This window comes from Alcaligenes sp. SORT26 (assembly GCF_017377875.1).
In the GTDB taxonomy this organism is placed as follows: domain Bacteria; phylum Pseudomonadota; class Gammaproteobacteria; order Burkholderiales; family Burkholderiaceae_B; genus Alcaligenes; species Alcaligenes parafaecalis.
On sequence record NZ_CP070975.1, the window covers coordinates 57,672 to 519,044 of the forward strand.

General features: G+C 56.1%; 416 protein-coding genes, 10 tRNA genes, 3 rRNA genes, 1 pseudogene and 1 riboswitch (1 of these 431 cut by a window edge). Of the genes and pseudogenes, 257 read left to right on the forward strand and 173 right to left on the reverse strand.

The annotated features are described in order from the left end of the window. Positions 1-419 carry the 3' portion of a TetR family transcriptional regulator gene (locus JYG33_RS00245; protein WP_207873636.1) on the forward strand. It extends 262 nt beyond the left edge of the window, so only the last 419 of its 681 coding nucleotides appear in the window; its start codon lies off the left edge, out of view; the stop codon is at positions 417-419. Between the two features lie 142 nt (positions 420-561). Here JYG33_RS00245 and JYG33_RS00250 read toward each other — a convergent pair whose 3' ends face one another. Further along, a complete protein-coding gene (locus JYG33_RS00250; RefSeq protein WP_207875676.1) occupies positions 562-1,359 on the reverse strand; it encodes an outer membrane protein assembly factor BamD in 798 nt (265 codons plus the stop codon). Between the two features lie 95 nt (positions 1,360-1,454). Here JYG33_RS00250 and JYG33_RS00255 point away from each other — a divergent pair, with 95 nt between their 5' ends. The 5 genes from JYG33_RS00255 to phaR all read left to right on the forward strand — a co-directional run bounded on the left by JYG33_RS00255 (position 1,455) and on the right by phaR (position 6,408). Next, positions 1,455-2,420 carry an RluA family pseudouridine synthase gene (locus tag JYG33_RS00255; protein ID WP_207873637.1) on the forward strand — a complete coding sequence of 322 codons (966 nt, stop codon included), beginning with the start codon at positions 1,455-1,457 and terminating at the stop codon, positions 2,418-2,420. After that, entirely contained in the window at positions 2,402-3,169 is a 768-nt protein-coding gene (pgeF, locus tag JYG33_RS00260; protein ID WP_207873638.1) for a peptidoglycan editing factor PgeF, read from the forward strand. The genes JYG33_RS00255 and pgeF overlap by 19 nt, the downstream gene beginning before the upstream one ends. 142 nt (positions 3,170-3,311) lie before the next feature. Further along, complete coding sequence (gene phaC, locus JYG33_RS00265; protein WP_207873639.1) at positions 3,312-4,943, forward strand: class I poly(R)-hydroxyalkanoic acid synthase; 1,632 nt, start codon at positions 3,312-3,314, stop codon at positions 4,941-4,943. 125 nt (positions 4,944-5,068) lie between these two features. After that, positions 5,069-5,806, forward strand: a complete 738-nt coding sequence (phbB, locus tag JYG33_RS00270) for an acetoacetyl-CoA reductase (protein ID WP_207873640.1) — start codon at positions 5,069-5,071, stop codon at positions 5,804-5,806. A gap of 59 nt (positions 5,807-5,865) precedes the next feature. After that, a complete protein-coding gene (gene phaR, locus JYG33_RS00275) occupies positions 5,866-6,408 on the forward strand; it encodes a polyhydroxyalkanoate synthesis repressor PhaR (protein WP_207873641.1) in 543 nt (180 codons plus the stop codon). Positions 6,409-6,413: 5 nt separating this feature from the next. On the opposite strand, the gene JYG33_RS00280 is transcribed toward phaR, so the two are convergent. Beyond that, the gene (locus tag JYG33_RS00280) at positions 6,414-7,556 is read right to left on the reverse strand and encodes a GNAT family N-acetyltransferase (protein ID WP_207873642.1); all 1,143 of its coding nucleotides are present in this window, start codon (positions 7,554-7,556) and stop codon (positions 6,414-6,416) included. A 140-nt stretch (positions 7,557-7,696) separates the two neighbouring features. Here JYG33_RS00280 and JYG33_RS00285 point away from each other — a divergent pair, with 140 nt between their 5' ends. After that, on the forward strand, positions 7,697-8,662 hold the full coding sequence (locus JYG33_RS00285; RefSeq protein WP_207873643.1) for a hypothetical protein: 966 nt from the start codon (positions 7,697-7,699) through the stop codon (positions 8,660-8,662). Positions 8,663-8,879: 217 nt separating this feature from the next. Here the strand turns inward: JYG33_RS00285 and JYG33_RS00290 are convergent. Both JYG33_RS00290 and JYG33_RS00295 read right to left on the reverse strand, forming a co-directional pair. Then, positions 8,880-8,956 (reverse strand) — tRNA-Met (locus JYG33_RS00290). Positions 8,957-9,690: 734 nt separating this feature from the next. Beyond that, a tRNA-Met gene (locus JYG33_RS00295) sits at positions 9,691-9,767 on the reverse strand. A gap of 132 nt (positions 9,768-9,899) precedes the next feature. Here JYG33_RS00295 and scpB point away from each other — a divergent pair. The 10 genes from scpB (at position 9,900) to JYG33_RS00345 (ending at position 23,146) form a co-directional block, all read left to right on the forward strand. Next, positions 9,900-10,826, forward strand: coding sequence for an SMC-Scp complex subunit ScpB (gene scpB, locus JYG33_RS00300; protein ID WP_243430230.1), 927 nt, complete (start codon positions 9,900-9,902; stop codon positions 10,824-10,826). A gap of 2 nt (positions 10,827-10,828) precedes the next feature. Then, positions 10,829-12,661, forward strand: coding sequence for a 23S rRNA pseudouridine(2605) synthase RluB (rluB, locus tag JYG33_RS00305; RefSeq protein ID WP_207873645.1), 1,833 nt, complete (start codon positions 10,829-10,831; stop codon positions 12,659-12,661). A 322-nt stretch (positions 12,662-12,983) separates the two neighbouring features. Continuing rightward, positions 12,984-13,475 (forward strand): ribosome maturation factor RimP, encoded by a 492-nt coding sequence (rimP, locus tag JYG33_RS00310; protein WP_207873646.1) that lies wholly within the window; start codon positions 12,984-12,986, stop codon positions 13,473-13,475. Beyond that, positions 13,472-14,956 carry a transcription termination factor NusA gene (gene nusA, locus JYG33_RS00315; RefSeq protein ID WP_207873647.1) on the forward strand — a complete coding sequence of 495 codons (1,485 nt, stop codon included), beginning with the start codon at positions 13,472-13,474 and terminating at the stop codon, positions 14,954-14,956. Before rimP ends, nusA begins: the two co-directional genes overlap by 4 nt. 67 nt (positions 14,957-15,023) lie before the next feature. Beyond that, positions 15,024-18,077, forward strand: a complete 3,054-nt coding sequence (gene infB, locus JYG33_RS00320) for a translation initiation factor IF-2 (RefSeq protein WP_207873648.1) — start codon at positions 15,024-15,026, stop codon at positions 18,075-18,077. A 3-nt stretch (positions 18,078-18,080) separates the two neighbouring features. Further along, positions 18,081-18,494, forward strand: coding sequence for a 30S ribosome-binding factor RbfA (gene rbfA / locus JYG33_RS00325; protein WP_207873649.1), 414 nt, complete (start codon positions 18,081-18,083; stop codon positions 18,492-18,494). Positions 18,495-18,527: 33 nt separating this feature from the next. Next, complete coding sequence (gene truB, locus JYG33_RS00330) at positions 18,528-19,280, forward strand: tRNA pseudouridine(55) synthase TruB (RefSeq protein ID WP_207873650.1); 753 nt, start codon at positions 18,528-18,530, stop codon at positions 19,278-19,280. A 3-nt stretch (positions 19,281-19,283) separates the two neighbouring features. Next, a complete protein-coding gene (gene typA, locus JYG33_RS00335; RefSeq protein WP_207873651.1) occupies positions 19,284-21,101 on the forward strand; it encodes a translational GTPase TypA in 1,818 nt (605 codons plus the stop codon). Between the two features lie 381 nt (positions 21,102-21,482). After that, on the forward strand, positions 21,483-22,673 hold the full coding sequence (locus JYG33_RS00340) for an FAD/NAD(P)-binding oxidoreductase (RefSeq protein ID WP_207873652.1): 1,191 nt from the start codon (positions 21,483-21,485) through the stop codon (positions 22,671-22,673). 14 nt (positions 22,674-22,687) lie between these two features. Then, positions 22,688-23,146 (forward strand): DUF1641 domain-containing protein, encoded by a 459-nt coding sequence (locus JYG33_RS00345; RefSeq protein WP_207873653.1) that lies wholly within the window; start codon positions 22,688-22,690, stop codon positions 23,144-23,146. A 74-nt stretch (positions 23,147-23,220) separates the two neighbouring features. Here JYG33_RS00345 and hisM read toward each other — a convergent pair whose 3' ends face one another. The 4 genes from hisM to JYG33_RS00365 all read right to left on the reverse strand — a co-directional run bounded on the left by hisM (position 23,221) and on the right by JYG33_RS00365 (position 26,188). Beyond that, positions 23,221-23,922 carry a histidine ABC transporter permease HisM gene (gene hisM, locus JYG33_RS00350; RefSeq protein ID WP_207873654.1) on the reverse strand — a complete coding sequence of 234 codons (702 nt, stop codon included), beginning with the start codon at positions 23,920-23,922 and terminating at the stop codon, positions 23,221-23,223. After that, a complete protein-coding gene (locus JYG33_RS00355; RefSeq protein WP_207873655.1) occupies positions 23,922-24,611 on the reverse strand; it encodes an ABC transporter permease in 690 nt (229 codons plus the stop codon). Before JYG33_RS00355 ends, hisM begins: the two co-directional genes overlap by 1 nt. A gap of 16 nt (positions 24,612-24,627) precedes the next feature. After that, the gene (locus JYG33_RS00360; RefSeq protein ID WP_207873656.1) at positions 24,628-25,419 is read right to left on the reverse strand and encodes an ABC transporter substrate-binding protein; all 792 of its coding nucleotides are present in this window, start codon (positions 25,417-25,419) and stop codon (positions 24,628-24,630) included. A 100-nt stretch (positions 25,420-25,519) separates the two neighbouring features. After that, a complete protein-coding gene (locus tag JYG33_RS00365) occupies positions 25,520-26,188 on the reverse strand; it encodes a TIGR00730 family Rossman fold protein (RefSeq protein WP_207873657.1) in 669 nt (222 codons plus the stop codon). On the opposite strand from JYG33_RS00365, the gene polA reads away from it, so the two are divergent. Then, on the forward strand, positions 26,187-28,907 hold the full coding sequence (polA, locus tag JYG33_RS00370; protein WP_207873658.1) for a DNA polymerase I: 2,721 nt from the start codon (positions 26,187-26,189) through the stop codon (positions 28,905-28,907). The genes JYG33_RS00365 and polA overlap by 2 nt on opposite strands. 94 nt (positions 28,908-29,001) lie before the next feature. Here polA and JYG33_RS00375 read toward each other — a convergent pair whose 3' ends face one another. Next, the gene (locus JYG33_RS00375) at positions 29,002-30,666 is read right to left on the reverse strand and encodes a Na/Pi cotransporter family protein (RefSeq protein WP_207873659.1); all 1,665 of its coding nucleotides are present in this window, start codon (positions 30,664-30,666) and stop codon (positions 29,002-29,004) included. 60 nt (positions 30,667-30,726) lie between these two features. Further along, entirely contained in the window at positions 30,727-31,080 is a 354-nt protein-coding gene (locus JYG33_RS00380) for a MarR family transcriptional regulator (protein ID WP_207875677.1), read from the reverse strand. Positions 31,081-31,252: 172 nt separating this feature from the next. On the opposite strand from JYG33_RS00380, the pseudogene JYG33_RS18640 reads away from it, so the two are divergent. The 4 genes and pseudogenes from JYG33_RS18640 to JYG33_RS00395 form a co-directional block, all read left to right on the forward strand. Beyond that, positions 31,253-31,488, forward strand: a pseudogene (locus JYG33_RS18640) (hypothetical protein); the annotation flags it as partial. A 113-nt stretch (positions 31,489-31,601) separates the two neighbouring features. Further along, the gene (locus tag JYG33_RS00385) at positions 31,602-32,546 is read left to right on the forward strand and encodes an alpha/beta hydrolase (RefSeq protein ID WP_207873660.1); all 945 of its coding nucleotides are present in this window, start codon (positions 31,602-31,604) and stop codon (positions 32,544-32,546) included. Between the two features lie 68 nt (positions 32,547-32,614). Beyond that, a complete protein-coding gene (locus tag JYG33_RS00390; protein ID WP_207873661.1) occupies positions 32,615-33,073 on the forward strand; it encodes a GNAT family N-acetyltransferase in 459 nt (152 codons plus the stop codon). Positions 33,074-33,098: 25 nt separating this feature from the next. Next, the gene (locus tag JYG33_RS00395; protein ID WP_243430231.1) at positions 33,099-33,719 is read left to right on the forward strand and encodes a GyrI-like domain-containing protein; all 621 of its coding nucleotides are present in this window, start codon (positions 33,099-33,101) and stop codon (positions 33,717-33,719) included. Positions 33,720-33,845: 126 nt separating this feature from the next. On the opposite strand, the gene htpX is transcribed toward JYG33_RS00395, so the two are convergent. Further along, on the reverse strand, positions 33,846-34,727 hold the full coding sequence (gene htpX / locus JYG33_RS00400; RefSeq protein ID WP_207873662.1) for a protease HtpX: 882 nt from the start codon (positions 34,725-34,727) through the stop codon (positions 33,846-33,848). A gap of 245 nt (positions 34,728-34,972) precedes the next feature. On the opposite strand from htpX, the gene JYG33_RS00405 reads away from it, so the two are divergent. The 11 genes from JYG33_RS00405 (at position 34,973) to JYG33_RS00455 (ending at position 44,552) form a co-directional block, all read left to right on the forward strand. Further along, complete coding sequence (locus JYG33_RS00405) at positions 34,973-35,881, forward strand: DMT family transporter (protein WP_222667438.1); 909 nt, start codon at positions 34,973-34,975, stop codon at positions 35,879-35,881. A 1-nt stretch (position 35,882) separates the two neighbouring features. Beyond that, positions 35,883-36,725 carry a sulfurtransferase gene (locus JYG33_RS00410; protein ID WP_243430360.1) on the forward strand — a complete coding sequence of 281 codons (843 nt, stop codon included), beginning with the start codon at positions 35,883-35,885 and terminating at the stop codon, positions 36,723-36,725. 192 nt (positions 36,726-36,917) lie between these two features. Next, complete coding sequence (locus tag JYG33_RS00415; RefSeq protein WP_207873664.1) at positions 36,918-37,184, forward strand: exodeoxyribonuclease VII small subunit; 267 nt, start codon at positions 36,918-36,920, stop codon at positions 37,182-37,184. A 1-nt stretch (position 37,185) separates the two neighbouring features. Then, positions 37,186-38,094 carry a polyprenyl synthetase family protein gene (locus tag JYG33_RS00420; RefSeq protein WP_207873665.1) on the forward strand — a complete coding sequence of 303 codons (909 nt, stop codon included), beginning with the start codon at positions 37,186-37,188 and terminating at the stop codon, positions 38,092-38,094. Between the two features lie 276 nt (positions 38,095-38,370). Continuing rightward, entirely contained in the window at positions 38,371-40,236 is a 1,866-nt protein-coding gene (dxs, locus tag JYG33_RS00425; protein ID WP_207873666.1) for a 1-deoxy-D-xylulose-5-phosphate synthase, read from the forward strand. Positions 40,237-40,385: 149 nt separating this feature from the next. After that, positions 40,386-41,189: a GTP cyclohydrolase FolE2 gene (folE2, locus tag JYG33_RS00430; RefSeq protein WP_207875680.1), complete on the forward strand. Its 804-nt coding sequence runs from the start codon at positions 40,386-40,388 to the stop codon at positions 41,187-41,189. Between the two features lie 143 nt (positions 41,190-41,332). Next, positions 41,333-41,737, forward strand: a complete 405-nt coding sequence (gene rpsF, locus JYG33_RS00435) for a 30S ribosomal protein S6 (RefSeq protein ID WP_207873667.1) — start codon at positions 41,333-41,335, stop codon at positions 41,735-41,737. A 13-nt stretch (positions 41,738-41,750) separates the two neighbouring features. Further along, positions 41,751-42,068 (forward strand): primosomal replication protein N, encoded by a 318-nt coding sequence (priB, locus tag JYG33_RS00440; RefSeq protein WP_207873668.1) that lies wholly within the window; start codon positions 41,751-41,753, stop codon positions 42,066-42,068. 89 nt (positions 42,069-42,157) lie between these two features. Further along, on the forward strand, positions 42,158-42,430 hold the full coding sequence (gene rpsR / locus JYG33_RS00445) for a 30S ribosomal protein S18 (protein WP_003802444.1): 273 nt from the start codon (positions 42,158-42,160) through the stop codon (positions 42,428-42,430). 18 nt (positions 42,431-42,448) lie between these two features. After that, a complete protein-coding gene (gene rplI, locus JYG33_RS00450; RefSeq protein WP_207873669.1) occupies positions 42,449-42,904 on the forward strand; it encodes a 50S ribosomal protein L9 in 456 nt (151 codons plus the stop codon). Positions 42,905-43,181: 277 nt separating this feature from the next. Beyond that, positions 43,182-44,552 (forward strand): replicative DNA helicase, encoded by a 1,371-nt coding sequence (locus tag JYG33_RS00455; protein ID WP_207873670.1) that lies wholly within the window; start codon positions 43,182-43,184, stop codon positions 44,550-44,552. Between the two features lie 96 nt (positions 44,553-44,648). On the opposite strand, the gene JYG33_RS00460 is transcribed toward JYG33_RS00455, so the two are convergent. The 5 genes from JYG33_RS00460 to JYG33_RS00480 form a co-directional block, all read right to left on the reverse strand. Continuing rightward, the gene (locus tag JYG33_RS00460) at positions 44,649-45,620 is read right to left on the reverse strand and encodes a bile acid:sodium symporter family protein (protein ID WP_207873671.1); all 972 of its coding nucleotides are present in this window, start codon (positions 45,618-45,620) and stop codon (positions 44,649-44,651) included. Next, positions 45,617-46,609, reverse strand: coding sequence for a 4-hydroxythreonine-4-phosphate dehydrogenase PdxA (gene pdxA / locus JYG33_RS00465; protein ID WP_207873672.1), 993 nt, complete (start codon positions 46,607-46,609; stop codon positions 45,617-45,619). Before pdxA ends, JYG33_RS00460 begins: the two co-directional genes overlap by 4 nt. A 132-nt stretch (positions 46,610-46,741) precedes the next feature. Further along, a complete protein-coding gene (locus JYG33_RS00470; RefSeq protein ID WP_207873673.1) occupies positions 46,742-48,469 on the reverse strand; it encodes a PhoH family protein in 1,728 nt (575 codons plus the stop codon). A gap of 52 nt (positions 48,470-48,521) precedes the next feature. Then, entirely contained in the window at positions 48,522-48,989 is a 468-nt protein-coding gene (locus JYG33_RS00475; protein WP_207873674.1) for a peroxiredoxin, read from the reverse strand. After that, positions 48,986-49,429, reverse strand: coding sequence for an Mth938-like domain-containing protein (locus tag JYG33_RS00480; protein ID WP_207873675.1), 444 nt, complete (start codon positions 49,427-49,429; stop codon positions 48,986-48,988). The genes JYG33_RS00475 and JYG33_RS00480 overlap by 4 nt, the downstream gene beginning before the upstream one ends. Before the next feature lie 168 nt (positions 49,430-49,597). On the opposite strand from JYG33_RS00480, the gene alaC reads away from it, so the two are divergent. From alaC to speG, 4 genes are all read left to right on the forward strand, one after another. Further along, positions 49,598-50,785, forward strand: a complete 1,188-nt coding sequence (alaC, locus tag JYG33_RS00485; protein ID WP_207873676.1) for an alanine transaminase — start codon at positions 49,598-49,600, stop codon at positions 50,783-50,785. Beyond that, positions 50,782-52,080 (forward strand): homoserine dehydrogenase, encoded by a 1,299-nt coding sequence (locus tag JYG33_RS00490; RefSeq protein ID WP_026484344.1) that lies wholly within the window; start codon positions 50,782-50,784, stop codon positions 52,078-52,080. The genes alaC and JYG33_RS00490 overlap by 4 nt, the downstream gene beginning before the upstream one ends. Beyond that, a complete protein-coding gene (gene thrC / locus JYG33_RS00495) occupies positions 52,080-53,489 on the forward strand; it encodes a threonine synthase (RefSeq protein ID WP_207873677.1) in 1,410 nt (469 codons plus the stop codon). The genes JYG33_RS00490 and thrC overlap by 1 nt, the downstream gene beginning before the upstream one ends. Positions 53,490-53,799: 310 nt before the next feature. Beyond that, entirely contained in the window at positions 53,800-54,357 is a 558-nt protein-coding gene (gene speG, locus JYG33_RS00500; protein ID WP_207873678.1) for a spermidine N1-acetyltransferase, read from the forward strand. 134 nt (positions 54,358-54,491) lie between these two features. On the opposite strand, the gene hpnE is transcribed toward speG, so the two are convergent. Genes hpnE through hpnC form a run of 3 tightly spaced genes read right to left on the reverse strand, consistent with a single transcriptional unit; the run spans position 54,492 to position 57,505 of the window. After that, positions 54,492-55,778, reverse strand: coding sequence for a hydroxysqualene dehydroxylase HpnE (gene hpnE / locus JYG33_RS00505; RefSeq protein ID WP_207873679.1), 1,287 nt, complete (start codon positions 55,776-55,778; stop codon positions 54,492-54,494). Continuing rightward, positions 55,775-56,638, reverse strand: coding sequence for a presqualene diphosphate synthase HpnD (gene hpnD, locus JYG33_RS00510; RefSeq protein WP_207873680.1), 864 nt, complete (start codon positions 56,636-56,638; stop codon positions 55,775-55,777). The genes hpnE and hpnD overlap by 4 nt, the downstream gene beginning before the upstream one ends. 6 nt (positions 56,639-56,644) lie before the next feature. Continuing rightward, entirely contained in the window at positions 56,645-57,505 is an 861-nt protein-coding gene (gene hpnC, locus JYG33_RS00515; RefSeq protein WP_207873681.1) for a squalene synthase HpnC, read from the reverse strand. 70 nt (positions 57,506-57,575) lie between these two features. On the opposite strand from hpnC, the gene alr reads away from it, so the two are divergent. The 12 genes from alr (at position 57,576) to phoU (ending at position 68,307) form a co-directional block, all read left to right on the forward strand. After that, on the forward strand, positions 57,576-58,706 hold the full coding sequence (gene alr, locus JYG33_RS00520; RefSeq protein ID WP_207873682.1) for an alanine racemase: 1,131 nt from the start codon (positions 57,576-57,578) through the stop codon (positions 58,704-58,706). A gap of 18 nt (positions 58,707-58,724) precedes the next feature. Next, complete coding sequence (locus tag JYG33_RS00525) at positions 58,725-59,441, forward strand: SDR family oxidoreductase (protein WP_207873683.1); 717 nt, start codon at positions 58,725-58,727, stop codon at positions 59,439-59,441. Positions 59,442-59,450: 9 nt separating this feature from the next. Next, positions 59,451-60,836 (forward strand): DNA repair protein RadA, encoded by a 1,386-nt coding sequence (gene radA, locus JYG33_RS00530; RefSeq protein WP_207873684.1) that lies wholly within the window; start codon positions 59,451-59,453, stop codon positions 60,834-60,836. A 5-nt stretch (positions 60,837-60,841) separates the two neighbouring features. Beyond that, entirely contained in the window at positions 60,842-61,621 is a 780-nt protein-coding gene (locus tag JYG33_RS00535; protein ID WP_207873685.1) for a sulfite exporter TauE/SafE family protein, read from the forward strand. 9 nt (positions 61,622-61,630) lie between these two features. Next, positions 61,631-62,350, forward strand: a complete 720-nt coding sequence (locus tag JYG33_RS00540) for a 3-deoxy-D-manno-octulosonic acid kinase (protein WP_207873686.1) — start codon at positions 61,631-61,633, stop codon at positions 62,348-62,350. A 77-nt stretch (positions 62,351-62,427) separates the two neighbouring features. Next, positions 62,428-63,534 carry a polyamine ABC transporter substrate-binding protein gene (locus JYG33_RS00545; RefSeq protein ID WP_060185758.1) on the forward strand — a complete coding sequence of 369 codons (1,107 nt, stop codon included), beginning with the start codon at positions 62,428-62,430 and terminating at the stop codon, positions 63,532-63,534. 6 nt (positions 63,535-63,540) lie between these two features. After that, a complete protein-coding gene (gene potA / locus JYG33_RS00550) occupies positions 63,541-64,671 on the forward strand; it encodes a polyamine ABC transporter ATP-binding protein (protein ID WP_207873687.1) in 1,131 nt (376 codons plus the stop codon). After that, positions 64,668-65,588 (forward strand): ABC transporter permease subunit, encoded by a 921-nt coding sequence (locus tag JYG33_RS00555; protein WP_207873688.1) that lies wholly within the window; start codon positions 64,668-64,670, stop codon positions 65,586-65,588. The genes potA and JYG33_RS00555 overlap by 4 nt, the downstream gene beginning before the upstream one ends. Next, positions 65,585-66,391: an ABC transporter permease subunit gene (locus JYG33_RS00560; protein WP_207873689.1), complete on the forward strand. Its 807-nt coding sequence runs from the start codon at positions 65,585-65,587 to the stop codon at positions 66,389-66,391. Before JYG33_RS00555 ends, JYG33_RS00560 begins: the two co-directional genes overlap by 4 nt. Before the next feature lie 12 nt (positions 66,392-66,403). Next, a complete protein-coding gene (locus JYG33_RS00565) occupies positions 66,404-66,763 on the forward strand; it encodes a Spx/MgsR family RNA polymerase-binding regulatory protein (protein ID WP_207875681.1) in 360 nt (119 codons plus the stop codon). A 38-nt stretch (positions 66,764-66,801) separates the two neighbouring features. Next, positions 66,802-67,485, forward strand: coding sequence for a ribose-5-phosphate isomerase RpiA (rpiA, locus tag JYG33_RS00570; RefSeq protein WP_207873690.1), 684 nt, complete (start codon positions 66,802-66,804; stop codon positions 67,483-67,485). 87 nt (positions 67,486-67,572) lie between these two features. Further along, complete coding sequence (phoU, locus tag JYG33_RS00575) at positions 67,573-68,307, forward strand: phosphate signaling complex protein PhoU (protein ID WP_207873691.1); 735 nt, start codon at positions 67,573-67,575, stop codon at positions 68,305-68,307. A 111-nt stretch (positions 68,308-68,418) separates the two neighbouring features. On the opposite strand, the gene JYG33_RS00580 is transcribed toward phoU, so the two are convergent. The 3 genes from JYG33_RS00580 to argA form a co-directional block, all read right to left on the reverse strand. Then, entirely contained in the window at positions 68,419-69,705 is a 1,287-nt protein-coding gene (locus tag JYG33_RS00580; protein ID WP_207873692.1) for an EAL domain-containing protein, read from the reverse strand. Positions 69,706-70,202: 497 nt separating this feature from the next. Beyond that, a complete protein-coding gene (locus tag JYG33_RS00585) occupies positions 70,203-70,475 on the reverse strand; it encodes an oxidative damage protection protein (protein WP_207873693.1) in 273 nt (90 codons plus the stop codon). Between the two features lie 70 nt (positions 70,476-70,545). Continuing rightward, positions 70,546-71,901, reverse strand: coding sequence for an amino-acid N-acetyltransferase (gene argA / locus JYG33_RS00590; RefSeq protein ID WP_207873694.1), 1,356 nt, complete (start codon positions 71,899-71,901; stop codon positions 70,546-70,548). Positions 71,902-71,973: 72 nt separating this feature from the next. On the opposite strand from argA, the gene hrpA reads away from it, so the two are divergent. The 8 genes from hrpA to JYG33_RS00630 all read left to right on the forward strand — a co-directional run bounded on the left by hrpA (position 71,974) and on the right by JYG33_RS00630 (position 85,319). Continuing rightward, the gene (hrpA, locus tag JYG33_RS00595) at positions 71,974-75,765 is read left to right on the forward strand and encodes an ATP-dependent RNA helicase HrpA (protein ID WP_207873695.1); all 3,792 of its coding nucleotides are present in this window, start codon (positions 71,974-71,976) and stop codon (positions 75,763-75,765) included. Between the two features lie 157 nt (positions 75,766-75,922). After that, on the forward strand, positions 75,923-79,399 hold the full coding sequence (gene dnaE, locus JYG33_RS00600) for a DNA polymerase III subunit alpha (protein WP_207873696.1): 3,477 nt from the start codon (positions 75,923-75,925) through the stop codon (positions 79,397-79,399). Continuing rightward, entirely contained in the window at positions 79,396-80,502 is a 1,107-nt protein-coding gene (locus tag JYG33_RS00605) for a glycosyltransferase family 4 protein (RefSeq protein ID WP_207873697.1), read from the forward strand. Before dnaE ends, JYG33_RS00605 begins: the two co-directional genes overlap by 4 nt. Continuing rightward, positions 80,499-81,341, forward strand: a complete 843-nt coding sequence (locus JYG33_RS00610; RefSeq protein ID WP_207873698.1) for a polysaccharide deacetylase family protein — start codon at positions 80,499-80,501, stop codon at positions 81,339-81,341. Before JYG33_RS00605 ends, JYG33_RS00610 begins: the two co-directional genes overlap by 4 nt. Then, on the forward strand, positions 81,314-82,120 hold the full coding sequence (locus JYG33_RS00615) for a glycosyltransferase family 2 protein (RefSeq protein WP_207873699.1): 807 nt from the start codon (positions 81,314-81,316) through the stop codon (positions 82,118-82,120). Before JYG33_RS00610 ends, JYG33_RS00615 begins: the two co-directional genes overlap by 28 nt. 9 nt (positions 82,121-82,129) lie before the next feature. Beyond that, on the forward strand, positions 82,130-82,870 hold the full coding sequence (locus JYG33_RS00620; protein WP_207873700.1) for a polysaccharide deacetylase family protein: 741 nt from the start codon (positions 82,130-82,132) through the stop codon (positions 82,868-82,870). Further along, positions 82,867-84,045, forward strand: a complete 1,179-nt coding sequence (locus tag JYG33_RS00625; protein ID WP_207873701.1) for a glycosyltransferase family 4 protein — start codon at positions 82,867-82,869, stop codon at positions 84,043-84,045. The genes JYG33_RS00620 and JYG33_RS00625 overlap by 4 nt, the downstream gene beginning before the upstream one ends. A 158-nt stretch (positions 84,046-84,203) precedes the next feature. Continuing rightward, a complete protein-coding gene (locus JYG33_RS00630; RefSeq protein ID WP_207873702.1) occupies positions 84,204-85,319 on the forward strand; it encodes a glycosyltransferase family 4 protein in 1,116 nt (371 codons plus the stop codon). A gap of 63 nt (positions 85,320-85,382) precedes the next feature. Here the strand turns inward: JYG33_RS00630 and JYG33_RS00635 are convergent, their stop codons facing one another. Genes JYG33_RS00635 through JYG33_RS00645 form a run of 3 tightly spaced genes read right to left on the reverse strand, consistent with a single transcriptional unit; the run spans position 85,383 to position 87,312 of the window. Then, positions 85,383-85,649 (reverse strand): YkgJ family cysteine cluster protein, encoded by a 267-nt coding sequence (locus JYG33_RS00635; RefSeq protein ID WP_207873703.1) that lies wholly within the window; start codon positions 85,647-85,649, stop codon positions 85,383-85,385. Further along, positions 85,646-86,410, reverse strand: a complete 765-nt coding sequence (locus JYG33_RS00640) for a YdcF family protein (RefSeq protein ID WP_207873704.1) — start codon at positions 86,408-86,410, stop codon at positions 85,646-85,648. The genes JYG33_RS00635 and JYG33_RS00640 overlap by 4 nt, the downstream gene beginning before the upstream one ends. After that, the gene (locus tag JYG33_RS00645) at positions 86,407-87,312 is read right to left on the reverse strand and encodes a glycosyltransferase family 9 protein (RefSeq protein ID WP_207873705.1); all 906 of its coding nucleotides are present in this window, start codon (positions 87,310-87,312) and stop codon (positions 86,407-86,409) included. The genes JYG33_RS00640 and JYG33_RS00645 overlap by 4 nt, the downstream gene beginning before the upstream one ends. A 156-nt stretch (positions 87,313-87,468) precedes the next feature. Here JYG33_RS00645 and msbA point away from each other — a divergent pair, with 156 nt between their 5' ends. The 3 genes from msbA to JYG33_RS00660 all read left to right on the forward strand — a co-directional run bounded on the left by msbA (position 87,469) and on the right by JYG33_RS00660 (position 90,417). Continuing rightward, the gene (gene msbA, locus JYG33_RS00650) at positions 87,469-89,253 is read left to right on the forward strand and encodes a lipid A export permease/ATP-binding protein MsbA (protein ID WP_207873706.1); all 1,785 of its coding nucleotides are present in this window, start codon (positions 87,469-87,471) and stop codon (positions 89,251-89,253) included. A gap of 30 nt (positions 89,254-89,283) precedes the next feature. Next, positions 89,284-89,742: a hypothetical protein gene (locus JYG33_RS00655; RefSeq protein WP_207873707.1), complete on the forward strand. Its 459-nt coding sequence runs from the start codon at positions 89,284-89,286 to the stop codon at positions 89,740-89,742. A gap of 144 nt (positions 89,743-89,886) precedes the next feature. After that, positions 89,887-90,417 (forward strand): ATP-binding protein, encoded by a 531-nt coding sequence (locus tag JYG33_RS00660; protein WP_347708903.1) that lies wholly within the window; start codon positions 89,887-89,889, stop codon positions 90,415-90,417. A 92-nt stretch (positions 90,418-90,509) separates the two neighbouring features. Here the strand turns inward: JYG33_RS00660 and rng are convergent, their stop codons facing one another. Beyond that, positions 90,510-91,973 (reverse strand): ribonuclease G, encoded by a 1,464-nt coding sequence (gene rng, locus JYG33_RS00665; RefSeq protein ID WP_207873708.1) that lies wholly within the window; start codon positions 91,971-91,973, stop codon positions 90,510-90,512. Positions 91,974-93,708: 1,735 nt separating this feature from the next. Between rng and JYG33_RS00675 the strand changes: the two genes are divergently transcribed. The 6 genes from JYG33_RS00675 (at position 93,709) to JYG33_RS00700 (ending at position 101,203) form a co-directional block, all read left to right on the forward strand. Further along, positions 93,709-95,247, forward strand: a 16S ribosomal RNA gene (locus JYG33_RS00675). A 93-nt stretch (positions 95,248-95,340) separates the two neighbouring features. Next, positions 95,341-95,417 (forward strand) — tRNA-Ile (locus JYG33_RS00680). An 11-nt stretch (positions 95,418-95,428) separates the two neighbouring features. Next, positions 95,429-95,504 (forward strand) — tRNA-Ala (locus JYG33_RS00685). A 375-nt stretch (positions 95,505-95,879) separates the two neighbouring features. Then, positions 95,880-98,764, forward strand: a 23S ribosomal RNA gene (locus JYG33_RS00690). A 181-nt stretch (positions 98,765-98,945) separates the two neighbouring features. After that, positions 98,946-99,058, forward strand: a 5S ribosomal RNA gene (gene rrf, locus JYG33_RS00695). Together the 16S, 23S and 5S rRNA genes with 2 tRNA genes alongside form the textbook arrangement of a ribosomal RNA operon. Positions 99,059-99,622: 564 nt before the next feature. After that, positions 99,623-101,203, forward strand: a complete 1,581-nt coding sequence (locus tag JYG33_RS00700) for an NAD(P)/FAD-dependent oxidoreductase (protein ID WP_207873710.1) — start codon at positions 99,623-99,625, stop codon at positions 101,201-101,203. Between the two features lie 6 nt (positions 101,204-101,209). Here JYG33_RS00700 and glcC read toward each other — a convergent pair whose 3' ends face one another. Continuing rightward, the gene (glcC, locus tag JYG33_RS00705; RefSeq protein WP_207873711.1) at positions 101,210-101,974 is read right to left on the reverse strand and encodes a transcriptional regulator GlcC; all 765 of its coding nucleotides are present in this window, start codon (positions 101,972-101,974) and stop codon (positions 101,210-101,212) included. 276 nt (positions 101,975-102,250) lie between these two features. Here glcC and glcD point away from each other — a divergent pair, with 276 nt between their 5' ends. The 3 genes from glcD to glcF are packed head-to-tail and all read left to right on the forward strand — an operon-like array spanning position 102,251 to position 106,040. Then, a complete protein-coding gene (gene glcD, locus JYG33_RS00710) occupies positions 102,251-103,750 on the forward strand; it encodes a glycolate oxidase subunit GlcD (RefSeq protein ID WP_207873714.1) in 1,500 nt (499 codons plus the stop codon). Then, a complete protein-coding gene (glcE, locus tag JYG33_RS00715) occupies positions 103,750-104,835 on the forward strand; it encodes a glycolate oxidase subunit GlcE (protein WP_207873716.1) in 1,086 nt (361 codons plus the stop codon). Before glcD ends, glcE begins: the two co-directional genes overlap by 1 nt. Continuing rightward, positions 104,820-106,040, forward strand: coding sequence for a glycolate oxidase subunit GlcF (gene glcF, locus JYG33_RS00720; protein WP_207873718.1), 1,221 nt, complete (start codon positions 104,820-104,822; stop codon positions 106,038-106,040). Before glcE ends, glcF begins: the two co-directional genes overlap by 16 nt. Positions 106,041-106,392: 352 nt before the next feature. Here glcF and JYG33_RS00725 read toward each other — a convergent pair whose 3' ends face one another. Together JYG33_RS00725 and JYG33_RS00730 are read right to left on the reverse strand one after the other, a co-directional pair. Further along, positions 106,393-106,617 carry a hypothetical protein gene (locus JYG33_RS00725; protein ID WP_207873720.1) on the reverse strand — a complete coding sequence of 75 codons (225 nt, stop codon included), beginning with the start codon at positions 106,615-106,617 and terminating at the stop codon, positions 106,393-106,395. A gap of 295 nt (positions 106,618-106,912) precedes the next feature. Next, positions 106,913-107,533 (reverse strand): hemolysin III family protein, encoded by a 621-nt coding sequence (locus tag JYG33_RS00730; RefSeq protein WP_207873722.1) that lies wholly within the window; start codon positions 107,531-107,533, stop codon positions 106,913-106,915. 258 nt (positions 107,534-107,791) lie between these two features. Here JYG33_RS00730 and JYG33_RS00735 point away from each other — a divergent pair, with 258 nt between their 5' ends. Beyond that, positions 107,792-108,850: a DUF1176 domain-containing protein gene (locus JYG33_RS00735; RefSeq protein WP_207873724.1), complete on the forward strand. Its 1,059-nt coding sequence runs from the start codon at positions 107,792-107,794 to the stop codon at positions 108,848-108,850. 100 nt (positions 108,851-108,950) lie between these two features. Here JYG33_RS00735 and JYG33_RS00740 read toward each other — a convergent pair. Continuing rightward, a tRNA-Thr gene (locus JYG33_RS00740) sits at positions 108,951-109,026 on the reverse strand. Positions 109,027-109,137: 111 nt separating this feature from the next. On the opposite strand from JYG33_RS00740, the gene JYG33_RS00745 reads away from it, so the two are divergent. Then, positions 109,138-109,521, forward strand: coding sequence for an MAPEG family protein (locus JYG33_RS00745; protein ID WP_207875683.1), 384 nt, complete (start codon positions 109,138-109,140; stop codon positions 109,519-109,521). A gap of 110 nt (positions 109,522-109,631) precedes the next feature. On the opposite strand, the gene JYG33_RS00750 is transcribed toward JYG33_RS00745, so the two are convergent. Together JYG33_RS00750 and JYG33_RS00755 are read right to left on the reverse strand one after the other, a co-directional pair. Then, on the reverse strand, positions 109,632-110,720 hold the full coding sequence (locus JYG33_RS00750) for an AI-2E family transporter (protein ID WP_207873726.1): 1,089 nt from the start codon (positions 110,718-110,720) through the stop codon (positions 109,632-109,634). A 170-nt stretch (positions 110,721-110,890) separates the two neighbouring features. Then, positions 110,891-112,468 (reverse strand): Na/Pi symporter, encoded by a 1,578-nt coding sequence (locus tag JYG33_RS00755; protein WP_207873728.1) that lies wholly within the window; start codon positions 112,466-112,468, stop codon positions 110,891-110,893. 217 nt (positions 112,469-112,685) lie between these two features. Here JYG33_RS00755 and JYG33_RS00760 point away from each other — a divergent pair, with 217 nt between their 5' ends. Further along, positions 112,686-113,369, forward strand: coding sequence for an IrmA family protein (locus tag JYG33_RS00760; RefSeq protein ID WP_207873730.1), 684 nt, complete (start codon positions 112,686-112,688; stop codon positions 113,367-113,369). A gap of 55 nt (positions 113,370-113,424) precedes the next feature. Here the strand turns inward: JYG33_RS00760 and JYG33_RS00765 are convergent. Further along, positions 113,425-113,500, reverse strand: a tRNA-Asn gene (locus JYG33_RS00765). A gap of 547 nt (positions 113,501-114,047) precedes the next feature. Here JYG33_RS00765 and JYG33_RS00770 point away from each other — a divergent pair. After that, positions 114,048-115,190, forward strand: a complete 1,143-nt coding sequence (locus tag JYG33_RS00770; protein ID WP_207873732.1) for a porin — start codon at positions 114,048-114,050, stop codon at positions 115,188-115,190. 254 nt (positions 115,191-115,444) lie between these two features. Here the strand turns inward: JYG33_RS00770 and JYG33_RS00775 are convergent. Further along, a tRNA-Asn gene (locus tag JYG33_RS00775) sits at positions 115,445-115,520 on the reverse strand. Between the two features lie 413 nt (positions 115,521-115,933). Between JYG33_RS00775 and JYG33_RS00780 the strand changes: the two genes are divergently transcribed. Continuing rightward, a complete protein-coding gene (locus JYG33_RS00780) occupies positions 115,934-116,854 on the forward strand; it encodes a DMT family transporter (protein ID WP_207873734.1) in 921 nt (306 codons plus the stop codon). An 18-nt stretch (positions 116,855-116,872) separates the two neighbouring features. On the opposite strand, the gene JYG33_RS00785 is transcribed toward JYG33_RS00780, so the two are convergent. Then, positions 116,873-118,102, reverse strand: coding sequence for a patatin-like phospholipase family protein (locus tag JYG33_RS00785; RefSeq protein ID WP_207873736.1), 1,230 nt, complete (start codon positions 118,100-118,102; stop codon positions 116,873-116,875). Between the two features lie 122 nt (positions 118,103-118,224). Next, on the reverse strand, positions 118,225-119,130 hold the full coding sequence (locus tag JYG33_RS00790; RefSeq protein WP_207873738.1) for a LysR family transcriptional regulator: 906 nt from the start codon (positions 119,128-119,130) through the stop codon (positions 118,225-118,227). Positions 119,131-119,230: 100 nt separating this feature from the next. On the opposite strand from JYG33_RS00790, the gene JYG33_RS00795 reads away from it, so the two are divergent. Beyond that, positions 119,231-120,286: a YeiH family protein gene (locus JYG33_RS00795; protein WP_207873740.1), complete on the forward strand. Its 1,056-nt coding sequence runs from the start codon at positions 119,231-119,233 to the stop codon at positions 120,284-120,286. 77 nt (positions 120,287-120,363) lie between these two features. On the opposite strand, the gene JYG33_RS00800 is transcribed toward JYG33_RS00795, so the two are convergent. Both JYG33_RS00800 and JYG33_RS00805 read right to left on the reverse strand, forming a co-directional pair. Then, positions 120,364-120,744, reverse strand: a complete 381-nt coding sequence (locus JYG33_RS00800) for a SirB2 family protein (protein WP_207873741.1) — start codon at positions 120,742-120,744, stop codon at positions 120,364-120,366. Positions 120,745-120,864: 120 nt separating this feature from the next. Beyond that, on the reverse strand, positions 120,865-121,731 hold the full coding sequence (locus tag JYG33_RS00805; RefSeq protein WP_207873742.1) for an MBL fold metallo-hydrolase: 867 nt from the start codon (positions 121,729-121,731) through the stop codon (positions 120,865-120,867). A gap of 74 nt (positions 121,732-121,805) precedes the next feature. Between JYG33_RS00805 and JYG33_RS00810 the strand changes: the two genes are divergently transcribed. From JYG33_RS00810 to JYG33_RS00820, 3 genes are read left to right on the forward strand one after another with little or no spacing between them, the layout of a single operon-like run. Next, on the forward strand, positions 121,806-122,132 hold the full coding sequence (locus JYG33_RS00810) for a metalloregulator ArsR/SmtB family transcription factor (protein WP_207873743.1): 327 nt from the start codon (positions 121,806-121,808) through the stop codon (positions 122,130-122,132). Then, positions 122,122-122,550 carry a YeeE/YedE family protein gene (locus JYG33_RS00815; RefSeq protein WP_207875684.1) on the forward strand — a complete coding sequence of 143 codons (429 nt, stop codon included), beginning with the start codon at positions 122,122-122,124 and terminating at the stop codon, positions 122,548-122,550. The genes JYG33_RS00810 and JYG33_RS00815 overlap by 11 nt, the downstream gene beginning before the upstream one ends. 10 nt (positions 122,551-122,560) lie before the next feature. Next, complete coding sequence (locus JYG33_RS00820; protein ID WP_207873744.1) at positions 122,561-122,971, forward strand: DUF6691 family protein; 411 nt, start codon at positions 122,561-122,563, stop codon at positions 122,969-122,971. A gap of 18 nt (positions 122,972-122,989) precedes the next feature. Here the strand turns inward: JYG33_RS00820 and cadR are convergent, their stop codons facing one another. Continuing rightward, positions 122,990-123,421: a Cd(II)/Pb(II)-responsive transcriptional regulator gene (gene cadR, locus JYG33_RS00825; protein ID WP_207873745.1), complete on the reverse strand. Its 432-nt coding sequence runs from the start codon at positions 123,419-123,421 to the stop codon at positions 122,990-122,992. A gap of 78 nt (positions 123,422-123,499) precedes the next feature. Here cadR and JYG33_RS00830 point away from each other — a divergent pair, with 78 nt between their 5' ends. Both JYG33_RS00830 and JYG33_RS00835 read left to right on the forward strand, forming a co-directional pair. Beyond that, complete coding sequence (locus JYG33_RS00830; RefSeq protein ID WP_243430232.1) at positions 123,500-125,821, forward strand: cation-translocating P-type ATPase; 2,322 nt, start codon at positions 123,500-123,502, stop codon at positions 125,819-125,821. A gap of 241 nt (positions 125,822-126,062) precedes the next feature. After that, entirely contained in the window at positions 126,063-127,781 is a 1,719-nt protein-coding gene (locus JYG33_RS00835) for a SulP family inorganic anion transporter (protein ID WP_207873746.1), read from the forward strand. Positions 127,782-127,974: 193 nt separating this feature from the next. Here JYG33_RS00835 and JYG33_RS00840 read toward each other — a convergent pair whose 3' ends face one another. The 4 genes from JYG33_RS00840 to glpK all read right to left on the reverse strand — a co-directional run bounded on the left by JYG33_RS00840 (position 127,975) and on the right by glpK (position 133,269). After that, complete coding sequence (locus JYG33_RS00840) at positions 127,975-129,090, reverse strand: formylglycine-generating enzyme family protein (RefSeq protein ID WP_207873747.1); 1,116 nt, start codon at positions 129,088-129,090, stop codon at positions 127,975-127,977. Further along, the gene (locus JYG33_RS00845) at positions 129,077-130,789 is read right to left on the reverse strand and encodes an arylsulfatase (RefSeq protein WP_207873748.1); all 1,713 of its coding nucleotides are present in this window, start codon (positions 130,787-130,789) and stop codon (positions 129,077-129,079) included. Before JYG33_RS00845 ends, JYG33_RS00840 begins: the two co-directional genes overlap by 14 nt. Before the next feature lie 506 nt (positions 130,790-131,295). After that, the gene (locus JYG33_RS00850; protein WP_207873749.1) at positions 131,296-131,748 is read right to left on the reverse strand and encodes a TM2 domain-containing protein; all 453 of its coding nucleotides are present in this window, start codon (positions 131,746-131,748) and stop codon (positions 131,296-131,298) included. Positions 131,749-131,775: 27 nt separating this feature from the next. Further along, positions 131,776-133,269: a glycerol kinase GlpK gene (gene glpK / locus JYG33_RS00855; protein WP_207873750.1), complete on the reverse strand. Its 1,494-nt coding sequence runs from the start codon at positions 133,267-133,269 to the stop codon at positions 131,776-131,778. A gap of 194 nt (positions 133,270-133,463) precedes the next feature. On the opposite strand from glpK, the gene JYG33_RS00860 reads away from it, so the two are divergent. Next, positions 133,464-135,062 (forward strand): glycerol-3-phosphate dehydrogenase/oxidase, encoded by a 1,599-nt coding sequence (locus JYG33_RS00860; RefSeq protein WP_207873751.1) that lies wholly within the window; start codon positions 133,464-133,466, stop codon positions 135,060-135,062. Between the two features lie 122 nt (positions 135,063-135,184). Here JYG33_RS00860 and JYG33_RS00865 read toward each other — a convergent pair whose 3' ends face one another. Next, positions 135,185-135,682, reverse strand: a complete 498-nt coding sequence (locus tag JYG33_RS00865) for a C40 family peptidase (protein ID WP_207873752.1) — start codon at positions 135,680-135,682, stop codon at positions 135,185-135,187. A gap of 437 nt (positions 135,683-136,119) precedes the next feature. On the opposite strand from JYG33_RS00865, the gene flhD reads away from it, so the two are divergent. The 14 genes from flhD to flhF all read left to right on the forward strand — a co-directional run bounded on the left by flhD (position 136,120) and on the right by flhF (position 152,589). After that, on the forward strand, positions 136,120-136,446 hold the full coding sequence (gene flhD / locus JYG33_RS00870) for a flagellar transcriptional regulator FlhD (protein WP_003804716.1): 327 nt from the start codon (positions 136,120-136,122) through the stop codon (positions 136,444-136,446). Between the two features lie 30 nt (positions 136,447-136,476). After that, positions 136,477-137,127: a flagellar transcriptional regulator FlhC gene (gene flhC / locus JYG33_RS00875; protein ID WP_207873753.1), complete on the forward strand. Its 651-nt coding sequence runs from the start codon at positions 136,477-136,479 to the stop codon at positions 137,125-137,127. 191 nt (positions 137,128-137,318) lie between these two features. Then, on the forward strand, positions 137,319-138,194 hold the full coding sequence (motA, locus tag JYG33_RS00880) for a flagellar motor stator protein MotA (protein WP_009455183.1): 876 nt from the start codon (positions 137,319-137,321) through the stop codon (positions 138,192-138,194). Positions 138,195-138,206: 12 nt separating this feature from the next. Beyond that, positions 138,207-139,145 (forward strand): flagellar motor protein MotB, encoded by a 939-nt coding sequence (gene motB, locus JYG33_RS00885; RefSeq protein WP_207873754.1) that lies wholly within the window; start codon positions 138,207-138,209, stop codon positions 139,143-139,145. A gap of 87 nt (positions 139,146-139,232) precedes the next feature. Further along, a complete protein-coding gene (gene cheA / locus JYG33_RS00890; protein ID WP_207873755.1) occupies positions 139,233-141,320 on the forward strand; it encodes a chemotaxis protein CheA in 2,088 nt (695 codons plus the stop codon). A gap of 16 nt (positions 141,321-141,336) precedes the next feature. Beyond that, positions 141,337-141,837 carry a chemotaxis protein CheW gene (locus tag JYG33_RS00895; RefSeq protein WP_207873756.1) on the forward strand — a complete coding sequence of 167 codons (501 nt, stop codon included), beginning with the start codon at positions 141,337-141,339 and terminating at the stop codon, positions 141,835-141,837. A gap of 128 nt (positions 141,838-141,965) precedes the next feature. Further along, on the forward strand, positions 141,966-143,702 hold the full coding sequence (locus JYG33_RS00900; RefSeq protein ID WP_207873757.1) for a methyl-accepting chemotaxis protein: 1,737 nt from the start codon (positions 141,966-141,968) through the stop codon (positions 143,700-143,702). 4 nt (positions 143,703-143,706) lie between these two features. After that, positions 143,707-144,549 carry a CheR family methyltransferase gene (locus JYG33_RS00905; RefSeq protein ID WP_222668598.1) on the forward strand — a complete coding sequence of 281 codons (843 nt, stop codon included), beginning with the start codon at positions 143,707-143,709 and terminating at the stop codon, positions 144,547-144,549. 63 nt (positions 144,550-144,612) lie between these two features. Next, complete coding sequence (locus JYG33_RS00910) at positions 144,613-145,671, forward strand: chemotaxis response regulator protein-glutamate methylesterase (protein ID WP_207873758.1); 1,059 nt, start codon at positions 144,613-144,615, stop codon at positions 145,669-145,671. 44 nt (positions 145,672-145,715) lie between these two features. After that, complete coding sequence (gene cheY, locus JYG33_RS00915; RefSeq protein WP_207873759.1) at positions 145,716-146,105, forward strand: chemotaxis response regulator CheY; 390 nt, start codon at positions 145,716-145,718, stop codon at positions 146,103-146,105. Between the two features lie 13 nt (positions 146,106-146,118). Then, a complete protein-coding gene (gene cheZ / locus JYG33_RS00920) occupies positions 146,119-146,760 on the forward strand; it encodes a protein phosphatase CheZ (RefSeq protein ID WP_021446830.1) in 642 nt (213 codons plus the stop codon). 215 nt (positions 146,761-146,975) lie between these two features. Then, positions 146,976-148,127, forward strand: a complete 1,152-nt coding sequence (gene flhB, locus JYG33_RS00925) for a flagellar biosynthesis protein FlhB (RefSeq protein WP_207873760.1) — start codon at positions 146,976-146,978, stop codon at positions 148,125-148,127. Between the two features lie 5 nt (positions 148,128-148,132). Then, positions 148,133-150,244, forward strand: a complete 2,112-nt coding sequence (flhA, locus tag JYG33_RS00930; protein WP_207873761.1) for a flagellar biosynthesis protein FlhA — start codon at positions 148,133-148,135, stop codon at positions 150,242-150,244. Further along, on the forward strand, positions 150,241-152,589 hold the full coding sequence (flhF, locus tag JYG33_RS00935; protein WP_207873762.1) for a flagellar biosynthesis protein FlhF: 2,349 nt from the start codon (positions 150,241-150,243) through the stop codon (positions 152,587-152,589). The genes flhA and flhF overlap by 4 nt, the downstream gene beginning before the upstream one ends. A 123-nt stretch (positions 152,590-152,712) precedes the next feature. Here the strand turns inward: flhF and flgN are convergent, their stop codons facing one another. From flgN to flgA, 3 genes are all read right to left on the reverse strand, one after another. Continuing rightward, on the reverse strand, positions 152,713-153,162 hold the full coding sequence (flgN, locus tag JYG33_RS00940) for a flagellar export chaperone FlgN (protein ID WP_207873763.1): 450 nt from the start codon (positions 153,160-153,162) through the stop codon (positions 152,713-152,715). A gap of 15 nt (positions 153,163-153,177) precedes the next feature. Then, on the reverse strand, positions 153,178-153,468 hold the full coding sequence (flgM, locus tag JYG33_RS00945; protein WP_207873764.1) for a flagellar biosynthesis anti-sigma factor FlgM: 291 nt from the start codon (positions 153,466-153,468) through the stop codon (positions 153,178-153,180). 84 nt (positions 153,469-153,552) lie between these two features. Further along, complete coding sequence (gene flgA, locus JYG33_RS00950; protein WP_207873765.1) at positions 153,553-154,257, reverse strand: flagellar basal body P-ring formation chaperone FlgA; 705 nt, start codon at positions 154,255-154,257, stop codon at positions 153,553-153,555. Positions 154,258-154,431: 174 nt separating this feature from the next. Here flgA and flgB point away from each other — a divergent pair, with 174 nt between their 5' ends. The 16 genes from flgB to JYG33_RS01030 all read left to right on the forward strand — a co-directional run bounded on the left by flgB (position 154,432) and on the right by JYG33_RS01030 (position 171,293). Then, on the forward strand, positions 154,432-154,848 hold the full coding sequence (gene flgB, locus JYG33_RS00955) for a flagellar basal body rod protein FlgB (RefSeq protein WP_207873766.1): 417 nt from the start codon (positions 154,432-154,434) through the stop codon (positions 154,846-154,848). 12 nt (positions 154,849-154,860) lie between these two features. Beyond that, positions 154,861-155,265, forward strand: coding sequence for a flagellar basal body rod protein FlgC (flgC, locus tag JYG33_RS00960; protein WP_207873767.1), 405 nt, complete (start codon positions 154,861-154,863; stop codon positions 155,263-155,265). A gap of 22 nt (positions 155,266-155,287) precedes the next feature. Then, positions 155,288-155,980 carry a flagellar hook capping FlgD N-terminal domain-containing protein gene (locus JYG33_RS00965; protein ID WP_207873768.1) on the forward strand — a complete coding sequence of 231 codons (693 nt, stop codon included), beginning with the start codon at positions 155,288-155,290 and terminating at the stop codon, positions 155,978-155,980. Between the two features lie 54 nt (positions 155,981-156,034). Continuing rightward, the gene (locus JYG33_RS00970; RefSeq protein ID WP_207873769.1) at positions 156,035-157,423 is read left to right on the forward strand and encodes a flagellar hook protein FlgE; all 1,389 of its coding nucleotides are present in this window, start codon (positions 156,035-156,037) and stop codon (positions 157,421-157,423) included. An 8-nt stretch (positions 157,424-157,431) separates the two neighbouring features. Then, the gene (gene flgF, locus JYG33_RS00975) at positions 157,432-158,181 is read left to right on the forward strand and encodes a flagellar basal-body rod protein FlgF (protein WP_207873770.1); all 750 of its coding nucleotides are present in this window, start codon (positions 157,432-157,434) and stop codon (positions 158,179-158,181) included. A 43-nt stretch (positions 158,182-158,224) separates the two neighbouring features. Then, positions 158,225-159,010 (forward strand): flagellar basal-body rod protein FlgG, encoded by a 786-nt coding sequence (gene flgG / locus JYG33_RS00980; protein WP_207873771.1) that lies wholly within the window; start codon positions 158,225-158,227, stop codon positions 159,008-159,010. 19 nt (positions 159,011-159,029) lie between these two features. Next, positions 159,030-159,716: a flagellar basal body L-ring protein FlgH gene (locus tag JYG33_RS00985; protein ID WP_207873772.1), complete on the forward strand. Its 687-nt coding sequence runs from the start codon at positions 159,030-159,032 to the stop codon at positions 159,714-159,716. 26 nt (positions 159,717-159,742) lie between these two features. Then, positions 159,743-160,873, forward strand: coding sequence for a flagellar basal body P-ring protein FlgI (locus tag JYG33_RS00990; protein WP_243430233.1), 1,131 nt, complete (start codon positions 159,743-159,745; stop codon positions 160,871-160,873). Next, the gene (gene flgJ / locus JYG33_RS00995; protein ID WP_207873773.1) at positions 160,873-161,838 is read left to right on the forward strand and encodes a flagellar assembly peptidoglycan hydrolase FlgJ; all 966 of its coding nucleotides are present in this window, start codon (positions 160,873-160,875) and stop codon (positions 161,836-161,838) included. The genes JYG33_RS00990 and flgJ overlap by 1 nt, the downstream gene beginning before the upstream one ends. 105 nt (positions 161,839-161,943) lie before the next feature. Beyond that, the gene (gene flgK, locus JYG33_RS01000; protein ID WP_207873774.1) at positions 161,944-163,659 is read left to right on the forward strand and encodes a flagellar hook-associated protein FlgK; all 1,716 of its coding nucleotides are present in this window, start codon (positions 161,944-161,946) and stop codon (positions 163,657-163,659) included. 35 nt (positions 163,660-163,694) lie between these two features. Continuing rightward, entirely contained in the window at positions 163,695-164,912 is a 1,218-nt protein-coding gene (flgL, locus tag JYG33_RS01005; RefSeq protein ID WP_207873775.1) for a flagellar hook-associated protein FlgL, read from the forward strand. Positions 164,913-164,982: 70 nt separating this feature from the next. Then, the gene (locus tag JYG33_RS01010) at positions 164,983-166,410 is read left to right on the forward strand and encodes a methyl-accepting chemotaxis protein (protein ID WP_243430234.1); all 1,428 of its coding nucleotides are present in this window, start codon (positions 164,983-164,985) and stop codon (positions 166,408-166,410) included. Continuing rightward, positions 166,410-166,847 (forward strand): hypothetical protein, encoded by a 438-nt coding sequence (locus tag JYG33_RS01015; protein ID WP_207873776.1) that lies wholly within the window; start codon positions 166,410-166,412, stop codon positions 166,845-166,847. The genes JYG33_RS01010 and JYG33_RS01015 overlap by 1 nt, the downstream gene beginning before the upstream one ends. A gap of 21 nt (positions 166,848-166,868) precedes the next feature. Further along, positions 166,869-168,575, forward strand: coding sequence for a methyl-accepting chemotaxis protein (locus JYG33_RS01020; protein ID WP_207873777.1), 1,707 nt, complete (start codon positions 166,869-166,871; stop codon positions 168,573-168,575). A gap of 121 nt (positions 168,576-168,696) precedes the next feature. Next, positions 168,697-170,607 carry a DUF294 nucleotidyltransferase-like domain-containing protein gene (locus JYG33_RS01025; protein ID WP_207873778.1) on the forward strand — a complete coding sequence of 637 codons (1,911 nt, stop codon included), beginning with the start codon at positions 168,697-168,699 and terminating at the stop codon, positions 170,605-170,607. Next, the gene (locus tag JYG33_RS01030; RefSeq protein WP_207873779.1) at positions 170,604-171,293 is read left to right on the forward strand and encodes a 3'-5' exonuclease; all 690 of its coding nucleotides are present in this window, start codon (positions 170,604-170,606) and stop codon (positions 171,291-171,293) included. The genes JYG33_RS01025 and JYG33_RS01030 overlap by 4 nt, the downstream gene beginning before the upstream one ends. Here JYG33_RS01030 and fliR read toward each other — a convergent pair. From fliR to JYG33_RS01130, 20 genes are all read right to left on the reverse strand, one after another. Beyond that, complete coding sequence (gene fliR / locus JYG33_RS01035; protein WP_207873780.1) at positions 171,290-172,075, reverse strand: flagellar biosynthetic protein FliR; 786 nt, start codon at positions 172,073-172,075, stop codon at positions 171,290-171,292. The genes JYG33_RS01030 and fliR overlap by 4 nt on opposite strands. 95 nt (positions 172,076-172,170) lie before the next feature. After that, positions 172,171-172,440: a flagellar biosynthesis protein FliQ gene (gene fliQ / locus JYG33_RS01040; protein ID WP_003804652.1), complete on the reverse strand. Its 270-nt coding sequence runs from the start codon at positions 172,438-172,440 to the stop codon at positions 172,171-172,173. A 9-nt stretch (positions 172,441-172,449) separates the two neighbouring features. After that, positions 172,450-173,217 (reverse strand): flagellar type III secretion system pore protein FliP, encoded by a 768-nt coding sequence (gene fliP, locus JYG33_RS01045; RefSeq protein WP_207873781.1) that lies wholly within the window; start codon positions 173,215-173,217, stop codon positions 172,450-172,452. A gap of 7 nt (positions 173,218-173,224) precedes the next feature. Next, a complete protein-coding gene (fliO, locus tag JYG33_RS01050) occupies positions 173,225-173,500 on the reverse strand; it encodes a flagellar biosynthetic protein FliO (protein ID WP_207873782.1) in 276 nt (91 codons plus the stop codon). A 30-nt stretch (positions 173,501-173,530) separates the two neighbouring features. Then, positions 173,531-174,034 carry a flagellar motor switch protein FliN gene (fliN, locus tag JYG33_RS01055; protein WP_153229565.1) on the reverse strand — a complete coding sequence of 168 codons (504 nt, stop codon included), beginning with the start codon at positions 174,032-174,034 and terminating at the stop codon, positions 173,531-173,533. Then, positions 174,031-175,038, reverse strand: coding sequence for a flagellar motor switch protein FliM (gene fliM / locus JYG33_RS01060; RefSeq protein ID WP_207873783.1), 1,008 nt, complete (start codon positions 175,036-175,038; stop codon positions 174,031-174,033). The genes fliN and fliM overlap by 4 nt, the downstream gene beginning before the upstream one ends. Next, positions 175,039-175,524 (reverse strand): flagellar basal body-associated FliL family protein, encoded by a 486-nt coding sequence (locus JYG33_RS01065; protein ID WP_243430235.1) that lies wholly within the window; start codon positions 175,522-175,524, stop codon positions 175,039-175,041. Between the two features lie 212 nt (positions 175,525-175,736). Next, complete coding sequence (locus JYG33_RS01070) at positions 175,737-177,092, reverse strand: flagellar hook-length control protein FliK (RefSeq protein ID WP_207873785.1); 1,356 nt, start codon at positions 177,090-177,092, stop codon at positions 175,737-175,739. 12 nt (positions 177,093-177,104) lie between these two features. After that, a complete protein-coding gene (gene fliJ, locus JYG33_RS01075) occupies positions 177,105-177,554 on the reverse strand; it encodes a flagellar export protein FliJ (protein WP_207873786.1) in 450 nt (149 codons plus the stop codon). Positions 177,555-177,556: 2 nt separating this feature from the next. After that, the gene (fliI, locus tag JYG33_RS01080) at positions 177,557-178,951 is read right to left on the reverse strand and encodes a flagellar protein export ATPase FliI (RefSeq protein ID WP_207875688.1); all 1,395 of its coding nucleotides are present in this window, start codon (positions 178,949-178,951) and stop codon (positions 177,557-177,559) included. Positions 178,952-178,999: 48 nt separating this feature from the next. Continuing rightward, the gene (fliH, locus tag JYG33_RS01085) at positions 179,000-179,740 is read right to left on the reverse strand and encodes a flagellar assembly protein FliH (RefSeq protein WP_207873787.1); all 741 of its coding nucleotides are present in this window, start codon (positions 179,738-179,740) and stop codon (positions 179,000-179,002) included. Between the two features lie 91 nt (positions 179,741-179,831). After that, positions 179,832-180,842, reverse strand: coding sequence for a flagellar motor switch protein FliG (gene fliG / locus JYG33_RS01090; protein ID WP_207875689.1), 1,011 nt, complete (start codon positions 180,840-180,842; stop codon positions 179,832-179,834). Continuing rightward, positions 180,829-182,562 carry a flagellar basal-body MS-ring/collar protein FliF gene (gene fliF / locus JYG33_RS01095; protein WP_207875690.1) on the reverse strand — a complete coding sequence of 578 codons (1,734 nt, stop codon included), beginning with the start codon at positions 182,560-182,562 and terminating at the stop codon, positions 180,829-180,831. Before fliF ends, fliG begins: the two co-directional genes overlap by 14 nt. 104 nt (positions 182,563-182,666) lie before the next feature. Beyond that, positions 182,667-183,002 carry a flagellar hook-basal body complex protein FliE gene (gene fliE, locus JYG33_RS01100; RefSeq protein WP_207873788.1) on the reverse strand — a complete coding sequence of 112 codons (336 nt, stop codon included), beginning with the start codon at positions 183,000-183,002 and terminating at the stop codon, positions 182,667-182,669. Between the two features lie 142 nt (positions 183,003-183,144). Continuing rightward, positions 183,145-183,465: an EscU/YscU/HrcU family type III secretion system export apparatus switch protein gene (locus tag JYG33_RS01105; RefSeq protein WP_207873789.1), complete on the reverse strand. Its 321-nt coding sequence runs from the start codon at positions 183,463-183,465 to the stop codon at positions 183,145-183,147. After that, positions 183,455-184,741, reverse strand: coding sequence for a flagellar hook-length control protein FliK (locus JYG33_RS01110; protein ID WP_207873790.1), 1,287 nt, complete (start codon positions 184,739-184,741; stop codon positions 183,455-183,457). The genes JYG33_RS01105 and JYG33_RS01110 overlap by 11 nt, the downstream gene beginning before the upstream one ends. Further along, positions 184,738-185,073: a flagellar protein FliT gene (locus JYG33_RS01115; RefSeq protein WP_021446816.1), complete on the reverse strand. Its 336-nt coding sequence runs from the start codon at positions 185,071-185,073 to the stop codon at positions 184,738-184,740. The genes JYG33_RS01110 and JYG33_RS01115 overlap by 4 nt, the downstream gene beginning before the upstream one ends. A gap of 78 nt (positions 185,074-185,151) precedes the next feature. After that, complete coding sequence (gene fliS, locus JYG33_RS01120; RefSeq protein ID WP_207873791.1) at positions 185,152-185,583, reverse strand: flagellar export chaperone FliS; 432 nt, start codon at positions 185,581-185,583, stop codon at positions 185,152-185,154. Positions 185,584-185,589: 6 nt separating this feature from the next. Further along, entirely contained in the window at positions 185,590-186,978 is a 1,389-nt protein-coding gene (fliD, locus tag JYG33_RS01125) for a flagellar filament capping protein FliD (protein WP_207873792.1), read from the reverse strand. Positions 186,979-187,067: 89 nt separating this feature from the next. Continuing rightward, a complete protein-coding gene (locus JYG33_RS01130) occupies positions 187,068-187,469 on the reverse strand; it encodes a flagellar protein FlaG (protein WP_207873793.1) in 402 nt (133 codons plus the stop codon). Positions 187,470-187,707: 238 nt separating this feature from the next. Here JYG33_RS01130 and JYG33_RS01135 point away from each other — a divergent pair, with 238 nt between their 5' ends. From JYG33_RS01135 to JYG33_RS01145, 3 genes are all read left to right on the forward strand, one after another. After that, positions 187,708-188,469, forward strand: coding sequence for an RNA polymerase sigma factor FliA (locus JYG33_RS01135; RefSeq protein ID WP_207873794.1), 762 nt, complete (start codon positions 187,708-187,710; stop codon positions 188,467-188,469). A 134-nt stretch (positions 188,470-188,603) separates the two neighbouring features. Next, positions 188,604-188,855 carry a type II toxin-antitoxin system prevent-host-death family antitoxin gene (locus JYG33_RS01140; protein WP_207873795.1) on the forward strand — a complete coding sequence of 84 codons (252 nt, stop codon included), beginning with the start codon at positions 188,604-188,606 and terminating at the stop codon, positions 188,853-188,855. Continuing rightward, positions 188,842-189,171 carry a type II toxin-antitoxin system RelE/ParE family toxin gene (locus JYG33_RS01145; RefSeq protein WP_207873796.1) on the forward strand — a complete coding sequence of 110 codons (330 nt, stop codon included), beginning with the start codon at positions 188,842-188,844 and terminating at the stop codon, positions 189,169-189,171. The genes JYG33_RS01140 and JYG33_RS01145 overlap by 14 nt, the downstream gene beginning before the upstream one ends. Positions 189,172-189,258: 87 nt before the next feature. Here JYG33_RS01145 and JYG33_RS01150 read toward each other — a convergent pair whose 3' ends face one another. The 3 genes from JYG33_RS01150 to JYG33_RS01160 all read right to left on the reverse strand — a co-directional run bounded on the left by JYG33_RS01150 (position 189,259) and on the right by JYG33_RS01160 (position 196,054). Then, on the reverse strand, positions 189,259-192,411 hold the full coding sequence (locus tag JYG33_RS01150; RefSeq protein ID WP_207873797.1) for a tetratricopeptide repeat protein: 3,153 nt from the start codon (positions 192,409-192,411) through the stop codon (positions 189,259-189,261). A 159-nt stretch (positions 192,412-192,570) separates the two neighbouring features. Next, positions 192,571-193,647 carry a FliC/FljB family flagellin gene (locus tag JYG33_RS01155; RefSeq protein WP_207873798.1) on the reverse strand — a complete coding sequence of 359 codons (1,077 nt, stop codon included), beginning with the start codon at positions 193,645-193,647 and terminating at the stop codon, positions 192,571-192,573. Positions 193,648-193,957: 310 nt separating this feature from the next. Beyond that, positions 193,958-196,054 (reverse strand): PhoX family phosphatase, encoded by a 2,097-nt coding sequence (locus tag JYG33_RS01160; RefSeq protein WP_207873799.1) that lies wholly within the window; start codon positions 196,052-196,054, stop codon positions 193,958-193,960. A gap of 511 nt (positions 196,055-196,565) precedes the next feature. On the opposite strand from JYG33_RS01160, the gene JYG33_RS01165 reads away from it, so the two are divergent. The 12 genes from JYG33_RS01165 (at position 196,566) to JYG33_RS01220 (ending at position 214,776) form a co-directional block, all read left to right on the forward strand. Beyond that, positions 196,566-198,044 (forward strand): SrfA family protein, encoded by a 1,479-nt coding sequence (locus JYG33_RS01165; RefSeq protein WP_207873800.1) that lies wholly within the window; start codon positions 196,566-196,568, stop codon positions 198,042-198,044. Positions 198,045-198,060: 16 nt separating this feature from the next. Continuing rightward, complete coding sequence (locus JYG33_RS01170; protein ID WP_207873801.1) at positions 198,061-201,279, forward strand: virulence factor SrfB; 3,219 nt, start codon at positions 198,061-198,063, stop codon at positions 201,277-201,279. Positions 201,280-201,284: 5 nt separating this feature from the next. Continuing rightward, the gene (locus JYG33_RS01175; RefSeq protein WP_207873802.1) at positions 201,285-203,855 is read left to right on the forward strand and encodes a virulence factor SrfC family protein; all 2,571 of its coding nucleotides are present in this window, start codon (positions 201,285-201,287) and stop codon (positions 203,853-203,855) included. Beyond that, positions 203,852-204,904, forward strand: coding sequence for a hypothetical protein (locus tag JYG33_RS01180; RefSeq protein ID WP_207873803.1), 1,053 nt, complete (start codon positions 203,852-203,854; stop codon positions 204,902-204,904). The genes JYG33_RS01175 and JYG33_RS01180 overlap by 4 nt, the downstream gene beginning before the upstream one ends. After that, positions 204,901-206,895, forward strand: coding sequence for a vWA domain-containing protein (locus tag JYG33_RS01185; protein WP_207873804.1), 1,995 nt, complete (start codon positions 204,901-204,903; stop codon positions 206,893-206,895). The genes JYG33_RS01180 and JYG33_RS01185 overlap by 4 nt, the downstream gene beginning before the upstream one ends. 1 nt (position 206,896) lies before the next feature. Beyond that, a complete protein-coding gene (locus JYG33_RS01190) occupies positions 206,897-207,610 on the forward strand; it encodes an ATP-binding cassette domain-containing protein (RefSeq protein ID WP_207873805.1) in 714 nt (237 codons plus the stop codon). After that, positions 207,601-208,809 carry an FtsX-like permease family protein gene (locus JYG33_RS01195; RefSeq protein WP_207873806.1) on the forward strand — a complete coding sequence of 403 codons (1,209 nt, stop codon included), beginning with the start codon at positions 207,601-207,603 and terminating at the stop codon, positions 208,807-208,809. Before JYG33_RS01190 ends, JYG33_RS01195 begins: the two co-directional genes overlap by 10 nt. Next, positions 208,799-210,355, forward strand: a complete 1,557-nt coding sequence (locus JYG33_RS01200) for an SUMF1/EgtB/PvdO family nonheme iron enzyme (RefSeq protein ID WP_207873807.1) — start codon at positions 208,799-208,801, stop codon at positions 210,353-210,355. The genes JYG33_RS01195 and JYG33_RS01200 overlap by 11 nt, the downstream gene beginning before the upstream one ends. A gap of 47 nt (positions 210,356-210,402) precedes the next feature. Then, on the forward strand, positions 210,403-211,134 hold the full coding sequence (locus tag JYG33_RS01205; RefSeq protein ID WP_207873808.1) for a hypothetical protein: 732 nt from the start codon (positions 210,403-210,405) through the stop codon (positions 211,132-211,134). A 10-nt stretch (positions 211,135-211,144) separates the two neighbouring features. Beyond that, a complete protein-coding gene (locus JYG33_RS01210) occupies positions 211,145-211,651 on the forward strand; it encodes a hypothetical protein (protein WP_207873809.1) in 507 nt (168 codons plus the stop codon). Between the two features lie 4 nt (positions 211,652-211,655). Beyond that, entirely contained in the window at positions 211,656-213,251 is a 1,596-nt protein-coding gene (locus tag JYG33_RS01215; protein WP_207873810.1) for a VWA domain-containing protein, read from the forward strand. 208 nt (positions 213,252-213,459) lie between these two features. After that, complete coding sequence (locus tag JYG33_RS01220) at positions 213,460-214,776, forward strand: DUF445 family protein (RefSeq protein ID WP_207873811.1); 1,317 nt, start codon at positions 213,460-213,462, stop codon at positions 214,774-214,776. 162 nt (positions 214,777-214,938) lie between these two features. Here JYG33_RS01220 and JYG33_RS01225 read toward each other — a convergent pair whose 3' ends face one another. After that, entirely contained in the window at positions 214,939-216,594 is a 1,656-nt protein-coding gene (locus tag JYG33_RS01225; RefSeq protein ID WP_207873812.1) for a methyl-accepting chemotaxis protein, read from the reverse strand. Between the two features lie 286 nt (positions 216,595-216,880). Continuing rightward, positions 216,881-218,611 carry a PAS domain-containing methyl-accepting chemotaxis protein gene (locus tag JYG33_RS01230; protein WP_207873813.1) on the reverse strand — a complete coding sequence of 577 codons (1,731 nt, stop codon included), beginning with the start codon at positions 218,609-218,611 and terminating at the stop codon, positions 216,881-216,883. Between the two features lie 403 nt (positions 218,612-219,014). Between JYG33_RS01230 and JYG33_RS01235 the strand changes: the two genes are divergently transcribed. The 3 genes from JYG33_RS01235 (at position 219,015) to JYG33_RS01245 (ending at position 221,995) form a co-directional block, all read left to right on the forward strand. Continuing rightward, entirely contained in the window at positions 219,015-219,959 is a 945-nt protein-coding gene (locus JYG33_RS01235; protein ID WP_207873814.1) for a hypothetical protein, read from the forward strand. Positions 219,960-220,053: 94 nt separating this feature from the next. After that, positions 220,054-220,953 carry a carboxylating nicotinate-nucleotide diphosphorylase gene (gene nadC, locus JYG33_RS01240; RefSeq protein WP_207873815.1) on the forward strand — a complete coding sequence of 300 codons (900 nt, stop codon included), beginning with the start codon at positions 220,054-220,056 and terminating at the stop codon, positions 220,951-220,953. Positions 220,954-220,975: 22 nt separating this feature from the next. Then, positions 220,976-221,995: a tripartite tricarboxylate transporter substrate binding protein gene (locus tag JYG33_RS01245; protein ID WP_207875691.1), complete on the forward strand. Its 1,020-nt coding sequence runs from the start codon at positions 220,976-220,978 to the stop codon at positions 221,993-221,995. 351 nt (positions 221,996-222,346) lie between these two features. Here the strand turns inward: JYG33_RS01245 and JYG33_RS01250 are convergent, their stop codons facing one another. After that, a complete protein-coding gene (locus tag JYG33_RS01250) occupies positions 222,347-222,619 on the reverse strand; it encodes a hypothetical protein (protein WP_060186879.1) in 273 nt (90 codons plus the stop codon). Positions 222,620-222,825: 206 nt separating this feature from the next. After that, complete coding sequence (locus JYG33_RS01255; protein WP_207873816.1) at positions 222,826-224,229, reverse strand: GntP family permease; 1,404 nt, start codon at positions 224,227-224,229, stop codon at positions 222,826-222,828. A gap of 326 nt (positions 224,230-224,555) precedes the next feature. Here JYG33_RS01255 and JYG33_RS01260 point away from each other — a divergent pair. From JYG33_RS01260 to JYG33_RS01270, 3 genes are all read left to right on the forward strand, one after another. Then, positions 224,556-224,632: transfer RNA gene (locus tag JYG33_RS01260), tRNA-Met, on the forward strand. A 261-nt stretch (positions 224,633-224,893) separates the two neighbouring features. Continuing rightward, a complete protein-coding gene (locus tag JYG33_RS01265; protein WP_207873817.1) occupies positions 224,894-225,778 on the forward strand; it encodes a ParA family protein in 885 nt (294 codons plus the stop codon). Then, the gene (locus JYG33_RS01270) at positions 225,778-226,185 is read left to right on the forward strand and encodes a hypothetical protein (protein ID WP_243430236.1); all 408 of its coding nucleotides are present in this window, start codon (positions 225,778-225,780) and stop codon (positions 226,183-226,185) included. Before JYG33_RS01265 ends, JYG33_RS01270 begins: the two co-directional genes overlap by 1 nt. A 452-nt stretch (positions 226,186-226,637) precedes the next feature. Here the strand turns inward: JYG33_RS01270 and JYG33_RS01275 are convergent, their stop codons facing one another. Together JYG33_RS01275 and JYG33_RS01280 are read right to left on the reverse strand one after the other, a co-directional pair. Next, the gene (locus JYG33_RS01275; protein ID WP_207873819.1) at positions 226,638-226,934 is read right to left on the reverse strand and encodes an addiction module antidote protein; all 297 of its coding nucleotides are present in this window, start codon (positions 226,932-226,934) and stop codon (positions 226,638-226,640) included. After that, positions 226,931-227,089, reverse strand: a complete 159-nt coding sequence (locus JYG33_RS01280; protein WP_207873820.1) for a hypothetical protein — start codon at positions 227,087-227,089, stop codon at positions 226,931-226,933. The genes JYG33_RS01275 and JYG33_RS01280 overlap by 4 nt, the downstream gene beginning before the upstream one ends. Before the next feature lie 129 nt (positions 227,090-227,218). On the opposite strand from JYG33_RS01280, the gene tauA reads away from it, so the two are divergent. Genes tauA through tauC form a run of 3 tightly spaced genes read left to right on the forward strand, consistent with a single transcriptional unit; the run spans position 227,219 to position 229,915 of the window. Next, complete coding sequence (gene tauA, locus JYG33_RS01285) at positions 227,219-228,217, forward strand: taurine ABC transporter substrate-binding protein (RefSeq protein WP_207873821.1); 999 nt, start codon at positions 227,219-227,221, stop codon at positions 228,215-228,217. A gap of 5 nt (positions 228,218-228,222) precedes the next feature. Beyond that, complete coding sequence (gene tauB / locus JYG33_RS01290) at positions 228,223-229,008, forward strand: taurine ABC transporter ATP-binding subunit (protein ID WP_207873822.1); 786 nt, start codon at positions 228,223-228,225, stop codon at positions 229,006-229,008. A gap of 16 nt (positions 229,009-229,024) precedes the next feature. After that, entirely contained in the window at positions 229,025-229,915 is an 891-nt protein-coding gene (gene tauC / locus JYG33_RS01295; protein WP_207873823.1) for a taurine ABC transporter permease TauC, read from the forward strand. Between the two features lie 47 nt (positions 229,916-229,962). On the opposite strand, the gene JYG33_RS01300 is transcribed toward tauC, so the two are convergent. Beyond that, complete coding sequence (locus JYG33_RS01300; RefSeq protein ID WP_207873824.1) at positions 229,963-230,667, reverse strand: SDR family oxidoreductase; 705 nt, start codon at positions 230,665-230,667, stop codon at positions 229,963-229,965. A 104-nt stretch (positions 230,668-230,771) separates the two neighbouring features. Between JYG33_RS01300 and JYG33_RS01305 the strand changes: the two genes are divergently transcribed. The 8 genes from JYG33_RS01305 to JYG33_RS01340 all read left to right on the forward strand — a co-directional run bounded on the left by JYG33_RS01305 (position 230,772) and on the right by JYG33_RS01340 (position 239,754). Beyond that, positions 230,772-231,668, forward strand: a complete 897-nt coding sequence (locus JYG33_RS01305) for a LysR substrate-binding domain-containing protein (RefSeq protein ID WP_207873825.1) — start codon at positions 230,772-230,774, stop codon at positions 231,666-231,668. 175 nt (positions 231,669-231,843) lie between these two features. Beyond that, the gene (locus tag JYG33_RS01310) at positions 231,844-233,001 is read left to right on the forward strand and encodes a GGDEF domain-containing protein (RefSeq protein WP_207873826.1); all 1,158 of its coding nucleotides are present in this window, start codon (positions 231,844-231,846) and stop codon (positions 232,999-233,001) included. Positions 233,002-233,110: 109 nt separating this feature from the next. Then, positions 233,111-233,455, forward strand: a complete 345-nt coding sequence (locus tag JYG33_RS01315; RefSeq protein ID WP_207873827.1) for a zinc ribbon domain-containing protein YjdM — start codon at positions 233,111-233,113, stop codon at positions 233,453-233,455. Between the two features lie 125 nt (positions 233,456-233,580). Next, positions 233,581-234,207 (forward strand): hypothetical protein, encoded by a 627-nt coding sequence (locus JYG33_RS01320; protein WP_207873828.1) that lies wholly within the window; start codon positions 233,581-233,583, stop codon positions 234,205-234,207. Between the two features lie 126 nt (positions 234,208-234,333). Then, positions 234,334-234,828: an RNA polymerase sigma factor gene (locus tag JYG33_RS01325; RefSeq protein ID WP_207873829.1), complete on the forward strand. Its 495-nt coding sequence runs from the start codon at positions 234,334-234,336 to the stop codon at positions 234,826-234,828. Continuing rightward, the gene (locus tag JYG33_RS01330) at positions 234,825-235,763 is read left to right on the forward strand and encodes a FecR domain-containing protein (RefSeq protein WP_207873830.1); all 939 of its coding nucleotides are present in this window, start codon (positions 234,825-234,827) and stop codon (positions 235,761-235,763) included. Before JYG33_RS01325 ends, JYG33_RS01330 begins: the two co-directional genes overlap by 4 nt. A 101-nt stretch (positions 235,764-235,864) precedes the next feature. Then, entirely contained in the window at positions 235,865-238,582 is a 2,718-nt protein-coding gene (locus tag JYG33_RS01335) for a TonB-dependent receptor (protein WP_207873831.1), read from the forward strand. 122 nt (positions 238,583-238,704) lie between these two features. Next, positions 238,705-239,754: a cytochrome c peroxidase gene (locus tag JYG33_RS01340; protein ID WP_243430237.1), complete on the forward strand. Its 1,050-nt coding sequence runs from the start codon at positions 238,705-238,707 to the stop codon at positions 239,752-239,754. A 94-nt stretch (positions 239,755-239,848) separates the two neighbouring features. Here JYG33_RS01340 and dctP read toward each other — a convergent pair whose 3' ends face one another. From dctP to JYG33_RS01355, 3 genes are read right to left on the reverse strand one after another with little or no spacing between them, the layout of a single operon-like run. Further along, positions 239,849-240,946 (reverse strand): TRAP transporter substrate-binding protein DctP, encoded by a 1,098-nt coding sequence (dctP, locus tag JYG33_RS01345; protein WP_207873833.1) that lies wholly within the window; start codon positions 240,944-240,946, stop codon positions 239,849-239,851. Between the two features lie 18 nt (positions 240,947-240,964). Further along, positions 240,965-242,287 (reverse strand): TRAP transporter large permease subunit, encoded by a 1,323-nt coding sequence (locus JYG33_RS01350; protein ID WP_207873834.1) that lies wholly within the window; start codon positions 242,285-242,287, stop codon positions 240,965-240,967. Next, on the reverse strand, positions 242,277-242,777 hold the full coding sequence (locus tag JYG33_RS01355) for a TRAP transporter small permease subunit (protein ID WP_207873835.1): 501 nt from the start codon (positions 242,775-242,777) through the stop codon (positions 242,277-242,279). Before JYG33_RS01355 ends, JYG33_RS01350 begins: the two co-directional genes overlap by 11 nt. 338 nt (positions 242,778-243,115) lie before the next feature. Between JYG33_RS01355 and JYG33_RS01360 the strand changes: the two genes are divergently transcribed. The 5 genes from JYG33_RS01360 (at position 243,116) to JYG33_RS01380 (ending at position 249,289) form a co-directional block, all read left to right on the forward strand. After that, a complete protein-coding gene (locus JYG33_RS01360; RefSeq protein ID WP_207873836.1) occupies positions 243,116-243,628 on the forward strand; it encodes a sigma-70 family RNA polymerase sigma factor in 513 nt (170 codons plus the stop codon). A 77-nt stretch (positions 243,629-243,705) separates the two neighbouring features. Beyond that, complete coding sequence (locus JYG33_RS01365; protein ID WP_207873837.1) at positions 243,706-244,923, forward strand: FecR domain-containing protein; 1,218 nt, start codon at positions 243,706-243,708, stop codon at positions 244,921-244,923. Between the two features lie 187 nt (positions 244,924-245,110). Beyond that, positions 245,111-245,563, forward strand: a complete 453-nt coding sequence (locus JYG33_RS01370) for a hypothetical protein (protein WP_207873838.1) — start codon at positions 245,111-245,113, stop codon at positions 245,561-245,563. A gap of 259 nt (positions 245,564-245,822) precedes the next feature. Beyond that, positions 245,823-246,539, forward strand: a complete 717-nt coding sequence (locus JYG33_RS01375) for a hypothetical protein (RefSeq protein WP_207873839.1) — start codon at positions 245,823-245,825, stop codon at positions 246,537-246,539. A 347-nt stretch (positions 246,540-246,886) separates the two neighbouring features. Beyond that, positions 246,887-249,289: a TonB-dependent receptor gene (locus JYG33_RS01380; protein ID WP_243430238.1), complete on the forward strand. Its 2,403-nt coding sequence runs from the start codon at positions 246,887-246,889 to the stop codon at positions 249,287-249,289. Between the two features lie 247 nt (positions 249,290-249,536). Here JYG33_RS01380 and JYG33_RS01385 read toward each other — a convergent pair whose 3' ends face one another. Then, positions 249,537-250,847 (reverse strand): amino acid permease, encoded by a 1,311-nt coding sequence (locus JYG33_RS01385; protein ID WP_243430239.1) that lies wholly within the window; start codon positions 250,845-250,847, stop codon positions 249,537-249,539. A 475-nt stretch (positions 250,848-251,322) separates the two neighbouring features. Next, a riboswitch (glycine riboswitch) is annotated at positions 251,323-251,412 on the reverse strand. Positions 251,413-251,700: 288 nt separating this feature from the next. Between JYG33_RS01385 and JYG33_RS01390 the strand changes: the two genes are divergently transcribed. Beyond that, positions 251,701-252,645 (forward strand): DedA family protein/thiosulfate sulfurtransferase GlpE, encoded by a 945-nt coding sequence (locus tag JYG33_RS01390; protein ID WP_207875692.1) that lies wholly within the window; start codon positions 251,701-251,703, stop codon positions 252,643-252,645. Between the two features lie 61 nt (positions 252,646-252,706). Here the strand turns inward: JYG33_RS01390 and JYG33_RS01395 are convergent, their stop codons facing one another. From JYG33_RS01395 to aqpZ, 5 genes are all read right to left on the reverse strand, one after another. Next, positions 252,707-253,123, reverse strand: a complete 417-nt coding sequence (locus JYG33_RS01395) for a DoxX family protein (RefSeq protein WP_207873842.1) — start codon at positions 253,121-253,123, stop codon at positions 252,707-252,709. A gap of 25 nt (positions 253,124-253,148) precedes the next feature. Continuing rightward, a complete protein-coding gene (locus JYG33_RS01400) occupies positions 253,149-254,024 on the reverse strand; it encodes a DMT family transporter (protein WP_207873843.1) in 876 nt (291 codons plus the stop codon). A 144-nt stretch (positions 254,025-254,168) separates the two neighbouring features. Continuing rightward, positions 254,169-255,107: a LysR substrate-binding domain-containing protein gene (locus tag JYG33_RS01405; RefSeq protein WP_207873844.1), complete on the reverse strand. Its 939-nt coding sequence runs from the start codon at positions 255,105-255,107 to the stop codon at positions 254,169-254,171. A 113-nt stretch (positions 255,108-255,220) separates the two neighbouring features. Beyond that, positions 255,221-255,640, reverse strand: a complete 420-nt coding sequence (locus JYG33_RS01410) for a lysozyme inhibitor LprI family protein (RefSeq protein ID WP_207873845.1) — start codon at positions 255,638-255,640, stop codon at positions 255,221-255,223. 247 nt (positions 255,641-255,887) lie between these two features. Then, on the reverse strand, positions 255,888-256,586 hold the full coding sequence (gene aqpZ / locus JYG33_RS01415) for an aquaporin Z (protein ID WP_207873846.1): 699 nt from the start codon (positions 256,584-256,586) through the stop codon (positions 255,888-255,890). 445 nt (positions 256,587-257,031) lie between these two features. On the opposite strand from aqpZ, the gene JYG33_RS01420 reads away from it, so the two are divergent. After that, positions 257,032-257,397: a DUF4440 domain-containing protein gene (locus tag JYG33_RS01420; protein ID WP_207873847.1), complete on the forward strand. Its 366-nt coding sequence runs from the start codon at positions 257,032-257,034 to the stop codon at positions 257,395-257,397. Between the two features lie 82 nt (positions 257,398-257,479). On the opposite strand, the gene JYG33_RS01425 is transcribed toward JYG33_RS01420, so the two are convergent. The 11 genes from JYG33_RS01425 to JYG33_RS01475 form a co-directional block, all read right to left on the reverse strand. Further along, a complete protein-coding gene (locus tag JYG33_RS01425) occupies positions 257,480-258,352 on the reverse strand; it encodes a DUF3325 domain-containing protein (RefSeq protein WP_207873848.1) in 873 nt (290 codons plus the stop codon). After that, entirely contained in the window at positions 258,349-258,645 is a 297-nt protein-coding gene (locus JYG33_RS01430) for a DUF3649 domain-containing protein (RefSeq protein ID WP_207873849.1), read from the reverse strand. Before JYG33_RS01430 ends, JYG33_RS01425 begins: the two co-directional genes overlap by 4 nt. Next, the gene (locus JYG33_RS01435; RefSeq protein WP_243430240.1) at positions 258,642-260,300 is read right to left on the reverse strand and encodes a PepSY-associated TM helix domain-containing protein; all 1,659 of its coding nucleotides are present in this window, start codon (positions 260,298-260,300) and stop codon (positions 258,642-258,644) included. Before JYG33_RS01435 ends, JYG33_RS01430 begins: the two co-directional genes overlap by 4 nt. Before the next feature lie 392 nt (positions 260,301-260,692). Further along, positions 260,693-262,054 carry an SLC13 family permease gene (locus JYG33_RS01440; protein ID WP_207873850.1) on the reverse strand — a complete coding sequence of 454 codons (1,362 nt, stop codon included), beginning with the start codon at positions 262,052-262,054 and terminating at the stop codon, positions 260,693-260,695. A 158-nt stretch (positions 262,055-262,212) separates the two neighbouring features. Further along, positions 262,213-262,695, reverse strand: coding sequence for a cysteine hydrolase family protein (locus tag JYG33_RS01445; protein ID WP_207873851.1), 483 nt, complete (start codon positions 262,693-262,695; stop codon positions 262,213-262,215). Between the two features lie 96 nt (positions 262,696-262,791). Beyond that, the gene (locus tag JYG33_RS01450) at positions 262,792-263,799 is read right to left on the reverse strand and encodes a YeeE/YedE family protein (protein ID WP_243430241.1); all 1,008 of its coding nucleotides are present in this window, start codon (positions 263,797-263,799) and stop codon (positions 262,792-262,794) included. 33 nt (positions 263,800-263,832) lie between these two features. Next, a complete protein-coding gene (locus JYG33_RS01455) occupies positions 263,833-265,128 on the reverse strand; it encodes an NAD(P)/FAD-dependent oxidoreductase (RefSeq protein ID WP_207873852.1) in 1,296 nt (431 codons plus the stop codon). 2 nt (positions 265,129-265,130) lie between these two features. Continuing rightward, positions 265,131-265,487 carry a c-type cytochrome gene (locus JYG33_RS01460; RefSeq protein ID WP_207873853.1) on the reverse strand — a complete coding sequence of 119 codons (357 nt, stop codon included), beginning with the start codon at positions 265,485-265,487 and terminating at the stop codon, positions 265,131-265,133. Positions 265,488-265,650: 163 nt separating this feature from the next. After that, on the reverse strand, positions 265,651-265,977 hold the full coding sequence (gene soxZ, locus JYG33_RS01465) for a thiosulfate oxidation carrier complex protein SoxZ (protein ID WP_207873854.1): 327 nt from the start codon (positions 265,975-265,977) through the stop codon (positions 265,651-265,653). A 13-nt stretch (positions 265,978-265,990) separates the two neighbouring features. Continuing rightward, positions 265,991-266,494: a thiosulfate oxidation carrier protein SoxY gene (locus JYG33_RS01470; protein ID WP_207873855.1), complete on the reverse strand. Its 504-nt coding sequence runs from the start codon at positions 266,492-266,494 to the stop codon at positions 265,991-265,993. Beyond that, positions 266,481-267,809: an FAD-dependent oxidoreductase gene (locus JYG33_RS01475; protein WP_207873856.1), complete on the reverse strand. Its 1,329-nt coding sequence runs from the start codon at positions 267,807-267,809 to the stop codon at positions 266,481-266,483. The genes JYG33_RS01470 and JYG33_RS01475 overlap by 14 nt, the downstream gene beginning before the upstream one ends. 396 nt (positions 267,810-268,205) lie before the next feature. On the opposite strand from JYG33_RS01475, the gene JYG33_RS01480 reads away from it, so the two are divergent. Next, positions 268,206-268,415, forward strand: a complete 210-nt coding sequence (locus tag JYG33_RS01480) for a cold-shock protein (protein ID WP_109089477.1) — start codon at positions 268,206-268,208, stop codon at positions 268,413-268,415. A gap of 248 nt (positions 268,416-268,663) precedes the next feature. On the opposite strand, the gene JYG33_RS01485 is transcribed toward JYG33_RS01480, so the two are convergent. Next, a complete protein-coding gene (locus JYG33_RS01485; protein ID WP_207873857.1) occupies positions 268,664-270,025 on the reverse strand; it encodes an ATP-binding protein in 1,362 nt (453 codons plus the stop codon). A gap of 12 nt (positions 270,026-270,037) precedes the next feature. Continuing rightward, positions 270,038-270,700, reverse strand: coding sequence for a response regulator (locus JYG33_RS01490; RefSeq protein ID WP_207873858.1), 663 nt, complete (start codon positions 270,698-270,700; stop codon positions 270,038-270,040). Between the two features lie 252 nt (positions 270,701-270,952). Here JYG33_RS01490 and JYG33_RS01495 point away from each other — a divergent pair, with 252 nt between their 5' ends. The 4 genes from JYG33_RS01495 to JYG33_RS01510 are packed head-to-tail and all read left to right on the forward strand — an operon-like array spanning position 270,953 to position 275,129. After that, the gene (locus JYG33_RS01495) at positions 270,953-272,548 is read left to right on the forward strand and encodes a cbb3-type cytochrome c oxidase subunit I (protein ID WP_207873859.1); all 1,596 of its coding nucleotides are present in this window, start codon (positions 270,953-270,955) and stop codon (positions 272,546-272,548) included. Then, the gene (locus JYG33_RS01500; RefSeq protein WP_207873861.1) at positions 272,545-273,195 is read left to right on the forward strand and encodes a cbb3-type cytochrome c oxidase subunit II; all 651 of its coding nucleotides are present in this window, start codon (positions 272,545-272,547) and stop codon (positions 273,193-273,195) included. Before JYG33_RS01495 ends, JYG33_RS01500 begins: the two co-directional genes overlap by 4 nt. Before the next feature lie 14 nt (positions 273,196-273,209). Next, on the forward strand, positions 273,210-274,019 hold the full coding sequence (locus tag JYG33_RS01505; RefSeq protein ID WP_243430242.1) for a c-type cytochrome: 810 nt from the start codon (positions 273,210-273,212) through the stop codon (positions 274,017-274,019). A 21-nt stretch (positions 274,020-274,040) separates the two neighbouring features. Further along, positions 274,041-275,129, forward strand: a complete 1,089-nt coding sequence (locus tag JYG33_RS01510) for a c-type cytochrome (RefSeq protein WP_207873863.1) — start codon at positions 274,041-274,043, stop codon at positions 275,127-275,129. A 1,218-nt stretch (positions 275,130-276,347) separates the two neighbouring features. On the opposite strand, the gene JYG33_RS01515 is transcribed toward JYG33_RS01510, so the two are convergent. From JYG33_RS01515 to JYG33_RS01530, 4 genes are all read right to left on the reverse strand, one after another. Continuing rightward, on the reverse strand, positions 276,348-277,016 hold the full coding sequence (locus JYG33_RS01515) for a metallophosphoesterase (protein ID WP_207873864.1): 669 nt from the start codon (positions 277,014-277,016) through the stop codon (positions 276,348-276,350). Positions 277,017-277,161: 145 nt separating this feature from the next. Next, positions 277,162-279,501, reverse strand: a complete 2,340-nt coding sequence (locus tag JYG33_RS01520) for a TonB-dependent siderophore receptor (protein ID WP_243430243.1) — start codon at positions 279,499-279,501, stop codon at positions 277,162-277,164. 179 nt (positions 279,502-279,680) lie between these two features. Next, the gene (locus JYG33_RS01525; RefSeq protein ID WP_207873865.1) at positions 279,681-280,667 is read right to left on the reverse strand and encodes a FecR family protein; all 987 of its coding nucleotides are present in this window, start codon (positions 280,665-280,667) and stop codon (positions 279,681-279,683) included. Between the two features lie 27 nt (positions 280,668-280,694). Then, positions 280,695-281,201 (reverse strand): sigma-70 family RNA polymerase sigma factor, encoded by a 507-nt coding sequence (locus JYG33_RS01530; RefSeq protein WP_207873866.1) that lies wholly within the window; start codon positions 281,199-281,201, stop codon positions 280,695-280,697. Positions 281,202-281,396: 195 nt separating this feature from the next. Here JYG33_RS01530 and JYG33_RS01535 point away from each other — a divergent pair, with 195 nt between their 5' ends. Together JYG33_RS01535 and JYG33_RS01540 are read left to right on the forward strand one after the other, a co-directional pair. After that, a complete protein-coding gene (locus JYG33_RS01535; RefSeq protein WP_207873867.1) occupies positions 281,397-282,530 on the forward strand; it encodes an aminotransferase class V-fold PLP-dependent enzyme in 1,134 nt (377 codons plus the stop codon). Between the two features lie 151 nt (positions 282,531-282,681). After that, a complete protein-coding gene (locus JYG33_RS01540; RefSeq protein ID WP_207873868.1) occupies positions 282,682-283,083 on the forward strand; it encodes a hypothetical protein in 402 nt (133 codons plus the stop codon). Positions 283,084-283,158: 75 nt separating this feature from the next. On the opposite strand, the gene JYG33_RS01545 is transcribed toward JYG33_RS01540, so the two are convergent. Genes JYG33_RS01545 through JYG33_RS01555 form a run of 3 tightly spaced genes read right to left on the reverse strand, consistent with a single transcriptional unit; the run spans position 283,159 to position 286,827 of the window. Next, entirely contained in the window at positions 283,159-284,640 is a 1,482-nt protein-coding gene (locus tag JYG33_RS01545; protein ID WP_207873869.1) for a TolC family protein, read from the reverse strand. A gap of 4 nt (positions 284,641-284,644) precedes the next feature. Beyond that, positions 284,645-285,331, reverse strand: a complete 687-nt coding sequence (locus JYG33_RS01550; RefSeq protein ID WP_207873870.1) for a MarC family NAAT transporter — start codon at positions 285,329-285,331, stop codon at positions 284,645-284,647. A 23-nt stretch (positions 285,332-285,354) separates the two neighbouring features. Next, a complete protein-coding gene (locus tag JYG33_RS01555; protein WP_207873871.1) occupies positions 285,355-286,827 on the reverse strand; it encodes an amidohydrolase family protein in 1,473 nt (490 codons plus the stop codon). A gap of 278 nt (positions 286,828-287,105) precedes the next feature. Between JYG33_RS01555 and JYG33_RS01560 the strand changes: the two genes are divergently transcribed. The 5 genes from JYG33_RS01560 to JYG33_RS01580 all read left to right on the forward strand — a co-directional run bounded on the left by JYG33_RS01560 (position 287,106) and on the right by JYG33_RS01580 (position 292,533). Then, the gene (locus tag JYG33_RS01560) at positions 287,106-287,360 is read left to right on the forward strand and encodes a YtcA family lipoprotein (RefSeq protein ID WP_222668492.1); all 255 of its coding nucleotides are present in this window, start codon (positions 287,106-287,108) and stop codon (positions 287,358-287,360) included. A gap of 7 nt (positions 287,361-287,367) precedes the next feature. Next, complete coding sequence (gene mdtN / locus JYG33_RS01565) at positions 287,368-288,417, forward strand: multidrug transporter subunit MdtN (protein ID WP_207873872.1); 1,050 nt, start codon at positions 287,368-287,370, stop codon at positions 288,415-288,417. Next, positions 288,404-290,155: an FUSC family protein gene (locus JYG33_RS01570; RefSeq protein WP_207873873.1), complete on the forward strand. Its 1,752-nt coding sequence runs from the start codon at positions 288,404-288,406 to the stop codon at positions 290,153-290,155. The genes mdtN and JYG33_RS01570 overlap by 14 nt, the downstream gene beginning before the upstream one ends. Before the next feature lie 317 nt (positions 290,156-290,472). Continuing rightward, positions 290,473-291,852, forward strand: coding sequence for an NCS2 family permease (locus JYG33_RS01575; RefSeq protein ID WP_243430244.1), 1,380 nt, complete (start codon positions 290,473-290,475; stop codon positions 291,850-291,852). Positions 291,853-291,921: 69 nt separating this feature from the next. Further along, positions 291,922-292,533, forward strand: a complete 612-nt coding sequence (locus JYG33_RS01580) for an HAD-IB family hydrolase (RefSeq protein WP_243430245.1) — start codon at positions 291,922-291,924, stop codon at positions 292,531-292,533. A gap of 202 nt (positions 292,534-292,735) precedes the next feature. On the opposite strand, the gene JYG33_RS01585 is transcribed toward JYG33_RS01580, so the two are convergent. The 5 genes from JYG33_RS01585 to JYG33_RS01605 all read right to left on the reverse strand — a co-directional run bounded on the left by JYG33_RS01585 (position 292,736) and on the right by JYG33_RS01605 (position 297,220). After that, complete coding sequence (locus JYG33_RS01585) at positions 292,736-293,305, reverse strand: HdeD family acid-resistance protein (protein ID WP_207873875.1); 570 nt, start codon at positions 293,303-293,305, stop codon at positions 292,736-292,738. 351 nt (positions 293,306-293,656) lie between these two features. Continuing rightward, positions 293,657-294,136 (reverse strand): copper chaperone PCu(A)C, encoded by a 480-nt coding sequence (locus JYG33_RS01590; RefSeq protein WP_207873876.1) that lies wholly within the window; start codon positions 294,134-294,136, stop codon positions 293,657-293,659. A gap of 20 nt (positions 294,137-294,156) precedes the next feature. Then, positions 294,157-294,774 carry an SCO family protein gene (locus JYG33_RS01595; RefSeq protein WP_207873877.1) on the reverse strand — a complete coding sequence of 206 codons (618 nt, stop codon included), beginning with the start codon at positions 294,772-294,774 and terminating at the stop codon, positions 294,157-294,159. Positions 294,775-294,830: 56 nt separating this feature from the next. After that, the gene (locus tag JYG33_RS01600; RefSeq protein WP_207873878.1) at positions 294,831-295,244 is read right to left on the reverse strand and encodes a hypothetical protein; all 414 of its coding nucleotides are present in this window, start codon (positions 295,242-295,244) and stop codon (positions 294,831-294,833) included. 269 nt (positions 295,245-295,513) lie between these two features. Next, positions 295,514-297,220: an FMN-binding glutamate synthase family protein gene (locus JYG33_RS01605; RefSeq protein WP_207873879.1), complete on the reverse strand. Its 1,707-nt coding sequence runs from the start codon at positions 297,218-297,220 to the stop codon at positions 295,514-295,516. 373 nt (positions 297,221-297,593) lie between these two features. Between JYG33_RS01605 and JYG33_RS01610 the strand changes: the two genes are divergently transcribed. Next, positions 297,594-299,507 (forward strand): FUSC family protein, encoded by a 1,914-nt coding sequence (locus tag JYG33_RS01610; protein ID WP_207873880.1) that lies wholly within the window; start codon positions 297,594-297,596, stop codon positions 299,505-299,507. Continuing rightward, positions 299,507-299,971, forward strand: a complete 465-nt coding sequence (locus JYG33_RS01615) for a MarR family transcriptional regulator (protein ID WP_207873881.1) — start codon at positions 299,507-299,509, stop codon at positions 299,969-299,971. The genes JYG33_RS01610 and JYG33_RS01615 overlap by 1 nt, the downstream gene beginning before the upstream one ends. A gap of 170 nt (positions 299,972-300,141) precedes the next feature. Here the strand turns inward: JYG33_RS01615 and acnA are convergent, their stop codons facing one another. Further along, positions 300,142-302,796 (reverse strand): aconitate hydratase AcnA, encoded by a 2,655-nt coding sequence (gene acnA / locus JYG33_RS01620; protein WP_207873882.1) that lies wholly within the window; start codon positions 302,794-302,796, stop codon positions 300,142-300,144. 234 nt (positions 302,797-303,030) lie between these two features. Here acnA and JYG33_RS01625 point away from each other — a divergent pair, with 234 nt between their 5' ends. Then, positions 303,031-304,038, forward strand: coding sequence for a GntR family transcriptional regulator (locus tag JYG33_RS01625; protein WP_207873883.1), 1,008 nt, complete (start codon positions 303,031-303,033; stop codon positions 304,036-304,038). Positions 304,039-304,042: 4 nt separating this feature from the next. Beyond that, the gene (locus JYG33_RS01630; protein WP_207873884.1) at positions 304,043-305,203 is read left to right on the forward strand and encodes a PrpF domain-containing protein; all 1,161 of its coding nucleotides are present in this window, start codon (positions 304,043-304,045) and stop codon (positions 305,201-305,203) included. Here JYG33_RS01630 and JYG33_RS01635 read toward each other — a convergent pair. Then, positions 305,200-306,186, reverse strand: a complete 987-nt coding sequence (locus JYG33_RS01635) for an AraC family transcriptional regulator (protein WP_207873885.1) — start codon at positions 306,184-306,186, stop codon at positions 305,200-305,202. The genes JYG33_RS01630 and JYG33_RS01635 overlap by 4 nt on opposite strands. A gap of 306 nt (positions 306,187-306,492) precedes the next feature. Here JYG33_RS01635 and JYG33_RS01640 point away from each other — a divergent pair, with 306 nt between their 5' ends. The 11 genes from JYG33_RS01640 (at position 306,493) to JYG33_RS01690 (ending at position 320,979) form a co-directional block, all read left to right on the forward strand. Continuing rightward, the gene (locus tag JYG33_RS01640) at positions 306,493-307,674 is read left to right on the forward strand and encodes an ABC transporter substrate-binding protein (RefSeq protein WP_207873886.1); all 1,182 of its coding nucleotides are present in this window, start codon (positions 306,493-306,495) and stop codon (positions 307,672-307,674) included. 38 nt (positions 307,675-307,712) lie between these two features. Continuing rightward, a complete protein-coding gene (locus JYG33_RS01645; protein ID WP_207875697.1) occupies positions 307,713-309,104 on the forward strand; it encodes an aromatic ring-hydroxylating dioxygenase subunit alpha in 1,392 nt (463 codons plus the stop codon). Between the two features lie 32 nt (positions 309,105-309,136). Next, a complete protein-coding gene (locus JYG33_RS01650; protein WP_207873887.1) occupies positions 309,137-309,673 on the forward strand; it encodes an aromatic-ring-hydroxylating dioxygenase subunit beta in 537 nt (178 codons plus the stop codon). Beyond that, positions 309,673-310,281, forward strand: a complete 609-nt coding sequence (locus JYG33_RS01655; protein WP_207873888.1) for a cysteine hydrolase — start codon at positions 309,673-309,675, stop codon at positions 310,279-310,281. Before JYG33_RS01650 ends, JYG33_RS01655 begins: the two co-directional genes overlap by 1 nt. 9 nt (positions 310,282-310,290) lie before the next feature. Then, positions 310,291-311,118: an SDR family oxidoreductase gene (locus JYG33_RS01660; protein WP_207873889.1), complete on the forward strand. Its 828-nt coding sequence runs from the start codon at positions 310,291-310,293 to the stop codon at positions 311,116-311,118. A 104-nt stretch (positions 311,119-311,222) separates the two neighbouring features. Further along, positions 311,223-312,815, forward strand: coding sequence for an NAD(P)/FAD-dependent oxidoreductase (locus JYG33_RS01665; RefSeq protein ID WP_207873890.1), 1,593 nt, complete (start codon positions 311,223-311,225; stop codon positions 312,813-312,815). Between the two features lie 319 nt (positions 312,816-313,134). Continuing rightward, a complete protein-coding gene (locus tag JYG33_RS01670; protein WP_207873891.1) occupies positions 313,135-315,576 on the forward strand; it encodes a DUF3772 domain-containing protein in 2,442 nt (813 codons plus the stop codon). A gap of 43 nt (positions 315,577-315,619) precedes the next feature. Next, positions 315,620-318,022, forward strand: coding sequence for a mechanosensitive ion channel domain-containing protein (locus JYG33_RS01675; protein ID WP_207873892.1), 2,403 nt, complete (start codon positions 315,620-315,622; stop codon positions 318,020-318,022). Positions 318,023-318,120: 98 nt separating this feature from the next. Beyond that, positions 318,121-319,419 (forward strand): MFS transporter, encoded by a 1,299-nt coding sequence (locus JYG33_RS01680; protein WP_207873893.1) that lies wholly within the window; start codon positions 318,121-318,123, stop codon positions 319,417-319,419. A 15-nt stretch (positions 319,420-319,434) separates the two neighbouring features. Further along, positions 319,435-320,550, forward strand: a complete 1,116-nt coding sequence (locus tag JYG33_RS01685) for an aminotransferase class V-fold PLP-dependent enzyme (protein ID WP_222668472.1) — start codon at positions 319,435-319,437, stop codon at positions 320,548-320,550. A gap of 12 nt (positions 320,551-320,562) precedes the next feature. Further along, positions 320,563-320,979: a hypothetical protein gene (locus JYG33_RS01690; RefSeq protein WP_207873894.1), complete on the forward strand. Its 417-nt coding sequence runs from the start codon at positions 320,563-320,565 to the stop codon at positions 320,977-320,979. Positions 320,980-320,992: 13 nt separating this feature from the next. Here JYG33_RS01690 and JYG33_RS01695 read toward each other — a convergent pair whose 3' ends face one another. From JYG33_RS01695 to mgtE, 4 genes are all read right to left on the reverse strand, one after another. Next, positions 320,993-321,565: an XRE family transcriptional regulator gene (locus JYG33_RS01695; RefSeq protein WP_243430246.1), complete on the reverse strand. Its 573-nt coding sequence runs from the start codon at positions 321,563-321,565 to the stop codon at positions 320,993-320,995. Positions 321,566-321,791: 226 nt separating this feature from the next. Then, on the reverse strand, positions 321,792-322,805 hold the full coding sequence (locus JYG33_RS01700) for a two-component system response regulator (RefSeq protein ID WP_207873895.1): 1,014 nt from the start codon (positions 322,803-322,805) through the stop codon (positions 321,792-321,794). Further along, a complete protein-coding gene (locus JYG33_RS01705) occupies positions 322,798-325,764 on the reverse strand; it encodes an MHYT domain-containing protein (RefSeq protein ID WP_207873896.1) in 2,967 nt (988 codons plus the stop codon). The genes JYG33_RS01700 and JYG33_RS01705 overlap by 8 nt, the downstream gene beginning before the upstream one ends. 160 nt (positions 325,765-325,924) lie before the next feature. Beyond that, positions 325,925-327,265 carry a magnesium transporter gene (mgtE, locus tag JYG33_RS01710; RefSeq protein WP_207873897.1) on the reverse strand — a complete coding sequence of 447 codons (1,341 nt, stop codon included), beginning with the start codon at positions 327,263-327,265 and terminating at the stop codon, positions 325,925-325,927. A gap of 484 nt (positions 327,266-327,749) precedes the next feature. Between mgtE and JYG33_RS01715 the strand changes: the two genes are divergently transcribed. After that, a complete protein-coding gene (locus JYG33_RS01715; protein WP_207873898.1) occupies positions 327,750-328,511 on the forward strand; it encodes a hypothetical protein in 762 nt (253 codons plus the stop codon). Between the two features lie 94 nt (positions 328,512-328,605). Here JYG33_RS01715 and nhaA read toward each other — a convergent pair whose 3' ends face one another. The 7 genes from nhaA to JYG33_RS01750 form a co-directional block, all read right to left on the reverse strand. Beyond that, positions 328,606-329,970, reverse strand: a complete 1,365-nt coding sequence (gene nhaA / locus JYG33_RS01720) for a Na+/H+ antiporter NhaA (protein ID WP_207873899.1) — start codon at positions 329,968-329,970, stop codon at positions 328,606-328,608. Between the two features lie 118 nt (positions 329,971-330,088). Beyond that, positions 330,089-330,547: a D-aminoacyl-tRNA deacylase gene (gene dtd / locus JYG33_RS01725; RefSeq protein ID WP_207873900.1), complete on the reverse strand. Its 459-nt coding sequence runs from the start codon at positions 330,545-330,547 to the stop codon at positions 330,089-330,091. Between the two features lie 14 nt (positions 330,548-330,561). Continuing rightward, entirely contained in the window at positions 330,562-330,906 is a 345-nt protein-coding gene (locus tag JYG33_RS01730; RefSeq protein WP_207873901.1) for an SMR family transporter, read from the reverse strand. Positions 330,907-330,912: 6 nt separating this feature from the next. Continuing rightward, positions 330,913-331,431: a DedA family protein gene (locus JYG33_RS01735; RefSeq protein ID WP_207873902.1), complete on the reverse strand. Its 519-nt coding sequence runs from the start codon at positions 331,429-331,431 to the stop codon at positions 330,913-330,915. Positions 331,432-331,467: 36 nt separating this feature from the next. Then, positions 331,468-331,938 (reverse strand): GNAT family N-acetyltransferase, encoded by a 471-nt coding sequence (locus JYG33_RS01740; protein WP_207873903.1) that lies wholly within the window; start codon positions 331,936-331,938, stop codon positions 331,468-331,470. Continuing rightward, a complete protein-coding gene (locus JYG33_RS01745) occupies positions 331,935-332,336 on the reverse strand; it encodes a YchJ family metal-binding protein (protein ID WP_207873904.1) in 402 nt (133 codons plus the stop codon). The genes JYG33_RS01740 and JYG33_RS01745 overlap by 4 nt, the downstream gene beginning before the upstream one ends. A gap of 161 nt (positions 332,337-332,497) precedes the next feature. Further along, complete coding sequence (locus tag JYG33_RS01750; protein WP_207873905.1) at positions 332,498-333,256, reverse strand: M48 family metallopeptidase; 759 nt, start codon at positions 333,254-333,256, stop codon at positions 332,498-332,500. Positions 333,257-333,546: 290 nt separating this feature from the next. Between JYG33_RS01750 and JYG33_RS01755 the strand changes: the two genes are divergently transcribed. Further along, on the forward strand, positions 333,547-334,032 hold the full coding sequence (locus JYG33_RS01755) for a DUF4440 domain-containing protein (RefSeq protein WP_207873906.1): 486 nt from the start codon (positions 333,547-333,549) through the stop codon (positions 334,030-334,032). Between the two features lie 147 nt (positions 334,033-334,179). Here JYG33_RS01755 and JYG33_RS01760 read toward each other — a convergent pair. Then, positions 334,180-334,258, reverse strand: a tRNA-Ile gene (locus JYG33_RS01760). 509 nt (positions 334,259-334,767) lie between these two features. Here JYG33_RS01760 and JYG33_RS01765 point away from each other — a divergent pair. Further along, positions 334,768-335,034, forward strand: coding sequence for a hypothetical protein (locus JYG33_RS01765; RefSeq protein WP_207873907.1), 267 nt, complete (start codon positions 334,768-334,770; stop codon positions 335,032-335,034). Between the two features lie 35 nt (positions 335,035-335,069). Here the strand turns inward: JYG33_RS01765 and JYG33_RS01770 are convergent, their stop codons facing one another. Beyond that, positions 335,070-335,759, reverse strand: a complete 690-nt coding sequence (locus tag JYG33_RS01770) for a S24 family peptidase (RefSeq protein WP_207873908.1) — start codon at positions 335,757-335,759, stop codon at positions 335,070-335,072. Positions 335,760-335,840: 81 nt separating this feature from the next. Between JYG33_RS01770 and JYG33_RS01775 the strand changes: the two genes are divergently transcribed. The 25 genes from JYG33_RS01775 to JYG33_RS01895 all read left to right on the forward strand — a co-directional run bounded on the left by JYG33_RS01775 (position 335,841) and on the right by JYG33_RS01895 (position 357,972). Beyond that, on the forward strand, positions 335,841-336,032 hold the full coding sequence (locus JYG33_RS01775; protein WP_207873909.1) for a hypothetical protein: 192 nt from the start codon (positions 335,841-335,843) through the stop codon (positions 336,030-336,032). Between the two features lie 312 nt (positions 336,033-336,344). After that, the gene (locus JYG33_RS01780; protein ID WP_207873910.1) at positions 336,345-337,136 is read left to right on the forward strand and encodes a hypothetical protein; all 792 of its coding nucleotides are present in this window, start codon (positions 336,345-336,347) and stop codon (positions 337,134-337,136) included. Further along, positions 337,120-337,827: a replication protein P gene (locus tag JYG33_RS01785; protein ID WP_207873911.1), complete on the forward strand. Its 708-nt coding sequence runs from the start codon at positions 337,120-337,122 to the stop codon at positions 337,825-337,827. Before JYG33_RS01780 ends, JYG33_RS01785 begins: the two co-directional genes overlap by 17 nt. Before the next feature lie 7 nt (positions 337,828-337,834). Further along, positions 337,835-338,158 (forward strand): hypothetical protein, encoded by a 324-nt coding sequence (locus tag JYG33_RS01790; protein ID WP_207873912.1) that lies wholly within the window; start codon positions 337,835-337,837, stop codon positions 338,156-338,158. Between the two features lie 13 nt (positions 338,159-338,171). Next, a complete protein-coding gene (locus JYG33_RS01795) occupies positions 338,172-338,552 on the forward strand; it encodes a hypothetical protein (RefSeq protein ID WP_207873913.1) in 381 nt (126 codons plus the stop codon). Further along, a complete protein-coding gene (locus tag JYG33_RS01800) occupies positions 338,549-338,797 on the forward strand; it encodes a hypothetical protein (RefSeq protein WP_009459904.1) in 249 nt (82 codons plus the stop codon). Before JYG33_RS01795 ends, JYG33_RS01800 begins: the two co-directional genes overlap by 4 nt. A 173-nt stretch (positions 338,798-338,970) precedes the next feature. Then, positions 338,971-339,390, forward strand: a complete 420-nt coding sequence (locus JYG33_RS01805; protein ID WP_207873914.1) for a phage tail terminator-like protein — start codon at positions 338,971-338,973, stop codon at positions 339,388-339,390. Positions 339,391-339,458: 68 nt separating this feature from the next. Further along, entirely contained in the window at positions 339,459-340,382 is a 924-nt protein-coding gene (locus JYG33_RS01810) for a phage tail tube protein (RefSeq protein ID WP_207873915.1), read from the forward strand. Positions 340,383-340,393: 11 nt separating this feature from the next. Further along, on the forward strand, positions 340,394-340,867 hold the full coding sequence (locus JYG33_RS01815) for a hypothetical protein (RefSeq protein ID WP_026484684.1): 474 nt from the start codon (positions 340,394-340,396) through the stop codon (positions 340,865-340,867). Positions 340,868-340,890: 23 nt separating this feature from the next. Further along, entirely contained in the window at positions 340,891-341,118 is a 228-nt protein-coding gene (locus tag JYG33_RS01820) for a hypothetical protein (protein WP_207873916.1), read from the forward strand. Positions 341,119-341,324: 206 nt separating this feature from the next. Then, positions 341,325-343,145 (forward strand): phage tail tape measure C-terminal domain-containing protein, encoded by a 1,821-nt coding sequence (locus JYG33_RS01825; protein ID WP_207873917.1) that lies wholly within the window; start codon positions 341,325-341,327, stop codon positions 343,143-343,145. Then, positions 343,142-343,483, forward strand: a complete 342-nt coding sequence (locus JYG33_RS01830; protein WP_207873918.1) for a phage tail protein — start codon at positions 343,142-343,144, stop codon at positions 343,481-343,483. Before JYG33_RS01825 ends, JYG33_RS01830 begins: the two co-directional genes overlap by 4 nt. Then, positions 343,480-344,223: a phage minor tail protein L gene (locus tag JYG33_RS01835; RefSeq protein ID WP_207873919.1), complete on the forward strand. Its 744-nt coding sequence runs from the start codon at positions 343,480-343,482 to the stop codon at positions 344,221-344,223. The genes JYG33_RS01830 and JYG33_RS01835 overlap by 4 nt, the downstream gene beginning before the upstream one ends. Positions 344,224-344,398: 175 nt before the next feature. Further along, positions 344,399-345,181: a C40 family peptidase gene (locus tag JYG33_RS01840; RefSeq protein ID WP_207873920.1), complete on the forward strand. Its 783-nt coding sequence runs from the start codon at positions 344,399-344,401 to the stop codon at positions 345,179-345,181. Between the two features lie 14 nt (positions 345,182-345,195). After that, entirely contained in the window at positions 345,196-345,783 is a 588-nt protein-coding gene (locus JYG33_RS01845) for a tail assembly protein (protein WP_207875700.1), read from the forward strand. After that, positions 345,783-351,077: a phage tail protein gene (locus tag JYG33_RS01850; protein WP_207873921.1), complete on the forward strand. Its 5,295-nt coding sequence runs from the start codon at positions 345,783-345,785 to the stop codon at positions 351,075-351,077. Before JYG33_RS01845 ends, JYG33_RS01850 begins: the two co-directional genes overlap by 1 nt. Then, the gene (locus JYG33_RS01855) at positions 351,056-351,439 is read left to right on the forward strand and encodes a hypothetical protein (RefSeq protein WP_207873922.1); all 384 of its coding nucleotides are present in this window, start codon (positions 351,056-351,058) and stop codon (positions 351,437-351,439) included. The genes JYG33_RS01850 and JYG33_RS01855 overlap by 22 nt, the downstream gene beginning before the upstream one ends. Positions 351,440-351,915: 476 nt before the next feature. Next, a complete protein-coding gene (locus JYG33_RS18645) occupies positions 351,916-352,941 on the forward strand; it encodes a hypothetical protein (RefSeq protein WP_243430247.1) in 1,026 nt (341 codons plus the stop codon). Between the two features lie 114 nt (positions 352,942-353,055). After that, the gene (locus JYG33_RS01865; protein ID WP_207873923.1) at positions 353,056-354,552 is read left to right on the forward strand and encodes a hypothetical protein; all 1,497 of its coding nucleotides are present in this window, start codon (positions 353,056-353,058) and stop codon (positions 354,550-354,552) included. A gap of 117 nt (positions 354,553-354,669) precedes the next feature. Next, on the forward strand, positions 354,670-355,905 hold the full coding sequence (locus JYG33_RS01870) for a phage tail protein (RefSeq protein WP_207873924.1): 1,236 nt from the start codon (positions 354,670-354,672) through the stop codon (positions 355,903-355,905). Next, the gene (locus JYG33_RS01875; RefSeq protein WP_207873925.1) at positions 355,905-356,321 is read left to right on the forward strand and encodes a hypothetical protein; all 417 of its coding nucleotides are present in this window, start codon (positions 355,905-355,907) and stop codon (positions 356,319-356,321) included. The genes JYG33_RS01870 and JYG33_RS01875 overlap by 1 nt, the downstream gene beginning before the upstream one ends. After that, a complete protein-coding gene (locus JYG33_RS01880; protein ID WP_207873926.1) occupies positions 356,305-356,730 on the forward strand; it encodes a hypothetical protein in 426 nt (141 codons plus the stop codon). Before JYG33_RS01875 ends, JYG33_RS01880 begins: the two co-directional genes overlap by 17 nt. A 120-nt stretch (positions 356,731-356,850) precedes the next feature. Then, the gene (locus JYG33_RS01885) at positions 356,851-357,075 is read left to right on the forward strand and encodes a twin-arginine translocase TatA/TatE family subunit (RefSeq protein WP_207873927.1); all 225 of its coding nucleotides are present in this window, start codon (positions 356,851-356,853) and stop codon (positions 357,073-357,075) included. Further along, on the forward strand, positions 357,059-357,517 hold the full coding sequence (locus JYG33_RS01890; protein ID WP_207873928.1) for a lysozyme: 459 nt from the start codon (positions 357,059-357,061) through the stop codon (positions 357,515-357,517). Before JYG33_RS01885 ends, JYG33_RS01890 begins: the two co-directional genes overlap by 17 nt. Further along, on the forward strand, positions 357,496-357,972 hold the full coding sequence (locus tag JYG33_RS01895; RefSeq protein WP_207873929.1) for a DUF2514 family protein: 477 nt from the start codon (positions 357,496-357,498) through the stop codon (positions 357,970-357,972). The genes JYG33_RS01890 and JYG33_RS01895 overlap by 22 nt, the downstream gene beginning before the upstream one ends. A 45-nt stretch (positions 357,973-358,017) precedes the next feature. Here JYG33_RS01895 and JYG33_RS01900 read toward each other — a convergent pair whose 3' ends face one another. Further along, complete coding sequence (locus JYG33_RS01900; protein ID WP_207873930.1) at positions 358,018-358,548, reverse strand: AAA family ATPase; 531 nt, start codon at positions 358,546-358,548, stop codon at positions 358,018-358,020. 277 nt (positions 358,549-358,825) lie between these two features. On the opposite strand from JYG33_RS01900, the gene JYG33_RS01905 reads away from it, so the two are divergent. Together JYG33_RS01905 and JYG33_RS01910 are read left to right on the forward strand one after the other, a co-directional pair. Beyond that, positions 358,826-359,191 (forward strand): NirD/YgiW/YdeI family stress tolerance protein, encoded by a 366-nt coding sequence (locus JYG33_RS01905; protein ID WP_207873931.1) that lies wholly within the window; start codon positions 358,826-358,828, stop codon positions 359,189-359,191. A gap of 118 nt (positions 359,192-359,309) precedes the next feature. Beyond that, positions 359,310-359,654: a DMT family protein gene (locus JYG33_RS01910; protein WP_021446759.1), complete on the forward strand. Its 345-nt coding sequence runs from the start codon at positions 359,310-359,312 to the stop codon at positions 359,652-359,654. 450 nt (positions 359,655-360,104) lie between these two features. On the opposite strand, the gene JYG33_RS01915 is transcribed toward JYG33_RS01910, so the two are convergent. Continuing rightward, complete coding sequence (locus JYG33_RS01915; protein WP_207873932.1) at positions 360,105-360,920, reverse strand: META and DUF4377 domain-containing protein; 816 nt, start codon at positions 360,918-360,920, stop codon at positions 360,105-360,107. Between the two features lie 104 nt (positions 360,921-361,024). Next, on the reverse strand, positions 361,025-361,732 hold the full coding sequence (locus JYG33_RS01920; protein ID WP_207873933.1) for a tellurite resistance TerB family protein: 708 nt from the start codon (positions 361,730-361,732) through the stop codon (positions 361,025-361,027). A gap of 210 nt (positions 361,733-361,942) precedes the next feature. On the opposite strand from JYG33_RS01920, the gene JYG33_RS01925 reads away from it, so the two are divergent. Then, on the forward strand, positions 361,943-363,094 hold the full coding sequence (locus tag JYG33_RS01925; RefSeq protein ID WP_207873934.1) for an ABC transporter substrate-binding protein: 1,152 nt from the start codon (positions 361,943-361,945) through the stop codon (positions 363,092-363,094). Positions 363,095-363,184: 90 nt separating this feature from the next. Here JYG33_RS01925 and JYG33_RS01930 read toward each other — a convergent pair whose 3' ends face one another. The 5 genes from JYG33_RS01930 to JYG33_RS01950 all read right to left on the reverse strand — a co-directional run bounded on the left by JYG33_RS01930 (position 363,185) and on the right by JYG33_RS01950 (position 366,431). Beyond that, the gene (locus JYG33_RS01930) at positions 363,185-363,448 is read right to left on the reverse strand and encodes a DUF3892 domain-containing protein (protein ID WP_222668434.1); all 264 of its coding nucleotides are present in this window, start codon (positions 363,446-363,448) and stop codon (positions 363,185-363,187) included. An 87-nt stretch (positions 363,449-363,535) separates the two neighbouring features. Continuing rightward, positions 363,536-364,222, reverse strand: a complete 687-nt coding sequence (locus JYG33_RS01935) for an exonuclease domain-containing protein (RefSeq protein WP_243430248.1) — start codon at positions 364,220-364,222, stop codon at positions 363,536-363,538. Positions 364,223-364,246: 24 nt separating this feature from the next. Beyond that, positions 364,247-364,471, reverse strand: coding sequence for a hypothetical protein (locus JYG33_RS01940; protein ID WP_207873936.1), 225 nt, complete (start codon positions 364,469-364,471; stop codon positions 364,247-364,249). 64 nt (positions 364,472-364,535) lie between these two features. Then, entirely contained in the window at positions 364,536-365,984 is a 1,449-nt protein-coding gene (locus tag JYG33_RS01945; RefSeq protein ID WP_243430249.1) for a GGDEF domain-containing protein, read from the reverse strand. A gap of 180 nt (positions 365,985-366,164) precedes the next feature. Continuing rightward, the gene (locus JYG33_RS01950) at positions 366,165-366,431 is read right to left on the reverse strand and encodes a hypothetical protein (protein WP_207873938.1); all 267 of its coding nucleotides are present in this window, start codon (positions 366,429-366,431) and stop codon (positions 366,165-366,167) included. Between the two features lie 549 nt (positions 366,432-366,980). Here JYG33_RS01950 and JYG33_RS01955 point away from each other — a divergent pair. Further along, positions 366,981-367,850 carry an MOSC N-terminal beta barrel domain-containing protein gene (locus tag JYG33_RS01955; RefSeq protein ID WP_207873939.1) on the forward strand — a complete coding sequence of 290 codons (870 nt, stop codon included), beginning with the start codon at positions 366,981-366,983 and terminating at the stop codon, positions 367,848-367,850. Between the two features lie 41 nt (positions 367,851-367,891). Here the strand turns inward: JYG33_RS01955 and JYG33_RS01960 are convergent, their stop codons facing one another. Continuing rightward, positions 367,892-368,353 carry an Lrp/AsnC family transcriptional regulator gene (locus JYG33_RS01960; protein WP_207873940.1) on the reverse strand — a complete coding sequence of 154 codons (462 nt, stop codon included), beginning with the start codon at positions 368,351-368,353 and terminating at the stop codon, positions 367,892-367,894. Between the two features lie 95 nt (positions 368,354-368,448). Between JYG33_RS01960 and metC the strand changes: the two genes are divergently transcribed. After that, on the forward strand, positions 368,449-369,723 hold the full coding sequence (gene metC, locus JYG33_RS01965; protein ID WP_243430250.1) for a cystathionine beta-lyase: 1,275 nt from the start codon (positions 368,449-368,451) through the stop codon (positions 369,721-369,723). On the opposite strand, the gene JYG33_RS01970 is transcribed toward metC, so the two are convergent. From JYG33_RS01970 to JYG33_RS01985, 4 genes are all read right to left on the reverse strand, one after another. Further along, positions 369,703-370,176, reverse strand: a complete 474-nt coding sequence (locus JYG33_RS01970; RefSeq protein WP_207873941.1) for a hypothetical protein — start codon at positions 370,174-370,176, stop codon at positions 369,703-369,705. The two genes, metC and JYG33_RS01970, sit on opposite strands and share 21 nt — an antisense overlap. A gap of 157 nt (positions 370,177-370,333) precedes the next feature. Further along, positions 370,334-370,747, reverse strand: a complete 414-nt coding sequence (locus JYG33_RS01975; protein ID WP_207873942.1) for an NUDIX domain-containing protein — start codon at positions 370,745-370,747, stop codon at positions 370,334-370,336. 47 nt (positions 370,748-370,794) lie between these two features. Next, the gene (locus tag JYG33_RS01980; protein ID WP_207873943.1) at positions 370,795-371,184 is read right to left on the reverse strand and encodes a YbaN family protein; all 390 of its coding nucleotides are present in this window, start codon (positions 371,182-371,184) and stop codon (positions 370,795-370,797) included. A gap of 2 nt (positions 371,185-371,186) precedes the next feature. Further along, the gene (locus JYG33_RS01985) at positions 371,187-371,777 is read right to left on the reverse strand and encodes a peroxidase-related enzyme (protein WP_207873944.1); all 591 of its coding nucleotides are present in this window, start codon (positions 371,775-371,777) and stop codon (positions 371,187-371,189) included. A gap of 177 nt (positions 371,778-371,954) precedes the next feature. On the opposite strand from JYG33_RS01985, the gene argG reads away from it, so the two are divergent. From argG to JYG33_RS02025, 8 genes are all read left to right on the forward strand, one after another. After that, the gene (gene argG / locus JYG33_RS01990; protein WP_207873945.1) at positions 371,955-373,289 is read left to right on the forward strand and encodes an argininosuccinate synthase; all 1,335 of its coding nucleotides are present in this window, start codon (positions 371,955-371,957) and stop codon (positions 373,287-373,289) included. A gap of 250 nt (positions 373,290-373,539) precedes the next feature. Beyond that, a complete protein-coding gene (locus JYG33_RS01995) occupies positions 373,540-374,292 on the forward strand; it encodes a type 1 glutamine amidotransferase (RefSeq protein ID WP_207873946.1) in 753 nt (250 codons plus the stop codon). A 76-nt stretch (positions 374,293-374,368) separates the two neighbouring features. Beyond that, positions 374,369-374,464 carry a K(+)-transporting ATPase subunit F gene (gene kdpF, locus JYG33_RS02000; protein ID WP_207873947.1) on the forward strand — a complete coding sequence of 32 codons (96 nt, stop codon included), beginning with the start codon at positions 374,369-374,371 and terminating at the stop codon, positions 374,462-374,464. A 138-nt stretch (positions 374,465-374,602) separates the two neighbouring features. Beyond that, positions 374,603-376,306 (forward strand): potassium-transporting ATPase subunit KdpA, encoded by a 1,704-nt coding sequence (gene kdpA / locus JYG33_RS02005; RefSeq protein ID WP_207873948.1) that lies wholly within the window; start codon positions 374,603-374,605, stop codon positions 376,304-376,306. A 12-nt stretch (positions 376,307-376,318) separates the two neighbouring features. Beyond that, complete coding sequence (gene kdpC, locus JYG33_RS02010) at positions 376,319-376,993, forward strand: K(+)-transporting ATPase subunit C (RefSeq protein ID WP_207873949.1); 675 nt, start codon at positions 376,319-376,321, stop codon at positions 376,991-376,993. 14 nt (positions 376,994-377,007) lie between these two features. Next, complete coding sequence (kdpB, locus tag JYG33_RS02015; protein WP_207873950.1) at positions 377,008-379,092, forward strand: potassium-transporting ATPase subunit KdpB; 2,085 nt, start codon at positions 377,008-377,010, stop codon at positions 379,090-379,092. Between the two features lie 45 nt (positions 379,093-379,137). Then, on the forward strand, positions 379,138-381,798 hold the full coding sequence (locus tag JYG33_RS02020; RefSeq protein ID WP_207873951.1) for a sensor histidine kinase KdpD: 2,661 nt from the start codon (positions 379,138-379,140) through the stop codon (positions 381,796-381,798). 5 nt (positions 381,799-381,803) lie between these two features. Beyond that, positions 381,804-382,511 carry a response regulator gene (locus JYG33_RS02025; RefSeq protein WP_207873952.1) on the forward strand — a complete coding sequence of 236 codons (708 nt, stop codon included), beginning with the start codon at positions 381,804-381,806 and terminating at the stop codon, positions 382,509-382,511. Positions 382,512-382,661: 150 nt separating this feature from the next. Here JYG33_RS02025 and argF read toward each other — a convergent pair whose 3' ends face one another. After that, positions 382,662-383,603 carry an ornithine carbamoyltransferase gene (gene argF, locus JYG33_RS02030; protein ID WP_207873953.1) on the reverse strand — a complete coding sequence of 314 codons (942 nt, stop codon included), beginning with the start codon at positions 383,601-383,603 and terminating at the stop codon, positions 382,662-382,664. Between the two features lie 252 nt (positions 383,604-383,855). Here argF and JYG33_RS02035 point away from each other — a divergent pair, with 252 nt between their 5' ends. Next, on the forward strand, positions 383,856-384,170 hold the full coding sequence (locus tag JYG33_RS02035; RefSeq protein WP_207873954.1) for a DUF3579 domain-containing protein: 315 nt from the start codon (positions 383,856-383,858) through the stop codon (positions 384,168-384,170). A 57-nt stretch (positions 384,171-384,227) separates the two neighbouring features. Here the strand turns inward: JYG33_RS02035 and JYG33_RS02040 are convergent, their stop codons facing one another. The 10 genes from JYG33_RS02040 to JYG33_RS02085 form a co-directional block, all read right to left on the reverse strand. Next, a complete protein-coding gene (locus tag JYG33_RS02040) occupies positions 384,228-385,169 on the reverse strand; it encodes a 2-hydroxyacid dehydrogenase (RefSeq protein WP_207873955.1) in 942 nt (313 codons plus the stop codon). Positions 385,170-385,326: 157 nt separating this feature from the next. Beyond that, positions 385,327-385,590: a 30S ribosomal protein S20 gene (gene rpsT, locus JYG33_RS02045; protein ID WP_207873956.1), complete on the reverse strand. Its 264-nt coding sequence runs from the start codon at positions 385,588-385,590 to the stop codon at positions 385,327-385,329. Positions 385,591-385,648: 58 nt separating this feature from the next. Then, the gene (murJ, locus tag JYG33_RS02050) at positions 385,649-387,202 is read right to left on the reverse strand and encodes a murein biosynthesis integral membrane protein MurJ (protein ID WP_207873957.1); all 1,554 of its coding nucleotides are present in this window, start codon (positions 387,200-387,202) and stop codon (positions 385,649-385,651) included. 18 nt (positions 387,203-387,220) lie between these two features. Beyond that, positions 387,221-387,985, reverse strand: coding sequence for a 3-hydroxyacyl-CoA dehydrogenase (locus JYG33_RS02055; RefSeq protein ID WP_207873958.1), 765 nt, complete (start codon positions 387,983-387,985; stop codon positions 387,221-387,223). 64 nt (positions 387,986-388,049) lie between these two features. Next, positions 388,050-388,706, reverse strand: coding sequence for an adenylate kinase (gene adk / locus JYG33_RS02060; protein WP_207873959.1), 657 nt, complete (start codon positions 388,704-388,706; stop codon positions 388,050-388,052). 102 nt (positions 388,707-388,808) lie between these two features. Then, complete coding sequence (kdsB, locus tag JYG33_RS02065) at positions 388,809-389,573, reverse strand: 3-deoxy-manno-octulosonate cytidylyltransferase (protein ID WP_207873960.1); 765 nt, start codon at positions 389,571-389,573, stop codon at positions 388,809-388,811. A gap of 1 nt (position 389,574) precedes the next feature. Further along, positions 389,575-389,760 carry a Trm112 family protein gene (locus JYG33_RS02070; RefSeq protein WP_207873961.1) on the reverse strand — a complete coding sequence of 62 codons (186 nt, stop codon included), beginning with the start codon at positions 389,758-389,760 and terminating at the stop codon, positions 389,575-389,577. After that, positions 389,760-390,839, reverse strand: a complete 1,080-nt coding sequence (lpxK, locus tag JYG33_RS02075; RefSeq protein ID WP_207873962.1) for a tetraacyldisaccharide 4'-kinase — start codon at positions 390,837-390,839, stop codon at positions 389,760-389,762. The genes JYG33_RS02070 and lpxK overlap by 1 nt, the downstream gene beginning before the upstream one ends. Beyond that, positions 390,836-391,240, reverse strand: a complete 405-nt coding sequence (locus JYG33_RS02080) for a biopolymer transporter ExbD (protein WP_207873963.1) — start codon at positions 391,238-391,240, stop codon at positions 390,836-390,838. The genes lpxK and JYG33_RS02080 overlap by 4 nt, the downstream gene beginning before the upstream one ends. Then, a complete protein-coding gene (locus JYG33_RS02085; RefSeq protein ID WP_207873964.1) occupies positions 391,240-391,845 on the reverse strand; it encodes a MotA/TolQ/ExbB proton channel family protein in 606 nt (201 codons plus the stop codon). Before JYG33_RS02085 ends, JYG33_RS02080 begins: the two co-directional genes overlap by 1 nt. 425 nt (positions 391,846-392,270) lie before the next feature. Between JYG33_RS02085 and xseA the strand changes: the two genes are divergently transcribed. After that, on the forward strand, positions 392,271-393,617 hold the full coding sequence (gene xseA / locus JYG33_RS02090) for an exodeoxyribonuclease VII large subunit (RefSeq protein ID WP_207873965.1): 1,347 nt from the start codon (positions 392,271-392,273) through the stop codon (positions 393,615-393,617). Between the two features lie 54 nt (positions 393,618-393,671). Further along, positions 393,672-394,250: a Fe-Mn family superoxide dismutase gene (sodB, locus tag JYG33_RS02095; RefSeq protein ID WP_207873966.1), complete on the forward strand. Its 579-nt coding sequence runs from the start codon at positions 393,672-393,674 to the stop codon at positions 394,248-394,250. Positions 394,251-394,391: 141 nt separating this feature from the next. On the opposite strand, the gene bfr is transcribed toward sodB, so the two are convergent. Next, complete coding sequence (bfr, locus tag JYG33_RS02100) at positions 394,392-394,856, reverse strand: bacterioferritin (protein WP_207873967.1); 465 nt, start codon at positions 394,854-394,856, stop codon at positions 394,392-394,394. A gap of 214 nt (positions 394,857-395,070) precedes the next feature. Here bfr and JYG33_RS02105 point away from each other — a divergent pair, with 214 nt between their 5' ends. The 4 genes from JYG33_RS02105 (at position 395,071) to JYG33_RS02120 (ending at position 398,702) form a co-directional block, all read left to right on the forward strand. Further along, positions 395,071-396,105, forward strand: a complete 1,035-nt coding sequence (locus JYG33_RS02105; RefSeq protein ID WP_207873968.1) for a DUF1254 domain-containing protein — start codon at positions 395,071-395,073, stop codon at positions 396,103-396,105. A 14-nt stretch (positions 396,106-396,119) separates the two neighbouring features. Further along, the gene (locus JYG33_RS02110) at positions 396,120-396,947 is read left to right on the forward strand and encodes a phosphatase PAP2 family protein (protein ID WP_243430251.1); all 828 of its coding nucleotides are present in this window, start codon (positions 396,120-396,122) and stop codon (positions 396,945-396,947) included. A gap of 107 nt (positions 396,948-397,054) precedes the next feature. Then, complete coding sequence (locus tag JYG33_RS02115; protein WP_207873969.1) at positions 397,055-397,849, forward strand: hypothetical protein; 795 nt, start codon at positions 397,055-397,057, stop codon at positions 397,847-397,849. 61 nt (positions 397,850-397,910) lie between these two features. Beyond that, positions 397,911-398,702 carry a transporter gene (locus JYG33_RS02120; protein WP_243430252.1) on the forward strand — a complete coding sequence of 264 codons (792 nt, stop codon included), beginning with the start codon at positions 397,911-397,913 and terminating at the stop codon, positions 398,700-398,702. A gap of 52 nt (positions 398,703-398,754) precedes the next feature. Here the strand turns inward: JYG33_RS02120 and JYG33_RS02125 are convergent, their stop codons facing one another. Then, positions 398,755-399,744 (reverse strand): AraC family transcriptional regulator, encoded by a 990-nt coding sequence (locus tag JYG33_RS02125; protein ID WP_243430253.1) that lies wholly within the window; start codon positions 399,742-399,744, stop codon positions 398,755-398,757. A 469-nt stretch (positions 399,745-400,213) separates the two neighbouring features. On the opposite strand from JYG33_RS02125, the gene pcaF reads away from it, so the two are divergent. Then, the gene (gene pcaF, locus JYG33_RS02130; RefSeq protein WP_207873971.1) at positions 400,214-401,419 is read left to right on the forward strand and encodes a 3-oxoadipyl-CoA thiolase; all 1,206 of its coding nucleotides are present in this window, start codon (positions 400,214-400,216) and stop codon (positions 401,417-401,419) included. On the opposite strand, the gene JYG33_RS02135 is transcribed toward pcaF, so the two are convergent. Both JYG33_RS02135 and JYG33_RS02140 read right to left on the reverse strand, forming a co-directional pair. Continuing rightward, positions 401,420-401,890, reverse strand: coding sequence for a DUF192 domain-containing protein (locus JYG33_RS02135; RefSeq protein ID WP_207873972.1), 471 nt, complete (start codon positions 401,888-401,890; stop codon positions 401,420-401,422). It abuts the gene before it with no gap. A gap of 44 nt (positions 401,891-401,934) precedes the next feature. Continuing rightward, complete coding sequence (locus JYG33_RS02140) at positions 401,935-402,180, reverse strand: cold-shock protein (protein ID WP_207873973.1); 246 nt, start codon at positions 402,178-402,180, stop codon at positions 401,935-401,937. Between the two features lie 165 nt (positions 402,181-402,345). Between JYG33_RS02140 and clpS the strand changes: the two genes are divergently transcribed. The 11 genes from clpS (at position 402,346) to JYG33_RS02195 (ending at position 417,554) form a co-directional block, all read left to right on the forward strand. Further along, positions 402,346-402,669, forward strand: coding sequence for an ATP-dependent Clp protease adapter ClpS (clpS, locus tag JYG33_RS02145; RefSeq protein WP_189393176.1), 324 nt, complete (start codon positions 402,346-402,348; stop codon positions 402,667-402,669). Positions 402,670-402,762: 93 nt separating this feature from the next. Beyond that, positions 402,763-405,084 carry an ATP-dependent Clp protease ATP-binding subunit ClpA gene (gene clpA / locus JYG33_RS02150; protein ID WP_207873974.1) on the forward strand — a complete coding sequence of 774 codons (2,322 nt, stop codon included), beginning with the start codon at positions 402,763-402,765 and terminating at the stop codon, positions 405,082-405,084. A 165-nt stretch (positions 405,085-405,249) separates the two neighbouring features. Beyond that, positions 405,250-406,377 (forward strand): paraquat-inducible protein A, encoded by a 1,128-nt coding sequence (locus tag JYG33_RS02155; protein WP_243430254.1) that lies wholly within the window; start codon positions 405,250-405,252, stop codon positions 406,375-406,377. 10 nt (positions 406,378-406,387) lie between these two features. Continuing rightward, entirely contained in the window at positions 406,388-408,040 is a 1,653-nt protein-coding gene (locus JYG33_RS02160; RefSeq protein ID WP_207873975.1) for an MlaD family protein, read from the forward strand. Next, entirely contained in the window at positions 408,037-408,651 is a 615-nt protein-coding gene (locus JYG33_RS02165; protein ID WP_207873976.1) for a PqiC family protein, read from the forward strand. Before JYG33_RS02160 ends, JYG33_RS02165 begins: the two co-directional genes overlap by 4 nt. A gap of 111 nt (positions 408,652-408,762) precedes the next feature. After that, positions 408,763-412,536, forward strand: coding sequence for a trifunctional transcriptional regulator/proline dehydrogenase/L-glutamate gamma-semialdehyde dehydrogenase (gene putA / locus JYG33_RS02170; protein ID WP_207873977.1), 3,774 nt, complete (start codon positions 408,763-408,765; stop codon positions 412,534-412,536). A gap of 129 nt (positions 412,537-412,665) precedes the next feature. Further along, positions 412,666-413,823 (forward strand): branched-chain amino acid ABC transporter substrate-binding protein, encoded by a 1,158-nt coding sequence (locus JYG33_RS02175; protein WP_207873978.1) that lies wholly within the window; start codon positions 412,666-412,668, stop codon positions 413,821-413,823. Positions 413,824-413,951: 128 nt separating this feature from the next. Continuing rightward, positions 413,952-414,884, forward strand: a complete 933-nt coding sequence (locus tag JYG33_RS02180) for a branched-chain amino acid ABC transporter permease (RefSeq protein ID WP_207873979.1) — start codon at positions 413,952-413,954, stop codon at positions 414,882-414,884. Between the two features lie 119 nt (positions 414,885-415,003). Next, positions 415,004-415,987: an ABC transporter ATP-binding protein gene (locus JYG33_RS02185; RefSeq protein WP_243430324.1), complete on the forward strand. Its 984-nt coding sequence runs from the start codon at positions 415,004-415,006 to the stop codon at positions 415,985-415,987. Next, positions 415,984-416,820 (forward strand): ABC transporter ATP-binding protein, encoded by an 837-nt coding sequence (locus tag JYG33_RS02190; RefSeq protein WP_207873980.1) that lies wholly within the window; start codon positions 415,984-415,986, stop codon positions 416,818-416,820. The genes JYG33_RS02185 and JYG33_RS02190 overlap by 4 nt, the downstream gene beginning before the upstream one ends. After that, entirely contained in the window at positions 416,817-417,554 is a 738-nt protein-coding gene (locus JYG33_RS02195) for an ABC transporter ATP-binding protein (protein WP_021446747.1), read from the forward strand. Before JYG33_RS02190 ends, JYG33_RS02195 begins: the two co-directional genes overlap by 4 nt. 121 nt (positions 417,555-417,675) lie before the next feature. On the opposite strand, the gene JYG33_RS02200 is transcribed toward JYG33_RS02195, so the two are convergent. Then, a complete protein-coding gene (locus JYG33_RS02200; RefSeq protein ID WP_207873981.1) occupies positions 417,676-418,770 on the reverse strand; it encodes a DUF4238 domain-containing protein in 1,095 nt (364 codons plus the stop codon). Between the two features lie 681 nt (positions 418,771-419,451). Here JYG33_RS02200 and JYG33_RS02205 point away from each other — a divergent pair. Together JYG33_RS02205 and JYG33_RS02210 are read left to right on the forward strand one after the other, a co-directional pair. Further along, positions 419,452-420,195: an SDR family oxidoreductase gene (locus tag JYG33_RS02205; protein WP_207873982.1), complete on the forward strand. Its 744-nt coding sequence runs from the start codon at positions 419,452-419,454 to the stop codon at positions 420,193-420,195. Between the two features lie 32 nt (positions 420,196-420,227). Then, positions 420,228-420,872 (forward strand): DJ-1/PfpI family protein, encoded by a 645-nt coding sequence (locus JYG33_RS02210; protein ID WP_207873983.1) that lies wholly within the window; start codon positions 420,228-420,230, stop codon positions 420,870-420,872. A 119-nt stretch (positions 420,873-420,991) separates the two neighbouring features. On the opposite strand, the gene rlmF is transcribed toward JYG33_RS02210, so the two are convergent. The 6 genes from rlmF to JYG33_RS02240 form a co-directional block, all read right to left on the reverse strand. Beyond that, positions 420,992-421,987, reverse strand: a complete 996-nt coding sequence (rlmF, locus tag JYG33_RS02215; RefSeq protein ID WP_207873984.1) for a 23S rRNA (adenine(1618)-N(6))-methyltransferase RlmF — start codon at positions 421,985-421,987, stop codon at positions 420,992-420,994. A 135-nt stretch (positions 421,988-422,122) separates the two neighbouring features. Beyond that, positions 422,123-422,584 (reverse strand): dUTP diphosphatase, encoded by a 462-nt coding sequence (gene dut, locus JYG33_RS02220; protein ID WP_207873985.1) that lies wholly within the window; start codon positions 422,582-422,584, stop codon positions 422,123-422,125. A gap of 73 nt (positions 422,585-422,657) precedes the next feature. Next, a complete protein-coding gene (gene coaBC, locus JYG33_RS02225) occupies positions 422,658-423,842 on the reverse strand; it encodes a bifunctional phosphopantothenoylcysteine decarboxylase/phosphopantothenate--cysteine ligase CoaBC (protein WP_207873986.1) in 1,185 nt (394 codons plus the stop codon). Between the two features lie 20 nt (positions 423,843-423,862). Then, the gene (gene lspA / locus JYG33_RS02230) at positions 423,863-424,381 is read right to left on the reverse strand and encodes a signal peptidase II (protein WP_170978625.1); all 519 of its coding nucleotides are present in this window, start codon (positions 424,379-424,381) and stop codon (positions 423,863-423,865) included. 7 nt (positions 424,382-424,388) lie between these two features. Next, positions 424,389-427,229 (reverse strand): isoleucine--tRNA ligase, encoded by a 2,841-nt coding sequence (gene ileS / locus JYG33_RS02235; protein WP_207873987.1) that lies wholly within the window; start codon positions 427,227-427,229, stop codon positions 424,389-424,391. Beyond that, positions 427,219-428,184, reverse strand: a complete 966-nt coding sequence (locus JYG33_RS02240; protein ID WP_042487846.1) for a bifunctional riboflavin kinase/FAD synthetase — start codon at positions 428,182-428,184, stop codon at positions 427,219-427,221. Before JYG33_RS02240 ends, ileS begins: the two co-directional genes overlap by 11 nt. A 49-nt stretch (positions 428,185-428,233) precedes the next feature. Here JYG33_RS02240 and purN point away from each other — a divergent pair, with 49 nt between their 5' ends. The 6 genes from purN to JYG33_RS02270 all read left to right on the forward strand — a co-directional run bounded on the left by purN (position 428,234) and on the right by JYG33_RS02270 (position 435,989). Then, positions 428,234-428,890, forward strand: a complete 657-nt coding sequence (gene purN, locus JYG33_RS02245) for a phosphoribosylglycinamide formyltransferase (RefSeq protein ID WP_207873988.1) — start codon at positions 428,234-428,236, stop codon at positions 428,888-428,890. A gap of 173 nt (positions 428,891-429,063) precedes the next feature. Continuing rightward, positions 429,064-430,329: an RsmB/NOP family class I SAM-dependent RNA methyltransferase gene (locus JYG33_RS02250; protein ID WP_243430325.1), complete on the forward strand. Its 1,266-nt coding sequence runs from the start codon at positions 429,064-429,066 to the stop codon at positions 430,327-430,329. Between the two features lie 99 nt (positions 430,330-430,428). Continuing rightward, positions 430,429-431,655: a fatty acid desaturase gene (locus tag JYG33_RS02255; RefSeq protein ID WP_207873990.1), complete on the forward strand. Its 1,227-nt coding sequence runs from the start codon at positions 430,429-430,431 to the stop codon at positions 431,653-431,655. Further along, positions 431,652-433,946: a UvrD-helicase domain-containing protein gene (locus JYG33_RS02260; RefSeq protein ID WP_207873991.1), complete on the forward strand. Its 2,295-nt coding sequence runs from the start codon at positions 431,652-431,654 to the stop codon at positions 433,944-433,946. Before JYG33_RS02255 ends, JYG33_RS02260 begins: the two co-directional genes overlap by 4 nt. A gap of 457 nt (positions 433,947-434,403) precedes the next feature. After that, positions 434,404-435,624, forward strand: coding sequence for a sulfite oxidase (locus JYG33_RS02265; protein WP_207873992.1), 1,221 nt, complete (start codon positions 434,404-434,406; stop codon positions 435,622-435,624). A gap of 53 nt (positions 435,625-435,677) precedes the next feature. Then, positions 435,678-435,989, forward strand: coding sequence for a cytochrome c (locus JYG33_RS02270; protein WP_207873993.1), 312 nt, complete (start codon positions 435,678-435,680; stop codon positions 435,987-435,989). Between the two features lie 37 nt (positions 435,990-436,026). Here JYG33_RS02270 and JYG33_RS02275 read toward each other — a convergent pair whose 3' ends face one another. The 3 genes from JYG33_RS02275 to JYG33_RS02285 all read right to left on the reverse strand — a co-directional run bounded on the left by JYG33_RS02275 (position 436,027) and on the right by JYG33_RS02285 (position 439,917). After that, a complete protein-coding gene (locus JYG33_RS02275) occupies positions 436,027-437,919 on the reverse strand; it encodes an alkaline phosphatase D family protein (protein ID WP_207873994.1) in 1,893 nt (630 codons plus the stop codon). Between the two features lie 331 nt (positions 437,920-438,250). Then, on the reverse strand, positions 438,251-438,628 hold the full coding sequence (locus tag JYG33_RS02280) for a hypothetical protein (RefSeq protein ID WP_207873995.1): 378 nt from the start codon (positions 438,626-438,628) through the stop codon (positions 438,251-438,253). 77 nt (positions 438,629-438,705) lie between these two features. Further along, on the reverse strand, positions 438,706-439,917 hold the full coding sequence (locus JYG33_RS02285; protein ID WP_207873996.1) for an arabinose transporter: 1,212 nt from the start codon (positions 439,915-439,917) through the stop codon (positions 438,706-438,708). A gap of 86 nt (positions 439,918-440,003) precedes the next feature. On the opposite strand from JYG33_RS02285, the gene JYG33_RS02290 reads away from it, so the two are divergent. Beyond that, on the forward strand, positions 440,004-440,627 hold the full coding sequence (locus JYG33_RS02290; RefSeq protein ID WP_207873997.1) for a TetR/AcrR family transcriptional regulator: 624 nt from the start codon (positions 440,004-440,006) through the stop codon (positions 440,625-440,627). Between the two features lie 106 nt (positions 440,628-440,733). Here JYG33_RS02290 and JYG33_RS02295 read toward each other — a convergent pair whose 3' ends face one another. The 4 genes from JYG33_RS02295 to dapD are packed head-to-tail and all read right to left on the reverse strand — an operon-like array spanning position 440,734 to position 445,530. Beyond that, entirely contained in the window at positions 440,734-442,659 is a 1,926-nt protein-coding gene (locus tag JYG33_RS02295; RefSeq protein WP_207873998.1) for an ATP-binding cassette domain-containing protein, read from the reverse strand. After that, positions 442,656-443,579, reverse strand: coding sequence for a 50S ribosomal protein L3 N(5)-glutamine methyltransferase (gene prmB, locus JYG33_RS02300; RefSeq protein WP_207873999.1), 924 nt, complete (start codon positions 443,577-443,579; stop codon positions 442,656-442,658). The genes JYG33_RS02295 and prmB overlap by 4 nt, the downstream gene beginning before the upstream one ends. Next, complete coding sequence (dapE, locus tag JYG33_RS02305; RefSeq protein ID WP_207874000.1) at positions 443,573-444,709, reverse strand: succinyl-diaminopimelate desuccinylase; 1,137 nt, start codon at positions 444,707-444,709, stop codon at positions 443,573-443,575. Before dapE ends, prmB begins: the two co-directional genes overlap by 7 nt. Positions 444,710-444,711: 2 nt before the next feature. Further along, on the reverse strand, positions 444,712-445,530 hold the full coding sequence (gene dapD / locus JYG33_RS02310) for a 2,3,4,5-tetrahydropyridine-2,6-dicarboxylate N-succinyltransferase (RefSeq protein WP_207874001.1): 819 nt from the start codon (positions 445,528-445,530) through the stop codon (positions 444,712-444,714). 873 nt (positions 445,531-446,403) lie between these two features. Here dapD and JYG33_RS02315 point away from each other — a divergent pair. Then, positions 446,404-447,309 (forward strand): hypothetical protein, encoded by a 906-nt coding sequence (locus JYG33_RS02315; protein WP_207874002.1) that lies wholly within the window; start codon positions 446,404-446,406, stop codon positions 447,307-447,309. A gap of 121 nt (positions 447,310-447,430) precedes the next feature. Here JYG33_RS02315 and JYG33_RS02320 read toward each other — a convergent pair whose 3' ends face one another. Further along, positions 447,431-448,198: a helix-turn-helix transcriptional regulator gene (locus tag JYG33_RS02320; RefSeq protein ID WP_207874003.1), complete on the reverse strand. Its 768-nt coding sequence runs from the start codon at positions 448,196-448,198 to the stop codon at positions 447,431-447,433. Between the two features lie 106 nt (positions 448,199-448,304). Here JYG33_RS02320 and JYG33_RS02325 point away from each other — a divergent pair, with 106 nt between their 5' ends. The 3 genes from JYG33_RS02325 (at position 448,305) to JYG33_RS02335 (ending at position 451,568) form a co-directional block, all read left to right on the forward strand. Next, positions 448,305-449,111 (forward strand): sulfite exporter TauE/SafE family protein, encoded by an 807-nt coding sequence (locus tag JYG33_RS02325; protein WP_207874004.1) that lies wholly within the window; start codon positions 448,305-448,307, stop codon positions 449,109-449,111. Positions 449,112-449,283: 172 nt separating this feature from the next. Then, positions 449,284-451,050 (forward strand): SLC13 family permease, encoded by a 1,767-nt coding sequence (locus JYG33_RS02330; protein ID WP_207874005.1) that lies wholly within the window; start codon positions 449,284-449,286, stop codon positions 451,048-451,050. 50 nt (positions 451,051-451,100) lie between these two features. Then, entirely contained in the window at positions 451,101-451,568 is a 468-nt protein-coding gene (locus JYG33_RS02335) for a PaaI family thioesterase (RefSeq protein ID WP_243430255.1), read from the forward strand. Here the strand turns inward: JYG33_RS02335 and JYG33_RS02340 are convergent, their stop codons facing one another. After that, the gene (locus JYG33_RS02340; protein ID WP_207874006.1) at positions 451,569-452,000 is read right to left on the reverse strand and encodes a DUF202 domain-containing protein; all 432 of its coding nucleotides are present in this window, start codon (positions 451,998-452,000) and stop codon (positions 451,569-451,571) included. It abuts the gene before it with no gap. Positions 452,001-452,258: 258 nt separating this feature from the next. Between JYG33_RS02340 and JYG33_RS02345 the strand changes: the two genes are divergently transcribed. From JYG33_RS02345 to JYG33_RS02365, 5 genes are all read left to right on the forward strand, one after another. Next, entirely contained in the window at positions 452,259-452,657 is a 399-nt protein-coding gene (locus tag JYG33_RS02345) for a DUF1090 domain-containing protein (protein ID WP_207874007.1), read from the forward strand. 184 nt (positions 452,658-452,841) lie between these two features. Next, complete coding sequence (locus JYG33_RS02350) at positions 452,842-453,765, forward strand: DNA/RNA non-specific endonuclease (protein WP_207874008.1); 924 nt, start codon at positions 452,842-452,844, stop codon at positions 453,763-453,765. A gap of 182 nt (positions 453,766-453,947) precedes the next feature. Next, positions 453,948-454,190 carry a hypothetical protein gene (locus JYG33_RS02355; RefSeq protein ID WP_207874009.1) on the forward strand — a complete coding sequence of 81 codons (243 nt, stop codon included), beginning with the start codon at positions 453,948-453,950 and terminating at the stop codon, positions 454,188-454,190. Positions 454,191-454,233: 43 nt separating this feature from the next. Further along, positions 454,234-455,199: an arsenic resistance protein gene (locus tag JYG33_RS02360; RefSeq protein WP_207875708.1), complete on the forward strand. Its 966-nt coding sequence runs from the start codon at positions 454,234-454,236 to the stop codon at positions 455,197-455,199. Positions 455,200-455,393: 194 nt separating this feature from the next. Then, positions 455,394-455,930 (forward strand): AmiS/UreI family transporter, encoded by a 537-nt coding sequence (locus JYG33_RS02365; RefSeq protein WP_207874010.1) that lies wholly within the window; start codon positions 455,394-455,396, stop codon positions 455,928-455,930. Positions 455,931-456,033: 103 nt separating this feature from the next. Here the strand turns inward: JYG33_RS02365 and soxR are convergent, their stop codons facing one another. Then, the gene (gene soxR, locus JYG33_RS02370; protein ID WP_207874011.1) at positions 456,034-456,492 is read right to left on the reverse strand and encodes a redox-sensitive transcriptional activator SoxR; all 459 of its coding nucleotides are present in this window, start codon (positions 456,490-456,492) and stop codon (positions 456,034-456,036) included. 239 nt (positions 456,493-456,731) lie between these two features. Here soxR and JYG33_RS02375 point away from each other — a divergent pair, with 239 nt between their 5' ends. Next, a complete protein-coding gene (locus tag JYG33_RS02375; protein ID WP_243430326.1) occupies positions 456,732-458,084 on the forward strand; it encodes an MFS transporter in 1,353 nt (450 codons plus the stop codon). Positions 458,085-458,975: 891 nt separating this feature from the next. Beyond that, positions 458,976-459,185 (forward strand): cold-shock protein, encoded by a 210-nt coding sequence (locus tag JYG33_RS02380; protein ID WP_207874012.1) that lies wholly within the window; start codon positions 458,976-458,978, stop codon positions 459,183-459,185. A 604-nt stretch (positions 459,186-459,789) separates the two neighbouring features. Here the strand turns inward: JYG33_RS02380 and JYG33_RS02385 are convergent. Next, positions 459,790-459,874: transfer RNA gene (locus JYG33_RS02385), tRNA-Leu, on the reverse strand. Positions 459,875-459,997: 123 nt separating this feature from the next. Then, positions 459,998-461,209, reverse strand: coding sequence for a CoA transferase (locus JYG33_RS02390; RefSeq protein ID WP_207874013.1), 1,212 nt, complete (start codon positions 461,207-461,209; stop codon positions 459,998-460,000). Positions 461,210-461,373 lie beyond the last annotated feature (164 nt).

Below are 461,373 nucleotides of genomic sequence, written 5' to 3' on the forward strand. Positions count from 1 at the left end.
TGGCGCTGGAGAACGTGGACAATCTGCAAGATGGCATGTTGTCCCTGTTCTCCACCTGGCTGGACGTATCCCGTTTTGAGCCCGGCCTGGATATGGCCATGCGTGATTGGGCAAGGCGCTCCGAGCGGGTGCGTCAGGCCGTAGCGCGGGCGGACAAGGCCTGCATGAATGCCTTGGCCAATTTCTTTCAGCGTATGGGTTTGGAAGAGGTAGAAGCGCAGACCCGAGCCCGGACAACCTACTTTTGTCAGATTGGTTATTACCTGATTGGTCTTCAGGAGGACCTGAAGGATCGGATGGTCTACCTGGATGACACCATGAAGATTCTGGGCGGCCAGCCTCTGGACCCCGCCAAGGCCAAGGCGTTTGCAGAGCGTATGTATAGCGTGCAAAAGGACAATGCCAAGAACGCAGGGTGATGTTTTGGATACCCTGAAGCCGGAAAACTGAAAGGGCCGAATCCCGTATGGGATTCGGCCCTTTTTTGGGCTGTGTTCTGTGAGACGTTTTATTGTCGCGTCACAAAGGCAGTCCGTGTTTTGCGCTGCTTTGCTTCAAGGCTTAGAACCAGTTAATCGGGTTCCAGTAGTTCACCTTGGTATCCAGGCCTTCCTTGAAGTAAACCGAATCAGGGAAGTTGTCGTCCATCACGCGTTTGGTGGTGTCACGCAGCTCGGTTTGACCCATCTTGTCGTAGGACAGGTACATCAAGTACAGAGCACGCTCAGCAATAGGTACACCCTTGAAGTCCGTAATCACGGTCTGCGCACGGTTCACCGCTGCCACGTAAGCACCGCGCTTGTAGTAGTACTCGGCCACGTGAACTTCGTTCTGGGCGATGGTGCTGACCAGCCAGGTCAAGCGCTTGGCGGCATCCGGTGCGTAACGGCTATTCGGATAGCGTTGCAGCAGATCGTTAAAAGCTTCGTAGGATTCGCGCAGGCCTTTGGGGTCACGCTCGCTGGGATCCTGTTGGGTAATGTTGGACAGGGCAGCGCTAGGAGGCGTAAAGGAGATCAGCCCTTTCAGGTACAACATGTAGTCGGTGCCGGGGTGGCTGGGGTATTGCTTCTGGAAGCGGTCGATAGCGGCCAGTGCTTTGGCAGGCTCTTCGTCTTTCCAGTTGATATAGGCTTGGTCGATCAGCGACTGTTGTGCGAAGGTACCAAAGGGGTAGCGGGACTCGACGGCTTCCAGGCGGGCACGCGCATCTTTCCAGTTGCCAGCGGACATTTCTTCGCGGGCGTCTTTATACAGGCGTTCGGCGGTCCAACCCGAGGTGGGGTCAACTTCTTTTTTGGTAGTGCCGCAGCCAGCAAGCAAAGTGGCGGCCAGCATTAATGCGGCTACTTGGGCCAGCTTGGTACCACGAATACGTGGCAAGTTCAGGTTCAGGCGAGTCACAAAAGCGTCCTTGGTGTTAGCATTGCTGCTCAATTATATGATTTGTCGCCATGCCTGACACAGATACTGAAAAAGATAGTGTTGTTTCTTCCGACGCACTGCGTTTTATCCTTCCCATCACTGCGTCCCCAGACCGTCTGGACAAGACTTTAGCGCGTTTACTGCCACAGCATTCGCGCAGCCGTCTACAGTCCTGGGTCGAGAGCGGGCATGTTCTTGTTAACGGCCAGGCCGTCAAGGTCAAGCATACGGTTTACCCCGGTGATACCGTGCTGGTCTGGGAGCAGCAAGCCCCCGAAGACATGGCCTTCGAGCCCGATGACGTAGACTTTGAGATTGTGGCCCAAAGCGATTCCTGGCTGGTCGTCAACAAGCCCGTGGGTCTGGTCACGCACCCCGGTGCGGGTAACTGGCGCGGCACCTTGCTCAATGGTTTGCTGTTTCGCTTTCCCAATTTGCGTCAGGTGCCCCGTGCCGGTGTTGTACACCGGCTGGACAAAGATACGTCTGGCTTGCTGGTCGTGGCCCGCACGGAAGTGGCTCAAACTCACTTTGTCCGACAACTGCAAGAGCGTAGCATGGGACGCCAGTATCTGGCGTTGGTCCATGGTGTCTTGCCGGGTCAGGGTTCGGTGGATGAGCCTATTGGACGCGATTTGCGTGTGCCGGTACGCATGAGTACCGGGCCCTCTGTTGCCCCCAAGGCCGCCGTCACGCATTATCAGATGCTGCGTCAGGGGTATGCAGGCGAAGAGTCCGTGACTGAGGTGGCGTGCCGTCTTGAGACCGGGCGTACCCACCAGATTCGTGTGCATCTAAGTTCGATCAAGCATCCCTTGCTGGCCGACACCTTATATGGTGGTCGAGTGGTCGCCGGGGCCCAGCGCCAAATGTTGCATGCCCATGTGCTGGAGTTTGATGATCCCGATACGGGCGAGCGTCGCCGTTTCTCGGCGGCACCACCGTCTGATTATCAGTCTGTCGTAGAGGCGATTGAATGGCACACTCAAAGCTGATTCCTACTGTTAGCGGCCCCGAACAAGCGGGGCTGCTTTATTTTTGTACGACCCGTGCCGGGGGCGTCAGCCAGGACGAGCGTAGCAGCTTGAACCTGGGACTCAACACGGGCGACGACCCGGAGCGGGTGCAGGCCAATCGCCAACGGGTCGCGGAGTTTCTGGATTCCGATCCCATCTGGCTGGCACAGGTGCATGGCACAGACGTGCTGGACGCAGACCTGGATATCTTGCCTGCTGTACCCCGCGAGTTTGATGCAGCGATCACTACCCGCCGGGATCGCACGCTAGCGATTTTGACCGCTGACTGCTTGCCAGTAGTCATCTGGGATGAGCAGAGCCAAGTGCTGGGCGTGGCTCATGCTGGTTGGCGCGGTTTGCAAGCCGGAGTATTGGAACGAACCTGGCAGGCGATGGCGGCCCGCTGCCCGCAAGCACAGTCCTGGCAAGCCTGGATTGGGCCTGCCATTAGTCAGGAGCACTTCGAGGTGGGGCAGGAGGTTTTCGATGCCTATGTTTCCAATGAGCCTGAATTAGCGCGCTTTTTTATTCCCGGTCAGCGTCCAGGGAAATGGCAGGCGGACTTGCCCGGTATTGCACGCCATCGTTTGGAAAAACTGTGCCCTGGAAAAATAACCGTGCATTTAAGTGGCCTGTGCACGTTTCAACAAAACGAATTGTTTTATTCCTACCGCCGCTCGCCCTTGACGGGCCGACAGGCCACCATTGCTCGCTTGAACCCGCTTTAACGGTTTTTTGATCGTTTGAAATACGATAAGGAATCTTTAATTCTGTCTATTGGCGTGCCAGCCTAATTAATTACCCCAATTGACTGCTTTTGTTACGAACGTCATGCTCTAAGCGTATTTGCAATTCGTTTACAGGTGGCAGATGTCGAGTAACAACAGTGCTTTTCAAGGTTTTGGCAAACCGATGGATGCCACCCGCTGTGCTGAACTTCAGGCTCGTTACACACAGCAGTGGCAGGATCTGTGGGACCAGGCTCAACGTGGCGCCTTGCCACCCCCGCAGGATAGACGTTTTGCCGATGCCGCCTGGCAGAGCAATCCTACCGCCTTGTTCAATGCCCATATCTGGCAGCTTAGCGTTCAGGCCATGAACGATATGCTGGGCCTGATGGATCTGGAGGCTGCGCAGCGCGAACGCCTGAGCTTTTCCATGATGCAGTGGGCCGAAGCCATGTCGCCCAGCAATTATCTGATGCTCAACCCCCAGGCTCTGCAGACCATGATGGATACGGGCGGCCAGTCTGTGCTGGAAGGCATGTCCAATTTCATGGACGACTGGCAAAAAGGACGTCTGACGCAAACGGATGAAAGCAAGTTTCAGTTGGGGCAAAACGTGGGCACCACTTCGGGTGCCGTGGTGTTCCAGAACGATATTTTTCAGCTTATCCAGTACGCGCCCACCACGACGATGGTGCATGCGGTGCCTTTGCTGATTGTGCCTCCCTGCATTAACAAGTTCTATATTCTGGACTTGCAGCCGGAGAACTCCTTTGTGCGTCACGCCCTGGATCAGGGGCTGACGGTGTATCTGATGTCCTGGCGCAATCCTCAGCCTGACGATGCCGCACATATCCATGCCCTGGGTTGGCAGGATTACCTGGAGCAGGGCGTGCTGGAGGCCATTCGCGTCAGCCAGGAGCTGTCTGGCCAGAAAAAAATCAATACGCTGGGCTTTTGTATTGGTGGCACCTTGCTGGCCAGTGCCTTGGCGCTGGCGCGTGACAAGGGCCAGGACCCGGCTGCGTCCATGACCTTGCTGACCACCATGCTGGACTTCACGGATGTGGGCATGCTCAATGTGTTCATTGACGAAGCGCAGGTGGCGTATCGGGAATGGCAGTTAGGGCAGGGCGGTTTGCTGAATGCTCGCGAGCTGGCCAGCACGTTTTCTTTCTTGAGACCGGCCGAGCTGGTCTGGAACTACGTCAACAGCAATTATTTGCAGGGCAAAAAGCCTCCGGCCTTTGACCTGCTGTATTGGAACTCTGACGGCACCCATTTGCCCGGTCCTTTCTTTACCTGGTATTTGCGTAATACCTATCTGGAAAACCGCCTGGTTCAAGAGGGCGGCGTGCCAGTAGGGGCTCACCGTGCTGATTTGAGCCAATTGGACTTGCCTGTGTACCTGTATGGCTCCAAAGAAGACCATATCGTGCCCTGGCAGTCGGCCTATGCCTCCTTGCAGGCTTTGCCTGCGGCCCAGCATCGTTTTGTGTTGGGGGCGTCGGGCCATATTGCCGGTGTGATCAATCCGCCTGCCAAGCAGCGCCGTAATTATTGGGTGTTGCAAGATGGGGAGCCGGTCGCCTCGCTGGATGCCCAGCAGTATATGGAACGGGCGCAGTCTGTTCCCGGTAGCTGGTGGTCGGACTGGATTGCCTGGCTGGCCCCTTTGTCCGGTTCGCGTCGCCGCGCCAAACGTAGTCTGGGCCATGCCCGCTACCCGGTGCTGGAAGAGGCACCAGGCAGCTACGTCAAAGTACGCGCCAGTTAAGACTTCAATTTTCAGGTTTCGGGAGCAGGGCGATTCGTCCGCTTCCTTTATCCCGATGTCGTTTGATGACATTGCCCAGGCCGGCATCGGGATTTGAGCTATGTCACCCCTTTCAGGAGATGTATATGAGCAGCAAAGTAGCTTACGTAACTGGTGGTATGGGAGGGATAGGGACAGTCATTTGTCAGCGCCTGGCCAAGGACGGTTTTACCGTTATTGCCGGTTGCGGCCCTAACCGTGACTATCAAAAGTGGTTGGGCGAGCAGGCCGAGCTAGGCTATACATTCCATGCGTCGGTGGGCAACGTCGCAGATTGGGATTCGACGGTTGAAACCTTTAAAAAGGTTTTTGCCGATTTTGGTCGTGTCGATGTGCTGGTCAATAATGCCGGGATTACACGCGACGGTACGTTTCGTAAAATGAGCCAGGAAGATTGGCGCATGGTGATCGATACCAACCTGAACAGCCTGTTTAACGTGACCAAGCAGGTCATTGATGGCATGGTGGAGCGTCAGTGGGGCCGTATCGTCAACATCAGTTCGGTGAACGGGCAAAAAGGGCAGTTCGGCCAGACCAACTACTCCACCGCCAAAGCCGGTATTCATGGCTTTACCATGGCGCTGGCGCAAGAGGTTGCCAATAAGGGGGTGACGGTCAATACTATTTCCCCCGGTTATATTGGTACTGACATGGTGCGTGCGATTCGTCCCGATGTTCTGGAGAAAATCGTCGCGACCATCCCGGTAGGCCGTTTGGGTACGCCTGATGAAATCGGTTCCATGGTGGCCTGGTTGGCCTCGGTGGACTCGGGTTTTGCAACAGGCGCGGATTTCTCCCTGAACGGCGGCCTGCACATGAGCTAAGGCTTGCCACTGTGCAATTCGTTTGTCTTTGTTTTATTGATTAGGAAGTAAGCACCAGCATGGGATCCCCTCGGCTCATCAAGAAATACCCCAATCGTCGCTTGTACGACACGCAGGCCAGCGCTTACATCACCATGGTCGATGTCAAGCAGTTGGTCCTGTCAGGAGAGGAGTTCGCGGTCGTCGATGCCAAAAGCGGCGAGGACTTGACGCGCAGTATTCTGTTGCAGATCATTCTTGAGGAAGAAAGCGGGGGAATTCCCATGTTCTCGACCCCGGTGCTGATGCAAATCATCCGTTTCTATGGCAATGCCATGCAGGGGGTGATGGGCTCGTATCTGGAAAAGAACATCCAGGCTTTCATGGAAATCCAGGAACGCATGACCGAGCAGTCCAAAGGCGTGTACGGCGGGCAGTTCGGTCCTGAAGCCTGGGCGCAGTTCATGAGTGTGCAGGCGCCTGTCATGCAGACCGTCATGAACAGCTATATTGATCAGAGCAAAAATCTGTTCGTGCAAATGCAGGATCAGATGCAGGATCAAACCCGGCAAATGTTCTCGGTCTTTCCCTTTGTGCCACCGGGCAAAGACAAGAAGGACTGATTTTTTTAGTCTGCCAGCGTTTTAAACGGGATATGGCTGCTTAAATTGTCCTGATAGCGGGCCACATGGCCCGCTTCTTCATGCAGGAACTCTTCAATGGCGTGGGCAAAGCGAGGGTCTGCAATCCAGTGCGCCGAGCAGGTGGGAGTCGGGAGCAAGCCACGTGATAGCTTGTGTTCCCCTTGAGCGCCGCCTTCAAAAAAACGCAGTTGCTGCGCAATGCAGAACTGAATCGCCTGGTTGTAGCAGGTCTCGAAATGCAGGCCAGGCACGTAACGAGTACAGCCCCAATAACGTCCATAAAGCGTGTGCCCGTCCCGTAGTGACAGGGCGCAGGCCACGTCTTGTCCATCTTGCTGGGCCAGAATCAGCACCAGAGAGTCGGGTAGTTGATCATGCAGGCGCGCAAAGAAATCCCGATTCAGATAAGGGCGTTGCCCGCGCTCCTGATAGGTGTTGGCGTAACACTGGTAAAAATAGTCCAGGTTCTGCTCGCTAATGTCCTGGCCCTGCTTGTGCTCAAAGGACAGGCCCTGCTCGTAGACCTTGCGGCTATCCTGTCGCATCTTTTTGCGTTTTTGCTGGGTCAGTGATGCCAGAAAGTCCTCGTAGCTGGCGTAGTCCTGGTTTTGCCAGTGAAACTGCACATCATGGCGAATCATGAAGCCTGCTTGCTCCAGGGCCTGCCTGTCGTCTGCGTTCGGGAACAGGACATGTACAGAGGACAGTTGATTGTTCCGTGCCAGCTCAATCAGTTGCTGAGCTAGCAGAACGCGATCTTTCTGCGTGCGGGCCAGCAGGCGGGGGCCACTGACAGGCGTAAAAGGGATGGCAGACAAGAGCTTGGGGTAATAGTCCAGACCGTGACGTTGATAGGCCTGGGCCCAGCCTTGGTCAAACACATACTCCCCCCGGGAGTGATGCTTCAGGTACAGGGGTACGGCACCACACAGCGTCTGTCCACGATGCATTAACAGGTAATGGGGTGACCAGCCTGTCTGTGGAGTGGCGCATCCAGCGGCGTCCAGCGCTGTCAAAAAAGCATGGCTGAGCAGCAGGTGATCGCCAGAGAGCGCGTCCCAGCCTGCCGCATCGAGCTGATTCAGTTGTGTGCAAAGTGAAAACTGGATGGGTTCAGTGCTGACCATGGCAAGGGGTACGTCGGTAAGTCTATTTTGAAACAGGGGTAGGGCATAGCCCCTGACGGCTTTGTATACTAGCCAGCGTTTCATGCAAAGGGAAGGCCTGCCTGGCATCGTTGCCTGTGCTGGCCCAATACGAGGAATCCATGAAGAAAATTGCTTTGACGCTGGGTGCCGCGATGGTGCTGGCGAGTTCGGCTCAAGCAGGACCTGCTTGTGAGTATTTGCGTAATCATGTCGCTTTGCAGTCGCAATCCGGCGACGAGCTGCAGATGCAGGATCAGGATGGAGCTTGTCTGGTTCAGAACGGACAATGGTCGGCCGGTTTTTCGTCGATGTTGCTGGCCTTTGATGAGCTGGTCTTGCGTGATGAGGGCTTGGAAAAACTGTCCGAGCGGCAAGCCATTCCTGACGCCATGGATCTACGAGTCGGCGGAATCTATGTTCTGACGGGACGTTTGCCAGGGCAGGACTATGTGATGCGCCTGCAGGCCAAGCCTATGGATTTCTCCCTGAAATACAAGTGGGACTCGGCCTCGGCGCAATTGGATCTGGAGCAGCTCCGGCTGCGCAGCAAGTACCTGCGTGAGGTTCGTGTTCAGGCTCAATTCGGAATCAAATCAGCAGCAGGGCGTGCCTTGGGCCCGGACGAGCTGGAGCAGGCAGAACTTAAAAGTCTGAATCTGTACCTGGATAATCAGAATCTGATCCAGACCATGATCATGCCTGCATTGGTGTTGAACATGAGCATGTACGAAGACCCGCGCCCCGCTGTCGAGAAGGCCTTGTTGGCAGCCCGCACGTCTGTGCAGTTGATGCCTGACTCGGTGGCGGATCGGGACAGTCGCAATGCCTTGCTGGCATTCATCGCTCAACTTCCCGCACCCGAGGGGCGTTTATCGCTGGAGATGAATATGGACCCGCCTTGGCCTGCGACTCGCCTGGAGTCCGGGCTGTCTGTAGATCAAATGCGTAAATTGATGTCTGGCCTGAAAGTGAAAGCCAGGTTCGATACAGGGCAAGAAGTCCCTTCAGCCTATATCTGGCTGCGTGATCGCCTGCGTTATGGTTTGAAGTTGTTTGACCTTGGCAAGGCCGACGCATCGAATTAATGGGCGTCAGTCGCTGCAGGTTTTTATAGCCGTAGGGTGCTTGTCTGGCTTTCGCCATCAGCAAGGCGGGGTACTCAAGGCTTACAGGTATGGCTCGGGATACGTCGAGTGTCCGAGCTATGCCAGGTGTTCAGGCCGTCGCTAGTAGCCTTCTATAAAGCAGGTGCCTGAAGCAGGACGAAAAAAAACCGCCGCATAAGCGACGGTTTTTTAAATTTGGTTGCGGGGGCAGGATTTGAACCTACGACCTTCGGGTTATGAGCCCGACGAGCTACCATGCTGCTCCACCCCGCGTCAGAAAAGTAACTATAACATAGTTTTTGATTATGTACATAGTGTGGCGAGTTTATTTCATTAATATTTGCCGATCAGTTCTTGGAAGGGCTCGGTGGCAGGATAAATCGGCCCTTCAATTTTCTTGCGTCTTGTTGGTCGCAATGGTGTAATAGGGCCTGTGCTTACAGGTTCAGCCAGACTGGCATTTCTAAAAGCTCAAACGCGCAAGCGGCTCCCTGTATAGCGACCAGTTCTTATTGGCTGGCATCTGGCTTTGATAGCAGTCGGCTCCCCTACTAGGCGGGATGTCCCGGCAAAACGAATTTCTCTGTTTCTGGCTTTGCTTCAGGTTTAGGCAATCGATGGCCCATGCTGCGGTCTTTGTTTGCCTTGATGATGGTGTGTCACCGTCCGGACCTGTATTGCCCCGATCAGTTATTGCCCCAAACGTTGTTGTGCTGTTTTCGCGTTCTTGAATCTGAAACGCCAATTCCAATCCGGCCCGATAGGGCTTGCGGACATACTCATCATCAGCATGTGTGCTTACACAACATTTTTAATTGTTTTTAAAGCTGCCGTTTCTGGTTTGGGCCAGGGCGATGGGGCTGCGCGCGCGTTCAGTCGTGCCGACAGCCTGAGTGCTCTGGTTGTAGGCTGCGCTGCGCGCAAGATTGAAGATCAAAGCAGCGGGCAACAAAAAAGCCAGCACATATTGGCTGGCTTGTTTGATTCTGCTAAGCAGTTCCGGGTGATGGTTGCGGGGGCAGGATTTGAACCTACGACCTTCGGGTTATGAGCCCGACGAGCTACCATGCTGCTCCACCCCGCGCCGGAAGAATTAAATATTAACATGGAATTTTTGCTTTATGCAAGTATCGCTACACAGTGAGGCTTCCCAGCAGTGACTGAAAGTGAAATAATCCGAGTCCTGGAGACGGCTTTGCTGTGTGCGCAGCAGCCCATGAACAGCGCCGAGTTGCGCAAAATGTTTGTCTCCCCGCCGCTGAGTGCGGATGATCTGCGCCGTTATCTGGCTATCTTGCAATTGGATTGGAAAGAACGTGGCTTGGAATTAGTCCAGGTCGCTTCGGGTTGGCGTTTTCAAAGTCGCCCGGCCATGCAGGTGTTTTTGTCTCGCCTCAGTCTGGAGCGTGCGCCCAAGTACTCGCGGGCCGTGCTGGAAACCTTGGCGATTATTGCCTGGCGGCAACCCGTTACCCGTGGCGATATTGAGGACATACGTGGGGTTAGCGTATCGACCCAGATTGTGCGTACCCTGGAGGATCGGGGCTGGATTGAAGTGCTGGGTTATCGTGATGCGCCCGGACGCCCGGCATTGCTGGGAACGACCCGTCAGTTTCTGAATGATCTGGGTCTGCGTTCTTTGGATGAGTTGCCTTCAGTTGAAACTCTGGACTCCCTGGATGTGCTGGCGTCCTTGCCAAACGGGCAAGCGGCTGCATCGCCTGATCAGGGGCCGGACCAGCAACAGGATCAACAGCAGGATCAAGGGCAGGGTCTGGATCATCAGGATCAGAGCCAGGAGCTGGCGGCAGAGCAGGGCGTAGAGCAAGAGTCTGCCTCTGTAGCCATGCCGCAGACGGGTTCCGAAGCAGGGCAAGAAATAGAACAAGAAGCAGAGCAAGACGCTGCTTTGGAAGTGAGCATGGAGCCGGTACTGGCTTCTGTTGCTCAGCTTGAGCTGGAGTCTGAACCGGATTCCGAGCCAGGCAGTCAGGAAGGTTTTCGCGAGGGGGCTCCTAGTGGGGAGCCGCCACAAGCTGAAGTGAATACGACACCGGACCCATTGGATGAGGCCCAGGCTGCGGCTGGCCTATCAGAAGCACAGGTACCGGACGAAATAAAAAACTCTGGAGTAAATGATTAAAAATGACTGATTCGCACGAGACGAACACAGCCTCTATGTCGGACGCCTCTGGCGCGGCCGATCCTAAAAACCCACGCGCAAAAGGCCAGGGACGTAAATTACGTACCCCGTTTCGCCGCCGTCGTGGTGATGCGACCCAAGAGTCCGCCCCTCGCCAGAATGAAGAAGCCCAGGCTGCCGCTCCTAGCGAAGCCAAGGCTCGGCCTGCTCGTCCAGCACAAAATCGCCGCAAGCCTGCTCCTGCCGGTCGTCGCCAGGATACGCGCGGTGGTGCCAGCAAGCGCCCAGCGACGCAGCAGGCTCGTTACACGAATCCGGCAGATGATGCTCCCGTTGTGGTGCTGGATGGTGACGATGACATCGCCTTTAGCCACTTGGACAAGCAAGGTCGCCTGTCGCAGCGTTTGGGTAAATACATGGGCAGCGAGCTGGTGCAGCCCAAGTTGCACAAAGTGCTGGCTGAGGCGGGTATCGGTTCGCGCCGCGATATGGAAGAGTTGATCGTCGCCGGTCGCGTATCGGTGAATGGCGAGCCTGCTCATATCGGTCAACGCGTCAGCGCCGAAGACAAGGTGCGTATCAATGGTCAGTTGGTCAATCGTGCCAATGCCAAGCGTCCGCCCCGTGTGATCCTGTATCACAAACCGGCTGGCGAGATCGTGACGCACGATGACCCTGAAGGTCGCGCCACCGTGTTTGGTCGTCTGCCTTCCCTGAAAGTGGGCAAGTGGCTGTCCGTAGGTCGTCTGGATTTGAATACCGAAGGTCTGTTGATTTTCACAACCTCCGGCGATATTGCAAATCGCATGATGCATCCTCGCTACGGTGCCGAGCGTGAATACGCCGTGCGCGTGCTGGGCGAGTTGAGCGAAGAGCAAATGCAGTCTTTGCGCGATGGCGTGCAGTTGGAAGACGGTGTGGCCAAGTTTGGTGCGATCGAGTTCCTGGGTGGTGAAGGCAGTAATCGCTGGTATCGCGTCACTATTCACGAAGGTCGTAATCGTGAAGTGCGTCGTATGTTTGAAGCCATGGGTGTCACGGTTAGCCGTTTGATTCGTACACGTTTTGGCGATGTGGGTCTGCCCAAGAGCCTGCGCCGTGGTCGTTGGGAAGAGCTGGATGCCGACCTGGTAATGGCCTTCATGCTGCGTTTGGGTCTGGTTAAAGAATCGGACGATGAGGGCTCGTATCAGCGCCGTGAGCGCCAGCCCTTGTCGCATGACAGCGCCTTGCCTCCCGGTTTCGGTACTTTGGAGCACAATGGTCTGAGCGGTGCCCGTATGGGACGTGGTGGCCGAGTCGCCAGTGGCCGTGGTCGTTCGTCCAATAATGTGCGGGTGAATGAGTCAGTCAGCGGCGCCCTGTTTATCAGTGGCGGTCTGGCGAATGGCCATCCTGATGGTGGTCGTCGCGAACACGGCAGTCGTGAGCACGGCGGTCACGGACGTGGTGCGCCACGTGCCGGTCAAGGTGCTCGTGGTCAGCAGCGCGGTCGCTCGGCAGAAGGTCGTTCTTCGGAAGGCCGTAGCCACGAAGGTCGTGGTCACGAGGGTCGCTCGCAAGAAGGTGCGCGTGTTCACAATGGCCGTCGTCCGGCGCGCGGTGAACAGGGCGGTCGCAGCGAGCAGGCTCGTGGCGGTCACGCACGTGGTGCTCAGGAAGGGCGTGCTCCATCGGCTCGTCGCGGTGCAACAGACCGTGCGGGTGCAGGGCAGGGGCCTAAGGCTCACGTGAAGAAAACAACAGTAGTGCGTCGTGTTAATCGACGTGATGATGACTGGCAGCCAGCCAGCTCGGCCGCTCACGAGTCCCATCTGGGGCGTGGGCGTCGATAAAGCCAAGTCGCACGGACTTTGAGTTTGTGGCCCGAACCCTGCGGTTTGGGCCTGTAAGGCCGTGTGAATGCACGTATTTTCCGGTTTTCTGGTAGAATATAGAACTTGGCTCAGAGACGATAGTGTCGGCTGGGTCTTTTTTGATGCTGCGCGCCAGCGAATAGGGCGGTCTTTCAAGGCAAAGACCGCGTGGATCATCCGGTTCGGTTGCGCCTGCAACTACCCGATTTGACGTTGGCAATGCGCAAGACCAGGGCCCGCTTGACTCTCAAGTGTGCATGGTGACCATGGGCTGGCGTACAGCCCATTTTTTTTGGATTTTATGGCAGACATTCTAGCTTTGGCACAAGAGACCCTGGCGGGTACCGAGTACGAACTGGTGGACGTGGAGCGTGCGCCGCTAGGCTTGTTACGCATCGTCATCGATCACCCGGAAGGGGTGCGTATCGAACACTGTGAATGGGTGTCTAAACAATTATCGCGCGTTTTCGAAGTGGAAAACGTGGAATACAACCGCATGGAAGTCGCCTCGCCGGGGATAGATCGCCCTTTGTTGCGCGTTGGCGATTACGTGCGTTTCGCGGGCAGTCGGGTGCAAGTGCGCCTGCACGAGGCAGTCGACAATCGGAAAGTGTTTGTGGGTACGCTCCACGCTCCTGAGGGGGCGCTACCGGCTAGTGTTCCGCTGGATACCGTTTTTAGGCTGGAACTGGACGAAGCATCGGGCAAGCTGACGCAGGTCGAATTCACCTATGACCAGGTGGATCGTGCCAAATTGGATCCCGTTCTTGATTTCAAGGGTAAGAAGCGATGAGTCGCGAAATTCTATTGCTGGTCGATGCGCTGGCGCGTGAAAAATCCGTAGCGCGTGATGTCGTGTTCACCGCGCTCGAAAGCGCCTTGGCCTCGGCCATGAAAAAGCGCTTCAAGGAAGATGTCGATATCCGTGTGGAAATCGACCGGGAAACTGGTGCCCATGAAGGGTTCCGGCGCTGGCTGGTCGTGCCCGACGAGGCCGGCCTGCAAGAGCCCGATAAACAGGAAATGTTGTCGGACGCCCAGGAAATCGATCCCGAGCTGCAAGTGGACGATTACATCGAAGAACCGCTCGAGCCTATCGAGTTCGGTCGTATCGGTGCCCAGGCGGCCAAGCAGGCCATCCTGCAAAAAATCCGTGACGCCGAGCGCGAACAGGTTCTGAACGACTTCCTGGAACGTGGTGAAACCATCGTTTCCGGTACGGTCAAGCGCATGGATAAGGGCGATGCCATTATCGAAATGGGCAAGATCGAAGCGCGTCTGCCACGCTCGGAAATGATCCCCAAGGAAAACATCCGCGTGGGTGACCGCGTGCGTGCCTGGGTACAAAAGGTGGATTACGCGGCTCGTGGCCAACAGGTCATCTTGTCGCGTACGGCCCCTGACTTTATTAAAGAACTGTTCGAGAACGAAGTACCTGAAATCGAACAGGGTCTGCTGGAAATCAAGGCAGCCGCCCGTGATGCGGGTGTGCGCGCCAAGATCGCCGTTATTGCTTACGACAAGCGTATCGATCCTATCGGTACTTGCGTCGGTATGCGTGGTTCGCGCGTCACTGCGGTGCGTAACGAACTGGGCGGCGAGCAGGTCGATATCGTGTTGTGGGCGGATGATCCGGCCGAATTTGTGATCGGCGCTCTGGCTCCGGCACACGTCGAATCCATTTTGGTGGATGAAGACAAGCACGCCATGGACGTGGTGGTGGACGAAGAAAACCTGCCCAAGGCGATTGGTTCGCGTGGTCAGAACGTGCGTCTGGCCTCCGAGTTGACTGGCTGGCAGATCAACATCATGACACCGGAAGAAAGCCGCAACCGTCAGGACGAAGAGCGCGAAGAATTGCGCGCCACCTTCATGTCCCGTCTGGATGTGGACGAAGCCGTGGCCGATATTCTGATCGACGAAGGGTTTACCGGTCTGGAAGAAATCGCTTATGTGCCTATGCAGGAACTGCAGGATATCGAAGCCTTTGACGAAGAAACCGTCAACGAGCTGCGCGCCCGCGCCCGCAATGCACTGCTGAGCGAGGCTATTGCCAAAGAAGAATTGGTACAGACTGCGGTCAAGGAACTGGCTGGAATCGAAGGCATGACGCCTGAGCTGATCGCCGTGTTGGCCGAAAACGAGATTACAACGCTGGATGAACTGGCGGAACTGGCAACGGACGAACTGTCCGAAATGAGCGGCCTGGCACAAGATGAAGCCAGCGAACTGATCATGCGTGCCCGTGCCCACTGGTTTGACGACGAGGCCTGATATGTCTAGCTAGGTCCCGCGCGTTGTATTCATTAAGAATAGTTGTAGTAAAGCAAGAGAGAGTCGAATGTCGAGTAACACTGTCGCCCAGTTCGCTCAAGAACTGAAAATGCCTGCGAATGTTCTGATGGAACAGTTGCGTAGCGCAGGTATTGAGCTCAAATCAGTTGATGACGCCATCACTGATTCGGATAAGGCGAAGCTGCTTGAATCGTTGCGCCGCTCGCACGGCAGTCAGGAGGGTAATAAAATCACCCTGACTCGCCGTCAAACATCGGAGATTCGTCAGGATGACGGGTCGGGTCGCTCCCGCACGATTCAGGTGGAAACACGCAAAAAACGTGTGTTTGTAAAGCGTGATCCGTCCGAGCTGGTGGCAGAGGCCAATGCGGCATTGGCTCAGGAAAATGCCAAGGAGCAAGCTGCTCAGGCCCAGGCGGCCAGTCAGGAAAGCCCCGCTGTTGAACAGGCGCCTGCCGCGCCTGTCAGCGAGCCGGTGGCCCCTGTTGCAGCGACCCCTGAAGCTCCTGTGAAGGTGGAAACCCCCGTCGAGTCCAAGCCTGCGCCTGCGCCAGAGCCTGAACCCGAAGTGGTCGCCGCCCCAGAACCGACTCCTGTTGCTGAGCCCGCGCCTGAACCTGCTGCTCCTGCAAAGCCCGTTGTGGCTGCCCAGGAAGATACAAAGAAACCCGAGCCTCAGCCTCAGGAACAAGCACCTGCTGCATCGGCACCGTCCGACGCTGCAGCGCCTGTTCAGGAAAAGGCCGATTCGGCTCCCTCTCCTACGGCCCAAGAAAAGCCGGTGGAACCTACTAAATCTGTAAACGACGCCCGTCAAGCTAACTCTGTGAATAAAAATCAGCACCCTCAAGGGACTAAAACGCCCACCTCGACTGGAAAACCTCGGGATATGGCCGCTACTAGCCAGCGTCGTGCCGTGCGCGGCCCGGTGATTCCGCCTGTTGCCGCCGATGTGGAGCAAGACCAGGATCGTGATCGCGCCCGTAAAGCAGCCGAGGCTGAAGCCGCTGCCTTGCGCGATATGTTGAACCGTCCTCGTAAAGTCTTGCGTGCTCCCGAGCCCGAGGCTGACAGCAAGGCAGGCGCCAAGGGCGCTCAGAAGAAAGACGCCAAAGGTTCCAAAACCGATAAAGTTCCAGGCAAACCGGTCAAGACCGATAGCACCCCAGGCTGGACCAGCGATGCAAGCCGCAAGAAGCAGCCCTCCAAGGCTGATGTGGCTTCCGCCGGTGCCGGTGGTGGTCGTGAAGGCTGGAAATCCAATTCCAAGGCCGGTCGTGGCAAGGGTGGCCGTGGTGGCCGTAACGCTCAGGCTGATCGTCGCGAACCGCAAGTGGCAGAATTCATCGCCCGTGAAGTTCACGTGCCTGAAACCATTTCGGTCAGCGATCTGGCTCACCGGATGGCCGTCAAGGCTGCCGAGGTGATCAAGCACCTGATGAAACTGGGCCAGATGGTCACCATCAACCAGGTGCTGGATCAGGAAACGGCCATGATTCTGGTCGAAGAGCTGGGTCACAAAGCGATTGCGGCCAAGCTGGACGATCCGGAAGCCTTCCTGGTTGATACCGATGCTCAGAACGATGCCGAACTGAAGCCACGCGCTCCAGTGGTAACCGTGATGGGTCACGTTGACCACGGTAAAACCTCGCTGCTGGACTACATCCGTCGCGCCAAGATCGCGTCGGGCGAAGCCGGTGGTATTACGCAGCACATTGGTGCTTACAACGTAAAAACAGATCGCGGCACCGCTACCTTCCTGGATACCCCCGGTCACGAAGCCTTTACGGCCATGCGTGCTCGCGGTACCAAGGCAACGGACATCGTGATTCTGGTGGTGGCCTCGGATGACGGCGTGATGCCTCAGACCCGTGAAGCTATTCACCACGCTCGCGCCGCTGGCGTGCCGCTGGTAGTGGCGATCAACAAGATCGACAAGCCCGAAGCCAACCCGGAGCGCGTCAAGCAGGAACTGGTTGCCGAGCAAGTCGTTCCTGAAGAATACGGTGGCGATGTGCCCTTTATTCCTGTGTCGGCCAAAACCGGCCAGGGCATCGACGAACTGCTGGAAAACGTGCTGCTGCAAGCCGAAATGCTGGAGCTGAAGGCCCCGGTAGACGCGCCTGCCAAGGGCACCGTCATTGAAGCCCGTCTGGACAAGGGCCGTGGTCCTGTAGCGACCATCCTGGTTCAGAGCGGTACCCTGAACCGTGGCGACAGCGTGCTGGTTGGCGCATCCTTCGGTCGCGTTCGTGCCATGTTGAATGAAACGGGCAAGTCGCTCAATTCCGCTGGTCCATCGATTCCGGTCGAAATCCAGGGTCTGACCGATGTGCCTGCCGCCGGTGACGAACTGGTCGTGATGGCTGACGAGCGTAAAGCCCGTGAAATCGCCCTGTTCCGCCAAGGCAAGTTCCGCGATGTGAAATTGTCGCGTCAACAGGCCGCCAAGCTGGAATCCATGTTCGACAACCTGGGCGAAGGTACACAGACTCTGTCGCTGATCATCAAGACCGACGTACAGGGTTCGCAAGAAGCGCTGGTGCAGTCGCTGGTCAAGCTCTCTACCGACGAAGTGCGCGTGGTGGTTGTACACGCCGCCGTGGGTGGTATCTCCGAGAGCGACGTCAACCTGGCTATCGCCTCCAACGCCGTTGTTATTGGCTTTAACGTACGTGCCGAGCAAAGCGCCAAGAAACTGGCCGAAGCCAACGGTATCGACATGCGTTACTACAACATCATTTACGATGCGGTCGACGAGGTCAAAGCAGCTCTGTCCGGCATGTTGGCTCCAGAGCAACGCGAAGAAGTCATCGGTATGGTTGAAATTCGCGAAGTCTACAACGTGTCACGTATTGGTAACATCGCCGGGTGTATGGTTACCGAGGGCGTGGTTCGCCGCGACTCGCAAGTTCGCTTGCTGCGCAACAACGTCGTGCATTGGAGTGGCTACCTGGAATCGCTGCGCCGCTTCAAGGACGATGCCAAAGAAGTGCGTTCCGGCTTCGATTGCGGTATCACGCTGCGCGGCAACAACGACATCCAAGTGGGCGACCAGCTTGAGATCTTCGAGATCAAAGAGATCGCCCGGACACTGTAATTTATGGCACGACACAAGTCCAAACCTAACCCAGGGCGCAATCTGCGCCTGGCCGACCAGATCCAGAAGGATCTGGCGGTCCTGATCCAGCGCGAGATCGATATGACCCGCGCTGGTCTGATCACCTTGACCGGTGTAGAGCTGTCTCCTGACTACGCTCACGCCAAAGTGTATTACTCGGTGCTGGGCGCCGAGCCCGAAGCCGCCCAGGCGGCTTTGACCGAGAAGGCCGGTTGGTTGCACTCGCTGCTGTTCAAGCTGCTGCACATCCATACCGTTCCGACTCTGCATTTTCATCACGACCGACAGTTGGAACGCGGCATGGAGCTCTCCAAGCTCATCGACAGCGCCAACCAGGCCGATAGCGAATTGAACGGCTCTGCCTCCAAATCGGACGAGCCGGACGAACAGCCCTGACGCGGCTGTTGTTTCTTCACGGATTGACACACAATGGCTACGCGAAAACGCGGGCAGTTGATTGATGGTGTGCTGCTACTGGACAAGTCCGACGGAATGTCCAGCAACCACGCTTTGCAGCGTGCGCGCCGCACTCTGGATGCCCGCAAAGCTGGCCATACTGGAACCCTGGACCCGTTTGCAACGGGTCTGCTGGTTTGCTGTTTTGGTCGAGCTACCAAGATTTCCGCCACCATGCTGGAAGCGGACAAAGCCTACGAAGCTACCTTGCTGTTTGGTCAGGAAACCGATTCAGGTGACTTGACCGGCAATGTGGTGTCTCAGGCCCCGGCAGAGTTTGCCGGTGTGACCCTTGAGGCCCTGGAGGCCGTATTACCTGCCTTTCGAGGCCCCATTACCCAGGTGCCGCCCATGTATTCCGCGCTCAAGCGCGATGGCAAGCCCCTGTATGAATATGCCCGTCAGGGTATAGAGCTGGAACGTGAGGCACGACATCTCGTGATTCACGATTTGCAGGTGCAAGACTTTACGCCGCAATCGGCGCGTTTGTTTGTACGTTGCAGCAAGGGAACCTATATCCGGACCCTGGCGCAAGACATTGGACGTGCTCTGGGGTGTTTTGCCCATCTGACGGCCTTGCGCCGGACAGAGTTAGGACCTTTTCATATCGACGACGCCTACACCCTGGACGGGTTGCAGGCGATGGAAGACCCGATGTCGGCCTTGCTGGCCATCGAGAGCTTGCCTACCGAGATTTTGCCCAAAAAACTTCAATCAGAAGGATGAGTTATGAGACGCGCATTGCGCAATGTGGCCATTATTGCCCACGTTGACCACGGGAAGACCACCCTGGTCGATCAATTGTTGAGACAGGCAGGTACGTTCCGTGACAACGAACATATCTCCGAACGTGTCATGGACTCGGGCGATATCGAGAAAGAACGCGGTATTACCATTCTGGCGAAGAACTGTGCCGTCGAATACGAAGGCACCCACATCAACATTATCGACACCCCCGGTCACGCTGACTTCGGTGGCGAGGTCGAGCGCGTGCTGTCCATGGTTGACGGCGTGCTGTTGCTGGTGGATGCGGTTGAAGGCCCCATGCCCCAGACCCGTTTTGTGACTCGTAAAGCCCTGGAACTGGGTCTGCGCCCGATTGTGGTGGTCAACAAGGTTGACCGTCCTGGTGCCCGTCCTGACTTCGCCATCAACGCCACGTTCGACTTGTTCGACAAGCTGGGCGCCACTGATGAGCAGTTGGACTTCCCTATCATTTACGCATCGGGCCTGTCGGGCTACGCCGGTTTGACCGAAGACGTGCGTGAAGGCGATATGCGTCCTTTGTTTGACGCTATTTTGCAGCACGTTCCTCAGCGTGAAGATGACGTCAATGCACCTTTGCAGTTGCAGATTTGTTCCCTGGACTACAGCTCCTACGTGGGCAAGATCGGTGTAGGCCGTGTGAACCGTGGTCGCGTGCGCGCTGCCCAGGACGTGATAGTCAAATTCGGTCCTGATGGCGAAGTTATCAAAGGCCGTATCAACCAGGTTCTGAAGTTCAAGGGTCTGGAGCGTGTGTCGGTTGATGAAGCCGAAGCCGGCGACATCGTGCTGATCAACGGTATTGAAGAGCTGGGCATTGGTTGCACCGTGACCGATCCTGCTACGCCTGAAGCACTGCCTTTGCTGCGCATTGACGAACCTACACTGACCATGAACTTCATGGTGAACACCTCGCCTTTGGCCGGTCGTGAAGGCAAGTTTGTGACCAGCCGTCAGTTGCGTGACCGTCTGGACCGCGAACTGAAATCCAACGTGGCGCTGCGCGTTAACGAAACCGACGACGACACCGTGTTTGAAGTGTGCGGTCGTGGTGAGTTGCACTTGACCATTCTGATCGAAAACATGCGTCGTGAAGGCTACGAAATGGCCGTATCGCGTCCACGCGTGCTGATTCGTGAAGAAAACGGCGTCAAGATGGAGCCCTACGAGCAACTGACCGTGGACGTCGAAGACGGCCACCAAGGTGGCGTGATGGAAGAATTGGGTCGCCGTCGTGGTGACTTGCAGGATATGGTTGCCGATGGCCGTGGTCGTACACGTCTGGAGTACCGTATTCCCGCTCGTGGCCTGATCGGCTTCCAGGGCGAATTCATGACCCTGACACGCGGTACCGGCCTGATGAGCCACACCTTTGACGAGTTCCGCCCCATGCGTGAAGGCACGGTTGGCGAGCGTCGTAACGGCGTGCTGATCAGCCAGGACGACGGTGATGCCGTGGCCTACGCGCTGTGGAAACTGCAAGATCGTGGTCGCATGTTTGTGTCCCCCGGTGATGCCCTGTACGAAGGCATGATCATCGGTATTCACAGCCGTGACAACGACCTGGTGGTTAACCCAATCAAGGAAAAGAAACTGACCAACGTGCGTGCTTCCGGTAAGGATGAGCACATTGATCTGGTTCCACCTATCCGCATGAGCCTGGAATACGCTGTGGACTTCCTGGATGATGACGAGCTGGTTGAAGTGACTCCCAAGTCCATTCGCCTGCGCAAGCGTTACTTGAAAGAACACGAGCGTCGTCGCAGCCAACGCGAAGGTTAATCTTTCGGGTTTAGCGATACGAGAAAACGCCTGCTTGATGCAGGCGTTTTTTTTATTCTATATTGTCAGAGTCAGGCCAGATTTGAAAAAGGTATTAGAGAGCTGGGGCGCTTTGATAAGCGCTCCAGCTTGATTTTTAAAATCATAAGCGGGTGGGAGATAAATAAAATTGATTAAGCAGCTTATCAATAAATAAACGGCTGTTTTAATTTCTGCTTAATACTTGTTCGTTCCAGACTGGCTGGACGCATTACCAAGCTCGCTTTGCGAAGTCTCAGTTATAACTGCGTATCTTCTTGTTTTTTATGGATTTTTATAAGTTTTATAAATTTTTATTTATACAAGTTGCTATGCGCAGTTTTCCATTTAAGGAGAATACTGATGGTGCAGCATATTGTGATTGTAGGTGGTGGGATTGGCGGTACGATGACCGCCAATCATCTGGTGACCAAGTTATATCCAGAGATTCGCTCTGGCAAAGTCCGTATTACCATGCTGTCCAATTCCCCCTGGCATTATTACAAGCCCGCTTTTATGTATGTGGCCTTTGATGCTTTTTTTCGGGATGAATTGCGCCGGCCTCAAATTTCCCTGCTACGCCCCGAAATCGATTTTCAGCTAGAGGAAGTCAGCGGGTTTGACTTCAAGGCCAGCCGCCTGCACTGTGCCAGTGGCAAGAAGATTGATTATGACTACCTGGTGCTGTCCACAGGCTGCGTACCTTCACCGGAAAAAATCGAGGGCCTGAAAGAAGGGGGAGACCACTTCTATCAGCACGCCCCCGCCCGACAACTGGCTGACCGCCTGAGCAAGCTGGAAAAAGGCCGTGTGCTGGTCACGGTGACGTTCCCCAAAACCCATAACGTGCCGCACCAGTGCGGGATCGCTCCGGTGGAAACGACCCTGATGCTGGACGAGTATCTGCGTCGTCGTGGGGTGCGTGACAAGGTGGAGATTGCCTATACCTATCCCACCACCTCCCAGCTTTTGCGTAATTGCCTGTTCATGCAGAACGAGGTTTGCCAGGTCTTGCCCCCCATTTTTGAAGACCGGGATATCAAACACCAACGTGGTTTTACCTTGAGCCGGGTGGACCCGGAACGCAAGATTGCCTATTCCGCCGAAGGGGCCGAGGAGCCCTACGACTTGCTGATGGCAACACCTCCGATTACGGCTGTGGCCGCAGTCCGGGATTCCGGCATTTCGCAGGCGGCAGATAACGAAGGCTGGGTGCCTACCGATCACCAGACCCTGAAAGTGCTGGGTCTGGACAATGTGTATGTGCTGGGTGACACCGTTGATCTGCCTATCAGCAAGGCGGGTGGCTCTTGCCATAACCAGTCGCCCGTGGTGGTCAATAACCTGGCCTCAGAGCTGCGATTCGGGCGCACCAGCGACGAATACGATGGCCGTGTGGTAGCGGTAGCCCAAATGGGTCTGGAGGGCGGTATGCCGCTCTGGTACGACTACAAGGAGGATGTGCATCCCACGCCGCCCACCAAGCTGGGTGGCTTGCTGCGCAAGGGCTTTAATCGGGGTATTTACTGGGCTGTGGCCCGTGGCTTGGTCTAAGTCAGGAGAGACAGATGAATTCGGTATCGGATAAATCCTTGAACCCCGAAGACGCGGGTGCGGCTCAGAAAAAACCAACAGCCCTGGAAGCTTTACTGGGAGAAGACCCTGGCATCAAGGGCCTGGACGAACTGATTGGCAAGATCGAGCCCTTGCTGGCCGGTGGTCGCCTGAATCGGGTGGTGGACGCGGTGTCCTTGTTGGCCGATCTGGTGGACATGACGGACGACTACATGCTGGAAAAGCTCATGAAGGGCTTTGAGGAGGGCATAGGAGCCGCCTGGTCGGTTGGAAATGCGGCACGCATGGCTTCGGATCAAGTGCGGGCCACGGAGACTACCCCGACTCTGATGGGCCTGATACGGCTGGCCAAGGAGCCGGAGGTGCGTCGCGGCCTGACCTTCTTCTTGATGATGGCCGGTGTCATGGGGCGCCAAATGCGCTATCAGAACCTGGATCACACGGGGGACTGATAGGGTTGCTGTATTGCTAAAGAAAAATGGGCCGCTTTTGCAAGCGGCCCATTTTTTGTTCAGCACTTCAGCGTTCAGTGATTCAAAAATGCCATCTGGCGCTTTTCCACAATACGGAAAGCACCGACCAGAATGAAAGATACGCACAGATAAATCAGTGCAGCAATCCCGTAGGAGGTAAAGGTCTGGTAAGTGGCCGCATTGGCATCACGCGCGATCTTGAGCAGGTCAGGAACGGTGGCGGTAAAGGCCAGCGAGGTGGCATGCAGCATCAGGACCACTTCATTGCTGTACGCAGGCAGCACACGGCGCAAGGCTTGCGGCAGAATCACGCGACGGTACAGGGTCCAGCCGGACATGCCATAGGCACGGGCCGACTCGACTTCACCGGGAGGCATGGAGCGGATGGCCCCGGCAAAAATCTCGGTGGTGTAGCCCACGGTATTCAAGGTCAGTGCCAGAATCATGCAGTTAAAGCCGCTCATGAAGAAGGCTTCCAGTGCAGGCACGGATTTGATGATGGCCAGCTTGTACATGGCGGTATAGATCAGCAAGATCTGCACATACAAGGGCGTACCACGGAAAAAGTAGGTAAAGGCACCGATAGGGCGCGACAGCCAGGCTTTGCCCGAAACACGGCCTATCGCCATGAAAATGGATAGGAAAAAGCCGATCACAACCGAGATCACCAGAAGCCACAGCGTCATGGCCAGGCCCGAGAGCTGACCATTGCTTTGGTACAGATAGGCGCGCCAGAATTCGTTCAGAACATCCATTAGAACTGCGCTCCTTTCACGCCGATGTTATAGCGTCGCTCCAGATAGCTCAGCCCGATATTGCTGACAGCAGTCAGGCCCAGATAGATCAGGGCGGTGATGCCGACAAACAAAAAGGAATTGAAAGTCGCGTTACCGGCGTTTTGCGCAATCTTGACCACATCGCTCAAACCGATCAGGGATACCAGCGCGGTGGATTTGAGTAGAATCTGCCAGTTATTGCCCAGACCGGGCAGGGCGTAGCGCATCATTTGTGGAATCTGAATGCGGTGCAGAACTTGCCAGGCGCTCCAGCCACAGGCTTTGCCTGCTTCCATCTGCCCTTTGGGGATGGCCATCAAGGCACCGCGGAAGGTCTCGGCAAAGTAGGCGCCATAAATAAAGCCCAGGGTGACGACACCGGCACCAAAGGGATCGATCTCGATCATGTCCCATTCCAGCCAGTCCGTCAGTTCGTTCAGCCAGATTTGCAGGCTGAAAAAGAACAACATCAATAAGACCAGATCCGGGACGCCCCGGATCAAGGTGGTGTACAAACCGCCCACCCAACGCAGCAGCGAGGTGCGGGACAGTTTCATCAGGGCAGCGACCAGACCCAGCACCAGGGAAACCAGCAGTGAAAGCACCGCCAGTTTGATGGTTTCCCAGGTGCCCGCCAGCAACTGCGGCCCATAACCGTAAAGCAACATGGTTCAGATATCCAGGTCAGGGCGCGATGCGAATGTTTTCTTTTTGGAAGTACTTGTCGGCAAAGGTCTGCATGGTGCCATCGGCTTTCATTTCGCGCAGAACTTCATCAACGGTTTTCTTGAGTTTTTTGTTGCCCTTGCGCAGGCCCATGGCAATAGGCTCGTTCAGGATGGGGCTGTCGTCCACCGTGCTGCCGGTCAATTCAAAGTCGGCACCGGCAGGTTTGCTCAGAAAGCCTTCGATGGCGTTCTGGGCTTCCTGGAAGGTCGCGTCAACACGGCCACCGGCCAGGTCGTTGAAGGCATCGGTGTAGCTGGGGTAAGCCACAATCGTGACGCCGTTATTGGCCCAGTTCTGGCGAGCATAGGTTTCCATGGTGGTGCCTTGCTGCACGCCCACACGTTTGCCTTTCAGGGACTCGACGGTGGGTTCCAGGCCACTGCCTTTGCGGGCGGCCAGACGAACCGGCACGATGTACAGGGGTTCGGTAAAGTCGATGACCTTGGCGCGCGCCTCTGTGGCGGTCATGGTGGAGTTGGCCAGATCAAATTTGCGGGCTTGCAAGCCGGGGATCAAGCTGTCAAACGATTGGTCGATCCATACGCACTTGGCTTCCAGGCGTTTACAGATCTCGTTGCCGATGTCGATGTCAAAGCCTTGTAGCTCGCCGCTAGGGTCCAGGTACTCAAACGGGGGGTAGCCCGCTTCAGTGGCAAAACGGATTTCGGACGGTCCGGCTGCATGGGCAGCGGGCACCAGGGCACTGCAAAAAGCCACCATCAGGAGGCGGGCAAGCATTTTGTTCATGGGTCACTCCGGCAAATATCGACTAGCTTGTGGCATTCAATACAAATTCGGCCCTGCTGATGGAGGGCCGAAGAAAGACTGCAAATTTAACCCGTACGCCTTACTGGGGCAATGCGGGTTCCGCCCTAGGCAGTACGCAGCACTGGTTGATGTAGCTCATGACCTCGTCCAGATCGTCGGTCAGAACCAGCAAATTCAGGTCTTTGGGGCCAATCAGACCCAGCTCCATCAATTGCTCACCAATCCAGTCGATCAGGCCGGACCAAAAGGAAGTGCCGATCAGTACAATGGGTGCGGGTGGGACTTTGCCAGTTTGTACCAAAGTCATGACTTCAAACAGCTCGTCCAGGGTACCGAAGCCGCCGGGCAGGGCAATATAGGCCCAGCTATGCATGAAAAAGGTGGCCTTGCGCGAGTAGAAGTATTCAAACTGCAGACTTTGAGTCTGGTAAGGGTTGTTGGTGGTTTCATGAGGCAAGCGTATATTCAGGCCGATACTTTGCCCGCCTGCTTCATACGCGCCTTTGTTGGCGGCTTCCATCAAGCCGGGGCCACCGCCTGCAATCAGGGTGACGCCCGCCTCGGCCAGACGACGGCCCAGTTCCTGGGCGACTTCGTAGTAAGGATGACCGGGTTTGATGCGAGCGCTGCCAAAAACGCTAACGCCAGCACCCATTTCTTTTAATGTATCGACCGCAGTTTGCAGCTCCTTCATGATGGTAGGAATCTGCTCAGAGGCCGGTAAACGGACGATTTTATTGTTAGACATGAAAAAAACCTTGTTGCTCGTTGATGGTTCCAGCTATCTGTACCGAGCGTACCATGCGATGCCCGATCTGCGAAACGCGCAAGGCCAGCCTACAGGCGCCTTGTACGGGGTCATCAATATGCTGCGCCGCCTGCTACAGGATTATCAGGCGGACTATATGGTATGCGTTTTCGATGCCAAAGGCCGCACCTTCCGGGACGATCTGTACGATCAATACAAGGCTAACCGCCCCTCCATGCCCGAAGATATGGCGGTGCAAATAGAGCCTATTCATAAAGCCGTGCGCGCGATGGGCTGGCACCTGATTTGTCAGCCCGGCGTCGAGGCCGATGACATCATCGGAACGCTGGCTCGTCTGGCGGCAGAAAATGGTATCGAGACCGTGGTGTCCACTGGGGACAAAGACTTGGCCCAGCTCGTCAATGAGCATGTGCAGTTGGTCAACACCATGAATAACGAGAAGCTGGATGTAGAAGGCGTCACCACCAAGTACGGTGTGCGCCCAGACCAGATTATCGATTATTTGATGCTGATTGGCGACACCTCGGACAATATTCCCGGCGTGCCCAAGGTCGGTCCCAAGACGGCGGCCAAGTGGCTGGGCGAGTACGACAGCCTGGATGGACTGTTGCAGCATGCCGACAGTATCAAGGGTGTGGCTGGCCAGAACCTGCGTGATTTCAGCTCCAATTTCGAGATGACCCGAAAGCTGGTCACGGTGAAGCTGGATTGTGAAGTGCCCGGGTTTACGGGTGATTTTGCCGCCCTGACGCCCGAGCCACGCGACAAGGCTGTGCTGCAGGACATTTACGAGATCTATGGGTTCCGCACCTGGTTGCGGGAACTGACGGACGATCCCGATCGTGTACCGGCCCAGGATGCCCGTGTGCAGCCTGAAACACCTGCCGCCCCCGCCGAGCTGGATTACCAGACAGTCACTACGCAAGAGCAGCTCAAGGAATTGCTCGCCGTGCTGGAGAGGGCGGAGCTGGTGGCGCTGGACACTGAAACCACCTCTCTGGATCCCCTGACAGCGCGTCTGGTGGGTTTGTCCGTGTCGGTCAAGCCTGGCCAGGCCTTTTACGTACCCGTTGCACACCGTGGTTCGCTGGATGTGGAGCAACTGGATAAAGGCTATGTGCTGGATACCTTGCGCCCCTGGCTGGAAAGCGCGGATGCGGCCAAGGTCTTGCACAACGCCAAATACGATACCCACGTTTTGCTGAATGAGAAGATCCATTTGCGCGGCATACGCGAGGACACCATGTTGCAAGCCTATGTCCTGCAGTCGCACAAGCGCGTCAGCATGGAAGAGCTGGCCTTGCAATGGCTGGGTCTGAAAGGGGCGTCTTACGAAGATATTTGCGGCAAGGGTGCCAAACAGATTTGTTTTGACGAGGTGGATATTCCGGTCGCGTCCCAGTATGCCTGCGAAGATGCAGACTACACCTTGCGTCTGCATCAGTGCCTGCGCCCCCAGGTGGCTCAGGAAGAGGGGCTGGAACGTATTTATCTGCTGGAAATCCAGGCATCTGATGTGCTGACCATTGTGGAGCGTAATGGCGTCAAGATTGATGTGCCCACGCTGGCACGCCAAAGCCATGAGCTGGGCCAGAAGATGCTGGAACTGGAAAACAAGGCTTATGAGTTGGCCGACCAGCCCTTCAATATGAATTCCCCCAAACAAGTGGGCGAGATTCTGTTCGGCAAGCTGGGTATCCCCGTGGTGCGCAAGACCGCCAGCGGCGCACCGTCTACTGACGAAGATGTGTTGACCCGTCTGGCACAGGATTACCCCTTGCCGCAGGTCTTGCTGGAATACCGTGGTTTGGCCAAGCTCAAGTCCACCTATACCGACAAGCTGCCCAAGATGGTGAACCCGGACAGTGGCCGCGTGCATACCCGCTATGCGCAGGCGGCGGTTATCACGGGTCGTTTGGCTTCGTCCGATCCCAACTTGCAGAATATTCCAGTGCGTACCGCAGAAGGCCGCCGTGTCCGCGCTGCTTTTGTGTCGGAATTGGGCAAGATCGTGTCGGCTGACTATTCGCAGATCGAATTGCGTGTGATGGCCCATGTCTCGGGCGATACCAATTTGCAGCAAGTTTTTGAACAGGGCGGTGACGTGCACACAGCCACGGCCGCCGAGATCTTTGGTGTTGAGGATGCCAAAGACGTCAGCTCTGATCAGCGTCGCGCTGCCAAGGCGATTAACTTTGGTCTGATCTACGGCATGGGCGAGTTTGGCCTGGCCAGCAATCTGGGCATTACTCGCGATGCGGCTCGTGCCTATATTGATCGTTATTTTGCTCGCTACCCCGGCGTGACCAGCTACATGACGCGCATCAAGGCCCAGGCGCACGAGCAGGGCTATGTGGAAACCGTGTTTGGTCGTCGCCTATGGCTGCCTGAACTGAAAGGCGCGAAGGGGCCTCGCATGGCTGGTGCTGAACGTGCTGCGATTAATGCACCCATGCAGGGCACCTCGGCAGACTTGATCAAGATGGCGATGGTTGCGGTGCAGCGATGGCTGGAAGAAAAAGGTTTGCGCGCGCAAATGGTCATGCAGGTACATGACGAATTGGTATTCGATGTGCCTGAAGATGAACTGGAGATTCTGCGTGAGAACCTGCCGGGCCTGATGTGCAATGTGGCCAAGCTGGATGTGCCGCTGGTGGCTGAAGTCGGCGTGGGCGATAACTGGGAACAGGCTCACTAAGGTTTCCTGGCAAGCTCAAGGAAAAGGCGACCTGATGGTCGCCTTTTTTTTAAGTAGCAGAGCGTTTTGTTTTCTCGGCCTGGCTGCAGTCTGCTTACTCCTCGTTAGTACGTACCCGATTTGGCAGCAGTTCGTCGTGCTTGGCCAGAATCGGATACGCCGCCGCGCTGACCAGATACGAGTTGATTGTGCGTACATCGCGCAAAATCTCCAGGTACAAGGAGCCTTGCTCGGCCGAATCCAATTGACCCGCCTTGATCTTGCGAATATGGCGGTCTGCCGCAGCCACTTCCAGCTCGCGGAAGAAGTCTTTTTCAAAGGCCAGGAAGCGGGCGGTTTTAACGTCCTCGGCTACAAACAGAGCGGCAGCCTGACGTTGGTTGCGAATCAGTCTGTCCATGACTTTACCGATTTCCGCCTGCTCTTCCGATTGCAGCGTCCAACCCTGTTTACGCAGCTTGGCCGTGTGACTAAGCAAGCCATTCACGCTGATCGTTGCCGCGTGCGAGATATTGGTGGAGAAAGTCAGAATATCGTTCAGGCGACGAGTATCTTTCTTGCTCAGGTTCTCCTGATCCATGCTGGCCAGATAAGTGGTGATCAGCGGCTCCAACCGGTTGACGGCATTGCTGATATAGCGCGCATGGTTAATGCTTTGGGCGCTATTGTTCAGCATGTTCTGGCGGGCCGTGTCCAGAATCTCCTGCAACATATCGGACAGGCGCAGAGCTTCCCGTGCTGCATTACCCAAGGCCACGGCAGGAACTTCCTGAGCGGACTGGTCCAGATACAAGGGCAGGCCAGGATCGTCCGGGTCGGTGCGACGGGGCAGATAACGGCTGAGCAAACGCGAATAGGGCTTGAGCAAAGGTAGGAACAGTGCTGCGACCGCCAGATTGAAGAAGGTATGGAAGTTGGCGACGGCACGGGCTGGGTCATCGGTAAACCAACTCATCAAGTCGGGAATCCAGGGCAGTACGATCATGCCGATCAGACAGCCAAACACACGTGTGCCCAAGTTGCCTATGGGCAGACGTTTATTGGCTGGGTCCTTGGTGCCACCGGCACCCTCCAGAATCGGGTTGATGGCCGTACCCACGTTCGCGCCCAGCACCAGCGCATAGGTCAGTTGCGGGTCCATATGCTGGTGGCTGGCCAAGGAAATGATCAGCACCACAATGGCCACGCTGGAGTGCGCCGCCCAGGTCAGCAAGGCGGCCAGCAACATGCCAGTCATGGGGCTGCCTGCCAAGGCTTCCAGAATGGTTTGCAGCAAGGGGGCGTCCTGAATGGGCGAGAACAAGCCCACCAGTTCATGCAAGGACAGCAGCAAGAGGCCCAGACCAATAAAGACACGGCCCAGGTCACGGCGGCGTCCCGGTTCCTGCGAGCGGAACAGCCAGACACCCAACAGAATCAGGGCAGGGGCCAATGCCGTCATTTTGAAGGACAGCAATTGCACGATCAGGGTCGTGCCCACATTGGCGCCCAGCATGGCGGCCAGAGCCGGAACCAGAGCCACCATGCCGGTGGCGGCAAAGCTGGTAATCATCAGTCCGGTGGCGGTACTGCTTTGAATGGCGGCGGTAATGGCGGCGCCAGCAAAAAAGGCGCGCCGGGGTCGGCCCAGAGCATGGCCCATCCAGACGCCTAGCTCGGCACCAAAGGCGCGTTGCACACCGCTTTGCACCATGTGGATACCCCACAGGAGCAAAGCGATATAACCCCCGAAATCGAGAAGTGCGAAGATTTCTTTCATTACTAAATAATAGCCCAGCGCATCTTACAAGCGTGAGTCTCAGGTATCAGTTAGACACATCTAGGTGTTGGAAGATTGCCGCGTCTGTCGGGCAGCCTGATCCAGCCTTTTTGCAAATTGCGTTTGTTCCTGATCGGAAAAGGCCGACAGGGACAGTTCCTGCACCGTGCTCTGGTAGATCTGCCACATCTGTTTGCGCAAGGCCCGGCCTTCATCCGTGATGCTGGCAAAAGCAGCTCGGCCATCCTCAGAAGAGCGACTGCGCTGAACCAGACCCTGGGCTTCCAGCCGGTTGGCCAGTTCATGCATGCGGCGTGTGCCTTCCGGTCCGCTTTCCAGCCCCCATAAAACGTCGTACCAGGCATAGGGCGGCAATTTTTCTGCGGCCAGTCGGCATTCTATTTCTTTGAGAATGCTGCGGTGCGCTCATAGAGTAATTGCAATTGCAATCGTTTGGGTGAGGTGCTTGTCCTGCCCTGCGTCTTGCCCAGGCCTTGAGGACACAGCGTGGCAGTTCCGGGCTATCCACCTGGAGATTATTATGAATCACGCTTTGCCTGCGGCGGACCTGGGTCCGCAAGAGACGGAGTCCCTGTCTGCCATTGCCGTCGGTGGCCGGTAAAAGCTGAATAACCTGATCTTTGTGGTCAATTGCAATATGCAGCGTCTGGATGGCACGGTATGTGGGAATAGCAAAGTTATTCAGGAGCTGGAATCCAACTTCCGTGCCGCGGGCTGGAATGTCATCAAAGTGATTTGGGGGCAGGCTGGGATGATATGCTGGCCAAAGATAAAATCGGCCTGTTGCGTCAACGCATGATGGCCTGAGTGTCTCCCCCTGTCAGGGCAGCCCTTTGTTGACTGGTCCCCTTTTGTAGCGACAGGTCCGCTATTTTCTCCATCAAATCTTCATCATTCTGTGCCACAGTGCGGGCATGGGTTTTTTACATTCACTGGCCCGCTTGGCGGGCTTTGGCATTTTTTTAGGCGTGGGTCCTTTGGCCCAGGCCCAGCCTCAGGCCCATGATTTGGCCCGTGCCAATGGCACTGCCATTCGCTATTACATCCAGCCCGCTGCGCAGCCCCAAGCCGGGGAGCGTGAGCTGCTGCTGATTGTGCAGGGCTCGGACTGCAATAGCGTGGCGCACAAATCCTTGCTGTGGGACACACTGGCCCAAGCCCGCCCTCAGGCTGATGTGCTGGCGGTGGAGAAGTATGCCCTGAATGCCGACTTGCCTGTGAGTGACAAGGCAGAACGCGCAGACTGTCCCGCAGACTATCTTCGTCATGACAACCCCAAGCAGCGTGTGGCTGATCTGGATGCGGTATTGACGCAGGTTCAGGCTCGACAGGCTTATGGCAAAGTGTTTGCCCTGGGCGGCAGCGAGGGGGCGGTGATTGTTCATTTGCTGGCGGCGCAGACCTCCCATCTGGATGTGGCTGTCAGCTTTAACGGAGGCGGACGCTGGTTCGAGGACGATGTGCTTTACAGCGCCGCCAGTGAAGAGATGCCTGCTGCAGACAAGGAGGTCATGCTGGATGGCTTGCGCAGCTTTCTGAAGCAGGCGCGTGCAGGCATGGAGATCACGATGAGTGATCATGGCGGCGATTGGTGGCAGCAAATGCTGAACCTGGATCAGGCGGCGGTGTTGCGGGGTATCCGTATTCCTGCCTTGCTGATTCAGTCCGGGCGCGATACCTCGGTTTCCCCGCAAGCGGCGGCGGAGATGTTCGCGCAAGTGAATAACCCTCATCTTGTATGGAACAGCTACCCGGAGTTGGACCATGCCATGAATCAGCCCGATGGCCACTCGGCGATGCCGCAGGTGGTGGCTGATATTGCGCGGTGGTTGAGTCAGGCCGAAAAGACCAAACCTTAGGAATTTTGTTGGGTGACAGGGCTGGCATGCCTGGCCATCACTAAAGAATGTGTGTTTTGGAGTAATGAATGAGCAAGACAGTTTTGCGTGCGGCTGTGCCCGATGATGCCCGCGAATGCCTACGTATCCGTGGCCTGACCCGTGAGAATGCCTTTTCGGAGCAGGATTTGGAGGCATTGGGTATTACGGCGGAAAGCTGGGGGGCGGGCATTGAAGACGGCAGTTGCCCCGGCTATGTTGCCTTGGTGGACAGGCAGATGGCGGGCTACTGCTTTGCGGATATAGAAAGTGGCGAAATCATGGTGCTGGCGTTGTTGCCGGACTATGAGAGCCTGGGTTTGGGGCGTCGCTTGCTGGAGCGGGTGGTGCAGGATATGCACGAACGTGGTTTTGCGCGCTTGTTTCTGGCCTGCAATAGCGATCCCCAGGTGCGTTCTTACGGTTTTTATCGTCACCTGGGTTGGACCGAAAGCGGCCAGCGTGACGAATTTGGTGACGATATTCTGGAATATCACTTTACGACCTGAGTGTGGAGTCAGTTAGAGCCTCTTTATGCCTTATCAGAACATGATTGATTTAAGCCAGGACATGGCGACGTTAAAGACGCTATATGCCCCTTTGCAGCATCATTTTCGGGTGGTGGATGTGCCGACCTTGCCCTTTGCCATTCTGGATGGCAAAGGGGCTCCTGATCCTGCCAGTGTAGGAGTGGCGATTCAGGCCCTGTCTACCGCGCTTGAGCCCATACGACGTGAAGCACGGCAGCGTATGGGTCGTACCTTTATGGAAGCCCCGGTCGAGATTCTGTATTGGTCCGATAATCCGCACGATCTGGCGATGGGAACCCGGGATCGTTGGCAATGGCGTGTGCAAATCACCTTGCCCGTCTGGGCAGATGCGGCCTGTTTTGAGCAGGCAGTTGCACAAATGCGTGCTGCCTTGGGCGATGGGCCCGCTCCCCGTTGGGAGGCGGTGACGGAAGGCAAGTGCGTGCAGGTCATGCATGTTGGCTCTCAGGCTGAGCTGTCTGCTTTATTGCATCAGTTCTATACCGAGTACCTGCCTAAAGAAGGCTTGGAGCCTTTGGGCGTATATCACGAGATCTATCTGGATGACTGGAGCAAGATGGCTTCGAGTCGACGCAAGATGATCGTGCGCCAGCCCGTGCGCTAACTCTGCCTGTGTCAGCCCTTGGTCGTCGTGATGAAGGGCAGGCAGTAATAAAAAAACACCCCAAGAGCGCAATGGCTGTTGGGGTGTTTTGTTTAAGCGGCGCTGCCTTGGGCAGCGACTCCGGTCTTAAACCGACTGAGCGCTTTGCAGGGCCTGGATACGGGCTGCAATCGGTGGGTGAGAAGCAAAGATGGCACTGATCGAACGGCCACCCGAAATGCCGGAGGCTTCAAAGTTTTTGGGCAATTCGCCGGGAGCCATGCCACCCAGGCGGGCCAGGGCGTGGATCATGGGCTGGCGTGAACCCAGCAACTGGGCGGAACCGGCATCGGCACGGTATTCACGCTGACGCGAGAACCAGGCCACGATGATGGACGCCAGCACACCAAAGATCAGCTCAAACACAAAGACCGAGGCGTAGTAACCCATGCCCACGTCGCGCTCGTTACGCAGCAGCACACGGTCTACAAAGTAACCGGCCAGACGGGCCAGGAAGATCACAAAGGTGTTCACCACACCCTGGATCAAGGTCAGGGTGACCATGTCGCCGTTAGCAATGTGAGCGACCTCGTGGCCCAGAACGGCCATGACTTCTTCTTCGGTCATGCCACGCAGCAAGCCTGTGGATACGGCAACCAGGGCGTCGTTCTTGAAGGCGCCGGTAGCAAAGGCATTGGGCTCGCCATCGTAAATGGCCACTTCAGGACGGCCAATACCGGCGCGGTCAGCCAATTGGTGAACGGTGTCCACCAGCCAGGCTTCTTCTGCATTGGCGGGGGCGTTCGGGTCAATGACGCGAGCGTTCACGCTTTGCTTGGCCATCCACTTGCTCATCAGCAAGGAGATGATGGCACCGGTAAAGCCGACCAGTGCCGAGAAAATCAGCAATTGGGTCAGATCCAGACCTTGTGCGTTCAGGTAACGTCCTACACCCAAAATATTCATGGAGGCGCTCAGCACCAGCATGACGGCCAAGTTGGTTATTAAGAAAAGGACAATTCGTTTCATGAATGCGGATTCCGGTATGACAGAAAAAATCGTGATCGTGTGAGCATGATCTGCGCGGATTTTAGCCTTGATTCCAGGCGTGAAAACAAAAGATTCAGCTTTTAGTCAGCTTTTGAGCCGGATAGTTTCTGGCTCTCTGTTTCAAGCTGTTGTGTAAGTGGTCTGGATATGGGGTTACAAGGCCACTTTTACAAGGCGGGGAGTATAGTAATGGCTTTCCCTTATTACTGATTTGGTCTGATCACATGCAGTCATTATGGATGCTGGTAGCCTGCGCCATGTTTGCCATTATGGGGGCCTGTGTCAAAGTGTCCGCCGATGCTGGGGCATCAATGGCGCAAATCGTTCTGTTCCGGGGTGTGCCCTCGGTACTGCTCTTGGCGTTCTGGGCGAAAAGCCGTGGCCTGCGGCTGGCTCCCCAAAGCTGGAAGCTGCATATTCGACGTAATGTCTCCGGTGTCAGCTCCATGTGGCTGGGTTTTCTGGCCCTGGCAAATCTGCCCTTATCAACGGCTGTCAGCCTCAATTACACCGCTCCCTTATTTATTGCTTTCTGGATGCTTGCCTGGGGCGGCACCCAGCGTGACCCTGTGCGCCTGATCGCGGTCCTCCTGGGGTTCCTGGGGGTCGTCGGCGTGTTGCGGCCCAGTATTACGCCTGACCAGTGGTGGGCAGCCATGTTGGGCCTGTGTGCGGGAGCCCTCAGTGCCGTTGCCATGATGCAAGTGCGCGCTCTGGGACGTTCAGGTGAACCTGAATGGCGCACCGTGTTACTGTTTTCCTGTTTTGTCGTGTGCTCCAGCCTGGTCGGCTTGCTGTGGGAAGGTTGGCGCGAGCTGAGCTGGCGCGCCTGGCTGGCTCTGTTGGGCGTGGGTCTGTCCGGTTTGTTCGGGCAATTGACCATGACGCGCGCCTTTGGATTGGGCTCGGCCCTGTTGACCGCCGCGCTGCAGTACACCACGATTATTTTCGCCGCCCTGATTGGGATTGCTTTCTGGGGCGATGTACCTGACTGGCTAGCCTGGGCTGGCATGGCATTGATTATTGGGTCCGGTTTGTTGTCGGCCTGGCGCACCTACAGCGAGGATCGTATCTTGCGAGGTCAGGCCACGGCGGCAGAGCAGGCGCCCGTCAAGGAGGCAGAACGTGTTTGAATTGTTGATTAGCGCAGAACAAGTCCAGGCCAATCTGGGTAATGAAGATTGGCTTATTCTGGATGTGCGCCATGATTTGGCTAACCATCAGGCAGGCCGCCAGGCTTACGAGCAAGGCCATATTCCGGGTGCCGTGTTTCTGGATCATGAAGTGGATCTGGCTGCGCCCAAGACGGGCCTGAATGGTCGTCATCCCTTGCCTGGCCGCCACGAATTGGCACAGCTTTTGCAGCAAAAAGGCCTGCGCGATGGCATGCAGGTGGTGGTTTATGACGCCCAAAGCTCTTTGTTCGCCAGTCATATGTGGTGGATGCTGCGCTGGCTGGGTCATCCCCAGGTCGCCATTCTGGACGGCGGCTGGCAAGCCTGGCAGCAACTGGGCGGAGCCGAAGAAAGCGGACCGGCCAAACCCGTCCCCGCGTCTGCCCAGTTGAGTGTGCCTGAACAGGCCGCCATGCCTACCGTACAAACCGAACAGGTCCTGAAGAACCTGTCCAAACCTATCTTTACTGTTCTGGATGCCCGCGCCGCTGAACGCTATCGCGGTGATGTGGAACCGATGGACCCGGTCGCCGGTCATATTCCCGATGCACTGAACCGTTCGCACCTGAATAATCTGGGCGAGCAAGGGCGCTTCAAACCCGCCGATCAGTTACGTCAGGAGTTTCAGGACGTGCTCGGAACGATTTCGGCAGAGATGGTGGTGCATCAGTGCGGCTCGGGTATTACAGCCTGTCACAATCTTTTTGCGATGGAACTGGCAGGGCTGTCGGGCTCCAGTATTTATCCCGGCTCCTGGAGCGAATGGGTTAGCGACGCCAGCAGACCAGTTGCGCGCAGCTAGTCGCACAGTATGAGTTTCTGGTGCTGAGAAAGCCGCTCCAGAGCGGCTTTTTTACTGTTGGGCTGTCCCAAGGCTCGGGGCCCCCGATAAAAGCTCCCCTTGGGGAGGGCAGCAAGCCGCAGGCTCCCGTACAATGCCACTTCCAATTGGGCCGCAGCGCGTTCTGACTGCCCTCATTGATCAGGAATAGTTATGGTTAAATCTCGCGAAGATAATCCAAGCGCCCAGGCGCCAGCCCAGCAGGATTTCGAGTCCGCTCTGGCACAACTGGAAGCGCTGGTCGCTCGCATGGAAAGCGGAGCATTGCCGCTGGAGCAGGCTTTGCAGGCGTATGAGCAGGGCGTGGAATTAGCCCAATTGTGTCAGCGCAAACTGGACCTTGCGCAAGAGCAGGTCAGTGTGTTGCAAGGCAATTTGCTGCGTCCCTTGTCCGGGGATGAAGCCGTTGGAGATAGTTAAGATGAGTTCTACCAGTTTTTCTGATTGGCTTCAGGCTCGGGTTGAGCAGACTGAGTCCGTACTGGATCAGTTATTGCCCCCCGTCAGCCAGGAACCCGGTCGTTTGCACGAAGCCATGCGCTATTCCGTGTTGGGCGGTGGCAAGCGCGTTCGTGCCGCTTTGGTGTATGCCGCGGGCGAGGCCGCTCTGCAAGGCAAGCCTATGGCTGCTGCGCAATTGAAAGCGCTGGAGCTGGCTGCGGCGGCTGTGGAGCTGATTCACGCCTACTCGCTGGTGCATGACGATTTGCCCTGCATGGATGATGACAAGCTGCGTCGTGGCCGTCCCACCACCCATGTTCAGTTTGATGAAGCCTGCGCCATGTTGGCAGGCGACGCCTTGCAGCCTTTGGCTTTCGAGCTGCTGGCGCAAATGCCGATTGCACCTGCCCTGGTTGTGCAGGCGATTACTCAGTTGGCTCAGGCTGCGGGTAGTGCCGGTATGGCTGGTGGTCAGGCAATTGATTGCGAAAGCGTGGGCATTGCCCTGGATCGTGATCAATTGCAGGAAATGCACAGCATGAAAACCGGTGCCATGTTGCAGGCCAGTGTCTTGCTGGGCGGTATCGTGGCAGGGGCCTCCTCAACCGTGCGCAATGGTCTGGAAGAGTACGCACAGGCTGTGGGCCTGGCTTTTCAGGTTGTGGACGATATTCTGGATGTCACTGCGGATACGGCCACCTTGGGCAAGACGGCGGGTAAGGATGCTGCCGACAACAAGCCCACCTATGTGTCTATCCTGGGAATGGACGGTTCACGCGAGTTGCTGGGTGCGCTGAACGAGCAGGCTCAGTTGGCCTTGCGTCCCCTGGGGCCTGCCGCCGCGCGTTTGACGCAGTTGGCTGACTATATTGTGGGTCGAAATCATTAAGGTGTGCAGGACGGGCTTGCCAGGCGCTGCTTGTCTGCAGACGTCTTGATGGCTAGGGAGGCTGCCATATTGATTGGCGGCCTGTCCCTTGCTCTATAGCTTCAAGCCTTATAGGCCTTACTATTTTCCAGGCTGGTCCTGGTCGTTTTGTAGCAATGCTGGTGCTGGCTGCTCGTGTCACTTTGGCACAGGCCGCGAAGCGTTTTACAATAGCCGATTGGCGATTGTCTTTGAGACGGTCGTTTCACTTATTTGCCCGGATAGACGTCTTTTAGTATGACAACTGTTTCCCTAGAGCAGATCCAGTCTCCCGCCGACTTGCGCCAGCTTGATCAACGTGATCTTCCCGAGCTGGCACGACAATTGCGCGAGTTTGTTCTGCAATCCGTATCCAAAACCGGCGGGCATTTGTCGTCCAATCTGGGCACGGTTGAATTGACCACCGCACTGCACTATGTGTTTGAGACTCCCCACGACCGTATCGTGTGGGATGTGGGTCATCAATCCTATCCGCACAAAATCCTGACCGGACGCCGCGACCAGATGGGCGGCTTGCGTCAGCAAGACGGTATCTCCGGTTTCCCCAAGCGCTCCGAGTCCGAATACGACGATTTCGGCACCGCGCATTCCTCGACTTCCATTTCCGCCGTATTGGGCATGGCTGTGGCCTCGCGCAATGCGGGTATCGAGCGTCAGCACATTGCCGTCATCGGTGATGGCGCCATGACAGCCGGTATGGCCTTTGAAGCGCTGAACAATGCAGGTGTCACACCTGATGTGAATGTGCTGGTGGTGCTGAACGACAACGATATGTCGATCTCCCCACCCGTGGGCGCCTTGAATCATTATCTGGCCCGTCTGATGTCGGGTCGCTTCTACGCCGCTGCCAAGAATGTGGGCCGCGCTGTGTTGCAGCATGTTCCTCCCGTTCTGGATCTGGCACGTAAATTTGAAGGGCACGCCAAGGGGATTCTGTCTCCCGCGACCTTGTTTGAAGAGCTGGGCTTTAACTACGTCGGCCCTATCGACGGCCACGACCTGGACGCGCTGGTCTCTACCTTGAGCAATCTGCGCGAACTGGGTGGTTTGCAGTTCCTGCATGTGGTGACTCGCAAAGGGCAGGGCTACAAGCTGGCTGAGGCAGACCCTGTGCTGTATCACGGCCCCGGCAAGTTCGATCCCTCCGTGGGCCTGGTGACGCCGACGACCAAACCCCGTCCTAGCTTTACGCAGATTTTTGGTCAGTGGTTATGCGATATGGCCAAGCAGGACTCGCGTCTGTACGGTATTACGCCTGCCATGCGTGAAGGTAGTGGCATGGTGGAGTTCGAGCAGCAGTTTCCCCGTCGTTATTTCGATGTGGGTATTGCTGAACAGCACGCTGTCACCTTTGCTGGTGGCCTGGCCTGTGAGGGACAAAAGCCGGTCGTGGCGATTTACTCCACCTTTTTGCAGCGTGGCTACGATCAGCTCATTCACGATGTGGCCCTACAAAACCTGGATGTCACCTTTGCGCTGGACCGCGCCGGTATCGTGGGGGCAGACGGAGCAACCCATGCGGGCAATTACGATATTGCCTTCCTGCGCTGCATTCCCAATATGGTGGTGGCGACGCCTTCGGACGAAAACGAAACCCGCTTGTTGCTGACCTGTTGTTATCAGCATCCCGGGCCTAGCTCTGTACGTTATCCGCGTGGCGCTGGCATTGGCGCCCCAGTCGATCAGGAATTGAATACTGTTCCGCTGGGCAAAGCCAATCTGCGTCGTCAAGGCAAGAGCTTGGCCATTCTGGCATTCGGCCCTGTCCTGCATGAAGCCTTGAAGGCTGCTGAAGTGCTGGACGCAACGGTGGTGGACATGCGCTTTGTCAAACCCATGGACGAAGCTCTATTGCAGGAGCTGGCCCAAAGTCATCAGGCGTTTGTGACGGTGGAAGAGGGCTGTGTGATGGGCGGAGCAGGCAGTGCGGTGCTGGAGTTCGTCAGCCGCGACGCCTTGGTCATGCCCGTTTTGCAATTGGGCTACCCTGACGAGTTCATCGATCACGGCGATCAGAAGAAAATTGCCCAGGATCTGGGGCTGGATGCCGCCGGTATTGAGCGCTCCATTCGTGAGCGTTTCTCAAGTTTGCTTGAGGCATGATGCAATTGCGGCGTATTTGAGGCATTAAATACCTCAATATGCGTGTTGTTGTTAAGGTTATCGAACCTCGCTTGCGATAAGCGTAAGATAATAATTCATTATTGTTTTTATTTACGGTTGCGGCTCTGTCGTGGCTGAACCTGATGGATATGAATACAGTGTCGGAATCGCCTTTGGCCATGCCAGATGTGCAAAGCAGCATGGACACACGTCATGTTGCGATTCAGCGCGTGGGTGTGCGCGGGGTGCGGCATCCGATGATGCTGGACCTGCAAGGGCAGGCCGTGCCTACCGTGGCGCAATGGGAGTTGACGGTGGCTTTGCCACCTGAAGAAAAAGGCACCCATATGTCGCGCTTTGTGGCCTTGCTTGAGGAATACCGCCGTCAGCCCATGACGCCTGCCGGTTTCGTTCAGATGGCCCAGGCCATGTTGCCTTTGCTCAATGCCGGACGGGGCGATATGACCGCGTCCTTCCCCATTTTTCTGGAAAAAGTGGCTCCCGTGTCGGGTGTGGCCAGCCTGATGGATTACACCGTCAGTTGGACCGCGCGCGTGGCGGTGGACGCCCAGCCGGAGTTTGAGCTGTCTGTGCTGGTCCCGGTGACCAGTCTGTGCCCTTGCTCCAAAGCCATTTCGGAATACGGTGCGCATAATCAGCGCTCGCATGTCACGGTTCAGGCCGTGTTTGCCGATCCGGCTGCGCTGGACCTGCCTACGCTGATCAAATCGGTCGAAGAGCAGGCGTCCTGCCAGCTATGGGGTTTGCTCAAGCGCACGGACGAAAAATACGTCACCGAATACGCTTACGACAATCCCAAATTTGTTGAAGATCTGGTGCGGGACGTGGCCGTCAGCGTTCGCAGCTTGCCCGGAGTGTTGCGTTATAGCATCGAAGCCGAGAATTTTGAGTCGATTCATAATCACTCTGCCTACGCAAGCGTGCAGGGCTAAGGCTTTTGGCTTGTCAGCCAGCCTTTCTTGGTGCTAGTATCTATGGTTTCTTGCTCGACCCGGATTGAATGGGCGGGCTGTCGCGCTTGGTGCCTGGCTGTTTTTACGGCGGGTAGTAGGCGATATCCACAAGGAGTTGTTCCATGCGTCACTACGAAGTAGTGTTCATTGTGCATCCCGATCAAAGCGAGCAAGTGCCCGCCATGATCGAGCGCTATTCGGCGATTGTCACTTCCGAGGGCGGTACTATTCACCGTCTGGAAGACTGGGGCCGCCGTCAACTGGCTTACCCAATCCAGAAACTGGTTAAGGCTCACTACGTGTGCCTGAACATCGAATGCGGTCAGTCCATCCTGGACGAGCTGGAGCATTCCTTCCGCTACAACGACGCTATCTTGCGTTACCTCGTCGCTGGCACGAAGAAAGCCCCTGAAGGCGCTTCGGTCATGATGAAGTCCGTCGAACGCGAAGAAGCACGTAAAGCAAGCACCGAAGCCAGCGCCCCTGCGGCCGCTGAAGCCGAGGCTGAAGCTCAAGCTGAAGAGTAATAGTTCCGACTGCGTGAACCAGTTCACCCTTGACGGGCAACTTATCGACATCAAGCCCTTGCGTTATACGCCGGCGGGTGTCCCTGCTCTGGAATTGGTACTGGAACACGAATCTTCCGTCATGGAAGCCGGTCACTCCCGGCAAATCGCTCTGGCGATGCAGGTAGTGGCTCTGGGCAATAATGCTCTGGGTCTGGCAGACACTCCTTTGGGAGCCCGTTTGCAGCTACAAGGTTTTATTGCTCCAGCCCGTAAAGGCTCGACGCGTCTGGTGTTGCATGTACAGCAGTATCAGCGTCACTTTCCGGGACAAGGCTCTGTTACGGTCTGACTGGTCTGGATCGATCGTCGCGAAGTGTTCAACACCTCGCTTCACACTGAATTCTTCCGGGTATAGCCCGGTTACTAACGAGGCACAAAATGGCTTTCCGTAGAGGCAAAGACAAAAAACGCAAATTTGCACAACAGAACCCACTGTTCAAGCGCCGCAAATTCTGCCGCTTCACCGTCGCTGGCGTTGAAGAAATTGATTACAAAGATCTGGACACCCTGCGTGATTTCATCCAGGAAAATGGCAAGATCATCCCTGCACGTTTGACGGGCACTAAAGCTCACTACCAGCGTCAGCTGGATACCGCTGTCAAGCGCGCTCGTTTCCTGGCTCTGTTGCCGTACACCGACAACCACAAATAATCCAGAGGAACCTTAGTCATGCAAGTTATTTTGCTCGAAAAAGTCGCCAACCTGGGTAATCTGGGTGATGTGGTGCGCGTACGTGATGGTTACGCTCGTAATTTCCTGCTGCCACGCAAAGTTGCCCGCCGTGCTACGGCTGCTGCTCTGCAAGAGTTCGAAGCACGTCGTGCCGAACTGGAAAAGCTGCAAGCTGAAAAGCTGGCCGCTGCTCAGGCTCAGAACGAAAAACTGAACGGTCAAACTTTCACTCTGGTTCAAAAAGCCGGTGTGGACGGCCGTTTGTTCGGTTCCGTGACCACCATGGACATCGCCAATGCATTGCAAAATGCTGGTTTTGCCGACCTGGTCAAGACTCAGGTTCGTCTGCCAGACGGTCACCTGAAAGCTATCGGCGAGTACCCCGTTCAGGTTGTTCTGCACCCTGACGTGATCGCTGAAATCAGCGTTGTGGTTCAAGGCGACGTCGCCTAAGACTAGTGCGTTGACGCATGGTACATTCTTTCTTGGGATGTATCTGCCAAGCTCAAAAAAGCCGGTGCAAGCCGGCTTTTTTGTTTTCTCTTCATTTGTACGAAGAGGGCCAGCACACTGCCCGTGTGCTTGTGCTGCCGCTTCAGGTCCCGTCAGCTTAATTTCCTGTTGAGCCTGACTGTTCTGACCCCAGATACACAGACAGACTGTTTAAGACCGCACAACGTATTCTGTTGGCTGCGGCATCGATTTTTTTCCTTGATTTGAAGGTATATGCATGGAAAGCAAGTCAGCCAAATCCGATTCAACGCTGGACTATCTTCGGATACCTCCTCACTCCATTGAGGCGGAGCAGTCGGTGCTCGGTGGCTTGTTGCTCGATAATGCCGCGTTTGACCGGGTGGCCGATATTGTCACCGACGAGGATTTTTATCGTTTTGATCACAAGCTGATCTGGCAACACATTACCCGCTTGATTGGTCTGGCCCGTCCCGCTGACGTGGTTACCGTCTTTGAGTCCTTGTCGGTAGCAGGCAAGCAGGAAGAGGTCGGTGGTCTGGCGTATCTGAACGCCTTGGCCCATAACACGCCTTCGGCTGCCAATATCCGTCGCTACGCTGAGATCGTGCGCGAGCGCTCCACGCTGCGCAAGCTGGTTACCGTGGCGGATGATATTTCCTCGGCGGCGTTCAACCCGCAGGGCAAGGAAGCCCGCCAGATTCTGGACGAAGCAGAAACCCGTGTGTTTCAGATTGCCCAGGAAGGGGCGCGTGGTTCCCAGGGTTTTCTGGAAATTCAGCCTCTGCTCAGTCAGGTGGTTGAACGTATTGACGAGCTTTACCACCGTGAAGGTGACTCTGAAGTTACCGGTGTGCCTACCGGCTTTGCCGATCTGGACAAGATGACCTCGGGCCTGCAAGCCGGTGACCTGGTGATTGTGGCGGGTCGTCCTTCCATGGGTAAAACCTCGTTCTCCATGAACATTGGTGAACACGTGGCGATTGCCCAGGGCTTGCCCGTTGCCGTGTTCTCCATGGAAATGGGCGCGGTGCAGTTGGCCATGCGTATGGTGGGCTCGGTCGGTTTGCTGGATCAGCACCGCATGCGTACCGGTAAGCTGACTGCTGACGATTGGCCGCGCCTGACGCACGCCGTGCAGCAGGTGCAGGAAGCCCAGATCTATATTGATGAAACTCCAGGCCTGTCTTCCATGGAAGTGCGGGCACGGGCTCGACGATTGGCCCGGCAGTGTGGCCAGCTAGGCCTGATCATCATCGACTATTTGCAGTTGATGTCCTCAAGCGGTGGCGAGAACCGGGCAACGGAAATTTCTGAAATCAGTCGTTCCTTGAAGGGTTTGGCCAAAGAGCTGAATTGCCCCTTGATTGCCTTGTCGCAGTTGAACCGAAGCCTGGAGCAACGGCCCAACAAACGTCCTGTGATGAGTGACTTGCGGGAATCGGGCGCTATTGAGCAGGATGCTGACTTGATCTTGTTTATTTACCGTGACGAGGTCTATAACCCCGACTCACCGGATAAAGGCACGGCAGAAATCATTATCGGTAAGCAGCGTAACGGTCCTATTGGCTCGGTACGTCTGACCTTTGCTGGCGCCAGTACGCGCTTTCTGGATTACATGCCCACGTAATAGGCTAAAGGTCTGTGTTCATGTGTGTTCATACGCGCATGACGGGCAGCAGGGTGAAGAACAAAAGGGGAGGCATACATGGGTATGCCTCCCCTTTCAGTCCCCGCTGCGGGCAGCCAGTCGTTTAGCCAGCCACGCGCACACCAGTAGCTGCCACTGGTGAAACAGCATGATCGGCAAGATGATGGGCCCCACCATGGCGCTGGGGAAAATCACGTTGGCAATCGGGATGCCGCTGCTCAGACTTTTATTGGAGCCGCACATCAGCAGGCTGACACGGTCTTCAAAGGAAAAGCCCAGCCAGCGTCCCAGATTCCAGGCCAGCAATTGGGCCAAGGTCAGCAGAACGGCGTTGGACAGCACAATCAGCCCCAAGGCACTTAGTGGGGTGGAGGACCACAGACCGCCCACCACGGCGCCTGAAAAGGCCGTATAGACCACCAGCAGAATCGACCCCTGATCCACAACTTTCAGCAACTGCTGACGTTTCATGACCCAGGCCCCGATCAGGGGACGCAGCAGATGCCCGAAGACAAAGGGGAAAAACAATTGCAGCATGATTTTCCCGACGGCTTCTAGTGACACCGTGGCCTGGGCGCTGGTCGCGCCTGCCAGCATGATGCCGACCAGCAGAGGGGTGATGAACACCCCTAGCAGGGTGGAGGCCGAAGCGCTGCAAATCGAAACCGGCACATTACCCCGCGCCATGGCCGTCAGAGCCACAGCGGATTGCACTGTACTAGGTAGGCAAGCCAAAAACAGGATGCCTAGATACAGATTGTCAGTCAGCCAGGGGCGCAACACAGCCGCGACTCCGCTACCCAGAATCGGGAAAAGCAGGAAGGTGACCGACAGAATCAACAGGTGCAAGCGCCAGTGGGACAAACCGCCCCAAATCGCTTCGCGGGACAGGCGAGCGCCATGCAGGAAAAATAGCAAGGCAATGGCAATCTGCGTGGTGTGTTGAAACACGGCCACGCCCCAACCCTGGGCGGGCAACAGACTGGCCAGAGCAACGGTGGCAAACAGCTTCAGTAAAAACGGGTCAATCGGCAAACGCTTGATCATGCTTGATGAGCGCTCATGGAAAGAGCCATCCGGTAGGCATAGCCCAGGGAAGACGCATCTGCTTTGCCTTGTCCGGCAATGTCGTAGGCCGTGCCATGATCCACACTGGTACGGATAAAGGGCAGGCCGACCGTCACATTCACGCCTTCGTCCAGGCCCAACAGCTTGATGGGGATGAGCCCTTGATCGTGATATTGGGCCACCACAATATCGAACTCGCCCTGGCGGGCACGCATGAAAATCGTGTCGCCGGGCCAGGGGCCGCTGGCTTGTATGCCCTCAGCGCAGGCTTGTTCAATAGCTGGGGTGATCTGTTCTATGTCTTCCAAGCCGAACTTTCCGCCTTCACCCGCATGGGGGTTCAGACCGGCCACTGCCACACGGGGTTTGGCAATACCGGCTTGTGTGCAGGCCAGTTGGGCCAGCCGAATGGTTTGCAAGACGCGCTCTTTGGTAATCAGGGAGGGGACACGGGCCAGCGGCTCGTGAATGGTGACCAGAATGGAGCGTAAATGCTCGTTGGCCAGCATCATGGCGTAGTGCTCGGTGTGGCTGCGCTCGGCCAGAATCTCGGTGTGGCCGGGAGCATCGATACCGCCTTTTTGCATAGCCAGCTTGTTCAGCGGGGCGGTGACAATGGCACGGATTGAACCGGCCTGGGCATCATCGATAGCGTGGCACAGGTATTCGTAGGCACCACGTCCGGCCAGGGCGTGAACTTCACCATAGGGCAGGTCTTCGGGCAGGGCTTGCCAGCGATTCAGTACGGCAATCACACCCTTGGGCGTGCAAACGGCCTGCTCGACTTCCTCGACGTGCCAGTCTTGATCGGCGCCAATCAGCGTCAGAGCACGGCGCATTGCGCCTGCATCGCCATAGACGACGGCCGGGTGTGGCAAACCTTCAACAATCAGGCGGGCAATAATTTCCGGGCCTATGCCCGCGGCATCGCCCATAGTGAGCCCGATGGGCTGTGCGGTACGTTTCATAGTGGTCAATAAAAAGCCCCCACGCTGCGCTTTCGGCTTGCTGCCCCTCAAGGGGGCATTTTTACCTTAGGGCGGCCTGGCGGTAAAAAAAAACCGGGTCCAGGACCCGGTTTGAGTGAGTAGGGATTCGGTTTAGAGTGCGTCGCTGGCGTAATCTGCCAGACGGGAGCGCTCACCGCGTTGCAGGGTGATATGGCCTGCATGCGGCCAGCCTTTGAATCGGTCTACCACGTAGGTCAAGCCGGAACTGCCCTCGGTCAGATAGGGCGTGTCAATCTGGGCAATATTGCCCAAGCAGACAATTTTAGTTCCTGGACCGGCGCGCGTCACCAGTGTTTTCATCTGCTTGGGCGTCAGGTTCTGGGCCTCGTCGATGATCAGGAACTTGTTCATGAAGGTGCGACCACGCATGAAGCTCAGGGATTTCACCTTGATCTTGGAGCGCACCAGTTCCATGGTGGAGTTGCGGGGAGCCGCTTCGGTCCCTTGCGGATTGTTCAGGTTGCCAGAGGACTTGCCTGTGCCCAAATGCAGCACTTCCAGGTTGTCTTCCAGCGCACCCATCCAGGGCTGCATTTTCTCTTCTTCAGTACCAGGCAGAAAACCGATGTCATCACCCACGGGCACCGTGGCACGGGTAATGATGATTTCGTTGTAGCGCTTGGTCTCCAGGGTCTGGGTCAGCGCACTGGCCAGTGCCAGCAGCGTTTTACCCGTACCGGCGTGGCCCAGCAGGGAGACGAAGTCGAAATCGGGATTCATCAGCAAGTTCAGGGCAAAGTTCTGTTCGCGGTTGCGAGCAGTGATACCCCAGACATTGTTTTTGCCGTGGCTGTAATCGCGCAAGGTCGCCAGCACGGCTGTGTTACCCGCCGTTTCGCGGACCTGGGCGATCAGGGGATCATCCCCTTCGGTGAAGACAAACTGGTTGACCATGAACTGGCTGCACAGCGGCCCGCTGATGCGGTAGAAGGTGGTGCCGCCCTGTTGCCAGGACTCCATATTCTTGCCGTGTTTGGTCCAGAAGTTGTCCGGCAAGGGCATGACACCGTCATACAGCAGGTCGGAGTCATCCAGCACGTGGTCGTGACGGTAGTCTTCCGCCAGCAGGCCCAGTGCCTTGGCCTTCAGGCGCATATTGATGTCTTTGGACACCAGAACCACTTCGCGCTTGGGCAGGCTCTGGGTCAGGGCATTGACCACGGCCAGAATGGCGTTATCGGCTTTGCCCAGCGGCAACTGGATAGGCAGGCTCGTGTCCAGGGCGCTGGTCTGGAAGGTGACGGCACCCAGAGCTTCGGTATTGCCAATGCCATCCAGATTGATGGGCTTGTCCAGACCATGATCGCCCACCAAGCCTTCCAGGGAGCGGCTGACTTGACGCGCATTGCGCGCCACTTCAGACAGGCCCTTTTTCTGGTGGTCCAGCTCTTCCAGCACCATCATGGGCAGGAAAATATCGTGCTCTTCAAATTTGAACAGCGAATTGGAATCGTGCAGCAAGACGTTGGTGTCCAGCACAAACAGCTTGCGCTGAGTGGGGGCCAGACGAGTGCGCTTGCCCGCTGCTCTTGCGGCGGGTTTGGGGGCGGCCGGAGTGGCGGCGGCACTGACGGGGGCTGGCTTGGCTACGCTGGCGGGGGCAGGAGCCGGAGCTGCTGCGGGAGCCGCTGGCGCCGTTTTGGCAGGCGCTGTCTTTTTGGAGCGTGGCACAACAGCCGCTTTGCTGCTGGAGGCTTTGGGGCTGGCGGGCGGAGTGTCGGGTTCGTCTAGTGGTACGGGTGGATCGGCAAGGATGACACTGTCATCTTTTTCGCTAAGCAGGGTTCCCAGCTTGGTGGGCAACGTTGGTAGCGGCATATAACACGTACTCCTGGTTGTGTACCGACTTGCAGGTCGGCACGGTAAGGTTTCAGGCGGCTTGCTGGACAGCCTGCAATACAGCTTGGACGTGGCCGGGCACTTTAAGGCCACGCCATTCTTGAATCAACACACCTTGGGCGTCGATCAAAAAGGTGCTGCGCTCAATGCCACGTACCTGTTTACCGTACATGTTTTTCATTTTCATGACCCCAAACAGTTCGCACAAGCGCTCTTCGGTGTCGGCAAGCAAAGGGAAAGTCAGGGCTTGCTTGTCGATAAAACGTTCGTGCGAACCAAGCGAGTCGCGCGAAACGCCAATGATTCGCGCGCCTGCGGCCTCGAATTCGGGCAGGGCATCGCGGAAATTCTGGGATTCGGTGGTGCAGCCCGGCGTGTTGTCTTTGGGGTAAAAGTACAACACTGTCATTTTCCCTTTCAGGTCAGCCGCGCTGAACTCGCCCTGCGTGGAGGGCACGGAAAAGTCGGGGATGGGGGCACCAATTTGTACGGCAGTCATGCTTTTTCCTGTATCAGTAAGGCCGCAACGACTTTGCGGCCTTCAGCCATGAGGATATTGTAGGTTCTGGCAGCGGCCTGGGTATCCATGATTTCCACACCTATGCCCCACTGCAGCATTTCCTGCGTGACAGCCGGGTGCAAAAAGTGCTGGCGCTGGCCAGTACCGATCAAAATCAGTTCGGGGGCGTTGTCAGGGCGCGCCACGGGGGCGTCGTCCAGAAAAGCCATGGGGTCTTGCTTGACCGATTCCAGTCCGGCGATCCGGCGCAGCAGCACGGCTGTCAGCTCGGAGGCACTCTGAATGGCCAGGTCCTGCACGGGACCTTCGGGACTAAAGAAGATGGAATGATCGTGGTTTTGAAAATTGATCGCCACGTAGTCTTCACCATAGGCGGTGATGGCATTCATGGCTGGATTGTGTTCGCGTTGCAGTTGCACGATGAGTCTCTCCCGTTTTCAGCTTCGATGATAGCGCAAAGCGCCAGCGACAATGCGGCACCTGATCTGTTTGCAGTGATTCTCAGTAAGTCAATCATGGATTAAACTCTTTGATTAACTTTTACCTTCTGGTTTGGGTCAGCCGCTTTTTTCTTATCAAGGAATGTCATGATTCGCTTTCCGCGCATCGAGCGTTTGCCGCCTTATGTGTTCAACATTACTGGCGAGCTGAAAATGGCCGCCCGCCGTCGTGGCGAGGACATTATTGACATGTCCATGGGGAACCCGGACGGCGCGACACCGGCGCACATCGTGGAAAAGCTGGTCGAGGCGGCCACCCGCCCGGACACTCATGGTTATTCTGTCTCCAAAGGCATCCCGCGTCTGCGCCGAGCCGTGACCAATTGGTACGAGCGCCGCTACAATGTGCACTTGGATCCTGATAGTGAAGCGATCGTTACCATCGGTTCCAAAGAAGGTCTGGCCCACTTGATGCTGGCAACCCTGGACAAGGGCGACACCGTTCTGGTGCCCAACCCCAGCTACCCCATTCATATTTATGGTGCCGTCATTGCCGGTGCCAATATTCGTTCGGTGCCCATGGTCCCTGGCGTGGACTTTTTCGAGGAAATCGAAAAAGCCGTGCGGGAGTCCATTCCCAAGCCCAAAATGATGATTCTGGGTTTTCCCAGCAATCCGACGGCCCAGTGTGTGGAGCTGTCCTTTTTTGAGCGTATTGTGGCGCTGGCACGCGAGCACAATATTCTGGTGGTACACGATCTGGCCTATGCCGACATTACCTTTGACGGCTACGTGGCCCCCTCCATCATGCAGGTGGAAGGCGCGCGCGATGTGGCGGTCGAGTTCTTTACCATGAGCAAAAGCTACAATATGGCCGGTTGGCGTATTGGCTTCATGGTGGGGAACGCCTCGCTGGTCAATGCCCTGGCACGGATCAAGAGCTATCACGACTACGGCACCTTCACACCGATTCAGGTGGCGGCCATTGCGGCCCTGGAAGGTCCACAGGATTGTGTCACCGAGGTGGTGGAGCAGTACCGCCGCCGTCGTGAAGTACTGGCCAAGGGCCTGCATGAAGCAGGCTGGATGGTCGATGTCCCCAAGGCATCAATGTATATCTGGGCCAAGATTCCCGAGTTCTACAAGGACATCGGTTCGCTGGAGTTTGCCAAGCGCTTACTGAGCGATGCCAAAGTAGCCGTATCCCCCGGCATCGGCTTTGGTGAGTATGGCGACAACTATGTGCGCTTTGCGCTGATCGAAAACGAGCAACGTACCCGTCAGGCGGTACGCGGCATCAAAGAAATGTTCCGTAAGGACGGATTTGTTCAATGAGTCCTATCAAAGTAGGTTTGCTGGGTTTGGGTGTGGTTGGCAGCGGCACCTGGAACGTATTGAAACGCAATGCAGATGAAATCGCTCGCCGCGCCGGTCGCCGTATTGAGGTGGTCGCTATTGCTGTGCGTGACCTGGAAAAGGCACGCGCGCTGGTTGGGGACGAAGTCACCCTGACCACAGACGGCATGGACGTGGTGCGTAACCCTGATATTGATATTGTGGTCGAGCTGGTGGGTGGCGACACTCTGGCACGCGAGTGGGTGATGGAAGCGATTGCCCAGGGCAAGCACGTGGTCACCGCCAACAAGGCGCTGCTGGCCAAGCATGGCAACAAGATTTTTGCTGCTGCTCACGAGCGTAGTGTCATGGTGGCATTTGAAGCTGCTGTGGCCGGTGGTATTCCTATCATCAAGGCAATTCGCGAAGGCCTGACGGCTAATCGTATTCAGTGGCTGGCCGGTATTATCAACGGCACCACCAACTACATCCTGTCCGAAATGCGCAATCGTGGCGTCAGCTTTGCTGAGGCCCTGGCCGATGCCCAGCGTCTGGGTTACGCCGAAGCTGATCCTACTTTCGACATTGAAGGTGTGGACGCTGCGCACAAGCTGAGCCTGCTGGCCTCCCTGGCCTTCGGTATCCCTGTGCAGTTCAGCAAGGCCCACGTGGAAGGCATTACCAGCCTGGCACTGGAAGACCTGCAACACGCACAACGCTTGGGCTACAACATCAAGCTGCTGGGTATTACCCGCGCTCGTGAAGAAGGTATTGAATTGCGCGTACACCCCACACTGGTCCCGCTGCAAAGCATGCTGGCCAATGTGCAAGGTGCCATGAACGCGGTGCTGGTGCATGGTGATGCCGTGGGCCAGACCGTGTACTACGGTGCCGGTGCCGGTGCCTTGCCAACCGCTTCGGCGGTGGTGGCCGACCTGGTGGACGTGACTCGTCTGCAAACCGCAGAACCCGAACACCGCGTGCCTTACCTGGCTTTCCAGCACAACGCCATGTCCGATACCCCCATCCTGCCTATGGATGAAGTGGTGTCCTCGTACTACCTGCGCTTGCGTGTGGACGACCGCCCTGGTGTTCTGGCTGATGTGGCCCGCATTCTGGCTCAGGCTTCGATCTCGATCGGTTCCATGTTCCAGGAACCGGCTGGCGAACAGGCCGATATCATCTTCCTGACGCACGAAGCGCGTGAAGGTGCCATCAATGGCGCGATCAGCCAGATTCAGAATCTGCCTTTTGTACAGTCTGCCGTGACCCGTTTGCGCGTGGAGAATCTGTAATGAATTACGTATCCACTCGTGGCGGCATGAAGGCCCAGCCATTCTCGGACATCTTGCTGGAAGGCTTGGCTCCGGATGGCGGCCTGGCCATGCCAGAAAGCTACCCTCAAGTCAGTGCAGAAACGCTGGAATCCTGGCGCGCACTGAGCTACCCCGAACTGGCCGCCAAAGTGCTGGGCCTGTTTGTCACCGATATTCCGGCTGATGAACTGTCCGCCTTGACGGCACGTGCTTATGCACCCGGCGTGTTCGACAGCGAGCAGGTTGTACCGGTCAAGGAACTGGAACCCGGTTTTTCCTTGCTGGGCTTGTCCCAAGGTCCAACCCTGGCTTTTAAAGACATGGCCATGCAGTTTCTGGGCCAGGTTTTCGAATACGTGCTGACACAGCGCAACAGCACTCTGAACATTGTGGGCGCCACGTCCGGCGACACGGGTTCGGCGGCTGAGTACGCTTTGCGCGGCAAGCGTGGCGTCAGCGTGTTCATGCTCTCGCCTTACGGCCGCATGAGCGCTTTCCAACGCGCCCAGATGTACTCCTTGCAAGACGAAAACATCCATAACCTGTCGGTAAAGGGTGTGTTCGATGATTGCCAGGATATCGTCAAGGCTTTGGCAGGCGATTTGCAGTTCAAGTCCCAGTGGCACCTGGGTGCCGTGAACTCCATTAACTGGGCACGTATTTCCGCTCAAGTGGTGTACTACTTCTGGGGCTGGCTGCGCAGCACGAATCAGGCTGGTCAAAAGGTCTCGTTTGCCGTTCCTTCGGGCAACTTCGGCAATATTTTGTCGGGTCACATTGCTCGCCAGATGGGTCTGCCTATCGCCAAGCTGGTTCTGGCCACCAACGAAAACAACGTGCTGGAAGAGTTCTTCCGCACGGGCATTTATCGCCCGCGTGGTTCCGAGCAAACTTACGCTACGTCCAGCCCGTCCATGGACATTTCCCGCGCCTCCAACTTCGAGCGCTTTGTGTTTGATCTGCTGGGCCGTGATGGCAGCAAGGTCAAGGCATTGTGGGAACAGTTGAGCAAAGAAGGCCAGTTCGACCTGAGCGAGCATCTGCCACGCTTCCAGGAAGAGTTCGGCTTTGTGGCCGGTGCCAGTTCGCACCAGGATCGTCTGAACACGATTGCCCAGGTGAATCAGCAGTACCAGACTCTGATCGACCCGCACACGGCGGACGCCGTCAAGGTGGCTCAGAACTTCCGCGAAGAAGGCATCCCCATGCTGGTGCTGGAAACCGCGCTGCCTGCCAAGTTCTCCGAGACGATTGAAGAAGCGATTGGTCAGCCTGCGCCAGTGCCTGAGCACTTGCGTGGTCTGGCAGATTTGCCGCAAAAAGTGGTCGTGATGGATGCGGATGTTGCTCAGGTGCGCCGCTACATCGAAGAACACGCTCCCACCTGATGTCGCTCGCTGCGCCGGATGTTTGTCCGGTACAACCATAGCGGCCAGGTAGTAGTTTCAAACCCCGATTTTGATATTCCTGCTGGTCTGACTGATATTCAGTTTGCTACGCAGGAAAGCAGAAATCGGGGTTTTTGCGTTTTTGGCCGGTTTTCCGCAAGACTGGCAGAGCGGCGGTTTCGTCGCCAACTGAACTTTTTCTATCAGGCCTTCATCAAAAAAACACGATATGCGGGCATGATGTCTATGGCCTTTGGTATAGGCAGATAGGCGGCTCGTCTATCGAACATAGAGAAAGGATAGAAAGATCATGAGTAAAACGACTCACGTTAAATTACGCCCTCTGGAGCGCGAAGACTTGCGCTTTGTGCACTTGCTGGACAATAACGCCAGCGTGATGCGCTACTGGTTTGAAGAACCTTATGAAACCTATGGCGAGCTGGCGGCTCTGTACGACGAGCACATTCACGATCAGCGCGAATGCCGCTTTGTGGTGGAGTGGGAAGGGCAGCCATCGGGCGTAGTGGAGCTGGTGGAAATTGATTATGTACACCGCCGGGCTGAATTCCAGATCATTATTGCGCCAGAGTTTCAGGGCAAGGGGATTGCCTCGCGGGCGACCAAGCTGGCTATCGAATACGGTTTTGGGGTGTTGAACCTGTACAAGATCGTGCTGATTGTGGACAAGGAAAACCACAAGGCTATCCATATCTATCAGAAGTTTGGTTTCCAGGTGGAAGGCGAACTCAAGCATGAGTTCTTCATTAACGGCCAGTATCGGGATGTGGTGCGTATGTGCTTGTTCCAGCCGGAGTTTTTGGCGGCTCATAAGCCAGCGCAGACTTTGCTGACGCCCTTGGCGCAATAATGCCTTGCCGTAATAGCCCTTGTTTTGAAGGGATGCTAAGCGCGGTCCTGGTGTATGGCCGTATTCCTTGGCATGACTCTGTTTGATTGCCTGGGCGCGTGCTGAGCGTGTACCAGTTTGCTCAGTCGTGGCTCTTATAAATGTGCCGCTTTCAGACCGCTGCGCACAGCGCCTTCCAGCACACCGGGGTAGCCGGTATCGGTCCAGTCGCCCGCCACACGAATGGCTGGCCACGGTGTCGTTACCGAAGGACGGCGCAGGCCGGGAACGGCTGCAAAGGTGGCTCGCTTTTCGATAATCAGCTCGCTGGCTCGTACCGCTGGCATGGGTTTCAGATGCCGGGTTTGGCTGCGTACCTGTTCGATAATCGCGGCAATCGCTTGCTCGCGGTCCAGTGCTTGCAGGCGCACAGCGTCGCTGATGACGATTCCCACCAGCGTTTCGCCGCTACCCGGTTTCAGGGCACTGTGATCAAACAGCCATTGCCCGCCGCTGCCACTGCTATCGTCCAGCATCATCATGGAATGGGGCAGGTTCCAGGCGTGCTCCAGTTCCAGATACAGGGTGGCGATAGGGACATAGCTGAACGCCTCCAGATCCGCCAGCAGTTGTTCGCTGGCTGGGTTGCTGGGCAGGCTATGCAGCAGGCGCGCAGCTTGTACGGGCGGACAAGCCACAATGGCTGCATCAAATTGCAGGCCGTCAATTTGTACGCCCGCTTCTGTCAGTTCCAGCCTCTGCACCCGGTGGCCCAGTTGTAGCTGAATATCGCGCAAGGCGGATTCGCACCAGAGCTGGCTTAAGTCAGTCAGCGGGATCAAGGTTTGGCTGGCTTGTCGGGGACCGCCCAGGCTATCGCGCAGCACATGGGCGAACAGTTGAGCGCAGGCCTGCTCAATAGGCGTATTCATGGCGGCTACGCATAGCGGTTGCCAGAACAGGCGGATGACATGGTTGTCTTGCTTGTGCTGCTCTAAAAGCTGCAACACCGTCAGACCTTTCGGGGTGTGCCATTGTTGCTTCATCAGCCAACGGCAAAACCGGGCCAGCTTGATTTTTTGCGACCAGTCCAGGCCTTGGGCACCCAGCAGGCCGGTCAATAAATGGAAAGGGGCGGGCAGGGGGCGATTGCGCAGACGAAAATGCCCGTCGGCCGAGATCACGTCCAGATCCTTGCGTTCCAGCCGGGACGCTTCGTCCAGCCCGATTTCCCCCATCAAACCCAAAATGACGGAGTAGGCCCCCAGCATGATGTGCTGGCCGTTATCAGTATCGCGCCCCAGATTGGGGCTGTGTATGCGGCGGGCACGTCCGCCTATGTGACGCGAGGCTTCAAAGACACTGGCCTGATGGCCCAGGGTCTTCAGTCGCCAGGCGGCGGCACAACCTGCCCAGCCCGCTCCGATAACGGCGACCTTCATCGGCCCAGTTTGCGTTGCAAGCTACGTCCGCCTGAGACCCAGGTTTTCCAGGCCAGCCAGAACTTGCGAATGGGTGTCAGTGAAATACGCTGTTCCAGCACATGCCAGCGATCATTGGCAATTTCCACCAGCAGGGCATGGTAGATGGCCGCCATCAACAGGCCGGGGCGTTGTGCGCGGCGGTCAACAGCAGGCAGGGCGCGCATGGCTTGTCGGTACAGATCCTGGGCGCGCTCGGTTTGAAAAGCCATCAGGGCCTCGAAGCGCTCCGAGTGCTGCTGATCCAGAATCTCGTGGGGCGATACGCCAAATTTGTCCAGATCTTCCTGCGGCAAGTAGATACGACCACGACGAGCGTCATCGCCTACATCACGGATGATATTGGTCAGTTGAAATGCCAGGCCCAGCTTTTGCGCATAGTCGCTGGTCTGTTCCTGGGTTTGGCCAAAAATACGCGCCGACAGCAAACCCACCACGCTGGCGGCGTGCCAACAGTAGCGTTCCAGTTCGCTCCAGCTTTGGTAGCGCACCTGATCCAGATCCATTTCCATGCCGTCGATTACGGCCAGGAGCTCGTCCTGGGGTAGACCAAACGCTTCAATATGAGGCGCCAGAGCCTGCATCACCGGGTGATGGGCGCGGCCTTCGTACAGGTCAGCGACTTGCGTGCGCCACCACACCAGCTTCATGCGGGCGACGGACTCTTCGTGAACCTCGTCCACCACATCATCGACCTCGCGGCAAAAGGCGTACAGGGCGGTGATCGCGCGGCGGCGTTCAGGCGGCAGAAACAAAAAGGCGTAGTAAAAACTGGAGCCGCTTTGGGCTGCCTTGTTCTGACAATACTCGTCTGGGCTCATGGACGTTCAGGGTCGGTAAGGGGTACGGCTCAGGCCGCGGGCAATCAGGCGTAGCCAGTCCAGGCGGGACAGGGTGGGGCGATGGCTGAAGACATCAAACTGTACCGCTTCCAGGCGCTCCAGAATACGCAGGCCACCCAGGACCATCATTTTCAGCTCCAGGCTGATGCGTCCTGGCAAGTGCGATGCTAGCAACAGCCCGGCCTGCAGGCGCTGACGGGCATCCGTCACCAGCAACTGCATCATTTCCTGCCAGCGTGCATCAGCCTCGGGCTGACGCAGCAATTGGCTGCGGGCCTGGATGTAATCATCATCCAGATCGTATTGGGCCAACAGGTCTTGCGGGATGTAGACACGATTCTTGTGCCAGTCCAGCGCCACGTCCTGCCAGAAATTAACCAGTTGCAGCCCTGTACAGGTGGCGTCGGCCATCTCGACCAGCTCCGGGCTGTGGGCATCATATAAATGCAGCATCAGGCGGCCAACGGGGTTGGCCGAGCGCGTACAGTAATCCAGCACCTGGGCCATATCGCTGTAGCGATGAGTGGTGACATCCTGGCGAAACGCGGACAGCAAATCCAGAAACGGTTTAAGTGGCAACTGGAAGTTGCTGATGCTGCTGGCCAGGGGAACAAAAATGGTGCTGTGTGGGGTATCAGCCAGAACGGGCTGATGATATTGCAGTTGTTCTATTCCGGCTTCGAACTGCGCGAGCAGTTCCAGGCGCTCGGCAGCGCTTAAATCGCCTTCATCAGCAATGTCGTCGGCGCTGCGGGCAAAACGATAAATATCGATGACCGGTCGGCGTAGCCGACGAGGTAGCAGTACCGAGGCGACAGGGAAGTTTTCATAGTGCTCGATAGACATAGTCCGCCAGTATACGGCTTTCGTTTCCACTAGGGCTGGTTTAGACTTTCGTATTGCTTCGGGGAGAACCATGCCACGTCCTATCTCGGCCACCATTCATATTGCGTCACTGCGTCACAATCTCGATATGGTTATTCAGAGCCTGAATAACGCCACGGCTCCATCTGGCGTGAAACGGCCCCATATCTGGGCCGTCATGAAGGCCAATGCTTACGGTCATGACATCGAAAATGCCGTGCGTGCTTTCAGTGCCGCCGAAGGCATGGCGATGCTGGATTTGAAAGAGGCCATTCGCTGTCGCGCTGCGGGCTGGACCGGCCCTATCATGCTGCTGGAAGGTTTTTTCCAGCCAGAGGATTTAGAGGTGCTGGCCGAGTTTGGTCTGACCACTGTCATCCATTGCCACGAGCAGCTCAAGATGCTGGAGCAGTGGAAAGGCGGGGTGGCCTTGAACGCCATGGTCAAGCTCAATAGCGGCATGAACCGCCTGGGTTTCAGCGTGGACGATTACCCTGCCGCGTTCGAGCGCGCCCAGCGTTTGCAGAAAGCAGGCAAGCTGGGCTCGGTTGGGCGCATGACGCACTTTGCGCGGGCGGATGACAATATCGACGCCACGCTGGAGCAGATTCGCTGTTTTAACCGGATTACCGATGGTTTGCCCGGTCCGGTCAGTGTGTGCAACTCTGCCGCGACCTTGAGCCCCGATCTGGGTGCGTACATGCCCTCGGGCCCGGATCACTGGGTACGTCCCGGTATCTGTCTGTACGGCAGCTCCCCCTTTGCAGAGAGCAGTGCCGATGATTTTGGCCTGCAGCCGGGCATGACGCTCGCCGCTGAGCTGATCAGCGTGCGCGGCGTCAAGCAGGGCGAGGGCATTGGTTACGGCCATACCTATATTGCCGAGCAGGCCATGCGCATTGGCGTGGTGGCTTGCGGTTACGCCGATGGTTACCCGCGCCATGCGGGAACCGGCACCCCCATTACCGTCAACGGGGTACGTACCCGTTTGCTCGGTCGTGTCTCCATGGACATGTTGGCAGTAGACCTGACCCCGGTGCCCGCCGCCGGAGTAGGCAGTCAGGCGGTGTTGTTCGGTCAAGGCGGGCCCAGTGTAGATGAGGTTGCTGCAGCAGCGGGAACCCTGGGCTACGAATTGATTTGTGCGGTGGCACCCCGTGTGCCGCGCATCATCCAGGATTAACACCACCAAGGCATAGCCATGAAAAATAAATGTGTATTAATTACCGGCGCTACCAAAGGAATCGGCTGGGCAATCAGCCAAAGGCTGGCCGATGCCGGGGCCCACGTGGTGGGTCTGGCCCGTCACACGGAGAATATTGATTTCCCCGGTTATCTGTATTCCTGCGATTTGAGCAATGCAGGCGAGACCGAAGAAATGCTGCGTGTCATCCGTGAAAAGTATCCCGTGGATGCTGTCGTGAATAACGTCGGTGTCGTCGCCCCCGAGCCTATCGGCCAGGTGGACCTGGGTAATCTTTACCAGGTGTTTGACCTGAATGTGAGGGTGGCGGTGCAAGTGGCCCAGGCCTTCATCCCTTCGATGAAAGCGCGCAAGGAAGGCCGTATCGTCAATATTTGCAGTCGTGTGGTGCACGGCGGTTCCGACCGCACCAGCTATGCCGCCGCCAAAAGTGCCTTGCTGGGTTGTACCCGCACCTGGGCGCTGGAACTGGCACCTTATGGCATTACCGTGAATGCGGTCTCTCCTGGTCCGATCGAAACCGAAATGTTCCGTGCCAATCACCCCGTTGGTAGCGAGGCCGAGCAGCGTAGCTTGTCTTCCATTCCTTTGGGACGTTTTGGGCAGGCCGCGGAAGTCGCCGCTGCTGTCACTTTTTTGCTCAGCGATGAAGCTGCGTATATCACCGGCCAGAATCTGGGCGTAGATGGCGGCGGCAGTTTGGCCGGACGCTAAGGAAACATTATGGCCACCAGTACTCGTGCGGCCCGTAAGGCCAAAGTTGTATTTGTTTGCACAGAGTGCGGGGCAGATACACCCAAATGGGCGGGCAAGTGCCCGGCCTGCGGGGCGTGGAACAGTTTGCAGGAAACGGTGGAGGCCCCGGCTGCGGCAAGTGCCCACCGCTTTGCGTCTCTGGCCGGGTCTAGTCCGGTCCAAAGCTTGTCTGATGTACAGGCGCGGGAATTGCCGCGTGTGCCGACTGGCATAGGCGAGTTCGACCGTGTGTTGGGCGGTGGCCTGGTGGAAGGGGGCGTCATCCTGATTGGGGGCGATCCCGGTGTTGGCAAGTCCACGCTGCTGCTGCAGGCGATGGCGGCCTTGGCCCAGCAAACCAAAGTGTTGTACGTGACGGGTGAGGAATCCGCCGAGCAGGTTGCCTTGCGTGCCCGTCGTCTGGGCGTGCCTACTGAAGGCGTGGACTTGCTGGCCGAAATTCGCCTGGAGTCCATCACTCAGGCCTTGCAGTCGCATCAACCCAGTGTGGTGGTGATCGACTCGATTCAAACTCTGTATTCGGATCAGCTCAGTGCTGCACCGGGCTCGGTATCGCAGGTGCGCGAGTGTGCGGCCCAGCTTACCCGTTTGGCCAAGCAAAGCGGCACATCCATGATCTTTATCGGTCACGTCACTAAAGATGGGACGCTGGCCGGGCCACGAGTGCTGGAGCATATCGTGGATACCGTGCTGTATTTCGAGGGCGATACGCATTCGTCCTTCCGTATGGTGCGCGCGTTCAAGAACCGTTTTGGCGCTGTGAACGAACTGGGCGTGTTCGCCATGACGGAAAAGGGTTTGAAGGGGGTTAGCAATCCTTCGGCTCTGTTTCTGTCGCAGCATTCTCAATCGGTGGCCGGTTCCTGCGTGATGGCGACCCAGGAGGGCACACGGCCCTTGCTGGTGGAAATTCAGGCCCTGGTGGATACCGCACATGTCCCGAATCCCCGGCGCCTGTCTGTGGGGCTGGAAAGCTCACGGCTGGCCATGTTGCTGGCGGTGATGCACCGCCATGCAGGCGTGGTCACCTATGATCAGGACGTATTTGTGAACGCCGTTGGTGGCGTAAAAATTACCGAACCAGCCGCTGACTTGGCCGTTTTGCTGGCTATTTTGTCGTCGCTGAACAATCGCCCCTTGCCGCGAGGCTTGGTGGTATTCGGTGAAATTGGCCTGGCCGGTGAAATACGTCCGGCCCCGCGTGGGCAGGAGCGTTTGCGCGAAGCGGCCAAGCTGGGTTTCAGTATTGCTCTGATTCCTAAAAGCAATGCTCCGCGTCAGCCCGTTGAAGGCCTGGAAATCTGGGCGGTAGACCGGGTCGAAGACGCGGTCGAGCGTCTGCGCAACCTGTAATCGCCATGACAAGTATTGAATTGATCCTGGCCTGTTTGCTGGGAGGCGCGCTTATTGGCTATGCCGGGGGCGTCCTGGGAATTGGCGGTGGCTTGTTGGCGATTCCGTTGCTGGGGCTGATTCTGGGTATGGACCAGCAAACGGCTCAAGGCACGGCCTTGATTATGGTGGTGCCCGCTGTCTTGTTGACCGTGCGCCAGTACCATCGCCGCAACCATATTGATTTTCGGCGGGCCGCGCTGGGGGCGATCTCCTCCATCATCTTTACCTGGTTGGGGGCGCGTCTGGCATTGGGTATGGACGCAGTGTTGCTGCGTCGTATCTATTCCGTGTTTGTAATGGCGATTGCCCTGTACTATTTCGACCAAAGTCTGGGTTTTTCCCGCCGATTACGTCGTAGTACACGTCCACGTCCAGACCCCGAGTCTTTTGGCCAGGCTTGGTACATTGCTGTTGGCATGATGGCCGGTTTGGCCGGGGGCGTGTTTGGGGTGGGTGGTGCGGTATTGGTGGTGCCCTTCTTGACCAGTCGCATGGGCTACAGCCAAACGGGAGCACAAGGCCTGGCCTTGTCCATGATTATTCCTGGCACCCTGGTCGCTTTGGCGACCTACGCCTTCCATGGTCAGGCTACCTGGCAGGTCGGGATACCGATGGCAATAGGCAGCCTGATGCTGGTGCCTTTCGGGGTACGTCTGGCGTATCGCTTGCCCGAGAACCGCCTGAAGTTTATTTTTGCCTGCATGCTGGTACTGATCATGGCTTTGTTGCTGGCCCGTGCCTAAGGAGCTGCTGTGAACGCGACGCCCGAAACTGTTTACGCCTTGCCCGGTGGCGGCACTTTGTTAGCGCCGGAGCTGGCCAATCAACTGGACTTGGCACCCCAGGCTCTGCAAGCGTGGTTTGATGCAGCTTCCTACGGCGATCAGGCCAGTAAAGTCGGGCAGGGCGGTCGTCAGGCTGCCTGGTTTGTGAACGGGCCATTCGGGCAAGCGGTATTGCGTCATTACCGCCGTGGGGGGCTGGTGGCTCGCTTTAATGAGTCCACCTATCTGTGGCAAGGTGCCTCCCGTACTCGCAGTTGGCGAGAATTTCAGGTGATGTCTTATTTGCACAACAAGGGTTTGGCGGTGCCTAAAGTGCTGGCGGGCGCGTGGTGGCAGCAGGGTTTTTGGTACCATGCGGCCCTGATAAGCCAGCGGGTGCCCAATGTGCAGCCTTTGACTCTGTGCCTGGACCGCGCCTCCCCCGAAGCGGTCGCGCGCGAGATTGTCCGCATGCACCAATTCGAGGTTTGGCACGCTGACCTTAACGCCTACAATATTTTGCTGGATGCGAATGACAAAGTCTGGCTGATCGATTTTGACCGTGCACGACAGGGGCCAGTCAGCCCCGCCCAGGCGCTGGGGAATGTGCAACGTCTGAGACGATCTTTGCTCAAAGTGTGTGGGCCGCAGGGCGATCAGTGGTGGCAGCAGATGTTTTCTGCTTACCGTCACGAAACGCAGCGCTAATTACGACTACGGGCTTTAAAAAAGCTTTATCATCTCGCCTTTTGGGTTTTTCGCTTTCGATAGGAAGGGGACTCGTGATGTCTTTTGGGATGAACACACCACAGGTACTCGCCGGCCTGCTGGCCGCTGCTGCCATCATGCCTGTTGCACAGGCACAAAATCAGGTTGTTAACGTCTATAACTGGGCTGAATATACGGCCCCCGACACCTTGTCCGGCTTTCAGAAAGCCACGGGCATTACCGTGCGTTATGACGTTTACGACAATAACGACACCTTGCAAGCCAAGTTGTTGACGGGTAAATCGGGTTATGACGTGGTGGTTCCCTCCACGCATTACGCAGCGCGACAGATCGAAGGTGGTTTGTTCCAGAAGCTGGATAAGAGTCAGATTCCCAACTGGTCCCACCTGGACCCGGACATCATGGCCTTGCTCTCCGATGTGGACCCCGGTAATGAATACCTGATTCCCTGGGGCTACGGCACCAATGGCTTGGGCTACAACGTCACCAAAGTCAAAGAAATCATGGGTGAGCAGGTGGACCTGGGTAACTGGGACATGCTGTTCAAACCTGAAAATGCCGAGAAGCTGAAAGGCTGTGGTATCTCCATCCTGGACGAAGCCGCCCAGGTATTCCCGGCCGTGCTGCACTACATTGGCAAAGATCCCAACAGCAGCAATGAAGCTGACTACCGCGAGGCCCTGGACCTGCTCAAGCAGATCCGTCCTTACGTGCGTCAGTTCAGCTCTTCCGGTTATATCGACGAGCTGGCTGCGGGTGATTTGTGCATGGTCTACGGATTCTCCGGCGATGTCATGATCTCGGCCGACCGTGCGCGTCAGGCGAAAAAGCCATACGCCATCGACTACTACATTCCGCAAGGCGGGGCGCCGGTCTGGTTTGACACCATGGCCATCCCCAAGAGCGCGAACAATGTGAAAGAGGCTCACGCCTTTATCAACTACATTGAAACGCCGGAAGTCCATGCCGCGATTACCAACACCATGTTCTACCCGAACGCCAATAAAGATGCGCGCGAGTTCGTGGTCAAGGAAGTGGCCGATAACCCCATGATTTACCCTTCGCCCGAAGTCTCCAAGACTTTGTTCGTCATCAAACCACAGCCATTGAAGGTGCAGCGTCTGCAAACGCGCCTGTGGGCTGAACTCAAGTCTGGACGTTAAGGCATCATGCAAGATATCCGTACCGGAACCTCGCCCTGGATGGACGGCGAGGATGCATTCGTACGTGTGGACGAAGTTGTCAAAATCTTCGGCGACACGGTGGCTGTTCAGTCCGTCAGTCTGGACGTAGCCCGTCACGAAATATTTGCACTGCTGGGCAGCTCGGGCAGTGGCAAGTCCACCTTGCTGCGCATGCTGGCAGGTTTTGAAGAGCCGACTTCCGGTCGGATTTACCTGGATAACGAGGACATTACCGACCTGCCGCCTTATCGGCGGCCGGTCAATATGATGTTTCAGTCCTATGCGCTGTTCCCGCACATGTCGGTCGAGGCCAATGTGGCCTTTGGCCTGAAGCAGGAAGGCGTGCCCCGCAATGAAATCCACGAGCGCGTGTTCGAGGCGCTGGATCTGGTGCAGATGGCGGGTTTCTCACGCCGCAAGCCCAATCAATTGTCGGGTGGTCAGCAACAGCGTGTTGCCCTGGCGCGTAGCCTGGTCAAACGTCCCAAGCTGCTCTTGCTGGACGAGCCCATGTCCGCCCTGGACAAGCAGATTCGTCAGAAAACCCAGATTGAACTGGTCAAGATTCTGGAGCGCGTGGGTGTGACCTGCATCATGGTGACCCACGACCAGGAAGAGGCCATGACCATGGCCAGCCGACTGGCCGTGATGTCAGACGGGCAGATCATCCAGTCCGGTACGCCTTACGACGTGTATTCCTTCCCGAACTCGCGCTTTGTGGCGGGCTTTATCGGTTCCACCAATCTGTTCACCGGCGTGGTGACGGTGGACGAGCCTGACCACGTTCATATCGAGTGCGAAGAATTAAGCCGCCCCTTGTATGTCAGCCACGGAATCAGCGAACCGCTGGGCATGGACGTGTATGTGTCTGTCCGTCCCGAGCAGATCAAGGTGAGTCGTGAGTTGCCTTCCGAAGACACCAACTGGGGCCACGGCATTGTGACCCATGTGTCCTGGATGGGCAGCTACACCCGCTACCAGATTCGTCTGGATGCGGGCATGCTGATCGAAGCGCAAATGCCTAGCGGCACTTTGGCCCAGCCTGATGCCCCCGGCGTGGACGAAGAGGTCTACGTGTCCTGGTCCGACGACAGCGCAACGGTACTGAGCACATGAAGAACCTGTCCTGGCGCAAACTGCTGCCCACCAGTCGCACGCTGGTGGTCGCCCCCACATTCCTGTGGATGATCCTGTTTCTGCTGGTGCCGTTTTTGCTCGTGCTCAAGATCAGTTTTGCCGATCTTGATTTCGGGGTGCCGCCGTATACGCCCTTGGCCCAGTTTGCCGAGGAAAGCATTTCCTTTGTCCTGAACCTGCGCGGCTATATCCTGCTGTTCAGCGACAATCTGTATTTGGCCACCTACGTCAGTTCGCTGAAGATGGCCGCTGTCACCACGATCTTTTGTATTTTGATCGGCTACCCGGTGGCCTACTACATTGCGCGTTCCTCACCAGCCGTGCGCAGCCTGCTTTTGCTAGCGGTGATTCTGCCGTTCTGGACCTCCATGCTGTTACGCGTCTATGCCTGGGTAGGCATTTTGCGTGGCGATGGCCTGCTCAATCAGGTCTTGCTATGGATAGGCATTATTGATGCGCCGCTGGAAATCTACCGCACCGACCTGGCTGTTTATATCGGTTTGATCTACGCCTATCTGCCGTTTTTCATCCTGCCCCTGTACGCCAATCTGGTGAAGCTGGATATGCGCATGCTGGAAGCCGCTTATGACCTGGGCGCTCGTCCCTGGTCGGCGTTCTGGAACATCACCTTACCCATGTCCATGTCTGGCGTGATTGCCGGTGCCATGCTGGTGTTTATCCCGGCGGTCGGCGAGTACGTGATTCCGGAAATGCTGGGCGGTGCTGATACCCTGATGATGGGCCGCGTCATGTGGACCGAGTTTTTCAATAATGCAGACTGGCCCATGGCCGCTGCCGTGACCTGCGTGATGGTCTTGCTGCTGATCATTCCTTTGATTTTCTTCCAGTACAGCCAGATGCGACAAATGGAAGCGCAACGGGGAGGCCGCTCATGACCAAGCCTAATCCCTGGCTGCGTGCCATCGTCCTGACAGTGGGCTTCGGGTTTCTGTACATCCCCATTTTGTTCCTGATTGTCTTTTCATTTAATGAATCGGCCATCATGACGTCCTGGTCGGGTTTTTCCTTCCGCTGGTACGAGTCCCTGTTTCAGGACAAGGCTTTGCTGAGCGCTGCCAAGCTGTCTTTTCTGATCGCGGTGCTGACAGCGACAATGGCCGCTATTCTGGGCACGTGGGCGGCCTATGTGTTGGCTCGCATGGGGCGCTTCAAGGGCTTTGTGCTGTACATCGGTTTGGTTAGCGCACCGCTGGTGATTCCCGAAGTCGTGCTGGGTATTTCCCTGCTGCTGATGTTTGTGGAACTGAACTCCCTGTTTGGCTGGCCGGAGCAGAACGGTATTTTCACTATCTGGATTGGGCATGTGGTGCTGTGCACTGCTTATGCAACCGTGATTCTGCAATCGCGCATGCGTGAGCTGGATCGCTCTCAGGAAGAGGCCGCCCTGGATCTGGGTGCCACACCCTTGAAGGCGTTTTTCCAGGTTGTTCTGCCCTCGATCGTGCCAGCCCTGATGGCGGCCTGGTTACTGGCCTTCACCCTGTCGCTGGACGATGTGGTGATTGCCTCCTTCCTGTCCGGTCCGGGCTTTACCACTTTGCCGGTGGAAGTGTTTTCGCGCGTACGCTTGGGCCTCAAGCCCGAGATCAACGCTTTGGCAACCCTGCTTATTCTGGTGATCGGTATTTTTGTGGTGGTCGCCAGTCGATTGCAGGCACGCCGCGAGCGTCGCGCCTGATTGATAAGGAGTATTGCCGTGTTCACGATGTATGGTTTGAAAAATTGCAGCACCTGCCAAAAGGCGATGGCCTGGTTTGAGCAAAACGGTCTGCCCTTGAACTTTGTGGATTACCGCGAACATCCCTTGGATGCAGTCCGCTTGCAACAATGGGCGCAGGAGCTGGGTGGCTGGCCCAAGCTGGTCAACCGTGCTTCCATGACCTGGCGTAATCTGCCTGCGGAACGTAAAGAGCCCCAGGACGATGCCCAATGGCTGGCCTTGATTGCCGAGTTTCCGGCGCTGGTGCGCCGCCCCTTGTTGATCACGTCTGAGGGCGAGGTCAGTGTGGGTTTCAACGAAGGCAAATTTGCCGCTCGTTTTCTTAAATAAACCAAGGGGGGCCAAGCCCCCCGATTTTTATATCTGCCATGTACACACAATCCGAACTCAAACAACAGGTGGCCCAGGCCGCAGTTGACTACGTCCTTCCTTTCCTGACCCCTGATTCCATTCTGGGTGTGGGTACGGGTTCCACGGTGGATCTGTTTATTGATGCCCTGGCCGCCCATAAACAGGCCTTCAAGGCTGCCGCCTCCAGCTCGGAGCGCTCGACGGCTCGCCTGCAAAGCCTGGGCATTGAAGTGCAAGACCTGAATACCATCGAACGCATGGATTGGTATGTGGACGGTGCCGACGAAATCGATGCGGCTCTGAACATGACCAAAGGCGGGGGCGGTGCACTGACCCGTGAAAAAATCGTGGCCTCGGTCTCGGATAAATTCCTGTGCATAGTGGACGACTCCAAGCTGGTTGAACGCTTGGGTGCGTTCCCCTTGCCCGTAGAAGTCATCCCCATGGCCAAGAATGCTGTGGCACGCCAATTGCGCGCTTTGGGTGGCAATCCGGTGGAGCGTACGGGCTTTGTGACCGATAACGGCGGCCTGATTCTTGACGTGTCCGGTTTGTCGATTGCCGACCCCGCCGCTTTGGAAGCCCAGATCAACAATATGCCCGGTGTGGTGTGTTGTGGCCTGTTCGCGATTGCCCCGGCCAGCGTGGCGTTGATTGCCGGTCAACAGGGTGTGCGTACCCTGTCTGGCGACGGTTTCTGAATTTTAATGTCTCTGTCATAATCGGTGCTTAATCTATGCACGGATTAAGCGCTGGCGCGAGCCATTTTGCTGTTACAGAAGGCCACTATGAACGAACATACCAATAAGCAGTTTCACTCCGATCTGGAGGCCACCCGTTCGCTGTTTTTGCAGATGGGCGGTATTGTTGAATCTATGGTCCGGAGTGCGACCGAAGCCCTGCAATCCGGGGATATGTCGCTGGTCGATCAGGTTCGCGAGCGTGAAAAAGAAATCAACCGCCTGGAGGTGGAGATTGACGAGCGCATCACTAACCTGATCGCCCGTAATCAACCTACCGCCATTGACCTGCGCATGTTGCTGTCCATCTCCAAAATGCTGACCGATATGGAACGCTGCGGGGACGAGGCAGAGCGCATCGCCAAGATGGCTCGTCGTCTGCATGAAGGCACCGCTGGCTACGAGCCTGTGGTGGAGCTGCGTCACATGAGCTCCTCGGTCGCTGGCATGATCAACGATGTGCTGGACGCCTTTGCGCGCCAGGACGCCGTGCACGCGGCACAGATTGTGCGCAGCGACAAGGAAGTGGATCGTGAATGGAAGGGTTCGCTGCGTCACATCATCACGTACATGATTGAAGACCCACGCACGATCTCGCACTCCATTGACCTGATCTTTATCGCCCGTGCGCTGGAGCGCATTGGTGACCACGCCAAGAATATGGCTGAACGCGTGATCTACATGGTACGTGGTGACGATGTACGTCATACCGGTGTGAAGAACACCGAACGTACTGCACGTGGTGAGCCTTTGCCAGAACCGGAATCCGACGAAAAAATCTGATTCTGATCCAGGCCTTCTGGCTTCAAGCCCTGCATGATTTCATGCAGGGCTTGTTTGCGTTTGGAACGATGAAAACGTAGCTGCTCTTTGATTGACGGGCAGGACTAGATCTCAGAAGCCGAGGCCATAGCCTTGCAGTGCTTGCCCAGGGTGGAACTGGGTGCGGACGACGACTGCATCGTGCACCGTAATTGCCGCAGGCGAATCCAGCCAGGGCGGTGTCAGTGTGGGCATGGCCAGTAAAAAACCTTGTACGCCGTGCGCGCCAGATTGGCGAACGAACTCCAGATCAGCCTCGTCCTCTACGCCTTCAATCACCACGTACGGGCAGTAATCGGCACAGACATTCACCAGGTTGCGTAGCAAGTGCGCAGGCTGTCCAGGGCTGCGTGCTCGCAGCAAAATAGAGCGGTCAATCTTGATGATGTCGGCATGAGTCTGCGCCAGAAAGGCCAGGGTGCTATTGCCCGAACCCGTATCATCCAGGGCAATTCGTACCCCCAGATTCTGTAGCTGGGCAATCAGACGGAGCGCCGTCGGCTTGTGCGCAATCGTACCGGTTTCCGTGACCTCCAGAATCAGACGTTGGGCTACATCGGGACGGCTATCCAGATAGCTGAACAGGTCTTGCCACCACAAATCATCCTGCAAGGAACCGGCAGACAGATTGGCGCCCAGGCACAGAGTGGGCTTGGTGCTCAAGAGCTCAACCACACTTCCCAAGACGCTGCGATCCAGGCGGGAAATCAGTCCCAGTCGCTCCAGGGCGGCAATGGCCTCGGGCAAGGCGTAGTCGGCCCCGCTGGAGTGGCGAATCAGCGCCTCTTCATAAAAGTCTTTGTTCTTGTGCTTGTCACTCAGGTGGTAGAGCGGCTGAAAGGCCAGGGCCAGCAGACCGTTTTGCAAATCGTCCAGCATGCGGACCGCCAGGCACATATCGTCCCGGTAGGTCTTGGCCCAAACCTTGTGCCAGGAGGCCAGTGTCGCCGGATGGTTGTGAGAGCAGGGGTTGGGAGCCGGAGGGTGAAGCAGATCCGTGTCGTACTGACGGCTGTCGTAGTGGTAAGCCATCTGGGTATGCAGATAGATACGGTTTTCATCCTGGGTGATGGGGTCGCACTCCAGCGCTGCACCCAGCAATTGGGCCAAGGCATTGGGATGGGTGCGTTGGAAGCGATTCTGTTTACCCAAGTGCTTCAAGGCAATCAGGACAAAATCCCCCTGTATAAAGATCTCGTCTGCGCTCAGTCCGCAGTCCAGCAGCCTTTGCTGCACCGTATTGAGCACAAAAGCATGAAACTCGGACCCATACAAAGCCTGTAAGTAGCTGAGATTGACCAGCCACAGGCGTAAGTGGGTCGAGTACTGATCAATCTCGGGTAGGTCTAGGCGGCACATGAACTTCTTTTCCTGTGGGTAAAGCAAGTAAGCGGCTGTGCTGTACAGGGACACGTAATGGGGGCGTGCCGGGCTGCTCGGACAGGAGCTTCGAGATAAAGTCCGTCCGGCTATTGGGTAGCTCAGCCAGTATTGGGTCGGCGTAGGGATAGACCAGGGTATGGCGGCTGCATTCTGGAAGGGCATGCCCCGACCAGCGTTATTCCTGTGTTTGTACTGCGCTCCACCCCTTGCCTGGGCACCCCACGTGTCCATCAAGCCAGCCGTGATTTTGTGCCTTAGGAGTAGGAATAACTGTAGAAAACGCTCATTTCTTTTGATTTTTGACCAGTCGGAAACGAAAGTATCGCGATGCGTTTCATTTGTTTACGTATTGAGTGAGGTTTGTCGTGAAGGTGGCGACGCTGGGCAGGGGTAGGAAAAGAGCGCTGGAATAAAGAAACCCCTGAGCATGAAGGCCATGCTCAGGGGTTCAGACGTTTGATCTGGAAGGGGACTTAGGCGCTGGGAGCGGTAAAGCCGTCTGCTTCCACATCCTTGTCTTCAAACAGATACTGTTCCATCTGTTCTTTCAAGTACGAGCGGGCACGGGCGTCAGCCAGGTTCAGGCGGTTTTCATTAACCAGACGGGTTTGCACATCCATCCAGTTGGCCCAGGCTTGTTTGGAGATCGAGTGCCAGATTTTGGTGCCCAGTTCACCAGGGTAGGGTGGAAACTCCAGGCCCTCGGCTTCCTGTTTCAGCTTCACACAGTGAATCATGCGTGCCATATGTGTTCCTTTTCAATCAAATTCTTGGATGGGCGTATTGTACTGAGGGGGGCAGGAGGGTCAAACCGGCTTACAGCTTTTTAATAAAGACCATGCTGTTGCGCGAACGGTTGTAATGCGATTGCTTGCCCTTGGGCAGATCCGAGACGCCGCCCTGTACAAAACCACGTTTGATAAACCAGTGCGAGGTGCGGGTCGTCAGGACAAACAGACGCTTGAAACCCGCCGCACGGGCTTTGGCTTCGGTGTGACGCAGCAAAATTTCGCCTTCGCCCGAGCCTTGCCATTCAGGATGCACGATAAGACAGGCCATCTCGGCCATGCTCTCTGCTTCGTAGGGAATCAGGGCGACACAGCCATAAATAATGCCGTCGTGCTCCAGAACCGTGAATTGCTCCACTTCCCGCTCAATGACAGAGCGGCCGCGTGGCACCAGCGTACCGTCGATCTCCAGGGGTTCAATCAACTGCACAATAGCCCCGACATCGTCCAGATTGGCCGGGCGCAAATCGTCCAGGGTGTCTTCTACCACCATGGTGCCCACCCCATCGTGGGTGAAGATTTCCAGCAAGATGCTGCCGTCTTGCTTGTAGGGCACCAGATGCGCACGGGCAATCCCGCGTTTGACCGCTTGCGAGGCATAGCGCAAGAAGGTGGAGCAGTCCTCGTCCAGCTTGCCCGAGGCCAGCAGGCCATCGGCATCGGCACGGGCCAGTTCCGAATCAATATCCAGATTATTGGAGTGGCCAATATGTTCAGGCGTCAGGAAAATCAGTTTTTCCGCACGCAGCGCAATCGCGGTGCTGGTGGCCAGATCTTCCATGTCCAGGGTAAAAGCCTCGCCAGTTGGGGAAAAACCCAAGGGGGAGAGTAGAATAAGCGCTCCTTGATTCATGATGACGCGCATGGCATCCACATCAAGTTTGCGCACCGAACCCGAATGCTTGAAGTCCAGGCCATCAATGACACCGACCGGACGCGCGGTCACAAAGTTGCCCGAAATAATGCGAATCTGGGCGTGTGACATGGGGGTGTTGGGCAAACCCTGGCTGAAGGCCGCTTCAATATCCAGGCGAATTTCACCGGCGGCTTCTTTGGCGCACTCCAGTGCGACGGCACTGGTGGGCTCGGTACCGCGACCAAATTGTGTGGTCTCGCCTTTCAGGCGCAGTTGCTCGTTGACCTGCGGGCGTGAACCATGCACCAGCACCAGCTTGATGCCCAAGGCCGACAGCAGCGACAAATCCGGGATCAGGGTATAGAGCAGTCCATCGTTGATGAGCTCGCCCCCAAAGGCCACTACGAACGTCTTGCCACGAAAGTCGTGTACATAAGGCGCCACTTCCCTGAACCATCGCACAAATTGTGCCTGGGATTCATCCGGTGGTTCGATGGCGTTGTACGAGTCGGGGATGTCTGTGTTCATTGCGGGGGATCTTTGCGTCCAAATGGTTTCAAGCCAAAATTATAATGATGTCTGTACCAGAAACTACCTTTCATGCACGAGTCCGACGAATTGACTGAAAACCCACACTCTTTACCAACAATTTCCTACCCTGATGACCTGCCTGTCAGCGCCCGCCGGGCCGAAATTGCGCAGGCAATCAAAGACCATCAGGTGGTCATTGTGTGTGGTGAAACCGGCTCGGGCAAAACCACTCAATTACCCAAAATCTGTCTGGAGCTGGGCCGTGGCCTGCAGGGCAAGATTATTGGTCATACCCAGCCTCGTCGTCTGGCCGCTACCTCGGTGGCCAAACGTATCGCCCAGGAGCTGCAATCCGAGATTGGTGATTGGGTAGGGTACCAAATTCGCTTTAACGACAAGACCGGGCCACGTTCGGCCATCAAATTGATGACGGACGGGATTTTGCTGGCCGAGTCCCAGCGCGATCCCCTGTTAAGCCGCTACGACACCATCATTATTGACGAGGCCCATGAACGCAGTCTGAACATCGACTTCTTGCTGGGCTTTTTGAAGCAACTGTTGCCACGGCGTCGTGATCTGAAACTGATCATTACCTCGGCCACGATTGATGCCGACCGTTTTGCACAGCATTTTGCCCATAAGGGTAAAGCCGCTCCGGTCATTGAAGTCTCGGGCCGCCTGTACCCCGTCGATATTATGTATCGCCCGATTCAGGATCCCTCTTTGGTGGATGCCGAAGAGCGTCGCTCCGCCTCGGAAGAAGAACGCGATTTGATGCAGGGCATTGTGGATGCGGTGCAGGAATGTGCGCGGCATGGCATGGGCGATATTCTGGTGTTTTTGCCCGGAGAGCGCGAAATTCGCGAAGCCACTGAAGCGCTGGAGAAAGAAAAACCCATTAATACCGTGATCCTGCCTTTGTTTGCGCGCCTGTCGCAAGCCGATCAGGAACGTATTTTCCGCCCCAAAGGGAATGCCCGCCGCGTCGTGCTGGCGACCAACGTGGCGGAAACCTCGCTGACGGTGCCGGGTATCCGCTTTGTGGTCGATAGCGGCCTGGCGCGGATCAAGCGCTATTCCTGGCGCAACAAGGTCGAGCAACTGCGTATTGAAGCGATCAGCCAGGCCTCGGCCAGCCAGCGGGCAGGGCGTTGCGGTCGTATTGGCCCCGGTATCTGTATTCGTCTTTATGACGAGCAGGACTTCAAGAGCCGTCCTCCCTTTACCGATCCCGAGATTCTGCGTTCCTCGCTGGCCTCGGTGATTCTGCGCATGAAGGCTCTGCATCTGGACGATGTGGAAACCTTCCCCTTTGTGGAACCGCCTACGGGCCGCGCGATTGCCGATGGTTATCAAATCCTGCAAGAGCTGGGTGCACTGGACGAACAGCAGCGCCTGACCAAGGTGGGTCGTTCTCTGGCCAAGCTGCCGGTCGACCCGCGCGTGGCTCGGATGATTCTGGCGGGCCATGAGCATCACTGTTTGACGGAAATGCTGATTGTGGCCTCGGCCATGTCGGTGCAAGACCCACGCGATCGTCCTGTGCACGAGCGGGAAGCGGCCAACCAGGCCCACGCTCGTTTCAATGACGACAAGTCCGAGTTCCTGTCCTATGTGAAGCTGTGGAACTGGCTGGAGGAACTGGGGCAAGAGCAAAGCTCGCAGCGCAAGTTTGCCAATAGCGTCAAGCAGGCCCTGCTGTCACCCTTGCGGATTCGGGAGTGGCGTGATGTCCATACTCAATTGCGTAGCCTGGTACAGGAACAGCATTGGGTGGCGAATCCTTCGGCGGCGACCTACGAGCAAGTGCATCTGGCGCTGTTGACGGGCTTGATCGGCAATATTGGCTACAAGAGCGAAGAAACCGGTATCTATCAAGGTACGCGTGAATTGCGCTTTGTAATTCACCCCGGTTCCAAACTGGTCAAGAAAGCAGGCCGCTGGATTCTGGCGGGCGAGCTGATGGAAACCACGCGCCTGTTTGCTCGTTGTGTGGCCCGTATCGAGCCGCAATGGATTGAAAAAGTCGGTGCCCATTTGCTGCGCAAAACATGGGGCGATCCGCGCTGGGAGAAAAAGGCCGGTCAGGTGGTGGCCAATGAACGTGCCACGCTGTATGGCTTGCTGATTTACAGTGGCCGACGCATTCACTTTGGCCGTATTGATCCGGCACAGTCTCGCGAGCTGTTTTTGCGCCAAGCGCTGGTGCCCGGCGAGATTGAGTCCAACCTGCCTTTCCTGCGTCATAACCGTCAGCAGATTCAGGCAGTTGAACGTCTGGAGCATCAATCGCGTCGCCCCGACATTCTGGTGGATGAGGAGCTGATTTACGCGTTTTACGATCAGCGTATCCCGCAGGATGTGTACCAGACGGCCACGCTGGAAAAGTGGTTCAAGGGTTTGTCCAAAGAAGAGGCCAAAGGCCTGGAATTGAACCGCGACGAGCTGATGCAGCACGACGCAGCCGGTATCACCACTGAGGTCTTCCCGCGTTCCGTCGAATGGCAGGGCGTGAAGATGGCACTGGATTATCACTTCGAGCCGGGCTCGGTGCGCGATGGCGTCACCTTAAGCGTGCCCTTGTTTGCCCTGAATCAGATCGAGGCGGCCCGCTGCGAATGGCTGGTGCCCGGCATGCTGAAGGAAAAAGTACTGGCCTTGCTGAAGTCCTTGCCGCAGCGGATTCGTCGTCATTGCGTGCCCTTGCCGGATTACGCTGCCGCCTTCCATCAACGCTGGTTTGAAAAAGCCTCCGATCCGGGCATGAGCCTGCTGGATGCGATTTCCCAGGATATGTGGCAACAGCTCAAGCAACGGCCCCAACGCAGCGATTTCAAGCCTGAAACCCTGGCGACCCACTTGTTCATGAACTTCCGGGTCATTGATGAGCATGGCCGCATGTTGTCCGGTGGGCGTAATCTGGATCAGCTCAAGGCCGAACATGGCCGTCAGGCCCAGGCGTCCTTCCAGCAGATGGCCGCCAGCGACGAGCAAGTAGCGCAAGTGCTGGATCACGAGCAACTGACTGGCTGGAGCTTTGGTGAGCTGCCGGAGCTCATGGAAATCAAGCGCAAAGGCCGCAGTTTTATTGGCTATCCGGCCTTGATCGACAAGAAAACCCATTGTGATCTGGACGTGTTTGACGACCCGGCCCAGGCCCAGCGCCAGCACCGTCAGGGTTTGCGCCGCTTGTTCCGTTTGGCCCTGCGCGAGCAAGTGCGCTTTCTGGAAAAGAACATTACGGATCTGACCCGTATCAGCATGCTGTACATCAATCTGGGGACGCAGGAACAATTGCGGGACCAGATTATTGATGTGGCCCTGGAGCAGTCCTGCATGATGGAGCCTTGGCCGAAAAACCAGGCCGAGTTTGAGGCACGAGCGCAAGAAGGTCGCAGTCGCTTGGGTCTGGTGGCCCAGGAAGTGGCGCGTCTGGCCGGACAGATTCTGAATGAGTGGAGTGCTGCCCAGAAGAAACTGGCACAAATCAAGGCACATCCCGAGGCCTTGAAAGACATACAGCAGCAATTGAATGCCCTGATGCCCACTTTGTTTTTGGAAAGTAACGAATACGCGCAGTTGGCGCATATGCCGCGCTACTTGAAGGCCGTACAAACTCGGGTGGACAAATTGCGTGCTGATCCGGCCCGCGATCAACGCTTGATGCAGGATATGTCAGTCCTGCTGATGAAGTACCAGCGTGCCGTGGCGGCGCTGAAAGGTGCGACCGATAGCGGTTTGCGAGACTTCCGCTGGATGCTGGAGGAGTTGCGCGTGTCCTTGTTTGCTCAGGAACTGCGCACCCCCATGCCTGTCTCGGTCAAGCGCCTGGAAAAAGCCTGGGCTGCCTTGCAGCGCTAGACTGTTTGTTATTTTGGTATTGGTCGGCAGGGGGCGGGTGATTGTGCGTTTGTTGTTCAGCGAGATGTGAACCAATCGAAACATATTGCCTGCCCTTATTCACCCTGAGCATCGCTTCAGGGTCACCAATGTCTATTGGCTTAAGTACAATTCCATCATGAGCGAAACCACCCCTTCTTTTGTCCATTTGCGATCCCACTCGGAGTTCTCCGTGGTGGACGGCATCGCCCGTATTCCCGAAATGATCAAAAAAGCGCAGGCCTATGGGCAGCCTGCATTGGCTTTGACGGATTTGTGCAACTTGTTTGGACAGATCAAGTTCTACACCTCGGCGCGTAAAGCCGGGCTGAAAGCCATCATGGGTTGTGATATTTGGCTGCAGAACGAGGAAGACCGCGAAAAACCGTCACGCCTGCTGTTGCTGGTGCAAAACGAAGCGGGCTATTTAAGCCTGTGTGACATTTTGACCCGCGCCTGGCTGGGTAACCAATACAAGGGCCGCGCGGAAGTACAACGCGCCTGGCTGAAAGAGTGTAGCGGCCTGATTGCCTTGTCCGGTGGACGCATGGGCGATGTTGGTCAGGCCCTGGCTGACGGCAATCTGGAGTTGGCGCGCGATTGTGCCCGTCATTGGCAGGACTTGTTCCCCGGCGCCTTCTACATCGAATTGCAACGCAGCGGCGCGGACGGCGACGAGCTGTACGTGCAGGCGGCAATGCGGGTGGCGGCTGATCTGGACTTGCCGGTGGTGGCCACGCACCCGATTCAATTTATTGCGCCTGACGATTTTCGTGCGCACGAAGTACGGGTATGTATTGCCGAAGGCGAGCAATTGGCCAACCCCAAGCGAGTGAAACGCTTTACGCAGGAACAGTATTTTCTTAGTTCGGACGACATGCAGCAGCGTTTTGCCGATGTGCCGTCTGCACTGGAAAACACGCTGGAAATTGCCAAGCGCTGCAACCTGGAAATGGAACTGGGCAAGCCTTATCTGCCGGATTTCCCTACGCCAGAAGGGATGTCGCTGGGCGACTTCCTGATCCAGCAGGCTAAAGATGGGCTGGAAACTCGTCTGGTGCAGTTGTACGCCGACCCAGAAGAGCGCGAGAAACAGCGCCCCACCTACGAAGAGCGTTTGATGTGGGAGTGCAATACCATCATTTCCATGGGGTTCCCCGGCTACTTCCTGATCGTGGCGGACTTCATCAACTGGGGTAAACACAATGGTGTGCCGGTAGGACCGGGCCGGGGCTCGGGTGCGGGTTCCCTGGTGGCCTACAGCATGGGTATTACCGACCTGGACCCCTTGCGCTATGACTTGCTGTTCGAGCGTTTCCTGAACCCCGAGCGGGTTTCCATGCCTGACTTTGACGTGGACTTCTGCCAGGACAACCGCGAACGCGTGATTGACTACGTCAAACAGAAATATGGCCGTCAGGCCGTGAGCCAGATTGCCACCTTCGGTACCCTGGGCGCGAAAGCGGTGGTGCGTGACGTAGGCCGTGTGCTGGAGCTGCCCTACAGTCTGTGCGACGGCTTGTCCAAACTGATTCCCTTCAACCCCGCCGACCCCTGGACGCTGGAACGTGCGCTGGCCGATGAGCCTGCCTTCCGTGAGCGTTACGAGAACGACGAGGAAGTCAAAGCCCTGATCGACCTGGCCCGTCCTCTGGAAGGCCTGACTCGTAGCGTGGGCATGCACGCCGGGGGCGTCCTGATTGCGCCCGGCAAGCTGATTGATTTCTGCCCGTTGTATGCCCAGTCGGGCCCCGATGCCAACGCCGTGTCGCAATATGACAAGGACGACGTGGAGGCCGCTGGCCTGGTCAAGTTCGACTTTCTGGGGCTGCGCAACTTGACGATTCTGGACTGGGCCGTGCGCTATGTACGCCAGTTCAATGCGGACAAGCGTGATTTCGACATCATGGCTTTGCCGTTGGATGACGACGCTTCCTACAAGATTTTGTGCGACGGCAATACTACCGCCGTGTTCCAGTTGGAATCGCGCGGGATGAAAGAGCTGCTACGCAGCCTGCGACCTTCCACTTTTGAAGACATTATCGCCATGCTGGCCCTGTATCGTCCGGGGCCGCTGGAGTCGGGCATGGTGGTGGACTTCGTGAACCGGAAACACGGTCGCGCTGAAGTTGATTATTTCCACCCGGATCTGGAGAGCACGCTCAGCAGTACCTACGGGGTCATCGTCTATCAGGAACAGGTGATGCTGATCTCGCAGATTATTGGTGGCTATTCGCTGGGTGGCGCCGACTTGCTGCGTCGTGCCATGGGTAAGAAAAAGCCCGAGGAAATGGCCAAGCACCGCGTCTTGTTCGAGGAAGGGGCAGTTAAAAAAGGCCACGATCCCGAATTGGCGGTCAAGCTGTTTGACCTGATGGAAAAGTTTGCGGGTTACGGTTTTAACAAGAGTCACTCCGCTGCTTACGCACTGATTGCCTATCAAACCGCCTGGTTGAAGGCCCACCATCCGGCCGAGTTCCTGGCAGCGACCTTGTTGTCCGATATGGACGATACCGACAAGGTCCAGATTTTCTGGAAAGACGCGCTGGCTAACGGCGTGGAAGTCTTGCCGCCAGATATCAATGCGTCCAACTACCGTTTTGAGCCTGTTCAAGACAGCTACACCGAAAAAGGCTTGCCCCCTCGCACCATGCGTTTTGGTTTGGGTGCGGTCAAAGGCACCGGGCAAGCTGCGGTTGAAGCGATTGTGCAGGCTCGTAAAGAAGGCGGACCTTACTGCAGCCTGTTTGACTTCTGCCGTCGTGTGGATCGTCATCAGGTGAACAAACGCACTATCGAAGCCTTGGTGCGTGCGGGTGCCTTTGATTCTATCGACGAGAACCGGGCCGCCTTGCTGGCCAGTATTGGTGCGGCGACAGAAGCGGCTGATCAAGCCGAGCGCAGTGCCAATCAGTCCTCCCTGTTTGCGGACGACTCCAACGACATTGTGGAAGGCGAGGTGGCTAAAGTTGCCCCCTGGAGCCTGCAAGATCGTTTGCGTCAGGAAAAAACCGCGCTGGGCTTTTACTTCAGCGGCCACTTGTTTGATGCCTGGCGTGACGAAGTTCGTCGTTTTGCGCCTACGCCCCTGGCCCGTCTGGAAGCCTCGCGCAGCCCGCAATGGTTTGCTGGCGTGCTGTCGGCCGTTCGTGTGCGCATGACTCGTCGCGGCAAGATGTTGTACGCCATGCTGGACGATGGTTCGGCTCAGTTGGAAGTCGCTATCTTCAACGAGCTGTTTGAAGAACACCGTCAACGTCTGAAAGAAGACCAGTTGATCATCATTCAGGGCAAGGTCAGCAACGACGACTACACCGGTGGTCTGCGTATCAATGCCGATTCGATTTTTGATCTGCAGTTGGCCCGTGAGGCGCGTGCCAGTTGCTTGAGCATTGCTTTGAATAACAATGCGGACGCGCAGCGTTTGCAAGCCTTGCTGGCGCCGCATCGCGCCGAGCAGCAGGGCGGTGTCCCGGTAGAGGTGCAGTTGCAACGCCCTGATTACGAATGTGTGGTGCAGCTAGGCCCACAATGGCGTGTTCGTCTGGCTGATTCCTTGCTGGAGCAGTTGGAAGGCTGGGATGCCACACACGAGGTGGAGATCAGCTACCGATGAAGCCCTTGCGCATTTTGCACTCGGAAGCAGCCACCAGCTTTGGCGGTCAGGAAAATTACATCCTGCGTGCCATGCGTATCTTGCGTGAGCGTGGGCACCAGGTGGAGGCCGCGTGCCAGCCTCATGCCCAGCTTACCGAGCGTTTGCGTGATGAGGGCTTTGTGGTCCACACCCTCTTGATGGATGGCCCGGCCAACTATATGCGCGGCGTGCGTCAATTGCGTGGCGTTCTGCGTCAGGGCAAGTTTGATGTGCTCAATAGCCATAGCCGCCGGGACACCATGCTGGCCGGGGTGGCAGGGCGCTTGGCGGGGACACCGCTGATTGTGCGTACTCGCCATCTGGCCAAGAAAGTCGGCTCATTGATGTCGTACACCATCGTGCCCAAACGGGTGATTACGCCCAGCGACTATGTGCGTGATCATCTGATTGAGCGCGGAGTGAAGCCCGAGCATGTGCGGGTGGTCTACCCCTGTGTGGACCCCAGTGTGCTTGATTCAGCCCCCGCCCTGGATCTGCGTGCCGAGCTGGGTTTGGCGTCGGATACCTTGCTGGTGGGCTGTATCGCTGTGTTGCGGCGTGAAAAAGGCCATCATGAACTGATCGCTGCCATGCAGCCTTTGTTTGCTCAGTATCCCCAACTGCATCTGGTGCTGGTGGGGGGCGGCTCGCCCGGCTACGAGCAGTTACAGGCCTTGATTGCTGAGTCTGGCTTGCAGGGCAGGGTGCATTTATTGGGTGCACGCTCGGATGTACCATCGATTCTGCCCAATCTGGATATTTTTGCCCTGGCGACCCATATGGAAGCGTCGGGCACTGTGTTTGTCGAAGCCGGTAGCGCGGGTATTCCTGTGCTGGGCAGTCGCGTGGGCGGTGTGCCGGAGATGATGCAGGAAGGCCGCAGTGGTTTTCTGGCAGATTTGCAGGAACCCCAGCAGTGGCGTGCCGCTTTGGAAAAACTGATTCAAAGCCCCGAGCTGCGTCAGGAAATGGGGGCCGCAGGCCGCTTGTTCTGCCGCAGCGACGAGCGCTTTACCCCGCTTGCCATGGGCGATCGGCTGGAAGGCGCGTACTACGCTTGGTTAAAGGAGCTTCAGGGATGAAAGTGGCCAGCACTGTGCCTGTCATGATGTACCACCATGTCACCCCGGAAGGGGGCATGATCAATGCCAGTCCCGAGCATTTCGAGCAGCATTTGCAATGGTTGAAGAAAAACGGCTGGACCAGCCTGAGTACCGAGCAGTTTGTGGGCCATTTGCAAGGGCAGGGCGTACCTCCCAAATCGGTGCTGATCACGTTTGATGACGGCTACCTGGACAATTGGGTCTATGCCTACCCTTTGCTGAAAAAATATGGTTTCAATGCCGTGATCTTTCTGGTGACAGACTGGATCAAGGATGGTCCGGTGCGCCCTTATCTGGGGCAAGGCCAGGACGTACCTGAATGTCCGGTGCACCGCGAATGTGAAGCGCGTATTGAACAAGGGCGCAGCGACGAGGTGATTTTGCGCTGGAGTGAAATCCACGCCATGCAGGCCGATGGTGTGTTCGAGTTCCACAGCCATACCCACACGCATACCCGTTGGGATTTAAGCGATCAACGTGATCAAAAAAATGACAAGATGCGCTGGGAGCTGGAACAGTCGCGCAAGACTCTGCAGGCCAATATGGGCACGGTCTCGGACCAGTTGTGCTGGCCTCAAGGCTATTTTGATCCTGATTACGTGCAGATCGCGCAGCAAGCGGGTTTCCGCTACCTGTACACGACACGCGCCTTTGGCTCTAATCAGCCCGGCAGCGATCCCCTGCATATTTATCGTTTTGCCGTGCGCGATACCACGGGCGTATCGGTAGGCCGCAGGCTGAACGTAGCGGTACATCCCGTGATCGGTCCGATTTTCAATAGGTGGAAAGCATGGCGTCGTCGTCAACGACAGAAGTAGAGCAAAACGCAGTGTCTGGCTCTGGCAAGCGCCTGTCCGTTATTTTGATTACCAAGAACGAGCAGGCGCATATTCGTGCTTGCCTGGAGTCCGTGGCCTTTGCGGACGAAATCATTGTGGTGGATTCGGGCAGTACCGACGAGACCGTGGAAATCGCCCGCTCCATGGGAGCCCAGGTCAGCATTACCCCGGATTGGCCCGGTTTTGGTCCTCAGAAGAACCGTGCCCTGGACAAGGCGACTGGTGATTGGGTACTGTCCATCGATGCTGATGAACGTGTCACCCCTGCATTGGCTCAGTTGATTCAGCAGGAAATGGCCCAGCCACGCGGGACAGCCTACCGGATTGCCCGCCTGTCAGAATTTGCTGGCCGCTGGATGCGCCATAGCGGTTGGTGGCCAGACCGGGTTTTGCGTCTGTTCAAGCGCGGCACAGCCCGCTTTAACGACGCGAAAGTACATGAAAGCGTGCAGACCGAGCACCCCATCCTGATTCTGGATGGCCATTTTCTGCATTATCCCTACGCCAGCCTCGAAATCTTTATCGACAAAATTAACCGTTATTCCTCGGATGCGGCGCGCCAAATGCAGGCCAAGGGCAAAACCACCAGTCTGCCCGGTATTGCCGGTCATGCCAGTTGGACCTTTGTGCGCCACTACCTGGTTCGACGCGGTTTTCTGGATGGCCCGCAAGGTTTCATTCTGGCGTGCATGGCCGCTTCGGGCAGCCTGTTTCGTTATAGTAAGCTCTGGTATTACACCCGTCAGAAGTCAGATTAGCCCCTTATAATGCCGCCTATGATTCCGATTCTTATGTACCACCAGGTCGGGGTGCCCGCTCCTAAAGGCTCGCCGTATCGCGGTTTGACTGTGCACCCCACCGATTTCCGACGCCAGATGACCTGGCTGAAACGCTTGGGCTATCGTGGCTTGTCCATGGCACAGTTGATGCCGTATTTGCGTGGTGAAAAGCAAGGCAAAGTTGTGGGAATCAGCTTTGACGACGGCTACCGCAACGTCTTTCAGAACGCCATGCCGGTGCTGGACGAATTGGGCTTTACAGCCACCAATTACATCGTTGCCCGACATCTGGACGGCTCTAACTTCTGGGACCAGCCCAAAGGCGTGCCACATTCTGGTCTGATGTCTTTGCCCGAGCTGCGCGCCTGGGTAAATGCTGGTCATGAAGCAGGCTCGCATACCCTGGACCATGTCCATTTGACAGATGTGTCCTCGGAAATTGCTCATTACCAGATCGCGCAATCCAAAGCAGAGCTGCAAGATGCGCTGCAAGTGGAAGTCAGTGCGTTTTGCTATCCCTATGGCGACCAGAATCAAGCGATTCGTGAACAGGTGCGGCTGGCCGGGTATCTGAATGCCACCACGACCAATCGAGGTCTGGCGCGCTCGGATGACGATTTGTTTGATTTGCCGCGCGTCACCGTATCGCGTTCCACCAATATTTTGCGCTTCGTGCAAAAGTGCGTCACACGCCTGGAAGACAAGCGCAGAACGGTTTCCCGCTCATGAGTTCAGATCAGCCCCACGACACCCCCGTTCCCGAGCGCCTGCGCATTGCTTTTGTTGTCGACCGTTTCGGCAATCGCTTTGGTGGCGCCGAAGCCTATGGCGTGGAGCTGATGCGCGAGTTGGCCGAAAAACACGAAATCACCGTATTTGCGCGTGAATACGACAGCCGCTGTGATCTGAAGCTGGCTTATGTGCCGATCCGCCATTGGTCGCACTGGCCCGGCTGGATACGCGGTATTTTGTTTGCTCGTCAGGCCGCCAAGGCGACTTCCCAAGGCTTTGACATTGTGCATTCGCACATGAATGGCTGGTGTGGGGATGTGGAAGTGGTACATGTCACTCCGGTGCGCTTTAACTGGCGCGTGCGGCCTTTGCCTCTGCTGAAAAAACTGGGTTCCTACTTCAGCCCTCGGGTTTGGGGATACCTGGGTCTGGAAAAGCGGCGCTTGCGTCCGGGCCCTCATGCGGTCGTGGCGGTTTCTGGTCTGATTGCTGAGCAGTTGCAGCAAGCTTATGGCAGCGTGCACGAATATCCCGTTATTGCTCCTGGCGTTGCCTTGCCGCAAGTCGATCATCAGGGAGAAGAGCGCGCCAAAGTTCGCGAGTCTTTAGGTTTCACCAAGGAGCAGGTCGTTTGCTTGCTGGTGGCCCGTAATCCACTGCGCAAAGGCCTGAGTACAGTACTGGAGGCTTTGGCAAAACTGCCTTCCCATTACCGCCTTTTGGTCGTAGGCGGAAAACCGGGCCTGCGCGACCAGATGCGTCAGCAGTTGCAAGCCTTGAATATGCAAGATCGCGTGATCTTGCAGGGCGAAACGTCGAATGTGGAGCCCTTTTATCGTGCGGCGGATATCTATGTGCATCCGACCCTGAACGATAGCTTCGGTATGGCACCGCTGGAAGCCATGTCCTATGGGCTGCCGGTTGTACTCAGCCCTAGCCCCTGGTGCGGCTTTGCCCAATACGTTCAGGGTGGCTATCACGCCTTGTTGTTGACCCACCCGGAAAATGCAGAAGAGCTGGCTCAGGCCATAGAGAAAATTAGCAAAGATCCGGTGATGGCTCGCAATCTGGTCGAGAATTCGCGTGAATTATTGATCCAGTTCAGTTGGCCTGCGGTGGCGACTCGCTATCAGGAGCTGTATCAGAAAGTGTTGCTTCGCCGCCAAGCTTAAAGGCGTTTGTAAGGCTGTTTTCTCTGTTACTGGTATTAAATCCTCAAAACTGCTGTTCAGTCATTGTTCAGCTTGCTCAATAGCGGATACACTTTGTGGCCTGTAGATACTCGGCCTGAGTATTTACCTGTCACTCATAGTCGCTGACGGAGCGAGTTTTGAAGGTCCTGATCACTGATATTCACCATGGTAATGGCGGCGGCCATGTCACCTACATTTTGGGTTTGTTGCGCGGTTTGGCCCATCAGTGTGAATTCACTCTGGCGGCACCGGCAACGGGCCGACTGTATCGTGAAGCTTTGCAGATACCCGGTGTAAGAGTGTTGCCGGGGCTGTATACCGCCCGTATCGGGACGGCCTTGTCAGAAATCTGGAACTTGCGTGGCTTCCTGCAGCGCGAAGCTTTCGACATTGTGCATTGCAATGGCAGTACCGATCACCGCCATGTCATGATCGCCTGCAAAACGCTGCCTAATCCCCCCGTCATTATCTGGACCAAACACAATACCAACCGTTTGCACAGCCTAGGTAACCGTTTGCGGGCGCGCTTTGGGACTGATCTTTGTATTGCCGTCAGTGATTATGTAGCCCGCCAACTGGCTAATTCTGATTATCGGCGTTGCAACGTTGAACGGATTTATCACGGTCTGGATCTGGAGCATTACTCCCCGGTTTCCGCACAGGAAAAGCAGGCCGCCCGGCAGGCACTTTTCGGCCCCGAGTTGGCAGAGAACTGCCTGGTACTGGGCTCGGTGGGGGGGACGGATCTGGAAAAAGGCTGGTTGCTGCTGGTTGAAGCGGTGGCCCGACTGGAGCCGGAGCTCAAGCAGCGTATTCAGATTGTTGTGGCAGGTGACCCGCCCGTGGCGGCCGTGCGCGAGCAAGTGCAGGCTTTGGGCTGCGCTGAACAGCTTGTCTTCCCTGGCTTGGTCAAGGATGTGCGCTCAGTCCTGGCTGCCTGCGATGTGGGCTTTGTGCTCTCGTATAAAGAGTCCGCCTCTTACGCATGCTATGAATCCTTGGCCTTGGGTCTGCCCGTCTTGATCTCCAATGCTGGTGGTCTACCGGAAAGCATTGAGCATTTGCATGAAGGCTGGGTTGTGCCTTGTGGAGATGTGGCGGCCATTGAGGCGCATGTGCGAGACATGCTGTGTCAGAAGTACTGTTTGCACACGGTGGGCAAGCGCGCCAGGCAACGGGCAGAAAATCGTTTTGATGCGCAGCGCTTCTCGATTGATACCTATCAGGCCTATTTGAAGGCACGGGCGCTATAAGCGAGATGCTTGGCTCTTTGGTAAAAAGCGTTCTGAGTGTATTTCAGAACGCTTTTTTTATAGCTAATTTTTGAGAGCTGGAGCCGTGAGCGCTTCCAGCTCGCTCAGCCAGATCAAGGCCTCTTCCCGCTTTGTTCCACACATTTCCTGCGAGGCTTGCAGGCCGGAACAACAGGCAGGCCGTTCTGGCTGGCCAAAAATCCGGCAACGCAATTGTTCATCAAGCTGGATACAGGGCACGCCTGCCGGTTTACCGTGTGGCATGCCAGGAATAGGGCTGGAAATAGAAGGGGCGATGCAGCAGGCCCCACATTCAGAACGACAAATCATGCCCAGCCTCGGGACCAGTACACCAGAATCCCCACATATTCCTTGATGATGGAACGGCTGGACTGCAAGGCCATCAGATTGGGTTTCCACATGGAGAACTCCGGGCTGTCTGGCACGGTCAATTGAGGGGCGGCACCCGCGGCAATCACATTGACCCCTTGCTTGCGGAAAATGGCCATGGCGCGTGGCATGTGCAGTGCAGAGGTCACCAGCAAAACCTGCTTGGCCTGTTTTTCTTGTAATAGCTGTGCGGTGTATTCACCATTTTGCTGCGTGGTCAGGCTGTCGTTTTCCATCAGCGTGGCTGAAGCGGGCACATTCAGGCTGTTCAGTGTGTTTGCCATGACCTTGGCTTCGCTAACGCCGCCGTCCAGCGCGGCCCCGGACAAGACGATATAGGGAGCACGACCTGCTTTATACAGATCTGCTGCTCGCTCTACCCGCGCCGAGGTTTTTTGTGCCGTTTGCGGCAGGAACCAGTTGCTACGGTTTTGAGCTGTGTGGCCACCCAGAACCACAATGGCATCGGCCTGCGTCACTTGGTCCGCAGGTTGATAGGGATACATTCTTTCCAGATACCCACCCGCATACAGGCTGGTGGCAGGCAGGGACCAGGCACCGGTCCAGAGCAGACCGGCCAGAGCCAGAGCGGTCGCTGTTTTGCGCAGCCGCAATATAAAGAGCAGTACCGCCAAAAGTAACAGGGCGGCAAACAAATTCAGCGGAATGACCAGGCTGGTCAGGATGCTCGAAACATTCATGGGTGCTCCCGCTCTGACTCTAGAACCTGCACCACCTCGTCCAGCGTAGGCCATTGGCCGTCCCGTCCCAGGCAAATGGCCCGTGGGGACCAGGGGCCGGTGTCTTCCGGATTGGTAACGCCACACAGGGTCAACTGCTGCGCCTTGATGGCCGCCGCGACATGGGAGACGCCAGAGTCATTGCAAATAACCCACTGCGCCTGTTGGCAAAGCCGCGCAAAGGCCCCTAGCGGCAGGGGCGGCAAGCAACGTGCGCTAGGCGCATTTTGCAGAGCAGCCTCATGCTCGTTGGGCGGGGGGCACATAATGACGGTTTTGCCTTGGGCTTGCAGATGACGGGTCAGTTGGTCGAAATAGGGCCAGACTTTGACGCGGCCTTTGTGCAGTCCAGTTGCGGTGGGGGCGATCAGAATATAGTCGCCGGGGCGCAGGGCGGCTTGGCGCAGGCTGTTATCGCCTTCTTGCCGTTGCAGGGGGCTGAGCGTCAAATCCAGGGTGGCCGGGGCTTGTTCAGGGACGGGGCCCAAATTCCACAGGCCCAGCGCCTGTTGAACAATATAGAACCAGGATTGCACCGCATGCAACTGGTTTTGCGGCTTATTTAATGGCCAACGTAATAAAAGGCTACGGCCATCATCGCGGTAACCGCAGGCGGGTAAACCAGCCAGTTTGAAGCTGAGCGCACTGCTGAGCGAGTCGGGCAGCAAGAGGCCGTACGCGTTGCGGTGAGCATGCTGACGGCGATAGCGGCGTATGGCTCTGGCATCATGACGCCAATGGCTGGTCATGGGGATGAAACCATGCAAGGGGTAGGCCGATAGCAGTTCGCGGGCCCAGGGGCGGGCACAAACAACTACTGGTAAACCAGTGTCCAGCAGAGCCTGTAAACACGGCAGGCTCATGCATACATCGCCTAACCAATTAGGCAATCGTAGATAAAGGGCAGAGGGATCAGACATGAACAGGACAACTAGACAGAGCGAACCAGAGCGGGGACGCTCGATTCAGGCAATGAGCGTTAGAATAAACACAATTAGATAGTATATAGGGTGTCCTCGTTGTCCAACGCCATAGAAACCAAAATCAAGCCTGCTGGGCACGATCCCGTCAAATCCGACCTCTGGAAGCGCATTTACAGCCGTTTGCTGCCTTATTGGAAGGTCGTGGTCGTGGCGCTTATCCTGGTCAGTATCTCGTCGGCAACGCAGCCGGTACTGGCCGTGATCATGAAGCCTCTGCTGGACGGCGGCTTTACCGGCGCTAATCCAGACTATATGTGGTCCATCCCTTTGGCGGTGATCGGGCTGATGTTCGTGCGTGGCGTCACCAGTTATGGCAGCTCCTACTTGTTTGCCTGGATCGCCAACAAAATGTTGCTGACTTTACGTGGTGACATGTTCTCCCGCTTGCTGGGATTGTCCGATTCGGAGTTCAAGCAAGGGGACACGGGTCGCTTGCTGAACCGCTTCACTATTGATGCAGGCACCATGACCGGAGTAGCCACTGAGGTGGTCACTGTCGTGGTGCGCGAGACCTTGACGGTTATTGCCTTGCTGGGCGTCTTGCTCTACATGTCCTGGCAGTTGACCGTCATTGTGTTTCTGGTCATGCCTGCTTCGGTGTTTGTCGCCAAGATGGTGTCGCGCCGCCTGCGCCGCATCAACCGCGATACCGTCAACATGAATGCGGAGCTGACTCGTGTGGTCAGCGAGGCCATTGATGCCCAGCGCGTGATCAAGCTGTTTGACGGTTACGAGCGTGAAAATACCCGTTTCATGTATGTAAACGCGCGTCTGCGTCGTTTTGCCATGCGTGCAGCCTCGGCCGATGCGGCTTTGTCGCCCATCACGCAGTTGTTTGTGTCTATTGCGGTGGCAGGCGTTATTTTTGTCGCCCTGTACCAGGCCAATACCGGGTCCCTGACTATTGGTAGCTTTGCTGCCTTTATGGCGGCGTTGGGTCAGATTTTTGATCCCATCAAACGTCTGACTAATATTACGGGCACCATGCAGCGCATGCTGGTGGCGGCGGAAAGCGTATTCAAGCTGGTGGATCAGGACCCTGAGCCTGATACCGGTACGCGAGAGTTCAAGCAGCCTGTAAATGGCCATATTGAGTTCGAGGCCGTTCGTCACCGTTTCCCCAATGCGCATCGCGACACGCTGTCCGACGTCAGCTTTGCTGTGCAACCCGGCCAGACCATCGCCTTGGTAGGGCGTTCGGGTAGTGGGAAAACCACCTTGGCCAATATGCTGCCGCGTTTCCTGATTCCGACCAGCGGTCAGGTGCGGGTAGATGGTATTCCTTTGGATGAGCTGACCTTGCGCAGTTTGCGCAGTCAAATCTCTCTGGTCAGCCAGGATGTGGTGCTGTTTGAAGCTACTATCGGGCAGAACGTCGCTTACGGTGCGGGTGCTGATGTGCCTCCCGAGCGCATTTGGGATGCACTGGAGGCGGCTAATCTGCGCGAGTTTGTGGAAGGCTTGCCCCAGGGACTGGATACCATGGTGGGCGAAAACGCCAACTCCCTGTCCGGCGGCCAACGCCAGCGTCTGGCGATTGCCCGAGCCTTGATCAAGAATGCCCCTATTTTGATTCTGGACGAAGCCACCTCAGCCCTGGATAACGAATCCGAACGTCAGGTGCAAATGTCTCTGGAAACTTTGATGAAAGGCCGTAGCACTTTGGTGATTGCGCATCGCTTGTCCACCGTACAAAATGCAGATCAGATTTTGGTGCTGGATGAAGGACGGATTATTGAGCAAGGCCGTCACGACGAATTGCTGGCCCGTAACGGTGTCTATGCCGGTTTTTACCAAATGCAGTTTCAGTTCAACGAATAAGCAGCCTGACGCTGCACGATAAGGAACATCATGAAGAAAATCATTCTTGCGCTGGCCGGGCTGGCCGTATTGGCAGGATGTGCCAAGCAGGATGCGGAGTTGCGTGAACAGGATCTGCGTCGTCCCAGCTACTTCAAGACCGAACGACGCATTAATGACGACTTTGTTGGCATTCAGCGCGCCTTGTTCAAGCATCAGGCCGCGTGTGGCAAAGCGGCCGTGTTCAAGATGGACGAGCGTCAGGCCAGCTATGGCACCTTGCGCTATGAACTGGAACCGGGGGCGGGCTGGGATAAATCCATTCTGATCGATCTGACCTTGATGCAAAAAGGCTGGGTGGATGCCAAGGTCTACAGCTACCGTGCAGACGTGAAAGATGTGATCAAGGAAATCTTTACGTCTATCCGCGCGCCGGGCGTATGTAATCCTGACGATGCGCCGAAAGAAGTGCTGCCTGAAGATGACTTTGTGCCGGTTGCGCCGCTATAAGTTCTTGGTTGCAGACAGGAGAAGGTTCGCTGTTGTCGGCAAGTCTTGAGTGCGCGACTGCTGGAACCAGCCCCTTGTAAACCTTGACCCGCCTTTTCAGGCGGGTTTATTGTTTATGGACCCTTTTTATTAGTCGAGATGATGATGGATTTTGCTTCTACGCCCACACCCCAGCAAACAGAGACGACAACCGCCAGGCTCTATCTGATTTGCGGCAAGATTGCGGCGGGCAAATCTACCTTTGCCAAAGAACTCTCCGAGCAATCAAAGACAGTATTGATTAGCGAGGATTTTTGGCTGGCCAGCTTGTATCCCGGCCAAATCAAATCGCTGGAAGATTATGCATGTTGCTCGGCGCAGTTGCGTGCCGCCATGGCGCCGCATATTGCAGGCTTGCTGCAAGCTGGCCTATCTGTCGTGCTGGACTTTCCATCCAACACCCTGGCTACTCGGGCCTGGGCGCGAGAGGTGATCGAGCAGGGAGCGGCGGCTCATGAACTGCATTATCTGGATGTGCCGGATGAGCTGTGCAAAGCCCGTCTTCATGCCAGGAATGCGGGGGGTGAACACCCCTTTGAAACCACCGAAGCGCAATTTGATTTATTCAGTCGTTATTTTGTGGCGCCTCAGGAGTCCGAGGGTTTTCATATCATCCGTCATCAGATTACGGAGTAAAGGCGCTAGCCTGTGTCGCAGGCTTTATAGAGCGGATGCGTGGTAGATAGTGAGATTGGCCATCTGACCAATCTCACGAGCAGCCATAAGGTTTACAGCAAAATAATGTCGTACTGTTCCTGGGAGTAGTGCGGGTCTACTTCCAGCGAAATCGGCTTGCCAATAAAGTCACCCGCTACCGCCAGGTGCTGGCTTTCTTCTTCCAGAAACAGATCCACCACTTCCTGGGCAGCCAGAATACGGAATTCTTTGGGGTTGAACTGCTTGGCCTCACGCAAGACCTCACGCAGAATTTCATAGCAAACGGTGCGGGCCGTACGCACTGATCCACGCGACTGGCAGGTAGGGCAGGGTTCGCATAACTGATGGGCCAGCGAATCACGCGTGCGCTTGCGTGTCATCTCAACCAGACCTAGCTGACTAAAGCCGTTAATCGTTACCCGCGTGCGATCTTTGGACAGGGCTTTTTGCAGTTCCTGCAAGACAGACTCCCGGTGAGCGGGGTCGTCCATATCAATAAAGTCCAGAATGATGATGCCACCCAGATTTCGCAGACGCAGTTGGCGCGCCAGGGCAATGGCGGCTTCCAGATTGGTCTTGAAAATCGTGTCATCAAAATTGCGGCCACCCACAAAACCGCCGGTATTCACATCGACGGTGGTCAGGGCTTCTGTCTGATCAATAATTAAATAGCCCCCTGACTTCAAATCGACCCGGCGCGACAAGGCGCGGTTAATTTCTTCGTCCACATGGGCGGTATCAAACAGGGCGCGGCTACCTTTGTGGTGACTGATGCGCTCCAGAACGGAGGGCGTATAGATTTGCGCCCATTCCTTCATCTCTTGCACAACCGTGCGCGAGTCCACAATGATGGACTGCGTATTGGGGGTGACCATGTCACGCAAAACACGTTGTGCCAGGCTCAAGTCGGTATAAAGAACCGAGGGGGCGCCTTGTTCGCGGATACGCTCCTGGATACGCGTCCATAAAGTGCGCAGATATTGCTGGTCAGCACTGATTTCTTCATCACTGGCGCACTCGGCTTGCGTGCGTACGATAAACCCGCCTTTCTCATCCTTGGGCATCAGGCGGCTGACGCGTTCGCGCAGCTCGATCCGGTCTGCATCCGAACCAATACGCTGAGACACACCAATATGCGGATCAAAGGGCAGATACACCAGCATGCGCCCTGCAATGCTGATTTGCGTGGAGACGCGCGCGCCTTTGGTGCCGAGCGGATCCTTGATGACCTGTACTAATAGAGACTGGCCTTCAAACAAGAGCTTTTCAATAGGCGTGGTCGGGCTACCTTGATTGCGCTCGGCACGATTCTGCCGCAAGTCGGCAACATGAATAAAGGCGGCGCGCTCCAGGCCAATATCAATAAAGGCACTTTGCATGCCGGGCAGAACTCGTGCCACCTTTCCCAGATAGACGTTCCCCACATAGCCACGTTGGATGCTGCGCTCGATGTGAATTTCCTGGACAGCGCCTTGCTCAACCAGGGCCACACGAGTTTCGAAGGGAGTAACGTTAATCAGGATGTCTTCATGCATAGTAGTTTCGCTCAGGAATATCTGTTCCGGGCTAGTGTAGGGCCAAGTCAGTGAGGCTGCTATGCCTTTATGACTATATAGAGTGTTTAGGTGTGATGAATGCTTTGCTTGTCTTTGGTCAGGAGGCTGATTGTGGGGGAGGTGTTTGTGGTTCCAGCCGGTCTATGTAGGTCGCCGCTCGGGGCTCCGGGACAGGGGGTTGGGGCGGACTACTTGCCGGCGCGTCGCGCCGGTTCCCTTGTCGGAGTCACAATCGGGGCGCAGTCTGAACTCGCCCAGTGATTGGTCCCCCGGACCAATCACAAGCCTTGGGCTCAAACAGCAGACTGCTTGCATCCCCGATTGTGACTCCGACAAGACAAGTCGTCTGACTCGCCCCAACCCCCTGTCCCGGAGCCCCGAGCGGCTAACAGCACTGCATAGTGCTCGATCCTGGAGGCCACTCAACTGTCCCTCTATATATAGACACTCTTGGTCGGGGGAGAAGGGGATGCTGTGTGTTTGCTGCTGCTATCTTGTTTGCCAACCAACCAACCAACCAACCAACCAACCAACCAACCAACCAACCAACCAACCAACCAACCAACCAACCAACCAACCAACCAACCAACCAACCAACCAACCAACCAACCAACCAACCAACCAACCAACCAACCAACCAACCAACCAACCAACCAACCAACCAACCAACTAGTCAGTCAGTCAGTCAGTCAGTCAGTCAGTCAGTCCATCCATCCATCCATCCATCGACTGGAGACTCCTTTTTTTGGGGGGATGCTCCCCCTATCTATATATAGAGGGGCGAATTGTTAGAGGATGGGAGGATGACTTAACGAATTTCCGTCAGGAAAACAGCGTCCAGTCCGGGTTTTGCTCTGTAGAAGGCTGAAGTCTTCTGCCATGAGGAAAAATCCAAAATTAATCTAAAAATTATTTTTATAGTTATTATTCATAGTTATCAATGTGCTACGACGTTTTACGGGGTTTTCTCTCCCCAAATACTAAGAAAAAGGGCGAAGAAGGCTTGCCAGTCTGAAAATCATCGTGCTATAGTTCTTTTCTCGCTGCAGCACACACAGGGTTTTCCCGAGGCGCCGCAGAGAGCAGTTAGCCAAGATTCACCGCCTTGACCAAGAGGTCCGCACCGAAGCTTGAATGACTGAGTCAGGTAACTGACACGGCGTAAAACCCGGAGCTTGACAAATCAGAAAATTCTGTGTTAAAGTTCTAGGTTCTGCTCCAGAGAACGCAACGTTAAGTTTTTAAGCGGTTTCGAAGGTTGAAACAGATTTGAAAATTTACCCTTGTTTGTGAAGTTGGATAGTTAGCCTTGCGGTTGATTGTTCGCCAGGTAGGACGGAACGAAAGTTCTGGTTAAGCGGGACGAGTTGGATGGTTTTAAAACTTTCTAACTTCTTCAAAAAAACGCTTGACACACTACCTGATCTGCTTCATAATCTCGTTTCTCTGCTGCTAACACAGCAAGGCACGAAGCGCTAAGCGCGACGAGCCAGCCGGGTTAGTCAGTAGAACGACAGGCAACTGTCACTGCTCTTTAACAATTAACAGCCGATAAGTGTGGGCGCTTGGAATGAGCGAGTCGAACCCTTCGGGGATCGCCACAAGTTTGTATCAAGTGCTCACAAACGAAAGATGAAGAATTACCTTGTGTAACTCTGAATTTTTCTTTGAGACACAATCGGTCTCGTCGCAAGACGGGACAACCACAGAGATTAAACTGAAGAGTTTGATCCTGGCTCAGATTGAACGCTAGCGGGATGCTTTACACATGCAAGTCGAACGGCAGCACGAGAGAGCTTGCTCTCTTGGTGGCGAGTGGCGGACGGGTGAGTAATATATCGGAACGTGCCCAGTAGCGGGGGATAACTACTCGAAAGAGTGGCTAATACCGCATACGCCCTACGGGGGAAAGGGGGGGATTCTTCGGAACCTCTCACTATTGGAGCGGCCGATATCGGATTAGCTAGTTGGTGGGGTAAAGGCTCACCAAGGCAACGATCCGTAGCTGGTTTGAGAGGACGACCAGCCACACTGGGACTGAGACACGGCCCAGACTCCTACGGGAGGCAGCAGTGGGGAATTTTGGACAATGGGGGAAACCCTGATCCAGCCATCCCGCGTGTATGATGAAGGCCTTCGGGTTGTAAAGTACTTTTGGCAGAGAAGAAAAGGTACCTCCTAATACGAGGTACTGCTGACGGTATCTGCAGAATAAGCACCGGCTAACTACGTGCCAGCAGCCGCGGTAATACGTAGGGTGCAAGCGTTAATCGGAATTACTGGGCGTAAAGCGTGTGTAGGCGGTTCGGAAAGAAAGATGTGAAATCCCAGGGCTCAACCTTGGAACTGCATTTTTAACTGCCGAGCTAGAGTATGTCAGAGGGGGGTAGAATTCCACGTGTAGCAGTGAAATGCGTAGATATGTGGAGGAATACCGATGGCGAAGGCAGCCCCCTGGGATAATACTGACGCTCAGACACGAAAGCGTGGGGAGCAAACAGGATTAGATACCCTGGTAGTCCACGCCCTAAACGATGTCAACTAGCTGTTGGGGCCGTTAGGCCTTAGTAGCGCAGCTAACGCGTGAAGTTGACCGCCTGGGGAGTACGGTCGCAAGATTAAAACTCAAAGGAATTGACGGGGACCCGCACAAGCGGTGGATGATGTGGATTAATTCGATGCAACGCGAAAAACCTTACCTACCCTTGACATGTCTGGAATGCCGAAGAGATTTGGCAGTGCTCGCAAGAGAACCGGAACACAGGTGCTGCATGGCTGTCGTCAGCTCGTGTCGTGAGATGTTGGGTTAAGTCCCGCAACGAGCGCAACCCTTGTCATTAGTTGCTACGCAAGAGCACTCTAATGAGACTGCCGGTGACAAACCGGAGGAAGGTGGGGATGACGTCAAGTCCTCATGGCCCTTATGGGTAGGGCTTCACACGTCATACAATGGTCGGGACAGAGGGTCGCCAACCCGCGAGGGGGAGCCAATCTCAGAAACCCGATCGTAGTCCGGATCGCAGTCTGCAACTCGACTGCGTGAAGTCGGAATCGCTAGTAATCGCGGATCAGAATGTCGCGGTGAATACGTTCCCGGGTCTTGTACACACCGCCCGTCACACCATGGGAGTGGGTTTCACCAGAAGTAGGTAGCCTAACCGTAAGGAGGGCGCTTACCACGGTGGGATTCATGACTGGGGTGAAGTCGTAACAAGGTAGCCGTATCGGAAGGTGCGGCTGGATCACCTCCTTTTAGAGCGAATGGCTCGCAAAGCGAAAGCGTCCACACTTATTGGCTGTTAGTTAATGTCATGACCATTGAAGGTATCGCCCACTGGTGATAGATGGGTCAGTAGCTCAGTCGGTTAGAGCACCGTCTTGATAAGGCGGGGGTCGTTGGTTCGATTCCAACTTGACCCACCAACGATTACCTCGGGGGATTAGCTCAGCTGGGAGAGCACCTGCTTTGCAAGCAGGGGGTCGTCGGTTCGATCCCGTCATCCTCCACCACCGCTTTTGTGGTTGGTAGATACAGCAAGGTTCATGACAGAGTATAGGGCACAGGCCAACAACGGTTGACCTGGCGTTAGATTCAACGAAGAGTGTTCTTTTACAAGAATACTGCTCGTTGGGTTATACAACCCACGAATTGCTCTTTAACAATTAGGAAGAAGCACAACGAAGGTGTGTTGTCTAATAAACGCAAAGCGATTTATCGCCTTGTGATGACAATACACGGGTTGTGATTGCAACAGAACAAATTATGTTCAACGAAAGTTCTCAAAAATATAGACGTTGTTCGATCTTCGGATTGAATGACAGCTAAGGATTGATGAACGGCAACAACGTATACTCATATTCCTATAACAGCACCAAGCGTTATAGGATCAAGCGAATAAGTGCATATGATGGATGCCTTGGCGATCACAGGCGATGAAGGACGCGGTAGCCTGCGAAAAGCTACGGGGAGCTGGCAAACAAGCTTTGATCCGTAGATGTCCGAATGGGGAAACCCACCGTAGTAATACGGTATCCCATGCTGAATACATAGGCATGTGGAGGCGAACCGAGTGAACTGAACCATCTCAGTAACTCGAGGAAAAGAAATCAACCGAGATTCCGGAAGTAGTGGCGAGCGAAACCGGATCAGCCTGGATGTTTTAGCGTATTGAATAGTCGAATGGAATGGAAAGTCCAGCCGTAGCAGGTGATAGCCCTGTAGGCGAAATTCAGTACGTGGAACTAAGCATCGAACAAGTAGGGCGGGACACGTGAAATCCTGTCTGAATATGGGGGGACCATCCTCCAAGGCTAAATACTCGTGATCGACCGATAGTGAACCAGTACCGTGAGGGAAAGGCGAAAAGAACCCCGGAAGGGGAGTGAAATAGATCCTGAAATCATATGCATACAAACAGTAGGAGCACCTTCGTGGTGTGACTGCGTACCTTTTGTATAATGGGTCAGCGACTTACATTCAGTGGCAAGCTTAACCGAATAGGGGAGGCGTAGCGAAAGCGAGTCCGAATAGGGCGATTCAGTCGCTGGGTGTAGACCCGAAACCAGGCGATCTATCCATGGCCAGGTTGAAGGCACGGTAACACGTGCTGGAGGACCGAACCCACTAATGTTGAAAAATTAGGGGATGAGCTGTGGATCGGAGTGAAAGGCTAAACAAGCCTGGAGATAGCTGGTTCTCTCCGAAAACTATTTAGGTAGTGCCTCGTATATTACTGCCGGGGGTAGAGCACTGTTATGGCTAGGGGGTCACAGCGACTTACCAACCCATGGCAAACTCCGAATACCGGCAAGTACAGTACGGGAGACAGAGCACCGGGTGCTAACGTCCGGACTCAAGAGGGAAACAACCCAGACCGCCAGCTAAGGTCCCTAACTATGGCTAAGTGGGAAACGAAGTGGGAAGGCATAGACAGTCAGGAGGTTGGCTTAGAAGCAGCCATCCTTTAAAGAAAGCGTAATAGCTCACTGATCGAGTCGTCCTGCGCGGAAGATGTAACGGGGCTAAGCCATAGACCGAAGCTGCGGATGTGTACTTTTAGTACACATGGTAGGAGAGCGTTCCGTAAGCCTGTGAAGGTGTTCCGTGAGGAATGCTGGAGGTATCGGAAGTGAGAATGCTGACATGAGTAGCGATAAAGGGGGTGAAAAGCCCCCTCGCCGTAAGTCCAAGGTTTCCTGCGCAACGTTCATCGGCGCAGGGTGAGTCGGCCCCTAAGGCGAGGCAGAGATGCGTAGCTGATGGGAAGCGGGTTAATATTCCCGCACCGTCGTAGAGTGCGATGGGGGGACGGATTGCAGAATGTTATCGGGGTGTTGGATGTCCCCGTTGGCGCATCATAGAAGGCACTTAGGCAAATCCGGGTGCGTAATTCAAGGGTGTGACTGAATAGAGCTTCGGCTCTAAACTAACTGGAAGCAGTTCCAAGAAAAGCCTCTAAGCTTCAGCTCTACGAGACCGTACCGCAAACCGACACAGGTGGACGGGATGAATATTCCAAGGCGCTTGAGAGAACTCAGGAGAAGGAACTCGGCAAATTAATACCGTAACTTCGGGAGAAGGTATGCCTCATTAGTGTGATGTGCCTGCGCACAAAGCATGAAGAGGCCGCAGTGAATCGGTGGCTGCGACTGTTTACTAAAAACACAGCACTCTGCAAACACGAAAGTGGACGTATAGGGTGTGACGCCTGCCCGGTGCCGGAAGGTTAAGTGATGGGGTGCAAGCTCTTGATCGAAGCCCCGGTAAACGGCGGCCGTAACTATAACGGTCCTAAGGTAGCGAAATTCCTTGTCGGGTAAGTTCCGACCTGCACGAATGGCGTAACGATGGCCACACTGTCTCCTCCTGAGACTCAGCGAAGTTGACATGGTTGTGATGATGCAATCTCCCCGCGGCTAGACGGAAAGACCCCATGAACCTTTACTGTAGCTTTGCATTGGATTGTGAACCGGCCTGTGTAGGATAGGTGGGAGGCATTGAAGCGTGATCGCCAGATTGCGTGGAGCCAACCTTGAAATACCACCCTGGTCTGTTTGCGGTTCTAACCTAGGTCCCTTATCGGGATCGGGGACCGTGCATGGTGGGCAGTTTGACTGGGGCGGTCTCCTCCTAAAGTGTAACGGAGGAGTTCGAAGGTACGCTAGAGACGGTCGGAAATCGTCTTGATAGTGCAATGGCATAAGCGTGCTTGACTGTGAGACTGACAAGTCGAACAGGTACGAAAGTAGGACATAGTGATCCGGTGGTTCTGTATGGAAGGGCCATCGCTCAACGGATAAAAGGTACTCTGGGGATAACAGGCTGATACCGCCCAAGAGTTCATATCGACGGCGGTGTTTGGCACCTCGATGTCGGCTCATCTCATCCTGGGGCTGTAGCCGGTCCCAAGGGTATGGCTGTTCGCCATTTAAAGAGGTACGTGAGCTGGGTTTAAAACGTCGTGAGACAGTTTGGTCCCTATCTGCCGTGGGCGTTGGATATTTGACGGAGCCTGCTCCTAGTACGAGAGGACCGGAGTGGACGTACCACTGGTGTATCGGTTGTCATGCCAATGGCATTGCCGAGTAGCTACGTACGGAAGAGATAACCGCTGAAGGCATCTAAGCGGGAAACTCGTCTGAAGATTAGATATCCCGGAGGCTTGACCTCCCTGTAGGGTCGTCCGAGACCAGGACGTTGATAGGCTGGGTGTGGAAGTGCAGTAATGCATGTAGCTAACCAGTACTAATTGCCCGTGTGGCTTGATCCTATAACCCTTGAGGTTGTAGTGAGTTAAGTTGTTGACCACAGAACGTAATATTGAAGTGCAGCGCAACCCGCGCTCGACACCTTCGCAAACACTTGCTGATTGATCCGTACTGATCACAGCAAGGTGCTTCTTCCAATTGGCTGGGGCGTCCCTTGAAAGACGACTCGGCAACCAGTTTACGCTTGACGACCATAGCGAGGTGGTCCCACACCTTCCCATCCCGAACAGGATTGTGAAACGCCTTTGCGCCGATGATAGTGGACGGACGTCTGTGAAAGTAGGTCATCGTCAAGCTCTTATTCCTCAAAACCCCCGCAAGCGACTCGCTTGCGGGGGTTTTGTTTTATGCGCGGCCAAATCGTAGAGGTGCCATCTGCTACCTGCAGGGTGGTAGCTCTGCCACTGTGCTCAGTCTGTAGTGCAGGTCCAAACCCCCTGGACCGATCAGGGCAGGCCCACGCCGCCTCTTCACGCCCGTTCTGGGCAGGATTATCTCCCATTACTACCCGATAGCCCCACTCTGCACCCTGCAGACCGCATCTCAACGCTCGTTCCGGGCAGGCTTATCCTCCCTTCTGTACAGTCCCTCCTCGCTCCTTCTATCTACATGGTGGTCGTTCGACTCTGACGTGCTTAGCGTTAGCTGCTGACGATCTTCAAATCTCAAATCTGTCAGCTAAGACTAGCGTAGCCATTACTCACATTGCTTTTGAGTAAGGCATCCACTCAAAGATGGCTTCACCCCTAATCTGATTGGCACCAACGTATACGCCCGCAATCCTTCTCTTAAATTCCTACTCAGTTCTCCCTTTGCACCGTAGAATACGGATAAATACTTTAGAGCTAAAGGAGTTGCCCGTGAGTGCAGAGACAGTAGTAGACGCGATTGTGGTTGGGGCAGGGCACAATGGCTTGGCAGCGGCAGTTGAACTGGCCAGCCGGGGCTGGAAGGTTCAAGTCGTCGAGGCCAAAGGTTCGGCAGGCGGTGCAGTCAGCACTCAGGAATTGACCTTGCCTGGTTTCAAGCATGATGTCTGCGCCATGAACCTGTCCTCCTTTGCGGGCTCTGCGTTTTTCCAGCGTCATAAAGATGCGCTCAGCCGTCATGGCCTGGCTTTCGTTCCTGCAGAACATTGCTTTGCCAGCGTGTTCCGGGATCAAAGCTATTTGGGCGTCAGCACAGATCTGGAAACGACCTTGAATCGTATCCGGGCGGTCTCTGAGAAAGACGCTCAGGCTTGGCAAGCCATGCTGGGCGACTTCCAACGTAAAGCTCCTCATCTGTTTGCTGTGCTTGGCAGCCCTATGCCTTCCTGGGGCCTGATGAAAAGCGCCTGGAAGAGCTGGCGCGAGCTGGGCAAGGATGGCGTCGCAGAGTTGATGCAATTGCTGCTGGCGACGCCTCGTGATTTTCTGGACCGTCATTTTGAGAGCGATTCCTTGAAAGCCATGATGGCAGCCTGGGGGTTGCATGTGGATTTCACACCAGATACGGCAGGCGGTGCTCTGTTTCCTTATCTGGAGTCCATGGCCAACCAAGCCTTTGGTATGGTGATCGGCCAGGGCGGGGCAGATACGATTATCCGCGCCATGACGAGCTTGTTGCAGGAACTGGGTGGGGAGTTGTTGTTGAATGCCCCTGTGCAAACGATAGAGCAAGAGAATGGTCGTGCCAGTGGTGTTGTTCTGGCCGATGGTCGCCGTCTGAAAGCACGCAAAGCGGTGATCGCTAATCTGAATCCTCAGCTAGTTTTTGGTCGTCTGGTGCAGTCCGCTGCCGTTCCCAAGGATTATCAGAAGAAGGTAGATGCCTTCCGCCCCGGTTTGGGCACCATGATGATTCACTTGGCGCTGGATGGTCTGCCTGACTGGAAAGCGGGTGCCGAGCTACAGCGTTTTTCCTATGTACATCTGGCACCCGACATGGCAATGATGAGCCGAGTCTATGCCGAAGCGGCTGCTGGCTTATTGCCTGCAGAGCCTGTTCTGGTCGTTGGGCAAGGTACGGCGCTGGATCCTTCCCGGGCACCAAAGGGCAAGCATACTTTGTGGATTCAGGTGCGTGTTCTGCCTGCACAGGTTAATGGCGATGCCTCAGGCCAGATAGCAGCAGGAGATTGGTCGCAGCTTAAAGACGCCTATGCGGAACGTGTCTTGGACTTGCTGGAAAGCTACGCTCCCGGACTGCGCAGCAAGATTCTGGCTCGCCACGTGATGTCGCCACAGGATCTGGAGCAATTCAACGCTAATCTGATTGGTGGTGATAACCTGTCGGGCAGTCACCATCTGGATCAGAACTTTTTCTTCCGTCCTGTGGCTGGTTATTCCAAATACAAGACGCCGATCAAGGATCTGTATTTGTGTGGCGCCTCGACCTGGCCCGGTGCAGGGACAGGGGCGGGATCAGGTTATATGTTGGCCAATCTTCTGGCGAAATAAGCTCGCCTACAAGCCATTCAGGCGCTGGCGGGCATGTTCTAGCCGTAATTGTTTGGCCTCCAGTTCCTGAAGCTGCCTGCGTATTCCATCAATATGTTCTTTCGCGGCCCGCCGTGCCAGGTCCGCTTGCCCTTGAGTGACGGCATTACACAAACGAGCATGTTGCCTGTCCAGCTTGCGTTTGGAGTCATGATCGGGATACAGATGCTGCACGGACAGGCGCACCGTGGAGAGCATCAAGTCGTTGAACAGGCTGATCATGTGCACCAGAACGGGATTGTGCGAGGCCTCACAGATTGCCAGGTGAAAAGCATGGTCAGCTCGTGCAATTTGCTCGGGGGCCGCGTTTTGCGTTTGTAGATCCTCCAGCTCCTGAAAGCGCCGTCGAATCATGATGTGATCGGCTTCAGTGCCTCTGGAGGCGGCTAGTTGAGCCGCTTCACGTTCCAGTAGCTCACGGACTTCCAGTAAATCATAGAGAGTGCGCCCCTGCGCTTGCAGCAGATGCTCCAGCGGTTTGCTGACAGCCGAATCAATCAGGTTGGTCACGAATGAGCCTTTACCGTGTTGGGTTTCAATCAGACCACGGACACGGAGTATCTGCAGGCCCTCTCGCAGAGCAGAGCGCGACACGGTCAGTCTTTGTGTTAATTGCCGCTCGGATGGCAGTGCTTGTCCTGGTTTCAGGACGCCATCCATAATCAAGGACTCAAGGCGTTGGGCGACCATTTCCGCAGTGGCTTCCAAACGCTTGGGATGCTGGGTCTTCATGTGTGGCTTGTCTCCAAACACCGGGACTTCTGTATTTCCATGCCTGACTGATCCCAATGTGCTTTAAAACCCCATTTTCGTTTCTGGTCAGACCAGTTCCATGCTTGTGGAAATAATAGCAGGCTGATTATCTATCTGTCTGATTTATAAGTATAAAGATAAACCCTGATAGGCACTTAGGGTAAAAACTGGTCAGACCAGCATCTCCGTGGCTGGACAAGCCCGCCCTCATCAAAGACCATCCGCTGTAGGAGACTTTAAAAGACAGGAGGTGTGATGAGCTTGCGCTATGACGAAAAACTGGATGGCGTGCTGCCCCGCGTGGACAAGATGCAGCTACTGAGCCGTCTGCGTGATGATATTCCCGGCCTGGATGTGCTGCACACCGATGAGCAACTGCATCCTTATGAATGCGACGGACTAAGCGTCTACCGCAGCAAACCTTTGCTGGTCGTGCTGCCACGCAATGTGGAGCAGGTGCAGGCCGTGATGCGCTTGGCCCATGAAATAGGTGTACCCGTTGTCGCTCGTGGGGCGGGCACAGGCTTGTCGGGTGGCGCCATGCCCTTGGAGCAGGGTATTTTGTTGGTGATGGCGCGCTTGAATCAGATCCTGGATCTGGATCCGGTCGCTGGCGTTGCCCGGGTACAACCCGGCGTGCGCAATATTGCGATTTCTCAGGCGGCTCAGCCTTTCGGGCTGTATTACGCACCGGACCCTTCTTCGCAAATTGCCTGTTCGATTGGCGGTAATGTGGCCGAGAACGCTGGCGGTGTGCACTGCTTGAAGTACGGTCTGACGGTCCACAATATCTTGCGTCTGGAAGTGATCACTGTCACCGGCGAGCGTTTGACCTTGGGTTCAGAAGCACTGGATTCTCCCGGCTTTGATTTGATGGCTTTGTTTACCGGCTCCGAAGGGATGCTGGGCATTGTCACGGAAATTACCGTCAAACTGCTGGCGCGTCCTCCCTGTACCGTGGTGCTGCTGGCCAGTTTTGATGAGGTAGAAAAAGCCGCTGATGCTGTCGCGCAGATTATTGCTCAAGGCATTGTGCCCGCAGGCTTGGAGATGATGGATCAAATGTCCATCCGTGCGGCCGAGGACTTTATTCACGCAGGCTATCCCGTCGATGCCCAGGCGATCTTGCTTTGCGAGATTGATGGTGCTCTGGAAGATGTACAGGACGATGTGGCTCGTGTGGAGCAGGTGCTGTTCAAGGCCGGGGCTCAAGAGGTACGAGTCGCCCGCGATGAGCAGGAGCGGCAACGCTTCTGGGCCGGACGTAAAAATGCCTTCCCGGCTGTGGGGCGTATTTCCCCTGATTATTACTGCATGGACGGCACGATTCCGCGCCGTCAGTTGGCCTATGTACTCAAGAAAACCGCCGAACTTTCTGAGGAGTATGGCTTGCGTGTCGCCAATGTTTTTCATGCGGGCGATGGCAATATGCACCCCTTGATCCTGTTCGATGCGAATGAGCCGGGTGAGCTGGAGCGCGCCGAAGCCTTGGGCGGCAAGATTTTGGAGCTATGCGTGGAAGTAGGCGGCACGATTACCGGCGAGCATGGCGTGGGACGAGAAAAAATTAATCAGATGTGCGTGCAGTTCAATGAAGACGAGCTGCAGTTTTTCCACGCGATCAAAGCGGCTTTTGATCCTAAAACCATGCTGAATCCCGGGAAAAATATTCCTACGCTGCATCGCTGTGCCGAAATGGGCGGTATGCATATCCATCACGGGCAACTGCCTTTCCCTGAGTTGGAGCGCTTCTGATGAGTACCTTAGAACATAAGAGTCAGGATCGCAGCGTTGAATTGCTGGAGCAGGTTCAAGACGCTTTGGCAACTAAAACGCCTTTGCGTCTTGTAGGCGGTAATACCAAAGCCTTTCTGGGCCAAGCCGTTCAAGGGCAAGACCTGAGCTTGGCGGGCCATGAAGGTGTCGTCGACTATGACCCGGCAGAGCTGGTGGTGACGGTGCGTGCAGGAACATCCTTGCAAGCACTGGAGGCGGTCTTGAACGAGCAGGGCCAATGTTTGCCTTTCGAGCCACCCGTGTTTGAGGGGCGGGCCACTGTGGGCGGTGCGACAGCCTGTGGTTTGTCGGGACCGCGTCGCCCCTGGGTGGGTGCCTTGCGTGACTATGTCTTGGGCTGCCGTCTGATTAGTGGCATGGGCACGCATATGCGCTTTGGCGGTCAGGTCATGAAGAACGTCGCTGGTTATGACGTATCGCGCTTGATGGTCGGTGCCCAAGGTTCTCTGGGCGTGATTACCGAAGTGTCTTTCAAGGTATTGCCGCGTCCACGTAGTCGAGCGGGTCTGGTTCTGGATGTGGCTCAGCAAGAAATGGCGGGGCTACTGCGTACCTGGCGTGATCAAAGCCGACCCATTACCGGTGCTGCTTGGCAGGATGGTCGTTTGCATTTGCGCCTGGAAGGTGGCGACAGTTCTGTGCAACTGGCTCAGGAGCAGATCGGCGGGGAAGCTTTGGACCTGTCGTATTGGAATGATTTGTGCGAACAGAGTCTGGATTTCTTCAAGCAATCCGGTACCTTATGGCGAATTGCCTTGCCGGTTGATGCGCCGGTACAAACATGGCCGGGTGCCATGCTGGTCGATTGGGGTGGGACACAGCTTTGGCTGAAGTCCGACGCCTCTGCTGAGCAGATCCATGCACAGGCGCAAGCGTTGAAGGGCCATGCCCGTTGCTGGTCGGGCGAGGGCGCCGGGCAAGATGAATTGCCCGAGTCTTTGCTGATGTGGCATCAACGCTTGAAACAACAGCTAGACCCTGCTGCCATTTTCAACCCTGGCCGTTTATTTCCCTCGGTGGAGTCCACATGCAAACACAATTGACACAATGGGCTCAAGAACTGCCGCAGGCCGAGCAAGCTCAGGCCATTTTGCGTTCCTGCGTGCACTGCGGATTTTGCAACGCCACCTGTCCGACCTATCTGGACCAAGGTAACGAACTGGATGGTCCCCGTGGCCGTATCTACCTGATCAAGATGTTCCTGGAAGGGAAGGCAACCTCGGAGCTGACCCAGCATCACCTGGACCGCTGCCTGAGTTGCCGTAACTGTGAAACCACCTGTCCGTCGGGGGTTAAATATCACAATCTGCTGGATATAGGCCGGGCTGCTTTGGAACCCAAAGTAAAGCGGCCTTTGAAGGACCGCGCCATGCGAGTGGCATTGACGCAGATTCTTCCGGAACCTGGCCGAGTCGGCGCTTTGCTGGGGGTAGCGCGAGCCATGCGCCCCTTGCTGCCGTCCTCCCTGCAGGAAAAAATCCCGCCCAAGCAAAATGCAAATTTGACGCGGCCTGCGCAGCGGCATGACAAGCGTGTCCTGATGTTGGAAGGCTGTGTGCAGCCAGCGATGGCACCGTCCATTAATGCCGCTACCGCCCGTGTGCTGGACCGCTTGGGAATTAGCGTCACCCCCATTGCCCAGGCCGGTTGTTGTGGCGCTTCGTCCTTTCACTTGGGCGCCCAAGAACAGGGACTGGAGCAGGCACGTCGCAATATCGACGCCTGGTGGCCGCAGATCGAACAAGGAGCGCTGGCGATTGTGCAGACTTCCAGCGGTTGTGGGGCCTTTGTCAAAGAGTATGTAGACCTGTTCAGGAATGATCCTGCCTATGCAGAACGCGCTCGTCGTGTCAGTGAACTAGCCAAGGATCTGGTTGAAGTGCTGGAGGAGCAGCCTTTGGAGGAGTGCCTGAACGCGCAAACTCGCCCACGCTTGGCTTTTCATTGCCCGTGTACTTTGCAGCATGCGCAGAAATTGGGTGGACGAGTCGAGGCTGTGTTGACTCGTCTGGGTTTTGATCTGGGGGCAGTGCCCGATAGCCATTTATGCTGCGGCTCGGCTGGTACGTACTCACTGACCCAACCTGAAATTGCTGGACGCCTGCGGGACCGCAAGATGGATGCGCTGGAAAGCAGCAAGCCTGATCTGATTGTTACGGCCAATATGGCCTGCGGGAATCATTTGAATGGGGCAGGCCGCACTTCGGTCAAGCATTGGATTGAGTTGGTGGATGAGTTCTTGAACTAGGAAAGAGCCGTAGCCAGATAATCTGTATAGAGGGGGCAAGTTGCCCCCTCTAATTGTTTGAGTGTCAGAGGGCGTTTTATGTTTCCGGTGCAATCCAAGGCTGCGGCACGTTGTTTTGAATGATGAGCCGCTGTCAGGGTAGTGTGCGGCAGGGGAGTAGCGAGTCTGTCTGGGGCTCTGGCATTACCCTGCCGGTTTCGGCCAATGTGCACACCGAGTTTCATTTTGGCGAGGGCTTTTATCAGTTGTCCCTTCGGCTTGCCGTGCAGGCCTCATTGAGTGAATTCCTGCATGACATGCTGCTTAATGGCCATCTTCCCAATTTCAGCGAAGCTTTGCGCCGTCCGAGTATCTATCGCAGTTCCCGCACTTTGCAACGAGTTTTCCCCAGTTCGTCTTCTTTGCAAGAAGTGGCAGCGGGGCCGTTGGAATCAAAATAAATCCCCATATTGTCTTTCTTGTTGTCGGGCGGGCCGAAGCGATTGGACGCTTTATTGTTCTGATCAAACTGAGGGCGGTGGTTACGCTCTAGCTGTTGTTCGCGGGCGGCTTGGCGTGCCTTCTCCTCATTGTTCAAAGCCTTTTGGAAGTTTCGGCTGAACTCTGAATCAAGGGCAGGGTCTTTCGACTTGGTCGATGCCGGGTTTGCTCCGTGAGGTGCAGTTGAAGCTGAGCGTAGATTTCTAAGATCCTCAGCCGTGACGGACAGATTGGGAGAAGCCGCATGGCTGGCCACAGCCAGGAGACTGAGCAAGCCAATTGCAATGGGATTCAGGTATTTGCGCATCAGAATTTACTCGATGTGGATGTGGCTTGATTATTTGTCTGGCCCGTAGGGGCTTGTATTGCGTACTGATACCCTGTGCTTGGCTTTACATGACGACATACCGGGCGATGGCAAGAAAATGCGCTGCGCTGCCAGCCAGGACAAATAAATGCCAAATACCGTGCCAGTGCCGAAAGCGCTCGTCAAACACAAAGAAAACAATCCCGGCAGTATAAATCGCCCCACCTGCCGCCAGCCAGGAGAATCCCTGCGAACCCAGACCGGATGCCAATGGCCCCAGTGCGATCAACACAATCCATCCCATAAGGGCATAGATCACTAGCGACAATATGCGAGCAGGCGAACGAGGGCGGATATCCTGAAGAATGCCAATCAGCGCCAAGCCCCAGACCACGCCGAACAGAGTCCAGCCCCAAGGGCCACGCAGCGTGACCAGGCAGAACGGCGTATAGCTGCCAGCAATCAGCAAATAGATGGAAAAGTGATCCATCTTGCGAAATACGTTCTTGGCCCGTCCCTTGAAGCAGTGGTACAGAGTGGAGATCAGGTAAAGCAGAATCAGCGTGGCACCATAGATTGCCGTGCTGGTGATGCGCCAGGGGTCTCCGGTAAAACTGGCCATGACCAGCAGCCAGGATACGCCGCTAACAGCCAGAACCGCGCCGACCAGATGTGACCAGGCATTGAAACGCTCACCGTAATACATGATTCTCTCTTCTCTCCGAACAGGCGGCATCCAGATTGCAAGACTGTTGCCGTAACCGGGAAAGCTTAGCGCATAAATCAAGATTTCGTACGGGTAGCTGGTTTGTCATTGACCTACATTAATGCGCTGCTTTGGAATGACGAATAGCTGGTCTCTGTGCTCAACAAACAAGCTCCGGAAGGGGCTTTTTTATTTGAGGTGCCCAATAGCATACAGTCGAGTAAATTATGCGTAACAAAACAATAGGGAGTAGAGGAAATGAGTAGGCAGAAACAAGCTCGCAGTGCATTTTGCTCGGCACAAACGGCAACCCTGTTGCTGGCACTATGTATGGGAAGTGCAGCAGCGAATGCTGCGGCAGTCACGTTTTCTCATAAGGATTGGGACCTGAGCTGCGATAACACCTTAACGTGCCGTGCGGCCGGTTATGCGGCTGATGGCGAAGAACAGGGTTCAACGGTGTTGTTGACTCGCAAGGCTGGCAGTGGGGAGCCGGTCGCAAACAAAGTCATGCTTGCTCACTATAGTGATGCCCAGTGGCAGGAAGGCTCACCTCCAGAATTGATCATTGCTGGTCGTAAAGCAGGCTCATTGAGTTTTTCGGGTGATGAGTCATGGCAAATGGATGAGGCACAGTTAAGCCGGTTTCTGACAGCGTTGAAAAAAGACGAAGCCATTTCTTTTCGTCAGAGTGGCAGTACTTATCTATTCTCAGGCGCAGGCTCAAGTGCCGTCTTGTTGAAAATGGACGACGTCCAAGGGCGTGTAAATACGCCAGGGGCCATTTTGCGTAAAGGAAAGGGGAGTGAGTCTTCGGTAAAGGCACCTGTTGCTGCGCCAGTTATCAACCGCGCCCCGGTTATGGATAAAAGCCTGCGCCCCATGACAGAGCGAGAGGACGCCTTGATAAGGCCTGTGCTTTTGAAGGTACTGGCCGCTGATGAAGAACAATCCTGCAGTGATGACATCTTGTCTGAGCCATGGGGAATCGCACGGCTGAATCAGCAGTACTCCCTGGTTGGCGCACCATGCTGGCTAGCTGCTTACAACGGCGGGTCGGCCTATTTTGTTATCAAGAACAATGTGCAGTCTGATCCGGTGCTAGTGAGTACGGGCGCTACTGATTACGATAACGGAACCATTTCGTCCAGCATGAAGGGCCGTGGGCTGGGTGATTGCTGGAGCTATGAAGCATCGGTCTGGGATGGAACCCGTTTTGTTGAAAGCGAACGTGGTGACACCGGGCGTTGCGCTCTGATTCGAGCGGGAGGTGCTTGGAATATCCCGGAGCATGTCAGCCAAATTGTTGAGCCGTGAGGTTTCACAAAAACAGGCTATCAAATGTGTCTGGTATGAAGAATCGAAACCATTGATTTGATTAATATTGATTATTTTATTTCAATGGTTTTAGATTAGCTGGTGCCGATGAAAGGAATCGAACCCTCGACCTTCTCATTACGAATGAGCTGCTCTACCGACTGAGCTACATCGGCTAACCTAAGACGATAAGTATATCCTGTTTTTTTCGGGTTTGTAAATTCTGCGCGCGCATTTAGGGTATGGCGTGCTATGTTGAATGTTTTCAGCCTGTGAAGGGGACGATGATGCTGGGGATCAAGATCAGTTTGGTGGTAGCGGCTTTCTTGCCTTGGTTGGCGGCGATTTGTGCCAAAGCGGGTGCGGCGGGATTTACGAATCATGACCCTCGTCCGTGGCTGGCCAGTTTGACGGGTTGGCGTGCTCGGGCCAATGCTGCGCAGGCGAATGCGTTTGAGGCTTTACCCTTCTTTTATGCAGCAGTCTTGCTGGCTTTGTGGTCGGGTGCGGATGCGCTGCGGGTCCAAAGCCTGATGATTTCCTGGATTGTGCTGCGCGTGCTGTACGTGTTGATGTACATATTGAACAAGGCTACCTTGCGCTCGCTGGTCTGGTTCCTGGCGCTGGCCGTCAATATCTGGATTGTGTTCCTGCCTGTGTTGCGGACCTAAGAAAAAGAATAAGGGCTTGTTCTGTGCTTTTGAAAAGCAAGGAACAAGCCCTTGGGGTTTGACGCGATCGGTGTCAGTGATTCGCAGGCCAGCATGATGCTGGCCTGTTTTTATTTGGCGGTGTGTTCTTGTTCTTCAGCTTCCACACGGGCGCTGACCGCCGAGGGGAACAAGTCCCAGCAAGCGATGAACATGGCAGCAATCAGCGGGCCAATCACAAAGCCGTTCAGGCCGAAAATCGACAAGCCGCCCAGGGTGGAGATCAGGATGACGTAGTCCGGGATCTTGGTGTCTTTGCCTACCAGCAGGGGGCGCAGGAGGTTGTCTACCAAGCCAATCACCAGGATGCCGAAGGTGGTCAGAATGATGCCGGGGACATAGTGGCCCGAGACGAAGAAGTAGATGGCTACTGGGGCCCAGATCAGGGAGGCACCTACCGCAGGCAGCAGGGACAGAACCGCCATCAGCACGCCCCAGAACAGGGCTCCTTGAATGTCCAGGAACCAGAACATGATCCCGCCCAGCGCACCTTGTGTGGCTGCTACCGCGATATTGCCTTTGACGGTGGCACGTACTACGGTCGTGAACTTGCGGAACAGGTGGGTCTTCTGGTTCTCGCTCAAGGGGATCAGTTGGCGATAGTGGCGACCAAGTTCCACGCCGTCACGCAGCAGGAAGAACAGCATGTACAGCATGATGCCCAGGCTGACCAGGAACTGGAAGGTGTTCTGGCCTACGTTCAGCGCTTGCTTGGTCAGGAATTGACCGCCCTGGACGGCAAATTGCGAGAACTTCTCTTGCAGGGAAGCAGAGTCATGCAGGCCAAAACGGCCAGCAAATTCATGCACGCTGGGGGGTAGGGCATTCAGAATCTTTTGCAGATAGGCACCAGGATTCAATTGGCCGCTATTCATCAAATCGTACAGAGAGGCGATTTGTTGAACCAGTGAAATGGAAACCAGGATGACCGGAATAATCACGATCAAAATAATGATCAGCAAACTGATCAGGGCTGACAAGGAGCGTCGGCCTTTGGTTTTAGCCAGCAGCTTGCGCTGCAAGGGGGCAAACAAGATAGCCAGAACGGCACCCCAGAATACGGCGCCATAAAAGGGAAGAAGTATCCAGACAAAGGCAGCGGATACGGCGGCCAGCAACAGCAAAAAAGTATGGAATTGTAGATTTGGCCGGGTGGACATGGAATTTTTCCATTAGCGTGAATTTGAGCCGATTGTAAGGGGGAATCCTTACTATGGGCGTGAATCTTGGTATCTGTTTATTGAGTTTCTGTCGGCTTTAAAACACGTCTGTTTTATATATTCTTGTCATATGAGTTTTATGCTGCGAGCGGGGCGTACGCCCCACCGTGTCACGCTTTGGGTTCGCGAGCCAGTTGTAAATAATGACTGCTGCGCCAGACGTGCTGGCTGCTGCGTTCAAACCAGCGGTGCGTGTCTGTGATGCGCAAGGTGCGCGAGGCATCATCATGACCTTGTGGCGCGGCCAGAAGCTGGCTGCGCACAGCGCTTAATCGTTCAGCCAGGGCCTGGGTTCTGGCTTGTAGTTGCTCCAGCCAGTCAGCAGGGGCTTGGCCGTGCAGGCCTTGTTGTGCCAGGGTGTTCAGCTCTGTGGCCAGGGTTTGAGCTTGCTGGTAGCGGCTGTCGTGCAGATCGGTGCCGGGTTGATGTTGCAGACGGCTACGCAGGCGCTGCATGTGGTCGATGGCGTGCAACAGCGCGCTGATACGGGCGGCAACAGTGGGATCATCGGCTGCGCTGGGGATACGCAGTACAAACTCATAGGCTTGATCCAGCACGGTCTCGATTTGCTGCAGGTCGGCGGTGGCGGTGCTGGGGCGGCTCATATTCAGGCTGTGCTGATACAGGTTCAGCAAGCGTCGGGCCAGCTCTTCCAGCGTGCGTTGCGTAGTTTCCAGGGCCAGGGCCGGCACTTGCAGCAAGCTGTCGTCCAGATGGTGCTGGGGGCGGGCAGAGCGATCCGGCACCAGGCGTTGCACCCAGCGGGCAAACTGTTGGGTAAAGGGCAGGCACAGGGCTGCGCCCAGACCGATGAACAGGCTATGGAAGGCCGCCAGCCCCACGGCGCCGGGCGGGACGTTGATGTACGAGCCGGTGGCGTACATGGCCTTCAGGAATAAGGGAAGGATCAGCAGCCCTAATAAACCCGCAATGACGTTGAAGAGAATGTAGGCAATGGCCGTGCGTTTGGCATAAATGGTGCCGCCTATGGCAACCAGCACGCCGGTCAGGGTGGTGCCTATGGATGCGCCCACAACAATGGCGGCGGCCTGATCAAAACTGACGGCACCGGCATCCAGAGCCGTCAAGGTCATGGCGATAGCGGCGGTAGAGGATTGCAGCACGGCGGTCAGGGCCAGGCCTGTCAGCATGATCAGCAGGTGGGAGCCGTAACCGCCCGCAGGCAGGTGGGCCAGGCTGAAATTGGCTGCCAGCCCCTGCATGCCTTCTTGCAGCATGCCCAGTCCCAGGAATAGTGTGCCAAACCCGGCCAGGGCGCGGCCCAGCTCTTTGTATCGACCCGGGGCCAGCAGTTTGAGCAAGGCACCCAAACCAATCAGGGGCAGGGTGTAAAAGCCCAGATTTACTTTCAACCCCAGGCCGGAAATGATCCAGCCGGTAGCGGTATTGCCCAAACTGGCGCCGATGACTACGCCTATGGTTTGTGTAAAGGAGATCAGGCCCGCACTGACAAAACCAATCAGTGTGACGGTGGTGGCCGTAGAGGATTGGGCCAGGGCGGTGATCAGGGCGCCGGATGCGAAGGCCTTGAAGGGCTTGCCGGTAAAGGCGAGCAGAATTCGCTGTAGGGAGCCGCCCGCAAAAGCCACCAGTCCTTCGGACAACAGCATCATGCCAATCAGAAAAAGGCCAAGTCCCCCCAGAAAGGGGAAAAGAGTATCAAGCATAAAAAAAGGCGAGTCGCGAAGGAGTTGGTGTGCCCTAATAAACAGGCATTCGTGTCGGGGGTATGGGATGGTGCATTATCGCCAGTTCCCGGGGGTGTGGGATGAATTTATTGAGTCCCCGATGGCAAGCGCCGGGAAGCGCGTTTTTTAGAGTACCGACCTGCAATTTTTTTGTGTATAAGAGCGCTTGGATTTATATCGCAAAAGGGAGAGGGACGTGGTTTTTCGTAAAAGCGTAACGCTGGCAGGTGCCGCCTTGTTAATGGGGACCTTGATGTCGGGCCAGGCTCAGGCCATTCAGATGTGGCATTCCGACACGGTGTGGGCGAATCAGGGCATGTGTGCGGCGAATTTTACTTTTGACAGCGGTCTGGACCGTGTGCAGCAGTTGAAGGTTCATATTCAGGTGCTGGATAAAAAGAGCAATAAGGTGGTGGCCCAGGATGTGATTGAGGTTGATGAGTTCGGTGGCTCCAGCGCGGATCGTTATGCCACCGGCTATTGGCACAGCGAAATCGCCTGCGATGATGATTTGCGTTTGGTGGTGACACAGGCCAATGCCGTGATTGACGACGAACGTATGGACTTGCTGGCCAGGCAAGCTCTGGATATTCGCCCGTTTGTGCCGTATGAAATCACCATTCAGGCGCCAGCAAGGGCGCAGGCTGCTCGTCCTGATGCCTGCTCGGCTGCCAAGTTCAATGTTCAGGCGGTGATTCAGGATAAGGACGGCTATAGCAATGTGCGCGCTCAGCCTAATGGCAAGAGCGATGTTATTGAAAAGCTGTTTGATAATGAGCCGTTCTATACCTTTGAACAGAAAGGTAATTGGCGGCAGGTGTGCACACCGAGCGGGCAGGTCGGGTATCTGTATCGCGACCGTATCCGACAACAGCGATAGGATGCATCAGACGTAGAAAAGCCCAGCTACTTGCGTAGCTGGGCTTTTGTATTTTTGGCTCCCCGACCAGGGCTCGAACCTGGGACCTGCGGATTAACAGTCCGTCGCTCTACCGACTGAGCTATCGGGGACCAGCAAAGAAAATGATTATAGGGTGAAGCTATCGAGCTTGTAAAGCAGTATTTTTCGAGAAACCTATTTTCATATACGCAAAACGGCTTGTGACCTTGGCAATAGGCGTAAATCCTGATTTTTTTGTTGGGAACATACCGTCTGGTCAATAAGGTCTATGGGCCTGGTTTGTAGCAAATGGTTGCAAGCCTTTTGTTTATTGGCTTTGCGCATGATTAGCCTGTTTTTTGCTGAATTCTCTGTGGGTGAAAAACTAGGGAAAATGCGTAGGAAACCCAATAAACACGCTGGATTTGCTTTATTGACATCAATATTGTTTATGTCTGAAATATAAATGCTTGCAGTATATGTCCTTCAACTATCAAGCCCCATTCAATCCCTGTTTCAGGGCGGATCGGTTAAGGAGTTTTGCTTCAAGAAATAGGAGGGAGTGCCGTGGCCTGGCATCGGGGAGTCATCCCTGAGGACAGCATGGCCCAGCACTTGAATATGAGTCGGACAACGATAAGAAATCCGGCATTCAGACGTTTACAGAGAACAGAGAACATGAAAAAAACTATCTTGGCAGCCTTGTTGATGCCTGTATTGGCGGTCCCCGCTTACGCGGCATCGAATGTGACCTTGTACGGCGTGCTCGATACTGGCTTGGGTTACGAACAATGGAAGGGTAGCGACCTGAAAGGCGGCGCAGACAAACAAAGCCGTTTTGGTTTGTATGACCAGGGTTGGATGGGTAATCGTTGGGGCCTGATGGGCAGCGAAGATCTGGGTGACGGTCTGAAAGCCAACTTCATGCTGGAAAGCGGCTTTGATCTGAGCGATGGCAATACGCGTCAGAACCGCTTGTTTGGTCGCCAAGCCACCTTGGGTTTGAGCGGTGATTCCTGGGGCCGTGTGGATCTGGGTCGTCAAACTACCATCACGTCCTTGTACGTAGCTGGTGTGGCCAGCCCCTTTGGCGGTAACGGCTACCAGTACGGTGTGGGTGCGGCATTTGATTCGGCCAACACGGTTCGTTATGACAATATGCTGGCCTACCAAAGCCCCGAATTCTCGGGCTTCCAGTTCGGTGCTGGCTATTCTTTCAATACCAACGGCACACAAAAGTGGAATCGTAGCGGTTTGACGGGTAACGCCATCAATAGCGACGAAGCCAACGTCAAAGCCTTCACTGTCGCCATGCGCTACAGCAATGGTCCATTGAAGGCGGCCTTGAGCTTTGACCAGGCACGTTACGGTTCTGCTCGTGAGCAGGGCGGTAACCTGGTTGCGGCTGATGACGGCAATGTCAGCGCCTGGAACCTGGCTGCCAGCTACAAATTCAGCTTTGCCACCGTACACGCTGCGTTTGGCCAAAGCCGTAATGGTTACATCGGTGGTTCCCTGCAAACCGAACAGTTCGGTCCTGGCCTGCATAAAGACCTGAAGGTCAATACGTATGCCCTGGGTGTGACGGTTCCTACCGGCAAGGCCGGTTCTGTTCTGGCTTCCTGGACGATGGCTGATCCACGCTCCACCCCACGTAGCACCGATGATGCCAAGACTCAGCACGTCTTTAGCGCTGGCTACCTGCACAACCTGTCCAAGCGCACCAATCTGTACGCGATTGGTTCCTACGCTCGCAACATCGGCTACTACAGCGATCTGAAGAGCACGGTTGCCACGGTCGGTATCACGCACCGTTTCTGATCTTTCTGACTGATTCTGCCAGTCCCGGGTCGACGTAGTGCGTTAGCAGCGGCGGCATCGTCCCGGGCAGGGGCTAGGTCAGGGGAAAAGAGCCACAGCGGGGCTGCATCAACATGCAGTCCCGCTGTCTTTTTTGGGTGTTTTTTTGTCCAAATGTTAGCGGCACCGTTTTTCGTGATGGGAAGGGTGCGTTTTTCGAGGACAAAAAAAATCAGCCCAAAGCAAATGCTATGGGCTGATTTCGATGGTTTTCTTGGCTCCCCGACCAGGGCTCGAACCTGGGACCTGCGGATTAACAGTCCGTCGCTCTACCGACTGAGCTATCGGGGACCAGAGAAAAAGAATATAGCACGTATTTTACGAAATGTGCAAGTTTTCATAGAGGGAAAGCACAAAAGTTTGTACTGATTCGGTCTTTCTTGCGGGTGTTTTTGAGCTAAGTTATTGTCTTTATTGAGCTAGTCCTGTTAAAGCCGCTTTGGCTGTGTTTGCAACGCTTGTTTGCTTTTTTGTCTGCTTGGTGACTGAGTGTGACGCAGCTCATTGGCATTCCTCAGTTGGCAGAACCTGTGGCCGCTGATGATCCGTAGCAGGGCGGGTGTGCCCACTCCTTCGCGTGCAACATGGCCGCCGCTAGGGGCAAAGAGTAGAATCAATAACTTATTGCCTTTATCGACTCTTTTTTCCGTCAGGGCCAGCGGCTTTTTTGCTGACCATCTTGCCCTGCAAAGTGATGAATCCCCATGCAAGCTAGTCAAGGCCCCAGTGCGCAGCGCAGTTCGTTTTTAATTGGACTGGCGTTATCGGGGGGCGGCTCTATTCTTTTCTCCGCCAAAGCGGTGGTTGCCAAACTGACGTACCAATACGATGTCACTGCGCTGACCGTGATTGGGTTCCGAATGCTCTTGTCGCTGCCGTTTTTTCTGGCCATTGCCTTATGGCAGATCAGAAAGGTACGCCAAGGCAAGTTGGCCGCGCTGACGGGGCGCCAAAAGCTGGAGCTGGTGGTGCTGGGTTTCCTGGGGTATTACCTGGCCAGTTTGCTGGACTTCATTGGCCTGGAATATATTTCGGCGGGGCTGGAGCGGCTGATCCTGTTTTTGTCGCCCACTTTTGTGCTGATGTTCTCCGCCATCTTCCTGAAACGACGGATTCTGCCCAAGCAGTGGTTAGCGCTGGCGTTGGCGTATCTGGGGGTGGGGTTGGTCTTTGTGCAGGACTTGAGCCTGACCGGGGATGATGTGCTGCTTGGAGCGCTCTGCGTGCTGGGCTCGGCTATTTCCTACGCTATTTATCTGATCGGCTCGGGTGAGCTGCTCAAGGCGATTGGCTCCACACGGCTAGTGGCCTATGCCATGTCTTTTTCAGCGGTTTATACCCTGATTCACTTCTTTGCGGTCTTTGGCTGGCAGGGGCTGGTGCAACCTGCTCCTGTATATGGCTTGTCCATGATTCACGCGGTCTGCAATACGGTCTTGCCGACCTTCATGACCATGTGGGCAGTGGAGCGTGTAGGCGCACCGATGAGCGCTCAAATGGGCCTGATTGGCCCGGTCTCGGTCTTGTTCCTGGCGAACTGGTTCCTGGGGGAACCGATTACGGCCATGCAGTTGCTGGGCACGGCCTTTGTGCTTAGTGGCGCGATGGTTCTAAGCCGCCGCTAAGTCCAGATACAGGCTGGCTTACTTGCCGTTGCTCGCCAGCCTTTTTTCGATCTCTTCGCGGTGTACGTCGTAGGTGGTAAAGCCTGCCAGGTTTTCCGGCATATTCAGCTTGTCACGGTGAATCAATGTTTGGCGGATATCATCCAGGCCACTGCGCCAGTGTTCGCGCATAGTGATGCGGCCAAACTGATAGTCCTTGTAATGCTGCTCGTAAGGCTGATTACGGTAGATCAGGTGCACCACGTTGTAGCGCTTGCTGCTGGCCAGTTCTTCAGCCAGGCGGCAAGGGAGCAGATCTTTGCGTTGATCTTCCGGGATCAGGGCAAGCAGCTCCGACAGGATATGGCGCATGTACTGCGAATGGCGCATGTCTTCCGTCACCATACGGGTACGGCTGGAATAACGGATCTCGTTCAAGCGGTCGCTGACTTCGCCCATATTGTTGGGCACCGGGCCACGCGCACTCCACAAGTCCACTTGAAAAACCAGGGTGTCCCGGCGTGGCGACTGGTCCAGCACATAGGACAGGGGCGTGTTGGAGACCAGGCCGCCGTCCCAATAATATTGACCATCAATTTCTACGGGTGCAAAAGCCGGGGGCAGGGCGCCGGAGGCCATGAAGTGCTCGGCCCGCAAGGTGGTGCGATGGTTATCAAAGTAAACAAAGTTACCGGTACCTACATTGACGGCGCCGACCGAGATGCGCTGGCGCTTGTCGTTGATGCGATCAAAGTCACACAAGCGTTCCAGTGTGCCTTTCAGGGCGCTGGTGTCGTAGTAGCTGGCCCCTTCGGGCACGCCTGGTGTGGCTTGCATCGGTGGGGGAAAGCGGGGGCGGAAAAAGCCGCGCTGCCCCAAGACCAGCGCATTGCTGGCATTGAAAGCGCTGATGGCCTCGCGCATGACATCGTTGATGCCAAACAAGGCATGTTCCAGGCAGGCGGGTGCCGACCAGCCAAAGTAGGGTTCGCAGATGGTGTTCCAGAACTCTCGCAGGCGCTCTACCTGACGCTCGGGCGGGTTGCCCGCAATAATCGCTGTATTCAAGGCACCAATTGAAATGCCGGACAAGCAGTCTGGTTCAATTCCCGCTTCCAGCAGCCCCTCGTACACACCGGCTTGGTAAGCACCCAGGGCACCGCCACCTTGCAAGACCAGGGCTACGGTTTCGTAGGGGGGCAGATAGGCGGGGCGGGCAAAGTTGGGGTCGTCTTGCGCTTGTGGCGTAGGAACAGATGAAGTGTTCATGGCGTCGCTCGGTTCAAGAGGTGGGCAGGAGATCGGGACTTATGATCCCTTCTGTTTGTGCTGCACTGCAGCAAGAATAGCACTGCTGCGGGTGTCAACCATCTTCAGAATGCAAACTTGCGTCAAGTTTTGAGCGGTGAAGCGCTGGCGGGAGGGCTTTGCAGGTGGTCGGCAAAGGCGCTTAATACCTGGCTGCGATAGCGTTCTTTATGCAACACCAGGGACAGACGGCGCTTTAAATCCAGAAATGGGGTGTCCAGAATACATAGTCGCTGATTGGCAACAGCGTCCAGGGTGGCTGCTTGGGGCAGGCAGGCCAGACCCAGCCCGGCGATGACGGCTTGCTTGATCGCCTCCACCTGGCCCAGTTCCATCAGCACATGTCCACCGGGCAGCACGTTCAGGGCTTGCTCTGTCAGGGCGCGTGATGCCGAGCCGCGCTCACGCATAATCCAGCTCATCCCGGCAAAGTCTGCTTTTTCCAGCGTGGTTTTGGTCGCCAGCGGGTGATCGGGGGCGGCGCAGACCACCAGCGCATCTTCGCGCCAGATCCAGGTTTCCAGTTGTGGATGGTTCACCGGGCCTTCCACGCAAGCAATGTCGCAGCCATGCTCCAGCAATTGATTGATGATGTTTGCCGTGTTGTCCACCGACACATGCAAGGAGACACGAGGGTGTTGGCGCACAAACTGGCCCACCAGATCTCCAATCAAATAATTGCCGACGGTATTGCTGGCCCCGATGCGGATCTCGCCGCGCAGTTCACTTTCTTCCTGCTGGCTTTGCATTTCCCGCAGGCGCTCCAGAATCTCGCGTGCGTGCGGCAACAATTGTTTGCCGCGGCTGGTGAGCTGCATGCGCCCCGGAGTGCGTTCAAACAAGGGGCAGTCAAGCTGCTTTTCCAGCTCGGCCAAGGCCATGCTGGCGGCGGGTTGGGACAAGTGAATCTCGGCTGCGCAGGCGCGCACAGTGCCCAGGGTGGCAATACCGACAAACACTTCCAGTTGTCTGATGCTGATCGCATTCATGATAAATAAAATTGATACTTACGATAAGTAATAATGAATTTTTTAATACTCGGGGTCAACCTAAAATTACTTTTAATTATTACCAATCTGGAATGACGAGATGAGCAGTGTGACTGATTTATCAGCAGGAGGCACCGCCCTGAAGGCGCAGGGGAAACCGGGTTTCTCTCTGAAGCCGTCGCGTTGGTGGGGCTTTTTGTTGTCGGTGGCCGTGGGCGTGGCGGCGATGGGCCTGGGCAAACTGTGGCCTTTGATTGGTGGCCCGGTGTTTGCGATTGTGTTGGGGATGGTGGTCCGTAACAGCATGGGTGTGGCCACGGTGTTTCAGCCGGGTCTGCGCTTTTCGTCCAAAGTGCTGTTGCAGTGGTCGATTATTGGCCTGGGTTTTGGCCTGAGCCTGCCGCAAGTGATGCGTACCGGGATGGACTCTCTGGCGGTCACGCTGGTGACGCTGACTGTCGCTTTTGTCACGGCGATTGTGCTGGGTCGGGCCTTGGGAATTCCTTCCAAGCTGCGCACCTTGATCGGGGTCGGGACGGCGATTTGTGGTGGCTCGGCCATTGCTGCGGTCACACCGATTCTGAAGCCTGAAGAACATGAAACCGCCCTGGCGATTTCCACCATCTTTATCTTCAATATTGTGGCGGTGCTGATTTTCCCGCTGGCCGGTCACATGATGAATATGTCGGACGCAGGTTTTGGCGTGTGGGCCGGAACGGCGATTAATGATACGTCTTCGGTAGTGGCTGCGGGCTATAGCTATAGCCGTCAGGCCGGTGACCACGCCACCATTGTCAAGCTGACGCGTGCCACCCTGATCATTCCTATTTGCCTGATTCTGGCGGGTCTGGAAATGTGGCGCTCGCGTCAGGCTGGCCGGGACTTTGACCTGATGCGCGTGTTCCCCTGGTTCATCGTCTGGTTCATGGTGGCTTCCGGTTTGCGCTCGCTGGGTTGGGTGCCGATGGAGTGGCTGGAGCCGCTGCGTTTCATGGCCGAGTTTTTGATGGTGCTGGCATTGGCGGCTATTGGTCTGTGTTCGGATTTGCGGGTGATGGCCCGAGCCGGAGCGCGGCCTGCCTTGTTGGGCCTGGGTGTCTGGATCGCGGTGGCCGTCAGCAGCTTGCTGGTGCAGCGCTGGATAGGCGTCTGGTAAAGCGGGGAATAGTAAAAAGCCCCCTGACAATGGAAGATTTCTTCCATTGTCAGGGGGCTTTTTTATATCTGGCTTGCTTAGACGAACCAGGAAGCAGGGCTACGATTCAGGGCCACGCCCACGATATACGCAAAGATGGCAATCGCGATGACAGCGGCCACGCCACGGCTGAACGGGGTTTTACCGCGTTTGATCGCAAAGCTGCCCACTACGATATAGACCACCAGCAGCACGATTTTGGTCAGCAACCAGGGCTGGTTGGCCGCTGCACCCAACATGCCGGCCAGGGCCAGACCACAGACCAGCAAAACGGTGTCGATCACATGCGGAGCAATACGCACGAAACGACTCTGCAAACAGGCAGACCCAGTGACTGACCAGAAGGCCCGAATAATAAAAAACAAGATGCTCAGCCCGGCGGCTGTCATGTGCAGATGTTTGAGGGCCATGTAAGTCATGCCTGGTATCTCCTTCTGAGGTTCAGGGTGCAGAAAAAGGCAGTATACGCAGGCTAAGCATTAAAGAGTTTGTTCTGCGTCTGATTCGGTGCAGCATCAGACGCAAAAAAACAGCCGGGTTTAAAGCAGGTTAAGCGGCAGTTTCAAATAGACCTGCCCATTGCTTTCAGGAGCAGGGAAATGACCTGCCCGGATGTTGATCTGGATAGAGGGCAAGATCAGACGCGGCATGCCCAGCGTTTTGTCGCGCTCCGTGCGGCGCTGACAAAACAGCTCCTGGCTGATGCCGTCCCGCACATGGATATTGCCGTCTTTTTGATCCTGAACCGTGCAGTGGTAGTCAGGCTCGCGCCCTTCAGGTGGATAGTCGTGGCACATGAACAAGACGGTGTCTGCGGGTAAGGCCAGCAGGCGCTGGATGGATTCATAAAGCTGGCTGGCACTGCCGCCTGGAAAGTCGCAGCGTGCGGTGCCTACATCGGGCAAAAACAAGGTGTCGCCCACGAAGACCCCCAGCCCTTGCACGTGATAGGCCATATCAGCCGGGGTATGGCCGGGTACATGCAGGGCTTGGACCGGAATGGCACCGATCTGAAAAGATTCCTGATCCTTGAACAGCGTATCGAAGGGCGTGCCATTGGCCTGAATTTCCGCCTCTATATTAAAGATGCGGCTGAAGGTGGATTGCACTTGCTGGATGTGCTCGCCAATGGCTATTTTTCCGCCCACCTGCTCTTGTAGCCAGACTGCGGCAGACAGGTGGTCGGCATGGGCATGGGTTTCCAGTATCCATTGCACTTCTAGCTGATGCTGGCGCACAAAATCCACGACCTTCTGGGCCGACACGGTGCTGCTGCGACCGGACGCGGCGTCATAGTCCAGCACCGAGTCGATGATGGCGCATTCACGCTGACCTTCGGCATAAACCACGTAGGTGAAGGTGGCAGTATCCGTATGAAAGAAGCTGGCGACCTGGGCTTGGAGCATGTCAGACCTCTTGTTGCTTATAAAATATGAAAAGATATTATATAATAATATATATTGTATTTTTGTAGAACGATATGGATCAAACCGAACTGGAAGCTCTGCGGCAGGTAGCAGGCCGAGCCAGCAGCTTGCTGGGCAGCCTGGCCAACCCCGACCGCCTGATGATTCTCTGCACCTTGGTGCAGGGGGAATGCAATGTGGGGGAATTGGCGCAGCGCAGCGGTATTGCACAGCCTACTTTATCCCAGCAATTAACCGTCTTGCGGCGCGAAGAGCTGATTGCCAGCCGCAAAGAGGGCAAATACGTCTATTACCGTCTGGAAAACCCGGCGGTGCTGGCTGTGATGCAGACTTTATATGGAATCTTTTGCGCCCCAGGAGGGACCGATGATCGCAATTGACTGGAGTTCCTTTACCCCGTGGAGCGCTTTGCTGGGTGGCGCTTTGATTGGTTTGGCGGCCGCCGTGCTGGTGCTTTTCAATGGCCGGGTGTTTGGTATATCTGGATTGCTGTCGGGCACCTGGAGCGGGGCTGTAGGGGACAGAGGCTGGCGCTGGATGGCCTTGCTGGGCCTGGCGGCGGCGCCCTGGTTGTACCGTTTGGCCGGGGAAACCGTGCCCGTCGTGCAAGCGCAGCCCTGGATGTGGGTGGTAGTGGCCGGTTTGCTGGTGGGTTTTGGTACTCGCTTGGGTTCAGGCTGCACCAGTGGGCATGGCGTATGTGGCTTGTCGCGTCTGTCGCCCCGTTCTTTGGTGGCGACGCTGACTTTCATGGCCAGCGGTTTTCTGACCGTGTTTGTTCTGCGTCACCTCTTCTAAGGAGCCCGCCATGCAATATTTCATCGCTTTAGTGTCTGGCCTGATTTTTGGCTTGGGCTTGTTGGTTTCCGGCTTGGCCAACCCCAGCAAGGTGCTGGCGTTTCTGGATCTGGCGGGCGCCTGGGACCCGTCTTTGGCCCTGGTGATGGCCGCGGCGATTGCGGTGGCGATTGTGCCATTCAGTATCGCGCGTCGCCGCCCTTGTGCTTTTGTGACCGGCCAGCCCATGAATCTGCCCAAACAGCGTCAAATCGACCGTCCTTTGGTATTGGGGGCCTTGATTTTTGGTGCTGGTTGGGGGGTGGCAGGTTTTTGCCCCGGACCGGCCATTGTGCTGGCAGCGTCGGGCGCGCCTTTGGCTATTTTGTTTCTGGTCGCGATGCTGATCGGAATGTGGGCGGCAGGGCGGGTGCGTGGCTAAGTGCTGTGCCACACAGCCTTAGCCCAAATGAGTGCTGGGAGTCGGGACTTGATCCGGCTCCATATTCACCAAACCCTGCAAAATACCGCAGTGCTCCAGGCCACCGGCCTGCCCGCAGCGGTGACGCAGTTCAATCAGTTGTTTTTGCAGATGTTCCAGTTCGGCAATACGCACGGCAACGTGCTCGATGTGCTCATCCAGCAAATCATTCACCGGAGCGCAGTCTTGCGCCGGGCCGTCCATAAATGCCAACAGGCCGCGAATTTCTTCGTGGGTCATATCCAGGCTGCGGCAGTTGCGGATAAAACGTAGCCGTTCCAGGTGGATATTGCGGTACAGACGGTAATTGCCTTCGCTGCGTTCCGGCTCGGGCAGCAGCCCGACCTTCTCGTAATAACGGATGGTTTCCGTGTTGCAGTGGCTTTTTTCCGCCAATTCACCGATTTTCATTGTTGTGCCTCCATAAGGCTTGACCTTGTAGTTACTTTAGGCTTTCTACTGGTCTCATGCAAGAAGCGAGGAACCGCTATGACATCAGCTAAGAATACTTCAACGCTCGGCGTGGGGCAGTGCGCTACATCCGCCAGCCAGACCGAGCATGCGCATGACCACAGTCATGATCACGACCATGCTGCGGGCGATCACAGTCACGATCACCAGCATGATCACAGCCACGATCATGCCGAGCCCGCGTCTCACGCCCATGAAGGTGCGTGCTGCTCGGCACCGGCCTTTGGTCCTTCGGTCGCATTGGCCGCCAGCACCTCTACGCGTCTGGTGGTACAGATTGCCGATATGGACTGCCCGGCAGAAGAGAACATGATTCGCTCCGGCCTGAAAAAGCTGGATCAAGTGCAAAACCTGGGTTTTGACCTGATGCAGCGAGTGTTGACGGTGGACCACACCGACGGCGCACGCGACAAGGTGTTGAGCGCTTTGCGTGGTCTGGGCTTTGAGCCCCGTATGGCCGATGAAGAGCCAGTGAAACAGGCCTCTCCCAAGCAAGGTTTGATTCGCATCGCCGGGGCGGTGGTCCTGGCCTTGGCCGCGGAAATCAGCCATTGGCTGGAGGCCCCGGAATGGCTGGTCGTTATTCTGGCCTTGGCTGCGATCTTGTCTGGCGGTGTGCAAGTTTACAAAAAGGGTTGGATTGCGCTGCGTAATGGTCAGCTCAATATCAATGCCTTGATGAGTATCGCCGTCACGGGTGCGGTGCTGCTGGCCCAATGGCCGGAAGCCGCCATGGTGATGTCCTTGTTCAGCCTGGCTGAATGGATAGAAGCCCGTTCTTTGGACCGTGCCCGCAATGCGGTGGACAGTCTGCTCAAGCTGGTGCCTGATGAGGTACTAGTCAGTGCGGACGGCAAGGACTGGCAGCGCGTACCCGCCAATCAGGTACAGGCCGGTTGGCAAGTGCGTGTCGCACCGGGTGAGCGCTTTGGTCTGGACGGCAAGATTTTGCAAGGTCAAAGCACCGTTAATCAGGCACCGATTACGGGGGAAAGTGCCCCCGTGGACAAAGCCCCGGGTGACGAGGTCTTTGCAGGCACCATTAACGGCATGGGCGAGCTGGTGTATCAGGTGCAGGCTGCTCATGATGAAACCTTGCTGGCCCGGATTACCCGTTCGGTTCAGGAAGCCCAGGCCAATAAAGCTCCAATTCAGCGTTTTGTAGACCAGTTCTCCCGCGTCTACACCCCGCTGGTAGTGATTGCGGCTGTCTTGATGGCGGTGGCCTTGCCCTTGATCTGGGGCTTGAGCTGGTCGGAGTCCGTATACCGTGCCCTGGTTCTGCTGGTCATTGCTTGCCCTTGCGCTTTGGTGATTTCCACGCCGGTGGCTGTCGTCAGTGCCCTGGCCAGTGCTGCCCGAGCCGGTATCTTGATCAAAGGTGGCGTGTATCTGGAGCGGGCTCGTCAACTGCGTTACTTGGCCGTGGACAAGACCGGCACCTTGACCTTGGGCGAGCCTTCCTTGAACGAGTACGGCAGCTTGCGTCAGAGCTTGTCGGATAGTGAAGTGCTGGACATGGCTGTGGCCTTGGCCGAGCGCTCTGATCACCCCGCTTCGCAAGCGATTGCCCGTGGTCGTGTCAGCTCGGGTTTGTTGAGTCTGGACCAGTTTGAAGCCTTGGCCGGAAATGGCGTGCAGGCTCAGGGTTCGACCGGCCAATTGCGCTTGGGCAAACGTAGCTGGGTGCTGGGCCAGAACAAGGCCGAGTCCAGCCAGGCCGAGCAGCAAGCGGTAGAGAGCGGTGCCACCATGGTGTATCTGGGTGACGAGAACGGTCTGCTGGCCTGGTTCGGCATGATGGACACCTTGCGTCCTACGACCACTCAGGCGATTCGCGATCTGCAAGCGCAGGGCGTGCAAGTGGAAGTGCTGTCGGGCGACCATGAGCAAGCTGTGCGCCATGTGGCCCAGCAAGCCGGGATCAAGGATTTTCGAGGTGGTTTGCTGCCCCAGGACAAGCTGGACCGTATCGAGGAAAAACTGGGGAATGGTCTGGTGGCGATGGTGGGTGATGGCATTAATGATGCGCCCGCCCTGGCCCGTGCAGATGTGGGTATCGCCATGGGAGCACTGGGTTCGGACATTGCGATCGAAACGGCCGACGTTGCCTTGATGGACGATGATCTGGGCAAGATTGCCTTGCTGATGCGTCAATCGCGAGCCTTGCACGCGGTGCTGTGGCAGAACATCAGCCTGGCCCTGGGCATCAAGGCCGTGTTCCTGGTGATGGCCCTGACCGGACAAGCCACCATGTGGATGGCCGTGTTTGCCGACGTGGGTGCCAGCTTGCTGGTGGTGCTGAACAGCTTGCGTTTGCTGCGCGCCCGCAACCCTTAAATTCCGTGTTCGTTGCACTCAAACTCCACCTTTTCGAGGTGGAGTTTTTTTTACTGGCGGCCGCGAGGTGGAGCGCAAGCCGCAGGCGCAGCGTGGGGGCTTTTTTATGTTTCATCAAATAAGGCCATCACTAACGTGAAGTTTGTTTGACACGCAGTAGTATCATTAAGGCTTCATTTGAGTGTAGGCCTTGCTTGTTTCTCATCTGTGCCGAGCAAGCTGGGCATGACAAGGACGCGCGATGATTGCACTGCTGGAAGCGGGTCGAGCCGGACTCCTGGGGCGAAAACATTGGCTAAATAACCTGCTGGCCGGTTTGGTGGTGGGGGTGGTGGCCTTGCCTCTGGCGATGGCCTTTGCCATTGCATCCGGGGTCAAGCCCGAGCAGGGCTTGTATACCGCCATTATTGCCGGGCTGGCGGTTTCCTTATTTGGCGGCAGCCGGGTCCAGATTGCCGGGCCGACGGGCGCTTTCATTGTCATCTTGTCCGGGGTCGTGGCACAGCATGGTGTCGCTGGCCTGCAAATTGCCACCCTGATGGCCGGGGTGATTTTGTTGCTGCTGGGCCTGTTGCGCCTGGGGGCGGTGATTCGCTTTATTCCCGACCCGGTGATCGTGGGTTTTACTGCCGGGATTGGCGTGATTATCTGGGTGGGGCAGTGGCGGGACTTTTTTGGGCTGCCCGTCGTTGAAGGCCAGCACTTTCATGAAAAGCTCTGGTTTTTGCTGCATAACCTGCCGTCGCTGGACTGGGCCACCACGGTACTGGGCGCCTTGTCGCTGGCCATTCTGATTCTGGTTCCCAAAGTTCCTGCCTTGGCACGCTTGCCGGGACCTTTGGTGGCCTTGGTCGTCATCACGCTTATTCAGGCTATTTTCCGCTTTGAGTCGGTGGCTACCATCGGCTCCAGTTTTGGCGCCTTGCCTAGCGGTTTGCCCTCGTTTCAATGGCCTGAAATTACCGTGACCCGTGTGGTGGAGTTGATCGGGCCTGCCTTTGCCATTGCCATGCTGGGGGCGATTGAGTCCTTGTTGTCCGCGGTAGTAGCCGATTCCATGACGGGCACCCGTCACGACTCCAATCAGGAACTGGTGGGGCAGGGGATTGCCAACGTGCTGTCCCCTTTGTTTGGTGGTATCGCGGCCACGGGGGCGATTGCCCGTACGGCAACCAATATCCGTAATGGTGGAACCAGCCCCATTGCGGGTGTGGTGCATGTGATCTTTCTGGTGCTGGTTTTGCTGTTCCTGGCCCCGCTGGCAGCGTATATCCCGCTGACTGTTTTGGCGGCGATCCTGTTCATGGTGGCCTGGAATATGAGCCAGGCTCGACTCGTTGTGCGTTTGCAGCGTCGCATGCCCCCGGCAGATCTCTTGATTCTGTGGGTCACCTTTGCCTTGACCGTATTTGCCGACCTGGTGGTGGCCGTCAATATCGGTGTGATTCTGGCGATGTTGTATGTGCTCAAACGGACTTCGGACGGGGTGCAGGTGCGAGCCTTGGAAGGGCGTCGCCTGCAACGTGCCTTGGACCTGTCCTTTAGCCAGGAGCTGCGTCAGGATATTTCGGTACTGACTTTGGAAGGGCCTTATTTCTTCGCCAGCGTGGAAGCGGTTAACCGCTCTTTGCTGACGGTGTCGGAGCCGGTCAAGGCGATTGTCTTGCGCTTGAACTACGTGCCTTTTGTGGATGCGACGGCTATGCAGGCGTTGGAAACGGCCTTGATGGAACTGGAGCAGCGCAATGTGATGGTGGCCTTGTGCGAAGCCAATGAGAAAGTCAGCCGCAAGCTGGTTCGTATGGGTTTGTTCAAGCAAATCCATGCGCAACGTGTCTTTGATAGTTTGCAGAACGCCTGGGAAAGTGTCAGCGAGACGCTGGATTATCGGGCTGCTGAGGAAGCCGCAAAGGAAGTGACTTTGTCGTCTGATAATGGTGGGGCTGCGCGAGCCGGGTAAGGCATGCTCAGATGATAGGAGGAGAGCCCTATAGGCATCTTCTCTTGTGCTGCGAGATAAACGACACCCCAATAATTGGGGTGTCGTTCATTACAGAAGCGGCAGAGAGTCTGATTGTGTAGCCATACCTTTTCGGAGCCCCACGCCTTGGTAAAGACGACAAGGTCAGGGCGTGGCAAAGGGGCTTCCAGCCTTACTTTGCAGGCGTATTCAGCACAGTACGAAACCCCACGTGCTGGGTAGACATCGTGGTTTCCTGTGGTTGGCGTGATGCGGGTCGATAACGTACGCAGAAGTTGGCAGCACACAGGAAAGAGCCACCCTTGATAACGCCTGTGGCCGGATTCCCCTTGGCATCTGTTGCTGCCGTGATAAGGGGTTTGGGAGTCTGTGGCCTATGCTGCGGCTGCCACACACTGCGCGTCCATTCCCAGACATTGCCAACCGAATCCCACAAACCATAGTTGTTGGCTGGAAAGCAGCCTACGGGGGCAGTGCCTTCGTAGCCATCACGAACCAGATTCTTGGCGGGGAAATTGCCTTGCCAGGTATTGGCCATCAAGCGGCCTCGCAACTCGGGGGTGTTGCCCCAGGGATAGGTCGCGCCCTCCAAACCGCCACGCGCAGCAAACTCCCATTGTTCTTCGGTGGGCAGGTCGCGGCCCAGCCAATGGGCATAGGCCAGGGCATCTTCATACGCGATATGGACGACAGGGTGGTTGTCCCGGCCATCCACGTTGGTATTGGGGCCGCCTGGGTGACGCCAGCTTGCTCCGGGCACCCACACCCACCAGTTGTAGCTGCTGGGCGATGCCGCCTGGTGTTGATCATGTCCCTCGTGATGGTCGTGATCTTGTGTCGCTGTCGGTGGTGTAAAGACGGCGGATCCAGGCTGACGATACTGTTCGGGAACCTGAACATTCGGCGGGAAATCCGGCACCCGCTCTGCCTGGGTCACATAGCCGGTTGCTGCTACAAAACGGGCAAACTGGGCATTGGTGACTTCGTGCTGATCAATCTGAAAAGCGCGGACCTCTACAGGGTGGACAGGTTTTTCCTCTGGATAGCCTTCGTCGGAACCCATCAGAAAGCGTCCGCCGGGAATCGCGACCAAACCCGACTGATTGGATATGCCCTTGGTGGCTGGGCCGAAGCCTGTGGGCAAGCCGCTATAGGCCTGGCAGTCGTGAGCGGGAACCGGAGGCGGGAGTTTCTCGGAGCCTTCAGCCGCTGCGGGCAGCGGGGCTGCTGCCAGCAGCCCGCATACCGCCAGTAGTGCCTTGGCTCGGGGGAGCTTAAAGGACTTCATCCAGATCCTTGTAGTAGTTCAGGCTGTTGCTGTAGCCAGGGCGCGAGGCCAGCCCTTCAAAGTCCTCGACGCCATTGCGCTTGGCATATTGCTCGTACTCGGCAATCAGCTCTTTGAGCTTTTCAGGATGTTTTTCAGACAGATCGTTCTGCTCGGAGCGGTCTTCGACCACATTGAACAATTCCCAGCGGTCTTTGCCCCACGGTGCATTGGCGTAGACGATTTTCCAGTCACCCAAGCGCATGGCGCGGCGGCCGTTCAGCTCCCAGCCCTGGCGGAAGGTTTCATGTACCTGATCGCTGCGACCGGTCAGCAGGTCCACCATGGAGTTGCCCTGCATGGGGATGACTTCACGACCACGGTATTCGCCTTTGGGTTGCTCGATCTGGGCCAAAGCCAGAATGGTGGGGGCGATATCGGTGACATGGGCCGGAGCGCGCACAAACTCGCCCTGACGCTTGCCACCGGGTACGCGCATGATGCTGGGTACCGAGATACCGCCTTCATACATAAAGGCTTTGTACAGGTTGAAGGGCGTGGAGCCGACTTGCGCCCAGCCTGGGCCGTATTCGACAAAGGAACCGGGGCGGCCGGTGTTCTCGTAGCTGTTGTCACGATGATTATGTGCCCAGGCGCGGGTTTCGCCTTCGTCCAGCACAGTATTGCCGTCGGCACCGTTGTCAGACATGAAGATCACTACGGTGTTGTCGTATTGACCCGTTTGTTTCAGGTGCTCAATAACGCGGCCAATTTGCGCATCCATCGCTTCCACCATCGCGGCGTAGACGGCCATGCGTTTGCTTTCGACCCGTTGTTGCTCCGGGCTCAGCTCTTTCCAGCGCGGCCAGGCAGGATTGCCGACGTAGCCTTGCATATCCTGTGGCACCAGGCCCAGTTTCTTCATGCGGGCCAAGCGCTCTTCACGCAATACGTCGTAGCCTACGTCGTAGCGGCCTTCATATTTGCGGATGTACTCGTCGGGGGCGTGCAAGGGCCAATGCGGAGCGGTAAAGGCCAGATAGGCGAAGAAAGGCTGATCCTTGCGCTTGTCGGCGTCGATATAGGACATCAGGCGCGAGGCAAAGAATTCACTGGAGTAGAAGTCTTTGGGTAGTTGTACTTGCTTGCCGTTTTCACGGTACAGGGCAACTGGCGCTTTATTGGCATCAAACGTGATGATGCCGCTTTGATCGAAGTGGCTGGCACCACCATGCATCAAGGCATAGGACTGGTCAAAACCACGATTGGGTGGGGCGACTTCTTCTTTCACACCCAAATGCCACTTGCCCGCCATATAGGTGCGGTAGCCGTTGTCTTGCAGGACCAGCGGAAAGGGCAGGGCGCGGTCGCTTAGAAAACCTTCATAACCGGGCAAACTGCGCTGCTGGGGTGTCATCAGCTCGGCCATGCCACCAAAGCCGACTTGGTGGTTATCGGCACCAGACATCAGCATGGCGCGGGTGGGGGAACAGAAGGGAGAAGCGTAAAAATCGGTCAGTGCCACCCCGTCTTTGACCAGGGCGTCCAGATTAGGCGTGGAAATTTCCCCACCAAAAGCACCAATATCCGAGTAACCCAAATCATCGGCCACAATCAGCAAAATATTGGGGCGTGTTGTCTCTGTGGCTGCGTGACTGCTTAGTGTGCAGGCGGCCAAAGCCAGGCCCAGCATGCTGCGCAGCAAATAGGTGTTTTTCATTTTCTTGTGTCTCAATCTAGTTATGTGTGTAGTGACACTTGCCGTCGGTTCGGCCTCTGATGCAAGTCAGCGATGTGCAGGCACATCAGGCCGTGGACGCAAGTGCCCTAGGGCATGTCTATTGTTTTTGTGTCGGGAACTACCGGGTAAACGGATGTGTAGACAGAGCCAGCAACAAAGGCTTCACACTTTTGATCTGAGCCGCCGCTGCCAGTCTTCGAGAGGCTGGCGTGTCTCCCCCAATTCGATTGAACACGAAGCCGCCCGGGGATTTCCAAGACTAAAAAGGTTTACTTGCATACCTGGAAGGTATGGTGGCTAATATAAGTATTGGAAATCAAGGGACTAGGCTTGTAAGCGGCGTGGGCTGTGGTTTTCCCTGATGAGGCCACAAAATGGCCCGCATGGAGCCTGGTTATTGGTGTTCGCGCGCCTTGAGCTGCGTGCCAATGAAGCAGCCATAAAAAAAGCCCCAGCAAGTGGGGCTTTTGTGAACGGTATGGAAATTAACGGGCCAGTTTGAATTCATCGTCACCCATAAAGGCGTAACGCAAGGCGTCGATCAGAGCCAGGAAGTAGGCCAGGGGCGACCAGATGGCAAACAACACCAGGAACAACAAGCCCATGCCGATCTGGCCCAGATAAAAGCGATGTACGCCCAACCACCCCAGGAAAATCGCCAGCACAATCGCGATTTTGCGATGGCTGTTGGGCTTGCTCATCTCATCTTTCTTGTTCTTGGAGATCCAGATCACCAGCGGGACGGTAATGATCAAGGCGATCAGTGCCTTGCCCCAGTGGATCATCAGGTATTGCTGAACTTCCCGCATCAAAGCGATGAAGTCCTCAAACAGAAATCCCAGGTAAGAGGAGATATAGCGGAAGATGGCCTCGCCAAAGGTCAGGCCCAACATCACGATCAGAAAGATGGCAATGCCTAGAATTATTTTTTGCAGCATGGTGTTTCCGTTAAAAAAACAGCAAGTTCAATAAGTTCGTGCCTGACGCACGGCCTGTTCCCAACTGAGCATCAGGCTGTGTGCCTCATCGCGCGACATGGCGGGTTCAAAAGTGCGATCGCACTGCCACAGCGCTGCAATTTCCGGCAGGCCCGAATACAGGCCGCTGCCCAGGCCCGCCAGATAGGCGGCGCCCAAGGCCGTCGTCTCAATAGTAACGGGACGCACGACGGGCAGGCCCAGCAAATCCGCCTGAAATTGCATCAGAAGATTATTGGCGCAAGCGCCGCCATCAACACGTAGCTCGTGCAGGGCGGGCCCGCCGTTGGCTTGCACGTCTCGATTCATGGCTTGCAGTACAGCCGCACTTTGATACGCAATGCTGTCCAGGGCCGCGCGGGCAATATGGGCCATGGTGGAGGCACGTGTCAGGCCTGTAATGGTGCCGCGTGCCTGGGCGTCCCAGTAAGGCGCTCCCAGGCCGGTGAAGGCGGGCACCAGTCGTACGCCCTGGGCGTCGGGTACGCTGCGTGCCAGGGCTTCTACCTGGGCGCTGTGCTCCAAAGCCCCCAGGCCATCGCGTAGCCATTGAACGACGGCGCCGCCAATAAAGACGCTGCCTTCCAGCGCATAGGCGGGTGTGCCGTCATGTTGGGCAGCGCTGGTGGCGATCAGGCCATTATGGGATTGGGGTACTTGCGAGCCGCAATGCATCAACAGAAAACAGCCTGTGCCGTAGGTGTTCTTGGCCATGCCCGGTGTGGTGCAAGCCTGGCCGAACAGGGCGCTTTGCTGGTCACCGGCGACACCGCAAATAGGAATGGGGCTGCCCAGAATGTCGGGGCTGCAACGGCCAAACTCAGAGGCGGAGCCTTGCACCTGGGGCAGCACGCTGGCCGGGATGGTGAATAAAGCCAGCAAGTCCTCGTCCCATTGTTGGGTATGAATGTTGTAGAGCAGGGTACGGGAGGCGTTGCTGACATCTGTGGCGTGAACTTTGCCGCCGCTCAAATGCCAGATCAGCCAGCTATCAATGGTGCCAAAGGCCAATTCACCCCGCTCGGCCCGTTCACGGGCGTCGGGAATGGTATTTAGCAGCCAGCGCAGCTTGGACGCTGAGAAATAGGCATCAATAGGCAGGCCGGTTTTGGCGGTGATGGCGGCCTCGTGGCCTTGTTCGCGCAACTGGGCGCAGAAGTCCTCGGCGCGTCGGTCTTGCCAGACGATGGCCTTGTGCAGGGCTTGTCCTGTGCGCCTGTCCCACAGCACCGTGGTTTCGCGCTGATTGGTAATGCCAATCGCATGAATGTCCTGGGGACGCAGGCCCGCCTGTTCGATGGCTTGTCGAGCCGTCTGGAACTGGGTATCCAGAATTTCCTGGGGATCGTGTTCCACCCAGTCTGTACGCGGATAGTATTGCTGGGTCTCTTGCTGCGCCTGGGCCAGAATGCGGCCGTCTGCCGCCACAATAAGGCTGCGCGAGCTGGAGGTTCCCTGATCAAGAGCAAGTAGGAATGTCATGCGAAGGGGCAGTAAAAGCAGAGCAGCACACAGTGTACCGGCTCTATGTGGCCTGTGTCTGGCCCGGAGGGGGCGCTGATACGTGAGCAAACAAGTTTCACTGGACGGTAAAAGTTCAGGGGCTAAAATCAGGGTAAATCCCGAGCCAGCCAGTGTTTTTGGGTGTCTGCTAATTTCAGGTCCGACTTCATCTTATGACTACATTAAGTTCCCCCTTATTGACTGATAGAGCCCAGATGTTGGGCGCCTTGGCGCGCACCACAGAGGTAGATATGGTCGTGGTGGGTGGCGGTGCTACTGGCCTGGGCGTTGCGGTGGATGCCGCCTTGCGTGGCCTGAGCGTGGTCGTTCTGGAAGCCTGGGACTTTGCCAAAGGCACGTCCTCGCGGGCGACCAAGCTGGTGCATGGAGGAGTGCGTTACCTGGCGCAGGGCAATGTCAGCCTGGTGCGCGAGGCCTTGCGTGAACGCATGCATTTGCTGAGCAATGCGCCGCACCTGGCGCAACGTCTGCCTTTTGTGATGCCCAGCTACAAATGTTGGGAGACCCCGTTTTATGGGGTGGGCCTGATGGCGTACGATGGCTTGGCGGGGCGCGAGGGGCTGGGTCATACCCAATTTTTAAGCGCATCCAAGATTCGTCAGCTTCTGCCCGGTGCGCGGCAAAGCGGCTTGAAGGGGGGCGTCAAATATTGGGATGGCCAGTTTGATGATGCCCGTCTGGCGCTTGCTCTGGCCCGTACCGCGGCCTTGAATGGCGCTTTGCTCATTAATTACTGCCCGCTTACCGAAGTCCTGCATAGCGAAGGCAAGGTGTCCGGCGTGCGCTGCCAGGACAAGGAAAGTGGTCAGACTTACGAGATCCGTAGCAAGTGTGTAGTTAATGCCACGGGCGTGTGGGTGGATCAGGTTCGACAACTGGATGCCCAGGAAGCCGGACGCGAACTGCGCCCTATGGTCTCGCCCAGTCAGGGCGTGCATTTGGTCGTCGATCAGGAGTTCTTGCCGGGTGAGCACGCTTTGTTGGTGCCACGCACCAAGGATGGCCGAGTGCTCTTTGCCGTGCCTTGGCTGGGCAAGCTGATTCTAGGGACGACCGATACCCCCCGTGACGATATTCCTCTGGAGCCGCGTCCCTTGGCGCAGGAAGTGGATTTCATCCTGAAAGAATCCGCCAATTATCTGCAAAAAGCCCCAACCGTGCAGGATGTACGCAGCATCTGGGTGGGCTTGCGGCCTTTGGTGCGTCCGGCTGCCGAGTCGGCGGCAGGGCAGACGCAATCCATCAGCCGGGAACATAGCATTACTGTCAGTGCCAACGGCTTGCTGACCGTCACTGGCGGTAAATGGACCACTTACCGTGCCATGGCCGAGGACGTTCTGGAACGCTGCCAGCAGTCCGGTTTGCTGGGCGCTTTGCCAGCCTGTCGTACGCAAGAGCAGCGCCTGGTTGGCGCGTCTTATGTGGGCGACCGTCGCTCCCTGGGGCGCACAGCAGGTCTGGATGCCTACGGTAGCGAGGCGGATTGGGTGCAGACCTTGCCTGGTGCTGATCAGGAATTGGCCCCCGGCTTAAGCGTGGCGATGGTGCGTTTTGCCTGCCGGTTTGAATATGCACGTACGGTGGAAGATATGCTGGCTCGCCGTTCACGATTGCTGTTTCTGGATGCCCGCCTGGCTCAATCGGTGGCTCCTGCTGTGGCTGCCATTATGGAAGAGGAAACGGGCCGCTCTCCTGAGTTGGACGCCTTTCTGGACCTGGCTGAGCAATACGCGACTGTGCCCACGCGATAAACGCATTCAAACTATAAAGGGCCCGCTTATCACGGGCCCTTTTGCTATTGATGCTCAATGAAATCGGGCCTTGAAAGACAAGGCCCAGTTTCATTCAATCCCTGCGCTGGCTAGCCGATGAATCAATCAAAGAAAGTGCGAGCCGTTTCAAAGCGTTTGGCGAAATAGGGATTATCCAACGAATCAATCCGTACCCGTCCACCACTGGAGGGCGCATTGATGAATTGTTGCTTACCTATATAGATACCGACATGCGAGTTTGGCGCGCCCAGCGTATTGAAAAACACCAGATCGCCGGGGCGTAGCTGCGCGCGGCTGACGCGACGGGCCGCACTGGCCTGATCGCTGGTGCGACGCGGGATAGGGGAGCTGGATTCCTGACTGAAGACATAGTGCACCAGGCCGCTGCAATCAAAGCCGGTAGACGGGTCGCGCCCGCCATAGCGGTAGGGCGTATCCAGCAGGGTCAGGGCGGACAGGACGACGGCTGAGCGGCGCTGATCATCCACCCCAATGGGTTTGCCGGCTGGCAGGCGGGAGGAAGGAGTGTGTGCACACGCTGCCAGGAGCAGTGTCAGGCAGAGGGCGAACAGACGTTGCGTAAAAGCAGCAGGAAGCATGGGCTGTTACAAAACGGAGAGGGTGGGGACGAGGAAAGTTGTCACCAGAAGAATATCCGATATTTCGCCCGTTTTTAGGCAGAGACTGAGTGTGATGGTCGAGATATGCATTAATTAATGGCTAATGTATGCAACAAAACATATTTTTGACACAAGCGTTTTGATCTTTGTCATGTTACATCTAGTTTATATCTACAACATTAAGTGAGCATCTGATAATATTCTGCTGTGTCTTGATACGTTTATTGCATAAATCCGACGTTTTCCATGTTTTTCGGGCATTCATAGACAGTATGTGTCGGAAGCGTCGATAATGTAAAAAATATATTCATGCAATAGATTGCAAGGCATGATACATATTTATGTAACTTTGACTATTTTAAATGTGTTTTGTTACAAGAAAATCGCTGATTAACAGTTTTACAAGGATGGCTGACATGCCCGTATCGGAAAATTCGCTGCTGAATGATATTCAGGAAGTCAATTTGTCGTACTTGTTACTCGCGCAGCGCCTGCTGCGGGAGAATTTTTCGGCAGGTATGTTCCGTTTGGGCTTCGATACCGATGTGGCAGAGACCTTGTTGCGTCTGTCACCGGCCCAATTGGTCAAGCTGGCCAGCTCCAGCTCGTTGATCTGCGGCTTTCGCTTCAACGACTACGACCTGCTCACCACCTTGACGCAGAATGTGCTGGGAGGGGTATTGCAGCAGGCTCACTCCACCATTCTTCTGTCACAGCGCGCGACGGCAGAACAAGCGGGTTAAACCGGCTTGGAACCTATTAAATCAAGAACTATGGCTATAAAAAGCGTCGCCAAAGAAGCCCAGGAAATTGGGCTTGCTTCCGACATGATTGAGCTGGGGGCGCGCTTGCAGGTTCTGCAAGCAGAAACATCACTAAGCTACGACCGGCTGGCCCGTTTGTACCGCGAAGTCAAAGGTTGCTCGCCGCCCAAGGGGATGCTGCCTTTTTCAGTCGACTGGTTCATGACCTGGCTGCCCAACATTCACTCCAGTCTTTTTTACAGTATTTACCAGTTCATGGCCGCGCATACGCCTTGCGATAAAAGCCGTGCCCTGGTGGAGGCGTATCGCCTGTACCTGGAGCAGTCTTCGGCGGGCCGTCTGGAAGTGGGGCCGGACGAGGAACCTGTTCTGAGCTTTACCCGTGCCTGGATGCTGTTGCGCTTTTTTGATAGTGGCCTGTTGCAGTTGTCCCAGTGCGAACGCTGCAAGGGCGGCTTCGTCGCTCATGCACACGATCCCGAAGCGGGCTTTATTTGTGCGATTTGCCGTCCGCCACCCCGGGCGGGCAAAACACGCGCCAGCAAGGCACGCAGCACACCTAAGTCTCCTGCCAGCAAAAGTCGAAAATCAGAGCCGGTCAAGGAGGCGCAAGCCAGGGCAGATGGGCACGTCATCACCAATGCGGACGTGCCCGTTTAAGTAGAGCTTTTACCGTCAGTGTGCAGCAAAGCCGGATGGATGCTGGTTTTTGATGTCGATCTGATAAGAATCTGAACGTGTCAAGGCAACTGGAAGCGTCGATCTAGGCTAGAAAAAGGCCTTTAACGCGTCGTTTTAGCCCGGTTGCTTGCCGCCATCATTAGCAGCGTGTATTTGAAGAAGGCGTATCCGTGCTTATCATCCTTGGATATATCATTGTTTTCGTCTCCGTTTTCGGGAGCTTTGTGGGCCTGGGTGGGCATTTAGGTGCGCTCTACCAGCCTTTTGAATTACTGCTGATTGGTGGCGCGGCCCTGGGGGCCTATTTTGCGTCCAACAGTGGCAAGTCCATCAAGCTGCTCGCGAAAGCCTTGCCGATTGCGTTCCGCAGCAGCCCCTATAACAAGCAGTTGTACATGCAACTGATGGGGATGTTGTCCGTGCTGCTGAACAAGGCACGCCGCGATGGCATGATGTCCATCGAAGCCGATATCGAGAATCCTGAACAAAGTCCCATCTTTGCCGACTACCCCAACGTGGTGAAAGATCCGGCCTTGATGAACTTTGTGTCTGACTACCTGCGTTTGATGATCAGCGGCAATATGAGCTCGTTTGAAATCGAAACGCTGATGGATCAGGACATCGAAACTCACCAGCACGAGCGCAACGTGCCTGCACGCGCCTTGCGTGAAGTGTCTGACGCCTTGCCCGCTTTCGGGATTGTGGCGGCGGTACTGGGTGTGGTGAAAGCCCTGGCGTCTGTGGACCAGCCGCCTGCGGTGCTGGCCGATCTGATCTCCAAAGCCATGGTCGGGACCTTTCTGGGTATTTTGCTGGCCTATGGTTTCGTGGCTCCCTTGGCTGCAACCATCGAGCGTCGTACCTCTGACTCGGTCAAGGTGCTGGAGTGCATCAAGGTGACCTTGCTGGCCAACCTGAACGGCTACCCGCCTCAGTTGGCGGTGGAGTTTGGCCGTAAAGTGCTGTTCTCCTCGGATCGCCCTTCGTTCCAGGAACTGGAAGAGCATGTACGTCAGGCCCGTTCGGGTGCTGGTCGCAAAGCCTAAGCGGATGCGTTCATGAGCAACCATAAGGACCGAGTCATTATCCGTCGCAAGAAGACGGCGCATGCAGAGCACCACGGTGGTAGTTGGAAAATTGCCTACGCCGACTTCATGACGGCGATGATGGCTTTTTTCCTGGTGATGTGGATTCTTTCCCTAGTTCCCAAGCAGGACTTGAAGGAAATTGCCGATTACTTTCGCATGCCCTTGATGGACGCTGTTTCCGGCGGCTATCAGGCGGACTACTCGCGCAGTGTGATTCCTGGCGGCCAGCCTAGCCTGGTGCCTAATCCTCACCCCGGAGCCAATCCCGGTCAGGCGGCCGATGACCGTCTGGATGTGGAGCGTCTGGAAGATTTGAAATCGGCTCTGGAAGAGCTGATTCGCATTGACCCCGTCCTGAAAGAGTTCCGTCCGCAATTGCTGCTGGACATGACCCAGGACGGTTTGCGCATTCAGATTATTGACCGTCAAAGCCGCCCCATGTTCTCCACGGGCAGTGCGCAGGTGCAGATTTACATGCGAGCCATTTTGCGCTCGCTCAGCGCTCCTTTGAACGAGATGCCCAATCGCATCCTGATTTCCGGCCACACCGACTCGCTGCAATACGCCAGTGGCGAGCGTTTGTACAGTAACTGGGAGCTGTCCGCCGACCGTGCCAACGCCGCTCGACAGGAACTGGTGGCTGGTGGTCTGGCCGAGGCCAAAGTCAAGCAGGTCGTGGGTTTGGCCGATAGTGTGAGCCTGGTTAAAGATAACCCTGCGGCAGCCGTAAATCGACGTATCAGCCTGCTCGTGCTCAATAGCCGGGCGGAACGACGCATGGACGAGCAAGCCGCAAGCGGTTCGGAAGAGTTCGATTTGCGCGAAGCCATGCAGGAGACCGAAGGACCTATCAGTATTCATATTCCCGGTCTGCCTGAGATGCCTTCTGCCTTGCCTGTGGTGCCTTAGGGCCTGACAAGCGGCCCTGAAGGCCCGGGTGTTTGGGCTGTGCTTTTTGTTTTGTTGTTCTAAGCCATAACCAAGAAGGAAGTGTTCATGAGCTCCGGCGTAGATCTGAGTCAGTTTTACGAAACCTTTTTCGATGAAGCCGATGAGTTGCTGGCGGACATGGAGCGCTTGCTGCTGGAGTTGGATCTGGATGAGCCTGATCGCGATCAGCTCAACGCCATCTTCCGGGCCGCGCACTCGATCAAGGGCGGTGCAGGCACTTTTGGTTGTTTCGGCCAGCTGGCTGAAACCACCCACTTACTCGAAAATCTGCTCGATCTGGTCCGTAATGGCGAGATGCAATTGCGCAAGGACATGATTGACCTCTTTCTGGAAACCAAGGACGTGCTAACCGGACAAGTCAATGCCTACCGCGAGGAACAGGAGCCTGACGAGGAAGCCTACACCCGCATCTGCGCGCAATTAAGGCAGTTGGCCCTGGAGCAAAAGGGCATTTTGGCAACCGACACGAAAGGAACCGAAGCGATCCTGCAAGCGGAACCCGAGCCAGCGCCGGAACCGGCTGCGGATGCCGACGGTTTGCCGCTATGGGTATCCATGGGGCCCGTGTCGGATAAAGATGCCGAGGCACTGCAACAAGAAATGGAGTTGATGGGCAATATCGTCCATCAAACCCGCGAAGGCGATCGCCTGGATATCTGGCTGGAAACCACGGGCTCGGCGGACGATATTCTGGCCGTGTGCTGCTTTATCCTGAATGCCGATCAGGTGGCGGTGAAACCGGCGGCGGCTCCTGGGCAAGCGGCTTCTGCTACAAACGCTGCTCCTGCTGTTGCGGTAGCCTCCGAGCCTGCCGCTCCTGTTGTCGCACCAGCCGCTGCCGCTCCTGCGGCGACTCCTGCTGCGGCTGCTGAGCCTGCAAAAACTGAAGTGGCTGCGCCTGCTGCCGCTCCCAAAGCCGCCGACAAACCGGCCAAAGCGGCCGCGCCCAAAGAGTCCGGCACGATCCGTGTGGGCGTGGAAAAAGTCGACCAGATCATCAACCTGGTGGGCGAGCTGGTGATTACCCAGGCCATGCTGGTGCAAACCGCCTCAACCCTGGACCCGGTTGTTCACGACCGTCTGTTGAACGGCATCGAGCAGTTGGAGCGCAATGCGCGCGATCTGCAAGAGTCCGTGATGTCCATCCGCATGATGCCGATGGACTACGTGTTCAGCCGCTTCCCGCGTGTGGTGCGTGAAAGCGCGGCCCGCATGGACAAGAAGATTCGTCTGGTCACCAAAGGGCAGGCCACCGAACTGGACAAGAGCCTGATCGAACGCATTATTGACCCGTTGACCCACCTGGTGCGCAACAGTATCGACCACGGTATTGAAATGCCCGAGGATCGTCTGGCCGCGGGTAAGGAAGAAGAGGGCGTGTTGACGCTGTCGGCCCAGCATCAGGGCGGCCACATCATCATTGAAGTGGTGGACGATGGCGCTGGTCTGAACCGCGAACGTATTCTGAAGAAAGCCATGTCCTCGGGCTTGCCGGTGACCGAGACCATGCCGGACGATGAAGTCTGGCAACTGATTTTTGCTCCCGGCTTTTCCACTGCCGACAAAGTCACGGAAATTTCCGGGCGTGGCGTGGGTATGGACGTGGTGCGACGCAATATTCAAAGCATGGGCGGTCACGTGCAGTTGTACTCCCGTGCGGGCAAGGGAACGACCACCCGGATTGTGCTGCCGCTGACGCTGGCCATTTTGGACGGCATGTCGGTGCAGGTGGGCAACGAGGTCTTTATTCTGCCTTTGGCCCACGTTACGGAATCCATGCAGCCTACTGAAGAGCAGTTGCGCCGCGTGTCCGATACTGATCACGTGATGTTTGTGCGTGGCGAGTATCTGCCCCTGATTTCCCTGCGGGACATCTTCTCGGTCGATGGGGCCGAGACCGATGTGACCCGCGCTATTGCCGTTATCTTGCAGGCCGAAGACATGCGCTTTGCCTTGCTGGTCGATCACCTGATTGGTCAGCATCAAGTCGTGGTCAAGAACCTGGAAGCCAACTATCGAAAAATTCCGGGTATTTCCGCTGCCACCATTTTGGGTGATGGCAGCGTAGCCCTGATTGTTGATGTTTTTGCCTTGCAACGTCTGGCGCGTGACCCCGCCTCGACGTGGGCCTGATTATTCGGAGATCTTTATGTCCAACGACTTTACTTCCCACTCCGAAGCTGCCGAGGCTGGCGGCAAGGAGTATCTGGTATTTACTCTGGGTGACCAGGAATACGGTATCGATATTCTGAAAGTTCAGGAGATCCGGGGCTACGACTCCCAGACCGTCACCCGTATTGCCAACGTACCCCAGTTCATCAAGGGCGTTACCAATCTGCGCGGCGTGATTGTGCCTATCGCGGACTTGCGTGTGCGCTTCAACATGGAACGCGTGGAGTACGACCACCAGACCGTGGTGGTGATTCTGAATCTACACGATCGCGTGGTCGGCGTTGTTGTCGATGGCGTATCGGACGTGCTGGTCTTGCAGTCGTCACAGATCAGCGCAGCCCCCAGCTTTGGCACCGCCTTTTCAACCGAATACCTGACCGGTATCGGCACGCTGGGCGAACGCATGCTGATTTTGGTGGATATTGAAAAACTGATGACCAGCGAAGAGATGGCTCTGGTTGACAGCGCAGTGGCCTGATCGCCCGAGTCTGTAAAGACGAGCGTAGCGGGGACTTGTTCTAACGGGTCCTTCAAGGATTGTTCGGGTCGGGGGAGGCGTCACAAGCGCCTCTGATGTTCGGATCTACTCTAGACAAGGTGCTTGCAATGCTGGATGGATTACGTTTGACCAATCTGAAGGTGCGGACCAGTCTGATTCTGGTACTGGTGTTTTTTTTAGCTATGTTGGTGGCAGGTGCGGCCCTGGGGATTTTGTCCCTGCGCGCCAATAACGGTGCGCTGCAAAGCATCGTGGTCAACCAGCGCGTAGGCTCGGCCATGTATCAGGCCATCGAGCGCTACAAAGAGACCCAAACCCTGATTGGACGAGCGGCCATCAGCTACGTGGTCACCAATGATCTGCAAAATCAGGATCTGATGGCCGAGTGGAGCGATGGCGCGCCCAAGGCCTCGGCGATCAGCACGGCGACCCGTGACGCGCTGGATGCCACGCGCAAGCAGTTTGAGCAGGCCCAGGAAGCTTTCTTTGAATATCAGGGTGTGGCCACTCAACTGGAAGGTACTAACGACTATTACCAGCGCGTGGATGCGGCCTTCATGTCCCTGATGCAAGGCGGTGTGCTGCCCTTGATTGCCTATCTGGAGCAGGGTGATATTGCCGGTTTCCGCAGCTACGTGGCCACGACGACCAAGTTCCTGGAAGAGGACTTGTACAGTGCCTTGAATACTTTGCAGGAAGCCCAGCAGCGCTCTATTGATACGCAATATCAGAAAGAAAATGATCAGTACAACATGGTGATTCGTCTGGTGGGTCTGGCCATGGTGCTCTGTCTGTTTATTTCGCTGGCCGTGTATGTGTTCCTGAATCGCATGGTACTGCGCCCCTTGCGTCTGGCCGGTGCGCACTTTGATCGTATCGCCAGCGGGGATTTGACCCAGCGCGTGGAAGTGAAGTCCACCAATGAAATCGGGGTGTTGTACGACGCGGTACGTCGTATGCAGAGCAGCCTGCAAGCCATGGTGATGACGGTGCGCCAGGGCGTGGAAGAAATTACCTTTGGCTCGCATGAAATCTATGTAGGCAATACGGATTTGAGCAGCCGTACTGAAGAGCAGGCCGCGTCCTTGCAGCAAACCGCCGCCAGTATGGAGCAGTTGGCCAGCACCGTGCGTCAGAACTCGGATAATGCGCAGCAAGCGGATCAGGTTGCCAAGAATGCGTCGGAAGTGGCGCTGCGCGGTGGTCAGGCTGTCTCTACCGTGGTGCAAACCATGGAAGACCTGTCGGCCAGTTCCGGGCAAATCGCCCAGATTGTGAACGTGATCGACGGCATTGCGTTCCAGACCAATATTCTGGCCCTGAATGCAGCGGTAGAAGCTGCCCGTGCTGGTGAGCAAGGCAAGGGTTTTGCGGTAGTGGCCGGTGAAGTACGTAGTCTGGCCCAGCGCAGTGCGCAGGCCGCGCGTGAGATCAAAGGCTTGATCGAGCAGTCTTTGGCCAAAGTCAAAGAAGGCACCCGTCAGGTGGATGAAGCGGGCAAGGTGGTCATGGAAGTTGTCAGCTCGGTTCAGAGCGTGACGACCATCATGGCGGAAATTTCCTCGGCCTCGAACGAGCAGTCCGAAGGTATTGAGCAGGTTAATCGGGCCGTTGCACAAATGGATGTGGTTGTGCAGCAAAACGCGGCTCTGGTGGAGCAGGCAACAGCAGCGGCAGGGTCCTTGCAGGATCAGGCCACCCGTTTGTCCGATGCCGTGTCGGCATTCAAAGTGGGCGCGCAAGACATTATTGATGATCCGTTTGATGCGTCCGAACCGGAGCGTTTGCGTTCCAGCGAGCGCTTGTCGACGGGGCCTTTTAGCGGGACCTTGGCCAGCCTGTAGTCATATGAGCACATCTGTGGAACCTTTTGTTTATACATTGCCCTCGATCCCGCAAGCCTCGAGGGCCGACTGTGAGCGAGCCGCGCGCTTGCTCAAGTCGTATGCGGGCATCATCTTAGGTACCCACAAAGAAGATATGGTGGCGCGCACCTTGGGAATGCGCAGTCAGAACGCAGGCATGCGGGAGGTACGTCAGTACCTGGATATTCTGGAGCAGGATACCCACAGCCAGGAATGGCAAGACTTCGTCAACGCGTTCACCATCAATCACACCGCGTTTTTTCGCGAGCAGCACCACTTCGATATCCTGGGCAAGTTTGTCAGCACCCGCGGCAAACCCCTGGATATCTGGTGCAGTGCCGCCTCGACCGGCGAGGAAGCCTATTCCATCGCCATGACGGTGCGCGAACACTGCCCGTCGCCCGATGTGAATGTCTCCATCCTGGCCAGTGATATCGATTCGGCGGCCTTGGACAAGGCCCGTCAGGGCATGTACACCCTGGAGCGCATTCAGCCCGTTCCCGATCTGTGGCTGCCGCGTTATTTTCAGCGTGGTGTGGGCGCTCGCAAGGGCTTGGCGCGTGTCAAACCCGTGTTGCGCAATATGGTGGAGTTCGAGGAGTTCAACCTGGTGGGTCCGGCCTGGCCGTCTTCCAGCCGTTTTGATGTGATCTTCTGTAGAAACACCATGATTTATTTTGACCGGGAAGATCAGACGCGCATCCTGGAACGATTCGCCGCGGTGACCAAACCGGGCGGCCTGTTGTTTGTGGGGCACTCCGAGAACTTCTCCTACCTGACCAAGGCGTTTCGTTTGCTGGGTCAGACGGTGTATGTCCGGAACTAGGGTCTGAAGAGTCTTACCAAGCCCTGAGCTCTGTTGGCGCTTGATATCGGGATTATGAGTAGCATGAAGAAAATTCGAGTTTTGTGTGTAGACGATTCCGCCCTGGTGCGCAGCCTGATGGTGGAAATTATCAATAGTCATGCGGACATGGAAGTGGTGGCAGTAGCCCCCGATCCGCTGGTGGCGCGCGAGCTGATCAAGGAACACAATCCGGATGTGCTGACGCTGGACGTCGAGATGCCGCGCATGGACGGGCTGGACTTTCTGGAGCGCTTGATGCGCTTGCGTCCCATGCCCGTGGTGATGGTGTCCTCGCTGACGGAGCGCAATTCGGATGTGACCTTGCGTGCTCTGGAGCTGGGCGCGGTGGACTTTGTGACCAAGCCCAAGCTGGGCCTGCGCGATGGTTTGCTGGATTACTCGGATCTGATTGCCGACAAAATCCGTGCTGCTTCCATTGCGCGCCCACGTCGTGCGGCACCGGCTACCGCGGGCTCGGCCCCGGCGCGTCGCCTGACACACAACTTCTCGACCACTGAAAAACTGATCATGATCGGTGCGTCCACGGGCGGCACTGAAGCCATTCGCCAGGTGCTGGAGCCTTTGCCCGCCAACTGCCCGGCCATCATGATTACCCAACATATGCCTGCCGGTTTCACGCGCTCGTTTGTGAACCGTCTGGATGGTCTGTGCTCCATGCAGGTGCACGAGGCTGAAGATGGTCAGCGCGTCTTGCCTGGCCACGTGTATTTGGCTCCCGGCGGCGTGGCCCATATGAAGCTGGCCCGTTCGGGTGCCAACTATGTGGTCAAGCTGGTGGACAGCGAACCCGTCAATCGCCACCGTCCCTCAGTCGATGTGCTGTTTCACTCTGCCGCCGAGCTGGCTGGCCGCAATGCGGTGGGTGTGATCCTGACCGGCATGGGCAAGGACGGTGCGCAAGGTTTGCTGGCCATGAAGCAAGCCGGTGCCATGACCTTTGCCCAGGACGAGGCTACCAGCGTGGTGTTTGGTATGCCGCGCGAAGCCTTGCAAATTGGCGCCGCGGATATCGCCTTACCTTTGGGGCAGATTAGCGAACGAATTCTAGCTAGTGTGGGGGCCTTTGGGCACCGTGTATAAACGGGCCTGAACGCACTGGCATGCTACTCATTTGGAGAATGTAAATGGTACAAAAAAATATAAAGATTCTCGTCGTCGATGACTTTCCCACCATGCGCCGGATCATCAAGAACCTGCTCAAGGATCTGGGCTACGAGAACGTGGACGAAGCAGAGGATGGTCAGATGGGCCTGGAGAAATTGCGTAATGGCAATTTCGAGTTCGTGGTCTCTGACTGGAACATGCCGAATCTGGATGGGCTGGAAATGCTCAAGCAGATTCGTGCCGATGCCAGCCTGGCTTCCTTGCCGGTGCTGATGGTCACTGCCGAAGCCAAGAAAGAAAACATTATTGCCGCCGCCCAGGCGGGCGCCAATGGCTACGTCGTCAAACCTTTTACCGCCGCAACCCTGGAAGAGAAGCTGAACAAGATCTTCGAGAAAATGGGCGGTTAATACGGAGTACGTCATGGATCCACAGCAAACACCGAATCATCCCGACCCCCAGAGCGTACCGGTTGATCTGGTCTACCGCATTGCCAACCTGACCCGCCTGCTGCGGGAAAGCATGCGCGAACTGGGGCTGGATCAGGCCATTAAAGATGCCGCGCACGCGATTCCGGATGCCCGTGATCGTCTGCACTATGTGGCTCGCATGACCGAGCAAGCCGCTAACCGCGTTCTGAACGCGGCCGAGCAGGTGCGTCCTTTGCAGGAGTCCTTGCAAGAGGATGCCCAGGCACTGGATGCCGAATGGGAACAGTGGTTTGAACAGCCGCTGGACCAGGATCAGGCCCGCGAGCTGGTCAAGCGCACCCGAGGTTTCTTGCGTGATGTGCCTGTCAAGGCCCAGCAGACGCAGGACAATCTGCTGGAAATCATCATGGCCCAGGATTTTCAGGATCTGACCGGGCAGGTGATCACGCGCATGCTGGGCGTGGTCGGCACCATCGAGACCGAGCTGGTCCAGGTGCTGGTCGATAACGTGCCCACCGAAAAACGCGAAGAAACTCAAAGCCTTATCAATGGGCCAGTGGTCTCGCCGGTGGCCTCGGAAGTGGTTACCAGCCAGGATCAGGTGGACGATTTGCTCGCCAATCTGGGCTTTTAATCCGCGTCCCCACTCGCATCCTGAGTTCGCTTGATAAAGGCGCTGCACCTTGCAGCGCCTTTTTGCTTGTGGGGAACAGCCTGCTTTTATCGGGCTTTCTCCGCGCTATCAGAGCCGCTGCGCTCTTTTAGAATGACCCCGCGGCCTGCAGTGCGAACGCGATATTCGTGCTGGGCGCGTGATTCATCCTTTCAATTCCTGCGTCTTGGCAGTCCATGGCAGAAGACAGCGATCTCGAAAAAACAGAACCGGCCTCACCCCGGCGCCTGGAAAAGGCGCGGGAAGAAGGGCAGGTGGCGCGTTCCAGAGAGCTGACGACCTTCCTGATGCTGCTGGCTGGAATTGGCGGAATCTGGGTCGGGGCCAGCTATTTGTACGAAACCTTTGGCGGCATTGTGCGCCGTAGCGTCTGGTTTGATCCGCGTGTTGCGCATGATCCCAGCGCGATGGTGGTGCAAGCGGCCGGTCTGGCCGGGGAGGCTTTGAAAGGCCTGGCGCCTTTATTCCTGTTGCTGGTGGTCGTAGCGATTTTTGCGTCTATTGCCTTGGGTGGGATGAGCTTTAGCGGCAAGGCCTTGCAGCCCAAGTTCGAGCGCATGAATCCGGCCAAGGGCATCAAGCGCATGTTTTCGATGCAGACCGTGGTGGAGCTGATCAAGACCTTGGCCAAAGCCGGTCTGGTGGGTTCCGTTGCCGTCTATGTGATCTGGACCGAGCGCGAGCAGATGACGGCCTTGATGTATGTGCATCCTACGGCGGCCATTGCCACGGGGATGACGCTGATCATCAAGTGCTGTGCCTTGATTGCCGCCAGCCTGCTGGTGATTGTGCTGATTGATGCGCCCTGGCAGTTGTGGAGTTTTTACAAGAAGCTGCGCATGTCACGCCAGGATGTAAAGGAAGAGCACAAGGAAAGTGAGGGCGATCCGCATGTGAAAGGGCGCATCCGGCAGCAGCAACGGTCCATGGCCCGTTCGCGCATGATGTCCCAGGTGCCCGGTGCTGATGTGGTGGTGACCAACCCGACGCATTATGCGGTGGCCTTGAAGTATCAGGATGGCAAGAGCGCCGCGCCGCGTGTGGTTGCCAAGGGAACAGGTTTGATTGCCGCCAAGATTCGTGGGCTGGCAGCAGAAAATAAGGTGGCGACACTGGAGGCTCCCGCGCTGGCGCGGGCTTTGTACTTCAACGTCGAACTGGAGCGCGAGATTCCGGTGGATTTGTACTCGGCCGTGGCCGAAGTGCTGGCCTGGGTTTATCAGCTTCGTAACTGGAACAAAGGGCAGGGCGAGCGCCCGATTGTGCCTACCCGATTGAAGGTGCCGACTGGCATGGATGAAGGTCCACTGCGTTCGCGCAAACACTAAAAGCAATGAACAATTTTTTTGCCTCACTGAAACAAAACGGTGGTCAACACGCCCGGCTTCTAGCGGGCCCGATACTGATCCTCATGGTCATGGCCATGATGATTCTGCCCTTGCCTCCGTTTCTGCTGGACCTGCTGTTTACCTTTAACATCGCCCTGGCCGTCATGATCTTGCTGGTGGCCATGTTCACCAAAAAGCCACTGGATTTTGCGGCTTTCCCGGCGGTGCTGCTGTTTGCCACCTTGTTGCGTCTGGCCCTGAACGTGGCCTCCACGCGGGTGGTGCTGATGAACGGCCACAAAGGCCCGGATGCCGCCGGTCAGGTGATTGAGGCCTTTGGTCACTTTCTGGTGGGCGGGAACTTTGCTGTTGGCCTGATCGTGTTTGTGATTCTGGTCATCATCAACTTTGTGGTGATTACCAAGGGTGCGGGCCGTATTGCAGAAGTGGGCGCACGCTTTACGCTGGACGCCTTGCCGGGCAAGCAGATGGCCATTGACGCCGATCTGAATGCTGGCCTGATCGGCGAGGACGATGCGCGTCGTCGTCGGACTGAAGTCTCGCAAGAGGCCGAGTTCTACGGCTCCATGGACGGTGCCAGTAAGTTTGTGCGTGGGGATGCGGTCGCCGGTCTGCTGATCATGGTGATCAACGTGATTGGTGGCCTGATTATCGGCGTCTTGCAGCACGGCTTGTCCTTCTCGGAAGCAGGTCGCGTCTATACCTTGCTGACCATAGGTGATGGCCTGGTCGCACAGATTCCAGCCCTGATTATTTCTACCGCAGCCGGTGTGGTGGTCTCGCGTGTGGCCACTGATCAGGACGTGGGCCAGCAGATGGTCAGCCAGCTTTTTAGCAATCCCATGGTGCTGTACATCACGGCCGGGATTCTGGGGCTGATGGGTTTGATTCCCGGCATGCCCAATCTGGTCTTCTTGCTCTTGGCCGCCATTTTGGGCGCGGGTGCCTGGATGATGAAAAAACATCAGGCCGAACAGGTGCAACAGGCCAACGAGCCTAATGATGAGGTCCAGGCTGCGGCAGATTCAGCGGCTAGCGAAGCAAGCTGGAATGACGTTTCCATGGTGGACCCTCTGGGTCTGGAAGTGGGCTACCGGCTGATCTCCTTGGTGGACCATGCACAAAATGGCGAGTTGCTGCATCGCATCCGCAGCTTGCGTAAAAAGTTCGCACAGGAAGTCGGCTTTTTGCCGCCCGTGGTTCACATTCGGGACAATCTGGAGCTGAAGCCCAACGATTACCGCATCTTGCTGGCCGGGGTGGAAATTGGCCGTGGCACCGCCACGCCGGGGCAATGGCTGGCGATTGATCCCGGTGGGGTGACCATGAAGTTGCCCGGTACGCCCACGACAGATCCGGCCTTTGGGCTGCCAGCGGTCTGGGTGGATGTCAGCCTACGTGAACAGGCCCAGATTGCGGGCTACACCGTGGTGGATGCCAGTACCGTAATTGCGACCCATATCAATCATTTGCTGCATCGTCATGGAGCCGATTTGCTGGGCCGTCAGGAAGTGCAACAGTTGCTGGATCACGTGGGTCGCGAAGCGCCCAAGCTGGTCGAAGATTTTGTACCGCAAACGCTTTCTCTCAGTCTCTTGCTTAAAGTCTTGCGCGGTCTGTTGGCCGAAGATGTGCCGATTCGCGATATGCGCAGCATTGTGGAAACCTTGGCTGAACATGCGCCTCGTATTCTGGCCCCCGGTGCGGTTGCTCCCGGCCATGAAGCGGGCGAGCTGCTCTCGGTTCTGCGGGTTGCCTTGGGCCGCGCCATTGTGCAGCAGTGGTTCCCCGGCGAGGGCGAGTTGCGTGTGATCGGTCTGGATGCCCGTCTGGAGCGGGTAATGACGCAGGCGCTGACCAGTAGCGGTGCCCTGGAGCCGGGTCTGGCCGAGTCCGTGCTGACCGATGCCATGCGTGCCGCCCAGTTCCAGGAAGAGCATGGGGACCCGCCTGTGCTGGTCGTCCCACCGATTTTGCGGGCCACCTTGTCCCGTTTCTTGCGTCATCACATTCCACAACTGGGTGTCTTGTCCAACGCTGAAATCCCTGAAGAACGCATCCTTCGGGTCACCACCATTATTGGTCAGTCTGAATGAATATAAGTCGCTTTTTTGGTAGTACCAGCCGTGAAGCCATGCGTCAGGTGCGCCTGGCGCTGGGGCCTGAGGCCTTGATTGTCTCCAACCGTCGAGTCAATGGCGGGGTCGAGATTCTGGCGACCGATTCCAGCTCTGTGCCCGGTGGTGCCACCGAGCGCGCTCCCATGCCGGGCAATGTGCCACATCAAGCGGCAGGTATTCGTCAGCAGGAAATGGCTGCGCCGCCTGCGGCTGATAATGTCATGGGCGCGATCGGGGCATTGCGCGGTGCTCTGGAAGGACGCATGGACGATCTGGTCTGGAGCCATCAGATGCGCCGCTCGCCTGTGGCCGTCAATCTGTTCCAGAGCCTGTTGTCGCAGGGTTTCAGTACCGCCTTGCTGCGTGCCATGCTCAAGCGCTTGCCTGAAGAACTGGGTGCGCGTGCCGCTTTGCAGTGGGTGCGGACTGAACTGGAAACCCATTTGCCGGTTTTGCGTTCGGAAGATACCTTGTGGCAGCCGGGTCTGGCTCTGGCCCTGGTGGGGCCGACAGGCGTGGGTAAAACCACCACTCTGGCCAAGTTGGCAGCCCGTGCAGTGCGTCGTTTTGGTCCCGATAAAGTCGTGTTGCTAACAACCGATACCTATCGAATTGGTGCGCACGAACAATTGAAGATTTATGGCGACCTGATGCGGGTAGCCGTTCATATCGTGCAAGACGTCGCTCAACTGCGCAGTGTGATGCTGGGCGTGAGGCCTGATCAGGTCATCCTGATTGACAATATGGGCATCAGCCAGCGTGACCGTTATGTGCGTGAGCAAGCCGCTTTGCTGGCCGGTGCCGGACGCCGTGTGCAACGACTGCTGGTGCTCAATGCCGCTAGCCAGGGCGATACGCTGGACGAAGTTGCCCGCAGCTACACCCAGGATGGCGGCACACCGCTAAGCGGCTGCATCATCTCCAAAGTAGATGAAGCGATCAAATTGGGCGGTCCTTTGGATACCGCTATCCGCTTCAAACTGCCTATTCATTACGTCTCTAACGGTCAAAAAGTCCCGGAAGATTTGCGCTTCATGAGCGCGGCTGAACTGGTCGACTCTGCTTTGCAAGTGCGCGAGAGCCAACGGCCCTTGTACGCGCCCAGCTCTGGTGATCTGGCGGCTTTGCTGGAAAGCGGTGGCCAATCGGCTCAAGAGCAACAAGCCGAGGAAGACCGTCGCGCCCGCGTTTTGCCGCGTCTTTTGTCGGCGGCCTCGGCTGGTGGGCCTATCGCTCTGGAACAGGCCCGTCGCGCAGCGGCGGATCTGGATGAGCGTCTGGCCTGCGCCGAAGCCTATGATTTCTGGCGCGACCTGCATACTCCCAATGCCCCCGTTCAGGACGGGGCAGCGGCGCAGCGGGCTGAAGGCTTGATGCGTGCTGCGTGCCAGGAAGTCAGTGAAGGCAATGTTTCCCGTCTGCTGGTGATCCATGCTGATCATCAAGCGGCGGACGGCCAGGAGCAGTGCTCGTTCAGCTTCTTGTTCAGCCCCAAAGGCCAGGCCTTGAGCGTTCCGTACTACCAACGTCAAACACCGTCGCAATGGTCGGATGTGCGTGGCGTGCGCAGCATGGAAAAGCCTGGCCCCACGCAGGCGCTGAACCAGGCCATGCAGATTTTGAATACCCAGGCCCAGCCTGTAAATTTGCTGCATATTTTCGAGGGCGGATCGCCCACCATGTGGCGTCAATGGGCCGATATGGAAGCCGATTGGCTGGCCCTGATTCCAGGTGCGACATCGCTGTGGCATAAAGATGGCAAGACCACACCCAATGCCTTGGGTAAACAGTTGTCTTTTCACGCTATTCCTGATCTGGCAGCCCGCCTGCATCTGGAAACCTTGGGCCGCGCCAAGCTGGGTGAAATTGCTTTGTGGTACGCCGTGGAGCCGGTGCAACTGCGACAACGCAACGCCGAGCCCGTGCATCTGGATCTGATCATTCTGCGCACGGTGCGTCGCCATGATGGCAAAGTGCTGAAAACCCGCTTTGCCCTGATGCACCAACGTGCAGGCTCCGAGGCCATCGCCCCGGCCAGCCTGGCCTGCTACATGATGCTGCGCAGCGAAGTACAGGAAATGGCGCGACTGCTGGGCACCGTACGTGGCATTTTGCCTGTCAGCAATTCCGAGTTTGAAGAAGAATTGAATCTGCTGGCGGCCGCACAATTAACCCTGGCTTCGTGGGACTTGTTACAAGCGCCCGATAATTTGGGTGTACGCCAACTCAGCGCGCGTTTGCTGGGCAAACCGGGTCTGAAGTCCGGGCAGTCGGTGGATGCACTGGTGAAGATGCTGGTGCTGAAAGAGGCGATGAGTTAAATCCAGCGAGATTGAAAAAGCCTGCCAAACGGCAGGCTTTTTTTATATCTGTCAGAGTAGGGCTTTGGCTTGGCCTGCTTCTCTTTCAGTATTCGGCATGACGCTGCTGGCGTTTGCTCAGTTCTAAACCTTCAAACTCAAGGAAGACTGCGTACTCTGAGTTTTGCCGGACGCATCGTAAAAGGTATTGCGTCCCGTGAAGGCTTCCAGTGCGTCCAGGTTTTGCTGGGTATCTGTCAGAAAGGTATCCACCAGGATGCGGTTGTTGTCGCTGGAGTTTCGGACCTTCTCGCTCAGTGCAATGAGCTGCTCCAGCTCTTCTTCCAGCTCGTCTTCTTCAACCGCGTAGCGCAGGCCTTGCAGATTGTCTTCCAGTTCGCGCTCTTGCAGGAGCTGGGCGCGGACCTGTTCCAATTGTTCGATGCGCTCTACCAACTGATATTTGCGCAAAGTGATCTGAGCCAGTTCGGGTGGCTCAAAGGCGCGTAACAGCAGCGTGTTTTCTTCTAGCAGAAGCTGCTCAAAGTCGAGCAGGGTCCGGGTTTGATCGGCAAGACAGGTTTGCAAAGACATGGCCGTTTCAGGTGATTACTTGAGAAGATCGCGCACGGAGGCAATCAGGGAGTCGGCAATCCGACTGGTATCAATTTTGAGCTCGCCTGCTGCAATGGCCTCGCGCAAGGCCTCGACTTTTTTCATGTCAACGTCGGCGCTGCTGTCTTGCAGCGAATTGAGCTGGCGTGCTGCAGCGCTGAAGTCCACTTCGCTGGTGCTGCTGCTGTTGTTGTACGCCTGGCGCGTACGAGAGGCTGTCGTGCTGCGCTCGGTGGCAGACGTTTCAGCAAGGGGCGTTTTGAGGGGGGAGGGGCTGATCTTCACGTGTTTCTCCGTGCGGCCTGTTCTTTGCGTTGATCTTGTAACGGCGCTCTGGACGCAAACTTTAGCATGCTCATCGGATTTAGTTTAGAGAATGACCTGAACCGTAGACGCATCCAGGACGGTGGCCGAAATCACTTGCCCTGAACTGGCCTTGATCTGAATCTGGGTGCCCGGGGCGCCGCTTTGCAGGGCCTGGCCCTCGCCAGTGGCAACAAAACCCATGCCACGCGCAATGGTGCGTACAGTTTGCCCTCGTGTGACTGACTGCGGATCGCGCAGGGCCGAGGCGCGTACGGCGTTGCCCAAGGGGATGCGCTGGCTGGCGACATACCCAATGATCTGGTTGGGATCAATGACCACGCCATTGGCCAAGCCCAGCAAATCTCCCTCGCGCTCAATCAGATCGTCCTGATTAATGGTCTCGCCCGGATTGATACGCCGGTTGGTGACGTAGTACTGCCCCTGAATTGAAAGCGTCGCACTAATAGAGGTGCTCCAGCTTTGCGGGCTCAGGCAGCGCACGCCAATACTCATGCGTGAGCGCAGGCGCTGGCCGCTGGGCAGAAAAATCTGGTTCTGGGTGCAGGCGGGCATAGCGCTCAGGCGCGAGCTATCCAGGGTGATCGTGGCGATGCCGGGATACATCTGCGCCTGCTTGAGCAAATAGTCCTGTGCCTGATCCTGCATGGCTTGCACGCTTAAGGGCTGGACCGTCTCTTGAGCGCGCACCGGCGCTGTCGCACCCAGGGTGAACAGGCATACGCAGATCAGGAGTCTATATAAGGTCATGGCTGAATTTTACGGACTCAGCCGCCAGGTCAAGAGCTGAACTGGCCGATAAATAGCGTTTTGTTCCCGGGTTTGTGATGGGGTGCCTCTGGCTACCATTCTGTTATGGCGGTGAAAAGGCGTGCGCGCGTTCACTGGATCTCAAACTTGAACACAGAATATTGGCTTGACTCCATGATTGATCGCATCGGTGAGCACCTGAAGTTTTACCAGACGGCCCTGGCTGTGCGCCAGGAGCGCCAGGAAGTGCTGGCCTCCAATATTGCCAATGCCGACACGCCTAATTACAAGGCTCGGGATATGGACTTTACGGCCACCTTGAAGGCCGCTTTAGGGGGGCAGGGCCAGATGGCATTGCCCAATACCAGCTTGTCCCTGACCTCGGCTCGCCATATTCCTGCCCAGGCAGCCCGCCTGCCCAGTACTGACGAGTTGCTGTATCGCGTCCCTGTGCAACCTTCCCTTGATGGCAATACGGTCGAGATGGATGTGGAGCGCATGCAATTTGCCGATAACACCTTGCACTATCAAAGCACGATCAACCTGGCTTCCCAGCGTTTGAAAGGCTTGATGGCTGCCTTGCAACAGTAATAGCGAGTCCTCATGTCCAGTTTCAGTATTTTTCAGATTGCCGGTTCTGCCATGACGGCGCAATCCCAGCGCTTGAACGTGTCGGCCAGCAACCTGGCTAACGCCGATAGCGTGGTCGGGCCGGATGGCCAGCCTTACAAGGCTCGCCAGGTTGTGTTTCAGATGACCCCCCAGGGCAATAGCCCCATTGGTGGCGTGCAAGTGGTGGGTGTGCAGGAAAGCGATGCCCCCGGCCGCCTGCAATACGACCCCAGCAACCCGTACGCCGACGCGCAAGGCTACGTAACTTTGCCCAACGTAGATGTAGTGGCCGAGACCGTGAATATGCTGGCCGCATCGCGTTCGTATCAGGCCAATGTGGAAGTGGTGAACACCTCCAAGAATCTGATGTTGCGCACCTTGACTATTGGTCAGTAAGCCGGATTACGGAAGATAAAGCATGAGCACAGTGAATAACGATCGCACGGCCCTGGACCCTACCGCAGGGGCGATGGCCGGGGTGGATGCCCGCAACAAAAGCGCCATGGCAGAGACGGAAGACCGCTTTCTGACCATGTTGATTACGCAGTTGCGCAATCAGGATCCTTTGAACCCCATGGATAACGCCCAGGTCACGACCCAAATGGCGCAGATGTCCACGGTAGCCGGGATTCAGCAATTGAATACCACCTTGATGGCTGTGGCCGGGCAGATGGATGTCAGCCAGTCCATGCAGGCCGCCAATCTGATTGGCAAAGAGGTCTTGGTGCCGGGCGAGAAAGTCGCACTGGGTACGAACCAGGAAGGTGAGAAAGTCGCGATGCCTTTTGGTATTGACCTGGTGAGCGGTACGACATCAACCAAGATCTTTATCAAGGATAGCAGCGGCAAGGTGGTGCGCGAGTTTGATGAAGGCCCGATGAAAGCCGGAGTCTATTCCAAAGAGTGGGATGGCCTGGATAACGATGGTTCACCGCTGGCCGATGGTGCGTACACCGTCAGTGTGCTGGCCAGTAACGATGGCACTGCCGTCACAGCCAGCCCATTGACGCATGGCAAGGTCGATAGCGTGGCTTACACCTCTAGCGGTTTGATGCTGGATCTTGGCCTGGCGGGTTCGTTCTCCCTGCTGGATATACGCAAAATCATGTAAGCGCCGCTCGCCCCATAAGCGGGCTGGGCCAACACGACATTAAAAGGAAAATTCATGAGCTTCGGACAAGGATTGAGTGGCTTGAACGCCGCCTCCCAAAACCTGGATTCTATCGGCAATAACATCGCCAACTCGGGAACCGTGGGCTACAAGGCCTCGACGGTGCAGTTTGCGGACGTCTACGCCAACTCGCGCGTGGGTCTGGGTGTGCAGGTATCGCGTGTCAGCCAGCGTTTTTCGGTCGGTAACGTCAGCAACTCGGGCAATATGTTCGACATGGCGATTGACGGCGAAAAAGGCCTGTTCCGTCTGGAGCAAAGCAATGGCGCGGTGCTGTTCTCGCGTAATGGCCAGTTCTATCCGGACAAGGCCGGTTACCTGATCAATGCGCAAGGGCATTACCTGACGGGTTACGGCGTGGGCGGCAGCCAATTGCAGCGCCTGCAAGTGCCGTCGGCCAACGTGCCTCCCAAGGCAACCACGGCTCTGGATTTCAAGCCCAACTTGCCTGCGGATGCCGCGGTGATTCCCACCTCCAAGACGCAGCAAAAAACAGATGCCAATGGCGATCTGGTTTTCAAGCCCAAGCTGGATGCCAACGGCAATCCTGAAATGGCGCCCAAGCTGGACGCCAATGGCGACCCTGTTCTGGACGGCAGCGGCAATCCTGTCATGGAGCCCGTGATGGAGCCTGATATGGAAACCGTCGCGATCAATACCTTCAATCCCGCAGACAACACCACCTATAGCAATTCGATGAGCTATTCGGTGTACGACTCGCTGGGTAATAGCCACGAGATCTCCCAGTACTTCGTCAAGCGCCCTGCCAATGCGGCGGGCGAAAGTGTGTGGGAGGTGTACTACATGGAAGGCAGCAAGCCTTTGTCGCCTGCCAGCGCCACCATGACCTTTAATGGCTCAGGCGTGATGACCAGCCCCAATCCCGCTACCGTCAATCTGACCTTGGCGAATCCGGGTGGTAGTGCTTCGCCTGCAGATGATCTGGTGTTTGACGTACGCTACACCGGCACCACGCAGTTCGGTGGCGAGTTTGCCAAGGGCAAGCCTTACCAGGACGGTTACGCCACGGGTGAGTACGCCAGCATGAGCATCGACAAGGACGGCACCATGGTCGCCGCCTACACCAACGGTGTTACTCAGCGTTTGGGTTCTTTGGTTCTGGCCGACTTCAGCAACTTGCAAGGTCTGCGTCCCGTGGGCGGTAATGCCTGGACTGAAACTGGTGAATCGGGTCAGCCTATTCTGGGTCGTCCTGGCGAAAACGGTCTGGCCTCGATCAAAGGGCAGGCGGTGGAAGATTCCAACGTGGACATGGGGCAGGAACTGGTCAATATGATTATTGCCCAGCGTACCTACCAGGCTAATGCCCAGACCATCAAGACGCAGGATCAGGTTCTGCAAACCCTGGTCAACCTGCGTTAAGAGCTGTCATGGATCGCCTGATTTATACCGCCATGAATGGCGCCCAGCGCACGCTGGAACAGCAAGACGTCATTACCAACAACTTGGCCAACGTCAACACCTCCGGTTTTCGCCAGCAGTTGGCGTATTACCGGTCCGTGCCGGTGACCAGTGATGTGGGTTCGCAAACTCGTGTGGCCACTGCCACCGTGACGCCGGGCAGCCGTTTTCAGCCCGGCGCCATGGCCGAAACCGGCAATGCGCTGGATGTGGCCATTGCGGGCGAGGGCTGGTTTGCCGTGCGTGCGCTTGATGGGCAGGAAGCCTATACGCGGGCAGGCGATCTGGTCGTGAACGCCCAGAACCAGTTGGTGACACAGGCCGGTTTGCCCGTGCTCAGCACCGATGGGCAAGCCATTGAAATCCCGGATCGCGGCACGGTCACTTTCTCCAGCGATGGTCAACTGACCGCGCTGGGCGCCGGTGACAATCCGCGCGATATCCAGGTCATGGGCCAGTTGAAGATGGTCAATCCTCCCGCTGCCGATTTGCTGCGCGGTCAGGATGGTTTGTTCCGCTTGAGTACTGGGGGTGTGGCCCAGCCAGACCCTTCGGTGAGCATGGTCTCGGGCTTTATTGAGAAAAGCAATGTGAACCCGGCTGAAGCGATGGTGGCCATGATTGCCAACTCCCGTCGCTTTGAAACCCAGATGAAGATCATCCAGGATGCCGGTGCACGCGAAGATCGGGCCAACTCTCTCCTTTCATTTAACGGCTAAGCCGCGCTGATTGCGCGTGTTTTAGTTCAAGGATTACACACACATGATTCGCTCTCTGTGGATTGCCAAGACTGGTCTGGAAGCTCAGCAGACCAATATGGACGTTATCTCCAATAACTTGGCCAACGTGAACACCGTCGGTTTCAAACGGACCCGTGCGTTGTTTGAAGACCTGATGTATCAAACCCTGCGTCAGCCTGGTGCTCAGGTTGGTGCGGCCAACCAGTTGCCTACCGGCTTGCAGATCGGTACCGGTGTGCGCACCGTGGCAACCGAGCGTATCCATACCCAGGGTGATATGAAGCACACGGGCCACAATATGGATATCGCCATTCAAGGCAGCGGCTTCCTGCAAGTGGAAATGCCTGACGGCACCTTTGCCTACACTCGTGATGGCAGCTTGCAGCGCGACCAGAATGGTCAGTTGACCACGGCAGGCGGCTACCCCATTCAGCCTCCTATCAACATTCCGGACAATGCGCTGGAACTGACCATTGCCCCGGATGGAACCGTGTCGGTGACGCAACCCGGCGCAGCCGGTGCCAGCGTGGAAGTGGGCCAGTTGCAACTGAGCACCTTCGTGAATCCGGCCGGTCTGCAAAGCAAGGGCGAGAACTTGTACATCGAAACCGATGCATCAGGTGCCGCCAACTTCCTGCAGCCAGGTATGGATGGCGCGGGTCTGGTCATGCACAAGTACAACGAAACGTCCAACGTGAACGTGGCCGAGGAACTGGTCAATATGATCAGCACCCAGCGCGCATACGAAATCAACAGCAAGGCCGTTTCAACAGTCGACCAGATGTTGGCTCGCCTGACACAGATGTAAATCTAAAGAGATCGTGACAATGTTCCAAGCTCTGATGAGCCGTCTTGCGCTGTGTGCGGTCGTGGCCCTGTCCGGTTGTGCGCTGGTGCCACCTGAAGATGTGGTGACTGGCCCCTTGACGGCGGCCCCGCCACCCGCCATTCCCGCTGCGGTCGTGGCCAATGGCTCCATCTACCAACCCTCGGCCTATGGTAGCTATCCGCTGTTTGAAGACAGACGGCCCCGTAATGTGGGCGACATTGTCACCATCATGATCCAGGAGCGTACCAACGCCGCCAAAAACGTCTCGACCAATACGGATCGGACGGGCAGCGGTGGTCTGGACTTTACTGGCGTCCCGGCCTTCCTGCCTAACGAAGTGGGCAGCAAGCAGAACTTTGAAGTCTCGGGCTCGAACAAGGCTCAGGGCAAGGGTTCCAGCCGTGCTGACAATACCTTTAGTGGCACTTTGACCACCACCGTGGTCGGCGTGTTGCCCAACGGGAATTTGCAGGTGGCCGGTGAAAAGCAAATCGCCATTAACCGGGGTAGCGAGCATATCCGCTTTTCCGGCGTGGTGGACCCGCGTTCCATTACAGGCAGCAATACCGTGTCCTCCACCCAAGTGGCGGATGCCCGTATCGAGTTTCGTAGCAAAGGGGTTATGGACGAAGTCCAGACCATGGGCTGGCTACAGCGTTTCTTCCTGAATATTTCCCCGTTCTGAGCCTTTTGCTTGTTATGGCCTTCTCCATGCGTCGTACTCGTTTTTTCTCTTATCGCCCTGTGTTGCAAGCAGCCTTGCTGGCGGCCGGTCTGTTGCTGGCATCAGCCAGCCAGGCTGAGCGCATCAAGGATCTGGCATCCATTCAGGGCGTGCGTGACAACCCGTTGATCGGTTACGGCCTGGTCGTCGGGCTGGATGGCAGTGGCGACCAGGTGCGTCAGGCGCCATTCACCCAGCAAAGTTTGACCAATATGCTGTCCCAGTTAGGGGTGACGATTCCCCAGGGCAGCAATATGCAGCTCAAGAACGTGGCTGCCGTCATGGTGACGGCGCGTCTGCCTGCCTTTGCCCGTCCCGGCCAATCCGTGGATGTGGTGGTGTCCTCCATGGGGAATGCCAAAAGCCTGCGCGGTGGCACCTTGTTGATGACGCCGCTGAAAGGGGCGAACGGCCAGGTCTACGCCATTGCCCAAGGCAACTTGCTGGTAGGTGGGGCAGGGGCTGAGGCCGGTGGTTCCAGTGTGCAAGTCAATCAGTTGAATGGCGGCACGATTCCCAGCGGCGCGACCGTTGAGCAGAGCGTGCCAACCACGTATGCACGAGATGGCGTGATCAATCTGGAGATGAATTCCTCAGACTTTGGTTCTGCCCAGAACGTCGTCGCGGCTCTGAACAAGCAGTTTGGTCCTTCTACCGCGACGGCTCTGGATGGCCGTCTGATTCAGGTGCGCGGTCCCTTGGACCCGCAGGCCCAGACCGCCTTTATTTCCCATGTTGAAAACCTGCAAGTGAACTTGCCGCCAGCACGGGCTCGTGTGGTGATCAATGCACGTACCGGCTCGGTGGTCATGAACCGCACGGTGACGATTGATGAGGCCGCGATTGCTTACGGCAATCTGTCCGTGGTCATCAGTCGCCAGCCGCAGGTCAGCCAGCCAGACACACCGTTTGGTGGTGGTCAGACCGTGGTGGCCGATAGCACGCAGATTGAAATGCGCAGTGACAGTGGTTCGCTGCAACGCGTGAAAACCAGTGCCAATCTGGCCGATGTGGTGCGCGCGCTCAATGCCTTGGGTGCAACCCCTCAAGACTTGTTGTCCATTTTGCAAAACCTGAAAAGCGCGGGCGCTTTGCGGGCTGATTTGGAGATCATCTAATGACGGTGCAGTACTTCCCACGTCCGGGCGCCAGTGCGCAGGTGTCGATTTTTGACCCTCAGCAACTGGCCCAGTTACGTCGGCAAGCCGGGCAGGACAGCCAGAATCAAAGCACGCAGTTGCAAGTGGCTCGTCAGTTCGAGTCCCTGTTTATTCAGAATATTTTGAAGCAGGCACGGGCTGCAAATCCTGAAGGTGGCATGTTCGATACGCAGTCTGTGCGTATGGCGCAAAGCCTGGGTGATGAGCAGTTGGCCATGCAGTTGTCCGACCCCGGTATCGGCTTGGCCAAGGCCTTGCAAGCTCAGATGAGTGGACAGGGTAGCGAGCCTTTTGGTGTCGCATCCCATGACCCGGAAGCCGCCCGTTCACGTCGTCCTGATCTGCGTTCGCGCATGCCGAATGACCGCTCCATTGATGCTGCTTCGATTGCCGAATTGATCGACAAGCTCAGCAACAACAATACGGTTCAGCGCGTGTATTCCTCGATTCAGGGTGCGCCTAACCATATCCGCCAGTTTGTGGACCGCATGAATACGGCGGCCAAAGTGGCGGCGCAAGACAGTGGCGTTCCCGCCAAGCTGATTTTGAGCCAGGCCGCCCTGGAATCGGGCTGGGGCAAGCGTGAAATCATGCACGCTGACGGCTCTACCAGCCACAACCTGTTCGGGATCAAGGCCTCGCCATCCTGGAAGGGCAAGACGGTAGACGTGATGACTACCGAGTATCAGAACGGGGTGGCGCGCAAGATGACGCAAACCTTCCGCGCCTATGACTCCTATGCCGAGTCCTTTGCCGATTATGCAAACCTGATTGGTAATAACAAACGCTATGAAAGCGTAAAACAAGCGAGCTCGCCCCAGGAGGCGGCACAGCGTATTCAGGATGCGGGTTATGCCACCGACCCTTCCTACGCGAAAAAACTGATCTCCATCATGGCCTACTTTGATGGCGGCAAGTCTTAATTATTAATGCAGGTCTAAATATTGCACCAGGGTGGTCGTTAAAAAGCAGCATGTTCATTTTTCGCCTTGGACACTACGGGCCGGGCAGGACAGAAAGGATTTGATATGAATCTCGCCAACCTTGGTATTTCCGGCTTGTTTGCCGCTCAAAAGCGCATGCAGGTGACGGGCCACAATATTAATAATATCGATACCGCGGGTTATAACCGCCAATCGGTCCTGGTTGAGACGGCTGGCTCGGTAGGGAGCAGTGGCGGTTACTACGGCCGTGGTGTACAGGTGGTCACCGTACAGCGCTCCCACGACAACTTTCTGTATCAGCAACTGGTGCGCTCGCAAACGGCCGGTGCTGCTCTGGTCAGCTACGGCACGGAAATTGCCCAGTTGGACAATCTGTTCTCGGACCGCACCGTGGGCATCAGCCCCGCCTTGCAGAATTTCTTCAATGGTCTGGAAGCGGTGGCTTCGCAGCCTGCGGATTCCTCGGCACGCCAGGAGTTGCTGGGCCGTGCGGAAAGTCTGGCAACCCAGATTCGTGACGCCACGTCCTACATGAACCGCGTCAACGAAAACATCAATACCCAGATTGGCACCACCGTTACCCAGATCAACAGCTATCTGGAACGTATTGATAACGTCAATAAACAGATTGTGGCTGCCAAAGGCACCACACCGGGTCATGAGCCTAACGATTTGCTGGACCAGCGCGAACAACTGGTGGCCGAACTGGGCCAATTGGTTGACGTGCGTACCGTCGAGCAGGATGGCCGACTGAGCGTCACCACCGTAGGCGGCCAGATGCTGCTGGGTGGCGGAAATGTTTACCCCTTGCACGCGGTGCGTTCGGCAGAAAACCCCGAGCGTATGGTGGTTGGTTTTACCTCCGCCTTGAACGTGGACGGCAAGATGGTCGTGTCCGAGTTCCGCGAAGGAACGGTTAAAGGCGGCACCTTGGGTGGCTTGTTGCAGTTCCGCCAGGAAAGTCTGGAACCGGCCATCAACAGCCTGGGTCGTCTGGCTGTGGGCTTGGCCCACGCGGTGAACGATATTCACCGCCAAGGCGTGGACTTGAAAGGTGAGCCTGGTAAAGACCTGTTCAGCGTCAGCGGTCCCAAAGTTCTGGCCAATGGCAATAACCCGGTCAGCAGCGGTGTTCCTGGTGTGTCTTTTTACAAAGACCCGATTGATCCGGCTGACCCCAGCAAAGGCTACACCCAGCCCGTCGACAAGCTGACGGGGGATAACTACCGTATCGAACGTGTGGATGGGCGTTTCCAGTTGCGTAACTTGACCAGCAATGACGTCACTGCCTTGAACGGTCCGGACAAGAACGGCGGCATTACGCGTGTGGATGGCCTGGAAATTGATGTGTCCAGCCTGAAAACCAAATCCCAGGATGGTGATTCCTGGTTGCTTCAGCCTACCGTCAATGCAGGCAGCAGCTTGCAGGTGGAAATCAAGCGCCCTCAGGATCTGGCGGCAGCGGATAAAGATACCGGCACGGCTAACGGCGCGATTGCCCAGAAACTGGCGGACTTGCGTAATACCAAAGTGCTGGCCGATGGCTCTTTGAGCCTGAACGACTCTTTTGGCCAGATCGTGAACCGTATTGCCGTGCAAACGCAGCAAAACGGGACGGCAGCCAAAGCGCAACTGAAACTGATCGAGCAGAACTACGCTGCCCAGCAATCCCTGTCCGGTGTGAACAAGGACGAGGAATACATCATGCTCCAGCGTTTTCAGGAGCAGTACCAGGCCGCTGCCCGCCTGATTGATGTCAGCTCGCAGATGTTTGACACCCTGTTGGGCCTTCGTAGTTAAGTACGGCTCTTTAGTCTTGAAATTGGAACCTTGCTATGCGTATTAGTTCTTCTCTTTTCTTTCAGACGGGCCTGAACTCGATCAACAAGCAGCAGTCCGATCTGATGCGTGTGTTTCAGCAGATGAGCACGCAACAACGGATGATCACGCCCTCGGATGACCCTTTGGCCTCCGCGCAGACCATTAACCTGGCGCAAGCTCAGGCCATGGACAAGCGCTACGGTGAAAACCGTGAAGTGGCCATGCGTTCTCTGGGTGAAGAAGAAAACTTGTTGAATGCCGTCAACTTGCAGTTGCAGGGCATTCAGACCCGTTTGGTAGAAGCATCGACCGGCACCATGTCTGATGCTGATCGCAGCACCTTGGCAACGGTGATGGAAAGTGCCTTGGAGACCTTGTTCGGTTTTGCCAATACCAAGGATGGCTCGGGCCAGTATTTGTTCTCCGGTGCCAAAGGCTCTACCCAGGCTTTCGAGCGTACAGGCAATACCTTTTCCTACACCGGCGATACGAATGGCCGCGATATTCAGGTGGACCAGACCCGTCAGATGGATTCGGCGGATCATGGCCGTGACATTTTTGAGCGTGCCAATCCCGGTTCCACCGCCTACTTCACGCAGGCCAATGGTAATACGGGTTCGGCGGTCGTCAGCGCCCCTAACGGAAACTCTTCCCTGCCAGGTGCAGAAGCCAATTACACCATTCGCTTTACCTCGGAGACCGAGTACGACATCGAGGTTAACGGTGCGGTGGTCAGTCAGGGCGTGCTGGATGAAAATGAGCGTCAGCGCATCAGCTTGCCAGGTGGCGTCAGTGTTCAGATTGAAGGCAAGCCTGCCGTAGGCGACAGTTTCGAGGTCAGCTCGGTGGATAGCACCAGCTCGGGCGACATGAATATGTTCAACACCTTGCAAACGGTGGTCGAGGCGCTGCGCAAGCCCATTAGCGGAGATCCGGCTGCCCAGGCCGAGTTCCGCAACGTCATGAACTCGGCCATGCAGCGTATTGGCGAGAACTTTGACAACGTGCAGACGGTGATTTCCTCGGTCGGTACACGCATGAACGAGATTGATGCCTTGAGCGCCAACGGGACGGCACGAGCACTGAGTTACACCAATGAGCTGTCGCGACTGGAAGATCTGAATCCCTTTGATGCGTCCACCCAGTTGCAGTTGCGCAAGGCGGCTCTGGAAATGTCAGCCCTGGCGTTCCAGACCATTCAGAGCATGAGCTTGTTCAATATGAATCGCTAGGATTGAGCTCCTTTTTTTTTGGGTGGTTTTTCCTTAATCGGCAGTCAAGCACCACGTGCAGGAATCTTCTATGCTTTTTAAGAATTTGAGTCTGAAGGTCGGCATGACCTTTTGTATTGCTGCTCTGATGGCATTGACCGTTGCCATGGCAGGCTGGGCGCTGTATTACTTTCACGGCTTGCTCGCGCTGGGCTCGGGTGACAAGGTCATGCGCACCTTGCAGGAGCAGCAGAGCACGTTCAATATCGTGTTGACGGTGGTGCTGGTTCTGGCGGTGTTGTTGGGTCTGGCTGCCATCAGCTATTTTTTCCGTCGTGTGGTGCGTCCCCTGGGCGACTTTGCCGCTTACTTTGATGCCATTGCCAAAGGCGACCTGACACAACGTATCCGCGTCTTGACGGCCAATGAGATCGGCGAGTTGTTCGAGTCTCTGGGCCGCATGCAGGAATCCCTGGTCAAGACCACCACCACGGTGCGTCTGGGCCTGGAAGAGATCCACGCCGGTGCTCAGGAAATTGCTCAGGGCAATACCAATATCAGCAGCCGCACAGAAGAGCAGGCCGCTTCCTTGCAGCAGACCGCTGCCAGCATGGAACAACTGGCGGGTACTGTGCGCCAGAACGCTGACAACGCCCAGCAAGCCAACCAGTTGGCCGCAACCGCCTCGGATGTGGCGCACCGTGGCGGCAGTGCCGTCAATGAAGTGGTGGCGACCATGCAAGGCATTTCGGCCAGTTCCAACAAGATTTCCGACATCGTGGGCGTGATCGACAGCATTGCGTTCCAGACCAATATTCTGGCACTGAATGCAGCGGTAGAAGCTGCCCGTGCGGGTGAGCAGGGCAAGGGCTTTGCCGTTGTGGCCGCTGAAGTGCGAGCCCTGGCGCAGCGTAGTGCGCAGGCTGCCCGTGAAATTACTGGCTTGATCGAAGACTCGGTACGCAAAGTTACGGAAGGCTCTTCGCAGGTGGAACGAGCCGGTGCCACCATGCAGGAAATTGTGGACTCCGTGCGCCGCGTGACCGACATCATGGGTGAGATTACCGCTGCCACCATTGAACAGTCCTCCGGGATTGATCAGGTGAACCGTGCCGTCTCTCAAATGGATGAAACCACGCAGTACAACGCCCGTTTGGTGGAGCAGGCGGCTCTGGCATCCTCCGGCCTGAGCGAACAGGTCACCAAGGTTAATCAGGCTATTGGCTTTTTCCGCTCGCCCGGTACGGAAGTGATTGATGTCAGCGCCCGCCGTGTGGCGAACCGCCGCAGTGCCGCTGCCACATCGTCCGAGTCCGAACAGCGTCGCAGTCCTTCCTTGAAAGGCAGCGCATCGGCGGCCAAGCCAGGCAGTGCGACCAAAGGTTTGTCGGCGCCTGCCAAGGCCGCACCAGCAGCCAAAGCCTCGGCGGCTCAAGACGATAGTCAGCGTCTGTTGCGCCCCGATTTGAGCGGCAAGCAAAACAGCGCGTCCTCGGACGATGATTGGGAGGAGTTTTAATGTCTTGCACCCGACTGAGTACCTGGGTCGGGCGGGGACGTAAGACGCTGATAGGCTTGTGCTTGTTAACCCTGGCAGCGTGTGCCACCCAGGGTTTCTCCTTCAAGGCCTCAGGTTTGAATGATCTGACTCTGGGCCAAAGTACTCGTGCTGATGCGGAACTGTCTTTGCAAGGCCGCCCGCATCAGGTCTACCGACAGCTCGATGGTAGTGAAATGGCCGTGTGGTTCCAGGGCACAACCCTGGCAACTGATGCGGTGTATTTCCGACAGGAACTGTGGCTTCAGTTCGATGCCCAGGGGCGTTTCCAGCAAGTGGTCAAACGCAGTCATATTCCTTCCATGTATCGCGAGCAGGCGCGTAGCGCCACCACCGGCTCGGTCACGATTGAGCACCCTGGCACGGACATGATCACCATCTTGCCGGTCAGCCACTAGAGTTTTCTTTGGATTTAGCCAATGCTGGGTATTGAAAGCAGTCTTCCCTCCGCGTCTCGCGCGTCTAAACGTCGTTCCTCCAAATCGTTCCGCCCCAGTCTGAAGTCCGCTTCGGGCATGAAAATCAGCACCTTGCTGATGATTTGCATGGGCTTGTTCCTGGTATTGATTGTGGCCGTGGGTGGCCTGGCTGCGTACTACCTGCAACAAAGCGGCGATGCGCTGCGTACGATCAATCGTCAGGCGGATCGTTCGGTGCAGGTTCTGCAACTGAACAACAATATGATGGAAGCCCGTGTCAGCCTGATGAGCGCCGCGCGTTTTTATCAGGAAGCCGGTATTGATAACGACCCGAATCTGGTGCAAAACGCCGATAATGCGGTGATTATGGCGACCCAGAAGCTGGATGAGGTACGCAAGGCTTTTGCCGATATCCGTGCCAATATGCCCACCGAGCCAGAATTGCGTCGTCTGGCCATGGGGCTGGTCGCTTCCTATCAGGCGTATCTGGATGATGGCGTTGAGCCTATGGTCCAGGCCCTGGAAACCCGCGACTACAGCACGTTCTACTTTGTCAGCGAAGGGTTTGGGGTACTGCGTGCCGCCACCTTCCAGTTCCGTATTGAAGAGCTGAGCAAGTTTTACAATGATCTGGCAGACCAGTTGCTGGCGCAGGCTGAGCTGCAAACCAGTGTTGCCAATACAGTGATTGCGTTGGCTTTGGTGCTGGGCCTGATTATTATCGTCGCGCTGCGTCTGGTCCTGGGCCGTACCGCCTTGACGCCATTACGTGAAGCAGGCGTGCATTTTGACCATATTGCCAATGGCGATCTGACCAAGAAGATTACGTACCGCTCGGCCAATGAAGTAGGCGTTCTGTACGATGCCATGCGTCGCATGCAGCAAAGCCTGCAAGGGATTGTGCTGACGGTGCGCCAAGGTGTGGACGAGATTGCTTCGGGCTCTTCGCAAATTTTTGCGGGCAATACGGATCTGAGTTCCCGTACCGAACAGCAGGCAGCGGCCTTGCAGGAAACCGCCGCCAGTCTGGAAGAGCTGGCCAGCACTGTGCGCCAGAACGCGGACAATGCGCATCAGGCCGACCAACTGGCTCATAACGCCGCCAAGGTGGCTCGTCAGGGTGGGGAATCAGTCGGCGCGGTGGTCAACACCATGAACCAGATTTCTGCCCGTTCGGGACAAGTGGCCGACATCGTCAATGTGATTGACGGCATTGCCTTCCAGACCAATATTCTGGCCTTGAATGCGGCGGTAGAAGCGGCGCGTGCCGGTGAACAGGGCAAGGGTTTTGCCGTGGTGGCCGGTGAAGTGCGCAGCTTGGCACAACGCAGCGCGCAAGCGGCCAAGGAAATCAAGGGTCTGATCGAAGCCTCGCAAAACGAAGTGCAGACCGGCACGCAGCAAGTTGCCAGTGCGGGCGATATCATTCAGGAAGTGGTGCGCGCCGTGAATAGCGTAACCACCTTGATGAGCGAAATTTCCTCCGCCTCCCAGGAGCAAACTGCCGGTATCGAGCAGATTAATACGGCCGTGGCGCAAATGGATGCTGTGGTGCAGCAAAACGCCTCCTTGGTGGAAGAAGCGGCCGCAGCGGCAGGCTCCTTGCAATCGCAGTCCGAGACCCTGGCGGAAGCTGTTTCCCAGTTCAAGGTTCAGGATGGCGATGTGATCGATATGGCGGAGCGCGACTACGAGCGTTTGCGTTAAGCTTTTTGGGGTCAAAAAAAGGCCCATGCCTATAGTTGAAATCCCCTAGAAAAAGGGGCTCGGCCTGGGTCATGCTGCATGGCACAATAATTCTATTGCCTAATAGCCAGCAGAGACGCTCATGTCCTTCGCGATTCCCGGTGAATCCGTGGCCAAGACGGCGGTGCGCCAAAAGGCGCCCGGCATCTTGGCCTGGTTGATTGCTTACCCGCCTTTTGATCAGATGCAGAGGCAGCACTGCGATTACCTGATCGAACATAGCGAACTTCGGTTTTTTTCAGCCGAACAGGTGCTGTTTGAAGAGGGCGCGCGGGTCGATCAGCTCTACATTATTCGTCAGGGACAAGTCTGCGCTCAGGAGCAAGGCGAAACCCATGAATACGTAGAAGGCGACTTGCTGCCCGTGCGTGAACTGGTCTCCGGCCAGCCGCTGGGCAGTGCCTATACCGTTCAGGAAGATTGCTTTGCCCTGTGCGTGGCAGGCGAGGCGGTTGCCCATCTCCTGACTATTAGTGAACCTTTTCGGGACTACTGTCTGCGCGGCACCAGCAGCTTGCTGGCCTCGGTCTGGCGCAGTGCCCAACAAAGCGCCAGTGCCGATTTGGGCGCCAGCTATACGCTGGACATGAGCCTGCAGGCGCTGACAGAGCGTGGCTTGCTGAGCTGCTTGCCGGACTGCCCGGTCGAGCAGGCCGTCAAGGATATGCACGAACGTCAGGTCAGCAGCATGGTGGTGGTGAATCCCGATACGCATCTGCTGGGTATCTTCACCTTGCGCGACTTGCGTCGTCTGGTGGCCGGGGGGCAATACGACCCCACCCAGGCCATGTCGCAAGTGATGACACCAGACCCGGTCTGGCTCAGCCCACAAGCTTCTGCCTTTGACGCTGCCTTGTTGATGGTGGAGCACCAGATCGGCCATATCTGCCTGGTTCAGGACCATAAGGTTGTGGGCATGGTGTCCGAGCGCGACGTGTTTTCCCTGCAGCGTGTGGATCTGGTGCACTTGTCGCGTGCTTTGCGCTGTGCACAGGACGTGTCGGTGCTGGTGCGTTTGCAATCGGATATCGGGCGGCTGGTGGATGCCATGCTGGCCCACGGAGCCCGTTCGGAACAACTGACGGCGGTGATTACCCGCCTGAACGATCACACCGTACAACGCACGATTGAGCTGACTTTGCCCGGTTCAGGTTTGGACGGTATCGAATTTTGCTGGTTGGCCTTTGGTAGCCAGGCCAGGGGCGAGCAAACTCGCCATACCGATCAGGACAATGGCATTTTGTTTCTAGCCAATTCGCCAGAGCAAACCAAGGCCTACCGTGCCTTGCTCCTGCCTTTCGCGCTCCGTGTGAACGAGGCCCTGGATCGCTGTGGCATGGCCTGGTGTACGGGCAATATCATGGCGAGCAATCCAGAGTTATGCCTGTCCGAAGCCGAATGGCTGCATCGCTTCCAGATCATGATTGAACGGCCTGCGCCCGAGCAGTTGCTGGAGTCCACCATTTATTTTGATTGTCGCGCTATCTGGGGCCAGAGCAGCTTGCTGCAACGCATGCAGCGTCGGGTTCTGGGAATGGTCAACGACAATCACGTCTTTCAGCGCATGCTGGCTCAAAGCACCTGTCAGACCCGTATTCCCAGCGGCAAGAAGCGCAGTCGCCTGGAAGCCCTGATGGGGCAGGGCGACGACAAGATTGATATTAAGAAACATGCCTTGGCACCGATGGTGGATGTCTTGCGTGTGCTGGCCCTGGCACATGGCTGTGAGCTGCCGTCCTCCCTGGATCGGCTGGCTGTCCTGACCCAACGGGGCGTCTTTACGGCCGAAGAGTCCGAGGGCCTGTGCGAGGCCTATCGTTATTTGCAGTTGCTGCGCTTGCAGCACCATCAAACCCAGTTGCAACAAGGGCAAGAACCCAACAATCTGGTGCGCGTGAGTAGTTTGGGGGCATTGGATGCACGTGTGCTGCGTGAGGCCTTGTCCCAAGTGCGTCGTGCCCAACGTATTCTGGCTTTCCGGTATCGCTTATGAAATTGCTTTCATGGCTTCCCTGGCGTCGAGCCTCTTTTGCCGCCCGCAGTCTGTCCTTGTCCTGGAGCGGGGTGGATGAGCTTTCCTTGGACGAAGCGGCCTTTACCGTACTGGATCTGGAAACCAGTGGGCTGGAGCCCAAGCGACATCATATTGTCCAAATGGGGGCTGTCCGTCTGGAGAATGGCTCGATTGCCTTGGGCAATGTCTGGTCTGGGCTGGTCCATACCCAGGGTGAGCGCAGCCCGGAAAGTCTGCTGATTCACGAAATCAGCCCGCAGCAACAAGCCGAGGGAGAACCTTTGCCGCAATTGATGCGGGCATTTGCACGCTATTCGGAAAACTCGGTGTGGGTTGCCTGGGATGCAGACTTTGATCTGGCTTTTCTGGATCGGGCCTGGCCGCAAGCGGGCCTGCAACAGGCACGTCCCCTGGCTCTGGATTTGGCCGAGCTGGCTGCCTGTGTCTTGCCAGAATGGCGGGGCCGCCGTCTGGGCCTGGATGATTGTTTGAAGTATTGTGGCCTGCCTGTCAGCGATCGTCATGACGCCTTGGGCGATGCCCTGGTCAGTGCGCAGTTAATGCAGTTGTTGATCGGGCGTGCCAAGCAAAAAGGGGTATTGACCATTGGGCAGGCCCGGCGTCTGATGCAGTCGCATAAGCAGCGACAGGCCAACGCCTTTTAAGAGCCTGCCAGCCCCAGAGCGACCCGCATCATGGCTTCGTAGCCAGAGTTGAAAAGCTGGGTCAGGAAGGGCGTGGTTTGGGGAATAACGACCGTCAGCAAGGTCAGGCCGATGGTTAGCGTAATCGGGAAACCCACAGCAAAAATCGTCAATTGCTGGGCAGTGCGGTTCAAGATCCCGAAGGCCAGGTTAATGGTCAGCAGCACAATAATTAGCGGCAGGGCCAGCAACATGCCCGAGACCCATAATTCACTGCTCCAGTCCAGCAAGGCTCCCCACCCATTCACGTGTAAATCTGCTCCGATGGGCAGCACATGAAAGGTGCGGACCAGTACGCCCAGGAGCAGCAAGTGGCCGTTCAGGGCCAGAAAGGTCAGTACCGCAATGACGTTCAGAAGACGCGACAGCACAGCGGTATTCGCACCCGTCGCCGGGTCAAAAAAGGATGCAAAGGACAGGCCCATTTGCAGGCCGATGAATTCACCTGCGGTCTGTACTGCGGCAAATACGATACGCATGGTCAGGCCCAGCGCCACCCCGATCAGCACTTGTTGCATGGCAATCAGCAAGGCTTCGTACGAGGCGGTAGGCAGATCGGGCAAGGGAGGCAGCGAGGGCGCCACAACCAGGGTCAGGACAAAACCCAGACCGACTTTGGCGCGCTTGGGGATGGCTGATTCGCTGAAAAAAGGAACGGTCGCCAGCGTGGCCAGAATGCGGATGAAGGGCCACAAAAAAGCGTTTAGCCAGGCATAGAGCTGGGTAGAGTTCAGGTCTAGCACGGCAAGCTTAGAGCCTGTGCAGACGGCAAGGCGTGGTGCCTTGTTCGTCAGGTATTTTCATACTCATGTGGGGCTCCTGGTTGTCGTAACGGGCCTTAGTTCACCAGCCCAGGAATTCCACGCAAGAGGCCCTGCATATAGTCGACCATATTGTTGATCAACCAGGGACCTAGCAGCACAACGGTAATCCCCATGGCCAGCAGCTTGGGGATGAAGGACAGGGTCATCTCGTTGATCTGGGTGGCCGCCTGAAAAATACTGATGCCCAGACCCACCACCAGCACCACAATCAACATGGGACCGGCCATGGACAGGGCCAGCTTCAGGGCGGTGTAAGTCATGGACATGACGGTTTCGGGAGTCATGGCGGTCCTTTATTGGTAGAAGCTGCGTGCCAGTGAACCGAGCAGCAGATGCCAGCCATCGGCCAGCACAAACAGCATGAGCTTGAAGGGCAGCGAGATGGTCACCGGCGGGACCATCATCATCCCCAGAGACATCAGGACGCTGGCAATCACCAGGTCGATAATCAGAAAGGGGATAAAGATCGTGAAGCCAATCTGGAAGGCGGTTTTCAGTTCGCTGGTGACAAAGGCCGGGACCAGAACACGCAGGGGAACATCTTCCGGGGTTTCCAGTTCGGCCACGCCCGCCATATCGCCAAACAATTTCAAATCTGCTTCACGCGTCTGGTGCAGCATGAAGGTCTTCAGGGGCTGGGCACCTTGCTCCAGTGCGGCCTCAAAACTGATCTTGTTTTCCGACAAGGGCTTGTAGGCGTCCTGATACACCTGATCCAACACGGGCGACATGACAAAGAAGGTCAGAAACAGGGCCAGGCCTACCAGCACGGTATTCGGTGGTGCGGTTCCCGTGCCCATCGCATTGCGCAGCAGACCCAGCACGATAATGACGCGGGTAAAGCCGGTCATCATCAGCAAGGCTGCAGGCAGGAAGGACATCATGGTCAGCATGGCCAGCGTCTGGATGCTGAGCGACCACGTTTGCGAGCCATTGGGGCCCGCGGTGCTGGTGATGGCCGGAACGGCCTGAGACCAGGCTTCGGCTGGCAAGAGCAGGCTGATCAGGGCCAGAAGCAGCAAGAGGCCGGTGCGCAGGGCAGGAGTGAAGGTTGCAGTCATGATGCGTTCAGCGCGGCGCGCGGTGCTGGTCCAGATGAGCCTGGAAGTCTGGCTCGGGCTCTGCAGGTGTTCTGGTATGCAGCAGGCTGATTTGCTGGGGGGTAATGCCAATCAGAATTTCGCGATTATCAATCTGGATCAAGGCCACACTGCTGCGTGGCCCCAGGCGTTGATTGTCCAGAATCTTGATGCGTTGCTGGCTTTTGCTTTTCAGCAACCCGCCTCGGCGGGCGACCCAGGCTGCTGCCAGAATCAAGCCTACGACCAGCAGCAGGCTAAGCATGATTCTGACGAGCTGGGCTTGTTCCATAGATTAGCGGCGGCCGTTCAGACGCTGGATGCGATCCGATGGCGTCACGATGTCGGTCACGCGGATACCGTATTTATCGTCTACAACAACCACTTCGCCTTGGGCAATCAGGTAGCCGTTCACGTAAATATCCAGTGGTTCACCGGCCAGGCCGTCCAGTTCCACGACTGAGCCCTGGCCCAGTTGCAGAATGTTCTTGATGGTCAGGCGGGTACGGCCCAGTTCTACCGACAGTTGGACGGGGATGTCCATGATCATGTCGATATCGGTGGTGGCGTTGGCCTGGGCGTGCTCCATGGGAGGGAACAGATTGCTGGCCGGGCTGGGTTCGTGCACAGGTGTCGCTGCGCTTTGCTCGGCCAGAGCCGAGGCCCAGTCATCCTCCAGGGGCTGTTCCAGTCCTTGGGCTTGGGTGCTGCTTTGGCTGCCGGCCTGTTGCTCAGCCATCGCGGCTGCCCAGTCGTCCTCGGGTGCAGACCGGTCGTTAGGGTTGTGAGGGTCGCTCATAGGGACTTACCTTTAGTCAAATCGCTGTCGTTGGTGGCCAAGATGTTTTCGACCCGCAGGGAGTAGCGGCCACCGGAGGTGCCGTAGTGGCATTCCAGAACCGGCACACCATCCACGTGGGCTTCGATAAGGGTGGGGATTTCAATCGGCAAGACATCATTGGCCTTGAGCTGGGTTAGCTCGGCAATAGTCATGTCGATATTGACGAAATTGGCAATCAGTTCGACCTCGGCGCTGCGCACTTGTCGTGACAGTTGCTGCGTCCAGCGCTGGTCAATGGCGTTGGTGCCTTTGTCCTGCAAGGGGCGGGTCAGCAGATCGCGCAGCGGCTCGATCATGGAGTAGGGCAGGCAAATATTCAGATTGCCGCCCTGAGCACCAAATTCAATATTGAAGGACGTGACCACCACAATGTCGTTGCTGCTGCTGATGCTGGCAAACTTGGTGTGCATCTCCGAGCGCATGTACTCCGCTTCTAGCGGGTAAATGGACTCCCAGGCACCGCAGTAGCTCTCCAGGGTCAGCGTCAGCAAACGCTGGATGATGCGTTGTTCGGTGGTGGTGAAATCGCGGCCTTCAACACGGGTGTTGTAGCGGCCATGACCACCAAACAGGCTGTCGATGATCAGAAACACCAGGTTCGGGTCGAAGGTAAACAGCGACACGCCACGCAAGGGCTTCAAGGCAACCATGTTCAGGTTGCTGGGCACCGGCAGGTTGCGCTCGAAGTCCGAGTATTTCTGAATGCGGATGGAGCCGACGGTAATGTCCGCGTTACGACGCATGAAGCTGAGCATGGTCGAGCGCAAACGACGGGCAAAGCGCTCGTTGATCAGCTCCAGGGTCTGCATGCGGTGACGCACCACCCGGTCTGGCGAGGTCAGGTCATAGGCCCGTACACCCGACAGGTTCTCGTTCAAGGGCTTGGTGTCAGCGCCTTCGCCGGTAACACCGGCCAGCAGTGCATCGACTTCGTCTTGGGATAGGAAGCTCTGATACGACATTTATTGGATGACAAAGGCGGTGAACAGGACATCATTGATGTACGGTACAGCGGGGTTAGGCGCGTAGGGCTCTTTCAGGCCAGCGCTAAGCTGTGCAACCAAGGCTTGACGCCCTTCGGAAGTCTGGATGTAGGTGGGGCGCTGTTCAGCCAGGATCTTGAGCACACGATCCCGCACCATCGGCATGTATTCCAGCAACATGGCACGCGAGCCATCATCCTGAACACGCAAGGTGATGCCTACGTACAAAATCCGCGAGCGACCGTTCTCGTTCAGGGTGACGGTAAAGGGATCAAGTGGCGCAAAAATAGGCTTGGCGCTGACTTTGACCACAGGAGGCTCGTCAGGGGCTTGAGCTGCTTCTACAGACTGGCCTTTTTCGGCCCAGGCCAACCAGGCAGGCGGGCTGCTTTGTTGCAAGGAGTAGTACAGCGTTGCGCCCACGCTAGCGGCGATAATAAACAGAACCAGCAGACCGGTTTTCATCAGGCGTGCAAGTTTGGTGGGTGCTTTTCGGGCCATGTGATGTGAGCGATGTATTTTCTAGCGTATGACAAACAGACAAACGCATGTCTGGCCTGAGCCTGACTGCATGCCTGAGCTATTGTGCCGGAGGTCAGAGAGGACAGGCCCGGCGAATAGACGCTGCTTTTCGAGCTTAATCATGCTTTTTGCCGGGCTGTCTGTGGGACTGTGAATCAGGCGAAGGTATCAACAAGCGCGTTGGGGGCCAGCGGGCGGGTCACGCTGCTGTTCACCAGGGGGCTGTTGTCCTCGGCAGCGGCCAGACCGTTCAGGCTGAAGGCGGGTTGATCACCCTGATTGCCTTTGGCGGCCAGTTGATCGTGGAAGGCCTGATGCGACGCGTTCTGGTCGCCCACATCGGCCTGCCCCAGGGTCAAGCCGTTTTCAGCAAACTGCTGTTGCAGTTGCTGCAAGGATTGTTCCAATGCCTGGCGAACCTGAGCATGCGGCGAGGTAATCATGGCGTGGGCCATGCCATCCTGCATCTGCAAGGTAATGCGCAAGGGGCCTAACTCGGGTGGGTCCAGACGGATATCGGCACTTTGAATACCCCCTTGGGCTTGTTGGGCCAGGGTAATCATCTGGCGACCCATGGCGGCTCCCCAGTCTGGCGATTGCACGGGGGTGGCAACGGTCAGCGTCATCGGGCCGACGGGCAGGAGGGCTGGACTGGGCAGCGGAGCCGGGGCACCTGGGCTTGCAGTGAGCTGGGCCATCAAAGAGGCATCCAGAGCAGGCAGACTCAAGTTCACGCCAGCGCGGGCATCTTCAGCCATCTGTCGGCCAAAAGCGGCCAGCGACGCGGCAGCTTCATCAGCCAGACGGGTCTGGGAGCTGCTCGCCTGAGTGGCAGCGGCTTGGGCCATCACATTATTCATGGCCTGCGTTGCATTTGCGATGGGCTTGCGGCTTGGCGTCGAGACCAGTGGGTTACTGGCATCAACAATGGTTTTGGGCAGGGCCAGTTCAGCTTTCAGATCAATATCCGTGTCAGCTTCAACAGCCTTCAAGGGCCCAGTCTGTGGCTGGAGACGGGCGCTGACCAATTCCGAGCTCAAGGTCTGCGCTGCGGCGCCCTTGGTAAGCGGAAGCTGGCTATCGTCGCGGATGGCTTTAGGATCGGTCTTGCTGTTTTTGATGGCCTGCACTTGCGACAGAATCGACAAGGCCATGGCGGGCAAGCCGCTCTCTGCCTGGGCATCCAGGGTTTCGTCCAGATCGGTTTCAGCAGCGATCAACAGGGCAGGGTGCTGAGGCAAGGCGTCCAGACTAGCCTGTTCAGCCAGCTCGGCCACGGACTCTGCCTGCTTGGGGCTGTCTGTGGGGGCCTGAGCTTTGCTGCTGTCTGGCTTGGCCGTCGCTGTCTTGCTGGCGCCTTTGTTCTGCACCTGTTGCTGTTGTGTCTGCAAGTGCTGGGCAAAGCCTTCGTCTTTGGATGCTGGCGCAGCCGCAGGCCCGGCCGTCTGGGTGACAGGAGCCGAAGGGGCGGCGGGGGCCGCTGGTAAAACCGAAAGAATGGGCGAAGTCATGGCGGCGCTTGTTTAATAGGCGGTCTGGCTACGGGTAAAGAGACGCGCAGCAATTTCATCGCTGCTGCGTTGTTCCCTTCTTTGCTGTTGGACTTGTTGGGTTTGGAGACGGCGGTCTATCAAGGTTTCGTAAGCCTTCAGACGTTGCTGATGGCCATACCAGACCTGGCGTCCCTGTTCCATTTGCTCTTCCAGCGATTGGATAACCGTATTTTGCTGGGAAATGGCCTGGTCCAATGTCACGATAAAGCGGCGGAAATTGTGGTAGTTCGCCATGGTTACCCCGGTTTGGCCTACATCCAGCAGGCGCTGGGCGTAGTCCTGGCGATAGGTCTGCAGCATTTCCAACTGCGACTGGGCTGCATCACGTTGGGTGCGCAGCTCTTGCAGCTCACGGGCCGCGTCGTCTACCTGATTCTGGCTAAGGTCGACCAGCGTATGTAAAGAGGCGTTGGCTTTCATGGCTATTGCTCGCTATTAAGAACGGCGTTCAATTCATCGAAGGCGCGTGGCACGTCCACACGTTGCTGCATGCCTTGTCGCAGATAGGCTTCCAGCCAGGGGTAGCGATCAATGGCCAGGTCAATGGCGGGATCATTGCCACGGGTATAAGCCCCCACGGCAATCAGGTCGCGGTTGCGTTGATAGCTGGAGAGCAGGCCCTTGAAGCGGTGCACCAGCTTGATTTGCTCGGGGTCCACGATGCTGGGCATGACCCGCGAGATGGACGCCTCGATATCAATGGCGGGGTAGTGGCCGGTTTCCGCCAGACTGCGGGACAGCACAATGTGGCCGTCCAGAATGGCGCGGGCCGAGTCGGCAATCGGGTCTTGCTGGTCGTCACCTTCAGTCAGCACGGTGTAAAAGGCTGTGATGGAGCCGCAACGCCCTTGTGCATTGGGCTCGCCATTGCCTGCGCGTTCTACCAGCGCGGGTAGCTTGGCAAAGACGGAAGGCGGATAGCCTTTGGTGGCAGGCGGTTCGCCAATGGCCAGGGCAATTTCGCGCTGAGCCATGGCATAGCGGGTCAGCGAATCCATGATCAGCAGTACATTCTGGCCTTCGTCACGGAAGAACTCGGCCAGACGCGTGGCGTAGACTGCGCCTTGCAAGCGCAGCAGGGGCGAGACGTCGGCTGGAGCAGCGACCACTACCGAGCGCTTCAGGCCTTCTTCGCCCAGATTGTGCTCAATAAATTCTTTGACTTCCCGGCCCCGCTCGCCGATCAGGCCCACAACAATAATGTCGGCCTGGGTGTAGCGGGCCATCATGCCAAGCAGCACACTCTTACCCACCCCGGAACCGGCAAACAAGCCCATGCGCTGGCCACGACCCACTGTCAGCAGGCCGTTGATGGCGCGTACGCCTACGTCCAGCACCGTATTGATGGGGCTGCGTTTAAGCGGGTTGGGTGTGGTGTGGCTAAGCGAGACGCAGGAGTGGGCGTCGATAGGGCCCAGTCCGTCCAAAGGGTTGCCGCTGCCATCCACCACACGGCCCAACAGACCGGGGCCGACAGGAACATGGCGGGAACGAGCTTGGGCGGGCAGGCTGTCGGGCTGATCCGAATCTGGCAGGGGAACCGGAGGCTGCAATTGCGCCTCGACGGGAACCACGCGTGCGCCAGGGGGCAGGCCGGAAATTTCGCTGAGCGGCATCAGGTACAGGGACTTGCCTTCAAAGCCCACGACTTCGGCTTCAGCCCAGATATTTTGTGCGGCGGATAATTCGACTTTGCAGGCGGCCCCTACCGCCAGTTTCAAACCGGTTGCCTCCAGCACCAGGCCGGTAGCACGCACCACGCGGCCACTACGCAAAGTCGGCTCAATGGCCTGTACCCGTTGTTGTGCAGACAGCATCTGGGCACGCCAGCGTTCGGGGGAGGAGGCCAGAAGGGGCGTCGCCATTTATGGCTCCGAGGGGACCGGCAAGCCCAGGCTGGCCAGTGCGCGTTTCCAGCGGGTTGCAAAGGTGGCGTCAATATCGCCATAGCTGGAGCGCACGCGACATTCGCCGCGCTGTAGCTGGGTGTCTTCTTGTAAACGCCAGGCACGGGGTTCGCCTTGCTCGATCAGAAACTCACGCACCAGACTGATGTCATCGGGATGCAAAGTCAGTTCCAGGGCGCTGCTATCGCCCGGATCGCTGCGCAGTACCTCGGCCACCAGATCGCGAATGCGGCCAGGCTCCGATTTGATGGTGCTTTGCAATACATGCTCGGCAACGCGGGTGGCAAGCTGAATCAGGGATTGGCCCATTTCCTGGTCCATCAGTTCGATGGACTGGGCGCAGTTCTGGTTCAGTGCCACAAATTCTTTGATGTATTGGTCTATCTGTTCTTGCGCCTTGGCCATGCCAGCAGCCATTCCGGCTTCATAGCCTTGAGCATGTCCGCTTTCCTGGCCTGCGGCCAGACCGGAGGCGTGGCCTTGGTTGAAACCAGCCTGATAGCCCTGGCTATGGCCTTCTTCCTGGGCCTGAGTACGCTGATTGTCCAGCTCGCGCTGCAGCTCTTCGTCCGTAGGGGGAACGAATTCAGGCTCATCCGGCTCGCTAGGGACGACGGGATCATCCAGCCCCTGCATCTGCCAGCGGCTCCAGCTTTCCTGAAGCTCCGAGTAGGCCGAGGCTTTACGGTGGCCGGACATTTACAGACTCCCGTACGGACGAAGGGGGCCCGACACCGGGCACCGCGTGCCAACGGCCTGGACGGGCGCGTGCTGTCCCCCGAAGGCCGTCTTAGACATACTCGTCCCCGCTCAAACCACCCAGCGTAATCTGACCGGCTTCGGCCAGACGGCGCGCCACTTGCACAATGGCTTTCTGTTCCTGCTCCACCTTGGACATGCGGATGGGGCCTTGGGCGTCGATATCTTCGCGCAGCATTTCGGCGGCACGGTTGGACATATTGCGGAAGAACTTGTCGCGCAATTCTTCGGGCGCGCCTTTCAGGGCAATGGTCAGTGCAGAGGTCTCGATTTCCTTGAGCAGCAACTGAATCGCCAGGTCTTCCACATCGGCCAGGTTCTCGAACACGAACATCTCGTCCACGATGCGCTGGGTCAGGTCGGCATCCATGCCACGCAGGCTGGTCAGCACGGACTCTTCCAGGCTGGCGTTCATGTAGTTCAGCATTTCCGCTGCCGTACGTGGGCCACCCATCTTGCTGCGTTTGGCGCCCTGGCCCGATAGCATGCCGTTCAGTACTTCGGTCAGCTCGTTCAGGGCCGTGGGTTGCACACCACCAAACGTAGCAATACGCAGGACCACATCATCGCGCAAACGATCCGGAATGAATCCCAGAATGTCGGCAGCGCGGTCACGCTCCAGGTGCACCAGAATGGTGGCAATAATTTGCGGGTGTTCGTCGGCAATCAGCTCGGCCACGCTGGAAGCATCCAGCCAGTTCAGAGCATCAATACCACTGCTGGAGCCTTCGCTGTTTTCCAGCAAGTCTTCGATCAGACCAGCGGCGCGGTCCGAGCCCAGGGCCTTGTTCAGTACGGAGCGGATGTAGGCATTGGAGTCCAGCGCCACGGCCATGAACTGGTCGGCTTCCTGACGAAAGCTCTCCAGAGCCTCGTCCATATCCGCGCGGGTCAGTTGTTTCAAGGCGGCCATCGCGGTACTGAGCTGCTGCACTTCGCGTGGCGAGAGGTGTCGAAACACCTCGGCGGCGGCATCTTCCCCCAAGGACATCATCAAAATCGCACTGCGTTCGATGGAATCGTCCGGTTTAGCCGTTTTCATTTTTTTCATCTTTGTTCAACCAGGAGCGCAGCACCATAGCCACTGCGCGTGGGTCATCGTGAGCCATCGAGCGGGCCGTGTTCAGATTATCTTCGTAGCGGCTCATTTCGGCGGCGCGCTGTTCAGCAGCATGCTCACGTGCCGTTTCTTCTTTCTGGCGCTCGACGCGGGCATCGGCCACCGCCTTGGCCTGAATCAGGCCCTGGATGATGGGGTTGATGACGATGCGCCATGCCATGAACAGAATGAATGCAAAGACTAGATACTTGACCAGTTCCATGGCGAGCTCGCGGTACTCCGGATTTTTCCAGAAGGGGGTATCAATATCGCCTTGCTCGTTGAACTGACCGTTCACCACGCTCAGGCTATCGCCTCGTTCAGCCGAATAACCGACGGCTTGCTTGACCAGATCGCTGATCTTGTCCAGCTCTTCCTGGTCCAGCGGCTGATTGTCCTTGTCGGTATTGCGGTAGTTCACCACCACGGCCACGGACAAGCGGTTTAGCTGTCCCATCGGGCCTTTCACATGGCTGATGGTGCGGTCCACTTCGTAGTTAACGGTGGAGTCATTACGTGCATTGCCGGTGTTTTGCAGCAAACGGGCTTGTTCGGCCAGAGAAACCAGCGACGGGTCATTGCTGGCTGCCGCTGTGGCGGCGTCGGCGGTTTGTGTCGCAGCATTCGTCGCTGGGTCACCGGCGGGTGTAGCAGGTGCCTGGGGCGGATTGGGTGCAGCAGGCGGATTGACCAGATTAGCCGTGGCATTGGCCGGGGCCTGATTGCTCAAAGCGCCGGGGACGCCTTGCGGTTGTTGCGGGTTGCGCTGCAAGGACGAACTGCTTTGCTGGCTGCGCACAGCGGCCTGACCAGGCTGCTGATTAGGTTTGTAGACTTCCGAGGTCTGTTCGCGGCGCGAAAAATCCACTTCGGCGGTCACTTGCGCCCGTACATTACCGGGACCCACCAAGGGGTTCAGCAAGGTCAGAATGCGTTGTACGGCACGGTATTCAATGTCATTTACAAAATTGCGCTGCTGATTGTCAGCACCCATCTCGCCAGTGGGCGCGGTCAGCAAACGGCCATTCTGGTCAATGATGGACACCTTGTCCGCATGCAGATTGGGCACGCTGGACGAGATCAGCCAGCTAATGGCCGAGACCTGGCCTTCGCTTAAGTCGCGGCCTGGATACAAGGACAGCACGACTGAAGCGGTAGGGGACTGGCGGTCACGTACAAACAAAGTTTCACGCGGCATGGCCAGGTGAACACGGGCTTCCTTGACGGAGTGGACCGCCTTGATGGAGTTGGCCAGTTCGCCTTCCAGTGCGCGTTGGTACGTAACTTGCTCGGTAAATTGGCTGGCGCCAAAGCGGCTTTGATCCAGCAGCTCGAAACCGGCATTGCCACTGCGCGGCAGGCCTTGCGAAGCCATTTGCATGCGCACATCGTGCACCCGATCCTGGGGAACCAGAATAGCGGTGCCGTTGCTGTTGAATTGGTAGGGCACGTTCATCTGGCCCAGGGCCGAGACAATCGCACCGCCATCGCGGTCGTCCAGATTGGAGAACAGAACCTGGTACGTAGGGCCACGGCTCCACAGCAAGAGGGCGACAATCAGAGCAATCAGTGCGGCACCCAGCCCGATCAACGCTACCTTGGGCAAGGCGCGTAGCGTGTCGTAGCCGGGAAGTTTATTCAGCAACTGTGCTGTCTGACTCATGGGCGAGGCAGAGGCAGGGTTCTGCATGGAATCAGGGGAGTTCAAATCAGGACGTGCTCAGGCAGCATTAAGGAAAGGGCGGTGGGCATGAATGGATCAGGCGCTTATACCGGCATACTGGCAATTTCTTGGTAGGCGGCCACTAAGCGGTTGCGTACCTGGACGGTGGCCTGAAAGCCAACGCTGGCTTTTTGCAGGTCAATCATCACGTCATTCAAGGCGATCCCGGGCTCGCCCATTTCAAAGGCCTGGGCCTGGGCATTGGCGGCATTTTGTGCCTGGGAAACCCGGTTCAGGGAGCGAGCCAGCTCGGCAGCAAAGCCACCAGGAGCGGCGCTGCTGGCCGAGGAGGACACAGAGCTGGATGCTCCGGCTGCCTGCGCAACTGCACGCATCTGGGCCAAAAGGTTTTCAATGCTTGAAAGATTGGAAATCGACATGTTCGCTTGCCAGAAAGTCAGGGTGGGCCACACGCACAGGTGCGGGCAGCTTGCCGTGCTTAATGTAACGTTTAGAACGCGAGGCTAAGCAGGGTATCTAAGCCCAAAAACAGGGGCTTTTCAGCCCTTATGAATAGGAGGCTCAGGGTTTTGGGGCGTCGTGCAGGGCCTGCAAGGCTTGTGTAGCTTGGGGATGGCCTTGTTCCAGTGCGTAGAGCCAGGCCAGTAATTCCGCCACGGCTTGATAAAGCTGAGGGGGAATATGGCGGTCCAGATCCACCTGCATCAACAGGCCCACCAGTTCGGGGGACTCGTGTACGTACAGGCCGTGTTCGCGGGCGGTCTCGACAATTTTTTCAGCCAGCGTGCCATAGCCTTTGGCCACAACACGGGGGGCTCCATCCTTGGGGTCGTAGCGCAAAGCCAGAGCCTGTGGGCGATGGGTGGGGGAATCAAGACTCATCGGACGGGTCCTGCGGCAGGGTCGGATCGGCTTCAATCTGCAATTGGCTCAGAATCAGGCCCTGGTCTTGCAGGCGCTCACGCAGGGGCAGGCTGTTCTCGTCCAGATACGGTGCGGACTGATCGGCCTGAATGTGTACCAGCAATTGCTGATTCAAGAGGTTGAGCCGCAGTGTGATCGGACCCAGGGTGGGCAGATCCAGTTGCAGCGTGCTGGACCAGTGCTCGATTTCTTCTTCCGATTGAGCTTCGTGGCGCTGCACGCTCCAGCTCATGTCGGCGTCGGGCCAGGCCTGACCTTGCCATTGCAGGTTCTGGTGGGCTAGGGTGTCCAGTTGCTGACGTACCAGCATGCTGTTGGCCGGGTCCTGGGTACTGGCCTGGGTTTGAGTGTTATGGCTTGCGTTCGTTGTTGTTTCAGCGACGGGGCGGTTCAGGTTTTGCGGCTCTTGCTGCAATTCGCCGACGCTGCGTTGCCCAAAGTGCAGATCACTAAGATGGGACTCGTAAAACAGCCCGCTGTGTTGCAAGGCCTGAGGCAGTGCCTGGGTGAAGTGCTGGGCCAACGCCGCGGTGCTGCCTGTGGGCAGCGCGCTCTGCGCCGTCGCACCGGTTGCGGGTGCTCCTGCGCCAGGCATTCCTGTAGGTGCACCCGTGCCAGTGTTACTGCCTGCTGCCGCCGAACTGGCAGAACCTGCGCTTGTTCCAGCCGGTGTTGTGCTGCCGGGCAAGGGCAGGCGTTGCTGGGCCAGGTTTGCAATGGTGCTGGCGGCATTTTGTGCCGTGCCGCTACGTCCACCCGCCTGCGTATCACCGCCGGGGCGTGTCGATTCATTGCCGTCCGCTTGCAGGTTGGGACGGCCGGGTAATAAAGCCTGTCGACCCTGTACAGCCGGAGCGCGATCAGGGAAGCGTTCCAGCAGGGCCAGAATCAGTTGGGCGGTGCGCCCCAGAGTTGTGGGTGCCGAGCTGGTGGTGGCTGTATTGGGACCACGGGTATTCAGGGCAGGGTCGTTTGATGTTTGACCGCTTTGTGTACGCAGATTTCGGCTATCGCGGCCCTGGGTATGGGCGCGGGCTTGATCGACGCTTTGGCGTTGATCTCGAGCCGTCTGGTTTTCAGCGCGCTCAGGGCGCTGACTGCCCGGTGTCTGGCTGATCGCGTCCGGGCGGGCACCCGTGGCAATATTGCTTTGCTGTCCTGTGCTGATACCCAGAACGGCATCAAGCCGCTGAATAAGCAGCGTCCCCAGCGGAGAGGGGCCGCCTATGCTCATGGATGAACGCTAGGGCTGTAATACGCTTGCAATACGGTTTGCTGGCGTTTCATATTGCCCAGCAGTGCGCCCAGACGGCCCAGTTCGGGGGTGGCCAGATGACGGATCTGGGCATCATCTTCCAGAATTTGGGTCAGCAACTGACGGCGTGCCTGTTTTTCAGTCACCGACAGGTCTTCCATATTCTTGAGCTTTTCCACCGCGAGTTGATAGTGTTCGGATTGTTCAAACACATCCTCCCAGCGTGCCGTTTGGGCAAGCTCCAGCATGTGACGGGTAATGCTGGCGATAATTTGATATTGATCGACGATCGGGTTAGAGGTATCGCTCATGTTCGTACCAGGCGCTAAAGGCGCAAAGGAGGTTGGAGGTGCAGGTCAGGAACAGAACCTGTCCCGCGAGCCCCGGAGTCAAGCTGGCTGCTTGGCACGTTGTGTATCAACATTGCTGCGCCAGGCATCGGCAATATCGGTCAACAAACGCTCGGCCAGCGTCAGTTTTTCCGCGTCATTGCGAAGGTTGGCCAGCATCAGGTTGTGCAGGATCAAGTCGTAGGTTGCGACCAGATTACGAGCCAGCTCTCCGCCCTTTTCGGTATCGACCGCCATTTTCAGGCCGCTATCGACAATATCAATAGCTTTCGATAAGGACTGCCCCCGCCCGGCAATATTGCCTTGTTCCATGTGCAAACGGGCTTGCAGCATGGCTGTGCGCGCACCGTTAAACAGCAGGGTAATCAGGTGTTCCGGGCTGGCGCTCAGGACTTCGGTTTCCAGACCTACTTGGGCGTAGGCACGGGCCGATTGCTGACCAAAGCGACGGGAAGGGGCAGGATAGCTCATAGGGGTTTATTTACTGTTGTTCATATTGCCCAGCATGGACAGTTGCTGGCTCAGGTAATCACTGGTGCCTTTCATGCGGTTGATCATCACGTCCAACTGCACGAACTGTTTGCGGTAGGCTTCCATCTTGTTTTCGATGCGCTGGTCGGCGGCATCATACTGATCTTGCAGTTTTTTGCCGACTTTTTCAGCGCCTTCCTGGGCGTTATCAATACGGCCGCCTTTCTTGATGAACTCATCGGCTGCGGTTTGTACACGGCCCGCTACACCTTGCTCGCCCACGAACATGTTCTTGACGTCCGCCATATTGGTCTTCAGGACTTCGTTCAGCTTTTTTTCGTCCAGTTGCAGATCGCCGGTTTTCGGGTCCACGTTAATCCCCAGACCAACCAGAGAGCGGATTTCGCCTTCGCTGGGAACGTGGCCCAGGGTAGCGTCCCGCATGGCGTTCTGAGCTTCGCGGGCCATGGAGTCGCCGGTCAGGGCAGAGCCCTGCTTCAGGTCGACGTTGTAGGCCGTCAGGGCGCGAATCGACTTGTTGAACTTGTTGTAAGCCTCGACATAGTCTTTCACCGCTTTGGCGGCCACGCTATCGTCTTTGGCCACTTCCACATTGATGGGGTCGTCACCTGCTTTGTTTAGCGTGATTTCCAGGCCTTCAATGGTGTTTTTCAGCGTATTGCTCTGGCTGGTGATCTCAATGCCATTGACCGTCAGCTTGGCGTTGAGGGCTTTGGTTTCTGTAAAGCCGTTGGCACCAGGGTTAGTAGAGTCGAAATTGAGCACGTCAGCCAGCGCGTCATTGCCGCTTACGCTAATGGAGCTGATCGAGGCGGCTTCGCCTGTCGCGCCTGCGGACAGTTGCAGGCGGTAGGGTTCGTTTGGATCGCCGGTATTGATAATGGTGGCTTTCATGCCCACGTCGGGGTCGGCATTAATGGCGTTCATCACCCCTTGCAAGGACGTGTCCTGTCCTTTCATGTCGACGGAGTGTTCTTTGCCATTGGCCAGGCGAACGGTGATTTTTCCGCCTTCGCCGATGGCCTTGTCCCGCGACTCGTGGGCGGCGGCCGTCAGCGTCTGACGGGTGGCCAGATTATCGACCTTGATCACGTACTGACCGGCTGAGGCTTTGGAGTCGCCGGTCACTTTGATATTTTCGCTATTGGCCGTCACTTTGACTGCGCCGAACGAATCTTCCGAGTTCAGCGCCTTGGAGGCCGACTGCAGCTCAGCCAGACTGCTCTTGAGTTGACCGTAGGCCGAGATCTTGTTGGTATTGGCAACCTGACGGTTCTGGATAACGGCAAGGCTCTTCTTTTCCGTCTTGCGCAGATCTTCCAGCAACTCGTCCAGCTTCAGGCCCGAGCCTACGCCAATCGAAGAAATAGCCATATCAAATACTCCTTTAGTGTCCTATTTTGTCGCGAATGTGTCGCGCGCAAAGCCCATGTCAATGGGAGGTTTCGAGGCCAGTTTGGTTTTTAAACCTTCACACTGACGGCGTTGCCCTGCAACTGAACGATCATTTTGGCAATCTGGATAACGGCGTCCGAAGGGACGGTGCGCAGCACCTCGCCGGTCGAGTTGTCCACAATGGAGACCACCAGGCGTTGGGCTTCGTCGTCCATATTGAAGCGAATCCCCGTGGACCAGGCCTGCAGGGAATTGTTGATCTGGTCCAGGGTGTCATCCAGCGTGTTGACCATGCCGGGCACGGCTTCACGCTTGTCGGGCCAGCGTTGCTGTAGCTGGGTATCGGTACTGCTTTCCTTGATCGGGGTCACCGTGGTGGCCGCCGACGGGGTAGGGGTGCCGGGGTTTTGCTCCACAGGGGAAGCCAGGGGCACCAAGGCCGTCGTTTGAGATGAAACTGAGTTGATCATGACATCACTCCAGAAGGGGCTTGGTGGCAGGCCTGCACAATGGCTCGGGGCTCGGCACCTGTAACGTTCCAATTACGGCACCCTCGCGCGTATCTTTAGGAAGGATTTTGCTTTTCGCCCGGTATGAGCCCGGTTAAAGCCTGAATAAGATGGCGAAAGACTGTTTGATTTGGGGACTGTAAGGGCAGGCGGGCAGGCAAAATAGCTCAATCTTTATTGTCCGGATTCGTGCCCGTCCATGCCTCGTTCAGAAGACGTCCTGGTTGAGCAGTACGCCCCATTGGTGCGCCGCCAAGCGCTCCAGCTTGTGTCGCGCCTGCCCCCCAGTGTCGAGCTGGATGATCTGATGCAGGCTGGCATGATGGGCTTGCTCGATGCCGTACGCCGTTACCAGGTCGTGGCCGAGGCCCAGTTCGAGACCTACGCGGTTACCCGAATCCGCGGCGCCATGCTGGACGAGTTGCGTAGCCAGGACTGGCTGCCACGCAGCGTGCGTACCAAAGCCCGCCAGATTGAAGTGGCTGTCAGTGCCTTGCGTCAGGAACTGCTGCGCGAACCCACCGAGCCGGAAATTGCCGAAGCCCTGTCCTTGAGCATGGACGATTATTACGAGCTGCTGGATGAAGCGGTTGGGGTGCAAGTCATTCACTATGAAGACTTGAAGCGTCATGCCGATCCTTCAGCCGATGCGCTGGAATTCCTGGAAGACAGTACGCGAGAGCAGGCTTACTTCGATAACCCGCTGAACCTGCTGACCTCCCAGGGCTTGCGTCAGGCACTCATCACTGCCATCGACCAATTGCCCGAGCGTGAAAAACTGCTGTTCGCGCTGCAATTCGAGCAAGACCTGAATCAGAAAGAAATTGCTCTGGTGCTGGGTGTGACCGAAGGGCGCGTATCCCAACTGCGTAGCCAGGCCGTGGCCCGTATCCGTGCCAGTTTGGCAAAAGACCAGTGGGATGCCATCTCTGATAGCGCGGAATTTCAGGTGCTCTTGTAAGCCTGCCTTTCGCGGGCAGCCGACCTTTTCCCTTTTTCCGACTAACTATATAAGAGCCGTTTCCTGGCTCTTGTGTGTTTGCGGTCGTCTGGTGTTAAAATAGCTCTAAATTTGTAGCTTATTTAGGAGCCATTATGGATGCGATCTACGCTGATTACTCTATTAGCATGTCCGAGTTCAAGAAGAACCCGGCTCAGGTCTTGCGTACGGCGGGAGAAAAGCCCGTGGCTGTTCTGAACCATAACCGGCCTGCCTTTTATATGGTGACTCCCCGCTTGTTTGAGGCCTTGGTCGAGGAAATTGCTAATCGGGATCTGAATGAGCTGGTGCGTCGACGGCTGGCAGTAAAAGATACGGCGGTCGAGGTTGATCTTGACCAGCTCTGACCGTGCACCCACAAAATATAAATTGAAGTTTTTGCCCGAAGCCTTGCAGGAGTGGGCGCGGCTGGACGGTAGCGTCAAAACCACCTTCAAGAGCTTGCTTCGCAAACGATTGGATGTACCACATGTGCCGGGTTCTGCTTTGCGGGGTGACTTGCAGCATTGCTACAAAATCAAGTTGCTCAAGCAGGGCTATCGCTTGGTTTATACGGTAGAGGACGATGTATTGGTGGTCTTGGTGCTGGCGGTAGATAAGCGGGAGGATATGGCAGCTTACCGTGCCGCTGTTCAACGCTTAAGTGAAAACTTGGAGCGCTGAAGGAAACTCTTCGGGCCGTACTGAACACGGCGAGCTTGAAAATCTGGCCTTTCCTACCCTCCAGTGGCAGGAAAGGCCAGATTTGTTTTAGCGATAGTCCTGCTGGAAGGTCGCCTTCAAACCCTGCAATCGTTCCCGATTAAGCTTGGCCTTGATTTTGAACAGGCCTGCCGTCTCCACGGTTTTCTCTGCGTCCAGGAACTCCAGGACTGGCTTGTAGTAGTCGCGGTTCCAGAAGTCATGGATGAAGATCCGTGCCGAGCTTGGATCTCCTTTTTCGAGCACGTAGTCGATGCTCTCCAGTGTGCTGGCTACGCGGAAGCGGCCGTCGACCAGGATCAGGTCAAAGGGCAGGTCCTGGGTGTGGATGGATCGGCTGTAGTTGGGGAATTGATCCGCTGCGCGCAGGTCCACGGGGTAGCCCCATTCTTTGGTGGGGCCGATGTCTACATGGCTCACCTGGCAGGCATCACCCACTTCGGCGCGCAGTTGCTCCAGCCAGCGGCGGTCGCTTTCCACTCCGTGAACATTCAGCCCCATGCTGGCGGCCAGTTTGGTGGAGCCGCCGCTACCGAATTCGTAGTAGTGCTGGGCCTGATCCAGGCAAGACTCGAAAAACTCGATCTCGGCGGCGGTCATGGCCGGGATGTTGGGGATGGTCATGCTGGGCAGATTGCGCAAACGGGCCTGCTTCAGATATTCCTCGGCTTTGGGGTGCTGATGCTGTGTCAGCAAGCGCTGTGCGTAGTCCGGGGCTCCAAAGTACGCGTGAAGAATAAACGCCAGTTTTTCCAGACGCTCGACAGGCAGGTCTTGTGTATTACGCGGCAGGAATACGGCAATAGCCGAATGGGTGCGGCTGCCATTGTGGCTGTCTTTGAGCTGGGCGTCGGTGTAGCCGCTCTCGCAGTCAAAGGCCATGAGTGTGTAGAACTTCAGGCCATGCGGTGTGAGCAGATCACGGGCCTGCGACAAGTCCAATTGCTGGGCGTCACCTGGTGCAAAATGCACCTTGATGGAAACGGCCAGGACGTCTTTCAGGGTCTGACTGGCGTTGGTGAGCAGGGCGTGATTGTCGTAGTTGTCCGCCAGCATCAGCCAGTCGATGGGCGCGTCTCGCTCCAGATCGTCCAGGCGGATGGAGGGTAGATCGAACTGCGCCAGTGCCTGGCTGGCCTCCATGACGGGGGCTAGGGTGCCGCTTTGCCGATTGTCCAGACGGGCCTGAAAACTGACTGCGCCGCCATGTCCCAGCACGGCTTGCTGAACGATTTGCAGTCGGTTGCGGTTCAGGGGCAGGAGCAAATCTTGCGTGGTGGCGGCGGGATCGAAGCAAATCAGATGCAGGGCACCGGTTGCGTAAAGTTGCTCGAATTTAGCGTCCTGCACCAGTCTCGCGCCGTGATCAATGACGACAACAGGGTGCTTCAGCTCGAAACTGAAATCTTGTGTTCCAGAGGCTTCCTGCAAGGGCACGGCAAGTTGGGCTCTGTCCTGATCCTCAAAGCGAAGCTGGTGATCATGCTGAATGCTAAGGGCAGCGGGTGCCAGCCCGTCGCAATGCCGTTGCCAGATGGCGTGCAAAGCCTGACGCAGGGATTGAGCAAAAGCCTCGTGGTTGCAGACGGGAGAGTTCAGAAAGACCTGACGCATCTCACTGCGCAGGGAGGCCAGCAAAGCATGATCTTCAGCCAGCATGCAGGCCAGGGAGACGTAATGCTCCCAGGACTGGGCAACCAGTTGCGGATAACCGGCGTTGCTGATGTGGCTGGTGGAGTGTCGGCTGGCAAAGGTGGGGCCGGGCAAGGTAATGACCGGGGCACCCATCAACATGGATTCCAGTGTGGTCAGCCCGCCCGAGAAGGGCCAGGGGTCCAGAGTGATATCAACGCGGTTATAGGTTCTGAGCAGTTCCCGGTGATTGGATTGCCCCTCAAAGTCCAGGCGCTCAGGATCAACTCCTTGGGCTTTAAAACCGTCCTGGATTCTTTGCTTGAATTCCTCGCCTTCGTACAAAGAGCCTTTCAGCAATAGGCGTGCATTGGGCACCGCCGTCAAAATAGCCGCCCAAGCCTGAATGGTCGCTTCATTAATCTTGTTGGCGTTATTAAAGCAGCCAAAGGTAATGTGACCATTTTGTTCGATGGGGGCGGGGCCGACTTCTGGCACGTAGAACGGCGGCATATAGCTGATGTAGCCGTTGGGCATGCGAATCAGCTTTTCTGTGTAATCCGAGTCGGTGCCTTGCGGGCTCTCAAAGCGGTCCGAGATCAGGTAGTCGATATAGTCCAGACCCATGGAGTTGTTCAGGCCACCTACCCATTTCACAATCAGTGGAGCTGGCTTCATGGACAACATGCGCAGTCGAGTGCCTTTGTGATAGCCACTCATGTCGATCAGGATATCGATACGGTCACGACGAATTTGCTGATTGAGCTGATCATCGCTCAAGGCCGCGGTTTCGCGCCAGGCGTGGCAATGCGCACGGAGCTGCTCGGTGACGTCGTCAGGCTTGTCGGTGCTGCTGTAGGCGTACAGCTTGAATTCATTTTTGGATAAACGGGTCAGCGAGCCACTGGTCATGCGGGTGACGGGGTGATTGCTGAAACCATCAGAGAGCAAGCCGATACGCAGCGTACGTTTGGCGATGCGGCGCGTGTCTGCCGCCGCGTGCAGGGTGTAGGCGAAGCGCTTTTGCCAATCCTGTTGCAGTTGGCGAATATCGGCCAGATCCAGATTCGGGTTGAAGTGCTCATCGGTAATCACCTTGCCCAGAATCAGATCGTTCTTGGGGTCCTGGCGATGAGCCTGGCGCAGCAGCTTGCGCGAACCGTCCAGATCACCGCGTTTTGCATGCAGCTCGGCCAGTTTGAACAGGGCCACGGCGCTGGGCTTTTGTTTGATTTCTTCTTCAAGCAGCGCTTGGGCGGCCGTATAGTCCCGGCAAGCCACATACACATCAACTGCCAGATCGCGTGCTGCCAAGTCTTTTTTCAGTTTGAGTTGGGGCAGGTAGCGGCGTGCCTCTTGGGGGCGTTTGTCGTTGATCAGCGCCTTGATGATGAGCGACAGGCTGGCCTGATGCTCGGGATGGTGGGCAAGCAGTTCTTCCAGCGTGGCAATGGCGGCAGGGAACTGGCTGCCATTAAAAAGCTGGAGGGCATCTTGGTAGCGCGTATCGGGGGACACAGGGCGGGCAGAGGAGGACATGGCGTGATAGGGATCTGAAGTCTCGTTCAAATCTGGCTAGCATACCGGTCGGGCCTTGTGGTCAATGCGTGAAATAAGCCGGTTTTTCAGGCCTTTGCGCCAAAAAAAACCGGATATTGCAGGCAATATCCGGTTTTCGTGCAACTGGCCGACAAGATAAACCTGTCGGCCCGGCATGTAGCGGCTGAATTAACGCAGCAGCGACAGAACCGTTTGTGGAACTTGGTTGGCCTGGGCCAGAACCGAGGTACCAGCTTGTTGCAGGATCTGAGCACGAGTCATGTTGGAGACTTCGACTGCATAGTCGGCGTCTTCAATACGCGAACGCGAAGCGGACAGGTTAGTAACCGTGTTGTTCAGGTTGGCGATGGTGGACTCGAAACGGTTCTGCACAGCACCCAGGTCGGAACGCAGGTTGTCCACGTCTTGGATGGCGGCGTCGATCGATGCCAGAGGAGCGACCAGCGACAGAGTTTCTTTGTCGGTCACTTCAGCGCCACGAGCCACGGAGATGGTGTTGGCGGTTGCGTTGGCGGTGATGGTACCAGCAGCGTACACCTTGCCTTCGTGCAGGATGTAGTTGGTGGAAGTTGCACCGGTAGTTTGAGTCAGAACGCTACCACCGCCAGTGGCAGTAACCAGCGTGTTGGCGTTACCCATTTGAGCAGGAATGGGGTTGCTGGTGGTGCCCGCAGCAGCTTTCATTTCGTGCTTGGTAGCGTCGAATTTCTTGGCCAGCTTGGAAACGTCCAGATCTTTCAGGTTCAGCGTTTCGGAGTCAATCTTCTTCAGGTTAACCGAGATGGTTTCGCCGTCGTTGGCGCCAACTTGGATAGCCAGGGATTGGTCTTTGGCCAGAACTTTCACACCGTTGAACTGAGTTTGTTCGGAAACACGGTTGATTTCAGCCAGACGCTGGTTGATTTCAGCCTGGATGGAGTCCAAGTCAGTTTCGGAGTTGGTGCCGGTGGTAGCTTGCACGCTCAGAGTACGGATGCGTTGCAAGTTGTTGTTGATTTCGTTCAGCGAACCTTCGGTTGTCTGAGCGATAGAGATACCGTCGTTGGCGTTGCGGGAAGCTTGGCTCAGGCCGTTCACGTTCGATGTGAAGCGGTTGGCAATAGCTTGGCCGGCGGCGTCGTCTTTAGCGCTGTTGATGCGCAGACCGGAGGACAGACGCTCAATGGATTGACCCAGTGCGCTTTGCGATTTGCTCAGATTGCCTTGGGCAACGAGGGAAAGCGAGTTCGTATTGATAACAGACATGGTAACTCCCGATGTTGAGTAGAGCGGCGAAACGTTTCGCCCTTTGCCCAGGAAAGCGTTGGCGTTCTGCTAGGCCCCGGGGGGCTGATCGCGCATTCGACACACTGCGTTCTTCCTGTACAGCACCATTAACGGAAGGGGTAAAAAACTCTTTAGGGGCCTGTTGAGAAAATTTTCTCGATTTTGTCTTGAAGCCTTGATTGATGCGGCTTAAAGAAAAAGGCGAGGCCCTCTGTTGACGGCCCCGCCTTGCAATAACTTTAGAAAAAACGGACCAGGGCGGATTCAAACAGCGAAACCGCCCATGCTGTTACACAGCAATAGGCTTGCCATCCGCACGTTGGATGACGACGGTCGAAGAACGCGGGCGTACCGTGTTCATGCTCACAACCGTGGCGTCATGGGTGTCGTAAGCCGGCCAGTTCACGGGGTGCTGGATATTCAGAAACAGGCTGGTGTGGTCCGGGGTCATGGAAAAGCCGGTAATTTCGGCTTCGTTAGGCCCCACAAAGAATCGGCGCAGATCCGCCTGGTTGCTGGCATTGATGGCCGGGCCTGTACCACTGCTATCGGCCAGAGAGCCTGGGATAACGGCCAGCATCTGGTCGTTGGTTGCGCGGGCTACGTTGTTCTTGCGTCCGCCGTCGATGCCGTTGTCCGTTTGAATCCACAAGATGCCACGGCTGTCGAAACCCAGGCCGTCCGGGCTGGCCAGTTGGTTCAGGTCAGTCAGGCCGGAGCGGTTGGTGTCGGCGTCGGCACCCGAGTCCGAACCAAATACAAAGATGTCCCACTTGAACTTGGTGGAGTTGGCTTCGTCGTGCCAGCGAATGATGTGACCGTTGACGTTGTTCAGGCGCGGGTTGGCGGCGTTGGTGCCTGTGGACGCGTTACGGCTGGTGTTATTGGTCAGCGTCAGGTAGATGTCGCCGTTGCTGGGGTGGGTGGCCGTCCATTCCGGGCGATCCATTGGGGTGGCACCCACAAAGTCGGCTGCACCACGGGTGTTGATCAGGATTTCTTCCAGGGTTTTGAACTTGTCAGACAAGGTGCCGCCATCCTTGCCTTTGGTCGAGCCCGTCAGAGCCAGCCACTCGCCCGAACCGTCTTCGTTAAAGCGGGCTACGTACAGCGTGCCTTTGTCCAGATACTTGGCGCCGACGGCCAGGCGGTCTGTACGTGTGGCATCTTTCGGGTCCCAGTTGGCTTCGGACACGAAGCGGTACACGTACTCAAAGCGCGAATCGTCGCCACTATAGAAAGCCAGGGGTTTGCCAGCTTCCGGTTTGCTGTAGGCGCAGCCTTCGTGAGCGAAGCGACCCATGGAGGTGCGCTTGGTGGCAATGCTGCTGGGGTCGTAGGGGTCGATCTCGACCAGGTAACCAAAGCCGTTGACTTCGTTGCGCCAGTCCTCGCTTGCGCTGGCGCCGGTTTCGGTCACGTTGAAGCGGGCAAATTCGCCCAGGACTTCAGAAGGATCTTTGGCAGCCGTTTCCCATTGGTAGCGGCCAACGGGGCCAGCCGATACGCCAACGCGCTGCTGGTGTGCCGGGCGATTGCCGGTGTTCACAAAGCAGGCCGCCCAGTTCTCTTCAGCGGTGATGTAGGTGCCCCACGGTGTCGTGCCGTTACCGCAGTTGTTGTTGGTGCCGCGCACTTGCGTGCCGTTGGGCGAGAAGGGGGTCTTTACCCAGTCCGTGCCACCAACAGGGCCAGCCAGTTTCATGGCGGTGGCAGAGGTAAAGCGACGGTTGTAGCGCGAGTTCTTGACGATGTCCCAGCGGCCATTGCTGCGACGAATGTGGATGATGGCCACGCCGTGAGCGTTGATTTCCTTGCGTACTTCTTCAGCCGGGCGCTTGCCATTGACCAAGGTCGGGCCATTGGGGTGCAGGGCTTTTTCATCAATGTATTCGTGGTTGACTGCCAGCAGGCCCTCGATAGAGCTGCCTTCCAGGGGGAAGAAGTGCATGCCGTCATGGTGCATGCCCATGGAATTGAGCAGGTCGTTGGAGCTGTTATTGCCGTTCTTGTCCCAGGGCAGGGCATTGTCATTGATCGGCGTGCCCCACGGTGCCAGCACATGGGCGATGTAGCCGGGAGGCACCACACAGCCGTCGGTCATGGAGGTGGGCAGGGATTCAAAACCCAGTTTGACGCTTGCGGGTAGTTCCGGGTCTGGATTGGGGTTGGGATTTGGGTTTTGACCGCCGCCATTATCAGAGGAGGAACCCCCTGTGCTGCTGCTGTCACAGCCTGCCAGACCCAAACCGGTCATGGTGGCCAGAGCCGCTGCCAGACCACCACGCATCATGGCGCGGCGAGACAGGCTCTTTTCCAGGATTTCACTAAAAGGGGTGTTCTGACTGAGGTTGCGTACAGTCTTGTCGGAAATGTGTTTGCTCATAGTGATGAATAGCGCCAAGGCTGAGTTGTGGGGGGGAGCGCTCATCCTAGAGGGTCAAAGTGAAAGGTCTATGACAACTACCTGAATGCCATGAAGGTGATGTTTTTGTGGGGATAGGGCCAGGTGCTGCGTGTTCAGCCTGAAGGGGCTGGGCAGCGGACAGGGCGGCAGACTGGTGTGGATAGCCTCTTTTCAGCGGGGAGATGTGGCGAGATGTGGCATTACGTTTGATTCAAAAAATCAGTGATTTGGGTATTTGAATAATATCGGGTTTGTTTTATGTACAGGGCCGTACATTTTTTAGTTCTTTCATCCGAAAAGCAGTCCGGCCTTTCTCTATCTATTTAGTACACAAGGACTAAAACGACTTTTGTTATTTCACGGCGTTCAGGAATCTTTCAGCTTTGCGGCGCTGTTTTTCATTGTGTACACCCTATGAATGGGCATTTTCCTGGGGCTTTGGGACTTCCTATTTGATGTACTATGTTTCTTTTTTTTCTTCGGGAACTCAATGAAGCAAGGGGTTTTACTGCGCAGTGGCCGTGCCGATGCTTTTATGGCTTTAGGTGAGGGCGGCCGACCGGTATTTCGCTCCGCTTTACAGTTGCGAGAAGCTTTGCGCCGTCGGGCAGGCAACTTTGCCGACCATCTGGCGATTCCGCAAAGCAATGAAACGGGTTCCACGCTGGATTGGTACAGCCCTGTTTCGGGTCAAGTGGTTCCCTGGACTGCTGCCACCGAGCAGGAACGTGAAGAAGGCCTTAAGCAATTAAGCGCTTTTCAGGCTCGCCTGAACGAGATGGCGCCTGCCATGGATGCCGAAGAACAGGACGCCTTGGGCGACAAGGCTTTGTTTTCCAGCTTGCTGCGCCGCGTTCTGTATTTCCCGGACGACAACTTTGTTTATCTGGTCAACGGCAAGCCCGTGTTGACCTTCTGGGGCTTTTTGCACCACGGTGCCGATCAGGGCCAAGACCCCCTGCTGCCCTTGATGCCAGCCCCCAAAGCGGCTCCTGTTATCGCGCCTGCTGTTGTGCCGCCGGTCGAGCCTGTGGTGGCTCCTGTGCTTGCACCCGTTGCGGCTAGCTGGTGGTCTCGTTGGTGGTGGCGCCTGCTGGCTTTATTGCTGCTGCTGGCCTTGCTCTTGTTTGGTCTGCGCTGGTGCACGACTCCCGTGGTGCCAGATACACCCTTGGGCTCCTTGACCTCCAGCGTAGGCAGTTACTTGCCCGAAAAAGTCCGTAACTGGTTAGGTTGGTCCTTGCCCAAACTGGATGCTGGCGCGCTGCTGCCTACCGGGCGTGTCGATGGTACGGGTGTGGTGCCAACTGGCACCGTGCCTGTCGCGCCGGGTGCTGGCGTAGCGCCGGGCCTTGAAGCACCGGGGGCGGCCGCTCCCGGCCTGGAAGCGCCTGCAGCACCTGGTGCGCCAGATGCCGCACCGGCTCCCGATGTGAATCCGTCTGCTCCACCCGCCGAGCCCACGACCAATCCTGACGCTAACCCCACACCTCCAGAATTGCCCCAGGACCCAGCGGCTCCGCCTAGCGATCCTGCTGCGCCCCCAACGCCTGATACCAGCCCGGCTGCGCCAGGAGCGGCGGCCCCCCCTCCCGGTTCTTTGGTGGTTCCACCGGATGCCCTGCAGTCCGGCAAGATGGACTTTCTGAATGGTCAGTGGGCGGCCCGCATGGGTGTGCAAGACAGCCAGACTGGCAAACCCGTACAACTGCAATACCAGTTGAAGGACGGCGCAGGCAATGTGCAGATCAAGCGTGGCGACGGCGTTCAGTGTGAAGCCCCCGTATCTGCTTCGTCCGAGCAGGGCCGTTTGATTTTGAATGCCAATTCCGCCGCAAAGTGCACGGACAATGCCGCTTACGATATGCCCAAAATTGTGTGTGACCCCGGTGCAGCGGGCGCAGCCGCCCAATGTGCGGGCATGTACGGCTCCAATGCCTTTCCTTTGATCTTGCAGCAATCCGAATGATGAGTGCTTGAATCTTATGTTGCCTGAATTACTCAAACACGATGGCTTGGTTACTTTGATCGAAAACACCGGAGTCCAGTTTATGGACTTCGGTTTTGACATCAATGCTCCCACTTTGGGCAGCAAGAAACTGGGCACCCTGAGCCATACCTTTTTCAGCACGAACGGCCAGAACTGGCGTTTCCTGTTTGAAGGCCTGCAGTTCGGCCAGGAACAAACCCTGTTCCACCAGCCTGAAGGCGAGGTTGGGGTGTATCAGGGTGGGGCTCGCAATGATCAGGAATGCGATGTTTCCCTAAGCCGTACCCTGGACCTGTTCGACGGCCTGTGGCTGCCTGTGCCGTATGTGCGCTTTGTGGCACCCCATCGCTTTGACAATGGCCCAGCCAGTTGGAGCCGCTTGCGCGTGGTGCGTCTGGAAACGCCAGATCGTGATGGCAATACGCACCGCATTACCGTGGCCTGCGACACCAGCGTGGTGGATCTGACCGAAGGCGCAGCCTACCTTGCCCCCTTGCGTGAAGACATCAACGCCGGTGCCTTGTTCCGCATCGCCTGCGACAGCGCTCATATGGACTGGTTCCTGAACCGCGACTGGGTGCAGGAATGGCTGCTGGAAGTCTATAAAGACAACGTCAATAAAACGCGCAATATCGACTTTGGCGAAGACATTAACGCCTTGCGTTCGGCGCAGTTGCACTTCTTGAATCTGCTGGGCTTGTTCGCGCCACCGCATGAGTGTGTGGAAGGGCGTTCGGAAGCCTGGGTGCGTTTGCCAGACATCAAAGTGCTGGCCGCCAATTGGCAAAGCGAGCAGGTCATTCCTGTGGACTTGGTGCTGGACGTCGGCAACTCGCGCACCTGCGGGATTTTGATTGAAAACCACGGTCAGGACGACTCGGGCTTGCGGCAGAACTATGTGCTGCAACTGCGTGATTTGTCTCATCCGCATCAGGTGTACAGCAAGCCCTTTGAAAGTCGCGTGGAGTTTGCGCAGACGGACTTTGGCAAGAACCACTTGTCCCTGAAAAGCGGACGTCCCACGGCCTTTTCCTGGCCCACTTTGGTGCGTGTCGGGGATGAAGCGGCCCGTTTGGCTGCTCGCCGTCGCGGAACCGAGGGGACGACTGGCCTGTCCAGCCCCAAGCGTTACTTGTGGGACGAAAACGAATACAAGCACGGCTGGCGTTTCAGCCAGCAGTACGACCGCTCCGATGCTGAGCCGCGTGCCCTGGCAGCACCGTTCTCCCTGCATATCGACGAGCGTGGTGAAGCCCTCTACACATTGGAAGAAGACGACCGCCTGCCCGTTTTTGAGCCTTTCTATTCCCGCAGCTCGGTCATGACCTTCATGCTGACCGAAGTGCTGGCGCAGGCGCTGTTGCAAATCAACAGCCCCGCACAACGGGTACGTCAGGGGCACTCCAACAAACCCCGTCGCCTGAGCAATATTGTCTTGACCGTGCCTCCCGGCATGCCATTGGTCGAGCGCAGCTTGCTGGCCGAACGGTTGCGTCAGGCCATTGGCCTGCTGTGGACCAGCATGGACTGGTATCAGGGCGAAGAAGATCCTTACGGTCTGGAGCCGTCCGAGTCGGGTCGCATGCCAGAAAACTTGCGTGTGCCGCTGCCCGAGTTTCGCGTGGAGTGGGATGAGGCCACCAGCTCGCAACTGGTCTACTTGTTTACCGAAATTACGCAGAACTTTGCAGGCCATGCGGACGAGTTCTTTGATGCTGTTGCCGCTCCCTATAAAGAAGATCGTGAAACGCTGACGCTGGGCATTATTGATATTGGTGGTGGTACGACCGATATCGTGATCAGCGACTACACCTTGCGTCGCCCGGCCGGGGCGGGTGGTGGCAGTAATCTGACCATCTCGCCCAAGCAGCGTTTCCGCGACAGCTTCCGGGTGGCCGGGGACGATATCTTGCTGGATGTGATTCAGCGCTATGTTCTGCCTGCCTTTGAAGATGCCTTGAGCCATGTGGGCGTTGAAGACACGGACGTGTTCTTGTCGCGTCTGTGCGGCAATGAAAAAGCCGATGCTGATAAAGCCGTCTTGCGTCAGCAACTGGCCTTGCAGGTCTTTGTACCCTTGGGCCTGGAGTTCCTGAAACGTTACGAAGCCTACGATCCGCATGATGACCCGCGTGCCATCCAGTCCTTGCCGTGGGGCGAGCTGCTGGAGTTCGAGCACTTGCAGGGTGATCAGGCCAATGCACCGCTGTCCCATGCCTCCGCCGGGTCTGCCGATGCCTTGCCGCGTGTATCCAGCAAAGTCGTGCAGTACGTTCTGGACGAGCTGCATAAACATGCGGGCAAGCGGGTGGAGTTTGAACTGGCGCAGGTCGAGCAGCCCTTTGATCTGGCTCATCTGCATCAAGGTCTGGTCAGTGGTTCTCTGAACATTAATGACCCCTTGCGCGCCTTCTGCGAAGTGCTGAGCTACTACGATTGCGACATTGTGCTGATGGCTGGACGCCCCTCGCGTCTGCCCGGAGTACAAGCCTATGTGCGCTCGCAAATGCCGGTGTCGCCTGCGCGACTGCTGCCTTTGCACAATTACCGCACAGGTAGCTGGTATCCCTTTCATACCAATGGTCGGATTGACGACCCCAAGAGCACGGCCTCGGTCGGCGCCATGTTGTGCCTGCTTTGCTACAACATGAATATTGACCAGTTCAATTTCAAAGTATCGAATCTGCGTCCCCGTTCCACCCTGCGTCATATCGGGATTATTGACTCCAATAATCAGATCAAGGATCAGGACATCGTCTACAAGGACGTGCTCCAGATGGACCCCGATACGCGCGAGGAAATGGTCACGCTAGAAAGTGTCAGCAGCGAAGATTCCGACGGCTATCACCTCTTGATGCAGGGCAGTTATCTGCGTCTGGGTTACCGCCAATTGGATGTTGAGCGCTGGCCTGCTTCGCCTTTGTACTACCTGCACCTGAACGAAAAGGTGCGTCGCCAGATGGCCGATGCGCCCGACGATGATGGTCAGTTGCCTTCCATGGAAGTGACCTTGATGGTGGATAAAGCGTCCCAAGGCGGGCAAGGGCGTCGCTTGATTAGTGATCGATTGAAGATCAAGAATTCGGCACCCCGAGATTTCAAACTAAGCGGTGTGTCCAAAGGGGCCGTCCGAATCCAGCTCAACACCATGCTGGAAGCAGGCCTGGGTGATTCTCCATATTGGCTCGATAGTGGGAGCGTAGTGCTCAAATGATGGACATGACGACCTTACAGCAGGACCTGTGCCAGGACTGGCAGAACGCATATCAGAGCGCCGGGCAGGCCATTGACTGGGTGATGCAGGCTCGCGGCTCCTCGCAGCGCCTGAACGCACAGGCCGATAGTCTGGTGCTGGAACTGCGCCGCGCCCGCAATACCGCCCGCAGTTTGGGTGTGGTGTCGGGCCGCCCCATGACAATTGGCTTTTTTGGCCTGTCGCAAGCGGGCAAGTCTTACCTGATTTCCAGCCTTGCCGCAGGTGGCAACGGCCGTCTGGAAACCAATTACGGTGGTGAAACCATCGACTTCTTGCGTCACGTGAACCCACCAGGGGGCGGTAAAGAAGCCACGGGTCTGGTGACGCGTTTCAGCCGCAATGCCACCGCGGGCCCCGATGCGTTTCCTGTCGAACTGCAGATTTTCTCTGAAGTCGATATGGTCAAGATTCTGGTCAACAGTTATTTCAATGACTTTGACAAAGAGCAGATCGGCTACACCTTTGCCGCTGACCGTATCAAGGCGCTGATTGACTCGCTGAAAAGCCGGGCCGGTGCGAACGATGCAGGCTTAAGCGCTGACGACGCGGTCTCTCTGTGGGATTACGTGCGCAGCAGCTTTGGCAATACCACCCGTTTGCTGGATAGCACCTACTGGCCGGAGGTCATCAATCTGGCCCCCGCCTTGCGTCTGGAAGATCGGGCACAGTTGTTCTCGATTCTGTGGGGCGAGCAAGCCGAGCTGAGCGAGCTGTACATAGGCTTGGCTAAAGTGCTGCAAGCCTTGGGCCATCCCAGCAAGGTTTATGCACCGCTGACCGCCTTGATCCGTCGCGAAGGCGATGGTTTTGTGCAGCAAGACAGTATCATGAACGTGGATGTGCTCGAATCGCTGGGCAGCCCCACCGAGAAAAGCCTGAGCGTTTTGCCGGTGCGTGAGCAGGACGGCCAGCCAGTGATTGCCTCCCAGGCGGTGGAAGTGCCTTTGGCCCACCTGGCGGCGCTAACCGTTGAGCTGACCTTCCCCTTGATTGGCGAAACCCAAGCCGGTGGCGTAGACAAGGTGGATCTGCTGGACTTCCCCGGTTACCGCGGTCGTCTGAATATCCGTTCCGTGCAGGATGCCGGTGCGGCGTCGGAAAGCAGTGGTGGCAACCCCGCCTCGCAACTGATTCTGCGCGGCAAGGTGGCCTATCTGTTCGAGCGCTATACCGACCAGCAGGAAATGAATGGCCTGGTCATGTGTACCGCTTCGGACAAGCAAAGCGATGTGAAGGATGTTGAACCCGTGCTGACGCGCTGGGTCCATCGCACCCAAGGGGCCACGCCGCAGGAACGTCAGAACCGTAAAGTGGGCCTGATGTGGGCCATCACCATGTTCGACAAGCGTATTGGTGCTTCCCTGATTCAGGATGATGCCCAGGTGCGCGATAGCTGGGACGGCTTGATGAAGATGAGCTTCAAAGAGCGTTTCGGCCATTGTGAATGGCTGCAGCAATGGCGTCCTGACGAGCCATTCTCCAACACCTTCCTGGTGCGCAAGCCAGGCATGCCTACCCCCTTTATCGATCTGGATACAGAAAGCCGGGAGCTGTCGATTACCGCATCCGTGGCCGAGAAAATGGGTCGCATGCGCGGCAGCTTTATTGAAAACCCCTCGCTGGCACAGCAATTGAGCGATCCGGCTCAAGCCTGGGATGCCATGCTGGCCCTGAATGACGGTGGCATGCAGCGCTTGCGCGCGTATGTGGCCCAGATCGGTGGCCTGGATTTCAAGCTGATGCGTCTGCAAGAGCAGTTCCGCAGCCTGCACGACACCTTGGTCAAGAAGTCCCTGCATTCCTGGTACAGCCAGGATGGCGATCAACAGTCTGTGGTCAAGGAAGCGCTGGCTAAACAGTTCCGTCAGGAATTGCCTGCTTACCGTGCCATTGTGGGCGAACTGCTGGCTGCCTTGCACATCCCGCAAGACACCTTGCGTGACTTGTTCCTGAGTCTGGGTTCCAGTAAGTCCGAGCCGGATGAGCCGGGCGTCTTGACCCAGGAGCAGCCATTCGAGCAGCAGTATGCCGATCTGGTCTACCGCAGTTGGGTCAGCCAGTTGCGCGAATTACCCGCCAGCCGTACCAACCAGAACGTATTGCGCATGCCGGTGGATCTGCTCTCCAGCCTGGTCGAGGAGCTGATTGTGGCGTCGGACCGCTGGGCCTTGCAGGACAAGTTGCTGGCCGTGCTGACCAAGCGCCGTCAAAGCGGCGTGCGCCGCGAGCGACTGGCTGACCGTCAGGTTTGCAATGTGGCCATGACGATCAGCGAGTTCGTGACCTGGTTCTACCTGAAAGGCGGCAGCGAGGATGTCTTCAAGAATCCTAAAGCCTTTGGGGCGGATGGCATGCCTGCTTTGCCTGCTCAGCCTCAGGACCACGGTTTGATCTTTTTTGAACAATGGCTGGCCGCTTTGGCCCATACCACCTTGAATAACGCTGGTTATGAAGGTGGCCGTGAACTGAGCCTGGAACAGAACCAGGCTTTGGGACGCATTTTGGAACGTTTTACCGATAAGAGCGTGGCATGAAATTAAGATTTAGTTTGCAGGCTTTGGAGCCCGCCGTTCCTGGCCGTGCTCGTCTGTATGTGCGTGATCTGGATGATGAACTGGACCTGGGCGAATACGCTATTGCCATTCAGCGCAGCCAGAACAGCTATTACCTGCACTCGGCTCAAAGCTGGGATGCGTCTTTGCGCTGGTTGCCGCAACAAGGCTGGACCGAGCACGAAGAGGGCATCGCCGTTCTGTTGAACGCGGATATTGTGGATTCGCTGCTGGCCAATGCCAGCGATGCGTATCAAATTACCTTGGCCGAGGCGAGCGGTGAAGAACTGGGCAGAAGCCCATTGAAGCTGGACAAGGCCATTCTGCCCTCCACGGCAGGGGGAAATGCCCAGGCCATGGAATTGACCATGCCTGTGGCTGCGGTTCCTGAACCGCCTGCTCCCGAGCCCGTTCCTGAAACGCCACCCGTGGTTGAAGTAGTGGAACCTGTGCCCGAGCCCGAACCCGTCAAGGTAGAAGCACCCGCCCCCAAGGTGGAGGCGATTGCTCCTGCCCCCGTGGCTCCTCCGGTCAAAAAGGGCGGCATGGGTAAATGGATTGTCTTGATCGTCCTCTTGCTGATTCTGGCCGGTGCCGCAGGCTATTGGTTCTACAGCCAATCCGCCAAGGACGATAGCCCGGCCGTGCCGGAGGCACCGGAGGTCAAGCCTGCTGTCGTGGAGACGGACAACTGCACGATGGACAAGCTGGCAGACCGTCCCGGCCTGCAATTCGTGCAAGAGTGCGTCAAGGAAACCAAGACGTCCGAGCAATGGCTGGCCGTGATTGAAGAAGCCAAAAAGGCCGAGCAATGTGATGTGGCCCAGCGCTTGTACGTGAACAAGGCACAGTCCGGTGATGTGAAAATTGCCATGGCCTACGCCCGTGAATACGACCCTAAAGATCACCAGGCCCAGGCTTGCTTTAGCAAACCTAACCCCGCGACAGCCGCGTACTGGTACGAAACGGTCTTGCTGTCTGATCCAGACAATGCGCAAGCCAAGGCCCGCTTCCAGGAGTTGAGTCAATGATGATGCGTCCACTTGTTCGATTGAGTTTGCTGAGCGCGCTCCTTTTGGGCGCAAGTCAGGCCCAGGCGGCCGCTCCCTTGCTGCAAGAGGGCAAGAAGACGCTGTATCAGCGCGTGTTGACCACACCGTCCTGCCGTCTGTTTTCCTCGGAAACGGATCAGCAGGGCAAACCGGTTCCGGCCTTTAGCCGCTTTTATATTTATCAGCGCAACGGGCAGGGCGGGGCAGAGCGTGTGCAGGTAGGCCCGGATAGTCAGGGCAAGACTGTAGGCTGGCTGGACAAGGCCTGCACGGTGGACTGGAAAATGCAGTTGACCCTGGCCTTTACCAACCCGGCCAACCGTGACCGCATGCTGTTTTTCCAGGAACGCAGCTTGCTGGAAAAAGTGCTGGATACACCCGACCCCGCAACCCTGGTCGCTCCTATTCGCCAGTCTCTGCGTAAAGACTCGCAGGCAGAAGGCGTGCTGGCCCAAGAGCCTGAGTACTTTGTGGATGTGCAGGAACAGTTTTACCTTTTGCCCGTCTTGAGCGGCGAAGAGGTCATGACTGAAAACGGCTTCCGTACCCGTTTGCTGAATGTGGCTTCGGTCACCAAACACACGGCGGACCAGAAAGAGCCAGAAGCCGCCAAAAAAGAAGCGGAACCCGCTCAGGATCAGGATGCCGCCCAACGCACCTCCCAGATCAAAGGCTTTAGTGCGGCGGTTGTCTTTGTGATCGATTCCACCATTTCCATGGACCCGTATATCGACCGCACCCGCGAGGCTGTGCGCAAGGTCTATACCAAGGTAGAAGAGCAAGGCCTGTCCGATCAGGTCAAGTTTGGCTTGATCGCGTTCCGCTCCAATATGGAAGCCGCTCCCGGTATTGAGTACTTGACCCATGTGTATGCGGACCCCAACTCCGTGACCAGCAGCAAGGACTTTCTGGACAAAGTTGCTGACCTGAAACAGGCCAAAGTCTCGACCGTGGCGTATGACGAAGATGCTTACGCCGGTGTGCTGGAAGCGCTGGACAAGGTGAACTGGAATAATTTTGGTGCACGCTATGTCGTCCTGATCACCGATGCCGGTGCGCTGGAAGGCAGCAACAAGTATTCCTCCACCGGTCTGGACGCCCCGCAACTGCGTATCGAAGCGGCCAAGCCCGGCGTCGCTATTTACACCCTGCATCTGAAAACCCCTTCGGGCAAAAACAACCACGCCAAGGCGGAAGATCAGTACCGCGAGCTGTCCACATACAGCGGCACGCAGACGTCCTTGTACTACCCCGTCAATGCGGGCGATGTGAATCAGTTTGGCAAGATGGTCGATAGCCTGGCGACCGCCATTACAGAGCAGGTCAAAGTCGCGTATCAAGGCGGTGATGCCATTGGCAGCGCCGCGCGTGCTACAGAAACGGGCGACACCACCACTGATCAGATGATGTCCGATGCCGAGTTGATCGGCCACGCCATGCGTCTGGCCTATCTGGGCAAAACCTCCGGCACCACTGCGCCTGAGGTGTTCCATGCCTGGATCAGCGACCGCGATCTGGTACGCCAGAACATCCCCACCACGGATGTACGTGTCTTGCTGACCAAAGCGCAACTGAGCGATTTGAGTGATGTGGTCAAACAGATTCTGGATGCTGCCAACGAAGGCATGATCTCGCCCACCGATATGTTCAACCGCTTGCGTTCCGTAGCGGCTGCGATGGGGGCTGACCCCAGCACTCTGAAGCAGGAAAAGGGTACCAAGCTGGCCGAGCTGGGCTTGATGAGTGAGTACCTGGAAGACCTGCCTTACCAAAGCGCCGTGCTGACTCTGGACGAAGATACCTGGTCCAGTTGGGACGCCTTGAGCCAGGAAAAATTCATTCGAGACCTGAGCACCAAGCTGCGTCATTACGAGCGCTATAACGCCGACGCGGATCGTTGGGTGTCCCTGGCTGAAGGCGCGGATGCGCGTGATGACGTCTATCCCGTGCCTTTGGAGATGATGCCCTGACATGCTCCGCATCAAGCAGCTAGAGGTATCCCGGGGGCAAGGCCCCCACGCTTTTCGCGTGCAACTGCCCGAGCTTGCTCTGGATGCAGGCCAGATTGTAGCCGTCACGGGCGTCAGTGGCTGCGGCAAAAGCACGTTGCTGGAAACCTTGGGGCTGCTGCTGCGCCCTAGTCAGGCACAGGTTTTTAGCTTGGGTAAAGAGGCTCAGGATATCAATGCCTTGTACGCCAGCGGGCGCGAGTCCGAACTCGCACGCTGGCGGGCCAGAAACCTGGGCTTTGTGCTGCAAAATGGCGGGTTGCTGCCGTATTTGTCGGTATGGGAAAACATGGTTTTACCCCGCCGACTACTGGGCTTGCCTGTCAAGGCCGATCATCTGGATGCAGCTATTGCTAGCTTGAAGCTGGAGCGCTTGCTGAACCTGTATCCTGCCGCCTTATCCATTGGCGAGCGCCAGCGCGTGGCCTTTTCACGTGCCATTGCCCATGCTCCCGGTTTGGTGTTGGCAGATGAACCCACCGCCGCCCTGGACCCTGAAACCGCCCATAAGGTATTCCAGTTGTTTTTCAGTTTGGCCAAAGAATTGAATTTGGCGGTTTTGCTGGTCTCGCATGATTGGGACAGTTTGGGCGAATTTGCCATTCCCCGCCTGCAAGCCAAGTTGTCGCCGGGCTTGAGCATCTTTGTCCCCGAGGCCACGGCACCATGCTTGTAAACGTCTTTCGCCTGGCCTGGGCCGACCTGCGCTTTGACTGGCGTATTTCCTTTTGCATGGTCGCGGCCATGGTGGCGGTGGTTGCTCCCTTGCTGCTGCTGTTTGGCCTGAAGTACGGTGTGGTCACCCAGTTGCAGCAAGAACTGCTGCAGGACCCCCGTAATCTGGAAGTGAAGATGTTGAGTAGCGGCAGCTTCGACCAGGCTTGGTTGGATACGCTGCGCCAGACTCCTGGTGTGGGCTATGCCATTGGCATGACCCGCTCCCTGAATACCCAGGCGGATCTGCGCCTGGACCGTCGTCGTTTTCTGGAAAACGTAGAAGTACTGGCCAGCGCACAGGGCGATCCTTTGCTGCAAAACCAGGCTCGCGACTTGGCACCTGATGAAATCATCGTCACCCAGGAAGCGGCCCGCAGGCTCGGCTGGACACTGGGCGAACCGCTGCATTTACGCCTTAGCCGTCGTTTGGATGGGCGGCTGGAATATGGCGATAAAGCCATGAAGGTGGTGGATGTATTGGCGGAACACCGTTATTCCCGCCCGGCTGTCTTTGTGGCCCCGGAAACCTTGCTGGCGCTGGAGTACGCGCGTGATGGTTTTCAGATCCCCGATTTCTCCCTGACGACAGGCACTCCGCTGGCGGCCGACATGCCCGTGCTCTACGCCCGCGCCCGTGTCTATGCCAGCTCGATTGAGCAGGTTGGACAAGTGGCCAAAGGGCTGGAGCAACAGAACATTCCTGTTGCCAGCCGCTATGCCGACATTGAAAACGTACGCGCCATTAACCGCGTGCTAAGCCTGATCTTTGGCGTAATTGCCCTGACGGCTATTGTGGGCTGCGCTGCTTCCTTGGGCGGCGCATTTCTGGCGAATGTGGACCGCAAGCGTAAAGATCTGGCCGTCCTTCGTTTGCTGGGTTTTGATGGCAGTGGCGTCGTGCGCTACGTGCTGATTCAGGCCGTCATGCTGAGCCTGATCGCCTACGCCTTGGGACTGGGCCTGTATGGCCTGGGCAGTACCTTATTCAATCAACTACTGGTGGGAGATGGCCTCCAGACTGACTTTGTGTGCCGTATCACCGTGGCCCATGCCTTGTACGCCTTATTGATGGTGGCAGGCCTGGCGTGTGTGGTGGCGGCCATCGGAGCCTGGCGGGCCGTTCGGGTTCAACCTGCGGAGAGTTTGCGTGAAATTTAATCCATTGTTCGGTGCAGCCAGTTTGCTGCTGGGTGTCAGTGCCGTGGCGCAGGCCGCGCCCTGGGACGAGAAGTACTACAACCCCAAGCCTGCCGAGGGCGATGTGGTCCTGCCCATGCCTTGCGAAGGCTCCATGGTGTTTCGTCGTGTGGCAGTGCCGGTAGCCGGCCCCCTGGACGATATGCGTGTGGTGGTTGGTCAGGAAGCGGAAGAATGGGGCTATATCGAACACAAGCGTCCCGAGTTCATCGCAGGCAGCTTTACCGATAGTAAAGCCGGTTCGTCACGCTATTACTTGATGGCCAAGTACGAACTGAACAAATTGCAGTATCAGGCCATGACCGAGGCCACCTGCCCGACGCCTAAAAACACCCTGGTCGTACCGCAAACCGACATCAGTTGGATGGACGCGGTGCATTTCTCTGACCTGTACAACCAATGGCTGCGCGAGAACGCCGCCGACAAGCTGCCCAAAGAAGACGGTTTGGCAGGTTTTGTGCGTTTGCCCACTGAAATTGAATGGGAATACGCGGCGCGTGGCGGCTCGGCCCTGTCCTCGGCGGAGTTCCGTGATGTGCGCTACCCCATGCCTGAAGGCATGAACGAATACGAGTGGTATGCCGGTTCGCAGTCCTCTAACGGGGCGGTGCAGTTGATGGGACGCCTGAAAGCCAACCCGCTGGGCCTGCATGACATGCTGGGCAATGTGGACGAGATCATTCTGGAGTCCTTCCGCCTGAACAAGCTGGATCGCCAACACGGTCAGGCCGGTGGCTTTGTGGTGCGGGGTGGCAACTTCCTGTCCAAGCCCGAAGCGCTGCGTTCCTCGGCTCGCAAGGAACTGCCTTACTACGGTCCCAAAGGCCCAACCCAATCCAAGACCACTGGCATGCGTCTGGCCCTGGTCTCGATTGCCTTGACCTCGCGCGAGCGTGTGCAGGCGATTGAAAAAAGCTGGCAGGCATTGGGGACTGAGCAAGGGGCCGTCAACCCCAACGCACCGACGGAAGAGTCGGCAGTGCAACGCTTGAACTCCTTGGCTAACACCCTGGAGGACGACACCCTGAAAGCTCAGTTGAAGCAATTGGAAGGGGACTTGCGGGCAGCCAATCTGCGTCAGGAAGAAATGCGCGATCAGGCCATTCGCGCCAACCTGGAGTTGGGTTCTTTCCTGTGCACCAAGCTGAAAGACGATGTCTTGTTTGTCGAGCTGCTGCACCGCAATTACGACGCCTTGTGCGAAGCCGGAACGGACGATAAACAGTGTGCCAGCCGCAAGCTGAAACTGGATGAACAAGAAGACCGTGTCACGAAACTGGCGCGCTATTATGCGAGTAATTTAATTGACGCCTCGTCTTTGTACGGGCTGACCTTGCTGGAAAAACAGGTGCCGATAGAGCGCCAGATGATGGAACAAAACAAGAGCCTGAGCGCCCTGAAACCCTATTTGGAAGTGCATTGGAAAAATCAGAAGGATTATCTGAAAACAGATTCCATTGATATCAATGCCTGGAAAAATAGTTGTAAATCGACCCCCAACTCGTAAAGAGCGAGTCAATAAAAATAGACGTACTTCAAATGGAAGAGGAAGTTATGCAACACGTGCGCCGTTTTACCCCTAGAACTTTGCTGGGCAGCCTGATGCTGGGTGTCGCTTTGCTCTCGGGTTGTGCCAGTACGGGTAGTAGCTTGCTGGGCGGAGCCCAGGCCGATGACCGTCTGACCAGTGGTCAGGATGCGAAATTCTTCAGCCGTTCGGGCTTTCAGGCCTGCGCCGGTGCGGCAGCGGTGGGTGTGCTGGCGTGCATGCTGTCGAACTCCAGTAACAAGGCGGCTTGCGCCATTATTGCGGGTGTGGCTGCTTGCGGTGTGGCTATGGGTACGAACTACTACCTTGACCAGCGCCGTTCGGAATACGCCAACACCACGGATCGTCTGGCGGCCATGAAGGCGGATGTGGAAGCGGATACCGCCAATATCATTGAGCGTACCAATACGGCCCAGCAAGTGATTGCTGACGATAAGCGGCAGATTGCCGATATCGAAAAGCAGATGAAAGACAAGACGATGGAGAAAAAACAGGCTGAGAAGCAATTGGCCCGTATCGATAAAAATATCGATGTTCTTAATCGTGATCTGAAAAACATGAACGAGAAGGTCGCACTGTACCGTGACGTGGCTGATGCCGAGCGTAAAGATGGTGGCAAGAAATCTGAAGTCCAGCGCCTGGACCGCCAGATCGACCAGATGAATGTAAAAGTGGCCGTGCTGCAAAAAGAAGTAGACGACCTGTATTCCATGCGTTCCGCCGTAACTTTGGGTTAAAGAGCTTCTTATGCGAGTATTTCTGCGTTGGACCCCCTTGGCCGCCAGCCTCTTGCTGGCCGGTTGTGCCACCACCATGAGCGAGTGCGATCCGTCTGATCGGGACGCCGGTTTCTTCACCAAAATCAGTTGCGATACGTCCGGTGCGTATCGCCAGCATGTTGATGCAGGCGAGCAGGGCTTGTTAAGTGCCCAGGAAGCAAATGCGCTGTTTCATCAGGTCTATAAAGATATTCAGACCCAGCAGAGCCTGAGCAAAGCCAGCCTGGCCCAACAGCGTCAGGCCCAGACGGCACTGAATCGCTCCATGGGGCAGTTGGTGCGCAGCTTGCAGGCCAGCAAAGGCAAAGAAGCCGGTTTGCAAAACCAGCTCAAGGACCTGGATAAAGGCCTGAAGGACGTGAACCGCTCCACGGAAGACAATAGCCCGGCTGCCGTCGCCCAGAAGCAGCAGCAATTGCAGAAGCTGCAAAAAGACGTCAGCCGCCTGCAATCCAGTTTGGGTTACGACGAGTAAGCCTATGCAGCGCGTCATTCTTGATTCGGTTGGACCATCCTCTGCCTATCAGCAGCACCAGCATGCGCTGAACCTGCTCAAACGCCAGGATGAACCTTTAACGCATCTGTTTTCCACCTATCAGGCTGATGGTTCGGACACCACAGCCTGGTGGACGGGCATGCAGGGTCAGGCGGTGCCCAAGAGCAGTTTGTCGGCGGCACAGCAACAGGCGCTGGATGCGCGTTACCAGCAATCGCTGGACCGGATCGAGGCTTTGAGCCATCAGTTGGAGCAGCAGGGGGCGACGCAAGATGCGCAAGCCCTGCAAGCCTTGCTGAAAGACGTATCGGTTCAAGGTGCTGTTTACAGTGTTAGCGGCAAGCCCTTGCTGGTGATGAGCGAGAATCCGGCTCTATCGCCCGAACCCTTGTTTGCCGCGTATCAGAAACGGGTGGCACCGCCCACCCCACCCCCAGTCGTACCGGCTGCGGCTGCGGTGGGAGCAGGGGCTGCGGCGACGACCGTGGCCGCCTCCAAAGGTCGTCCGTGGCTATGGTTCTTGTTGGCCGCTTTGCTGGCTTTGTTGCTGGCGCTGCTCTTGTCCTGGTGGTTCAAGTGGCCTCCAGGTTGGTGGGACAAGGAGGTGGTGCCGGTAGAGCCGCCCGCCGTGGTCAAGCCTGATCCTGTAGTGGAAGAGCCTGTTGTCCCTCCAGCGCCGCCCCCTGAAGAGCCGGTGGTGCCTGTTCCTGAACCGGAACCCGAGCCAGTCAAAGTAGAGCCTGTGCCCGAGCCCGTGGTGGAAGAGCCGCCTGCGCCACCTCCTGCCCCGGAGCCACCGCCCAAGCCCGAGCCACCACCGAAACCTAAACCCGAGCCCAAACCTGAACCCAAACCGGGCCCGAAGGTGTCGTCCGACCCTAACTTTGTGTGCGCTCAGGACGAAAAGGGCGAAGTGCTCAAGCCCGAGGTCTACATCATTTTTGATTCCTCCATGTCCATGTTGCTGAGCGTCAATGCCAAGATCGAGGACGAGGAGTGGTTCTTCAGCCAGGACCTGGACGATATGGGCTCCTGGAGTGATTACGCGACCCAACGTGCTCAAACCCTGTTCCAGGGCACGTCGCGCATCAATGCGGCACGCAGTGCTTTCTCCAGCATGGTCGACAGCTTGCCCTCCGGGCAGGATCTGCACTTGGTCACCTTCGCACAACAGTGTGCCGCGCCTAATTATCAGGGCCGCTTTACGACAGCACAGCGTGGGCGCTTGAAGAGCCTGATTCAGAATATCGAGGCTAAAGACAGTACTAACTTGGTGCAGTCCCTGAATCTGGCCGCTAGCCGGGTGGACGGCGTGAACCGGGATGCCTTGATCGTCTTGTTCGTGGATGGCAATGATGGTTGCGACCAGGATATTTGCGCTGTGTCGCGCAGTATTGCCCGCGCCAAGCCACGTCTGCGTATCAATGTGGTGGATATCACCGGCCAGGGTCTGTCGGCCTGCGCGGCGACGGCAACCGGCGGCGTCACATTGGCTCCGAAGCAGTCTGGTCAGATTGCCAAAGCGCTGCGCGACGCTACAACAGACTTTGTGAAGCGCGCCGAGCAGGCCTGCAAATAAACACTGTTTGATGGTGTGCCGTGATCAGCCTGGGTTCGCCCAGGCTGATTCGTTTCTGGACAGGCAGAAAAAGACAGGGCCACAATAAGGTCCTGATGACTATGTGTGAACTTGCCAAGAGGGCTGAGGTTTGGAATTGTTTTCCCCGAGACTTGGCTCCGCACTATTCAATACCGCTTTTGCGCTGAACTACGCATAGACTGTGGAAATGTCTACATCATCCTCTCGCCCTGACTCGCCCGAACGCCGTCTGCGTCGCATGAAGCGCAGCGCATTGGCGTTACTGGTGCTGACTATCTGCCTGTTCCTGCTCAGCCACGCCATGATGCGGCAGGGCGAGGCTGCTCCCATCGCTGCATTCTGGCCCTGGCTGCGGGCCTTTAGTGAAGCAGCCACGGTGGGCGCTCTGGCCGACTGGTTTGCCGTGGTCGCCTTGTTCCGTCATCCATTGGGCCTGCCGTTTCCACATACTGCGATTATTCCCAACAAGAAAAACAGCCTGGGTGAAAGCTTGGGTGTCTTTGTGCGTGACCACTTTCTGGATTCGGCCATGTTGCTGGAAAAACTGCGTAGCCTGGACCCGGCGGCGCGCTTGGGGCAATGGTTGTCGAAGCCCGAGCAAAGCGAACGTGTCAGCCGCGCTTTGCAAACCGCCATGGGCGAAGCACTGCGTTTGCTGGACGAACGTAGCGTCAAACAAGCCTTGACGGACGGCGTGCGCGGCTACTTGATGCGGGTGGATATGGCCGGCTCCAGCTCCCAGATTCTGGGGCTGCTGACGCGCAATGCCCGACATCAGCGCCTGCTGGATGAGGTTTTGCAGCAACTGGGGGGCTATCTGTCCAACGAGGCGGTCAAGCAGCGTGTGGCTGATGTGCTGGTGCGCTACGCCCAGCGCGAATGGCCCAAGCTTCTGGCCATGGTGGGTGTGGTCACCTCTGTGGATGAATTATCGGGCAAGATGGCCGACCGTCTGGCACGCGCCTTGGTGGACGAGGTGCAAACCATTTTGAGTGAACCCGAGCACCCCTTGCGCAAGGACTACGAACAGTGGGTGCAAGACTATATACAGCGCCTGGGCCAGGACCCGGATTTGATGGAACAGGTAGAGGCCATCAAGCAGCGCTTCTTGCACCATAAAGATGTGGGCGAATACATAGACGGGATCTGGACGGATGTGATGCGCGTTGTGCGCAGTGATCTGGCCAAAGAGGATTCTTCTGTGGTGGCGCATCTGCGCCAAGTCGCGCAGGATCTGGCTACACGCTTGAATACAGATGCGACGCTGCGTGAAACCTTGAACGAACACATGCTGTCTGCCGCCGCAGGCCTAGCCGAGCAATTGCGCGAAGGGGCCAAGGAGCACATCTCCCGCACTGTACGCCAATGGGACGACAGGCAGTTGGTGCGCGAGCTGGAGTTGAGTGTAGGCACCGATTTGCAGTACATACGCTTTAACGGCACCGTGGTGGGCGGTCTGGTGGGGGTAGGCCTGCACGCCATCGTGTTATCAGGTCTGGTCTGAAAGGATAAGCAGACCGGAGTTTTGTGAGTGCCTTAGCTGTGCTTGGCAAACGTGGCATGGAGTCTCTGATCAGAATTAGCTGAATCCACTGCCTTGCCGAATGAGAAATATGAGAGGGCGGGGCAGCGAGACTTTCAGCTCTCTGCCCCCAATGCTTTTCTATCAGGCAACTTTCAGCAAGGGGACTGGCTCTTGGGTGGCGTTCGGATCAGGTACATAAGTAGAGCGGCCTGTCACCCCCGTATTCAGAAGCTGGATCGATAGTTTCAGCTCTTGGGCCTGACGGCTCAGTTCATGCACTGTCACGCCTAAGTTACGGGCCAGATCAGCATTGTCATTGGTATCGCTGTCCATGGTGGAGACGGCATCGTTAATCTGCGCCAAACCGCTGGCCTGCTCATTGGAAGCCGTGGAGATTTCACTGATCAGATGCGTCACGTCCGAGACGGATTGCATGATCTCGTCCATAGTGGAACCGGCCCGTTTGGCATGATGGGCGCCGGTTGCCATGCGTTTCAAGGAGTCTTCCACCAAGTTCTTGATTTCCCCGGCGGCCTGCGCACTTTTCTGCGCCAGACTGCGCACTTCACCCGCCACCACGGCAAAACCCTTGCCAGCCTCACCCGCACGGGCTGATTCCACCGCGGCATTCAGCGCCAGAATATTTGTCTGAAAAGCCAGCCCTTCAATAATCGACACAATATCGCCAATGCGCTCGGAGCTATTGTGGATGTCCTGCATGGTGCTGACCATGTCCTGCACCACCTCGCCGCCCCGGCGCGCTGTAGACAGGCTTTGGTCGGCCAGTTGATTCGCCAGCCTGGCGTTATCCGCGGTTTGCTGCACATTCATGGTCAATTGCTCCATATTGGCCGCGGTGCGTTGCAAGGAGCCGGACTGGGCGGCCGTGCGGTTGGACAATTGCCGGTTGCCGTCCTCAATCTGGGTGGACACATCCAAGGAGGCCTGAATGCCCTGATGGACGTCGCGGGCCAGGCTAAGCAGGCTCTTGCGCATCATGTCCATGTAGAAATACAGTTGCGCAATTTCCTGGCTGCGGGTGTGTTGCGGGTTCAGATCAATCAAGAGATTGCCAGTCGCAATTTGCTGGGCGATATGGGTGGCGCTGTGCAGCGGCTGCATCATGCGTTGGGTCACAATCCAGCCATAGGCCAAGGTGGCCAGGCTGACCACTCCCAGGGAGGCGAGCCCGGCGATCAGATAGGTGCCAGATGCGCCGCTACCCAGCAGCAAGCCCGCGCTTAAGGCGGCCAAAGAGCCAGTCAGGAAGCCAAAGCGCAGCAGGCTGGCACGCAGGCTGCGGTTCAAGGGTTGGAGCAGGGTGCTTAGGGCAGAGCGCCAGCCCCGGGCTTGCAACTGGCCTTCATGCAGACGAAAGCCGCGTAAACCTTGCTGCTGAATGGAGTGGTACAGATATTCTGCTTCTTTGATTTCTTTGGGCTGAGCGCGTACCCGTACGGAGGCATAGCCATTGACGCGGCCGTTTTCGATCAAGGGAATGACGCGGGCCTTGACCCAGTAAAAGCCGCCGTCTTTGCGGCGGTTCTTGATCAGCCCCGACCAGGATCGTTGTTGCTTGAGGGTCTGCCATAAATCCTGAAAAATTACCGCAGGCATATGGGGATGACGCACGATATTGTGGGCGGCCCCTATCAGCTCATCATGGCTGTAGCCACTAACCTCGATAAAGACCGGATTGGCATAGATGATGCGTCCCTTCAGGTCTGTTTTGGAGATTAAATAGGTTTTTTCGGGTACCTGTGTTTCATGAGACGTAATGGCTTGATTTTCACGCATGATCTGGCCCTGTTAAAGACGTAGGCGGAAAAGGACAGATCATTATGTTGCATATCGACTCAATTTTGTTACTTGGTATTTGTATTAGAGTCTAAATGTGTCATTGGGATGACAGCCAAAACCTGGGATCTATACGCATGCTTCCTGTGATCTACTGGCTTGATTTTATTATTGATTATTTTTTTCAAGCGTTCCGAGTATCAAGAGCGACCCCAGATTTATTGTTTTGTCTAGCTGTCAGTTGTGTCAGGGTCAGCAGAGCGGCTGCCGACCCTGATTTTATGGTTTAGCGGCGAATCGCTTCTAGACGGGCGTTCGCTGTTTTGGCACTTTGAGCCTGAAAAGGCTGTGTGTTCTGGTAAGACAGCACCTGCATGGTGGGCGCCTTGCTAAGCTGCGCCAATGCGGGGGCGCTATGAGCTGCGTCGACAGAGCCTGTGTTCAGCGCCTTGATAGCATCAGCCAGCTCGGAGGCTTCCGAGGCCAGATCGCTCATGGTGTTGCCCAGATCCTGTACCAGCGCTGCGTTCTGCTGGGTGACGCCATCCATCTTGGCCATGGCTTCGTTAATCTGATCCAGGCCGCTGGCTTGCTCGATCGAAGCGGTCGAGATCTCACCAATAATATCCGTCACGCGTTTAACCGAATCCACGACTTCGCCCATGGTGTCGCCCGCGCGTGCGGCTTGCTCGGCACCCACCGCCATGCGGCTCACCGACGCATCAATCAGGTTCTTGATCTCACCTGCGGCTTGCGAACTCTTTTGGGCCAGACTGCGCACTTCCCCAGCCACTACTGCAAAGCCACGGCCTGCTTCGCCCGCACGAGCCGATTCCACCGCTGCGTTCAGCGCCAGAATATTGGTCTGGAAGGCAATACCTTCAATGACGGTGACGATATCGCCAATGCGGCGTGAACTGTCGTGGATGCCTTGCATGGTCTGCACCACTTCATTCACCACGGCGCCGCCACGTTGGGCAATTTGCATGCTGGCATCGGCCAGTTGGCTGGCCTGGTTGGCGTTGTCAGCGTTCTGGCGCACGGTCACGGTCAACTCTTCCATGCTGGCCGCGGTTTCCTGCAAGGAGGCCGCCTGATCTTCGGTACGCGAAGCCAGATTGGTATTGTTCACTTCCAGAATACGGGCCGCGTGAATAGAGGCATCAATCCCGCTGCGGGCATCGCTGGCAATCCCCACCAGACTCTTGCGCATCAAATCCAGGCAGAAGTAGAGCTGGCCGATTTCCGAATTGCTCTCGCTGGAATTGGTATCAATATCCAGTTGCAGGTTCCCGGTGGCGATTTGCTGGGCAATCAGGGAGGCCTGATCCAGGGGGCGAATCACGCGTTGGGCAATTAACCAGCCATAGCCCATCATCACTGCGCTGGCCAGACACAAGGCACCTGTCAGCCACAGTCCGGAGCCTTGGGGGACACCGCCTGTCAGGGCGAAGTACAGAGCCGTGCCGGTCGTGGCCAGGGCCAGCGTACCCATGCGGAACAGGCTGGCGCGCAAGGAGTTGCTAAAGGGACGACGCAACTGGCTCAAGGCTTTGCGCCAGCCCGTGGGGACGGCACGGCCTTCATGCAGACGCACCCCTTTGGCGCGACCTTCATTAATCGCGTTGTACAGGCTCTCGGCCTCGTCGATCTGTTCCTGGCTGGGTTTGACGCGGACCGAGGCATACCCGGCTACGGTGCCATTTTCATAAATTGGCACTGCCATGGCATAGACCCAGTAAAAACCACCATCCTTGCGGCGGTTCTTGACTACACCCATCCAGGGGCGCTTGCTTTGCAGGGTGTCCCAGAAGTCCTGGAAAGCCTCGGGTGGCATGTCGGGGTGACGAACCAGGTTGTGAGCTTTACCAACCAGCTCTTCACGAGTAAAACCACTGATCGCAATAAAGGCCGCGTTCGCGTAGGTGATCCGGCCTTTCAAATCGGTTTTTGAAATAAGGTACTGATCGGCCCGGACACGAACCTCGTCCTGGGTAATGGGGAAATTCTTACGCATTCATCATCCTGGAGGAGAACAACAAAGGGGACGCGGGGGCCATCAAGCCCGCATGGGCCATGCAAAAAACGGCATTGGCTTCTGTCTGTCCGTGTTCGACCTGAATTGTCAGAAACCTTCTATTTTTGCGAATGGCGGAGCAGAACAAAGCGTGAAACTGTTGACTGATCCGGCCTCTGACTGAGCGCTTGCTTGTCATTTATGGCAAACACATACAGTTCAAACGCTTAACGGCAGCCGGAGGAATTTCTTTAGGCTTAGATGTTCATGGGTCATAATTTGATCATCTGAAAATAGTGATCCGACTGTATTTCCGCGTCGGGCTGTTCCAGCCAGCCGAAGCGGGCAGGGCCTCGCTTATAATCCGCCAGACGCGCGCTGGCGCGATTCAGAAGGAGAATATGTGATCTATACGCAGGAACCTGTAGTCAGTGCTGAACTGGTGGCCGTTTTGGTGGCCGTCAGCGATGGCGAACCCCGAGTCTTGACCACGGATGCGGGCCAAGCCTTGCCCGCCGGGCCGTTTCAGCACACGCACCGCTCTTTGCAAACGGGGCTGCGTGATTGGGTGGAAACCCAGACCCATCACCCGGTGGGCTATGTGGAACAGCTCTATACCTTTGCGGATCGGGATCGGTTTGACGCGCAGGGAACGCGTATTGTGTCGGTCAGCTATGTGGGCCTGACGCGTGAAGTAGGCCAGCCCGATGTGGCCCAGGTGATCTGGCAGGACTGCTACCGCTATTTCCCGTGGGAAGACCGGCGGGATGGCGCACCCCCTATTATTCAGGACACCATCGTGCCCGCGCTGTTGAACTGGTGCGAACAGGATGAATCCTTGCGCGCCTTGCGCCGTCAGCGTGTCAATTACAGTTTTGGGCTGGAAGGCGCGATCTGGAACGAAGACTTTGTCTTGCAGCGCTACGAGCTGCTGTACGAAGCGGGTTTGTTGCCCGAGTCCTGTCGCCGTCGTCAGCGAGAACAGCAAGAGCTGGGCAAACATTACGAGCTGGGTCTGGGCATGCGCCACGACCACCGCCGTATTCTGGCGACGGGCTTGGCGCGTCTGCGCGCCAAAATCAAATACCGCCCCGTGGTGTTTGAACTGATGCCGCCGGAGTTCACCTTGTTGCAATTGCAGCAGGCCGTCGAAGCCCTGGCAGGGCGGGGGCTGCATAAACAGAACTTTCGCCGTTTGATCGAACAGCAAGCCCTGGTTGAAGAAACCGGCGCCATGAGCGTAGGCGGATCAGGCCGACCCGCCAAGCTGTTTCGCTTCCGTGGTGATGTCTTGTTTGAGCGGGCGATCTCGGGCAGTAAATTACCGCTGGCGAAACAAGCGCGCTAAAAACCGGGCCTATGGCTTGACAGTGCTTATGCTCAGGAATAGCATAAGTGCACCGTGCCATTAGGCCTTATTTTTAGCGATTTAAATACTCATAATGAGCATAATTAATGCCCCCGAGCCGACAGCGCAAGCTGCAGAGACAACGGTTCACCGTATTCCTTCCTTGCCCGATGTCATTTTGGAACCCTTGGTGCGCGCCACCTTGCAAGAAGACCTGGGCCGTGCCGGTGATTTGACGACGGACTCCATTGTTCCCGCTGCAGCGCGTACACAAATGCGTCTGGTGGCCCGAGAAGCAGGGGTGTTGGCGGGTCTCGATCTGGCTCGTCTGGCCTTTACCTTGCTGGACCCCACGCTGCGCTTTGAGGCGCAACTGCAAGACGGCGATGACCTGATTCCCGGTGCGCAGATTGCGGTCATTAGCGGTTCGGCCCGTTCCATGCTGACGGCAGAGCGTTGTGCCTTGAACTTCCTGGGGCATTTAAGCGGCGTGGCATCGGCAACCGCTTCCATCGCCCGTGCAATTGCACCTTATGGCACTAAAGTTACCTGCACCCGTAAAACCATGCCCGGCCTGCGCGCCGTGCAGAAATACGCGGTTCGAGTCGGGGGCGGCAGCAATCATCGCTTTGGTCTGGATGACGCGGTACTGATTAAAGACAACCACATCGCTGTTGCCGGGGGCGTCAAAGCCGCGGTAGAAGCAGCCCGTGCCTATATCGGCCATCTGGTTTGCATCGAGGTAGAAGTCGATACCCTGGAGCAACTGGATGAAGTGCTGGAACTGGGTGTGGACAGCATTCTTCTGGACAATATGGACACCGCAACCTTGACCGAGGCCGTGGCCCGTGTCGCAGGCCGTGCCAAAACAGAAGCCTCTGGCCGTATAACGCCCGAAACGGCCGTCGCCATTGCTCGTTGCGGCGTAGACCGAATCGCAGTGGGCTGGATTACGCACAGCGCCCGTGTGCTGGATATTGGTCTGGATGCTTGAGTAGATAAACGTGTTTGCTGTGATGGCGGGTTTTCAGGTGGGTAAGCGGGCGGCAGCCGCCGCCTTGCTGGGCATGGTAGCGCTGGGCCTGAGCAGTCAGGCGGCGCAGGCAAGGGACGAGGTGGCCGATCAGGCCGTCAAGTACCCGGTCAAGCCAATTACCGTGATCGTTACCTTTCCGCCAGGCGGCGGAACAGACTTGCTGGCTCGCAAACTGGGCCCAAGATTGGAGAAAGCCTTAGGCCAGCCCGTCATCATCGACAACCGTCCTGGCGCCAGCGGCAATATCGGTGCACGTGCCGTAGCCTATGCTCGCGCCGATGGCTATACCTTGCTGATGGCCAATAGCTCCTTTGCCATCAACCCCGGTGTGTTCCGTAACTTGGGTTTCAACCCCAAAGAAGACTTTGCACCCATCGCTAATATCGGATTTGTGCCTTCAGTCATCGTGACTGGGCATGGCTCGGATATTCAGAATCTGGAACAAGTGCTGGAGCAGCAGTCAGAACCAGCCTTGGCTTATGCGTCCTGCGGGAACGGTACGCCCCAGCATCTGGCTGGAGAAATGCTGTACGACTTGCGGGGTACGGCTTTGCTGCATATCCCGTATCGTGGTTGCGGTCCGGCATTGAATGATGTGGTGGCGGGGCAGGTGCCTATCGGCATCGTGACCTTGTCCAGTGCTGCAACTCTGATTGAATCCGGGCACTTGCGCGCCCTGGCCGTCACCTCCGCCCAGCGCAGTCCCGTTCTGCCCCATGTGCCCACCGTGGCCGAAGTCAGCAATACCAGTTTCGAGCTGGATCAATGGCATGGATTGTTGGCACCGTCTCATACCCCTGAACACATCATCGATGCCTTGAACCGTGTTGTGCAAAAAGCGCTGACGGACCCGGCCATGCAATCGCAATTACTGGCATTGGGCTATACGCCGCAAGCAGCGGATGAGTCCGCACAGGCGAGTGGCTTCAAGGCCATGATCTGGAACGATATCGACCGGTTTGGTGCTTTGGCTTACAAGATTGGTTTGCAGGTGGATTAGGGCGGGGGGGAGTGGCCTTAAAGCAAAGCCTGATAGTGGATAGTGAGCCCTAGTTGTTGTTGCGGCTGTGTTTTTTGGAGCTAAGCAGCTCATGGCGGACTTGCTGATTGCTAGAACGCAAACGACAGGTTTTCCTTTGATAGTGGGCCAACACCCGAGTGCATCAGGTCCTGCTGAAATATGCCCAGTTTCTACATATAGAGTCTTGTTGGCCTTTCAGATAGTTTCAGGCCCAGACAGCCGTTTTAGCTTGCCTGGGCCAATGTCTATAGAGAGGGGCGGATAGCTGAGCTTGTGTCTGTCTAACAGTCAGTCAGTCGATTGTGAACTCACAGACAAACCTGCTTCTATTTAGAAGAAGCTGTCCTCACTGGGCGCCTCAGGAACCGGCTGGGTCGCAAACCAGTGTTTTTCCAGCAGCAGAGTATGAGTCAAACCATCCTTGCTGCAATTGGAGTCAATCTCGATCTGGCCGCGCTGGCTGCCATCCGCATTGAAATTATCAGCCTCCACCTCGGCAGCGGCGATATAAGCCTGCAGGTTCAGATCAGGCTGACCACGATCCAGAACAAACTGACGAATCGCTTCAGTGCCTAACTCATTAAGGGTGTAGGTGTAGTTCATGGTGTGCTCCTGATTATTGACCTTGATAATACGGGACCATATGCCTGAATCCTAGCACGCCGAGGGGCTATGTCGGATAGCAAGACGTTACGGGTTTTCGTGATAGAAAACGAAATACGTTGGTGGGTGATGTGAGGCCAATAAAAAAGCAGCTATGCGCGAATCCGCACATAGCTGCTTATATAGAGCCTACATCCTAAACCTGCTTAGAAGCTGCCAAAAATCGTACCCAGCGTAATCACCGTGATCAGCGCAAAGATAGGAGCGGCCATCGTCACCATAGCGATATTGCCGTAGGACTGACGGTGGTTCAGTTTGCAGATGGACAGCAAGGTAATAATCGCGCCGCAATGGGGCAGAGTATCCAGACCACCCGCCGCCATCACCGCCACACGGTGCAGCAATTCAGGACTGATGCCAGCTTGTTGAGCCATCGCCAAATAGTCCGAACCCAGCGTCTGCAAGGCAATACTCAAACCACCCGAAGACGAACCGGTAATCCCGGCCAGTGTCGTCATGGCTACCGCTTCCGAGATCAACGGATTGCCCGGAGCCACGTTCAGTACAAAGTCCCGAATAATTGCAAAGCCTGCCAGGCTGGCAATCACCGCACCGTAACCGACTTCAGACGCGGTATTGAACAAAGGCAGCATAAAACCAAACACACCTTTGTTAATGCTCTCGCGCAGGCTCTTCCAGTGGCCCAAGCGGCTGATGATCAGCACCAGATTCGCCGTAATCAAGGCAATAATCAGTGCCCACAGACCCGTAATCTTGGCAGGATCAACCTGAGGGAAACGCTCGGCCATGAACGCAAAGTTCGTGCCGGGGAAAATCCCATAGGTGAACAAGGCATTCACACCAATCACCAGAATCAAAGGCAGGATAGCCAGGAAGATAGGCATGGGTTTCTGACCATGCGTGCTGTCCTCAGCGCTGGCATCAAAATGATCCTGACCGTGATCGCCATAGGTTTCACCCTTGGCTGCTGCTTTGCGAGCACGCGACTGCAGCCACCACAGACCACCCAAAGCCATGATCAAACCACCAATAATCCCCAGCCCAGGCGCCGCAAACACGTTAGTGCCGTAGTAAGGAATAGGAATCGCGTTCTGAATAGCAGGAGTGCCGGGCAGAGCCGTCATGGTGAAGGTAAACGAACCCAAAGCAATCGAAGCGGGAATCAGACGCTTGGGGATGCCCGCTGCGCGAAACAGATCCTTGGCAATCGGGTAGATGGCAAAAGCCACCACAAACAAGGACACACCACCATAAGTCAGTACGCCGCACACCATCACAATGGTGGCAATAGCATGACGATGCCCCAGCTTGCGCGTAATCCATTGAGCAATCGCCTGAGCCGCTCCGGAGTCCGCCATCAACTGACCAAACAAGGCACCTAACAAAAAGATGGGCAAGAACTGCAGCACATAGCCGCTAAGCGCGCTCATGAAGGTGGAGGTGTAGATGGGCAACAAAAACCCGGAGTCCCCCGAGAGCAGCACAGCCAGGGCGGCCATCAAGGGAGCCAGCAACAGAACCGTCACCCCCCGATAGGCGAAGAACATCAGCAGCAAAAGCGAGACAACAATAGCAAGCGTACTGGCCATAAACAAAGTTCCTGTGGAAAGTCCGGATCACGGACGTCAGTCAATAAACAAAGACGGATCTAGCGCCGAGCAGGCAGTGTAGCAACAGGGGATGACAAAGAGACTTGATAGGGCGCAAGAGGGGGATTCGCTGGAGCGGCAAGGAGGAACTCTGGTTTTGCTTACGTTTTGTATCATTTGTTGAGAAAGGGGGAAAGGTGAGGAAAGAGGAAAACCTAATGAATACGAGGGCTTAGCGTTTTCATAGGGGAAAACTGTCAAAAAGAAGAAAAAAGATGGCGCAAAACGCTTGCCAAAAGATGAATCCTTGCTATAATTCTTTCTTCGGCGCATTAGCTCAGCAGGTTAGAGCGACGGAATCATAATCCGCAGGTCCCCTGTTCGAATCAGGGATGCGCCACCAGAATACCCCTGTTAAATCAGGACAAAAAAGCCACCCAGCCGGGTGGCTTTTTTGTTTTCTGCGGTTGGGAGGGGGCAAGTGTCAATGCAGCGAATAGGCTGTTGTCGAGCAGAACCCTGTATGGCAAGGACAAACCTCTTGGTACGCTGTTAGAATTCAGTATGGACAGCAAGCTTAATTCGATGTGTCTACGAGCATCTATGCTTATAGTGTTACGAATTGTTTAGCTTGAATAATAAAGAAACGCTAAGGGAGTTTTAAATGGCAACCGTTGTTGGATTTATTAGTGAAAAGGGTGGTGTAGGAAAGACAACAGCTTGTTATCACATAGCGGTTGCGCTGAATCGGTTTCATCACAAACGAGTTTTAGTGATTGATGCAGACTATCAACGTGGTGGAATTTCTGGACGTTTTTTTCCTCAACTTATTGAATCTTTTGGATCCAGTAATTCGAACGATGTAACTCTATTTAATAAATTTCAGCAAATTTATAGTGCAACGAATCAAACATCAGATGTAAATATTCATACTTGGGTGGATGGTGTTGATCTTGTTCCGGCAGATTCACGTTTGGCCACTGTATCTGTTGATAAGCTTCCAAGCACAAATAACATACGAGAGAATAATTTATTGCTTTTGTCTCACTTAAAGACTATTAGCTTTGTGCTTGAGCCCCTGCAGGGTAGTTATGATTATATTTTGATCGATTCACATCCGGAAGTTTCTGATGTGCTTAGGTCAATTATTTACGCATCTGATTATTGTGTGTCGCCTGTGAAGCTGGATAGGCAATCATCGATTGGGGTTGCTACTGTAATTGGCGAGATACAGAATGTTAACAATGATATTGCTATGATTAGGCGGTCGCTTAACTTGGAGGATGGATACAGGGATACCATTTTTTCAGGAGCGATGGGGATGATGGCTAGAGAGTATGGAGAGGTGTTAAAGCAGAGTGAAGAGCTGGAATATAATCGCCTTCGTCGCTCAGGAGAGATATTTAGCAGTTATGTCACTGAGGGCGATGGGCTGAGGCAAGCCGCAGCGAATCGGCAACCAGTCTTCGACGTGGGAGGGAACAATGCTGCAAAACAATCTGCTCAGTTTAGCGATTTGACTTCTGAGTTTATACAGGTGTGTCGATAATGGATATTGAAAAACTCATTGAATGGCTGGGAGTGAATGGGGCAATTGAAGGTATTGCCGCAAGCGACCTCACAACATTGGAAATCAGCGATTTGATTCCAAATTGGAGGCCTTCTGGTCATTCGAAATTAAAAAAAATTGACTTGATTAAGGCGGTGGTTGAGTATAAACGTCATGAAATGACTTTAACGCCAGAGGCTTTGATGGCGATGGATGCTAATTCATTAAAATCGTATTTTTTGAAAATTAAGGCGTCGCGTAAAGAAATATTGGATCTGCTGGATTCCCTTGATATTCGACCAGGAAGTGTTGCTCGACATAATTTAACTGAATTTGCCGCTCGCGAAATTAGCGATATTGGCATGTATAGGCGAGTTTCGAAAGGGGATAGAAATGAAGACTCGTAGCATGATTTTTTTATTGTGAGGATAGATTCTAATTTGATTGGCGTGTGATTAATAAGCCAGTGGATTTAATAATCTTGCAGCGTCCAGATATCCAGCTCAATGGGTGCGTAGCGCATCGTGGTTTTCCAAATCCTGGTGACCCAGGATGCGCTGTAGAGTGAGAATGCTGCCGCCGTTGATCATGAAATGGCTGGTGAAGGTGAGCCGCAGCATGTGCATCAGCTGACCTAGAGGCAGTTCGATGGCAGCCCTTCGATGGCTTCTTTGAGTGCTCCTGTGCAATCGCCGAAGATTATTCCCTCGTGTTTCGATTTTTTCGTAATGAGTAAAAATCTTGTCCTGTATTCCCTAGGTGAGCAAGGACCGCCTTCAAGGCGGTTCTTTTGTTGTTTGCTGTAAGTTGAGCACTTGTAGTTGGGGGACGGTACTTGTTGGGTAGTTCTGGCAATTATCTAACAGGAGTGAAGCGGCTCTACCGTTAGTTTTGCCCCAGCAGCTCGTGCTAATTTCAGGACAGTGTCATATCGTGGCCTGGCGCCAGGAGCAAGGGTCTTGTACAGACTTTCTCGGCCTATACCGGCATCTTTAGCCATTTTGGTCATGCCTCTGGCCTTGACTGCATCAGCAAGTGCAGAGAGAAATAAGGCTGGGTCGTCCTCTTCCAAAGCAGCCGAGAGGTACTCGGCGATAGCTTCCTCGCTATCAAGATATTCAGCGGCGTCGAAAGGGGCGGTTTTGAGGGCGGTCATGACTGATCCTCCTGAATTTGTTTCCACATGGCGATAGCAGTTTTTATGTCTTGTTTTTGAGAGGACTTGTCGCCACCGCTGAGTAGCAGATAGACCGCATTGTATCCAGCCGGATGCTTTCGTGTGTTGCGGTGGATCGGGTTTACTTGAGCCATCTTCACACCTCATAAATTCGCGCACTAACAATAAGCGAAATCGTTCTTTTGCCCCTCAAGTTCTTTTGTCTATCCTGATTCCTCGACCTAACGGCTTATCCGGCCGCAAAAATAATCGAGGAATGCTCCATGTCGTTGACGAGAACTCTGCAGCATCTGGGCCTGGCCTTGGCGGCCAGCGTCGTATCTTTGACAGCCCAGGCCACCAGCCTGACGGTCGCTTATCAGACCATTCCCACTCCGTCGAACGTGCCTCAGGCAGACGGTGTTTATGAAAAAGAAACCGGCGCGAAAATCGATTGGCGCAAGTTTGATGGTGGCGCTGAAGTCATCAATGCCGTTGCTTCCGGTGACGTGCAGATTGCCTATCTAGGCTCCAGCCCCTTGGCCGCCGCGGCCAGTCGTAAATTACCCATCGAGACCTTCCTGATCGCTGCCGAGCTGGGCACTAGCGAAGAGCTGGTTGTGCGTAATGGTTCCGGCATTGCATCCCCGCAAGATCTCGTTGGCAAGACGATTGCCACGCCTTTTGTGTCGACCAGTCATTACAGTCTGCTGGCTGCGCTCAAGCATTGGAAGATCGACCCCAAGCAGGTCAACATCATCAACCTGACTCCGGCCAATATCGTGGCTGCCTGGGCTCGCGGTGACATTGATGGTGCTTATACGTGGGACCCGGCCTTGAGCAAGGCCAAGGAAAGCGGCAAGGTGCTGATCAGTTCTGGCGAGCTGGCAAAACTGGGTGCACCGACGTTTGATGTGTGGTTGGTGCGCAAGGATTTTGCTCAGAAATACCCGGATGTTGTGTCGACTTTTGCTCGTATCACCTTGGCTTCTTATCAGAGCTACACGCGTGATCCTGCTGCCTGGGTGGCTAATGCCGACAACATCGACAAGCTGTCTCGTCTGACTGGGGCGACGCCTCAGGAAATCCCCAATGTGTTGGCAGGTAGTGGCTTTTTATCTGCATCTGATCAGGTGAAAACGCTGGCCCAGCCTACCGTTCAGGCCTTGGCTGATACCTCCGCTTTTCTAAAAGAGCAGGGCCGTATCGACGAGGTATTGCCTAGCTACGCAGATTACAGCACGGCCAAGTATGTTGAGGCGGCTGCCTCGCAGGCCAAGTAATTCTGATGGCGAAGTTAACACTGAGTCACGTCAGCGCACGTTATCCCGGTGCCGATCATTTGGCGCTGCGAGACGTGTCGCTGCAATTGGGGCCGGGGCAGTTGGTCGTGGTGTTGGGGCCTTCGGGTACCGGCAAGACGACCTTGTTGAACCTGATTGCTGGCTTCACCTTGCCCAGCGCTGGAACAATGACGCTTGATGGCGAACCGGTGCGCGGCCCAGGAGCAGATCGTGGAGTGGTGTTCCAGGACGACGCCTTGCTGCCTTGGCAGACGGTTTTGGAGAACGTAGCTTTTGGTTTGACGCTGCGTGGGGAGTCCAAGGAGCAGCGTCAGGCTGCGGCCCGTCATCAATTGGCTTTGGTGGGGCTGGAAGGGTTTGAGCAGCGTCGTATCTGGCAGTTGTCTGGTGGTCAGAAGCAGCGGGTGGGGATTGCTCGCGCTTTGGCGGCTGACCCGCGTGTGCTCTTGCTGGATGAGCCTTTTGGGGCGCTTGACGCTTTCACCCGGGAGCAGGCCCAGACGCTGTTGTTGAATGTTTGGCAGCGCAGCGCCAAGCCTGTTTTTCTGATTACTCACGATATTGAAGAAGCCGTGTTTCTGGCCACTGACCTGATCATTTTGGGCGGTACGCCTGGGCATGTGGTGGAGCGTTTGACGCTGGATTTTGGTCGGCGTCACACCGATGGGCAGCCGGTGCGTCAGGTGAAGTCCTCGCCGGAGTTCATCGCGGCGCGAGAGCGTGTGCTGGAGCATGTGTTCTCGGCGCATCCCGTTGCGGCTTCGGCCTGAATTTAGGAGACTTTTGATGAAATCCTCTGCTGGCAGTGACGTGTTGCAGCCTGGTGATGTTGCTGGCTTGTCGGGTGCTCCATCGGTGCAGGTGGGGAGTGTGTCCAGGTCTCAACAATCGGAGAATCCCAAGCCCAGGCAAGTGTCTATTGCTGTGATTAGTTTGCTGACTTTGGGTGGGGTGCTGTTCTTGTGGTGGGCAGTCACCGAGTTGGCTTATGTTGATCCGCTATTTTTGCCCTCGCCGCAGGCTGTGCTGAGTCGTGTTTTTCGTCTGTTCTCGGTGGGTTATATGGATGCCACGGTGCAGCAGCATTTGGCGGCTAGTTTGTGGCGGATCAGTTTGGCGCTGGTGGCAGCGGTACTGTTGGCGATTCCTACGGGTATCGCGATTGGCCGTAATCGTATTGCTCAGGGCATTCTTGATCCTTTGATTGAGTTCTATCGCCCAATCCCGCCGCTGGCGTATTTGCCGCTGATTGTGATCTGGTTCGGGATTGGCGAGCTGTCAAAAGTGCTGCTGATTTATCTGGCGATTTTTGCGCCGATTACGATTGCGACTGCAGGCGGGGTACGTAATGTAGACCCGGTGAAATTGCGTGCCGCGCAGTCTTTAGGAGCGACGCGCGGCCAGTTGCTGCGTTACGTCATCATCCCCAGTGCCTTGCCTGATATTTTGACGGGCTTGCGTATAGGTCTGGGAGTAGGGTGGTCAACCCTTGTGGCTTCGGAACTGGTTGCTGCCACGCGTGGGCTGGGATTCATGGTGCAGTCAGCGGGGCAGTTTCTGGCAACTGATGTGGTGATGGCGGGGATTCTGCTTATTGCCTTGGTGGCGTTTGCGCTTGAAATCGGTTTGCGTAGATTGCAGGCCAAACTTGTTCCGTGGTATGGGCAAGCGCGTTAACCCCCTTATTTAGTGTGAACACTGCAGCCCAAGCAGATTTAGCCAGTTCACACCGACCGAGTCAGCCCACCATCCACCTTGATGTTCTGACCGGTAATATACCCAGCGCCATCCGACAGCAAAAACGCAATCGTCGCGGCAATTTCTTCGGCTTTACCATAGCGGCCCATGGGCACACTTCCTCGCCGTTCTTCCGTCGCAGGCAAGCTATCAATCCAGCCGGGCAGCACGTTGTTCATGCGTACATTTTTGGCTGCATAGCTGTCTGCAAAAATCTTGGTGAAACTGGCCAACCCAGCGCGGAATACGGCGGAAGTAGGGAACATCTCCGCAGGCTCAAAAGCCCACGCTGTAGAAATATTCACAATAGCTCCGCCACCTTGTGCAGCCATGATGGGGGCGACCAATCGTGCCGGACGCACGGCATTCAGAAAGTAGACGTCCATGCCTTTATGCCAGTCTTCGTCGCTGATCTCCAGAACCGGGCCGCGTGGACCGTGTCCGGCGGAGCTGACCAGGGCGTCGATACGTCCCCAGCGCTGCATGGCCAGGTCAACCAGGCCTTGTAGATCTTCGTTGGATTGATTCGAGCCAGTCAGGCCCACACCGCCCAGTTCTTTAGCCAGTGCCTCGCCTTTGCCCGACGAGGACAGGATGGCAATGTGGTAGCCATCCTGAGCCAGTTTGCGGGCAGCCGCAGCCCCCATGCCCGAGCCGCCTGCGCTAATAAGTGCTACTTTTTCTACAGCCATGAGAGCCTCCATATATTGAGATTGATATTATTATTTCAGCCTGAAGCAGAAAAATCATGTGATAAATAAACCTTCAAGGGTGTAGAAAAACTACTGACAGAAATATGAGAAAATCCCGCCGCTCCTTGCCCCCGCTAAATGCCTTGCGTGCCTTTGAAGTGTCTGGCCGTCGCTTAAGTTTCCGTGCTGCCGCCGACGAGTTGGGTGTGACTCAAGGCGCTGTGGCCCAACAAGTCCGAGCCTTGGAAGAGCATTTGGGGTTGGCGCTGTTTCAGCGTCATCCTCGTGGGCTGCAACTGACTTTATCGGGGGCAGCGTACCTTGCCGACCTTACCCGTGCTTTTGACACCTTGGCAGAGGCGACAGGACGTTTGTTGGTGCGTCCCGATACGGTGACGATCAGTGTGACGCCTACCGTGGCTGCCAAATTATTGATTCCTCGCCTGGGGGATTTGCAGGCGATGTTGCCTGATGTGGAGTTGCGCACGGTAGCAAGCGAAGCCTTGTCGGACTTCGAACGTGATCAAGTCGATATCGCTGTACGCCTTACTCGTCCACCGTTTGCGGCGGACCTGGAGGCACAGTTGCTGTTTCGTCAGGATTTAGTGGCGGTGGCCAGCCCCCAATTAGTGGGTAATGCCGCTCTTCCTTTGTCGATGGAGCAGTTACGTTCTCTGCCCTTATTGCATGATGCACAAGGTCATTGGGCTACGTTTCTGAAAACCAGTGGCAAGTTACCGGGGGCGGTATTTAATCAGACAACATTGGCTTTGGATGCGGCGGTAGCGGGTCAAGGTGTGGCGTTGGCGTGCAAGGCTTTTGTGGCGACAGACCTGGCAACAGGCCGCTTGGTGCAGGTGGCGGATGCGGGGACTTTGGGGGCGGATTTTTACTTGGTGCGCAAGCGGTCGGTACCGGCCCGAGCGTCTGTCGAGGCTGTTTGGGACTGGTGTCTGCATAGACTGTTGTTGCCTCAAGATCTGGCTACTCGGGCGATTTGAAGTCGGAGGCTCTTGAGACTGCTCGGTTTACCGCTGATCGTAGTAGTGAACCTAGGCACATAAAGAAGGTGTTCAGTAAAAAACACTTACAATCGTTCTTCCCCTGTTGATGCTTCACTGGCTTGATTACGGTGGCCAGGCGCAGGATTTCCGTTTTCTTTTTCTACGTCTTTCTATGGTCGCTTCCGTTCTTGTTGGCATGCTGTGCGCACATCTTTTGTGCTTCTCAGTCATGTTCTTGTTGATCAGCCGACGCTTGCCTGGCAACCGGATGGGGATGGATTTCTTTGCGGCAGGTAATCTTTTGCTGGCCTTGGCCTACATCCTGCAACTGCTGGAGGGAGGCCCGGCCTGGAGCCTGCTGAGTGTCATCAATCACAACCTGACGCTGGCCTCACCCATTGCCTATTGGCTGGGTGCCATGCGGTTTTTTGGGCGGCCGGTTCCGTTGTGGCGCCCCTTGATTCTGTTTTTTGTGGCCTATGGTTTGCTGCAATGGCTGGTGCAGTGGGGCCTGGGGCCGACAGCCCGTTATGCCATGTTGGCGGCAATGGCGTCTTTGCTTTTCCTGGTGATGACGATCACGGTTGTGTATGGGGTACGCACGTTTGCCAAGGACCTGCACGGGGAGATGATTTTCTTCGCCTTGCTGATTGGCGGGATCTGTATTCTTAACGCGCTCAAGTTTCTGAAAATCCTGGATGGCGGTTTGGATGCGCTGCAAATGGATAGCCGTTTCCAACTGGTTTTTTACATCTATATGTCTACGCTGGCGACGATAGTGCCGCCTTCGATTGTCTGGTTGGTGCTGCGACGGCTGACGGATGATCTGCGTAATCGGGCTGCGCGCGATCCTATGACGAATCTCTTCAATCGTCGGGGTTTGATGGAGGCGCTGCACCTGTACTTCAATACGCGCAACGCGGTCCCTGCTTATCTGCTGCTGATCGATATCGACCATTTCAAGAAAATTAACGACAGTTATGGGCATCAGGCAGGGGATGGGGTGATTTGCCATGTTGCAGACCTCTTGTCTTCCACAGTGCGTCGCGGGGATTTGACCGGGCGTATCGGGGGCGAGGAGTTCGTGGCTATTTGCCTGGAGACCGATGAAGTCGGTGTCTGGCGTTTGGCCGAGCGTTTGCGCACCAGGCTGAAAAATGAAGTGATCAAGCTGCCAGGTCTGGAGCAGCCGCTGCATTGCACTATTACGATTGGGATTTCACCGGCGTTGCATGGTGCGCAAGGCTTGGAGGACGCGTTAAGGCAGGCTGATGTGGCGCTTTACAAAGGTAAGGCGGCGGGGCGAGATAGAGTGGAAGCGGCCAAGTGAGCACAGAGTCTTCCAGCAGGGCCTGTGTGCTTTTGGTCTTCCTGAAGCAAAGGGCTAAACTGGCCGCACTTCTGGTGCAGCAGCACCCAGCTTTTTTCAGGAAAAAAATATGAGCACACCGCTTCCCTGTCCCCAGTGCACCTTGGAAAATACCTACCATGACACGGAGCAATGGGTCTGTGCCGATTGTGGCTATGAATGGCAAGACGCAGACTCGAGCACCGAGGCTGAAACCGATGGTGATGAGCTGATCGTCAAAGATAGCAACGGCAATTTGCTGGCGGCGGGTGATGATGTCATTCTGATCCGTGACTTGAAAGTCAAAGGTTCCAGCACCTTGAAGAAGGGCGCCAAAGCCAAGGGCATACGTCTGGTTCGTGGTGACCATGAAGTCGATTGCAAGATCGATGGCATCAGCTACTTGCTGAAGGCCATGTATTTGAAGAAAGCCTAAGCGATCACACTTGGGTTTTGCAGGCGCAGCGTTGATACGCTGCGCTTTTTTATGATGCCTCTTGGGACTTGAGGTAGCGATGCCGCAGGGATACGGCATGCATGATTCAGGGTGGTATCAGGCGTATGTTCAAGTATGGCTTCATCTTTTTGCTGAGTTTGCTGGCTGGATGCTCGACGACGTACTCGCCAGAGAAAACCGACAACACAACCATTACGGCTATCGCAGAAGATCAAAGCGGGCTTTACGTGCTGACGGCGGATCAGCCCTCCTATCTGTTTCCCAAAGCAGAATTGGCCCCCTTTGTTCAGTTCTGGCAGTCCTCTTTAGGGGCGAAGCTTGCGCATCTTTCCAGTGGGATTCAAGTCTTTCCCAACAAGGAAGTGCGGGTGACTTTTTATATCTACATTGCTGCGCATCAGCTTAGTGATTCTGAGAAAACAGCCTTGCTGGAAGGCTACAAATTCCAGGTATTCAAACCTGATAGCGCCAGTTTCGTGCGCCATATCCCGGCCCTGGCTAAGGCGCTGGAGCACACCGATACGCTCTATATCAGGCAGGCAACGATGGGGCAGGGAAGTGTGGTGGAGCATCTGCCAGCAACGCACCCGGTGATTACGTTTCCTGCTCCGGTGCAGGCCAAAGTAGAGCAAATGAAAGGCAGTCTGAGCACGACGCCCAATCTGATCGAGTCCATCATCTGGGCGCCTTTCGTGATTCCTGCCTTGCCGCTGGGAGCCATCAGTAACTAGGGATGTAAGCACTCTGTTTGAACTATCCGTCCCCTGATTACAGTGTGGCAGTAGCAGAGTAGGGGCAATCGGTGTATATAATAATGAGAATGATTATTAATTAGATGCTCACCTGATTGTCTCTCTATGTCCAAGCTGACGGCGGCGTTCCTGACCCATTACCCGGATTTGATCCGCTATCTGCGCAGGCGTACTCATTGCTCTGAACTGGCGCAGGATTGCGCACACGACACCTGGCTGCGCCTGTTGGAAAAGGGCAAGCAAGTCACGGCAGACAACCACAGAGCCTATGTATTCAGGGTAGCGGCCAATATTGCAGCGGACTGGTATCGGCGTCAGACGCGCGAGCAGGCCGCTTTCGATGGCTATGCCTTGAGTGTCGCGCATCACCACGCTCCCGATGCGTACGAAGAGGCGCTGGCCAGAGAAACCTTGCAGCGGCTGGAACAGGCTTTGCTGGCTCAATCACAACGTAGTGTGCGGATTTTCATGATGCATCGCTGTGAGGAAATGAGCTATGCGCAGATCGCGCAGAAGCTGGCTGTGTCCGAAAGCACCATTGAAAAACACATGATGCGCATTTTGCTGGTGGCCCATCAAGTCTTTAACTCCGCCCCATGAACGCGATGCCAGATCCGGCCTGGGGCCGTGTGGATGAAGACGCCGCCAGATGGGTGGTGCGTAAAGAAGGCGCTAATTTGGAGCCAGATGCACTGGCCCAATTCGATGCCTGGTACGAGGCCGATCCCCTGCATGCGCAAACCTACGACGCCTTGGCCGCCAGTTGGCGGCGTCTGGACCAAGTGTCCGTCTTGCCCATCGCCCGTAAAAAGAGAAGATCCCGAGTCAAAGCCTTGGCCAGCGCCTGTGTGCTGATGGGGGCTTCCTTGTACGCCTGGAACATGTTTGATCAGCAGGGCGCAATTAGCAGCGGAGTCGCTATTACGCAGCTCAGTTTGCCCGATGGCTCCATCGCGATTCTGGACGCACAGACCCGTGTCCGACTGCATTTTGAGAACGGTCAGCGGCAAGTGCAGGTGGAGTCCGGGCGAGCCTTCTTTCAGGTTGTTCCGGCTGATAGCCAGACGGGCCCCTTTACGGTGCAAGCTGGCCCGGCGCAGGCGACGGCCTTGGGCACGCGTTATGAGGTCAGCCTGAAGGACCAGATCAGTGGCGTTTCTGTCTATGAACACACGGTGCAAGTGCAATGTTATTCCTGCGAATCTTCGCAGCAGGCGATTTTACAGCCGGGAGACAGTGCCACGGTAGCGGGTGGGCACCTGGCTGTGCAGCAGCAGGCGGATTCCGGGCAAACAGAAGCAGCACCTTCCTGGACTAATGGCTTGCTCAGTTTTGATGATGTCAGCCTGAGCGAAGTAGTCCGACAGCTAGGCGAATACACACACCGCGTCATCTGGATTGGCAGTGATCAGGCCGGTTCCACCCGCGTTTCTGGCGTGGTGCAAGCTGCCAAGCCAGCCGCCGCCTTGAACTTGTTGACCCTGGGCCAAGGCCTGCAAATTCGGGAGCTGCCGGGGCTTATAGTCATTTACTAATGATAATTATTATCAATTAAAAAATACGATGGCAATCAGGGGTGAGGGGAGAGGGGTAGCAGAGCGTCCTGAGGGTAGTTGTTTACATAGGATGCTCAATCATGAAGCGCGCTTTGCAGTACACGCCGTCCCTTTTTGCCTTGCGCAGGCAAGCCCGTCCCGGCGTGACGACCGATCATAAAACTCCTTATCACGGTTTGCGCCTGAAGCAGGGGCAGTTGGCTTTGTTGATGGCCAGTCTGCTGTTGGTGATGCAGCCCTTGTCTGTGCAAGCGGCCGGGCCTGTCGTGCTGGATATGGAGTCTCAGCCGCTAGCTGATGCCTTGTTGCAGATAGGCCGTCAGGCCCAAGTGGAAATTGCATTTTCACCGGGACAAGTCAGGGAGAAAAGGGCGCTTGCCTTGCAGGGCGAACTAACGGTAGAGCAAGCTCTGGAGACTCTGCTGGCCCCTTGGGGATTGGCCGCCCAAGCGCAGGGAGAGGGGCGCTACATGATTGTGACGGCAAGGGTAGCCAAAGGCCTGTCCGTGCTGGACCCGGTGCGTGTTCAGGGTCAGCGCGTGGGGGAGCGCATTTACTCCCGTGAAGATATGGATCAGCGTCCTGCCGGTAATCGCGACTTGTCTGGTCTGTTGGCGGATAACCCGGCTGTTCGGCAGAATGAGGCTGCAAAAAGCGGCGCGAACCGGGGCTCTATGGCGCTGGAGGACATCAGCTTTTATGGGGCCAGCCCTTTCCAGAATCAATTCCAGATCGACGGCATCAGCGCAACCAATCAGATCGACCCGGCCAGCCGCAATCTGAATCTGCAAGCAGGCAATGTGCCTGCCTATGCCCAGGCTTACAACCTGGACACCAATATGCTGGAAAGCGTGACGGTGCTTGATAGCAGCATCCCCGTGGAATACGGCCGCTTCACCGGGGGTGTGGTGGATGCCAAGGTGCGCGATCCCAAAGGGGACAATAGCTTCAGGGCAGACTTCAGCTATAACTCCTCCGGGCTGACCTCCCAGAAAATTGCACCCGAGCAGCAGAAAAAGTTCGAGGCGGGCGAGCCGGGTTTTACCCCTGCCTGGACCAAGCGATTTTCTTCAGCAATGGTGGATGTCCGGATCACAGAAGATACCGCTGCCTTGATCAATGTGTCGCGGCGCGAATCCACCATTGATCGAACCATGCGGGTGCTGCACTACAAAGAGCTCAAGGACGTCAGCACGAATTCCAAAGACCGTGTCGACAATGTGTTCGCCAAAGTCCATACCCGTTGGAGTGCCAGCACGGATTCTGCCTTGACCTTCAAGTACGCAGATCGACGCGAAGATCTGGTGGACTCCAGCATGTTGGCCAACGGTATTCAGTGGCAGCATCAACAGAAAGCCTATGGTTTGGGCTTCGACCTGAATCATGACTTCGTCTGGGGGCAGGGGCGTGTGCAGTTGGGTTACGACCAGATGAACAGCTATCGAAATTCTGACGATACGGCCTATATGGTTCATATGGTGTATCAGCCCAATGGTCGACTGGACTACAACTATATGAGTGGCGGCTTTGGGCAAGAGTCCACAGAGCAGCGCAACCTGACCTTGAAGTCCCGACTGGAATTCAAACCGTTCCAGACCGGGGCGATTGAACATGCTCCCTATGTGGGTGTGGATCTGGCCCATACCAAGGGAGAGTTTGTCCGTCATCAGGATGCTTATGGTGGTCAAACACGCCACTTCAGCAATGGGCAGCCCAGCAAGGTGCAAACCTTGAACTTTTACCGCGCTGGAGAGGTGGGTGTCAGCTACACCAATGCTTCTGTGTACGTGTCTGACCGACTGTCCTGGCAGCGTCTGGCCTTGACGACCGGCTTGCGCGTGGATAGAGACAATTACTTCGGCAACACCAATGTGGCACCACGCACTTTGCTGGAATGGGACGTGTTGGGCACCGGTGAAACCCGCCTGTCAGGTGGCTGGTCACGCTATTACGGCATGGACATTCTTGGAATCGCCATGCGCGAGCGCAAGAGCCAACTGCATACCTTGCTGATTACAGGCGGCAATCCGGTGGGTCGTCCTTCTCATACTGTGTATACGCTGGATGGCCTGCAAACCCCTTATGACGATGAATGGGCCCTGCGCCTGAACCAGCAATTAAGCAGCAATGTGGCCGCCGAGCTGGCGTATGTGCGTCGTTATGGTCGCCAACAAGTGTCTATCGAAGGGCTGGCCAAGACGGGCCACACCTACACCAATAACGGCAGCTCCAAAACCGATGCTGTCACCTTGAGCTTGATGAATACGGCCCCTTGGACCCTGGGCGAGAGCTTGTGGACCGCGCGTCTGGATGTGACCTATCAGCACAGCAAACGTAATACCAAGCTGGCCGATGGTTACGACGGCGAGGCCGAGGAGCTGGATGACGAGATCTATTACAACGGCGACTTGATACGCCGGGGCGATCGTCCGGTGGGGGATTACAACTTGCCCTGGCGAGTCAGCGCGGGTGTGACCGGCATGTGGGCGCGTTACGGCTTGCAGATGAATAACCGGATCAATTGGAACGGCGCTCGTACCGATGTGCACTATGTGGGCCTGAATCGGGGGGATGGGCTGGAGAAGTACGAGTCTGGTCGAGTGGGTTCGTACTGGACCTGGGATATGCGTCTAGATTGGGAACCCGCCATGTTCAAGGGGCTGGGTGTGGGTCTGGATGTGCTTAACGTCCTGGATAAACAAGCGCCTGTGGTGGTGGCTACCCCCACATCGGTATTGAACCAGAACCTTTATCGCACAGGACGAGAGCTGTGGTTGCGTGCTTCTTATCGATATTAAGAGGGAGGCGAGTCGGCGCAAGCCTGCTGATGGCGGCACTGGGAACAGGGCTGTCAGGGGCGGCTTGCGCGGCTGAGGGGGCTGGTGCAATGGCAAGCCAGAGCTTCGGCTCTGGCTCTGCTGTGTCCCAACTTTGTTGGGTCAAGGAGAAGCTTGATGCGGCCTGCCTGCGTATCCTTTATCAGCAGGTTCCGAGCCTATGGCCTGCACCGTCCATTGATCCGGGGCAGGCCTGGCAGGAATGGGGGCCAGTGCCTGGATCTGGCTCCATCGCACAGCCCGAGGCTGCTAAAGATGCCGAAAACAAGCAGATCGTTTCGCTGGGTTCGCGCTTGTTTTTCGACAAGCAGCTTTCCCGTAAAAAGCAGATCTCCTGTGCCTCCTGTCACCAGCCCGACAAGTCCTTTACCGATGGCAAGGCGTCAGCGGTAGGGGAGGATGGCTTGATGGGCAAACGTCGTACTCCCCCTTTATTTGCTGCGCCTTTTGCCAAGGATTTATTCTGGGATGGCCGTGCACAAACTTTGAAAGAACAAGTCGTCGGCCCAATAGAAAACCCGGTAGAAATGAACCATGCCTTGAGCGATTTAATCCCGCGTTTGCAGGAGTCAGAGGACTATCGACACGCGTTTCAGCAAGCCTTTGGTGCTTCATCCTCCAATCCCGTCGATGCCGAGCGACTGGCCCGTGCTTTAGCCGCCTATGTGGTCACCATCCGTCCGGCGGCAACGCGTTTTGATGACTTCCTTGCGGGGGATACAGCGGCTTTGAGTGATCAAGAGTTGATCGGCCTGCACCTGTTCCGTACCAAAGCGCGCTGCATGAATTGCCATAACGGCCCCATGCTGACGGACAATGACTTTCACAACATCGGTCTGTCTTTTTACGGCCGTCGTTTGCAGGATCTGGGGCGATTCGAGTGGACCCGAAACCCTTCTGATCTGGGGCTGTTCCGAACACCCAGCCTGCGCAATGTCTCCAAGGCTGGCCCTTGGATGCATAACGGTTTGTTCCCCAGTCTGGATGGTTTGCTGCGTATGTATGACGTGGCGATGGGCCCGGACCCTAAAGAAACCGGCCCTTTGGTGCCGCGCAAATCGGAACGGATCCGGGAGTTGAGTTTGAGTGATGAGGAAATTCAGGCTTTGCTGGCTTTCTTGCAAGTCTTGTAGTGATCAAAGCGGTTCAAACCTGAGCTGTTGGCGTACAAAAAAACGATAGTGGCGAACCACTATCGTTTTTGCGTTCACCGTAATGAGTACCGCTTTATTTCAGGCAGGCTTTGATTTTTTCCAGATCAGGGCCGTCAATAGGACGTCCCAGGTTGAAGGGCATGGAGGTCTCGCGCCAGTCCTTGTAGTCCTGCAAGTATTCCATCTGGCTGGCATATACCTTGGCGGCATCGGGATTGCTGCAGGCCATGGAAATCATCACCTCATTGGTCACTTGCTGAATGGTCTTCAGGCTTTCATCATCCATGCGGTGGATTTCTACCCCGGCTTTCTGGAATGTGCGCAGACCTTCCGTCGCTTTTTTCTCGGAGAAGGCGATGGACCACATCATGGTGGCGTCTGCGGCAATTTTCAGTTTCTCCTTGGCCGAATCACTGAGCGCATCCCAGGCGGTTTTATTGATCATGACGCCAAACACGGAAGCAGATTGGTGCCAGCCTGGTGTGGTCCAGTGCTTGGTGACCTGATGCAGCCCGGCAGAAACGTCGACGTTTGGAGTGGAGAACTCGGCTCCCTCGATCACGCCACGCTCAAGCGATTGATACAGTTCTTGACCAGCCATGGACACTTGCGTGCCACCAATCTTCTCAAGCACTTTGCCTTGCTCCAGACCAGAGAGCCGCAGGCGCTTGCCCTTGATTTCTTCCAGATTGCGGATCGGCACATTGGTATGGAAACCGGATTCGTTATTGGTGATGGCATAGGGGATGTACACCATGCCGTACTTGCCGTAGATCTCGTTATAAAGTTCGGCGCCACCCCATTCCTTGATCCAGTTTGCGTAGTCAACCGCGTTGAACAGGCTGGAGTGGGTGCCTAAAGGGGAGAAAGCCGGGTTGCGGCCCGCCCAATAGCCCGGCCAGTCTGCCCCAGCCTGGATGGTGCCGGATTCGACCGCGCTGAACACTTCGCCAGTCGGCACCAGAGCGCCACCTTCGTAGAATTCAATTTTCAGCTCGTCACCGACCAGTTTGTTGGCTAGTTCCACCCACTTCTTGTCCAGTTCGACCAGCTCGATCGAGGCGGGCCAGGTACTGGTCATGGTCCACTTTTGAGCAGCCTGGCTCAGGCCTGTCATGCCCAGCAGGGCAAAGCCAGTCATGGCGCAGAGTGCTTTTTTTGTGAATTTCATTGTGTCTCCTTGTTTTATTTAAGTTCCGTACAGGACGGTGGGTAGCCAAGTGGCCAGGCCAGGGAAGATGGCCAGCAAGATGCACATCAAAATAATCAGGCCAATGAATGGAATAACTCCGCTGATGATCTCCATGGTCTTCACTGATTTAGGAGTGATGGCCCGCAAATAGAAAAGTGCGTAACCAAAGGGCGGAGTGAGGAAAGAGGTTTGCAAAACAACGGCAACCAGAATCACAAACCAGAGCAGGCTGATGCCCATTTCCTGCACAATCGGCAAGAGAATCGGGAAGGACAGCAGGACAATACCGGTCCAGTCCAGAAAGCAGCCCAGCACAAAAATAATCAGCAGCATCACCACAATAAGCAGCCAGGGCTCCATATCCAAGCCACGCATCAGGTCTTGCGCAGCGCCCAAACCGCCGGTGATGTTAAAGACGCCGGTAAAGGCGGTTGCGCCTACCACGATAAATAAAATCATGGAGGAAGTACGGCCCGTTTCGTAAAGCGCATTCAGGAAAATGGACCACTTGAATTTGCCCCGGAAAATAACGATCAGCAGGGACAGCAATACCCCAATGGCCGAGGCCTCTGTCGCCGTTGCAATACCGGCCAGCATGGAACCCAGAATGCCCAGAATCAGAAAGATGGGGGGCACGGCCTCCACCAGCAGCATGCGGATCAAGGCGGGTCTGGAGATCTTTTCATCGGGCTCCACGGACGGGGCGCGTTCCGGGTGACGCCAGGCAACGAACACGACCCACACGGCATAGAGCAGGCCCAGCAGCACGCCGGGAATCAGCGCGCCTGCAAACAGCTCGCCAATAGACAGCGGGGAGTAGCTGGCCATCAGAATCAGCATGATGGACGGTGGGATCAGAATACCCAGGCAACCCGAGGCTGCAATCACCCCTGTGGTGAGCTTGGGGCAATAGCCGTATCGCAGCATCGGGCGCAAGGCCATCATGCCGGTTACGGTAATGGAGGCACCGATAATGCCGGTGGTGGCGGCCAGCAGAATGGAGATGAACACCACAGCCAGCGCCAGCCCGCCACGAACGCGGGACATCAGCAGCCGCAAGGCCTCGAACATTTTGTCGGTCACTTCGGAGTCAGACAAAAAGCGCGCCATCAGGATGAACAAGGGGATGGCGATCAGTGTGTAGTTGTCCAGGACATCGCCGTAAATACGGTTGACAACAATGCCCAGCACCATGGGCTTGCCCGCTACCAGCGCACCGATAACGGCGGTGCTGCCCAGAACAAAGGCCAAAGGATGGCCCATGAATAGCCCCAACAACAGAAAGCCACCCATGACAAGAGCAATCAATTCAGGCGTCATGATGGGCGGCTTCCTTCTGGGTCAACAAACGAACAACTTCAGCAATACCCTGAAGCAGCAAAAGCGCGGCGGCCACCACCATGGAGATCTTGAGCGGGTAAACAGGCAGTTGAACCGCGCCGTAGGTGGTTTCCCCCTGAGCTAAGGAGCGCATGGCGAAATCGTAGCTGCGAGTCAGAAATACCCAGGTAAAGGGGAAGAAGAAAATCAGATAGCCCGCAATTTCGGTCCATTTGCGGACGGTGGGGGAAAAACGGTTGATCAGCAAATCTACCCGGACATGGGCTTGGTGTTTAAGTGCGTAGGCACCCAGCATCAGAAAGTAAAAACCATATAGCTGCTTGGTGACGTCAAAAGTCCAGCGCGTGGGCTGGTTCATCACGTAGCGCATGAACACTTCGTAAATAATGATGGTGGAAAAAATAATGGCGATAAAGGAAATGAGCTTTCCTATCCATTCATTGATTGAGTCGATTAGACGCAAAACCATGCTTGTCCCTTATGTTCGTTTTTATGGGCGACATCTCTGTTTTAGTCTATGAGTAAGATCGGGCCAGTCACAACTTGGGTTTACCCTTACGTAAACCTGGATTAAATAATTAAGGGTAATAAGGCGTAAATAGAGATGATTTACTCATCTGATCATGCTTGGGTGGACATCTGTAAAAGCCTGGCGCAGGGAATTGAGAATAGCGGCTGAGTACCGTTTTTCTCTTGTGTGCAGTACGGGGTAGTAGCCCTGGTTTTGGCAGATATTCCACAGCATCTATCTGATAATGAGAATTATTGCTAATATCATGCACTTCCCGCGTCTCTCTGATTTGCTCCATGTCCCGTTCCCCCACGTCCAAAAAACCTTGGCTCGCCTACTATGGCGAGCTGATCGGCGTGTGGGCGCGGCGCTCGGGCAACCGGGCCGAGGCCGAGGACGCCACCCACGATGTCATGGTGCGCGCCCTGGAAGCGGACTGGCCCGGCCTGCCCAACCCCAATCCGAGAGCCTACTTTCATCGCAGCGTGCGTAATCGCCTGATTGATGTGCATCGTCATTCCAATTTTTTGGAGACCGTGCCATTGCATCAGTTGGGGGAGGACGAGCACCCCTTGGAGGGCGATCCCGACAGTTCCATACGCACTGCGCAGTTACTGTCTTCCTTGAAAGAGGCCCTGAGCGAGTTGTCCCCCAAATGTCGGCAAGTCTTCTTGTGGCATCGGCTGGAGGGATATACTCAAGCGGAAATTGCAGACAAGCTGAACATTTCCGTGAACATGGTCGAGAAATACATGATCCAGGCCATGCGCCATCTGCGCGAGCGCCTGAAAAATCATGCTCCCCATTAAGAGAACAAAGGGCACTTGGCCCGCGTAGGCAAGACTAACAATCCCGGCTGTCTGCTCTTTGTATTTTGCTGCTTCCCATGACCTCAGAATCTTCCTTACTTCCTGACAATCCCCACGATGCCGCTGCCTACTGGTTTGCGCGTGTGCACTCGGGCGATTTCAGCGTGGCGGAGGAGGAGTGTTTTCTGGAGTGGAGAAGGGCGGATAGCCAGAATGAGTCTGAGTACCGGGCTTTGGAGAGTATCTGGCAAAGCAGCTTGATGATTCCGGATGAGGAATTGCGGGAGATGTTGGAGGAGGCTGATTTAGCTTCGGCGGTCAGCTCTGCGGAGGTTTTGGGCGCTAATTTTAGTGCTGGTGCTGCTTCTGCTTCGATCCCGACTGCTCATACCAGCCCCGCTTCAACTCAGGTTTTTGACTCTGGGTCTGGCTCCCATCCTGTATGGATGCCTAACTCGGCAGAGTCTGTGAATTCGGGTTCCGGGTTGCCTACAGGCGCATATGGATCAAATGAGTCGTCCAGGACCTCCTTCGCCATACCTCCCAACGCAGCACGCCGCCGTTTTCTCTGGCAAGGTGCCACGCTTGGCGCCGTCGCCCTACTAGGCGCGGGCGGTGTTTACATCGCTCAACAAGATACTGTCAGCCATGCCCTGAGCTACACCACCGCCTTCGGTGAACAAAAAACCGTGACACTGCCAGATGGCTCCGAAGTCCATATGAATGTCTCCACGGAACTGGTACTGCACTATCAGGCCCACCGGCGTCAGTTGACCTTGCTGAAAGGGGAGGCGATGTTTGCGGTTCAAAGCGACAAGAACCGTCCCTTCATCGTGGATGCCGGGCAAGTGCAGGTTGAAGTCACAGGCACCGTATTCAATGTGCGTCGTCATGCCCAAGGAAATGTAGAAGTAGCCGTAACCGAAGGCTCCGTCCAAGTCTCGTCCGGGACATGGTGGAATCGCCAGCAAGTATCCCTGACACCGGGCATGCTGGCGCAGGGTAGCGAAGAACAGGCCTGGTCGGTGCAGCGCACGGATGTAGCGGCACGTACTGCGTGGAGACAAGGAAAAATGGTGTTCCGGGATCAGACTTTGGATGAAGTCGTGCAGGAGATGAACCGCTATCTGCCTGAACCGATTGAGCTGATGGACGAAAAACTCAAGCGCCTGCGCATGGCGGGTGTTTTTAATATCGAAGATGCACAGGGGTTTTTGTTGGCGTTGCAGGAGCAGTTGCCGGTGACGGTGGTGACCCGTTCGGATGGGCGGGTGGGAATAACTATAGAGCGGTGATGTAGATAGAGTTTTGCGGATAGGCTCGAGGAAGGATGTGGGTTTTATTTATGGCTGCTCTCGGCCCAGAGCAGACGTCGGGTACTAAGGTTTGAAGCAGTCACTTGCTCCGATAGTTCAGAGATTTTTGAACTCCATGTTTGGCTGTCTGCATGATCAGATAGCTTTTTTGCTAGTATTTTTTCTAATGAACATTACTCCTGAATGGGTTTCTGCTAGCGCATCGACTGTTGCCGCTGTCGGTGTGTTTTTTGCATTCTCCCAGCTGCGCATCTCAAGAAACATTGCCCAGTTACAATTTGAAGATAGCTTGGCCAAGGAGTACCGTGAGCTGGCTAGTCGAATCCCAACAAAGGCTCTGCTCGGGCAGCCGCTTTTGGAGGCTGAGTATCAAGAATCTTTTGACGAGTTGTATCGCTACGTAGATCTGTCCAACGAACAGGTCTCGCTTAGGCAGCGCGGTCGTATCAGCAAAGCTGTATGGAAATCTTGGTGTTCAGGCATTCAAGCAAATTTAGCGCTTCCATCTTTCAAGCGCGCATGGTTGGAAATCCAAGAGCAGTGCGTAAGCTTCCAAGAACTTCGTCGGCTAGAGAAAGAGGGGTTTAAACTTGATCCCAAGTGCTGGAAACGTGTTTAACCTCTGTATGTACGGTACAGCCACCGAGGGCTATTCACGACCCACAAGAGTCGATTAAGCGAACTCGCTGAGTAGATCTTGTCGGCATTGCCGGTGAATCAGAACCTGGACAATGATGCCCCTTATGCGAACAAACCCCAGGCGATTAAAGCGCTCCCGATCTCCCTCTTCACATAAGGCTCAGACCCCTCAGAGGTCATGGGTAGAGCGGCATGCTCCGATTGCAACGATCATCGCTGCGTATAGCACTCTACTGGCAGTGATTATTGCAGGCCTCGGCTACTACTTCACTGTTGTACCCCTATACCAGAAGGCTGCCGTCGATGAGCTGATTGCGAAACGCGAGGCCGAGCTTAAAGAAGCGCAGGCTGCGATTGTTATAGCGAGGCGCGAAGCTTATGAACAACAAAGAGAAAATTTTGGTCGCGCAATTGAGTTCTCTGCCGTCGAATGCTCGGACATACGGAACTCACTCATGCAGCCTCCACCCTCCTTCGAGGGGCAAGCAGTAGTCCGTGCTGACCATGAACGACGGATCCACTTAGGCGTCGAGGTTACGCCGTGCCTAGCCTCAAAGCTGACGAAGTACAACGCAGACAAGGTACTCACTAACACCGACTTGCGTCATATTGGGCTGATGTTTGCGACGAAGGGAGCCGAGTTGGATCAGAAGCGAGCTGAGGCCATAGATCGGATAGCAGGTGTGCCGGAGCTGGCTGTTCGTGATCCAAGCCTCCTCGTTCCAGTGGGACCATCGGTCAAGCGCATAGACGAATTTTTAGCAGCGTCTCAAAACCAACTATCTGAGCTCGACCTCAAGCTTCCTGAGCGAGAAGAGCGCCTTCAGTATCAAATCGGTATCACGCAGGTAAAGATTGCCGATGACTATCGGATGAGCGCGTCGGAATCAATTCGCGAAGTGATACGTGGCATGCAGTGGCCGAAAGAGGAAGCCTACGTATCGGTCAATAAATAGTTTTTGAAGCTAGCATGGCCTCTTAAGTTTCCGGAGGTCACGCTCACCGATGATTATTATTGGCCGAAAGCAGACAGATAAGAGTGCCTTCATTGAATAAGTTGTAGAAACAAGGTCGGCTCAACTGAACACGGAGCCCAGCCGACCTCTAATTTGAATGCCTCGCTGTTTTTTTTGCCCATCAGTTATAAGTTCCTTCAAACCTCCATTCAGGGTTTTCCGCCCCCCGTCCGTTGTACCTATGAAGGCAGGTTTTCCGCACTCCCCGTGCGACCTGCCCCCATCCTTTGGCCAAAGGGATACCCATTCGTACATCTACAGGACCTCTGTCTGTTAGGAAGACCTCTGTGACTCTCCGTTCCTCTCGTTTGTGCGCCCCGGCTGGGCGTGCGGCTCGTTTCCCTTTGGCTGCGCCTGCCTTGAAATTGGCGCTTGCCCTGGCTTTGTCGGCCACGTTTGTACCTGCTGTTTCCTTTGCCCAGCAAGCGGATGTGACGGTCTCCATTCCGTCCTCGTCCTTGGGTGATGCCTTGCTGCAATTAGGCCAGCAAACCTCTTTCCAGTTTATTTACACCTCCGACCTGGTGCGCGGTATCAAGGCTCAGTCCGTGTCTGGTCGCATGGCGCCGGAAGCGGCTTTGGACAAGTTGCTGCAGGGTACGGGCATTGCTTACACCCGTACTGGCAACACGATTCATCTGCGCAAGAAGGTGGATGTGGAGGAGCTGGCAGCCATCAAGGTGCGCGCTGCCAGTCCTGTCACTGAGGGCTCTGGTTCTTATACGGCCGCGGGCCCCAGCCGCACGGCGACGGGTTTTGACTTGTCGTTGCGCGAGACGCCGCAGTCCATCACTGTCATGACGCGTGAGCGTCTGGATGACTTCAATTTGTACAAATTGTCCGACGTGCTGGAGCAGACGCCCGGTGTGTCGGTGGACCGGCAGGGTGATGCCTTCAACTTCGCGATTCGTGGTTCGGCTGTGAATATGCAGACGGACGGGATGCGTCAGAAGGCCAGTGGCTGGCTGATTAATACGCAGACTCAGTACTCCATGGACGATATGGCCGAGATTGACCGTATCGAGGTCCTGAAAGGCTCGTCCGGTTTGATGACCGGGGATGGTGCTTATGGCGGCACGGTGAACATGATCCGCAAGCGTCCCACGGATCAGTTTCAGGCCAGTGTGGGTGCAGCCGCCGGCAGTTGGGATAACTATCGGGTGGATGCGGATATCAGCTCGCCCTTGAATAAAAGTGGTTCGGTGCGAGGGCGTCTGGTTGCGGCAGCGGCGGATGGCAAGAGCTTTCAGGATTATGTGAAAAACAGCAGCAAGACTTTTTACGGGATTGTGGAAGCGGACCTGACTGACCGCACCTTGTTGACGGTCAGTTTTACTCACAAGAGCCGTACACAGGATGGAGCTGCGGGCACGGCCATGATTCAGGCTTATGCGGCTGATGGGCAGTTTTTGGGTCTGAAGCCTCGGGGTTTTAATGTCGCGGCTCCCTGGTCCGGTTACGAGCAAAAGACCAATACGCTGTTTCTGGATTTGACCCATCGCTTCGAGAACGATTGGTCGGCCACGCTCAAAGGCAGCTTGGACAAGACGGTGAATCCGGGCGGTCAATCGGGTATCTGGTTTACCGGAGTTCCTGCTGTGGTGGACGTGAGCTGGGATCGTGATTATGAAACCCGCAACCGTAATCTGGCTTTAGAAGTACAAGGACCGTTCTCTTTATTGGGACGTCAGCACGAGCTGCGCTTCGGAGCAGACACTTATCGAACCACCACAGAGTCGTATGCAGGTGGTAAGCGTTATACCAATGTGGGGTTGGACTACAACGGCGGTGGCGGTGTGTTGCCAATGCCGGATTTCACCACCATGCCGATTAATAACCACAGCTACTTCAGCTCGCAGCGTAATTCCTTGTACGCTGCCGGTTTGTTCAGCCTGGCAGATCCGGTGAAGTTGATTGGTGGCGTTCGCTATACCGACTTCAAACAGTTTGATGAAACCCCGTACTCCTACAGCAATAACGATTTCAAGCAGCACGGTGTGTTGACGCCGTATGCGGGTCTGGTCGTGGATCTGAACGATCAGATTTCTGTTTACGGTAGCTACGCCAGCATATTCAAGGCACAAAGCGCCAAGGATATTGATGGCAATACGCTGGACCCGGAACGTGGTTTGACCTACGAGCTGGGTGCCAAGGGCGAGTTCTTTGATGGTGCCTTGAATGCCAGCGTGGCTCGCTTCTGGATGAAGACGGATAACACGGCAGAGTCCACCGGCGAAGTGCGTCCAACCGGGGAAACGATTTACCGTGCGGTCAATGGTGCAACGCGCCGGGGTTACGAGCTGGAGCTGTCGGGTGAAGTGGCCCCCGGCTGGCAATTGCAGGGTAGCTATGTACAGAACAGCAGCAGCTTGCAGGCCACGGATATTGTGCCCAAGCATCAGTTCAAGCTGGCCAGCAGCTATCGCTTCCGAGAAAACTTGCCGGGTCTGTCCGTAGGTGTGGCTGCACGTTGGCAAAGCAAGGCTTCGGCCCGTTTGATGGATCAGCCTGCTTACTGGGTGTTCGACATGATGGCCCGCTATCAGGTCAACAAGCATCTGAGCCTGGGTGCGAACGTGAATAATGTATTCGACAAGAAGTACATGTCTGGTTTGCGGGACTTTGGGCGTATTCAGTATTCCTGGGGTGCGCCAAGAAACTTCACGGTGAATATGCGTTACCAGTTCTAAGCTAGTTGGGAATCAAGGCTTTGAACGAAGCTGCATATACTTGAATCCCCCTTATGCAATCTGCATTAAAAAAGCCACCCGCTTGGGTGGCTTTTTGCAATCGGGCTCCAGCCTCGTTCCAGATCTGCTGCCCAAGGACAGCGAGTTGGAGTGTTGCCAGTGTGTGCCAGCCAGGTTTTGTAGAACGAGGCCAGACCCGACTGCTACAACACAGTTCTTGGTAGAACCGTGTTGTGTCCATCACGACTTAGCGTACGCTTTGTGCCGCCAGGCCCAATGCCAAGTCTTTCTTCATGCGTTTCTTGTAGAAAGGCAGGCAGATAAACAGAGCCAGGAACCAGAAAGGGGTCGCCATCAAACCAATCAAGGTTTCTTCTTCCTGGCTGAACAAGTACAGCGCAAAGGCAAAGAAAGCCAGGGTCAGGTAGCACATGGGAATCGCAAAAGGCATTTTGTAGCTCGATGTGGCATGGGCTTCAGGACGAACGCGGCGGTACTTCAGGTAGGTGATCAGAATCACGGCCCAGACAAAGATAAAGCAGATGCTGGCCACGGTGGTCACGATGGTGAACACGCGCATCACGTCGCCTTCTGCGTAAAGCAGGAACAGGCTGGACAGCAAGAGGGCGCAAGAGTAGATCAGACCATTACGGGGGGTGCCGTTACGCGACAACTGGCTGAACGCTTCGGGAGCCAGCTTGTTTTTGGACAGACCGTACAACATGCGGCCTGTCGAGAACATGCCGCTATTGGCGGACGACAGGGCCGAGGTCAGCACCACAAAGTTGATGATGGCTGCTGCGGCACCCACGCCAATCAGCAAGAACATGTTCACAAACGGGCTCTTGTTGGGTGCAACAATATCCCAAGGGGTGACGGTCATGATGGCGGTCAGGGCCAGCACGTAAAACACAATCACGCGAACGGGAATCTTGTTGATGGCTTTGGGCAGGTTCTTGGCAGGGTCAGCCGTTTCAGCCGAGGCGGTACCCACCAGTTCAATACCCACGAAGGCAAAGATGGCGATCTGGAAGGCGGCAAAGAAGCCATGCAATCCATTGGGGAACATGCCGCCGCGGTCCCACAAGTGGGTCAGGCTGGCTTTTTCGCCGGTCGGGCCGACAAAGCCGGTGAACAGCAGGTAAGCACCCACGCCAATCAGCGCAACAATGGCAATGATCTTGACCAAGGCAAACCAGAACTCCAGCTCACCAAACAATTTGGCCGACAGCAGGTTAAAGATCAGCAAGAAGGCGATACACGCCAGGCCGGGAAGCCAGAGCGGAATGTCCGGCCACCAGAATTGGGTGTAGCCGGTAATGGCGACAATATCCGCAATACCAATAACCACCCAGCAGAACCAATAGCTCCAGCCCAGAAAATAGCCCATGGTCGGGCCCAGAATATCGGCGGAGAAATCCACGAAAGATTTGTATTCCAGGTTATGCAGGAGCAATTCCCCCATTGCCCGCATAACAAAAAACAAAAAGAACCCGATGATCATGTAGGTAAACAAGACCGAGGGTCCGGCCAGGCTAATGGTGCGGCCTGATCCCATAAATAGCCCTGTACCGATAGCGCCTCCAATTGCTATCAGTTGCAGGTGCCGGTTTTTCAACGAGCGCTGCAGTCCAGATGAATGTTGCTGAGACACACTGTTCTCCTAGTTTTTTTTCGTTCAAATGCGTAATTATGACTGTGCTGCGAGAAAACAAAGGGCACAACCCGTCCTCAAGGACGGTTTTCTTGATGCCGATCTAAATAGGGTATGGAGCGCACAGCAGTCCTCCTTGTTCTGACGACATGAAATGTCAAAACAGACCTGTGTGCGAATGAAAATGGGAATAGGGATGTGGCGTGTCAGGCGGCCAGAAAATGGCACCCGACTATCTGCTCATAGATAGGCTCCGGACGAATAGGTGAACACAGGCCATATGGCCTCTGTACCCCCTCTGTCCGTTTACCTGAGAGCTTATCCATCGGTTCGCGATGGTCCCCTTCGGTGGGCACTGATGTGCCTCTCTCCAGAACGTCAAGGGTTCAAGATTCTTTTGCCTGAGAGATTCCGGGGTCGTTGCTCCGTCGGCGCTTCATCAAAGTGAAGACTCTCACCTGAACCGTTATTGACGCCGCTATTGTATAGACAGGTAAAAAGCGATGACTACTATCGTTAACCTGTAGGTCTTTAATGAGAATAATTCTTGTTTATTGATCTATTTTGTGGCTGGAAGGTCAACAGTCGGAAGGGGAAATCGGGTGGCAAAAGAGGCGGAATGGCTCTCTATCAGGCGTCTGCACAGGGACCGCAGTTTTTGCATGGTAGCTATTCTTGAATGCTTTTAAGCTGAAACAGAAATTGGCAGGCGCCAGCCTACAATACGCGCTATCTGGCAAATTCTGTGCGTCGTTCTATGGTCGAATCCATTCTGCAACTTATCGAGCAACACGGTCTGTTGATCGTGTTTTTTAACGTGCTGGTTGAACAGGCCGGTGCGCCTGTGCCTGCGTATCCCGTGCTGGTGGTGACGGGGGCTTTGCATGAGTCTGGCGGCTACAGCTTGTGGGGCTTGCTGGGCGTGGCGGTTCTGGGGGCCATGATTGCGGACTACGGCTGGTATCTGGCTGGAAGGCGTTATGGCGGCAGGTTGCTGGCTTTGCTGTGCAAGATTTCCTTGTCTCCTGACTCCTGTATCCGGCAGACCGAATCCATTTATATGCGTTGGGGTGCGCCGTCCCTGATGGTGGCTAAATTCATTCCGGGCTTTGCTTCGATTGCCAGTGTTTTGGCCGGTACGGTTGGCACTCCTAAACGTAGCTTTCTGTTTTACGACATCATCGGGGCGGCCGTGTGGGCGGGCTCTGCAGTGTTTTTGGGGTCTTTGTTCAGCTCTGCTGTAGACGAGCTCTTGAATGTCCTGGTCAGCCTGGGTGTGTTGGGCGGAATTCTGCTGGCGCTGGCCTTGGCGGTGTTTATTGCCAAGAAGTGGTGGCAGCGTCATCGCTTCATCAAATCCTTGTGCATGGAGCGTGTCAGCGTGCAGGAGCTGCATCAGATGCTGTCTTCAGAAACTCCGCCCGTTATTGTGGATGTGCGTTCGACCTTTATCCAGGCTCAAGGGCGCATTCCGGGGGCAATCAGTCTGGCCTTGGGCGAGGCTACGTTGAACCTGATCACCGACGGGGAAATCATCGTGTATTGCGATTGCCCCAACGAGGTATCGGCGGCCTTGGTATCCAAGCGTTTGCTGCAAAGTGGCTATAGCCGGGTGCGGCCCTTGGAGGGTGGTCTGGAAGCGTGGCGGGCTGCTGGTTTCGATGTTCAGCGTGACTCGAATCTGCCCGAGGCGGCCTTATAAAGAAAACGGCAGACAGCTTGTCTGTCTGCCGAAGCGGTGCTTGCCGGATCAGCGTTTGTGTTCAGGATCGTGCCTGACGACGGGCATGAGCCAATGCAGCCGCTACAGCCAGCCCTCCGATCACACTGATATGGTCCTGAACCAGAGCCTGTTCCAGAAAGGCTTGCAGGCCTTCCATTTCCCAAAAACGATGCGCTAGCGGGATAGTGGAAAGGGTAAAGACACTAAGCATCAATGCGCCGAGCCAGGCCAGACGACTTGCGCTGATGATGAGCCAGCTTCCCAGCAACTGCACCGTAATCGTCAACACCGCGAACAAGGCTTGAGGCTCCAGACCAAAGTGGGCCATTTCCATCTTGGCGGCATTGAAATCCCAAATCTTGCTCAGACCACTCCACCAGAATATATAGGTCAACAGCAGGGTGGCCAGTACGTAGAACATCCGTGAGCGCAGTATTTCTTGTATGAGGTGATTCATGATGCCTCCTCCTTGGGTATGCAGATCAGGGTTTGTGTACGGATGCTTCCAGCGTGGAGCGCGCCACGGCCAGGGTTTTTTGGCTCATCACCAGCCCACCCATGACCAGCGCAACACCCACCAGTTGCAGCGTGGTCGGCCAGACCCCTTTGATCAGCGCATCCAGAATGAACGCGGTGACTGGCACCAGCAGCATGAAGGGGGCCACGGTTACTGCACCAAGCTGTTTGATGGCGCTGAACCACAGCGCGAAGGGGCCAGCCGTCAGGACCGTCGCCAGCAGGAACAGGCCCAGCCAATGAACAGGAATAATCTGCGTTGGAATATCCTGGGTCAGCAGGGCGATCAGGCTCAGCTCAACCCCGGCAATCAGTAACTGCCAACCGGTAAAACCCAAGAGCGGGATGGGTGGTGCACCCCACTTGTTCATCAGAACCCCACCCGTTGCAATAGACAGCATGCTACCCAGCGCGGCGACAATGCCGACCATATCCAGGTGTGCCTGACTGGACATGACGACCAAGGACACACCCAGCGCACCCAAGAGGACAGCGCCAATCCGCATCAAGGCAGGGCGAGCACCCAGAATGCCCCAGGCAATAAAAATGGTGGCCAGCGGGGTCAGGGCCTGGAATATGGCGGCTACACCACCAGGAAGGCGAGTCGCAGCAATAAAGAACAGGCCAAAGAACAAGCCGGTGTTCAACGTGCCCAGCACCGCGAGTCGTCCCCACCAGGCGCGGGGAGGCAGGCTGCGGACCAGCATCAGCAAAACGATGGCGCCCCCCAAGGCCCGGACTGCTGCCAGAAACAAGGGGTTAGGCGGCAGCCAGGTGGTGGTCAGAATGTAAGTAAAGCCCCAGAGAATCGCGGCGGTGGCCGCAGCCAGTTTGGCGTTCATGTCGATGTACTCCCCATGATGAATTTCAGATGGGGAGACTATAGAAGTGCAACGATGGCTTGAATAGATGGGGATATGGTCATCAGCGTTCCATAAACAGAACGACTGTGTGTTTGCTGGGTTTAGCCAGGTAGCCGTACGAACTCAGGGCGAGGGAGCGTGCAGAATCGTCACGAATTCTTGCCCCAGAAAGTCCAGAAGTGCACGGACAGCAGGCACCAGACCGCGGCGCGAGGGAAAGACCGCATGCACAACCCCAGGACGGGGATTCCAGCCTGGGGCCACATCCACCAGCCTGCCATCCTGCATATAGGGGGCGACCAGCATGGCGGGCATTTGTACCAGTCCAATGCCTTGCAGTGCGGATTGCAACAAGGTCATGCGGTCGTCACAGACCAGCCGGGGCTGATACGGGATTTCTTTCAAGGTGTTTTCAGCAGTTTGCAGTTGCCAGACGGGATTGCGTAGCAGATGCTCGTCGCTGAGGGCGGGCCAGCTCCCCAACAGGTCCAGCGTTGGCAGCCCACCCATGCGCTCAATTAAAGCGGGGCTGGCGACCAGATACTGAATACTTTCACCTAATACTTTCATGACCAGACCGCTGTCTTCCAGTGGAGGGAAGCGGACGCGCAAGGCCACATCAAAGCCTTCCCGAATCACGTCCACACGGCGATTGGTACTTTCGATTTCCAGTTTGACGTAGGGGTACTTGGCCAGATAGCGAGCCAGCAATTCATTGACGCCGTAGTCGAGCAAAGCCAGCGGGCAGCTCAGACGCACCGAGCCTTGTGGTTCACTGCGATGGCGCTCGATAATTTCCTGGGCGGAGTCTGCCTCCACCAGCATGGCCAGACAGCGCTGGTAATACATCTGACCAATCTCCGTCACACTGAAGTGACGGCTGGAGCGTTGGATCAGGCGCACGCCCAGAGACTCTTCCAGGGAGGTGATGCGTCGGCTTAGTTTGGATTTGGGGATGCCCAAAGCCCGTCCGGCGGGGGCAAAGCCGCCGTGGTCCACGACCTGGACAAAGTAGTAGAGGTCATTCAGGTCGCGTGTGGACGGATATTTGGTATCAGGCATGTCGGTAGGGTATGGCTGGGTTCAAGCGGGGGCGAAGTCCTGGTCACCAGGGCTGTCCGCTAGAGAGGGTGCGGCTTGGCGAATGTTCAAGGCCCCGTGCTCGTGGACGGAATTTACATAGCCGGTGGAACCGGGCAGCTCATGTCTCCCTCTTGGCAGGACAGGTAATTGTTGAAGTTCTTGATACGGGCTTGAGTCAGTTCATTGCGGCAACTGGTGATCAGCATGGCATGAATGCTGCCACCTTGTGTATTGATGGCTGCAAAGTCGCACTCTGCGTCCCGAAAACCGATCCAGGCTCGTTGAGAGGTACGCAAGGCTTTGAGGGTGTCGGCATCGTCTTTCAGGCGCGTGCTGATTTCTTTGTAGAGCTTGTTCAGCTCGGCATCCGAGCTTTTGTACTCGTTGCTGATGCACTGGTTGATGGCGTTTTGATTCGTCAGGCTGTCGCAGTCGGCTGCCTGCACCAAAGCGGTGTTTGCCATCAGACTGAATCCTAAAGCGATCAGGCCGGTATTCAATATTTTTTTCATGAGGTTCTCCGCTTGTTGGGGCTTTGGTGAGCGTATGAGTCTGGGGCTAACAGTCAGGTGCTGGGTGTAAATCCTACTACATAAGGGAGACGAGCTTCGCGCCTTGCGATCTTCCTGCTGATCACACCGCTGCAGATGACATGAGCTTTCCGTAAATAGCATTGAGCCGCATCGGTTTGAACAGGCGGTGTGCCCAATTCAAACTGATGCGGCTCAATAGTGTCCTGCGATCAGGAGCTAGTGCTGCTTAATCGTCGTTGGCGTGCAGCAAGCGATACACCAGGGCACCGATGACTCCCCCTATCAAAGGAGCCACCCAGAACAACCAGAGCTGTTCCATCGCCCAGGTGCCCTGGAACAAGGCCACGCCGGTAGAGCGGGCAGGGTTAACCGAGGTGTTGGTGATGGGAATGCTGATCAGGTGAATCAAGGTCAGGGACAGACCAATCGCTACACCGGCCAGGCCTGCATGGCCGCGCTTGTGCGTGGCGCCCATGATGATGAACAGGAAGAAGGCTGTCAGCACAATTTCTGCGATCAGGGCAGCGTTGAGGCTGTAATTGTCGGGCGAGTGCTCACCAAACCCGTTGGAGGCAAAGCCAGCAACTGGATCAAAGCCGGTTTTGCCGCTGGCGATCAGGTACAACACGCCCCCGGCCAGAATGCCGCCAATTACCTGCGCGACGATGTAAGGAAGCGCTTCGCGGGCAGGGAAGCGCCCGCCTGCAACCAGACCCAGCGTGACAGCGGGGTTAATGTGGCAACCGGAGATATTGCCGATGGCATAGCACATGGTCAGCAAAGTCAGACCAAAGGCCAGGGCCACACCGGCAAAACCAATACCCAACTCCGGATACGCAGCGGCAAAGATCGCACTTCCGCAGCCCCCAAATACCAACCAGAAAGTGCCCAAGGTTTCTGCCGAGCACCGTTTTAGTAAAGACATGATATTGCCCTGTGAGTGATTTAACACGGCAGAGTCTATCTATAAGTGAGATTCATTAATGACTTGAAAGGAAAACAACTGTTAAAAGTTTTCCTTTGTTGAGGGTGGTGTTTTTTTTATTTTATTTGTTAGAAATATCGTTTAAATCGCGGCTTGTGTCAGATGTAGGATTCTGTCGGGTTTGTGAAGACAAAGCATTTTTACCCTGACTGCCGACCCGACCCGACCCGACCCGACCCGACCCGACCCGACCCGACCCGTGTCCGTAGATAGAGTCGTTTTAGTTTTGGGAAAAAAATAGGTTTTCAAGATGCTCTTGCTTTTTAAAGCTCCTTCTAGCTCACTTAATTAGAGGTTTTGCATCCTTTAAGCGACTTCGTTTGCTCGCGTATAGTTAAGGTGTGTTCTAAAATTTTCTACAAACCCACGAGCCATCAGCACAAGCATGATTCATTCCCTGAAAGCCCTGATTCTGTCTCTTGAAGAGCGCCTGTTCGATCGTTCCACCCGTCAGGATGTGGCCGAGCTAAGTGAGTTGCTGGCTGATGAATTCGTGGAGTTCGGTGCCAGAGGTGCTGCGTGGGACAAGGCGGAGGTTCTGGAGTCGTTGCCGGAGCAGCGATTTGAGCAGCGGCGCTTGAGTGATTTCAAGCTGACGGTATTGGCCGAGGACGTCGTCCTGGTGACTTACATTTGTGTTGTCCCAGATAACGAAGCTCAGCAACGTTCTTTGCGCAGTTCAATCTGGCGGCAAAGACAGGGCCGTTGGCAGATGGTGTTTCATCAAGGGACCCGGATCGTAGGGGACTAGGGCAAGGGACTTGTATCAGGGTGCAGTCAAACAGACGGCCTTGGTGACCCGCAGGATCACTCAAGGCCGCAGAGCGTTTTTCTTAAAGGTTTTTCTGAATAAAAGGCGCTGTTGCAGGCGACACCTGGTGGAAGTCAAAAGCCTGGTGATAGAGTTCGCCGTTCTTGGCCTCTACCGTTAACCACAACTGATGCTCCAACTCGCTGTCATGCGGGATGGCAATGTCGACTGCGCGTGTCCAACGTACGCCGCCAAAGGCCTGCCGGGGTGAGGGCTTGCTATCCGGTTTGCGAATTTGCAGATAGGCGCTGCGTATAGCGGTATCGCAGCTTTCACAAAACCGAATCTGGAAGCCCTTGGTGTGGTGAGGGCCTGTGCCGGAGAGAACGGGGGCGTGCTCATTGGTTTCGGCCAGGACAAAGGACCATGGGCCAATCTGGCCTTGCAGAGCATCCGCCCGGAAGATGGGGGCGGGTCCCAGTTGAGCCAGGTAAATGACAAAGGCGGCAGGGATTGCCAGCAAGCTGCTAGCAAAAATCAGATTGCGTGGGGCAAGGCTGAGCGGTGCTTTGGCTGCTGAGGGGACCGTTTCCGGGGGAGTGGGGCTTGGCTCGGCTGCTCCCGCTTTGGCGACCGGGGCGGGGCGAGCCCGTACCGGTTTTTTCTCTTGCCAAGGCCACCAAGGTAGATAGAAGGTCAAGCCTGCGCCTGCTATGGTGAGCCAGCCCAACCAGGACACCACGCCCATGCTGGCGCCCCAGCCTTGTATGCACAGGACGAGCGCCAGCACCAGCAAAGGCCAGCCCAGGACACGAAAGAGCAGGCGTTCGCGTTGGGAGGGTGTGCGGTGCAGGAGAAACTCGCCTTGTCGATCACTGGCTAGCGCCAGGCAGATAAAGCCCGCCAGGCTGCTGATCAAGACGGCCAGATTCAACCACAAACTGGTGTTGATCATGACGCGGCTCCCGCAGGGATCAGCAAGAAGCTAAGCAAGGCAATCAAGGCGGTCGGTAATACCATGCCCACCCAGGCACGGGTGGCGCTTTTGGTGCTGAACACCCACATCACTGCGATGGTGTACCAGACAAAACCCAGCATATTGGTGGCCAGCACGGCCTGACCTTTAGGCAGGGGCCAGAGCAAGGTCAGCAAGACGGTCACGGCAGAAGCCAGGGCGTAGCCGCCAACGGTGGCCGCCACAATGCGCGATAGCACTTGCAGGCGATAGTTTGAGCTCAGTCCACTCACGAGTTCACTCCGGCGGTTTGCAAACGGGCTGGCGCAGTGGCTTTTTGCTGCAGGCTGGCAATGTGCCATTTGCGTTTCATTTTGATGGCGATGTAGGCAAAGGTGGCGGCCAGTCCCAGCATGGTCAGGTCAAAGCCTGCCAAACCCCAGTCGCCGTAGGGCAAGGTGATGCCCAGGTGACGATCGGTAGTCAGCATGTTCAGAACGGGGATCAGGGCATAGGCGGTGGTCGTTAGCCACAGCAGTTCCAGCCAGGCGCGTTTCAAAGGACGCCAGCTTGCGAACAGGAAGGACCAGCCCCAGACCAGAAAGAGTGCATGAAACTCCCAGGCAGCGCGGTCGGCCATGGTGACGGGCAAGAGGCGGTTGGCCCAGAAGTAGGCGGCAAGACCCAGCGGTAAACCTGCTAGCGTTCCGGCATTCAGGATCTCGACCAGACGCAGGCCAGCCGCATCAAAGCGCTCGGTTGCGCTTAGTGTGCTGGCCTTGGCCATACGTTTTTGATGCTGGGTACGGCGTTTGACGGTCCATAGCACCAGGCCTGTTCCAATCACGGCGCAGCCTAGCAGGCCAGAAATAAAGTACAGCCAACGCATCCACCACTCGGCGAACACGCCTTCATGCAAAGCCAGTAAAACGCGATGGGTATCCCCGGTCAGATTGCTCGTGTCCTCAGGCTCCATGGCGCGACCGTCGATAGCGTTAAAGCGCAGCGTTTCAGCACGGGTCCAATACACGCCTGTGACTCCAGTGCGGCGCAGCTCGACATAGGCCTGGCTGTCTTGCGGATGCGTAATCTGGATCGAGGCAATGCTGTTCTTGCCCCATTGCTGCTCGGCGCTGTGCATCATCTCGCCCAGCGAGGCCTGGGGCAGGGACACTGGCAGGAAAGCGCGGTTCTGAAAGCGAATATCCTGGAAGTAGGCTTGTCGGCCCGCTTCTGTGGGGCCATACATCACGTCTCGCCCGGTCGGCATATAAATGGACATGAAAAAGATCAGGCCCGTATAGGTAATCATCAGGAAAAAAGGCAGGGACATCACGCTGACGATATTGTGCGCGTCCAGCCAGGAACGCTGCCCCTTGCCGGGTCTGAAGGTGAAGAAATCGGTAAAAATTTTCTTGTGCGTGACGACCCCTGTGATCACGGCCAGCAGCATCAGCATGGTGCAGATCCCGACCAGCCAGATGGCAACGGGATAAGGCATGTAATGCAAGGCATAGTGCATGCGATACAGACCGGTGCCGCCAGCGGTGGCGCGAGGTTCGACCTCGGGCAGAATCTGGCCGGTGGTCGGGTCCAGGTTTTCACCCCCGCGACGTCCGCGTTGACCCGGCTGAGGCATTTCTTCCCAGGCAATCGACAGCCCCTGCGTAGCACGCGGGTTCAGGGCTTGATGGGGCAGGGTGATGGTCCAGGCCTTAGCTTCGGGCGCGTGCGCTTGAAGCTGCGTCAGGGCCTGATCCAGCATGTGGCTGGACTGCTCGGGCAAGACTTGCGCGGGCAAAGGGCGCTCGGGCTCCATCCAGCGGGTGATCTCATCATCCACATAACCGGCTGTGCCAGTGACAAAGACAAAAAACAGGATCCAGCCCACCACCAGACCGACCCAGGTATGCAGCCATGCCATACATTGGCGAAATGACTCTTTCACGCTGACGCGCCTCCTACTTCAACACCGTCTCCGGGTGCTGGATTGATGACCATAAAACCGAGAAAAGCCGTGCTTGTCTGGCAGCGATGGGTGGCAGATTGAGTCCGCCATTCTTGTAAGCTGCACTCATCACGCAACCCTCGCTTTTCAGGAAGCGAGTAGCGGGTGATAGAGAGAAAAAGAGGGCATCAGGCTTGAACGACCGCAGAATAATAGCAATCATTCTCATTTCGGTGTGGAAATATTCTCGGTTTCAAGGCTTTCTACAGAATTTAATGCGGCGCCATAGCTGTTTTGGCGTTTTGCATAGGGGGGCCAGGCATTCCTCAGCAAACCGGCCCCGGATACTGAGGCATCCGGGGCCGGTTTATACGCTGCTCGATCAGGTGCGTTTAGAGCACTACAAACAGCAGCCAGACGACGACCGGAGCAATAACGGTGACAGCAGCGCCGTACAACAGAAGTTGACGGAAGAAGGCATCACGCGAGACACCTTGCGCGTTAGCCAGCACCAATGCGCCATTGGTGGAGAAAGGGCTGACGTCCACAATGGTGGAGGATACCGCCATGGCTGCAATAAAGCCCACGGGACCCACGCCGCCATCGCCTTGCAAAAAGGGCACAGCCAGCGGAATCAGCGACCCCAGCACTGCCGTGGAAGACGCAAAGGCGGAGACCACAGCACCGACAAAGAGCAGCAGCAAGGCCGCCATCAAGGGAGAGGTCAACTGAGCAACGCTATGACCGACAAAATCAATTGTGCCCATGGATTCCATCACCCCGACATAGGTGCTGACACCCACAATCAGCATGATCTCGGGCCAGGATACTTGTCCGAGGGCACGCTTTTGCAGATTGGGAGCCATCAGGGTCAGGATCAGACCAATGGTGATGGACGTAAAGCCAATGTCCTGTTTGAAGAACAAGGTCAGGACGGCCAGCACGAACAGCCCTATCAAGGTGACAACCCGATACCAGTGCGGAGCTTCGCTGCCGCCATTACCGGCTTCCACCAGGGCATCGGGGCTTTTCTGGGCGGTTTTGCGTTCTTCGCCGAAGGCTTCGGCTTCTGCATCGCCAAACACTTGTGGGCCGCCTGAACCGTGGGCTACGCGAGCGACCTTGACGTCCGCGGAGCTTAAATCCACTTTCTGACGCATCAGCTTCAAGCCGCCCATCCAGATGAACAGCAAGATGGACACCGCCAGGTTGATGCTCAGGCTGGCCATCATGGTGGCCATTTCATTCAAGGGCAAACCGGCGGCGCTGACCACGCGGTTGGTAATGCCGCCATAAATGCTGATCGGGGAAAAGCCGCCGCCTTGTGCGCCATGAATCACCAGCAAGCCCATCAACAGGGGGTTGATGCCGTACTGGCGGGCAAAGCCCAAGGCAATGGGAGCAATAATGGCGACAGCGGCCGGGCTGACGGCACCGACAGAGGTCAGGGCTGCCGTGATGAAAAACATGATCCAGGGAATAGCGGCAATGCGCCCGCGTACTGCCCGTACGGACATGCTGACCAGCCAGTTGATAGTGCCGTTGTTCTGGGCCAGGGCGAACAAGTAGGTGATACCGGCCAATGTCAGAAACAGGTCAGCCGGAAAGCCGCCCATGATTTCTTTGGCGCCCATGCCTGCAACCAGTGTCCCTACTAAAAAAGCGCCTACGAAGGCAATCAGCCCCATATTGATGGGCAGGGCGGTTGCCAGCACAAACATGCCTCCTAATACGGCAATGGATAGCCAATGCATATGTCTCGTCTCCTTGTAGTTGAACCTTTTGCAGGTTTCTGGAGACGACCATATCAGCGGCGGGATAGGGCTATCAATAAAGCTTATGGCTGAATGATTACGCTAAACGTAATGATCAGTCAGGCACGGTATGGTTGAGTTTTCAACTAGCACGCTCTTCATGGCTGGTTCAACTCCGCGATCAGTTCACTGCTATGAATCGTGCGCCCGAAGTGGTGCTTCCATAGCTTGATGCCCAACGCGCCGGAGCGATCCAGAGACGAGCCCACGGTCAGGTCCGTAATCAAGGTGGGGTGTAGCCCTGCATCAAACAAGGCAAATCCTGCAGCCAGCACGCAGGTGTCAGTTTGAATGCCGCAGACCAGAATGCGATCGGCCTGGCATTGCTGCAGATACTCCATCGCAGCCGGGCTGGGCGCGTAGCCGTGTTTGATGAAGATTTGTTTGGCGTTCACCAGACAGCGATCGCTGCGCGGCGGGCTCCAGCCTAGTTGGCTGGAAAAGGGCGTTTGAGACTCATCGTGCAGTTCGATCAGGGCCGCGCAGGGCAGGCGGGTGCTCAAGGCGTTAATGCCTTCAATCAGCCACTGGGGCGGTGAAAAGCAGCTTTGCACATCGACAACTAGCAGGATCTGTCGCATCGCGAGGGTCTCGATAAGCACGTCTCAGGACTGCCGAACAGAGCTTGTTTGAGCAGCCTGATGAGTGAAAATTCAAGCCCTTATTGAAACACGGAGTCAGGCTGTTGGGCGGGTCCAGGTCAGACGGGAGCCGACGATAATACCCAGCACCGCCAGCAAGGAGGTCGCCGAGAGTGTAGACAAACCGCTTAAGCCCTGGCCTATGGTGCAGCCCAGAGCCAGCACGCCGCCCACTCCCATCAAGATTCCACCTGCGATAGAACGCAGCATCTGGCGGGGAGATTCAAAGCCTTCCAGCTTCCAGCGACGGCGCAGCAGAGCGCTGAGCAAAGAACCCAGTAACACACCAGCCACAATCAGGATGGTGAAACGGGGGCTCATGCCAGTGGAGATCATGGCGTATTGAATGCTTTCGCCAATGGGCGCGACAAAGCTGAGGGAACTGACGGGCAAAGGCTCGAAAGGATCATCGCCCAGCCAGCCGGTGGTCAGCCAGCCCGCCACAATCAGCAGTCCTACAAATGCTCCGGCCAACAGATCATTCAGGCGCTGGCCGTCCTGTCGGCGCAGCAAGGCAAAAGCGATCAAGGCGGCCACGATCACGGCAATGACGATAGAACGGACAGTGCCTGCAGCCAGCGTGACGGCGGGTACAGTCACGCTGCTGGCTTGGGCGATGCTCATGCGCAGCGGGGCCAGCAGGCCCGTCAAGGTGATATAGGCTGCAATCCCCAAGCAAAGCAGGACGACAAAGGAGCGCAAATTGCCTTGCCCCAACAAGACCAGGGCGCGTGCGCCGCAGCCGTTTGCCAGGGTCATGCCTGCCCCAAACAGCACACCGCCCACAGGCACCCATAGCCAGGAAAAGGTGGGGTTCAGGTACAGGACTTGATCCAGGCTGATCAGGCCATAGCCTGCCGCCAGTTGTGTCCCGGCCAAGGCCACGGCCAGCGCCAGGGCAAAACCCTGGAGCTTGTAGCCGCTGCGCCCGGACCAGCGCTCGGTCAAACCACGATAAAAGCAAAAACCACTGAGCTGGCCGCAGATGCCAAAGAGCAGGCCAATGGCCAAGCTGACCCACAGTACAAGTTCTGTATTCATCATGTGCGCTGGATGTTAGGACCGGGTTATGAACACTTAGCCTTTGGTGCCCCAGATGTCGCGGCTGATCGCGGCATACCAGGCTTCGCCGTACTGGGCTTCCTGCTTGCGGAAGGCCGGGCTGGCTTCTTTGGGGCTGACCCCGCCGGATGCTTCTGCCAGCTTGTCGTCTGCAAAGGCATACAAATGCCCAACAGAAATCCCGTAGTCGGGGGCGATCAGACTGTAGCAGGTATTGCTCAAGGTGGCTTGTGGCGAGGGCTTGCCGCTGAGCGCATTGATAATGGACGCTGCGGCCAGCTTGGCCTGCGTGTTGGCCGAGAAACCCGACTTGGGCATGGGCGAGGCAATCGTGGCATCGCCCACCACGTAGATGTCCTTGACCTGCTCGGACTCGAAGGTGTGCGGGTCAATAGGCACCCAGCCGCTGGCGTTGGTGACACCTGCCTGTTCGGCAATCGCCCCGGCTTTTTGTGGCGGGATCACGTTCAGTACATCGGCCTTGTGGATTTCGCCAAACTCGGTTTCCACGCTCAGTTTGGCCGCATCCACGCGGGTGACTTTGCCGTCTTTGGAGAAGGGCACCCATTCGATCATGTCGCCATAGACTTGCTTCCAGCCGTCCTGGAACAGGCCTTGTTTGGAGAAGTTGTCCTTGGCATCCAGAATCAGAATCTTGGATTTGGGTTTGTTTTGCTTGAAGTAGTGGGCCACCATGCTGGCGCGCTCGTAGGGGCCGGGCGGGCAGCGGAAGGGGTTTTCAGGAGCCACCATAATGAAGGTGCCGCCATTGGGCATGGCGTCCAACTGGCTTTTCAACAAGCGGGTTTGGTCGCCCGCTTTCCAGGCATGCGGAGCCAGAAAGGAAGCCGCTTCGTCGTAGCCTTCCAGTGTGTTCCAACGAAAATCAATACCGGGCGAGAGCAGCAGCTTGTCGTAAGACAGTTTCTGGCCCTTGGCCAAAGTCAGGGTTTTGGCCTGGGAATCAACAGCGGTGGCCAGATCGTGAATCACATCAATACCGGCTGCGCGCAAATCATCAAAACCGTGGCCTTGCTGCTCAAAGCGGCGCAAACCAGCCAGATACAAATTGGTGAAGGGGCAGGTGTAGAAAGTGGTGGCCGGTTCGATCAAAGTCACTTTCAGGGACGGATCGCCACGCTTCAGATAGCGAGCGGCGGTGGCGCCACCAAAGCCGCCACCGACCACAATCACATGGGCAGAACTGCTGCGTGCATAGACGGGCAGGGTGCTCAAGGCCAAACCGGCGACACCGGTTTTACCGACACGGCTCAGCCATTGGCGACGGGAGGAGTTTAAGGGTGTGCTCATTCTTAACGTCCTTCCGCAGCGCTGCGAGGGGTGGAGGAAACTTCAGAGAAATAACGGGCCAGGGCTTCCAGATCCGCGTCCTGGTAGCCTTTGACCAGGCGATTCATGATGGTGGTGCCAGCCGGTGGCTTGTCGGAGGCAAAAGCACGCAGTTGTTCCAGCAAGGTGGCTTCAGGGCGGCCAGCCAGGGAGGGGATCAGGGTCGTGGAACGCCCATCGGGGCCGTGACAGTTCGCACAGGAGCTGGCCACCGTTTTGATATCCAGTGTGCTGGAACTGGCCCAGACCGGGGCAGCGGCACTGCTGGCCGCCAACAGGGCAGGGGCAATAAGGAGACGACCTACCAGAGAGAGGGACATGGGCATTCTTCTTGTCAATGTGCATCGTTGTAGGAAAGGACGCCAAGCGTAGCATTCCCCTTAAGCCCCCCCTGTATGACTATATAGAACGCTGTTATGAACTCAGCGCCCGGGGTGGGCGCTGAAGAGGGGGGGAATGGGCGATGATGGCAGGCGGCGTGAATCAGCCGCTGATCGTCAGCTCCGTCTGGCCTTGGATGACGCTGCCCTGATCGTCTGTCCAGCTCATTTCCAGAGCCCCGGATTGCCGCGCGACAAAGGTGAATTCGATGTAGGGGTTTTGGGAAATCGCGGTTTCCGGCTGCCAGTTGAACAAGGGCTCACCGTTAAAAGTCGCCTTGAATTCGTTGATGATGTTGCGCGGTACAGCCTGGCCTTCTTTATTCAAGCGCAGGCCGCTTTCCATGCGGTGCTCGATCAGGGCGCGTACGCGCACAATATCGCCTGCTTTGGGTTTGGCATTGCTGATCCAGATACGTGGTTTGCTCATGAGTGCCCCTTGTTTACATGCCGCAGCCGCCAGCGGTCACGGTAATGTGATGCTGGGCGCTCAGGACGCGGCCATCGCTCAAGCGAGCCAGGGCGCGGATGGTTTGGGTTTCGATCAGACGCAGGCGTACGGCGACTTCTGTGGTGCCTGCCAGCGCGGTGAAGCTGAAGCGGCAAGCCAGTGGGTGCGGGTTGCCCTGGGCCAGAATGATCAGCTCCTGGCAATACACATCGTCGCTTAGCGGGGTATCCAGTACTACTTTCACCGGCACGGCAGCTGGGTTGTCGCCCAATGCGGGCATATCCAGTTTCAGGCCTTTGTCTTGTGGTGTGGCTCCTTTCAGGAACTCGTCCACAATGGCCTGCACCTGCGCCGCGGTGGCCGGTTTCAGAAGCTGGTCAAAGGCCACTTGCGCATGCAGATTGATGGGTAGCCAAGCGGCACCCAGTCCCGCTGCACTGCCCAGCAAAAGCTGGCGGCGGCGGACAAAGCGAGAGGGAAGTTTAGAGGAAGTCATTGAAACGGCTCTGGATCCACTGAAAGTCTTCTTGAACAAGGTCGGGGGTGCGTACATCCATATCAATCTGCGTTTGCAGAACTTTGCCGCTTGCATCCAGCTCGTATTCAAACTTGACCGAGATTTCTTCTTGCGGATCCCCGTTGACCATCATGTAGCACAGGTTGTCGGGCAGCACGGGCACTACTTCCTTGCCCGCGATGCGTTCGGCCAGATTCTGGGAAACAATCTTGGCAACGGCGTGCGCCACGTGGGCGCTCTTGGGGTAGTGGCCGAACTGGTCGGAAATAAAGCCCATGGAGTCCCCCACCACATAGACATTGTCGTCGTCGCGGGCGGTGAACAGACGCGGGTCAATATTGGCCCAGCCGGTCGGTTTGCCGTCGGGGCCGGTGCCGACCAAACCAGCATTCCAGACCATATCGGCTGCTTGATGGGGCGGCATCAGCACGGCGTCGTCAAAATCAAAGTCGCCTGCTGTGGTCTTGATGTGTTTCTTGAATGGATCAACTTCGCGTACACGGGCATTGGGCACGTGGGTGATGATGTCCGGGTACAGCTCCTGGAAGGCGGCCCGGTAGCCTTCGCCAATGGGGGCGATGGTGGGCTTGGGATCCAGAATAATAATCTTGCCTGGAATCTTGTTGGACTTGATATGCCAGGCCATCAGACAGGCGCGCTCATAGGGCGAGGGCGGGCAACGATGAGGCGGTGGCGGCAGTGTCATGACAATCGTGCCGCCCTTGAAGGCTTTGAGCTTGTTCTTCAGAGCGAACATCTCGGCATTCGGGATGTAGGCATTGGGGAAGTGCTGGCGGGTGTATTCAGCCGCGTACGTGTCATTCCCGAACCAGGCGTCGTAGGCGTTACGTATGCCGCCTGACAGGATCAGGTAGTCGTAGCTCAAGGCGCCCTGGGTTGTGCGTACGGTTTTCTTGTCTCGCTCGATGGCCGTGACTTCGGCATGCACCAGGTTGTACCCATACTTGATGGCGGGCGCCAGCATGTCGTGGTTCAGGAAATCAGTGTTGACGATATCAATCAGCCACTTGTTGCTCATGGGCCCGGACCAGAACGTGGGATTGCGCTCAATCAGGACCACTTGTGCTTGCGGGACCAGCTTGGACAGATATTTGGCAGCGGTCATCCCGCCCCAGCCGCCACCGCAAATCACAATGCGCGGCCCCTTGGTGTGGGGCGGCAGGATCTGGCTGGTATTGGTGATGATGGCAGGGGCAGAAAGGCTGGCGGAGGGGAGAACCAGGGTTCCCAGTGCGGCGGCTGGCGTGGCCAGCATGAAGCTTCTACGATTCATTTTTATGCTCCTCGTGATCATGACATGACACACGTCAATCAGGATTAGTAGCCCGCTTAGTGCGAGCCAGTATAGCCAAGAGTGCTTGAACTGCGTGGGGATTTTTATATTCGACTGGGGGTTCAAGAGTAGCGCGGGGCGCCAGTGCGGGCTGCCCGCTGAAGGGAACGTGAGCTAGCCAGGAAGTGAACCAGAACCGAGATCCTTGTATGCAGGTGCAAAGGTCTTGATGGTGCGATGAAAAGCGGAAAAAGGCCCCGAAGTGGTTCAGGAAACAACAGAAATGCCTTATTTTCGGGATTAAAAAGTAACGAAGCTATCTTTGTAGGCCTAATCAGAGGATAGTGCTGAAAGGGGAAATTATTTCCCTGATTATTATTACATTTAGGACTTATTTTGAAGACAGAAATTGGTATTGTGAAGTGGTTCAACAGCGAAAAAGGCTTCGGATTCATCGTGCCGGAGAACGGCGGCAAGGATCTCTTCGCACACCACAGTGAAATTCAGGGAACCGGGTTCAAAACTCTGGAAGAGAACCAACGCGTTTCCTTCGTGGAAGGTGCGGGTCAAAAAGGCCCATGCGCAACCAAGATTCAAATTCTTTGATGATTGGCTTGCCTGATTAGGCAAGCGCAGCGTCAAACTGAAAAGGCCGGACCCTTTATGGGATCTGGCCTTTTTTTATGGCTTCTTCAGCGTGAAGACGCCTAGATCTGACAGGGGGCAGGTTACGCAGCGCTGAGGTGTTTCGTCTTTAGACTGATTGGCAATCCGCAATCCGCAATCCGCAATCCGCAATCCGCAATCCGCAATCAGTGCACTGTGTACAAGGCACTGTGCTGACGGTGGGGTAATTAGTTGTACGGCGGTGTGGCTGTACCGATAGGCACAGTCAGCCGTGCTTCCAGCCCCCCGCTTTGGCGATTGAGCAGTTCCAGAGTCCCGCCATGCTGGGTCGCGATGGCGTTCACAATAGACAAGCCCAGCCCATAACCCGCCTGCTGCTGCGAGCCGCGCCAAAAGCGGTTCATGGCCAGATCGCGCTCGCGTTCACTTAAGCCGGGGCCGTGGTCCAGCACGCTGATACGTAAAAAGCCCGGTTCATCCGCCTCAATACGCAGGCTGATCGGTTGTACGGCCTGGGTGTAGCGCAAGGCATTATCAATCAGGTTTTGCACGGCGACAGTCAGCAGGGATTTCTCGATCCGCACTGGGCCGGGCTTGCTGCATATATCCAGAGTGATCTGGTCGATGGTGTCGCCGTAGATGGCTTTGAGCGCATGCAGGGCGGCGTACACGGCCTCATCGGCCTGGCTGCTTTCCATGCTGGCACTTTGACCGTCCAGACGGGCCAGTTCCAGCAGTCGTTGCAGAATATTTTGCAGTTGCTGCACGCCTTGATCTGCCTGGCTCAAGGCGGTATCCAGCGTATTGCGCTCGCCGGGCCGCTGTGCGGCCAGATGGGCGACTTGAATATGGGTTTTGATCCCCGTAAGCGGGGTGCGTAGCTCGTGGGCCGCGCTATCGGTAAAGCGGCGCTCGCGCATGATGGCGGCTTGCTGGCGCTCCAGCAGTTCCTCGATGGTGCGCAGCAAGGGTTGCAGTTCAACCGGCGCTTTGACCTTGGGCAGGGGGCTATCGTCCCCAGGGCGGCGGCGGGACAGCAAATCCCGAATCCGTTCCAGTGGGGCCAGACCGTGCGTAATCCCTATCCATAGCAGCAACAAGCTGCCAAACAGGGCCACCACAAAGGGCAGGCCTGCCGAGATCATGATTCCCCGCACCAGCGATTCGCGGATTTCGATGCTGTCCGCCGCAGCGATTTGAATATGACCTTCGCGCAAGACAAAGGTACGCCAGCGCTTGCCGCCGTGCATATGGGTACCAAAACCCAGCGCCACTTGTGACATATCCGGGCTGCCGGCCGTCCGGCTGACGGCTTGAATTTCCACTTCACTGCGTACCACGCTGATTTCGCAGGCCACACCATCACGGGCAATGATGTCCAAAGGCCGCTCGGCTGATTGGGCCAGTTCCTGCAAATTCGGAAATTGGGCGACCAGCCCGGCCACCATACGGGCCGACGCCGCCAAGCGGCTGTCCAGCGCTTCACGTAAGGACTGGCGTGCATCCATCAGCATCCAGGTGGCTACAGCGCTCCACAGGACTGTCAGGGAGATGCCGATAATCAGCAGCAGTCTAAGGCGTAAGCTCATGGTGTGGCGGACCTAACCGGCAGGCCCCAGCTTGTAACCCAGGCCGCGTACGGTCTCGACAATATGGCTGCCCAGCTTGCGGCGCAAATGGTAGATATGAACATTGATGGCGTTACTTTCCAGGTCCTGGTCGTAACCGTAGACGCTGTCACAAAGTTGTTCTGCACTCAAAATCGAATTGGGTTTATTAAGCAGGGCGCGCAGCAAGGACAGCTCGCGGCGCGCCAGATTGACCGGCTTGCCATCCAAAGTGACCTGGCCGGTGGACGCACAGAAACTCAGCCGCCCATATTCAATGCAGTCCGTGTCATGCCCGGCTAGACGCCGGGTCAGCACATGCAGGCGCGCCAGCAGCTCGTCCAGGTCAAAGGGCTTGATGACGTAATCATCGCCCCCGCCCAATAGCCCCTCGACCCGGTGATGCAGGGCATCGCGGGCCGTCAAAATCAGAATAGGCAGTTTGCGGCCTTGTTCGCGCCAGCGGCGCAGCAGTGTCAGGCCGTCCTGATCGGGCAAGCCCAGATCCAGAATACAGACATCAAAGTGGGAAGACAGCAGGGCGGTATCAGCCAGGCTGGCCGTGCCGACATGGTCCACCGTCAGCCCATGCAGTCGCAAGCCCGCCACAATTCCGCTGGCGACAAGCGCATCATCTTCAACAAGTAAAACGTGCATTCTCCCCCCTGTAGCGAATGCGGCTTGTGCAGGCAAAGCCTGATGTTTATTACGTTTCGGCGTTCATGTTAGCAGCCTTGAGGGCAGGGGCGAGAGGGAAAATTCTCTTAATTTGGCCTTAATCCTGATCCTCTACTGTGATGTAGATTGCATTGCATTTGTATCTCGGTACTTACTTTTTTAATAAAACCGGCTTGGGCAATGACGTTTCTCTAGGCTTAGCCGCATGACAGATATCGGGCATTTACTCACATGACTCCTATATTAGGAATATTACTGGCGACCAGTTTTGTCGCCTCTTTGGTGGCACTGGGCATTCTTGTCTGGGCCGTGGCAAACAAGCTGATCTTCGTTGGGAAGAACGAAGCTGAGACCATCTTCATGAAAGGTGAGCTTGGGCAGCCTGATGATAGTGCTTCCTTTGGGGGGGAGAACGAAGCACATACTCATCGTTTTGACGTTTTGCGTGCGGGCATTGACCGCAGTGGTCGGGGGCCGGTTCTGCTTCTGGTCACGGTCGGAATTACCTGGCTGCTGATTGGTTCGGTATTTGGCGTGATGGCCTCGCTGAAGCTGCACTGGCCGGATTGGCTGGCCGATGTGGCACAAGTGACCTTTGGTCGCGCACGTACCTTGCACCTGAACATCGTGGCCTATGGCTGGCTGTCGGTAACCGGGATTGGTGTGGCTTTATGGCTATTGCCCCGTATTTTTCATACCCCGCTGCGACGCCCGAATATGGTTTATGTGGGTGCGGCGCTGTGGACTCTGGGCGTATTGGGCGGCACGATTGCCGTGGCTAATGGCTGGTCCGATGGTATCGAGTGGCTGGAATTCCCCTGGCAGATCGATATTCTGCTGGCGGTAGGGGGCTTTTTCCTGGCCTGGCCTGCGATTGAAACCGCAGCCAACCGCAAGTCGCGCCATATCTATGTGTCGGGCTGGTACTTCCTGGCCGGGATGGTCTGGTTTCCCTTTCTGTTCCTGGTCTCCAACATCCCTGGCCTGCATATCGGTGCTCAACAAGCGACGGTGAACTGGTGGTTTGCCCACAACGTGCTGGGTCTGTGGCTGACACCGATGGGTGTGGGCGCTGCCTACTACATCATCCCCAAAATCATCGGCAAACCCGTGTATTCCTACAACGTGTCCTTGCTGGGTTTCTGGAGTCTGGCGCTGTTCTACAGCCAGGTCGGTATTCACCACTTGATGGGTGGTCCGGTGCCAACCTGGGCCGTCACCTTGTCTGTGGTGCACAGCATCATGATGTTTGTACCGGTGATTGCCGTGGCGATTAACCAGCACGTGACGGTTGCGCAGAACTTGTGGGCCTTCAAGCAATCCATGGCCCTGCGTTTCGTCTGGATTGGCGCGCTAATGTACACCTTGTCGTCTTTCCAGGGTTCGCTGGAAGCGATCCGTTCGGTGAACTCGGTCACGCACTTTACGCATTACACCGTGGGTCACGCTCACCTGGGTGCGTATGGCTTTGTATCCATGGTGATGTTCGGCACGTTGTATTACATGATGCCGCACATTCTGGGACGCCGCTGGCCCTTCCCGGCTTTGATCAAGACCCACTTCTGGCTGGTGACTGCAGGCTTCACGATTTACGTGCTGGCCCTGAGCATTGCCGGTGTGGTGCAGGGCATGGGCTTGATGGACCCTGGTTCAAGTTTTGGTGAGATCACTCACAAGATGGTTCCCTATCTGGAAGCCCGCTCCATTGGCGGCACCATGATGACCTTGGGCCATTTCATCTTTGCCGCTCACTTTGCCTTGCTCTTGCTGCGCAAAAATCCCGCAACAACAGCGACTCCAACACTTGCTCAGGCAGATGCGTCATGAATCGACTCTTACCATTACTAATCGGGGCTATCGGCGTACTGCTGCTGGCGACCTTGATGCTGGTGATTCTGCCAGCCTGGCAATTGCGCACGTCCGAGCCACCGGAGCAATTGAAGCCCTATACCGCCCAGCAATTGCTGGGGCGTGACGAGTACGTGGCCAATGGCTGTTTGTACTGTCACAGCCAGCAGCCGCGTTCCACCGGTCAAACCCTGTTTGATACGGCACGTGGCTGGGGCCGTGCGTCCACACCGGGCGATTACTTTTACGACTCGCCCCACCTGCTGGGCACCATGCGTACCGGTCCCGACCTGTTCAACGTCGGTGCGCGCATGAAAAGCCGTGACTGGCATTTGACCCATCTGTATCAGCCTCGTGCGATTTTTGACTGGAGCCTGATGCCGTCCTACCCCTATATGTTCGAGCTGAAAGACCAAGTTGCCGAAGGCGATGTGGTGGTGCGTTTGCCGGAATCCTTGCAGCCTGCGGGCAAGCATGTGGTCGCCCGCAAGGAGGCCCTGGATTTGGTGGAGTACCTGCTGGCTTTGGACCGCACTTATGCGACCAGCGCCCAGGAGCTTGATAAACGTGACCGTGGTTACGACCGTCGCGCCGCAGAGGCCTCGACCGAGTCGGGCGCTAAATAGGACAAGTCATGACAATGGAAAAAGTTTCTAGTTCGCCCCAGGTCGAGAATATCGACCCCACCTTTGAGCCGTGGGAACCCCCGCGTCCCATTCCGATTTTCCTGCTCGCCGTTCTGGTGGCCTTGGCCCTGGCTGGTGTGGGCCTGTACCTGCACGATCTGGCACCGCATGCGGCACCGGATGAGCCTACGGCTCCCATCATCCATTCCAATGCGGGTGGCACGCCTGTGGTGCCTGCCATTCCTGCCCTGAAAGATGCACCGGTGCTGGTGCATTCCGGGCAGGGCAGTGTCTGGAGCTGTGCGTCCTGCCACGGCGAGGCCGGTGAAGGTGCGGGCATCACGCCACGTCTGGCCGGTATGCCCGAGGCGTATCTGCTCAAGCAGTTGGAGGATTTTGCTCAAGGTACGCGTTTGAACGAGTCCATGCAGTACGTGGCTCGAGGCCTGAAGCCGGACGATATGAAAGAGCTGGCTACCTACTACGCCAAGCTGCCTGCCCCTGCCATCAATGTGCCCAGTTCGGAAGCGAATCTGGCGCGTGGCGAGGCCCTGTTTCACAAAGGCGATTGGAAGCAGAACGTGCCTGCATGTATCAGTTGCCACGGCAGTCAGGGTGAGGGCGTTGGCACCTCTTTCCCACCCTTGGCCGCGCAACAGGCGGACTACCTGTTCAGTCAGTTGTCGGCCTGGAAAGGTGGGCATCGTCATAACTCGCCGCAAAGCCTGATGGATGACATCGCCTCGCGCTTGTCCTACGAGGACCTGTATGCGGTTTCCTACTACGCCGCCTCGCTGCCTGCTAATGGCAAGCAGGCGAAATAAGATCAAAACAGAGAGCTTCTTATGAAAGACACTCAAAACAATGGTCGCAGCAAGCCCGCCATGTCGGGCGGACGCAGACTGGCCTGGGGGGCCGGTATTGGTGTGCTGCTTTTTGCAATTGGCTATGGCCTGAATGCCAAGGGCTGGTTGTCGTTTTCGTTTGGGTCGCCCGATCAGGCGACGACTCAGATTGGTAATGCAGGCTATAGCCGCGAGGCGATGGAAGCGGACCGCAAAGTTCAGAGCAAGGATAAGCATGCGGTGACGGCGGGTATGCCAGTGGGGGCGGATGGCTACTATGTGCCGCCACCAGAAAGCAGCATTCCCGCTACGCCTTATGGCGAGGCGATTCGTCGTGGTCAGAAGATTTTTATGGAAACGTCGACCACGGTGTCCGATCACGTGGGCAATACGTTGGCGTGTGTGAACTGTCACTTGGACGGTGGTCGTCGTGAGCACTCCGCCCCGATGTGGGGGGCGTATGTCAGCTACCCGGCTTATCGCGCCAAGACCAAGGCCATCAGCACGCTGGAAGATCGCATTATTGGCTGTTTTACGTTTTCCATGAATGCGCAGGCGTCGCCCTCGGGCATTGCGCCTCCGGCTGGCAGCGATGTGTATCGCGATTTGATGACGTATATGTACTGGATGTCTGATGGTGCGCCGACGGGGCAGAAGTTACCCGGTGCCGGTTTCCCCAAGGTCAAAAAGACCGAGCTGGGTTATGACGTAGCCCGTGGGAAAGAGGTCTACACTAATAACTGTGTGCTCTGTCATGCGGTGGATGGTCAGGGGCAGAAGGATGCTGAAAGTGGAGTCGTGTTCCCGCCTTTGTGGGGGGCTAACTCCTATAACTGGGGTGCGGGCATGGCGCGTATTGATACGGCGGCCGGTTTTATCAAGGCCAATATGCCTTTGGGTAAGCCGTTCTCTTTGTCTGATCAGGATGCGTGGGACGTAGCGGCGTATATCAATAGCCATGAGCGTCCCAAGGATGCGCGTCAGAAAGGCACTGTTGAGGAGGCTCGTGTCGAGTTCCACGATGGTGAGGAAAGCTATTACGGTAAAGATGTGAACGGTGTGATTGTGGGTGGGGGCGTGGAGAAGTAAGCCTTTGGCCTATCCGCTGTTTGTTTGAAGATGAAATCGCCTCAGTTTCTTTTGGGAACTGGGGCGGTTTTGTTTTGGTTCTCTTCTTCTTCGTTTTGCGCCGTTGCTGTGTACGGAGCAGAAGGTTTGCTGAGTATGGGGACAAGGAGCGGAGAGGCTGCATGTTTAGATAGTGCCTCGTGAAAACGCCGGTCTGGGCCGGGGGGCCGTCCTCTGGGCTTGGCTCCTTGCCGGTGCTGCGCACCGGTGCCCTGGTCAGGCTTGCTATTCGGGCGCGCCCTGAACTCGCACGATAGTTTGTCCCCCGGACAAACTATAAGCGTCGTGCTCAAACAGCAGGGCGCTTGCACCCCGAATAGCAAGCCCGCCTGCGGCAAGAAGCCTGAATCGCCCAGAGGACGGCCCCCCGGCCCAGACCGGCTCACAATGACTATAAATATGCGGCCTTCTTCCTTTTGTGGACTGGCTGTGTGTGGTTCTCTTATTTGCTGTAGTTGCTTAGGGGCGATTGAGGGGGCGAGGGTTGCTTGTTGATCCTCACTTTCAATAGTTGGCGGTGGGGGAGTGGCGGATAGAAAAATCGGTGCCAATTATTAACTGTCGGGTGCCAGGTGCTTTATGGGAGCATGAAGCTTGCTGAGGATACCCAGACTTAACAAGCAGTCGCGTGTAATTTTGAGCTTGTCGTTTGTCTTTGAAGCCAAAGTCAAAGCGCTTGTCATGATAATTGTTGTTCAGGTAGCCATAGATAGCGCGAGAGATCTGTGCCGGGATTGATGAAGATAGGCTTGTACGTGATCAGAGGGGGTGTCATTAATTCCGTGTTCAGGGCAAGTTGAATATCAGCCATTTGCCATTAGCCTTCAGCCATCAGCACTCAGTAATCAACAATTAGCTGCGGCAGAAGGATTGTTTTTGTAAATAATCGCTGAGAGCTGTTTCGGTCCTGCTGGGGTGTCGGGGCGATTCAGAGTACTGGCCGCAGGCGAGGGCTCGATCGGGGGTGCAAGCATCCTGCTGTTTGAGCACGACGCTTATGGTTTGTCCGGGGGACAAACCATCGTGCGAGTTCAGGATGCGCCCCGATTGAGCCTTCGACAAGGGGACCGGTGCGTAGCGCCGGCCAGTGCTCAGCCCCGACACCCCAGCAGGACCGAAACAGCGTCTTCCCAGAGACTAATCCTGCAATCACAACCCGTAATCGAAAACAAAGCACACCTACAAAGCCACCAATCGCTTCAAATCCAGCAAGGTGAAATGCCCATGATCCAGCCACCCGCCGGTATCAATGAAAAACACATTCCCCAGTTGCCGCATTTGATGAGTCGTCTGATGCCCATGCACCAAGGCCCGAACCCCACCCACCATGCCATCGTAGCCAGTGACATATCGATCTCTGGACCACATACAGACATAGCGGTCATTCGCATCAAAACTCTCGGTATGGATGTGCTGCCAATCGTCGTAAGGAAAGTCGGCATGCACCACACCAACCATCCCTAAAGGCGTTTCAATTTCCATCGCCAAAGGCAGGGCCTGCAAACGTCGGGCGATAAGAGCTTGTTCGTCCTGCGTGCAGTCATCCAGCCACAGCCCACCGTGAACACGATGGTCTACCTCTTGAATCGGCTGCCCAATCGCCCGCCGCCAGGTTAGCTGCTCGTGATTGCCACAAATCGCATGAAACCAGGGCAGATCCAACCACTGCAACACATGGTGCGATTCCGGCCCACGATCCACCAGATCACCCACTGAAAAAAGCCTGTCCCTGGACGGATCAAAGCGAATCCGCTTCAAAGCCGCGTTCAATTTGGTGAAGCAACCGTGAATATCGCCCACGGCAATATCGCGCCCCAAGGTGTTCTGGCTGAAGTGTGCTACCTGCATGATGATGAAACCCAGACGAGGTGAAACGTGCCCATCACGGTACTCAGAGCAGCAGGTCGAGTCAAGAAAGACGCGGCCTGCCGCTGCACTCAGTCAGAGAAAGCCGTACTTGCCCGGCAAGACAGCCTCATGTCCAGCAACATGATTACCAATACAAATTCATGTTCAGCATCACTTCTCGCTCCATGCCACGGAACTGACCGGTGTAATACTTCTTGTTGAATACATTGTTGACGTTCAAGGCCACCCGGTAGCGGGAGGTCTCATAGGCAATTGCCATGTCTGCCAGTGTGAATGACGGGTTGTAGTTCAGGCTGCCATCAGGTCTTACATCATTAGGCGATTTGCCCCGGTAACGAACACCCGCCCCCAACATCAAGCCCTGAATCTGTTGTGGACGATAGTCCAGCCACAGACTGGCCGTCTGACGGGCTGTTTGTAGTGTTTGCCGATCAATCTCCGCCGGACGTTCGCTTTGTGTGGTCCGTGGGTCCAGATAGGTATAGCCTGCCATCACATTCAATTGGGAGGTAATGGGCAGCTTGGCTTCCAGCTCAATCCCGGTAGAGCGCACTTCGCCTGTCTGCACGCTGAAACGGGGAAAGTTGGGGTCGGGCGTTGTGACATTGGTCTGGCGCAAATCAAACACGGCGGCCGTAATCAGGGCGTCGGTGCCTGGTGGCTGATACTTCACCCCGGCTTCGTATTGCTTGCCTTCGCGTGGTTTGAACGCCGTGCCATCGGCGGCTCGGCCTGTCGTCGGATCAAAGGCCGTGGAGTAGCTGATGTAAGGGGCCACGCCATTGTCAAACAGATACAGTAAACCGGCACTACCAGTGGTGGCACGATCAGTCATGCGGGGTTGGGTCGCACTGCTTTGTACGGTTCGAGCGGTATCGTGACGCAAGTTGACATTAGCAACCCACTTATCCCATTTGAGCTGGTTCAGCATATAGATACCTGTCTGCTTCAGATCGCGCTCGGAGTAGTCCAGTTCGGGAGGGGCAATGGAAAGCCCGTAAACCGGGTCCAGCATATCCAGATCGGGTACGTTCCAACCAAAGCCCAAACCGTCATTTTCTTTGTAGCGCAGATAATCCACTCCGAATTCCAGAGTGTGTTCGACGGGGCCCCAGTTGAAATCTTTGCCAGCACGGCTATCGACCGTGAAGGTTCGGCCTTTGGTTTCTTGAGCCAGACTGGCCCGCGAGACGCTGCGCTGGTCGGCCAGAACTGCCATGGCGTAGATGTGCCGGTAATCAATTTCTATTTCTGAATAGCGCAGGTTTTGACGCAAACGCCAGCCGTTTTCAGTGTCATGTTCCAAGGCGTAGCCGATGGCTTTGGTATCGCGATTGAAGTAGTCAAAGGCGGGGTCCCCGGCTGTGCGCTTGAGCGGCAAGTCGGTGACTTCGGGGTAATAAAACAGATTGGGCCACCAGGATTTTGGGGTGCCGCGTTCGCGCGAGTAAGAGCCCAACAGCGTCAGGCTAGTGCGATCAGACAGCTTCCAAAGCAGGGAAGGGGAAACAGAGACGCGATCGTCGCGCGAGTCTATGGTGCGTCCATGGCTTTTACGGCCAGAAAAATTCAGGCGATACAGCAAGGATTGATCGTCGTTCAAAGCGCCGCCGATATCAGCCGTTAATTGACGGCGCTGGTAGCTGCCATAGCCCAGGCCCAGACTATTGACGTGGTCGGCGGTGGGGCGTTTTGACACTACATTGACCACTCCGCCGGGGCGGCCCTGGCCATAGAGGACCGAGGCGGGGCCTTTCAGTACTTCGATGCTGTCCAGGCTGTCCATATCGTCGTTCCAGGAACCGTAGGTTCCGGCCGAGAGCTGCTTCAAGCCGTCTTTGTAATAGGCGCTGCCGTCACTGAAACCACGGATGACCGCACCGCTCATGCGCAGATCGCCCGAGCCGGAAACATCGGTTTGTACACCGGGGGTATAGGCCAGGGCACGCTCAATACTTTGCGGAGCCAGAACTTTGAGCTGCTTTTGCGTAACGATGGAGATTGAGCGAGGGGTTTCGATCAAGGGGGTGTCCAGCTTGCCACTGCGGCTGTTCAGGGCGGTGTAGCTGTCCGAGGTGTCTGTCGGGGCGCGTCGGATGGTGACGGGGGTAAGTTGAGTGACGCCCGCCGACAAGGTAATGGTATTGCCATCCCTGGCATAGTTGATGCCGCTGCCGTCCAGCAGTTTACGCAGCGCCTGCTCGGGAGATAGACGGCCTGAGACTGCTGGAGCCTGGCGGCCAGCAACCACATCCTGAGAGAAAAATATCTGCAGAGAGGTTTGTTCGCCCAATTGCAGCAAGGCATCGCCTAAAGGCTGGGCCTGGATTTGAATAGAGGTGGTTTGTTGGGCCAATGCAGCCGAAGGAGCCAGGCTGAAAGCCAGACTCAAGCTGAAGGTCAGGGCACTCAGGTTCACTCGCAAAAGGGGCAAGCTGCGGCGACGTTGGGTAAAAGGGCTCACGATCCTACGTTTTCCAATGAAAATATGTCTCGCGCGATGGGCGCGCCAAGCCTTTGGCCAAAGGGACTCAAGAGGCTGACGCCTAATGCGTAGCCCCCTTCACCTACCTAGACGCGCAAGGTGGCAGATCACCGGAATGAGAATCATGATTATTTTGTAACAGGCACAAAAGCCGTGTTTTAGCGCGCAACGATGTGCAGCACCTCAGCCGCATCGGCTTGAATGCGGATCGGAGCAATAGCGGGCAGAGCCTTGATGACGGTCTCGGGCTGATCAATGTCGAAGATCCCGGAAATACGGTGCTGGCGCAGCGTTGGGGCGTCCAGACTTAAGGTCTGCGGCAGATAGCGGGCCATTTCCTGCACGACCGTCTCCAGAGGCGTATTTCTGAAAATAATCTTGCCGCGTTGCCAGGCTGTCAGGCTTTCTATATCGGCGCTTTGCACGGGGCTGGGTTCGGCGCCCTGGCGCAACAGAACTTGTTGTTGAGCACCTAACAGGCGTTCTTGTCGACGCCACCACGGCCCGGACTGCACTTTTACCGAGCCGGATTGAACGCTGACCAGAACGCTGTCTGTTTCGCGTCGCACGTTAAAGCGGGTGCCTGTAACGGTAATGGTCCCCAAATCGGTATGCACGATAAAGGGTAGGGTTTGGAAATGCTCGACGGAAAAAAAGACTTCACCCTGAATCAGTTCAACTTCTCGTCGGTCTACAGACAGGCGGGCTTGGGCGATGGTGTTGGTATTCAGGTCCACGATGGAGCCATCCGGCAACTTGATCTGTTTACGCTCACCTTTGGCGGTGACGAGCTGCACGGTTTCGTGAGCGGAGTCCATCCATCCAGACTGATACAAGGTTCCGGCGGTCAGGGCCAGGACGCCCAGCGTGCCCAGACCCAAAGTCAGGTAACGGCGCTTTGCGGATGGAATGGTCACTGGGGAAGTGGGCAGCAGGCTACGCAGACGCTCATCCGGTACGGCTTGGGTGGCGCGCCAAAGATACTCGACTTCCCGGTAGTGGCGCTCGTTTTCAGGGTCAGCGTCTCGCCAGGCTTGGAAGGCCTGATGATCCTGCTCGCTGGCTTCCCCCGATTGCATACGGGCGAACCAGTGAGCGGCATCGCTAGGGTGATCCAGATCGTCGGAGGAAGGAGGGCAGGTCATTGCGCGGGCTTTGAGTACGGCATGGCGTCAGTCAGGTACGTAATGGTGCAGTCGTTCGTGGATGTGACGCAAGGCGCGAGTCATATATTTTTCCACCATGCTGCGGGAAAGAGCCATGTCCTGGGCAATTTCGGTATGTGTCCACCCTTCCAGACGGTGCTTGATGTAAACCTCTCTGCATTTCGGCGGCAGGTCGGCCAAGGCAGTGACGAGTGCATCGGCCAGTTGTTCAAATTGCGCGTCGCTGTCGGCACCGGCCAGACGAGGGTGGTCGGTATCGCTTAGCTCGTCCAGTGGCAGCACCGTTAAAACGGTTTGATGCCGATGGCGGCTGACCAGACGATTGCTGGTGCCTCTGGCCAGATAGGCCCGTGGGTTGTCGATGATGCCAGTGTTGTTTTCCAGCATGCCGACTACGGTGTCATGCATGGCATCTTCTGCGTCTTCCCGGCTTTCGGCTTTACGTCGCCATACGCCAAATAGCTCGCTGTACGAGGCGAGCCAGGCTTTTCTGGGACGGGAAGGGTGAGACATGGGGCGGGCTGGAGAGGCAGGCTGAAAAATAATACAGAATAATAACAATAATTCTCATTAAGTTTTGCGTTGATGGGTTTACGCCTCAAAATTATGCAGACCGGAGTGGTCCTGGGGTCAAGCAGCCCCTGCAGAGCAGCTTGGTCTAAAATCCCCCGATCTTTATATCTTTCCTATCTGAATCCTGAGGTTTTCATGTCTCACACCAGCACTCCCGTTGATCCGGACGGCCTGCTTGAATACTCGGTGGTTTACACCGACCGCGCCTTGAACCATATGTCCAAGACCTTCCAGGAGGTGATGCGCGAAATCTCCCGTACCTTGAAGCAGGTGTATCAGGCACACTCGGCGATTGTGGTGCCCGGCAGCGGTTCGTTTGGGATGGAAGCAGTGGCCCGTCAGTTTGCAACGGACCGCAAGTGCATGGTGATTCGCAATGGCTGGTTCAGCTACCGCTGGTCCCAGATTTTTGACATGGGCTCCATCCCTGCCAGCACCACGGTGCTGAAGGCTCGCCCGATCGAAGAGGGTAAGCAGGCGGCGTATGCTCCCGCTCCTATCGACGAAGTGGTCGCTGCCATTCAGGCTGAAAAACCCGCTTTGGTGTTTGCTCCGCACGTGGAAACCGCGTCCGGCATCATGTTGCCCGATGACTATATGCGTCAGGTAGCAGATGCAGTGCACGCGGTGGGCGGTCTGTTTGTGCTCGATTGCATTGCCTCGGGCACGGTGTGGGTGGACATGAAGAGTGTGGGCGTGGATGTGCTGATCAGCGCTCCGCAAAAGGGTTGGACGGGTTCGGCATGTTGCGGCTTGGTGATGTTGAGCGAGCGTGCTCGCCAGCACATTGAAACCACGACCAGCACCAGCTTTGCTTGCGATCTGCGCAAGTGGCTGCAGATTATGGAAACCTACGAGAATGGCGCACATGCTTACCACGCGACATTGCCTACGGATTCCTTGAAGGTGCTGCAGGAAGCAATGGCAGAGACGGAAGCCTTGGGCTTTGACTGGATTCGCAATCGTCAACTCGAATTGGGCCGCAAGGTGCGTGCCTTGTTAAGTGAGCACGGTTTCCGCAGCGTGGCGGCGCCAGGTTTTGAAGCACCAGGTGTGGTGGTTTGCTACACGACGGATGACGGCATCCATTCGGCAGCGAAGTTTGCCAAAGCAGGTTTGCAAGCTGCCTCCGGCGTGCCTTTGCAGTGTGATGAACCGGCAGATTTCAAGACCTTCCGAATTGGTTTGTTTGGCTTGGACAAGCTGAATAATCTGGAACGCTCGGTGGAGCGTTTGGCCAATGCCTTGAATGCGATTGAACAGCAGTAAATTGCTTTAGTGCTTGTTGCTAAATGAGAAGGGAGCCCGGAGTGGCTCCTTTTTTTTATGTTGCAGTCACTTGTCTCTCTATGCCATTAAACGCGTTACTAAACCCTTGCTTGTTGTAATCCGAGCCTTACTTTGAGCAAGGGCAGGAACAATGAAGAAGTTTGTAGCGACGCTAGTGGTAATGAGTTTGTTGGCTGGCTGTGCAGGGCGCTCGGCTAATCCGGTGCCGATTCAGCAATATGGCGATGACTCCAAGTCGTGTGCAGCCCTGGAGCATGATCTGCGTTTTGTTGAGGGCGAGATTCGGCGTTTGATTCCCGATACGCACAAGGCGGGCAAGAATGTGGCTTTGGGCGTGACCGGAATCTTCTTTTTGGTGCCCTTGTTTTTTATGGATTTGAGTCAGGCCGAGCAGGTGGAGGTGAACGCCTTGCGTCAGCGGCATAATCATTTGTTGGTGCTGGCCAAGGACAGGGGATGTGAGATCAAGGAGCAAGCTATCGAGCCTTTTGAAAAGAGCTCGCCCCCTGCCGCTGAGTTTGTTGCACCGTGATCGTGTTGGCCTGAGGCTATTTGCTGACTGCTGACTGCTGACTGCTGACTGCTGACTGCTGACTGCCAAAAACGCTTAAGGCTGTTTAGGCGCCTGGTTGAGTTCACCCATTGCAAAGGCCAAATTAACTGAGCCGACCAAGCCTGCTGTATGGGCCATGGTTTGCGCTTCTTGCGCTCCCAATAAACCGCTGTGGGCTTCGGTCAGCAAGGTCATGCCCGTCAGGCCTTCTTTATAAGATTCCAGCGCGCCTTGATAGGTAATCTGGGCGGCTTCGACCAGGCTGCTGGCCGCGTGGTGGGACTCCAGTGCCGCCCGCAGTGCGTCGGCAGCGATGATCATTTGCTTGTAGGCGTCTTGCTCGGTTTTAGCGACGCGTTCGCGGGCCGTGTCGGCACGCAATTGGGCTTCTCGCACTTGCTTGTTGCGCAGTCCGGCATCGTAGAGCGGGATGCTCAGGGCCAGCACGGCTCCTCGGGAAGAGGATTGTGGGCTGATTTCTGGCATGCTCCCCACGCTGAGTGATCCCAGTCGTTTAGACATGAAACCCATTAGCGCCAGTTTGGGCATGAAGCTGGCTTCGGCTGAGTCGATTCCGGCCAGGCTGGCCTGATGGGCTGCTTGCAGAGCTTGTACGTCGGCTCGTTGGGCGATGGCTTTTTTCAGCGTGTCATTGCCGGGGATATTCAGGTCTTCGGGCAGGGGGCGGTTTGCACTATCCGCAACTTTTAGTTGGGTGTCCGGCGACAGGCCGATGGCTCCCAGCAAGGTTTGATAGGATTGACGCGCCAAGGTGCGGGCGTTGACGTGATGCAGGCGGGCCTGGGCTTTCAGTTGCCGTGCCTGGGCCACTTCAATATTCGTACCTAATCCATTGCGTTGGCGCTCCAGGGCGATGTCTTCGATCAGGGTGGCGTTTTTCAGGCCCTGAGCCGAGATTGTTTCGCGCTGGCGGGCCGAGTTGTAGTTGAAGTAGCTGATGGACACTTCGGCAATGACGGCTTGATGCACACCACTGAAAGTAATGCGGCTGGCCATGGCCAGCTTGTCGGCCGCCTCTTGCAAGGCAGCCCGTTTACCAAAGTCGAACAGCAGCCATTTCAGAGTCAGGGAGGGGACGGCTCCGCTCAAGTGGGTGTCGTAGTCCACATCGACGTCTCTGCCCAGAATATGCACGCTATCGTCCCGGTCGCTGCGCATATAACCGCCTACCACGCTGGCGGAGATCAAGGGCAGGTAGGCGCTTTGCACCATTCCGGCGGCTTCAGCGGCCTGTTGCGCTTCCCCCCAGGCGATGCGGGTGCTGGGGTTCAGGCGTTGAGCGAGGTCGATCAGCTCTGGCAGGCTGTAGTCATGATTGGCCTGGACGCTGGGGGCGGGCTGGGTTTGGTCTGGGCCTTGGTAGTCTGCCAGCGTCAAGCGAGGAGGTTCGGGGGCGTCTTGCTCGGGCATGGCTTGGGCCACAGGTTTGTGACTAGGAGTGGCGCAGGCCGCCAGAGCAAGGGCGGCCGTCACGGCCAGGGTGAGACGCAAAGCAGGCAAACAAGACATAGACATAAATTCAGGACGCGGCAGAATGAGTCAGCAGCGTAGCAGCATACTGCTGTCCGCCTTCCAGGACGAGCTGTACGGCCATGCAGACCAATAAAAATCCCATGATGCGGGAGATCGCATCGACTCCGTTATGGCCGATCACGCGCACGATGCTGAGCGATGAGCGCAGACAGATAAAGAAAATCAAACCGATCAGAATGGCCAGAATGACGGGGGTCGCCATCAGCACCCATTCGGCATAGTGCCCGCGCATGGTGGTCATTTTGGACGAGGCACTGATCACCAGTGCCATGGTGCCGGGGCCCACGGTGGAGGGCAAGGTCAGCGGTACAAAGGCGATGTTGTTGTGGGCGGCTGTGTTTTGATCCGCCGCCTTGGAGACGACTTCGCTGACATCAGGGGGGAACAGCATGCGAAAGCCGATGTAGGCCACGATCAGCCCGCCAGCAATACGCATGTCCACCATGGAAATGCCCAGTGCCGAGGTAATCCACAAGCCTGCGTAGTAGGTGATCAGCAAGGCGGCGATCACATACAAGGTAGCTTGACGCAATTGCTGCTTTTTCTCCTGGGCGCTCAGGGACTCTCCCAAAGACAGATACATCACCATCGAGGTCAGTGGGTTAGCCAGGGGCAGCAAAAATGCCAGCCCCAGGCCGACTAACTTGAATAACTGCATCAATTCGTTGGGCATGGGCACTCCTTGATGATGAGGTTTTAAGCGGGCAGGGCGTTCTTGTAGATTTTGCCGTCTTTAATGATCAAGAGCAGGTTCTGGGCAGGCTGTTCCAGAAAGTCCAGGCTTTGTTCTGGCTCGCCATCTACCAGCAACAGGTCGGCCAGGGCGCCTGGACGAATCACGCCCAGTTCGCCTTCATAAGGCTGGCGCATGCCAGACAGTTGCAGCAGTCGACCATTGTCGCCCGTTGCCATTTTCAGCACTTTGAGCGGATCGTAAAAACGCGTCAGTTTGGACAGCATGCGGCCGTGGTGTTGCAGGTGCGCGGGGGTAAACAGAATGTCTGTGCCCCAGGCGGTCTGGATTTGATATTTCTCTGCCAGCTCGTAGGCGCGCACCGTTCCGATAGCCACTTGTTGCTGCTTGGCTTTGCTGCGAGGGTCGTGCTGGACGTTGGCGTCTTCATCGGCCAGAAAGGGCTGCAAGCTCCACCACACGCCTTCGCCTGCCATCATGCGGGCGGTTTCTTCGTCGGCAAGCTGCCCGTGCTCGATGGATTTCACGCCTGCCTTGATGGCACGCTGAATGCCACGGGCGCAGTAAACGTGCACCATCACGTAAGTGCCCCAGTCGCTGGCGGCACCGACGGCAGCGCGCAGTTCAGCATCGCTAAATTGCAGTCCTTCCAGCGGGTCGTACAAGGACGTGACACCGCCCCCGGCCATTAGCTTGATCTGACTGGCACCCAGCATCAGTTGCTCGCGAACACGGCGCAGCACTTGGTCGGCGCCATCGGCAATGCAGGTGACGCCTGCCCGTTCGGTGTGGCTGAGTTCGCCCTCGGCACGCGGGACTTCGTAGCGCATCCGAAAGTCTGCATGGCCGCCGGTTTGCGCAATCATGGCTCCGCTGGGGTAGATGCGTGGGCCGTGCAGCAGGCCCATATCAATACCGCGTTTTAAAGAGAAGCTGGGGCCTCCGGCATCACGCACCGTGGTAAAGCCGCGCAGCAAGGTGCGCTCGGCTTCTTTGCTGGCAATTAAATGCAGATCGGCCGGGTCGGCCATCATGGCGGTCATCTGGTCGACAGCGCAAAGCAGGCTATGCCAGTGGGCGTCGATCAAGCCGGGCATCAGGACTTTGTTTTGGCAGTCCATTACGGTGGCGTCGGCTGGAATCTCGGCAACCGGCATCACGGCGGTAATGCGGCCTTGATCAATTTGGACAGCCAGGCCTTTTTTCAGCTCGGTGGTTTCGCCATCAAACAGGCGCAGATTGCTCAGAATCAGTTTGGGGGCCAATGCCAGCGGCTTTTGATCCAGGGCATTGTCGGACTGAAAGGCGGCCCCGGCTGCTGCGGTAGTGGGCGCCAGGCTGGCCGCGGCGCTTAGCCGTTTGTGGATATAGGGAATAGAAGGGTGGGCACAGACGCAGGCGGGTATACCGTGGCGGTAGGCTTGGCGTTGCTGGCGCAGGGCAGGGGACTGGCCCAGGTAAGAATGTGTCTGCATGACGTCCTTAAAAAGTCTGGGTCAAAAAAAGGGGGATTCAGGTGACTGCCCGGCACGCCAAGCGGTGGCGCTGCGTGCCGTGTGCTTGATGCGTCAAACGCTGTCTGACAACGGCTCTTACTATAGCTGCAATAAGGCCAAGTACCTACGGCGATGTGCACAGGAATAAACCGGGGATTGCTTGAGGGCTCAGGTACAATGGCCCGCATCGATTTAGTGCTGGATTCAGGCCCCAAGCGGGGCCTTATTGTGAACAAGAAATCGGGGAGATGCCACGCATGCGTGCGCCTATAGCCTGTCTGGCAGGTTTGCCCTTATTAGGGGGCTGTTCCCTTGCGCCTTCGGTCTATATGGCGGGTTCGTATTTTCCCGCCTGGCTGGTCTGCGTGCTGGGAGCCTTGCTGCTGACTTTACTGATACGTTGGGGGCTGATTCGTGCCGGTGTGGACGATGCCCTGCCCATGCGCTTGCCTGTCTATGCCTGCCTGACGCTGGCATTGACCTTCGCCGCACTTCTTCTTTTCTTCGAGTAACTGAGCCATGACACAGGCACAGAAATCCTCCCCCCGTAAAGGCGCTGCCCGCCTGCTGACTGTGGTGATTGTTGTCGCTGCGATTGGCTTGGCCTGGTGGTACTTGCAACGCTCTGCCAATAATCCCTTGTCTGAAGATGCCGTGATTGGCGCGGATGTGGTGCACATTTCCAGTTCCCTGCCGGGGCAAATTGAGCGCATGGTGGTACGGGACGGCCAGTTCGTTAGCCGTGACGAGCTGCTCTTTACCGTGGACCCGGTGTTTTATCAGTTGCGTCTGGAACAGGCTCAGGCTGAGCTGGCCTTGGCCCAGGCCACGCTGGATATGAAGCAACGTGCGGTACGGGCAGAAGGGCATAACGCCGTTATTGCCGATGATCAGATTACCCGTGCCAAAACCAATTTGACGATGGCTGCACAAAGCCAGCGCCGTTTGGCGAATCTGGCGGCTAAAGGCTATGTGTCCCAGCAGCAACTGGATGAAGCCAATACCTTGTTGCGCGATGCCCAAGTCACGCTGAAACAGGCGACCGAGCAATCGGGCGCTGCCCAGGCTTTGGTGGGCAATACACAGGCTGAAGAAGCCATGGTGCAGGCGCGTCAGGCCGGTTTGGCAATGGCCCAGCGCGATCTGGAACACACCCAGGTGAAGGCACCGCACAATGGCCGTATTGTGGGTTTGCGCACCGGTTCGGGCGAGCACTTGATGCCCGGCACGTCCGTCTTTACCTTGCTGGATACCGACTCCTGGTATGTCACGGGCATGTATCGTGAAACCGATCTGAAAGACATCAAGCCAGGGACATGCGCCACGGTTTATGTTTTGTCGGACCCGTCCCGCAAGCTCTCGGGCAAGGTGGAGGAAATTGGTTGGGGCGTCAGCAGCCAGGAGCAGATCAATCTGCCCCGCAGCTTGCCGTATATCCAGAAGTCTCTGAACTGGGTTCGGGTCGCACAACGCTTCCCGGTGCGTATCCGTGTGGATGCGCCGCCCGAGGACTTGATGCGCATGGGTGCATCGGCTACCACCATTATTCACCGCGATGGCAACTGCTAAGGCCGGCTTGTCGGGCTTGGCGCGGCTGGTCTGGCAAGACTTGCAGCCCACTCCCGGTCGTCTGGCGCAAAGCTGGCGTGTTGCTGCGCTGTGCGCCTTGATGGTCTTGCTGGCCATGAACTACGGTATTCCCGAATCCGCCGTCAGCTGTTTTGTGATCTTCTTTGTGATGAAGTCCGACGCGGGTGAAAGCTCGGTGCTGGCATTGGCCTTGGTCGTGTTGGTCTCGATCGTGGTGCTGTTGATGGTGCCACTGATTCAGGTCACGATTCAGTACCCGGCCTGGCGTTTGCTGGCCATGGTGCTTACTTCTTTTGTGCTGCTGTTTTTAGGGGTGGCCAGCAAGCTGGGGCCGTTGGGCGGCATTATTGCTTTGGTCATCGCCTTCGTGCTGACCTTGCTGGGCTATGTGCCCTTTGGTGAAATCGCCACCCGTGCGGTGCTTTATGCCTGGCTGATGACCTGCGCTCCCATGGGTCTGGTGCTGATCTTCAACCTTTGTTTTGGCCTGTATCCACACAAGGTTTTGCGCCGTGAACTGGCGGCGCGGTTGCGTCTGGCGGCTCAGGGTTTGATGGGGCAGGCCGATACTCAGGACTTGTGGGATGAGCTGGCTTTAGGCGTAAGTGCACAGCAAAAGCGCTTGGGCTGGATACGGTTATTTCATTTATTGCCCGCACAAAGTCAGGCCGAGCTGGATCAAGCGATTTTGAATAGCTATCGCGTCCTGCTAGCAGTAGCGGTTTTGCGCGATCAGCATCTGGATAATGAACAGGCTGCGGCCTTTGCGCAGCGATGCGAACACAGCGCACAGGCTATCGAACAAGGTCGCTTGCCGACAATGGATGATCTGCCCGAACTGCCACCTTCCAGCTCCTTGGCCGTGCAGGATTTGCGCGATGCTTTGCTGGCTTTGTCGGGCGCGGTGTCCATAGGCAAGGCGGACCCGGAGCATGGTTCCTTCATGGTGCCTGATGCCTGGCGCAACCCTGTTTATCAACACCATGCCTTGAAGGCCACAGCGGCCGCGGTGCTGTGCTACTTGATCTACAGCGCAGCCGATTGGCAAGGCATTCATACCGCCATGATTACCTGCTATGTTGCCGCCCTGGGCTCGACCGGGGAGACAGTACACAAGCTGGCCTTGCGGATTGTGGGTTGTTTGCTGGGGGCAGCGCTAGGCTTTATCACCATCCTGTTCGTGATGCCTCATTTGCTGGATATTGGTGGTTTGATGGCCGTGGTGTTCCTGGTGTCCTTGCTAGGTGCCTGGGTGTTTTATGGCCCCGAGCGTATCTCTTACGCTGGTATTCAAATTGCCTTTGCCTTTTATCTGGTGACCTTGCAGGGCTTCGGCCCCAGCTTTGATCTGGACTCGGCCCGCGATCGCGTGCTGGGTATCTTGCTGGGCAATGCCGTCATGTATGTGATGTTTACCCAAGTTTGGCCAGTTAGTATTGCGGGCTCGGTGCGTCAGCGTTTGAGCAAGGCTTCAGAAAGCCTGATGGGCCTGGGTGCCTTGTGGCAGGAGCGTCCGGCCCAAGCCGTGCAACAGTCGGCCAGCGTGGCGCAGGAGTTGTCGGCGGCCAAATATGGTTTGGCCCTGATGCATCTGGAACCAGAGCGGCTGCGCCCTGATGATGAGCAGACCCAGGCCATGCAAACCCAGTGGAACGCATTGCGCCAGCAATTCATTGCTCAGGCCTACCGGCCTGCCTCCAGCCACAAAAGCGATTGATAACCCTCATTACCCAGAGGTGATTTTCCCGGCTTTGACGGCTCGTAGAATGGGCCTCATTTCCCACTATTGGGATCAAAAGAAGCGCCGCAAAGGCCTCGGTTCGGTCGGAGACACCCCCGTATACCTTCTTCTTGCTGCTTATGCCTGCCATGTCTTGTGGGCAGGGAAAGGCACGTCTTTGCCCAGCGCAAACTTTTGATTCAGCGTGTGAGAGATCGCTTGCCCCTTGTGGGGCCGGACCTGTCCATTACTGATTCCTGATGACGGCAACGCACCGTTTCAGACATCACAATACTGATAAAGGAGCATGAAGTATGGCTGAGCAAGAATCCGCATTGCGGCCAGGGCAGGAGGCCCTGGTCCCTCCGGTTGCTGGCGGCTGGTTGCAACGACATTTTGCCTATACGGAGCGCGGCAGCTCTCTGCGTCAGGAGGTTCTGGCCGGGCTAACGACGTTTCTGGCCATGGTGTATTCCGTCTTTGTGGTGCCGTCCATGTTGGGCAAGGCGGGCTTTGATACTTCGTCGGTCTTTGTGGCCGTGTGTCTGACTAGCGCCTTTGGCTCTTTGTTGATGGGGCTGTGGGCGAATCTGCCCATTGCGGTGGGCTGTGCCTTGTCCTTGACCGCCTTTTTGGCCTTTGACCTGGTGCTGGGGCAGAAATTAAGCCCGGCCGTTGCCCTGGGTGCCGTGTTCCTGATGGGCCTGATCTTTACCCTGATTTCCGCCACCGGGATTCGTACCTGGATTTTGCGCAATCTGCCCTTGGGCATCGCGCATGGCACAGGCATCGGGATTGGCCTGTTCTTGCTGATGATTGCGTCCAACGAAGTGGGCCTGGTCACTCGCAATACCGGTGCTGGTCTGCCGGTTGCGCTGGGTGATGTCACCTCCATGCCGGTGTGGCTGAGTGTGCTGGGTCTGGCAGCGATCTTTGGCTTGGAGCGCCGTCGTGTCACGGGCGGTATCTTGCTGGTGATTCTGGGGCTGTCGGCGGTGGGTCTGATTTTTGATCCCAAGGTGCGCTTTACTGGCTTGTTTGCCATGCCTAGCTTGCTGGGCGAGAACTCCTTGATCGGGGCAATGGATATAGGCGGGGCGCTGAATGCCGTTGTCTTGCCCAGTGTGCTGGCTTTGGTGATGACGGCGGTGTTTGATGCCACTGGCACCATTCGTGCGGTGGCGGGCAATGCCGGGCAGTTGGACAAGGATGGCCAGATCATCAACGGCAGCCGGGCCCTGACAACGGACTCGCTCAGCTCTTTGGTATCCGCTAGCTTGGGCGCGTCGCCTGCAGCCGCCTACATTGAATCCGCAGCCGGAACAGCAGCCGGGGGCCGTACCGGTCTGACCGCCGTGGTGGTTGGCCTGGGCTTCCTGATGCTGATCTTCCTGTCGCCTTTGGCCGGTCTGGTGCCTTCCTACGCGACAGCTCCTGCCTTGATGTACGTGGGCTTGCTGATGCTGGGTGGTGTGCGTCATCTGAATACCGAAGATACGGTCGACACCATGTCCGGTCTGGTCTGCGCTGTGTTCATCGTGCTGACCGTCAATATCGTGACGGGCATCATGCTGGGCTTCTGCACGCTGGTACTGGGCCGTTTGTTCTCTGGTGAGCTGCGTCGCCTGAATGTAGGCACGGTTCTGATTGCCCTGGCCCTGGCCGTTTTCTACCTGGGTGGTTGGGCTTTGTAAAGCCGGACTTTGGAAGGGCTGGTGTTCCCCTTTACACTAGCCCTTTTTCTAAAACCGAAAGGGGCGCGTGTGCTGGTCGCATTTGATTTTGATGGCACGATTACAGACCGGGATAGCTTGCAGGACTTTATACGTCGCATGCGAGGCTGGCCGGTCTGTATTCGTGCCTATTTAGCGTGTGTGCCTCGTGTTTTGTATTGGGACCGTGGGCCGCAGCGTCGTCAGGCGATCAAGCATCGTTTTTTGCGTAGTGCTTTAGGTGGCTTGAGTCGTGCTCAGGTTCAGGCTTTGGCTGATCGCTATGTGCAGGATTACGTGCCGCAGATTGTGCGCCCGGACATGATGGAGCGAGTTCGCGCACATCGAGAGCGGGGCGATACGGTGGTGCTGGTCAGCGCCTCGCCATCTATCTATTTGCAACCCTGGGCCAAGGCTCAGGGCATGGTGCAGGTGCTGGCAACAGAGCTGGCCTTTGATGAGCAAAAAGGCTGTGTAGGGATGGCCAGTGCCAATTGCTGGGGGCAGGAGAAAGTGAATCGTCTTCAGGCCTGGCTGGGGGATAAACCCGTCGCACTGGATATGGCGTATGGCGATAGCCCTGGTGATGCGCAGATGTTGGCGCATACGCGCCAGCCCTGGTTGCGGGGACGTGATGCCGCATTGCCGGAACTGGAAGCCTAGTACGCGATTTTACGGCGTGCCCCGTTCAGCTTGAGTATCAGACTCAGGAGCCTGGGAGCAGGTCTAAAGCCGATAGTCAGAGATGCAAATAGCAAAATGCCCGAGCAGAATCAGCTTCTGGTCGGGCATTTTTTTGGAGTCATTGTTAATGACTCAGCAAGCAGAGATCAAACCAGGCAGGGGTTTGATCCTTGCCTAAGGTTTAGTTCTGATTGCGCTTGATCGCCATGCCAATCAGCAAGCTGGCCCAGCCTTGGGTCAGCAGATCAATGCCCAGAATCAGGCCCAGAATCCACACGCTATTGCCAGGCCAGCCAGCGGCAATAATCAAACCGGCTGCCAGGGTAATCAGGCCGGAAAAAGCGATCCAGCCGCCACCTGCCTGGGCCCGGTTCTGGAACCAGATCCAGAGTCGGAAGGCACCGGAAGCAATCAGGAATGCGCCAAAAACCAAGGTCAGTACGGTGGCGCCTACCAAGGGGTTGCTAATGGCAATCAGACCGGCGACCAGATACAAGACACCGCTCAGGCTCCAGAACAGAAAGCCGCGCCAGCCTTTGGCACTCCAGGCATGTGCCAGATGCAGCACACCGCCTATGCTCATCAAGATACCGACGTACACCACGCTGGCAACCGTGGCACCAACGACATAAGCCAAAGCAATCAGACCCAAAATGATCAGGCCTATGCCCAAACCAATAAACCATCCTGGTTTCAAGGGCAGTTGGCGTAGCAACTCAGAGCGATTGTTGTCATGTGGACTTAAGGCCATCTATGTACTCCTTGCAAGGTTAAACCGACGCTACGGTCTTAACTGTACTCCAGACCCGTGCAAGGGCCTAGTGATACGCAGGGGCAATGATGCTTTTTTCGGGTGGTCCAGAAACGCGAAGGCCCTACCGTTGCGGTAGGGCCCATGGCCGCTCTGGCGGCGATGAACTGCCATGATGGCAGTTTGGGAAAGCTGCGTTTCAGACAGCTTACTGACACTATGTCAGTGGTTTCACTGTACGTTAGCTAATCAAAATCAGCCAATTATGGAAAACCCGCAAACCTGAAACAAACCCCTTCAAACCCCTTCAAACCGAGTACCTCTGCGGTTCTCCGGGGTGGGGCTGTTCTTTTAATGGCCGTGAGTGCCCTGATGGCCTTGGGCCGCCTTGGTATTCAAGGCACGCACTGGTGCGTTGACTTTCAGGGCTTCTTTCTGGCCTGCTGCGTTCTGGATTTCCAGGGTGATCTCTACCGAGCTGCCTGCTTCAACCTGCTTGTCCAGGCCCAGCAACATGATGTGATAGCCACCGGGTTTCAGTTCCACCGCCTTGCCAGCAGGCAGTTCGATCTGCTGGACCTGGCGCATGCGCATGACGTCATTTTCCATGGCCATTTCGTGCACTTCGACTTGCTTGGTCAAGGGGCTGCTGGCACCCAGCAATTGGGCGTTTTCACTGGATTGCAGCACCATGAAGGCGCCGGTAGCCTGTTGGCCGGGGACCGTGGCGCGAACCCAGGGTTCTGTTACGGTGACTTCGGCCTGGGCCAGGGTGGGCAGGCTCAACAAAGCGGCCAGGGAAAAAAGCGAGCTAGCAATAGTACGTTTCATGTCGGTAATCCTGTTGGGGTTCACTTGCTCAAAGCCAGTACTTGGCGGATATCAGCCACGGCTTCTTCAGCCGTTTGCGTGTGACGCAGGGCGATCTGCAACTTGCCTTGTGCGTCGTACACATAGGTCAAGGCGCTGTGGTCCATGGTGTAGCTGGAGCCGGTTGGAACCTTTTGGTAGAAGACTTTGAAGTCGCTGGCGGTTTTGGCCAGCTCTTCTTCGGTAGGGCGCAGGGCCACAAAATTCGGGTCAAAGGCCTGCATATAGGCACGCAGCAGTTCCGGTGTGTCGCGCTCCGGGTCAATAGAGATAAACAGGACTTGGAGCTTGTCGCCGTCCTCGCCCAACTGCTCCTTGATGTCGACAGCACGGGTCAGGGCGGTCGGGCAGACGTCGGGGCATTGGGTAAAACCAAAGAAGATCAGCACGATCTTGCCGCGGTAGTCGGCCATGGTGCGACGCTGGCCTTCGGTATCCAGCAAGCTGAAATCCTTGGCAAAGTCGGCGCTGCTCATGTCCACGCCTTCCAGGTTACGGAAGGCAGGCTGCTTGGGGGCCTTGTCGCCGCAGGCGCTCAGGACCAAAGGAGTCGCCAGCAGGGCAAGCAAGAGCTGGCGGCGTGAGAAGGAGGCGTTCATAGAAATATCCCGCTAATTGACAACATGAAGTGGCAGCGCTGGGCGGCCGGAACTGGTCAGGAAAGCAGGGCAGAGGGTGGCCCGCGCGCACTCAGGGGCGGGCCCGTCAGGGGAAGAACGGGAGCCGCCGCCTGTTGGGCAGTGTCCCAGGTATGTTGTGGGATAGACACCGAGTCCCAGGCGGGACCGGGTTCATCATTCAGGGCCTTGTTGGCCTGGGCCTGGGCGAAGATACAGGCCGCATGCAGGCTGTGCTGGTCTTCATGTTCGGGGCCGGGAAGCTGACCGCTCCACTGTGCCAGAAAGGGGTCGCCCTGCACGCACAGGCTCAGGGCGGCGGCATTGGCAGGATTGGCGCTGGGCATGTAGCCATTGGGGATCAGGCCACGGATCAGCAGGGCGCATAGCGCCAGCACCAGTAAAAACCGGCTGCGTGTACCTGAGGAGGGGGATGCGCAGTGCCTGACCATGATCAGAGCATTCTAGTACAGATGGAAATCTGTTTGCCTGGATTCTGTGGCACAGTGAACACCTATCATCAAGGAGCTTGATATGCGACAGATTGTTGGGGTGCTCGGCGCCTTGGTCATGGTCTTGGGACTGGCGGCGTGTTCGACACCGGACCGCTCTGCTGACAGCAGTTGGAGCCGGCCTTCCGGCGTTGAAATCTATGGGGAAATGGATGCGGGGGTAGGGACGGTGCGGCAGTCCCGCTAGGGAAACTGCCGCCTTGCAGTGTTCAGGCCAGCGCTTGGCCTGCGCTGTCAGCAACGTCCTGTTTTTTCATGAGGTCTTCAGGATCCGCTTCATCATTCAAGTGCGACAAGGCTTTGCTCAGGCTGTAGGCCGGTTCAAAGGAGTCGGGGTTGGCCATGGGCCAGCCCACGCGGAAAATCGTTTGACGATAGTGACCGCGCAGCAGCTCGCCTTTTTTCAGATCCGGGAACAGTGCCGACATCACACGCACCTCGCCATTGCTGATACGACGGGCTATATGGTGAGGACGTAGCTGGTCCGGGTGCTCCAGACCTGCAGCACCCAGCAACTCAGCCAGTGCTTTCAACGTATTGCCGTGGAAACTGGCCACGCGCAGGGATTTGTCATCAACCACCAGGGCTTTTTGACGTTGCGGATCTTGTGTTGCCACGCCGGTCGGGCATTTGTCGGTGTGACAGGCTTGAGCCTGAATGCAGCCAACGGCAAACATGAAGCCGCGTGCGCTATTGCACCAGTCGGCACCCAGGGCCATGATGCGAGCCATATCAAAAGCGCTGATGATCTTGCCCGAGGCGCCTAGACGGATCTGCTCGCGCAAACCGATACCCACCAGCGTGTTATGAACCAGGCGCAGAGCCTCGCGCAAGGGGGTGCCGACGTGGTCAATGAATTCCACGGGGGAGGCGCCTGTACCGCCTTCAGCACCATCGACCACAATAAAGTCCGGTGTAATGCCTGTTTTCAGCATGGCTTTGGCAATGGCAAACCATTCCCAGGGGTGCCCGATACAGAGCTTGAAGCCCACGGGTTTGCCACCGGACAAGGTGCGCAGCTTGGCCACGAATTCCAGTAGTTCTACGGGCGAGTGGAAGGCGCCGTGGCTCGCTGGCGAGTTGCAGTCCACGCCTTCTGGCACACCGCGCGCCAAGGCAATTTCAGGTGAGACTTTGGTGCCAGGCAAGATGCCGCCGTGGCCGGGTTTGGCCCCTTGCGACAGCTTGATTTCAATCATCTTGACGTGATCCTGAGTGGCGCGCTCGGCAAAGCGTTCGGGCGAGAAATTGCCGTGTTCATCCCGGCACCCAAAATAACCCGAGCCAATATTCCAGATCAGATCGCCACCGTGGCGCAGGTGATAGGTGCTGATGCCGCCTTCGCCCGTGTCATGAGCAAAATTGCCCATCTTGGCACCTTTATTCAAGGCCAGAATGGCATTGGCCGACAGGGCCCCGAAACTCATGGCTGAAATATTCAGCACTGACAGCGAATAAGGCTTGGTACAGTCCGGCCCGCCAACATCAATGCGGAACTGCGAGTCCTTGATGTGCTTTGGGGTCATGGAGTGGTTGATCCACTCGTAGCCATTGTTATAGACCTCCTGATGGGTACCAAAAGGCTGCTTGTCGATTTCTTGTTTGGCGCGCTGGTACACCAGGGAGCGGTCAGCACGCGAGAAGGGCAGTTGCTGTTCATCGCCTTCCAGGAAGTATTGGCGAATTTCCGGGCGAATGGCCTCAAAAATGAAGCGCAGATTGCCAATAACCGGGTAGTTGCGACGAATGGCGTGACGAGTTTGAGTGATGTCCACCAAGCCCTGGATGCACAGGGCCAGCCCTGGTATCGCCAGCCATAGCCAGCTTGCGCTTCTGAACAAGGAAAGCAGCAAGAAAAGGGCGGTCAGGCCAATGATGATGTAGAAGGCGGTGTAGCGTGTCAGCCACTTTTGCATAAAGACTCCTGCCAAGAAAACGGGGTGACAGGCAGGATTTTGGGTACCTGCCCATCAGGCTGCCAACATCATAGAACGCTGCCGTACGGTTTGACCATGCCTGGACAGCGATAGTTTATGAAAACTAACAATGAAAAATTTTGTGACCTGAAAAGGCTTAATCAGGCCTGGAATGTTTAGCCATAAAAGGCATAGTGCAAAGCAGAAAAGCTGCTGCGGTGCAGCATTGAACAGGATTTATCGCTCTAGGGCTCACCTTGTATGCTTTGGGCGAAGACCCGCAACTGGACGGAATTAAGCTTCTTGTAATTGAATAGGTAGGTAAGCTATCTATATAATCATGCTTTAGCCTTTGTTCTGTCTCGTGCCCTTTATGTTTCCCTCTCTTTCCTGGATCCAGCTGGATCGACCTGCGCTCCTGCACGGCCTGAATTTGGCCTTGGCAGCGTGGCTGTCGTTCACCATCGCTGTTCTGCTGTCCGTTGATAATCCCTTCTGGGCCGCCATGCCGGTGTGGGTCTTGTCTCAAGCGTACCGTGGACTGGTGTACGAACGGGCCTTGTGGCGGATTCTGGGAACCTTGGTGGGAGCAGGGCTGGGGCTGGTGTTTTTGCATCTGCCCAATCCTTATTTGCAATTGCTGGGCATGGCGCTGGTGGTGGGGGTGGCGTCGGCCTTGACCCATGTGTTCCGGGGCGCCTTTTCCTATTTGCCCATGCTGGCGGGGATTACGATTGGCGTGGTGGTTTTGCCTTCTGTGCTGGCTCCGGATGCTTCATTGGATCTGGCCTTGTCGCGGGTGGAGTGCACCTTGATCGGGGTGCTGGTCACGACCTTGCTCTGTTCTCGAACCACACCGCACAGCCAGCGCAAGATCTATTACCAGCGGGTGCGCGTCCTGGCGGCGGATGCCTTGCGCATCGCTGCTCATGCTTTGGGTCCGTCTTATCAGCAGCCGGATCAGAGCTCGTGGAGTCGTGTTCGCCAGGAGATTGTGGATCTGGATGCGCAAGCTCGTATTTTGGCGGCGGGTTCCCTGGATGCTTATCGACGCCTGCCTTATGTGGATGCATTCCTGTACGCCGTGATCGAGCTTCTGGCCGCCAGCGCGCTGATTGCCCAGCAACGGGAGCGGGGCCTGTCGCCAGCCGCGGATTATGTACAGGACTTGCAGGAACAGGCGCAGCGTTTGCAGGATGGTCTGAGCTTGCGGGTGCTGGGCAAGACAGCCTTGCGGCAAGAAGGGCAGATCAGTCTGGCGCGCTTGCGCCGTGCAATGGGACAAATACAAAGAGCGGAGCAGGGCTTGTTCGCTGAACGGGTGCAGCCAAGACGGCACCGTTTTCTGACAACGCCCGCCATCTCGGTGGATTGGCCCCTGGCAATCCGTACTGGCCTGATCAGTGGCTTGGCTGCTTTCACGGCAGGTGGCGTGGCTTACGCTTTGGCCAGTCCCGCGCTGGAGTTGATGGCGATTGGCGTGTGTACCTTCTCCATTATTCTGGGTTCCATGCCGCGCCCCCAATTGATGAGCCGAACCATGTTTACCGGGATTGCGGTGGGCGTTCTGGTAGCCAGCTTTTATCGCTACTTTGTCCAGGCGCACCTGGTGGCAGACTGGCAGGTCATTCTGTCCGTGCTTCCTTTTTTGGTGATTGGCGGTTTGTTACGTGCCAACCGTCCTACCTCGACCTGGGCATTGGACGCGAATATGTGTTTCCAGTTGGCCAGTCAGGCCGGGATGGCCGCGGTCAGTTGGCCCATCATCATGAAGGAGTCCCTGCCTTTGCTGGCGGGCTCCGCGGTGGTGTGCAGTGCCTTCTTCCTTTTGCCTCGCCGTACTCATCCTCGTGGGCAAGCCTTGGTAAGGCGTGTGGTGCGTGAACTGTATCCCCTGATCAAGCGTTCGCGCCCACGCCTGTTCCGGGTCTGGCGTGCGCGAGTGGCGCGGCAATGGGTGCGCCTCTGGCACTGGATGGGAGAGCAGACCCCCCATGGCTTGCTGTCCTTGATCAACCTGGGTCATGGAGTGGTTGAGCTGAAACGGTTGGCCAAACGCGGACCGGAGCAGCAGGCCTGTGTGGTGCTGGTCTGTGAATTGCTGGAAGGGTTCGAGCATCAGCCCGATGAGCTGGCCCAGCAACTGCTGCGTATCAGCCAGTCGTGTACCGATACGGTATTGACGCAGGCGATTATGGATGTCGCCCAGTCCTTGCAAGGGGCGCAAGCGGTTTTGGTTTATGCTTACCCGCCTGATGCTACGCCGCGTGCTGTGGAGACCTTCTGATGAATCACCAACTTTATGAACGATTTGGCCTGTCCATGATTGTGCTGGCGCGCCTGTATCGTCGTGAATTGGATCAGACCCTGGTGCGTTACGGCGTGTCCGAGGCCACCATCCTGCCGATTCGCTATCTGGCTCAGTTGGGTGAGCCCATACGACAAGGGCAACTGGCCCGCATGATGCGTCTGGAAGGGCCAACGCTGGTTCGCCTGATCGATCAACTGGAGTCCGGCGGATTGCTGGAGCGCTTGCCCGACGAGCAGGACAAGCGTGCTCGCCTATTGTGTCTGACTGAAAAAGGGCGGGACTTTCACGAACGCCTACTGGAATTGCTGCGCCAATCCCGTGCACCCCTGTTTGAAGGGATCCCGGACCAAGACATAGAAGCGGCCTTGCGTTGCTTTGATGCGCTGGCCAGCAATCTGGGCTTGGAAGCCACGGACATGTCCAGCTTGTTCGGGGATTGAGATAGCATTTCTGATCTGATCATAGTGAATCTGGCACGGTGGATCAGCGGATCAAGTCACAAGACAAATTCAATTCTTTGCTGTCAAGGCGACAGTAAACAAAAACGCCAAGGGATTAACCTTGGCGTTTTTATTGAACCTGCAAAGCAGGCCGCTACAGGTCTAGCGGCTTAGCTCTCCAGGTACTTGCGCCAGACGCGTGGCAGGATGCCGCCATGACGCCAGTACTCCATGTCCTCGACTGTATCCAGACGAACGATCACCGGTACGGATTGAGTGCTGCCATCCAGACGCTGGATGATCAGCTCGGCTTGCGAGCGTACGCCCAGGTTTTCTTCCAGACCGTTCACACCAAAGATTTCTGTCCCATCCAGCCCCAGGGTGTCGGCATTGGTACCTTCCTGGAACTGCAGGGGCAGCACACCCATACCGACCAGATTGGTGCGGTGAATACGCTCGAAGCCTTCTGCCACCACTGCCTTCACACCCAGCAGAGCCGGGCCTTTGGCGGCGGAGTCGCGGGAGGAACCGCAACCGTAGTTCTTGCCTGCAATCACCAGCAGAGGAACCTGACGCTTCTGATAGGTTTGAGCAGCTTCAAAAATACGCATCACTTCGCCTTCAGGCATCACTTTGGTGACACCGCCTTCCACGCCGGGAACAATCTTGTTGCGCAGACGGATGTTGGCGAAGGTCGCACGTTTGACCACTTCGTGGTTGGCACGACGCGTGGTGTAGTTGTTGAAGTCTTTTTGCTCCACACCCTTGGACAGCAGGAAGTCAGCGGCAGGTGTACCCAGGCTGATCGAACCCGATGGCGAGATGTGGTCAGTGGTGATGGAGTCACCCAAAATGGCCAGCGGCCGCATGCCGTGCAAGTTCGCCACGGGGGCGGGTTCGCGCTGCAAGCCATCAAAGTAAGGCGGTTTGCGGATGTAGGTGCTGTCGGCTTCCCAAGGGTAATGACCGCCGTTGCTTTCGCGGGCCAGTGCATCCCAGGGTTCGCCGCCGTCGTACAGCTCGGCGTAGCGTTCGATGAACAGGTCGCGCTCGTAAGCACCGTGGATAGCTTCTTGCACTTCGGCGGATTTGGGCCAGATGTCGCTCAGGTAGACATCCTTGCCGTCCTGATCCTTGCCCAGCGAGTCGCGCGTCAGGTCCACATTCAGGTTGCCTGCCAGGGCGTAGGCCACGACCAGAGCCGGGGAGGCCAGGTAGGCGGCGCGCACGTTGGCGTGAATACGGCCTTCAAAGTTGCGGTTGCCCGATAGCACGGCGGTGGCAATCAGCTTTTCCGATTCAATCGCGTTGACGATATTGGTAGGCAAGGGGCCCGAGCCGCCGTTACACGTGGTGCAGCCAAAACCGGCAATGTTGAAACCCAGTACGTCCAGATCGTCTTGCAGTTGAGCACGTTCCAGCACATCGGCAGTGACCTGGCTACCGGGAACCAGCGAGGTCTTGACCCAGGGCTTGCTACGCAGGCCACGAGCCACGGCATTACGGGCCAGCAGACCGGCGGCCATCATATTGGCGGGGTTCGCGGTATTGGTACAGGAGGTAATGGCGGCAATGACGACATCGCCATCATTCAGAACAAAGTCTTCGCCTTCTACGGGCACAGCACGTTGCGGGTCGTAAGGACGGCCAGCAATTTTCTGGTGATGAGCGGGGAAGGATTGGGCAGCGGTATCCAGATCCAGGTGATCTTCCGGGTTGCTGGGGCCAGCCAGGCTAGGTTTGATGCTGCTCAGATCCAGTTTCAACACGGTGTCGTAAACAGGAGCGGGAGCGGCCGGGTCACGCCACAGTTTTTGAACCTTGCTGTATTGCTCGACCAGATCAATCTGCTCTTGTGGACGGCCTGTCATGTGCATGTAGTGCAGGGCAGCATCGTCGATAGGGAAGAACACAGCGGTTGCGCCGTATTCAGGCGCCATATTGGCGATCATGCCGCGGTCGCCCAGGGACAGCTCGTCCACGCTGGGGCCGAAGAACTCTACAAATTTGCCGACCACGCCCAGTTCACGCAGTTTCTGGGTAATGACCAAGACCAGATCGGTAGGCAGCACACCGTCATTCATCTTGCCGGTCAGTTCGATACCGACCACGGCAGGCAGTGCAATCGCCACTGGCAAGCCCACCATTACGGCTTCAGCTTCAATACCACCCACGCCCCAACCCAGAATGCCCAGGCCGTTCACCATGGGTGTGTGGCTATCGGTGCCCACACAGCTATCGGGGTAGACCAGATCTACATCCTTGCCTTCTTCGGTCCAGACCACCTGACCAATGTGCTCAATGTGCAATTGGTGCATGATGCCTTTGCCGGGCGGCACGACTTTCACGCCATCAAAATTGCTGGAACACCAGCGCAGGAAGGCAAAGCGTTCGCCGTTACGTTGGTATTCGCGGGCCAGGTTGACGTCGGCCGCTTTCGGGTTGGCCCAGCTATCCACTTGCAGGGAGTGGTCAATGATGACGTCGATAGGCACTTGTGGACGCACACGGCTGGCATCACCACCGGCCGCTTGTACGCCTTCGCGCAAGGCCGCCATGTCCAGCAGCATCACCAGACCCAGAATGTCCTGGCCAAACACGCGGGCAGGATAAAAAGTAATGCCGTCGCCCACTTTGCGCTGGAGCAGGGAATCAATTTCCTGGTCCACATCAGCGTGGCGCACGGCCTTTTGACGACAGAGGTTTTCCAGCAGAACGCGCAGCGAATACGGCAGTTTTTCAATGCCGGGTATGTTGGCGATAGGAACGTAACGTACGGAACGCCCGTTCAGGGACAGCGTATCTAGGGCAAGAGACTGAGACATGGCAAACGATTCATCCGTAATGAGAAGGTTGGAGGGGGCCGACCTGATGGCCCTCTGACTACGTCACCGCTTTATGAACCCTTGCGGATTCGCGCGATGTCAGCGGGCTTTCGACAAGAATAATCCCAACAAAATTATGCGTCTGGAGCCTTTGTAAAACAATTAAATTGTATTTTGTTTGTATATAATACAATAAAACGATCCAAGATCGCTTCGATTTTTAGGAATGTCGGCATGAACAGCCAATCTAATTCTTTGCATGTCACCCTGGCACATCGCCTGCTGGACTACGTGCGAGCAGGGCATTTGCAGGCCGGGCATCATTTGACGGAACAGTCGCTGGCCCAAGCGCTGGGCGCTTCGCGCTCGCCTGTTCGGGGAGCGCTGGCCTATCTGGCAGAAAAAGGCATTGTGGGTGCGCAGCCACCCCGGCGCGGTTTGTTCTTGTTGAAAGGGGCGGATCAGTTAGGCGTTATTGAAGAAGAACTGGGCACCAGCCAGGACGACCAGATTTATCTGCAACTGGCCCGTGACAAGCTCTCGGGCATTTGGGGCGACACCTTGTCGGAAAACGACGCCATGCGTCGTTACGGCCTGACGCGTGAGCGTGTGCGCCGCATTCTGGCCCGTGCCGCCAATGAAGGCTGGATGGAGCAACGTGCCAGCAAAGGCTGGTCCTTCCTGCCCATGATTGATGGCCCCCAGGCCTGCGAAGAAAGCTATACCTTGCGTCAGATGCTGGAACCGGCGGCCATGTTGCTGCCTGATTTCGCGATTGATTCCACCGTGTTGCGCCGTGTGCGCTTGCAACAGCAGGCCTTGGCCGATGGTGGCTGGCGTCACGCCGGGCACGCCGAGATGTATCAGGCCAATGCCACGTTTCATGAGGCCTTGGCCTCTTTGTCGGGCAACCGCTTTATTGCCCAGACGGTCACGCGCCAGAACCAATTGCGGCGCTTGCTGGAATATCAGGAAACCCTGGATCGGGAACGTATCCGTCGCCAATGTCTGGAGCATCTGGCGATTCTGGACTTGCTGGAAAAGGGCGAACGCGCCCAGGCTTCCGCACTGCTGGCCCGCCATCTGGGTAATGCCAGCGAGGAAAAAGTGCAGCAACTGGAGCGGCAACAGCAAAGCAAGACCCGATCTGCCTCTTTGAGTGAACCGATTGTCTCTCACGCCGACCCCATGGAGGAGACGGCGCAATTTTCTTTAATGGCGCAAGCCAAGAACCAGGAATGATGCGATGAAACAAAAATCCCTTCCCGCCGTGTTCATGCGTGGTGGTACCAGCAAAGCCTTGATGCTCAATATTGCGGACCTGCCTGCCGAGCGCGACGATTGGACGCCTTTGTTTTCGGCCGCCATGGGCACGCCGGACCCTTATGGCCGTCAATTGGACGGCATGGGTGGTGGTGTCTCCTCCCTGTCCAAGGTTTGTATCATGGGTCCGTCCAGCCATCCGGACGCGGATGTGGACTACACCTTTGCACAGGTTGCCATTAAAGAAGAGAAGGTGGATTACCGTGGTAACTGCGGCAATATGAGTTCTGCCGTGGGCCCTTATGCGGTTGAGCAAGGCATGGTCAAGGTAGAGGATGGCGAGGCTTGTGTGCGCATCCTCAACACCAATACCAACAAGATTATTCATGCCCACTTCACGGTAGAAGATGGCCAGCCTCGTTATGACGGCGATCTGTCCATTCCTGGCGTGGGTGGCACGGGTTCACCTATCCGTCTGGATTTTGTGGAACCCGGTGGTGCATCGACCGGTTCCTTGCTGCCCAGCGGCGAACTGACTGAATGGCTGGACGTACCCGGCGTGGGTCGTATCGAAGTCTCGCTGGTGGATGCGGCCAACGCGGCCGTGTTTGTCCGTGCTGCGGATGTGGGCCTGACCGGCCTGGAACTGCCGGATTGGCTGGAATCCCATCCTGAAGTGCTGGAGCGTCTGGATGCCATCCGTGTGCAGGCTTCGGTGCGCATGGGCATTGCCCCGGATGTGGAAGCGGCGCGTCAGATTCGTATTGTGCCCTTTGTCTGCATCGTGTCCCCGGCTCAGGACAATCCCACTTTGTCGGGGGATGTGGTGCCCGCCAAGGATATTGATCTGGTCGCCCGTGTGATCTCCAACGGCCAGCCGCACCGCGCTTTGCCATTGACCATTTCCTTGTGTACCGCTGTGGCTGCTCGTTTGACGGGCAGCTTGCCGTCCCAGTGCCTGTCCGACTCCGTCGCTCCCCAAGGCCCGCTGCGTCTGGGCATGCCTTCGGGTGTGCTGACGGTAGGCGCGGAAGTGGAAAAGAAAGACGGGCAGTGGTTTGCCAAAGCCGGTTCTTTCTACCGCACCGCCCGTCGCCTGTTTGATGGTCGCTTGTGGGTTCCTGGCAAGTCCTTGAAAGACTAATCCACGATACGCAAGTCCTGCGAGGGCGAACGCCCAAAGCGGGACTTGTAATCGGCACAGAAGCGGCCGAAATGGTTAAACCCGCAGCGCAAGGCAATCTCGCTGACCTGGGTGCCCGGTACAGCATGACGAATGGCCTGCTGGGCCGCTTCCAGACGAATCTGCTTCAAGAACTGCATGGGGCTCAGCCCCCGTTCAGTACGAAACGCCAACGTCAGGCTGCGCACACTGGCACAGGCGGCAGTGGCGATTTGCTCCAGCGTCAAGGCCTCGTCCAGGCTGGCCCGCATGAAATCCTCGGCTCTTTGTACTCGGCGTGAACTGGCCGGGCGCACGCTTTGCTGCAATTGCTGGCTGTAGTTACCCGGTTGGGTATGAAACAGATGCAGCAAGAGATTGTCTTCGGCCTGACGCGACCACTGATCCATTTCAGGCGGCAAATGCCCGCCATAGGCCAGCAAGCTACCAATCTGGTGCTGCCAGGCACAGCCATGTGGCGAATCCAGGGACATGCCTGCGGCAAACTCAATCGGCCGGTCCAGGCTCAAGCCCAGCGTCTGACGGGCTACTTCTTCCAGCCTGTGGCGTGGGATCTTCACTAAAAACTGCTCACAGCCCTGTTCCCAATCCAGTTCAACCTGAAGGGAAGGGGAGATCACGCTGGCAATTTTAGGGTTGGCCTGGACGTACTCCCGACCAACCCGAATACAGGATCGTCCCTGTATGGGGACTTGAAACAGCAAAAAGTCTTCCAGAATACCGGGCGATACCTGCACCGCCGCGCCATATTTCAGCAAGACAAAGGAAAAACTGTGGCTGCTGGCGTAGCGCAGGGACGCGTCGACCGGGCCGTCATTCCAGGTCAGACGGTGCTCGGTTAGAAAACCGGCGGTCTCGCTGCGTGTCTGGTCGGGGCAGCGCGATTCAAAGCGCGGCGTGCTGTGTTGCAAGGGGGCCAGCCCTGACATAAACCACGCTTGCATGATGTGTCTCCAAATTTTTGCCGGTTAGGGATAAGGCTTGCCGTATCTGGATAGCCGCCCGTTCCGAGCCGGTCTAATGTATTTCAAACCTAAAACAGTAGTCCTGTCCCCGGCACCTTAGCAGATTGGGATACGACTGGGAATTGATGTATTCACGTAGTCCCCTAGGCCCCGTCTTCTCTGGCCTGCAGGACAAGTGCCCATTTAGAGGCGGGCACCCGTGATTGACAGCTTCCAGCGTAGTGGGGGTGGTCCGGTACAGGCTGACAAGTCCAGTTTTTTAAAACACAGAGGACGGAGACAAACATGAAAAAACAAGTGGCGTTTTGTATGACCGCGCTGGCTTTGGCCCTGGCCTGTAGCCCTGCGTCCAGTCAGGAAGTATTCAAGGTTGGTTTGTTGACCACCTTGTCCGGCCCGGGCGCGGCGATTGGCACAGAAATCCGTGATGGTTTCGAGCTGGGTCTGAACCACGCGGGCGGCAAGCTGGGCGGCGTGGATGTGGCCCTGACAGTGCTGGACGATCAGCAAAAACCGATGGAAGGCCGTCAGGCTGTAGAGCGTCTGGTCAAGCGCGATCAGGTTGATGTGATTACCGGTATGGCCTTTTCTAATGTGCTGCTGCCCGTGATGCCTACGATCTTGAACAGCGACACGGTCTATATTTCGGCCAATAGTGGCCCTGCCGATTACGCGGGCGAGCGTTGTCATCCCAATTTTTTCAACGTGTCCTGGCAAACCGAGGACATCCCGGCCGTCATGGGCAAGTACGTGACCGATCAGGCCCACAAGAAAGTCTATTTGATCGCCCCCAACTACCCCGGTGGCCGTGAGTCCATTGAAGGCTTCAAGCGCCTGTTCAAGGGCGAGATTGCCGATGAAGTGTATGTAAAAGTCGGCCAGATGGACTACGCCGCCGAGCTGGCTCAAATGCGGGCTTCCGGTGCCGATGCCGTGTTCTTCTTCCTGCCGGGTGGCATGGGCGTGTCCTTTATCAAGCAGTTGATCAATTCGGGCCTGTCCTCGCAGTTGGCGGTGTACACCCCCGGCTTCTCCGCTGACCAGGACACAATTGCCGCGATTGGCGAGTCCATGAAGGGTATGGCCAACGCCGCCCAGTGGTCGCCTGATCTGGATAACCCGGTCAACAAGCGCTTTGTGGCGGATTTTGAGAAAACCTACGGTCGCCTGCCTTCCATGTACGCATCCCAGGGTTATGACGTGGCCTTGTTGCTGGATGGCGCGCTGAAGGCGGACCCCAAGGCCGCTACCGACCGCGAAGCCTTGCGTAAAGCCTTGCGCAGTGCACCGTTCGAGTCCGTGCGCGGGGCCTTTGCCTTCAACAACAACCAGTACCCGGTGCAGACCTACTACATGCGCGAAGTGGCCCCGAATGACAAAGGCCAGATGAGCAACAAGATTGTGTCCACCGTATTCGAGCAATTCCAGGATCATTTTGCACCGCAGTGCAAGATGGAAAAGTCATAAAGAGGGTGCGTCAAGCATCCGGCAGCAAGGAGGTAATGATGAGCTATAGCAACGAACAACTGTCCGCATTGGTGCGGGGAGACAGCGTCCATAAATCGGTCTATACCGACCCTGAAATCTTCCGTCTGGAGATGGAACGCATTTATGGTCGTGCCTGGATCTACATCGGCCACGACAGCCAGGTGCCCAATCCGGGCGACTACCACACTACCTTGTTGGGCGGCCAGGACGTCATCATGGTGCGTGGCAGCGACAAGAAGGTGTACGTGCTCTACAACCGTTGCCCGCACAAGGGCGCGAAAGTAGTGGCTGATGGCTGTGGCAATGCAGGCAAGTTCTTCCGCTGCCCATACCACGCCTGGACGTTCAAGCTGGATGGCCAACACTTGGCCGCCCCCATGAAGAACGGCCTGGAAAACACCTGCTTTGACCCCAAGCACCCGGATTTTTCCATGCGCCGTGTGGCTCGTGTTGAAAGCTACCGTGGCTTTGTGTTCGCCTGTCAAAGCGCTCATGGCCCGGACCTGAAAGAGTTTCTGGGTCCCATCATCACCTCCATCGACAACCTGTGCGATCGCTCGCCCGTGGGTGAAGTGGAAGTGGCCGGTGGCAGCTTCAAAGTCTGGCAGCCCTCCAACTGGAAGGTGTTCTACGAGAACCTGCACGACACCATGCACGCTAACGTGACGCACGAGTCGTCCTACGTGGCCGCCCGTGAGCAAGCCGAAGACTACGGCTCCATGCCGCTGGAACTGCACATCATGGACGGTAACGGCGAGCCTTATGGTTTCTGGGAAAAGCTGGACTTGTACGCCTTTGATAACGGCCATGGCTACATGGAAGGCATTTTCAACCCTGGTGCCATCGAAACCGACCCGATCACCAAAGCCCACTACGAAACGTTGAAAGAAGCCTACGGTGAAGAAAAAGCCCTGAGTGTGCTGGGTGAAAACCGTCACAACAGCATTATTTACGGCAGCGGCTCGCCACACACTGTGTTCCAGCAATTCCGAGTGATTCGCCCTGTAGCCGTAGACCGCACTCATGTGGAAATCCAGTTGTTCCGCCTGAAAGGCGCACCGGACGATATCTACAAGCGCGGCCTGATGTACGCCAACTTGATCAACTCGCCGTCGTCCAACGTGATGCCGGACGATATCGAAGTCTATGGCCGTTGCCAGGAAGGCAACAAGACCAAGGGCGGCGAGTGGATCAGCATGCACCGCTACGACGGTACCGACAAGCCTATTGAAGGTGGCATGGTCGCCACTAACGGCACCAGCGAACTGCCCATGCGCAACCAGTTCCGCGCCTGGAAGCACTTCATGACCACCAGTATTTATGACGCGCCTGCGCAGTCAGAAGAAAGTGGTAAAGCCACGGTGCGCTCGGCCTCCGGTGAGCCTATCGCCCCTGCAACACAGGCTTAAGCGGGCTGCTGTCCGAGCCAAGGAGAATTCTTATGTTGTTTGATATTGATTTTGACGTCAGCGTGGACCAGATCACGCCTGTGAACCTGAGCCTGGAGGCCATTCGCGAGGTGGAGCAGTTCATCTACCACGAGGCCCGTTTGCTGGATGAGCGCCGCTGGCAGGCATGGCTGGATCTGTGGACCGAGGAAGGCATGTACTGGATTCCGCATAGCTACGATCAGGAAAGCCCTTACGAGCACATTTCCCTGTGCTGGGAAAACAAGCTGCTGCGTGAATTGCGTATCCGCCGTCTGGAAAACCACCGCAACTGGTCCCAGCAGCCCATCACCCAGTCCTGCCGCGTGCTGGGCAATGTGATGATTGATGGCACAGATCCAGAAGGTTATCTGGTCGTGCGTTCCAGCTTCCACGCCATGGAATGGCGCGGTAAAGATCCGGTCTACCGTGTCGGCAGCCTGATTCACAAGCTGCAAGCTCAGGAAGGCGGTGGCTGGAAACTGCGCATGAAGCAGGTGAACCTGGTGGATCGTGACGCGGTTCACGGCGCTATTCAGGTGTACATCTAATGTCGGCAGCCCATCACACAGCGTTGCTGGCCCTGCATTATCAAAACGATGTCCTGCACGCCGATGGCCTGATCCGTGTGGGGGTAGAGGCCAATAGCCCCCAGCGTCAGGCCCTGATCGAGGCGGCAGGCCGTTTGCTGGCGCAGGCCCGCGCACAAGGTGTCCCTATTGTGCATGTGCGGGTGGGCTACCGGCCTGACTATGCCGATCTGCTGTGCAACGCCCCGATTCTGCACAATGTGAAACGAATCGGTGCCATGCAGACCGGCAGTTGGGGAGCCCAGTTCTTTGACGGGCTGGCTCCCTTGCCAGAAGAGTTTGAAGTCCATCACACCCGCATCAATGCGTTTTTTGGTTCGGCGCTGGAACCCGTGGTGCGCCGCCTGGGCGTAGAGCGTTTGGTGATCGCCGGTGTGGCCACCCATTCCGTGGTGGAAAGCACCGTGCGTCATGCGGTGGACATGGGCTATGAAGTGGCTGTGGTGGCCAGCGCCTGCGGCGCACCGCCCGCCATTCATGAAGCCTCCCTGGCCAGCATGAGCCTGATTGCTCATATTGATCGGGACGAAGACTGGGCGACCGTTTTTGGTGCCCCACACGCACAGTAGGAGAAGCACATGCAGCAGGACATGAAGGTGAATTTACAAGGTAAGGTCGCCATCGTGACCGGAGCCACGCAAGGGCTGGGGGCGGATATCGCCCTCGCGTTGTGTGCCTCCGGTGCGTGGGTGCTGATTGTGGGGCGTAGCCAGGAAGAAGGCCAGCGCACTGAAGCGCGTTTGCAAGCGGTGGGCAAGGCTCAGTTTCTGGCCGCCAATATTTGTGACGATGCGCAGTTGGATGCCTGTGTACAGGCGGCTCTGGCACAAACCGGGCGCATCGACATTGTGGTGAACAATGCTTGTTCCTATGGGGACGAAGGCCTGGCATCCAGCCGTGAGCTGTGGCATCAGACGCTGGATGTAAACCTGATTTCCAGCGCGATTCTGGCCCAGAAAGCCACGCCGCATATGGGGCAGGGCGGGGTCATCATCAATATGGGGAGTACCGGCGGCAAGTTTGGCGTGGCAGGACGCGCGCTGTACCCTGCTTCCAAAGCAGCCATCCTGCAGTTCACCAAGAGTCTGGCGGTGGAACTGGCTCCCTCCGGGATTCGCGTGCTGACGGTTTCGCCCGCCTGGACCTGGTCGCCATCCGTCGAACGCATGAGCGGTGGTTCGCGTGAGCTGGCCAATCAGGTGGGGGCGCAGGTTCATCCTTTGGGCCGAGTCGGTTCCGGCGAAGAAGTGGCACAGGTGGTCTTGTTCGCCGTGTCGGGCGCGGCTTCCTGGATGACAGGAATTGACTTGCCTGTGGATGGTGGCTTTTCCGTTCTGGGACCCGAGCAGGGCAAGTCGCCCCGTCACTGGTTTGAACGCTGGCAGGCGCAGTCGTCTGGCTCATAAATAGAAAAGTGCGGTAAAAGATGTCCAGGGCTTGTGAACACCTGTTTCTTGTTGTGTGTTCACAAGCCCTGACCCCGTTCAGGGCAATTTAAAAAAGGTGTGGGATGACAGACTCAACAAATAAAAAATCGTATGCCGTCATTGTGGTGGGCAGTGGCATTAACTCCCTGGTATGTGCAGCCTTGCTGGCACAAAAGGGCAAGCAAGTCCTGGTGCTGGAGCGTAATGATCGTGCGGGTGGCTGCATCCGTACCGAGGAGCTATTTCCAGGCTTTACCCACGAGTTGCTGTCGTCCTGGTACCCCTTGTTTACCTCCGGTGCTGCCTATGCACGCCTGAAGGATGATCTGGCTGCACAAGGTGTCGAGTTTCTGGAAAACGGCTATACCACTGGCGTGGTAGGTAGTGATGGCAAGGGCATGGCCCTGCGCCACGATGTGGGCGATTCGATTCAACGTATCAATGGCTTGCAAGCAGGCGATGGCGATGCCTTCGGTGCCATGTGCAGTCAGTTGTTCGAGCGCGATGCAGGTCTGACCTTTGGCTTGTTGGGTACCGAGCCTTACAGCCGTGGCTTGTTGGGTCTACTGTTCTCGCAATGGCGCAAGCGCCGTATGGACGGCATGGTGCAGTACGGTCGTGAGTCCCTGGAGTCTTTCCGTCGCTGGGCCGACCGTGAATTGAAGGATGACCGTGTACGCGGCATGATGGCCCCTTGGGTCTTGCACTCGGGCCTGGGCCCGGATGATGCTTGCTCCGCCCTGATTGGCAAGCTGACTTTTGCCGCTGTGGTGGCCGGTGGCATGCCTGTGGTGAAGGGCGGCGGCCAGAATCTGGTGCGTGCCTTGTGCGCCATTATTGAAAAGGCCGGTGGCCGTATTAAACTGAACACTGAAGTCGAAGAAATTGTGCTGGACGGACAAAAAGCCCGTGGCGTGCGCGCCGGTGGCCAAGTCTACGAAGCCAGCCATGTAGTGTGCAACGTCACGCCTCCGCAACTGTACGGACGCCTCTTGCCCGCTGCCCCTGAGCCTGTGCGTGAACAGGCCAATGCCTACCGCTTTGGCCGTGGCGACATGCAAATTCACCTGGCACTGGACAGCATGCCCAACTGGAGCGATCCGGAGTTGCTGAAAGTACCCTTGCTGCATCTGTCCGACAGCCTGGAAGACGTTAGCATGAGCGTGGCCCAAGCCAATAACGGTTTGATCCCTGCCAAGTTCACCGTGGCTATCGGCCAACCGTGCTCTCTGGACCCCAGCCGTGCGCCGGAAGGTAAATGGATTCTGTGGATGCAAATGCAGGATATGCCATCCAAATTGCGTGGCGATGCCGCAGGCAAGATCGATGTTCCCGCAGACGGCAAATGGACCGAAGAAGTCAGCAAGGCGGTGGCCGAGCGCATCATCGACCAACTGGAAGGCGTCATGCCCGGTTTGCGTCAACAGATCGTGGGCCAGAAAGTGCTGTCGCCCGCCGATCTGGAATCCATCAACTGCAATCTGGTGGGCGGCGACCCCTACTCGGGCATTTGCTCCCCCGACCAGTTCTTCTGGATGCGACCCTTTGCGGCTAGTAACGGTGCTCGTTCCCATGCAACACCGTACAAGAACGTCTACCACATCGGTGCGTCTACTCACCCGGGTCCAGGCTTGGCAGGAGCGTCTGGATTTATGGTGGCGGAGCAGATTCGTTAATCGTGCTTGTCAGTGAGCGTGGGGTTTGATGTTCCCAGGCTTGCAGAACCGGTAAGGGAGGGTGCTCAGCACCGAACCTTGCCGGTTTTTTTATGGGCCAGACTTTTTGTTTGACTCTGGAGTGAGCCGTACTAGCTTGAGGCAGTAAAGGTTCAGAAGTCGAAAAGTCATGAACGCAGAGGCGTTTATCTCTTAAAAAACAGCTTTCACGTGAATATGTCATGCGCCAAGCAGACAATAGTTCGGTATTCTGTGCATGTTTTCTGCTGCCCAGCCGGTTTCATGCGCGGGGCCTTCTTGTTTAGCCGGAGTTTTCTTGATGCACGCTTTTCGCCGTTCGCGCCTGTGTGCCTTTCTGTCGTTCTGCTTGCTGGCGATTGTGCTGGCAGTCGCTACTGTTCCCGCTGTGGCCGAGACGGTGGCGTTGACGCCTGCACAGGCCAGTGAATCTTTGAATGAACTGCGTGACACCTTGCAAACGGTGCAGGAGCGTTTGCAGAAAAACGAGGGCTTAGGGGATTCGGATCTGGTTGCTTTGCGTAATCAGCTATTGCTGGCCCAGGAGCAGGCGCAGGAGATGAGTGTGCGTCTGGAACCGGAACTGCTGAGCGTGACGGCGCGTTTAAGCCAGTTGGGGGCGGCGGATGATCCGGCCGGGGAGTCCGAAGATATTGCTCGTCAGCGCAGTCAGTTGCAGCAAGCGGCGACCGAGCTGGATGGCATGATCAAGTTGGCTCGCTTGATCGGGGTGGAAACGACTCAAGGTCTGGATCAGGTTTCCAAGCAACGCCGTGTGATCTTTCAGGCGGAGCTGGGCAGACAGTCGCAGTCTGTGTTGACACCCCGTTTCTGGCGCAATGTCTCGCGTGATCTTCCTGGTGATCTGGCTCGGGTCGAACGCATGCGCAAGGATTTGGCGCAGCGTGTGCTGGATTTGCCTGCCTATGTCTTGTGGTCGACCGGGGCCTTGGCCCTGGTCTTGCTGGGGCTGTCGTTTTGGGCGGTGCGGGGGCTGGAGAGCTTTACGATCAACCACACCAAACCTTCCCGTTTGCGACGCTCTTTTTATGCAACGGCGTTGATCGTGCTCTATTGCCTGACGCCGGGGCTGTTGGCGTCCTTGGCGGCAGGACTGTTTTACTGGAATGGCAATTTGGCGCCTGACCTGGCCAGCTTCGTGTCCAAGTCGGTCTTTGCCTTGTTTCTGGGCGGATTTGTGACCGGCATGGGCCGCGTGCTCTTGTCGGCACAACGTCCTAGCTGGCGCTTGCCTCCCATCCCCAGCAATGTCGCCTTGAAGTTGGCCTGGTTGCCGATTGCGCTGGGCATGATGGTGGCCTTGACCTGGATGTCGCAGCAATTGCTGGGCCTGATCAATGCCACGTTAAGCACGACCTTGCTGGTCAACAGCTTTAATACGCTGACCCTGAGCATCTTTATTGCCATTGCCGCCTGGAATTTAAGCCAGGGGCGCGATAAGACCCCCGTGCTTGAAAGTGGCGACGGGACGCAGAAAGCGGTGCCTGTCGAGCAGGGTGCGACGTGGCTACGCGCCATTCCCATGACTTTGGGTGTGGTGATTCTGATTGGCATGGTGGCCTTTTTATTCGGCTATATCGCCTTGAGCAGCCTGATTGTTCAAGAGATGCTGTGGCTGAGTCTGGTCATTTGCACCTGCTATGTGCTGGTGGCCCTGATTGCTGATATTGGCCAAAGCCTGCTGTTGCAGTTCAAGGAAAAACGGGCTGCCAATGTTTGGACCAGCACCCAGTTGCGCGGCAGCAGCCAGATCGTGATTGTGCTGTCCGGGGCGTTGCGTCTGTGCTTGATTATTACGGCGATCACCTTGGTCTTGCTGCCTTTTGGGGAAGACCCCACCCAGTGGCTGCAGCGCCGTCTGGGTTTCCTGGTTAAAGGCTTTTCTTTAGGGCAAGTTCAGTTAAAACCTAGCTCTGTCTTGTTGGCCGTGCTGATCCTGGTGCTGGGCATTTTGTTCGTCAAAGCCTTGCAGCGCTGGGTCGCCAACCAGCTTTTGCCCGCCACGCGTATCGACCCTGGTATGCGCGTGTCTACCGCTAATCTGTTCAGCTATGTGGGCTACTTCATTGTGGTGGCCACGGCGATTTCGTCTCTGGGCATCGGTCTGGAGCGCATGGCCTGGGTGATTTCGGCCTTGTCGGTGGGTATTGGTTTTGGCTTGCAAGCAGTGGTGCAGAACTTTGTGTCGGGCCTGATTCTGCTGGCCGAACGTCCTATCAAGATTGGGGACTGGGTCAGCCTGAATGGGGTAGAGGGCAATGTGCGCAAGATCAATGCCCGTGCCACGGAAATCGAGATGTTTGATCGCTCGACCCTGATTGTGCCGAACTCCGAATTCATTACCAAAACCGTGCGTAACGTGACCTTGAGCAATCCTTTGGGCGTGGTGAAGGTCAAGATTAATATGCCCATCGACACAGACGCTAAACGGGTGCGTTCTATCATGCTGGATGTGATGCAGAACTATAGCGATGTGCTTGCCGACCCCGCGCCGGATGTGACGCTGGATGGCTTTGATGCCAATGGTTTGCAGTTTACTGCGACCTGCTATGTGGCCTCGCCGCGTATCGGCAGCCGGGTACGCAGTGTCCTGATGTTCGATATTCTGGATGAATTGCGAAAAGAAGGTCTGGCGCTGCACCATACTCAAACCATGACGGTGCTGCCGACAACGCCGGTGACCAGCCAGACAGAAAGCACTAACCCTTTGTTGAATGATTAACCCCAGATAAAAACAATAGGCAGGGCCCAGGGAGACAGAAGCTATGAAGCCGCTACGACTAGGTGTGCAGGTCTTGCTCTTGTGTCTGGGCCTGATGGGGGTCTGGACGGGGGCGCAGGCGCAAGCGCAAGCGCTGTCCGAGGTAGAGCAAGAGCGTCACATGATGCGGGAGCTGCAGCAGGCTCAGGATGAGATCCGCCTGATGCAGTATCGCCTGGAAGGCAATCAGGTTGCGGTACGACGCGAGCGCAGCTACGAGCAAGAGCAAAAACTCCAGCAAACGCAGGAACTGGCGGGCCGGGTCGTGCAGTCTTTGGAGCGACGCAGCCGCTTGTTGCGTGCACGTCTGCAAGAGTTGGGTGAGGACGCGGGCGACGAGGCCGAGCAGCTCACTTTGCATAACGAGCGCATGCAACTGCGGCGAGCCGATGCCGCCTTGCGGGCCGATTTGCGTGTGGCCCGTTTAGTTCAGGTGGAGGCACAGCAGACCCGCCAGCTCCTTAAGGAAGCCACCGCACGCTACGATCAAGCCAAACGCTGGCAACGGAATTCTTCTCTGATCCTGTTGGAGAGCCTGCCGGAGTTGGCTGAGGCTTGGCCTGAAGACCGGCAAACGCTGTCGGACTTTGCCCAGCAGTGGCGTCAAACCTGGCAGAACAGTAGCTGGCAGCAAAGCGATGCCTCATTGTGGATGGCGGCTGCGGTATTGATTGTGACGCTTGTCTTGTTTCGCGCCATGCCGGTGTGGGTCAGTCGTTATTTGCCTGCCGGTCGCTTGCGTCGCTCCAGCCTGACGATTGCCAATTTCTTGCTGTGGTTTCTGCTTTGCTGGGTCCTGGCCGATCTGCTGGTCGAGTTGGTGTTTGATCGGCCAGATCTGCAAGCCTTGCAGTTTGAACTGTTGGTTCACTTCAAGGTAGCCGCCTGGGCTGCCGGCTTGGCGATAGCCTGCATTACAGGCATTGTGATGCAGCCTCGCGCGTCCTGGCGTTTGATTCCCATCTCTGACCAGACCCACAAGCGCTTGGGGTATTTTGCCTGTGCCTTCTTCCTGGTGGCGTATGCGGACGTCGCAGACAATTTTTTCAGTGGCTCTATCGCGGTATCGGATGCTTTTCAGTACTTGATTGATAGCGTGAGCAGCCTGCTGTATTTGCTTGTGTACGGCTATGGCTTGTGGATTGTGCGTGATGAGCTGTTTGGCAGGACCGAGGCATCGGGGCAGGGGGCAAAAACAGGACGTAGTTGGGCGCGTCTAGCCTTTAAAGGGGCTGTCGTCGTTTATGTTCTGGTGCTGGGCTTATTCATCGCGGGCTGGCAGCGTCTGTCTGATGATTTGATGTCCTACTTCATCACGATGCCCTTGGTGTTTGGCCTGATCGCTTATGTGTGCATGGTCTGGCTGCAGGATATCTCGGACTCTTTGCTGGCGTATTTGCACAATCGCAGCCGTGATCCCGAAGCCACGCCCATCCGTGTGCAGAGCCAGTTCATTGTGGTCTTCTTTGCCATCGCTCGCATGGCGGTGCTGGGTCTGGCCATTTGGATGGTCAGCTCGGACTTATTAAGCGAGCCCAAACAGTTGCTGGAGTCGGGGCTGGATGTATCGCGTGAAGCCTTGCGTCTGGGGGCGGTGCAGTGGCGCATGGACCTGTGGTTGATTGCCTTGGGCGTGTTGCTGGTGGGTGCGGTGCTGATCCACTTTTTGCGTGCCTGGCTGCGTCAGCATTACATGCCCAACACCACGCTGGAACCCGGTTTGCAAAATGCGATTGTGGGCATGGTGGGCTATGTTGCCTACTTTGTGTTGCTGGTGATTTGCCTGTCCATGCTGGGTGTGCCGATTGAGTCGGTGACCTGGATTTTCACGGCGTTGACGGTAGGTTTGGGTTTTGGCTTGCGGGGCATTGTGCAGAATATCGCCTCTGGCCTGATGCTGATGGTGGAGCGTCCCGTCAAAGTGGGGGACTGGGTGGAAGTGGAGGGCAGCGAAGGCAATGTGCGCCAGATCCGCTTGCGGGCCACCTATGTGGAGCGTTTTGATCGCACCATGGTGATGGTCCCCAACTCCCAGATGATGGGGCGGCAGGTGCGCAACCTGACCTACACCCCAACGTCCCTGGGCGCGATTGAGTCCCGCTTGCTGTTCCCGCTGGATGTGGACGCGGATGCAGTCATGCAGATTTTGCGTGAAGCCGTGCTGTCCGAGCCGGAAATTCTGGACGAGCCAGCCCCTATCTTGTCTTGCGACGGAATTTTTGGGGATGGGGTGGCGTTCAGCACCCGTTGTTTCATCAACACCATGCGAGTCCAGCGCCGAGTGCGCAGCAACCTGATGCTGGAAATCTTGCGCCGTCTACGTCAGCAAGGCATTAGCCTGCATCCTGCCCAACGCTGGGTTCATGAGGCGATCGATAAGGACAGGGCTGAAGAGCCCGATCTCTAGGGATTTCCCTGTGATTGAAAGCTGAAATATTCATCCGTATAATTTGTTTAGCCACACTAAACATAAAGGCGCGCTATGCGCATCAGGATGGATGAGACATGAGCAAGAAACAGTCCCCTCAGGGCGGGGCCCCCGTATCGCCGTGGCGTGCCGCCAGCGCTGCTGGCCTGGGCACCATGATTGAGTATTACGACTTCCAGCTATACGGCGTCTTGGCCGTTACGCTAAGCCTGTTGTTTTTCCAGACAGGCAATGAGAACGCGGCCTTGTTGTCTACGCTGGCCGTATTTGGCGGTGCTTTTCTGGCTCGGCCATTAGGCGGAATCTTCTTTGGCTGGTTCGGGGACAAGCATGGCCGTACTGCTGCCTTGATGTTCACCATCGTGGGTATCGGTGTTGCCAGCGCCTTGATGGGCATGTTGCCCACTTACGCGACCCTGGGCCTGGCTGCTCCTGCCTTATTGTTGCTGTGCCGTTTGTTGCAGGGCTTCTTTGCTGGTGGCGAAATTACCGGTGCGGCCACCTATGTGGCGGAGTGTTCGCCCCCCAACAAGCGCGGATTCTTTGGCGCCTTCAACCCGGCGGCGGCAACTTTGGGCTTGTCTTTGGCAACCGGTGTTGCCGGTTTGGTGACGACGCTGGTGGGCAAGGAAGCCATGGTGGATTGGGGTTGGCGCATTCCCTTTTTGCTCTCTATTCCTTTGATTATTCTGTGCGTCTGGGCTCGTTCGCGCATTGAGGATTCGCCGCGCTTTAAAGAAATGCTCAAGAGCCACCGCCCCGAGCATTCGCCCTTGTCCTTGATTGTGCGCGATTACCGTCGCCCTCTCTTGCAGGTGATTGCCATTGGTTTTGCCCAGAATGCGGCAGGCTATGTGGGCGTGGTCTATCTGAGCACCCATTTGATTCACACCCTGAAGTACGACGGTACAGCCGTGTTCTGGCTGATTTCCCTGGTGACCTTGTGCTCGGCCTTTGTGATGCCCTTTGCTGGTGGCCTGTCCGACCGTTTTGGCCGTAAACCCTTGTTGACCATTGGCTTGCTGGGCTATCTGGTGCTGGTGCCGCTGACCATGTGGGTCGCCTCCTGGGGCAGTTTCCCGCTGGCAGTGATTGCCGTGGCTGTGTCGATTCTGCCCTTTATTGTGGTGCAGGCCGTGGGCTACCCCTTGTATGCCGAATTGTTCCCCACACGCGTGCGTTATAGCGGCGTGTCGCTGGGTTTTAACCTTGCCACCATTCTGGGTGGAGCCACAGCCCCCTTCGTCGCGTCTTGGTTGACGGGCCTGACCGGGTCCAGCATGGCGCCCGCTTTCTATGTGATGGCCGCCGCCTTGGTAGGGATTGTGGCCCTGAGCACGGTGCAGGAAACCTCTGGCCGTCAGTTGGCCGATTGATTTTCAAGGAAGTTAATGATGTCCGGATATTTTCTTTATCACTCCATTGGCATGTTCGAGGGCAAAGAGGCCGCGATGCGGGCTGAGCTGGATCAGTTCAGCCAAGTCTGGTCGGCACAGGATGATGGCCAATGGGGTTACGCACTAGGCCAGAAACAGGCGTTCATGGATGCCTGGGCCAGTTTGATTGGCGCTGACTCCAAAGATATCGCCCTAAGCGAAAACGTCACTGGCGGGCTGTACAGCATTCTGGGCTCCTTGCCATCGCATGTGCTGAAAGGGCGTACCTTGCTGGTGGCGGCGGATTGCTTCCCCAGCCTGCATTTCCTGCTGCAGAAGCTGGCCGTGCGCCTGGGCTTTACCTTGCGTACGGTTCCTTTGAGCGCTGGCCTGTCCTATGTGACGGACGATGATTTCATCAATGCCTGGGATGACAGCGTGGGCGTGGCCTTGGTGACCTGGGTCAGCTCGACCTCCTCGCACCGGGTTGATGTCGACCGTATGGCCCAATGTGCTCGCGAACATGGCAGCCTGATGGCTTTGGATTTGACGCAAGCCGCCGGTCTGGTTCCGTTTACTGTGCATGAGGGCGTGGCCTTTACCTTGTCGGCTTCCTTGAAGTGGGCCTGCGGGGTGTCGGGAGCCAGCTTGCTGCACGTACGCGCGGATTTGATCGAGCAGTGCGAGCCTGAGTTCCGGGGCTGGTTCAGCCAGGAAAACCCGTTTAACTGGAATCTGGACCAGTTCAGCTATGCCGATGGCGCGCGCCGCTTTGATCATGGCACACCCGCTATTCTGGGCAGCATTGCCTCCTTGCCCGGCATGCGATTCGTGTTGGAAACCGGCGTGGAAAAACTGCTGGAACAAAACCGGGCCTTGACGGCCGTCTTGCTGGATCGGGCTGCCAAGGCAAACTGGCCGGTACTGACACCGCTGGCGGATAAGGAGCGCGGCGGCAGCATCATGTTGCGCGCCAGCAGTGCCCAGCGTGCCCAGGCCATTGTGGACCAGTTGCGTGAGCAGGAACTGTACTGCGACCAGCGTGATGGCGTCTTGCGTCTGTCCCCTGGCAATGTGAGCAGCGAGCAAGATGTACTGCGCCTGTGTGACACCTTGCAAGCCGCCTGGTAAGGAGTAGCGAGTATGGATAGCCAAACCTGGGCCCATCAGGCCAGCCGTCGTATCGAACGACCTGCCAAGGTCGTGATGGACTATATGGCGGACCTGGATGCCTTGGGACGCTGGTCCCTGGGCTGCTTTGATACGCAAACCGTGGAGCCCGGCCTGGTGGTGGGGACTTCTTTGTTTGATGGCGGTCAAACCCACGTCAGCGTAGAAATTCTGGCTGAGCAAGGGCTGATTCGCTATTGGGTCGGCAGTGCTACGCAGCGCACGCCGCGCATCAGCGCCATGGTGCAGCCACTGGATCAGAATGCCTGCATCTTGATCATGCTGGCGACACGCGGTGTGGATATGGATGAAAACCGTTGGCTACGTTTGCAACGCTGCCATGAAACCGAGCTGGATCTGATTCAGGCCCAGTTGCACAGCGCGGCGTAAATAACAGCAGTGCTTAATAGCTGGGTGGGGTGATCGCTACGATAAAGCGCACATCCTGATCGTAAGGATTGCGATAAGCATGGGGCAGGCTGGAGTTGAAATAACAGCTATCGCCCGTTTGCAGACAGTGCTGATCATCCCCCACATCCACCAGTAGCTGGCCTTCTGTGACCAGCACACATTCTTCGGCCGGGTGGCTCCAACGCTGCCCCACCGAACTTCCTCCCGGCGGCAAAAAGCCCGCCAGCATTTCAATACTGCCAAAGCCTGGTGAGACGCGCTGATACTGTACGCCCGAGGCGGACTGGATACTCATGCGTTCGTTCTGGCGCACGACGGCCACTTGCTCCACATTGTCATCCAGCAAGGAAAACAAAGGCGTATCCAGCGCACGTGCAATTTGGCGCAGGGTGTCAAGACTGGGCTGGGTCAGACCACGTTCAACCTGGCTGATCAAACCCGGGGAGACTTCAGCCAGCTCGGCAAGCTTGCGCAGAGACAGTTTTTTATGAAGTCGGACTTGGCGAATACGCAAAGCGGCCATGTAGGAGCGGGGGTAAGTGGCAAAGCTAATATTGTAAGACAAGCCCGCAAGACTTAGGAACGAGGAGTTCCAGCCTGCTTCAGCCTCGTTGTGGCTTGTATTGGATTGATCTATGTAGCTGGGTTTGAAGGGCCTCAATCTTGTTGGATTGGCGGGGCCTTTCTTTTGTCTCTGTCTCTATTTTTGTAGCTGTCTCAGTCTCTGTTTTTTTTGATTGTTTCTGCTTTTGCTTCTTCGCTTTTGTTTTCTTGCTGTGCTGTGCGCCGCCTCAAATCGTCATCAGCGTTGGATCATCGGCCCATTTTTCTTTGATATGCAGCATTTCAGGCAGGCATTTATCCAGCAAGGCCACCAGTTGCGGATCAAAGTGCTGGCCGGATTGCTCGCGTAGATAGCTGATGCAACGCTCCACACTCCAGGCCTTTTTATAGGGCCGGTCACTGGCCAGGGCATCGAACACATCGGCAACGGCCACAATGCGGGCGGGCAGGGGAATCTCTTCGCCTTTCAAACCATAGGGGTAGCCGCTACCGTCCCACTTTTCGTGGTGATACAGGGCAATCGTGCGTGCCAGCTTCAGCAAACCATGTGAGTGCTGGCCAATAATGCGGGCTCCAATCAGGGTGTGCGTGCGCATGATCTCCCATTCCTCGGGCGTGAGCTTGCCGGGCTTTTGCAGGATGGAGTCGGGGATGCCGATCTTGCCTATATCGTGCATGGGGGCCGCGTGCAGCAGATCGTCCGCCGCTTCGCTGGAGTAGCCCAGCCAGTGGGCCAGAATGCGGGTGTAGTGGCTCATGCGGATAACGTGGCGGCCAACCTCGTTGTCCTTGTATTCGGCCGCGGTGCCCAGGCAGCGGATAATTTGCAGGCGGCTGTCGCGCAGTTCCTGCATTTGCACCAGGGACAGGTGGTTGCGTATCCGGGCCTTTAGAATCGCCGGATTAAAGGGTTTGGAAATGTAGTCCACCGCCCCCATGTCCAGCCCCATCTGCTCATCGTGAGGCTGCGAGAGCGCCGTCACAAAAACAATGGGGATGTGGCGGGTTTTGGGGTCGGCCTTCAAGGCCCGACAGACTTCGTAGCCCGACATTTGCGGCATCATGATGTCCAGCAGGATCAGGTCGGGCAGATCCCGCAGTGCCAGCTCCAGTGCCTTGACGCCATCCTTGGCAAAGAGCAGCCGAAAATCCTGTTGCAGCGTATGGCGCAGAATCTGGAGATTGGCAGGCTCGTCATCGATGAGCAATAGGGTAGAGCGTGGTGACGTAAATTCATTCATGGCGTGGCGGATCCTTGGCCAAGCTGGTATTCAGGTCTTTGATCAGCTTTGACAAGATCAGGCTGGCTTGAACAAAGTCGAATACATCGATGGTTTTATTAAGATCATTCAGGGTGTCGATTTGCCCTGTGCTTTCCAGATACTGGCAGACCACCTGCAAGGCGGGCTCATCAAGTTCATTGAGCAGCACGCTGTTGTGCAGGATGTGGAGATAATTCAGGGCAACGTCGGGGGTATGCTCCACGACATTCTGTGGGTCTGAATAGAGTGTGGGCGAGCCGTTATGGCTTAATTCGTGGGCGATGCGGTTGAACATCTCTTGCAACTGTTCAATGCGGTCGCGCATTTTGCGGGTTTGGCCGTGGCGAATTTTTTCTTCCAGTTCGCCGCTCAGCGCCGAGACTTGCGGCAAGCCCAGGTTGCCCGCTGTGCCGCGAATACCATGCAGGCTACCCAGCACAACTTCCCAGTTCGGATTGTCTTGCTTGACTTCGTCCAGCGGATAACGCGTATGCAGGTCCGACAGGAAGCTCAGAATGGCCCGGCGCAAGCGAACTTGTGAACCCCAAAGACTCAAGCCCATATCCCAGTTGATCAGGCTGCTTTCCTGAGGGGGCACGCTCTCTTCGCCACGGTTTGTGGGGTCCAGCCCCATGACCAGTGCTATTTCCTGCAGTAGATAAGGCAGGTCCAGGGGCTTGGTGGCAAAACCATTCATTCCGGCCTCCTGGGCCGCACGGCGGTCGGATTCCATGACGCTGGCGGTCAGGGCAATCAGAGGCAGGGGCAGGCGTGCTTCGCGGCGCTCTTGTTCGCGCCAGCGCCGGGCGGTCTCCAGCCCATCCATGTCGGGCATGTGCACGTCCAGCAAGGCCACATCAAAATCTTCCGTACCGAGCAGTTCCAGTACCTTGTGACCATTGTCCACTGCTATGACAGAGTGCCCGTGCTGTTCCAGAGCCAGGGTCAGGAGTTCCTGGTTCAGGCTAACGTCATCTGCGACCAGAATCCGCAACGGGGGCAGTTGGGGCAAATGATGGTCGTCCGGGTTCAGGGTGGGCTCGTTGCCGGGCTCCAGCGGGATGCGGACTTCAAAAATACTGCCGGTGCCCAAGGTACTTCGTACTTCCAGTGTGCCGCCCATCAAGTCCACCAATTGGCGGGCAATGGACACGCCCAAACCCGTTCCGCCAAAGCGGCGGCTAATGGACACATCGGCCTGGGTAAAAGGGGTAAAGACATGGCGCAATTGCTCGGGTGTCATGCCGATGCCGGTATCTGTGACGCGGATGGACACGGCATTGCGGCCGGGTTCGGGGTTGACGTCCACTCGTACCGAGCCGCTTTGGGTGAACTTGATGGCATTGCCGATCAGATTGTTCAGCACCTGCTGGATACGCAGCGGATCACCCCGGTAAAAGCGATGCAGCTCGGGCGCACAGTTCAGGTGAAACTCCAGGTTTTTAGCATCTGCCGCCAGGCGCAGTGAGGCAACAACCTGCTTGCATAATTCGATCAGGGAAAAATCGACTTGTTCCAGCTCCACGGAACCACGCTCCAACTTGGTCGTGTCCAGAATATCGTTCAGCAGGCTCAGCAAGGAGCGGGCGGATTGATTGATGATGGCCAGATGCTTGTTTTGCTGTGCATTGAGCTGATCATTCAGCATCAAGTCGCTAAAACCGATAATTGCATTCAGGGGCGTGCGGATTTCATGGCTCATATTAGCCAGGAAAGCGCTCTTGGCCTGGGCGGCCTGCTCGGCTTTCTCGGCGCTTTGACGCAGGGATTCGGTCAGGGCCATATAGCGGCTCATGTCGGTAACAAAACCGACAAACAGCGGATCGCCCGGTTGGCGGACCTTGCCGACGGCCAGGCGCATGGGCATCAGGCTGCCATCTTTGCGCAAACCCGTCACATCCCGGCCTACACCAATGATTTTGGGGTCGTTGCTGCGCAAGTAATTGGAAAGATAGCCATCGTGGCGTGAACGGTCCGGCTCGGGCATCAGCATGTTCACATTGCGGCCCAGCACTTCGCCTGCCTTCCAGCCAAACAGACGTTCGGCAGAGTGGTTGAAGTCCAGAATTGTGCCGTGGCTGTTGATAGTAATAATGCCGTCAATCGCGGTGTCCACAATGGCGCGGTTGTGCGATTCGCTTTCTTCCATCTTCAAAAAGAGCTGGCGATAGCGCAACAGGCCATTGGCGGCGGTCACCAGCACCGTCACTGTAATGGTGAAGGTGGACAGCACCATAGAGGCAAAGGTGCTGTTGAAGATGATCATGTCATCAGGCGGGGTGGTATGGCCCATGAAGCGGGCTGCGGCCATGCCGGTGTAGTGCATGCCGGAGATGGCCAGACCCAGCACAATGCCGCTGATGACCACGCGCTGCAGCAAAGTCAGACGAGTACGGTGCAGACGGAACCGGATCCACAGCGCCAAGGTGGCCAGCACAACGGCCAGCACAATCGACAAGAAGAAGGTAAAGGGTTCGTAGCGCAGCACCGGGGCCATGCGCATGGCGGCCATGCCGCTGTAGTGCATGGTGCCTATGCCCAGACCCACCAGGACACCGCCCATGATCAGGTGCGAGCGCTGGACTCGGGCTTGCGACAAAATTTGCAGTGCCACCCAGGAAGCCCCCACGCTGGGCAGGACAGACAGCATGGTAATGGCCGGGTCGTAATGGACGCTGGTACACAGATCAAAGGCCAGCATGCCAATAAAGTGCATGGTCCAGATACCACCGCCCAGCGCAATGGCACCGGTACAGATGGCAATCTGGCGATGGATGCGCAAATCAGCCATACGGGCGATATGGGCCGTATGCAGTGCCATCCCTGACGAGAATATGGCAACCAGTAGCGACAGGATGACCAGACCAGTGTTATAGCTGCCAACCAAAAAGGGAGCCATCTGGTCCGCACTGATGAAGAACTGGTCGAGTATCCGCATAGGTGCTTATGTCCGAAGCGACCCCGCAGGGCCAAGTTAGACGAAATGTGTCAGGCTCCCTCTGCTCTATAGGAGGGATGTAACGGTTAAATCCGGATAGGTTACCGAGTTTGTCTCCTACTGTGCAGGTTTTTGTATGGATTCAGTAAAAAATTCATAGCTAAAGCAAAGTTCCTGTCAGCAACATGGCGGCAACCGAGAAATAAATGACTAAACCCAACACATCCACCAGGGTGGCAACCAGGGGAGCCGAGGCACTGGCCGGGTCAAAGCCGACGCGTTGCAGGATAAAGGGCAGCATGGAGCCAATGCAGGAACCAAAGGTCACAATGCCCACCAAGGCCAGCCAGATGGTGAAGGCAATCAGCAAAGAGTGCTCGCCATAGTCGTAAAGCCCCAGGTGTTGCCAGATTTCAATGCGGACAAAGCCAATCGCCCCCAGCATCGTGCCTAGCACCAAGCCCACCGGCAGTTCGCGTAAGAGGACACGCCACCAGTCGCCCACCCGGACTTCGCCCAGGGCCAGGCCGCGAATTAGCAGGGAAGTGGCCTGCGAGCCGGAGTTGCCGCCCGAGCTCATGATCAGCGGAATGAACATGGCCAGGACTACGGCCTTCTCCAACTGCATCTCGTAGTACTGCATGGCGCTGGCGGTGAGCATTTCACCCAGGAACAGAATCGCCAGCCAGCCACCGCGTTTGCGGATCATGGTGCTAAAGCCCGCTTGCAAATAGGGTTTGCCAATGTGTTCGGCACCCCCGAAGCGGTTCATGTCCTCGGCGGCCTCGTCCATCAAGGCGTCGATCACGTCGTCCACGGTCACAATGCCGATGATGGCATTGGACTCGTCCACCACCGGGATGGCCAGAAAGTCGTGACGGCGAATCAGTTGGGCCACTGCTTCCTTATCGGTCAGGGCCTGGACGGCAATGGGGCTGTCCCCACTCCACAGCTCCGTCAAGGCTGCTTGCGGGTCGGCGCAGACCAGCTTGCGCAAGGGCACCACGAATTCCAGTTGCTGTTTGTCGTTGACCACATAAATGGCGTAGACCGTCTCGCGGGTGCTTTCCACTTCGCGGATATGCTGCAAGGTCTGGGCCACGTTCCAGCTCATGGGTACTTGCAGAAATTCGGTGGTCATGATGCCGCCCGCCGTATCGGCCGGGTAGTGCATCAGTCGCATGATGGAGGTACGGGTAGGCTGGGACAGGCGGCCCAGGATTTGCTCCTGATCCTCGTGGTCCAGGTCTTGCAGCAAGTCGGCCATGCGGTCTTCGGCCAGTTGCTCCAGCACTGGCAGGCGCTCGGGACGTGTCAGCTCCGTCAAAAGCGCACTGGCCCAACGCAGTTCCGGTACTTCCAGCAAAGCCTGAAGACGTTCATTATCTAGTTCCTGAGCAGCGAGCAGCGCGGGGCGTTGCTCCAGCTGATTCAGGGCCAGAACAATATCGGCAATCGGGGTTTGGGGGCCAAGTAGCTCAGTTGATGGATGCGTGGACATGCAATACTCCAGTGGGCGTGCAGGTACAGGGTCTTGAATTCAGGAGGTTGGCACCGGGCCAACAGACCGTAAAGCGAATCGGCTCAGTTCGCACGAAACTCGCTAGGATAGCGTTCTTTGCGGATACGTGCTTCCCAGGCCGGGCGCAGGAAACGCCAGGCCGCTGCATTTTGTCTGGGAAATTGCTGATGCTGTGGTCTAAGTATGTCTGTGGATCGATCCATGATTTACCCATAGAACCGCTCAGTGCAATACCAGGCTGAAAATCAGCATGATGAAGAATATCGCCATCGTAGGGAGGTCTGCGCTGGAAGTCAAAGCGATTGCAATGATGCGCAAAAAAATGATTTGTGCTGTTAAGGTGAGGCTTGCCACCCTTGCATCGACCTTGAGACGGTTCAGAGGGTGCTATAGTGCCCGCTTTGCCGCATAACGGCGACTCGACCCAGGCGGGCCAAGGCCCACTACACGATCAGGAACAACCATGAGCAATGCGATTAATTTTGACAAAGGCAACTACCGCTTCATTCCGACCGGCGTGAACCGCTTTTCGGGCGGGGTGGCTGCTCAGCCCGGTTACGAGATTTGCCGGGTGGTGTTTTCTGCGCCTGTGCCACTGAAGGAAGGTTTTGATCTGATTCAGGCCGTGCTGGAAGCCGAGGAACGCCCCCTGACCGCCTTGTGCGCCTGCGAATTGCGCTCGCCCGAACCGGTAAGCGATAGCGACTTCAACCAGTTCAACGAGCTGTATCTGGAAACGCTGGAAGATTGGGGTCTGCTGAAAGGCAAGCATAATCCCGTGGCGCGCAGCAATGTTTCCCCCCTGGTCGGCGCGCCTGCTGAGCCCAGCTTCTATGCCTTCAGCTACACGGTTGAAACCGATATTGAAGAAGCCACCTTCGTGATTGCGGGAAGCTGCGAAGTGCCCGAAACCCCCGGTGACTATATAGAGAGCATCGTCGCTTATCAGGACGTGTCGCCTGAAGGTCTGCTCCAGAAAGCCCAATGGGTGCTGGGTGAAATGGAGCGTCGTCTGGAAGTGCTGGGCCATGAGTGGGCCGATACCACCGCCACCCATGCCTACACAGTGCACAATCTGCATCCCTTTATGGCCAGTGAGTTGGCCAATCGTGGTGCGATTAGCCACGGTCTGGGCTGGCACCTGGCTCGCCCTCCGGTCAAGGATCTGGAGTACGAAATGGATTGCCGTCGCGTTTTGAATGAGCGCGTGCTGACGATTGATTAAGTCTTCAGCCCATAAAAAGTCAGGCCCCAGCTAGCTGGGGCCTGTTTTTTTGTCTGGCTGCTTTTGCCTGGCTTTTGACTGGTTTATGCCTGGTTTATGCCTGGCTATAGGCTGCTTTGCTGGCAGATTGCTGATAACGACGACGTACGATCAGACCCCATGCCAAGCCCAGCACCGCAGAGGCCAAAGAGCCGCACAGCACGCCCAGTTTGGCCGCATCCAGCAAGACAGGTTCTGCAAAGGCCAGGTTGGCCACAAAGATGGACATGGTAAAGCCGATACCGGCCAGCAAACCAATCAGGGTGACACCGGCCCAATCCATGCCTGCAGGCAGTGTGCACAGGCCCAGACGGACTGGCAGCCAGGTGCCCAGCAAGACGCCAAGAGGCTTGCCCACAATCAAGGCAATGGCAACGCCAAACAGGGCGCTTTGCGCACCGGCGGCATCCAGATTCAAACCATTCAGGCTGACCCCGGCATTGGCCAGTGCAAAGACCGGCATGATGACAAAGGCAACCCAAGGGTGCAGCAGGGCAGGGATACGTTGCACCGGCGGCAGAATTTCACGTTGGGCTAATTGCATCTTCTGCAGGGTGTGCATGATTTCCTGGGTGTCTTGCTGGCTCTCCAGCTTGGTTGCCAATTCCAGGTTCAGGTGGCGTGCCTTGCGCGGCAAGGGCAGGGCGCGTACGGGGCTCATCATGCCCAGTACGACACCGGCCAGGGTGGGGTGAGCGCCTGTTTTCAGCAGGCCGAACCATAAAATGGCTCCCGGCACTACATAGGCCCAGGCTGAGCCTATGCCCATTTTTTGCAGACCCAAAACGGCCACAATGCCTACACCGGCAATCAGAAAGGCGCTGTAATCCAGGCCGCCCGAGTAAAAGAAGGCAATGATCAGGATGGCGACCAGGTCATCAATGATGGCCAGCGCCAGCAAGAATACCCGCAAGCTGGGGGGCAGAGAGCGGCCAAGCAAAGCCAGGACCCCGACCGCAAAGGCGATATCTGTGGCGGTAGGAATAGCCCAACCCATAAGAACTTGTGGATCAGGGTTCAGGGCCGCATAAATCAGGGCGGGCAGGGTGATGGCAGATAAGGCCGCACAGATGGGCAACATGGCCGAACGCCAGTCTGACAAGGCACCATCATGGATCTCGCGACGGATCTCCATCCCGACGACCAGAAAGAACAGGGTCATCAAAATATCGTTGACCCAAAAATGCAGATCTTGCGAGAAGCGCCAGGTGCCTAGCTCCAGGGTGACCTGGGTATGCCACAAGGCGGAGTAGCTATCGGCAAAGGAGGAGTTGGCCCAGATCAGGGCCAGAGCGGCGGCCAGTAGCAAGACAACACCGCCCAGCGCTTCGATATGCAAAAGACGCTGCAATTGTGCTTGTAGCTGGCGGGTCAGAACATGGGCGCGTGGCAAAGGCGCACCGGGGGAAGGGTGGGACATGGTCGGCAAATCTCCACAAGGCGGCCCGACCTTGCGTATGTAATTAACCTGCCTTGCTGCACAATGCCAGCAAAACACCCTGCGCAATTATAGGGACGGAGCTTCTTTAAGGCAATCGTCAGCTTGGGTCGGCATCCGGGGCAATATGCAAGGGAATTGTCACAGGGCCATCGTTAGTCAGACTTAACTGCATATCAGCACCAAACACGCCGCATTGTGTATCAGGCAGGCGGGCGCGGGCCAGGGAAACCAACTCATCAAACAAGGGTTGGCTGATGGCAGGGGGCGCGGCGCGGCTAAAACCCGGGCGATTACCCTTGCGCGTATCAGCCGCCAAGGTGAACTGGCTGACCAGCAGCAGTTGGCCACCGGCTTGCAGCAGGTTCAGATTCATCTTGCCTTGCTCATCAGAAAAGATACGCAGGGCCAGGAGCTTGTCCAGCAAACGGATGGCTTGCTCGGTGGTATCGCCGTGTTCAGCACAGACCAGTACCGCCATACCCGCCCCGATTTTGGCGACTGTTTTGTTATCAATATCGACCTGGGCCTGGCGTACCCGTTGAATCAAGGCAATCATGTTTTTTACTCAGACTAATGGCCGACGGCTTTGGAAAACAGATTCACAATCAGCACGCCCACCACAATAAAGGCGATGCCAATCATAGCGGCCAAATCCAGTTTCTGCTTGAAGACCACCCAGCCAATCAGCGAAATCAGCACAATACCCACGCCGCTCCAGATGGCGTAGGCAATGCCAACCGGCATGACGCGCAGACTAAGCGACAGAAAATAAAACGCACCCGCATAAAACAGAATCGTGAATGCGCTAGGCATGAGCCGCGTGAACTGTTCAGAGCGCTGTAATAAGCTGGTGGCGATGATCTCGAAGATAATCGCGATAAATAAATGCAGGTAGGCGAGGCTTACAGGAGTCATTGAAAATCAGGGTTGGAAACTGAGCCAGCCGGGTAGCAGCAGGACGCTGGCCCACAAGGCGGCCGAGGCCCAGGAAGAAATATGAAAGCTGATGGGGGACATCGCGCAGGTGCCCGCAATCAAGGGGACCGTCGAGCGCAAGGGGCCCACAAAACGGCAGGCCACAATACTAAACCATCCCCAGCGTGCGAAAAAAGCCTGTGCCTTGGCATACAGATGCAAGCGTTTGCGGGCCCACTCAAAATGGAACAAATTTCCGCCATAGCGCTGGCCCAAGTAAAAGGAGATGGCATTGCCCAGCCCGGCACCCAGTGTGACTGACAGCCAGATAGGCAACAAGCTCATTTCACCGGCACCGACGAGCGCCCCGACAGACAAGAGAATGGCTGTGCCCGGAATGATCAGCGCCAAAAAGGGCAAGGACTCGATCATGCATAGGGCAAACACAGCCGGGGCGACCCATTGAGGATTAGCGCTAATCAGCGCCGTGGCTTGCTCTGCAAAATTGCTTAAAGTGCTTAGCATATCAACCAGAAGGAAGGGAGGGCAGCATGCCGTCCTTTAGTTCAGGGCAAGGCTCAGAATCAGGCGGTCCTTGTGCTGCAGACCGTCTTCAAACAAGGCCTCGTCGTAGTGGTGCAGAAAGTAGTCTGCTTCTACCGCCACGACCCGAAAGCCCGCGCGCTGATAGAAAAATAGCGGATAGCCAATCGTGCCGGTGGCGACATACAAGGTCTGCCCGCCTTGTTCGCGTACATAGTCAATAACGGTGGCCAACAGCCTCGCGCCGAGCCCATGACCTTGATACGAGGGCAGAACGGCGATGTTCATCAGCTCCCAGTCCTGAGCGTTTCTGGGCTGCAGAATAGCGGCCGCCACGGTTTGCTCTTGATCTGCAATGCGCCAGGCGTGAGGAGTGTTTCTATAACTTTCAATCAGGCGGGGGCTGGGATCGGCCTCCAGAAGCAAGGTCATGGGCAGACTAGAGCCGTGTACCTGTTCTGCTTGCCCCAGTTGGTGGGGCTGACTCATGAAAAGTTCCCATCCACATAAAACCACTGGCCCTGTTCACAGACAAACCGGCTGACTTCATGCAGACGATTCGCCCGGCCATTCAAGCGGTTGCGAGCCACAAATTCCACGGTTGCTTCCGTGTCGGAAATACGTTCATGACGACGTACTTCCAGCCCCAGCCACTGTAAACCTTCAGGATTGGGTTCCAGCGAATGAGGGCGGGTGGAGCTGTGCCAGGTGGCCAGCAGATAATCCAGATCGTCGCGTACAAATGCGCTGTAGCGCGAGCGCATCAAAGTAGCCGCATCGGGCGCTTGCAAGTACAGCGGGCCTTGGTGCCAGGGGCCGCAACAAGCTTCATATTTTTGGGGATTGCCGCAAAGGCAGGAGGTTTTTGAAGAGGAAGACTTTTTCAAGAGCGTAACTGCCAAGACCAGAAGAATGGCACAAGCATACCTGAAAGCAGGAGTCGGATTATGACGCCCCCCGCGACGAAAAGTAACGGGTCACCGCATAAAAAAACCCGCCCGCAAACGCGGACGGGTCATGTGCAGGCGTTTAGCTGCGTCGAACCGGCTTACTTGGCCGCGTCGATACGCTGTTGCATACGCTGGGCACGTTCTTTGGAGCCAGGGTGCGAGCTCATCGCGCTGCTCTCGCCACCGTCCAGGGCAGCCAGTTTCTCGAAGGCGCTAACCAGACCTTGGGTCTTGAGTTTGCGTTCGGTCAGCAGATCGAAGGAGTAATCGTCCGCATCGGACTCTTGCGATTGCGAGAACTGAGCATTCAGGAAAGCCTCGGACAGCTCGCCCAATTGGCTGGAGTTCAGTTGAGCAACCACACCGTTGCCGGTAGCGGCAGCAGCGTCACGAGCAGCGGATAAACCGTAGGCGGTTTGCATGGCTTTCTTGCTGTGGCCCAGTTCAACGTGGCCCATTTCGTGGCCGATCACGCCGCGCAACTCGTCGTCGGTCATCTTGTCCATCAGACCGGCGTAAACACGGATACAACCGTTAGCCATTGCCCAGGCGTTCACTTCCTGAGTCTGGTAAACCTTGAAGTTGGGAGTCTGACCATTCAACTGCTTTGTCAAAGGCTTGACGATGCGCTGCAGGCGCTTGTTGTACTTGCTGTTGGCGCTGGCTACTTTGTTTTCAGCATCCATTTGCTTGCAAGACTGATCAGACAGGGCAACCACTTCCTGATCGGACAAACTGAAAGCTTGAACAGCCTTGCTGCCCGCACCCACCATGCCACCCACATCCATTGTCTGGCAGCCTGCAGTCAGGCCAGCGACGGCCAGCATAGCGGCCAATGCACCCATACGAAAAGTCATGAACTTCCCCTTCTTCTTATATAAAAAAGAAGCGATTTTAATGACTAGGCGACGAAGGATTCCTATATAAAACAATCTTTAACAATTGTTGTTGATACATTTACAGATAGATAAAAGACGATCGGGAGCGGGATGGGCGGGCTTAGGCTTTTTTAGCCCCAAGATTGGATTTGTTCCTGAGGCGCTCCAGCTTCGTTGACAGGCGTAACAGTCTCGCCTGGAGTTAAACGCTAATAATTAGGCACCGATGCTACTATCCACCTCACAAAAACGAGAGGGAGGATGGGAAAATGACCAAAAAAATCATGGTGCTATTAGGGACGCTGGCGCTGGCTGGCTGTGCGACACATGCTTCGGTGGAACGTAGCCTGGGTGCTCAAGCCTCACAAAGTTGCGCACCGATCGACGAGGCAAGCGTCGCCGCCTTGTTTGCACGTTGGAACAAGTCACTACAAACCGGCAAGCCCGAGGTTGTGGTCAAGAATTACGCAGAGCGCTCAATTCTGCTGCCAACACTGTCAGGCGTGAATCGCATTACTGCGGCAGAAAAAGAAGACTACTTTGCCCACTTTCTGACAGCCCAGCCGCAGGGCACGGTTACAGAAAGACAGATCACCCTGGGTTGTAATATGGCGGTGGACTCGGGGCTGTATACCTTTCATATGGGGAGCAGCGGGAAGGACGTCGCGGCGCGCTATACGTATACCTATCAATGGAATGGCCAGGATTGGCTGATCGTCAGCCACCATTCTTCGCTCTTGCCTGTTGATAAATAACAGCGTTTCTCAGGCCTGGGTGACTGGCTTGAACAGCAGGCAAGCTGGGCTTGGGATTGATTGAGGCGTGATGGCCAGGCGGCTGGGTGCAAGCGAGTTCGGCCTTGTCATTATTGGTGTTAGCCGTTGCTTGAAAAGGAAATAAGATGGTGCCCCCCCCGTGAGTCGAACACGGCACCAACGGATTATGAGTCCGCTGCTCTAACCAAGCATGAGCTAGAGGGGCAACAAGTCCGCAATTATTACATAAAGTCCGTGTTTGTGCCTAGCGAAGGGGCATGCAGAGCACGAGTTTGGGGCGTTTAGACAGCAGACAATATGTGCTCGCGATTGGTAGCACCTTGTTGTTTATCCTTGGAGCACAATGAGCGCGTCTAAAACCCCGAGAATAATGATGAAAACACTTATTTTAGCTTTGACGATGACGGCCATTCTTTCTGCCTGTGCGGTTCATACACCCAGAGGCTCGGTTATTGTGGATCCGGATGGATACGGTGGATATGGGCAGCGCCACTGTCCACCCGGTCAGGCGAAAAAGGGCAATTGCTAAGCCACCCTCCAGGGCTGTGCACTTATTTGTGTTGAGAGCGTTTGCTGCCTGTGCTTGTTTCGCAATACCGCCCGCCGCGTGTGCCGGTGCAGTAGGCCCGACTGGAGCAATCAGGCACGGGAACAACCATTTCATCGGTGCCTTGTGTGGTTTGCTATAACAGGAATTTTACTTTGGATGATGCCATGCGAATCGTAGTGCTTGTTTCCACTTTATTGCTGGCCGCTTGCCAAAACACGGCACCAACCGAGAAAGTTGGCAGTGAGGCGTGGCTGGAAAAAGTGGATCGCCAGTTGGCTGTTTCCGATGGGCAAGGGCATGGCCCTGACTACGGCTCGCAGGAGTGGTGCAACGTGGTTCATATCCGCTTGTACGGTCAGGCGCCAGCACAAGCGGCGCCGTGTGATCAGGCCTGGATGGAGAGGGTCGATCAGGAAATGAAAAAACGCTGAGTCGCGCCGTGCTTGGCAGACTGCGCTGCCAGCTTTTACGAACGCCGGTAATACTTCCGGTGCTCCACCATCGTTCCAATAATTTCGATGGCATGCTGGTCGCTGCGAATGGAAGGATAGTCCTCGTTCAGCGGCACCAGCTCAAAGATTTCCTGCCCGCCTTCATCAATGCACAACAGTCGATATTTTTTGAAGGTGGCTTCTTCTTCGCTATTTTTGGCGACCACATAGTCCCCGGGGCGGGGCGTCAGCTCGCAATCCACAATAATCCGGTCGCCTTCCTTGAAGTCCGGCAGCATGGAGTCGCCCTTGATTTGCAAGGCAAAAGAGCGTTCTGACAGGCACAGGTCTGTGAGCAGATACTCCACTTCTTCAAATGTGAAGTTCTGACCTGGATCGCGAAATACGCCAGCCTGCACATAGTTCAGCAGGGGGATACGCCGCTCGCCCATCATGGCTTCTTGCACATTGCCGTCAAAACCAGGCTTGCCACCAAAGCCATAGCCTTGCTGATCCAGGCTGTGCGCGTCCAATCCCACTTCTTTTTCGATTGCCCGTGCGACTCGTTCGCCGATGCTGCGCCCGCCGTTGTAGGTGGATGACAGGTACTGGGCAAGTTGTGCCCGTGTACGACCAATCGAGCGCGCGAAGTCAGCCGCATTGCCGTGTGTGCGGTCTTCTATCAGGCGTTGCAGGTTTCTGCGGCGAATCGAGTAAATATCCATACCGCCATTAAAACAAGAAAAAACTAAACATTGGTTTAGATATTTCTTTTCTTTACGTTTAGAACTATCTATACTCAATGCATGAACGCTAAACACATCATCGAAGAAATGGGCGGACGCCGAGCCGTATTGCGTATCACTGGCTTGAGCAAAGGCCGCATCTCTCAATGGGAGAAGGCCGGTGTCATACCACGCGTGTGGCAGTTGGTCTTTCATTACATGAACCCGGTGGTGCCTGCCCCAGCACCGAAAGACAGACCCAGAAATATCTAAACCTTTGTCGCCGCTGGGCTAGTCAGATAGCGCCCGGCGGACATCTCGCGTCATGGGGTGACGCGGTTCTTGTGCCCTTGGGGCATTGCCTATTAATCGGATGCTATTGGCCTGTCCGGGCCAGGGGTCCTGCTGCGCGATCCATTTCCACAGAGAGGCACGGATCGCGCCGCATCGAAGGCGGGGTGACATGAAAAAACAGAGTGAAAACACGGCGCAGGCTGCTGGCCTGTGCCCACAGATGGGCCGTCAGTTCAAGGAGTCGGAGTGGGGCTTACTGCATCAGACATCACGTAATGACGGAGCGTGCCTATGAGCAATATGCCGTGGTTTCGTGCCTACACCGAGATGGTGGATGACGAGAAGTTGCGTCTGCTGGCCTTTGAGGACAGATGGCATTACGTGGCCTTGCTGTGTCTGAAAGGCCAAGGCGTGCTCGATAGCGGGGACACGCTGATGCTGCGCAAGGTGGCCGTCAAGCTGGGTCTGGATTTACGTACCCTGGACGATGTGGTGCGTCGTTTAAGCGAAGTGGGCTTGATTGATCAGCACACCTTGCAGCCGCTGGGTTGGGACAAGCGCCAGATGAAATCCGATAGCAGTGCGGAACGGGTAGCCCGCTTCAGAGCGCGAAAAAAGCAGGAGCAAGACGGTAACGAGGACAGTAACGCGTCCGTAACGTTACCGAAACGGCCAGGTAACGCGCTAGATATAGAGACAGATAAAGAGGCAGATAAAGAAACAGATACAGAGAAAACAACTGCACGTCGCAAGACGGCTGCCCTGGAGTTCTCTGCCTGGCCTGCTGAGCCCAGCTCTGAAGTGATCGCCGACTATCTGCGTCATCGTCGGGAAATTAAAGCGCCACTGACCCAAACCGCCTTGAACCGCTTGGGTGCTGAAGCACATCGAGCCTTGGACATGGGCTACAGCGTCGATAACTTTCTGGCTGAGTGCATGTTGCGGGGTTGGCGGGGTGGTAAAGCCAGTTGGCTGGAAGGGCGCAGCGATTCTCGCCCTGGGCCTGCGAGGGGCTTTGATCCCTTGGCTTATGTGAATCGTCATCGGCAACGCGAGGAGATCGACGATGTCATCGATATCTGATTTTTCTAATCCCTGGCTGCTGCGTCATACCAAGCTGGAAGGTATCAGCCTGATGGACCATTTGTACAACCGGCTCAACGGTATTTATCCCAACAAGTTCCGCTCTAACTTCCGAGACAAGCAAGCCATTGAAGACTGGAAACAGGCCTGGGCCGAGGCCTTTGATGAAGAGGGTGTCTCGCCTGGCGATGTAGCTCTAGGCATCAAGAACTGCCGTCGCATGTTTGACTGGCCCCCCAGCTTGCCGGAGTTCCTGCGGGCTTGCCGCCCTCAACTAGAGCTGGAAACTGCTTTCTTTCAGGCAGTGCGTGGGATGCAGGCCAGGGCGCGTGGAGAGATGGGGGAATGGTCCCACCCTGCAATTTATTACGCGGCAGTCAGTATCGGGCAGTTTGATTTGTTGAATCTGGCTTACACGCAATTGGAACAGCGCTGGCACAAAGTCCTGGGCGATCAACTGGCCAAAGGCCAATGGCCAGAAATCCCGCCGCCCCGATTAGCCCTGGCTTCGCCGCAAGACAGAGAGCAAGGGCGCCGGGAAGGGCAGCAGCGCGTGCGAGATCTGGCCCAGGTGATTGCCGGCGACAACAACAAGGACCCGCGAGTCTGGGCGAACCGGATTTTGGCGCGTCCTGAAGAGCGTTCCCTGGCGGTTCTGAAGATGGCTAAAGCCGCCTTGGGCAAGGAGTGAATGAGCTATGGATCTGACAATACAGCGTCATCAAGAAGTGCCTAGGGCTATCACTGGAACACCTGCCCGCCGCTACAAAGAGCTGCTGGATTTGCAGCAGCGCGGCCAGATCAGGCAGTTGGTGCAGCAGCCATCCTGGAGCGTGGTGCCACGGTTTTTCAGCCACCTGATACCTGCCTGCAGGATTTGCTACATCGCGGACTTTGCCTACACGGACAACAGCAGCGGCCATCGCATTGTGGAGGTAGGCCGCGATACAGAAGGCCTGCTCCAAGGCATCAAGCGTGTCCTGTTGACCAGGATGCACGGCATTACTGTCCACCGGGATTGAAGGAGGAATACCGATGACAATCAAAACAGAAAAAAAACAGGGCTTGAGTGGCGATGATCTGCTTTGGAACTGGGCCCGTTGGTGCTGGTCCGGGCAGACCGTGGGCAATATGGAACGCTACGTTCCCTGGCAAGAAGATTTTCGACCTATTCACCAGGACCACGCCTTGGCAGTGGATGCCTTGTACCAGCGCCTGCCGCACTATCAGGCCATGGTCATCCAGGCCGAGTACCCGCGCAAGAATGCCCAGTACGGCCATCTGACCGCCAGCGAACGCCAGGTCACAGCCCGTTTGTGGATCAAGAAGGTTACGGGCGCGGTCCTTCGGGATGAGGACTACCGCCGCCATTTGATGGATTTCAGAATCACAGTTGAGAAGGAGATTTTGCGGTGAAGTATGCAGCCGAAGTCATCGACCTGTTAGCGGCCTATCCGGGACGAGAGTTCCGCATGATCCAGATTGTGCGACATGTCAGCAAAGGCATGGAGCTGTCCACCGCACAACGCAACGCCATGCGCGAAGGCGTCAAGCGCGTGCTGGTGCAACTGCAGGATTCAGGCCAGGTGGACAAGATCAAAGAGGGCGAAACCTCTGCCTTCTACGCCTGGCGTTGCAGTCTGCAACATGGTCCGCTATGAATCTGCAAGCGCAATTGCAATAATGGGCGTGCAAAGTTGCGTCCAATGCAAACGAAACAACCCCGAGCAAGAAATTGCTGCGGGGTTTTTTATTGCCCGGTCGTAGCGCCAACGCACAGTCGTCTATTCGCCATCGAGAAGATGGCCAGGACCGTTCAGGAGAACTACACAAGATGAACTTTGAACAGATCAGTAAAGCCATTATTGATCGGATGGCGGCATTGACAGGGATCGCTCAGGAGCATATCGAGTACCCCAATGCCCACGCGACCTTTACCCCGCCGGGTACGGGCGTCTGGTGCCGTCTGCTGATCAAGAATACCGATTCGGAAATGTCGGGCATGGGTGCGAAACCCTACACCCGCAAATCCGGCGAGATTCTGATCGAGTGCTTTGATCGTTTGGGTCAGGGCCGTCAGGAGCTGGATCGCCTGAGCGATGCCCTGGATGAACACTTTTCCTTCTGGTCTGAAGGAGCTTTGGAATGCCTGGGTTTGAGCCAGGTTGATGTGGCGGCCGATGACCCGAAAAAACGGCCCCAACGCGAAGAGTTCTACCAGATCAACCTGACCGTCCCGTTCCGGGCCGGTTGATTTTTTACCTGTTTTTTTGTGCCGACCTCGTGTCGGTTTTTTTTGCCTGCATACAGGAGAGATGCATCATGAGTTCTGGCGCTAAAGTTACTAGCTACCTGGTTAAAGAAACCGTTCCCGGTGTTACCCCCGGTTCGGGCTGGCAGACGCTGCGCGTCACCGGCAACACACTGACTCCGACTCTGAACAAAGAGGAGTCTGAAGAAATCACCGATTCGCGCATTGGTCAGGGTTCGATCGTGACCAGCATTGATATTGGTGGCGACATCACGGGCGAACTGTCCTACGGCACCTTTGACGAGCTGCTGGCCGCCGCCTTCTACGGTGAATGGAAAGATAACAAGCTGAGCGTGGGCGAGACCCGCAGCACCTTCAGTGTGGCCAAAGCCTATCGCGACGTGGATGTCTACGCACTGTTCAAGGGTGCGCATGTCAGCACCTTTGCACTGGAAGTGCCGGAGGAGGGTAAAGCCACCGTGACCTTCACGATGTCTTGCCTGGATTACGAAGATAAGGAAACGCCTTTCGCAACCAATCCGGCCGAGCCTAGCCAAAGCCCTTTCATGTCCTCGATCAGCGTGGGCGATGTGAAGGCCAATGGCGTGTCCTTGGCCGGTCAGGCTTGCGTATCGGGCCTGACCCTGAACATCGACAACCAACTGCAGACTCAACGCTGCTTTGGTGCTGAGCGTTTGGGCCCCGGCGCCCTGATTGAGACCGCTGCAGCCATCACCGGTACGGTGACCCTGGCTTGGTCTCAGAAGGCTTGGGAGCTGTGGAAGAATCAGTTCAAACGCACCCCGATCGCCATTTCCTTCCCGATCACCGACACCCTGGGTAACAAGTACGAGATTGATCTGCCTGCCATTGAGGTCGATGGTGACCTGCCTAACGGTGCCAAGGGCGACATTCTTAAAGTGGAGCTGAACTTCACCGTGGCCAAGCAAACTCCTGTGCTGACTCGTAGCCCTGTTGCTGCGCCAGCACCTTAAGGAGCGATGGCATGGCTTTGAAGATTAATCGCCTGGAATCGGTTCTGAGTCAGGAGCGGTGGGAGGACTACACCGATGATGTGTCCTTCAAACTGACCCGACTGGATACCGAGGCTTATCAAATTGCTCTGGAGCGAGTGCGACGTTTGATTGCCCGTGAAGATGCGGGCCAATCCCTGAGTTCCATTCTGGTGTCCGATAGTGACGTCCGTGAGCATGACATTCAATGTCAATTGCTGGGTCGTTACATCATTCGGGATTGGAAGGGCCAGATTCAGGACGAGACGGGTCGTCAGGTTCCTTATTCGCCAGAGAATGCGGCGGCGTTGCTGTCTGGCGATAGCGATCTCTTTACCTGGGTTCTGCTGCACGCGGCTCAGTTGGCTAAAGAGGCTCAAGAGGAGGCCAAGGAAACGGTGGAAAAGTCCTCGCCCGGTTCCAGTGGGAAAAAGAGTGGGCCGGGCCAAGCCAAAAGCGCAAGCTGATCTATGCGGAGCTGGGGGCAGCCGTGCCGTCAGAGCCACCCTCGGACCCGATTACTGACCACATCATCATGACTTATCACGCGGCCAGTCGTTGCCGATCTGTCGTGATGGGGATGAGTGGCGTCTTTCCCTTGCCATTGAGTACGGCTGATATTTCGGCCGTGGTCGGTGCTTACGGGACGCCTTTGTCTCGTGCCGAGCTGGATGCTGCGGTATTGGCAATTGATGGCATGGAACGTCAGAAGTCCTAGGTTTGGCTTGTTATCCGGGCAGTCGAGCAGCTTGTGCAAGCCTGCGCGACTGCCCGATGTTCTGTTCAGGTGATGAGGAGAACAAAAACGAGTGATTGCTTCACATAGCTAGTGTTGACGGCCCCGCCTGGTTTGGCGGGGCTTTTTTGTAGGCGAGAGATGCAGCGCAGACAAGCCTATTTTCTATAGTCATGGAACCCAAAAATATGAAACAGCAGATCGCGGATCTGGAAAAGGCAATGAAGGCGCTTGATAAAGCGGGCCTTCGTCTTTCAGTGACCACTGTCAAAGCTGGCAACGCACTTGCTGATGCAGGGAACCAGTTTGCCCTGGCTGGGAAAAAGGCCAAAGCCAGTGCGCAAGCCATCGATCAGTTTATTCAGGCTTTGGATAAAGCCCTGCCCAAACGCCCTGTGGCGTCTCAGCCACCCATTGTGGTGGTGAATACAGTTGCCCCCCCTGCAGCAGCCCCCAGTCGACCTGTGAATGCACCGTCTACGGCTCCTTCCCCCGCTCCAGCTAGCGCAGCGCCCAAGAAGGCTCCGGCTCCCTCTGGCAATTCCAGCAAGAGTGATGAGGACAAGGGATGGAATGCAGGCCGTAAAGCAGCGATTGCCAAATACATCGAGGCAGCCTCTGATATGGCTACTCCGATGGAAAGCATTGTGACCAATGCTTTTACCAATCTGGAAAAAAGTCTGTTCGACTTCGTCAAGACAGGCAAATTCAACTGGAATACCTTGCTGGTTGGCGTAGCGGATGAGGCGCTGCGCATGTTGATCAAGGCCGGTATTGGAGCCGTGCTGGAGGCGATCAGCGGGCCGAAGAAAAAAGAAGATGATGCTGCCGCCAAGGTCACCAAGGCAGTTCAGGACAAAGCCGAGCAGATACCTGCTGCGGCGGTTCAGGAGTGTGTGCCTTGTTGCTGCACCCGTGGAAGTCCTCTTGCTCCCATGCCGGATCCAGGTACGAGTTTGTATGGTTTGCGGGTACCCGGCCTGACCCGGTTTGCGAATCCGAATGAAGACATGAATGCCCCCATGTTTGGCACCCGCTTGCCGGGCTATGGCAGCTATCCAGCCATGCCAGGAACCCCGACTCCCGGGTTTGGTACGTATTCCAATATGTTTGGTTCGCGCCTGCCCGGGTTCGGGGCAGACCCTTTCTCTTTGGATGGGCATGTGCCTGGTTTGGGGGGGATGGGTGGACCCGGTCCGACCTACGGTGGGAGTGGTTCATTCTTTGGACCACAGCCGGGGGCTTCACTTGGAGGCGGTGGTTCTTCGGATGCTGCGGGCACCTCTTTCTTTACCGATGAGCTGCGCAAGTTTTCGGAGACAGCAATTGATGTGTCCGCGCTGACACAGCAGGTATTTGAGACGGCTTTTGAGAATATCGAACAAACCCTGTTCAATTTTGTGAAAACAGGTGAGCTGGATCTACGTGGCCTGTTTATTGGGATCAGCGACGAGGTCTTGAAGATGTTGATCAAGATCGGTGTACGAATGGCGGTCAATGCGATGTTGGGTGAAAGCATAGGTGCAACAACTACCGCGACCAGTACCGCTCAAGCCGCCACTATTGCGGGGGCTTGGAGTGCGCCAGCGAGTTTGGTTTCTTTGGCTACTCAAGGTGCTAATGCTGTCCCGGCATCTTTAGGAATAGCAAATACTTTTGCTTTGACGAATCTTATGGGTGTTGCTCATAAAGGTATCGATCGTGTGCCGTATGAGGGAACCTGGTTGCTGGATAAAGGTGAGCGCGTGTTGAGCGCGCGTCAGAACTCGGATCTGACGGATTACCTGCAGGGTGCCGGTAGTGACTCAGGACAGGCCGGGGGCCAAGGATTCCAGATCAATGTGGCAGTCAATATGTCGCAAGGTGATGGCCAGACGCAGGTGGATGGCGACGATGCGCAGGGCCGACAGTTGGGGACGCTGATTGCTGCTCAAGTGCAGCAGACCTTGTCGCGTGAAATGCGACAAGGCGGCTTGTTATGGAATCAACGCAATGGATATTCACGATGATGGAAACATTTACTTGGCTGCCTGAGCAAAAGGCAATTTCTGAAGAGGTTCAATACCGTGTGCTCTCCGCTCGTTTTGGTGACGGGTATGAGCAAAGCGCAGGTGCTGGTCTGAACCCGCGACGGTCTGGTTGGTCTTTGATGTTTGTCGGTACCGAAGAAAAGATGGGGCCTATTCAGGAGTTCCTGGACCGCCATGGTGAGGGGCGTGCTTTTCTCTGGACTCCACCAGGCTGGAGTGAGGCTATGTTGGTGCAGTGTCGCGGTTACACCAAAAATCATAGAGGTGGCCCTGTTTGGCAACTGTCACTCAGTTTTGAACAAGGATTTCGACCATGAGCATAACGGCAGATATTCAAAAACTGGAACCAGGTGCCATTGTTGAAGTATTTGAGCTGGATGCGGAGGAAATCGGTGCTGGGACCTTACGTTTTCATGGCTATCCGCAAGAGACTCCGGTTTGGTGGCAGGGAGAGCGCTACGAGCCCTGGGCCATTCAAGCCAGCGGTTTTCAGCGTACGGGGGAGGGGCGCCAGCCAACGCCCAGTATTCAAGTAGGCAATATTGGTGTTGATGAGAATGGCAAGAAAATCCCGGGTGTGATTTCTGCCATGTGTCGCTTGTATGGTGATTTGGTAGGTGCACGGTTTATCCGTCACCGTACCTTGGCCAAATATCTGGATGCAGCCAACTTCCCTGAAGGTAACCCAACGGCGGACCCGACCCAGGCGTTTCCGCTGGAGGTCTGGTTGATTGAGCAGCGTGTTGCCAGCAATGCGCAGCTTGTGGAGTTTGAACTATCCAGTCCCCTGGACTTTCAGGGGCAGCAATTGCCAGGGCGCCAGATTATGACTTACTGCTCCTGGACGCGTGTGGGTGGCTACCGTGGCCCTTATTGTGGCTATACCGGTTCGGCCATGTTCGACAAGAATGATCAAGCTGTACAGGATCCGGCCCTGGATCGTTGCCCCGGTTTTGTACGCAGTTGCCAGTTGCGCTGGGCCAGTGTCCAGAATTGTCGGCCAGAAGAAGCAGAGATCTCTTTCGGTGGTGAACCCGCCGCTGACCGGGTGCGATAAGGATGAGCTTGGGCCCTTGTACTTGGCTTCTGGTCAGCAATAGTTGGCTGCTGGAAGGTGGGCAACAGGGGGCCAACCTTCAACAGATAGACGAGCCAGGTTGTTGTGTTCGGTTTTTTTAATTTGAGTAAAGCGTTGGACGACCGCCATGGGCGGTTTTTTTTATGGGTGTCGTATGAATAAAAAAACCATAGAAGCGATTAATGCGCACGCCTTGGCCGAGTATCCACGCGAAGCAGTGGGCTTTGTTGTGGCCAAGGGGCGCAAGGAAATGTATGTGCCGGGAGTGAATGTGGCCGCTGAGCCTGAAGACTACTTTGCCACCCGTCCGCAAGACTGGGTACAGGCTCAGGAGCAGGGCGAGTTGATTGCCTTTGTGCATTCACATCCGAACATGCCCGCAGTACCCAGTCAGGCTGATCGGGTGGCATGTGAGGCAATGGCCGAGCATATCAAACCTCTGGAGTGGCTGATTGTGTCCGTGATGCCTGGCGATGATGCCCCCCAGATTGAGGGCATAGAGTCTTTTTGTCCCGAGGGTTATCAGGCTCCCTTGATCGGCCGTCAGTTCTATCACGGTGTGCTCGATTGCTACACCTTGGTACAGGACTTTTATCGCCGGGAAAGGGCAATCGCTCTGCCAGACTTTGAGCGTGAGGATGGCTGGTGGGAAGGTGGGGACGAGTTGTATCTGGATAACTTTGCAAAAGCGGGTTTTGTTGAGGTCGAGGATGGCCCTAAAACAGGTGATGTGATCTTGATGCAGTTGCGCAGTGAGCGGGTCAATCATGCGGGGATTTATCTCGGGGCTGAGTCCTTGGCAGAAGCTTCTTATTTGCATCCGGTACCCGACGCCATGCTGCACCATGCCTATGGCTACTTGTCAGAGCGCGTACCTTACGGCGGTTATTGGGCGCAGATTACCCGCAAGATTATTCGACATAAGGAGTTGTTGTGATGATGACAGCATCAATGGATCAAGAGCTGCGAACCATACGGCTGTATGGCAAGCTTGGTAGCCGTTTTGGACGTGTGCATCGTTTGGCCGTCAATTCCCTGGCCGAGGCTGTAAGGGCTTTGTGTGTGCTGTTGCCAGGGTTTGAGCAGGAGTTGATGACTTCTTGTGAGCGGGGGATTTCGTACGCCTGCTTTCTTTCCAAGATGAACATCAATGAAGAAGCGCTTCATGCTCCAGTGGGGCAGGATGAAATAAGAATTGCTCCTGTCATTCAAGGCGCCAAGCGAGGGGGGCTGTTTCAAACTATTTTGGGTGTGGGGCTTTTTGTAGCTGGTTTCTTTATGCCCGCAAGCTGGGCACTTTTGGGCAAGGGTTTGATGATTGCTGGCGCAGGCTTGGCCCTGGGAGGAGTGTTCCAAATGATCTCTCCTATGCAGCAAGGTCTAGGAACAGCAGATCGCCCAGAGAACAAACCATCCTATAACTTTAATGGTCCAGTCAACACAACGGCTCAAGGAAATCCTGTTCCGCTTGGTTATGGGCGCAAGATTGTTGGTAGTGCCGTGGTCTCGGCTGGTATCTATTCAGAGGATCAGATGTGATGCGAATTCCTGACTACAACATTGCGGCGCCCGAGGGCGCCGTTCCTGTTTCTGGTGGCTACAGTATTAAAGGTCATAAAGGAGGCAAGGGCGGGGGTGGTTCAACTCGTACACCCGTTGAGGACGAAGATAATCTGCATAGCATTGCGTATGCCTCGATTATTGATCTGATCAGTGCTGGCCCCATTCATGGATTTGCGAATGCAGATAACCCCCTGCGATCGGTGTATCTGGACAATACGCCTATTGAAAATGAAGACGGTAGCCTGAACTTTCAGGATGTCCAGATGGAGTTCCGGGCGGGAACCCAGGACCAGCGCTATATACCTGGTTTTCCGGCCGTTGAGGCCAGCTCTGGTGTGAATGTGGAGCTGCGTTCGGATCAACCGTTTACGCGATCCATCCAAAATATTCATATTTCGGCTGTTCGGGTGGGCCTGTCCGTACGTGGTTTGAAACGTCAGTCGGCTACGACAGGAGATATTTCTGGTTATCGCGTTGAATACGCAATTGAACTGTCTACGGACAACTCAGCGTTTACTGAGGTTCTGCGTGCTGCCTTTGATGGAAAAACAACTCAGCAGTATGCGCGGTCACATCGTATTGACTTGCCCAGGGCGCAGACAGGTTGGACGGTGCGTGTGCGTCGGATTACGGAAAACTCCAGTAACTCTACCGTCAGCGATGTGACATTTGTAGATTCCATTACTGAAGTAACGGATGCCAAGCTACGTCGTCCTATGTCGGCATGTGTAGGCTTGCGTGTGAATGCCAAGCAATTCCAGAGTATTCCTTCTCGTGCGTTTGATCTGTATTTGCGAGTTGTGCGTGTGCCTAGCAACTATGATGCCTGGACACATACGTATGCGGGAAGCTGGGACGGCACGTTCAAGATGTCATGGACGAATAACCCTGCCTGGGTTTTCTATGACTTGGCCACAAATGCGTGTGATGGCCTGGGCCATCTCTTACCGGCCTCATGGTTGGATAAGTGGGCTTTGTATCAAATCGCTCAGTATTGCGATGAGCAGGTGCCGGATGGTAAAGGCGGGAGTGAGCCGCGCTTCTCTTGTAACGTATATCTGCAAGATAAAGCCGAAGCGTGGCGGGTTCTGCAGGATTTAGCCTCAGTTTTTCGCGGGATTGCGTATTACGCTCAAGGCTCGGTTCTCGCAGTGGCGGACATGCCACGTGATGCGGTTTATACCTATTCCAACGCGAATGTGATTGATGGCATTTTCCAGTATTCGGGCTCCAGTTTGGCGACTCGCCATACCGTCGCCCTGGTGTCCTGGAATGATGAAACCGACATGGGTCGAGCCAAGGTGGAGGTTCTTGAGGATCCGGACGGTATTGCTCGTTATGGCGTTCGTCAGCTTGAATTGACGGCATTTGGTTGTACGTCACAAGGGCAGGCGCAACGTATTGGTCGCAGTGCTTTGTTTACCTCACGTATGGAAACCGAAACGGTTACCTTTGCTGTGGGTTTGACTGGCACACTGGCACAGCCAGGGCAGGTAATTGAAATTGCAGATTCGCATTTGGCGGGGCGTCGCATTGGCGGCCTGATCCGATCAGCGACGAATGCCGTGGTGACGTTAGATGCTCCAGTTCGAGTATCTGTTGGTGATCGCTTGACCGTGGTGCTGCCGGATGGTGTGTCCCAGTCGAGGCCGATTATCGTTCAAACGGGGCAAACATCAGAGACGCAAACGTTGCAGGTAGACCCACCGTTTAGCCAGACTCCGGAGACAGAGGCGGCGTGGTCTATCAGCTCCACGGAATTGGCTACTCAGAAATACAGAGTCTTGAGCGTCGCTGAGGACGGGGATCTGCAGTACACCATCCATGCTGTCCAATATGTTGACGGCAAACATGCAGCTATCGACTATGAGACGCGTGTCGAGGTTCCACCGCTTAGTGTTACTCCGCCACCTGTTCAAGGTATTCCGGCTAATGTTCTGATCAGCTCTTATCACGTTATTGATCAGGGCCAGGCACGCCATAATGCGCTTGTTTCCTGGGATTCCGTACCGAATGCGGTCGCGTATGAAGTGCAATGGCGCCGGGATCATTCCGAATGGGTTGTGGTCCCGCGCACAGGTTCCACAAGTATTGAGATCCCGAATATTTACGCGGGTAATTACATTGCTCGTGTACGAGCGATTAACGTTCTGGATGTTTCCAGTCTGTGGGGAACATCCGCACTGACGGAGCTGAACGGTAAGCTTGCTGCGCCCTCACCGGTGAAATCGCTACGTACTGCATCGATGCCGTGGGGGATACGTGTGCAGTGGGGCTTTCCTTCTGATCCCAATATTGTTGAGCGTACGGAGATTCGTTACAGCCCGACGCAGGACTTTGCAAAAGCAGTCAAGGCGGGGGAGTTTGCGTATCCAACAGATTCGTTTGAACAAACCGGCCTGGCACTTACTACGCGGCACTTCTTTTGGGCTCGTTTGATTGACAAGAATGGTACGCCGGGCCCATGGTTTCCTGAGGAAAGTCAGCCTGGTGTCTTGGGTGAACCTGTGTCTAAAGCAGGAGACTATAACGAGCTGATCACCCCATCCATTGTTGAGGGCGGCCTGGGTGAGCTGTTGATGGGCGACATCCGCGACATCCCTAAAATCCGTGATTCCGTGGGAGATCTGACTCTTGAGCTTGGTGAGCTGAATCAACGGGTTGATGAGGTCAATGGCCAAGTACAAGAGCTGCTTCTTGCTGACAAATGGGATTCGAAAAAAGCCTATGCAGCAGGGGCTGTCGTCTTTGCCAATGACAAGATGTACCGCGCTAAGAAGGCCGTACCTGCAGGCAAGAAGATAACGGATGCGGCGTATTGGGTGCTGATCGGAGACTTCGCCTCGATTACTGATGGTCTTGCTGCTTTGGCGGTCCAGTCGCAGGAGACGATCAGCCGGGTGGAGAATGCGGAAGGCCGGATCCAGGCTAATGCTCAGCAGATCAATACAGTTGTAGGTCAGGTGAATGATCCGGCAACGGGTCTTGGCGCCTTGGGTTCCTCCGTGCAATCCATGCGCACTCAGGTCGAGCAGTTGGAGGGCGGCCTGCGCTCCTTGTCTGACTCCACCACGGCGCTGTCCAGCAAGGTAGATGGCCTGGATGCAGCGCAGCGTGGCTTGGCAACGGCTGTGAATTCCTTGGGTACCCGTGTGACTGCGGCTGAGGGCAAGCTTGATGCACAAGCAAACAGCATCACGCAGTTAACGAGCAGCGTGAACAGCGCCGATGCTAAAGCCGTTGCGGCACAGGATGCGGCAGCGGCTGCGGCCACTGCTGCTGGGGCGAAAGGGGAGGTGATCTTTGCAACAGCAGCTCCTGCGGCGGCCAAGCGCTTGGCACAAAATCTGTGGATCGACACTAAAAATAATGCCAATACTCCCAAGCGCTGGAATGGCAGTGCCTGGGTGGCCGTAACGGATAAAGCGGCAACGGACGCGGCCGCCGCCGCGGTGGCTGCAAAAGCTGCAGCAGATGCGGCGCAGGCTACCGCTAATCAGAAAGCGGATGCCAGTGCGGTACAAGCATTGAGCAATCGTGTAACGGCGACAGAGCAGGGTGTCAGTGCTCAGGCGCAGAGCATTACAAAGCTGGAGACCGGGTTTGAGTCGTTGACAGCCCCAGCCGGCAACTTGCTGCTGGCGTCGAACGTTGAGCAAGTTCGGGCCACACCTGTATATCTATTTGGACGTTACAACCTGACTGAGGACTTTGTTCCTGCCCAGGGCTACACCTTGGTGGTTTGTTATACACACAAGCCCGCAGAAGGTGATACGGAGTCGCGTATTGGTGTGTGGGCGGGGGGTAGTTCAAATCGGGTTGCTGATCTGGACCGCAATGTTGAACAGTCTGTACAGGTCGTCAGGTTCACTAAGGCTGCTGCCAATACATTGCCGCGTGAACTGCGGTTCTACTACGCACCGTCCCCGGGCAATCATGCTGGTCAGGCAACGATCCATTGGGCGGCTTTGTATCTTGGTGATGTTGTGCCCGCCATGCAATGGCAACCTAACCTGACTGAGTTGTTAGAGGAGACATCCTCCAACTCCTCGGCGATTCAAGGTCTGACTAGTACTGTCACACAACAAGGGAGCTCCATTTCTTCTCAAGGGCGTGACCTGACGGCTTTGCAAAATACCGTCAATGATCCCAAGACGGGTTTGGCAGCGACAGCGGGGGCCTTGAACGAAACCAACTCTCGGGTGACTAGCGTAGAGGGGCAGCAAGAGGCCTTGGCGACCAGTCAACTGGTGCTGAATGCAGAAATCAAACGCCAACAGGCGGGTGAGGATGCTGATCTGGAACGCGTGCTGAATCAGTTTGACACCCAGAAAGAGCAAACCCAAATCCGGGCGTCTTTGGCCGAGTTCAAGAATGTACAGGCCGACGAGAATCGTGCCCTGGCCGAGTCTATTACGACTTTGGAAACGGGTATTGGTAGCAGTTCGGCGGCGGTTGAACAGGTTGCTCGTTCTTTGACAGAACTGGATGGCAAGATCGCTTCCAGTTGGGGTGTGAAGTTGCAGGCGAATCAGAGCGGGGTGAAGTATGTCTCCGGTGTTGGTCTGGATTTGACCAACGAGTCTGGCGTCATGCAGTCGACCTTTGCTGTTTTGGCTGATCGTTTTGCCGTGATGCATGCGATCAATGGGAATCCAGCTACTGTTTTCTCGGTTCAGGGCGGAGCCAGTATTTTAAATTCGGCTTTGATTGGGGCTGCGAGTATTACGGATGCCAAAATAGCCAATGGGGCTATCACAACGGCAAAGATTGCAAATGCATCAGTAGGTAGTGCGCAGATTGCTGATGGATCTATTACTAATGCAAAAATTGGTAATGCACAAATCACCAATGCAAAAATTGGCTCTGCAGCAGTAGATACATTAAAGATTTCTGGAAATTCGGTAACTACTGCTGTGTTTGTAAGTGGAGGTGCAAGGGATATCAGTATTTACGCCGCTGTTCCTGCACAGGTTCTGGTTCTTTATTTGGATGTAAGAACTGGACAGACCGGTCAGAACTACCCATCTCAATTAGCTATACAGCCATTACCAGTAAAAATTAATTGGAATACTGTGTTGGAGTCAAGATTAAATGCATCTCTTATAGGTTATACAAATTCATCAGGATCGGGTGAGGGAGATAATCCCAGTTATCCTATCTATGCTCAAAGAGGAGAGGTGAATATGGCTATTACATCTTTGCCTGCTGGTAGTTCAACAATAAGTCATCCTGGAGGATTGTTAGCATGTTTGGTTTTGATGCGATAGAAGGACATTGTTCTATTACTTTCTATAATGAAAATGGGGAAATAACAGGGAGCCTGTCAGGTCCTCCTGGAATAATAGAGGCTAATAAAGAATTAAGCTCTGAGTCATGGGTCGAAGGGAAGTATTCTGATGAAAGCTATTATGTGATTGATGGGGCTGTGAAAGCTAGAGAGGAGATGAAGGCTGTTCTCCACGACACGACATTGAGACAGTTGCCAATGCCTTGTGAGGTGTTTATCAATCAATCAGTATACAAAGTCGAAGATGGTGCGGTTGAACTGGTTTTTGATCAGCCAGGTTTGTATAAGTTAAGGATATCTGCTTGGCCTTTTCTGGATAAGGAGTTTGAAATTGAAAATTAAGCATGTAGAGCCATATTCTCAATTGCGTAGAGATGCTTACATGAGTGTTTCTGATCAGCTGGATGTATTGTATAAGTTGGTAAAGAGTATGGAGGTCAGTGGTTTTAAAATGCCAATTGAGGTTCATGATTGGATTGAGAGTTGTAATGCTGTAAAAAATAGATTTAAAAAAAATTAATTTTGGTGAGGCTGAAATTTTTATATTTAAAAATTGATGTTTGCTATGAGTTGGAGGTTTTAAGGAAATGGTTGTTGAGAGTTTTTTTATGGGTCTTCAATGAATATGCATCGCTCTATCGCACAGAGTTTTGAGAACAATATGGGCAACTGCAATACACCAGGGTTGACGGGGGGAATGCTTCACCGACCGATTGATATTTTGGTGGATGGCATACACCAGTCAGCTACCACTGAGATAACGGAGACTGCCGTTCAAACCTTGAAAGAACAGCATCATGTCTTAAAGGAGGGCGACAGTGGGTTGGTATGACGTTGGGACGGTCAAAGTAGCGCTGAATAGTACGACTGTTACAGGAACGGGAACACAGTGGTTGTCAGGTGCTCGGCAGGGTGAGGCATTCGTAGCCCCGGATGGTCGGCTATATGAGGTAGCGAATATCGCTTCTGATACTTCGCTGACCCTGGTCAAGCCTTATTTGGGTGCCACTGGTGCGGCCCAGAAATATGCGCTTGCCCCGATGCAGGGGTATGTCAAAGAGCTGGCTGATCGAGCGGCAGGGTTGTTGCCTGTCCTGGCTGAGCTAGGAACGGCAGCCAAAGCCACTCTGACAGACTCCAACCAGGACTCGACTGCAGGGCGAGTTGCACGCATTGGCGACTGGGGGTTCGGTGTTGGCAGCTCAATCGAGGCTGATCCCAATATTCTTAACAATACAGTTAACGGTTTTTATCGCTCTGGCTCGGGAAATACGGAAGCTCCGGACAATAATACGGGTGCTGGCTACATTAAATTTGGCTGGAGCGGAGCCTACTATAGCTTGCTATATGCCTCTCCTATTAGTGACAAACTCTGGATACGAAACGTCCAGAATCGGGTTGCCAAGCCATGGCAGGAGCTCTTGACGCATCGGAATACGACAGTCGACAGCAATGGTTTTATTAAGAAAGCATCTCCTGTCATCCAGCTTGGTAATACAGGCATTCAGAAGACCCTGCATCCCGAAATTGCCACGGCCGAATTTGAACGTCTTGGAACAGGGCACTACGTCTTGCGCCAGGTACCACTACTGAGTCGTGCAGGCTGGTATATCGAAACCCCTAAAGATCGAAACGGCAATGTGTATTTCACCTTGGACTACGAAGAGTGCGAACAGGATGAAACACTGACTATCCGTACCTACGAGCCTGATTACAGTACTGGGCCAGTGATCAATGGGGAGGCCATTGATATTCTTCCCGACCGTTTTGTAAGTTTGCGCTTTGCCCAGGTGCCATTTCCGGAGTTACAGGATTGCGATCTTGCCAAATATCCAGCCGCTTGAATAGCGGCTTTTTTTATGGAATAGGAATCATGAACACTCAGCAATCTGATGTGCCGTTTTTAGCATGTGACCAAGTAGCGTCTGAGATGCATCGCTGTCAGCAAGGAGTCTGGAATGGCTTGGTATGACCTTGGCACTGTAAAAGTCACCGTAAATAGCAGCGCCGTGACCGGTACCGGTACGAAGTGGCTGGCAGGTGCTCGGCAAGGGGAGGCCTTTGTTGCGCCTGACGGTCGACTGTACGAGGTGTTGAATATCGCTTCGGATACTTCCTTGACGCTGACTAAACCTTATCGTGGTGCGACGGCCACAAGTCAGCCTTACGCATTGGCCCCTATGCAAGGCTATGTCAAGGAGTTGGCAGACCGTGCAGCAGAATTGCTGCCTGCACTGTCGGATATGGGGAGCGCCGCCAAGGGTACTCTGGCTACATCAACGATTGACCCTGTTCCAGGGCGCGTGATGCGCAATGCAGACTGGGGTTTTGGAGGTAATTCGGGAGCGGTTGCAGACCAAGATATTCTGAAAAACCCTATTAATGGGATTTACCGATCGGGCTCAAGCGATGTGGGTAAACCTGATGGCACTAACTCCGGATCAAGCTACTTCAAGTTTGGGTGGGGCGGTACGTATTACGGTCTATTGTATGCGTCGCCGGTTCAAGACAAGTTCTACATACGCACAGTCAATAACGCTAAGCCCAATGCCTGGAAAGAGCTTATGACAGTGGGGCAGTATGGCGTGGGCCGCTCGGGCGCAGACGCCAATTTAGACATATTTCCAGCAGCAGATCTGAATGCGCTGGGTGTGGGGGCGGGATCCTACTACTACGGCCCCCTAGTTGGCGATGCGTCGAAATTGCCCTTTGACCCTAACGTGACCGGATACAACGCTGGGGCTTTATTTCACAGGCAGGCGGGCACAGCCGGGGGCCAAGTGGTAGTCAGCTCTAGCAACAGATTGGGTTGGCGCGGTCGGCGTGCTGGTGCTTATCACACTTGGCGCGAGGCCATGTATGTAGGTGAATACGGATTTGGTGGTGCCCAAGTCAGCCCAACCTCATGGGATGCACAAAAGACAGGGTGGTATTACCGATCTGGAGCTAAACCGGCGTGGGGGGGCGGGGGGTTTTTCCTAGACCTGGCCTATAACACAACCGCCTTTAACTCTGGCCTGCGTATTTCGACGGATCCCTACACCGATAACTTCTATATGAATGGTGCGGTATCTGGTCAAAAGACGTTCCGCAATGCCTGCAAACTTGTTCACGATAAAAATATTGTTGGGGATGTTGCTGGTGGGTCCGTCGTGCAGAGTGGGAGCAATGCAAGTGGTCAATGGCTGAGATTTGCAGATGGCACCCAAATTTGCTACGGCAATCAAAATTTCCCTGGCAACGGATGGAATGCCAAGCCTTGGCACTATCCCTTGGCATTCATATCCAGACCTGTTGTTGCTGTCAGTGGTGGAGGGGACAATGGCGGATTTGCGGCAGCGCCAATTTTGGAGATCCAAAATACAGGAGTGATTTTCAGAAAAGTGACCGGTTCAGTTGAGAACGATAACTGGGCCGATTTTTTTGTAGTCGCTATTGGAAGGTGGAAAGCCTGACTTTTAAGGCCACGACAGTAGCGCTTAGTTTTGAGAATTCCCGCAGACGCGGGTTTTTTATTTAGTGCTGATTGTTTGTAGCTAAGCGGCAGGAATACGATACATAGGAGGATAACAATGGCTTGGTATACAGCCGGAACCGTCAAGGTCACCGCAAACAATGCCACAGTGACCGGAACCGGTACAAAGTGGCTCTCTGGAGCGCGTCAGGGTGAGGCGTTTGTGGCACCTGATGGTCAGCTCTATGAAGTAAAGAATATTGCGTCAGACACATCGTTGATGCTGACGCAGGTTTATCGAGGTACGTCTGCCAGTGGGCAGGCCTATGCTCTGGCTCCCATGCAGGGCTACGTCAAGGAACTGGCAGATCGGGTCGCTTCGCTGCTTCTGCTTTCTCAAACTGAATGGGAGTGGGATTCCGTTTTAAAAAAGACGGATCTGCAAGCCTCTCCTAATGATCCGACAGCATGGAAAATCCTTACCAATGGTCGAGCATTTGGGTTGGGGAGTTTTGGGGCAGCAACTTCGTACGACCATTGGCCCACTGCATCGCTTGACGAGGTAGATGTTCCGGCAGGCATGTATTACGTAAGCACGGCGATTGCAGACAGGCCGACCACTGCGCCTGGGGTTGTATGGCATCGGCAGACGGGTACGGTGGGCGCCCAGATTTATGTATCTTCAGATGGTGGTTTGATTCACCGAGGACGCCGATCTGGTGCATATCGAGCCTGGTTGACCGCTTTGAATGTTGGCCAGTTCGGGTTGGGCGGCTTCACGGTTACGCCATCAAATGGCAGGGATAGCTCCAATCCATTCGGCTGGTACTACCAAGCGCGAGCAGTAACGTGGGGCGGTGGTTCTTTCTTTCTGGATATGCCCTATGGCAGCAATATGAATGCGGGGCTGCGTCTTTCTACCGATCCTTACACCGATAATTTTTATCTGAATGGTGGGGTCTCGGGCAAGAGGGAGTACCGCCCGGCCTGCAAGCTGGTTCACGACAAGAATATTGTTGGCGATGTGGCAGATGGCTCCGTTGTCCAGTCGGGGACAAACTCAAATGGCAATTGGATACGGCTTGCCAATGGCACTCAAATTTGTCGTGGTCAGATAACTTTCAGCGGTAATGGCTGGAAGCCCACCAGTCCGGTGATCTCTTACCCCATGGCATTTATTGTGCCTCCTTCCACGGTGCTCCAGCCCATGTCTGATGGTTCTGGTTACTATGCCGCTCCTCAAATGGGGATGGGTTCTGGGTCGGGTAGTTTTTTTATTCGCGACACCCCCGGCATCGTGGATACAGGTACGAGTGTCGCAGTCGATTATGTAGCAATTGGAGTATGGAAATAATGAATTTCATCATCAAACTATGCCCCCAGGTTCCTGTGGGTACGGCCCAAAAGATAAGTCTTGAGCGTTCGGGCGCAATTCTGAGAATTAATGAGGAAGAGCTTGATTTGTCCTTTATGTCCCTTGGCGATGTCCTGCCAGCCGGTGCAATCGAGCACCCTTTGTTGAAGCAGGCCACGATTACCCGCCGTGCTGACAGTATCGAAATTGACCAGCTGCTTTTTCACATCACTGCAGATCAAACAGATCCGGCAGCATGTTTTCCGGAGCCTATCTTGATTAGTGAGGATGGGCCGGTCACTTTACCTGCACAGTTTCCACCTCCTGCACCTGCGCCGGAACTGCCAGCCGAAACTGATTCTGAGATAAACCCCGCGCCTGAAATGAAGGATGAAACCGATGCAGATCAACATTGATAGTAGCAAGGTCGTGACTGCAGCAGCTCAACTGCAGACCTATAAGAACAGCAGGATTGCAGTCTTGTCGGCGGCTTGCCGGACAGCAATCAAGGAGAACTTTGAATCCCGTGTATTGGGTGAGTCCCATACTTATCCCAGTAATGAGACTGATCAGTTGAACCTGGCCAGTAGCGTGGCTGATTCGCTGCTGCCTGGCCTGGCTGCAGACTGGGTAACGCCATTCTGGTGCTTGAACCAAGCGGGTGAATGGGCCATGCGTATGCATACCGCCGAGCAGATTCAGCAATTGGGTCGAGAGGCCAAGGCACGCATTGTGAGCCTGATGCAGCGTAATGCGCTTCTGGCCGAGCAGGTTCAGCAAGCAAGCAGTAAAGCTGAAGTGGATAAGTTTGAGTGGACTGTGTAGTCCAGATCGTTGTTTTGTGATTGTTGATGCCTCGGCCCGCCCAAGCGGGTTTTTTTACGTCTGCTGCATCCAGCAAAGGGATGCAGCAGACAGGGCAAGTTTGATTAAGGAGAAGGGCCTGTGCTAAATAACGACGCCGCTCACCTACCCATAAGCACCGGCTCGGCCCTGCTTATTTATGGTTGGACGATGCAGGATTTTGTGCTGACGCTGTGGGCGGCTTATGTGGTGATTTTGATTGTGACCAAGCTGCCCGAGTTCATTCGGGCAGCGGCCCGGATTGTGGGGGGCGTGCAGCGGGCCTGGCGCCAGCTCAAGGAGTGGAAGCATGGATCTAAAAACTAAGCTGGGTTCTGGGGTGGTCGCGGCAGCGATTGCGCTGGTGGCTGCCTGGGAAGGGCGCTCTTTGGTGGCCTATGTGGACCCGGTGGGGATTCCGACGATCTGCGAGGGCTATACGCAAGGGGTCAAGTTGGGTGATGTGGTGACCCCGGAGCGGTGTGATGCGCTGACTGAACAGGAGGTGCGCAGGGCGTTGGCGGTGGTGGATCGTTCCGTGACTTATCCCTTGCCGGATGAGGTACGGGTCGCTTTGAGCAGCTTTGTCTACAACGTGGGTGCCGGGGCTTATGCCAACTCGACCTTGTTGCGCAAGCTACGGGGTCGGGATATTGACGGTGCATGCCGGGAGCTGGATCGCTGGGTGTATGCCGGTGGCCGCAAGTTGCGCGGCCTGGAGCGCCGTCGGCAGGTCGAGAGGCAGTTATGTCTATCAAGTCTGCATTAGCCGGGGCTGCTGTTTTAGCGGCCCTTTTTTTATGGGGGGCGCTATATGGTCAGGAGCAGTATCGCAAGGGATATGAGCTGGCCCAGGCCGAGACCAGGGCGGCGCAGTTACAGGCCGAGGTTCGTGCGCGCCTGATGGAGCAACGATTACAAAAGGAGGTGGAGGATGTTCGAGTCAATTATCAAGCGCAGTTGGATGTGGCGCAGCGTGCTGCTGTGGCTGCTCGCACCGATCTTGACGGCTTGCGCGGCAAGCTCGCCGCCGCCAATGATCGTGTCGCCTCTCAGGCTGCCCGAGCCGGATATGCGTTGGATGAAAACGCCCGAATTGCCGCCGAACTGCGCAACGTGGTCGGCCTGTGCGCAGAGCGATATACAGAGTTGGCAGCAGCGGCTGATGGATATCGGGGCGCTTTAGGTAGTTTGCAGGGGTATGTGCTCGAGCTTCGGAAGTAGGGCGCTGTACGTAGCGCTGCTTTACGGAGCGGGCACAGTGTCTGCTTAGCGCTCCAGGCCCTCAGCTTGATAAAACTGCTGCAGTTCGCGGGGGCTGCCGAGTCTGACTTTAGGCAAGGTGCTTGCTTCAAAAATCCTCAGGTACTTCTGCCGATTGGGTGGTGTGACGACGGCGATATGGCGGATCATTTGCCATTTCACGCTATCTTTCCCGCCCTCCAGGGCTCCACGGCGATCGCGTTCAAACAGCGTGCGTCGAAAGTAGCGTAGCAGGCTGGTCGCTGTGGACACGTCCAGCAGGATAAAACCCGTAGCGCGCTCCAGGCGTGCGGGCAGGTGGCGGGTGTAGTTGCCTTCCATCACCCATTGTTCCTGGGCAATAGCCGCTTGATGCAGCGCGACAAAGTCTGCCTCGGGGCGGGGAACCCAGTTGGTATGTGGTTGATGGTAGAGCTGATCCAGGTGTACGGCGGGGATGGTCAGCTTGTGTTCGATCGCGTCAGCCAGGGTGGATTTCCCGCTATTGGACGGGCCAAGAATGCAGATGCGGGGGCCTAGATTCTCAAGAACGGGCATGTTGTGGTGCTGGTGTGATGAAGGTTCAGGAGCCGCGAGGCTGTTGGGTTGTGGTGAGGTGAGTCTATCACCGCCTCACTGTTCTCAGTCAGGCTGGGATGAGCGGTGTTTAGCCGTGATAGTCGGATCTGCTCACTGTCGGCGCAGATGGCAAGTGAATTCTGCCCGCCGTGTCGCGCTTGGTAACAAGGCAAGCCCAAAACCGCTGTTCTGATAAGGACACTGATGATATCTGCTGTTATGGTTGAATTTCCAGCCATGAACAATGGGAGTCATTATGTCCAGTTACGTCAAATTGCGCTCGGCCTTGGTGCTGGCTATTTCTTCGGCTGTCTTGTCGTTTCCTGCCTATGCTCAATACACGGGTCCTTCGGAGATCGGCCAGACGACGGTGGCGGAGATTTTGAAAAATCCTGTGGATGATCAGGATGTTCGGGTTCAAGGTCATCTGCTGCGTCAAACCGCCCATGACAAGTTTTTGTTTTCTGATGGTACCGGGGAGATCGTCGCTGAGATCAAGGCCAAGCATTTCGCGGGCCAGACTTTGGATGAAAAAAACAAGGTGGAGTTGATTGGCGAGGTGGACACCAGCTCCAAGCGAGCACCCGAGATCGAGGTGGATTTCCTGAAGATTGTGGACTGATGCGGCTTGCTTGATGCTTTGTCTTTCGGCTGCCTGATTATCCCCATATCCGCTGATTGAATGTGACGCTACACTGGCCGGGTTGCGGCATGGGCCGCTTTTTATCTCTGCGTCCAGAATGGCTAAGATTCTCCCAATCCTGATGTTGGTCGTCTCCAATGTGTTCATGACCATTGCCTGGTATGGACATTTGAAGTATCCCAATAGTCCTTTGCTCAAGGTGGTGCTGATCAGTTGGGGTATCGCCCTGGTGGAGTATTGCCTGGCGGTGCCTGCCAACCGTCTGGGGCACACCGTCTACAGCGCGGCTCAGTTAAAGACCATGCAGGAAGTAATTACCTTGCTGGTGTTTGTGGTGTTCTCGGTGCTGTATCTGAAAGAGAGCTTTACGCTCAATCACCTGCTTGGCTTCACGTTGATTGGTGCAGGAGCATTTTTTATTTTTTATGGGCCGCTGAAGTAAGGGTAAATTCCGCTGCCGTCCCTTTAGCTCAGGCTCTGTGGTTTACGGCAGGAAGAACAAAGCTCGGTGTGACGCAAATGCGATCCACCGGGCTATTTTTTTGTTCTGAGAGTATGTGCAGACACAAAAGCAGGCACAAAAAAAAGCCTCGCATGTCGCAAGGCCTGAAGCCGGATAAATAGGGAGGTGAAAAATGTTATCCGGTATTTCCATACTACGGATGGGCAGGCCCGCTGACTAGGTTCAAAGCATAGCAGTGAGTAACTATTTGTGGCTCTGGGCCTGCTGTTTCTTAGCTTGCTGGGCCAATCCGAGGCGGTTTTCTACCTGAATTTGGATAAAAAGCGGCCCTGAAAGAAACCACCCCCAAGGCCGGATGTCACTCCAGTCTTGGGGGTATTTGATCAAGCCGTCAGTGCAGATAAGGCTCCGACGGCGTTATGGTCTGGCTTACTTGCCGACTTGTTCAGACTCGACCACCATGTCCAGCACGTCGGCCTTGGAAGACGCATCGGCAGGAACATTCTTCAGTTCGTAGCGGTCGATACGCAGCACGTTACGAACGCCCGGGGTGTGGGTGTAGCCTTCAATGTCGCCGTAGTAGTACATCCATTCGCCTGTGTGGGTTTTGATACCAGAATCGTTGTACTGGATCTCGCGCACTTTCAAGCATTGGTAATTAGGCATCATGGGGTGCGAGCAGGCCTCGCGCTGAGCAGCTACTTCCAGGAAGACGCGGGTAGGCTCGCTACCATAGCGGGTCGTGGCGGTAGGCTCGCCCTTCAGGCGCCATTTGCTGCCGTCTTTGAAGCTCAGGGTCAGGACAGGGGCTGGGTTGTCCGGGGCCGAGTCGGCCTTGGCCATGCTCCAATTGCTTGCCGTAGGCAGCAGTTTGCCTACTTCTTGCTCGTTACGCATCAGCTCGGGGTCGGAACACATTTTCATGGTGCTGACTGGCGAGGTGAAGGTTATTTTTGAACCGCTGATGGTGTAGCCACTGCCCAGGACATTACACAGATTGTCCACGGACATCATCTTGTCGGAAAAATTCAAGGTAACTTGTTCGCCACCTGCGCCAGGAATGGCGGGGGCTGGCTGGCCGTCTTTACCGGTCGTGGCAAACAAACGCCAGTGATAAGCCTGCAAAGAGGTTTCTTTGTCCATTTGGCGCTCGGAAGTAGCGGTGTTGCTGTTATTTGGAGCCGCGCAAGCGGCTAGACCCATTAAGGCCAGTGAACCAATCGTCAACTTGAGGGTGTTTTTCATGGGTGGTTTCCTTGATGAGTCGTAGGGCTGCGTCGGGGGGACAGCCCTGGGTAAAACAAGATAATCCAGAGGGGACAATCGGGTCGATCGGCCCGGTACCGAATTTAGTTCGTCGTTAAAGCCTGAACTTGATTATCCAGACTTTTGCGCAAGGAGTCTGGCAAGGATAGTAAACGTGCCAGCTCATCCAGGTAGGCTCGTTCCATATAGCTTTGCTCATCGATGGCGATCACGCTGGTCAAATAGATCTCAGCCGCCATCTCCGGGGTTTGAGCCAATTGGGCCACGGCCTGAGGGTCGACGGGCTTGAGCAGCTCTTGAGACAACCAGTGGCGAGCCTGTTCGGGGGCCGACATTTTATTGACCTCCGCCTCGATCAATTCGCGCTCGGCATCACCGATGTGGCCGTCTGCTTTGGCGGCGGAGACCAGCGCGGCCAGAATGACCATGGCATGGGTATCGGCCTGGCTGGTGGCGGCTAAAGGAAGGGGGGCGGGGGGGACGGCTTGCACCGGCGTAGGAGCCGATTGCTGGCCCGCATTTTGTTCCTGCCAGTTTTGGTAGACCTTGATGGCCAGGGCACCCAGGGCAGCCGCTCCACCATAGGCGGCCATGGAGCCCCCCATCTTGCGGAATTTCTTGTTGCCCAGCAGGACGCCCAGAACGCCGCCTACGACGGCACCGCCGCCAAAGCCGCCAGCCTGTTCACTAATCTTTTTACCCAGGCCGGAGGAGTTCAATTGGCCCTGACCTTGTTTCAGTGCGCTTTGGCCGCTTTGCAGAATTTGTTGCAGCATTTGCTGAAGTGACATGGATTCGCTCTATCAAAGGTAAACAGTAGCTTCGTTATAAACTACTTTATTAGGCGTGCCCGCGTACAATTGTAAGCAGACCTGCCGGAGAAAATCGCCCAGCAAGGCGTGTAGGGCACGGGGAATTTGGTATCTTATGTCCAGATCAATCCATATAGGCGCGGCTGCGCTGATATCAAGGGGGGAAGGGCTTAAATAGCTCTGCATATTATGAAATTGACTCGAACTGCTTTCGCTTTGTCCGTTGTTCTGGCCGCCCTGGCCACACCGGCCCAATCACAGGTAAAGATTGGCGTTATTGCCTCGGCCACCGGGCCCACCGCGGTAGTGGGTTTGCCGCAGCGCAATACGGTGCCGCTTTTGCCGACCAAGGTTGGGGATCTGACGGTGGAGTACATCTCCCTGGATGACGCCAGCGATCCGAACCAGACCGTGACCTTGTTCAAGAAAATGATTTCCGAAGACAAGATCGACGCCTTGATCGGGCCTACCGGCTCGCCCAATGCAATGGGCTTGATTCAGTTTGCTGCTGACGCGGGTACGCCTGTGCTGGCCCCAGTGGGTGCGGCTTCGGTGGTTCTGCCCATGACGGAGCAAAAGAAGTGGGTCTTTAAAACCACGCAGAACGACGACATCATTGCTCAGGCGCTGGTCAAGCACATGGTGGCCAATGGGGTAAAAACCGCGGGCTTCCTGGGCTTTAATGATGCCTACGGCGAGAGCTGGTTAAGTGTGTTCAAAAACTTGGCTGACCAGAACAATATCAAGATTGTGGCCACAGAACGCTATGTGCGTTCGGACACCTCGGTAACCGGTCAAGCCTTGAAGATTTTTGCGGCTAAACCGGATGTGGTGTTGGTGGCGGGGACGGGTGCTGCGGCTGTGCTTCCCCAGGTGACTCTGGTTAAGCAAGGTTACAAAGGGCAAATTTATCAAACGCACGGTGCTGCCTTACCGGCCTTCCTGAGTCTGGGGGGCGAGCAGGTGGAAGGCACGATTTTGGCTGCCAGCCTGATGCTGGTTCTGCCGGAAATTGAAGATAGCAATCCATCCAAGCCGATTGCCCAGGACTACATTCAGCGTTACACCGAGCGCTATGGTTCGGCACCAGCAACCTTCGGCGCCAACGTGTATGACGCAGGCCTGTTGCTGGAAAAGGCGATTCCTGAAGCCGCCGCCAAGGCCAAGCCAGGTACACCCGAGTTCCGTTCCGCCTTGCGCGATGCTTTGGAGCAGACTCGTGATCTGGTGGCGACTCAAGGGGTGTACACCATGTCGCCCGAGGACCATAGCGGCTTTGATGAGCGTGGCCGCGAGCTGATTACGGTGCGTAATGGTCAGTGGCATTTGCTCAAACCGTAAATCGGATTTGATGCAGGCATAAAAAACGCGGCTCAGGCCGCGTTTTTTATATCCCCCTGATAGGGCGTAAAGGACAGACCATCTTGTTGGTCAGGCCTGGCTGGGTAGGCTGAGCAAAATGTGAGGCTCTTCAACTTCAAGCTCAGTTTTCAGGTACTTGGCACCAAAACGGCTGAGCGCCACGATCAACTTGGCAGGAATACCGTCCAGAAGAATGTAATAGTCTTCCTGACCTTGCTCTATGTGCTGGACCACATCGGGTTGTGAGCGCTGCCAGCCCGCGCCGCCCAAATGGGTGATTCGTTCGTAAGGGTCCCGACGCATATCTTTCGTGACGTATGCAACCTCGATCATTTGCCACCTCATGAAGTTCTTGTTGGGACCTTCATCATTGGGCATAAGACCGCTGGCAGCCATTAGGGATTTTACGAACCTTGAGGTTTAGACCTTCAAAGCCTTGATCAGATAAGGATCCAGGTCCGGTTGGCGCAGCAGCCAGTTCTTGTAATCCTGTGGCACATCCGCAATGGCCATGCCTTTGTGTTTGCCAAAATGCAAAATGGTGGGAATGCGGGCGTGCTCGGAGAGCTGCCACAGCTGCTCCCAACTGTGAATGTTCTGTGTCAGCCCCAGCAAGTGCTGCAGCAGTGACAGGCAGTTGTGCACATCAGCCAAGGCACTGTGCGCATTGCGCAGGCGCTCGCGGGCATGGGGGCGGTCAATGTGATAAATCAGGGCGGATTGGCTATAGCTGTCCAGCCCTGGCATTAGGTGACGGGCCAGCGCCAATGTACAAATGCGTTTGATGGCCGGGTAGCCCGCTACGCCCCAGTCATAGTCCACATTGTGGCCAATGATGTATTCGGTATCAGCGGGTAGCTTGAATTCAGTGTGCGAAGGGCAGTCTTGCAGTTCTTCGTCGTAGATATGATGAGTCGCCAAGGCACCCAAGGTATTGGGTTCGTCGGGGCGGTAGCGTTGCTCAAACTCTTCATTGATCATCAAGAAGGCAGGGTCGCTCAAACGCAGCCAAGCTGCCTCGATAATTTGAGGTTTGGCAGAGCCAGTGGTTTCAGTATCAAACAGCAGGGCAGACATACGAGAATCGCTAACAGACAAAGTCGTCATGGTAGTGCATGTGCCCCGCTTTGCCTATACAGGCTTCAGGCGGAAGCCCTCGGGGACGCCCCAGCGGTTGGTGCGCAGCAGCCAATGCGTCTCGCAGCTTAGGCAACGGTACTGGGTTTCGTGAGCTCCGTCTGGGGAGGGAGGGTGCTGACCGAGCAAACGCAAATCGGCATGCGCTTGGCTGGTACTTAATCCTTGTGGCAAGTTCAAACACGCTTGGCACAAGGGCGAGCCGTAAATTGACGCCATATTCCCGCTCCCTGATGTTTTGTTTCGTATTGAAACATCAGTATCGGTTTGCTTACGGATAGCGTCAAGTCCCTGTATGGGGCTCGGGGAAAGGGTAGGAATAACTTTGGTCACGACCAGCACGTTTTGCCTCGTACAAGGCGGTGTCGGCCTGGCGAAGCAGGGCATGCAGATCCAGGGTGGAGGGCTCCAGCGTGGCGACGCCCAGACTGGCCGTCATGGTCAGTTGCTGGTCGTTGTCCAGAGAGAAGGGAAGCAGCGCAATACTTTTACGGACGCGTTCGGCCACGGCATGGGCCTGGCTGGCACTGCAGTCTGGCAACAAGATGCCAAATTCTTCACCACCCAGCCGGCCGCATAGATCGGTATCGCGCAAGGCCAGGGAAATGCGCTGGGTGATGGCCGTCAAGGCCAAGTCACCCACATGGTGGCCGTGGGTGTCGTTAATAGGCTTGAAGTGGTCGATATCCAGAACAATCACGCTGACCGGGACTTGTTTCAGGCGGCATTGCGTCAGGATGGCCTGGCTTTGCTGATAAAACGCCTGCTTGTTCAGCAGTCCCGTCAAGGCGTCGTGGTGAGCCAGCCGCTGGAGTTTTTCAACGGCCAGGTTGCGGGCCGACATCAGGCTGGCACTGCTAATGGACGCCAGAGCAATAGAGGCAACGCCAATGCGCAAGGACAGCAGGTCCAGCGAGGTATGTAACTGACTGGGTAAAAAGTACACGGGCTGGCTCACGGCAAAAAGAGTCCAGAGCACATAGAACAAGGTTAATAAGGTTGTGGAAAAGAGCGAGTAGCTCAGGGCGCACCACAATAAAGGCAGAACAGGAAACGCCAGGGAGCCGGGGCCGTCAATCAGCAAGCTCAACAAGCTGGTCAGCAGCAGCGACAAGGCCGGTGCCAGTTGGGCCAGACTCATTAAATGGGGTTCGTTCCAGTATTCCTGAAAGCGGCGCCAGGGTCGGGCGGGGGCGGTCAGAATGACGGGCAAGATGGCGGTGTAGGAAATCAGGCCAGTCAGTATCCAGGACAGGATCGCCAGGGACAAGTCCTGATCCGTGTGCAGGTACAGGGCAAGGCCCCCCAGCAGGGCGGACAGGACACAGGCCAGGCCATAGTAGGCCGCCAGGATCAACATGGCCTGAGGGCGTCGCAAGGACAGATCCAGTAAGGGGTTACGGGTGATTAGTTGGTACGCCAGGGCGATACCGCTGACGTTGGCCAGGGTCAGTAATAGCGCAATAGGCAGGGGATTCTTCGCGATCAGTTCGGCGCAGAGGTAGGCCAGAACAATAATCAGCCAATTAAGTAGCTGACTGGCCCAATCCGGGCGACGAATGAACAGACCCAGAGCGACTGCTTCGGCTGGCCAAAAAATGGTCAAGGCGTCGTAATGGCGCAGCTTTGTGCCCAGCAGGGTCAGGATCAAGACCAGGCCGAACAGAAAAAAGCGGGAGAGATAGGAAGGGCGCCGTGACGGGCGCAAGCAGAAAGCCTGCTTTGGTTTCATATCCGTTGCCATAGGAGCGCATGCTCGTCGTGGACGCTTTACAGCGTCGGATAAGTTTCAAGCCGCCACTATTTTAGGATGAAAGCAGGAATATTTCTTACTAATTGTAATTATATGTTTTGAAATGAAATTAATACGGGGACTAGATTGGGTGCCCCGTATTAATTAGGGCGCAAAGCCTTAGTTCAAGGCGGGCAAAGGGGGGCGTGGTGCCACGTGGTGCACGTCTTGCAGGCGGAAGCGGAAACGCACGTTGGCGTCCTGGTTCTGGGCATCCGCTGTATAGGTGGTGCAGCCGTGTACAGGCGAGCTGAAAATCACGGTGCCCGCCATGCGAGGGCCGTTTTTAGGTTGCAAATAAACAGTGTCGCCAATGCGAATATCGGTTTTGTTCAAGGCAATATGCTCAGGGCGCGAGACCAAACCGGTTGGATAGATATTTTTCATAATTTTTTTCCTTATCGTGTGGCGTCATTACATCGTTTTTTTATTGAGATTTGATGACACCATGATGGACCGGTCTCCATACAGAGGCCAGGCCATTGCTATTTCAATGTAGAGCCGTGCTGGCGGACGCGTTATGCATCAGGCAGATGTGCTCGGTAGCAGCATGGACAGCGCCTTATTCGTTTGCCAAGCAAATGGACGGAGCGAGTCCGCTACGATGCAAAAAATAAGTCTGGATGTGGCTGTCGTCGCCGTTGTGAATGTAGACCCGCATGGTTGGGAACATGCCGACAGATCAAGAGGACCTGCTAAATAGCTACACTCAAAAAAAGGTTGATTGCACGTTCTTAATGTAATGGATATGTTGGTGCAATCAATCAACTATTTACTCATAAGCTTTGATCTTTGTCAAGCACTAGGGCCAGAAAGTTTTGAGAGGGCGATGTTTCTGGCCCACGCCTTTTCAATATGTCGCTAAAGCCTAGTCAGGTGAATGCCCTGGCTGCTCTAGAATAAGTTTCTTGTCTGTGCCTTTTCTTGTTGCGACTCATGATTACCATTACCGGTCTGTTTACCCATCCCATCAAATCCTGTGCTGCCCAGGCTCATCCGCAGGGCGTGGAGGTCAGTGTTGCGGGCCTGGCCTATGACCGCGAGTGGGTCGTGGTGGATCAGCAGGGCGTATTCATGACTCAGCGCCGCTGGCCGCGAATGGCCTTGATCCGGCCCGTGGTGCAAGACGGACAGATCACCGTGCAAGCGCCGGGTATGGAGCCCTTGTCCTGGTCTTTGGACGCTGCGGCAGGGGATAACGTGGCCGTGTCTGTGCGCATCTGGAGTGCAGATACGCTGGGGCGCGACGAGGGTGACCAGGTCGCAGCCTGGTTTAGCAATTTTTTGCAGACTCCTTGCCGGGTGCTGCGTAACCACAGTCGGGCGCGTCGTTATGTATTGACCGAGCGGGTACGCCCTTGGGAAGAGAAATCTCAAGGTTGGCGTGAGATTGGTGATCAGCAAAGAGGTTTTGGTTTTGCCGATGCACTGCCTTTTCTCTTTACCAATGAGGCGTCCCTGGACGAGTTGAATCGTTTGGTTCAGCAGTCTGGTGAACAGGCTGTGCCTATGGACCGATTCCGCGCCAATGTCGTGTTTGAAGGTTTGCCTGCCTACGAAGAAGACTATGTTCTGGGCGTCAGCAGTGAAGGTTTGAGCTTTGCCTTTATTCGCGGGTGTACGCGCTGCCCTATGCCTAATGTGAATCAGCTAACGGCCGATGTAGGCACGCAGCCCGGCTTGGCCCTGGCGCAAAGCCGTCAATTTCCACAGGGCACCTTGTTTGGCATGCAGGCTATGCTGGTCGAATCCAAGCCCCAGATGCTCCGTGTTGGCCAGAGTCTGGATGTGGAATACAGTTTTTAAGCGTTAAGCTGTTCTTGTCAGGCGCTTGCTTGGCGTCTTGATCAGGCGTAGTCCAGGGGCAGGCGGGTCGTGAATTTGATCTGCTCCATGGCAAAGCTGGAGCTGACATCCGTCAGCTCAATTTCAGAGATCAGTTGCTGGTACACCCGATCAAAGCTTTTGATATCGGGCACGACCACACGCAGCAAATAGTCGGTATCACCGCTCATGCGGTAGAACTCCACAATTTGCGGAATCGCCTCGACCACTGCAGAAAACTGGCTGTACCACTGCTTGTTGTGCTGATTGGTCTTGATGGCCACAAACACAGTTACCCCGACATTCAGCTTTTCTGAACTAAGCAGAGCCACGCGCTTTTCTATATAGCCTTCTTGTTCCAGGCGTTGTATGCGTCGCCAGCAGGGTGTGCTGGACAAACCCACCCGGTCGGCAATTTCCTGGATGGCCAAGGTGGCATCGTTTTGGAGGATTTCCAGAATATGTTTGTCGAATTTATCCAGCATAGAAATAATTTCCTAATAATTTAGATAATTATAGGTTTTTGTTCTATGGATTCTCGATCTTATAGGGCAAAAACGCAATAATTCACTGCAACCCCTTGCGTAGACTGTTTCCATTCATCCGTAGCGATCACGATCAGGAAAACAGCATGCAGGACTGCGACTACCAAAATACCCGTTTGACTCATTTAGGCCGCGACACCAGCGTGTCGGCTGGCTTTGTGAATGTGCCCGTTTGCCGTGGTTCGACCATTCTGGCGGACAATCTGGAGCAATGGGCGCAGCGCAAAGAACCTGACAATCCCTATGCCTCGTATGGCCGTTTCACCAATCCCACCTTACAGACTTTGACGCAGGCCGTGGCGGATCTGGAAGGGGGGCATCAGGCCAGTTTGTTTCCTTCCGGGCTGGCGGCTTGCACCCATGCTTTATTGGGCATGCTGGAAGTGGGTGACCATTTGCTTTTGCCAGATTCGGTTTATGGGCCGGTGCGTGCCTTCGCTCAACAGGTTTTGGCCTGCCGCATGGGAATTCAGGTGCAGTTTTATGAGCCGTCCCTGGGCGAAGGGATTGCGAGTCTGCTCAAGGCCAATACCAAAGTGGTTTATGTAGAGTCCCCCGGTTCGGCTACGTTCGAGGTTCAGGATATCCCCGCCATTGCACGCTGCGCGCATGCCGTGGGGGCGTATGTGCTGATGGATAACACTTGGGCGACCCCTCTGTTTTTTCAGCCTTTTGAACATGGCGTGGATGTCTCCATCCAGGCGGCTACCAAGTATGTGACCGGCCACTCCGATGCCTTGCTGGGCATTGCCACTGCGAATGAACGAGCCTGGCCTTTATTGCGTCGTGCTGCGCATGATTTTGGTCAGACGGCGGGGCCGGATGATGCATTTCTGGCCTTGCGGGGCTTGCGTACTTTAGGTGTGCGCTTGCGCCAGCACCAGGCCAGTGCCTTGCAGATTGCGCAGTTTTTGGAGAAACACCCCCACGTGCAGCAGGTGTTGCATCCGGCTTTGGAGTCTCATCCGGGTCATGCAATCTGGAAGCGGGATTTTACAGGCTCGACTGGCTTGTTCGGAATTGTGCTGAAACCCTTGAGTCAGGAACAATTATCCCGTTTTTTCAAGGCTTTGCGCCTGTTTGGAATCGGTCTTTCCTGGGGTGGGTTCGAGAGTCTGGCTCTGCCTATCGACATGCCTCAACGTAATGGACGGGCCTTGTTCGGGAAGGGGCAGTTGTTGCGCTTGCACGTGGGGCTGGAAGAGCCCCAGCACTTGCAGCAAGATCTGGCACAGGCCTTGGAGGTGGCTTATTCGGCTCCCTCATCCTGCCAAAACAGTGGCCTGCGCTTAGTTGCCCAGCAAGCTTAACTGCTGGTTTTCCTGACGGGCGATCAGACGGCGCGTTTGCTCTTCATTGATATCCAGGCTGGGATCGTCCAAAGAAGGTTGAGCGGGGCTGGAGATGCGCTCGCTTATCCGGTTCCAGCGCAAACCCAGTTTGCTGGGTTTGGCAGGGCGGCGACGGCTGCGTGGGGCCGTTTCATTCTGGTCGGGGGTGTACTGAGTCAGGTCAAACTGGCCCGTCACAATACCGACTTGCTTGAGCAGAACCATCGCCTGCAAGGGGCTTTTGAAACTACGCGGGTCTTTGCTGCGGGCCGTGACCAGCACGGCCTGGCCTGCCCGTGTCGCCACTTGTACAAAAAAATGATTGCCTTGTCCTTTGATGGACACACCCAAAATCCCCCCGGCTTGCGTGGCGGCACGCAGTTGCTGCAGGGTAAAGGTGACGATTGCGCCTTGACAGGGCAAAGAGGACATAAATTAGCGCTCAATAAAGAAAGCCCGCCGTTGCGGGCTGGTCGGGCAAATAGCTGCGTCCCCAGATAGGGGACTTAAGGGCGACATTATGCCAAAAAATAGCCTGCTCGTGGCTTGGGTCGCTGAAGACTGAAGGAAGTCGTGTGTGGGCTGACCGTCAGGCAGCGGCCTGGGAGCACAGGCGCGGGAGGATGTGATCGGCCAATAAAGGGGCCAGTGTCAAGGAGCGGATTTCCTGAGGGCTGACCCAACGTGCCTCTTCCAGTTCCGCCGCCGCCTGGATCTCGCGGTCCACCGTCAAGGTGAACACGTGGGCATGCACCACATGGTCGGGCTCATTGGCAGCAGGGCTTTCAAAATACGCCTCGTAGTGCGCATGGGCGGTTTCTTCCGCTCTCAGGCCCAGCTCTTCGTCCAGTTCGCGTTGCAGGGCTTGCAGGGGTGTTTCGCCTGCTTCCAGCTTGCCACCTGCCTGCATGTAATAGGCGCTGCCACGTTTGCGGACCAGGAGAATTTGGCCTTCAGAATTGGTGATGTAGGCGGCAGCCAGCAGGATGACAGGATTGGACATGGGTTTTTCAAGCTAAAAGGGGTCAAGCCAGGATCGGTTCAAGCAGGCTATTTTTGCACAGGGTCGGAAGGGGTGTCATCCAGGGTTTTGGCTCGTAGCAAATAGCGGGTGGCAAAAATGCCTGGAATCAGCAGGCCCAATCGATACCAGCCCAAGTGACTGGTCAGCCAGGCCGAGGCGGCCAGAGACAGCCACAACATAATAAGCGCCCGGCGTTTGGCCTGGCGGGTCAGCCCCTGGCCGTTTTCCCAGTTGCGCAAGTAAGGCCCCAGATGGCGCTGGTCCAGCAGCCATTGGTGAAAGCGGGGCGAACTACGCGAAAAACACCACGCGGCCAGCAGGACGAAGGGTGTCGTGGGAAGCAAGGGTAATAGGGCGCCAGCTACAGCCAACGCCACACAGATCCACCCGGCAAACAACAGGGCGTAACGCATCATGTTTAGCGGGGAACGCGTCCCAGCATGTAGAACTCGTCATTGCAGCGCATGGACATGAAGTTGGCCATGCGGTTGCTCAGACCAAAAAAGGCGCTGATACCGGCGATGTCCCAGGCGTCCTCGTCACTGAAACCGTGCTCGTGCAGGGTCTGGAAGTCGGCGTCTTCAATTTCCTGGGCGTTTTGCGAGACTTTCATGGCAAAGGTCAGCATGGCTTTTTGACGCGCCGGAATATCAGCCTTGCGCCAGTTTACGGCCACCTGGTCAGCCACCAGCGGGTTCTTGGCACGAATGCGCAAAATCGCTCCGTGGGCAATCACGCAGTAATGACATTGGTTGGCGGCCGAGGTGGCCACCACAATCATTTCCCGGTCTGCATGGCTCAAACCGCTGGGTTTTTCCATCAGCGCGTCGTGATAGGCAAAAAAAGCACGGAATTCGTCGGGACGGTGTGCCAGGGCCAGAAACACATTCGGAATAAAGCCCGATTTTTCCTGCACGGCTTCAATACGACGGCGAATATCTTCGGGCATTTCGGCCAGCGTGGGGACGGGATAGCGGCTGATAGCGGGTTGAGCATGTGTCTCGGGCATGACTTGTCTCCAGGTAAAAATGGATGTTCTAGTTCATCGGGTAATTAAATCCAGCTACGCAAGGGTGTCCAGGGTCGGTCAAGACGATATAATGACATATTGATCCTGCCACGGGCAGGGCTCTGCTAGAGGGCCTTGCGGGCGGAACCGAACTTGCACACCACTACTGACGCGATAATGACAACCATCCTTGAATCTCTTCCAGTCGGCCAGAAGGTCGGCATTGCCTTTTCCGGTGGCCTGGACACCAGCGCCGCACTTTTGTGGATGCGTAATAAAGGCGCGATCCCTTACGCTTACACCGCGAACCTGGGTCAGCCAGACGAACCCGATTACGATGCGATCCCCCGCAAGGCCAAGGAATACGGTGCCACACTGGCCCGTCTGGTGGACTGCCGTCAGCAACTGGTGGCTGAAGGGATTGCCGCTTTGCAGTGCAACGCCTTTCACATCACCACCGGTGGCGTAACGTACTTCAACACTACGCCTATTGGCCGTGCTGTCACCGGCACCATGTTGGTTGCCGCCATGAAAGAAGACGACGTCCATATCTGGGGCGACGGGAGCACCTACAAGGGCAACGACATCGAGCGTTTCTACCGCTACGGTTTGTTGACCAACCCTGAGCTGAAGATTTACAAGCCTTGGCTGGATCAGACGTTCATTGATGAGCTCGGCGGCCGTGCAGAAATGTCCGAGTACATGCAGGAAGCCGGTTTTGACTACAAAATGTCGGCCGAAAAAGCCTACTCCACCGACTCCAACATGCTGGGTGCCACGCACGAAGCCAAGGACCTGGAGTACCTGAATGCCGGTATCAATATCGTTAAACCCATCATGGGCGTTGCCTTCTGGCGTGACGACGTGGCCGTGCCTGCAGAAGAAGTGCGTGTGCGCTTTGAAGAAGGTCAGCCTGTTGCACTGAACGGCGTGGAATTCTCCGACCCTGTAGAACTGATGCTGGAAGCCAACCGCATCGGTGGCCGTCATGGTCTGGGCATGAGCGATCAGATCGAAAACCGCATCATTGAAGCCAAGAGCCGTGGCATTTACGAAGCCCCCGGCATGGCTCTGCTGCACATCGCTTACGAGCGTCTGGTCACCGGTATCCACAACGAAGACACTATCGAACAGTACCGCATCAACGGTCTGCGTTTGGGCCGTCTGTTGTACCAGGGCCGCTGGTTCGACCCACAAGCCATCATGCTGCGTGAAACCGCCCAGCGTTGGGTGGCTCGTGCTGTAACCGGTGAAGTGACCCTGGAACTGCGTCGCGGTAACGACTACTCCATTCTGGATACTGTCTCGCCTAACCTGACCTACAAGGCCGAGCGCCTGAGCATGGAAAAAGTAGACAGTATGTTCTCGCCACGCGACCGTATCGGTCAGTTGACCATGCGTAACCTGGACATCGTGGACACCCGCGACAAGCTGTTCACCTACACCCAGGTTGGCCTCTTGGCCCCTGCGGCTGGTTCGGCTGTTCCTCAGTTGAAAGACAGCAAGAAGTAATGTTTGTGCTGTGATCTGTGACGCCCCGATCCGGGGCGTGCAAGGGCAGATCCAAAGCAGCAGACATCAACACCCCAATGCCTGGTAGATCCGGCATTGGGGTGTTTTTTTTGTGCGTCCTGTTTGTGGTATCGACAAAAATGAATGCCACTTATACGAGCCCGGTTTCAAACAGATCTTTGTCTTTATGTGACGAGTTCTACATTGAGTTTTCCTGAACAAGCGGCCTGTCCAGTCAGGCTTTTCTGTCATGAAACCAATTGCCATTTTGCAGCACGAGGCCACGCAAGGGCCGGGCGTGCTGCTGGATCATCTGCATAAAAATGCCTTTCCATATCAACTGATTGCGGCCCCTTTGGATGGAATGGTGCCGCTATCGGCGCGTGAATACAGCGGCATTGTGGTGCTGGGTAGCGACCATAGTGTCAATGAACCCTTGTCCTGGATTGTGCGCGAGCAGGTGTTCTTGCTGGATGCGATTCAGCGCCATATTCCCGTTCTGGGGCACTGTTTCGGGGCGCAGATGCTGGCCCGTGTGCTGGGTGCCCAGGTCCAACGAAACCCCTATCCCAATATAGGTTGGGGCCAGGTCTGGAGCAGCCCCCATGCCCAGCGTGTGATGGGCTTGCCCCGGCGCGCCGTGCTGTTTAACTGGCATTACGACACCTTTCAGATTCCTGCAGGCGCCAGCCGGACTTTGTACGGTCCCCATTGCTTGAACAAAGGCTTTGCGCTGGGCCCGCATTGGGCTTTTCAAGGGCACCTGGAAGTGACCGCTGAAAGCATTCAGCAGTGGTGTGACTATGGCCGCCATGAGCTGGCGCAGGGGCATGGCCCGGCCGCTCAGGATGCGCAGCAAATTTTGGCTGGTCTGGATCAGCATCTGGGCACCTTGCACCTCATCGCCAAACACACCTATCAACGCTGGACCGACCAGTTGCTGGAGCGGGCCGGTCTTGCCCGTCCCCTAATCCATATGCCGTCTTTATACGCAGCTCAGTAAACACTGCTCTGAATTTATGTCGCCAATCCTAGACTTTAGATGTCTGCTGCACGTCAGCATTGCTTGGGAGTCTGGGATGAGTGCGTCCTTTTTTACGGTTCTGGCAGGAGGGGTTTCTCTGGGGCTGTTTATCTATTTGTTCTATGCCTTGCTGCGAGCCGAAAAATTCTAATTTCAGGCCAGGCAAGTGTTCATTGTTGGGAACAGGTGTGCATATGAGTGATTTTCTATTTTTAGCGGTGCTGTTCGCGTTCTTTGCGATGGCGACCGGATTCGTTTTTGGTCTTGAGAAACTGTAAGAGGGGCGGTCATGCTGGACGATCTATTGCAGTTCCTGATTATTCTGGCCGTCTCAACGGTCTTGTTAGTGGTGGTGGGCAAATGGATAGCCCATTTTTTCAGCAGCCCGAATCACAGCCTGATCGAGCGCGGCACTTATAGGCTGTTGGGGGTCAATCCCGAAGAGAAAATGTCCTGGAAGCGATATGGCTTGGCGCTCTTGTTAAGCAATGCCGCCATGTTGCTTCTGGGATATGTTCTTTTGCGTGTGCAGGGCTGGATTCCGGGAGACAGTTTGCAGCGTGCCGCGCAAACGCCCGACCTGGCTTTTAATACGGCCGTGTCCTTTACGACCAATACCAATTGGCAGGCGTACTCGGGCGAGTCCAGTCTGTCCAATTTTTCCCAGATGGCAGCCATCACTTTTTTGATGATGATCAGTGCCACAACAGGTCTGGCGGCGGCAGGCGGCTTCATTCGTGGTTTGAGCCGTAAAAGCTCGGCGGATATCGGCAACTACTGGGTGGACTTCACCCGCTCCTTGTACCGCTTGCTCTTGCCTTGCAGTTTCCTGCTGGCCTTGTTGTATGTCTGGCAAGGCATGCCACAAACCCTGACGACTGATGTGCTGGTCAACACCCTGGAAGGCATCAAGCAGCACATTATTCTGGGGCCGGTGGCCAGCTTTGAAAGTATCAAGCACGTGGGAACCAACGGGGGCGGTTTCTTTGGCATGAACGCGGCTCATCCTTTTGAAAACCCCACACCGCTGACCAATACCGTACACATGCTGAGCATGCTGCTGGTGCCCTCGGCCTTGACCTATGCCTTTGGTTCCATGCTGGCTCGTCGTCGTCAGGGCTGGGCCTTTTTTGCCGCTTTTCTGGTGATGTTCATCGGTTTTCTGTCCCTGATCTACAGCGCCGAGCAAGCAGGCAATCCTTTGTTGACGCCTTTGGGGGTCGATCAGACTCAAAGCAGCACGATGGGCGGCGGCAATCTGGAAGGCAAGGAATTGCGTTTTGGTGTGGCGCAAAGCAGCTTGTTTGCCACGGTAACCACCGCGGCCACGACGGGCTCGGTCGATGCCATGCATTCCTCGCTGACCCCCTTGGGTGGCTTGGTGCCGATAGCGCAAATGATGCTGAACAACGTCTTTGGCGGGATCGGAGTGGGCTTCATCAGCCTGGTCAGCTACGCCATTCTGACAGTGTTTCTGGTGGGCATGATGATAGGGCGCAGCCCCGAGTTTCTGGGCAAGAAGATCGAGGCGCGGGAGATGAAGTACGTGATGCTGGCCATGCTGGCGCACGCCTTCAGCATTCTGGGCTTTACGGCCTTGGCCAGTGTGCTGCCGTCCACTATGGATAGTCTGTCCAATATGGGACCCCACGGCTTTAGTGAAGTCCTGTATGCCTACACCTCGGGCACCGCCAATAACGGTTCCGCCTTTGCAGGCTTTAACGCTAACACGCCGTTTTTCAATACGACGATTGGGCTGGCCATGCTGATTGGACGCTACCTGACTCTATTGCCTTTGCTGGCCCTGGCCGGGGTACTGGCGGCTAAAAAAGCCGTCCCCGCAGGCCCCGGCACCTTGTCAACGGCTACGCCCTTGTTTACCGGTTTACTGATCTTTGTGGTCCTGGTCGTTGGCGGGCTGACGTTCATGCCAGCGCTGGCATTGGGGCCGATTGTGGAGCATCTGCTGATGCTCGACGGAATTACTTTTTAAGGTGTGATTGCCATGTCTACCCATCAATTTATGGTGTCGGCACCCGCTGCACCCACGATGAAAAGCTTGTTGCGACCTGTGTTGCTGTCTGCCGTGTTTTTTATGCTTCTGACTGGTATTGCCTATCCCTTGGCGACGACCGTGATCGGAACGGCTCTGTTCCCGGAGCAGGCAAAGGGCAGCCTGATCCTGCGTGATGGCCACCTTGTGGGCTCACGCCAGATTGGTCAGTACTTTAGCCAGCCCGAGTACTTTCATGGTCGCCCGAGTGCCACGGTAGGAGCGGACCCGGCTGATCCCTCTACGAGCATTGCCTTGCCGTATAACGCTGCCGCCAGTGGAGCCAGTAATCAAGGCGTATTAAGCCAGAACTTGCTGGATGCAGTGGCTGAGCGTAGCAAGGCTTATCGGCTGATGAATGGCTTGGCGGAAGATGCGCTCGTGCCGGTGGATGCCGTCACGGCCTCGGCGTCAGGTCTGGACCCTCATATCTCCGTGGCTAACGCCCGTTTGCAGGCTGCCCGTATTGCCAAGGTGCGCGGCATGTCCTTGGCCCAGGTTCAAGTCTTGATCGATCGCTTTACCAGCAACCGTCAATTGGGTTTCTTGGGCGAGCCGCGTGTACAGGTCTTGGAGCTTAATCTTGCGCTGGATATGGCTAAGGCAGTCCAGCCCGCTGTGCGTTAGGAACAGGTGTCATTATGTCTATTACTGATCTGAAAGCCCCACAAGAGGCCGAGCGCTCAACGGCGTTTCAGGCTTTGCCCTGGGGGACGGTGTGCAAGGAAGCCTTCAAGAAACTGTCGCCCCGGGTGCAGTTCAAGAACCCGGTGATGTGTGTGGTGTATCTGGGCAGCATTGTGACCAGCTTGCTGGGTGTACAGGCCTTGATGGGGCAGGGTGAGGCTCCGGCCGGGTTTATCTGGGCCATTGCCGCCTGGCTGTGGTTTACGGTCTTGTTTGCGAATGCGGCGGAGGCCGTGGCAGAAGGACGTGGCAAGGCACAGGCCGATGCCTTGCGTTCCACTCGCAAGCGAGTCATGGCCAAGGTTTTGAAAGATCCTGCCCGCGATAGTCGCTCCTGGCCCGTCCCCAGCGACGAGCTGGTGCCTGGCGCCTATGTGCTGGTCGAGGCTGGCCAGATTATTCCGGCGGATGGCGAGGTCTTGCAGGGCGCGGCCTCGGTAGATGAGTCCGCTATTACGGGTGAATCGGCACCTGTTATCCGCGAGTCAGGCGGCGACTTTTGTTCGGTGACGGGCGGGACGCGCGTTCTGTCGGACTGGATTGTGATGCAGGTAACCGCCAAGCCGGGCGAAGCTTTTCTGGATCGCATGATTGCCATGGTGGAAGGCGCCAAGCGCGGCAAGACGCCTAATGAGATTGCCTTGAATATCCTGCTGGTCGCCCTGACGCTGATCTTCTTGCTAGTCTGCGTCACCTTATTGCCTTTCTCCAGCTTTGCGACGACGCTGACCGGTGCCGGTTCGCCTGTCACGATAACGGCCTTGATTGCCTTGTTGGTGTGCCTGATTCCAACCACGATCGGAGCCTTGCTGTCGGCAGTGGGCGTAGCCGGTATGAGCCGCATGATGAAGGCCAATGTGCTGGCCAGCTCGGGCCGTGCGATTGAGGCGGCGGGGGACGTAGATGTCTTGCTGCTGGACAAGACCGGCACGATTACCTTGGGTAATCGGGAAGCATCGGCATTCTTGCCAGCGCCACAGGTTTCGGAACAGGCCTTGGCAGATGCCGCTCAATTGGCTTCGCTGGCGGACGAAACGCCCGAAGGGCGCTCTATTGTGGTGCTGGCCAAGCAGCTCTTCAATTTGCGGGGCCGTGAGTTGCACGGGGCGCAGACGATTGCCTTTAGTGCCCACACACGCATGAGCGGGATTGATATCGAGGGTCGCCAAATCCGTAAAGGGGCGGCGAACACGATGCGCTCGCATATTGAGTCTCAAGGCGGCGTGTTCCCTCGCGAATTGGATACCTTGGTCAATGAAGTGGCTCGACGAGGCAGTACGCCGTTGGTCGTCACGGAAGGCAATAAGGTGCTGGGCGTGGTGGAGCTCAAGGACATTGTCAAAGGCGGCATCAAGGAGCGCTTTGCCGAGCTGCGTGCCATGGGCATCAAGACTGTCATGATTACCGGGGACAACAAGCTGACGGCTGCCGCCATTGCGGCGGAAGCGGGCGTGGATGATTATCTGGCCGAAGCCACACCGGAGGACAAGCTGCAACTGATCCGACGTTATCAGGACGAAGGGCGTCTGGTCGCCATGACGGGCGACGGTACGAATGATGCTCCTGCTCTGGCGCAGGCGGATGTGGCCGTGGCCATGAACAGCGGCACGCAGGCGGCCAAAGAGGCGGGCAATATGGTGGATCTGGACAGCAATCCCACCAAGCTCTTGCGTGTGGTGGAAGTGGGCAAGCAGATGATCATGACGCGTGGCGCCCTGACCACCTTCAGTATTGCCAATGATCTGGCTAAATACTTTGCCATTATTCCGGCCGCATTTGTGGTGACTTATCCCGCTTTGGGCGCTTTGAATGTCATGCACTTGCATAGCCCGGCCTCGGCAATTTTGTCAGCGGTTATTTTTAATGCCCTGATCATCATCGCTTTGATTCCTCTGGCCTTGCGCGGTGTGAAGTATCGGGCTGAACCGGCCAGCCGTCTCTTGAAACGCAACTTGCTGATTTATGGTTTGGGTGGCCTGATCGCTCCCTTTATCGGTATTAAATTGATTGATTTGCTGCTGACGCCCTTCTTTGGATAAGAGCGTAAGATCAATAGCAATTTTCTGGATGGAGTGCGCAGATTCATGTCACTTGAGGATAGGCCGGACCCTGACGAACTGTTGCAGGTCATTGGCGAGGACCCGCATCAGCCTCGCCGGGGCCAGCTCAAGATTTTCTTCGGCGCTTGCGCGGGCGTGGGGAAAACCTACGCCATGCTCAAAGAGGCGCATCAGCGTCAGTCCGAGGGTGCGTCTGTGGCCATCGGCATTGTGGAAACGCATGGCCGCCAGGAAACTCAGGCCTTGATGGACGGTTTGCCCGTGCTGGCACGCAAGGAGTATCAGCGGCAGGGGCGGGTGGTGACCGAGTTTGATCTGGATGCCGCCCTGGCCTCGGGCTACCAGTTATTGCTGGTGGACGAGCTGGCGCACTCCAATATGGAAGGCAGCCGTCATGCCAAGCGCTGGCAGGATGTAGAGGAGCTGCTGGATGCCGGTATTGATGTGTATACCGCGCTGAATGTGCAGCATCTGGATAGCCTGAATGAGGTGGTCGGTGGGATTGTTGGGGTCAGGGTTCGGGAGACCGTGCCGGACCGGATTTTTGATCGGGCGGCCGATGTCTTGCTGGTCGATTTGCCACCAGACGATTTGCTGTCTCGACTGAATGCCGGGAAGGTCTATCTGGCCGACTCGGTTGCCCATGCTCGTCAGAATTTCTTTCGCCGTGGCAATCTGATTGCGCTGCGTGAATTGGCCTTGCGCCGCGTGGCGGATCGGGTCAACGCCGATGTGCATGTGTACCGGATCTCCCATGCAATACGGACAGTCTGGCCGACCCGCGAGCTCCTGATGGTGTGCGTCAGTGCTGATAGTGCCCAGGAAGCCTTGATTCGGGAGGGCGCACGCTTGGCACAGCAACTGCAGACGCCCTGGATTGTGCTGCATGTGGATACGCCGCAGGAAAGCGGGCAGATCAAGGCACAGGAAGCGCTGGTGCGTTTGGCGGCCAGTGCCCAACATGCAGGTGCCGAGTTTGCCAATATCGCTGGCCAGGATGTCGCCCATACGATTCTGGCCTACGCCCGTCAGCGCAATGCCACCAAGCTGATTTTGGGTAATTCTGCGGCGCGATCCATTTTGCCGTGGCGTACCAGTCTGTCGGAGCGATTGGCTCGCAGCAATCCTGAAATTGGTTTGCTGTTGCTACGCATGGATACGGTTCAGCGGCCGATACGCCCTTTGGAGCTGGAGCAGCCCATGGCGCAGGGCAAGGCCTTGTCGATTGCCTCGGTCATCTGTGTGGTGACGGCGGTGCTGGCCGAGAAGCTTTTGCCCTTTTTTGATCTCTCCAACGTGATCATGTTGTTCCTGATCATCGTGGTTTTTATCGCCCTGCGTCTGGGACGGCTGGCCGGTGTGTGGGCCTCTTTATTGTCGGTGGCCTTTTTCGACTTTTTCTTTGTCGAGCCGCGCTATTCCTTCTCGGTCACGGATACTCAATATGTTTTTACCTTCGGCGTCATGCTGGGAGTGGCGCTGATTATTGGTCAGTTAGCCGCCAAGCTGCAGGCCGAGGCCAGAGCGGCGCGTGATGGGGAGCGCCGGGCGGCAGCCTTGACGCGTGTCAGTCGGGATTTAGCGGGAGCCTTGGCTCTTGAGCAAGTCTTGGCCGTCTGCCGGGATACGCTGGAGCCTTTGTTCGAGATGCAGGTGGTGCTGGTCGTGCCCGATCAACAGAATCAGTTGGTGGCGACCCGCCATACGAGCTTTGTGGAGCTGTCGGTGGCCCAGTGGGTGTTTGATCATATGGAAGCGGCGGGTAATGGCACCGAGACCTTGAGTGGGGCCAGTGCCTTGTATCTGCCCCTGAAAGGCCCCATGGCACCGCGGGGTGTCCTGGTCGTGCAGTCCGGGGGCGCCGCGTCCTTGGGGACTCCTGATGGACGGCGTTTGCTGGATGCGTGTTGCTTCACCTTAGCCCAGGCCTTGGAGCGTATTCATTACGTGGAGATTGCCCAGGATACGGTGTTGCGCATGGAGGGGGAGAAAATGCGCAATACCTTGTTGTCGGCGGTATCGCATGATCTGCGTACGCCCTTGACGGTCATCCGGGGTTTGGCTGAAACGCTGGAGCAAGCCCAAGGCTTGAGCGAGACAGAGCGTAGTGATATTGCCCGATCCATACGTATCGAGTCCGACGAATTGCGCCGCCAAGTATCCAACTTGCTGGACTTGGCGCGTATGCAAAGTGAAGGGGTCAAACTGCATAAGGAATGGCACGCTTTGGGCGAAATCGTGGGTATTGCCGTTGGCCGTTGTGCAGCAGCCTTGCAGCCTCGAAAAGTCCTGACCGAGTTTGCGGCGGATCTGCCTTTGGTCGAAGTGGATGGTGTCTTGCTGGAGCGGGTGGTGACGAATCTGCTGGATAATGCCGCCAAATACACACTTGCAAACAGCACTATTTCCCTGCGGGGGCAGTGTTCGGGTCAGTCCATGTATCTGGTGATCAGCGATGACGGCCCAGGCTTGCCGCCCGGAGATCCCGAGCGTCTGTTTGATACCTTTACGCGGGGGCAGAAAGAGTCCTCTGTCGCGGGCGTGGGCTTGGGTCTGGGCCTATGCCGCACGATTATTGCTGCACATGGTGGTACGATCAGCGCCAAGCCGCGTTTGCCTCATGGGGTGATCTTCGAGATCCGCCTGCCCTGGAAAGCGGCTCCCCGTATGGATGGTGACGAGTGACGGACATGAATAAAGCCCAGATACTGATCGTGGAGGACGAATCCAATATTCGTCGATTCGTGCGGATTGCCCTGGAGCAGGAAGGTATGTCCGTGATCGAGGCGAGTACGCTGGCGCAGGCACGCATGGACGCGGCAACCCGTCGCCCTGATTTGATGATTGTGGATCTGGGATTGCCTGATGGTGATGGCAAGGATTTGATTCGTGATCTGCGTAGCTGGGTCTACTCGCCTATTCTGGTCTTGTCGGCACGGGACAGGGAGGAGGAAAAAGTGGCGGCATTGAATGCAGGGGCGGATGACTATCTGGTCAAACCCTTTGGAGTGCCGGAATTGTTGGCCAGAATTCGGGCCTTGCTGCGGCGCTCTCAATTAGTCCCTAATGTTCAGACGGCTTCGTCTCGGGTGCGCTTTGGTCGTGTGAGTGTGGATCTGGCCTCTCATGAGGTCATGCGTGATGGGGAGGCTGTGCATCTGACGCCTATCGAGTTTCGCTTGCTGACTGCCTTGATTCGAGGTCATGGCAAGGTACTAACGCATCAACACTTGCTGCACGAAACCTGGGGGGCGGCGTATTCTGATCGGCCCCATTATTTGCGGGTCTACATGATGCAGTTACGGCAGAAGCTGGAGCAGGATGCGGCGCAGCCCAAGCATTTGCTGACGGAGCTGCAGGTTGGCTATCGATTGGCGGGTTTGGAGGTCGAAGAGTAGGTGGGAAGTCTAGTCTTCCTGTATTCAGGTAGTTTTCAAGCACTTATTGGCTGACCGCTCAGAGGCTTGCCTATGCCGCTGCTGGATCAAAAAAGGGATGCCAAGCATCCCTTTTTCATTAATGGGCAGTCTGCCCCTGGGTAAAAGCGCTCAGGCCTCCAAACGACCCAGAATCAGGAATTCCATCAATGCTTTTTGTACGTGCAAGCGGTTTTCAGCTTCGTCCCAAACCACGCTTTGTGGGCCGTCAATGACTTCGCCAGTGACTTCTTCACCACGGTGAGCGGGCAGGCAGTGCATGAAGATCGCATTGGGATCAGCCACGTCCATCATTTCCTGATCGACACACCAGTCCGCAAAGGCCTTGCGGCGCTCTTCGTTTTCGTCTTCGTAACCCATGCTGGTCCACACGTCGGTGGTGACCAGGTGGGCGCCCTTGCAGGCTTCCAATGGGTCGTCGAATTCGCGCAGAATGCTGGAATCCGGGTTACCGGTGCGGTCCGACTCCAGGTGGTAGCCGTTAGGAGCCGACACGTGCAGGGTGAAACCCAGGATTTCTGCCGCTTGCAGCCAGGTGTAGGCCATATTGTTGGCATCCCCAATCCAGGCCACGGTCTTGCCCTTGATATCGCCACGATGTTCGATAAAGGTGAAGATGTCGGCCAGAATCTGGCAGGGGTGGAATTCGTTGGTCAGGCCATTGATGACCGGCACACGCGAGTGGGAGGCAAAGCGCTCCAGACGGGTTTGCTCGAAGGTACGAATCATGACGATATCGACCATGCGCGACACCACGCGAGCGGTATCTTCAATGGGTTCGGAGCGACCCAGTTGGGAGTCGGTGGTGGTCAGGTGAATGACCGAGCCGCCCAACTGATACATGCCGGCTTCAAACGAAACCCGGGTACGCGTACTGGCTTTTTCAAAAACCATCGCCAGGGTGCGGTCGTGCAATGTGTGGTGCGGCTGATAGCGTTTGAACTTGTCTTTGATCAGGCGTGCGCGTTCCAGCACATATAAAATTTCGTCGTGAGAAAAGTCGCGAAATTGCAGAAAGTGCCGAAGCGGTCCTGCTTGCACGATGGCATCCATAAAAAAATCCTGCGGATAAAGAAAGCCATCTTAACCTGTCCGGCTATTTAGAGCAAAGCCAGCCCGTGGCACAGAAGGTAAAACCGTTTGGTTTTGGAATAAAAAGAGGGCTCAACGTAATGATCAGCAATAAATTGTCAAGCGGCTAATTTATTGAATCCCAGGCTTTGCAGGGCTGCGATCGGATACAATGCGGAGCGAGAAAGGAAAAGGTGCAGCAGACCTGAACTGCACGATTAGCGATTAATTGTTATGACAGAGCCAGTGAAGCAACTTGTAATCCATGGTGTGACCCGGCAGGATCAGCGGTTTCGTCCCAGTGACTGGGCAGAACGCTTGGCCGGTGTAATGTCCCAGTTTCGTCCGGCCGGGGCGATGGGTGGTCATCTGACCTATTCGCCCTATGTGGTGCCGCGTTTGATTGACGGCGTGCGATGTGTGGTGGTGGATGCGCGCCTGCGCGAGCTGGAACCCTTGGCCTGGAAATTCGTTTGTGGTTTTGCCGACGACAATAATCTGAAAATGAGCGGCATTGATCCAGCGAATATGGATCCGGTAGATTCCTGATCCCCAAGCGGGCATAAAGTATGTCGCCACCGAATAGACGGTAGGCGACATTATTTTTTAGACGGCAAGCGGTGTCAGCACCTTGCCGGTTTTCTGATACTGCAACACATTGTCCAGCGTCAGCGAGAGCATGGCTTCGCGCGTTTCGTGCGTGGCGCTGGCGGTGTGCGGTGCCAGTACGACTTGATTCAGATCCCGCAGCGCCTGGGGCACATTAGGTTCGTTTTCAAAGACATCCAGCCCGGCTGCGCCCAGTCGCCCTTCCTGCAAAGCAGCGATCAGTGCACGCTCGTCGACCACACTGCCACGGGCAATATTGACCAGAATCCCTTTGGGGCTCAATGCGTTCAAGACATCGATATTGATCAGCCCGCGTGTTTCGTCGCCGCCGACGGCAGCAATCACCATAATGTCAGCCCAATCGGCCAGCTCGATCAAGGATGGCTCGTAGTGCCAGGGCACATCGTGGCGGGGGCGGCGATTGTGGTAGCGCAGTTCCATATCAAAGCCGCTGGCACGGCGGGCAATGGTCTGGCCAATGCGACCCAGGCCAACAATACCCAGCTTTTTACCGCTGACGCGGGTGCCTAGTCCAAAACCATTGGGGCGGTCCCATAAACCGGCACGCACATAGCGATCAGATTCGGTGACGCGGCGGGCAGCGTCCAGCATCAAGGCCCAGGCCATATCAGCCACGCAGTCGTTCAGAACATCGGGGGTCGTGCTGACTTGTATGCCGCGTTGTTTGGCGGCGTGGACGTCAATGGCGTCGTAGCCTACACCGACACTGCAAATCGCTTTTAAAGCGGGCAGGCGGTCCATCAGGGCGGCGGGGGTGGCGTTGACGGCGCTGGTCAGCAGTACTTGAACGCGTGCAATCTGTTGGGCAGAGAGCTGGTTCGGATCTTGGAGGGTAATGCGCTCGAAATGACGGTCGATTTCGTCAAAAGCAGGGTGCTGGGCCAAAGATGCCAGTTGCAGCACGATGGGACGTGTCATGGGGACTCACTAATGAAAAAGCAAATCCATAACTTAGCATGATTGGCCTGCATGTCCAGGCAATGGTTTTGTGGCTAATAAAAAAGGGGTGCTAAGCACCCCCTTTCTAACTGGTTTTTAGGCCAGAGCCGATTAAACCATTAAAAATCTTCAGCAATCAGGCCAGGGCCTTGATAGCAGCAGACAGGCGGCTCTTGTGGCGGGCAGCCTTGTTCTTGTGAATGATGTTCTTGTCGGCAACGCGATCAATGATGCTGGTCGCTTTGCGGAAAACTTCGTTAGCAGCAGATTTGTCACCGGCGTCGATGGCCTGGCGAACGCGCTTGATAGCGGTACGCAGCATGGAACGGATGCTGGCGTTGTGTTTGTTGCGAGCCACTGCTTGGCGGGCGCGCTTGCGTGCTTGTGCGGTATTAGCCATGTTTTTAGTAAAGCCTAAGTTTTAAAGTTTAATCGGCAAAGACAATTATTCTAGGACACTAAGACCGCTTTGTAAAGTAAGAGGGTCGAATGCCTACGATAAACAACATGCCGAAATAGGAAATGCCGCTGGCAAGCAACACGCCGCACAGGTAAAGCACACGCAACAAAGGCGTGGCTCCCAGGCTGATCCAGTCGATATAGCGGTCAGCCAGCAAGAGGACGGCGCCCAGGGCCAGCAGAGCGGGGATGATCTTCAGAAAGAAAGGTAACCAGTCGTGATTGGGCTGGTAAATCCCGCGTTTGCGCAGCATGACCAGCAAGGTCAGGGCATTGACGGTAGCCCCCAGTCCAATCGACAAGGCCAGACCGGCATGGGCGAAGGTGGGCACCAGGACCAGATTGAAGAGCTGGGTAATGATCAGCACGGCAATGGCGATACGCACCGGGGTGCGGATGTCCTGCCGGGCGTAAAAGCCGGGGGCCAGAATCTTGATGGCCAACAGGCCAACCAGACCGACGGAATACGCACCCACGGCCATTTTTGTCTGGGCGACGTCGGCAGCAGCAAAGGCTCCGTAGTGGAACAAGGTGGCAACCAGGCCATCAGACAGCAGGGCCATGCCTAGCGCGGCGGGCAGGCCCAGCAACAAGACCAGTCGCAAGCCCCAGTCCAATAGGGCGCTGTAGTTCTTGTCGTCCTTGCCTGCATGGGCGGCGGACAGCTTGGGCAGCAGGACGGTGCCCAGGGCTACGCCCAGCAAAGCGGTGGGGAACTCCATCAGGCGGTCAGCAAATGACAGCCAGGTCACACTGCCCGATTGTAGCCAGGTGGCGATATTGGTATTGATCAGCAGAGAAATTTGCGCGACAGAAACGCCCAGAATTGCGGGCAGCATCTGTTTCAGAATGCGCTGCACGATAGGGTCGCGGCGCGCCTCGCCCAGGCGTAATGAGAAGCGTGGCAATAGCCCCAGACGAGCCAGTGCGACCCACTGCACCAGCAATTGGGCCAATCCCCCTACCATGACGCCTACGGCCAAGGCATAAATCGGGGTTTCCATGTGTTGGGCCAGAAAAATACTGGCGCCAATCATGGACAGATTCAGCAGGATGGGGGTGAAAGCCGGAACGGCGAAACGGCTCCAGGTATTGAGTACCGCAGAGGCAAAGGCCACCAGCGACATGCAGATGATGTAGGGGAACATCAGCCGGGTCATGGTGATGGCGGCGCCAAATTCGGTTTGTCGCTCGGGGGAGGTCAGACCGCTGGCCATGGCGCTGACCACCCATGGGGCGGCCAGAATGCCAATGGCCGTGACTACCATGACGGCAAAGGTCAGCAGCAGGGCAACCCGGTCCAGCAATTGCTGGACCTTGTCTTGCTCGTGTTCCTTGCGCACTTGGCCCAGGATGGGTACAAAAGCCTGCGAAAACGCCCCTTCTGCAAACAGGCGTCGCAGCAGGTTGGGAATGCGAAAGGCAACCCAGAACGCATCAGTGAGCGGGCCCGCCCCAAAGGCGCGGGCAATCAGAATATCGCGTGCCAGTCCGGTAATGCGAGACAGCAGCGTCAGGCCACTAATCGTGGCCGCCGAGCGAAACAAACCCATTGGAGCCGATACAGAAAGTTATTTTGGTGCCATACGAATGGCGCCATCCAGACGGATGGTTTCACCATTGAGCATTTCATTGCTGATGATGCTATGCACCAGTTGGGAGAAATCTTCGGGTCGACCCAGGCGAGACGGGAAGGGGATGCTGGCAGCCAGCGAGTCCTGAACTTCCTGTGGCATGGCAAACATCATGGGGGTGCCAAAGATGCCGGGGGCAATGGTCATGACACGGATGCCAGTTTGCGCCAGATCACGGGCCAGAGGCAAGGTCAAACCTACCACGCCTGCTTTGGAGGCACCGTAGGCCGCCTGGCCGATCTGGCCGTCGTAGGCCGCAACCGAAGCAGTATTGATCAGTACGCCACGCTCGCCCGAGGGTTCCGGGGTGTTGCTGCTCATGGCAGCGGCAGCCAGACGGCACATATTGAAGGTGCCGACCAGGTTGATCATGACGGTTTTCTGGAACAGGTCCAGGGTGTGGGGGCCATTGCGTCCCACGGTACGCGAGGCAGGGGCCACACCAGCACAGTTAATCAGTCCAAACAAGGGGCGGGTGCTGTCCTGGCAGGCCAGATCCACGACCGCCTGGGCATCTTGCTCAGAGGTGACATCGCAGCGCTGATAGTGTTGGCCCAATTCCTGGGCCAGAGCCTGACCGGCTTCGTCCTGAATGTCGGCGATCACCACGCGGGCACCGTTTTGTACCAGCATACGTACCGTGCCTGCGCCCAGACCCGATGCGCCGCCCGTGACAATAAATGTTTTCTTATTGATTTGCATGAGCTTGTCTCCCTTGAATAATAAACAACCGGCCCTTTTGGGGCCGGCTGAATTCTTGACTTACTTAGCTTGCCAGTGCGTCCACAATGCGCTGGCGGATCTCATCGACGCTGCCCACGCCGGAAATCTTGCGATAGGCCGGAGCTTGTGGGTCGCCGGTGGCTGACCATTGCGAGTAGTAATCGACCAGAGGGCGGGTCTGCTCGCGATAGACAGACAAGCGGTGGCGTACGGTTTCTTCGCGGTCGTCTTCGCGTTGGAGCAGGGGTTCGCCCGTGACGTCATCCACACCGGGGGTCTTGGGTGGATTGAAGGTGACGTGGTAGCTGCGACCGCTGGCAGCGTGGATACGGCGGCCGCTCATGCGTTCGATGATGCTTTCTTCGGGTACGTCGATTTCGATCACGAAGTCCAGTTTGACCTGGGCATCCTTCAAGGCGTCGGCTTGAGGAATCGTGCGAGGGAAACCGTCGAACAGGTAGCCGGGCTCACAGTCAGCCGCTTGCAGACGATCGCGAACCAGACCAATGATGAGGTCATCCGACACCAGGCCACCGGCATCCATGATTTTCTTGGCTTCTACACCCAGCGGGGTTTGGGCTTTGACAGCGGCACGCAACATATCGCCCGTGGAAATTTGTGGAATACCAAATTTCTCGGTAATGAAAGCAGCTTGAGTGCCTTTGCCGGCACCAGGGGGCCCGAGCAGTATTAGTCGCATGAATTCCTCCAGGAAATGCGTCGGTCCGATTCTCGCTTCAGTATGATGCAATGCAGCATATTTCGCGCATTTTTTATTCGGACGGAGCAGAAAAAAGATCTTTTATAACCGATTTGCGAAGTGAGCGCGTACTCTTTCCAGGTCTTGCTCGGTGTCCACCCCCGCCGCAGGAATCTCCTGAAGACGGTGAACCATAATCTGGAAGCCGTTTTCCATCGCTCGCAATTGCTCTAGAGACTCGAAGTGTTCCAGCGGCCCACGCGGTAGCTGGGCGTACTGCTGCAGGAAGCGATTCCGGTAGGCATAAAGGCCGATATGGTGCAATGCGGGAAGGTCAGCCGCCAGTACCCGTTCACCACTGGCCAGGGCGTCGCGGGCCCAGGGCATGGGGGCACGGGAGAAGTACAGGGCGCGGCCTTTCAGGTCGCACACCACCTTGACGGCATTGGGGTTGAACAGCGTTTCGGCGTTCTTGATGGGGGCGGCCAGGGTGGCGATATCGGCCTGTTCACTGCGCGCCAGCAACTCAGCGGCGGCATTAATGTGTTCGGGCTGAATCAGGGGCTCGTCCCCTTGCACATTGACCACGATTTCGTCTTCGGACAGCTCCAGCAGGCGGGCGGCCTGGGCCAGGCGATCCGTGCCAGTCGGGTGCTCGGCATCGGTCAGCAGGGCCTGAAAACCATGGGCTTGCACGGCCTCCAGCACGGCGGGCGAGTCTGTCGCCACCCAGACCTGACGCGCGCCACTGCGTGCCGCTTGCTGGGCACAGCGCACAATCATGGGTTGGCCTGCAATGTCGGCCAGCGGTTTGTTCGGCAGACGGGTGGAGCCCAGCCGCGCAGGGATGATGACGGAAAAAGTCATATCAGTTGCTGGCTTGTTCCTGGGTGTCCAGCTTGCGCGCTTCGGTCACCAGCATGGTGGGGATGCCATCCACAACGGGGAAGGCCAGTTTGTCGGCCTTGCAGACCAGTTCTTCTTGTTCGCGGTCGTGGCGCAAAGGGCCTTTGCACAAGGGGCAGACCAGCACTTCGAGTAGGCGAGTTTCCATTAGTGGACTCCGGGTAAAGAGGGGGAGGTTAAGCGCCGTTTGCGCAACAGGCTGTCCAGTTCAGTAATCCAGTCCGGGCGTGAAAACACGGGCTGGACATCCACAACCCACAGTCGTGAGTCGTTCAGGTGCTGGCATTTTACGGCGTCTTTACGAGTAATGAGTACCGGTCCGTCATGCAGGGCTTGAAAGTCTTGGGCTTGCAAGGCGGCATGGTCGGGCAGGGGAAAAGTCTGGCTCAAGCGCAGACCGCAGGCGCGCAGCATGGTGAAAAACCGGGCGGGCTGGCCTATGGCGGCCAGGGCTTGCAGATCTTGCTGGCCGTATTGCTGGTACCAATCCGACCAGTCCAGACGACGTCCAGAGGCCAGATGCTCCAGTTGATAGGGGCGCAAGCTCATCGTGACGCTGCGACCGGGTTCGGCAGGCTGGGGGGTGGAAGGGGGCGTTTGATCCGCCACAATCTGGCTGATCAACCAATCTACCTGACGCAGGCGCTCGGGGCCTTCGCGCAAGGGGCCCGCTGGCAGCAAGTAGCCATTGCCCACACCACGGGCATCTTGCACCACCACTTCCATATCGCGCTGCAGGGCCAGATGTTGCAGGCCATCGTCAGAAATAATCAGGTCTACCGCTGGAAATTCCTTGAGCAAGGCCTGGGCGGCCAGGGCGCGGCGAGGATGGACGGCAATGGGAGCCTGGGTCTGGGCGGCAATCAGGGTGGGTTCATCCCCAAATTGTTCGGCGGCTAACTGTCCTTTGCCTACACGGGGACTAGGACCGATGTCTACGCCATAACCTCGGCTGACGATGCCGGGCGTCCAGCCCAAGGCACGCAATTGCTCGGTCAAGGCCAGGACTACAGGGGTTTTACCTGCACCACCTACAATAATGTTTCCAACCACAATCACCGGTACGGGGCTGCGGTAGGAGGCACTGGGGTCTTGCTCGTAGCGTTGCTGTTTACGCTGTACGAAGCGTGCAGCCAGCGCTGAAAGAGGGCGCATCAAAAGGCTGAAGCAGCCTTTTTTTTGCCATTGGCGGTGAAGCCAGTCCGTCAGGCGCACACGCACGCTCATGGGGCTTGGGTCGCGAAATGAATGCGGTGGATACCCACCTGGCGGGCGGCTTCCATGGCTTGCACCACGGCAAAATGGGGCGCTTGAGCATCCGCCAGAATCAGCAGGCTGCTGTTTTCATCGGTTTTTTCAGTAGACAGGGCTTGGCTAAGTGGCGCTGTGCTACTGGCATCCAGCCACATGCCATTCAAGGCGTAGCGCCCGTCCTGGCTGATGGCCAAGAGCAGTTCCGCCGCCTGGGCCGCTTGGGCCTGAGCCTGAGGCAAGGACACATCCAGTTGGCGATGACGCACAAAGGTGCTGCTGGCGGCCAGGAAAATCAGCACGACCAGCAAGACATCAATCAAAGGCACCAGATTCAGTTCCAGTGTGTCCTGGTCTTGGGCTCGGCGAAAACGCATCAGGCAGCCCTCTGACTCAACAAGCGGTCCAGCGTACCCGCTTCACTTTCCAGACAATGCAGCAGATAGTCGGCACGGCTGCGGAAGTAACGGTGAAAGATCATGGCCGGAACGGCAATCAGAATTCCCAGGGCCGTGTTGTACAGGGCGACGGAAATGCCACGGGCAATCAGGCTGGGGTCGCCACCAGCGGGATCATAAGCGGCAAAAATGTCGATCATGCCAATAACGGTACCAAACAGGCCCAGCAAAGGGGCGATCACGGCAATGGTGCCCAGTGCCGGAATGTATTTGTTCAGTTGGTAGCTGATGTCCTTGCCTTCTGCCTCGACCGCAGCCTCTCGCAATGCTGGCGTTTGATGGCGGTGTTTCAGTACGGTGGCTAATACTCGACCCAAGGGGGAGTTGTCGTACAGGCGGGGCAGGGAATCGTCCTGGATACGGTTCTGGGCCGTTAGCTCGTTGATCTGGCGCGCCAGCCCAGCCGGTAGAATTCGTTTGCTGCGCAGGGCCAGGAGGCGCTCCAGGATCAGTCCCAGAGCAAGAATAGAGCAGGCCAGCAGGAACCAGATGGGCCAGCCAGCGGCATGGATCAAAGTAAGCACGGGTCGATTATCCGGTCACGAAATAAATCAGCGCTTATTGTAGAGCCCCTGTTCGGATTGCGGGAATGTTCCGGCGCGGGCGCGGTACACTTTACGGTCTTTTCCCCAAAAGCAGCGCCAAACCTATGATGTATTTGAAGTAATAGGTGTAGTGCTAAAACTATCCACAAAATCTGTGGATAATTCTGTGTATAAAACATCCCATAGTGGCTCGGGTGGTGGTTTAGAGGTTCTCTGGCTAATTTTCGACCATCTTTGTGTTTTTATAAATAGCCTTTAATTTCAATGGTTTATCTTGTTTCGATAAAGTGCTGCATCAGGTATGGAGCGGAAGCCATTGTCTTGGCGTCTATTTGACAAAAGCATGACAGTTGTGGATACGGGCCGGTGGAAAACTCCCTTGGGACGAGTCAAAAACAAAGAATATGATGCATTATCAAGAAGCTAGAGCCCCTGCGGTATGGACCGTAGCCCAATTGAACCGCCGCGTCAGTCAATTGCTGGACGAGCATATGCCGGTGGTGTGGGTGAGCGGTGAAGTGTCCAACTTTACCCAGGCTGCCTCGGGGCATTGGTATTTCTCCATCAAGGATGACAAGGCTGCTGTTCGCGCCGTGATGTTCCGTGGCCGTGCCCAGGCCGTGGGCTTTGTACCGCGTGCAGGCGAACGCTTCGAGTTTCGCTGCTCGGTGACCTTGTACGAGGCCCGTGGAGACTTCCAGGTACAGGTCGAAGGCATGCGCCGCGCCGGTCTGGGGGATTTGCATGAAGCCTTTTTGCGCCTGAAAGGCCAACTGCAAAGCGAAGGCCTGTTCGAGCCGGAACGCAAACGTCCTATCGCCACCTTGCCGCGCAGCATAGGCATCATTACCTCCCTGGCGGCCGCTGCCTTGCGTGACGTGCTGACAGCGATGGAGCGAAGGGCTCCCCATGTGCGCATCATTATTTATCCTGCGCCTGTTCAGGGTGCCGAAGCACCGCCCCGATTGCGGCAAGCCTTGGAAACCGCCATTGAGCGGGCGGAAGTCGATACCTTGTTGCTGGTGCGCGGGGGCGGGAGCCTGGAAGATCTCTGGGCTTTTAATGATGAAGGTCTGGCGCGTCTGATCGCGTCCAGTCCTATCCCTATTATTAGTGGGGTTGGGCACGAGACGGATTTCACGATTGCCGATTTTGTGGCTGACCTGCGTGCGCCAACGCCGACCGCCGCGGCCGAGCTGGCCTGTCTGGGGCGGGAGCAACTGCTGGAGCAGGTATTTGCGCGCTTGAGCGCCTTGACTCATGGTGTGCAGCGGCATGTTGACCGTGCTTCCTTGCGTCTGGACAGGGCGGTGGCCAAGCTGGTGTCCCCGCATCAGCGTCTGGCTCAGCAGCAGCAAGGCCTGGATCATCTGACCCAACGGCTGGAACGTGCGGCCCGCAGTGTGCCTGATGCGGCCCGTTTGCGCCTGGCAACTGTCAAGGCGCGTTTGGAACGCAGCATTCCTCAGCTAACGTCAAGACAGCAAAATCTGAATATGCTTTTCCAGCGGCTGGAAAAAGGTCTGGATCACGCGCTGGTTTTGCGCCGTCAACGGCTGGCTGCGGCCCAGCAAACGCTGCAAGCACTGTCCCCCCGCCTTATCATCAATCGTGGATATGCCATAGTCAGGGATAGCGAGGGGAAAGTTGTAAAAAATGCGTTAGACTTAAAGATTGGTGAACGACTCGATGTCGAGTTGAGTCGCGGTCATGTGTCGGTGGATGTGGTGCGCACGCACGATCTACTCTAGGCTGCGTCGTCCTTGTTGGATACCAAACACGGTTTTTTTTTAGAAGGAATTGAAATGGCATTCACTCTTCCAGCGCTTCCCTACGACCTCAACGCTCTTGAGCCCCATATCTCCAAAGAAACCCTGGAGTTTCACTACGGCAAGCACCACCAAGCTTACGTCACCAACCTGAACAACCTGGTTGCTGGCACCGAGCTGGAAAACGCTTCCCTGGAAGATGTGGTCAAGAAATCCTCCGGTGGCGTGTTCAACAACGCTGCTCAGGTTTGGAACCACACGTTTTACTGGAACAGCCTGTCCCCTAACGGCGGCGGCGCTCCTACTGGCAAAGTGGCTGATGCCATCAACGCCAAATGGGGCAGCTTTGATGCATTCAAAGAAGCTTTCACCAAGTCTGCCGTTGGCAACTTCGGTTCGGGCTGGACCTGGCTGGTTAAAAAGGCCGACGGTTCCCTGGATATCGTCAACACCAGCAACGCTGGCACGACCCTGACTTCCGATGACGTCGCCCTGATCACCTGTGATGTGTGGGAACACGCCTACTACATCGACTACCGCAATGCCCGTCCCAAGTACCTGGAAATTTTCTGGAACCTGGTGAACTGGGACTTTGCCGCCAAGAACCTGGGTTAATCGCCTGAGTTAAGGGTAGCGCTCATTGGAGGGCTGCCCGGCAATAAAAAAACCGCCATGCAATGACTGCTGGCGGTTTTTTTGTGTTTGCAGCGCGGGAGCCTGTCCGGTTTGCGCTGCAATGTGTCTTGCCTGAAGACCTTACATTTGGGATTGCTGGTAGTTTTCCAGACCCACTTTTTCGATCAGGCCCAGTTGCTTTTCCAGCCAATAAGTGTGGTCTTCTTCCGTGTCGCGCAGTTGGGCCAAAATAATGTCGCGAGTGACAAAGTCGCTGGCGGATTCGGCCAGTTCAATGCCCTTTTGCAACGCAGCGCGAACCTCATATTCCAGCTCCAGGTCCTTGCGCAACATGCCGACCACGTCCTTGCCGGGCTCAAATGCATTGGGGCGCATATCGGGAATACCGTCGAGCATCAGGATGCGACGGATCAGGGCGTCAGCGTGCTGGGTCTCTTCTTCCATTTCGTGGTTCATGCGCTCGTAGAGCTGGGTGAAACCCAGATGTTCGTAGAAGCGGGAGTGGATGAAGTACTGGTCGCGCGCTGCAAGTTCGCCACGCAACAATTGGTTCAAATAGTCAATGACCTCTGGATTGCCTTGCATGATGAGTCGCCTGTATGAAGAAGATGTCAGCTGTAGAGTATAGGCCATCAGGACAGATTCTCTGTGGCACCAAATGGCAAGCCCGCGTGGAAACATTCTTATACAGTCTGTGTTGTGATTTCCCGGCTCCCGGTGCAACCCCTTTCCGATTGTCTTCATGATCAGGCTCGGGAGCAGGAAAAAAGAATAATTCCTCATCTGCTCAAGGGTTTTTATGTCCTATTCTTTCGCTGCTTGTGGCTTGGTCCTGGCCTTGTCGACTGTGAGTGCCGTTCAGGCTCAATCGGCTTCTGATGCTGCCGTACCGGTCAATGTCGACAACTTCATCCGTGCGGAATCTGACCTGTATATGGGAAAGATGGTGGCAGATGGAGCCTTGGGGCGCTTTGTCCACAGTCGTGAGCCGGTGTCGGTTGATGCTCAAAGCGTGATTCGCATGAATCGCGATACCTTGTATTCCTCCGCTGTGTTTGATCTGGATGCAGGCCCGGTCACGGTGACCTTACCCGAGGCGGGCGGTCGCTATATGTCGATGCAGGTTGTCAGCGAAGACCACTTTATTCCTTCCTTTAATTACGCGGCAGGCGATTACGTCCTGGACAAGGAAACTATCGGCACGCGTTATGTCTTTGTCTTGATTCGTACCTTGGCTGACCCGAACAGTCGCAAGGATCTGGATCAGGTCCATGTTTTGCAGGATGCCATCAAGGTGAAGCAGGCCAAGGTAGGCGAATTTGTAGTGCCTGAATGGGATGCAGTCAGCCAGAAAAAAATCCGTGATGCCTTGCTGGTCCTGGGTGATAGCAACCCTCATTACGAGCGAGCCTTCGGCCCCAAGGGCGATGTGGATCCTATCCAGCATTTGATCGGAACAGCCACGGGCTGGGGAGGGAATCCTGCCAAAGACGCTACCTATCTGGGTGGGGATGTACCGGTGAATGACGGCAAAACCTTCTACCGTCTGACGGTGGGTGAAGTTCCTGTCAAAGCGTTCTGGTCAGTCTCGGTCTACAACGCAGAAGGCTACTTTGAGAAAAATGCCTACGATGCCTATTCCTTGAATAGCCTGACTGCCAAGAAACAGGCGGATGGCAAGGTAGTGATTCAGTTTGGTGCGTGCGATGGCAAGGTTGCTAATTGTTTGCCCATTGTTCCAGGTTGGAATTTCACCATTCGACTGTATCAACCGGGCGAAGAGTTCCTGAGTGGTCGCTGGAGCTTCCCCAAACTTGAACCCCTGACCCCCTAAACGGAGAGCCATGCATGTTTAACGCAATGACGTGTCATCGGACTTGGTTGGGCGTAGCGGGCGGACTGTGCTTGCTGGCCTCCGGGGCTGTGCATGCCCAGGCTCAGCCTGCGGCGAAAGTGACCGATCCCCATTTCAAGTTGGCGCCCGGTTATTTGAAACCGGCAGATCTGCCCGATAGCTTGATGCTTCTGGGCGCGCCACCGGCTAAAGACAGTGCGGCCTTTGCGCGTGACGAGGAAGCGCGCCAGGCGGCCTTGGCGCTGAAAAAGTCTGCCCGCTGGGATCTCGCGTATCAGGATGCGGATTTGGTTTTTCCCCGACCCGCTCAAAACTACTCGTGTGCCTTGGGAGTTCGGATCGACGAGTCCACAACGCCTGTTATCTATCAAATGATGCAGCGCTTGCTGACGGATGCAGGTTTGTCCACTTATGGGGTGAAGAACAAGTATCAACGAGTCCGGCCTTTCGCTTTGCATCAGGAAGGCACCTGCACACCGGGGGACGAAGACTTGTTGCGCAATGACGGCTCTTACCCCTCCGGTCATACCGCGGCGGGCTGGGCCTGGGCTTTGGTGCTGGCGCAAATTAGCCCTGAACGCAGCAATGAGCTTCTGGCTCGTGGGCTGTCCTTTGGTCAAAGTCGGGTGATTTGCAACGCCCATTGGCAAAGTGATGTCGATGCAGGACGGGTCATGGGGGCGGCGACCGTTGCACGTCTTCAAAGTGATGCGGCTTTTCAGGCGGATATTCAAGCCGCTCGACAAGAGCTGGAAAAAGCGAAAGCAGCCCAAGGAAATGAGCCCCTTGATTGCGTGGCAGAGTTAGCCGCGCTGTCCTAAGGGTATCGATTCACCTCCGCTTTTGGTTATCCAGGCAGCCAAACAAGCGCTGTCTGGGTAAGCGTGCGCGCGTAGCAAGTGGGGAGTGACTCACAGAGGGGGGAAAAATGAAAGTTTTATACAGTCAAACGGTCCTGGCCGTCGTGCTGGGCTTGAGCTCAGGCATGGTGCTGGCGCAAACCTCGGACCCCGCCACAGGGCAGGTGGCGATGGCCTCACAGGCTGATGAGTCGCCCTGGCAGTTTAGTGTCAGTCCTTACTTTTGGATGGCAGGCATCCAGGGCACCTCGGGGCAGTTCAATTTGCCTCCGGCGGACATGAAGTCCGATTTCGGACAGATTTTTAATGAACTGGATTTTGCCTTTATGGGCATTGTGGAAGCCCGACGTGGGCCGTACAGCATTTTGGGTGATCTGTCCTATACCAAGACCTCATTAAAGAACGCAACACCGCAAGGGCTGCTGGCCGACAAGGTGGGCGTGACTTCCGAGGCTTTTTCAGCCTTGTTGGCGGGTGGCTACACGGTGTACCAGTCCGGACGTGACCATCTGGACGTGATCTTGGGAACGCGTGTCTGGAATGTCAAAACCACGATGCGTTTTCAAGGCGGTGCCTTGGATGGGCTAAAACGCAGCGACAGTGCCACTTGGGTCGATGCCGTGGCAGGCCTGCGTGGCAATTACTTCCTGACGGATAAGGCCTATATGTTGGCATGGGGAACCATAGGTGCCGGGCAAGCGGATCTGGACTGGGATGTGGCGGCCGGATTCGGATATGAAGTTCAGAAAAATCTGTCTTTGACTGCGGGCTATCGCATGCAAGGTGTGGATTACAGCAAGAACGGGTTTGTATTTGATGTCATCCAGAAAGGACCGATCCTTGGGCTGACGTATCGATTCTAAAGACGACCTGACGAAGAGCAGGGACGTTCTTGTAAAGCCATAACGACAACAGGGAGGTGGCATGAAATATAGACACATGGTGCTCGTAATGAGCGCACTGGGTTTGGCGGGTGTCAGTCAGGCGGAAGAGGCGGGGCTGGCCAAGCAATTGGCTAACCCGGTGGCGGCGATGATTAGCGTGCCTTTTCAATATAACTACGACTCGGGGTATGGCTCTGAAAAAGGTTATCGCTCCGTATTGAATATCCAGCCGGTTATTCCTGTTTCGGTCAGCCAGGATTGGAATCTGATCTCACGAACCATTTTGCCGGTGATCGATCAGCACAATATGGCGGGTGCGTCGGGTAGCCAGTCCGGTTTAGGGGATATTACGCAAAGCTTTTTCCTGTCTCCCAAAGAGCCGGGTTCCAGCGGCTTGATCTGGGGGGCCGGGCCAGCCTTGTTGCTGCCTTCAGCCACAGACTCCATGTTGGGCGGAAAAAAATGGGGGGCAGGGCCCAGTGCCGTTCTGCTTAAACAGGAAGGGGGCTGGACCTATGGCTTGCTGACCAATCATATTTGGTCGTTTGCAGGCAATCGGGACCGCAAGGATGTCAGCTCTACCTTTGTGCAACCCTTCGTCTCCCACACGACGCCTACTGCCTGGACATTTGGTGTTGATACGGAGAGTTCCTACGACTGGAAAGACAAGGAGTGGGCGGTGCCGGTGAACTTTACCGTCTCGAAGCTGGTGAAGATCGGGGTGCAGCCTGTCAGCTTTTCATTGGGGGCACGCTATTGGGCGACCGCGCCGGATAACGGGCCTAATGGTTGGGGCGTACGGGCTGGGGTGACGTTCCTGTTCCCGAACTAGTCCGGTTTCCGGTTTGGCGCAGCGCTGGGTGTAGCGAAGTCCACCCTCACACCTAATGTCCGTGAGCTGTTTCTGACCCGAGGTAGCGGGAGGGCGTGCTTCCTGTCCAGCGCTTGAAGGCGCGGGTGAAGTGGGCCTGATCGCTATAGCCAACCATATAGGCAATTTCTGTGGCGGTGTATTGGCCGCTAGTGATCAGAAGCAGGGCCTGGTTGCGCCGGGTTTCGTCACGAAGCTCATCAAAATCCAAACCGCAATATTTCAGCCTGCGTTGCAAGGTTCTGGCGGATAGTCCTACTGATTTTGAAATTGGCCCGAGCTTGGCGAGCTCCTGATCGGCGATATGCAGCAAGAGCTCATCGGCGGTTCGGGTGGTGGAGTGCAAGGCCTCCGTGGTTTTCCAGGCCTCGTCGCGCTTGTGGGTGAGGGGCTGCTCCATCAAGTCGCGATCAAATTCGATCATATTGTATTGAGCCCCCGTAATGATATCGGGGCCCAGGCACTCTTCCAGTGCGTCATCGCCTTTCTTTCTGTTCGCTTTGATATGGACGCGAATCGAGGAGGGGGCGCCCGCCATGAGCGGGACTTTGCGCAGCACCGTCAGGCTACCCAGAATAAACTGCTCCGGATCGGCCTCGTACTGGCCGGTGAACTGATGGATCATCTTGATGCGGCGGCCTTCTGTCACCACTTTGACTTCCCCGCCCTGGTGCAGCATAGCGGCATGGGTTGCCGCCAGGGTACAGGCCTGGGCGATACTGCCGGAGCGCATCACCATCTCCCCCCATGCCCCTAGCGAGCGAATTTCAGTCAGGTGGCCTACATAGGCGCCACTGAATGGGTCTTGGGCGATAGCAGCCATTTCATTGGCAATGCGAAAGCAGGCGGCGCGCGGGAGCCAAATATCAGGGCTTTGGAAAATATGGCTGGAAATGCCCATGCGCTGGAGAAATTCCAGCACGGATACGCCGCGCATGGCCAGATAGGGAGCCATTTGCAGCATGCTCCGCAGCTTGATGCAGGGTACGGTGGTAGTAGTCATGGGCATGCACACCTAGAGAGGGAGGTGATACGCTGAGCCGAGTTTGATGCCAGGAGCATAAGGTCTTGATATGACGTGTGCCGGATGCAGCTTATTGTTGGCGGTGTGTTCTGCAAAAGGGCGCGATGACCTGTTTATCTGCCGTAGAGTGTAGCGGAGCGTATCTAAAAGTCGCAAGCAAGTAAAAATAAGGATTGAATCCAGCACGAAAGTTCTGTTTAGTGTCTGGGTTCTCAGTCTCTGGTGCTTGATGTGCTTTGGTATTGCCAGCCTGGTTTTGGGTTGGGTGGGTGGGCGGCAGCGTGTTCTTTCCTGTCGTAAACAGAAAAGCAAATCGACCGCGTGGCGGACAGCGCTTGCTGCGGGTAAATCCCGCTCTGTACTCAAGCGCTACTATCAAATCAGTCTATTTTGAGCGTGTTTCATAGCGCTCTTGCGCGATTTTATTCAAGTTATCGGGGTGATTTTCATGAGTCAGGACGCCTTTATTTGTGACGCAATTCGTACGCCTTTCGGACGTTATGGCGGTTCGCTGTCCGCTGTGAGGGCGGATGACCTGGGTGCAGTACCTATCGCCGCGCTGATCAAGCGCAATCCGCAAGTCGATTGGTCCAAGCTGGATGACGTAATGTACGGTTGCGCCAACCAGGCCGGTGAGGACAACCGCAACGTGGCGCGTATGTCGGCGCTGCTGGCTGGTCTGCCCGTGGATGTACCCGGTGTCACCTTGAACCGTTTGTGCGGTTCGGGTCTGGACGCAATTGGTTCGGCTGCTCGTGCCATTCGTGCGGGTGACGCTTCGTTCATCCTGGCCGGTGGCGTGGAAAGCATGAGCCGCGCTCCCTTTGTAATGGGCAAGGCGGAAACCGCTTTCTCCCGCAGCGCCGGTGTGTACGACACCACGATTGGCTGGCGCTTCATCAATAAGGCGATGAAAGAGCAGTACGGCGTGGACTCCATGCCTGAAACGGCTGAAAACGTCGCTCAGCAGTTCAATGTGTCCCGTGAAGACCAGGACGTGTTTGCCTTGAACAGCCAGTTGCGTGCGGCTGCGGCTCAGGAAGCGGGCATTCTGGCGGAAGAAATTACTCCTGTGATCATTCCCCAGCGCAAGGGCGATCCCATTGTGGTGGACAAGGACGAGCATCCTCGTGCAACCACCCTGGAGTCGCTGACTCGTCTGAAGCCTGTCGTGCGTGCTGATGGCACCGTGACGGCTGGTAATGCCTCTGGTGTGAACGACGGTGCTTGCGCGCTGCTGGTCGCCAACAAGGCAACAGTGGAAGCTCAAGGGCTGACTCCACGGGCTCGTGTCGTGGCGATGGCCTTTGCAGGCGTAGAACCACGCATCATGGGGATTGGCCCGGCACCTGCCAGCCAGAAAGTCCTGGCCTTGGCCGGTCTGACTCTGGATCAAATGGATGTGATCGAGTTGAACGAAGCCTTCGCCGCGCAAGGTCTGGCGGTGACTCGCATATTGGGTCTGGCTGATAACGATCCGCGCGTGAACCCGAACGGGGGCGCGATTGCTCTGGGTCACCCATTGGGTGCCAGCGGTGCGCGTCTGGCGATTGCCGCCATTAACCAGTTACACCGTACAGGCGGACGCTACGCCCTGTGCACCATGTGTATTGGTGTCGGTCAGGGCGTCGCCTTGATTCTGGAACGCGTCTAACTAAGGTCGCGGGGCAGGCAGGCCGGTAATACGTTCACCGGCCTGTTTGCCTGCTTGCTTGAACCAGCCTTGCTCCATCTCCAAGGCGTAGCGTACAGGTCGCACCGGGCAGTGTGATTGAAGATCAAAGGGCTGCATGGCTTCAATATTGCTGATCGTACCGTCCTCGGTAAGGAAGGCAATATCCAGTGGCAAAGGCGTATTCTTCATCCAGAAGCAAGGCGTTCCGGTGTGCTCGAATACAAATAACATGCCGTGATCGGGAGCCAGGCTTTCTCGATGCATCAAGCCTTGAGCACGAGTCTCGTCGCGATCTGCCACTTCAGCCTGGATTTTTTTGGAACCCAGGGTCAGTGTCAGGGTGGGCAGAGTCTCATCCGCCTGGACTGGAGCGCTGATAAAAAGAGCCGCCAGGAGACAGGCAAAAAAAACAGGGCGCGCAGGCCCCGTAGTCGTAGTGCGATACTGCATGTGTTGCGAACCTGCTTTTGTTAGAATCGAGAGCGCAAGAGATACTAAGGCGCAGTAATATTGAGTGCCTGCTTGCCTTTGGGGCCTTGGGCGACTTCATATAGAACTTTCTGGCCTTCTTTCAAGGTCTTGAACCCGTTCATCTGGATGGATGAAAAATGAGCGAAGAGATCTTCGCCACCGTTATCGGGCGTAATGAATCCAAAGCCCTTGGCGTCATTGAACCACTTAACGGTCCCGGATAGTTTTTGATTGTCTCCAGTGCCTGCGGTGGTGGTAGTTTCCGACATGCTTGCTGCCTCTCAACTTAGTGTATGGTTGATACTTTTTTCGGCCCCTCCCTGGGCCTGTGATCGCGGCACCTCACTTTTTTTTGTGAAGTTGACACGATCAGTCGGATGATGCTGAATTTTGTTCCCCCCAGTCAACCTATGGAAAGCACCTAGTTCTGTATTATGGCCATTGAGATCGATAAGCAAGGCGCCACAACGGTAGAGCGCCAATCCGCGCGGCTTGCCCCACCTCCCATGTATCAGGTCATCTTGCTGAACGATGACTACACGCCCATGGAGTTCGTGGTGAATATACTGGAGCGGGTTTTTTCCAAGACCCCCGAGCAGGCCGAACAGCTTATGCTTAAAGTACATTACGAGGGCAGGGCCGTCTGTGGGGTGTATCCCCGCGATATCGCGGCCACCAAGGTGGAAATTGTGCGACAACTGGCGCAGTCGCGACAGCACCCTTTGCAGTGTGTGATGGAGCCGGTGCCTGATGCTTGACCATTTAATGGTTTACCGTATTGTTCAGATCAGGCAAATTAGTCATAGAATAGTCCTAACCCCTAGTTTTACTCTTGCCGTGTAGGAGGAAGCATGATCTCCGAAGAACTTGAAGTCAGTCTACACATGGCCTTTGTCGAGGCTCGTGCCGCGCGCCATGAATTCATCACGGTAGAGCATCTGCTGTTGTCCCTGCTCGATAATGCCTCCACCCTGGAGGTGTTGAAAGCATGTGCTGCCGATATTGATGCACTGCGCCAGAATTTGCGTAAATTCATCAACGAAAACACGCCCACCTTCCCTGGCGAAGGCGAGGTCGATACCCAGCCCACGCTGGGTTTTCAGCGTGTTATCCAACGTGCCATCATGCACGTATCGTCCAGTAACTCCGGCAAAAATGTGGTCTCCGGAGCCAATGTTCTGGTGGCGATGTATGGGGAAAAAGACTCGCACGCTGTTTATTACTTGCAGCAACAAGGTGTCTCGCGCCTGGACGTAGTCAATTTCCTCTCGCACGGCATCACCAAAGCCAATCCCGAGCCTGCTGCGCCTGAACCTCCCAAAGCCTCGGCTGCCGCCGAAGCGGATACCCGTTCGGACGCCCAGAAATCCCCGCTGGATCTGTACGCCACAGACCTGAACACGGAAGCTAGCCTGGGTCGTATTGACCCCTTGATTGGCCGTGAGAAGGAAGTGGAGCGTGTGATTCAGGTCCTGTGCCGTCGCCGCAAGAATAATCCCTTGCTGGTGGGTGAGGCTGGCGTGGGTAAAACCGCGATTGCCGAAGGCCTGGCCCTGCGCATTCAGCGTGGTGATGTGCCGGATATCCTGAGCGAAGCCCGAGTCTACGCGCTGGATATGGGTGCCTTGCTGGCCGGTACCAAGTATCGAGGCGACTTTGAGCAACGCTTGAAAGCAGTGCTCAAGCAGCTCAAGGAAACTGCACAATCTATTTTGTTTATCGACGAAATCCATACCTTGATCGGTGCCGGTTCGGCTTCGGGCGGGACCTTGGATGCGTCCAATTTGCTCAAGCCTGCGCTGTCCTCCGGTCAGCTCAAGTGCCTGGGTGCCACCACCTATTCGGAATACCGCGGAATTTTCGAGAAAGACCACGCCTTGTCGCGCCGCTTTCAGAAGATTGATGTGGCCGAGCCAACGGTGGAGCAGACCATCCAGATTCTGCGTGGCCTGAAAGCCAATTTCGAGGAGCACCACGGCGTACGTTACTCCGCGGCTGCCTTGACGGCGGCTGCCGAGCTGTCCGCACGTTACATCAACGACCGTTTCCTGCCCGATAAGGCGATCGACGTTATCGACGAGGCCGGTGCAGCGCAGCGTTTGCTGCCACGTTCCAAGCAGAAGAAGGTCATTGGCAAAACGGACATTCAGGCAACGGTATCGCGCATTGCACGCATTCCGCCTCAGACGGTTTCCAGCGACGATCGCAATAAGCTGGCAACCCTGGCTCGCGACCTGAAATCGGTGGTGTTTGGTCAGGATGTCGCGATTGACGCCTTGGCCGCTGCCATCAAGATGGCGCGTTCCGGTCTGGGTCTGCCCGACAAGCCCATTGGTTCTTTCCTGTTCTCCGGCCCGACCGGTGTGGGTAAAACCGAAGTGGCTCGCCAACTGGCCTTTGTGCTGGGCGTAGAGCTGCTGCGTTTTGACATGTCCGAGTACATGGAGCGTCACACTGTGTCGCGCCTGATCGGTGCCCCTCCGGGCTATGTCGGTTTTGACCAGGGTGGTTTGCTGACTGAAGCCGTCACCAAACAGCCGCACTGCGTGCTGCTGCTGGACGAAATCGAGAAAGCGCACCCCGACGTCTACAACATCCTGCTGCAGGTGATGGATCACGGCACGTTGACGGATAACAACGGCCGCAAGGCAGATTTCCGCAACGTCATCCTGATCATGACCACTAATGCCGGTGCTGAAGCGTTGAACAAAACCAGCATTGGCTTTACCCAGCCTCAGCGCTCGGGTGATGAAATGCAGGATATCAAGCGTCACTTCTCGCCGGAGTTCCGCAATCGTCTGGATGCGATCATTGGCTTCAAGTCCCTGTCGCGTGACATCATCCTGCGCGTGGTCGACAAGTTCCTGATGCAACTTGAAAACCAGTTGCACGAGAAGCGCGTTGAAGTGTCCTTCTCGGATGCCTTGCGCGAGCATCTGGCGGCCAAGGGCTTTGATCCTGCCATGGGTGCCCGTCCTATGCACAGGCTTATTCAGGACACGATCCGCCGTGCCTTGGCAGACGAGCTGTTGTTTGGCCGTCTGGTCGATGGCGGTCAGGTCGAAGTGGATCTGGACGAGAACGGTGAGGTTGTACTGGAATATCCATCTTCTGGACCTGATGAGCCCGGTAGCAAAACCTCGTCGCGTCCCGAGCCGGAATTAGTCGACTAAGCCGTGAGGGCATCGCGCCCCTTAATCGTCTGTACGCACTGTGACACCGTACATGAGAGAGTCCCCGCTCAAGGAGCGGGGCTCGCTCGTTGTGCACGCTGCGATAATGAACTTTACCGCCACAGCCGCTTCTCGCCTCGCGAATGGCAAGCGCTGGTTCTGGCGGTGTTCATTCTTTTTCTGATTGCCAATCTGTTTCCCGTTGTCCATCTCAGTATGGCGGGTAAAACAGTGTCGCCCACCTTTCCCAAAGCCTTGTTGCTGATCTGGCAGCAGGGGCATTGGAGCCTGTCTGTGATGGCAGGGCTGGTGGGTTTCTGGCTGCCCCTCTTTCAATTGATTTTCCAGTTCTGGGCCTTGGGCCTGTTGGCGCGTGGACGTCCTTTGCCGGGTGATTTTGGCTTCGGCCTGCGTGTGTTGGGACATCTGGGGCATTGGTCCATGACGGCTGTCCTGTTCCTGGGCCTGTTGGTTGCCATTGTGAAGTTTGCCGGGATGGGGCATTTAACAATGGCGCCGGGCATGTATGCCTTTTTTGCGCTGACCTTTCTACTGACCGGCTTGAGTCGTATTACGGCACACCGTCTGTGGCATTGGGCAGAGGACCGTGACCTGGTTCCTGTCGCTACGAAGCAAGACCTGAAAGAGAACCCAGCCTGGACGGCCTGTTCACACTGCGGTTTTCTGCAGTCCAGTCAAAACAAGAATTGTGATCGCTGCGGTGCTACCGTGCACAAGCGTAAACCCAATAGCCGCGCACGAGTAGCCGCTTTGGTAGCGACAGCCTGCGTCTTTTATATTCCAGCCAATGTCCTGCCAGTGATGGAACTGCGCAGTATCGTGGGTAACAGTGCGCATACGATTTTGGGCGGGGTTATTGAGCTTTGGCAGTTGGGCTCCTGGGACTTGGCTCTGATCGTTTTTATTGCCAGTATCGTCGTCCCGATTACCAAGCTCCTGGCCTTGATGGTCCTGCTCCTGGGGCGTCGTTGGCGCGGGAATGGCGTGCAGCGCCAGCGCAATCGAATTTACGATATGGTCGAGCTGATTGGACAGTGGTCCATGCTGGACGTGTTCGTCGTGGTTCTGATGGCGGCACTGGCCAATTTCCCTGGTTTGTCACAGATTATTCCGGGTCCAGGAGCGCTCAGCTTTGGCATCGTGGTGGTCCTGACCATGTTGGCCGCGATCAGCTACGATCCGCGCCATGGCTGGGATCAGGATAACGATCAAGAAAACACAGTAGAACCGCAACATAAGCCGTCTCGGCCTGCCTCGCAGGCGACTTCCTGAAGGAAACAAGGTGCACGATTCAACCACTAATCCGCCTGATGCTCAGCCCGAGCCTGCGCAGCCCCGGCTGATTCCCTCTCAGCGATCCCGTTTTTCCTGGATCTGGATCTTGCCCATTGCCGCCGCTCTGGTGGGGGCGTCCTTGGTGCTACGTAACTGGATGTTGACTGGGCCGCGTATCACGATCAGCTTTGACTCGGCCGAGGGTCTGGCGGTGGATCAAACCAAACTGCGTTATCGCGATGTGAACGTGGGCACGATCTCCGACATTCAAGTCACTCCTGACCGCAAGGGTGTGTTGGTGACGGCACAGTTGGAGCGCGATGGTTCAGAGTTCATCACACAGGAGGACACCCGCTTTTGGGTGGTACGTCCGCGCCTGGGCTTGAGTGGTGTGTCTGGCCTGGGCACCTTGTTGTCCGGCGTCTATATCGGTGTGGATGCGCCGTTCGAGGTGGATAAAAAGTCCGAGCAATTGGAGTTTGTCGGCTTGGAGAGCCCGCCTGAGGTCACCAGTGGCCGTGCCGGGAAGCGTTATGTGCTGACAGCGCCCGCCTTGGGTTCCCTGGATCTGGGCTCGCCCTTGTACTACAAGGGGATTCAGGTGGGGCAGGTCAGTAGCTACGAGTTGAATGACGAAGGCGATGGCGTACGCGTGCAGGTATTTGTGGATGCCCCCAACGATAAGTTCGTGACCCAAGGGTCGCGCTTCTGGAACGTCAGCGGCGTCAATATGTCCTTGGATTCCACTGGCTTTAATGTGCGTACTCACTCTTTGGTCTCTGCCCTGGCAGGGGGTCTGGCCTTTGATCAGATGGAAGGCGAGCCCACCGAAGTGGCGGTTGCGGATGCGCAGTACGAGCTTTTCCCCACCGAGGAACGCGCGATGGCCGAGCCGGATGGCCCCGCTGTTGAGCTGCGATTCCACTTCCATCAATCGGTGCGGGGTCTGGTGCCGGGTTCCAAGGTGGAATTCCGGGGGCTTGAACTGGGTCAGGTGTACGACGTCGATCTGGAGTTCGACTTCGAGCGCAAACGCTTCTTTGCTCTGGTCAAAGCCCGCATCTATCCGCAGCGCTTTGGTCGTTTGTACGAGCGGGTGGTACAGAGTCAGTCGGATGAAAAAGATCCTGTCATTGCCTTGTTCAAGCCTATGGTCGAACGTGGCCTGCGCGGTCAGTTGCGTCCTGCCAGCCTGATTACCGGCCAGCAATACATTGCCCTGGAGTTCTTCGACAAGGCTCCTGACGCTGACTTTGATGAGAACGCCAAACCCTTGATCGTGCCCGTGATTGCCGGTGATTTTGACCGTCTGCAAGAACAAGTCAGCGATATCGTCACCAAGATTTCCGCGATTCCGTTTGACCAGATCGGCAAGAATCTGCAAAGCGGTTTGAGCGAGTTGGGTCAGGTGCTCAAACAACTGGACAAGACGACGGTGCCGCAACTTAATGGCGCGCTGAAGTCCATGGACGCGGCAGTCCAGAAACTGGGTGCCATGCTGGATTCGGATTCTTCTTTCAATACCTCTGTGGATCAAACCTTGAGCGAGTTGAAGCGCTCCCTGCGATCCTTGCGTGATTTAAGCGATACCTTGCAAAGCCAGCCTTCGGCGGTGTTGCGAGGTCGTTCCCCTGATGTGCTGCCGGAGCCTGCACCATGATGTCCCGTTTCTTGATTCCCGTGGTACTGACCGCTGTGCTGACGGCCTGTGCTTCGACCACGCCCACGTATTACACCTTGCAAGCGTCCAGCGTAGCACCGGCGGTGGCGGCTCCGACCGCCCAAGCCTGGAAGGGCTTTCAATTGCGTCGTATGGATGTGCCTGCCCAGTTGGATCGTCGATCCTTTGTGCTGACACAGGCGGAGGGCGGGCAGGTCAAGTTGCTTAACGATAGTCAGTGGGCGTCGCCGTTGCCCGACGAGATGTCCCTGGCGTTGGTGTCAGGCTTGCAGGATCGCTTGGGTGTACCTCAACTGGCCAATGCCGCGGCTAAAACACCGCTTTGGCAAATTGATGTTCTGGTTCAGCGTTTTGAATCTGTTTACGGCCAACGCGCCACCCTGGAACTGAGCTGGACCTTAAGCCCGGTGGGTTTCAGCGCTAAAACTCAGCAGTGCCGCTGGCTGGATTCGGAATCGGCTGCTAGTGTGCCCGAGCTGGTGCAGGCGCATCGCCAATTGCAACAACGCTGGGCAGACGCCTTGGCCGCGCAAATGCAAGGTAGACCCGTTCCGGCAAACTTGAGCAAGGCCATGCTCTGCACAAGTTAACCTCTAAAGTTAACTTTTTCTTGTCCGGGTTAACCTGAATACAGATTTGGGTTAACCGTCAGTATTATTTCGGCTTATCGCAGTCAACAAAGCGTAACCGGGATAAGAAGCATGGCGAGCACAACCTTAGGGATTAAAGTCGATATAGAACTGCGCGAGCGTCTGCGGCGTGCGGCAGATCAGTTGCAGTGCACTCCGCATTGGCTGCATAAGCAGGCTTTGCTCTCCTACATCGAAGGGATAGAGCGCGGTGTATTGCCCAGTGAATTGGCCTTGCTTAGCGGGGGCGATGCTGAGGTTCCCGAAGACGGTGTGCTGATGCCCGCCATCCCGTTTTATGGTTTCGCTCAGGACGTACAACCGCAAAGCGTGTTGCGTGCCGCGATCACTGCGGCCTATCGTCGTCCAGAAACCGACTGTTTGCCTTTGCTGCTGAGCGCAGCGCGTTCCTCGCAAAGTGCACGTGCACAGGAGTTGGCTGCACGTCTGGTCAAAGCCCTGCGCGCCAAGCGCCGTGGCGGTGGTGTGGAAGGCCTGATTCAAGAATTCTCCTTGTCCAGCCAGGAAGGCGTGGCCCTGATGTGTCTGGCCGAAGCCTTGTTGCGTATCCCCGACCGTGCCACACGCGATGCCCTGATCCGCGACAAAATTAGCCATGGCGACTGGCGTGCCCACATGGGTGAATCGCCCTCGTTGTTTGTGAATGCTGCCACCTGGGGCTTGATGCTGACGGGCCGTCTGGTCAGTGTGAATAGCGAAAAGAATCTGTCCTCAGCCTTGACCCGCATGATCGGCAAGGGCGGTGAGCCTTTGATCCGCAAGGGCGTGGACGTTGCCATGCGCATGATGGGCGAGCAGTTCGTGACGGGGCAAACCATTGCTTCCGCACTGGCGAACAGTCGCAAATTTGAAGAACAGGGTTTCCGTTACTCCTACGACATGCTGGGCGAAGCGGCTACGACAGCCGAAGATGCGCAACGTTATTACCAGTCTTATGAACAGGCTATCCACGCGATTGGCCGTGCCAGCCAGGGACGTGGGATTTATGAAGGTCCCGGCATCTCCATCAAGCTCTCCGCGCTGCACCCACGCTATAGCCGTGCCCAGCGTGATCGCGTCATGCGTGAGCTGTTCCCACGCCTGCTGTCCTTGGCGCAATTGGCTCACCACTACGATGTGGGCCTGAATATTGATGCTGAAGAGGCCGACCGTCTGGAAGTGTCCCTGGACCTGCTGGACAAGCTGTGTTTCGACCCCTCGCTGGCAGGCTGGAACGGTATTGGTTTTGTGGTGCAGGCTTATCAAAAGCGTGCTCCTTTTGTGATCGATTACCTGATTGATCTGGCTCGTCGTAGTGGGCACCGCCTGATGCTGCGTCTGGTGAAAGGCGCGTACTGGGATTCGGAAATCAAACGCGCCCAGGTCGATGGTCTCGAAGACTATCCGGTCTACACCCGCAAAGTACATACCGATGTGTCTTACCTGGCCTGCGCCCGCAAACTTTTGCAGGCACCCGAAGCGGTGTACCCGCAGTTTGCGACGCATAACGCACAAACCTTGGCCGCTATTTACGTGATGGCGGGTCAGAATTACTACACCGGTCAATACGAATTCCAGTGCCTGCATGGCATGGGTGAAGACCTGTACGACGAAGTTGTCGGCCCCATCAAAGATGGCAAGCTGAACCGTCCTTGCCGTATTTATGCTCCTGTGGGTTCGCATGAAACCTTGCTGGCATATCTGGTGCGTCGCCTGCTGGAAAACGGTGCGAATACCTCCTTCGTGAATCAGATTGGTGATGCCGATGTGGATATGGATCAGTTGATTGCTGATCCCGTCGCTCAGGCCTTGAGTCTGCAGCCTTTGGGTCGTCCGCACGACAAGATCCCGCTGCCACGTCAGTTGTACTGGGACGCCGAGCAACGCATGAACTCTGCCGGTCTGGATTTAAGCAATGAGCATCGCTTGGGTTCCCTGGCCGCGACCTTGATGCAAACTGCCGCCTTGCCGCGTCAGGCTCAGCCCATCCTGGGGCAGGGTAGTCCGGTCTGGGACGAGTCGCAGGCAATCATCGTGCGCAATCCAGCGAATCATCAGGATGTGGTGGGGCAGGTCATGTACGCCACCGCTCAGGATGTTGAGCAGGCTCTGGAAGCCGCGACGCATTACGCGCCGATCTGGCAAGCCACGCCAGTCGAAGAGCGCGCAGCAGCCCTGCAACAGGCCGCCCAACTGCTGGAAGACCATATGCAGGATTTGATGGGCTTGCTGGTGCGTGAAGCAGGCAAGTCCTACGCCAATGCCATTGCCGAGGTGCGCGAAGCCGTAGACTTCCTGCGCTACTACGCCGGGCAAGTTCAGCGTGATTTTGATAATGATGAATACCGTCCAGTGGGCGTGGTGCTGTGTATCAGCCCCTGGAACTTCCCGCTGGCTATTTTCCTGGGCCAAGTGTCGGCAGCTCTGGCGGCCGGTAACGTCGTCCTGGCCAAACCGGCTGAACAAACTTGCCTGATTGCCGCGGCTGCGGTGGAACTGTTGCACAAGGCCGGGATTGCCCCCGGTGCCTTGCAGCTCTTGCCCGGTGATGGTCCCTCCGTAGGGGCCCCGTTGGCTGCCAGCGAGCAGGTCAATGCCGTCATGTTTACCGGCTCTACCGCCGTGGCAATGGGATTGAACCGTCAATTGGCCACACGCTTGACCGCAGAAGGACAAGCCGTTCCCCTGATCGCTGAGACGGGGGGGCTGAATGCCATGGTGGTCGACAGCTCGGCCTTGCCCGAGCAGGTGGTGTTTGACGTGCTGAACTCGGCCTTTGACTCTGCGGGACAGCGCTGTTCGGCATTGCGTTTGCTGTGTATTCAGGAAGACGTTGCCGAGCGTGTGCTGACGATGCTCAACGGCGCCATGCAAGAGTTGAGCGTGGGCAACCCTGATCTGCTCAGTACTGACGTAGGCCCGGTGATTGATGAAGAAGCCCGTGCCGGAATTGAAGAGCACATCACGAGCATGCGCAGCGCGGGCTTCCGTGTGACACAAAGCGAGCAAAGCCGCAGCCTTTTAGGTACCTTTGTCCTACCCACGATTATCGAGATTGAACAGGTTAAAGACCTGGAACGCGAGATCTTCGGTCCTGTGCTGCATGTGATGCGCTTCAAGCGTAGCGAGCTGGATAGCCTGATCGATCAGATCAACGAGCGTGGCTATGGCCTGACCTTCGGCGTTCACACCCGTCTGGACGAAACCGTGCAGCGCGTGGTTTCCCGCATCCATGCCGGTAATGTGTACGTGAACCGCAATATGGTTGGTGCCGTTGTAGGTGTACAGCCTTTTGGTGGTGAGGGCTTGTCGGGTACTGGCCCCAAAGCGGGCGGCCCTTTGTACCTGCGCCGTCTGTTAAGCCGTTGCCCCCAGAACTTGCCACTGCAAGGCTGGCAAGAGCAGGGTGCTGTATTGCCCGGCCCAACGGGCGAGGCCAATATTTATCAGTTGCACCCACGAGGTCGCGTCCTGTGCATGCCTGTTAGTGTGCACGGCTGGCAGGCTCAGCGCGAAGCCTGCGCACGCAGCGGGAACCAGGCCATTCTGCTGGATCGTTTGGGTCTGGGTAACTGGCAAGATGCACCTGCCGAACAAATCACCATGTCCGATTTGGGTGAGGCAGATTATGATGCTGTTTTGTTTGAAGGCGACAGCGACGAACTCCGGCAAGTACTGGGTCAAGTGGCTGAACGCCGTGGCCCTATCGTTGGGGTCCAGGGGCTGTTAACGCAGGAATTGGAGGGGGGCGCGGCATACGTGGTCGAGCGTTTGCTGCGCGAAGTCTCGGTCAGTACCAATACGGCGGCAGCCGGGGGTAATGCCAGTTTGATGATGGTGGGTTGATATCAAATGGCACCCGTTTCTATGCACACGTTTGGTCGCACATTTCACCTGGAGCGGCGGCCCTGCGTTCATTCTCACGGCAAGGGCCGACTTGTAGCGCGGCTATATTAAAAAACGAAGGAGAACAATATGCAGTCCATCACGACCTTTAAATTGGCCTTGGTTTCGACAGCGGTTTTCGGTGCACTGGCGGCTAGCCCCGCCTTGGCCGCTGACAAGGTAATCAAGCTGGGTTTTTCGGCTCCCTTGACGGGCCCGCAAGCTCACTACGGTGAAGACATGCGCAATGGTCTGGTGCTGGCCCTGGAAGAGGCCAATGCCCAGAAAATTGAAATTGATGGCGCAACCGCCCGTTTTGAACTGGTGGCCAAGGATGACCAGGCTGACCCCCGTACGGCGGTTCAGGTTGCTCAGCAAATTGTGGACGACGGCGTTGATGGCATTTTGGGCCACTTCAACTCGGGCACCACCATTCCTGCTTCGCGTGTGTACAACGACGCGGGTATCCCTCAGATCGCCATGGCGACCTCGCCTGAGTACACCCAGCAAGGTTACGACAACACCTTCCGCATGATGACCAGCGACACTCAGCAAGGTGCGGCTGTGGGCCAGTTCATCGTCAAGGATCTGGCGGCCAAGAAAGTGGCCCTGATCGATGACCGTACCGCATACGGCCAGGGTCTGACCGACCAGGTTGCCCGTGCGGTAGAAAAAGCAGGTGGCCAGATCGTGGCCCGTGAATACACCACGGACAAAGCCAACGACTTCACCTCCATTCTGACCAACATCAAATCCAAACAGCCTGATGCCATCTTCTTTGGTGGTCTGGATGCCCAGTCTGGCCCCATGAAGCGTCAGATGCAGACGCTGGACATCAAGGCACCGCTGGTTTCGGGTGAGATGACCCGTAGCGACACCTTCCTGCGTCTGGCCGGTGCCGCTGCTGATGGCACATACGCCTCCCTGGCTGGCGTTCCTTTGTCCACGATGGCGGCTGGCGAGAAGTTCGCCAAAGACTACCAGGCCCGCTTCAAGGCTGATCCCGGTGTCTACGCGCCTTACGCTTATGACGGTGCCTGGAACATGATCACCGCCATGAAAGAAGCCGGTTCTTCCAAAGCTGAAGACTACCTGCCCAAGCTGGCTGGTATCAAACGCAATGGCGCTACCAGCAGCAACATTGCCTACGACCAGAACGGCGACCTGAAAGAAATCGCCGTCACCATCTACGAAGTTAAAGATGGCAAATGGACGATGGTGAAAACCATGGTCAGCCAGGCGAACTAAGCACGCTTGATCCTGCAGTTTGAGCCCTTCGGGGCTCATCTTTACCGTGGCCTGCTGCTGGCAGGCCCACGCTCCCTGTTCTATCGCCGTGCGCCAGGGCAGGGAGCAATGACCACGAGTCCCGATCTATGGAAATCCTGATACAACAACTCATAAATGGCCTGACCGTGGGCAGTGTCTACGCCTTGGTGGCGCTGGGCTACACCATGGTGTATGGAATTATTGGTCTGATTAACTTTGCGCATGGTGATGTCGTCATGGTGGGGGCCATGTTGGCAACGACCGTGGTCTTGTCGCTGGTTGGCGCAGACCCGGCTGGCTTGTCCGCCTGGTTGATGGTTGGTTTGGCCCTTTTGGCCGCTATTCCCCTGTGCATGGGCATAGGCTGGACTGCCGAGCGCTATGCGTACCGTCCTTTGCGCCGCGCACCTCGTCTAGCTGCACTGATCACCGCCATCGGTGTGTCTTTTATTGTGCAAAACCTGGCCATGATGATCTGGGGCCGCAATTACTTGAGCTTTCCCCACATTATTGAACCCGTCGTCTTCCAGTTAGGGGGCGCACGGATCAGTCTGCTGCAAATTCTGATCATTGCCGGAGCGGCCTTGATCATGTCCGGCCTGATGGTACTGGTGCACCGTACCCGGCTGGGAACCGCCATGCGTGCCACCGCGCAGAACCGCGAAGTCGCCGGTCTGATGGGCGTGAATATCAATACCGTTATTTCGGCTGCCTTTGTGATCGGCTCGGCCCTGGCCGCCGTCGCTGGCGTCATGATCGTGACCTATTACGGCGTCGCGCAATACACCATGGGCTTCATGCTGGGTCTGAAGGCCTTTACCGCTGCAGTGCTGGGCGGGATCGGGAACCTGGGCGGTGCCATGTTGGGCGGCTTGCTGCTGGGCTTGATCGAAGCCCTGGGTGCAGGCTACATCGGTGACCTGACCAATGGGGTGTTTGGCAGTAACTATCAGGATGTGTTCTCCTTCATCGTGCTGATCTTGGTGCTGATTTTCCGTCCCTCGGGCCTGTTGGGTGAACGCGTGGGAGATCGAGCATGAGTTTGAATCAAACACTAAGTGGCGCTGGCTCTAAACAGCGTCCCGCAACCCCCGCTAAAGTCTGGGTAGGTGCGCTGCTAATTGGTGTGGTCCTGGCTATTTTGCCTTTTGTTCTGGGCATGGCCGGTCAAAGCTGGATTCGCACCCTGAACTTTGCCTTGCTGTATGTGATGTTGGCCCTGGGCCTGAACATCGTGGTGGGTTTTGCTGGTCTGCTGGATCTGGGCTATATCGCCTTCTATGCCGTAGGCGCCTATGTCTGGGCCATGCTGGCATCCCCGCATTTCGGTTTGCACTTGCCGTTCTGGATGGTGTTGCCTGCCGGTATTGCCTTGGCCGCCGTATTTGGTGTGCTGCTGGGCTTTCCGGTCCTGCGCTTACGAGGCGACTATCTGGCGATTGTGACCCTGGGCTTCGGTGAAATTATCCGCATCTTCATGAACAATCTGGATGCGCCCGTCAATATCACTAATGGCCCGCAAGGGATTAACCGGGTCGATACCTTCAAAATCGGTGATTTCATCTTCGGGAAAGCGGAAACCCTATTTGGTATACGAATTACGGGGCCGGAGAAATACTATTACCTGCTCCTGCTGATTACGCTGCTGATCGTGTTCATCTGCGTACGCTTGCAGCATTCCCGTATTGGCCGAGCCTTGGAAGCCATTCGTGAAGACGAAATCGCTGCCAAGGCCATGGGTATCAACACCCGTAACGTCAAACTGCTGGCCTTTGCCATGGGCGCGACCTTTGGTGGCGTGGCAGGGGGCTTGTTCGCTTCCATGCAAGGTTTCGTCAGCCCAGAGAGTTTCAGCCTGACAGAATCCATCTCCGTGCTGTGCATGGTGGTGCTGGGTGGCATGGGCCATATCCCCGGTGTGATCGTGGGTGCCTTGTTGCTGTCGGTCTTCCCGGAGCTGTTGCGTGCCGTGGTCGTACCCTTGCAGCAAAGCGTGTTCGGCGACGTCATCCTGGACCCGGACGGTATTCGTATGCTGCTGTTTGGCTTTGCCCTGGTGCTGGTCATGATCTACCGCCCTGAAGGCCTGTGGCCCTCGGCAGTGCGCCGTCGTGAACGCAAAATGAAGCAGGTGCAAGCATGAGTCTTACCATGAGCAAACAAATCCCCGATGGCGAAGTCCTCTTGCAGGCAGAAAGCTTGTCCAAACGCTTTGGCGGCTTGCAGGCTTTGTCTGAAGTCAGCTTCAGTATCCGCAAAGGCGATATCTACGGCCTGATCGGCCCGAACGGTGCCGGTAAAACCACGCTGTTCAACGTGATGACAGGCTTGTACATCCCTGAGTCAGGCCGTTGCACCTTCGCAGGCCGCAACCTGACCGAGTGCAAACCGCATCAAATCGCAGAATCCGGTTTTGCGCGTACCTTCCAGAACATCCGCCTCTTTGGCAGCCTGTCTGCCCTGGAAAACGTCATGATCGGCCGCCACGTCCGCACCCGTGCAGGCGTGCTGGGGGCGGTGCTGCGTAATCGAGCAACTCGCAAGGAAGAAGAGCAAATCGAGGCCCGAGCCTACGAGCTGCTGGACTATGTAGGCATAGCCCAGCACGCCAACGAGATTGCACGTTCCTTGTCCTACGGCGACCAACGTCGCCTGGAGATCGCCCGCGCACTGGCAACTGATCCCATGCTTCTGGCACTGGACGAACCTGCCGCCGGTATGAACCCGTCCGAGACAGTAGTGCTGCGCCAACTGATAGAAAAGATCCGTGGTGACGGCATTACCGTCCTGCTGATCGAACACGACATGAAGCTGGTCATGGGCCTGTGCGACCGAGTGCTGGTGCTGGAATACGGCAAAGTGCTGGCCGAAGGCAAACCCGCTGAAGTCCAACATAACCCACGCGTGATCGAAGCCTATCTGGGTGCAGGAGCAGCTAAAGAACTGGGCATTATCGTTGAAGAGGAGCAGGCATGAGCACAGAACCGTTGATGCTGGATATTCGGGGTCTGGATGTAGCTTATGGCGGCATCCGGGCGGTACGTGGCCTGGACCTGCGGGTGGGCAAGGGCGAACTGGTTTGCCTGATCGGTGCGAACGGTGCCGGTAAAAGCACGACGCTGCGAGCCATTACAGGACTGGTGCCTGCGGCTGCGGGACAGATCGAACACCAAGGCGAAAGCATCGTCGGCCTGCCATCGCACCAACTGGTGAGACGCGGCGTGGTCATGGTGCCGGAAGGGCGGGGGATTTTTCCGCAACTGACGATCGAAGAAAACCTGGCCATGGGGGCGTATACCCGCAAGGACCACCACGAAGTCCGCCAGGATATCGAGCGTATCTATACCTTGTTCCCGCGTCTGGCCGAGCGTAAGAAGCAATCGGCAGGGACTTTGTCTGGCGGGGAGCAACAGATGGTGGCAATGGGACGGGCGATGATTTCTCGGCCTTCATTGTTGTTGCTGGATGAGCCGTCCATGGGCTTGGCGCCGATCATGGTTGAACGGATTTTTGAACTGATCCAGACGATTGCTAAAGAAGGTGTGACGATTTTGCTGATTGAGCAGAATGCGCGCTTGGCGCTAGAGCTGGGAGATCGGGGATATGTGATGGAGTCGGGGCGGATTATCCTGGAAGGCCCGGCTGCGCAGTTGCTGCATGATCCGAAGGTGAGGGCGGCGTATCTGGGGGAAGAGGATTTTGCTGCGTAGGTGAGATTTAGGTTTAGGGAAAAAGCCAATCAGCTTGGGGTTGATTGGCTTTTTTGCCTTTTTTGCTATGCGTCGCGAGTACAGTTGCCGGTGTTAGATAACCTAGAGGCTAGCGGATACGTTAGTGACCAGATGATTCCCGCCAGTAGCCTTCATCGCTTCTGAGTTGCATTTCAGCTGCTCGGATATAGCCTTCGCCAGTTCCTTTAGTGAAGACAGAACCTTTCGCTCTCCACCGAAGCAGGGCAGGCCATCGCGAGGGCGTTGGAGAAAGCGCTTGGGTGTGAATGATTGCCTCTTGATGTGGTTTTGCGTAACTGCTGTCAACTACCCGGTATTGTTTATGTACTCCGTCTACACAATCGAGCACTGCATAAGTCATGCGAAATCGGCATGCAAGCCTTCGGTCTTGTACAGAGAGAAAAGAGTTGCGTACCCAATCACGGTCATTCCAATCGCGAAAGTACACGTTCCCAAAAGCGTTTAGGAACTGCAGTTCGTTAAACGCGCTGACGTCGTACTCCCGCCTTGCTTCTGTCCATCCATTCTCGTGCGGGATAGAGTAGACATCCCCATCGTACGCAATGCACATAACACGGTCACTCAGGGGTAGAAAAACGGATATTCCGCTTGACAACAAACCAGGTGATTTGTGACGGGCGCGGGGATCTTCTTTATGCCAGCGATTTGCAACCACTGCGGGGTCATCTGAAGTAATAAAGGGGCGTAAAGTTCTGTTCCGAACTAAACAAACCTTCAAGTCCTCAAAAATATGCATCACTTCACTAAATGAACGCATCGCTATTTGGACAGCCTCCTTTATGGACGGCTTGAAGTTGGTTAGAGAAGTTCCAATAGTGTGCTCCATGCCAGCGAACATTTCTACGGATCGTCGAGACGCAGCTTCCGTTCTCATGTGCTGGAAGAGCATAAATGTACGCAGCATTAGCCTATCAGCATCAGTAAGTTTATAGCTGGGAGTATGGATACGAGCAATGGTTGCAGCGTAGCCGCTTTCTATGCTTTGAATTGCAGTTTCGAGGAGTTGATCTTGCCCGTAAAAGTAGCTCCCAGAGCATTGGTTCTTCACTGGTGCTGCTGGAATTGCTCGTTGTCGATCCAAATTTAAAAGATTAATCGCAAGGTTTTCACCGCCTTGTGTGAAAGCTTTCAAGTAGCAGCGAGGGACGAAATGTTGATTTTTGTTTGTAGCCATTTCGCGAGCGTAACGCTTTAGATAGGCCCTTGCAATTGTGAATTCCACCCTAAAGAAGCTGAAGCAACTTGCTTTGTCTAGATGGTTGTAGGCCTAATGTAATTGAAAATCTTGAACTCTATGTTAGTCAGGCCATCTCCAGTTAGGCGTTTACTAGTTAACGGCTGGAGTTGATGCTGGTTGCTATTTATGCCCTGGCTCATCAATGGTTCAAATTAGCTGAGGCTGCCTCGTGTGGAAATACATCAAAAGACGTTTTTTAATTGAAGAAGATGGGGGGATTGATGAGAAGCGAATTTTATCTGCACATTTTAATTATTTAAAATTGCGGTTTTATAAATTCACATGATTTTTTCTTGTTGGTTGCTAATTTCAGTACGAAATTTATTGGTTTTTGAATCTTATGGTTCTGGGTGGATTAAAAATTTAGTGCGTTAAGTTTCTCCATTGTGAAAACCAATGCTGATCTATGGATTTGCAGATATATGTGCGGTAAATAACAGTTAGGAGTGTCGAACGAACTCTGGGCGGTTGTAAGTCTTTACCATAGCAACAGGATATAGCCGACAGGGTGTCATGTAGGCAGGGCTGGCTTGCGGCATCATCCAACAAGGTAATGGGTAGATATCGTATCCCGTTCTAATGACCATAGTTCTAAAGAGTCGCCAAGGAGAACAAAAAATGGATTTAGGAATTAGCGGACGACGCGCTTTGATCTGTGGAGCTTCGAGTGGTTTGGGGCTGGCTTGTGCCCAGGCCCTCGCCGCTGAAGGCGTACAAGTCACCCTGGTATCTCGCAGCGAACACAAGCTACAAGAAGCCGCTAAACAGATTGAAGCCTCTACCGGTGGTGCAGCTAAATGGATTGCCGCCGATCTTTCTCAGGCGGCAGGTAGACAAGCCGTAGCTGCCGCGTGCGTGGATATAGACATTCTGGTGACTAACGCGGGTGGGCCTCCGTCTATGCCTTTTGCTCAGTTGGAGACCTCTCACTGGCAAGCCGCGTTGGAACAAAATTTCCTGGCAGCGGTGGAGCTAATCCAGGCTGCGTTGCCAGGCATGGTAAACCGTTGCTTTGGCCGTATCGTCAATATCACCTCGGTTTCCGTTCGTTCGCCTGTGACCAACCTGGAGTTGTCCACTGCCGCTCGTATGGCCTTGACTGGCTTTGTGGCAAGTGTGTCTCGCGAAGTAGCCCAGCATAACGTCGCGATAAATAACTTGTTGCCCGGCACGATCATGACGGACCGCCTGCAGGAGTTGGGTCCTGTGGCAGAGAAAATGATTGCATCTGTACCAGCAGGACGAGCTGGAACGCCGAGCGAGTTTGGTGCTGCATGTGCGTTCTTGTGCAGCGAAGCCGCAGGTTTTATCGTAGGTCAGAATTTGGCTATTGATGGTGGCTTGGTACGCGCTACGATCTGAGTTATTGAGTTTCAACCATGAAGGGGCACACCATGAGCGGTAAGGCAGCATCGGCTACATCTACCAGCACAGCAGGGAACACGACAAAAAAACAAATCGGCATTGTGCTGTTTGACCAGTTTGAAACTCTCGATGTATTCGGGCCGGTGGAGATGTGGGGTGGGATGCCGGATTACGAGATGGTCATGGTGTCTCAGCAGGGTGGGTTGGTTCGTTCGTCTCAAGGGATAGAAACCCAGACTTCCTATAGTTTCGAGACGGCTCCGCAATTCGAGATTCTGATGGTTCCCGGCGGTATGGGGACGCGCAGCGAAATCAACAACCACGCCATGCTGGCCTTCATTCAGAAGCAGGACAAGGTAACGCAGTGGACGGTGTCGGTGTGTACGGGGTCGGCCTTATTAGCCAAGGCCGGTGTTCTGAAGCAGCGTCGGGCGACGTCCAACAAGCTGGCGTTTGATTTTGCTGTGGCTCAGGATGGGGATGTGCTTTGGCAAAAGCAGGCCCGCTGGGTGTTTGATGGCAAGTACGTCACATCCTCGGGTGTGTCAGCGGGGACGGATATGGCCTTGGCCCTGGTCGAGAAGCTCTATAACCGTGAGCAAGCCGAAAGCATCGCGCATTGGACCGAGTATGTCTGGAACAGTGATCCGACAATTGATCCGTTTGCGCGCTAAGGCGGGTGTTTTCTGGGCGTAGTTGTTGGGTGAAAGGTTCAGGAGTCGCGGGTCTTAGCGTGGGTAGCTGATTGCAGCTAATGTCATCAGCGTATCGAGCATTCCCACTTGATACGAACCTATTTCCAGCGCTCATTGCGCCAAGCCTCTTGTGCCGCAGCGTCCAGAAAAGTCCAGGCCACGAAACGGCTCTGCTTTTGTCCCTGCGTCATTTCTACGGTTTTGACTTTAACCGCCTTGGCCTTTTTTAAGGCATTCAACACACCGGGTACATTCGATGCTTTGGACACCAAGGTGCTGAACCAAAACACTTGTCCGCCTACCGTCACGCTTTCTTCTATCATGCGGCGGATGAAAAGCGCCTCGCCGCCTTCGCACCATAGCTCCGTATTCTGCCCACCAAAGTTCAGCACAGGAGCATTGTGCTTGGGTGCAGCTTTGCCCAAGCCGCGCCATTTACGTTGACTGCCGTTTGCTGCTTCTTCCTGCGATGAATGGAAGGGCGGGTTGCACAGCGTCAGGTCAAAGTAGTCATTGGCAGCCAGCAGGCCTTTGAAAATATGTCTGGGCGATTTTTGCTGGCGTAACTTGATTGCAGCCGATAAACCAGGATTCCCATGAATAATGCTTCGTGCAGAAGTCAGTGCATCGGCGTCTATGTCCGATCCTAGAAACTGCCACCCATATTCGGTATTACCAATCAATGGGTAGATCGCATTTGCGCCTATACCAATATCAAGGACACGTACTGCCTCACCATTAGGAATGGTTCCCTTATTGCTATTGGCCAGCAGATCGGCCAGATAGTGCACGTAATCTGCCCGACCCGGAATGGGAGGGCACAGGTAATTGGCAGGAATATCCCAATGCTCAATACCGTAAAACGTCTTTAACAGGGCACGATTCAGGGTTTTGACCGCGTTCGGGTCAGCGAAATTGATGCTTTGATCGCCGTATGGATTCAAGGAAACGAAAGCGGCCAGTTCGGGCGTCTCTTTGATGAGAGCGTCAAAGTCGTAACGGCCCTGATGGCGGTTACGCGGGTGGAGCTGAGCCGCCGTTTTGTTGGAAGTGGGCAATTCAGAGTTGGAATTACCTGTTTTTGGAGAGGGCATTGATGTCCGAAATTGGCCTGCGTGTGTCTGAATCGTGGTGCTAGTACTTTTTAAAGCAAAGTGCCAGGACTAAGGAAGGAGCGATGCTTGCTGTACTACGTCGCTCTGCATCGCATCCTTCCCTAGTTTTAATGCTTAGTTCTTGCCTGTGCTGCCGAACCCACCCGTGCCACGCTCGGTCTCGGTAGAGAACTCGTTCACAAACTGCAGTGCCACTTGCACCACCGGTTGGAACATTAGTTGGGCGATACGCTCGCCGGGTTGGATCACGTAATCTTGATCGCTGTCATTCGCCAGAATCACGCCGATTTCGCCGTGGTAGTCGGCATCAATGACGCCGATGCCTTGGGCAACACGCACACCGTGCTTCAGGGACAAGCCCGAGCGCGAGGCGACGATGGCCACCAGGCCAGGGTCCATCATATTGATGGCCAGGCCGGTTTTAACCAGCATACGGCCGCCTGCGGGCAGGGTAACGGCTTCGCTCAGGCAGGCGCGCAGGTCCATAGCGGCCGAGCCGTCCGTGGCGTAGCTGGGGGCTTCAATGGTCGTGCCCAACAAGTCATTGACGATGCGGGCTTCAATACGACGGTGCATAGACGGTATCCTGAAAAAAAGAGAGGCAGCGCACCAACTTCAGCGCTGCCCATCATCATAAAAGAGAAAAATGTTAAAGCCGTTGGGCGATGTTTTGTACCAATTGGCGGGCAGCCAGCAGCTTGTCCTGGGCAGGCCATTGCGTGTGACCTTGCTCATCAAACAGCACCAGCTCGGTATCGTCCGCATTCATGGCGCGTTGGGCCAGATTGGCGACTAGCAGCGGCACGTTTTTACGTTGACGCTTGGCCTGGGCGTGTTCGATCAAGTTGTCTGTCTCGGCAGCAAAGCCTACGCAGTAGGGCCCGTCTTTTAGCGCAGCAACCTCGGCCAGAATGTCGGGGTTGGGGCTGAATTGCAGGGCAGGGGTGGCCTGTTCTGACGTCTTCTTGATCTTGATGTCGCTAGCATTGCTGACATACCAGTCTGCCACGGCGGCAACGCTGATGAAGATGTCAGCGTCGTGGACTTGTGACATGACCGTCGCGTGCATTTGACGGGCCGTTTCCACATTGATGCGGCTGACCTGATAGGGCGCATCCAGGGCAACTGGACCGGAAACCAGCGTGACTTGCGCGCCTGCCTCTTGCGCTGCACGGGCAATGGCATAGCCCATCTTGCCGGAGGATCGGTTGCTGATAACGCGGATCGGGTCGATAGGCTCGCTAGTGGGGCCAGCAGTGATCAGGACTCGTTTACCAGCCAGCAGTTTGGGCTGGAAAAAGGCGGTCAGCTCGGCCAGTAGTTGGGCCGGTTCCAGCATGCGACCATCGCCGGTTTCACCACAAGCCTGGTCGCCGCTGCCGGGGCCCAGAATGTGTACGCCGTCGCGACGCAGTTGTTCGACATTACGCTGGGTGGCCGGATGCAGCCACATTTCCCGATTCATGGCCGGGGCGATCAACAGGGGGCAATGGCCCCGAGCAATACACAAGGTGCTGAGCAAATCGTCGGCCAGACCATTGGCCAGTTTGGCCATGAAGTTGGTGCTGGCGGGGGCGATCAAAATGGCATCGGCATCCCGGCTAAGCTGGATGTGGGCCATATTGTTGGGAACACGCGCATCCCACAAGTCGGTATAGACGGTGCGGCCCGACAAGGCCTGAAAGGTGACCGGGCTGATGAAGCGGGTGGCCGATTCGGTCATGACCACATCAATCCGGGCACCCAGGTCCTGGCTACGACGCAAAAGCTCGGCAGTTTTATAGGCAGCGATGCCGCCGGTGATGCCAAACACCAGTTTTTTATTGCTAAGCATAGGACATGATCCTTACAGACTCAGGAGCGCTGTCGTTTGTTGCGGCGCATGCGCATGAACTCGTCCAGCACCAATAAAGCCGCTCCGCAACTAATGGCAACGTCGGCAATATTGAAAGCTGGAAAGTAGGATTGATTCCAGTAAAACAGCAGGAAATCCACCACGTGCCCGTGCATCAGGCGATCGACCACATTGCCGATGGCACCACCCAGAATCAGGCTGAGCGACAGGCAAAACAAGGGCTGTTTGGCCGAACGACGCAGCATGGTCACGATAAAGACTGTAGCGACAGCAGCGATGCCTACAAAGAACCAACGCTGCCAACCCTGACCACCCGCCAGAAAGCTGAAGGCAGCACCGGGGTTGTAGAGCAGGGTGAAGTCAAAAAAGGGCAGGATGTTCCAGCGTTCCTGGTAGAACAGGTTGCTGTCGAAATACTGTTTGGTCCATTGGTCCAGGCCGACAATAAAGGCGGCCAGACCAATCCAGGCCCAGAACTGCCGCGAGGGCAGTCGGGCCTGGCCGGGAGAAGGGGCCATGTCCTTATCAGGCATGGTGACGCACTTCGCCTTCGCCAAACAGATTGTCCTCGCAACGACCACACAGGGTGGGGTGCTCGGCGCTCTGGCCTACGTCAGGGCGGTGGTGCCAGCAACGCTCGCACTTGGCCTGTTCGGTAGGAGTAACGTCGATGCGCAAATCGCCTTCGCCAGCGTGCACGTCGGCACGCGAGACGATTAGCATGAAGCGCAGATCTTCGCCCAGGGATTGCAGGAACTCCAGATCCTGGCCGTTGGCGTAGATGTCGATTTCAGCAGCCAGGGAAGAACCGATGGCGCCGGTGCTACGGACATCTTCAATGCGGCGCATCACGTCGGCACGGATGGCGCGCAGACGCTGCCACTTGGCGCTGAGTGCAGACTGTTCGCCTTGCTCGGGCAGAGCATGGAACAGCTCGGTGAAGATGGTGCCGCTAGGCACTGGGCCACCGTGCATGTCTACCCAGGCTTCTTCTGCCGTGAAGGACAGGATAGGAGCCATCAGCTTGAGCAGAGCCTGTGTCAGGTGATACAGCGCGGTCTGGGCCGAGCGACGTGGCAAGCCCTCTTTGGCGGTGGTGTACAGGCGGTCTTTCAGAATATCCAGGTAGAACGCACCCAGGTCTTCCGAGCAGAAAATCTGCAAACGAGCCACGATGGGGTGGAACTCGTAACGCTTGTAGTTCTCCAGCAATTCGGCCTGCATATCGGCTGTCATTTGCAGGGTGTAGCGGTCGATTTCAGTCAACTGCTCTACAGGTACGGCGTGTTTGGCGTAATCGAAGTCGGCCAGGTTACCCAGCAGGAACTTCAAGGTATTACGGATACGGCGGTAGCCTTCCACAACACGCTTCAGGATTTCGTCGGAGATGGACAGCTCGCCCGAGTAATCGGTAGAGGCGGCCCACAGGCGCATGATTTCGGCACCCATCTTGTCGGCAATTTCTTGCGGCTTGATGATGTTGCCCAGCGATTTGCTCATCTTGCGGCCATTGCCGTCCACCACGAAACCGTGGGTCAGCAGGGCTTTGTAGGGAGCGCGGCCGTACAGCATGCAGCCGGTCAACAAGGACGAATGGAACCAGCCACGGTGCTGGTCCGAACCTTCCAGGTACAGGTCAGCAGGCCATTGCAACTTGTCACCGTGCGAGCCGTGAGTGGTGTGATCCTTGCCGCCCAGCACGGTAGCGTGCGTGGTGCCCGAGTCAAACCAGACGTCCAGCGTGTCACGGTTTTTCTCGTATACATCGGCTTCGTCGCCGAGCAGGTCGCGTGGGTCCAGGTTTTGCCAGGCTTCGATACCGCTTTTTTCGATGCGCTCGGCAACTTGTTCCATCAGCTCAGGCGTACGGGGATGCAGTTCGCCGGTTTCCTTGTGTACAAAGAACGCCATGGGCACGCCCCATTGACGCTGACGCGACAAGGTCCAGTCTGGACGGTTGGCGATCATGGCGTGCAGGCGGGCACGGCCCCAGGCAGGGTAGAACTCGGTGTTGTCCACTGCTTCCAAGGCCATCTCACGCAGCGTGCGACCGCTGGTGTTTTCCTTGTCCATCCCCGCGAACCATTGGCTGGTGGCGCGGTAAATGATGGGCGTCTTGTGACGCCAGCAGTGCATGTAGCTGTGTGGATGCTGTTCGGTTTTCAGCAAAGTACCGGCATTTTGCAAGGCTTCCACGATTTGTGGATTGGCCTTCCAGATCATCTGGCCGCCAAACAGGGGCAGATTGTCGGCGTAATGCCCATTGCCCATGACGGGCTTGAGCATGTCGTCGTCTTTCATCCCGTGGGCTTTGCAGGAGATAAAGTCTTCAATACCGTAGGCTGGGGCGGAGTGAACCACGCCGGTACCGCTGTCCAGGGTGACGTAGTCGCCCAAGTAGATCGGGGAGCGGCGTTGGTAGCCTGCGTCCACGTGAGCCAGAGGGTGATTGAATTCGATCAGGTTCAGGGCTTCGCCAGTGGCGGTGGCCACGACTTGGCCGCTCAGCCCCCATTGTTCCAGGCAGGATTTGACCAGGTCTTCGGCCATGATCAGCATGGAGCCAGTAGAGCGTGGGCTGTCCAGCTTGACCAGGGCGTAGCTGATTTCAGGGTGTACGTTCAGTGCCTGGTTGGCAGGGATGGTCCAGGGGGTGGTGGTCCAGATGACGATGGCGCCATCGTCCACGCTGTCTACGCCAAAGGCGGCAGCCAGCTTGTCTTTCTGGGCGAAGGGGAAGGCCACGTGTACAGACGGGTCGGTACGGTCGGCGTATTCAACCTCGGCTTCCGCCAGGGCGGAACCACAGTCAAAACACCAGTTCACTGGCTTCAGGCCACGGAACACAAAACCTTTTTGCATGATCTTGGACAGCACGCGCAGCTCGTCGGCTTCGTTGCTGAAGTTCATGGTCAGGTAAGGCAGATCCCAGTCGGCCAGCACGCCCAGGCGTTTGAAATCCTTGCGTTGGCTGTCGATCTGCTCCAGCGCGTAGGCACGCGCCTTGGCCTGAACTTCTGCCACAGGCAGGTTCTTGCCGTATTTTTTCTCGATCTGGACTTCAATAGGCATGCCGTGGCAATCCCAGCCGGGCACGTATTGCGCGTCAAAACCCGCCATATTGCGGCTCTTGACGATGATGTCTTTCAGAATCTTGTTGACCGCGTGGCCAATGTGAATGTCGCCGTTCGCATAGGGAGGGCCGTCGTGCAAAATAAATTTGGGACGACCGGCACTGGCTTGCCGAATTGCTGCATAGACTTTGTTTTCTTCCCACTGGTTAATCCAGCCCGGCTCACGTTTGGCGAGGTCGCCACGCATGGGAAAGGGGGTGTCGGGCAAATTGAGAGAGTTTTTATAGTCCATTTGAAGCAAAGTAGTCGCGAGCGCGTTGTGCATCGTTGTCGATGGCGGCGATCATTGTGATGAGGTCCGGGAATTTTTCCTCGTCCCTGACAAATTCCAGAAATTCTATACGGGCAAGTTTACCGTAAGCATCCAGGCGTTGGTCCAGTAAATGCACCTCTAACAGCAGCCGTCCCTGGTCTATGACGGTTGGGCGTACCCCCAAGGAGGCAATGCCGGGCAGAGCCTGCCCGGTCAGTCCGTGAACTCGAACCACATACACGCCGGAACGGGCGGCACAGTGTTCGGGGACCCGCACGTTCAGGGTCGGGTAGCCAATGTCCCGGCCCAGCTTCTGGCCATGAATGACATGACCACTAATATGAAAGGGTTTGCCCAGCAGCGCACGGGCGCGGTCCAGCTGGCCCACGGCCAGGGCGGTGCGTACTTCCGAGCTGGAAATGCGGCGGCCATCGGCATCGGCCACATCATGCAGGGTCTCGACGCTGAAGCCGTGACGCTTGCCCGCTTCGCGCAGCATTTCGATGTCGCCCGCGCGTTTATGGCCATAGCGGAAATCTTCGCCCACCAGCAACCAGCCGGTGTTCAGCCCCTGGACCAGAATCTCGTCAATAAAGGTGGCGGCGGACATATCGGCCATGGCCTGATTGAAGCGAGCCAGATAAATTTGTTCAATGCCACACTGGTGCAGGGCTTCGACCTTGTCGCGCAGACCGCTGATCTGTGTGGGGATCAGTTCGGGCCGTTGGCCACGCTGCGCAAAAAAGGCGCGCGGGTGGGGCGTAAAGGTCATCACACAGGAGCTCAGGTCTTGCTGGCGCGCGACTTCATTGACGCGATGCAAGATGGCCTGGTGGCCCAAATGCACCCCATCAAAATTGCCAATCGTGACAGCGCTGCGGGCCGTGCTGTTGCGCCGCGGCAGAGAGCGATAGAGTTTTAGATCAGATTTCACAAGCGAGAGTTTACAATTTTGGATTCGTTATTTCTCGGGAAACAGGATTTTGACCGATTCCACCGTACCTTGTCGCCTTGTTGTGCTTATTTCAGGCCGGGGCTCCAATCTGCAGGCCATTAGCGAACTGATCAAGACAGCGGGCTTAAATGGCCGTATCGAGGCGGTCATCTCTAACAAGGGCGATGCGCCCGGACTGGAATGGGCGCAGCAGGAAGGGCTGCCTACCGAGACAGTTTCGCATCGCGAATTTGCAACACGTGAAGCCTTTGATCAGGCTTTGGCACGCGTGATCGACCGCTACCAGCCAGATTATGTTCTACTTGCGGGATTCATGCGCATCCTGAGCAGCGAATTTGTTCAGCACTATGCAGGCAAGCTCATCAATATACACCCATCCTTGCTTCCTAGCTTTCCCGGTTTGAATACCCATCAACAGGCACTTGACGCGGGCGTACAGTTTCACGGCTGCTCCGTGCATTTTGTGACCCCTGTGCTGGACGATGGCCCCATCATTGCCCAAAGCATCGTGCCCGTGTTGCACGACGATGATGCACAAACATTGGCAGGACGCGTTCTGGCAACCGAACATCATGTCTATACCGAGGCCGTACGCTGGCTGATCGAGGGACGGGTGCGTTTGCAGGCTGATGGCCGTGTCGAGGTTGCCGGACTAGCGCATCGCGGCTTTTATTTCCCCGCCTGATTGAGCGGGCTATTTGGAATTTTTGAATATTCATGTCTGATCACCAACAATCCCGCGGCCGCTCGGACCGCAAGCGCCCGTCCTCGTCTGCTCAACGTAACGAGTCCGGAGCGCGTGGTCGCCCCTATGCAGCACGCCGCGACAAGCCCTCGGGCCCACCCGAGCCGGGAGCGATGGCACAGCGCCGTCTGGAGCAGGTCTCCAGCGCCCTGGGTGAAGTTTTGCAGTGGAAGCATCCCGCCGACCTGGCTTTGACTCGCTGGGCGCGTACACGCCCCAAAATGGGCTCGCGTGACCGTGCCGAGATCCGTGAATCCGTGTTTGATGTACTGCGTCACCTGCGTCAGTACCGTAACTGGGCGGAAAGTGGCGTAGGCCCGTCCACCCGTCGTCTGGCCATTCTGGGCCTGTCTACCGCAATCGGTCAGGAATCTTTGTCTTTGGGGCTGACTGAAGAAGAGCGCCAGTGGCTGGGCCATATCCGCGCCTTGAATGTGGATGGTCTGCCTGTTGGCGTGCGCCTGAGCCTGCCCGAGTGGCTGGAAGAGCGTCTGAAAGAGATCCCCGATTCCTACAAGCTGATGGCCGCCATGAACGAGCAGGCCTTGCTGGATCTGCGCGTCAACCCCATGAAGGCCGAGCGTGATACGGTGCTGCGCCAGTTGCAAAATGGCCCTATGGCGCGTTTCAAACCGGTTGCCATGCCGTTTTCGCCTTGGGGTATTCGTATTGAAGGCCGCCCATCTGTCGCAGTATGGCCACAGTATGAAAAAGGCGAGCTGGAAATTCAGGAAGAAGGCAGCCAACTGCTGACCGCCTTGCTGGAGCCACGCCGTGGCGAAATGGTTATTGATTACTGCGCCGGTGCAGGTGGAAAAACCTTGCTGCTGGGCGCCCTGATGCGCTCCACAGGCCGTCTCTACGCCTTTGACGTGTCGGCTACCCGTTTGAGCAAGGCCAAGCCACGCTTTGCGCGTGCCGGTCTGTCCAATGTGGTGCCTGTCGTGATTCAGGGCGAGGGCGACCAGCGTGTTCGCCGCCTGCATGGCAAGGCCCAGCGTGTCCTGGTTGATGCCCCTTGCAGCGGTTTGGGAACTTTACGTCGAAATCCTGATCTTAAGTGGCGTCAACACCCACAAGCCTTAGAGCAGTACACTCAGATGCAGGCCGAAATTCTTGAGCAGGCCGCGGCATGTGTCGCACCAGGCGGTCGTCTGGTTTATGCAACGTGCAGTTTCTTGCCTGAAGAAAACGAGCATCAAGTGCAGGCATTCTTGGACAAACACCCCGAGTTCCGACTGCTGGACGCCCGGGAAATCTTGAAGGACAAATGTCCGGCTCTCGCGCTAGAAGGGCCTTACCTGAATCTGCGCACAGACCGTCACCAGACCGACTGTTTTTTCGGTGCGGCACTGGAACGAATCACTGAAAGTGCTTGATTTAAAGCAAGTTCGTCCTTAAATAATGTTAATGTTAACCAGTTGGGTGGGATACACTTTTCCGGTTTCCCTTAACAAAGTTCAGGTCTAAAAGGGTCTATGCAATCGTTTCTCTCTTATCTCGCCGATGGATGGCTGCAACTGTCTTGGTGGCAGTTCGTCCTTGTCGTTTTAGCACTGACACATGTCACTATTGTGGCAGTGACCGTCTTTCTACACCGTAGTCAGGCGCACCGTGGGCTGGATCTTCATCCGGCCGTCATGCATTTTTTCCGCTTCTGGCTCTGGATGACCACCGGTATGGTCACCAAAGAGTGGGTGGCTATTCACCGTAAACACCACGCCAAGTGCGAACGTGAAGGTGATCCTCACTCTCCCGTAGTCTTTGGTCTTGGTCAGGTGTTTTTCCGTGGTGCAGAACTGTACCGTAAGGAAGCCACCAACCCTGAAACTTTGAAGCGTTTCGGTCACGGCACCCCCGATGACTGGCTTGAGCGCAACCTGTACAGCAAATACAGCATGCTGGGCATCATCATCATGCTGGGTATTGACCTGTTCCTGTTCGGCCTGTTGGGCCTGACGGTCTGGGCTATCCAGATGGCCTGGATTCCTTTCTGGGCTGCCGGTGTGGTGAACGGTTTGGGTCACGCCATTGGCTACCGTAACTTTGCCAGCCCTGATACCAGCACCAACGTGTTCCCCTGGGGGATCATCATTGGTGGTGAAGAGCTGCACAATAATCACCACGCTTACGGTACCTCGGCCAAATTCTCCAGCAAATGGTACGAATTTGACTTGGGCTGGTGCTACATCACCGTGCTGAAAGCGTTGGGTCTGGCCAAGGTCAAGAAGGTCGCTCCCAAGCTGCGTCTTGAACCCAGCGTGCCTTCCAATGCCCCTATTGATGGCATCAGCCTGGCGACGTTGCAAGGTGTGATTACCCACCGCTACGAAATCCTGGCTCGTTACGCCGACATCATCAAGACGACTGCGTCTGAAGAGATTGCCCGTCTGAAGCCACAGGTGAACAAAGACAATCCGAATTGCTCTTGGTCCCTGCTGGAAAGCTGCAACGACTGGATCGGTCGCGGCGACGATGTACTGGCACCCGAGCAGCGCGCTGAACTGGAAACTGTGGCGGCTGGCGACTCTCGCCTGTCCATCCTGGTTCGCATGCAGCGTGAACTGGCCGGTATCTGGGAAAGCTCCAGCGCTTCCAGCGAGCAGTTGCTGTCTGACCTGCGCACCTGGTGCCAGCGTGCTCAGCAAAGTGGTATTGAAAGTCTTGAGCAGTTCGCCTTGCGTCTGCGCCGCTACGCGGCATGATGGATCGCTTAAACCCGGAACAGCGAGCCGCCGTTACTCTACCCTCTGGCCATGCCCTGGTGCTGGCCGGAGCCGGTAGCGGAAAAACCAGCGTACTGACCTCCCGAATGGCCTGGTTAATCCAGACCGGGCAGGTCAGCCCTCACGGACTGGCCGCTGTTACCTTCACCAATAAAGCCGCGCGCGAAATGCTGACGCGGCTTACTTCTTTATTGCCTATCGATACCCGCGGAATGTGGGTCGGGACCTTTCACGGCCTGTGTAATCGCTTGCTGCGCATGCATTACCGGGATGCGGGCCTGGTGCAGACTTTCCAGATTCTGGACACGGCCGATCAGTTGGCTTCCATCAAGCGTTTGGTCAAGGCCAATAATATTGATGACGAGAAATTTCCTCCCAAGGAAATTCAGAAGTTCATCAATGCTTGCAAGGAAGACGGCCAGCGTCCGGGAGACCTGGAGGCGCACGACCCTCACCGCCGTCGCCTGATTGAGCTCTATCAGCTTTATCAAGAGCAATGCGAACGCGAAGGTGTGGTGGACTTTGGCGAGCTGCTGCTGCGTGCCTACGAGCTGCTGTCCCGCAATGCACCGATTCGCGAGCATTATCAGCGTCGCTTCAAACACATTCTGGTGGACGAGTTTCAGGACACCAACGTGCTGCAGTATCGCTGGTTGCGTCTTTTGGCGGGTGATCAGGCCAGCATGTTTGCCGTGGGCGATGACGACCAGTCCATCTATGCGTTCCGTGGTGCGAATGTGGGCAATATGGCCGACTTCGAGCGCGACTACGCCCGTGGCAATGTGATCCGTCTGGAACAGAATTACCGCTCCTGCGGCCATATTCTGGATTCGGCCAATGCGCTGATCGAGAACAATAGTGGTCGTCTGGGCAAGAATCTGTGGACTGACAGTGGCGAAGGCGAACTGGTGCGCATTAGCGAACTGGCTTCGGATGCCCTGGAAGCGCAGTGGATTGTGGATGAAGTCCGCGCCCTGATTGCTGAAGGCAAACCGCGTCGTGAAATTGCCATTCTGTACCGCAGCAACGCCCAGTCCCGGGTGATCGAGCACAGACTGTTTTCCCAAGGCCTGCCCTACAAAGTGTATGGCGGCCACCGCTTCTTCGAGCGTCAGGAAATCAAGCACGTACTGGCTTATTTGCGTTTGATGGATAACGCGGACGACGATACGGCCTTTCTGCGCGTCGTGAACTTCCCGACACGCGGTATCGGTGCTCGTTCGGTGGAGCAGTTGGCTGATCTGGCGCGTGAACGTGGGACCAGCCTGCTACGGGCGATTCCTTATCTGCAAGGACGTGCGGCGGCCAGTTTGATGCGCTTTGCCAATCTGATTCAGGATATGGCCAGCCAGGCTCAGATTCTGTCGTTGCCGGAACTGATTGAGCATGTGGTCCACGACAGTACCTTGCTGGCCCATTACCAGGCCGACCGCGAAGGTGCCGAGCGGCTGGAAAACTTGCAGGAACTGGTTAACGCGGCCACGGTGTTTGTGGGCGAAGAAGGCTTTGCCGAATTGCCTGCAGGCCGAGTACCTGAAGCCGTGGCGGGCGAGTCCGAACAGGCCATGCAGAACCCGGATCAACCGACGGCGTCTGTGCTGGCTCCCATGTCTCCTTTGGGTTCTTTCCTGACGCATGCTTCGCTGGAAGCCGGGGATAACCAGGCTCAGGCAGGGCAGGACGCCATTCAGTTGATGACGATCCACGCGGCCAAAGGGCTTGAGTTTGATGCAGTCTTCATTACGGGCTTGGAAGAGGGCTTGTTCCCGCACGAGAACAGCTTGTTCGATCCGGGCGGTATCGAGGAAGAGCGCCGTTTGATGTATGTGGCGATTACGCGGGCACGCCAGCGCTTGTACATCACCTTGGCGCAAAGCCGCATGTTGCATGGCCAGACTCGTTACGCCATGCGCTCGCGCTTTCTGGATGAACTGCCTGAACAGCACATCAAATGGTTGTCGGCTCGTTACACCAGCGCACCCATGCAGTCAGAAGCCAGCTCGGGTGCATTTCGTCGCGGCCAAAGCTGGGAGTCCAAGGACAAAAGCTATTCGGCTCAACCGTATGGTGGCCGCAGTCACACCAGCGTGCTGGAAGTGAATGGCCAGACTTTCCGCGTGGGGCAGGGTGTGCATCACAACCGTTTCGGTGAAGGCACTATTGTTAACTTGACTGGTCAGGGTGACGATGCCCAGGCCTTGATTCAGTTCCGCGAGGTCGGAAGCAAGACCTTGGCGTTGGCAATTGCCAAGCTGGACCCTGTTAGCTAATCGCTCACTAGCCGCTGAATCAGCCCAAGGTAGTTTGAAAGCCCCCGGAGATTTCCGGGGGCTTTTTTCATGGCTAAAGCAAAAGGGGGTTGAGTGTTCTCTCAACGGCGTCATCCTTCCAAACAGGGTTATTCAGCTTGGAAATCTCATGAGAAAAATTTCAAACAGACTGGGGTTTGGACAAGTCTCTCGTCCATAAAAATGCGCACTCATCGTCGTTACGGCTCTTCTTCCTCCGTTGGGACAGGGAAAAAGCATGTTTTATTTCTTGTCTTGGAAAAAATGGAATATGTGCTTGAAGCCTTGTTTCATGCGATTTTTCACCGTATGTAGTCTATCTTTAAACCTCTATATAAGCGTTATATATAAGGGTTATATATTCTAGTTATAAAGCGGGTGCCCCCATAAAATCGAAGCCTAAATTAATTACAGATAACAAACACACATGGAGGCGATCATGGAACCTAGCAATCTCTCACGACGTCGTATGCTCTTGTCGACGGGCGGAGTCATGGCTCTGGCCGGTACCGCAAGCCTGACACCTTTGTCTGCCGCCCTGGCTCAGGAAAAGGCAAAAACGCAGGCTAAAGCCTTGCCTGCCTATGCATCCTGGAAACATGCCGACAGCTTGATCGTGCACAGTGCCAACACCATTGAAACCAAACGCGGTGCTTTTGGCTCGGGCTTGATCACACCGCTGGATCGCTTGTTCGTACGCAATAACGTCGCTCCTCCTTCCGAGGATATCGTGGCGGACCCGGATGCCTGGACGCTGTCGATCAAGGGCGTCAAGAACCCCAAAGACATGACGGTGGCCGAGCTGAAACGCTTGGGCTTGGTGGCCGTGCCTATGGTGCTGCAGTGCTCGGGTAATGGCCGTGCCTACTTCCCTGAAAAACCCAGCGGCACCAAATGGACCGTAGGTGCAGCAGGCTGTATCGTGTTTTCGGGTGTGCCTGTCAAGGCTGTTCTGGAAGCAACGGGCGGCATGGAAGCCGGTGCCAAATACATGACGGGCACGGGTGGCGAGGCGGTTCCAGAGGGTTTGGACCCCAATACCATCATGGTGGAGCGCTCTTTGCCGCTGGAAGCCATTGATGATGCGATCCTGGCCTGGGAAATCAACGGTCAGCCGATTCCTTTGGCCCACGGTGGTCCTTTGCGTTTGATCGTCCCCGGTTACACCGGCGTGAATAACGTCAAATACATCAAGCAACTGGCTTTCACTAAAGACCAGTCGGCCGCCAGCATTCAGCAAAACAGCTACCGCATGACGCCGATGGGCGAAAAGACCAATGTGAATCAGGAGTCGGTGTGGGAAATGCCGGTTAAGTCCTGGATCACCAGCCCGAACGGCGAACCTGGCGAGGATCTGAAAGCAGGTCGTGTGCAGATCCAGGGCCTGGCCTTTGGTGGCATGTCGGCTGCCAAAGAAGTAGAAGTGTCAGTGGACGGCGGCAAAAACTGGGTCAAGGCTAATTTTGTGGGCCCGGATCTGGGTAAATACGCCTGGCGTCAATTCGTAGTGGGTATGGATCTGAAGCCAGGCCAATACGAAATCGCCAGCCGTGCGACCAGCGAAGCGGGCACGGTTCAGCCTGAAGAGCGTGTCGCCAATAGCCACGGCTATTTGAACAATAGCTGGCGTGATCACATGTTGCCGGTCACCGTTGTTTAAGCATTGAATGCTGTAACCGCCCCACAGCGTCGGGGCGGGTTCGGAAGGAAATCATGAAGAAATACTTAGCTGTAGCTGCTGCCTGTTTGTTTGTTGTTGGGGGCCAGGCACAAGCTGATGAGCAGGGCAAAACCTTGTTTACCAGCAGTGCCAAACCGATTGCCTGTGCGGTCTGTCATACCCTGGCCGATGCCGGTTCTGCCGGTGCCATTGGCCCTGATCTGGATGAACTGCAACCGTCCAAAGAACAGATCCTGAAGGTCATGAAAGAAGGGATGGGTGCCATGCCTTCCTTCGCACAGACCTTAAGTGACGAAGAGCGTGATGCCGTCGCTACTTATGTCAGCTCTGTAGCGGGTCAGTAAGCCCCACGTTTACTGTCTTGGCCAGAGTAAAGCCGCCTTACCCATTTCCCTCCTGATCAGGAGCTGGAAATTCGGTAGGCGGCTTTTTGTTGGCGTTGTGGTGCAGGATGCGGGCAGGGCGGCCTTGCTCATCCAGCCAGATTTGCCCCAGCCCTGAACCATTCCAGACGCGTTCCCCCTGTTTGCGCTGATCGGGCAGGCGTGGGTTGATGCTCAAGTCCCGTCTTTGCGTAAACCAGTTCAAGGGCGAGCGTGGGGAGTAGAGCCAGCGGTTCAGACGATCCAGCCAATTCAATAGCCCTTCCGGAAATTCATTCTTGATACCGCTGCTGGTAACTTGCCAGATATGGGGGATATGCCCGCTATGGCGTACTTGCACATCGTAGACAAAGGAATAGTGCACATCACCGGACAGAATGACGTAGTTGCCAGGCGTACGTGAATGTCGAAAGATGTTCAGCATGGTGTTGGCAGCACCACGGTGCGCCATCCAGTTCTCTGCATCCACGGTCAGCGCAAAGCCTGCATAAGTGCAGATGCTTTGTATCACTTCGATCAGCTTGACCCCAAACATGGGTGTGGGCGACACAATGATGGCCGCACGCTCATCCAGTAACTCATGCTGCAGCTCGGTCAAGGACTCCCAGTCCATCAGCCCGGAAGGGCGATTGGGCAAGCGGCGCTTGTGCCAGCGGCGTGTGCGTGTATCCAGCACGATCAGAGTAGGCTGGGTGCGCAGCACGTAGTCCCATTGACGAAAGTCCAGTAGCTCTTTGATCAGCATGTCCTGTGCTTCATGTTCAAGACGGTGATGCTGATCTGGTTTGCCGGTCCAGATGGTGACGGTATCCAGTACAGACTCAAAAACCTCGGGCCGGTTGCCCCAGCCCTGGCACAACATATAGGCGATCAAGGCATTGCCGACAATCTGTCGCGAGAAGGGATGGCCGTAGGCGATGCTTTCCCATTTGGCGGACAGATTCCAGTCGTCGGTGATGTCGTGATCATCGAAAATCATCAGGGTCTGGACATGGGCCAGAAGGCGGGCGGCTTGGGGCAGATCCTGACGAAAGCCTGCCAGGGCACTGGCCTCGCGCAGCCAGCGTTGCTGGTGTTGGGGCTCCAGCTTGGGGGCTTCTGGCTCGGGGATAATCTGCCAGGCAATCGGCGACCAGACCAGCAGATACATGGCCAGCACTTCGGACAAGGTCACCAAGTGGTTATGGGCATTGGCCGTGGTGAAAATTGGTTTTTCCACACCACCAAAAAAGCGTTCGCGCAGGGCTTCGTTAGACTTGAAGGCGGGCAGCAGATCGGCGCGTCGGTAATAGCTGGCAGGATGGCGGTAAAGTGATTCGCTGTCCGATACCACTGCTCCTTCCAGATATTCTCCAAACAATCCCAGGCGATCAATCAAGGCATGAATAGCCGCCAGCATGGGACCGGCGACATCGTCGGCATAAACCTGGTCGCCGCAGAGCATGAGCAAAGCAGGCCGGGCATCGGCTTGAGTAATGTGCTCACTCAATACCGTGTCCGCCTGGGCCAGACCGTCGCGGGCCGGGTGATGAGGTTTGCGGCAAGAACCAAACATCAGATTATCGGCACGGCTGGCCAGGACCAGACTGGGTCGGGACTGACCCGTGTGCAATAAATGAGGGGCCCAATCTGCAATTCCTTGCTCGGCGCCAGAGTCTGTTCTGGTGATCAGATCGTAGTGAATGAGGGTGTCGCTGGGTAGGGCAGTGGGGAGTGACACATCAATAAGGTGGATGTGCGCGTGCGTGCCTATCGGTATGATGCGGCACTGTTCCGTATTCAGGGTGATCCGTTGGGGAGCCGCGCCTTCGGGCTCCAAAATCAGGTCCAGAGAAAGCGCCGAACTGCCGACTAGCCATAAAACCAGACGCTGGGAGTCGAGGCGACGCAAAATAGGGCCTGCTAATACAGGGGGCAAGCTGGGGGAGACGGGGGAGAGACTCAAACGGATGATAGTCAAAATCAGAAAAAATAATAGACAGCGTAGCAGGTATAAAGTTGCAGCCCTGATGCTGTAATCCTGTGCTTTTGCTCTATATCTGGTCTTGTTCCTGTCTCTGGGTCTACTTTTGTGCGTGTTCTTGTTCTGTATTCATGCGTCAGCACTAGGGTTTGCCACAGATATAGGGCTTCAGACTTGCTCAACAGAATCATTAAGGGCCATCTGATGAGAGATGGCCCTTCACATTACTTGTCGCCGCCAAGAGGTGACGTCTCACGATTTAGCTGTTTTCAACTTCCGGGCTGGCTTCCAGAAAGGCGGTGACCTGCGCGTCCAGATCGTCCTCATGTACAACGCGTACTGGAAAACCAAATTTCTTACTCATGGGGGCGACAAAGGCATTCAGGGAAAAGGCCATCAAGGCATTGCTCACGACCACCAGGCTGGCGGCACAGGAGGTGCTCAGGCGGCTGCGATTGTCCTTGATCCATTGCGAGAACTCCTCCTTGTCCGAACCTTCCTCTGCGCCCGGCAGTTCGCGGGTCAGCAAGACAAAGCGTTGTCCTTGATCCAGCAAGGCTTCCAGTTCTTCTTTCCAGTTGGATGGAGAGCTGTTCGAGATCCAGATTCGGGGAAATTCTTGTGTGGCAATGTGCATGTGCAGGTCCTGAGCAAGTCGATTAATGATTCAAGTCAATGCGCTGCTTTGTACCACTAATCAGCTTGCTCGGGCAGTCATTTCGCGTTGGGGCTACGCATCAGACGAAGTGCCACCAGCACAGACAGGCTCACTACGACGGCACTGAGCAGATAAATGGCTTCAATCCCCCACGTTCCCGCTACGGCACCCAGCGCTGGGCCGGTGATTCCAAGAGAGATATCCAGAAAGGCGACATAGGCACCCATGGCGACACCTCGGCTCTCGGGTGGTGCGCGGCGTACGGCTTCCACACCAAAGCCAGGGAAGGCCAGAGAATAGCCCCATCCGGTCAAGGCTGCACCCAGGTAGGCGATGGCAGGGCTGTGGGCACCCCAGATCAGCAACAGGCCCACTGCTTCAATCAGGACACACAACAAGGCAACGCGTGCTCCACCCAATTTGTCGGGAAGGTGACCGAAGAACATCCGGGCGGCAATGAAGGCGACCCCAAAGGCGGTGAAAGCCAGGGAGGCATTGCCCCAGTCCCGATCTGCAAACAGCAGGGCGACAAAAGCAGTCAAACTACCAAAGCCGACGCTGCACAGCAGCAGACCCATGCCAGCGCCCCAAACCAGGCTTAGCACTTTGTAGAACGGGGTACGACGCAAGGCGGTAGGGGCCGTGGCGCGTACTTTTAGCAGCAGGGGCAAAGACAATAAGGGCAAGAGCGTGACGGCAAGGGAAATCCCTTCAAAGCCATAGTCCTGATTGACGGTCACGCCCAAGGGGGCGCCAACCGCATACGCACCATACATGGCCACGCCGACCCAGGCCATGACTTTGCCTGCGTTTTGAGGACCAACCAGACCAATGCCCCAGCTCAAGGCTCCGGTCACGATCAGGCTTTCACCGCAGCCCAGCAGAATACGACCGATAACCAGCACCCAGACGGACAGGGTGGGCGTGCTGACAAAGCTTAAAGAAGCCAGATAGGCCAAGCCGGACAGACACATGATCATCAAGCCCAGGATCATGGCGTGCTTGGAGCCTTGCGTGTCGGCCAGATTGCCCGCCCAGGCACGCGAGAGCAAAGCCGCTGCGAATTGAGCGCCAATGACCAGGCCGACGACCAGGGTGCTCATTTCCAGGACATTATGTACATGCAAAGGCAGCACGGGTAAGGGCAGACCGATGCTCAGAAAACTGATGAACACGGCCAGGGTAATAGGAAGCAGCGTTAAAAAAACATTGGCAGCAGGGGGAGACTGCGCCGTGGAGGTGGCTTGCGCCGATTGAGGCACTGACATGAAGAAACTCCAAACATGAGTAATTGCTCGATATTTAAGATAATATGAATAATTGCTTACATCGAAAACTCGCATTCGGAGTCCTTATGCCAACGCTGCCTCAAGCCAGACGTATCCCTCGTCAAAGCCGTTCCCGGGCTTTGGTGGAAGCGATTTTGGAGGCTACGGCTCGCGTTTTGTCCGAGCGTGGCTATGCCGGCACCAATACCAATGTGGTCGCGGAAGTGGCTGGGGTCAGTGTTGGCTCGGTGTATCAGTACTTTCCCAATAAGGACTCCCTGATTGCCGCTTTGCACGAGCGTCATGCCTTGCAAATGAACATGGCGATGGAAAGTAGTCTGGCCGATACGCAGTCTTTGGGTTTGCGGGGGCGTTTGAGTGATCTGGTCCAAGCCTGGTTGGCCGCGCATCGGGTGGACCCGGAATTGCATCGGGTGCTGGAAAAGGATTTTCCCTTCTTTGATGCGCCCGCCACGGAGAGTCAGGCAGATCAAAGCATTCGTGATCGTATTCGTCAGTTGCTGGAAGAGCATCGCAGTGAGGTCGCTCCGCAGGATCTGGATTTAGCCACCTGGGTGGTGATGCAAAGTCTGGAGTCCCTGATTCATGGCGCGATCATTCCACCCGGTGTGCCGTATCCACCGGAACAGGTAGAAGAGGCCATTGTGGATTTGCTGTGTGGTTATTTGGGCTGTGCCAGCTCGGCTTGAGGTTTCAGACAGTCACTCCTGTGCAGTAAAAACAAAAGCGCCATCCCGATCAGGATGGCGCTTTTTTATGCTTCAGTTTGCTCGGAAACAGGATTGCGTGGTCTGTTTAGGCCTGCCGCCCAATTTCTTCCATCGCTTCCTGAATTTCCAGCCATTCTTCTTCCAGCGTTTGATGTGTCTTGGTGAGTTCACCATGCTCAGTCATCAAGGCGGGACGTTGGTCCTTGTAGCTATCCGAGTAAAAGTCAGGGTCCTGCATCAGGGTATCCAGCTCCTGCAAACGCAGTTGCGCTTTCTCCATGGCCGACTCCACTTTCTTCAAGCGGCTTTCCAGCGGTTTACGTTGCAAGGCCAGGCGTTGACGTAGCTCCGCTTCCTGACGGCGTTGCGTTTTGCGGTCTGTGCCATCGCTGCCGGAATCCGCCCGTGCCTCCTGGCGAGCCTCTGAGCGTGATTGCGCACTGCGTGCCAGTAGCCAGTCGCGGTAGTCTTCCAGGTCGCCGTCAAATTCCTGAACCTGGCCATCAGCCACAATCCAGAAGGAATCAACAGTAGAGCGCAGCAAATGACGATCGTGCGACACCAGCAGTACGCTGCCGCCGTAATCGGCCAAGGCAGTGGCCAGGGCTTCACGGGTATCCACATCCAAGTGGTTGGTTGGTTCGTCCAGCAGGAGCAGGTTGGGTTTTTGCCAAACGATCAGGGACAGGGCCAGACGTGCCTTTTCACCACCGGAGAAGGGGGCGGTCAGGCTGGTGACCATATCACCGCTGAAACCGAAAGAACCCAAGTAGTTGCGCAACTCCTGTTCACGCACATCGGGAGCCAGACGCGCCAGATGTTGCAAAGGGGTGGCGTCCGGGTCAATCGAGTCCAGTTGGTGCTGGGCAAAGTAACCAATTACCAGACCCTTGGATTCCAGGCGTTCGCCCTTGATGGGTTCCAGCTTGCCAGCCAGGGTTTTGACCAGCGTGGACTTACCCGCGCCGTTCATCCCCAAGATACCAACACGGGCACCGCCGCGCACCATCAGGCGGACTTGGCTCAAAATGGGGTTTTCCTGACCGGGGTAACCCAGATCAGCCTGATCCAATGTCAGCAAGGGATCGGGTGTGTACTCGGGCGAGGGGAGGCGAATGGAAACGCTTGAGTCGTCGCGCAAGAGCGTGACGGTCTGCATGCGGGCCAAAGCCTTGACGCGGCTTTGCGCCTGCTTGGCTTTGGTGGCCTGGGCCTTGAAGCGGTCAATAAAGCTTTGCAGACGCGCAGCTTCACGGGTTTGACGTTCGTAGGCGATCTGGCTTTGTTGTACGCGCTCGGCACGCTGCACCAGAAAGTCGTTATAGCCGCCTTTGTAGCGAACCAGCTTGCCTTGATCCACGTGCAGAATCGAACGGGCCACGGCATCCAGAAACTCGGTGTCGTGCGAAATAAGCAATACGGTGCCGGGGTAGGACGTCAGCCAGCGCTCCAGCCAGAGCATGGCGTCCAAGTCCAGGTGGTTGGTCGGTTCGTCCAGCAAGAGCAGGTCAGAAGGAGCCATCAGGGCGCGGGCCAGGGACAGGCGCATTTGCCAGCCGCCGGAGAACTCGCGCACGGGCAGCATCCACTGATCGGGACGGAAACCCAGACCGGCCAGCAATTGCTCGGCACGCGAAGGCGCGGACCAGGCATCGGCTTCAATCAGGGCATTTTCCAGTTCGGCAATGGTCTGGCCATCGCTATCGGGCGTGTTGGCGCGTTTTTCCTGCAAGGCACGCAAACGCTCGTCGCCGTCGATAACGAATTCGCGGGCAGGGCGGTTACGGTCAGGGATGGTCTGACGCACACTGGCTACTTCCCAGACCTCGGGGATGCTCAGGTCACCCCCATCCAGATCCAGTTCGCCTTGCAGCAAGGCAAACAGCGAGGATTTCCCTGCGCCGTTCTTACCCACAATCCCCAAGCGTTCGCCCGGGTTGACGATGAAATCGGTATTGTCCAGCAGGACTTTGACGCCGCGACGCAGCGTAATTCCAGTTGCGCGTATCACAGAGCCAGTTGCTCCCGGCTAAGCAAGAGAATCTGGTCTTCAGCGGTTTCGGTGCTTAGCCAGATAGGCTCCAGCTCCGGGAAGGCGGCGACGAAATTGTCGTACTCATTGCCGATTTCCAATACCAGCACACCTTCGGGTGACAGGAAGTTGGGGGCAGCTTCCAGAATGCGGCGTACCAGGTCCATGCCGTCGTCACCGCCAGCCAGAGCCAGTTGTGGCTCGTGTTTGTATTCCTGCGGCAAGCACTGCATGGACTCCTCGTTGACGTAAGGAGGGTTGCAGATAATCAGGTCGTAAGCGGTCTGTGGAAGCTGGTCCAGCAGATCGCTTTTGTACAGGCTCATGCGGTCGTTCAGGTCGAACGCATCAATATTGGATTGGGCAACTTCCAGCGCCGCATCAGACAGGTCAACGGCATCAACCTGCGCTTGCGGGAAGGCCAGCGCGGTCAAAATAGCCAGGCAGCCTGAGCCGGTGCACAAATCCAGGGCATGGTAGACGGCGTCAGGGTCGGCAATCCAGGGTTGCAGTTGCTCGGCCAGCAGTTCGGCAATGGGAGAGCGCGGCACAATCGTGTCTTCCGTGACGCGGAAACGATGGCCTTGCAGCCAGGCTTCGCCAGTCAGGTAGGCGGCGGGCACGCGCTCGTTACAGCGGCGGGCGACCAGAGCCAGATAGGCAGCCCGTTCGCTTTCCAGCACGGTGGCGTCCAGATATGGGTCCAGCGTGTCCAGCGGCAGATGCAGGGTGTGCAACAGCAAATACGCGGCCTCGTCCCAGGCATTGTCGCTGCCATGGCCAAAGGCCAACTGGCAACGATTGAACTGGCTGACGGACCAGCGTAGTAAGTCGCGCACAGTGCGCAGTTCCTGCTGGGCTTCCAGCAGGGAGGAATTGTCGATGCAAGGGCTTAACAAAGCAGGGATTCCAATGTACGGCGATAAATGTTTTTAAGAGGCTCAAGATCCGCAACAGCAACGTGCTCGTTGATCTGATGGATGCTGGCATTGAGCGGGCCAAATTCGACCACTTGAGGGCAGATTTTAGCGATAAAGCGGCCGTCCGAGGTGCCGCCTGTCGTAGACAGATCGGTTTCCACGCCGGTTTCGGCTTCAATGGCCAGGCGCAGTGCCTGGCTCAAGGGGCCCGCTTCGGTCAGGAAGGGCTCGCCACCCAGGGTCCACTCCAACTGGAAGTCCACGCCGTGACGTTTCAGAATGGATTCGACTTCGGCTTGCAGACCGGCAGGCGTCTGCTCGGTGGAGAAGCGGAAATTGAAATGTACATCCAGTTGGCCAGGGATCACATTGCCCGCGCCAGTGCCCGCGTGGATGTTGGAGATCTGAAAGCTGGTGGGCGGGAAGTCGATATTGCCTGCGTCCCACATACGGTCTGTCAATTCATGCAGCGCGGGGGAAAACACGTGCAGCGGGTTGATCGCCAATTGCGGGTACGCCACGTGGCCCTGACGACCTTTCACGATCAGATGACCGGACAAGGAGCCGCGACGGCCATTTTTGATGGTGTCGCCCAATTGACGCGAGCAAGTGGGCTCGCCCACGATGCAGTAGTCCAACTGTTCGCCACGCTCTTTCAGAACGCGGCAGACATGCACGGTGCCATCGGTTGCGGGGCCTTCCTCATCCGAGGTCAGCAGCAGGGCAATCGATCCCTTATGTTCAGGATGCGCTTGGGTGAACTCTTCAACGGCATGAATAAAGGCGGCAATCGAGGCCTTCATATCCGCAGCGCCACGGCCATAAAGCTGGCCATCACGCACAGTAGGCTCAAAGGGAGGGGAGTCCCAAGCGGCTTCCGGGCCAGTGGGAACGACATCCGTATGGCCTGCAAAAACAAACAAAGGCCCCTGTGTGCCACGGCGGGCCCACAGGTTGGAGACCGGGCCGCTGGGCAGATGCTCCAGGCTAAAGCCCGCTTGCTCCAGCCGTGCGCCCAGCCATTGCTGGCAATGGGCGTCCTCGGGGGTGACCGAGGGGCGGGCGATCAGGGCTTTCAGGGTGTCTAGTACAGAAAAGTCAGTGCTCATGTTCAGGCGCGAAGTAAATCATTAATACTGGTCTTGGCGCGGGTACGGGCATCCACACGCTTGACGATGATGGCGCAGGCCAGGCTGTACAGCCCATCGGCCGAAGGCAGGGAACCAGGAACCACCACCGAACCGGCGGGGACGCGACCCTGGTAAATCTTGCCCGTTTCGCGCTCGTAAATTTTGGTGCTTTGCGACAGGAAAACGCCCATGGCCAGCACCGAGTTCTCTTCCACGATGACCCCTTCCACCACTTCAGAACGGGCACCGATAAAACAGTTGTCCTCAATGATAGTGGGGTTGGCTTGCAACGGCTCCAATACCCCACCAATACCGACGCCACCCGACAGGTGTACATGTTTGCCAATCTGGGCGCAGGAGCCGACGGTGGCCCAGGTGTCCACCATGGTGCCTTCACCGACATAGGCGCCGATGTTGACGAAAGAAGGCATCAGGACGACATCCGGGGCGATATAGGCCCCTTGACGGACCACGGCACCGGGAACAGCGCGAAAGCCTGCCTGGGCAAACGCGGCCTGGTCATGCTGCTCGAACTTCAGCGGCACCTTGTCATAGAAGGGAGCGGGTTCGCTGGTCATGACGCGGTTCTCCTTGATCCTGAAGGACAGGAGAATCGCTTTTTTGACCCAGTCATTGACCTGCCACTGTCCGTCGATCTTTTCCGCCACACGCAGGGAACCGTAATCCAGCTTTTCGATCACGGTATGGATAGCCGTGCGCAGTTCAATGCTGTGTTCTTGGGGGGAGAGGGAAGCTCGTTGTTCCCACGCCGATTCGATCAGACTTTGGAGGTCGCTCATAGGCTAGGCTCTGTGAATGCAGGCCGTCATTGGCAGTATCGGGATACAGAAGGCGCATGATGCGCGGTTTACCACCGCAGCGGCCGAGCTTGAATGGAGGCAACAGGATAACCGAGTCTGCCCCTTCCATGCACGGTTTTATGGCTTTCTTTGTCGCTTTTGAGGGCAGATGCGTGTGGGATGCAGGCTGTCAGCAAGGGCAGGAGGACGGCCGTGCTGACCGGGTGAGTTCCATATGTAGACGTGACGGTTCAGGTCACGAATAGCGGTTTTGGGATTTGCATGTTTACTTTATTACTGAAGTTTTTTTCTGTTTTCTTGTTGTTCGATAATTATTTTATTTTTGCTCTCGTTTTCCTTATCGCAGCTATTTCATTTTTTTATTGTTGCTGCTATTCAATTAAATCATTCGCGTAATCAAGTATTTCAAGATAATAAAAAATAAGCACAGATTGCCATGCAAGCCTTGTGTGAAATGCTTGGGTGAGGCCTGGCTTCGGGATGTGTGTCACCTGATGGTATAGCATGCTTCTTTCTCGTCTGCCTCTGTAGGACTCACGGATAAAGAATTTTAACCCTTTTGTATATGGGGTTATTTCTCTGCCCGTGTTGAGGGTGATAGGGCGTGCTGTCATGCACTTTTATTCGGTTGCGCTTTTTACATTTTATAAAATTTATTGATTTTTTATCTGCCTAGAATAATTACGAGGTTTTCAATTTTTGCCGTTTTTGTTCTTGTTTCTTCATTCAAACGGAGGGGTTATGAGATCGATTCTTTTATGGCTCTTGGGTGTCCCTATCCCTATCATCATTTTGCTGGCCCTGTTCTGGCACTAAGGTGCTTGCGATCACAATCTGAAATAAGGAATCATCATGGCTACAACGCAATTTGGTTCGGATGCAGGTTTGAGTACGCAGGCCGTAGCGGAGTCCTCGCATTCCGCCGTGTCTTGGGGCGCGATCATCGGGGGGGCCGTCATTGCTGCTGCACTGACGGTGACCTTGCTGGTGGGCGGGACAGGTCTGGGCTTCATGGCGATCTCCCCCTGGAGTAATGACGGCGCCTCGGGTACGACTGTGGCTATTGGCACGATTATCTGGCTCTTTGTTACGCAGATCATCGCTTACGGTATTGCCGGTTATGTCACGGGGCGCTTGCGTACCAATTGGACTGGCGTGCATGGCGATGAAGTGCATTTCCGTGACACGGCGCATGGCTTTCTGGTCTGGGCTGTGACGGCGGTTGTCAGTGTCTTCATGTTGGGTTCAGGCGTCGCCTCGCTGGTGTCGGGTACGGCACAGGCAGGTGCCAATCTGGCGGGGGCAGGGGTTGGTGCGGCGTCGGCTGTAGTGGGTCAGGCAGGGAAGGATCAGGCTCAAGGTCCAGGCCTGGGCTACTTCACGGATACCTTGTTGCGACCAGCGGATCCTGCCAATGCACCTGCACAGGCAGGCAATCCTGAGCGTGAAGTCAGCCGAATTTTGGCTCGTAGCTTGAAGGAAGGTGAGGTGTCTCAGCAGGATCAGGATTACTTGCTGCGTTTGGTTGCCAACCGAACAGGTTTGACCCCCGAACAGGCCAAGGAGCGTTTGGATTCGGTGCAGAAGCAAGCCAAGGAAACAGCGGACAAGCTGGAGCAACAAGCACGCGAAGCGGCAGACACTGCTCGCAAGGCAGCCGCTGCGTTTGCATTGTGGGCGTTTGCATCCTTGCTGGTGGGAGCCTTTGTGGCAAGCCTGGCCGCAACCATCGGTGGACGGGCTCGTATTACGCGTTAAGCCCTATATGTGACGTCAGGCCGCTTATCAGTTGAGGCGGGCAGTGCAAGGCCCCCGGATTTCAGAGCTCCGGGGGCCTTTTTGTCTCTGCTTCAATCAGAGGGCGGCTTAGGAAAATGTGTCAGGGAGCACGAATGAAGTTGCTGGGAGCCTGTCCTAAACGGCGACGAAACATGGTGGAAAAAGCGCTGGAACTGTCATAACCCAAATCCAGTGCAATCTGCGTTACCGATTGCCCGGCAGACAGCTTGGCCAAGGCGGCCAGCAGGCAGGCTTGTTGTCGCCATTCACTAAAACTCATGCCGGTTTGTTGCCGGAACAAACGGGTGAAGGTACGCAGGCTTTTATTGAGTTGCTCGGCCCATTGCTCGGGCGTGCTTTGAATATTGGGCTGACTTAGGAAGGCTTTGCACAGCTTGGCCAGGGATGGGTCTTGAGGGATAGGAGCAAAGAGCGGCATGGTTTGCGCCAGTCCGACTTCGTGCAAGAGCAATTGTGCCAAGGCTCCGTCACGACCATCCTCATCGTACAAAGCGGGCAAGGCCAGGGACGCCAGGAGCAAATGATGCAGCAAAGGCGTAATGACCAGGACTTCACAGTGAGAGCCAGGGCGGGGGGCCGCCTGCGGCTCTATATATAAGCTGCGCGTGCTGGCGCTTTGCATGCGTACGCGATGACGTTTCCCAGCCGGAATCCAGACGCCACTATATGGCGGTATTACCCAGGCACCATCGTCGGTTTCCACCTCCATCAAGCCTGTCATGGCATAGAGCATTTGCGCCCGTCGGTGTACGTGAAAGTCCAGCAGTGTGCCTGGGGCATAGTCCGTGCCAATGGCCAGCAATGGGCGGGGGGTGGTATCCACGCTATCCAGTTGTACATTGTGCATAAAACAGTCTCTGGCCGAAATGAGCATATTGTTGACCGGTTTTAGCATGCCAGCCATATCGGGGCGACCTATTCTTAGGCTTTGCAATGTCTTTTGATTCGTGGCCATGTATTTTCTATTGCTGTTTTTTGGTTTGCTTGCTGGGGTGACCACCGTGCTGTTTGGTTTCGGTGGTGGCTTTGTGGTGGTCCCTGTGCTGTATTCGGTGCTGATCGGCATGTATGGCGTGGACAGCCAGATGGGGCAGGCCGCCATGCACATCGCGGTCGCTACTTCTACCTGCGTGATGATTTTTGGTGCCGGTCTGTCCACCTGGCGACATCACAAGGCAGGAACGGTGCCTTGGGAGCAAGTGCGTCCTTTGCTCTTGTTTATTGCTTTGGGGGCGATTCCCGGTGCGGCGGCCGCCATGGCCTTGAGTGGTTCATGGGTGCGTTGGGTCTTTGTGGTGTATCTGGGCCTGACGATTCTTGATGGTCTGTTTCGCTCGGGTTTTACGCAGGAAGCGCGCAACGCCGTGCGTCCTTTAAGCAAGGCGGCCAGTACCGGAGCCGGTTTGCTGATTGGCGCAATTGCGGCCTTTTTGGGTGTGGGAGGCAGTGTGATTACGGTGCCCCTGATGCGCCGACGCGGTGCGAGCATGACGGCAGCGACGGCAGCGGCGAATCCCTTGTCCTTGCCGATGGCAGTCGTAGGGAGCCTGACCTATGCCATGCTGGCCTGGGATACGGACTCTTTGGGACCCTGGCATGTGGGGTATATCGATCTGCGTGCATGCCTGGTTCTGGTGGTCGGCTCCTGGCTGGGGATTCGTTTTACTTCGCGCTGGATTGGCAAAATCCCTGACAGTCTTCATGCCAAGGCTTACATCGCCTTATTAGGTCTGGTGTTTTTGGTGATGTTGCTGGCCTAAGCCTTGTCAGACCACGCTGTCTGTTATCTGCTGCCTTTTCCTGAATGCTGACGGGGCCGGGTCTCAGGCCCTGAAACTTGTGTTTTTTTGTTTACTGCGGCCAGCCTTACGCCTTAAGAAGCCAAATTCTTCCCTATACTGGGCAGCACAGAACAAACGGGAGTAGGGCAGCATGACAGCAGAAATTGCGGTGGTCTTGGGGCTGGCTTTAATAGCGATTGTTTTGTTTGCCACGGAAAAACTCAGAATTGATGCTATCGCTTTGATGGTCTTGAGCGCTTTGGCCGTTCTGGGCCTGGTGACGCCAGAGCAGGCGGTCGGTGGCTTCAGTAACCCGGCCACGATTACGGTGGCGGCCATGTTTGTCTTGGCGGCCGGGCTGCAAAATAGCGGGGCACTGTCGGGGATTGGGGATTTGCTTGGCAAAGCCCGCTCTCCGTTTCAGTTTCTGCTGGTCCTGTTTCTGGTCCTGGCGGTGATTGCTCCCTTCGTCAATAACACGGCGGTGGTGGCGGTGTTCATTCCCCTTGTGATGGCGGCCAGTGCGCGGATAGGCATGTCTGCTTCCAAAGCGCTGATTCCTTTGTCCTACGTTTCCCAAATGGCCGGTGTCTGTACCTTGGTCGGGACCTCTACCAACCTGCTGGTCAATGCCATTGCCCGTGATCTGGGCCATCCCGGTTTCACCATGTTCGAGTTCACCACGCTGGGGGTGATTTGCATGGTTGTCGGTTGTATTTACTTGCTGACGATAGGGCGCTGGTTATTGCCTGATGCGCGTGGGGGTGAACTGGTCGAACAATACGAGCTGGGTAAATACATTACCGAGCTGCGGGTGATGCCAGACTCCTCCCTAATCGGCCAATCGGTAGGGGATGCCAAATTAGGTGAGCAATACGGTGTTTTTGTATTGGAGCTGCTGCGTGGTGATACCAAAGTGTGGGGGCCACGCGAGCAAAAGATCGAACCGGATGATGTGCTGCTGGCGCGTGGGGACTGGACCAAGCTGGATGAGTTGCGTAAAGAAGCGGGCCTGGAAGTGGATCCGCAGTTCAAGCTGGAACAACAGTCTTTTGAACAAGTCGATCAGGTCTTGACCGAGGTGATGATTGCACCGCGTTCGCGTATCAGTGGTCGTACCCTGGGTAGCCTGGGGGCAGGCTGGCACAAGAACGCTACGGTGTTGGGGATTCATCGTCGTGGTCAGGTCTTGCGCGAGCAATTGCGAGCGGTGCGTTTGCAGGTTGGCGATATCTTGTTGATGTTGACCCCGGCGGCAGAGGCGGCCGATTTGCGGGCTGACGGGAATATCATTGTGCTCTCGGAGCGCGAAGCTGAAAAAGAAATGGGCTGGCGTGCGCCCTTTGCCCTGGTCACGATGGCCCTGGTGATTGTGTTACCGGCCCTGGGCTGGGTGCCGATCAGCATCACTTCCTTGGTGGGGGCGGTGGCCATGACATTAGCAGGCTGCTTGAAGGCGGATGAGGTGTACGACGCCATTGACTGGCGCATCATCATCCTGATGGCAGGCCTGTTGCCCTTGGGCATGGCCATGAGTGAAACCGGTGCTGCCCAGTTTCTGGTGGAAAACACGGTGGGTTTGGTGAAATCGTTCGGGCCCTTGACCGTGTTGGCCGTGGTGTACCTGATGGCCTTGATGCTGACGGAGTTCATGAGCAATGCTGCCGCGGCCGTGTTGTTGACTCCGATTGGGATGTCTACCGCCAAAATGATGGATGTCGACCCCACTCCCTTTCTGATCGCTGTCACCTTTGCGGCGTCAACCAGCTTTGCCACGCCTGTGGGCTATCAGACCAACACTATGGTGTATGGTGCAGGTGGGTATCGATTTACGGATTTTCTGAAAGTAGGCCTGCCCCTGAACCTGATTTTCTGGGTCTTGGGCGTGGCGCTTATTCCCATTTTCTGGCCTTTTTAAGCTAACCCTTATTGCTTGCTGTCACCATAAAAATAAAGGAGATTGGAACGATGACGAGTCATGCCACTTCAGCCATGCCTACCCTGGACCCTCAGATTGCCCAAGCGGTGCAAGACAGTTTTGCCCGCCAGCAAGCCATGAGTCTGATTCGCGCCACTATGCCTATTGTGGACACGGGCCTGGTCGAAATTCACCTACCGCACTGGGAAGGTGTACAGCAACAGCATGGTTTTGTGCACGGTGGTGTGGTGGGGATGATTGCCGATTCGGCAGGTGGCTATGCCGCCATGAGCTGTACGCCCCTGGGGGCCAGTGTTTTGAGCGTGGAGTACAAGCTGAACTTTCTGGCACCAGCCCAGGGCCAGTCTTTAATTGCGCGTGGCTCGGTGGTGCGTCAGGGTCGTAGTCTGATTGTGACGCAGGCCGAAGTGTTTGCCGTGCAAGAGGGCAAACACACCTTATGTGCGCTGATGCAGCAAACGATTATGGTCTTGCCCCAAAGGGCAGAGCAAACCTGATTACAGACTCAGATCGCCCGAGGAGTCACGCTGTTCTTTGTGATTTTTGCAGCGGTAACTAAGCAGCAATACCCATAAGGTCGCCATGCCCAGGCCATACAGCATGGCCCCGTAGGAGACCGAAATATCGATACCGCAGACACGTGAAAAACGGTCTGCCGTATCGCAGATATTTTTAATCGCCAGTACAAACAAGACCGTGTTGACGGCCATGGCCAGGCAAGCGGAAACGGCTCTTTCTGCCCAGATCAGACTGGCTACCGCCAGAATGGACAAAGGCATTAAAGAGTTGAGCACACTGGTGTGCCAGGCCGAATAAGCCTGGGAGGTGTTGAGCAAACTTTCGTTGACGTGCGCAAAGGGAAAGAGCCACAGAACAAGCAAAGCAGCGCACAGGAAAAAGATCAGTTTCCTGGTGGTGATGTTGAACACGATTAAGGTAAAAGTTTGCTTTATGAGGATTTTGAGTGTAACTGAACTGTTTTATGCTTAAAGACAAGTTATGTAAATTTCTCGACACAACTTGCGACAATTTAGTTACCTGAATATGACATAAACCGCAGAAAGTTCGAATTTAATCACGTTTTCGTGACAAATCGACCATTTTTGTTTGTAAGTGTCCGCGTGCTGCCCGCCAGAGGGCAGACTTGTATGATGGCTTTCATGATGAACAAGGCAGGAGTCAAGAAGATGAAAACTTCCGTATGGTGTTTGAGTGTCACCTTAAGCGTGTTGGCCTTGCCCGCCTGGGCGGCTAATCCGGCATGCCAATACCGGGCTGCCGAGATTCAGAACCAGATTGAATACGCCCGTCAGCATGGCAATACCCATCGAGAGCGTGGTTTGGAGCGCGCTTTGGTGAATGTGCAGATGCATTGCAAGGATGCGGATCTGCTGCGTGACAAGCAGGAAGAAATCCGCGAGCAAGAAGAGGATATTCAGGAGCGCCTTGAAGAGATCGCCGAGAAGCGTTCTGAGGGGCGGCAGGACAAAGTGCAGAAGCTGGAGAAAAAACTGGACCGTGACCGCGCCAATCTGGAGCAATTGCAGGATGAGCTTAAGGAGTTGCAGGAACTGGGGGCCCAATAAGGGGCTCCTTTATGTCCTGACCCTATTCTGCCCAGTTAGCTGTATGCGTCAAAAAAGACGGGCTTCAGAAGGAAATACGTGCTCCCTGTGGGGGCACGTCCTTTTGAAATAGAAAGGACTGCTTATAATTACAGGTGCAGCCGGCGCAATGATGTAGGCCGACCAAGCATAAAACAAGAGTGGTATGAGCAGAAAGAACACAGGTCGTAGCGTTAAAAAACCCAGTAGTAGAAAGAAGGCCGGGCAGGCAAGCCCGTCCCGATTTTTAAAGTCTGTCCTTGCCGCAGCCCTGACCAGCTTCGGGATTGCAACGGCCTGGCTTCACCCCCAAGGCCTGAACTGGCAAAGCCTTGAGCCGTTTTTGGTGTCTCTGGGTTGGCCCACGGCGATCCAGCAGGATAGTGCACCAGTACCGGCTTCGGTAGATGGCTATGTCCAAACCTCCTTTGCGCAATGTCCCCAGTTTTTTCCGGGTTCACGACCTGTGGTGCCGATGGCGTACACGCAAAGAGAGCTGTGCTTCAGCTCTTTTGCGATTTTGCATAGTGGGCAAACCAAAACCCCGGTGTTTGTCGCGCAGCGCTTGAATCGGCAACAGATTCAGTCTGCCAAAGGGTTGAAACGTACCGATCGCTTTTACGCGGAAGGCCGCTTGCCCCAGGCGGAGCGGGCCGAGTTGAATGATTATCGGGGCTCGGGTTTTTCACGCGGGCATATGGCGCCAGCCGGGGATATGGCTTCTGAGCAAAGCATGGCTCAAAGTTTTTCTCTGGCCAATATGGTGCCGCAGAACCAGATTCACAACGCCGGTCCTTGGAACAAGATCGAGGCGGATACGCGTAAATATGTCTCCCGTGCAGCGGGCAATGTGTATGTCTTCACTGGCCCTGTGTACGAGCGCAATGCGTCGACGATAGGCTCCAGTCAGGTTGCTGTTCCCAGTCATTTATTCAAGCTGGTTTACGATGCCACCACACGGCGTTCCTGGGTGCATTGGCAAGCGAATCAGGCCTCGACGCGTGTGGGGCCACCCATCAGTTACGAGGAGTTTGTACGCCGCACCGGTTTGCATTTGCTGCCCGATTCCAGCCTGAAAACCTCCGGCTAAAAATCGGGCTGCCACGTGGAGGTGCCAATCCACTTGAAGGCTGGAAGTTATAAATTGCAAATTAGGCACCCAAAGAATCGACTCGCTTCAGGGCCTCGGGGTACAGTGCGTCTAGTGTCCGCCATCTGCTTTGGTGCTGATGTGTGGTCAATGCAATAAAGATTTTTCGTGGGGAAAATAACATGATGGTTCGACGACTGTTTCAGAGTGCCGCGGTGCTGAGCTTGGCTGTTTTGATGGCGGCTTGCTCCACGACCAGACCCGGCGGCGGCCCCGTGTCAAAACTCTTTAACGAATGTACCTGGGATCGTGAGTCCTGCATGCACGAAGGCCGTTATGAACCCGGTGAAACCGAGTACGCCGAACGCGAAGCGCGGGACTTGAACCGCCAATCTGCTGCACGGTTGCGTCGCAGCGGTCTTTAAAACCTTTCACGGCAGTGCCGGACGTATGCAGTAAAGCGGGGTGCTGACCGTGATTCGTGAGCTTTTGGAACGCAGGCAAATCACCATTTATTTTGTGGCGATGTTGCTGGCCGCAGTGATGGCCAGTCTCTGGCCAATGTCACCTGGCCTGATCGACTGGATCAACCCGGCCTTGGCGTTCATGTTGTATGTCACCTTTTTGCAGGTGCCTATCGCTCAGTTAGGCAAAGCGCTGACTCAATTGCGCTTTCTGGCCGTTTTGCTCCTGGCCAACTTTTGCCTGATCCCTCTTCTTGTCTTTGCGCTGATGCCCTTGCTGCCAGATCACACCATGCTGCGTTTGGGTGTGCTGCTGGTCTTGCTGGCTCCTTGCATTGATTACGTCGTCACTTTTGCACAGTTAGGTCGCGCCGATGCTCGTGTGCTTCTGGCGGCCACACCGGTGTTGCTGATTGTGCAGATGCTGCTCCTGCCGGTGTTTTTGAAGCTGGCGCTGGGAGAGCAGTTTGGTGTGTATATCAAGGCGGGGCCGTTTCTGGATGCCTTTCTTTTTCTGATTCTGATTCCTTTGCTGCTGGCGGGGGCGACCCAATATCTAGCGGGTAAAAACCGTCGCTGGGCGCAGATCCAGACGGGTTTGGGATTGGCGCCCGTTCCGGCCACTGCTTTGGTGCTGTTCATTGTGGTGGCTGCTGTTTTACGGCAATTGGAACCTGCGCTGGATGTCTTGTGGCGCGTGCTGCCAGTGTATGTGCTGTTCGCCTTCCTGGCCCCCATCATTGGCTGGATGCTGGCGCGGCAAGCGCGTCTGGCCGTCCCTTTGCGACGTGCCGTGGCTTTCAGCAGTGCGACTCGCAATTCTTTGGTGGTGCTGCCTTTGGCCTTGGCGATTCCGGGTGCTTTGCCTTTGCTGCCAGCCATCATTTTGACGCAGACTTTGGTAGAGCTGCTGGCGCAGTTGGTCTACGTGCGCGTGTTGGCTCGCTGGGGCCAAAACGAGCAGGAGTGAGCAGTTTCTTGAATAAGCTGTTCATGGCTTGAGAGGCTTCATTTTTGGTGGTTTTTTCTTATAGAGCTTATAAAAAAAACCGCATGGCGATTTCGTAGCCAAGCTCTATGATCTGCTCCGCCTCCACGCTGAGTGCAACATCATGTTGCGGGCATGTTCTGTGTCCGCCTTCTATTCTTTAGGAACTCTTCAAAATGCTAGTTGCCGCTTTTCTGGCGTTTGCAGGCCTGTGCCTGTTCGTTAATGGTGTTCGTCTCTATTACTCTGAAGGCCATCAGGCTGGCAGATTGGTGGATGCAAAAGATGCTGCAATCGTCAATCTGTTCACAGCCGTGTTGGGCTTTATCTGCATGTCCCATATTCTGAATCCGGCTAACAGCACGGTGTACTCCCCCTTGTCGGCCATTTACCTGGGCCTGTTTGCCTTGACCTATTTCTGGGTGGGCGTGAACGCCTTCACTGGCAGTGATGGCCGTGCGCTGGGCTGGTACTCCTTGGTGGTCGCCTGCATCGCTGTGCCAGCGGCCTTGACCAACCTGAGCCTTGCCGAGCGTATTTTTGATTACTGGCAGGTCGTAAGCTGGCTGTCGTGGGCGGTGTTGTGGTTCATGTTCTTCTTGTTATTGGTCCTGAATAAGCCTATTGCTCGTTTGACGGGGCTAGTCTCGGCGGTGCAAGGCGTTTTGACGGCCTTGTTGCCTGCATTGCTGTATTTCTGGGGTGTCATTTAGCACGAGCTTGTGACTTTTTCCCCCTTTTCGGATGTGATTGGAATCAGAAACGGCTGCCAGATCTGGCAGCCGTTTTGTCATGCACACTCAAGCCGCTTGTTGCTTATTTGGCGTGATAAGTATTCAACAACACTGCTCCTTCGCCCACTAAAGACAACTGATCTCCCGGATTTCTTAGTGGACAGTTCGTCATGGACAAGCATCCACAGCCAATACAGCTCTCCAGCTCATCGCGTAGCTGAGTCAGGCTGTGAATTCGCTCATTGAGCATGTCGCGCCAGCGGGTGGAGAGCTGCGCCCAGTCTTTGGCGTTCAACGGTTTGCCAGTGGGCAAATCGTCCAGTGCATCCTTGATAGTGGCTAAGGGAATGCCAGCGCGTTGAGCAATTTTGATCACCGAGATTTTGCGTAATACCTCCCGGTGATAACGGCGCTGGTTACCTTCGCTGCGCCACCCCTGAATCAATCCCTTGGCTTCGTAATGATGCACCGTCGCAATAGTGACTCCACTGCGGCGTGCCACTTCGCCTACAGAGAGTGGGATCGTAATGTCGATTTTCATCGTGTCTGAATCTCTTGACCTCATCTATACATGAGGTTTTATAAAGGACGACTCCTGCCCATGCAAGCTCTTTGAGTGGCTGGGCTACCTTATCAAGAACGAGTCGAGATTTTATGAAGAATCAGCAAGCCCCTGTGGGCGAGATGCCCGTGGCAGACCTCCAGTTGCCTGACCATGAAGGGCAGGGCTCCCCTAGTCAGGCGGCTGCCTGGGGAGATTTACTGTCGGGTGCCAATGCCATGCGTGCCCTTGTTCTGGCAGGTGGCGTGGTTTTACATGCGGTGAATGTCTATATTGCGACCACCATTCTGCCGACGGTGGTGCAGGATATTGGTGGCCTCGATCTGTACGCCTGGAATACCACTCTTTTTGTTGTGGCCTCCATTCTGGGTTCCGCCTTGTCCCCCAAATTATTGGCGCTGACAGGTCCTAAAGGCAGCTACGGTGTGGCGGCGGTGATCTTTGCCGTGGGGGCTGTGATTTGTGCGGTGGCACCGACCATGTCTATCCTCCTGTTTGGACGTTTCGTTCAGGGCGTAGGGGGCGGTTTTCTCTTTGCCTTGGCCTACGCCATGATTCGTCTGGTGTTCGATGAACCACTCTGGCCGCGAGCGATGGCCCTGGTCTCAGGGATGTGGGGCGTCGCAACGCTGACAGGTCCAGCTATCGGTGGGATGTTTGCGCAGTGGGGAATGTGGCGTGCTGCGTTTGGGTCCGTGGCCGTGATTGCGGTTATTTTTGCAGTGTTGGCCTCGGGCGTGTTGCCCAGGCGAGAGCAGCAGGGTGGTGCTGCGGCCAAGGTATCTATCCCATTGATTCAATTGGCACTGTTGACGCTTGCTGTTCTGGCGATATCCACAGGTAGTACCTCGTCCGATGTGCTGCAAAATGTCCTGAGCCTGGGACTCGCCGGAATCCTGGGTGTGGCCTTGGTAGCGGTTGAGAAACGCTCGCCTAATAAGCTGCTGCCGTCGGGGACGTTTCAATTCCGTTCTGCGATTGCTACCTTGTACATCGTGATGTCTTTGTTGGTGCTGACAGTCACCAGCGGCGAGGTTTTTGCACCACTGTTTCTGCAAATCTTGCATCAGCAATCCCCATTGGTTGCAGGTTATTTGGCCGCCTTGATGGGGGCGGGATGGACGGTAGGGGCCGTCATCAGTTCCGGCTTAAGTGGGCAAGCCATTCAGCGTGCAATTTTGGCTGGTCCGATTTTTGGGCTGCTGGGCATGGTGGGGCTGGCAGTCTTGGTGCCTGTCACGAGTGGGGGAATGTATTGGGATTTGGCTCCGATTTGTCTGGCATTGGCCTTGATTGGCGTGGGCGTGGGATTAGCCTGGCCGCATTTGTTAATGCGAGTCTTGAAGGCGGTTTCCCCCCAGGAGCAGGAATTGGCGGGAGCCTCGATTACAACTATTCAGCTTTTTGCGACAGCAACCGGGGCCGCTCTGGCAGGGATGATCGCAAATGCGGGTGGATTAATTGATCCCGGTGGAATAGAGGGTACGAGTCAGGCCGCCAGCTATTTATTTGGGGTGTTTGCGGTGGCGCCACTTGTCGGGATTGTGGTGGCCAGGAACTGTCGGGGATAAATTCGGTCTGATGGGGTAAGTATTCCTTAACGTCTTTTATTCATGGCTAGCTTTTTAAATAATTCTTGATCTGGATAGCTATCTTTGTGTTTCGCTAGGGTTAATACTAGAGGGCTCGTTAATTCCCGCTCATTGATATAGTATTTAGGGCAATTAACGGCAGGCTCTGCATTTTTAATTCGCTAGTGAAGGAGGTTAGGACGTGAATGCCGTGCCCAATCCCAATCCGGCCCCCAAGCCCGATCCAGAGCCTAAGCCTATGCGCTGGCCTAGTGATTTCCCGGGCAAACATGACAGGCAGGAGTAGTTCTGTATTCAATTGAAAAAGCCGCTCTGATGAGAGCGGCTTTTTTTTGGTCTGTGGATTGCGCTTGAGTGGGGGCGTATCCGACTAACATAATTACTAATAGTGACACCAGCTGGCAATAACTTGTTTTTCGGAAACCTTCCAGGAAGGAACTTTGAACCCTTGACTTGATTGAGTTAAATGTTGGTTCCTTTAATAATTTTTTTTTATGGTTTGTACAGAGATAAACGGCTTTTTAAAAAACTGATGAATCTGGCTGGGTATGTGGGAAGGTGAAGCTTCATACGCCTATATCGTTTTTTGGTGCAGGCGATAAAGTCGTTCTGTGTCTTCAGGCTGATCATCTACGGGCTGGATTTTGGGTTCCATGACACGCTTTGCAAAGCGTTGTGGCTAGTGTCAGGGATGTGTGCTTGCCTTGATCGTGGTGGTATAGCCTGGCCCATCGCTCCCTGCACGGAACTACTCCGATCAGAGTCGCGTGCCTGTTCGGCTATTTAGTTTGTAACGGTGCTATCTATATTTGCAGATAGCGACCATAGTGTCGTCAGGGACATTTTTCCCCTGAATATTTAGGACATACATTGAAAACAGAAATTGGTATTGTGAAGTGGTTCAACAACGAAAAAGGCTTCGGCTTCATCATGCCGGAGGGTGGTGGTAAAGACCTCTTCGCACACCACAGTGAAATTCAGGGTTCCGGGTTTAAATCTCTTGAAGAGAACCAACGAGTTTCCTTCGTTGCAGGCGTCGGCCAAAAAGGCCCTTGCGCTACCCAGATCCAGATTATTTGATCCCGTGCTTGCCTGACTAGGCAAGCGTCGCGTTGATCGTTCAAGGCCGGACCCTTTGAAACATTGGGTTCGGCCTTTTCGTGTCTGTTTGCCTGTTCTCTTCATGCGGGTTTTGGGGCTTATCTGCTCTGAAGTGGTGTGTAGCTCTTGTGCTCTAAGACCCGGTCTCTCAAGTTAAAAAGGCAGTGAATGCCGACAAGCAGATTTACTTGCACTGCTTCTAGGCATTGAGAGGGCTGGGCGCTTCATAGGTATGGTGCCGTAGAGCTATCCGCAAGATGTATTGAAGTCTCGGATCGATTAGCCCTTGAGCACGAAGCCCGCTCTTTCGTAGTGCGGCTGAAATCTGCGCTTCCCGTGTAGTCGGAAGTATGTGACTTTCCCGATATGGGGGGCTAGTTTTGTTGCAGAGTGAGTTTTATCTGGGCTCGATACCCAGAAGAGAGCTTGGCAAAGCTGGCTAATGTCTTATTTTCGTGGGGCCTTTATGGAGCCTGCGATGTTGAGTACTTGAAAACAGGCTAGCAAAAGCCATTAGAGAGAGAAAGCCAAGCCGTTGATTTTGCTTAAAATTGATTTTTTTGAATCAACGGTTTTCATGCTCTGGTGCGAACGGAGAGACTCGAACTCTCACACCTCTCGGCGCCAGAACCTAAATCTGGTGCGTCTACCAATTCCGCCACGTTCGCAGCACGAAAGAAGTAGATTCTAGCGTGGATTTCTACCCCAGGCAAGTAATCCAGATGCCTGAACAGCAAATAGATTAGGTGCCATCTGCTGCATCTTCAAGCCTGATTCTGTACCGCCTTGTTTTAACGGCGTTTTGAGCTTTTTGCGATCAAGCCGCGTGCTTGCCAGTCGGCTTGCTGTTCGGCGCTGATGCCCAGCTTATCCAGTATTTCCTGTGTATCTTGACCGAGGTGTGGGGCAGGGCGGTGAATGCCGCCGGGGGTCTTGCTTAGCTTGGGAACAATGCCGGGGACCTTGAGGGGTGTGCCGTCGGGCAGCGTGCTGTCCAGTAGCATCTCGCGGGCCTGGTAGTGAGGGTCAGCAGCAATATCAGCGATGTCGTAGACACGGCCTGCCGGAACACCAGCCTGGTCCAGAATGTCCAGTACCTTGTCCAGTTCCAGCGCACTGGCCCAGTGGCCGATAGCTGCATCAATGACACCGGCATTTTTGGCGCGACCGTCGTTGTGGGCGTAGTCGGGATTTTCTGCCATATCGGCTCGGCCAATCGCGGTCATCAATCGCTTGAAGATACTGTCGCCGTTTCCGGCGATCAGGGCATATTTGCCATCCTTGCAGACATAGGCGTTGCTGGGGGTGATGCCGGGCAAGCTGCTGCCTGCGGGTTCGCGTATGGCACCAAAAGCGGAATATTCCGGTAGCAGGCTTTCCATCATATTGAAGACGGATTCATACAAGGCCACGTCAATATATTGACCTTCGCCTTTGTTCTGTTCGCGTTGACGCAAGGCCATCATGATGCCGATTACGCCGTGCAGGGCCGCCAGAGAGTCTCCAATGGAGACACCAACGCGCACGGGCGGGCGTCCTGCTTCACCACTCAGGTGACGCAAACCGCCCATGGCTTCACCAATCACACCAAAACCGGGCTTGTCTTTGTAGGGGCCGGTTTGACCGTAGCCCGAGACGCGCAGCATGATCAGGCTAGGGTTGATGGCTTTCAGGTCTTCCCAGCCCAAACCCCATTCTTCCAGCGCGCCGGGCCGGAAGTTTTCGATCAAGATGTCACATTCTTTGACCAGCGCACGCACCACCTCCTGGCATTCGGTTTGTCGCAAATCCAGAGCAAGTGACTTTTTGTTACGTGATTGCACCTCCCACCAGACCGAGTTACCGTCATGCAACAAACGCCATTTACGCAAGGGGTCACCGCCTTTCGGTGATTCGATCTTGATGACGTCCGCGCCAAATTCGCCCAGGATCTTGGCCGCAAAGGGCCCTGCGATCAGTTGGCCCAGCTCCAGGACCCGGATGCCGCCTAAAGGGGTGTTCATGTGCATATCAGTCTTGCGTAGGGAAGGTAAAGTAAGGGATCATAGTCCGGCACGGCTGTATTGTCTTGACAGGGAATTATGATTCAAAATACGTTTGTTTGGATTTACCGTGCCAGTTTCCGGTAAAATGCCGGATTACTCTTATCAATTACTCAATTTAATAT

Bases quoted from the DNA above. Each gene is read 5' to 3' on its own strand.
- JYG33_RS00255 (WP_207873637.1), top strand. From the start codon at position 1,455: ATGCCTGACACAGATACTGAAAAAGATAGTGTTGTTTCTTCCGACGCA.
- pgeF (WP_207873638.1), top strand. From the start codon at position 2,402: ATGGCACACTCAAAGCTGATTCCTACTGTTAGCGGCCCCGAACAAGCG.
- phaC (WP_207873639.1), top strand. From the start codon at position 3,312: ATGTCGAGTAACAACAGTGCTTTTCAAGGTTTTGGCAAACCGATGGAT.
- phbB (WP_207873640.1), top strand. From the start codon at position 5,069: ATGAGCAGCAAAGTAGCTTACGTAACTGGTGGTATGGGAGGGATAGGG.
- phaR (WP_207873641.1), top strand. From the start codon at position 5,866: ATGGGATCCCCTCGGCTCATCAAGAAATACCCCAATCGTCGCTTGTAC.
- JYG33_RS00280 (WP_207873642.1), bottom strand. From the start codon at position 7,556: ATGGTCAGCACTGAACCCATCCAGTTTTCACTTTGCACACAACTGAAT.
- JYG33_RS00285 (WP_207873643.1), top strand. From the start codon at position 7,697: ATGAAGAAAATTGCTTTGACGCTGGGTGCCGCGATGGTGCTGGCGAGT.
- scpB (WP_243430230.1), top strand. From the start codon at position 9,900: ATGAACAGCGCCGAGTTGCGCAAAATGTTTGTCTCCCCGCCGCTGAGT.
- rluB (WP_207873645.1), top strand. From the start codon at position 10,829: ATGACTGATTCGCACGAGACGAACACAGCCTCTATGTCGGACGCCTCT.
- rimP (WP_207873646.1), top strand. From the start codon at position 12,984: ATGGCAGACATTCTAGCTTTGGCACAAGAGACCCTGGCGGGTACCGAG.
- nusA (WP_207873647.1), top strand. From the start codon at position 13,472: ATGAGTCGCGAAATTCTATTGCTGGTCGATGCGCTGGCGCGTGAAAAA.
- infB (WP_207873648.1), top strand. From the start codon at position 15,024: ATGTCGAGTAACACTGTCGCCCAGTTCGCTCAAGAACTGAAAATGCCT.
- rbfA (WP_207873649.1), top strand. From the start codon at position 18,081: ATGGCACGACACAAGTCCAAACCTAACCCAGGGCGCAATCTGCGCCTG.
- truB (WP_207873650.1), top strand. From the start codon at position 18,528: ATGGCTACGCGAAAACGCGGGCAGTTGATTGATGGTGTGCTGCTACTG.
- typA (WP_207873651.1), top strand. From the start codon at position 19,284: ATGAGACGCGCATTGCGCAATGTGGCCATTATTGCCCACGTTGACCAC.
- JYG33_RS00340 (WP_207873652.1), top strand. From the start codon at position 21,483: ATGGTGCAGCATATTGTGATTGTAGGTGGTGGGATTGGCGGTACGATG.
- JYG33_RS00345 (WP_207873653.1), top strand. From the start codon at position 22,688: ATGAATTCGGTATCGGATAAATCCTTGAACCCCGAAGACGCGGGTGCG.
- hisM (WP_207873654.1), bottom strand. From the start codon at position 23,922: ATGGATGTTCTGAACGAATTCTGGCGCGCCTATCTGTACCAAAGCAAT.
- JYG33_RS00355 (WP_207873655.1), bottom strand. From the start codon at position 24,611: ATGTTGCTTTACGGTTATGGGCCGCAGTTGCTGGCGGGCACCTGGGAA.
- JYG33_RS00360 (WP_207873656.1), bottom strand. From the start codon at position 25,419: ATGAACAAAATGCTTGCCCGCCTCCTGATGGTGGCTTTTTGCAGTGCC.
- polA (WP_207873658.1), top strand. From the start codon at position 26,187: ATGAAAAAAACCTTGTTGCTCGTTGATGGTTCCAGCTATCTGTACCGA.
- JYG33_RS00365 (WP_207873657.1), bottom strand. From the start codon at position 26,188: ATGTCTAACAATAAAATCGTCCGTTTACCGGCCTCTGAGCAGATTCCT.
- JYG33_RS00375 (WP_207873659.1), bottom strand. From the start codon at position 30,666: ATGAAAGAAATCTTCGCACTTCTCGATTTCGGGGGTTATATCGCTTTG.
- JYG33_RS00385 (WP_207873660.1), top strand. From the start codon at position 31,602: ATGGGTTTTTTACATTCACTGGCCCGCTTGGCGGGCTTTGGCATTTTT.
- JYG33_RS00390 (WP_207873661.1), top strand. From the start codon at position 32,615: ATGAGCAAGACAGTTTTGCGTGCGGCTGTGCCCGATGATGCCCGCGAA.
- JYG33_RS00395 (WP_243430231.1), top strand. From the start codon at position 33,099: ATGCCTTATCAGAACATGATTGATTTAAGCCAGGACATGGCGACGTTA.
- htpX (WP_207873662.1), bottom strand. From the start codon at position 34,727: ATGAAACGAATTGTCCTTTTCTTAATAACCAACTTGGCCGTCATGCTG.
- JYG33_RS00405 (WP_222667438.1), top strand. From the start codon at position 34,973: ATGCAGTCATTATGGATGCTGGTAGCCTGCGCCATGTTTGCCATTATG.
- JYG33_RS00415 (WP_207873664.1), top strand. From the start codon at position 36,918: ATGGTTAAATCTCGCGAAGATAATCCAAGCGCCCAGGCGCCAGCCCAG.
- JYG33_RS00420 (WP_207873665.1), top strand. From the start codon at position 37,186: ATGAGTTCTACCAGTTTTTCTGATTGGCTTCAGGCTCGGGTTGAGCAG.
- dxs (WP_207873666.1), top strand. From the start codon at position 38,371: ATGACAACTGTTTCCCTAGAGCAGATCCAGTCTCCCGCCGACTTGCGC.
- folE2 (WP_207875680.1), top strand. From the start codon at position 40,386: ATGAATACAGTGTCGGAATCGCCTTTGGCCATGCCAGATGTGCAAAGC.
- rpsF (WP_207873667.1), top strand. From the start codon at position 41,333: ATGCGTCACTACGAAGTAGTGTTCATTGTGCATCCCGATCAAAGCGAG.
- rpsR (WP_003802444.1), top strand. From the start codon at position 42,158: ATGGCTTTCCGTAGAGGCAAAGACAAAAAACGCAAATTTGCACAACAG.
- rplI (WP_207873669.1), top strand. From the start codon at position 42,449: ATGCAAGTTATTTTGCTCGAAAAAGTCGCCAACCTGGGTAATCTGGGT.
- JYG33_RS00455 (WP_207873670.1), top strand. From the start codon at position 43,182: ATGGAAAGCAAGTCAGCCAAATCCGATTCAACGCTGGACTATCTTCGG.
- JYG33_RS00460 (WP_207873671.1), bottom strand. From the start codon at position 45,620: ATGATCAAGCGTTTGCCGATTGACCCGTTTTTACTGAAGCTGTTTGCC.
- pdxA (WP_207873672.1), bottom strand. From the start codon at position 46,609: ATGAAACGTACCGCACAGCCCATCGGGCTCACTATGGGCGATGCCGCG.
- JYG33_RS00470 (WP_207873673.1), bottom strand. From the start codon at position 48,469: ATGCCGCTACCAACGTTGCCCACCAAGCTGGGAACCCTGCTTAGCGAA.
- JYG33_RS00475 (WP_207873674.1), bottom strand. From the start codon at position 48,989: ATGACTGCCGTACAAATTGGTGCCCCCATCCCCGACTTTTCCGTGCCC.
- alaC (WP_207873676.1), top strand. From the start codon at position 49,598: ATGATTCGCTTTCCGCGCATCGAGCGTTTGCCGCCTTATGTGTTCAAC.
- JYG33_RS00490 (WP_026484344.1), top strand. From the start codon at position 50,782: ATGAGTCCTATCAAAGTAGGTTTGCTGGGTTTGGGTGTGGTTGGCAGC.
- thrC (WP_207873677.1), top strand. From the start codon at position 52,080: ATGAATTACGTATCCACTCGTGGCGGCATGAAGGCCCAGCCATTCTCG.
- speG (WP_207873678.1), top strand. From the start codon at position 53,800: ATGAGTAAAACGACTCACGTTAAATTACGCCCTCTGGAGCGCGAAGAC.
- hpnE (WP_207873679.1), bottom strand. From the start codon at position 55,778: ATGAAGGTCGCCGTTATCGGAGCGGGCTGGGCAGGTTGTGCCGCCGCC.
- hpnD (WP_207873680.1), bottom strand. From the start codon at position 56,638: ATGAGCCCAGACGAGTATTGTCAGAACAAGGCAGCCCAAAGCGGCTCC.
- hpnC (WP_207873681.1), bottom strand. From the start codon at position 57,505: ATGTCTATCGAGCACTATGAAAACTTCCCTGTCGCCTCGGTACTGCTA.
- alr (WP_207873682.1), top strand. From the start codon at position 57,576: ATGCCACGTCCTATCTCGGCCACCATTCATATTGCGTCACTGCGTCAC.
- JYG33_RS00525 (WP_207873683.1), top strand. From the start codon at position 58,725: ATGAAAAATAAATGTGTATTAATTACCGGCGCTACCAAAGGAATCGGC.
- radA (WP_207873684.1), top strand. From the start codon at position 59,451: ATGGCCACCAGTACTCGTGCGGCCCGTAAGGCCAAAGTTGTATTTGTT.
- JYG33_RS00535 (WP_207873685.1), top strand. From the start codon at position 60,842: ATGACAAGTATTGAATTGATCCTGGCCTGTTTGCTGGGAGGCGCGCTT.
- JYG33_RS00545 (WP_060185758.1), top strand. From the start codon at position 62,428: ATGTCTTTTGGGATGAACACACCACAGGTACTCGCCGGCCTGCTGGCC.
- potA (WP_207873687.1), top strand. From the start codon at position 63,541: ATGCAAGATATCCGTACCGGAACCTCGCCCTGGATGGACGGCGAGGAT.
- JYG33_RS00555 (WP_207873688.1), top strand. From the start codon at position 64,668: ATGAAGAACCTGTCCTGGCGCAAACTGCTGCCCACCAGTCGCACGCTG.
- JYG33_RS00560 (WP_207873689.1), top strand. From the start codon at position 65,585: ATGACCAAGCCTAATCCCTGGCTGCGTGCCATCGTCCTGACAGTGGGC.
- rpiA (WP_207873690.1), top strand. From the start codon at position 66,802: ATGTACACACAATCCGAACTCAAACAACAGGTGGCCCAGGCCGCAGTT.
- phoU (WP_207873691.1), top strand. From the start codon at position 67,573: ATGAACGAACATACCAATAAGCAGTTTCACTCCGATCTGGAGGCCACC.
- JYG33_RS00580 (WP_207873692.1), bottom strand. From the start codon at position 69,705: ATGTGCCGCCTAGACCTACCCGAGATTGATCAGTACTCGACCCACTTA.
- JYG33_RS00585 (WP_207873693.1), bottom strand. From the start codon at position 70,475: ATGGCACGCATGATTCACTGTGTGAAGCTGAAACAGGAAGCCGAGGGC.
- argA (WP_207873694.1), bottom strand. From the start codon at position 71,901: ATGAACACAGACATCCCCGACTCGTACAACGCCATCGAACCACCGGAT.
- hrpA (WP_207873695.1), top strand. From the start codon at position 71,974: ATGCACGAGTCCGACGAATTGACTGAAAACCCACACTCTTTACCAACA.
- dnaE (WP_207873696.1), top strand. From the start codon at position 75,923: ATGAGCGAAACCACCCCTTCTTTTGTCCATTTGCGATCCCACTCGGAG.
- JYG33_RS00605 (WP_207873697.1), top strand. From the start codon at position 79,396: ATGAAGCCCTTGCGCATTTTGCACTCGGAAGCAGCCACCAGCTTTGGC.
- JYG33_RS00610 (WP_207873698.1), top strand. From the start codon at position 80,499: ATGAAAGTGGCCAGCACTGTGCCTGTCATGATGTACCACCATGTCACC.
- JYG33_RS00615 (WP_207873699.1), top strand. From the start codon at position 81,314: ATGGCGTCGTCGTCAACGACAGAAGTAGAGCAAAACGCAGTGTCTGGC.
- JYG33_RS00620 (WP_207873700.1), top strand. From the start codon at position 82,130: ATGCCGCCTATGATTCCGATTCTTATGTACCACCAGGTCGGGGTGCCC.
- JYG33_RS00625 (WP_207873701.1), top strand. From the start codon at position 82,867: ATGAGTTCAGATCAGCCCCACGACACCCCCGTTCCCGAGCGCCTGCGC.
- JYG33_RS00635 (WP_207873703.1), bottom strand. From the start codon at position 85,649: ATGATTTGTCGTTCTGAATGTGGGGCCTGCTGCATCGCCCCTTCTATT.
- JYG33_RS00640 (WP_207873704.1), bottom strand. From the start codon at position 86,410: ATGAATGTTTCGAGCATCCTGACCAGCCTGGTCATTCCGCTGAATTTG.
- JYG33_RS00645 (WP_207873705.1), bottom strand. From the start codon at position 87,312: ATGAGCCTGCCGTGTTTACAGGCTCTGCTGGACACTGGTTTACCAGTA.
- JYG33_RS00655 (WP_207873707.1), top strand. From the start codon at position 89,284: ATGAAGAAAATCATTCTTGCGCTGGCCGGGCTGGCCGTATTGGCAGGA.
- JYG33_RS00660 (WP_347708903.1), top strand. From the start codon at position 89,887: ATGGATTTTGCTTCTACGCCCACACCCCAGCAAACAGAGACGACAACC.
- rng (WP_207873708.1), bottom strand. From the start codon at position 91,973: ATGCATGAAGACATCCTGATTAACGTTACTCCCTTCGAAACTCGTGTG.
- glcC (WP_207873711.1), bottom strand. From the start codon at position 101,974: ATGAAGACCCAGCATCCCAAGCGTTTGGAAGCCACTGCGGAAATGGTC.
- glcD (WP_207873714.1), top strand. From the start codon at position 102,251: ATGAGCTTGCGCTATGACGAAAAACTGGATGGCGTGCTGCCCCGCGTG.
- glcE (WP_207873716.1), top strand. From the start codon at position 103,750: ATGAGTACCTTAGAACATAAGAGTCAGGATCGCAGCGTTGAATTGCTG.
- glcF (WP_207873718.1), top strand. From the start codon at position 104,820: ATGCAAACACAATTGACACAATGGGCTCAAGAACTGCCGCAGGCCGAG.
- JYG33_RS00730 (WP_207873722.1), bottom strand. From the start codon at position 107,533: ATGTATTACGGTGAGCGTTTCAATGCCTGGTCACATCTGGTCGGCGCG.
- JYG33_RS00735 (WP_207873724.1), top strand. From the start codon at position 107,792: ATGAGTAGGCAGAAACAAGCTCGCAGTGCATTTTGCTCGGCACAAACG.
- JYG33_RS00745 (WP_207875683.1), top strand. From the start codon at position 109,138: ATGCTGGGGATCAAGATCAGTTTGGTGGTAGCGGCTTTCTTGCCTTGG.
- JYG33_RS00750 (WP_207873726.1), bottom strand. From the start codon at position 110,720: ATGTCCACCCGGCCAAATCTACAATTCCATACTTTTTTGCTGTTGCTG.
- JYG33_RS00755 (WP_207873728.1), bottom strand. From the start codon at position 112,468: ATGCTTGATACTCTTTTCCCCTTTCTGGGGGGACTTGGCCTTTTTCTG.
- JYG33_RS00770 (WP_207873732.1), top strand. From the start codon at position 114,048: ATGAAAAAAACTATCTTGGCAGCCTTGTTGATGCCTGTATTGGCGGTC.
- JYG33_RS00780 (WP_207873734.1), top strand. From the start codon at position 115,934: ATGCAAGCTAGTCAAGGCCCCAGTGCGCAGCGCAGTTCGTTTTTAATT.
- JYG33_RS00785 (WP_207873736.1), bottom strand. From the start codon at position 118,102: ATGAACACTTCATCTGTTCCTACGCCACAAGCGCAAGACGACCCCAAC.
- JYG33_RS00790 (WP_207873738.1), bottom strand. From the start codon at position 119,130: ATGAATGCGATCAGCATCAGACAACTGGAAGTGTTTGTCGGTATTGCC.
- JYG33_RS00795 (WP_207873740.1), top strand. From the start codon at position 119,231: ATGAGCAGTGTGACTGATTTATCAGCAGGAGGCACCGCCCTGAAGGCG.
- JYG33_RS00800 (WP_207873741.1), bottom strand. From the start codon at position 120,744: ATGACTTACATGGCCCTCAAACATCTGCACATGACAGCCGCCGGGCTG.
- JYG33_RS00805 (WP_207873742.1), bottom strand. From the start codon at position 121,731: ATGCTCCAAGCCCAGGTCGCCAGCTTCTTTCATACGGATACTGCCACC.
- JYG33_RS00810 (WP_207873743.1), top strand. From the start codon at position 121,806: ATGGATCAAACCGAACTGGAAGCTCTGCGGCAGGTAGCAGGCCGAGCC.
- JYG33_RS00820 (WP_207873744.1), top strand. From the start codon at position 122,561: ATGCAATATTTCATCGCTTTAGTGTCTGGCCTGATTTTTGGCTTGGGC.
- cadR (WP_207873745.1), bottom strand. From the start codon at position 123,421: ATGAAAATCGGTGAATTGGCGGAAAAAAGCCACTGCAACACGGAAACC.
- JYG33_RS00830 (WP_243430232.1), top strand. From the start codon at position 123,500: ATGACATCAGCTAAGAATACTTCAACGCTCGGCGTGGGGCAGTGCGCT.
- JYG33_RS00835 (WP_207873746.1), top strand. From the start codon at position 126,063: ATGATTGCACTGCTGGAAGCGGGTCGAGCCGGACTCCTGGGGCGAAAA.
- JYG33_RS00840 (WP_207873747.1), bottom strand. From the start codon at position 129,090: ATGAAGTCCTTTAAGCTCCCCCGAGCCAAGGCACTACTGGCGGTATGC.
- JYG33_RS00845 (WP_207873748.1), bottom strand. From the start codon at position 130,789: ATGAAAAACACCTATTTGCTGCGCAGCATGCTGGGCCTGGCTTTGGCC.
- JYG33_RS00850 (WP_207873749.1), bottom strand. From the start codon at position 131,748: ATGCTGCAAAAAATAATTCTAGGCATTGCCATCTTTCTGATCGTGATG.
- glpK (WP_207873750.1), bottom strand. From the start codon at position 133,269: ATGACATTCCTACTTGCTCTTGATCAGGGAACCTCCAGCTCGCGCAGC.
- JYG33_RS00860 (WP_207873751.1), top strand. From the start codon at position 133,464: ATGACTACATTAAGTTCCCCCTTATTGACTGATAGAGCCCAGATGTTG.
- JYG33_RS00865 (WP_207873752.1), bottom strand. From the start codon at position 135,682: ATGCTTCCTGCTGCTTTTACGCAACGTCTGTTCGCCCTCTGCCTGACA.
- flhD (WP_003804716.1), top strand. From the start codon at position 136,120: ATGCCCGTATCGGAAAATTCGCTGCTGAATGATATTCAGGAAGTCAAT.
- flhC (WP_207873753.1), top strand. From the start codon at position 136,477: ATGGCTATAAAAAGCGTCGCCAAAGAAGCCCAGGAAATTGGGCTTGCT.
- motB (WP_207873754.1), top strand. From the start codon at position 138,207: ATGAGCAACCATAAGGACCGAGTCATTATCCGTCGCAAGAAGACGGCG.
- cheA (WP_207873755.1), top strand. From the start codon at position 139,233: ATGAGCTCCGGCGTAGATCTGAGTCAGTTTTACGAAACCTTTTTCGAT.
- JYG33_RS00895 (WP_207873756.1), top strand. From the start codon at position 141,337: ATGTCCAACGACTTTACTTCCCACTCCGAAGCTGCCGAGGCTGGCGGC.
- JYG33_RS00900 (WP_207873757.1), top strand. From the start codon at position 141,966: ATGCTGGATGGATTACGTTTGACCAATCTGAAGGTGCGGACCAGTCTG.
- JYG33_RS00905 (WP_222668598.1), top strand. From the start codon at position 143,707: ATGAGCACATCTGTGGAACCTTTTGTTTATACATTGCCCTCGATCCCG.
- JYG33_RS00910 (WP_207873758.1), top strand. From the start codon at position 144,613: ATGAAGAAAATTCGAGTTTTGTGTGTAGACGATTCCGCCCTGGTGCGC.
- cheY (WP_207873759.1), top strand. From the start codon at position 145,716: ATGGTACAAAAAAATATAAAGATTCTCGTCGTCGATGACTTTCCCACC.
- cheZ (WP_021446830.1), top strand. From the start codon at position 146,119: ATGGATCCACAGCAAACACCGAATCATCCCGACCCCCAGAGCGTACCG.
- flhB (WP_207873760.1), top strand. From the start codon at position 146,976: ATGGCAGAAGACAGCGATCTCGAAAAAACAGAACCGGCCTCACCCCGG.
- flhA (WP_207873761.1), top strand. From the start codon at position 148,133: ATGAACAATTTTTTTGCCTCACTGAAACAAAACGGTGGTCAACACGCC.
- flhF (WP_207873762.1), top strand. From the start codon at position 150,241: ATGAATATAAGTCGCTTTTTTGGTAGTACCAGCCGTGAAGCCATGCGT.
- flgN (WP_207873763.1), bottom strand. From the start codon at position 153,162: ATGTCTTTGCAAACCTGTCTTGCCGATCAAACCCGGACCCTGCTCGAC.
- flgA (WP_207873765.1), bottom strand. From the start codon at position 154,257: ATGACCTTATATAGACTCCTGATCTGCGTATGCCTGTTCACCCTGGGT.
- flgB (WP_207873766.1), top strand. From the start codon at position 154,432: ATGATTGATCGCATCGGTGAGCACCTGAAGTTTTACCAGACGGCCCTG.
- flgC (WP_207873767.1), top strand. From the start codon at position 154,861: ATGTCCAGTTTCAGTATTTTTCAGATTGCCGGTTCTGCCATGACGGCG.
- JYG33_RS00965 (WP_207873768.1), top strand. From the start codon at position 155,288: ATGAGCACAGTGAATAACGATCGCACGGCCCTGGACCCTACCGCAGGG.
- JYG33_RS00970 (WP_207873769.1), top strand. From the start codon at position 156,035: ATGAGCTTCGGACAAGGATTGAGTGGCTTGAACGCCGCCTCCCAAAAC.
- flgF (WP_207873770.1), top strand. From the start codon at position 157,432: ATGGATCGCCTGATTTATACCGCCATGAATGGCGCCCAGCGCACGCTG.
- flgG (WP_207873771.1), top strand. From the start codon at position 158,225: ATGATTCGCTCTCTGTGGATTGCCAAGACTGGTCTGGAAGCTCAGCAG.
- JYG33_RS00985 (WP_207873772.1), top strand. From the start codon at position 159,030: ATGTTCCAAGCTCTGATGAGCCGTCTTGCGCTGTGTGCGGTCGTGGCC.
- JYG33_RS00990 (WP_243430233.1), top strand. From the start codon at position 159,743: ATGCGTCGTACTCGTTTTTTCTCTTATCGCCCTGTGTTGCAAGCAGCC.
- flgJ (WP_207873773.1), top strand. From the start codon at position 160,873: ATGACGGTGCAGTACTTCCCACGTCCGGGCGCCAGTGCGCAGGTGTCG.
- flgK (WP_207873774.1), top strand. From the start codon at position 161,944: ATGAATCTCGCCAACCTTGGTATTTCCGGCTTGTTTGCCGCTCAAAAG.
- flgL (WP_207873775.1), top strand. From the start codon at position 163,695: ATGCGTATTAGTTCTTCTCTTTTCTTTCAGACGGGCCTGAACTCGATC.
- JYG33_RS01010 (WP_243430234.1), top strand. From the start codon at position 164,983: ATGCTTTTTAAGAATTTGAGTCTGAAGGTCGGCATGACCTTTTGTATT.
- JYG33_RS01015 (WP_207873776.1), top strand. From the start codon at position 166,410: ATGTCTTGCACCCGACTGAGTACCTGGGTCGGGCGGGGACGTAAGACG.
- JYG33_RS01020 (WP_207873777.1), top strand. From the start codon at position 166,869: ATGCTGGGTATTGAAAGCAGTCTTCCCTCCGCGTCTCGCGCGTCTAAA.
- JYG33_RS01025 (WP_207873778.1), top strand. From the start codon at position 168,697: ATGTCCTTCGCGATTCCCGGTGAATCCGTGGCCAAGACGGCGGTGCGC.
- JYG33_RS01030 (WP_207873779.1), top strand. From the start codon at position 170,604: ATGAAATTGCTTTCATGGCTTCCCTGGCGTCGAGCCTCTTTTGCCGCC.
- fliQ (WP_003804652.1), bottom strand. From the start codon at position 172,440: ATGACTCCCGAAACCGTCATGTCCATGACTTACACCGCCCTGAAGCTG.
- fliP (WP_207873781.1), bottom strand. From the start codon at position 173,217: ATGACTGCAACCTTCACTCCTGCCCTGCGCACCGGCCTCTTGCTGCTT.
- fliO (WP_207873782.1), bottom strand. From the start codon at position 173,500: ATGCTTAGCCTGCTGCTGGTCGTAGGCTTGATTCTGGCAGCAGCCTGG.
- fliN (WP_153229565.1), bottom strand. From the start codon at position 174,034: ATGAGCGACCCTCACAACCCTAACGACCGGTCTGCACCCGAGGACGAC.
- fliM (WP_207873783.1), bottom strand. From the start codon at position 175,038: ATGTCGTATCAGAGCTTCCTATCCCAAGACGAAGTCGATGCACTGCTG.
- JYG33_RS01065 (WP_243430235.1), bottom strand. From the start codon at position 175,524: ATGAAAACCGGTCTGCTGGTTCTGTTTATTATCGCCGCTAGCGTGGGC.
- JYG33_RS01070 (WP_207873785.1), bottom strand. From the start codon at position 177,092: ATGACTTCGCCCATTCTTTCGGTTTTACCAGCGGCCCCCGCCGCCCCT.
- fliJ (WP_207873786.1), bottom strand. From the start codon at position 177,554: ATGAAAGCCAACGCCTCTTTACATACGCTGGTCGACCTTAGCCAGAAT.
- fliI (WP_207875688.1), bottom strand. From the start codon at position 178,951: ATGCTGTCTGCACAACAACGGGTACAGGCCATTGAGCCGACTTTGCGT.
- fliH (WP_207873787.1), bottom strand. From the start codon at position 179,740: ATGTCCGGCCACCGTAAAGCCTCGGCCTACTCGGAGCTTCAGGAAAGC.
- fliG (WP_207875689.1), bottom strand. From the start codon at position 180,842: ATGAAAACGGCTAAACCGGACGATTCCATCGAACGCAGTGCGATTTTG.
- fliF (WP_207875690.1), bottom strand. From the start codon at position 182,562: ATGAGTCAGACAGCACAGTTGCTGAATAAACTTCCCGGCTACGACACG.
- fliE (WP_207873788.1), bottom strand. From the start codon at position 183,002: ATGTCGATTTCCAATCTTTCAAGCATTGAAAACCTTTTGGCCCAGATG.
- JYG33_RS01105 (WP_207873789.1), bottom strand. From the start codon at position 183,465: ATGAGTCTTGATTCCCCCACCCATCGCCCACAGGCTCTGGCTTTGCGC.
- JYG33_RS01110 (WP_207873790.1), bottom strand. From the start codon at position 184,741: ATGAGCATAGGCGGCCCCTCTCCGCTGGGGACGCTGCTTATTCAGCGG.
- JYG33_RS01115 (WP_021446816.1), bottom strand. From the start codon at position 185,073: ATGAGCGATACCTCTAACCCGATCGTCGATCAATATCAAATTATCGCC.
- fliS (WP_207873791.1), bottom strand. From the start codon at position 185,583: ATGAGCTATCCTGCCCCTTCCCGTCGCTTTGGTCAGCAATCGGCCCGT.
- fliD (WP_207873792.1), bottom strand. From the start codon at position 186,978: ATGGCTATTTCTTCGATTGGCGTAGGCTCGGGCCTGAAGCTGGACGAG.
- JYG33_RS01130 (WP_207873793.1), bottom strand. From the start codon at position 187,469: ATGATCAACTCAGTTTCATCTCAAACGACGGCCTTGGTGCCCCTGGCT.
- JYG33_RS01135 (WP_207873794.1), top strand. From the start codon at position 187,708: ATGCCTCGTTCAGAAGACGTCCTGGTTGAGCAGTACGCCCCATTGGTG.
- JYG33_RS01140 (WP_207873795.1), top strand. From the start codon at position 188,604: ATGGATGCGATCTACGCTGATTACTCTATTAGCATGTCCGAGTTCAAG.
- JYG33_RS01155 (WP_207873798.1), bottom strand. From the start codon at position 193,647: ATGTCTGTTATCAATACGAACTCGCTTTCCCTCGTTGCCCAAGGCAAT.
- JYG33_RS01160 (WP_207873799.1), bottom strand. From the start codon at position 196,054: ATGAGCAAACACATTTCCGACAAGACTGTACGCAACCTCAGTCAGAAC.
- JYG33_RS01165 (WP_207873800.1), top strand. From the start codon at position 196,566: ATGAAGCAAGGGGTTTTACTGCGCAGTGGCCGTGCCGATGCTTTTATG.
- JYG33_RS01170 (WP_207873801.1), top strand. From the start codon at position 198,061: ATGTTGCCTGAATTACTCAAACACGATGGCTTGGTTACTTTGATCGAA.
- JYG33_RS01175 (WP_207873802.1), top strand. From the start codon at position 201,285: ATGACGACCTTACAGCAGGACCTGTGCCAGGACTGGCAGAACGCATAT.
- JYG33_RS01180 (WP_207873803.1), top strand. From the start codon at position 203,852: ATGAAATTAAGATTTAGTTTGCAGGCTTTGGAGCCCGCCGTTCCTGGC.
- JYG33_RS01185 (WP_207873804.1), top strand. From the start codon at position 204,901: ATGATGATGCGTCCACTTGTTCGATTGAGTTTGCTGAGCGCGCTCCTT.
- JYG33_RS01190 (WP_207873805.1), top strand. From the start codon at position 206,897: ATGCTCCGCATCAAGCAGCTAGAGGTATCCCGGGGGCAAGGCCCCCAC.
- JYG33_RS01195 (WP_207873806.1), top strand. From the start codon at position 207,601: ATGCTTGTAAACGTCTTTCGCCTGGCCTGGGCCGACCTGCGCTTTGAC.
- JYG33_RS01205 (WP_207873808.1), top strand. From the start codon at position 210,403: ATGCAACACGTGCGCCGTTTTACCCCTAGAACTTTGCTGGGCAGCCTG.
- JYG33_RS01210 (WP_207873809.1), top strand. From the start codon at position 211,145: ATGCGAGTATTTCTGCGTTGGACCCCCTTGGCCGCCAGCCTCTTGCTG.
- JYG33_RS01215 (WP_207873810.1), top strand. From the start codon at position 211,656: ATGCAGCGCGTCATTCTTGATTCGGTTGGACCATCCTCTGCCTATCAG.
- JYG33_RS01220 (WP_207873811.1), top strand. From the start codon at position 213,460: ATGTCTACATCATCCTCTCGCCCTGACTCGCCCGAACGCCGTCTGCGT.
- JYG33_RS01225 (WP_207873812.1), bottom strand. From the start codon at position 216,594: ATGCGTGAAAATCAAGCCATTACGTCTCATGAAACACAGGTACCCGAA.
- JYG33_RS01230 (WP_207873813.1), bottom strand. From the start codon at position 218,611: ATGCGTAAGAATTTCCCCATTACCCAGGACGAGGTTCGTGTCCGGGCC.
- nadC (WP_207873815.1), top strand. From the start codon at position 220,054: ATGAGCATAATTAATGCCCCCGAGCCGACAGCGCAAGCTGCAGAGACA.
- JYG33_RS01245 (WP_207875691.1), top strand. From the start codon at position 220,976: ATGGCGGGTTTTCAGGTGGGTAAGCGGGCGGCAGCCGCCGCCTTGCTG.
- JYG33_RS01250 (WP_060186879.1), bottom strand. From the start codon at position 222,619: ATGAACTACACCTACACCCTTAATGAGTTAGGCACTGAAGCGATTCGT.
- JYG33_RS01255 (WP_207873816.1), bottom strand. From the start codon at position 224,229: ATGGCCAGTACGCTTGCTATTGTTGTCTCGCTTTTGCTGCTGATGTTC.
- JYG33_RS01265 (WP_207873817.1), top strand. From the start codon at position 224,894: ATGGCAACCGTTGTTGGATTTATTAGTGAAAAGGGTGGTGTAGGAAAG.
- JYG33_RS01270 (WP_243430236.1), top strand. From the start codon at position 225,778: ATGGATATTGAAAAACTCATTGAATGGCTGGGAGTGAATGGGGCAATT.
- JYG33_RS01275 (WP_207873819.1), bottom strand. From the start codon at position 226,934: ATGACCGCCCTCAAAACCGCCCCTTTCGACGCCGCTGAATATCTTGAT.
- JYG33_RS01280 (WP_207873820.1), bottom strand. From the start codon at position 227,089: ATGGCTCAAGTAAACCCGATCCACCGCAACACACGAAAGCATCCGGCT.
- tauA (WP_207873821.1), top strand. From the start codon at position 227,219: ATGTCGTTGACGAGAACTCTGCAGCATCTGGGCCTGGCCTTGGCGGCC.
- tauB (WP_207873822.1), top strand. From the start codon at position 228,223: ATGGCGAAGTTAACACTGAGTCACGTCAGCGCACGTTATCCCGGTGCC.
- tauC (WP_207873823.1), top strand. From the start codon at position 229,025: ATGAAATCCTCTGCTGGCAGTGACGTGTTGCAGCCTGGTGATGTTGCT.
- JYG33_RS01300 (WP_207873824.1), bottom strand. From the start codon at position 230,667: ATGGCTGTAGAAAAAGTAGCACTTATTAGCGCAGGCGGCTCGGGCATG.
- JYG33_RS01305 (WP_207873825.1), top strand. From the start codon at position 230,772: ATGAGAAAATCCCGCCGCTCCTTGCCCCCGCTAAATGCCTTGCGTGCC.
- JYG33_RS01310 (WP_207873826.1), top strand. From the start codon at position 231,844: ATGGTCGCTTCCGTTCTTGTTGGCATGCTGTGCGCACATCTTTTGTGC.
- JYG33_RS01315 (WP_207873827.1), top strand. From the start codon at position 233,111: ATGAGCACACCGCTTCCCTGTCCCCAGTGCACCTTGGAAAATACCTAC.
- JYG33_RS01320 (WP_207873828.1), top strand. From the start codon at position 233,581: ATGTTCAAGTATGGCTTCATCTTTTTGCTGAGTTTGCTGGCTGGATGC.
- JYG33_RS01325 (WP_207873829.1), top strand. From the start codon at position 234,334: ATGTCCAAGCTGACGGCGGCGTTCCTGACCCATTACCCGGATTTGATC.
- JYG33_RS01330 (WP_207873830.1), top strand. From the start codon at position 234,825: ATGAACGCGATGCCAGATCCGGCCTGGGGCCGTGTGGATGAAGACGCC.
- JYG33_RS01335 (WP_207873831.1), top strand. From the start codon at position 235,865: ATGAAGCGCGCTTTGCAGTACACGCCGTCCCTTTTTGCCTTGCGCAGG.
- dctP (WP_207873833.1), bottom strand. From the start codon at position 240,946: ATGAAATTCACAAAAAAAGCACTCTGCGCCATGACTGGCTTTGCCCTG.
- JYG33_RS01350 (WP_207873834.1), bottom strand. From the start codon at position 242,287: ATGACGCCTGAATTGATTGCTCTTGTCATGGGTGGCTTTCTGTTGTTG.
- JYG33_RS01355 (WP_207873835.1), bottom strand. From the start codon at position 242,777: ATGGTTTTGCGTCTAATCGACTCAATCAATGAATGGATAGGAAAGCTC.
- JYG33_RS01360 (WP_207873836.1), top strand. From the start codon at position 243,116: ATGTCCCGTTCCCCCACGTCCAAAAAACCTTGGCTCGCCTACTATGGC.
- JYG33_RS01365 (WP_207873837.1), top strand. From the start codon at position 243,706: ATGACCTCAGAATCTTCCTTACTTCCTGACAATCCCCACGATGCCGCT.
- JYG33_RS01370 (WP_207873838.1), top strand. From the start codon at position 245,111: ATGAACATTACTCCTGAATGGGTTTCTGCTAGCGCATCGACTGTTGCC.
- JYG33_RS01385 (WP_243430239.1), bottom strand. From the start codon at position 250,847: ATGGGATCAGGCCGCACCATTAGCCTGGCCGGACCCTCGGTCTTGTTT.
- JYG33_RS01390 (WP_207875692.1), top strand. From the start codon at position 251,701: ATGGTCGAATCCATTCTGCAACTTATCGAGCAACACGGTCTGTTGATC.
- JYG33_RS01395 (WP_207873842.1), bottom strand. From the start codon at position 253,123: ATGAATCACCTCATACAAGAAATACTGCGCTCACGGATGTTCTACGTA.
- JYG33_RS01400 (WP_207873843.1), bottom strand. From the start codon at position 254,024: ATGAACGCCAAACTGGCTGCGGCCACCGCCGCGATTCTCTGGGGCTTT.
- JYG33_RS01405 (WP_207873844.1), bottom strand. From the start codon at position 255,107: ATGCCTGATACCAAATATCCGTCCACACGCGACCTGAATGACCTCTAC.
- JYG33_RS01410 (WP_207873845.1), bottom strand. From the start codon at position 255,640: ATGAAAAAAATATTGAATACCGGCCTGATCGCTTTAGGATTCAGTCTG.
- aqpZ (WP_207873846.1), bottom strand. From the start codon at position 256,586: ATGTCTTTACTAAAACGGTGCTCGGCAGAAACCTTGGGCACTTTCTGG.
- JYG33_RS01420 (WP_207873847.1), top strand. From the start codon at position 257,032: ATGATTCATTCCCTGAAAGCCCTGATTCTGTCTCTTGAAGAGCGCCTG.
- JYG33_RS01425 (WP_207873848.1), bottom strand. From the start codon at position 258,352: ATGATCAACACCAGTTTGTGGTTGAATCTGGCCGTCTTGATCAGCAGC.
- JYG33_RS01440 (WP_207873850.1), bottom strand. From the start codon at position 262,054: ATGCATTGGCTATCCATTGCCGTATTAGGAGGCATGTTTGTGCTGGCA.
- JYG33_RS01445 (WP_207873851.1), bottom strand. From the start codon at position 262,695: ATGCGACAGATCCTGCTAGTTGTCGATGTGCAAAGCTGCTTTTCACCG.
- JYG33_RS01450 (WP_243430241.1), bottom strand. From the start codon at position 263,799: ATGATGAATACAGAACTTGTACTGTGGGTCAGCTTGGCCATTGGCCTG.
- JYG33_RS01455 (WP_207873852.1), bottom strand. From the start codon at position 265,128: ATGAGCACACCCTTAAACTCCTCCCGTCGCCAATGGCTGAGCCGTGTC.
- JYG33_RS01460 (WP_207873853.1), bottom strand. From the start codon at position 265,487: ATGTCCCTCTCTCTGGTAGGTCGTCTCCTTATTGCCCCTGCCCTGTTG.
- soxZ (WP_207873854.1), bottom strand. From the start codon at position 265,977: ATGAGCAAACCACGTATCTGGATCAGCAATGCCAAACCCAAAGCAGGC.
- JYG33_RS01470 (WP_207873855.1), bottom strand. From the start codon at position 266,494: ATGACTTCCTCTAAACTTCCCTCTCGCTTTGTCCGCCGCCGCCAGCTT.
- JYG33_RS01475 (WP_207873856.1), bottom strand. From the start codon at position 267,809: ATGAATCGTAGAAGCTTCATGCTGGCCACGCCAGCCGCCGCACTGGGA.
- JYG33_RS01485 (WP_207873857.1), bottom strand. From the start codon at position 270,025: ATGAGCTTACGCCTTAGACTGCTGCTGATTATCGGCATCTCCCTGACA.
- JYG33_RS01490 (WP_207873858.1), bottom strand. From the start codon at position 270,700: ATGCACGTTTTACTTGTTGAAGATGATGCGCTTGTCGCCAGCGGAATT.
- JYG33_RS01495 (WP_207873859.1), top strand. From the start codon at position 270,953: ATGACTCCTATATTAGGAATATTACTGGCGACCAGTTTTGTCGCCTCT.
- JYG33_RS01500 (WP_207873861.1), top strand. From the start codon at position 272,545: ATGAATCGACTCTTACCATTACTAATCGGGGCTATCGGCGTACTGCTG.
- JYG33_RS01505 (WP_243430242.1), top strand. From the start codon at position 273,210: ATGGAAAAAGTTTCTAGTTCGCCCCAGGTCGAGAATATCGACCCCACC.
- JYG33_RS01510 (WP_207873863.1), top strand. From the start codon at position 274,041: ATGAAAGACACTCAAAACAATGGTCGCAGCAAGCCCGCCATGTCGGGC.
- JYG33_RS01515 (WP_207873864.1), bottom strand. From the start codon at position 277,016: ATGCAGGTAGCACACTTCAGCCAGAACACCTTGGGGCGCGATATTGCC.
- JYG33_RS01525 (WP_207873865.1), bottom strand. From the start codon at position 280,667: ATGACCTGCCCTCCTTCCTCCGACGATCTGGATCACCCTAGCGATGCC.
- JYG33_RS01530 (WP_207873866.1), bottom strand. From the start codon at position 281,201: ATGTCTCACCCTTCCCGTCCCAGAAAAGCCTGGCTCGCCTCGTACAGC.
- JYG33_RS01535 (WP_207873867.1), top strand. From the start codon at position 281,397: ATGTCTCACACCAGCACTCCCGTTGATCCGGACGGCCTGCTTGAATAC.
- JYG33_RS01540 (WP_207873868.1), top strand. From the start codon at position 282,682: ATGAAGAAGTTTGTAGCGACGCTAGTGGTAATGAGTTTGTTGGCTGGC.
- JYG33_RS01545 (WP_207873869.1), bottom strand. From the start codon at position 284,640: ATGTCTATGTCTTGTTTGCCTGCTTTGCGTCTCACCCTGGCCGTGACG.
- JYG33_RS01550 (WP_207873870.1), bottom strand. From the start codon at position 285,331: ATGCCCAACGAATTGATGCAGTTATTCAAGTTAGTCGGCCTGGGGCTG.
- JYG33_RS01555 (WP_207873871.1), bottom strand. From the start codon at position 286,827: ATGCAGACACATTCTTACCTGGGCCAGTCCCCTGCCCTGCGCCAGCAA.
- JYG33_RS01560 (WP_222668492.1), top strand. From the start codon at position 287,106: ATGCGTGCGCCTATAGCCTGTCTGGCAGGTTTGCCCTTATTAGGGGGC.
- mdtN (WP_207873872.1), top strand. From the start codon at position 287,368: ATGACACAGGCACAGAAATCCTCCCCCCGTAAAGGCGCTGCCCGCCTG.
- JYG33_RS01570 (WP_207873873.1), top strand. From the start codon at position 288,404: ATGGCAACTGCTAAGGCCGGCTTGTCGGGCTTGGCGCGGCTGGTCTGG.
- JYG33_RS01575 (WP_243430244.1), top strand. From the start codon at position 290,473: ATGGCTGAGCAAGAATCCGCATTGCGGCCAGGGCAGGAGGCCCTGGTC.
- JYG33_RS01585 (WP_207873875.1), bottom strand. From the start codon at position 293,305: ATGGCCTTAAGTCCACATGACAACAATCGCTCTGAGTTGCTACGCCAA.
- JYG33_RS01590 (WP_207873876.1), bottom strand. From the start codon at position 294,136: ATGAAACGTACTATTGCTAGCTCGCTTTTTTCCCTGGCCGCTTTGTTG.
- JYG33_RS01595 (WP_207873877.1), bottom strand. From the start codon at position 294,774: ATGAACGCCTCCTTCTCACGCCGCCAGCTCTTGCTTGCCCTGCTGGCG.
- JYG33_RS01600 (WP_207873878.1), bottom strand. From the start codon at position 295,244: ATGGTCAGGCACTGCGCATCCCCCTCCTCAGGTACACGCAGCCGGTTT.
- JYG33_RS01605 (WP_207873879.1), bottom strand. From the start codon at position 297,220: ATGCAAAAGTGGCTGACACGCTACACCGCCTTCTACATCATCATTGGC.
- JYG33_RS01610 (WP_207873880.1), top strand. From the start codon at position 297,594: ATGTTTCCCTCTCTTTCCTGGATCCAGCTGGATCGACCTGCGCTCCTG.
- JYG33_RS01615 (WP_207873881.1), top strand. From the start codon at position 299,507: ATGAATCACCAACTTTATGAACGATTTGGCCTGTCCATGATTGTGCTG.
- acnA (WP_207873882.1), bottom strand. From the start codon at position 302,796: ATGTCTCAGTCTCTTGCCCTAGATACGCTGTCCCTGAACGGGCGTTCC.
- JYG33_RS01625 (WP_207873883.1), top strand. From the start codon at position 303,031: ATGAACAGCCAATCTAATTCTTTGCATGTCACCCTGGCACATCGCCTG.
- JYG33_RS01630 (WP_207873884.1), top strand. From the start codon at position 304,043: ATGAAACAAAAATCCCTTCCCGCCGTGTTCATGCGTGGTGGTACCAGC.
- JYG33_RS01635 (WP_207873885.1), bottom strand. From the start codon at position 306,186: ATGCAAGCGTGGTTTATGTCAGGGCTGGCCCCCTTGCAACACAGCACG.
- JYG33_RS01640 (WP_207873886.1), top strand. From the start codon at position 306,493: ATGAAAAAACAAGTGGCGTTTTGTATGACCGCGCTGGCTTTGGCCCTG.
- JYG33_RS01645 (WP_207875697.1), top strand. From the start codon at position 307,713: ATGAGCTATAGCAACGAACAACTGTCCGCATTGGTGCGGGGAGACAGC.
- JYG33_RS01650 (WP_207873887.1), top strand. From the start codon at position 309,137: ATGTTGTTTGATATTGATTTTGACGTCAGCGTGGACCAGATCACGCCT.
- JYG33_RS01655 (WP_207873888.1), top strand. From the start codon at position 309,673: ATGTCGGCAGCCCATCACACAGCGTTGCTGGCCCTGCATTATCAAAAC.
- JYG33_RS01660 (WP_207873889.1), top strand. From the start codon at position 310,291: ATGCAGCAGGACATGAAGGTGAATTTACAAGGTAAGGTCGCCATCGTG.
- JYG33_RS01665 (WP_207873890.1), top strand. From the start codon at position 311,223: ATGACAGACTCAACAAATAAAAAATCGTATGCCGTCATTGTGGTGGGC.
- JYG33_RS01670 (WP_207873891.1), top strand. From the start codon at position 313,135: ATGCACGCTTTTCGCCGTTCGCGCCTGTGTGCCTTTCTGTCGTTCTGC.
- JYG33_RS01675 (WP_207873892.1), top strand. From the start codon at position 315,620: ATGAAGCCGCTACGACTAGGTGTGCAGGTCTTGCTCTTGTGTCTGGGC.
- JYG33_RS01680 (WP_207873893.1), top strand. From the start codon at position 318,121: ATGAGCAAGAAACAGTCCCCTCAGGGCGGGGCCCCCGTATCGCCGTGG.
- JYG33_RS01685 (WP_222668472.1), top strand. From the start codon at position 319,435: ATGATGTCCGGATATTTTCTTTATCACTCCATTGGCATGTTCGAGGGC.
- JYG33_RS01690 (WP_207873894.1), top strand. From the start codon at position 320,563: ATGGATAGCCAAACCTGGGCCCATCAGGCCAGCCGTCGTATCGAACGA.
- JYG33_RS01700 (WP_207873895.1), bottom strand. From the start codon at position 322,805: ATGAATGAATTTACGTCACCACGCTCTACCCTATTGCTCATCGATGAC.
- JYG33_RS01705 (WP_207873896.1), bottom strand. From the start codon at position 325,764: ATGCGGATACTCGACCAGTTCTTCATCAGTGCGGACCAGATGGCTCCC.
- mgtE (WP_207873897.1), bottom strand. From the start codon at position 327,265: ATGTCCACGCATCCATCAACTGAGCTACTTGGCCCCCAAACCCCGATT.
- JYG33_RS01715 (WP_207873898.1), top strand. From the start codon at position 327,750: ATGAGCAATGCGATTAATTTTGACAAAGGCAACTACCGCTTCATTCCG.
- nhaA (WP_207873899.1), bottom strand. From the start codon at position 329,970: ATGTCCCACCCTTCCCCCGGTGCGCCTTTGCCACGCGCCCATGTTCTG.
- dtd (WP_207873900.1), bottom strand. From the start codon at position 330,547: ATGATTGCCTTGATTCAACGGGTACGCCAGGCCCAGGTCGATATTGAT.
- JYG33_RS01730 (WP_207873901.1), bottom strand. From the start codon at position 330,906: ATGACTCCTGTAAGCCTCGCCTACCTGCATTTATTTATCGCGATTATC.
- JYG33_RS01735 (WP_207873902.1), bottom strand. From the start codon at position 331,431: ATGCTAAGCACTTTAAGCAATTTTGCAGAGCAAGCCACGGCGCTGATT.
- JYG33_RS01740 (WP_207873903.1), bottom strand. From the start codon at position 331,938: ATGAGTCAGCCCCACCAACTGGGGCAAGCAGAACAGGTACACGGCTCT.
- JYG33_RS01750 (WP_207873905.1), bottom strand. From the start codon at position 333,256: ATGACTTTTCGTATGGGTGCATTGGCCGCTATGCTGGCCGTCGCTGGC.
- JYG33_RS01755 (WP_207873906.1), top strand. From the start codon at position 333,547: ATGACCAAAAAAATCATGGTGCTATTAGGGACGCTGGCGCTGGCTGGC.
- JYG33_RS01765 (WP_207873907.1), top strand. From the start codon at position 334,768: ATGCGAATCGTAGTGCTTGTTTCCACTTTATTGCTGGCCGCTTGCCAA.
- JYG33_RS01770 (WP_207873908.1), bottom strand. From the start codon at position 335,759: ATGGATATTTACTCGATTCGCCGCAGAAACCTGCAACGCCTGATAGAA.
- JYG33_RS01775 (WP_207873909.1), top strand. From the start codon at position 335,841: ATGAACGCTAAACACATCATCGAAGAAATGGGCGGACGCCGAGCCGTA.
- JYG33_RS01780 (WP_207873910.1), top strand. From the start codon at position 336,345: ATGAGCAATATGCCGTGGTTTCGTGCCTACACCGAGATGGTGGATGAC.
- JYG33_RS01785 (WP_207873911.1), top strand. From the start codon at position 337,120: ATGTCATCGATATCTGATTTTTCTAATCCCTGGCTGCTGCGTCATACC.
- JYG33_RS01790 (WP_207873912.1), top strand. From the start codon at position 337,835: ATGGATCTGACAATACAGCGTCATCAAGAAGTGCCTAGGGCTATCACT.
- JYG33_RS01795 (WP_207873913.1), top strand. From the start codon at position 338,172: ATGACAATCAAAACAGAAAAAAAACAGGGCTTGAGTGGCGATGATCTG.
- JYG33_RS01805 (WP_207873914.1), top strand. From the start codon at position 338,971: ATGAACTTTGAACAGATCAGTAAAGCCATTATTGATCGGATGGCGGCA.
- JYG33_RS01810 (WP_207873915.1), top strand. From the start codon at position 339,459: ATGAGTTCTGGCGCTAAAGTTACTAGCTACCTGGTTAAAGAAACCGTT.
- JYG33_RS01815 (WP_026484684.1), top strand. From the start codon at position 340,394: ATGGCTTTGAAGATTAATCGCCTGGAATCGGTTCTGAGTCAGGAGCGG.
- JYG33_RS01825 (WP_207873917.1), top strand. From the start codon at position 341,325: ATGAAACAGCAGATCGCGGATCTGGAAAAGGCAATGAAGGCGCTTGAT.
- JYG33_RS01830 (WP_207873918.1), top strand. From the start codon at position 343,142: ATGATGGAAACATTTACTTGGCTGCCTGAGCAAAAGGCAATTTCTGAA.
- JYG33_RS01835 (WP_207873919.1), top strand. From the start codon at position 343,480: ATGAGCATAACGGCAGATATTCAAAAACTGGAACCAGGTGCCATTGTT.
- JYG33_RS01840 (WP_207873920.1), top strand. From the start codon at position 344,399: ATGAATAAAAAAACCATAGAAGCGATTAATGCGCACGCCTTGGCCGAG.
- JYG33_RS01845 (WP_207875700.1), top strand. From the start codon at position 345,196: ATGGATCAAGAGCTGCGAACCATACGGCTGTATGGCAAGCTTGGTAGC.
- JYG33_RS01850 (WP_207873921.1), top strand. From the start codon at position 345,783: ATGCGAATTCCTGACTACAACATTGCGGCGCCCGAGGGCGCCGTTCCT.
- JYG33_RS01855 (WP_207873922.1), top strand. From the start codon at position 351,056: ATGTTTGGTTTTGATGCGATAGAAGGACATTGTTCTATTACTTTCTAT.
- JYG33_RS01865 (WP_207873923.1), top strand. From the start codon at position 353,056: ATGGCTTGGTATGACCTTGGCACTGTAAAAGTCACCGTAAATAGCAGC.
- JYG33_RS01870 (WP_207873924.1), top strand. From the start codon at position 354,670: ATGGCTTGGTATACAGCCGGAACCGTCAAGGTCACCGCAAACAATGCC.
- JYG33_RS01875 (WP_207873925.1), top strand. From the start codon at position 355,905: ATGAATTTCATCATCAAACTATGCCCCCAGGTTCCTGTGGGTACGGCC.
- JYG33_RS01880 (WP_207873926.1), top strand. From the start codon at position 356,305: ATGCAGATCAACATTGATAGTAGCAAGGTCGTGACTGCAGCAGCTCAA.
- JYG33_RS01890 (WP_207873928.1), top strand. From the start codon at position 357,059: ATGGATCTAAAAACTAAGCTGGGTTCTGGGGTGGTCGCGGCAGCGATT.
- JYG33_RS01895 (WP_207873929.1), top strand. From the start codon at position 357,496: ATGTCTATCAAGTCTGCATTAGCCGGGGCTGCTGTTTTAGCGGCCCTT.
- JYG33_RS01900 (WP_207873930.1), bottom strand. From the start codon at position 358,548: ATGCCCGTTCTTGAGAATCTAGGCCCCCGCATCTGCATTCTTGGCCCG.
- JYG33_RS01905 (WP_207873931.1), top strand. From the start codon at position 358,826: ATGTCCAGTTACGTCAAATTGCGCTCGGCCTTGGTGCTGGCTATTTCT.
- JYG33_RS01910 (WP_021446759.1), top strand. From the start codon at position 359,310: ATGGCTAAGATTCTCCCAATCCTGATGTTGGTCGTCTCCAATGTGTTC.
- JYG33_RS01915 (WP_207873932.1), bottom strand. From the start codon at position 360,920: ATGAAAAACACCCTCAAGTTGACGATTGGTTCACTGGCCTTAATGGGT.
- JYG33_RS01920 (WP_207873933.1), bottom strand. From the start codon at position 361,732: ATGTCACTTCAGCAAATGCTGCAACAAATTCTGCAAAGCGGCCAAAGC.
- JYG33_RS01925 (WP_207873934.1), top strand. From the start codon at position 361,943: ATGAAATTGACTCGAACTGCTTTCGCTTTGTCCGTTGTTCTGGCCGCC.
- JYG33_RS01930 (WP_222668434.1), bottom strand. From the start codon at position 363,448: ATGATCGAGGTTGCATACGTCACGAAAGATATGCGTCGGGACCCTTAC.
- JYG33_RS01935 (WP_243430248.1), bottom strand. From the start codon at position 364,222: ATGACGACTTTGTCTGTTAGCGATTCTCGTATGTCTGCCCTGCTGTTT.
- JYG33_RS01940 (WP_207873936.1), bottom strand. From the start codon at position 364,471: ATGGCGTCAATTTACGGCTCGCCCTTGTGCCAAGCGTGTTTGAACTTG.
- JYG33_RS01945 (WP_243430249.1), bottom strand. From the start codon at position 365,984: ATGAAACCAAAGCAGGCTTTCTGCTTGCGCCCGTCACGGCGCCCTTCC.
- JYG33_RS01950 (WP_207873938.1), bottom strand. From the start codon at position 366,431: ATGAAAAATATCTATCCAACCGGTTTGGTCTCGCGCCCTGAGCATATT.
- JYG33_RS01955 (WP_207873939.1), top strand. From the start codon at position 366,981: ATGATTACCATTACCGGTCTGTTTACCCATCCCATCAAATCCTGTGCT.
- JYG33_RS01960 (WP_207873940.1), bottom strand. From the start codon at position 368,353: ATGCTGGATAAATTCGACAAACATATTCTGGAAATCCTCCAAAACGAT.
- JYG33_RS01970 (WP_207873941.1), bottom strand. From the start codon at position 370,176: ATGTCCTCTTTGCCCTGTCAAGGCGCAATCGTCACCTTTACCCTGCAG.
- JYG33_RS01975 (WP_207873942.1), bottom strand. From the start codon at position 370,747: ATGTCCAATCCTGTCATCCTGCTGGCTGCCGCCTACATCACCAATTCT.
- JYG33_RS01980 (WP_207873943.1), bottom strand. From the start codon at position 371,184: ATGATGCGTTACGCCCTGTTGTTTGCCGGGTGGATCTGTGTGGCGTTG.
- JYG33_RS01985 (WP_207873944.1), bottom strand. From the start codon at position 371,777: ATGCCCGAGACACATGCTCAACCCGCTATCAGCCGCTATCCCGTCCCC.
- argG (WP_207873945.1), top strand. From the start codon at position 371,955: ATGACAACCATCCTTGAATCTCTTCCAGTCGGCCAGAAGGTCGGCATT.
- JYG33_RS01995 (WP_207873946.1), top strand. From the start codon at position 373,540: ATGAAACCAATTGCCATTTTGCAGCACGAGGCCACGCAAGGGCCGGGC.
- kdpF (WP_207873947.1), top strand. From the start codon at position 374,369: ATGAGTGCGTCCTTTTTTACGGTTCTGGCAGGAGGGGTTTCTCTGGGG.
- kdpA (WP_207873948.1), top strand. From the start codon at position 374,603: ATGCTGGACGATCTATTGCAGTTCCTGATTATTCTGGCCGTCTCAACG.
- kdpC (WP_207873949.1), top strand. From the start codon at position 376,319: ATGTCTACCCATCAATTTATGGTGTCGGCACCCGCTGCACCCACGATG.
- kdpB (WP_207873950.1), top strand. From the start codon at position 377,008: ATGTCTATTACTGATCTGAAAGCCCCACAAGAGGCCGAGCGCTCAACG.
- JYG33_RS02020 (WP_207873951.1), top strand. From the start codon at position 379,138: ATGTCACTTGAGGATAGGCCGGACCCTGACGAACTGTTGCAGGTCATT.
- JYG33_RS02025 (WP_207873952.1), top strand. From the start codon at position 381,804: ATGAATAAAGCCCAGATACTGATCGTGGAGGACGAATCCAATATTCGT.
- argF (WP_207873953.1), bottom strand. From the start codon at position 383,603: ATGGATGCCATCGTGCAAGCAGGACCGCTTCGGCACTTTCTGCAATTT.
- JYG33_RS02035 (WP_207873954.1), top strand. From the start codon at position 383,856: ATGACAGAGCCAGTGAAGCAACTTGTAATCCATGGTGTGACCCGGCAG.
- JYG33_RS02040 (WP_207873955.1), bottom strand. From the start codon at position 385,169: ATGACACGTCCCATCGTGCTGCAACTGGCATCTTTGGCCCAGCACCCT.
- rpsT (WP_207873956.1), bottom strand. From the start codon at position 385,590: ATGGCTAATACCGCACAAGCACGCAAGCGCGCCCGCCAAGCAGTGGCT.
- murJ (WP_207873957.1), bottom strand. From the start codon at position 387,202: ATGGGTTTGTTTCGCTCGGCGGCCACGATTAGTGGCCTGACGCTGCTG.
- JYG33_RS02055 (WP_207873958.1), bottom strand. From the start codon at position 387,985: ATGCAAATCAATAAGAAAACATTTATTGTCACGGGCGGCGCATCGGGT.
- adk (WP_207873959.1), bottom strand. From the start codon at position 388,706: ATGCGACTAATACTGCTCGGGCCCCCTGGTGCCGGCAAAGGCACTCAA.
- kdsB (WP_207873960.1), bottom strand. From the start codon at position 389,573: ATGACTTTTTCCGTCATCATCCCTGCGCGGCTGGGCTCCACCCGTCTG.
- JYG33_RS02070 (WP_207873961.1), bottom strand. From the start codon at position 389,760: ATGGAAACTCGCCTACTCGAAGTGCTGGTCTGCCCCTTGTGCAAAGGC.
- lpxK (WP_207873962.1), bottom strand. From the start codon at position 390,839: ATGAGCGTGCGTGTGCGCCTGACGGACTGGCTTCACCGCCAATGGCAA.
- JYG33_RS02080 (WP_207873963.1), bottom strand. From the start codon at position 391,240: ATGCGTTTTCGCCGAGCCCAAGACCAGGACACACTGGAACTGAATCTG.
- xseA (WP_207873965.1), top strand. From the start codon at position 392,271: ATGATGCATTATCAAGAAGCTAGAGCCCCTGCGGTATGGACCGTAGCC.
- sodB (WP_207873966.1), top strand. From the start codon at position 393,672: ATGGCATTCACTCTTCCAGCGCTTCCCTACGACCTCAACGCTCTTGAG.
- bfr (WP_207873967.1), bottom strand. From the start codon at position 394,856: ATGCAAGGCAATCCAGAGGTCATTGACTATTTGAACCAATTGTTGCGT.
- JYG33_RS02105 (WP_207873968.1), top strand. From the start codon at position 395,071: ATGTCCTATTCTTTCGCTGCTTGTGGCTTGGTCCTGGCCTTGTCGACT.
- JYG33_RS02110 (WP_243430251.1), top strand. From the start codon at position 396,120: ATGTTTAACGCAATGACGTGTCATCGGACTTGGTTGGGCGTAGCGGGC.
- JYG33_RS02115 (WP_207873969.1), top strand. From the start codon at position 397,055: ATGAAAGTTTTATACAGTCAAACGGTCCTGGCCGTCGTGCTGGGCTTG.
- JYG33_RS02120 (WP_243430252.1), top strand. From the start codon at position 397,911: ATGAAATATAGACACATGGTGCTCGTAATGAGCGCACTGGGTTTGGCG.
- JYG33_RS02125 (WP_243430253.1), bottom strand. From the start codon at position 399,744: ATGACTACTACCACCGTACCCTGCATCAAGCTGCGGAGCATGCTGCAA.
- pcaF (WP_207873971.1), top strand. From the start codon at position 400,214: ATGAGTCAGGACGCCTTTATTTGTGACGCAATTCGTACGCCTTTCGGA.
- JYG33_RS02135 (WP_207873972.1), bottom strand. From the start codon at position 401,890: ATGCAGTATCGCACTACGACTACGGGGCCTGCGCGCCCTGTTTTTTTT.
- JYG33_RS02140 (WP_207873973.1), bottom strand. From the start codon at position 402,180: ATGTCGGAAACTACCACCACCGCAGGCACTGGAGACAATCAAAAACTA.
- clpS (WP_189393176.1), top strand. From the start codon at position 402,346: ATGGCCATTGAGATCGATAAGCAAGGCGCCACAACGGTAGAGCGCCAA.
- clpA (WP_207873974.1), top strand. From the start codon at position 402,763: ATGATCTCCGAAGAACTTGAAGTCAGTCTACACATGGCCTTTGTCGAG.
- JYG33_RS02165 (WP_207873976.1), top strand. From the start codon at position 408,037: ATGATGTCCCGTTTCTTGATTCCCGTGGTACTGACCGCTGTGCTGACG.
- putA (WP_207873977.1), top strand. From the start codon at position 408,763: ATGGCGAGCACAACCTTAGGGATTAAAGTCGATATAGAACTGCGCGAG.
- JYG33_RS02175 (WP_207873978.1), top strand. From the start codon at position 412,666: ATGCAGTCCATCACGACCTTTAAATTGGCCTTGGTTTCGACAGCGGTT.
- JYG33_RS02180 (WP_207873979.1), top strand. From the start codon at position 413,952: ATGGAAATCCTGATACAACAACTCATAAATGGCCTGACCGTGGGCAGT.
- JYG33_RS02185 (WP_243430324.1), top strand. From the start codon at position 415,004: ATGGCCGGTCAAAGCTGGATTCGCACCCTGAACTTTGCCTTGCTGTAT.
- JYG33_RS02190 (WP_207873980.1), top strand. From the start codon at position 415,984: ATGAGTCTTACCATGAGCAAACAAATCCCCGATGGCGAAGTCCTCTTG.
- JYG33_RS02195 (WP_021446747.1), top strand. From the start codon at position 416,817: ATGAGCACAGAACCGTTGATGCTGGATATTCGGGGTCTGGATGTAGCT.
- JYG33_RS02200 (WP_207873981.1), bottom strand. From the start codon at position 418,770: ATGGCTACAAACAAAAATCAACATTTCGTCCCTCGCTGCTACTTGAAA.
- JYG33_RS02205 (WP_207873982.1), top strand. From the start codon at position 419,452: ATGGATTTAGGAATTAGCGGACGACGCGCTTTGATCTGTGGAGCTTCG.
- JYG33_RS02210 (WP_207873983.1), top strand. From the start codon at position 420,228: ATGAGCGGTAAGGCAGCATCGGCTACATCTACCAGCACAGCAGGGAAC.
- rlmF (WP_207873984.1), bottom strand. From the start codon at position 421,987: ATGCCCTCTCCAAAAACAGGTAATTCCAACTCTGAATTGCCCACTTCC.
- dut (WP_207873985.1), bottom strand. From the start codon at position 422,584: ATGCACCGTCGTATTGAAGCCCGCATCGTCAATGACTTGTTGGGCACG.
- coaBC (WP_207873986.1), bottom strand. From the start codon at position 423,842: ATGCTTAGCAATAAAAAACTGGTGTTTGGCATCACCGGCGGCATCGCT.
- lspA (WP_170978625.1), bottom strand. From the start codon at position 424,381: ATGGCCCCTTCTCCCGGCCAGGCCCGACTGCCCTCGCGGCAGTTCTGG.
- ileS (WP_207873987.1), bottom strand. From the start codon at position 427,229: ATGGACTATAAAAACTCTCTCAATTTGCCCGACACCCCCTTTCCCATG.
- JYG33_RS02250 (WP_243430325.1), top strand. From the start codon at position 429,064: ATGGCACAGCGCCGTCTGGAGCAGGTCTCCAGCGCCCTGGGTGAAGTT.
- JYG33_RS02255 (WP_207873990.1), top strand. From the start codon at position 430,429: ATGCAATCGTTTCTCTCTTATCTCGCCGATGGATGGCTGCAACTGTCT.
- JYG33_RS02260 (WP_207873991.1), top strand. From the start codon at position 431,652: ATGATGGATCGCTTAAACCCGGAACAGCGAGCCGCCGTTACTCTACCC.
- JYG33_RS02265 (WP_207873992.1), top strand. From the start codon at position 434,404: ATGGAACCTAGCAATCTCTCACGACGTCGTATGCTCTTGTCGACGGGC.
- JYG33_RS02270 (WP_207873993.1), top strand. From the start codon at position 435,678: ATGAAGAAATACTTAGCTGTAGCTGCTGCCTGTTTGTTTGTTGTTGGG.
- JYG33_RS02280 (WP_207873995.1), bottom strand. From the start codon at position 438,628: ATGCACATTGCCACACAAGAATTTCCCCGAATCTGGATCTCGAACAGC.
- JYG33_RS02285 (WP_207873996.1), bottom strand. From the start codon at position 439,917: ATGTCAGTGCCTCAATCGGCGCAAGCCACCTCCACGGCGCAGTCTCCC.
- JYG33_RS02290 (WP_207873997.1), top strand. From the start codon at position 440,004: ATGCCAACGCTGCCTCAAGCCAGACGTATCCCTCGTCAAAGCCGTTCC.
- dapE (WP_207874000.1), bottom strand. From the start codon at position 444,709: ATGAGCACTGACTTTTCTGTACTAGACACCCTGAAAGCCCTGATCGCC.
- dapD (WP_207874001.1), bottom strand. From the start codon at position 445,530: ATGAGCGACCTCCAAAGTCTGATCGAATCGGCGTGGGAACAACGAGCT.
- JYG33_RS02315 (WP_207874002.1), top strand. From the start codon at position 446,404: ATGGCTACAACGCAATTTGGTTCGGATGCAGGTTTGAGTACGCAGGCC.
- JYG33_RS02320 (WP_207874003.1), bottom strand. From the start codon at position 448,198: ATGCACAATGTACAACTGGATAGCGTGGATACCACCCCCCGCCCATTG.
- JYG33_RS02325 (WP_207874004.1), top strand. From the start codon at position 448,305: ATGTATTTTCTATTGCTGTTTTTTGGTTTGCTTGCTGGGGTGACCACC.
- JYG33_RS02330 (WP_207874005.1), top strand. From the start codon at position 449,284: ATGACAGCAGAAATTGCGGTGGTCTTGGGGCTGGCTTTAATAGCGATT.
- JYG33_RS02335 (WP_243430255.1), top strand. From the start codon at position 451,101: ATGACGAGTCATGCCACTTCAGCCATGCCTACCCTGGACCCTCAGATT.
- JYG33_RS02345 (WP_207874007.1), top strand. From the start codon at position 452,259: ATGAAAACTTCCGTATGGTGTTTGAGTGTCACCTTAAGCGTGTTGGCC.
- JYG33_RS02350 (WP_207874008.1), top strand. From the start codon at position 452,842: ATGAGCAGAAAGAACACAGGTCGTAGCGTTAAAAAACCCAGTAGTAGA.
- JYG33_RS02355 (WP_207874009.1), top strand. From the start codon at position 453,948: ATGATGGTTCGACGACTGTTTCAGAGTGCCGCGGTGCTGAGCTTGGCT.
- JYG33_RS02365 (WP_207874010.1), top strand. From the start codon at position 455,394: ATGCTAGTTGCCGCTTTTCTGGCGTTTGCAGGCCTGTGCCTGTTCGTT.
- soxR (WP_207874011.1), bottom strand. From the start codon at position 456,492: ATGAAAATCGACATTACGATCCCACTCTCTGTAGGCGAAGTGGCACGC.
- JYG33_RS02375 (WP_243430326.1), top strand. From the start codon at position 456,732: ATGCGTGCCCTTGTTCTGGCAGGTGGCGTGGTTTTACATGCGGTGAAT.
- JYG33_RS02390 (WP_207874013.1), bottom strand. From the start codon at position 461,209: ATGAACACCCCTTTAGGCGGCATCCGGGTCCTGGAGCTGGGCCAACTG.